The sequence below is a fragment of the Micromonospora sp. Llam0 genome (assembly GCF_003751085.1).
Lineage (GTDB): Bacteria > Actinomycetota > Actinomycetes > Mycobacteriales > Micromonosporaceae > Micromonospora_E.
Window position 1 is genome coordinate 1,263,049 of the sequence record NZ_RJJY01000001.1, and the last position, 461,373, is coordinate 1,724,421.

The 461,373-nt window shown below is 70.8% G+C and carries 408 protein-coding genes, 1 tRNA gene, 3 rRNA genes, 8 pseudogenes and 2 CRISPR repeat arrays (2 of these 422 cut by a window edge); of the genes and pseudogenes, 246 read left to right on the plus strand and 174 right to left on the minus strand.

The features are described from left to right. A protein-coding gene (locus tag EDC02_RS05690) for an alpha/beta fold hydrolase (protein ID WP_123601043.1) crosses the window boundary here: on the plus strand, positions 1 to 105 show its final stretch. Its footprint begins 741 nt before the window's first position; 105 of the gene's 846 nt are visible here — the last part of the coding sequence; the start codon falls outside the window, past its left edge; its stop codon occupies positions 103 to 105. A 40-nt stretch (positions 106 to 145) separates the two neighbouring features. After that, positions 146 to 664 (plus strand): hypothetical protein, encoded by a 519-nt coding sequence (locus tag EDC02_RS05695; protein ID WP_123601044.1) that lies wholly within the window; start codon positions 146 to 148, stop codon positions 662 to 664. 96 nt (positions 665 to 760) lie between these two features. Here the strand turns inward: EDC02_RS05695 and EDC02_RS05700 are convergent, their stop codons facing one another. Next, positions 761 to 961, minus strand: coding sequence for a DUF397 domain-containing protein (locus EDC02_RS05700; RefSeq protein WP_123601045.1), 201 nt, complete (start codon positions 959 to 961; stop codon positions 761 to 763). Continuing rightward, on the minus strand, positions 952 to 1,737 hold the full coding sequence (locus EDC02_RS05705) for a helix-turn-helix transcriptional regulator (protein ID WP_158632067.1): 786 nt from the start codon (positions 1,735 to 1,737) through the stop codon (positions 952 to 954). The genes EDC02_RS05700 and EDC02_RS05705 overlap by 10 nt, the downstream gene beginning before the upstream one ends. A 125-nt stretch (positions 1,738 to 1,862) precedes the next feature. Here EDC02_RS05705 and EDC02_RS05710 point away from each other — a divergent pair, with 125 nt between their 5' ends. Continuing rightward, positions 1,863 to 2,276: a hypothetical protein gene (locus tag EDC02_RS05710; protein ID WP_148083338.1), complete on the plus strand. Its 414-nt coding sequence runs from the start codon at positions 1,863 to 1,865 to the stop codon at positions 2,274 to 2,276. 33 nt (positions 2,277 to 2,309) lie between these two features. On the opposite strand, the gene EDC02_RS05715 is transcribed toward EDC02_RS05710, so the two are convergent. Then, the gene (locus tag EDC02_RS05715; protein WP_123601048.1) at positions 2,310 to 4,829 is read right to left on the minus strand and encodes an RNA helicase; all 2,520 of its coding nucleotides are present in this window, start codon (positions 4,827 to 4,829) and stop codon (positions 2,310 to 2,312) included. Between the two features lie 53 nt (positions 4,830 to 4,882). Beyond that, complete coding sequence (trmB, locus tag EDC02_RS05720; protein ID WP_370461421.1) at positions 4,883 to 5,566, minus strand: tRNA (guanosine(46)-N7)-methyltransferase TrmB; 684 nt, start codon at positions 5,564 to 5,566, stop codon at positions 4,883 to 4,885. A gap of 99 nt (positions 5,567 to 5,665) precedes the next feature. Between trmB and EDC02_RS05725 the strand changes: the two genes are divergently transcribed. The 4 genes from EDC02_RS05725 to gndA all read left to right on the plus strand — a co-directional run bounded on the left by EDC02_RS05725 (position 5,666) and on the right by gndA (position 10,753). Then, positions 5,666 to 6,163 (plus strand): hypothetical protein, encoded by a 498-nt coding sequence (locus tag EDC02_RS05725; RefSeq protein ID WP_123601050.1) that lies wholly within the window; start codon positions 5,666 to 5,668, stop codon positions 6,161 to 6,163. A gap of 24 nt (positions 6,164 to 6,187) precedes the next feature. Beyond that, positions 6,188 to 6,805: a class F sortase gene (locus EDC02_RS05730; RefSeq protein ID WP_148083339.1), complete on the plus strand. Its 618-nt coding sequence runs from the start codon at positions 6,188 to 6,190 to the stop codon at positions 6,803 to 6,805. Positions 6,806 to 7,067: 262 nt separating this feature from the next. Then, positions 7,068 to 9,050, plus strand: coding sequence for a hypothetical protein (locus EDC02_RS05735; RefSeq protein WP_123601051.1), 1,983 nt, complete (start codon positions 7,068 to 7,070; stop codon positions 9,048 to 9,050). 269 nt (positions 9,051 to 9,319) lie between these two features. Continuing rightward, positions 9,320 to 10,753: an NADP-dependent phosphogluconate dehydrogenase gene (gndA, locus tag EDC02_RS05740; RefSeq protein ID WP_123601052.1), complete on the plus strand. Its 1,434-nt coding sequence runs from the start codon at positions 9,320 to 9,322 to the stop codon at positions 10,751 to 10,753. Positions 10,754 to 10,867: 114 nt separating this feature from the next. Here gndA and EDC02_RS05745 read toward each other — a convergent pair whose 3' ends face one another. Further along, entirely contained in the window at positions 10,868 to 11,635 is a 768-nt protein-coding gene (locus EDC02_RS05745; protein ID WP_123604533.1) for an exodeoxyribonuclease III, read from the minus strand. A gap of 96 nt (positions 11,636 to 11,731) precedes the next feature. After that, positions 11,732 to 12,649, minus strand: coding sequence for a proteasome assembly chaperone family protein (locus EDC02_RS05750; protein ID WP_123601053.1), 918 nt, complete (start codon positions 12,647 to 12,649; stop codon positions 11,732 to 11,734). 435 nt (positions 12,650 to 13,084) lie between these two features. Here EDC02_RS05750 and EDC02_RS05755 point away from each other — a divergent pair, with 435 nt between their 5' ends. Then, positions 13,085 to 14,053 carry a hypothetical protein gene (locus tag EDC02_RS05755; protein WP_123601054.1) on the plus strand — a complete coding sequence of 323 codons (969 nt, stop codon included), beginning with the start codon at positions 13,085 to 13,087 and terminating at the stop codon, positions 14,051 to 14,053. A gap of 85 nt (positions 14,054 to 14,138) precedes the next feature. On the opposite strand, the gene EDC02_RS05760 is transcribed toward EDC02_RS05755, so the two are convergent. Genes EDC02_RS05760 through EDC02_RS05785 form a run of 6 tightly spaced genes read right to left on the minus strand, consistent with a single transcriptional unit; the run spans position 14,139 to position 20,452 of the window. Continuing rightward, the gene (locus tag EDC02_RS05760) at positions 14,139 to 14,996 is read right to left on the minus strand and encodes a GDSL-type esterase/lipase family protein (protein WP_123604534.1); all 858 of its coding nucleotides are present in this window, start codon (positions 14,994 to 14,996) and stop codon (positions 14,139 to 14,141) included. A gap of 38 nt (positions 14,997 to 15,034) precedes the next feature. Further along, positions 15,035 to 16,021, minus strand: a complete 987-nt coding sequence (locus EDC02_RS05765; protein ID WP_233605759.1) for an NAD(P)-dependent oxidoreductase — start codon at positions 16,019 to 16,021, stop codon at positions 15,035 to 15,037. After that, positions 16,018 to 17,151 carry a cytochrome P450 gene (locus tag EDC02_RS05770; RefSeq protein ID WP_123601055.1) on the minus strand — a complete coding sequence of 378 codons (1,134 nt, stop codon included), beginning with the start codon at positions 17,149 to 17,151 and terminating at the stop codon, positions 16,018 to 16,020. The genes EDC02_RS05765 and EDC02_RS05770 overlap by 4 nt, the downstream gene beginning before the upstream one ends. Continuing rightward, positions 17,144 to 18,610: a class I adenylate-forming enzyme family protein gene (locus tag EDC02_RS05775; protein ID WP_123601056.1), complete on the minus strand. Its 1,467-nt coding sequence runs from the start codon at positions 18,608 to 18,610 to the stop codon at positions 17,144 to 17,146. Before EDC02_RS05775 ends, EDC02_RS05770 begins: the two co-directional genes overlap by 8 nt. 28 nt (positions 18,611 to 18,638) lie before the next feature. Next, complete coding sequence (locus EDC02_RS05780) at positions 18,639 to 19,427, minus strand: glycosyltransferase (protein WP_233605760.1); 789 nt, start codon at positions 19,425 to 19,427, stop codon at positions 18,639 to 18,641. After that, complete coding sequence (locus EDC02_RS05785; RefSeq protein WP_123601057.1) at positions 19,424 to 20,452, minus strand: 3-oxoacyl-ACP synthase III family protein; 1,029 nt, start codon at positions 20,450 to 20,452, stop codon at positions 19,424 to 19,426. The genes EDC02_RS05780 and EDC02_RS05785 overlap by 4 nt, the downstream gene beginning before the upstream one ends. 123 nt (positions 20,453 to 20,575) lie before the next feature. Between EDC02_RS05785 and EDC02_RS05790 the strand changes: the two genes are divergently transcribed. The 4 genes and pseudogenes from EDC02_RS05790 (at position 20,576) to EDC02_RS42680 (ending at position 23,480) form a co-directional block, all read left to right on the plus strand. Then, positions 20,576 to 20,842 (plus strand): DUF6343 family protein, encoded by a 267-nt coding sequence (locus EDC02_RS05790; protein WP_123601058.1) that lies wholly within the window; start codon positions 20,576 to 20,578, stop codon positions 20,840 to 20,842. Between the two features lie 306 nt (positions 20,843 to 21,148). Beyond that, entirely contained in the window at positions 21,149 to 22,336 is a 1,188-nt protein-coding gene (gene tuf, locus EDC02_RS05795; RefSeq protein ID WP_123601059.1) for an elongation factor Tu, read from the plus strand. A gap of 191 nt (positions 22,337 to 22,527) precedes the next feature. Then, positions 22,528 to 23,120: pseudogene (locus tag EDC02_RS05800) on the plus strand (ATP-dependent Clp protease proteolytic subunit). Positions 23,121 to 23,147: 27 nt separating this feature from the next. Further along, positions 23,148 to 23,480, plus strand: coding sequence for a helix-turn-helix domain-containing protein (locus tag EDC02_RS42680; protein ID WP_123601060.1), 333 nt, complete (start codon positions 23,148 to 23,150; stop codon positions 23,478 to 23,480). Here the strand turns inward: EDC02_RS42680 and EDC02_RS05810 are convergent. Continuing rightward, positions 23,458 to 26,514, minus strand: coding sequence for a glycoside hydrolase family 9 protein (locus tag EDC02_RS05810; RefSeq protein WP_233605761.1), 3,057 nt, complete (start codon positions 26,512 to 26,514; stop codon positions 23,458 to 23,460). The two genes, EDC02_RS42680 and EDC02_RS05810, sit on opposite strands and share 23 nt — an antisense overlap. A gap of 311 nt (positions 26,515 to 26,825) precedes the next feature. On the opposite strand from EDC02_RS05810, the gene EDC02_RS05815 reads away from it, so the two are divergent. Further along, positions 26,826 to 27,569, plus strand: coding sequence for a PP2C family serine/threonine-protein phosphatase (locus EDC02_RS05815; protein ID WP_123601061.1), 744 nt, complete (start codon positions 26,826 to 26,828; stop codon positions 27,567 to 27,569). 121 nt (positions 27,570 to 27,690) lie between these two features. Here the strand turns inward: EDC02_RS05815 and EDC02_RS05820 are convergent, their stop codons facing one another. Beyond that, positions 27,691 to 28,500, minus strand: a complete 810-nt coding sequence (locus tag EDC02_RS05820) for a SigB/SigF/SigG family RNA polymerase sigma factor (RefSeq protein WP_123604538.1) — start codon at positions 28,498 to 28,500, stop codon at positions 27,691 to 27,693. Between the two features lie 284 nt (positions 28,501 to 28,784). Further along, positions 28,785 to 29,636 carry a transglutaminase family protein gene (locus EDC02_RS05825; protein ID WP_123601062.1) on the minus strand — a complete coding sequence of 284 codons (852 nt, stop codon included), beginning with the start codon at positions 29,634 to 29,636 and terminating at the stop codon, positions 28,785 to 28,787. Positions 29,637 to 29,827: 191 nt separating this feature from the next. On the opposite strand from EDC02_RS05825, the gene EDC02_RS05830 reads away from it, so the two are divergent. Next, positions 29,828 to 30,817 carry a pirin family protein gene (locus tag EDC02_RS05830; protein WP_123601063.1) on the plus strand — a complete coding sequence of 330 codons (990 nt, stop codon included), beginning with the start codon at positions 29,828 to 29,830 and terminating at the stop codon, positions 30,815 to 30,817. A gap of 35 nt (positions 30,818 to 30,852) precedes the next feature. On the opposite strand, the gene EDC02_RS42285 is transcribed toward EDC02_RS05830, so the two are convergent. The 5 genes from EDC02_RS42285 to EDC02_RS05850 all read right to left on the minus strand — a co-directional run bounded on the left by EDC02_RS42285 (position 30,853) and on the right by EDC02_RS05850 (position 36,614). Beyond that, positions 30,853 to 30,987 (minus strand): hypothetical protein, encoded by a 135-nt coding sequence (locus EDC02_RS42285; protein WP_255499927.1) that lies wholly within the window; start codon positions 30,985 to 30,987, stop codon positions 30,853 to 30,855. A 256-nt stretch (positions 30,988 to 31,243) separates the two neighbouring features. Further along, positions 31,244 to 31,804, minus strand: coding sequence for a general stress protein (locus EDC02_RS05835; RefSeq protein WP_370461521.1), 561 nt, complete (start codon positions 31,802 to 31,804; stop codon positions 31,244 to 31,246). Positions 31,805 to 31,975: 171 nt separating this feature from the next. After that, on the minus strand, positions 31,976 to 33,391 hold the full coding sequence (locus EDC02_RS05840; protein ID WP_233605762.1) for a glycoside hydrolase family 6 protein: 1,416 nt from the start codon (positions 33,389 to 33,391) through the stop codon (positions 31,976 to 31,978). Positions 33,392 to 33,556: 165 nt separating this feature from the next. Beyond that, positions 33,557 to 34,339, minus strand: a complete 783-nt coding sequence (locus tag EDC02_RS05845) for a VOC family protein (protein WP_123601065.1) — start codon at positions 34,337 to 34,339, stop codon at positions 33,557 to 33,559. Positions 34,340 to 34,460: 121 nt separating this feature from the next. Next, on the minus strand, positions 34,461 to 36,614 hold the full coding sequence (locus EDC02_RS05850; RefSeq protein WP_123601066.1) for a SpoIIE family protein phosphatase: 2,154 nt from the start codon (positions 36,612 to 36,614) through the stop codon (positions 34,461 to 34,463). A 144-nt stretch (positions 36,615 to 36,758) separates the two neighbouring features. On the opposite strand from EDC02_RS05850, the gene EDC02_RS05855 reads away from it, so the two are divergent. Further along, positions 36,759 to 37,646 carry a hypothetical protein gene (locus EDC02_RS05855; protein ID WP_123601067.1) on the plus strand — a complete coding sequence of 296 codons (888 nt, stop codon included), beginning with the start codon at positions 36,759 to 36,761 and terminating at the stop codon, positions 37,644 to 37,646. Between the two features lie 42 nt (positions 37,647 to 37,688). On the opposite strand, the gene EDC02_RS05860 is transcribed toward EDC02_RS05855, so the two are convergent. The 7 genes from EDC02_RS05860 to EDC02_RS05890 all read right to left on the minus strand — a co-directional run bounded on the left by EDC02_RS05860 (position 37,689) and on the right by EDC02_RS05890 (position 42,322). Continuing rightward, entirely contained in the window at positions 37,689 to 38,066 is a 378-nt protein-coding gene (locus EDC02_RS05860) for a DUF6401 family natural product biosynthesis protein (RefSeq protein ID WP_123601068.1), read from the minus strand. A 17-nt stretch (positions 38,067 to 38,083) separates the two neighbouring features. Further along, on the minus strand, positions 38,084 to 38,305 hold the full coding sequence (locus tag EDC02_RS05865; RefSeq protein WP_123601069.1) for a hypothetical protein: 222 nt from the start codon (positions 38,303 to 38,305) through the stop codon (positions 38,084 to 38,086). Positions 38,306 to 38,402: 97 nt separating this feature from the next. Then, entirely contained in the window at positions 38,403 to 38,657 is a 255-nt protein-coding gene (locus EDC02_RS05870) for a hypothetical protein (RefSeq protein ID WP_123601070.1), read from the minus strand. A gap of 339 nt (positions 38,658 to 38,996) precedes the next feature. After that, complete coding sequence (locus EDC02_RS05875; RefSeq protein ID WP_123601071.1) at positions 38,997 to 39,461, minus strand: SRPBCC family protein; 465 nt, start codon at positions 39,459 to 39,461, stop codon at positions 38,997 to 38,999. Positions 39,462 to 39,504: 43 nt separating this feature from the next. Continuing rightward, complete coding sequence (locus EDC02_RS05880; RefSeq protein WP_123601072.1) at positions 39,505 to 39,915, minus strand: DUF2795 domain-containing protein; 411 nt, start codon at positions 39,913 to 39,915, stop codon at positions 39,505 to 39,507. Between the two features lie 29 nt (positions 39,916 to 39,944). Continuing rightward, on the minus strand, positions 39,945 to 40,883 hold the full coding sequence (locus tag EDC02_RS05885) for a YihY/virulence factor BrkB family protein (RefSeq protein ID WP_233605763.1): 939 nt from the start codon (positions 40,881 to 40,883) through the stop codon (positions 39,945 to 39,947). After that, complete coding sequence (locus tag EDC02_RS05890; protein ID WP_123601074.1) at positions 40,880 to 42,322, minus strand: aldehyde dehydrogenase; 1,443 nt, start codon at positions 42,320 to 42,322, stop codon at positions 40,880 to 40,882. Before EDC02_RS05890 ends, EDC02_RS05885 begins: the two co-directional genes overlap by 4 nt. A 69-nt stretch (positions 42,323 to 42,391) precedes the next feature. On the opposite strand from EDC02_RS05890, the gene EDC02_RS05895 reads away from it, so the two are divergent. Beyond that, positions 42,392 to 43,996 carry an NAD(P)/FAD-dependent oxidoreductase gene (locus EDC02_RS05895; protein WP_123601075.1) on the plus strand — a complete coding sequence of 535 codons (1,605 nt, stop codon included), beginning with the start codon at positions 42,392 to 42,394 and terminating at the stop codon, positions 43,994 to 43,996. A 30-nt stretch (positions 43,997 to 44,026) separates the two neighbouring features. Here EDC02_RS05895 and EDC02_RS05900 read toward each other — a convergent pair whose 3' ends face one another. The 5 genes from EDC02_RS05900 to EDC02_RS05920 form a co-directional block, all read right to left on the minus strand. Further along, positions 44,027 to 44,512: a hypothetical protein gene (locus EDC02_RS05900; protein WP_123601076.1), complete on the minus strand. Its 486-nt coding sequence runs from the start codon at positions 44,510 to 44,512 to the stop codon at positions 44,027 to 44,029. A 139-nt stretch (positions 44,513 to 44,651) separates the two neighbouring features. Continuing rightward, the gene (locus EDC02_RS05905) at positions 44,652 to 46,010 is read right to left on the minus strand and encodes a hypothetical protein (protein WP_123601077.1); all 1,359 of its coding nucleotides are present in this window, start codon (positions 46,008 to 46,010) and stop codon (positions 44,652 to 44,654) included. Beyond that, positions 46,007 to 46,447, minus strand: a complete 441-nt coding sequence (locus EDC02_RS05910; RefSeq protein WP_123601078.1) for a hypothetical protein — start codon at positions 46,445 to 46,447, stop codon at positions 46,007 to 46,009. The genes EDC02_RS05905 and EDC02_RS05910 overlap by 4 nt, the downstream gene beginning before the upstream one ends. Positions 46,448 to 46,615: 168 nt before the next feature. Further along, on the minus strand, positions 46,616 to 47,668 hold the full coding sequence (locus EDC02_RS05915) for an SDR family oxidoreductase (protein ID WP_123601079.1): 1,053 nt from the start codon (positions 47,666 to 47,668) through the stop codon (positions 46,616 to 46,618). Positions 47,669 to 47,792: 124 nt separating this feature from the next. Further along, positions 47,793 to 48,236: an SRPBCC family protein gene (locus EDC02_RS05920; protein WP_123601080.1), complete on the minus strand. Its 444-nt coding sequence runs from the start codon at positions 48,234 to 48,236 to the stop codon at positions 47,793 to 47,795. Positions 48,237 to 48,349: 113 nt separating this feature from the next. Here EDC02_RS05920 and EDC02_RS05925 point away from each other — a divergent pair, with 113 nt between their 5' ends. From EDC02_RS05925 to EDC02_RS05960, 8 genes are read left to right on the plus strand one after another with little or no spacing between them, the layout of a single operon-like run. Next, positions 48,350 to 49,999, plus strand: coding sequence for an HAD-IIIA family hydrolase (locus tag EDC02_RS05925; RefSeq protein ID WP_233605764.1), 1,650 nt, complete (start codon positions 48,350 to 48,352; stop codon positions 49,997 to 49,999). Next, entirely contained in the window at positions 49,996 to 50,973 is a 978-nt protein-coding gene (locus tag EDC02_RS05930) for a glycosyltransferase (protein ID WP_123601081.1), read from the plus strand. Before EDC02_RS05925 ends, EDC02_RS05930 begins: the two co-directional genes overlap by 4 nt. Further along, the gene (locus tag EDC02_RS05935; protein WP_123601082.1) at positions 50,958 to 52,172 is read left to right on the plus strand and encodes a glycosyltransferase; all 1,215 of its coding nucleotides are present in this window, start codon (positions 50,958 to 50,960) and stop codon (positions 52,170 to 52,172) included. The genes EDC02_RS05930 and EDC02_RS05935 overlap by 16 nt, the downstream gene beginning before the upstream one ends. 19 nt (positions 52,173 to 52,191) lie before the next feature. Next, entirely contained in the window at positions 52,192 to 52,911 is a 720-nt protein-coding gene (locus EDC02_RS05940; RefSeq protein ID WP_123604543.1) for an SIS domain-containing protein, read from the plus strand. Positions 52,912 to 52,925: 14 nt separating this feature from the next. Then, a complete protein-coding gene (locus EDC02_RS05945; protein ID WP_123604542.1) occupies positions 52,926 to 54,383 on the plus strand; it encodes a PfkB family carbohydrate kinase in 1,458 nt (485 codons plus the stop codon). Then, on the plus strand, positions 54,380 to 55,075 hold the full coding sequence (locus EDC02_RS05950; RefSeq protein ID WP_199757917.1) for an SDR family oxidoreductase: 696 nt from the start codon (positions 54,380 to 54,382) through the stop codon (positions 55,073 to 55,075). Before EDC02_RS05945 ends, EDC02_RS05950 begins: the two co-directional genes overlap by 4 nt. Continuing rightward, entirely contained in the window at positions 55,072 to 56,121 is a 1,050-nt protein-coding gene (locus EDC02_RS05955; RefSeq protein WP_123601083.1) for a glycosyltransferase family 9 protein, read from the plus strand. Before EDC02_RS05950 ends, EDC02_RS05955 begins: the two co-directional genes overlap by 4 nt. Beyond that, on the plus strand, positions 56,102 to 57,088 hold the full coding sequence (locus tag EDC02_RS05960; RefSeq protein WP_123601084.1) for a DNA topoisomerase IB: 987 nt from the start codon (positions 56,102 to 56,104) through the stop codon (positions 57,086 to 57,088). Before EDC02_RS05955 ends, EDC02_RS05960 begins: the two co-directional genes overlap by 20 nt. Here the strand turns inward: EDC02_RS05960 and EDC02_RS05965 are convergent. From EDC02_RS05965 to EDC02_RS42290, 4 genes are all read right to left on the minus strand, one after another. After that, complete coding sequence (locus EDC02_RS05965) at positions 57,080 to 57,895, minus strand: TerC family protein (protein WP_123601085.1); 816 nt, start codon at positions 57,893 to 57,895, stop codon at positions 57,080 to 57,082. The two genes, EDC02_RS05960 and EDC02_RS05965, sit on opposite strands and share 9 nt — an antisense overlap. A gap of 97 nt (positions 57,896 to 57,992) precedes the next feature. After that, entirely contained in the window at positions 57,993 to 58,496 is a 504-nt protein-coding gene (locus tag EDC02_RS05970; RefSeq protein WP_123601086.1) for a hypothetical protein, read from the minus strand. Between the two features lie 56 nt (positions 58,497 to 58,552). Then, positions 58,553 to 60,190, minus strand: a complete 1,638-nt coding sequence (locus EDC02_RS05975) for a RecQ family ATP-dependent DNA helicase (RefSeq protein WP_123601087.1) — start codon at positions 60,188 to 60,190, stop codon at positions 58,553 to 58,555. Positions 60,191 to 60,288: 98 nt separating this feature from the next. Further along, positions 60,289 to 60,423, minus strand: coding sequence for a hypothetical protein (locus EDC02_RS42290; protein ID WP_255499935.1), 135 nt, complete (start codon positions 60,421 to 60,423; stop codon positions 60,289 to 60,291). A 138-nt stretch (positions 60,424 to 60,561) separates the two neighbouring features. On the opposite strand from EDC02_RS42290, the pseudogene EDC02_RS05980 reads away from it, so the two are divergent. Further along, a pseudogene (locus tag EDC02_RS05980) lies at positions 60,562 to 62,157 on the plus strand (glycoside hydrolase family 3 protein); the annotation flags it as partial. Positions 62,158 to 62,286: 129 nt separating this feature from the next. Here the strand turns inward: EDC02_RS05980 and EDC02_RS05985 are convergent. After that, the gene (locus tag EDC02_RS05985) at positions 62,287 to 63,381 is read right to left on the minus strand and encodes a sorbosone dehydrogenase family protein (RefSeq protein WP_233605765.1); all 1,095 of its coding nucleotides are present in this window, start codon (positions 63,379 to 63,381) and stop codon (positions 62,287 to 62,289) included. Continuing rightward, entirely contained in the window at positions 63,374 to 63,658 is a 285-nt protein-coding gene (locus tag EDC02_RS05990) for a GNAT family N-acetyltransferase (protein ID WP_123601088.1), read from the minus strand. The genes EDC02_RS05985 and EDC02_RS05990 overlap by 8 nt, the downstream gene beginning before the upstream one ends. A 254-nt stretch (positions 63,659 to 63,912) precedes the next feature. On the opposite strand from EDC02_RS05990, the gene EDC02_RS05995 reads away from it, so the two are divergent. From EDC02_RS05995 to EDC02_RS06025, 7 genes are all read left to right on the plus strand, one after another. Beyond that, positions 63,913 to 64,221 carry a hypothetical protein gene (locus tag EDC02_RS05995; RefSeq protein WP_123604545.1) on the plus strand — a complete coding sequence of 103 codons (309 nt, stop codon included), beginning with the start codon at positions 63,913 to 63,915 and terminating at the stop codon, positions 64,219 to 64,221. A gap of 51 nt (positions 64,222 to 64,272) precedes the next feature. Continuing rightward, positions 64,273 to 64,956 (plus strand): DUF1206 domain-containing protein, encoded by a 684-nt coding sequence (locus EDC02_RS06000; protein WP_123601089.1) that lies wholly within the window; start codon positions 64,273 to 64,275, stop codon positions 64,954 to 64,956. An 85-nt stretch (positions 64,957 to 65,041) separates the two neighbouring features. Beyond that, positions 65,042 to 66,295: a mechanosensitive ion channel family protein gene (locus EDC02_RS06005; RefSeq protein ID WP_123604546.1), complete on the plus strand. Its 1,254-nt coding sequence runs from the start codon at positions 65,042 to 65,044 to the stop codon at positions 66,293 to 66,295. Between the two features lie 50 nt (positions 66,296 to 66,345). After that, complete coding sequence (locus EDC02_RS06010) at positions 66,346 to 66,768, plus strand: phage holin family protein (protein WP_123601090.1); 423 nt, start codon at positions 66,346 to 66,348, stop codon at positions 66,766 to 66,768. Then, positions 66,765 to 67,073: a DUF3618 domain-containing protein gene (locus EDC02_RS06015; RefSeq protein ID WP_123601091.1), complete on the plus strand. Its 309-nt coding sequence runs from the start codon at positions 66,765 to 66,767 to the stop codon at positions 67,071 to 67,073. The genes EDC02_RS06010 and EDC02_RS06015 overlap by 4 nt, the downstream gene beginning before the upstream one ends. Further along, positions 67,070 to 67,342 (plus strand): DUF4235 domain-containing protein, encoded by a 273-nt coding sequence (locus EDC02_RS06020; RefSeq protein WP_123601092.1) that lies wholly within the window; start codon positions 67,070 to 67,072, stop codon positions 67,340 to 67,342. Before EDC02_RS06015 ends, EDC02_RS06020 begins: the two co-directional genes overlap by 4 nt. A 290-nt stretch (positions 67,343 to 67,632) precedes the next feature. Next, positions 67,633 to 67,836, plus strand: a complete 204-nt coding sequence (locus EDC02_RS06025) for a cold-shock protein (RefSeq protein ID WP_007075740.1) — start codon at positions 67,633 to 67,635, stop codon at positions 67,834 to 67,836. Positions 67,837 to 67,980: 144 nt separating this feature from the next. Here the strand turns inward: EDC02_RS06025 and EDC02_RS06030 are convergent, their stop codons facing one another. Beyond that, positions 67,981 to 68,964 (minus strand): aldo/keto reductase, encoded by a 984-nt coding sequence (locus tag EDC02_RS06030; RefSeq protein ID WP_123601093.1) that lies wholly within the window; start codon positions 68,962 to 68,964, stop codon positions 67,981 to 67,983. Between the two features lie 144 nt (positions 68,965 to 69,108). Here EDC02_RS06030 and EDC02_RS06035 point away from each other — a divergent pair, with 144 nt between their 5' ends. Further along, on the plus strand, positions 69,109 to 70,122 hold the full coding sequence (locus EDC02_RS06035; RefSeq protein ID WP_233606345.1) for an adenosine deaminase: 1,014 nt from the start codon (positions 69,109 to 69,111) through the stop codon (positions 70,120 to 70,122). Here the strand turns inward: EDC02_RS06035 and EDC02_RS06040 are convergent. The 4 genes from EDC02_RS06040 to EDC02_RS06055 all read right to left on the minus strand — a co-directional run bounded on the left by EDC02_RS06040 (position 70,101) and on the right by EDC02_RS06055 (position 73,939). Continuing rightward, positions 70,101 to 70,319 (minus strand): hypothetical protein, encoded by a 219-nt coding sequence (locus EDC02_RS06040; protein ID WP_123601095.1) that lies wholly within the window; start codon positions 70,317 to 70,319, stop codon positions 70,101 to 70,103. The genes EDC02_RS06035 and EDC02_RS06040 overlap by 22 nt on opposite strands. A 236-nt stretch (positions 70,320 to 70,555) precedes the next feature. Beyond that, positions 70,556 to 71,953: a HAMP domain-containing sensor histidine kinase gene (locus tag EDC02_RS06045; protein ID WP_123604547.1), complete on the minus strand. Its 1,398-nt coding sequence runs from the start codon at positions 71,951 to 71,953 to the stop codon at positions 70,556 to 70,558. Between the two features lie 29 nt (positions 71,954 to 71,982). Then, positions 71,983 to 72,672 carry a response regulator transcription factor gene (locus tag EDC02_RS06050; RefSeq protein ID WP_123601096.1) on the minus strand — a complete coding sequence of 230 codons (690 nt, stop codon included), beginning with the start codon at positions 72,670 to 72,672 and terminating at the stop codon, positions 71,983 to 71,985. Positions 72,673 to 72,796: 124 nt separating this feature from the next. Beyond that, positions 72,797 to 73,939, minus strand: coding sequence for a class I SAM-dependent methyltransferase (locus tag EDC02_RS06055; RefSeq protein ID WP_233605766.1), 1,143 nt, complete (start codon positions 73,937 to 73,939; stop codon positions 72,797 to 72,799). 234 nt (positions 73,940 to 74,173) lie between these two features. Here EDC02_RS06055 and thrS point away from each other — a divergent pair, with 234 nt between their 5' ends. Together thrS and EDC02_RS06065 are read left to right on the plus strand one after the other, a co-directional pair. Then, the gene (thrS, locus tag EDC02_RS06060; RefSeq protein WP_123604549.1) at positions 74,174 to 76,231 is read left to right on the plus strand and encodes a threonine--tRNA ligase; all 2,058 of its coding nucleotides are present in this window, start codon (positions 74,174 to 74,176) and stop codon (positions 76,229 to 76,231) included. A 115-nt stretch (positions 76,232 to 76,346) separates the two neighbouring features. Further along, positions 76,347 to 76,823: an HIT domain-containing protein gene (locus tag EDC02_RS06065; RefSeq protein ID WP_123601097.1), complete on the plus strand. Its 477-nt coding sequence runs from the start codon at positions 76,347 to 76,349 to the stop codon at positions 76,821 to 76,823. A 23-nt stretch (positions 76,824 to 76,846) separates the two neighbouring features. Here EDC02_RS06065 and EDC02_RS06070 read toward each other — a convergent pair whose 3' ends face one another. Then, the gene (locus EDC02_RS06070) at positions 76,847 to 78,973 is read right to left on the minus strand and encodes an elongation factor G-like protein EF-G2 (protein WP_123601098.1); all 2,127 of its coding nucleotides are present in this window, start codon (positions 78,971 to 78,973) and stop codon (positions 76,847 to 76,849) included. Between the two features lie 313 nt (positions 78,974 to 79,286). On the opposite strand from EDC02_RS06070, the gene pgsA reads away from it, so the two are divergent. The 10 genes from pgsA to EDC02_RS42295 all read left to right on the plus strand — a co-directional run bounded on the left by pgsA (position 79,287) and on the right by EDC02_RS42295 (position 86,358). Then, positions 79,287 to 79,934 carry a phosphatidylinositol phosphate synthase gene (gene pgsA / locus EDC02_RS06075; RefSeq protein WP_123604550.1) on the plus strand — a complete coding sequence of 216 codons (648 nt, stop codon included), beginning with the start codon at positions 79,287 to 79,289 and terminating at the stop codon, positions 79,932 to 79,934. Further along, on the plus strand, positions 79,931 to 80,863 hold the full coding sequence (locus tag EDC02_RS06080; protein ID WP_123601099.1) for a phosphatidylinositol mannoside acyltransferase: 933 nt from the start codon (positions 79,931 to 79,933) through the stop codon (positions 80,861 to 80,863). The genes pgsA and EDC02_RS06080 overlap by 4 nt, the downstream gene beginning before the upstream one ends. Before the next feature lie 12 nt (positions 80,864 to 80,875). Beyond that, positions 80,876 to 82,036 (plus strand): glycosyltransferase family 4 protein, encoded by a 1,161-nt coding sequence (locus tag EDC02_RS06085; protein ID WP_123601100.1) that lies wholly within the window; start codon positions 80,876 to 80,878, stop codon positions 82,034 to 82,036. Positions 82,037 to 82,070: 34 nt separating this feature from the next. Next, positions 82,071 to 82,574 (plus strand): hypothetical protein, encoded by a 504-nt coding sequence (locus EDC02_RS06090; protein ID WP_123601101.1) that lies wholly within the window; start codon positions 82,071 to 82,073, stop codon positions 82,572 to 82,574. A 115-nt stretch (positions 82,575 to 82,689) separates the two neighbouring features. Beyond that, complete coding sequence (gene pdxS / locus EDC02_RS06095; protein WP_123601102.1) at positions 82,690 to 83,643, plus strand: pyridoxal 5'-phosphate synthase lyase subunit PdxS; 954 nt, start codon at positions 82,690 to 82,692, stop codon at positions 83,641 to 83,643. Between the two features lie 32 nt (positions 83,644 to 83,675). Beyond that, positions 83,676 to 84,272 (plus strand): pyridoxal 5'-phosphate synthase glutaminase subunit PdxT, encoded by a 597-nt coding sequence (gene pdxT / locus EDC02_RS06100; RefSeq protein WP_123604551.1) that lies wholly within the window; start codon positions 83,676 to 83,678, stop codon positions 84,270 to 84,272. 30 nt (positions 84,273 to 84,302) lie between these two features. Then, the gene (locus EDC02_RS06105) at positions 84,303 to 85,052 is read left to right on the plus strand and encodes a YebC/PmpR family DNA-binding transcriptional regulator (protein ID WP_123601103.1); all 750 of its coding nucleotides are present in this window, start codon (positions 84,303 to 84,305) and stop codon (positions 85,050 to 85,052) included. A gap of 62 nt (positions 85,053 to 85,114) precedes the next feature. Then, the gene (locus tag EDC02_RS06110; protein ID WP_123604552.1) at positions 85,115 to 85,327 is read left to right on the plus strand and encodes a type II toxin-antitoxin system VapB family antitoxin; all 213 of its coding nucleotides are present in this window, start codon (positions 85,115 to 85,117) and stop codon (positions 85,325 to 85,327) included. Next, positions 85,324 to 85,719 (plus strand): PIN domain-containing protein, encoded by a 396-nt coding sequence (locus EDC02_RS06115; protein WP_123601104.1) that lies wholly within the window; start codon positions 85,324 to 85,326, stop codon positions 85,717 to 85,719. The genes EDC02_RS06110 and EDC02_RS06115 overlap by 4 nt, the downstream gene beginning before the upstream one ends. A 504-nt stretch (positions 85,720 to 86,223) precedes the next feature. After that, a complete protein-coding gene (locus EDC02_RS42295; RefSeq protein ID WP_255499942.1) occupies positions 86,224 to 86,358 on the plus strand; it encodes a hypothetical protein in 135 nt (44 codons plus the stop codon). An 85-nt stretch (positions 86,359 to 86,443) separates the two neighbouring features. Here the strand turns inward: EDC02_RS42295 and EDC02_RS06120 are convergent, their stop codons facing one another. Together EDC02_RS06120 and EDC02_RS40060 are read right to left on the minus strand one after the other, a co-directional pair. Beyond that, positions 86,444 to 86,626 (minus strand): DUF397 domain-containing protein, encoded by a 183-nt coding sequence (locus tag EDC02_RS06120; RefSeq protein WP_123601105.1) that lies wholly within the window; start codon positions 86,624 to 86,626, stop codon positions 86,444 to 86,446. After that, a complete protein-coding gene (locus EDC02_RS40060) occupies positions 86,613 to 87,398 on the minus strand; it encodes a helix-turn-helix transcriptional regulator (protein WP_158632068.1) in 786 nt (261 codons plus the stop codon). The genes EDC02_RS06120 and EDC02_RS40060 overlap by 14 nt, the downstream gene beginning before the upstream one ends. Positions 87,399 to 87,686: 288 nt before the next feature. Here EDC02_RS40060 and EDC02_RS40065 point away from each other — a divergent pair, with 288 nt between their 5' ends. From EDC02_RS40065 to EDC02_RS06180, 12 genes are all read left to right on the plus strand, one after another. Then, positions 87,687 to 87,971, plus strand: a complete 285-nt coding sequence (locus EDC02_RS40065) for a hypothetical protein (protein WP_158632069.1) — start codon at positions 87,687 to 87,689, stop codon at positions 87,969 to 87,971. Then, the gene (locus EDC02_RS06130; protein WP_123601107.1) at positions 87,964 to 88,308 is read left to right on the plus strand and encodes a hypothetical protein; all 345 of its coding nucleotides are present in this window, start codon (positions 87,964 to 87,966) and stop codon (positions 88,306 to 88,308) included. Before EDC02_RS40065 ends, EDC02_RS06130 begins: the two co-directional genes overlap by 8 nt. Before the next feature lie 159 nt (positions 88,309 to 88,467). Continuing rightward, on the plus strand, positions 88,468 to 88,680 hold the full coding sequence (locus EDC02_RS06135) for a type II toxin-antitoxin system VapB family antitoxin (RefSeq protein ID WP_123604553.1): 213 nt from the start codon (positions 88,468 to 88,470) through the stop codon (positions 88,678 to 88,680). Positions 88,681 to 88,893: 213 nt separating this feature from the next. Beyond that, positions 88,894 to 89,466, plus strand: a complete 573-nt coding sequence (locus tag EDC02_RS06140; protein WP_123601108.1) for a DUF4352 domain-containing protein — start codon at positions 88,894 to 88,896, stop codon at positions 89,464 to 89,466. A gap of 114 nt (positions 89,467 to 89,580) precedes the next feature. Further along, entirely contained in the window at positions 89,581 to 90,108 is a 528-nt protein-coding gene (gene ruvC, locus EDC02_RS06145) for a crossover junction endodeoxyribonuclease RuvC (RefSeq protein ID WP_199757521.1), read from the plus strand. After that, positions 90,105 to 90,707 (plus strand): Holliday junction branch migration protein RuvA, encoded by a 603-nt coding sequence (gene ruvA / locus EDC02_RS06150; RefSeq protein WP_123601110.1) that lies wholly within the window; start codon positions 90,105 to 90,107, stop codon positions 90,705 to 90,707. Before ruvC ends, ruvA begins: the two co-directional genes overlap by 4 nt. After that, on the plus strand, positions 90,704 to 91,810 hold the full coding sequence (gene ruvB / locus EDC02_RS06155; RefSeq protein WP_199757522.1) for a Holliday junction branch migration DNA helicase RuvB: 1,107 nt from the start codon (positions 90,704 to 90,706) through the stop codon (positions 91,808 to 91,810). Before ruvA ends, ruvB begins: the two co-directional genes overlap by 4 nt. A 145-nt stretch (positions 91,811 to 91,955) precedes the next feature. Continuing rightward, positions 91,956 to 92,300: a preprotein translocase subunit YajC gene (gene yajC, locus EDC02_RS06160; protein WP_370461422.1), complete on the plus strand. Its 345-nt coding sequence runs from the start codon at positions 91,956 to 91,958 to the stop codon at positions 92,298 to 92,300. A 184-nt stretch (positions 92,301 to 92,484) separates the two neighbouring features. After that, positions 92,485 to 94,398 carry a protein translocase subunit SecD gene (secD, locus tag EDC02_RS06165; RefSeq protein WP_199757523.1) on the plus strand — a complete coding sequence of 638 codons (1,914 nt, stop codon included), beginning with the start codon at positions 92,485 to 92,487 and terminating at the stop codon, positions 94,396 to 94,398. A 1-nt stretch (position 94,399) separates the two neighbouring features. Next, positions 94,400 to 95,599 carry a protein translocase subunit SecF gene (gene secF / locus EDC02_RS06170; RefSeq protein WP_123601112.1) on the plus strand — a complete coding sequence of 400 codons (1,200 nt, stop codon included), beginning with the start codon at positions 94,400 to 94,402 and terminating at the stop codon, positions 95,597 to 95,599. 78 nt (positions 95,600 to 95,677) lie between these two features. Then, entirely contained in the window at positions 95,678 to 96,241 is a 564-nt protein-coding gene (locus EDC02_RS06175; RefSeq protein ID WP_123601113.1) for an adenine phosphoribosyltransferase, read from the plus strand. Between the two features lie 181 nt (positions 96,242 to 96,422). Continuing rightward, a complete protein-coding gene (locus EDC02_RS06180; protein WP_370461522.1) occupies positions 96,423 to 98,924 on the plus strand; it encodes a bifunctional (p)ppGpp synthetase/guanosine-3',5'-bis(diphosphate) 3'-pyrophosphohydrolase in 2,502 nt (833 codons plus the stop codon). 83 nt (positions 98,925 to 99,007) lie between these two features. Here the strand turns inward: EDC02_RS06180 and EDC02_RS06185 are convergent, their stop codons facing one another. Both EDC02_RS06185 and EDC02_RS06190 read right to left on the minus strand, forming a co-directional pair. Further along, positions 99,008 to 99,838 carry a peptidylprolyl isomerase gene (locus EDC02_RS06185; RefSeq protein WP_233605767.1) on the minus strand — a complete coding sequence of 277 codons (831 nt, stop codon included), beginning with the start codon at positions 99,836 to 99,838 and terminating at the stop codon, positions 99,008 to 99,010. Positions 99,839 to 99,873: 35 nt separating this feature from the next. Beyond that, on the minus strand, positions 99,874 to 100,827 hold the full coding sequence (locus tag EDC02_RS06190; RefSeq protein ID WP_123601116.1) for a peptidylprolyl isomerase: 954 nt from the start codon (positions 100,825 to 100,827) through the stop codon (positions 99,874 to 99,876). Between the two features lie 304 nt (positions 100,828 to 101,131). Here EDC02_RS06190 and EDC02_RS06195 point away from each other — a divergent pair, with 304 nt between their 5' ends. From EDC02_RS06195 to urtE, 8 genes are all read left to right on the plus strand, one after another. Continuing rightward, positions 101,132 to 101,848 (plus strand): MBL fold metallo-hydrolase, encoded by a 717-nt coding sequence (locus EDC02_RS06195; RefSeq protein WP_123601117.1) that lies wholly within the window; start codon positions 101,132 to 101,134, stop codon positions 101,846 to 101,848. A gap of 13 nt (positions 101,849 to 101,861) precedes the next feature. Continuing rightward, positions 101,862 to 103,193: a histidine--tRNA ligase gene (hisS, locus tag EDC02_RS06200; protein ID WP_123601118.1), complete on the plus strand. Its 1,332-nt coding sequence runs from the start codon at positions 101,862 to 101,864 to the stop codon at positions 103,191 to 103,193. A 194-nt stretch (positions 103,194 to 103,387) separates the two neighbouring features. Then, the gene (locus EDC02_RS06205; RefSeq protein ID WP_123604556.1) at positions 103,388 to 104,305 is read left to right on the plus strand and encodes an acyl-ACP desaturase; all 918 of its coding nucleotides are present in this window, start codon (positions 103,388 to 103,390) and stop codon (positions 104,303 to 104,305) included. Between the two features lie 231 nt (positions 104,306 to 104,536). Beyond that, the gene (gene urtA / locus EDC02_RS06210; RefSeq protein ID WP_123601119.1) at positions 104,537 to 105,763 is read left to right on the plus strand and encodes an urea ABC transporter substrate-binding protein; all 1,227 of its coding nucleotides are present in this window, start codon (positions 104,537 to 104,539) and stop codon (positions 105,761 to 105,763) included. A 33-nt stretch (positions 105,764 to 105,796) separates the two neighbouring features. Further along, positions 105,797 to 106,672, plus strand: a complete 876-nt coding sequence (gene urtB, locus EDC02_RS06215) for an urea ABC transporter permease subunit UrtB (RefSeq protein ID WP_123601120.1) — start codon at positions 105,797 to 105,799, stop codon at positions 106,670 to 106,672. Further along, positions 106,669 to 107,838 (plus strand): urea ABC transporter permease subunit UrtC, encoded by a 1,170-nt coding sequence (urtC, locus tag EDC02_RS06220; protein ID WP_123601121.1) that lies wholly within the window; start codon positions 106,669 to 106,671, stop codon positions 107,836 to 107,838. The genes urtB and urtC overlap by 4 nt, the downstream gene beginning before the upstream one ends. Continuing rightward, positions 107,835 to 108,656 carry an urea ABC transporter ATP-binding protein UrtD gene (gene urtD, locus EDC02_RS06225; RefSeq protein WP_123601122.1) on the plus strand — a complete coding sequence of 274 codons (822 nt, stop codon included), beginning with the start codon at positions 107,835 to 107,837 and terminating at the stop codon, positions 108,654 to 108,656. Before urtC ends, urtD begins: the two co-directional genes overlap by 4 nt. A gap of 5 nt (positions 108,657 to 108,661) precedes the next feature. Continuing rightward, positions 108,662 to 109,354, plus strand: coding sequence for an urea ABC transporter ATP-binding subunit UrtE (gene urtE, locus EDC02_RS06230; protein WP_123601123.1), 693 nt, complete (start codon positions 108,662 to 108,664; stop codon positions 109,352 to 109,354). Positions 109,355 to 109,373: 19 nt separating this feature from the next. Here the strand turns inward: urtE and EDC02_RS06235 are convergent, their stop codons facing one another. Continuing rightward, complete coding sequence (locus tag EDC02_RS06235) at positions 109,374 to 109,907, minus strand: PaaI family thioesterase (RefSeq protein ID WP_123601124.1); 534 nt, start codon at positions 109,905 to 109,907, stop codon at positions 109,374 to 109,376. 56 nt (positions 109,908 to 109,963) lie between these two features. On the opposite strand from EDC02_RS06235, the gene EDC02_RS06240 reads away from it, so the two are divergent. After that, positions 109,964 to 110,446: a helix-turn-helix domain-containing protein gene (locus tag EDC02_RS06240; RefSeq protein WP_123601125.1), complete on the plus strand. Its 483-nt coding sequence runs from the start codon at positions 109,964 to 109,966 to the stop codon at positions 110,444 to 110,446. A 17-nt stretch (positions 110,447 to 110,463) separates the two neighbouring features. Then, entirely contained in the window at positions 110,464 to 110,856 is a 393-nt protein-coding gene (locus EDC02_RS06245) for a VOC family protein (RefSeq protein ID WP_123601126.1), read from the plus strand. 188 nt (positions 110,857 to 111,044) lie between these two features. Here EDC02_RS06245 and EDC02_RS39470 read toward each other — a convergent pair whose 3' ends face one another. The 6 genes from EDC02_RS39470 to EDC02_RS06270 form a co-directional block, all read right to left on the minus strand. Next, on the minus strand, positions 111,045 to 111,413 hold the full coding sequence (locus EDC02_RS39470) for a hypothetical protein (protein ID WP_148083340.1): 369 nt from the start codon (positions 111,411 to 111,413) through the stop codon (positions 111,045 to 111,047). Between the two features lie 275 nt (positions 111,414 to 111,688). Then, positions 111,689 to 112,543 carry an ABC transporter ATP-binding protein gene (locus tag EDC02_RS06250; RefSeq protein WP_123604557.1) on the minus strand — a complete coding sequence of 285 codons (855 nt, stop codon included), beginning with the start codon at positions 112,541 to 112,543 and terminating at the stop codon, positions 111,689 to 111,691. Continuing rightward, the gene (locus EDC02_RS06255) at positions 112,540 to 113,412 is read right to left on the minus strand and encodes an ABC transporter permease (protein ID WP_123601127.1); all 873 of its coding nucleotides are present in this window, start codon (positions 113,410 to 113,412) and stop codon (positions 112,540 to 112,542) included. The genes EDC02_RS06250 and EDC02_RS06255 overlap by 4 nt, the downstream gene beginning before the upstream one ends. Beyond that, positions 113,409 to 114,443, minus strand: a complete 1,035-nt coding sequence (locus EDC02_RS06260) for an aliphatic sulfonate ABC transporter substrate-binding protein (RefSeq protein ID WP_123601128.1) — start codon at positions 114,441 to 114,443, stop codon at positions 113,409 to 113,411. Before EDC02_RS06260 ends, EDC02_RS06255 begins: the two co-directional genes overlap by 4 nt. A 60-nt stretch (positions 114,444 to 114,503) precedes the next feature. Further along, the gene (locus tag EDC02_RS06265; protein ID WP_199757524.1) at positions 114,504 to 115,676 is read right to left on the minus strand and encodes an agmatinase family protein; all 1,173 of its coding nucleotides are present in this window, start codon (positions 115,674 to 115,676) and stop codon (positions 114,504 to 114,506) included. A 224-nt stretch (positions 115,677 to 115,900) separates the two neighbouring features. Next, positions 115,901 to 116,848 (minus strand): helix-turn-helix transcriptional regulator, encoded by a 948-nt coding sequence (locus EDC02_RS06270; RefSeq protein WP_123601129.1) that lies wholly within the window; start codon positions 116,846 to 116,848, stop codon positions 115,901 to 115,903. A gap of 67 nt (positions 116,849 to 116,915) precedes the next feature. Between EDC02_RS06270 and EDC02_RS06275 the strand changes: the two genes are divergently transcribed. The 4 genes from EDC02_RS06275 (at position 116,916) to EDC02_RS06290 (ending at position 120,413) form a co-directional block, all read left to right on the plus strand. After that, on the plus strand, positions 116,916 to 117,104 hold the full coding sequence (locus tag EDC02_RS06275) for an AlpA family transcriptional regulator (RefSeq protein WP_123601130.1): 189 nt from the start codon (positions 116,916 to 116,918) through the stop codon (positions 117,102 to 117,104). A 133-nt stretch (positions 117,105 to 117,237) separates the two neighbouring features. Then, positions 117,238 to 118,038 carry a class I SAM-dependent methyltransferase gene (locus EDC02_RS06280; RefSeq protein WP_123601131.1) on the plus strand — a complete coding sequence of 267 codons (801 nt, stop codon included), beginning with the start codon at positions 117,238 to 117,240 and terminating at the stop codon, positions 118,036 to 118,038. Positions 118,039 to 118,077: 39 nt separating this feature from the next. After that, positions 118,078 to 119,184, plus strand: a complete 1,107-nt coding sequence (locus EDC02_RS06285; RefSeq protein ID WP_148083341.1) for a mandelate racemase/muconate lactonizing enzyme family protein — start codon at positions 118,078 to 118,080, stop codon at positions 119,182 to 119,184. Next, positions 119,184 to 120,413, plus strand: coding sequence for an MFS transporter (locus EDC02_RS06290; protein WP_123601133.1), 1,230 nt, complete (start codon positions 119,184 to 119,186; stop codon positions 120,411 to 120,413). The genes EDC02_RS06285 and EDC02_RS06290 overlap by 1 nt, the downstream gene beginning before the upstream one ends. Positions 120,414 to 120,419: 6 nt before the next feature. On the opposite strand, the gene EDC02_RS06295 is transcribed toward EDC02_RS06290, so the two are convergent. Next, entirely contained in the window at positions 120,420 to 121,571 is a 1,152-nt protein-coding gene (locus EDC02_RS06295) for a pyridoxal-phosphate dependent enzyme (protein WP_123601134.1), read from the minus strand. Between the two features lie 255 nt (positions 121,572 to 121,826). Here EDC02_RS06295 and EDC02_RS06300 point away from each other — a divergent pair, with 255 nt between their 5' ends. Genes EDC02_RS06300 through EDC02_RS06310 form a run of 3 tightly spaced genes read left to right on the plus strand, consistent with a single transcriptional unit; the run spans position 121,827 to position 124,604 of the window. Then, positions 121,827 to 122,606, plus strand: coding sequence for a class I SAM-dependent methyltransferase (locus EDC02_RS06300; RefSeq protein ID WP_123601135.1), 780 nt, complete (start codon positions 121,827 to 121,829; stop codon positions 122,604 to 122,606). After that, positions 122,603 to 123,826, plus strand: a complete 1,224-nt coding sequence (locus EDC02_RS06305; protein ID WP_123601136.1) for an ATP-grasp domain-containing protein — start codon at positions 122,603 to 122,605, stop codon at positions 123,824 to 123,826. The genes EDC02_RS06300 and EDC02_RS06305 overlap by 4 nt, the downstream gene beginning before the upstream one ends. A 19-nt stretch (positions 123,827 to 123,845) precedes the next feature. Next, complete coding sequence (locus tag EDC02_RS06310) at positions 123,846 to 124,604, plus strand: class I SAM-dependent methyltransferase (protein ID WP_123601137.1); 759 nt, start codon at positions 123,846 to 123,848, stop codon at positions 124,602 to 124,604. Positions 124,605 to 124,606: 2 nt separating this feature from the next. Here EDC02_RS06310 and EDC02_RS06315 read toward each other — a convergent pair whose 3' ends face one another. The 5 genes from EDC02_RS06315 to EDC02_RS06335 form a co-directional block, all read right to left on the minus strand. Continuing rightward, positions 124,607 to 125,392 (minus strand): ATP-binding cassette domain-containing protein, encoded by a 786-nt coding sequence (locus EDC02_RS06315; protein WP_123601138.1) that lies wholly within the window; start codon positions 125,390 to 125,392, stop codon positions 124,607 to 124,609. 3 nt (positions 125,393 to 125,395) lie between these two features. Continuing rightward, a complete protein-coding gene (locus EDC02_RS06320; protein ID WP_158632070.1) occupies positions 125,396 to 127,318 on the minus strand; it encodes a dipeptide/oligopeptide/nickel ABC transporter permease/ATP-binding protein in 1,923 nt (640 codons plus the stop codon). A 35-nt stretch (positions 127,319 to 127,353) separates the two neighbouring features. Beyond that, positions 127,354 to 128,406, minus strand: coding sequence for an ABC transporter permease (locus EDC02_RS06325; RefSeq protein WP_123601140.1), 1,053 nt, complete (start codon positions 128,404 to 128,406; stop codon positions 127,354 to 127,356). Continuing rightward, complete coding sequence (locus tag EDC02_RS06330) at positions 128,403 to 129,959, minus strand: ABC transporter substrate-binding protein (protein WP_148083343.1); 1,557 nt, start codon at positions 129,957 to 129,959, stop codon at positions 128,403 to 128,405. The genes EDC02_RS06325 and EDC02_RS06330 overlap by 4 nt, the downstream gene beginning before the upstream one ends. A 171-nt stretch (positions 129,960 to 130,130) precedes the next feature. Further along, positions 130,131 to 130,685: a TetR family transcriptional regulator gene (locus tag EDC02_RS06335; protein WP_123601142.1), complete on the minus strand. Its 555-nt coding sequence runs from the start codon at positions 130,683 to 130,685 to the stop codon at positions 130,131 to 130,133. A gap of 95 nt (positions 130,686 to 130,780) precedes the next feature. Here EDC02_RS06335 and EDC02_RS06340 point away from each other — a divergent pair, with 95 nt between their 5' ends. Then, positions 130,781 to 131,662: an oxidoreductase gene (locus EDC02_RS06340; RefSeq protein ID WP_123601143.1), complete on the plus strand. Its 882-nt coding sequence runs from the start codon at positions 130,781 to 130,783 to the stop codon at positions 131,660 to 131,662. 5 nt (positions 131,663 to 131,667) lie between these two features. Here the strand turns inward: EDC02_RS06340 and EDC02_RS06345 are convergent, their stop codons facing one another. Next, on the minus strand, positions 131,668 to 132,708 hold the full coding sequence (locus EDC02_RS06345) for a phosphotransferase family protein (RefSeq protein WP_123604559.1): 1,041 nt from the start codon (positions 132,706 to 132,708) through the stop codon (positions 131,668 to 131,670). A gap of 110 nt (positions 132,709 to 132,818) precedes the next feature. Between EDC02_RS06345 and EDC02_RS06350 the strand changes: the two genes are divergently transcribed. Genes EDC02_RS06350 through EDC02_RS06360 form a run of 3 tightly spaced genes read left to right on the plus strand, consistent with a single transcriptional unit; the run spans position 132,819 to position 136,072 of the window. After that, the gene (locus EDC02_RS06350; RefSeq protein ID WP_123601144.1) at positions 132,819 to 133,256 is read left to right on the plus strand and encodes a helix-turn-helix transcriptional regulator; all 438 of its coding nucleotides are present in this window, start codon (positions 132,819 to 132,821) and stop codon (positions 133,254 to 133,256) included. Positions 133,257 to 133,261: 5 nt separating this feature from the next. Next, positions 133,262 to 133,672, plus strand: a complete 411-nt coding sequence (locus EDC02_RS06355; RefSeq protein WP_123604560.1) for a VOC family protein — start codon at positions 133,262 to 133,264, stop codon at positions 133,670 to 133,672. A 12-nt stretch (positions 133,673 to 133,684) separates the two neighbouring features. Next, complete coding sequence (locus EDC02_RS06360) at positions 133,685 to 136,072, plus strand: excinuclease ABC subunit UvrA (protein ID WP_123601145.1); 2,388 nt, start codon at positions 133,685 to 133,687, stop codon at positions 136,070 to 136,072. Here the strand turns inward: EDC02_RS06360 and EDC02_RS06365 are convergent. The 7 genes from EDC02_RS06365 to EDC02_RS06395 all read right to left on the minus strand — a co-directional run bounded on the left by EDC02_RS06365 (position 136,057) and on the right by EDC02_RS06395 (position 141,606). Beyond that, entirely contained in the window at positions 136,057 to 136,872 is an 816-nt protein-coding gene (locus EDC02_RS06365) for an urease accessory protein UreD (RefSeq protein ID WP_123601146.1), read from the minus strand. The two genes, EDC02_RS06360 and EDC02_RS06365, sit on opposite strands and share 16 nt — an antisense overlap. After that, on the minus strand, positions 136,872 to 137,561 hold the full coding sequence (gene ureG, locus EDC02_RS06370) for an urease accessory protein UreG (RefSeq protein ID WP_123604561.1): 690 nt from the start codon (positions 137,559 to 137,561) through the stop codon (positions 136,872 to 136,874). The genes EDC02_RS06365 and ureG overlap by 1 nt, the downstream gene beginning before the upstream one ends. A 76-nt stretch (positions 137,562 to 137,637) precedes the next feature. Further along, entirely contained in the window at positions 137,638 to 138,327 is a 690-nt protein-coding gene (locus EDC02_RS06375; RefSeq protein WP_123601147.1) for an urease accessory protein UreF, read from the minus strand. A 39-nt stretch (positions 138,328 to 138,366) separates the two neighbouring features. Further along, the gene (locus EDC02_RS06380; RefSeq protein ID WP_123601148.1) at positions 138,367 to 140,103 is read right to left on the minus strand and encodes an urease subunit alpha; all 1,737 of its coding nucleotides are present in this window, start codon (positions 140,101 to 140,103) and stop codon (positions 138,367 to 138,369) included. Further along, the gene (locus EDC02_RS06385) at positions 140,100 to 140,534 is read right to left on the minus strand and encodes an urease subunit beta (protein ID WP_123601149.1); all 435 of its coding nucleotides are present in this window, start codon (positions 140,532 to 140,534) and stop codon (positions 140,100 to 140,102) included. The genes EDC02_RS06380 and EDC02_RS06385 overlap by 4 nt, the downstream gene beginning before the upstream one ends. Before the next feature lie 8 nt (positions 140,535 to 140,542). Then, positions 140,543 to 140,845 carry an urease subunit gamma gene (locus tag EDC02_RS06390; RefSeq protein WP_123601150.1) on the minus strand — a complete coding sequence of 101 codons (303 nt, stop codon included), beginning with the start codon at positions 140,843 to 140,845 and terminating at the stop codon, positions 140,543 to 140,545. Positions 140,846 to 140,976: 131 nt separating this feature from the next. Then, on the minus strand, positions 140,977 to 141,606 hold the full coding sequence (locus EDC02_RS06395; protein ID WP_123601151.1) for a hypothetical protein: 630 nt from the start codon (positions 141,604 to 141,606) through the stop codon (positions 140,977 to 140,979). A 311-nt stretch (positions 141,607 to 141,917) separates the two neighbouring features. On the opposite strand from EDC02_RS06395, the gene EDC02_RS06400 reads away from it, so the two are divergent. After that, positions 141,918 to 142,607, plus strand: coding sequence for a hypothetical protein (locus tag EDC02_RS06400; protein ID WP_123601152.1), 690 nt, complete (start codon positions 141,918 to 141,920; stop codon positions 142,605 to 142,607). Between the two features lie 23 nt (positions 142,608 to 142,630). Here EDC02_RS06400 and EDC02_RS06405 read toward each other — a convergent pair whose 3' ends face one another. Beyond that, positions 142,631 to 143,884, minus strand: a complete 1,254-nt coding sequence (locus EDC02_RS06405; protein ID WP_123601153.1) for a sodium:proton antiporter — start codon at positions 143,882 to 143,884, stop codon at positions 142,631 to 142,633. Positions 143,885 to 144,034: 150 nt separating this feature from the next. Here EDC02_RS06405 and aspS point away from each other — a divergent pair, with 150 nt between their 5' ends. The 12 genes and pseudogenes from aspS to EDC02_RS06470 all read left to right on the plus strand — a co-directional run bounded on the left by aspS (position 144,035) and on the right by EDC02_RS06470 (position 158,222). Next, positions 144,035 to 145,855: an aspartate--tRNA ligase gene (aspS, locus tag EDC02_RS06410; RefSeq protein WP_123604562.1), complete on the plus strand. Its 1,821-nt coding sequence runs from the start codon at positions 144,035 to 144,037 to the stop codon at positions 145,853 to 145,855. A gap of 144 nt (positions 145,856 to 145,999) precedes the next feature. Further along, positions 146,000 to 146,611: a winged helix-turn-helix domain-containing protein gene (locus EDC02_RS06415; protein ID WP_123604563.1), complete on the plus strand. Its 612-nt coding sequence runs from the start codon at positions 146,000 to 146,002 to the stop codon at positions 146,609 to 146,611. Then, positions 146,608 to 147,846 (plus strand): annotated as a pseudogene (locus EDC02_RS06420) (MFS transporter); the annotation flags it as partial. The gene EDC02_RS06415 and the pseudogene EDC02_RS06420, both read left to right, overlap by 4 nt. Positions 147,847 to 147,899: 53 nt before the next feature. Continuing rightward, positions 147,900 to 148,094: a hypothetical protein gene (locus EDC02_RS06425; protein ID WP_123601155.1), complete on the plus strand. Its 195-nt coding sequence runs from the start codon at positions 147,900 to 147,902 to the stop codon at positions 148,092 to 148,094. Positions 148,095 to 148,163: 69 nt separating this feature from the next. Beyond that, on the plus strand, positions 148,164 to 149,693 hold the full coding sequence (locus EDC02_RS06430) for a replication-associated recombination protein A (protein ID WP_123601156.1): 1,530 nt from the start codon (positions 148,164 to 148,166) through the stop codon (positions 149,691 to 149,693). Positions 149,694 to 151,420: 1,727 nt separating this feature from the next. Next, the gene (locus EDC02_RS06440) at positions 151,421 to 152,089 is read left to right on the plus strand and encodes a hypothetical protein (RefSeq protein ID WP_123604564.1); all 669 of its coding nucleotides are present in this window, start codon (positions 151,421 to 151,423) and stop codon (positions 152,087 to 152,089) included. A gap of 107 nt (positions 152,090 to 152,196) precedes the next feature. Further along, positions 152,197 to 152,658, plus strand: a complete 462-nt coding sequence (locus EDC02_RS06445; protein ID WP_123601158.1) for a DUF948 domain-containing protein — start codon at positions 152,197 to 152,199, stop codon at positions 152,656 to 152,658. A 16-nt stretch (positions 152,659 to 152,674) separates the two neighbouring features. Then, a complete protein-coding gene (locus tag EDC02_RS06450; RefSeq protein WP_123601159.1) occupies positions 152,675 to 152,980 on the plus strand; it encodes a hypothetical protein in 306 nt (101 codons plus the stop codon). Continuing rightward, positions 152,977 to 155,661: an alanine--tRNA ligase gene (gene alaS / locus EDC02_RS06455; RefSeq protein WP_123601160.1), complete on the plus strand. Its 2,685-nt coding sequence runs from the start codon at positions 152,977 to 152,979 to the stop codon at positions 155,659 to 155,661. Before EDC02_RS06450 ends, alaS begins: the two co-directional genes overlap by 4 nt. Before the next feature lie 29 nt (positions 155,662 to 155,690). Continuing rightward, positions 155,691 to 156,161, plus strand: a complete 471-nt coding sequence (ruvX, locus tag EDC02_RS06460; RefSeq protein ID WP_123601161.1) for a Holliday junction resolvase RuvX — start codon at positions 155,691 to 155,693, stop codon at positions 156,159 to 156,161. Continuing rightward, positions 156,161 to 157,357 carry an endolytic transglycosylase MltG gene (gene mltG, locus EDC02_RS06465; RefSeq protein ID WP_123601162.1) on the plus strand — a complete coding sequence of 399 codons (1,197 nt, stop codon included), beginning with the start codon at positions 156,161 to 156,163 and terminating at the stop codon, positions 157,355 to 157,357. Before ruvX ends, mltG begins: the two co-directional genes overlap by 1 nt. A gap of 46 nt (positions 157,358 to 157,403) precedes the next feature. Continuing rightward, complete coding sequence (locus tag EDC02_RS06470; protein WP_233606350.1) at positions 157,404 to 158,222, plus strand: shikimate dehydrogenase; 819 nt, start codon at positions 157,404 to 157,406, stop codon at positions 158,220 to 158,222. Here the strand turns inward: EDC02_RS06470 and EDC02_RS06475 are convergent. Further along, positions 158,143 to 159,351, minus strand: a complete 1,209-nt coding sequence (locus EDC02_RS06475) for a multidrug effflux MFS transporter (RefSeq protein ID WP_123601164.1) — start codon at positions 159,349 to 159,351, stop codon at positions 158,143 to 158,145. The genes EDC02_RS06470 and EDC02_RS06475 overlap by 80 nt on opposite strands. A 122-nt stretch (positions 159,352 to 159,473) precedes the next feature. Between EDC02_RS06475 and aroC the strand changes: the two genes are divergently transcribed. The 6 genes from aroC (at position 159,474) to nusB (ending at position 163,831) form a co-directional block, all read left to right on the plus strand. Beyond that, the gene (gene aroC / locus EDC02_RS06480; protein ID WP_123601165.1) at positions 159,474 to 160,652 is read left to right on the plus strand and encodes a chorismate synthase; all 1,179 of its coding nucleotides are present in this window, start codon (positions 159,474 to 159,476) and stop codon (positions 160,650 to 160,652) included. 19 nt (positions 160,653 to 160,671) lie between these two features. Further along, entirely contained in the window at positions 160,672 to 161,196 is a 525-nt protein-coding gene (locus EDC02_RS06485; protein ID WP_123601166.1) for a shikimate kinase, read from the plus strand. Between the two features lie 11 nt (positions 161,197 to 161,207). Continuing rightward, entirely contained in the window at positions 161,208 to 162,284 is a 1,077-nt protein-coding gene (gene aroB, locus EDC02_RS06490) for a 3-dehydroquinate synthase (RefSeq protein ID WP_123601167.1), read from the plus strand. Positions 162,285 to 162,300: 16 nt separating this feature from the next. Next, the gene (gene aroQ, locus EDC02_RS06495) at positions 162,301 to 162,744 is read left to right on the plus strand and encodes a type II 3-dehydroquinate dehydratase (protein ID WP_123601168.1); all 444 of its coding nucleotides are present in this window, start codon (positions 162,301 to 162,303) and stop codon (positions 162,742 to 162,744) included. Between the two features lie 98 nt (positions 162,745 to 162,842). Then, positions 162,843 to 163,400, plus strand: a complete 558-nt coding sequence (gene efp, locus EDC02_RS06500) for an elongation factor P (protein ID WP_123601169.1) — start codon at positions 162,843 to 162,845, stop codon at positions 163,398 to 163,400. Between the two features lie 23 nt (positions 163,401 to 163,423). Further along, positions 163,424 to 163,831, plus strand: coding sequence for a transcription antitermination factor NusB (nusB, locus tag EDC02_RS06505; protein ID WP_199757813.1), 408 nt, complete (start codon positions 163,424 to 163,426; stop codon positions 163,829 to 163,831). 110 nt (positions 163,832 to 163,941) lie between these two features. On the opposite strand, the gene EDC02_RS06510 is transcribed toward nusB, so the two are convergent. After that, entirely contained in the window at positions 163,942 to 164,430 is a 489-nt protein-coding gene (locus tag EDC02_RS06510) for a transcriptional regulator (RefSeq protein WP_123601171.1), read from the minus strand. A gap of 288 nt (positions 164,431 to 164,718) precedes the next feature. On the opposite strand from EDC02_RS06510, the gene pyrR reads away from it, so the two are divergent. The 15 genes from pyrR to EDC02_RS06585 all read left to right on the plus strand — a co-directional run bounded on the left by pyrR (position 164,719) and on the right by EDC02_RS06585 (position 182,693). Further along, positions 164,719 to 165,345: a bifunctional pyr operon transcriptional regulator/uracil phosphoribosyltransferase PyrR gene (gene pyrR, locus EDC02_RS06515; RefSeq protein WP_123601172.1), complete on the plus strand. Its 627-nt coding sequence runs from the start codon at positions 164,719 to 164,721 to the stop codon at positions 165,343 to 165,345. Then, positions 165,342 to 166,265: an aspartate carbamoyltransferase catalytic subunit gene (locus EDC02_RS06520; RefSeq protein WP_123601173.1), complete on the plus strand. Its 924-nt coding sequence runs from the start codon at positions 165,342 to 165,344 to the stop codon at positions 166,263 to 166,265. The genes pyrR and EDC02_RS06520 overlap by 4 nt, the downstream gene beginning before the upstream one ends. A gap of 70 nt (positions 166,266 to 166,335) precedes the next feature. Continuing rightward, entirely contained in the window at positions 166,336 to 167,634 is a 1,299-nt protein-coding gene (locus EDC02_RS06525; RefSeq protein ID WP_123601174.1) for a dihydroorotase, read from the plus strand. After that, a complete protein-coding gene (gene carA, locus EDC02_RS06530; RefSeq protein ID WP_123601175.1) occupies positions 167,631 to 168,770 on the plus strand; it encodes a glutamine-hydrolyzing carbamoyl-phosphate synthase small subunit in 1,140 nt (379 codons plus the stop codon). The genes EDC02_RS06525 and carA overlap by 4 nt, the downstream gene beginning before the upstream one ends. Continuing rightward, positions 168,763 to 172,104, plus strand: coding sequence for a carbamoyl-phosphate synthase large subunit (gene carB / locus EDC02_RS06535; protein ID WP_123601176.1), 3,342 nt, complete (start codon positions 168,763 to 168,765; stop codon positions 172,102 to 172,104). Before carA ends, carB begins: the two co-directional genes overlap by 8 nt. After that, entirely contained in the window at positions 172,101 to 173,171 is a 1,071-nt protein-coding gene (locus EDC02_RS06540) for a quinone-dependent dihydroorotate dehydrogenase (RefSeq protein WP_123601177.1), read from the plus strand. The genes carB and EDC02_RS06540 overlap by 4 nt, the downstream gene beginning before the upstream one ends. Before the next feature lie 31 nt (positions 173,172 to 173,202). Continuing rightward, entirely contained in the window at positions 173,203 to 174,579 is a 1,377-nt protein-coding gene (bioA, locus tag EDC02_RS06545; protein WP_123601178.1) for an adenosylmethionine--8-amino-7-oxononanoate transaminase, read from the plus strand. 37 nt (positions 174,580 to 174,616) lie between these two features. Beyond that, the gene (gene pyrF, locus EDC02_RS06550) at positions 174,617 to 175,456 is read left to right on the plus strand and encodes an orotidine-5'-phosphate decarboxylase (RefSeq protein ID WP_123601179.1); all 840 of its coding nucleotides are present in this window, start codon (positions 174,617 to 174,619) and stop codon (positions 175,454 to 175,456) included. Positions 175,457 to 175,613: 157 nt separating this feature from the next. Beyond that, positions 175,614 to 176,528 (plus strand): IS982 family transposase, encoded by a 915-nt coding sequence (locus tag EDC02_RS06555; protein ID WP_123601180.1) that lies wholly within the window; start codon positions 175,614 to 175,616, stop codon positions 176,526 to 176,528. Between the two features lie 128 nt (positions 176,529 to 176,656). Next, positions 176,657 to 176,974 (plus strand): integration host factor, actinobacterial type, encoded by a 318-nt coding sequence (gene mihF / locus EDC02_RS06560; protein ID WP_123601181.1) that lies wholly within the window; start codon positions 176,657 to 176,659, stop codon positions 176,972 to 176,974. Positions 176,975 to 177,006: 32 nt separating this feature from the next. Continuing rightward, positions 177,007 to 177,609, plus strand: coding sequence for a guanylate kinase (gmk, locus tag EDC02_RS06565; RefSeq protein WP_123604565.1), 603 nt, complete (start codon positions 177,007 to 177,009; stop codon positions 177,607 to 177,609). 42 nt (positions 177,610 to 177,651) lie between these two features. After that, complete coding sequence (rpoZ, locus tag EDC02_RS06570) at positions 177,652 to 177,915, plus strand: DNA-directed RNA polymerase subunit omega (protein ID WP_123601182.1); 264 nt, start codon at positions 177,652 to 177,654, stop codon at positions 177,913 to 177,915. Continuing rightward, a complete protein-coding gene (coaBC, locus tag EDC02_RS06575; RefSeq protein ID WP_123601183.1) occupies positions 177,912 to 179,153 on the plus strand; it encodes a bifunctional phosphopantothenoylcysteine decarboxylase/phosphopantothenate--cysteine ligase CoaBC in 1,242 nt (413 codons plus the stop codon). The genes rpoZ and coaBC overlap by 4 nt, the downstream gene beginning before the upstream one ends. A 195-nt stretch (positions 179,154 to 179,348) precedes the next feature. Next, positions 179,349 to 180,545 carry a methionine adenosyltransferase gene (gene metK / locus EDC02_RS06580; RefSeq protein ID WP_123601184.1) on the plus strand — a complete coding sequence of 399 codons (1,197 nt, stop codon included), beginning with the start codon at positions 179,349 to 179,351 and terminating at the stop codon, positions 180,543 to 180,545. 129 nt (positions 180,546 to 180,674) lie between these two features. After that, positions 180,675 to 182,693: a primosomal protein N' gene (locus tag EDC02_RS06585; protein ID WP_123604566.1), complete on the plus strand. Its 2,019-nt coding sequence runs from the start codon at positions 180,675 to 180,677 to the stop codon at positions 182,691 to 182,693. A gap of 18 nt (positions 182,694 to 182,711) precedes the next feature. Here EDC02_RS06585 and EDC02_RS06590 read toward each other — a convergent pair whose 3' ends face one another. Then, the gene (locus EDC02_RS06590) at positions 182,712 to 183,626 is read right to left on the minus strand and encodes an IS982 family transposase (protein WP_123601185.1); all 915 of its coding nucleotides are present in this window, start codon (positions 183,624 to 183,626) and stop codon (positions 182,712 to 182,714) included. Positions 183,627 to 183,951: 325 nt separating this feature from the next. Between EDC02_RS06590 and EDC02_RS39475 the strand changes: the two genes are divergently transcribed. Further along, positions 183,952 to 184,554 (plus strand): hypothetical protein, encoded by a 603-nt coding sequence (locus EDC02_RS39475; RefSeq protein WP_148083344.1) that lies wholly within the window; start codon positions 183,952 to 183,954, stop codon positions 184,552 to 184,554. 166 nt (positions 184,555 to 184,720) lie between these two features. Here the strand turns inward: EDC02_RS39475 and EDC02_RS06600 are convergent, their stop codons facing one another. The 3 genes from EDC02_RS06600 to EDC02_RS06610 all read right to left on the minus strand — a co-directional run bounded on the left by EDC02_RS06600 (position 184,721) and on the right by EDC02_RS06610 (position 189,424). Next, positions 184,721 to 185,092, minus strand: a complete 372-nt coding sequence (locus EDC02_RS06600) for a hypothetical protein (RefSeq protein WP_158632072.1) — start codon at positions 185,090 to 185,092, stop codon at positions 184,721 to 184,723. 358 nt (positions 185,093 to 185,450) lie between these two features. Further along, a complete protein-coding gene (locus EDC02_RS06605) occupies positions 185,451 to 186,914 on the minus strand; it encodes an NF041680 family putative transposase (protein ID WP_305036219.1) in 1,464 nt (487 codons plus the stop codon). A 197-nt stretch (positions 186,915 to 187,111) separates the two neighbouring features. Continuing rightward, the gene (locus EDC02_RS06610; protein WP_148083345.1) at positions 187,112 to 189,424 is read right to left on the minus strand and encodes a tetratricopeptide repeat protein; all 2,313 of its coding nucleotides are present in this window, start codon (positions 189,422 to 189,424) and stop codon (positions 187,112 to 187,114) included. A 111-nt stretch (positions 189,425 to 189,535) separates the two neighbouring features. On the opposite strand from EDC02_RS06610, the gene EDC02_RS06615 reads away from it, so the two are divergent. Beyond that, positions 189,536 to 191,089, plus strand: coding sequence for a recombinase family protein (locus tag EDC02_RS06615; RefSeq protein WP_305036210.1), 1,554 nt, complete (start codon positions 189,536 to 189,538; stop codon positions 191,087 to 191,089). A 29-nt stretch (positions 191,090 to 191,118) separates the two neighbouring features. Here EDC02_RS06615 and EDC02_RS06620 read toward each other — a convergent pair whose 3' ends face one another. The 6 genes from EDC02_RS06620 to EDC02_RS06645 form a co-directional block, all read right to left on the minus strand. Next, positions 191,119 to 191,691, minus strand: a complete 573-nt coding sequence (locus EDC02_RS06620; RefSeq protein WP_148083346.1) for a hypothetical protein — start codon at positions 191,689 to 191,691, stop codon at positions 191,119 to 191,121. A gap of 44 nt (positions 191,692 to 191,735) precedes the next feature. After that, positions 191,736 to 192,953 (minus strand): hypothetical protein, encoded by a 1,218-nt coding sequence (locus EDC02_RS06625; RefSeq protein WP_123601191.1) that lies wholly within the window; start codon positions 192,951 to 192,953, stop codon positions 191,736 to 191,738. A 35-nt stretch (positions 192,954 to 192,988) separates the two neighbouring features. Next, complete coding sequence (locus EDC02_RS06630; RefSeq protein ID WP_123601192.1) at positions 192,989 to 193,747, minus strand: ATP-binding cassette domain-containing protein; 759 nt, start codon at positions 193,745 to 193,747, stop codon at positions 192,989 to 192,991. 24 nt (positions 193,748 to 193,771) lie between these two features. Next, complete coding sequence (locus EDC02_RS06635; protein ID WP_148083347.1) at positions 193,772 to 194,155, minus strand: hypothetical protein; 384 nt, start codon at positions 194,153 to 194,155, stop codon at positions 193,772 to 193,774. Positions 194,156 to 194,582: 427 nt separating this feature from the next. Further along, the gene (locus EDC02_RS06640; RefSeq protein ID WP_123601194.1) at positions 194,583 to 194,804 is read right to left on the minus strand and encodes a hypothetical protein; all 222 of its coding nucleotides are present in this window, start codon (positions 194,802 to 194,804) and stop codon (positions 194,583 to 194,585) included. A gap of 881 nt (positions 194,805 to 195,685) precedes the next feature. Then, positions 195,686 to 197,374, minus strand: coding sequence for a replication-relaxation family protein (locus EDC02_RS06645; RefSeq protein ID WP_123601195.1), 1,689 nt, complete (start codon positions 197,372 to 197,374; stop codon positions 195,686 to 195,688). A 774-nt stretch (positions 197,375 to 198,148) separates the two neighbouring features. Between EDC02_RS06645 and EDC02_RS06650 the strand changes: the two genes are divergently transcribed. Next, entirely contained in the window at positions 198,149 to 199,006 is an 858-nt protein-coding gene (locus EDC02_RS06650; RefSeq protein WP_123601196.1) for a hypothetical protein, read from the plus strand. Positions 199,007 to 199,026: 20 nt separating this feature from the next. Here EDC02_RS06650 and EDC02_RS06655 read toward each other — a convergent pair whose 3' ends face one another. Beyond that, the gene (locus EDC02_RS06655; protein ID WP_148083348.1) at positions 199,027 to 199,401 is read right to left on the minus strand and encodes a hypothetical protein; all 375 of its coding nucleotides are present in this window, start codon (positions 199,399 to 199,401) and stop codon (positions 199,027 to 199,029) included. A 442-nt stretch (positions 199,402 to 199,843) separates the two neighbouring features. On the opposite strand from EDC02_RS06655, the gene EDC02_RS06660 reads away from it, so the two are divergent. Together EDC02_RS06660 and EDC02_RS06665 are read left to right on the plus strand one after the other, a co-directional pair. Beyond that, entirely contained in the window at positions 199,844 to 200,545 is a 702-nt protein-coding gene (locus EDC02_RS06660) for a pentapeptide repeat-containing protein (protein ID WP_123601198.1), read from the plus strand. 98 nt (positions 200,546 to 200,643) lie between these two features. Beyond that, positions 200,644 to 201,177, plus strand: a complete 534-nt coding sequence (locus tag EDC02_RS06665) for a pentapeptide repeat-containing protein (protein ID WP_158632073.1) — start codon at positions 200,644 to 200,646, stop codon at positions 201,175 to 201,177. On the opposite strand, the gene EDC02_RS06670 is transcribed toward EDC02_RS06665, so the two are convergent. From EDC02_RS06670 to EDC02_RS40070, 4 genes are all read right to left on the minus strand, one after another. Then, entirely contained in the window at positions 201,116 to 202,861 is a 1,746-nt protein-coding gene (locus EDC02_RS06670; protein WP_123601200.1) for a carbamoyltransferase C-terminal domain-containing protein, read from the minus strand. The two genes, EDC02_RS06665 and EDC02_RS06670, sit on opposite strands and share 62 nt — an antisense overlap. After that, on the minus strand, positions 202,854 to 204,230 hold the full coding sequence (locus tag EDC02_RS06675; protein ID WP_158632074.1) for a radical SAM protein: 1,377 nt from the start codon (positions 204,228 to 204,230) through the stop codon (positions 202,854 to 202,856). Before EDC02_RS06675 ends, EDC02_RS06670 begins: the two co-directional genes overlap by 8 nt. After that, positions 204,227 to 205,456 (minus strand): radical SAM protein, encoded by a 1,230-nt coding sequence (locus EDC02_RS06680; protein ID WP_148083350.1) that lies wholly within the window; start codon positions 205,454 to 205,456, stop codon positions 204,227 to 204,229. The genes EDC02_RS06675 and EDC02_RS06680 overlap by 4 nt, the downstream gene beginning before the upstream one ends. Positions 205,457 to 205,549: 93 nt before the next feature. Next, positions 205,550 to 205,723: a hypothetical protein gene (locus EDC02_RS40070; protein ID WP_158632075.1), complete on the minus strand. Its 174-nt coding sequence runs from the start codon at positions 205,721 to 205,723 to the stop codon at positions 205,550 to 205,552. Between the two features lie 219 nt (positions 205,724 to 205,942). Between EDC02_RS40070 and EDC02_RS06685 the strand changes: the two genes are divergently transcribed. Further along, entirely contained in the window at positions 205,943 to 207,211 is a 1,269-nt protein-coding gene (locus tag EDC02_RS06685; protein ID WP_233605768.1) for a helix-turn-helix transcriptional regulator, read from the plus strand. 181 nt (positions 207,212 to 207,392) lie between these two features. Here the strand turns inward: EDC02_RS06685 and EDC02_RS06690 are convergent, their stop codons facing one another. The 4 genes from EDC02_RS06690 to EDC02_RS06705 form a co-directional block, all read right to left on the minus strand. Next, a complete protein-coding gene (locus EDC02_RS06690) occupies positions 207,393 to 208,394 on the minus strand; it encodes a helix-turn-helix transcriptional regulator (protein ID WP_148083351.1) in 1,002 nt (333 codons plus the stop codon). Continuing rightward, positions 208,391 to 209,341: a helix-turn-helix transcriptional regulator gene (locus tag EDC02_RS06695; RefSeq protein ID WP_158632076.1), complete on the minus strand. Its 951-nt coding sequence runs from the start codon at positions 209,339 to 209,341 to the stop codon at positions 208,391 to 208,393. Before EDC02_RS06695 ends, EDC02_RS06690 begins: the two co-directional genes overlap by 4 nt. A 420-nt stretch (positions 209,342 to 209,761) precedes the next feature. Next, on the minus strand, positions 209,762 to 209,995 hold the full coding sequence (locus tag EDC02_RS06700) for a hypothetical protein (RefSeq protein WP_123601206.1): 234 nt from the start codon (positions 209,993 to 209,995) through the stop codon (positions 209,762 to 209,764). Positions 209,996 to 210,201: 206 nt separating this feature from the next. Next, positions 210,202 to 210,519: a hypothetical protein gene (locus tag EDC02_RS06705; RefSeq protein WP_123601207.1), complete on the minus strand. Its 318-nt coding sequence runs from the start codon at positions 210,517 to 210,519 to the stop codon at positions 210,202 to 210,204. Between the two features lie 694 nt (positions 210,520 to 211,213). Between EDC02_RS06705 and EDC02_RS41355 the strand changes: the two genes are divergently transcribed. Together EDC02_RS41355 and EDC02_RS41360 are read left to right on the plus strand one after the other, a co-directional pair. Further along, positions 211,214 to 212,122 carry a helix-turn-helix transcriptional regulator gene (locus EDC02_RS41355; protein ID WP_233605769.1) on the plus strand — a complete coding sequence of 303 codons (909 nt, stop codon included), beginning with the start codon at positions 211,214 to 211,216 and terminating at the stop codon, positions 212,120 to 212,122. After that, a complete protein-coding gene (locus EDC02_RS41360; protein ID WP_370461423.1) occupies positions 212,115 to 212,345 on the plus strand; it encodes a DUF397 domain-containing protein in 231 nt (76 codons plus the stop codon). The genes EDC02_RS41355 and EDC02_RS41360 overlap by 8 nt, the downstream gene beginning before the upstream one ends. 134 nt (positions 212,346 to 212,479) lie before the next feature. Here the strand turns inward: EDC02_RS41360 and EDC02_RS06715 are convergent, their stop codons facing one another. The 5 genes from EDC02_RS06715 to EDC02_RS06740 form a co-directional block, all read right to left on the minus strand. Next, a complete protein-coding gene (locus tag EDC02_RS06715) occupies positions 212,480 to 213,424 on the minus strand; it encodes a DUF2637 domain-containing protein (RefSeq protein ID WP_370461424.1) in 945 nt (314 codons plus the stop codon). 491 nt (positions 213,425 to 213,915) lie between these two features. Beyond that, complete coding sequence (locus EDC02_RS06725; RefSeq protein WP_123601209.1) at positions 213,916 to 214,347, minus strand: helix-turn-helix domain-containing protein; 432 nt, start codon at positions 214,345 to 214,347, stop codon at positions 213,916 to 213,918. Positions 214,348 to 214,501: 154 nt separating this feature from the next. After that, positions 214,502 to 216,016, minus strand: a complete 1,515-nt coding sequence (locus EDC02_RS06730; RefSeq protein ID WP_123601210.1) for a family 43 glycosylhydrolase — start codon at positions 216,014 to 216,016, stop codon at positions 214,502 to 214,504. 29 nt (positions 216,017 to 216,045) lie between these two features. Then, on the minus strand, positions 216,046 to 218,178 hold the full coding sequence (locus EDC02_RS06735) for an alpha-L-arabinofuranosidase C-terminal domain-containing protein (RefSeq protein ID WP_123601211.1): 2,133 nt from the start codon (positions 218,176 to 218,178) through the stop codon (positions 216,046 to 216,048). Further along, entirely contained in the window at positions 218,070 to 219,377 is a 1,308-nt protein-coding gene (locus EDC02_RS06740) for an RNA-guided endonuclease TnpB family protein (protein WP_199757526.1), read from the minus strand. The genes EDC02_RS06735 and EDC02_RS06740 overlap by 109 nt, the downstream gene beginning before the upstream one ends. Positions 219,378 to 219,396: 19 nt before the next feature. Here EDC02_RS06740 and tnpA point away from each other — a divergent pair, with 19 nt between their 5' ends. Further along, positions 219,397 to 219,867 (plus strand): IS200/IS605 family transposase, encoded by a 471-nt coding sequence (gene tnpA / locus EDC02_RS06745; protein ID WP_123600934.1) that lies wholly within the window; start codon positions 219,397 to 219,399, stop codon positions 219,865 to 219,867. Here tnpA and EDC02_RS06750 read toward each other — a convergent pair. Continuing rightward, a complete protein-coding gene (locus EDC02_RS06750) occupies positions 219,810 to 220,376 on the minus strand; it encodes a hypothetical protein (RefSeq protein WP_233605771.1) in 567 nt (188 codons plus the stop codon). The genes tnpA and EDC02_RS06750 overlap by 58 nt on opposite strands. Before the next feature lie 227 nt (positions 220,377 to 220,603). On the opposite strand from EDC02_RS06750, the gene def reads away from it, so the two are divergent. The 3 genes from def to EDC02_RS06765 are packed head-to-tail and all read left to right on the plus strand — an operon-like array spanning position 220,604 to position 223,651. Beyond that, positions 220,604 to 221,194: a peptide deformylase gene (gene def, locus EDC02_RS06755; protein ID WP_123601212.1), complete on the plus strand. Its 591-nt coding sequence runs from the start codon at positions 220,604 to 220,606 to the stop codon at positions 221,192 to 221,194. Between the two features lie 5 nt (positions 221,195 to 221,199). After that, the gene (gene fmt / locus EDC02_RS06760; protein WP_123601213.1) at positions 221,200 to 222,126 is read left to right on the plus strand and encodes a methionyl-tRNA formyltransferase; all 927 of its coding nucleotides are present in this window, start codon (positions 221,200 to 221,202) and stop codon (positions 222,124 to 222,126) included. 58 nt (positions 222,127 to 222,184) lie between these two features. Next, a complete protein-coding gene (locus EDC02_RS06765) occupies positions 222,185 to 223,651 on the plus strand; it encodes an RsmB/NOP family class I SAM-dependent RNA methyltransferase (protein ID WP_123601214.1) in 1,467 nt (488 codons plus the stop codon). Here the strand turns inward: EDC02_RS06765 and EDC02_RS06770 are convergent. Further along, the gene (locus tag EDC02_RS06770; RefSeq protein WP_158632077.1) at positions 223,642 to 224,439 is read right to left on the minus strand and encodes a septum formation family protein; all 798 of its coding nucleotides are present in this window, start codon (positions 224,437 to 224,439) and stop codon (positions 223,642 to 223,644) included. The two genes, EDC02_RS06765 and EDC02_RS06770, sit on opposite strands and share 10 nt — an antisense overlap. Before the next feature lie 270 nt (positions 224,440 to 224,709). Continuing rightward, positions 224,710 to 225,657: a hypothetical protein gene (locus EDC02_RS06775; RefSeq protein WP_123601216.1), complete on the minus strand. Its 948-nt coding sequence runs from the start codon at positions 225,655 to 225,657 to the stop codon at positions 224,710 to 224,712. 469 nt (positions 225,658 to 226,126) lie between these two features. Here EDC02_RS06775 and EDC02_RS06780 point away from each other — a divergent pair, with 469 nt between their 5' ends. The 4 genes from EDC02_RS06780 (at position 226,127) to EDC02_RS06795 (ending at position 230,809) form a co-directional block, all read left to right on the plus strand. Continuing rightward, positions 226,127 to 228,409 carry an FAD-dependent monooxygenase gene (locus EDC02_RS06780; protein ID WP_123601217.1) on the plus strand — a complete coding sequence of 761 codons (2,283 nt, stop codon included), beginning with the start codon at positions 226,127 to 226,129 and terminating at the stop codon, positions 228,407 to 228,409. An 83-nt stretch (positions 228,410 to 228,492) separates the two neighbouring features. Beyond that, positions 228,493 to 228,795, plus strand: a complete 303-nt coding sequence (locus EDC02_RS06785) for a putative quinol monooxygenase (protein WP_255500582.1) — start codon at positions 228,493 to 228,495, stop codon at positions 228,793 to 228,795. After that, positions 228,792 to 230,060: a cytochrome P450 gene (locus tag EDC02_RS06790; protein WP_123601218.1), complete on the plus strand. Its 1,269-nt coding sequence runs from the start codon at positions 228,792 to 228,794 to the stop codon at positions 230,058 to 230,060. Before EDC02_RS06785 ends, EDC02_RS06790 begins: the two co-directional genes overlap by 4 nt. Positions 230,061 to 230,122: 62 nt before the next feature. After that, positions 230,123 to 230,809, plus strand: coding sequence for a TcmI family type II polyketide cyclase (locus EDC02_RS06795; protein ID WP_123601219.1), 687 nt, complete (start codon positions 230,123 to 230,125; stop codon positions 230,807 to 230,809). 366 nt (positions 230,810 to 231,175) lie between these two features. On the opposite strand, the gene EDC02_RS06800 is transcribed toward EDC02_RS06795, so the two are convergent. The 3 genes from EDC02_RS06800 to EDC02_RS06805 are packed head-to-tail and all read right to left on the minus strand — an operon-like array spanning position 231,176 to position 234,250. Beyond that, on the minus strand, positions 231,176 to 233,212 hold the full coding sequence (locus EDC02_RS06800) for a DUF6493 family protein (protein ID WP_233605773.1): 2,037 nt from the start codon (positions 233,210 to 233,212) through the stop codon (positions 231,176 to 231,178). Continuing rightward, positions 233,209 to 233,367, minus strand: a complete 159-nt coding sequence (locus EDC02_RS41365; protein ID WP_233605774.1) for an SWIM zinc finger family protein — start codon at positions 233,365 to 233,367, stop codon at positions 233,209 to 233,211. The genes EDC02_RS06800 and EDC02_RS41365 overlap by 4 nt, the downstream gene beginning before the upstream one ends. Beyond that, entirely contained in the window at positions 233,354 to 234,250 is an 897-nt protein-coding gene (locus EDC02_RS06805; RefSeq protein WP_233605775.1) for a hypothetical protein, read from the minus strand. The genes EDC02_RS41365 and EDC02_RS06805 overlap by 14 nt, the downstream gene beginning before the upstream one ends. A 276-nt stretch (positions 234,251 to 234,526) precedes the next feature. Between EDC02_RS06805 and dapF the strand changes: the two genes are divergently transcribed. Beyond that, positions 234,527 to 235,522: a diaminopimelate epimerase gene (gene dapF, locus EDC02_RS06810; protein WP_123604570.1), complete on the plus strand. Its 996-nt coding sequence runs from the start codon at positions 234,527 to 234,529 to the stop codon at positions 235,520 to 235,522. Between the two features lie 322 nt (positions 235,523 to 235,844). Further along, the gene (locus EDC02_RS06815) at positions 235,845 to 237,719 is read left to right on the plus strand and encodes a S8 family peptidase (RefSeq protein WP_123601220.1); all 1,875 of its coding nucleotides are present in this window, start codon (positions 235,845 to 235,847) and stop codon (positions 237,717 to 237,719) included. A gap of 82 nt (positions 237,720 to 237,801) precedes the next feature. Here the strand turns inward: EDC02_RS06815 and EDC02_RS06820 are convergent, their stop codons facing one another. From EDC02_RS06820 to EDC02_RS06830, 3 genes are all read right to left on the minus strand, one after another. Continuing rightward, entirely contained in the window at positions 237,802 to 238,656 is an 855-nt protein-coding gene (locus tag EDC02_RS06820; RefSeq protein ID WP_148083352.1) for a hypothetical protein, read from the minus strand. A 440-nt stretch (positions 238,657 to 239,096) separates the two neighbouring features. Next, positions 239,097 to 240,920 carry a hypothetical protein gene (locus EDC02_RS06825; RefSeq protein ID WP_123601222.1) on the minus strand — a complete coding sequence of 608 codons (1,824 nt, stop codon included), beginning with the start codon at positions 240,918 to 240,920 and terminating at the stop codon, positions 239,097 to 239,099. 208 nt (positions 240,921 to 241,128) lie between these two features. Beyond that, on the minus strand, positions 241,129 to 242,907 hold the full coding sequence (locus EDC02_RS06830) for a cellulose binding domain-containing protein (protein WP_123601223.1): 1,779 nt from the start codon (positions 242,905 to 242,907) through the stop codon (positions 241,129 to 241,131). 364 nt (positions 242,908 to 243,271) lie between these two features. On the opposite strand from EDC02_RS06830, the gene EDC02_RS06835 reads away from it, so the two are divergent. Together EDC02_RS06835 and EDC02_RS06840 are read left to right on the plus strand one after the other, a co-directional pair. Further along, positions 243,272 to 243,637, plus strand: coding sequence for a cellulose binding domain-containing protein (locus tag EDC02_RS06835; protein ID WP_158632078.1), 366 nt, complete (start codon positions 243,272 to 243,274; stop codon positions 243,635 to 243,637). Between the two features lie 225 nt (positions 243,638 to 243,862). Next, positions 243,863 to 245,167: a hypothetical protein gene (locus EDC02_RS06840; protein ID WP_158632079.1), complete on the plus strand. Its 1,305-nt coding sequence runs from the start codon at positions 243,863 to 243,865 to the stop codon at positions 245,165 to 245,167. Between the two features lie 64 nt (positions 245,168 to 245,231). On the opposite strand, the gene EDC02_RS06845 is transcribed toward EDC02_RS06840, so the two are convergent. Next, entirely contained in the window at positions 245,232 to 245,735 is a 504-nt protein-coding gene (locus EDC02_RS06845; RefSeq protein WP_148083353.1) for a DUF5980 family protein, read from the minus strand. Between the two features lie 201 nt (positions 245,736 to 245,936). On the opposite strand from EDC02_RS06845, the gene EDC02_RS41370 reads away from it, so the two are divergent. Then, positions 245,937 to 247,742, plus strand: a complete 1,806-nt coding sequence (locus tag EDC02_RS41370) for a GNAT family N-acetyltransferase (protein WP_233605776.1) — start codon at positions 245,937 to 245,939, stop codon at positions 247,740 to 247,742. Between the two features lie 46 nt (positions 247,743 to 247,788). Here the strand turns inward: EDC02_RS41370 and EDC02_RS06860 are convergent, their stop codons facing one another. Together EDC02_RS06860 and EDC02_RS06865 are read right to left on the minus strand one after the other, a co-directional pair. Beyond that, entirely contained in the window at positions 247,789 to 249,102 is a 1,314-nt protein-coding gene (locus EDC02_RS06860) for a low temperature requirement protein A (RefSeq protein ID WP_148083354.1), read from the minus strand. A gap of 138 nt (positions 249,103 to 249,240) precedes the next feature. Continuing rightward, positions 249,241 to 250,119 carry a LysR family transcriptional regulator gene (locus EDC02_RS06865; protein WP_123601228.1) on the minus strand — a complete coding sequence of 293 codons (879 nt, stop codon included), beginning with the start codon at positions 250,117 to 250,119 and terminating at the stop codon, positions 249,241 to 249,243. A gap of 136 nt (positions 250,120 to 250,255) precedes the next feature. Between EDC02_RS06865 and EDC02_RS06870 the strand changes: the two genes are divergently transcribed. Further along, the gene (locus EDC02_RS06870) at positions 250,256 to 251,119 is read left to right on the plus strand and encodes an aldo/keto reductase (RefSeq protein WP_123601229.1); all 864 of its coding nucleotides are present in this window, start codon (positions 250,256 to 250,258) and stop codon (positions 251,117 to 251,119) included. Between the two features lie 124 nt (positions 251,120 to 251,243). On the opposite strand, the gene EDC02_RS06875 is transcribed toward EDC02_RS06870, so the two are convergent. The 6 genes from EDC02_RS06875 to EDC02_RS06900 are packed head-to-tail and all read right to left on the minus strand — an operon-like array spanning position 251,244 to position 258,828. Further along, positions 251,244 to 251,777, minus strand: coding sequence for a hypothetical protein (locus tag EDC02_RS06875; protein ID WP_123601230.1), 534 nt, complete (start codon positions 251,775 to 251,777; stop codon positions 251,244 to 251,246). Continuing rightward, positions 251,774 to 253,135, minus strand: coding sequence for an RAMP superfamily CRISPR-associated protein (locus tag EDC02_RS06880; RefSeq protein WP_123601231.1), 1,362 nt, complete (start codon positions 253,133 to 253,135; stop codon positions 251,774 to 251,776). The genes EDC02_RS06875 and EDC02_RS06880 overlap by 4 nt, the downstream gene beginning before the upstream one ends. After that, positions 253,132 to 254,490 carry an RAMP superfamily CRISPR-associated protein gene (locus EDC02_RS06885; protein WP_123601232.1) on the minus strand — a complete coding sequence of 453 codons (1,359 nt, stop codon included), beginning with the start codon at positions 254,488 to 254,490 and terminating at the stop codon, positions 253,132 to 253,134. The genes EDC02_RS06880 and EDC02_RS06885 overlap by 4 nt, the downstream gene beginning before the upstream one ends. Next, complete coding sequence (locus EDC02_RS06890; protein WP_158632080.1) at positions 254,487 to 255,092, minus strand: RAMP superfamily CRISPR-associated protein; 606 nt, start codon at positions 255,090 to 255,092, stop codon at positions 254,487 to 254,489. The genes EDC02_RS06885 and EDC02_RS06890 overlap by 4 nt, the downstream gene beginning before the upstream one ends. Beyond that, entirely contained in the window at positions 255,089 to 256,531 is a 1,443-nt protein-coding gene (locus EDC02_RS06895; protein ID WP_123601234.1) for a hypothetical protein, read from the minus strand. Before EDC02_RS06895 ends, EDC02_RS06890 begins: the two co-directional genes overlap by 4 nt. Continuing rightward, positions 256,528 to 258,828: an RAMP superfamily CRISPR-associated protein gene (locus EDC02_RS06900; RefSeq protein ID WP_148083355.1), complete on the minus strand. Its 2,301-nt coding sequence runs from the start codon at positions 258,826 to 258,828 to the stop codon at positions 256,528 to 256,530. Before EDC02_RS06900 ends, EDC02_RS06895 begins: the two co-directional genes overlap by 4 nt. A 440-nt stretch (positions 258,829 to 259,268) precedes the next feature. Here EDC02_RS06900 and cas6 point away from each other — a divergent pair, with 440 nt between their 5' ends. Further along, on the plus strand, positions 259,269 to 260,042 hold the full coding sequence (cas6, locus tag EDC02_RS06905; protein WP_123601236.1) for a CRISPR system precrRNA processing endoribonuclease RAMP protein Cas6: 774 nt from the start codon (positions 259,269 to 259,271) through the stop codon (positions 260,040 to 260,042). A gap of 57 nt (positions 260,043 to 260,099) precedes the next feature. Here cas6 and EDC02_RS06910 read toward each other — a convergent pair whose 3' ends face one another. From EDC02_RS06910 to EDC02_RS06920, 3 genes are read right to left on the minus strand one after another with little or no spacing between them, the layout of a single operon-like run. Further along, positions 260,100 to 260,429, minus strand: a complete 330-nt coding sequence (locus EDC02_RS06910; protein WP_123601237.1) for a helix-turn-helix transcriptional regulator — start codon at positions 260,427 to 260,429, stop codon at positions 260,100 to 260,102. Further along, positions 260,395 to 260,784 (minus strand): type II toxin-antitoxin system RelE/ParE family toxin, encoded by a 390-nt coding sequence (locus EDC02_RS06915; RefSeq protein ID WP_123601238.1) that lies wholly within the window; start codon positions 260,782 to 260,784, stop codon positions 260,395 to 260,397. The genes EDC02_RS06910 and EDC02_RS06915 overlap by 35 nt, the downstream gene beginning before the upstream one ends. Before the next feature lie 31 nt (positions 260,785 to 260,815). Next, entirely contained in the window at positions 260,816 to 261,217 is a 402-nt protein-coding gene (locus tag EDC02_RS06920; protein WP_233605777.1) for an undecaprenyl diphosphate synthase family protein, read from the minus strand. A 68-nt stretch (positions 261,218 to 261,285) separates the two neighbouring features. On the opposite strand from EDC02_RS06920, the gene cas1 reads away from it, so the two are divergent. The 3 genes from cas1 (at position 261,286) to EDC02_RS06935 (ending at position 264,924) form a co-directional block, all read left to right on the plus strand. Next, complete coding sequence (gene cas1, locus EDC02_RS06925; protein ID WP_123601239.1) at positions 261,286 to 262,362, plus strand: CRISPR-associated endonuclease Cas1; 1,077 nt, start codon at positions 261,286 to 261,288, stop codon at positions 262,360 to 262,362. Next, positions 262,338 to 262,640, plus strand: coding sequence for a CRISPR-associated endonuclease Cas2 (cas2, locus tag EDC02_RS06930; RefSeq protein ID WP_158632082.1), 303 nt, complete (start codon positions 262,338 to 262,340; stop codon positions 262,638 to 262,640). The genes cas1 and cas2 overlap by 25 nt, the downstream gene beginning before the upstream one ends. A gap of 212 nt (positions 262,641 to 262,852) precedes the next feature. Then, a CRISPR array of direct repeats spans positions 262,853 to 263,199; the repeat unit is 37 nt; unit sequence GTCAGAAACCACGTCACGCCCAAGGGCGTATAGAAAC. 336 nt (positions 263,200 to 263,535) lie between these two features. Beyond that, positions 263,536 to 264,924, plus strand: coding sequence for an IS1380 family transposase (locus EDC02_RS06935; protein ID WP_199757495.1), 1,389 nt, complete (start codon positions 263,536 to 263,538; stop codon positions 264,922 to 264,924). 152 nt (positions 264,925 to 265,076) lie between these two features. Here the strand turns inward: EDC02_RS06935 and EDC02_RS06940 are convergent, their stop codons facing one another. Continuing rightward, positions 265,077 to 266,411 carry an IS4 family transposase gene (locus EDC02_RS06940; protein WP_233605778.1) on the minus strand — a complete coding sequence of 445 codons (1,335 nt, stop codon included), beginning with the start codon at positions 266,409 to 266,411 and terminating at the stop codon, positions 265,077 to 265,079. Positions 266,412 to 266,526: 115 nt separating this feature from the next. Next, positions 266,527 to 267,415: a CRISPR direct-repeat array (repeat unit 35 nt; unit sequence GTCAGAAACCACGTCACGCCCAAGGGCGTATAGAA). A gap of 125 nt (positions 267,416 to 267,540) precedes the next feature. Between EDC02_RS06940 and EDC02_RS06945 the strand changes: the two genes are divergently transcribed. After that, positions 267,541 to 268,161, plus strand: coding sequence for a DUF6518 family protein (locus EDC02_RS06945; protein ID WP_123601242.1), 621 nt, complete (start codon positions 267,541 to 267,543; stop codon positions 268,159 to 268,161). Between the two features lie 14 nt (positions 268,162 to 268,175). On the opposite strand, the gene EDC02_RS06950 is transcribed toward EDC02_RS06945, so the two are convergent. The 3 genes from EDC02_RS06950 to EDC02_RS06960 all read right to left on the minus strand — a co-directional run bounded on the left by EDC02_RS06950 (position 268,176) and on the right by EDC02_RS06960 (position 269,825). Continuing rightward, positions 268,176 to 268,733: a Uma2 family endonuclease gene (locus tag EDC02_RS06950; protein WP_123601243.1), complete on the minus strand. Its 558-nt coding sequence runs from the start codon at positions 268,731 to 268,733 to the stop codon at positions 268,176 to 268,178. A 73-nt stretch (positions 268,734 to 268,806) separates the two neighbouring features. Next, positions 268,807 to 269,001, minus strand: coding sequence for a DUF397 domain-containing protein (locus tag EDC02_RS06955; RefSeq protein ID WP_123601244.1), 195 nt, complete (start codon positions 268,999 to 269,001; stop codon positions 268,807 to 268,809). Further along, positions 268,998 to 269,825, minus strand: a complete 828-nt coding sequence (locus tag EDC02_RS06960; protein ID WP_123601245.1) for a DUF5753 domain-containing protein — start codon at positions 269,823 to 269,825, stop codon at positions 268,998 to 269,000. The genes EDC02_RS06955 and EDC02_RS06960 overlap by 4 nt, the downstream gene beginning before the upstream one ends. A 208-nt stretch (positions 269,826 to 270,033) precedes the next feature. Between EDC02_RS06960 and EDC02_RS06965 the strand changes: the two genes are divergently transcribed. Together EDC02_RS06965 and EDC02_RS06970 are read left to right on the plus strand one after the other, a co-directional pair. Then, entirely contained in the window at positions 270,034 to 270,396 is a 363-nt protein-coding gene (locus tag EDC02_RS06965) for a hypothetical protein (protein ID WP_148083356.1), read from the plus strand. A 318-nt stretch (positions 270,397 to 270,714) separates the two neighbouring features. Further along, on the plus strand, positions 270,715 to 273,411 hold the full coding sequence (locus EDC02_RS06970) for an RICIN domain-containing protein (RefSeq protein WP_123601247.1): 2,697 nt from the start codon (positions 270,715 to 270,717) through the stop codon (positions 273,409 to 273,411). A gap of 97 nt (positions 273,412 to 273,508) precedes the next feature. Here EDC02_RS06970 and EDC02_RS06975 read toward each other — a convergent pair whose 3' ends face one another. After that, positions 273,509 to 273,868 carry a hypothetical protein gene (locus EDC02_RS06975; protein WP_123601248.1) on the minus strand — a complete coding sequence of 120 codons (360 nt, stop codon included), beginning with the start codon at positions 273,866 to 273,868 and terminating at the stop codon, positions 273,509 to 273,511. Between the two features lie 483 nt (positions 273,869 to 274,351). On the opposite strand from EDC02_RS06975, the gene EDC02_RS06980 reads away from it, so the two are divergent. Then, the gene (locus EDC02_RS06980; protein ID WP_123601249.1) at positions 274,352 to 274,906 is read left to right on the plus strand and encodes a hypothetical protein; all 555 of its coding nucleotides are present in this window, start codon (positions 274,352 to 274,354) and stop codon (positions 274,904 to 274,906) included. A 19-nt stretch (positions 274,907 to 274,925) separates the two neighbouring features. On the opposite strand, the gene EDC02_RS42685 is transcribed toward EDC02_RS06980, so the two are convergent. Then, positions 274,926 to 275,165, minus strand: a complete 240-nt coding sequence (locus EDC02_RS42685) for a VOC family protein (RefSeq protein WP_370461425.1) — start codon at positions 275,163 to 275,165, stop codon at positions 274,926 to 274,928. Beyond that, positions 275,162 to 276,106, minus strand: a complete 945-nt coding sequence (locus EDC02_RS06990) for a septum formation family protein (protein ID WP_123601250.1) — start codon at positions 276,104 to 276,106, stop codon at positions 275,162 to 275,164. The genes EDC02_RS42685 and EDC02_RS06990 overlap by 4 nt, the downstream gene beginning before the upstream one ends. A 366-nt stretch (positions 276,107 to 276,472) precedes the next feature. Between EDC02_RS06990 and EDC02_RS06995 the strand changes: the two genes are divergently transcribed. Further along, positions 276,473 to 277,966: an FAD-binding oxidoreductase gene (locus tag EDC02_RS06995; protein WP_233605779.1), complete on the plus strand. Its 1,494-nt coding sequence runs from the start codon at positions 276,473 to 276,475 to the stop codon at positions 277,964 to 277,966. Here the strand turns inward: EDC02_RS06995 and EDC02_RS07000 are convergent. The 9 genes from EDC02_RS07000 to EDC02_RS07040 form a co-directional block, all read right to left on the minus strand. Further along, positions 277,950 to 278,594 carry a hypothetical protein gene (locus tag EDC02_RS07000; protein ID WP_123601252.1) on the minus strand — a complete coding sequence of 215 codons (645 nt, stop codon included), beginning with the start codon at positions 278,592 to 278,594 and terminating at the stop codon, positions 277,950 to 277,952. The genes EDC02_RS06995 and EDC02_RS07000 overlap by 17 nt on opposite strands. Then, the gene (locus EDC02_RS07005) at positions 278,591 to 279,520 is read right to left on the minus strand and encodes an ABC transporter ATP-binding protein (protein ID WP_123601253.1); all 930 of its coding nucleotides are present in this window, start codon (positions 279,518 to 279,520) and stop codon (positions 278,591 to 278,593) included. The genes EDC02_RS07000 and EDC02_RS07005 overlap by 4 nt, the downstream gene beginning before the upstream one ends. Next, on the minus strand, positions 279,517 to 279,933 hold the full coding sequence (locus EDC02_RS07010; protein WP_123601254.1) for a GntR family transcriptional regulator: 417 nt from the start codon (positions 279,931 to 279,933) through the stop codon (positions 279,517 to 279,519). The genes EDC02_RS07005 and EDC02_RS07010 overlap by 4 nt, the downstream gene beginning before the upstream one ends. Positions 279,934 to 280,021: 88 nt before the next feature. Beyond that, on the minus strand, positions 280,022 to 280,945 hold the full coding sequence (locus tag EDC02_RS07015) for a septum formation family protein (protein WP_123601255.1): 924 nt from the start codon (positions 280,943 to 280,945) through the stop codon (positions 280,022 to 280,024). 14 nt (positions 280,946 to 280,959) lie between these two features. Continuing rightward, a complete protein-coding gene (locus EDC02_RS07020; RefSeq protein ID WP_123601256.1) occupies positions 280,960 to 281,886 on the minus strand; it encodes a septum formation family protein in 927 nt (308 codons plus the stop codon). A gap of 118 nt (positions 281,887 to 282,004) precedes the next feature. Next, a complete protein-coding gene (locus EDC02_RS07025; RefSeq protein ID WP_123601257.1) occupies positions 282,005 to 283,024 on the minus strand; it encodes a polyprenyl synthetase family protein in 1,020 nt (339 codons plus the stop codon). Further along, positions 283,021 to 284,079, minus strand: coding sequence for a hypothetical protein (locus EDC02_RS07030; protein WP_233605780.1), 1,059 nt, complete (start codon positions 284,077 to 284,079; stop codon positions 283,021 to 283,023). The genes EDC02_RS07025 and EDC02_RS07030 overlap by 4 nt, the downstream gene beginning before the upstream one ends. Next, positions 284,076 to 285,467: a cytochrome P450 gene (locus EDC02_RS07035; RefSeq protein ID WP_123601258.1), complete on the minus strand. Its 1,392-nt coding sequence runs from the start codon at positions 285,465 to 285,467 to the stop codon at positions 284,076 to 284,078. Before EDC02_RS07035 ends, EDC02_RS07030 begins: the two co-directional genes overlap by 4 nt. Positions 285,468 to 285,577: 110 nt before the next feature. Then, complete coding sequence (locus tag EDC02_RS07040; RefSeq protein WP_158632083.1) at positions 285,578 to 286,975, minus strand: cytochrome P450; 1,398 nt, start codon at positions 286,973 to 286,975, stop codon at positions 285,578 to 285,580. 325 nt (positions 286,976 to 287,300) lie between these two features. Between EDC02_RS07040 and rpe the strand changes: the two genes are divergently transcribed. The 20 genes from rpe (at position 287,301) to EDC02_RS07140 (ending at position 306,585) form a co-directional block, all read left to right on the plus strand. Beyond that, positions 287,301 to 287,981 (plus strand): ribulose-phosphate 3-epimerase, encoded by a 681-nt coding sequence (gene rpe / locus EDC02_RS07045; RefSeq protein WP_123604574.1) that lies wholly within the window; start codon positions 287,301 to 287,303, stop codon positions 287,979 to 287,981. Beyond that, the gene (locus EDC02_RS07050; protein WP_123601260.1) at positions 287,975 to 288,940 is read left to right on the plus strand and encodes a response regulator; all 966 of its coding nucleotides are present in this window, start codon (positions 287,975 to 287,977) and stop codon (positions 288,938 to 288,940) included. The genes rpe and EDC02_RS07050 overlap by 7 nt, the downstream gene beginning before the upstream one ends. A 489-nt stretch (positions 288,941 to 289,429) precedes the next feature. Further along, positions 289,430 to 290,491, plus strand: a complete 1,062-nt coding sequence (ribD, locus tag EDC02_RS07055; protein WP_123601261.1) for a bifunctional diaminohydroxyphosphoribosylaminopyrimidine deaminase/5-amino-6-(5-phosphoribosylamino)uracil reductase RibD — start codon at positions 289,430 to 289,432, stop codon at positions 290,489 to 290,491. 4 nt (positions 290,492 to 290,495) lie between these two features. Then, a complete protein-coding gene (locus EDC02_RS07060) occupies positions 290,496 to 291,137 on the plus strand; it encodes a riboflavin synthase (RefSeq protein WP_123601262.1) in 642 nt (213 codons plus the stop codon). Further along, positions 291,134 to 292,450: a bifunctional 3,4-dihydroxy-2-butanone-4-phosphate synthase/GTP cyclohydrolase II gene (locus EDC02_RS07065; RefSeq protein WP_123601263.1), complete on the plus strand. Its 1,317-nt coding sequence runs from the start codon at positions 291,134 to 291,136 to the stop codon at positions 292,448 to 292,450. The genes EDC02_RS07060 and EDC02_RS07065 overlap by 4 nt, the downstream gene beginning before the upstream one ends. After that, the gene (gene ribH / locus EDC02_RS07070; protein WP_123601264.1) at positions 292,450 to 292,935 is read left to right on the plus strand and encodes a 6,7-dimethyl-8-ribityllumazine synthase; all 486 of its coding nucleotides are present in this window, start codon (positions 292,450 to 292,452) and stop codon (positions 292,933 to 292,935) included. Before EDC02_RS07065 ends, ribH begins: the two co-directional genes overlap by 1 nt. Before the next feature lie 90 nt (positions 292,936 to 293,025). Then, the gene (locus EDC02_RS07075) at positions 293,026 to 293,592 is read left to right on the plus strand and encodes a SigE family RNA polymerase sigma factor (protein ID WP_199757527.1); all 567 of its coding nucleotides are present in this window, start codon (positions 293,026 to 293,028) and stop codon (positions 293,590 to 293,592) included. Then, the gene (locus tag EDC02_RS07080; RefSeq protein ID WP_123601266.1) at positions 293,592 to 294,716 is read left to right on the plus strand and encodes a Gmad2 immunoglobulin-like domain-containing protein; all 1,125 of its coding nucleotides are present in this window, start codon (positions 293,592 to 293,594) and stop codon (positions 294,714 to 294,716) included. Before EDC02_RS07075 ends, EDC02_RS07080 begins: the two co-directional genes overlap by 1 nt. Positions 294,717 to 294,833: 117 nt before the next feature. After that, a complete protein-coding gene (locus EDC02_RS07085; RefSeq protein WP_123604575.1) occupies positions 294,834 to 295,097 on the plus strand; it encodes a phosphoribosyl-ATP diphosphatase in 264 nt (87 codons plus the stop codon). Between the two features lie 67 nt (positions 295,098 to 295,164). Next, a complete protein-coding gene (gene hisG, locus EDC02_RS07090; protein WP_123601267.1) occupies positions 295,165 to 296,013 on the plus strand; it encodes an ATP phosphoribosyltransferase in 849 nt (282 codons plus the stop codon). Positions 296,014 to 296,051: 38 nt separating this feature from the next. Further along, positions 296,052 to 296,990, plus strand: a complete 939-nt coding sequence (locus tag EDC02_RS07095; protein ID WP_233605781.1) for a DMT family transporter — start codon at positions 296,052 to 296,054, stop codon at positions 296,988 to 296,990. A gap of 36 nt (positions 296,991 to 297,026) precedes the next feature. Then, positions 297,027 to 298,487: a benzaldehyde dehydrogenase gene (locus EDC02_RS07100; protein WP_123601268.1), complete on the plus strand. Its 1,461-nt coding sequence runs from the start codon at positions 297,027 to 297,029 to the stop codon at positions 298,485 to 298,487. Positions 298,488 to 298,583: 96 nt separating this feature from the next. Continuing rightward, the gene (locus tag EDC02_RS07105) at positions 298,584 to 299,654 is read left to right on the plus strand and encodes a DMT family transporter (RefSeq protein WP_233605782.1); all 1,071 of its coding nucleotides are present in this window, start codon (positions 298,584 to 298,586) and stop codon (positions 299,652 to 299,654) included. Between the two features lie 41 nt (positions 299,655 to 299,695). After that, positions 299,696 to 300,109, plus strand: coding sequence for a PH domain-containing protein (locus tag EDC02_RS07110; protein WP_123604576.1), 414 nt, complete (start codon positions 299,696 to 299,698; stop codon positions 300,107 to 300,109). 412 nt (positions 300,110 to 300,521) lie between these two features. Further along, complete coding sequence (infC, locus tag EDC02_RS07115; protein ID WP_123601270.1) at positions 300,522 to 301,142, plus strand: translation initiation factor IF-3; 621 nt, start codon at positions 300,522 to 300,524, stop codon at positions 301,140 to 301,142. 19 nt (positions 301,143 to 301,161) lie between these two features. After that, entirely contained in the window at positions 301,162 to 301,356 is a 195-nt protein-coding gene (rpmI, locus tag EDC02_RS07120) for a 50S ribosomal protein L35 (RefSeq protein ID WP_123601271.1), read from the plus strand. Between the two features lie 31 nt (positions 301,357 to 301,387). Further along, entirely contained in the window at positions 301,388 to 301,780 is a 393-nt protein-coding gene (rplT, locus tag EDC02_RS07125) for a 50S ribosomal protein L20 (RefSeq protein ID WP_123601272.1), read from the plus strand. Between the two features lie 47 nt (positions 301,781 to 301,827). Further along, positions 301,828 to 302,718, plus strand: coding sequence for an RNA methyltransferase (locus tag EDC02_RS07130; RefSeq protein WP_123604577.1), 891 nt, complete (start codon positions 301,828 to 301,830; stop codon positions 302,716 to 302,718). Positions 302,719 to 302,940: 222 nt separating this feature from the next. Beyond that, complete coding sequence (gene pheS, locus EDC02_RS07135; RefSeq protein WP_123601273.1) at positions 302,941 to 304,002, plus strand: phenylalanine--tRNA ligase subunit alpha; 1,062 nt, start codon at positions 302,941 to 302,943, stop codon at positions 304,000 to 304,002. A 3-nt stretch (positions 304,003 to 304,005) separates the two neighbouring features. Next, the gene (locus tag EDC02_RS07140) at positions 304,006 to 306,585 is read left to right on the plus strand and encodes a phenylalanine--tRNA ligase subunit beta (protein ID WP_123601274.1); all 2,580 of its coding nucleotides are present in this window, start codon (positions 304,006 to 304,008) and stop codon (positions 306,583 to 306,585) included. Between the two features lie 96 nt (positions 306,586 to 306,681). On the opposite strand, the gene EDC02_RS07145 is transcribed toward EDC02_RS07140, so the two are convergent. Together EDC02_RS07145 and EDC02_RS07150 are read right to left on the minus strand one after the other, a co-directional pair. Next, positions 306,682 to 306,930: an SGNH/GDSL hydrolase family protein gene (locus EDC02_RS07145; RefSeq protein ID WP_123601275.1), complete on the minus strand. Its 249-nt coding sequence runs from the start codon at positions 306,928 to 306,930 to the stop codon at positions 306,682 to 306,684. A gap of 118 nt (positions 306,931 to 307,048) precedes the next feature. Beyond that, positions 307,049 to 307,912: an SGNH/GDSL hydrolase family protein gene (locus tag EDC02_RS07150; RefSeq protein WP_123601276.1), complete on the minus strand. Its 864-nt coding sequence runs from the start codon at positions 307,910 to 307,912 to the stop codon at positions 307,049 to 307,051. Between the two features lie 94 nt (positions 307,913 to 308,006). On the opposite strand from EDC02_RS07150, the gene EDC02_RS07155 reads away from it, so the two are divergent. From EDC02_RS07155 to argH, 21 genes are all read left to right on the plus strand, one after another. Continuing rightward, on the plus strand, positions 308,007 to 308,435 hold the full coding sequence (locus EDC02_RS07155; RefSeq protein WP_123601277.1) for a hypothetical protein: 429 nt from the start codon (positions 308,007 to 308,009) through the stop codon (positions 308,433 to 308,435). A gap of 293 nt (positions 308,436 to 308,728) precedes the next feature. Beyond that, positions 308,729 to 309,541 (plus strand): helix-turn-helix domain-containing protein, encoded by an 813-nt coding sequence (locus EDC02_RS07160; protein ID WP_123601278.1) that lies wholly within the window; start codon positions 308,729 to 308,731, stop codon positions 309,539 to 309,541. 127 nt (positions 309,542 to 309,668) lie between these two features. Then, positions 309,669 to 309,890 carry an MbtH family protein gene (locus EDC02_RS07165; RefSeq protein WP_370461426.1) on the plus strand — a complete coding sequence of 74 codons (222 nt, stop codon included), beginning with the start codon at positions 309,669 to 309,671 and terminating at the stop codon, positions 309,888 to 309,890. 50 nt (positions 309,891 to 309,940) lie between these two features. After that, on the plus strand, positions 309,941 to 318,007 hold the full coding sequence (locus EDC02_RS07170) for a non-ribosomal peptide synthetase (RefSeq protein ID WP_148083358.1): 8,067 nt from the start codon (positions 309,941 to 309,943) through the stop codon (positions 318,005 to 318,007). Continuing rightward, positions 318,007 to 325,854: a non-ribosomal peptide synthetase gene (locus EDC02_RS07175; protein ID WP_123601280.1), complete on the plus strand. Its 7,848-nt coding sequence runs from the start codon at positions 318,007 to 318,009 to the stop codon at positions 325,852 to 325,854. The genes EDC02_RS07170 and EDC02_RS07175 overlap by 1 nt, the downstream gene beginning before the upstream one ends. Before the next feature lie 134 nt (positions 325,855 to 325,988). Beyond that, entirely contained in the window at positions 325,989 to 326,465 is a 477-nt protein-coding gene (locus EDC02_RS07180; protein WP_158632084.1) for a hypothetical protein, read from the plus strand. A 93-nt stretch (positions 326,466 to 326,558) separates the two neighbouring features. After that, the gene (locus tag EDC02_RS07185) at positions 326,559 to 327,947 is read left to right on the plus strand and encodes an IS1380 family transposase (protein WP_199757495.1); all 1,389 of its coding nucleotides are present in this window, start codon (positions 326,559 to 326,561) and stop codon (positions 327,945 to 327,947) included. A 91-nt stretch (positions 327,948 to 328,038) separates the two neighbouring features. After that, positions 328,039 to 329,523 carry a carbamoyltransferase C-terminal domain-containing protein gene (locus EDC02_RS07190; protein WP_255499988.1) on the plus strand — a complete coding sequence of 495 codons (1,485 nt, stop codon included), beginning with the start codon at positions 328,039 to 328,041 and terminating at the stop codon, positions 329,521 to 329,523. Further along, complete coding sequence (locus EDC02_RS07195) at positions 329,520 to 332,993, plus strand: non-ribosomal peptide synthetase (protein WP_123601283.1); 3,474 nt, start codon at positions 329,520 to 329,522, stop codon at positions 332,991 to 332,993. The genes EDC02_RS07190 and EDC02_RS07195 overlap by 4 nt, the downstream gene beginning before the upstream one ends. After that, positions 332,993 to 334,171, plus strand: coding sequence for a cytochrome P450 (locus EDC02_RS07200; RefSeq protein WP_123601284.1), 1,179 nt, complete (start codon positions 332,993 to 332,995; stop codon positions 334,169 to 334,171). Before EDC02_RS07195 ends, EDC02_RS07200 begins: the two co-directional genes overlap by 1 nt. A gap of 28 nt (positions 334,172 to 334,199) precedes the next feature. After that, the gene (locus EDC02_RS07205; protein ID WP_123601285.1) at positions 334,200 to 335,489 is read left to right on the plus strand and encodes an MFS transporter; all 1,290 of its coding nucleotides are present in this window, start codon (positions 334,200 to 334,202) and stop codon (positions 335,487 to 335,489) included. Positions 335,490 to 335,538: 49 nt separating this feature from the next. Further along, positions 335,539 to 337,230, plus strand: a complete 1,692-nt coding sequence (locus EDC02_RS07210; RefSeq protein ID WP_123601286.1) for a condensation domain-containing protein — start codon at positions 335,539 to 335,541, stop codon at positions 337,228 to 337,230. A 64-nt stretch (positions 337,231 to 337,294) separates the two neighbouring features. Continuing rightward, the gene (locus tag EDC02_RS07215; protein ID WP_123604579.1) at positions 337,295 to 337,582 is read left to right on the plus strand and encodes a DUF427 domain-containing protein; all 288 of its coding nucleotides are present in this window, start codon (positions 337,295 to 337,297) and stop codon (positions 337,580 to 337,582) included. A gap of 104 nt (positions 337,583 to 337,686) precedes the next feature. Then, positions 337,687 to 338,706: an N-acetyl-gamma-glutamyl-phosphate reductase gene (argC, locus tag EDC02_RS07220; protein ID WP_123601287.1), complete on the plus strand. Its 1,020-nt coding sequence runs from the start codon at positions 337,687 to 337,689 to the stop codon at positions 338,704 to 338,706. Beyond that, positions 338,703 to 339,893, plus strand: a complete 1,191-nt coding sequence (argJ, locus tag EDC02_RS07225; RefSeq protein ID WP_123601288.1) for a bifunctional glutamate N-acetyltransferase/amino-acid acetyltransferase ArgJ — start codon at positions 338,703 to 338,705, stop codon at positions 339,891 to 339,893. The genes argC and argJ overlap by 4 nt, the downstream gene beginning before the upstream one ends. Next, entirely contained in the window at positions 339,890 to 340,810 is a 921-nt protein-coding gene (gene argB, locus EDC02_RS07230) for an acetylglutamate kinase (RefSeq protein ID WP_123601289.1), read from the plus strand. The genes argJ and argB overlap by 4 nt, the downstream gene beginning before the upstream one ends. Further along, entirely contained in the window at positions 340,811 to 342,073 is a 1,263-nt protein-coding gene (locus tag EDC02_RS07235) for an aspartate aminotransferase family protein (RefSeq protein WP_123601290.1), read from the plus strand. Then, positions 342,070 to 343,005 carry an ornithine carbamoyltransferase gene (gene argF, locus EDC02_RS07240; RefSeq protein ID WP_123601291.1) on the plus strand — a complete coding sequence of 312 codons (936 nt, stop codon included), beginning with the start codon at positions 342,070 to 342,072 and terminating at the stop codon, positions 343,003 to 343,005. The genes EDC02_RS07235 and argF overlap by 4 nt, the downstream gene beginning before the upstream one ends. Further along, a complete protein-coding gene (locus EDC02_RS07245; RefSeq protein WP_123601292.1) occupies positions 343,002 to 343,511 on the plus strand; it encodes an arginine repressor in 510 nt (169 codons plus the stop codon). Before argF ends, EDC02_RS07245 begins: the two co-directional genes overlap by 4 nt. 80 nt (positions 343,512 to 343,591) lie before the next feature. Further along, complete coding sequence (locus EDC02_RS07250; RefSeq protein WP_123601293.1) at positions 343,592 to 344,830, plus strand: argininosuccinate synthase; 1,239 nt, start codon at positions 343,592 to 343,594, stop codon at positions 344,828 to 344,830. Positions 344,831 to 344,838: 8 nt separating this feature from the next. Next, positions 344,839 to 346,302: an argininosuccinate lyase gene (gene argH / locus EDC02_RS07255; RefSeq protein WP_123601294.1), complete on the plus strand. Its 1,464-nt coding sequence runs from the start codon at positions 344,839 to 344,841 to the stop codon at positions 346,300 to 346,302. A gap of 23 nt (positions 346,303 to 346,325) precedes the next feature. Here argH and EDC02_RS07260 read toward each other — a convergent pair whose 3' ends face one another. Continuing rightward, complete coding sequence (locus EDC02_RS07260) at positions 346,326 to 346,661, minus strand: antibiotic biosynthesis monooxygenase (RefSeq protein WP_123604580.1); 336 nt, start codon at positions 346,659 to 346,661, stop codon at positions 346,326 to 346,328. Positions 346,662 to 346,729: 68 nt separating this feature from the next. Here EDC02_RS07260 and EDC02_RS07265 point away from each other — a divergent pair, with 68 nt between their 5' ends. After that, positions 346,730 to 347,383: a DNA-3-methyladenine glycosylase gene (locus EDC02_RS07265; RefSeq protein WP_123601295.1), complete on the plus strand. Its 654-nt coding sequence runs from the start codon at positions 346,730 to 346,732 to the stop codon at positions 347,381 to 347,383. A gap of 26 nt (positions 347,384 to 347,409) precedes the next feature. On the opposite strand, the gene EDC02_RS07270 is transcribed toward EDC02_RS07265, so the two are convergent. Next, entirely contained in the window at positions 347,410 to 347,673 is a 264-nt protein-coding gene (locus EDC02_RS07270) for a hypothetical protein (protein WP_148083359.1), read from the minus strand. 147 nt (positions 347,674 to 347,820) lie between these two features. On the opposite strand from EDC02_RS07270, the gene EDC02_RS07275 reads away from it, so the two are divergent. Then, the gene (locus EDC02_RS07275) at positions 347,821 to 348,207 is read left to right on the plus strand and encodes a hypothetical protein (protein ID WP_148083360.1); all 387 of its coding nucleotides are present in this window, start codon (positions 347,821 to 347,823) and stop codon (positions 348,205 to 348,207) included. On the opposite strand, the gene EDC02_RS07280 is transcribed toward EDC02_RS07275, so the two are convergent. Next, positions 348,183 to 349,013 carry a sulfotransferase gene (locus tag EDC02_RS07280; RefSeq protein WP_123601298.1) on the minus strand — a complete coding sequence of 277 codons (831 nt, stop codon included), beginning with the start codon at positions 349,011 to 349,013 and terminating at the stop codon, positions 348,183 to 348,185. The two genes, EDC02_RS07275 and EDC02_RS07280, sit on opposite strands and share 25 nt — an antisense overlap. Positions 349,014 to 349,232: 219 nt before the next feature. Between EDC02_RS07280 and EDC02_RS07285 the strand changes: the two genes are divergently transcribed. Continuing rightward, entirely contained in the window at positions 349,233 to 350,633 is a 1,401-nt protein-coding gene (locus EDC02_RS07285; protein ID WP_123604581.1) for a hemolysin family protein, read from the plus strand. Here EDC02_RS07285 and EDC02_RS07290 read toward each other — a convergent pair. Genes EDC02_RS07290 through EDC02_RS07300 form a run of 3 tightly spaced genes read right to left on the minus strand, consistent with a single transcriptional unit; the run spans position 350,542 to position 352,739 of the window. Beyond that, on the minus strand, positions 350,542 to 351,198 hold the full coding sequence (locus EDC02_RS07290; protein WP_123601299.1) for a TRM11 family methyltransferase: 657 nt from the start codon (positions 351,196 to 351,198) through the stop codon (positions 350,542 to 350,544). The genes EDC02_RS07285 and EDC02_RS07290 overlap by 92 nt on opposite strands. A 60-nt stretch (positions 351,199 to 351,258) precedes the next feature. Continuing rightward, positions 351,259 to 351,906, minus strand: coding sequence for a hypothetical protein (locus EDC02_RS07295; protein ID WP_123604582.1), 648 nt, complete (start codon positions 351,904 to 351,906; stop codon positions 351,259 to 351,261). A gap of 20 nt (positions 351,907 to 351,926) precedes the next feature. Next, entirely contained in the window at positions 351,927 to 352,739 is an 813-nt protein-coding gene (locus EDC02_RS07300) for a hypothetical protein (RefSeq protein ID WP_123601300.1), read from the minus strand. A gap of 17 nt (positions 352,740 to 352,756) precedes the next feature. Here EDC02_RS07300 and EDC02_RS40735 point away from each other — a divergent pair, with 17 nt between their 5' ends. Continuing rightward, positions 352,757 to 352,930 carry a hypothetical protein gene (locus EDC02_RS40735; RefSeq protein WP_199757528.1) on the plus strand — a complete coding sequence of 58 codons (174 nt, stop codon included), beginning with the start codon at positions 352,757 to 352,759 and terminating at the stop codon, positions 352,928 to 352,930. A 28-nt stretch (positions 352,931 to 352,958) separates the two neighbouring features. Here EDC02_RS40735 and EDC02_RS07305 read toward each other — a convergent pair whose 3' ends face one another. Continuing rightward, positions 352,959 to 353,993, minus strand: a complete 1,035-nt coding sequence (locus EDC02_RS07305) for an App1 family protein (protein ID WP_123604583.1) — start codon at positions 353,991 to 353,993, stop codon at positions 352,959 to 352,961. A 124-nt stretch (positions 353,994 to 354,117) separates the two neighbouring features. Beyond that, positions 354,118 to 354,609 (minus strand): OsmC family protein, encoded by a 492-nt coding sequence (locus EDC02_RS07310; RefSeq protein ID WP_233605784.1) that lies wholly within the window; start codon positions 354,607 to 354,609, stop codon positions 354,118 to 354,120. A 256-nt stretch (positions 354,610 to 354,865) separates the two neighbouring features. Here EDC02_RS07310 and tyrS point away from each other — a divergent pair, with 256 nt between their 5' ends. From tyrS to EDC02_RS07340, 6 genes and pseudogenes are all read left to right on the plus strand, one after another. Further along, complete coding sequence (tyrS, locus tag EDC02_RS07315) at positions 354,866 to 356,122, plus strand: tyrosine--tRNA ligase (protein ID WP_123604585.1); 1,257 nt, start codon at positions 354,866 to 354,868, stop codon at positions 356,120 to 356,122. A gap of 662 nt (positions 356,123 to 356,784) precedes the next feature. Then, a 16S ribosomal RNA gene (locus EDC02_RS07320) occupies positions 356,785 to 358,301 on the plus strand. Positions 358,302 to 358,658: 357 nt separating this feature from the next. Beyond that, positions 358,659 to 361,763: ribosomal RNA gene (locus tag EDC02_RS07325) — 23S ribosomal RNA — on the plus strand. Between the two features lie 71 nt (positions 361,764 to 361,834). Continuing rightward, a 5S ribosomal RNA gene (rrf, locus tag EDC02_RS07330) occupies positions 361,835 to 361,951 on the plus strand. The 16S, 23S and 5S rRNA genes sit together here, the layout of an rRNA operon. A 1,256-nt stretch (positions 361,952 to 363,207) precedes the next feature. Continuing rightward, a pseudogene (locus tag EDC02_RS07335) lies at positions 363,208 to 363,864 on the plus strand (Replicase polyprotein 1ab); the annotation flags it as partial. A gap of 26 nt (positions 363,865 to 363,890) precedes the next feature. Beyond that, the gene (locus EDC02_RS07340; RefSeq protein ID WP_123601301.1) at positions 363,891 to 364,931 is read left to right on the plus strand and encodes an HAD-IIA family hydrolase; all 1,041 of its coding nucleotides are present in this window, start codon (positions 363,891 to 363,893) and stop codon (positions 364,929 to 364,931) included. Between the two features lie 124 nt (positions 364,932 to 365,055). Here EDC02_RS07340 and EDC02_RS07345 read toward each other — a convergent pair whose 3' ends face one another. After that, positions 365,056 to 365,394, minus strand: coding sequence for an SCP2 sterol-binding domain-containing protein (locus EDC02_RS07345; RefSeq protein ID WP_123601302.1), 339 nt, complete (start codon positions 365,392 to 365,394; stop codon positions 365,056 to 365,058). A gap of 158 nt (positions 365,395 to 365,552) precedes the next feature. Between EDC02_RS07345 and EDC02_RS07350 the strand changes: the two genes are divergently transcribed. The 28 genes and pseudogenes from EDC02_RS07350 (at position 365,553) to EDC02_RS07485 (ending at position 395,265) form a co-directional block, all read left to right on the plus strand. Continuing rightward, a complete protein-coding gene (locus tag EDC02_RS07350; RefSeq protein ID WP_123601303.1) occupies positions 365,553 to 366,041 on the plus strand; it encodes a phasin family protein in 489 nt (162 codons plus the stop codon). 38 nt (positions 366,042 to 366,079) lie between these two features. Then, complete coding sequence (locus tag EDC02_RS07355; protein ID WP_233605786.1) at positions 366,080 to 366,316, plus strand: hypothetical protein; 237 nt, start codon at positions 366,080 to 366,082, stop codon at positions 366,314 to 366,316. A 26-nt stretch (positions 366,317 to 366,342) separates the two neighbouring features. Next, complete coding sequence (locus tag EDC02_RS07360; RefSeq protein ID WP_123601305.1) at positions 366,343 to 367,161, plus strand: TlyA family RNA methyltransferase; 819 nt, start codon at positions 366,343 to 366,345, stop codon at positions 367,159 to 367,161. Further along, a complete protein-coding gene (locus tag EDC02_RS07365) occupies positions 367,158 to 368,087 on the plus strand; it encodes an NAD kinase (protein ID WP_370461427.1) in 930 nt (309 codons plus the stop codon). Before EDC02_RS07360 ends, EDC02_RS07365 begins: the two co-directional genes overlap by 4 nt. Before the next feature lie 47 nt (positions 368,088 to 368,134). Beyond that, complete coding sequence (recN, locus tag EDC02_RS07370) at positions 368,135 to 369,892, plus strand: DNA repair protein RecN (protein ID WP_123601306.1); 1,758 nt, start codon at positions 368,135 to 368,137, stop codon at positions 369,890 to 369,892. A 96-nt stretch (positions 369,893 to 369,988) separates the two neighbouring features. Continuing rightward, positions 369,989 to 371,167, plus strand: coding sequence for a putative cytokinetic ring protein SteA (steA, locus tag EDC02_RS07375; protein ID WP_123601307.1), 1,179 nt, complete (start codon positions 369,989 to 369,991; stop codon positions 371,165 to 371,167). Positions 371,168 to 371,217: 50 nt separating this feature from the next. After that, entirely contained in the window at positions 371,218 to 372,153 is a 936-nt protein-coding gene (locus tag EDC02_RS07380; RefSeq protein WP_123601308.1) for a copper transporter, read from the plus strand. 26 nt (positions 372,154 to 372,179) lie between these two features. Further along, the gene (locus EDC02_RS07385; RefSeq protein ID WP_123601309.1) at positions 372,180 to 373,037 is read left to right on the plus strand and encodes a hypothetical protein; all 858 of its coding nucleotides are present in this window, start codon (positions 372,180 to 372,182) and stop codon (positions 373,035 to 373,037) included. A 13-nt stretch (positions 373,038 to 373,050) separates the two neighbouring features. Continuing rightward, positions 373,051 to 374,700: a murein biosynthesis integral membrane protein MurJ gene (murJ, locus tag EDC02_RS07390; RefSeq protein ID WP_123604587.1), complete on the plus strand. Its 1,650-nt coding sequence runs from the start codon at positions 373,051 to 373,053 to the stop codon at positions 374,698 to 374,700. Next, positions 374,697 to 375,908: a glycosyltransferase family 4 protein gene (locus tag EDC02_RS07395; RefSeq protein ID WP_123601310.1), complete on the plus strand. Its 1,212-nt coding sequence runs from the start codon at positions 374,697 to 374,699 to the stop codon at positions 375,906 to 375,908. Before murJ ends, EDC02_RS07395 begins: the two co-directional genes overlap by 4 nt. Further along, positions 375,908 to 378,130 (plus strand): annotated as a pseudogene (locus tag EDC02_RS07400) (hypothetical protein); the annotation flags it as partial. The gene EDC02_RS07395 and the pseudogene EDC02_RS07400, both read left to right, overlap by 1 nt. A 90-nt stretch (positions 378,131 to 378,220) precedes the next feature. After that, positions 378,221 to 379,921, plus strand: coding sequence for a CTP synthase (locus tag EDC02_RS07405; RefSeq protein WP_123601312.1), 1,701 nt, complete (start codon positions 378,221 to 378,223; stop codon positions 379,919 to 379,921). Then, on the plus strand, positions 379,921 to 380,574 hold the full coding sequence (locus EDC02_RS07410) for an NUDIX hydrolase (RefSeq protein WP_123601313.1): 654 nt from the start codon (positions 379,921 to 379,923) through the stop codon (positions 380,572 to 380,574). The genes EDC02_RS07405 and EDC02_RS07410 overlap by 1 nt, the downstream gene beginning before the upstream one ends. Positions 380,575 to 380,807: 233 nt before the next feature. Continuing rightward, positions 380,808 to 381,923, plus strand: a complete 1,116-nt coding sequence (gene ald / locus EDC02_RS07415) for an alanine dehydrogenase (RefSeq protein WP_123601314.1) — start codon at positions 380,808 to 380,810, stop codon at positions 381,921 to 381,923. Then, positions 381,920 to 382,900, plus strand: coding sequence for a site-specific tyrosine recombinase XerD (locus EDC02_RS07420; RefSeq protein WP_199757815.1), 981 nt, complete (start codon positions 381,920 to 381,922; stop codon positions 382,898 to 382,900). The genes ald and EDC02_RS07420 overlap by 4 nt, the downstream gene beginning before the upstream one ends. Positions 382,901 to 383,116: 216 nt before the next feature. Next, positions 383,117 to 384,046 carry a ParA family protein gene (locus tag EDC02_RS07425; protein WP_123601316.1) on the plus strand — a complete coding sequence of 310 codons (930 nt, stop codon included), beginning with the start codon at positions 383,117 to 383,119 and terminating at the stop codon, positions 384,044 to 384,046. 42 nt (positions 384,047 to 384,088) lie between these two features. After that, a complete protein-coding gene (locus EDC02_RS07430; protein WP_370461428.1) occupies positions 384,089 to 385,042 on the plus strand; it encodes a ScpA family protein in 954 nt (317 codons plus the stop codon). Further along, entirely contained in the window at positions 385,039 to 385,884 is an 846-nt protein-coding gene (gene scpB, locus EDC02_RS07435) for an SMC-Scp complex subunit ScpB (RefSeq protein WP_123601317.1), read from the plus strand. The genes EDC02_RS07430 and scpB overlap by 4 nt, the downstream gene beginning before the upstream one ends. Next, positions 385,871 to 386,611: a pseudouridine synthase gene (locus tag EDC02_RS07440; protein ID WP_123601318.1), complete on the plus strand. Its 741-nt coding sequence runs from the start codon at positions 385,871 to 385,873 to the stop codon at positions 386,609 to 386,611. Before scpB ends, EDC02_RS07440 begins: the two co-directional genes overlap by 14 nt. 98 nt (positions 386,612 to 386,709) lie before the next feature. Continuing rightward, positions 386,710 to 387,390, plus strand: a complete 681-nt coding sequence (gene cmk, locus EDC02_RS07445; protein WP_123601319.1) for a (d)CMP kinase — start codon at positions 386,710 to 386,712, stop codon at positions 387,388 to 387,390. Continuing rightward, positions 387,387 to 388,772 (plus strand): ribosome biogenesis GTPase Der, encoded by a 1,386-nt coding sequence (gene der, locus EDC02_RS07450; RefSeq protein ID WP_123601320.1) that lies wholly within the window; start codon positions 387,387 to 387,389, stop codon positions 388,770 to 388,772. Before cmk ends, der begins: the two co-directional genes overlap by 4 nt. 108 nt (positions 388,773 to 388,880) lie before the next feature. Further along, positions 388,881 to 388,954, plus strand: a tRNA-Pro gene (locus EDC02_RS07455). A 503-nt stretch (positions 388,955 to 389,457) separates the two neighbouring features. Then, positions 389,458 to 390,963 carry an IS21 family transposase gene (istA, locus tag EDC02_RS07460; protein WP_123601321.1) on the plus strand — a complete coding sequence of 502 codons (1,506 nt, stop codon included), beginning with the start codon at positions 389,458 to 389,460 and terminating at the stop codon, positions 390,961 to 390,963. Continuing rightward, positions 390,963 to 391,754: an IS21-like element helper ATPase IstB gene (istB, locus tag EDC02_RS07465; RefSeq protein ID WP_123601322.1), complete on the plus strand. Its 792-nt coding sequence runs from the start codon at positions 390,963 to 390,965 to the stop codon at positions 391,752 to 391,754. Before istA ends, istB begins: the two co-directional genes overlap by 1 nt. 290 nt (positions 391,755 to 392,044) lie before the next feature. Further along, positions 392,045 to 392,416 carry an ATP-binding cassette domain-containing protein gene (locus tag EDC02_RS07470; protein ID WP_123601323.1) on the plus strand — a complete coding sequence of 124 codons (372 nt, stop codon included), beginning with the start codon at positions 392,045 to 392,047 and terminating at the stop codon, positions 392,414 to 392,416. Next, positions 392,373 to 393,443 carry an LLM class flavin-dependent oxidoreductase gene (locus tag EDC02_RS07475; RefSeq protein WP_123601324.1) on the plus strand — a complete coding sequence of 357 codons (1,071 nt, stop codon included), beginning with the start codon at positions 392,373 to 392,375 and terminating at the stop codon, positions 393,441 to 393,443. Before EDC02_RS07470 ends, EDC02_RS07475 begins: the two co-directional genes overlap by 44 nt. Then, a complete protein-coding gene (locus tag EDC02_RS07480; RefSeq protein ID WP_123601325.1) occupies positions 393,440 to 394,162 on the plus strand; it encodes an NADPH-dependent F420 reductase in 723 nt (240 codons plus the stop codon). The genes EDC02_RS07475 and EDC02_RS07480 overlap by 4 nt, the downstream gene beginning before the upstream one ends. Beyond that, complete coding sequence (locus tag EDC02_RS07485; protein ID WP_123601326.1) at positions 394,135 to 395,265, plus strand: glutaminase; 1,131 nt, start codon at positions 394,135 to 394,137, stop codon at positions 395,263 to 395,265. The genes EDC02_RS07480 and EDC02_RS07485 overlap by 28 nt, the downstream gene beginning before the upstream one ends. A 629-nt stretch (positions 395,266 to 395,894) precedes the next feature. Here EDC02_RS07485 and EDC02_RS42300 read toward each other — a convergent pair. The 3 genes and pseudogenes from EDC02_RS42300 to EDC02_RS42690 all read right to left on the minus strand — a co-directional run. Beyond that, positions 395,895 to 396,233, minus strand: coding sequence for a transposase (locus EDC02_RS42300; protein ID WP_158632008.1), 339 nt, complete (start codon positions 396,231 to 396,233; stop codon positions 395,895 to 395,897). Beyond that, complete coding sequence (locus tag EDC02_RS42305) at positions 396,223 to 397,032, minus strand: transposase (RefSeq protein WP_158632065.1); 810 nt, start codon at positions 397,030 to 397,032, stop codon at positions 396,223 to 396,225. Before EDC02_RS42305 ends, EDC02_RS42300 begins: the two co-directional genes overlap by 11 nt. A gap of 132 nt (positions 397,033 to 397,164) precedes the next feature. Further along, positions 397,165 to 397,296: pseudogene (locus EDC02_RS42690) on the minus strand (DUF6444 domain-containing protein); the annotation flags it as partial. Between EDC02_RS42690 and EDC02_RS07505 the strand changes: the two are divergent. The 6 genes from EDC02_RS07505 (at position 397,246) to EDC02_RS07535 (ending at position 405,135) form a co-directional block, all read left to right on the plus strand. Beyond that, positions 397,246 to 399,444 carry an ABC transporter ATP-binding protein gene (locus EDC02_RS07505; protein ID WP_158632085.1) on the plus strand — a complete coding sequence of 733 codons (2,199 nt, stop codon included), beginning with the start codon at positions 397,246 to 397,248 and terminating at the stop codon, positions 399,442 to 399,444. The pseudogene EDC02_RS42690 and the gene EDC02_RS07505 sit on opposite strands and share 51 nt — an antisense overlap. Next, entirely contained in the window at positions 399,441 to 400,466 is a 1,026-nt protein-coding gene (locus tag EDC02_RS07510) for an ABC transporter ATP-binding protein (RefSeq protein WP_123601328.1), read from the plus strand. Before EDC02_RS07505 ends, EDC02_RS07510 begins: the two co-directional genes overlap by 4 nt. Positions 400,467 to 400,545: 79 nt before the next feature. Continuing rightward, on the plus strand, positions 400,546 to 402,267 hold the full coding sequence (locus EDC02_RS07515) for an IS66 family transposase (protein ID WP_199757529.1): 1,722 nt from the start codon (positions 400,546 to 400,548) through the stop codon (positions 402,265 to 402,267). 145 nt (positions 402,268 to 402,412) lie between these two features. Then, entirely contained in the window at positions 402,413 to 403,225 is an 813-nt protein-coding gene (locus EDC02_RS07520; RefSeq protein ID WP_199757530.1) for an ABC transporter ATP-binding protein, read from the plus strand. Positions 403,226 to 403,448: 223 nt separating this feature from the next. Then, on the plus strand, positions 403,449 to 403,847 hold the full coding sequence (locus tag EDC02_RS07530) for a class I SAM-dependent methyltransferase (protein WP_123601330.1): 399 nt from the start codon (positions 403,449 to 403,451) through the stop codon (positions 403,845 to 403,847). A gap of 118 nt (positions 403,848 to 403,965) precedes the next feature. Next, positions 403,966 to 405,135, plus strand: coding sequence for an IS4 family transposase (locus tag EDC02_RS07535; RefSeq protein WP_158632086.1), 1,170 nt, complete (start codon positions 403,966 to 403,968; stop codon positions 405,133 to 405,135). Here EDC02_RS07535 and EDC02_RS07540 read toward each other — a convergent pair. Next, positions 405,020 to 405,934, minus strand: a complete 915-nt coding sequence (locus EDC02_RS07540; RefSeq protein ID WP_123601185.1) for an IS982 family transposase — start codon at positions 405,932 to 405,934, stop codon at positions 405,020 to 405,022. The genes EDC02_RS07535 and EDC02_RS07540 overlap by 116 nt on opposite strands. Positions 405,935 to 406,228: 294 nt before the next feature. Beyond that, a protein-coding gene (locus EDC02_RS07545) for an IS3 family transposase (protein ID WP_123601332.1) occupies positions 406,229 to 407,412 on the minus strand; the annotation gives its coding sequence in 2 pieces (ribosomal slippage) (positions 406,229 to 407,145 and positions 407,145 to 407,412; 1,185 coding nt in all). Positions 407,413 to 407,547: 135 nt separating this feature from the next. On the opposite strand from EDC02_RS07545, the gene EDC02_RS07550 reads away from it, so the two are divergent. Together EDC02_RS07550 and EDC02_RS07555 are read left to right on the plus strand one after the other, a co-directional pair. Beyond that, positions 407,548 to 407,874, plus strand: coding sequence for a hypothetical protein (locus EDC02_RS07550; RefSeq protein WP_148083361.1), 327 nt, complete (start codon positions 407,548 to 407,550; stop codon positions 407,872 to 407,874). An 8-nt stretch (positions 407,875 to 407,882) separates the two neighbouring features. After that, entirely contained in the window at positions 407,883 to 409,019 is a 1,137-nt protein-coding gene (locus EDC02_RS07555) for a site-specific integrase (RefSeq protein WP_123601334.1), read from the plus strand. 186 nt (positions 409,020 to 409,205) lie between these two features. On the opposite strand, the gene EDC02_RS07560 is transcribed toward EDC02_RS07555, so the two are convergent. Together EDC02_RS07560 and EDC02_RS42310 are read right to left on the minus strand one after the other, a co-directional pair. Next, positions 409,206 to 410,363, minus strand: a complete 1,158-nt coding sequence (locus EDC02_RS07560; protein ID WP_148083362.1) for a hypothetical protein — start codon at positions 410,361 to 410,363, stop codon at positions 409,206 to 409,208. 236 nt (positions 410,364 to 410,599) lie between these two features. Next, positions 410,600 to 410,731 carry a hypothetical protein gene (locus EDC02_RS42310; RefSeq protein WP_255500001.1) on the minus strand — a complete coding sequence of 44 codons (132 nt, stop codon included), beginning with the start codon at positions 410,729 to 410,731 and terminating at the stop codon, positions 410,600 to 410,602. 42 nt (positions 410,732 to 410,773) lie between these two features. Between EDC02_RS42310 and EDC02_RS07565 the strand changes: the two genes are divergently transcribed. Then, entirely contained in the window at positions 410,774 to 411,787 is a 1,014-nt protein-coding gene (locus EDC02_RS07565) for a hypothetical protein (protein WP_123601336.1), read from the plus strand. 324 nt (positions 411,788 to 412,111) lie between these two features. Here EDC02_RS07565 and EDC02_RS07570 read toward each other — a convergent pair whose 3' ends face one another. The 5 genes from EDC02_RS07570 to EDC02_RS07590 all read right to left on the minus strand — a co-directional run bounded on the left by EDC02_RS07570 (position 412,112) and on the right by EDC02_RS07590 (position 417,802). Continuing rightward, complete coding sequence (locus EDC02_RS07570) at positions 412,112 to 412,924, minus strand: transposase (protein WP_233605787.1); 813 nt, start codon at positions 412,922 to 412,924, stop codon at positions 412,112 to 412,114. A gap of 78 nt (positions 412,925 to 413,002) precedes the next feature. Then, positions 413,003 to 414,793, minus strand: coding sequence for a reverse transcriptase/maturase family protein (locus EDC02_RS07575; protein ID WP_233605788.1), 1,791 nt, complete (start codon positions 414,791 to 414,793; stop codon positions 413,003 to 413,005). 387 nt (positions 414,794 to 415,180) lie between these two features. After that, positions 415,181 to 415,912: a transposase gene (locus EDC02_RS07580; protein WP_233606310.1), complete on the minus strand. Its 732-nt coding sequence runs from the start codon at positions 415,910 to 415,912 to the stop codon at positions 415,181 to 415,183. A 154-nt stretch (positions 415,913 to 416,066) separates the two neighbouring features. Continuing rightward, positions 416,067 to 416,822 (minus strand): Gfo/Idh/MocA family protein, encoded by a 756-nt coding sequence (locus tag EDC02_RS07585; protein WP_123601337.1) that lies wholly within the window; start codon positions 416,820 to 416,822, stop codon positions 416,067 to 416,069. Beyond that, positions 416,819 to 417,802 (minus strand): Gfo/Idh/MocA family protein, encoded by a 984-nt coding sequence (locus EDC02_RS07590; RefSeq protein WP_123601338.1) that lies wholly within the window; start codon positions 417,800 to 417,802, stop codon positions 416,819 to 416,821. Before EDC02_RS07590 ends, EDC02_RS07585 begins: the two co-directional genes overlap by 4 nt. 132 nt (positions 417,803 to 417,934) lie before the next feature. Between EDC02_RS07590 and EDC02_RS07595 the strand changes: the two genes are divergently transcribed. Next, on the plus strand, positions 417,935 to 418,378 hold the full coding sequence (locus tag EDC02_RS07595) for a type II 3-dehydroquinate dehydratase (RefSeq protein WP_123601339.1): 444 nt from the start codon (positions 417,935 to 417,937) through the stop codon (positions 418,376 to 418,378). Then, entirely contained in the window at positions 418,371 to 419,171 is an 801-nt protein-coding gene (locus EDC02_RS07600) for a shikimate dehydrogenase (RefSeq protein WP_123604592.1), read from the plus strand. The genes EDC02_RS07595 and EDC02_RS07600 overlap by 8 nt, the downstream gene beginning before the upstream one ends. A gap of 67 nt (positions 419,172 to 419,238) precedes the next feature. Here the strand turns inward: EDC02_RS07600 and EDC02_RS07605 are convergent, their stop codons facing one another. The 10 genes and pseudogenes from EDC02_RS07605 to EDC02_RS07650 form a co-directional block, all read right to left on the minus strand. Further along, positions 419,239 to 419,769 carry a class I SAM-dependent methyltransferase gene (locus EDC02_RS07605; RefSeq protein ID WP_233605789.1) on the minus strand — a complete coding sequence of 177 codons (531 nt, stop codon included), beginning with the start codon at positions 419,767 to 419,769 and terminating at the stop codon, positions 419,239 to 419,241. A 616-nt stretch (positions 419,770 to 420,385) separates the two neighbouring features. Next, positions 420,386 to 420,766 (minus strand): hypothetical protein, encoded by a 381-nt coding sequence (locus tag EDC02_RS41380; protein WP_233605790.1) that lies wholly within the window; start codon positions 420,764 to 420,766, stop codon positions 420,386 to 420,388. A gap of 265 nt (positions 420,767 to 421,031) precedes the next feature. After that, positions 421,032 to 421,295 carry an AbrB/MazE/SpoVT family DNA-binding domain-containing protein gene (locus EDC02_RS07620; protein ID WP_123601341.1) on the minus strand — a complete coding sequence of 88 codons (264 nt, stop codon included), beginning with the start codon at positions 421,293 to 421,295 and terminating at the stop codon, positions 421,032 to 421,034. A 617-nt stretch (positions 421,296 to 421,912) separates the two neighbouring features. Next, complete coding sequence (locus EDC02_RS07625; protein ID WP_123601342.1) at positions 421,913 to 422,263, minus strand: DUF5984 family protein; 351 nt, start codon at positions 422,261 to 422,263, stop codon at positions 421,913 to 421,915. Further along, positions 422,260 to 423,174, minus strand: a pseudogene (locus EDC02_RS07630) (IS3 family transposase); the annotation flags it as partial. The gene EDC02_RS07625 and the pseudogene EDC02_RS07630, both read right to left, overlap by 4 nt. Beyond that, positions 423,150 to 423,377 (minus strand): transposase, encoded by a 228-nt coding sequence (locus tag EDC02_RS42695; protein WP_199757817.1) that lies wholly within the window; start codon positions 423,375 to 423,377, stop codon positions 423,150 to 423,152. The gene EDC02_RS42695 and the pseudogene EDC02_RS07630, both read right to left, overlap by 25 nt. Positions 423,378 to 423,383: 6 nt before the next feature. Then, positions 423,384 to 424,871: an ISKra4 family transposase gene (locus tag EDC02_RS07635; protein ID WP_370461507.1), complete on the minus strand. Its 1,488-nt coding sequence runs from the start codon at positions 424,869 to 424,871 to the stop codon at positions 423,384 to 423,386. A 146-nt stretch (positions 424,872 to 425,017) separates the two neighbouring features. Beyond that, positions 425,018 to 425,137, minus strand: a complete 120-nt coding sequence (locus tag EDC02_RS42700) for a transposase (RefSeq protein ID WP_123601344.1) — start codon at positions 425,135 to 425,137, stop codon at positions 425,018 to 425,020. A 36-nt stretch (positions 425,138 to 425,173) separates the two neighbouring features. Further along, positions 425,174 to 425,713 (minus strand): DUF5984 family protein, encoded by a 540-nt coding sequence (locus EDC02_RS07645; RefSeq protein ID WP_123601345.1) that lies wholly within the window; start codon positions 425,711 to 425,713, stop codon positions 425,174 to 425,176. Further along, positions 425,706 to 426,542, minus strand: coding sequence for a TIGR02452 family protein (locus tag EDC02_RS07650; protein ID WP_123601346.1), 837 nt, complete (start codon positions 426,540 to 426,542; stop codon positions 425,706 to 425,708). Before EDC02_RS07650 ends, EDC02_RS07645 begins: the two co-directional genes overlap by 8 nt. Positions 426,543 to 426,824: 282 nt before the next feature. On the opposite strand from EDC02_RS07650, the gene EDC02_RS41385 reads away from it, so the two are divergent. After that, on the plus strand, positions 426,825 to 427,610 hold the full coding sequence (locus tag EDC02_RS41385; protein WP_233605791.1) for a hypothetical protein: 786 nt from the start codon (positions 426,825 to 426,827) through the stop codon (positions 427,608 to 427,610). Between the two features lie 594 nt (positions 427,611 to 428,204). Then, complete coding sequence (locus EDC02_RS07660) at positions 428,205 to 429,614, plus strand: recombinase family protein (protein WP_233605792.1); 1,410 nt, start codon at positions 428,205 to 428,207, stop codon at positions 429,612 to 429,614. A gap of 139 nt (positions 429,615 to 429,753) precedes the next feature. Here the strand turns inward: EDC02_RS07660 and EDC02_RS41390 are convergent. Beyond that, positions 429,754 to 429,940 (minus strand): annotated as a pseudogene (locus EDC02_RS41390) (transposase); the annotation flags it as partial. Positions 429,941 to 430,757: 817 nt separating this feature from the next. Here EDC02_RS41390 and EDC02_RS42705 point away from each other — a divergent pair. The 5 genes from EDC02_RS42705 to EDC02_RS07690 all read left to right on the plus strand — a co-directional run bounded on the left by EDC02_RS42705 (position 430,758) and on the right by EDC02_RS07690 (position 435,937). Then, positions 430,758 to 430,967: a ferredoxin gene (locus tag EDC02_RS42705; protein WP_123601348.1), complete on the plus strand. Its 210-nt coding sequence runs from the start codon at positions 430,758 to 430,760 to the stop codon at positions 430,965 to 430,967. 83 nt (positions 430,968 to 431,050) lie between these two features. Then, positions 431,051 to 432,634 (plus strand): ABC transporter substrate-binding protein, encoded by a 1,584-nt coding sequence (locus EDC02_RS07675; RefSeq protein ID WP_123601349.1) that lies wholly within the window; start codon positions 431,051 to 431,053, stop codon positions 432,632 to 432,634. Then, positions 432,631 to 433,593, plus strand: coding sequence for an ABC transporter permease (locus tag EDC02_RS07680; protein ID WP_199757532.1), 963 nt, complete (start codon positions 432,631 to 432,633; stop codon positions 433,591 to 433,593). Before EDC02_RS07675 ends, EDC02_RS07680 begins: the two co-directional genes overlap by 4 nt. Further along, positions 433,590 to 434,426: an ABC transporter permease gene (locus EDC02_RS07685; protein ID WP_123601350.1), complete on the plus strand. Its 837-nt coding sequence runs from the start codon at positions 433,590 to 433,592 to the stop codon at positions 434,424 to 434,426. The genes EDC02_RS07680 and EDC02_RS07685 overlap by 4 nt, the downstream gene beginning before the upstream one ends. Further along, positions 434,423 to 435,937: an ABC transporter ATP-binding protein gene (locus EDC02_RS07690; protein ID WP_199757533.1), complete on the plus strand. Its 1,515-nt coding sequence runs from the start codon at positions 434,423 to 434,425 to the stop codon at positions 435,935 to 435,937. The genes EDC02_RS07685 and EDC02_RS07690 overlap by 4 nt, the downstream gene beginning before the upstream one ends. A gap of 87 nt (positions 435,938 to 436,024) precedes the next feature. Here EDC02_RS07690 and EDC02_RS40075 read toward each other — a convergent pair whose 3' ends face one another. From EDC02_RS40075 to EDC02_RS07720, 6 genes are all read right to left on the minus strand, one after another. Beyond that, entirely contained in the window at positions 436,025 to 436,354 is a 330-nt protein-coding gene (locus EDC02_RS40075; protein WP_158632087.1) for a hypothetical protein, read from the minus strand. 72 nt (positions 436,355 to 436,426) lie between these two features. Further along, complete coding sequence (locus EDC02_RS07700; RefSeq protein ID WP_123601352.1) at positions 436,427 to 438,154, minus strand: ABC transporter ATP-binding protein; 1,728 nt, start codon at positions 438,152 to 438,154, stop codon at positions 436,427 to 436,429. Next, positions 438,151 to 439,911: an ABC transporter ATP-binding protein gene (locus tag EDC02_RS07705; RefSeq protein ID WP_123601353.1), complete on the minus strand. Its 1,761-nt coding sequence runs from the start codon at positions 439,909 to 439,911 to the stop codon at positions 438,151 to 438,153. The genes EDC02_RS07700 and EDC02_RS07705 overlap by 4 nt, the downstream gene beginning before the upstream one ends. Next, positions 439,908 to 446,675 (minus strand): non-ribosomal peptide synthetase, encoded by a 6,768-nt coding sequence (locus tag EDC02_RS07710; RefSeq protein ID WP_123601354.1) that lies wholly within the window; start codon positions 446,673 to 446,675, stop codon positions 439,908 to 439,910. The genes EDC02_RS07705 and EDC02_RS07710 overlap by 4 nt, the downstream gene beginning before the upstream one ends. Positions 446,676 to 446,677: 2 nt before the next feature. After that, positions 446,678 to 446,956 carry a tautomerase family protein gene (locus EDC02_RS07715; RefSeq protein WP_123601355.1) on the minus strand — a complete coding sequence of 93 codons (279 nt, stop codon included), beginning with the start codon at positions 446,954 to 446,956 and terminating at the stop codon, positions 446,678 to 446,680. A 36-nt stretch (positions 446,957 to 446,992) separates the two neighbouring features. Continuing rightward, positions 446,993 to 448,279, minus strand: a complete 1,287-nt coding sequence (locus tag EDC02_RS07720) for a DegT/DnrJ/EryC1/StrS aminotransferase family protein (protein WP_123601356.1) — start codon at positions 448,277 to 448,279, stop codon at positions 446,993 to 446,995. Between the two features lie 257 nt (positions 448,280 to 448,536). On the opposite strand from EDC02_RS07720, the gene EDC02_RS07725 reads away from it, so the two are divergent. Beyond that, on the plus strand, positions 448,537 to 449,610 hold the full coding sequence (locus tag EDC02_RS07725) for an LLM class flavin-dependent oxidoreductase (protein WP_233605793.1): 1,074 nt from the start codon (positions 448,537 to 448,539) through the stop codon (positions 449,608 to 449,610). Next, complete coding sequence (gene solA / locus EDC02_RS07730) at positions 449,591 to 450,736, plus strand: N-methyl-L-tryptophan oxidase (RefSeq protein WP_123601358.1); 1,146 nt, start codon at positions 449,591 to 449,593, stop codon at positions 450,734 to 450,736. Before EDC02_RS07725 ends, solA begins: the two co-directional genes overlap by 20 nt. Here solA and EDC02_RS07735 read toward each other — a convergent pair. Then, entirely contained in the window at positions 450,714 to 452,336 is a 1,623-nt protein-coding gene (locus tag EDC02_RS07735; protein ID WP_370461429.1) for a (2,3-dihydroxybenzoyl)adenylate synthase, read from the minus strand. The genes solA and EDC02_RS07735 overlap by 23 nt on opposite strands. A gap of 210 nt (positions 452,337 to 452,546) precedes the next feature. On the opposite strand from EDC02_RS07735, the gene EDC02_RS07740 reads away from it, so the two are divergent. The 4 genes in view from EDC02_RS07740 to EDC02_RS07755 are tightly spaced (each overlapping or abutting the next) and all read left to right on the plus strand, a layout consistent with a single transcriptional unit that may run on beyond the window. After that, positions 452,547 to 458,072 (plus strand): non-ribosomal peptide synthetase, encoded by a 5,526-nt coding sequence (locus EDC02_RS07740; RefSeq protein WP_123601360.1) that lies wholly within the window; start codon positions 452,547 to 452,549, stop codon positions 458,070 to 458,072. Further along, entirely contained in the window at positions 458,069 to 459,205 is a 1,137-nt protein-coding gene (locus EDC02_RS07745) for a saccharopine dehydrogenase NADP-binding domain-containing protein (RefSeq protein WP_123601361.1), read from the plus strand. The genes EDC02_RS07740 and EDC02_RS07745 overlap by 4 nt, the downstream gene beginning before the upstream one ends. Continuing rightward, positions 459,202 to 461,103: a Gfo/Idh/MocA family oxidoreductase gene (locus tag EDC02_RS07750; protein WP_199757534.1), complete on the plus strand. Its 1,902-nt coding sequence runs from the start codon at positions 459,202 to 459,204 to the stop codon at positions 461,101 to 461,103. The genes EDC02_RS07745 and EDC02_RS07750 overlap by 4 nt, the downstream gene beginning before the upstream one ends. Further along, on the plus strand, positions 461,100 to 461,373 hold the 5' end (the start) of the coding sequence (locus EDC02_RS07755; protein ID WP_123601362.1) for a cytochrome P450. The gene runs 944 nt beyond the window's last position; the window shows 274 of its 1,218 coding nt (coding positions 1-274); it begins with the start codon at positions 461,100 to 461,102; its stop codon lies off the right edge, out of view. Before EDC02_RS07750 ends, EDC02_RS07755 begins: the two co-directional genes overlap by 4 nt.

Genomic DNA, 461,373 nt, shown 5'->3' on the forward strand with positions numbered 1-461,373 from the left:
ATCGACGGAGCCGGGCACTACCCGCACACCCAGTTTGCCGACCAGGTGGTCGCGCTCATGCTCCCGTTCCTGGCCGAGACGGCCGGTGCCGAGGGTCGGTCCTGACGAGTCTTCACCAGACAGTGCCGGACGGCAGGATCGACAGATGGACAGCTCGGCGACCCGGGGCAACATCCGTACCGTCGTCGGTCTCGCCGGTGCCGCGCTGGCGCTGGCTGTGGTCGTCAGCCTGGTGCCACGCGACGATCCGGGGCCGGCTGAGCCGTGGCGGCCACCCGCCGGTCACGTCGTCGTGGACACCGTCGACCTCGGCGACGACCGCGTGTTGCGGCTCTGGGTGAAACCGGGCAGCTGGTACGTGCAGCGCCTGGCCGACGGCGAGCACGAGGCATTCATCGGCGCCGGCGGCGGGGGTGATCAGTTCACCGTCGCCGAGGTGTTCGAGGCGTACGTGGGGACGGTTCCCCTGCCGGACGCGCATGCGGTCCTGGTGCGGTCGCCGGGAGGCGTGGCCGTCCGCGCCGTGGTCCACGACGGGGTGTTCATCGTCGCGGATTCAGTGGCAACGCCGGACGATCGGGAGTTGCTGGTGACCTCACTGGGCCCGGCCGACGCCGTTCTTGCCGCCGAGGCGTCCGTCTCGATCGCCGGGCGTGCCCAGTGAGGTCACCGTCATGATCACTTGACGTGCTGCAGGGCAGCTACCGGCGTGTCGGCCGAATTTCGCGCAAGTGATCACTCAGCTCTGGTCGCAGCACGGCTAACGTGCGTCCGCCCGGTCGGCCGTCGCCAGGTCGAGGAAGGCCGACCAGGCGGCCGGTGCGAAGGTCAGGGTGCCGCCGTCGCGGTCCTTGGTGTCCCGGACCAGCACCCGCCCAGGCAGGTTCTCGGCGACCTCCACGCAGCTTGTGCTGTCGCTGTGCGTGCTCTTGTGCCACCGGGGCGCGGTGCTTATGTCCATCTCTCAGCCGTCCTCATGATCAGTTCTAGGCTCTGCGGGCCAGATAGAGCGTAGTCGCGGATGCTCTCCCAGGTGCGTTCAAGGCTGGTCGCGTCGTCCGGATTTTCTACCACCCGGCCCTGCAGGTAGCCTTCCAGGTAGCCGACGGATCTGCCGTCCACGGTGGCGATGACGAACGGTCCGTCCAGCCCGGGGTACGCCCCGGCGTCGGCCGGCACCACCTGGACCCGGATGTTCGGCTGCTCGCAGGCGGCGACGACCGCCGTCAACTGTTCGTGCATCACGCACGGGTCGCCGACCCGCCGGTGCAGGACGCTCTCGTCGATGACCGCGACGAGTTGGCAGGAGTCGGGCTGCCGGTAGAGGATCTCCTTGCGGCCGAGCCGGGTGGCCAACGCGACGTCCATCGCCTCGCCACGCTCGCCGTACGCGAGCAGCACGGCTCGGGCGTACGCCTCGGTCTGCAGCAGTCCGGGCAGCGCGAGGGGCTGGAAGACCCGGATGAGCGTCGCCTTGCCCTCCTGCTCGATGAACGGCCGGTACCAGACCGGGGCGTGTTCGCCGACGACAAATTCGCGATAGAATTTCACGAACGCGGTGCCGAATGCCCGGTCCACAGCACCCAGATAGTCGGGCAATGCGGGTCGTTCGCCGCGTTCTATCGAGCCGACGTGCGACGTCGAGAAGTGGATGCGCTCGCCCCACGCTTCCTGGGTGAGGCCGAGCATTTCGCGGACGCGCCGCAGTTCGCCTACCAGATATTCGCTCCCGCTCACAATACCTTCACATCCCTCAATTTGCCGCGACTGGTCCATCTGATCTTGTGCCAGTCATCGGACAGCTACGCTCGGTCGCCGACTATCTTCCGCTGGTCGGTCCGAACAGTCCAGGGTGGAAGCAGATGAGGCCCGATCAGGGCGACAGCTCCACCCAGGAGGAACGCGAAATGCGAAACGACGGTATCGGCGGAACGCCGCGCCTGGCCCGGTACACCTCGATCGGTACGCCGCCGCGCGGCCGACTGACCGGGCCGAACCCGAACCGCTCGCCGTCGGCGCGCCGGAGCACGACCGAGTCGGTCGTGCTCCGGGCCCGCGACATCGTCACCACCCACCTGCCGAGCCGCGTCGGCGAGTGCCGGGTGTGCGGCGGCGTCGCGATGTGCGAACCGTTCGCCAAGGCGATCGCGGTCCTGGACCGTTGGGATCCGGTCCGGGCCCGGCGGGTCAGGTCTGTCCTGGAGTACGCGGGACTGTGGCCGGACAGCCACCTGCCGGCGGCGGCGCGGGATACCGACGCCGACGGTGAGGGCTGACCGCCGACGCCCAGAGCTGACCGACGCCGACCGTCAGAGCTGACCGACGGCGGTGACGTGCAGCACCGCGCTGCCCGCCTCGTCCGAGGCGGCGAGGTCCACCTCGGCGCTGATCCCCCAGTCGTGATCCTCGGCCGGGTCGGCGAAGATCTGCCGGACCAGCCACCGCTCCCGCTCCTGCGTGATCAGCAGCAGCGCCGGCCCCCGGGCATCCGGCCCGGTGCCGATCTCGTCGTACTCGTCGAAGTACGGCTCCAGCGCGTCGGCCCAGGCATCGGCGTCCCAGCCGGAGTCGGCGTCCAGCTCGCCGAGCTCGTCGTAGCGGCGCAACGCGGCCAGCTCCACCCGGCGGAACAGCGCGTTGCGGACCAGCACTCGGAAGGCCCGCGGGTTGCCGGTGACCGCCGGCGGCCGGTCGTCGGCGACCACCGCGGCCTCGGGGTCGTCGGTCGGGTTGCGCAGCCGCTCCCATTCGTCGATCAGGCTGGAGTCGACCTGGCGGACCAGCTCACCCAGCCACTCGATGAGGTCGATCAGCTCCTCGGTCTTGGCGTCGTCGGGCACCGTCTGGCGCAGCGCCCGGAACGCGTCGGCCAGGTACCGCAGCACCAGACCTTCCGACCGGGACAGCCCATAGAAGTTGACGTACTCGACGAAGGTCATCGCCCGCTCGTACAGGTCGCGGACCACCGACTTGGGCGCCAGCTCGTAGTCGGCCACCCACGGATGCCCCTGCCGGTACGTCTCGTACGCCATCTCCAGCAGCTCGGCCAGCGGCTTCGGGTGGGTGACCTCGTCGAGCAGTTCGAGGCGGGCCTCGTACTCGATGCCGTCGGCCTTCATCTGCGCGACCGCCTCACCGCGCGCCTTGTGCTGCTGCGCGGAGAGGATCTGCCGGGGGTCGTCGAGCGTCGCCTCGATGATCGACAGTACATCGAGCGGGTACGTCGGCGACTCCACGTCGAGCAGCTCGATCGCGGCCAGCGCGAACGGCGACAGCGGCTGGTTGAGCGCGAAGTCGAGCTGCAGGTCCATGGTGAGCCGGACGCGGCGGCCCTCGGCGTCCGGCTCGGGCAGCTGCTCGACCACCCCGCCGGCGCGCAGCGCCCGGTAGATGGCGATCGCCCGGCGGATGTGCCGGCGCTGCGCCGCCCGGTCTTCGTGGTTGTCGGTGAGCAGGTGCCGCATCGCGGCGAACGCGTCGCCGGGCCGGCTGATCACGTTGAGCAGCATCGCGTGGCTGACCCGGAAGCTGGAGGTCAACGGTTCCGGCTCGGCCTCGACCAGCCGTTCGAAGGTGGGCTTGCCCCAGCCGATCGACCCCTCCGGCGGCTTCTTGCGGACCACCTTGCGGCGCTTCTTCGGGTCGTCGCCGGCCTTGGCGAGCGCCTTCTCGTTCTCGATGACGTGCTCCGGGGCCTGCACCACCACGGTGCCGAGGGTGTCGAACCCGGCCCGGCCGGCCCGCCCGGCGATCTGGTGGAACTCGCGGGCCTTGAGCAGCCGGGTCCGTACCCCGTCGTACTTGGACAGGCCGGTGAACAGCACCGTGCGGATCGGCACGTTGATCCCGACGCCGAGGGTGTCGGTGCCGCAGATGACCTTGAGCAGCCCGGCCTGGGCGAGGGTCTCCACCAGCCGGCGGTACTTGGGCAGCATGCCGGCGTGGTGCACGCCGATGCCGTGGCGGACCAGCCGGGACAGGGTACGCCCGAAGCCGGAGGAGAACCGGAAGTTGCCGATCGCCGTGGCGATCGCGTCCTTCTCCGCCCGGGTGCACACGTTGATGCTCATCAACGCCTGGGCTCGCTCCAGCGCCGCCGCCTGGGTGAAGTGGACCACGTACACCGGGGCCTGGTGAGTGCTGAGCAGCTCTTCGAGGGTCTCGTGCAGCGGCGTCGTCGCGTAGGTGAACATCAGCGGCACCGGCCGCTGCGCCGAGGAGACCACGGCGGTGGCCCGCCCGGTCCGCCGGCTCAGGTCGTCGACGAACCGGGTCACGTCGCCGAGCGTCGCCGACATCAGCACGAACTGCGCCTGCGGCAGCTCGATCAGCGGCACCTGCCAGGCCCAGCCCCGGTCCGGCTCGGCGTAGAAGTGGAACTCGTCCATCACCACCTGGCCGACGTCGGCGGCCGACCCGTCGCGCAACGCCAGGTTGGCCAGGATCTCGGCGGTGCAGCAGATGATCGGCGCGTCGGCGTTGACGCTGGCGTCACCGGTGAGCATCCCCACCTCGGACGCGCCGAAGATGTCACAGAGCGCGAAGAACTTCTCCGACACCAGCGCCTTGATCGGCGCGGTGTAGAAGGTGACCCGGTCGTCGGCCAGGGCCGCGAAGTGCGCGCCGGTGGCGACCAGGCTCTTGCCGGAACCGGTAGGGGTGTTCAGGATGACGTTCGCCCCGGAGACGATCTCGATGAGCGCCTCGTCCTGGTGCGGGTACAGCTCCAGGCCGCGGCCGGCCGCCCAGCCGGCGAACGCCTCGTAGACGGCGTCCGGGTCCGCGCCGCGCGGCAGCAGGTCGGTCAGGGTCGGGGCGGTCTGCGTCATGTCGGTCAATCCTGCCTGCCGCCGCCGGCGGCCGCCAACGTGGGTGACGCTCGTCAGCCGTCGGGCGTACCCCCGACGCGTTCGAAGACCAGGTCCAGCGCCGGTCGGCCGGCGCGGACCCCGCGTCGTTCGAACTTCGTCTCCGGCCGGTACGCCGGCCGGGGCGCGTACCCGTCGTGCAGGTTGCGCAGCTGCGGGTCGGCGGTCAGGGTGGCCAGCATCGCCTCGGCGTACGGCGCCCAGTCGGTGGCGCAGTGCAGCCGTCCGCCGGGCCGCAGCCGGGAGCGTAGCAGCGCCACGTGCTCGGGCCGCACCAGTCGCCGCTTGTGGTGGCGGGCCTTCGGCCACGGGTCGGGGAAGAACGCGTACACCGCGTCCAGGCTGCGTTCCGGCAGGCAGCGGCGGGCCAGGTCGAGGGCGTCGCCGGTGGCGACCCGGACGTTGGTCAGCGCGTGCTGTTCGATCAGCGCCAGCAGGTTCGCGATGCCCGGGGTGTGCACCTCGACGGCCAGGTAGTCGCGGTCCCGGTCGGCCGCCGCCATCGTCGCGGTGGCGTCGCCCATGCCGAAGCCGATGTCGAGCACCACCGGCGCCGTACGACCGAACAACGCCGCCGGGTCCAGCGGCGCCGGCAGCTCGGCGACGACCGTCCGGTACGCGCCGGACAGCCGGTCGAGCGCGTCGTGGTGCCGGCCGCTGAGCCGTCCCCGGCGCGGGTGGTAGGTGCGGATGCTCACGTGGCGACAGCCTATATCCGACACCGAGCGTGTCCGGGCTGTCATCCAGGGCTGCGTGGTGAGAGGATCCCGGCAGCGTCGCGGAGAGGATGGTGACCGATGTCCGTACGCCGTTCACTGGCCACCGCAGGGCTCGGTGTGACCCTCGCGGTCGTCGGCGGGCTGCTCGGCGCGGCCCCGGCCCGGGCCGCCGACGTTTTCGTCGATCTCAATCCGAGCACGGTGGAGTCCGGTTACCTGGTGGGTATCCGGGCCAGCTGTACCGACAACACCGCGCCGGCCACCGTCGAGTCCGACGCGTTCGGCACGGTCGAGGTACGTCCGCAGTTCGACGAGCTCACCGCGGCGGTGACCGTGCCGGCCGAGACCGAGGCCGGCAGCTACCGGGTGCGGTTGACCTGCCCGGACGACCGGTCGGCGGCGACCACGCTGTACGTGTTGGATCCGACCCGGCCCAGCCGTGGCCCGGCCACCGGCTTCGGCGGCACCGCCGGTGACGACGGTGCCGGCGGCCTGCTGACCGGGGTCGGTGTGGTCGCGCTGGGCGCCGGTGCGGTGCTCGGCGTACTGGCCCTGCGTCGGCGCCGGTCGGCCTGACCGGGCGCGCGGCAGGGGACGGGCGTGGCGAAGGGCGGTGGCCGGGGCTGGGCCGGGCCGGCCGCGATCGTGCTGGTGCTGTTCGGGCTCTTCGCGATCGGGTCCGGCGGCGACGGCAACTGGCGGGACATCCTGGCCGGCGGCAACAATCCGCCGCCCCGGGAGTTTCCGGTGCTGGAGCCGAGTCGGCCGATCCGGATGGCCGTCCCGTCGCTCGACATCCGTGCCCCGGTGCACTCGGTCGGGCTCGCCGACGACGGGTCGATCGCCGTACCGGCGCTGCACCGGCACAACCAGGCCGGCTGGTACGACGGGGGGCCGACGCCCGGTCAGTTCGGGCCGGCGATCATCGTCGGGCACGCCGACACCCGGGACGGGCCGTCGGTCTTTCATGATCTGGCCGACATCGAGCCGGGGGCGATCGTCGAGGTGACCCGCCGGGACCGGGTGGTGGCCGTCTTCGAGGTCAACTCGGTGGAGCATTTCGGCAAGGACGAGTTGCCGATCGAGCAGGTGTACGGCGACTACGTCCGGCCCGGCCTGCGGCTGATCACCTGCGGTGGCGAGTGGCTGGGCGACGGCATCGGGTACGCGGACAACATCGTGGTGTTCGCCTCCCTGGTCGAGGTGCGCGACACCTGAGCGGGGTCAACCCTGGTCGCGGCATCACGCTGAGTGTTCAGCTGTTTCCTGCCGATGCGCAGCAGGTGTCGCAGTGATGAACCGCAGCTGCGGTCGTTCCTCCCGGCGACGGCCGTTCTGGCGCGGCGTCGCCCCGAGAGTCGCCTTGATAATTCGTATTAGCGTCTTGACGAGTCCGCCAGCCGGGGCTTGACTTCTCGATCAACGACAGGCGTCCATACCGGGGCGCCAGCGTTACTGAGGGTAACCGGAGGACCGTGTCATGGCCCGTACCCCTGAGACCAGCCGCCGCGCCCTGCTGCGTGGCGCCGCTGCGGTCGCCGGCGCTGCCGCCGGCCTGACCGGCACCGCCAGCGGTGCCGCGTTCGCCGGTGCGGCCGGACCGCTTGGCCCGGCCGGAGTGGTCAGCCCGACGGCCGGCAACCTGCCGCCACTGGCACCCCTGCCGCCGGACGCTCCGGTCCGGCGGCACTTCCGACCGCTGGAGCAGCGCTTCGCCGGCTATCTCGCGATCCTGTCCGGCATGACCAACGACATCGCCGACGACCCGGCCGAGCCGGACAGCTACGGCTTCATGGGCGGCGGCTGGTGGCGCAGCCCCAACGTGGCGTACAACGCGCGCGTCCAGGAGCACGTCTACACGCTGAGCTGGTTTCTGGCCAATCGTCGCCGGTGGAACCCGTACACCGGCGATCCCGCGCTGCAGGCACGCCTGGACGCCGCACTCGGTCACTACCTGGCGCTGCAGCACCCGGACGGCTCATGGCCGGAGTACGACATCGACGAACGCTCGAAGGCCGCCACCGGCTTCGGCATGGGCTACCTGGCCAAGGCGCTGCTGCACCTGCGCGGCGCCGGCCGGCTTCCCGCACGCCAGCAGCAGATCGAGGCGGCGCTGCGCGCCGGGATGGGATGGTTCCTCGACCCGGCGACCCCGATCTGGGGCGGCGGCGGCCCGGTGCCGTACGCCAACCAGAACGCCGCGGGGCTGGCCGGTTCGGCCAAGGCGTTGACGCTGTTCTCCGACGACCTGCTGGAGCAGCGACTGCGCGAGCGCATCGACTACCTGGCGACGAACGGGCAGAGCCCGGCCGGCTTCTTCTACGAGCCGACCGGAATGGACATCGACTACAACTTCGAGGTGATGCTGCCGGAGATCGCGGAGATCTACGTCCTCACCGGCAACCGGACCGTTCTCGACATGGCCCGGCGCTTCACCGAATGGTTCGGCTACAACCTGCTCCGGGAACCGGACGGCTCAGGGTGGCTCACCTGGTACGCGATGTCGTCCCGCACCAGCAGGGCGTACTACGACGACGTCGTCCCCGATCCCGACCGCACCAACCTGGGCTCGTTCTTCGTGCCGGAGATCCAGGATCTCGGTGCGTTCTTCACGACGCGGGAGGACCGCGCCGAGACGCGGCGCGAGTGGGCCCACCGGCCCGGCCCGGCCCCGGGACTGGCCAAGCAGGATACGTCCCCGCGGATCATCGCGCACGCCGAGTACGGCGAGGCGTTGCCGTCGCGCCGTACCAAGAGGCAGGCGCTGCGGCAGGTTCCCTACCTGGGTAGCGGCGACTTCGCCACGGTACGGCGCGACCCGGCCCACAACCAGGACTACCTCTACGTCCGTCAACCAGCGTGGTACTTCGGCGGATTCTTCGGCACCCGCCCCAGCACCCGGGTGCGGGGCGGCACCGGGTTCCTGTGGCATCCGCAGGCAGGCACCGTCGTCCACGCGGGACAGACCGACCAGAACTCCTGGGCCTCGGTGCTGCCGGCCGGCACCTCCGACGCGCACAGCCACCTCGACCGGACCTACCAGATCGGCGACCGCACCTGGGACGGCACCGAACAGGCTCTGCACGGCGCGTCGCTGCTGGTCCGCTACCAACTGCCGGACGGGCGCATCCTCACCGACCTGACCATCGCCAGAAGCGCGGTCACCCGTACGGTGCGGGCTGTGTTCCCGGTCACCGAACAGATTCCACTCGTCCTGCACCCGGACGACGATGTCCGGTTCACCGACGGTACGCCGGTCACCTACGCGAACGACACCGCAGCCACGGCGAGCGCGTTGATCATCCGGCGCGGCCGGGTGATCATTCGCGTCGACTGGGCGCAACCGCTCGCCGCCACCGTCGACTCGACGGGCACGACGTACCTGCGCGACGCCCGGCGTCGCATCCACCTGCTCCGGATCCCGCACGCTGGCACGTTGAGCACCACCATCTCCGCACGGTAGGTGCAGCGGCACCGCCGGCCAGCCCGAGCGGGGGACTCCTCGGCTGGACGGGTGAACCGCCGTCGCAGCGATCACGTATAGCGGGGTGTGGCTGATGTCGCGGTGCCGGTGACCGCCGGGGTGGGTGCCGGCCGGCTGTAGCCCACCCCGGTCGTGCTCCGGGGCGGCCCGTGCGGACGAGCCTCCACCACCGCCGGCCGCCCCGGAGTGTCCCGCCATCCGGAAGGCGGAAAGATAGCCAGCACACCCAGCAGCACCGAGGAGGAGTCATGAGCCAGACGGCGCAGATCGGGGTCACCGGTCTGGGGGTGATGGGCCGTAACCTGGCCCGTAACCTCGCGCGGCACGGCCATGTGGTGGCGGTCCACAACCGGTCGGTCGGCCGGACCAAGGAGATGATGGCCGAGTTCGGCCACGAGGGCACCTTCCTGCCGGCGGAGAGCCCGGCCGAGTTCGTCGCCTCGTTGGAACGGCCCCGCCGCGTGGTGATCATGGTCAACGCGGGCGCCGCCACCGACGCGGTGATCAACGAGTTCGCGCCCCTGCTGGAGCCGGACGACATGATCATCGACGGCGGCAACGCCCACTTCCTGGACACCCGCCGGCGGGAGGCGGAGCTGCGGGAGCGTGGTCTGCACTTCGTCGGCACCGGCGTCTCCGGCGGCGAGGAGGGCGCCCTGCACGGGCCGAGCATCATGCCCGGCGGTTCGGCCGAGTCGTACGCCGCGCTCGGTCCGCTGCTGGAGGACATCTCGGCCAAGGTCGACGGCACGCCGTGCTGCGTGCGGATCGGCCCGGACGGCGCCGGCCACTTCGTCAAAATGGTCCACAACGGCATCGAGTACGCCGACATGCAGCTCATCGGTGAGGCGTACGACCTGCTGCGCCGCGCTGGCGGGCTCACCCCGGCGCAGATCGCCGACGTGTTCCGCAGCTGGAACTCCGGTCGGCTCTCCTCGTACCTGATCGAGATCACCGCCGAGGTACTCGGCCACACCGACGCCGTCACCGGCAAGCCGTTCGTCGACGTCGTGCTCGACCAGGCCGGCCAGAAGGGCACCGGTCGGTGGACCGTGCAGGGCGCCCTCGACCTCGGGGTGCCGGTGAGCGGCATCTCCGAGGCGGTCTTCGCCCGGTCGCTGTCCGGCCACGCCGACATCCGGGCCGCCGCCGCCGACCTGCCGGGCCCGGTGGAGAGCTGGGCCGGGTCGGCCGACGAGCTGATCGCCGACGTCGAGCAGGCGCTGTACGCGTCGAAGATCGTCGCGTACGCGCAGGGGTTCCACCAGATCCAGGCCGGCAGCGCCGAGTACGACTGGGACATCGATCTGGGCGCGGTGGCCCGGATCTGGCGCGGCGGGTGCATCATCCGGGCCGCGTTCCTGGACAAGATCCGGGCGGCCTACGACGCGGCGCCGCAGCTGCCGACGCTGCTGACCGACGGGTATTTCGCCGAGGCGCTGGCCGGTGCCCAGCTGGGCTGGCGCCGGGTGGTGGCGACCGCCGCGCAGGTCGGGGTGCCGGCTCCCGGGTTCGCCTCCGCGTTGGCCTACTACGACGGGCTGCGCGCGCCCCGGCTGCCGGCCGCTCTGATCCAGGGGCAGCGGGACTTCTTCGGCGCGCACACCTACCGCCGGGTCGACGCCGAGGGCAGCTTCCACGTGCTGTGGGCCGACGACCGCAGCCAGGTCGAATCCCGCTGATCCGATCCGGCCGACTGATCCGGTCCGGGCGACCGGTCGCCGTGGCCGACATGCCCCGTCAGCCACGGCGACCGGGCACCGGCTGCCCGGTGTCAGTGACCCGGCACCGGCGGCTCAGTCCAGGTCGACGACGACCGGGGCGTGGTCGGACGGGGTCGGGCCCTTTCGGGCGTCGCGGTCCACGTAGGCGGCCCGGACCCGCCGGTTGACGGCGCCGCTGGCGTAGACCAGGTCGATCCGCATGCCCATGTTCTTCGGGAACATCCCGGCCCGGTAGTCCCAGTAGGTGTACGGGTGCGGGCCCTTCATCGGTTGCGGCACCACGTCGACCAGGCCGAGGGCGAGCAGGTCGGCCAGCGCGGCCCGTTCGGCCGGGGTGACGTGGGTGGAGCCGGCGAAGACCGCCGGGTCCCATACGTCCGCGTCGGTGGGCGCGACGTTGAAGTCGCCGCAGACCAGCAGATCGGTGGCGGCCTCTGCGGCGAGTGCGCGGCGCAGCCCGGCCAGCCAGTCCAGCTTGTACGTGTAGTGCGCCGAGTCGGGGCTGCGCCCGTTCGGCACGTACACCGACCAGACCCGGACCCCGGCGCAGGTCGCCGCGACGGATCTGGCCTCCGGCAGCGGAAAGCCGGGCTCGGCGTCGAACCCGGTCCGCACGTCGTCGAGCCCGACCCGGGACAGCACGGCCACGCCGTTCCAGCGCCCGTCGCCGTGCGCCGCGACCGCGTAGCCGAGGTCACCGACCTCGTCGGTCGGGAACGCGGCCGCCGCGCATTTGGTCTCCTGCAGACAGACGACGTCCGGGGCGGTGTCGGCCAGCCAGCCGAGTAGCCGGTTCAGCCGGGCCTTGACCGAGTTGACGTTCCAGGTGGCGATCCGCACCCGGCCAGCGTGCCACAGCACCGACCGGCTGCACCGGACCGGGCGCGGATCGCCCGGGGCCCGGCGCGGCGGCCGGGGCGGGCTGCCCTGAGCCGGTCAGCCGGGCAGGTCACCGGGCCGGGTCTGCTCGGCGAGGAAGCGCTCCAGCTCCGCGCCGAGCTCGTCGGCGGTCGGCAGCGGCCCGCTGGACTCGGCGAGCAGATTGGTGCCGGCCCGGCCCCGGGTGAAGCTGTCGTACTGCTCCTCCAGGGCACTGACCAGGGATCCGGCCTCCTCGGTCTGGGCCACCTGCCGGTCGATGTCCTCCCGGACCGCCTCGGCGGCGGTGTGCAGTTGCTCGGTGGGCAGCAGCAGACCGGTGGTCCGGGAGACGGAGTTGAGCAGCAGTTCGGCGGCGGCCGGGTACTCGGCCTGGGCCACGTAGTGCGGGACGTGCACGGCGAAGCCGACCGCGTCGTGGCCCTGCTGACCGAGGCGGTACTCCAGCAGGTGCCCGGCGCTGCCCGGCACCTGGACCCGCTGCAGCCAGGGTTCGTAGCCGCTGATCAGCTCGCGACGGCTGGCGTGTGCGGTGACCCCGGTCGGCCGGGTGTGCGGCACCGCCATCGGGATGGCGTTCAGCCCGATCGTGGTGCCGACGTTGAACCGGCGGTTCACCTCGATCGCCGCGGCGGTGAACCGTTCCCACTGCAGGTCAGGCTCGGGGCCACCGAGCAGCAGGAAAGGCGTGCCGGCGTCGTCGCGCATCAGGTGGACCTCGAGCCGGGGCTCCTCGTAGTGCTCCCAGTGGTCCTCGACGAAGAGCATCACCGGTCGGCGGGACCGGTAGTCGAGCAGCTGGTCGATGTCGAAGGTGGCCACGACCTCGTGCTCGAGGGAGGCGAGCAGGTGTTCACGGGCGAGTCGGGTCGCGTTGCCGGCGTCGACGAAACCCGTCATCGCCTGGATCAGCACCGGCTGACCGAGCTCGGGCACCTCGTCGACGACGTCGTAGAGCTCGTGTGGGTCGAGCACCGGGCGCAACCTCCTCAGAACGGTACGGCGGGTACGGCATCTCCAATTGCGGCAACGCTAGTCCCATGCCGGCGCATTCCGGTTTCCGGGCGTCGATCCGACACGGTGGACTACTTACGGTTCGGTAGCGGACACGACAAGTCAACTATTGCTGGTCGGCTCCTGGCTGTCCGGGGGATGTCGCATCCGGCGGGACGGATGACGCCCGCTGGCCGGACGGGGGAGTGGTGGGGTGCGGCGGGAGGTGATCAATTAATGGGTGATAAATACCGCAGTAAACGGTGAAGAGCGAAATTTCGTTTACCGGTGGTTTGACGTGATCGGCCGGTCGTGCCGACGCCGCTGAGGGATCGTCCGATTACCTGACGAAAGAATGTGGCACCCATCACAAAATCACCCTAGGTAATCGGGGTTTGGTCTGCCTAGCCTCGTCGAATGCCTGACGACGACACCACAAGGAGCGAGGACACCACCCTGAGTCGCGATGACCGTTTGGCTGATGTCCCCTCGGACAGCACGTCGACCGGTGCGACCCGGGCCGTCGCCCGGTGGGAGCGCCTTCGCAACCGGCTACCCGCCCTGCCGTACCCACACTCCACCCGGCCAACCTTCCAATCGCTCGGAACCACCCTGCGTCACCGTCCGGGTGCCCGGACGGCGCTGGCTGCCGCCGTCGTCTGCGCCCTCGGCGTGGTCGCGGCGGTCGAGTCGACCGCCGAGGCACCGGAGACGACCGGGCCGGCTCCGGCCGCCGCCGAGGCCGACCTGCAGCGCCGGGCCGATGCCGCGGACGGTGCGTCCCGGGCCCAGCGTCCCGAGCCCGGTAACGGGGATCCGGCGGCTGCTGCGGCAGCCCGGGCCGCTGAGGCCACCGAACCGGCACCGGCCGACCCGGACGTCGCTGCGGCGGCGGAGCCCACCGAGACCGCCGAGCCCACCCCGGAACCGACCTCGACCACCGTCGCCCCGGTCGCCGGACTGTCCCAGGTGCAGATGGACAACGCCACGGCCATCGTCGACGCCGGCCTGGCGTTGCAGATGCCGCGCCGGGGCATGGTGATCGCGGTGGCCACCGCGATGCAGGAGTCGACCCTGCTCAACCGGGCCAGCGAGGTGCTGCCGGAGTCCAAGAACTACCCGCACCAGGGCACCGGCTGGGACCACGACTCGGTCGGGCTGTTCCAGCAGCGCACCAGCACCGGCTGGGGCGCGGTGGCCGACCTGATGAACCCCACCTACTCGGCGACCCAGTTCTACCTCGCCCTGCAACGGGTAGCCGGCTGGGAACAGCTGCCGTTGACCGTCGCCGCCCAGGCGGTGCAGGTCTCGGCGTATCCGGGGCACTACGCCCAGCATGAGGCCGCCGCCGACGCCGTGGTCACCGCAGTCCTCGCGGCCCGCTGAGCATCGCCTGTCCCGATATTACCGACCCGCTGACCGACCGGAACCGGTCACGCCCTTCGACGTCGTACGCCGCCAGCGGCCCTGGTCACCCGGCCAGGCCGCTGGCGGCGTACGCCACCTCGGCCAGCAGGTTCTGTCCGTCGGTGTCCGGGTGGAAGTAGTCCAGCCGGTTCAACTGGTCCACAGTGAACCGGGTGTCGTGCACCGCTCCGTCGTCGAACCGGCACCGGTCGCCGTGCGCCCGGCAGGCCCCGGCCAGTTCCCGGTTGTACGCCGCGACCCGGTCGCGGACCGCCGCCCGGCGCTGTGTCGCGGCCTCGTCGGTCGCCGTCGCATCGGCCAGCAGCGACGGACACACGCCACGGTCCCAGGCCCGCACCACCCGCTCCTCGCCGTGCCCGATCTCCCACAGCCGGTACAGGTCGGGGATGCTCAACACCAGGACCTCCGCCTGCGGCAGCCCGTCGCCCAGCACCCGCAGGGCCCGGTCGACGTCGTCACGGAACGCGGCCGCCGGGGTCATGTCCTGTGGCGTCGCCCGGCACGCGTCGTTCGCGCCGATCAGCACCGTCACGTACTGGGCCGAGACGTCCACCGCCGACGCGGCCTGGTCGGCCAGCGCCGCCGCCCGCGCCCCCGGCACCGAGAAGTCGTGCTCCTGCCCGTTCATTGCCGGGTTGACCTCGGCGATCCGCTGGTAGAGGCTATCCACCCGGAAACCGTCGCCGGTGGACCACGAGTTGCGCCGGCAACTGGTCAGCAGGACGCAGGATCCGTACCCGGCGGTGATCGAGTCGCCGAGCGCGGCCATCGACGACGGCAGGTCGGTGCTCGGTGGCGGGGGTGAGGTCGCGCCCGGCTCGCCGCCGTCCTCGCCGGCTTCGCAGGCCAGCGCCACCAGGGCGCAGACGGCGGCGGCACCGGCCACCCAACGTCGGTGCATCCGGACCTCCAACGCAGCGGAAAGCGACGGCAGGGTAACTATATGCGTCGGCGTGGATCTGGCGACAGCCACCGGGCCGCACCGGTCGACAGCTCCGCACCGATCGACAGCTCCGCCAGGAAATCGGGCAGGGCCCGCCGGGGCACCCACCCCTGGCCGTAGGCCCGGCCCAGATCCAGCACCGTGCCGTACGCCAACTGCTCCACCGCGTACCTCGTCAGTCGGCCGGTGCCCGGCACCCCCAGCCGGGCCGCGCCGCCGGCCAGCGCCGCCGCGCCCAGCGCCACCGGCACCGGCACCCGCAGCGGTCGCGCCGGCCGCCCGGCCGCCGCCAGCACCCCGGTCACCACGGCGTCGCGTGAGTACGGTGCCGCGTCGGCCACGTTGTACGGACCCGGTGGCCAGCGCAGCGCCGCCAGGCACGCGTCGGCCAGGTTCTCCACCGCCGTCAGGCTCATCGCGACGTCCGGACCGGGCAGCGGCACCCGACCCCGTCGGACCGCAGCCAGCAGCCGGGGCAGCAGATGCGGGTCGCCGGCCCCGTAGACCGCCCGGGGCCGCAGCACCACCGCACCGGCCGCCAGCGCCAGCCGCTCCCCGTCGGCCTTGGTCCGCCCGTACCCGGTGCGCTGGCCGTCGGTCGGGTGATCCTCCCGGATCGCGGCGCGATGCCGACCCGGTCGGTAGACGCTGGCGCTGCTCACCCAGACCACCGGCCGGTCGGCCGCCGCTCGCAGCAGCCGGGCCGTGCCCGCCACGTTCACCGCGTGGTACGCGGCCTCCGCCGCCGCGCCGGCCGGTGGATCCCCGACCGCCGCCGCCAGATGCACGACGACGTCGACGCCCCGCAGATCCGGCAGCTCCCGGCCGGCGTCCCACGGCACGTGCCGGCCCACCGGGCCGGGTCGGCGGCCCACCGCCACCACCTCGGCGCCGGCTGCGGCGGCTGCCCGCGCCACCGCCGACCCGCAGAAGCCGCTGGCCCCGGTCACCGCGATCCGCAGCCCGGCCAGCCGGGTGTTCACCGGGTCGCCCGGACCGTCAACCGGGCCCAGCCCGGCAGCGCCGACCGCCGGTCCACCCGCGCCCCGGTCACCACCGGCCGGTACGGCGCCAGTGCGGCGAGCACGTCGTCGAGTTGGGCGTGGGCCAGCCGGGCGCCCGGGCAGTGGTGCGGGCCGGTGCCGAACACCAGATGGCCGACCGCCGCCGGCACCGGCGCGTCCGGATCCGGGTGCGGCGCACCAGCGCGGGCCGCGTGCCGGGCGACCAGCAGCAGCCGGTCGCCGGGCCGCAGCCGGGTACTGGCCCGCAGCGGCCGGGTGTCGGCCAGTTCGGCGGCGTCGGCCACCACCCGGGGCAGCACCGGGCTCGGCGCGGTCACCCGCAGCAGCTCCGCCACCAGCGCGGTCCGCGAATCGGCGCGGTCCGCCGCCGGCCACAGCCGGTCGTCGGCGCACCAGGCGACGGCCCGGGGGATCGCCGCCACCGTCGTGTTGATCGAGGCGACGGCCAGCATGCCGGCTCGGGCGGCCTCGTCCGCCGGCCCGCCGAGCAGCCGGGTCAGCTCGGCGGCGGCCGACGCGGTGGCGGCGCGGTCCCGGCGGGCCCGGCCCGGCCAGCGCAGCCCGGGCAGATGCCCCCGGGCGGCGAGCGCCGCAGCGGACCGGGCCGCGGCGGTCAACGCGTGCGCCGGCACCGACACGTCCAGCATCGCGGCGGTGCTCGCCCCGGACAGCTCGGCCACCAGGTCGACGACGTCCACCTCGGCCCCGTCGCCCAGTGGTGCCAGCCGCCGCCGCAGCACGTCCAACCAGACCGGCCGTAGCCGGGCGACCCCGTCGGCGCCGAACCCCGACGCGGCACCCCGGCGGGTCCGCCGGTGCCCGGCGCCGTCCTGGTCGAACAGGAATCCGTCGCCGCCGGTGGCCCGCCGCGCCGCCCCGGCGGTGGTCCGCTCGGCCGAGCGGTCCAACGGGACCCGACGCAGCGCGTCGGCGAACGGCACCGCGTCGTGCACCAGCACGATGCGGCCGATCCGGCGCACCGGCGCGCGTCGGGTCGCCGCCAGCAGGGCGAACAGCACCGGATGGCTGCCCAGGTAGACCCACCGGTCCCGGCGGCGGCCCCGCCGGGCCGGGCGCGGCTCAACCATCGCGGGCCACCCGCGCCGCCACCTGCGCCGCCGCCCGCCGGTCCGGCTTGCGGGACCGACCGGCCAGCGGAACCCGTGCGAACATCACCCGGTCCGGGCGGGCGGACCCCATCCGGTCCAGCACCGGCCGCAACGCCGCCCGCAGCCGGGCCCGGTCGGCGCCCGGCTCCGGCTGCACCACGGCCACCAGCCGTTCGTCACCGTCGTCGGCCGGCACGCCGACCAGCACCGCCAGCGCCACCCCCGGTGCGTGCAACGCCGGCTCGTACAGCCCCGGGTAGATGTTCTCCGCCGCCCGCAGCACCATGTCCTTGCACCGGCCGGCGAGCACCAGCCGGTCGCCGTCGAGCCGGCCGACGTCGCCGGTGGCCACCTCGGCCATCGGCGGTTCACCGAGGTACCGGTCCGCCTGCCCCGCACCGGACAGCCACACCTGCCCGGTGTCGTCGACCCGGGCGGACACCCCGGGCAGCGGCCGGCCCACCAGGTCCCCGTCGGCGGCGTACCCGCGCTTGTCGGCCTCCTCCACGGCGGCGGCCGGGAACAGCTCGGTCAGCGCGTACACCCCGTACGCCCGGTCCGCGCCGGCCCGCTTGACCCGGCCCAGCAGGGCGGCGCTGACCGGGGCCGAACCGCTGAACACCTGCCCGGTCAGCCGGGGCGAGTGGTCGAGCACCGCGCGTAGCTGCGGCGGTGTCAGGTACGTCGCCTGCGGCCGCAGCCGGGTCAGTTGCCGGGCCAGCAGCGCCGGCGGCCGGTCCGGCAACGCCACCGGCGCGCCGGCTGCCAACGCCGGCACCAGCACGAAGAACGTGCCGCCCAGCACCGGTGCGTCCGGCTGCGGGCCGACCAGCCCGGTGACCGCTCGCATCCCGGCGGACAACCCGGACCGGGTGTGCACCACCGCCCGGGGCCGGCTGGTCGTCCCCGAGGTGAAGACGATCACCGCGTCACCGTCGCCGTCGAACGCCGCCGGCGGCGGGCCGGCACTCGCCGGCAGCGCCGGCGCGCAGCCCGGCAACCGGCGGCCGACCGTACGGACCGGGGCGATCCGCGTCAGGTCCGGCAACGCCAGATGCGCGCGGCGGGCCAGCGGGCCGGCCCAACCGGCCACCGCCTGCGCCGCCGCGTCGGCCAGCACCAACGCCGGCTCGGCCACGGCGAGCCGGGCGGTCAGCACATCCGGGCCGGCCGTCGGATCCAGCACCGCCACCCGCACCCCCAGGTGGTACGCGGCCAGCAGCACCGCCAGCGACCGGGGGCCCGGGCGTACCGCCAGACCGAGGGTGTCCCCGGCGGCGAGCCCGTGCCGGGCCAGCGCGGCGGTGTACCGGTCGGTGAGATTGGTCAGGTCACCGGTGGTGGCCCGGACCCGGGACCGGCCGGTCAACGCCGTGGCGGTCAACACCGCCGGTCGGTGCGGGTCGGCGCGCAGCACCATGGCGAGGCGGTCCAGCATCAGTCGCGGTCCTTCCCGGTCGGCGGCGTCACCGCGGGTCCTCGGTCAACGGGCCAGCACCCCGGTCCAGGTACCAGGCGGCGGTGCGGCGCAGGCCGTACGCCCGCAGCCGCCGGGTCGAGTTCTCCACCACCATGTCCCGGCGGTGGATGATCGCCGACGTGGTGCGGCGTACCCGGTTGAGGAAGGTCCGGTCGGTCGGCGACGGCCGCCGTGGCATGCCCCCGCAGGCCTGGTACAGCTCGGCGGTGACCGCCATGTTGTTGCCGGCGTGCATCCGGTAGGGCGCCAGGTAGCCGTCGGCGCGTCGGTGCGCCGGGCGCAGCCGCCCGAACGTCGCGGCGAGCAGCACCAGCACCCGGAACCCGGCCCGGCCGACCGGGCCGTGTTCGTCGCGGCGGGCCCGGATCGCGCCGCAGACCAGCCCGGCCCCGCCGGCCAGGCCGGCACGTGCCGCCGCCACCCAGCCGGGCCGCGGCAGACAGTCCGCGTCGGTACGGGCCAGCCACTGGGCGCCGTGCGTGATGGCGTACCGGAAACCGGTGTCGACCGCGGCGCCGACGCCCTTGCACGGTTCGTGCAGCAGCCGCACCGGAAACGGCGCGGCCGCGGCGAACCGCTCGACCACGGCGGCGGTGCCGTCGGTGGAGCCGTTGTCGACCACGACCAGGGTGAAGTCCCGATCGGTCTGGTCGGCCAGCGCGGCCAACGTCGCACCGATCCGGGCCTGCTCCTGGTACGCCGGCACCACCACCCACAGCGGCCCGGTGCCGGCCGCCGCCGGTGCGGCGGGTGGCTGCTCGACCGCCCGGGTCAAGGCTTCTCCCAGACCATCGTCATCACGCTGACCCCGCCACCCAGACCGATCGCCAGCACCCGGTCACCGCTGCGCAGCCCGGCGTCGACCCGGGCCAGCTGCACCCCGAGCGTGGCGCTGGCCAGGTTGCCCAGCTCGTCGACGGTGACCTCCAGCTTCTCCTTCGGCACCCCGGTGACCTCGATGAAGCGTTCCAGGTACGGCACGCTGACCTGGTGCACCAGGACACGTTCGTAGTCGACCCAGTCCCAGCCGGTGCGCCGCCGCACCCGGTCCAGGATGTCGGTGCCGATCCGTTCGAAGACCGACCGCAGGGCGTGCCCGTCGCCGTGGAAGTAGGTGTGCTCGTCACCGCGCGGGTGGCGGGAGCCACCGCCGAAGATGCCACCGACCGACCAGTGCCCGGACCGGGTCTCGGTGTCGACGTCGACGATCCCGCCGCGCCGGACCGGCTCGACCAGCACCGCCGCCCCGCCGTCGCCGAAGGTGTAGCCGGCGAACGACGACCGGGCCTGCGCCATGCTGTCCAGCCGGGGACGCATCACCCGGGTCGGGGTCTCGCCGGTGACGACCAGCGCCCGCCGCGCCCGACCGGCGACGATCATCGACCGGGCCAGGTCGATGCCGTTGATGAAGCTGTTGCAGGCGTTGCTGACGTCGACCGCGTGCGCCGAGCCGCCCAGCTCGGCCTGGACGATGTGCGCGGTCGCCGGTTCGACCATGTCCCGGCTGGCCGAGGCGAACAGCAGCAGGTCGACGTCGTCGCAGGAGCGCCCGGCGGCGTCGAGCGCCCGCCGGGCGGCCCGCACCGCGAAGGTCGAGGCGTACTCGTCGGCTGCGGCGACCCGACGCTGTCCGATCCCGGTCATCGTGGCGAACAGCCCGGGTGGCAGCACGACGTCGCTGGCGGCGGCGACGCGGTCCTGCAGGTCGGCGGTGGTGAGGGTACGGTCGGGCAGGCTGACGCCGACCCCGGTGATGCCGACCCGGGCGACGGGCCACTCCGGTCGCGACGAAACGTTCATCGGTTCAGCTTCCTGCCGGACCGGGCCGGTCCGGATGAGTAGGGGTGCTCAGCCCGACCTGGTGGTGCGGGCCGGCGTCGGTGGCGAGGTTACGGCCCGGTGTCTGCCGGGTACAGCCCGGGGATGGCCACGAAGTCGCAGCCCAAGGGGGCCCGGGGTACCGTCGGTCACGCTTACAGCGCGTTGAATCTGCGGCTGGCGATGGCCGGCTTCGGGTTGGTCTTCTGCACCGTGCTCGGGGTGCTCGCCTGGCGCGCCGACCTGACCGCCGGCGCGATCGTGCTGTGGGTGCTGGCCGTGATCGCCGTGGTCGACCTGGTCGTCGTGCAGCGTCGCCGCCGGGCCCGCCGGCGGGAGCAACCGGGCGTACGGCACTCGCTGTTCGAGTGAGCCGGAATTCGGTGGCCTCGTCCGGCGTTGCCGGCTAGCGTGACCGCCATGTTCGGCACCGTCGGCGCTGTGTGGCCCGCAGGTCTTCACCTGCCGGGCACCGCCGTCGTGTGCGCATGGCTGGCTGATACCCGAGGCTGACCCTCCTCCCGCTGCGGCAGAACCATGGAGGAGGGTGGCCCGGTCCTCCGGCGCTGCCCGTCGACGGGTGCGCCGGGCGGCGTGGTTCTGACGCGGTCGGGCGGTCTGGCACCCGCCCCGCGTTCGTCGTCCGCCAGTTTCGTTCACCCACCCTGGAAGATCATCATGGCCAAGAGTCAGTTCGTGCGGGCGAAGCCGCACCTCAACATCGGCACCATGGGCCACGTCGACCACGGCAAGACCGCCCTGACCGCCGCGATCACCAAGGTTCTTGCCGACCGGGACCCGGCGGCCAACCGGTTCGTGTCCTTCGACGGCATCGACCGGGCGCCGGAGGAGGTTTCGCGGGGCATCACCATCAACATCTCGCACGTCGAGTACGAGACCGCGACCCGGCACTACGCCCACGTGGACATGCCGGGCCACGCCGACTTCGTGAAGAACATGATCACGGGGGCGGCGCAGGTGGACGGGGCGATCCTGGTCGTCTCCGCGCTCGACGGGGCGATGCCGCAGACCCGCGAACACGTGCTGCTGGCGCGTCGGGTCGGGGTGCCGTACCTGGTGGTGGCGATGAACAAGGCCGATGCGGTCGACGACCCGGAGCTGCTCGACCTGGTCGAGCTCGAGGTCCGCGACCTCGTCACCGAGTACGGGTTCCCCGGTGAGCAGGTGCCGGTGGTACGGGTGTCGGCGCTGCGGGCGCTGGAGGGCGACCCGCGCTGGGTGGACTCCATCGTGGAGCTGCTCGACGCGGTCGACCGGTACGTCCCGGTGCCGCCCCGCGAGCTGGGCGAGCCGTTCCTGATGCCGATCGAGAACGTGCTGACCATCTCCGGCCGGGGCACCGTGGTGACCGGTGCGGTCGAGCGGGGCACCCTGCGGGTCGGCGACCCGGTGGAGGTGGTCGGGCTGGGTCCGACCCTGTCGACCGTGGCGACCGGGCTGGAGACGTTCGGCAAGTCGCTGGACACCGCCGAGGCCGGCGACAACGCCGCCGTACTGCTGCGCGGGGTCAAGCGGGACCAGGTGCAGCGGGGCCAGGTGGTGGCGGTGCCCGGCAGCGTCGCCGGGCACCAGCGGTTCCGGGCCCGGCTGTACGTGCTGACCACCGCCGAAGGTGGCCGGCACACGCCGTTCTTCGCGAACTACCGGCCGCAGTTCTACTTCCGTACCACGGACGTGGTCGGGTCGGTGCGGCTCGCCGACGGCACGATGGCCATGCCGGGCGACACCGTCGAGGTGACGGTGGAGCTGGGTAAGCCGGTCGCGATGGACGTCGGGCTCGGCTTCGCGGTCCGCGAGGGCGGCCGTACGGTGGCCGCCGGCACGGTGGCCGGACTGCTCGACTGACAACCGGGTACGGCCCTTCGGTCCAGCCGAAGGGCCGTACCCACAGTGGATTGTCGCCGGCTGCCCTTTCTGCTCACAGCAGATCTCCTGTCAGCAGAAAGGGCAGCGGCCCGGTCCGTCTCCGGTCGATGCTGGTAGCCATCATCACCGTGATCGAGAGGGCGTCACTGATGCGGCACACCAGTCCCGCGATGGCTGCGGACGGCGCGACCACCGGCTTCGGCGACCAGGTCTTCCAACAACTGCTCAAGGAGCGGGTGATCTTTCTCGGCACCCAGGTCGACGACACCTCGGCCAACACGATCTGTGCGCAGATGTTGCTGCTGGCCGCCGAGGACAGCGAGCGCGACATCTTCCTCTACATCAATTCGCCGGGCGGCGTGATCAGCGCCGGCATGGCCGTCTACGACACGATGCACTACATCGGAAACGACGTGGCGACCGTCGGCCTCGGTCTCGCCGGGTCGATGGGTCAGTTCCTGCTCTGCGCCGGCGCGCCCGGCAAGCGTTACGCCCTGCCGCACACCCGGATCATGATGCACCAGCTGTCCGGTGGGATGGGCGGCACCGCCGCCGACATCGCCATCCAGGCCGAGAACATGCTGCACATCAAGCGGACGACGATCGAGCGCATCGCGTTCCACACCGGCGCACCTGCGAGGAGGTCGAGCGGGACTCCGACCGGGACCGGTGGTTCACCGCCGAGCAGGCCCGCGAGTACGGCATCATCGACCAGGTGATCGCCACCACGGCGCAGCTGTCCACCGGCGGCGTCCCCAGCTGACCTGGCGAGCCTGGACGGAGACCTTCGATGCTGCTGCGACAGGTCATCGGGCGGGTGCTGCGTCGGCTCCGGCAGGACCAGGGCCGCACCCTGCAGGACGTCGCCCGAGCCGCCGGCCTGTCCACGGCGTACCTGTCGGAGCTGGCCCGCAGCCGTCCGATGGCCACCGTCCGCTGGCGACGATCCGTCCGGCCCTCGGGCGGGTCTCCGTCGGCCACCCGAGGGCGACGGGGACGGGCGGGTCCGTCCGCCGGTCGGCCGGGCGAGCGGCGGGCCGGCCGACCGGTGGCTGACCCGCCGCTCGCGGCGCAGCGGCGGGTCAGCCACCAGCACAGGTTCAGGAGCAGGCCACCCCGTTGACGGTGATCAGCTCCGGTGCCGGGTTGGCCCCGCCGGCGGTGGTGGCGTTCAGCCCGAACATCGCCGTCTCGCCGGGCTCCAGCCGGCCGTTGTAGGTCTCGCTGCGGGCCGTCACCGTCGCCCCGCTCTGGCTGACCTCGGCCATCCACGCCTCCCGGAGCCGCTGGTCACCGGTGAACGCGAAGCGGACCGTCCAGCCGTCGACCGTGGCGTCCCCGGTGTTGGTGATGTCGACCTGGGCGGTGAAGCCTCCGCCGCCGGCCCACTCGCCGTAGTTGACGTACTCGGCCCGGCAGCTCAACGGCGCCGGTGCCGGCACCGCGTCGCCCTGGTCGGCCAGGAAGGAGGCGATCCAGCTCAACGCCGAGTTCCAGTTGATCGCCACTTCGTTGGTCGCGTACGACTCGATGTCGTCGACGTAGCAGAACATCGGGGCGCAGCCGTCCAGCAGGTCCCGGGCGAACGGGTCGTCCAGGCCGGCGTTGGCGCCGCCGGCGATCGACCCGGCCGGCGGGATCGGCAGGTCCGGGTCGAGCTGGTTGCCGAAGATCCGGCTGTGCTGGTTGCGCGGGTACACCGTGCCCCAGCCGGTGACGTAGGAGTGGTTCAGCGCGTTGCGGCCGAAGATGTAGTCCATCGCCTGCACGGCACCGTCGCGGTACCCGGTCTCCCCGGTCATGTCGTACGCCGTGGCGAGCACCACCGCGTTGTTGATGATGTTGCTGTTCGCGCCCCAGAAGTAGGCGCCCCGGTTGCCCGGCGTCGGCAGGCCGTACGCCTGGCTGTCCCCAGTGGCGAGGTAGGAGTCGGCGGCGGCCACCACCGAGGTGCGGATCCGGTCCCGCTCCTGCGGGGCGAGCCCGTTCGGCACGGTGGCCAGGTCGAGCCGGCCGAGTGCGGCGGTGGAGCCCCAGCCGAAGCCGGTCGCGTCGAAGACGTTTCGGGTGTGGTGCGGCGAGGCGGTGACGTCGTCGAGGTAGCTCTGCTCGCCGGTGGTCAGGTACATCTCGGCCGCGGCCCAGTAGAACTCGTCGCTGACGTCACCGTCGCTGTACGAGCCGCCGCCGTTGCCGTCGGCCGGGTCGGCGATCCGGTCCGGGTTGGCCTTGGCCGCCGCGTACGCCGTCGTCGCCGCGGTCCGGCACTGCTCGGCGAACGCGGTGTCGTACGGGGCGTACAGTCGGGCGCACTGAGCGGTGACGGCCGCCAGGTTCAGCGTGGCCGCGGTGGACGGCGGATGCAGCTCCCGCAGCTCCGGGTCGTCCTCGGGCTGCAGCGGCAGGCCGGTCCAGTTCCGGTCGTGGATCTTGTGGTGCGCCATCCCGGCGAGCGGTTCACCGGCCGGCACCTGCATCCGCATCAGGAACTCCAGCTCCCAGCGGGCCTCGTCGAGGACGTCCGGTACGCCGTTGTCCCGCTCGGGCACCCGCAGGCTGCCGTCGCCGAGCCCGGCACCGCCGTCGGCGGTGGGCGCGGTCTTGGTTCGCTCGAACGCGCTGAGCAGCTGGTAGGTGGCGATGCCGCCGTTGACCACGTACTTGCCGTGGTCGCCGGCGTCGTACCAGCCGCCGCGCACGTCGAGCCGGTAGTCGCAGACGCCGGGCTGGCACGGCACGTCGATGTCGCCCTGGTTGGGGGCGACGCCGACATGGCCGGCCGGGCGGGCGTACTCCTCGCCGACCAGGTCCCCGTCGATGGCGATGCCGCTGCGCTGGATGTAGAAGAACTGCAGCGCGTCGGAGCGCAGCTGCTGGTAGATGTCGCCGGAGATGGCGAACGGGTAGCTGGTCTCGCCGTCGGTGACCAGGGTGAACCCGGTGCCGGTGCCCCGGTACGCGGAGAAGTCGACGCTGTGCGTCTGCTCGCCGGAGGCGCTGTCCAGCCCGCGTACGGTGCTGGTGCCGCTGGCCACGACGGCCCCGTCGGCGTCGTGCAGCTGCCAGTCGAGCGGTTCGGTGGCGTCGGTGACGACGGTGGCGTTCTTGGGCCCGCCGGGCAGGTAGCCGACCTGGTTGACCCGCACCCGTGGGCCGGTGTCCGGCACGTACGGCGGCTCCTCCTCGCCGCCGCGCAGCGAGACGTCGTCCAGGCAGAAGGTGTACTCGTCGGCGTTGCCACCGACCTGGAAGGCGAGCTGGGCCCGTTCGGTGTCCTCGCTGGCGACGAAGGTCGCCTCGACCCGCGACGGTTCGGCGGTCAGCGCCAGGTCGCGGCCGAAGTAGCCGGTGTATGGGTCGGCGCCGAGCTGGACGACCGCCCGTACGGCGGCGGCCGGTTCGGCGGACGCCGTGAAGCCGATGGTGTACTCCTCGCCGGCGATCAGCGGCAGGCCCTCCTGCAGGATGCCGGCGTCCCACGGATTGGCCAGCCCGGTCGGGACGGTGGCGCAGAGCCGTCCGTCGACCACCCCGGTGCCGGTGGTGCCGTAGCTGATCCAGCTGTCGGTGCCGTTGCTGAAGTCGCCGTTGGTGATCTGCTCCGGCCCGCCGGGTGGGGGACCGGCGCTGTCGTCGCTGAGCAGTGAGACGTCGTCCAGGCAGAGGGTGTACTCGTCGGCGCCGCCGCCGAGTTGGAAGGTGAGGGTGCCGTCGGGCGAGTCGAGATTGGCGGTGAAGTCGTAGGTGAACGTCTCGGCGTCCGGCCCGAGGTCGAGCTCGCGGCTGAGCACGGTGGTGTAGGGCTCCGCGTTGAGCTGGACGTTGGCCCGTACGGTCGCCGGAACGTCGCTGGTGGCCGTGAAGGCCAGCCGGTACGCGGCACCGTCGATGAGTTCGATGCCGTTGTGTCCGATGCTGGCGTCCCACGGGTTGGTGGTGCCGCCGGGCACGCTGGCGCACAGCTCGCCGTCGGTGGCGGCCAGGGCGACGTTCTCGGTACCCCACCAGGGGGCTGTTCCGTCGTCGAAGGTGCCGTTGACGATATGTTCGCGTTCCTCGGCGTACGCCGTCGTCACGGTCAGGGTGGTCAACGCCAGGACGCCGGCACTGGTGCCGGCGAGCAGCGCGACCGTCCGGCGTCGTCTGGATCGGGTCACGGGGTTCCTTCCGCGCGTGGGTCGGACTGCCTGGCCGGGGCAGCCGAGGGCCGGACCTGACGTCGGTCTTCCCGGACTGCACCGGAGGCAGGATTGGGAGCGCTCCCATTGATCCTAGACGATGTTGCCAGGGCGTTACCGGTGTGTCAATCACGTCATGCGCGGCGGGCCGCGCAATGGATGCTGGACGCCCAATATGCGCCATTTGTTGGTTTACGTCCGGTTGTCGACCACGATTCTCCATGATCTTTAACATCTGCATGCTGATCTACTAGAGACATTTCGGCCCTGTTCCTGGCAGGCTGCCAGCCATGACCCTGAAGCTGCGTTCCGCGGCGGTGACCGACCGCGGCCTGATCCGGAGCGGGAACCAGGACTCCGTGCACGCCGGCGACTGGCTCGTCGCCGTCGCCGATGGCATGGGTGGGATGGCCGCCGGGGATCTGGCGAGCAAGATCGCGATCGAGGCGATCGCCCCGCTCGATGCGGCCGTCGCGGACGATGAACTGGTCCCGAGGCTCCAGGCGGCGGTCGAGACCGCCAGCGCCGGCATCCGTCAGGCGATAGCCGAGGATCCGGCGCGGGAAGGGATGGGAACGACGCTGACCGCCCTGCTCTTCGCCGGGTCCGGCGCGGCGATCGCGCTGGCACACGTCGGCGACTCGCGGGCCTACCTGCTGCGGGGCGGCGCGCTGGAGCAGGTCACCCGGGACGACACATTCGTGCAGATGCTGGTCGACGAGGGCGTCATCACTGCGGAGCAGGCCGCCAGCCATCCGCGTCGGGCGGTGGTCACCCAGGCGCTGCAGGGGGAGAACGTCAACCCCGCCTACCAGGTCTTCGAGCCGCAGACCGGCGATCGTTGGCTGCTGTGCAGCGATGGGCTGTCGAACGTGGTACGGGCGGAGAGCATCGCCGAGGTGCTGGCCACCTACGCGGACCCGCAGGCGGGCGCGCAGCGTCTGGTCGACCTGGCGATCCGGGCCGGTGGCCCGGACAACATCACCGTGGTGATCGGCGACATCACCGAGGTCACCGCCGACATCGCCGAGTGACGGTTGCCCAGACGCCGGCTGCGGCCGGCCCGGGAGGTTGGGGCCGGCCGCAGCCGATGGGAAAGCCTGCAGCGTGGGTCGCAACCGGCGCCGGCGACGGCCGGCCCGCCGATCGGCCCGATCAGTACGTCGACTGCAACTGCCCGCGGAGCTTGGTCAGTGCCCTGGCGAGCAGCCGCGACACGTGCATCTGGGACACGCCGATCTGATCGGCGATCTGCGACTGGGTCAGGTTGCCGTAGAAGCGCAGGGTGAGGATGCGCTGCTCACGTTCGTCGAGGGTGGCCAGCGCCGGGCCGAGCGCGACCCGCAGCTCCGCCAGCTCGTACTCGCGGTCCTCGGCACCGAGCATGTCGGCCAACTCGGTGGCGCGCTCGCCGTCGCCGGTCGGCGTGGACAGCGACACCGCGTTGTACGCGCGGGCACCCTCCAGGCCTTCGAGCACCTCCTCCTCGGTGATCCGCAGGTGCGCGGCGATGTCGGCGACCGTCGGCGACCGGCCCAACGTCTGCAGCAGGGTGCTGTTCGCCTCCGAGATGCTCAGCCGTAGCTCCTGCAGCCGGCGGGGCACCCGGATGTCCCAGGTCCGGTCCCGGAAGTGCCGCTTCAGCTCACCGATGATCGTCGGGATCGCGTAGCCGGCGAAGTCGACGCCGCGCGCGGGGTCGAACTTGTCGATGGCCTTGATCAGGCCGACGGCTGCGGTCTGAGCGAGGTCGTCGGTCGGCTCGCCCCGGCCGCTGTAGCGCTGGGCGAGGTGCTGGGCCAGCGGAAGCCACGCCTCGATGGCCCGGTCGCGTAGCGCCTCCCGGGAGGGGTGCCCGGCCGGCAGCGCCGCCATCGCGGCCAGCAGTTCGGTCGCGCTGTCCTCCGGCGCGGTCGTCCGACGGTCCAGTGTGGCCGGCGTGGTCGCCGCCCGGTCCACTGTCATCGTCCGGTCCACTGTGTTCGGCTCGGCTACTGTCGTCGGCTCGGTCACCGTGCGGTGTCCGGTCAGTGTCGCGGTCATGGTGGTCCTCCCTGCACCTCGTCCGCGGATATGGAAAGTGGTGCGTCTGGATGCGTCCGCTAGGGTCTTTCGGCCTCCAACGCTAACCTGGTCGGTCAATCAAAAGCTAGCCGAAAGTACGATGTATTTATCGCCTATAATCGATCAAGTCGGACATTTTTCTGCCTGTGAGCACCGCTTCCAGCCGTCGGTTACCCCGTCCACGGTCAACGAAGCGTCACCAGCGCCTCGTGATCGTCGATCGGTAGGTCGCCCGGGGCGACCGCGAAGACGGACATCCCGGTCAGCTCCGACACGCCGTCGAGGGCGGTCGCGAAGGCGACATCCGCCGCGTCCCGGCCGGTCGCGATCCGCACCATGCTGGGTCGGGGCGCCAGCCGGGTCGCGTCCCAGACGTACCACCGGTCACCGACAGCGGCCTCGGCGACCAGATGGAAGTCCATCGGAGCAAGGCCGGGTGCGTAGACCGCGACCACCCGCGCCGGGATGTCGACGGCCCGGCAGAGCGCCACCGTCAGGTGCGCGTAGTCGCGGCAGACGCCGGCCCCGCTCAGCAACGTCTCGGCGGCGTCGGTACCGGGCCCGCTCGCCCCGGCCGTGTACGAGGTCCGGCTGTGTACGTAGTCGCAGATCGCCCGGACGCCGTCCGCGTCGGTGCGGTAGCCGGCGAACCGTGCGGCCGCGAATCCCGCCATCCGATCCGACGGGCAGTACCGGCTCGGCCGGGTGTAGGTGATGCGTTCCAGCTGACTGACCGCCGACCCGACCGCCGCCGGGGCCGGGTCCGACTCCGGGCGCGGCAGCGTGGTCGCGCGGTACGAGATCGTGAGATCTCCGACCGGTGCCCGTACCAGATGCTGGCGGCCGCCGTCGGCCCAACTCCCGTCGATCTCCGTCACGGCAACGTCGTCGCCGTCCGCGGTACCCGCCACCAACCGGGGCGGCGGTGCCGGTCGGTACGCCGTGACCTGCAGTACCAGTGTGGCTGCCGATTCGATGTGGTAGCTGAGCCGGCAGCCGATCTCTCCTGCCGCCGGAGCCGCCCTCTGGTCACCCATTGCCCATTGGTACCCGTCGGACGCAACCGTCGCACCGGCTGCCGAGGGCGACCCCCGTCACTTCCGGCAGATGGTTGAACCCTTGATCAGAGCGTACGCTGCAACCGGTGACCCGGTCGGGGTCGGCGACCACTCACCCATCCCACCTACCGGCAGAGCCACGTGTACCGCAGTCTGGAATCGAGGACCCGATGCCCGCCATCACCGTCGACGATGTACTCGCCCTGCCCCGGGTGCCGGCCCACGACCCGGCCGCCGGCACGATCCGGTCGGTACACCGGGTCACCACCGCCCCCAGCGGCTTCGAGGGCGAGGGGTTTCCCGTCCGTCGGGCGTTCGCCGGCGTACCGATGACCGAGCTCGACCCGTTCCTGCATCTGGACCAGATGGGTGAGGTGGAGTACGCGCCGGGCGAGCCGAAGGGCACCGCCTGGCACCCGCACCGCGGCTTCGAGACCGTCACGTACATCATCGACGGGATCTTCGACCATCAGGACTCGCACGGTGGTGGCGGCACGATCACCGACGGGGACACCCAGTGGATGACCGCCGGTTCCGGACTGTTGCACATCGAGGCGCCACCGGAACACCTGGTGGTCAGCGGCGGGCTCTTCCACGGTCTCCAGCTGTGGGTCAACCTGCCCCGGTTGAAGAAGTTCGCTTCGCCCCGGTACCAGGACATCCGGGGCAACCAGGTCGCCCTGCTCGGCACTCCGGACGGCGGAGCGCTGATCCGGGTGATCTCCGGCTCGGTCGCCGGGCACGACGGTCCCGGCTCCACCCACACCCCGATCACCATCAGCCATCTGACGGTGCAGCCGGGGGCGCAGGTGGACCTGCCCTGGCGGGCCGACTTCAACGCTCTGGTGTACGTCCTGGGCGGTCGGGGGTTCGTCGGCCCGAAGCTGCGGCCCGTGCACACCGGTCAACTGGCTGTCCACGGGCCGGGCGACACGCTGCGGATCGCAGCCGACGCCCGACAGGACAGCCGCGCGCCGCAGCTCGATGTGTACGTGATGGGCGGCCTACCGATTCGGGAACCCATTGCCCGGTACGGGCCGTTCGTGATGAACACCCGGGCGGAGCTGCTCGCCGCGTTCGAGGACTATCAGGCGGGCCGACTGGGGGTGGTACCGGCGGCAACCGTTCCGCACGGCACCGGCCAGCAGCCGCCACGTTGAGCCTCGCCGACGTGCTGCCAGCCGGGTATGGCGGGTCAGGAGACCAGGAACACCCCGAGTACCCCCAGCACCACCATCACCAGGACCGCGAGTAGCAGTCCTTGTTCACTCTGGACGGTCTGGTCGGAGTAGGTCTGCTGGGGATCCGGGGTGACGATTTCGGTGCTCATCGTGCCTCCTCAGCCTGCTGCCCTGGCATCTTGACAATGACGGTAGGCAGCAGCTCTCGTCCGTGAATCCCGAACCCGTGCCACCTACGGGTGTCGCCGCAGCAACCGGGTACCCGGCCCGCCCCACCCAAACACCGTCCCGGGAAGAGCAACGTGGTTGGGTGCCGCAGGCACGGGCAGACGGCGGGGCGGGACCAGCACCCCCGTGCTGGTCCCGCCCCGCTGTTCGTGAGTACCTGCTGGGGACCGGCCCTCGTCAACGGGAGGTGTGCCCGGCCGGCTGGTTCGACTCCCGCAGCACCTGGTGGGCCCGGTCGGCGTATTCGGCGTCGACCGTCACACCGTACTGGCTGGCCTGTAGCAGGCTGCGGGAGGAGAAGTCCCGCCGGCCACCGGTCATGGCGTGCGCCACCGCACCGAACACGGCACCCCACACCGCGCCGATCACGACGGCGGTGACGATGATGCCCAACCAGTTCACCACCGCGAAGATGCCGATCAGCAGGCCGATGAACAGCCCGAACCAGGCACCGGTTCCCGCGCCGGCCAACGCCGCCCGGCCGGTGGTGAGTCGGCCGGTGACCTCCTCCACCAGCCGTAGATTGGTGCCGACGATGGCGGTGCGTTCCACCGGGAACCGGTTGTCCGACAGCCGGTCGACGGCGCGCTGTGCGGAGGCGTAGTCCGGATAGCTGGCGACGGTCACGCTGGTCCGCGCGGGACCGCCGTCCTGCGGAGCGGCGCCGGGCGCGGCGGTTGGTCCGGCTGGTCCGGCCGGCAGGTTGCTGGCCGGGAAGTTGGCGGTGTCGCCGAACATGCCCGGCGACGGATTGTCCGTACGCGTCGTGGATCTGGTCATGAGCGCGCCTCCTTTCCCGGAGGGTGTGCCCGGTGAGCCGCCCGGGTAACCCGGTCCCCGCACGGACTTCGGCCCTTCCCGATGCGGGGAGGGGCCGAAGTGCGCCTGCGGATCCTGATTCGGGGTGCGTCAGCTCGCGCAGGCCGCGCCGTTGAGGGTGACGTTGCTCAGCGGCGACAGGGTGCTACCGGAGAAGGTCCCCTGGAAGCCGATGCTGACGGTGGCACCGGAGGCCAGTGAGCCGTTCCAGGCGGCGTTGCGGACCGTGATCTGGCTGCCGGACTGGGACCAGTCGCCGTTCCAGCCGTTGCTCAGGCTGACGTTGGATCCGGCGGTGAAGGCGAGGGTCCAACTGCTGACCGAGCCACCGGTGTTGGTGATCCGGATATCCCGGGTGAAGCCGCCGGGCCACTGGTTCGTGGTGTAGCTGACGCTGCAGGCGCCGGCCGGCGGGTTCGTGGTGGGCGGCGGAGCGGTGGTGGGCGGCGGAGCGGTGGTCGGCGGGGGTGCCGTGGTCGGCGGGGGTGCCGTGGTCGGCGGTGCGGTGGTCGGCGGTGCGGTGGTGGGTGGGGGTCCGGCCGCGATCGCCAGGTCGTAGGCCCGCTGCGGCACGAACTGGCCCGCGTTGGCGATGCAGCCGTCGGCCTCGCCCGGCAGCTTCACCCAGAGGTACGCGTCGATCTTGCTGTCGCCGGTGTTGGTGGTGCTCGCCGTGCCGATGGCCCGACCTTCCGGGTCGCACCATTCGGAGCCGAGCGGGCCGTTGCCGTTGCGGCTGGTGTCGATCACCGCGTTGAGGTGGTTCGCGCCGGTGGCGTTGATGACCGCCTTGACGTAGTTGGTCGCCTCGCTGGTGCTGCGGTAGTTGGACACGTTGGTGGAGATGCCGTGGGCACTGTTCGCCACGTCGGCACCGACCAGCAGATTGGCCATCATCGACGGAGGGTGCCAGGCCGAGTTCCCGGCGTCGAAGTAGATTCGGGCCTGCGACGATCCGGCCCGGAGTGCCCGGCCGGCGTAGGCCATCGAGGCGCGTACCTCGGCCTGCTGCGACTCGTTCATGCAGGTGCCCATCAGGGCGAGCACGTCGGGCTCAAGCACGATGTACGCGGGCCGGTTACCGAGCCCGGCGGCGACCTGGTCGACCCACTGCCGGTAGGCGCTGTGGTTGGGCGCGCCACCGCTGCTGTGGTTGCTGCAGTCGCGGTTGGGGATGTTGTAGACGACCATGATCGGGATCTTGCCGGCCGCTGCGGCGGCACCGACGAAGGCGCTGACCTGGTTGCGGACCTCGTTGGGGTTGTACTGGGTGAACCAGCGGCCCTGGGGCACCGAGGCGATCCGGTCGCGGATGACGTTCGCCCGGTAGTCACCGGGGTTCGCCGCCACCCAGCGAGCGGCCGAGGTGTCCGGGTCGACGTAGAAGGCGGAATCGGCGGCCTGGGCGGCCGTGGGCTGCAGCAGCCCGACACCGACCGCGGTGGCCGCTGTGAACGCCATGACGGCGGCGGTGCCGACTGCGGTGAGCGCAGATCTTCTGCGCATGCGTGCTCCCTCCGGGTAGGGACGATATATTGAGAGCGTTCAGTGGAAGCGCTCCCATAGATATCGACCACCGTACGGGGATGTTGCCGAGATGTGAAGAGCCTGTGACGCCAACTGTGCCAAAGGTGGCATAAAGTGAAATATCTGACCCAGTGGCAGCCCGGGTCAGTCCAGCGGCGAGCGGAACTCCGGACGCACCGCGATGATCCCGAACGCGGCACCGAACGGGTCGGTCAACTGGGCGTAGGCGCCCGGACCGGCCTGGTACGGACCGAAGGAGACCGTCCCGCCGAGGGCCTGGCAGCGCTGCACAGCCGCCGCACAGTCGTCGACCTCGAAGGTCGTCCGCCAGTGCGCTGGGACCTGCGGCGGGTACATCTCGCCCATCTCGATCAGCCCGGCCACCTCGCAGGTCTCCCGCAACCACTCCTGATACCCGGACCCTTCGCTGTAGATGCTGGGTCGCGTGGTCCACCCGAACACCGAGCCGTAGAAGGAGCTGGCACCGGCCACGTCCCGGGTGGCGAGTTCGTTCCAGCAGGTGGCGCCGGGCTCGCCGGTCACCTGCGCGCCGGGGAAGGCACCCCGCTGCCAGAGCCCGAACACGGCGCCCTGCGGATCGGCGATCAGGGCGCAGTGGCCCCGCTCGGCGACCGGGGCGGGCGGGGCGAGGGTCGATCCGGCGGCCCCGTCCACGCTCTCGACCGTCGCGGCCAGGTCGTCCGAGGCGAGGTAGGTCAGCCAGGTCGCCGGCCGGCCTTCGGCGAGGGCCGGGGCGAGCCCGGCGACGGCCATGTCCCGCAGGTGGAACTCGGCGCCGCTGCTGTTCGGTAGGTCGACCGGCTTCCATCCGAACAGTTCGTGGTAGAAGTCGCTCGAACCCGCGGTGTCGCTGGTGCGTAGTTCGGACCAGCAGGGGGTTCCCGTGGCGTAGCCTCTGATTCGCACCGCTTTGTACCTCTTCGCGTCGTTTATCCGATTGGCGTAGTCAGTCACCCTACGCCACGGAGACGCCCGCCGCGACTCAGCTGAATGGCCCAATTGATGTCACTGTGGGTAAATATCGGGGTTACGAGTCAATCGGCAACATGATCTCGAACCACACGGTTGAGCCGCGTACCGAGGGGTCGGTGCCCCAGGTGTCGCTCAACTGCTCGATCAGACCCAGGCCCCGGCCACGGCTACTCAACGTGTCGACGTGCGCCCGACTGACCGTGCCCCGGGTGCCACTGTCAGCTACCGAGACGAGCAGCCGTTCCTGACTGAGATCGATCTCCACCCGCGCCTCGGTGCCGGCGTGCAGCAGGGCGTTCGTGGTCAGCTCGCTGGCACAGAGCACCGCCGGACCGATCACCGACTCCGGAACCTGCCACCCGGCCAGCTGGTCGGCCAACCAGTGCCGCACCCGGCTCGGTGCGATCGGCTCGGCAGGAACCAGCAACCCCGCCGACCGGCTCGGCGCGGCCGCATGCTCCACCGCGAGCACCGCCACGTCGTCGTCGGTAGTGCCCGGCACCGCCGCGCTGGCCACCGCGCAGAGGTTGCGTGGATCGCTGGTGCTGGCCTCGGCGACGGCCGCGGCCAGAGTGGACATCCCGATGCCGAGATCCTGACCGCGTCGCTCCACCACGCCGTCACTGAACATCAGCAGCGTATCGCCGGGGCGCAGCTCGACCCGGGTCGGCCGCCGTCGCCCGGCCAGACCGAGCGGCGGCCCGGGCGGCACCGGGACGAACTCGGCGCTCGCCGTGGTCGACGACCAGCGTCGGACCAGCGGAGCGGGATGGCCAGCGCTGGCCACCGTCACCCTGCCGGTCGCCGGATCCAGCACCCCGTACAGCACGGTCACGAACAGCTCCTCGTTGCGGCTCTCCGCGCCCAGGCTGTGCACCAGCCGGTCCAGCCCGTTCAGTACCGCTGTCGGCTCCGGGTCGGCCAGCGCGAGCCCGCGCAACGCGGCCCGGACCTGGCCCATCAGCGCCGCTGCCCGCACGTCGTGCCCGACGACGTCGCCGAGCACCACGGCCAACCCGCCGTCGGGCAGCCGGAACGCGTCGTAGAAGTCCCCGCCGGCCGAGTTACCGTCCACCCCCGGGTCGTAGCGTGCGGCCAACCGCAGCAGCGGCAGATCCGGCAGCTGCTCCGGCAGCATGCTGCGTTGCAGCAGTTGAGCCGTACCATGCTGGGTCTCGAACCGCCGGGCCCGCTCGGCCGCCTGGGTGACCAGCTCGGCGACCGCCGAGAGCAGCGCCCGTTCGGCCGGCGCCCACGAATGTGGCTCGCGGTAGCCGAAGGTGATCCCACCGCGCAGCGATCCGGCCCGCAGCGGCAGGGCGGCGAGCGCCGTCACCAGCTCGTCGTGCCGGTCCGTGGCGTACCGGGCGAGTGGCCGGCCCTCCCCGGTGAACCGGGGCACACCGGTGCCGGCGACGGTGGCCAACGGGGTGGCCGCGTCCCGGGGGATGCGGCGCCACACCGGCGGCAGCCGCTCGTCAGCTTCGTCGAGCAGCTCGCCGCGGACCCGGCGAACCACCCGCCATCCGCCGCCGTCGTCGATGCCGATCGCCACCTGGTCGACATCGAGCGAGGCCAGGCCGTACCGCAACGCGACCCGGGCGACGTCGTCGAGGGTGAGCGTGCCGGCCAACGCCGAGGTCAGCTCGCTGAGGCTCTGCAGCCGGTGGGTGATGGTGCCGGTCTCGGTCGCGACCGAGAGCATCCCGACGATCCGCCCGTCGCTGCCCCGGACCGCGGAGTAGCCACGGGTGAAGGCCGTGGCGCCGAACGGGCCCGACTCGCCGGTGCCGAACGGTGCCACGGCCTCCGACTCGAGGAACGGCTCGCCGGTGCGGTAGACCCGTTCGACCACGTCGCCGACCCCCGGCCGGTGCCACGCGTCGGCGAACACCGCGGCGGCGGGCTGGGCGAACGCGTCCGGGTGCTTGGCACCGAGCAGCTCCGCGTAGGCGTCGTTGTAGATCATCAGGAAGTCGTCGCCGTAGACCAGGGCCATCGGCACCGGTGAGGCGAGCACCAGCTCGACCGCTGCCCGTACCGCTGGATCCCAACCGCCCGACGGACCGAGCGGCGTTCTCGCCCAGTCATGCCGGTCGACGAGCCCGGCCGGTGTGGCGCTGTCCGGGTTGGTACCGGCCGGGGTGGCGGAACGCGCAGCCGGCACCCCCGACGGGGTGTCCCGGGTCTGCCCGGCGGTGCCTGCCATGGGTGGCAGCCTATCCGGGGGCTGCCGTCGGCGGGTGGCGTGGACCGGCGCTAGGTGGGTATGCGGGCCGGCGGTAGGCGATGCAGCGCGTCCGTACGACAACGAGGCGACGCATCGGTAGATGAGCCGGAAAGGGGGGACCGGATGTCCTCGACGTACGCGTCGGCGCAGGTCGACATCGGCAACGCGCTGACTGACATGTGGCGGTCCGTGATACTTTTCGTGCCCCGGGCCATCGCGTTCATCGCGATTCTGGTGGTCGGATGGTTGATCGCACGGGCAGTGCTGAAGGGCGTCGACAAGGCGCTCGAACGGGTCGGGTTCGACCGGGCGGTGGAGCGCGGCGGCATCGGCAAGGCCCTGGAACGGACCCGGTACGACGCCAGCGACATCCTGGCCCGGTTGGCGTACTACGCGGTGCTGCTGTTCACCCTGCAGTTCGCGTTCGGAGTCTGGGGGCCGAACCCGATCAGCGACCTGATCAGCGCGGTCGTGGCGTGGCTGCCGCGGGCGTTCGTCGCGATCGTCATCGTGGTCGTCGCCGCTGCCATCGCGACCGCGGTACGTGACCTGGTGTCGGGTGCGCTCGGCGGGCTGTCCTACGGCCGGCTGCTGGCCACCGCCGCGTCGGTGTTCATCGTCGCGCTCGGCGTCATCGCCGCGCTGAACCAGGTCGGCATCGCCACCACGGTCACCACCCCGGTGCTGATCGCGGTGCTCGCCACCATCGCCGGCGTGCTGATCGTCGGCGTCGGCGGTGGCCTGGTCCGACCCATGCAGCAACGGTGGGAGGGCTGGCTCACCCGGATGGCGGAGGAGTCGCAGGCGGTGCGGGACAGCGCCCAGGCGTACCAGGCCGGCCGGGACGACGCCGGTGGCCGGATGAACGAACCGACGCAGGTGATCCCGCAGACCCAGCAGGCGCCGGCGATGTCCGGAGGGCGGGAGGCGGCCAGCGGCCGGGGTGCGGCCGGGCCGGGCGCCAACCGGCCCGGGGGCATGACCGGACCGGGCGGGACGTCCCGCGGTTGATCGTCCGCTCGGATCGGGGAAGCCGCCAGTACGGGGCCGGGGTCAGCGCGGGGTCGCGCCGCTGATCCCGGCCAGCTGGCAGACGGCGACCAGCCGCAACGTCACCCAGTCGACCGTCGTCCACTGGGTGGCCGGCCCGACCACCGGGGGGTGCCAGCCGGCCTCGGTGGCCGCGTCGCGCACCCCGTCGGCGTACCGGGCCAACGTCACCGGGCTGAGCGGACGCAGATCCGCGGACAGCCGGTCCCGGATCGCGGCGGCGTGCTGATCGAGCTCAGCCAGCAGGCCGGGCAGGACTGCGGCGGCGGCCAGGCCGGCGGCGCCGAGCGCGGTGTGCAGATCGGCCAACGAGGTCTGCGCCGCCCTTCGGGCGGCCGGGGCGGCCAGCAGGCCGTGCGGGGCGGCGGGGAACGGACTCATGTGCGGTGCTCGCCCGGCTACTCGACGCGTCGGTTGTCGGCCGGAACCGGGCGGCGGCGGGCCGCGTCATCGGCGATGATCACCGTCGCGACCATCAGCGCCACGCAGACGCTGAACAGCCAGGAGCCGTCCGGCAGCAGATAGGCGGAGACCGGTGCCTGGATCGCGGTCAGCAGGAAGCCGAGCCAGGCCCAGCGTCGCTGGCGCGGCGTGAGGAATCCGGAGGCGGTGGGGCGCATCCGAAAAGTCTCGCTCGGATGATCCCCACCGCCGTCAGCCGATCGGACGAGGATGGCTGACCGATGCGTCAGCGACCGGACCGGTCCCGGCCCGGCGTCAATGCGGACCGGTCCGGCCGGTGGTCGATGGCCGGTACGGCCGCTCGGGGTCCGTCGTCGCCGGCCCGCCCGGGCGGCCCGCGGTACGGTCCACCGCTTCAGCGCCGTGGCCGAACTCCTCCTCGGCCGCGGCGTCGTTGCCGGTCATGTCGTCGACCTCACCGTCGCCCGCCGGTGCGGCGACAGCCCGCTCAAGTTCACGGACCGGCAGCCGGTCCTCGTCACGCCAGACGTCGTCCGCGGAATCAGTCATGTCGGTCGTTTTACCCGGCCGGGCCGCCGCCAAACAGAGACCTGCCGCCAAACAGAGACCTGCCGCCAAACAGAGACCTGCCGCCAAACAGAGACCTGCCGCCAAACAGAGACCTGCCGCCAAACAGAGACCTGCCGCCGAACACGGCGTGGGGGCCGAACACAGCCGGCGGCCGAACGGCCCACGGACGCTGCCGAACGGCCCCACCGGACGCGGCCGGGGCGGGTGGGCCGGAACCGGCCCACCCGCCCCGGCCGTCAGGCCCACCGGTCGGCCGGCTCGGGAGGATTCACCGCCGGCCGGCGGGCGCTGTTCGAGGTGCGGTGCTCGATCGAGGTGTCACGGCTGCGGTCGGGGGACCTCGCCACGCCAGGCGCCGGTTTCCACGCCGTGTCGGCTCTCGATGAAGTCCTTGAAGCGCTTCATGTCGCCCTTCACCCGGCGGTCCACGATGCCCAGCTTGTCGCCGGCCTGCTCCGCCACCCCCTCCGGGTCGAACTCCAGCTGCGCGGTCACCCGGGTGTGGGCGTCGTCCAGGCGGTGGAAGGTGATCACACCGGCCTGCTTCACCCCACCGGTCGCGGTCCAGGCGACCCGCTCGTCGGGAATCTGCTCGGTGATCTTCGCGTCGAACTCCCGCGACACCCCGGCGATCTCGGTCGTCCAGTGCGTCAGCGTCTCCGACACCTGGGTCACCTCCGAGACGCCCTCCATGAACTGGGGGAACTCCTCGAACTGCGTCCACTGGTTGTACGCGGCGCGTACCGGCACCGCGACGTCGACGTACTCGGTCACTGCTCCCATCTGAAGTCCCTCCTCTACTCCCGCTGGACCACGGACGGCGCGGTCACCAGCGGGTCGTCTCGTTGGCATGGCCGAGCTCGGCCCACACCTCGGACACCGTCTGGAACGTGCGACCCGGCGGCAGCTGATCGATCTCGTCGAGCACGTCGTCGGGTGCCTCGTTCTCCAGCGCGCTGTCGCGCAGCGTGCTGCGGTCCCCGGGCAGTGCCGAGAGGTTGATGTAGCGGCCCAGCCTGCTCCGCTGCTCAACCTCCTCGCTGGTCATGCCCTGCGGCGTACCGGAGCGGTTGTCGCCGGCCACAACCGCGGTCGGCTCCGGCTGGTCCTCGCCCGGGGGCTCCGCCTCGTGCCACTCCTCGGCCCGGCCTCCGGTGGTGCCCTGCGTGGTCCCACGGGTGTCGTGGGCCATGCTGTCGTCCACCCGGGGACTGTGCTTGCTGTTGCCGCGTTCCATAGCTGTTCGGTTACCCGTGACCGGCGTGGCTAAACCGGCGTCCGGGGCGGCAGCACCGGGTCGGCCGGTTCCGACTCGCCGGCCTGGGCGGCCCGGCCGCGCTGCACCTCCGCGTTGATCTCGACGCCCAGCATCACCGCCAGGTTGGTCAGGTAGAGCCAGACCAGGAACGCGATCACCGCGCCGAGGCTGCCGTAGGTCACGTCGTACGAACCGAAGTACGCGACGTAGGTGCCGAACCCGGCGGAAGCCAGCGCCGCCAGCAGCAGGGTCACCACGCCGCCGACGGCCAGCCAGCGGAGCTTCGGCTGGCGGACGTTGGGAGCGAACCAGTACAGAAGAGACAAGAGTGCCGTGACGATGGCGATCAGCACCGGCCATTTGAGCAGGCTCCAGGCGGTACGCGGAGCCTCGCCCAGGCCGAGCCGGTCACCGAGTGCGTCGGTGACCGGGCCGCTGACGATCAGCATCACGGCGACCAGCGCGAGCAGCACCAGCCCGGCGGCGGTCAGCCCGAGCTGCTGTGGCTGCAACCGGTAGAAGGGACGACCCTCGGCCACCCCGTAGATGGCGTTCGCAGCTCGGGTGAACGCCCGCACGTACCCCGACGCCGACCACAGCGCGGCCACCAGACCGAAGCTGAGCAGCACACCCGCGGAACCGCGCTGGTCGACCACCCCGTCGACGACGTCGACGAAACCCTCGTCCCCCACCACCGCCCCGGCTCCGAGATCCTCGGCCAGGCCGACCACGGTGTCCACCGTGCGCTCACCGTCGGAGACCAGACCGACCAGCGCGACGACCACGATCAACGAGGGGAAGAGCGCGAGTACGCCGTAGTAGGTCAACGCGGCGGCCCAGTCCACGCAGTTGTCCCGGACGAACCGTCGTCCGCTGCCGACCAGCACGGCGCGCCACGTCGTCAACCGGATCTCGCGTAACCGCACCGGCCGGGCCGGACTGTTCACCAGCGGCCGTCCGGTCCACCCGGAGCCTGCAGATGCAGCACCTTGACGACGGTCATCTCGTCGAGCAGTTCCGGCCCGAATCCGAGGCCTTCCCCGCTGCCGCGCCGGGGGTGCGCGGCACCGCCCGGCGCTCCACCGAACACCGAGTTGATCTTCACGGTGCCCACCGGCAGTTCACGCCAGGCCCGCTGCGCGTGGCCCATGGACCGGGTCAGCACGGTCGCCGACAGACCGTACGGGGAAGCCGCAGCCCGCGACAGCGCCTCGTCGAACGATCCCACCGTCATCACCGGGGCGACCGGGCCGAACGTCTCCTGCCGCATCACCGCCATGTCGTCGGTGCACCCGGTCAGCACCGTCGGCGGATAGAAGGCACCGGGCCCGTCCGGGACCCGGCCCCCGCACCGCGCCGTCGCCCCGGCCGCCAGCGCCGCCGAGACCTGGGCATGCACCTGGTCGCGGTGCCGGCGGTCCACCAACGGACCCAGCTCGGTGTACGGGTCCCGGGCCGGCCCCAACCGCATCCCCGAGCAGTGCCCGGTGAGCGCCTCGACGAACGGCTCGGCCACCGTGCTGTGCACGTAGATCCGCTCGACGCTGACACACACCTGGCCCGAGTTCGCCAACGCGCCGGCCGCCGCCTGCTGCGCGGCCCATCGCGGATCGACGCCCTCGTCGACGATCAGCGCGTCGCTGCCGCCGTTCTCCCGCAGCACCTTGGCCCCGGTCCGGGCACACGCCTCGGCGACGGCCCGCCCGGCCTCGGTCGACCCGACGTGGGCGACCAGGTCCACCCCGTCGGCGGCGGCGATCCGGGCGCCGACACCCCCGTCGCCGGTCAGCAGGGCGAAGACCCCGTCGGGAACCTCGTCGGCGACCAGCCGGGCGAGCAGCGCGCCGGTCGCCGGGCAGCGTTCACTCGGCTTGTGCACCACCGTGTTGCCGGTGACCAGCGCCGCGCCGAGCAGCCCGCAGGCCACTGCCACCGGGTCGTTCCACGGTGTCAGCACCGCCACCACCCCACGCGGCACGTACGCCATCAGATCCAGGGCCGCCGGGTCGCCGGCCAGCGCCCGACCCCGGTGCACCGGACCCAGCTCGGCGTACTGCCGCAACGTCGCGACGCCGGTGGCGATCCCGGCCCGCGCCCCGGCCAACGGCTTGCCCATCTCCGCGCTCTGCGCCTCGGCCACCTGGTCGGTGGCACCGGCCAGAGCGTCCGCGATTCGCCGCAGCGCGGCGGCCCGTTCCGCCGCCGGTGTCGCAGCCCACCCCGGTGCCGCCTCGCGGGCCGACTTCACCGCCGTGCCGATGTCCGCCTCGGTGGCGACCGGGCTGCGGCTGACCGGGGTGCCCTCGGACGGGTCCTCGACGACAATCTCGGCGCCGTCGCCGAACCGCCCCCACACGCCGTCGATGAACTGCTCCACGTCGTACATCCGGCAGTCGTTCCCGAAGGCCGCGCCGGTAAACGTTTGGCCGCGCCCGGTCGGGGTAGCCGCGCGGGGATGGCAGAAACGGATGTGGAGACGGCGGACGCGGTCGTCATCGGTGCCGGACACAACGGCCTGGTCGCCGCCAACCTGCTCGCTGACGCCGGCTGGGACGTGCTGGTGCTGGAGGCGACCGGGGCGCCCGGCGGTGCGGTCCGGTCCGCCGAGGTGACTGCCCCCGGCTATCTCAGCGACCTGTACAGCTCCTTCTATCCGCTCGGGTTCGCCTCGCCGGTGCTGCGGGAGCTGCGGCTGGCCGAGTTCGGGCTGCGCTGGCGGCACGCCCCGGACGTCTTCGCCCATCTGCTGCCGGACGACCGCGCGGCAGTGGTCAACCTGGACCCCCGGCGGACCGCGGAGTCGTTGGAGACGTTCGCCGACGGCGACGGCGAGCGCTGGCTGTCGGCGTACGCCGAGTGGCGGGCCGTGTCGGCGCCGCTGATCGACGCGCTGTTCACCCCGTTCCCGCCGGTGCGGGCCGGCACCGCGCTGCTGCGCCGGCTCCGCAGCGCCGGATCGTTACGGCTGGCCCGGCGCCTGGTGCTGCCGGTCCGCCAACTAGGCCGGGAGACCTTCGCCGGGGCCGGCGGCCCGGCGCTGCTCGCGGGCTGCGCGCTGCACACCGACCTGGCCCCCGACGACGTCGCCTCCGGGGTGTACGGCTGGCTGCTGACCATGCTCGGTCAGGAGATCGGCTGGCCGGTGCCGGCGGGCGGCGCGCAGCGGATCACCGACGCGTTGGTCGGCCGGCTGCGTTCCCGGGGCGGCCGGTTGGTCACCGGCGCCGCCGCCGACCGGGTGCTGATCGCCCGCAGCCGGGCGGTCGGCGTGCGGACCGTCGACGGCCGGCGGTGGCGGGCCCGGCGGGCGGTGCTCGCCGACGTTCCCGCTCCGGCACTGCTGCTCGACCTGGTAGGCGACCGGTGGCTGCCCACCAGGATGGTCGACGACCTGCGCCGGTTCCGGTGGGACGGGTCGACGGTGAAGGTCGACTGGGCGCTCACCGGCCCGATGCCGTGGCGCAATCCGGCGGTCGCCGGGGCCGGTACCGTGCACCTTGGTGCCGACCTGGACGGCCTGACCCGGTACGCCGCCGCGCTGGCCTGCGACGAGGTGCCCCGCGACCCGTTCCTGCTGCTCGGTCAGCTGACCACCGCCGACCCGCAGCGGTCCCCGGCGGGCACCGAGTCGCTGTGGGCGTACACGCACCTGCCGCACCGTACCCGGTGGCACCCCGAGGAGATCGTCGAACATGTCGCGCGGATGGAGGCGGTGCTGCAGCGGCAGGCACCGGGCTTCGGCGCTCTGGTCCAAGCCCGGCACGTGGCCGGTCCGGTGGACCTGCAGCAGCACAATCCGAGCCTGGTCGGGGGAGCGGTCGGTGGCGGCACGTCGGCCGCGTACCAGCAGCTGTTCTTCCGGCCGGTGCCCGGCTTGGGCCGCGCGGACACCCCGGTCGACCGGCTCTTTCTCGCCTCGGCGTCGGCGCACCCCGGCGGCGGGGTGCACGGCGCGCCCGGGTCGAACGCCGCGCGGGCGGCGCTGGCCCGCGACCGTGCGGTGACCGGGCGGATGTACGGGGCCGTGGTGTCGGCGGCGCAGCGCGCGGTCTACCGCTGAGCCGGTGGCCGAGCCGCGTGGCCGGATCGATTAGTCGATGACCATCCGGGCCCGTCGACGCCGGGGCGGTTGTGCCGGCACCGGTGGGGGACCGGGTGGGGCCGGCGCCGGCGGTACCGGGCCGACCGAGCCGGGCAGCAGACCCCACCCGGTGGTGTCCTGCTCCGCGGCGGCGCTCTGCCGGATCGACAGGTGGACGTGCCCGGTGTGCGGATTGCTCCCGGTGTACGGTCGACAGCTCCAACCGGTGGCGCGGTTGGCGATCTGCCGATCGAAGATCCAGTACTGGGCGGCGGGGTGTGCTTGGAACGCGGCCAGCAGCGCCGGTACGTCGATGCCGTCGCGGTCGACGTCGATCGCGTCGACGCTGCCCCGCGCGTTGGGATTGTGGTCCGAGGTCCGGGCCGCGTGCGCGGCGTCACCGATCCAGCCGTCGGACCGGCGGTCCCGGTCCGGCCACCGGGCGTCGATCTCACTCCGCAGCACCCGCAGCGACGGTGCCAGGTAGTACGCCATCTGCCCTCCCGCTCACCGGCGGCCGGCGTCGGCCGACCTCCGTCCGCGTCTGACTACCCAGAGTAAATATTGTGGTTGCTCTGCGCGACGCGGACAGGTCCCGGTGCGGGTGTCGGATCTCCGGCTGGAACCGCCGGGGTCACTGGCCGGGGGGACGCGGCCAGGACTCCTCGACCGGCGTCGGCGCCGGCGCCGGCGCTGACGCCGACGCCGGCGGCGCCGGCTCGGTCGGCGGTGCGACAGCGGGCGTGGCGGCGGGCGTGGCGGCCGGGCCGTTGTCGGTCGGCGCGACCCACAGCGGGGCCTTCGGCAGCAGTGACCGGAAGTCGAACGAGCACTTGCCACAGGACCGCAGTGCTGACTCCGTGCGCCGGTCACCGCACTGCCGGCAGAAGGTCACCACCGACTCGTCGGCCGACAGACCCTGGCAGCGTGGGCAGGCGAAGGCCGGACCCTTGGTCTGGGCCAGCCGCCCGGCCAGCACGAACGGACTGATCACCGCGCTCACCGTGGTCGCCAGGTCCCGGGTACGGCGGTTGCGTTCCTGCAGCCGCTCCAGCTCGGGGTTGACGATCTTCTCCAGCCTGCAGGTCGTGCAGATCAACAGCGTCCGAACCGGCAGCATCTCCCGTAGCTGGGCCTGCTGATGCAGGAACGTCACCACCGGCACGTCGGCCGGATCCACGGTGAACCGGAACGGCGTCGACGCGCCGGCCGGGGCGGCCGCCGCCGCGATGTACTCCTCGACCCGGTACACCAGCCCCTGGATCTGGGTGACCAGGTTCGCCGGCATCTGCCCAGGCCGGCTGGTGATCAGGGTGCCGACGGTGAGCATCCCGTCGGCGAGCTGGGTCGGCACCTCGGCGACCGTATCCGCAGCGACGAAGGTGAACGTGCCCGCCCCGGTCCGGCTCACCGGGGCACCCTTCGCCGGGTCGGACCCGTCGAGGAACCGGGTGGTGTGGCGGGAGATCAACGAGCCGGCCTGGGCCGCCCACCCGGCGGCGTTCTGCATGGCGGCGACGTCTCCGGTACCGGTGTTGCGCCACCAGTCGGCGAAGCCGCCGGCGGCCGCCGGGTCGAGCCGGGCCAGAGCGGCGTCGACTGCGGCCAGGACGGATCCGAAGACGTCCTGGTAGACGGCGGTCGCACCCCAGTTACGGCCGACCTTGGCCGGCCAGCGGTCGTTCACCTGGACGGTGACCCGGCAGGCGGCCGGGCCGGCCTCCAGACCGATCTGCAACTGCACCGGCATCCGGGCAGGTTGCAAGGTGACCGCGCCGAGCTTGGAACCGCGTACCGCCTGGATGACGGTGAGCTGCTCGGCGGTGAGCTGGAAACCCAGGTTCCGTACGGCGGCGATCAGATGCTGCCGCACGACGGTGAGTGGGGCGGCGACGCTCCGTTCCGCTCCGGCGGCGAGCTGACCGGCCTGCCGATCGTCGCCGGTGCCGATGCCGGTGGCCGGCGCCCTGCCGTTGCCGTCTGCCCAGGTCATTCCGCGCCGAATCCGGTGTCGAAGCTGCTGCCGGTGTCGTAGCTGCTGGTGCTGCTGTCGTACGCGCTGACCTCGGCGGCCGCGGCGTCGACGCTGTAGTCCGTCGCGGCCGCGTAGTCGCTCGCCGTACCGGCCTCGTCGGCGGCCAGCGAGTACTGCCGGTCGGCCGCCTCGAGCGAGGCGGTCGGGTCGAAGCCGGCGGCGACGCTGTCCGCCGCGTCCTGCAGGTGACCGTCGGCGGACTGGGTCCACGAATCGCTGACGTCGCCGTGCCAGTCGGACCACTCCTGGTCGGCCACGGCCTGGTCCAGATGGGTCTCCACCGCGTCGGCGACCGGCTCGGGCAGCGTGGTCGAGCTGCCCGCGAAATCCGTCGTGCCGGCGTCGGCGCTGGTGTCGCTGGTCAGGTAGTCGTCCCAGCTCGAATCGGTTGACATCGACCGCCACCTCCTGGTCGGGGCGCGACGGTCGCCGCCGCCCCATGATCGTCATCTGCGATCGATGATGCATCGGTGGGCGGGCGGGCTGTATCCCCCTTGTGTGCCACGGCCGCCGGTTCGACGGCGGCGACCGGCGGCCCAACGGGCGGTGGTGGTGTCAGACGGTCACGCTGCCCGCCCGACCGGTCGACGGACCGCTGCCCGCAGCCGGGCCGGCCCGTTGCCGACCATCGCCCGGGCGGTGCCGAGCGCGGCGGCCAGGACCGCGGCGGTGGCGGTCTGCTTGTGCGTCACGGCCCACAGCGCCAGCGACCGCCGACGTGCCTGGTCGTCGAAGGCGCCGTGCGCGCCGTGGTCGACCTCGGCATCGGCCGGGGCGTCCACGTTGTCCCGCCAGCGCGCCCGGTCGATGACCTCGTCGGTCTGCTGGGAGTCGAAGCCGACCTGCCGGATCGCCAGCAGCCGGTCGAGCAGCCCGGGCGCGATGACGTCGGCGAGCCGGGCCCGAATGGTGGGGCCACCGACGTTGACCTCCCGCTTGCCGTTGTCGGCGGCCCAGCAGATCGCCGCAGCGGCCACCTCGGGCTGGAAGATCGGCGGTACCGGCTGCGGGTGTCGGGGCAGGTGGGTGCGCACCCAGGAGAACTGTGGCGTGTTCACCGCCGGCAGTTGGACCATCGACAGCTTGATCTCCGGGCTGGCCTGGAGCAGTTCGGCCCGTAGCGAGTCGTTGAATCCCTGGATGGCGTGCTTGCTGGCACAGTACGCCGATTGCAGCGGAATGCCCCGGTATGCCAGAGCCGACCCGACCTGCACGATCGTGCCGATTCCGGCTGGCCGCATCTGTCGCAGCGCCGCCAGCGTGCCGTGCACGGTGCCGAGGTAGTTGACCTCGGTGACCCGTCGGAACTCGTCGGCGCTGATCTCCCAGGTCGGGGCGAAGACCGACACCATCGCGTTGTTGATCCACACGTCCAGGCCACCGTTGCGTCGGTGCAGGTCGTGGGCGGCCTCGTCGACCGCTGCGGCGTCGGCGACGTCCACCTGGTACGTGGCCACCGCCTCGGCACCCAGCTCACGGCACTGCTCGGCGGCTGCGGCCAGGCCGGCCGCTCCGCGGGCCAGCAACCCGAGCCGGGCGCCCCGGCGTGCGTACCGCTGGGCGGTGGCGCGTCCGATGCCGGCGCTCGCGCCAGTGATCATCACGGTCTGGCTCATTCCGATCACCTCCCTGCGGGTGCCGTCCGGCACCCGTCCACTGACCTGCCCTGACTGGACCTGCCCTGAATGGGCCCTGCTGCCGTGGACCCGTCCGTCGGGCCCAGGCCGTGGCGTGCCGGCGTCACCCGTCGGTCTGCCGGGTGGCGATGTCGGACAGCCGGCGCAGTGTCTCCCGGTTGCGGTGGTGCAGGACCAGATCGTCGAGCTTCGTACGGATCCAGTGCAGCGGCCCTCCGGTGAACGACTCGGCGATGGTGACCCGGGTGCCGTTGCCGGGGGTCGGCGCGAGCCGGAACACGATCGTCGCCTCGCCGAGCGGCCACAGCCCGGCTCGTAACGTCAGCTCGTCACCCGGCTGGCAGGAGATCACCGTCGAGGTGTCGGACAACGACAGCGGCCAGGGACCGGCGGTGTGGTGCAGCCGGGCCCCGGACTGCGGCCAGTGCTCGTCGACGTCGCGGATGTGCACGGTGCCGACCACCCAGTCGCTGTACGACCAGCCGTTCGCCAGCACGGCGAACACCTGGTCCGGCGGGGCGGGGATCACCCGCTGCACGACAGCCACGATCAGCCGGATACCCGGCGGGCGGCACGCTAACCCGACGGCTGGCGAAATGGTGCGGACCGGACGAACGCCGTGGTTGGTTTACTCGCCCCGCACCCGGGAAACGGAGCCAGGTGCGAAGCGAACTCATCAGTCGGGGCCGCGGACTGTTCGACGCGGTGCTCTTCGACCGTGACGGGACGCTCGTGCACGACGTGCCGTACAACGGCGATCCGGACCTGGTCAGCCCGGTGCGCGGTGCCCGCGCCGCGCTTGACCGGCTCCGCGCCGCCGGCCTGCGGCTCGGTGTCGTCACCAACCAGTCCGGCCTGGCTCGCGGCCACTTCTCCGCCCACGACATGCGTCGGGTGCACGACCGGATCGAAGAACTCCTCGGCCCGTTCGACACCTGGCAGATCTGCCCGCACGACGACGGCGACGGCTGCCGTTGCCGTAAACCAGCACCGGGCATGGTCCTGGCCGCCGCCCGGGAACTGGGCACCACCGCTGGGCGGTGCGTCGTGGTCGGCGACATCGGCCGGGACATCGTCGCCGCCGGTGCCGCCGGCGCGACCGGCATCCTGGTACCCACCGAGACGACCCGACCGCAGGAGACGGCCGCCGCTCCCGCCGTCGCCGGTGACCTGGCCGGCGCCGTCGATCTCATTCTGCGTCGCCACCGGGCGGCTGCCCCCGACGGGCCCGGCCGGCGTGGCGGCCGGGTTCTGGTCGTGCGCTCCGACTCGGTCGGCGACGTGCTGGTCACCGGGCCGGCGATCCGCGCCGTGGCGGCCGGGGCGGACGAGGTGGTCATGCTCTGCGGGCCACGTGGCCGGGCCGCCGCCGAACTGCTGCCCGGTGTCGGCGAGCTGATCGAGTGGCCGCTGCCGTGGATCGACCCGGATCCCGCGCCGGTGGACCCGGCCGACCTGACCCGGCTGACGGACCGGTTGGCCGAGGTCGGCGCCGACGAGGCGATCATCTTCACCTCCTTTCACCAGTCGCCGCTGCCGCTGGCGCTGCTGCTGCGGCAGGCCGGGGTGGACCGGATCGCGGCGATCAGCGACGACTACCCCGGCACCCTGCTCGACGTGCGCCACCGGGTGCCGCCGGGCGTACCGGAGCCGGAACGCGCGTTGTCGCTGGCCGCCGCCGCCGGGTTCACGCTGCCCGGCGACGACGAACCGGTGCTGCGGCTGCGCCCGGGCTGTCTGCGGCCGGCCGCCGGGCCGGCGCCGCAGGAGCCCGGCGTGGGTGTGTGCCACCGCAGGCCGGAGCCGGACCGGGCCGGACCACCGGGCTACGTCGTCGTGCACCCCGGATCCTCCGTCGAGTCCCGCGCCTGCCCGCCGGAGCGGTGCGCCGCGTTCGTCGACGCGCTGCACGCCGCCGGGCACCGGGTGGTGGTCACCGGCGGCCCCGGTGAGCGGGCGCTGAGCCACCGGGTCGCCGGCCGGTCCGGCGTCGACCTCGGTGGTCAGACCTCGCTGGCCCGGCTCGCCGCGATCATCGCGCAGGCCGGTGCGCTGGTCGTCGGCAACACCGGGCCGGCACACCTCGCGGCGGCGGTCGGCACCCCGGTGGTCAGCCTGTTCGCGCCGACGGTGCCGTTCGGCCAGTGGGGCCCCTACCGGGTGCCCTGGGTCCGGCTCGGCGACCCGGTCGCCGGCTGCCGCAACACCCGGGCCGCCCGCTGCCCGGTGCCGGGCCATCCGTGTCTGTCGACGGTCTCCCCGGACAGCGTGGTCGAGGCCGTCGACCTGATCTGCGGGACGGCCGGATGAACATCTTCCTCTGGCACGTCCACGGATCGTGGACCACCGCGTTCGTCCACGGCAAGCACCACTACCTGGTGCCGGTCACCCCGGACCGGGGGCCGTACGGGCTGGGTCGGGCGCGCACCTACCCGTGGCCGGACGGCGTCACCGAGATCCGGCCCGGGCAGCTCGCCGCCGCCGAGGTCGACCTGGCGATCCTGCAACGCCCCGAGGAGCTCGACCTGGCCACCAGCTGGCTCGGCCGTACCGTCGGTCGGGACGTGCCGGCGGTCTACGTCGAACACAACACGCCAAAGGGCGACGTGCCGACCAGCCGGCACCCGATGGCCGACCGCGACGACCTCACCGTGGTCCACGTCACCCACTTCAACGACCTGTTCTGGGACACCGGCGGCACCCGGACCCGGGTGATCGAGCACGGCATCGTCGCCCCGGCCGCCCGCTACAGCGGCGAACTCGACCGGCTCGCCGTGGTGACCAACGAGCCGGTACGCCGCCGCCGGGTCACCGGCACCGACCTGATGCCCCGGTTCGCCCGGGTCGCCCCGCTGGACGTGTACGGGATGGGGGTCGCCGGGCTGCCCGAGGCGCTCGGCGGGCCGGCTGCCGGGCAGTTGGCCGTCCACGACGACGTACCGCAGTCGGTGATGCACGCCGAGGTGGCCCGCCGCCGCGCGTACCTGCATCTGTGCCGGTGGACCTCACTCGGCCTGAGCCTGATCGAGGCGATGTCGATGGGCATGCCGGTGGTCGTCCTCGGCACCACCGAGGCGGTCGCCGCGGTACCGCCGTCGGCCGGGGTGCTCGCCACCCGGGTGCAGACCCTGGTCGACGCCGCCCAGTGGCTGATCGACGAGCCGGACGCGGCCCGCCGGCTCGGTGACGGCGCGCGGCGCGCGGCGCAGGACCGATACGGACTGGACCGGTTCCTCGCGGACTGGGACGAGCTGCTGGAGGAGGCGCTATGCGCATCGCGATGATCTCGGAGCATGCCAGCCCGCTCGCCGCGCTCGGCGGGGTGGACGCCGGCGGCCAGAACACGCACGTCGCGGAGCTGTCCACCGCGCTCGCCGCCGACGGCCACGAGGTCCGGGTGTTCACCCGCCGGGACGCCCCGGACCTGCCGGAACTGGTGCAGCTGGACAACGGGGTGGCGGTGGTGCACGTGCCGGCCGGACCGGCCGAGCACATCGCCAAGGACGACCTGCTGCCGCACATGGCGCAGTTCAGCCAGTGGCTGGCCGGGCAGTGGAGCCACGACTGGATCCCGGCGGTCGCACACGCGCACTTCTGGATGAGCGGGCTGGCTGCGGTGCACGCCGGCCAGCTGACCGGGGTGCCGGTGGTGCAGACCTACCACGCGCTGGGCACGGTCAAGCGCCGCCACCAGGGCGCGATGGACACCAGTCCGCCCCGGCGCATCGGCTACGAGCGGGCGTTGGGCCGCAGCGTCGACCGGGTGGTCGCGCAGTCCCAGGACGAGGTCGCCGAGCTGATCAGGATGGGGGTGCCCCGGGGCCGGCTGTCGGTGGTGCCGTCCGGCGTCAACGAGCGGACCTTCGCCCCGGACGGACCGGCCGTGCCGCGCGACGAGGGCCGGCCTCGGGTGCTGACCGTCGGCCGGCTGGTGGCCCGCAAGGGTTTCCAGGACGTCGTACGGGCCATGCAGCTCGTACCGGACGCGGAGTGCGTCGTGGTGGGCGGCCCGCCGGCCGCCGAACTGGACACCGACCCGCAGGCCCGGCAGCTGCGCCAGTTGGCCGAGTCGTGCGGGGTCGGTGACCGGGTCCGGCTCGTCGGTGGGGTGCCCCGGGAACAGATGCCGTCCTGGTACCGGTCGGCCGACGTGCTGGTCGCCGCCCCGTGGTACGAGCCGTTCGGGCTCACTCCGCTGGAGGCGATGGCCTGCGGCGTGCCGGTGGTCGGCACGGCCGTGGGTGGGCTGACCGACACTGTCGTCGACGGCCTCACCGGCGATCTGGTACCGCCCCGGGACCCACGGGCGCTCGGTATGGCGTTGCGCCGGTTGCTCAACGACCGGGTCCGGCGGTTCGCCTACGCCACCGCCGCGCTGGACCGGGCGCGGCAGTGCTACTCGTGGCAGCGCGCGGCGGCGCAGCTGACCGCGATCTACGGCACGGTCAGCGGGGTGCGGCAGCCGAGCCGGGTGGTGGCCTGAGATGTCCGACGTGACCTCGATGTCCGACGTGACCTCGCTCATCGACACCCACCTGGCCGGGCTGGCTGAGGCGCTGCTGCCGTACCGCCAGGTGGCCGCCCGGTTGGGTCGTTGGGGCGCCGAGCTGGCCTGGACGCTCGGTCACGGCGGCCGGCTGCTGATCGCCGGCAACGGCGGCAGCGCCGCCGAGGCCCAGCACCTCGCCGCCGAGCTGGTCGGCAAGCTGCGCGACGACCGGACGCCGCTGTCCGCGATCGCGTTGACCGCCGAAACCTCCTCGCTCACCGCGATCAGCAACGACTTCGGCTTCGACGAGGTCTTCGCCCGGCAGGTACGGGCCCACGGCCGCCCAGGCGACATCTTGTTGCTGCTGTCCACGAGTGGACGCAGCGGCAACCTGCTCGCCGCAGCACGGGCCGGCCGTGATGTCGGGCTGCGCTGCTGGGCCTGCACCGGCCCGGCGCCGAACCCGTTGGCCGAGGCGTGCGCCGAGGTGCTGGCGGTGCCGGCGGCCGATCCGCAGGTGGTGCAGGAGCTGCATCTGGTCACCGCGCATCTGCTGTGCGGCTACGTCGACCAGACGCTGCCCGGCGTACTCGGTCTCACCGGCACGGTCGACGTTCCCGCCGGTGCGGGCAACGCCGCGGCCGGTGCGGTCGACGTTCCCGCCGGTGCGCCCACGGTGCCCGCCGTGGCGGCCGGTCTGCCGGTGGTGGACGTGCGCGGCGGTGTCAGGTGACCGCCCGCCCGATCGTGGTGGTCGGCGACACCCTGCTCGACCGGGACGTCGACGGCGCGGTCACCCGGGTCTGCCCGGACGCCGCCGCCCCGGTGCTCGACGAGCGGTACGTCACCGACCGGCCCGGTGGCGCCGGGCTGGCCGCGGTGCTCGCCGCCGGGCAGGGACACCCGGTGGTACTGGTCAGCGCGCTCGCCGCCGACCCGGCCGGTTGCCGGCTCGCGGCGCTGCTCGCCGCGGCCGGCGTGGACCTGCATCCGCTGCCGTTGGGTGGCGCGACCGCCGAGAAGATCCGGCTGCGGACCCGCGGGCAGGTGCTGCTGCGGCTGGACCGGGGCGGGGACGGCCGGGTGCACGGCGATCTGCCGCCGGCCACCGCCGAGGTGCTCGCGGCGGCTGCGGCGGTGGTGGTCAGCGACTACGGCCGGGGAGTGGCGCGGATGCCGGGCCTGCGGGCGGCGCTGGCGGCGACCGGCGCACCGGTGGTGTGGGACCCGCACCCGCGCGGCCCGGCGGCGGTCGCCGGTGCCCGGCTGATCACCCCTAACGAGGCCGAGGTCCGCCAGCTGACCGGGCAGCCGGGCGGGGACACCCGGCTGGCCACCGCCGCGCGAGGCGCCGACGAGCTGCGTCGCCGCTGGCGGGCCGGGGCGGTCGCGGTGACGATGGGCGGCGACGGCGCGCTGCTGTGCCACGCCGGGAGTGTGCCGCTGATGGTGCCGACGCCGATCAGCACCGACGGGGACACCTGCGGCGCGGGGGACCGGTTCGCCACCGCCGCGGCGACGGCGCTGGCCGCCGGAGCCGTGGTGTCCGAGGCGGTCCAGACGGCGGTCGCCGAGGCGTCCCGGTACGTCGCCGACGGCGGTACGGCCGGGCTGCGGCGTCTGCTGGCCGGGCCCGACCAGATCGCGGTGCCGGTGGAGACCGGGGCACTGGCTGCGGCGTCGGTGGAGCAGATCGGTCCGCGCGCCGCCGGGGCACTGGCCGCCCGGGTACGGTCCGCCGGGGGCACCGTGGTGGCCACCGGCGGCTGCTTCGACCTGCTGCACGCCGGGCACGTATCGGCGCTGCAGGCCGCCCGGCAACTGGGTGACTGCCTGATCGTCTGCGTCAACTCCGACGCCAGCGTCGCCCGACTGAAAGGGCCGCAGCGGCCGGTGGTCGGCGAGCACGACCGGGCCCGGCTGCTCGTGGCGCTGGGCTGTGTGGACGCGGTGGTCGTCTTCGACGAGGACACCCCGCACGCGGTGCTCAGCTGGCTGCGGCCGGACATCTGGGTCAAAGGCGGCGACTACGCCGGTGACGGCACCGCCGAGCCGGATCTGCCCGAGGCCGAAGTGGTCCGCCGATGGGGCGGGCAGACGGCGATCGTGCCGTACCTCGACGGCCGCTCCACCACTGGCATGATCGCCGCCGCCCAGGTCGGGCGGCCCGTTTCGTCGACCACCACTGTGGAGGAATCATCGTGACGAACCATCCCGGCAGCCCGGTGGTGCTGGTCACCGGCGGCGCGAGTGGACTCGGGGCAGCCGTTGTCGACCTGCTGGCCAAGTCCGGCTACCGGCCATGCGTCATCGACCGGCAGCCGCCAGCGGACGGGGTGCCCTGGCTCGACTGCGACCTGGCCGACACCCGGGCCGCCGAGGCCGCCACCCACCGGCTCGCCGAGCAGGTCGGCGGGCTGAGCGCGGTGGTCACCGCAGCCGGGATGGACGTGCCGGGCCGGCTCGCCGACACCCCCGCGCAGGTGTGGGAACGGGTCGTCACGGTCGACCTGCTGGCCACCGCCGCGGTGATCCGGGCGGCGCTGCCCTGGCTGACCTCGGCCGGCGGTTCGGTGGTGACGATCGCCTCCACCCTGGGAATGAAGGCGGTCGGTGACGCCACCGCGTACTGCGCGGCCAAGTTCGGGGTGGTCGGGTTCACCCGGGCGTTGGCGGCCGAACTCGCCGGCACCGTCGGCGTCACCCTGCTGGTGCCCGGCGGGATGCGAACCGCGTTCTTCGACGAGCGCGAGGCCCGGTACCGGCCGACGGCCGACGCCGCGCTCAACGACCCCGGCAACGTGGCGGCGGCGGTGCTGTTCGCGTTGCAGCAGCCGGCCGGCTGCGCGGTGCGCGAGATGGTGATCTGCGCGGACCGGGAGACGTCCTACCCGTGATCCTGGTGCTGCGCGCCCTCGGCATCGGTGACCTGGCCACCACCGTGCCGGCGCTACGTGGGCTGCGGGCCGCCTACCCGGCCGAGACGATCGCCCTGGCCGCGCCGACCTGGCTCGCCCCGCTGGCCGGCCTGACCGGCGCGGTGGACCGGCTGGTGCCGCTGTCCGGGCTGGACGCGGTGCCGCTGCTCGACAGCGGCCCGGACTGGGCGGTCAACCTGCACGGCCGTGGCCCGCAGTCGCACCGGCTGCTCGCCGCGACGCGGCCGGGCCGGTTGTGGGCGTACCGGTGTCCGGCGGCGGCGCACCACGACGGCCCGCCGTGGCGCGACGACGAGCACGAGGTGGCGCGGTGGTGCCGGCTGCTCACCTGGTACGGCGTCGACTGCGACCCCACTGACCTGCTGCTGGCCCGTCCGGTACCGGACCGGGTGCCGGTGGGGGTGACCGTGCTGCACCCCGGTGCGGCGGCCCCGCGCCGCCGGTGGCCCGTCGACCGGTTCGCCGAGCTGGCCGGTCGGCTGACCGCCGCCGGGCACCGGGTGGTGGTGACCGGGTCGGCACCCGAGCGCCCGCTGGCTGAGGCGGTCGCCGCCGGTGCCGGGCTGCCCGGCACCGCGGTCTGCGCCGGGCGGATGGACCTGTACCAGTTCGCCGCCCTGCTGGCGCACGCCCGGCTGCTGGTCGCCGCCGACACCGGCGCGGGGCACCTGGCAACGGCGTTCGGCGTACCGTCGGTGCTGCTGTTCGGTCCCACGTCGCCGGCCCGCTGGGGTCCGCCGGTGCACCGGACGCGGCACCGGGTGGTCCACTACCCGCTGCTGTCCGCCGGGTCCGAGGAGCCGGCAGCCGTCTCCGGAAGCGCCGACTCCGCAGCCGCCGACTCCGCAGCCGGCGACCTGCCGGCCGCCGATGGACCGGCCGTCAACGCACCGGCCGTCAACGCACCGGCGGTCGACTGGCACCCGGCGATGGTCGCCATCTGCGTCGACGAGGTGCTCGCCGCGATCGGCGAGGTGGAACGCGATGCGGTTGCGGCGCAGTGAACTGCACCGACCGGGATATCGGCGCCGTCGTCGGGGCCGGGGGACCGCCTTCCTCGACACCCGGGGTCAGCCGGTCACCGACCCGGCGGAGCTGAAACGGCTGCGTGAACTGGTGATCCCACCCGCCTGGCGGGACGTGTGGATCTGTCCGCACCCGTCCGGTCACATCCAGGCCGTCGGTGTGGATGCGGCCGGCCGGCGGCAGTACCTCTACCACCCCCAGTGGCGGGTCCGTCGGGACGTCGCCAAGTTCCAGCACGTGCGGCGGGTCGCCGACCGGCTGCCCCGGCTGCGCCACCGGGTCGACGCCGATCTGCGTGGCCGGGGTCTGGGCCGGCAACGGGTGCTGGCCGCGCTGGTGCGCCTGCTGGATCTGGGGATGTTCCGGATCGGCAGCGACCAGTACGCCGCCGGCGACGAGCCCACTTTCGGGGTGGCGACGCTGCGCCCCGGACACGCCCGGCCGCAGCGGGGCTGCGTGGTCCTTGAGTTCCCGGCCAAGGGCGGCGTCGCACAGGTCCGGCGGATCGACGACGCGCAGGTGTGTGCCGTGCTGCGGGCGCTGCGTCGCCGCCGGCACGACGGGCAGCGGCTGTTCTGCTACTGGGACGGCCGGCGCTGGCGGGACGTGCACAGCGACGAGATCAACGAGTACCTGCGGCAGGCCAGCGGCACCGAGATGACGGCGAAGGACTTCCGTACCTGGCATGCCACCGTGCTCGCCGCGACCCGGCTGGCGGCCGCCGGGGTGCCGCGCTCGGCGGCCGCCCGCCGACGGACGGTGGCCGCAGTGATGCGGGAGGTCGCGGAGCTGCTCGGCAACACCCCCACCGTGGCCCGCGCCTCCTACGTCGATCCCCGGGTGGTCGAGTCGTTCCACCGGGGTCGGGTGGCCCGGCTCGACACCGGCGAGCCCAGTCGGACGGTCGCTGAACAGGCGGTCCGCCGGCTGCTCCCGTTACGCTGAGCCGGTCCGGTCGGTGCTGTCCGTGCCGCCGACGCTTTCCGTACCGCCGGCCGCCGCCGGCTGCTCCTTGACGAACGTCGGGTGCAGGCTGACCGGTGCCGCCCCCTGTTTGCGCGACCGCAGCCGCAGGTTGAGGAACTCCACGAAGACGGAGAACGCGATCGGCCCGTACACGTACCCCTTGGGGATGTGGTGGCCGAGCCCTTCGGCGATCAGGCTGCCGCCGATCAGCAGCAGGAACGACAGGGCCAGCATCTTCACCGTCGGATGCTGGTTGACGAACCCGCTGACCGCCCCGGCCGACACCAGCATGATGACCATCGCGACCACCACGGCGGCGACCATGATGAACAGCTGGTCGACCATGCCCACCGCGGTGATCACCGAGTCGAGCGAGAACACCACGTCCAGCACCAGGATCTGGGCGATCACCGCGGCGAACGACACGGTCTTGCCACTGCGCCCGTGGTCGGCGCCCTCCAGATGCTCGTGGATCTCGTAGGTCGCCTTGACCAGCAGGAAGCCCCCGCCGAGCAGCAGGATCAGGTCACGTCCGGATATCTCCTGCCCGAACACCTCGAACAGCGGTGCGGTCAGCCCGATCACCCAGGACAACGAGGCGAGCAGCAGCAGCCGGGTGACCAGGGCCAGCGACAGCCCGATGGTGCGGGCCCTGGCCTGCTGGTGCTCGGGCAGCCGACCGGCGAGGATCGAGATGAACACGACGTTGTCGATGCCCAGCACGACTTCCAGCAGCAGCAGGGTCGCGAACGCGATCCACAACTCGGGGCTGGTCAGAAGCTCCATCGATGCTCCCGGGAGAGGGGTGTCCGCCGGGCCGGCGCGGCCCGCGATCCCAGACCGTACTGGCGGCGGTCAACCGGCCGCACACCGGGAGCCCCGTTCAGTCGTTGAGCACGTGGGCGAGCCGGTCGCGGAACCGCCGCTCCGACTCGGTCACCGTCTCGCCGCCGATGCCCAGCACCCCGCCGGTGCTCGCGGCGCCGACCACCTGTTCGGCGATACCGACCAGCCAGTGCTTGTACGCACCGGCCTCGCCGTCGTCCACCCGGTCGGCGAGCAGTCGGGCCGCCGTACGCGCCCGGGCCAGCACGTCGGCGATCAGCGCCTGCGGGTCGGCCGGTTCGATCACCGGCAACTCCTCGCCGGTCTCCGGATCGCCGACCCGACTGACCAGTTCCCCGGCGACCGCGGTGACCAGCGGGCTGGCCGACTCCCGGCCGGCGCTGATCGTCTCCAGCCCGGCGGCGTTCTCTGCCCGGGTCTGCCGTCCTCCGTCGGACTCGGCCGCGCTGGCCGCGTTCAGCACCGCCTGCGGCAGCCCGACCAGCAGTCCCCATTCCTCGTCGGAGAACCCGAGTTCGGTGTACACCGGCAGTTCCGTCACGCTCTTGCCCCTCTCAACCTGCTGCCCGCCGGACCGGTGTCCGGCGGTGGCGATCCTCAACGCTGCTCGGCGGCCAGCAGACCCTGGTCGCTGACCACCGGCACCGACAACGTCTTGTAGCCGACACCGTCGAAGAGGACCGTCATCCGGTCCTGTTCGTACCCGAGCACCAGGCCGGCCCCCCATTCCGCGTGTCGCACCATACTGTGTACCGGGAACGGGCCAGCGGCGCCGTCGTCGGCGGTGCTGGTCCCGGCGTGGCAACTGTCGCAATGGCCACAGACGTCCGTCACATGCTCCCCGAAGTAGGCCAGCAGCGCCCGGGTGCGGCAACCCGTCGCCTCGGCGAAGGCCCGCATCATGTCGGTACGGGAGCGCTGCACGGTCTGGCGACGTTCAGCAGCCGCCACCGCGTCGGCGGCGGCCCGCGCCGGGTCCGGCGCGTAGAAGGGGCGGACGGACTGGGTGCCGGCGACGGTACGGGCCGCGCCCACCTCCTCCAGCAGGGCGAGCAGCTGGCTCAGCTTGCGGGCGCCGAGCCCGGTGCGGCGGCGCAGGTCGGCGCGGGTGGCCGGGTTGGCGCCCAGCACCTCGGCGACGTCCCGCAACTCGTCCTGGTCGGGCGGGCTGGTGGTGAAGTACCGCTGCAGCCCGATGTCCTCGGCCCGCCACAACAGCAGCGCCCGGGCCGGCCGGCCGTCCCGGCCGCCGCGACCGATCTCCTGCAGATAGCTGTCCGGCGAGTCCGGCAGCGCGGTGTGCGCCACCCACCGTACGTCCGGTTTGTCGATGCCCATGCCGAACGCGGACGTCGCCACCATCACCGGCACCTGTCCGGCGAGGAACTCGTCGTGCAGCTGCTGCCGGGCGGTGGCCGACATACCGGCGTGGTAGCAGCGGGCCGGGTAGCCGGCGGCGACGAGCTGACCGGCCAGGTCCGTCGCGGCCCGCCGGGTCGGCACGTAGACGATCCCGGGCGGCTGTTCCACGTCGAGCAGGGCGACCAGCCGGCGCCACCGGTAGTCCTCGGTCGGGCAGTGGGCTACTTCGAGGAACAGGTTGCCCCGGTCGAGTCCGGCCACCACCAGGTGCGGGTCGGTCAGCCCGAGCCGGTGGACGATGTCGTCGCGCACCGGCGGCGAGGCGGTGGCGGTCAGCGCCACCACCGGGGGGCGACCCAACTGCTCCACCAGGTGACCGACGGCCAGGTAGTCGGGCCGGAAGTCGTGCCCCCAGGCTGAGACGCAGTGCGCCTCGTCGACCGCGACGAGCGCTGGGGACAACCGCCGTACCTCGGCCAGGCGCTCCGGGTCGCACAGCTGTTCCGGGGTGGTGAACAGGAACCGGGCCCGGCCCTGACGGACGTCATCGAGCGCCGCCCGTCGCTGAGTGGGGCTCTCCGCGGAGCTGATCCGCACCGCCCGCAGCTCGGCCTGGCCGCGCTGGTTGAGTGCGGCGATCTGGTCCTGCTGCAACGCGAGCAGCGGAGAGATCACCACGGTCGGGCCGGGCAGCATGGTGGCCGGGATCTGGTAGACGGCCGACTTCCCGGCGCCGGTGGGCAGCACCACCAGGGCGTCGCGGCCCTTCAGCAGGGCCCGCATCGCGCCGAGTTGGCCGGGCCGCAGCGCCGACCAGCCGAAGCGTTGGCGCGCCGCGCGGCGCAGCCGGGGTGAGTGCAGGGGTAGCTTCATCGGAATCCGTGGTTACCCGGCGGTGACCACCGCCAAACGGAGCAGCCGCCCTGGTGGCCGTGCCGACGGTCGGTCGACCCCGTCCCACCTGTGTCCGCTCACCGCCCTTTGCCGAACATCGCCCGTAGCGCGGCGAGCAGGAGCAGGACGCCGAGGACGGCACCGACCACCTGGACACCGGGGATGTCCTGCCAGCTGGTCTCCTCGGCGGCGTACTGGACGAACGGAACCACTTACGCACTGTGCCACACCGGGGCCGTCGCGCGACAGACCGTGCCGTACGGCGGGACCGGTGTCGTCGCCGCAGCGCGGGTCCCGGTTAATAGGAAGGTTTATTGACTAAAACTATCCGTGATGTGAACATGAGCCGCATGGTCGATTCCAGTCCCAGTGTGCGGCGGATGGCGGCCACCGTGCTGCAGCCCGGTTTCGTCGGCACCAGCCCACCGGACTGGGTGCGCCGGTGGGTCGCCGACGGGCTGGGTGCCGTGGTGCTGTTCGCCCGCAACGTCCGCGACCCCGAACAGGTCGCCGCGCTCACCGCCGCGCTGCGCGCCGAACGGCCGGACGTGCTGGTCGCCATCGACGAGGAAGCCGGTGACGTGACCCGGATCGAATCCGGACACGGCAGCTCCCGACCCGGCAACCTGGCCCTCGGTGCGGTCGACGACCCGGAACTGACCCGCCGGGTCGCCCACGATCTCGGTCTGGAGCTGGCCGGCGTGGGAGTCACCGTCAACTACGCCCCGGTCGCCGACGTCAACTCCAATCCGGACAACCCGGTGATCGGGGTACGCGCGTTCGGCGACGACCCGCACCTGGTGGCCCGGCACACGGCCGCCTGGATTCGCGGGCTGCAGGACGCCGGAGTCGCCGCCTGCGCCAAGCACTTCCCCGGACACGGCGATACCAACGTGGACTCGCACGCCGCCGTACCGCGCATCGACGCCGACCGGATCCGGCTGGACGCGGTGGAGCTGACCCCGTTCCGGGCCGCCATCGCCGCCGGCACCCGGACGATCATGACCGGACACCTGCTCGTCCCGGCGATCGACCCGGCCAACCTGGCCACCCTCAGCCGTGCGGTCCTGGTCGACCTGCTGCGGGACCGGCTCGGGTTCACCGGCGCGGTGATCACCGACGGGATCGAGATGCGGGCGGTGACCCGGCGCTTCGGACTGGCCGGCGCGACCGTCCGGGCGCTCGCCGCCGGGGTCGACGCGGTCTGCGTGGGCGGCGAACACGCCGACGAGGAGACCGTCCGGCGACTGACCGACGCGATCGTCGACGCGGTCGTCACCGGACAGTTGCCGGCCCAGCGGCTGGCCGAGGCGGCGGAGCGGATCCGGCAACTGGCGGACTGGTCGGTGCGGCACCGCCGACCGGACGGCAACGGACCGGGTGGCAACGGGTCCGTACCGGGTGGCAACGGGTCCGACACGCTGGCGTCCGCCGCAGCGCCGCCCGGCCCGGTGCGGTCCGCCGTCGGGCTCGCCGCCGCCCGGCGCGCGCTGCGGATCCGGGCCGGGACCCGGCTGCCGCTGACCCGGCCCGCGTACGTGGTGGAGTTCGCGCCCGCGCACAACATCGCCATCGGGGCCGAGACCCCGTGGGGGATCGGCCAGGCGCTGGCCACGCTGCGGCCCGGGACGCTCACCGTCCGACTGACCGAGCGGGATCTCGACGCGTCGGCGGGTCCGTCGACGGCGGCCGGCGTTCCTGGTCGACCGGTTGAGTCGCTGGACACCGCGCTGCTCGCCGCCCGTCACCACGCCCTCGTCCTGGTGGTCCGCGACCTGCACCGGCATCGGTGGATGTCGGTGGCGGTCGACCGTGCGCTCGCCGCACGGCCCGACGCCGTCGTGGTCGAGATGGGGGTACCGGTCCGGATCACCGGTGACGTCCACCTGTCGACCTACGGGGCGAGCTGGGCGAACAGCCGGGCCGCCGCCGAGCGGCTGGCCGGTTGGCAGACGCCGGTGGCCAGGACCGGCACGCCGGGTCCGACCGGGCCGGGCCCGACGGTGCCGGGGCCGACGGTGCCGGGCCCGACGGTGTTGCCTGGCCCGACCGGTCCGGACCCTACGGCCGACCGGTCAGCCGCTGATCCGCAGGATCCGGTCGTCGTCGCCGGTGGGTGAACCGCGCCCGTCCCGGTTCGAGGTGAGCACCCACAGGCTGCCGTCCGGCGCCACCGTGGCGTGCCGCAGCCGGCCGTACTCCCGGCTGAGCAGCATCTCGGCGCCGGTGCCGTCCGGGGCGACCCGGTACAGCCGCTGGCCACGTAGGCACGCCAGCCACAGCCGGCCCTGGTGGTGGGCGAGACCACTGGGGGAGGCGTCCCGGGGTGCCCAGGTCGCCACCGGATCGACGAACTCCGCCCGGTCGGCCACCCCCTCGACCTCCGGCCAGCCGTAGTTGCCGCCGGCCTCGATCCGGTTCAGTTCGTCATGCCGGTTCTGCCCGAACTCGCTGGCGTACAGCTGTCCGTCCGGATCCCAGGCCAGCCCCTGCACGTTGCGGTGGCCGAAACTGAACACCGGTGATCCCGCAAGCGGGTTGTCCGCCGGGACGGTGCCGTCCGGCCGCACCCGCAGGATCTTGCCGGCCAGCCCGGTCGGGTCCTGCGCGGCTCCCCGCTCGCCGGCGTCGCCGGTGCCGACGTACAGCATCCCGTCCGGGCCGAAGGCGATCCGGCCGCCGTTGTGGGTCGGTGCCCGGGGAATCCCGGTCAGCACCGGCTCAGGGGCCGTCGTCGGGCCGTCGGGCCCGAGCCGGAACCGAACGACCCGGTTGTCCTCGGCGCCGGTGTAGTAGAGGTAGACCCAGCCGTCGGTGGCGTGCTGCGGGGACACCGCCACGCCGAGCAGACCGCCCTCCCCGGCCGGGACGACCCCGTCGACCCCGGTGATCTCCCGGGTGGCGCCCTGCGGGTCCACGGCCAGCAACCGGGCGGTGTCCCGCTCGGTCACCAGTGCGGTGCCGTCCGGTAGGAACGCGAGGTCCCACGGTGCGGCGAGCCCGGTCGCGACGACGTCGACGTCGGCCGACGCCTCGGGCGCGTCGGAGATCGTCGGGTCGCTGAACCAGCCGAGCCAGCCGCCCGTCGCCACCACCGCTGCGGCCAGCACCAGCACGCCGACCACCGCGACCGCCGTACGCGCCCTGCCGGGCCGGCGCCGCTCAGTCACCGGCGACCAGCTCGGCGAACTCGGGATGCCGGTCGATGTACGCGGCGATGAACGAGCACTGGGGCACCACCCGCTCGCCGCGGTCGCGGATCTGACTGAGTAGCCCGTGGGCGAGGGCGTCACCGGCACCCCGTCCCCGGTACGCGGGATCGATCTCGGTGTGCGTCACGGTCACCGTTGCCGGACCCGGCCGGTAGCTGGCGAACCCGGCCAGGCCGTCGTCGATCAGGATCTCGAACCGGTTCCGCGCCGGGTTGTCCTCCACCAGCACTGTCACGGTCGGACACCTCCTCGGTCAGGGGCCGACTTGGTCAAGGCCGACTCATCGGCAGGCCGGCACAGCTTCGAGCCTAACCGTCGACCCGCCGCCTCGCCGGCCGGCGAGGCGGCTGCTGAGTGTTCCGGGGCACCGCCACGAGCGCCAAGTACGCTTGTCCGGTGACCATCGCACCCCTGCTGTCATCCGCTTCCCGTGCCTTCCGATCCACCAGATCCGGTCGGCGGGCCGGCGCCACCTCCCGGGTCGCCGGTCTGGCCGCCGGGCTGCTGTTCGGCGCGGCGCTGCTCGCCGGTTGCAGCTCCGAGGGTGCCAGCACCGACTGCGGGCTGGACGCCTGCACGGTGACCTTCTCCCGGGGAGTCGAGGCCAGTGCGAGCTTTCTCGGCGTCGAGGCCCGGTTGATCGGCGCCGAGGGCGACCGGGTCACCGTCGAGGTGGCCGGCGAGCAGGTCACCCTCACCGTCGGCGAGCAGGCCAGCGAGGTCGGCGGGTTCGACGTGAGCCTCGAGCGGGTCACCGACTCGGAGGTGGCGATCCGGGTCGCCCGGCAGCTGGGCTGACCACCGGTCGGGCACGTTTGGTGGCGGCGCTGACCGGTCATATGGAGCGCCATGCCGAACACCAGGGATGCGCAGCGCACCGCCCACCAGGTTGGTAACAGTCGATCGTTGAAGCTGCTCGCCAGAGCCGGCTTCCTCGGGTACGGCCTGGCGCACCTGCTGGTGGCCTGGCTGGCGCTGCAGATCGCCTTCGGCCGTCCGGCCGCTGACGGGGACCAGTCCGGCGCGCTGCGTACCCTCGCCGCGCAGCCGCTCGGCGGGGTGCTGCTGATCGCCGTCGCGGTCGGGTTGGCCGCGATGGCGGTGTGGCAGGGCATCGAAGCCGCCGTCGGGCACCGTACCGAGCGGGGCAACAAGCGGACGTTCGAGCGGGTCGTGTCGGTCGGTCGGACCGTGGTCTACCTGTCCTTCGCCTGGACCGCCGTCCAGGTGTTCCGCAACGCCAACGCCGACACCGCCGACCAGGAGCAGGCGATGAGCGCCCGGGTGTGGACGGTCGTCTGTCGGCTGGGTACGGCCGGCTACGTCGCCAAGGGCGTCGCCTACGGCACCGCCGGGGCCCTGGTGGTGACCGCTGCCGTCCAGTTTGACCCGGAGCAGGCCCGGGGCCTGGACGCAGCCCTGCACACCCTGCGCGAGCAGGCGTTCGGGTCTGTCCTGTTGTCGCTGGTGGCGGCCGGCTTCGCGGCCTTCGGTGTCTACTGCTTCGCCCAGTCCCGCTACCGGAAGGTGTGACATACCGCCCATGGCATGACCCAACTTCACCCGGCATCATTGACCTTTTGTCACCATTGATGGCGATGTGAAGGAGGATCCATCCGTGCATCCGGTTGTCTGGACGGTGCTCGTTACGGTCGCGGCGGCGGTACTCGCGGTGACCGTGGTGGCGATCGGCCACCGGGTCGTCCGGCGTCTCGGCCGACGTTCCGTACTGCTCGCCGAGGTCTCGACCCACGCGCACCGGGCGACGCTGGTGGCCGCCACCGTGACGGCCATTCAGCTCGCGGTCCGCTTCTCGACCGGCTACGCGGTCGGTGAGCCGTGGCGGCGTACCACCTTGCACCTGCTGGTCCTCGCGATGATCGCGGCTTGTGCCTGGCTGGTCGGGGCGCTGCTGCTGGCCATGGAGGACACCACGCTGGCCCGGTTCCGCACCGACGTGCCGGACAACCGGCACGCCCGTCGGCTGCACACCCAGGTGGTGATGCTGCGCCGGGTCACCATCGCGGTGATCGTCATCCTCGCCGTCGGGGTGATGCTGATGACCTTTCCGGCCGTACGCGGTGTCGGCGCGAGCCTGCTCGCCTCCGCCGGAGTGATCGGTGTGGTCGGCGCGCTGGCCGCACAGAGCCTGCTGAGCAACGTCATCGCCGGGCTGCAGCTGGCCTTCAGCGACGCGGTCCGCATCGACGACGTCGTGGTGGTCGAGGGTGAGTGGGGCCGGATCGAGGAGTTGACCCTCAGCTACGTGGTGGTGCACATCTGGGACGATCGGCGGCTGATCCTGCCCACCTCCTACTTCACCACCACGCCGTTCCAGAACTGGACCCGGACCAAGGCCGCGGTGCTCGGCACCGCCGAGTTCGACCTGGACTGGTCGGTTCCGGTGCAGGCCATGCGGGAGGAACTGCGCCGGCTGGTGGAGGGCACCGAACTGTGGGACGGCCGGGTGTGTGTGCTGCAGGTGACCGACGCGACCGGCGGTACGGTCCGGCTGCGGGCCCTGGTCAGCGCCGCCGACTCGCCGAGCCTGTGGGATCTGCGGTGCCAGGTCCGCGAACACCTGGCCAGCTGGGTCCGCGAACAGCGACCGACCGCGCTGCCCCGGTGGCGGGCCGAGGTCGGCGACGGGGACAGCCTGCTGGACTGGCTGGACCTGCGGCACCGGCCGGTCACCGGCGGGCAGCGCAACGGCCGTCACCCGGCCGGACCGGTTATGGCCACCCCCGGCGGCGGGCACGAGGTACCCGACGACGCCCGGCTGTTCGGCGGTGACGCTGAGGGCGACGCCCGTGCGTCGGTCTTCGTCGGACCCGAGGAACCCGTCGCGGCGGATCACCGCCAGCAGGATTGACCAAGGTCCGGGCCGGGCATACAGCGGCGAACAGCGGGAAAGGAGGCACCATGGCCGACACTTTGCACCGGCCGCCCGCCGAGCGGTCCACCGCGGAACTCGTGCAACAGGCCGGTGAGCAGATATCGCGACTGGTGCGCGACGAACTCGCGCTCGCCCGTGCCGAACTGACCGAAAAGGGCAAACACGCCGGGTTGGGGATCGGGCTGTTCGGCGGTGGCGGGGTCGTCGCGCTCTACGGCCTCGGCGTGCTGATCGCCGCCGGCGTGCTGCTGCTCGCCCAGGCCTGGCCGCCGTGGCTGGCCGCCCTGGCCGTCGCGGTGCTGCTGTTCCTGATCGCGGGCGTGCTGGCGCTCGCCGGGCGACGGCAGGTCCGTCAGGCGGCGCCACCGGTGCCGACGGCGGCGGCGGACAGCGTACGGGCGGATGTGACGGTGGTCGGTGCGGCGATGAAACGGGGGCGGCAGTCGTGACGTCGCACAACGGCAGGTCCGGTAACGGCACCGGCGATCTCGACCTGCTCCGGGCCGAGATCCGGCAGACCCGGGCCGAACTGGGCCAGACGGTGCAGGCGCTGGCTGCGAAGACCGACGTGAAGAACCGGCTGCGGCTGGGGGCCGACCGTGCCCGGCTGCGGCTGCGGGACTCGGCCCGCCAGGCGGCGGCCACGGCGCGCCGGCCCGACCGGCGTACCGTCGCGGTGCCGGCCCTGGTGGTGGCCGGCACGGTGGTGACCGTGGTACTGGTGTGGTTGACGAGGAGAGGGAGGCGCGGGTGAGCAAACCGGTCAACAAGTTGGCCTACCGGCCGGTCGGCCTGGTGCTCGGCCTGGCGGCGGGTGCCCTGGCCGGGGCGATATTCCGGCAGGTGTGGAAGCTCGCCGCCGGCGACGACGAGGCGCCGAACGCCATCGACGAGGAGCGTGGTTGGGGCGAGGTGCTGGCCGCCGCCGCACTGCAGGGGGCGATCTTCTCAGTCGTCCGGGCCGCTGTGGATCGCGGCGGCGCGACCGGGGTGCGCCGGCTCACCGGCCGTTGGCCGTCGTGAGCGCCGCCGCTGGTCAGGCGTGCGACAGCCGGGCCGGGTCGGGCCCGGGTGACGACCAGATTCGGGCACGCCACGAGGGCGTGAACGGCGTCTCAGGTCACATGTCGGAGACGTTCGTCAGGTAGGCTGTGCGAAGTTTTTGCGTACGTGGTTTGCTGTCCACGCTGTTGCGAGACAGCGTGGGTTGAGAGAAGTCCTCCTTCACCGGGGGCCACCTCAGGCGCCGCTGCTCGAAAACGGCCAACCGGCCGCACGGCGTGCTTGGCCGCCAGTTTCAGAAGGAGATACACATGGCGCAGGGAACCGTGAAGTGGTTCAACGCAGACAAGGGCTTCGGCTTCATCACCGTCGACGGCGGGGGTGCTGACGTGTTCGTCCACTTCTCGGCCATCCAGACCAGCGGCTACCGCACGCTGGAGGAGAACCAGCGGGTCGAGTTCGAGATCGCCCAGGGCCAGAAGGGTCCGCAGGCCGAGCAGGTCCGCCCGATCTGACCTCGGTCGCCGGTGCCGTCCGGCGGTCGGGCTGGCACCGACCCGCGAAGGTCGTAGCGAGGGCCCCGTTGTTCCGGCCGGAACAACGGGGCCCTCGCTCGTGCGTGACTGGGCCCCTGCTCGTGCGCAGCGCCGGGCGGCGGGTCACCACCGGTGGTGCACCTGCGGCCGGATCAGGTCGTCGTAGACCTCCCGCACCGCCCGCTGGGTGGCGTCGTCCAGCGGGGTGAGCTCCGCGGCTGCCGCGTTCGCTTTCGCCTGGGCGGGGTTGCGGGCACCGGGGATCGCCACGGTCACCCCGGGCTGGTCGAGGACCCACCGCAGCGCGAACTGGGCCATAGTGGCCTGCGGCGGCACCAGCGGCGCGAGCCGACGCACCGCGGCCAACCCGGTGTGGAAATCGACCCCGGAGAACGTCTCGCCGACGTCGAACGCCGAGCCGTCCCGGTTGAAGGTGCGATGGTCGTCGGCGGCGAACCGGGTGTTCTCGTCGTACCGGCCGGAGAGCAGGCCACTGGCCAGCGGCACCCGGGCGATGATCCCGACCCCGGCGGCGGCAGCGGCCGGCAGCACCCGCTCCAGCGGCTTGAGTCGCAACGCGTTGAGGATGATCTGCACGCTGGCCACGCCCGGCCGGGCGATCGCGGCCAGTGCCTCGTCGACCGTCTCCACACTCACGCCGTACGCGGCGATTCGCTGCTCGGCGACGAGGGTGTCCAGCGCGTCGTAGACCGCGTCGGTGCGCAGCACCTCGGTCGGCGGGCAGTGCAGCTGGACCAGGTCGAGGCGGTCCACCCCGAGGTTCGCCCGGGACCGGTCGGTCCAGGCCCGAAAGTTGTCCAGCACGTACGCGGACGGGTGCTGCGCTACCCGGCGTCCCATCTTGGTGGCGACGAACAGATCGTCGCCGGCCGACTCCCGCAAGAACCGGCCGATGATCCGTTCGCTGCGCCCGTCGCCGTACACGTCGGCGGTGTCCAGGAAGGTGGTGCCGGCCTCGACGGCGGCGCGGAGCGTCGCATCCGCCTCGTCCTCGCTGACCGTCCCCCAGTCGGCGCCGAGCTGCCAGGCGCCCAGGCCGATTGTCCCTACCGTGCGGCCGAGCCGCGGAAACGTACGCTTGTCCACCGGGCGAGCCTAGACGACCGCCCGAACGGTACGCTCGGCGCAGCCGGGCCCCCGCCGGGGATGTCCGTTTCCCCGAGGAGGTCGAACGCCACGGTGAGCCAGCAACCGTCGTCTCCGCCCACGCTGTCGGAGGCTGCGCCCGCGCTGTCGGACTTCATCGCCGGGCTGCCGAAGGTCGAGTTGCACGTGCACCATGTCGGGTCGGCGTCGCCGCGGATCGTCGCCGAGCTGGCCCAGCGGCACGAGGGGCGGTCCCCGGTCCCCGCCGACGAGGCCGCGTTGGCCGACTATTTCGTGTTCCGCGACTTCGCCCATTTCGTCGAGATCTACCTGAGCGTGGTCGATCTGATCCGCGACGACGAGGACGTCTGGGTGCTCACCCACGAGGTGGCCCGCGAGTTGGCCGCCCAGCAGGTCCGGTACGCCGAGCTGACGGTGACGCCGTACTCGCACGTACGGCGCGGCATTGCCGCGCCCGCGTTCTGCGCGGCGATCGAGGACGCCCGGCGACGGGCCCGCGCCGACTTCGGTATCGAGCTGCGCTGGTGTTTTGACATACCGGGGGAGGCGGGGCTGCCGGCGGCCGAGGAGACGCTGCGGATCTGCCTCGACGAGGCCCCGGACGGTCTGATCAGTTTCGGTCTGGGCGGGCCGGAGATCGGCGTCCCCCGGCCCCAGTTCAAGCCGTACTTCGACCAGGCCCGGGCGGCCGGGCTGCATTCGGTGCCGCACGCCGGGGAGACCACCGGTCCGGAGACGGTCTGGGACGCGCTGCGCGAACTGGGCGCCGAGCGGATCGGCCACGGCACGTCCAGCGTGCGGGACCCGGAGCTGATGGCGTTCCTGGCGGAGCGGCGGATTCCGCTGGAGGTGTGCCCGACGTCCAACCTGCGGACCGGGGCGGTGCCGCAGCTGGCCGCGCACCCGCTCGCCGACATGGTCGCCGCCGGTCTGCTGGTGACGATCAACTCCGACGATCCACCGATGTTCGGCACCAGCCTCAACCAGGAGTACGCGGTGGCCGCGTCCCTGCTGAGGGCCGGCCCGCAGCAGCTCGCCGGCCTGGCCCGTGACGCGGTGACCGCCTCGTTCCTGCCGGCCGCCGAGCAGCGGCGGCTGCGGGACGAGATCGACGGCTACCTGACGCAGGCGGCGTAGCCCGGGTCCTGCCAGCAGGCGAGGACCGCGACCACCAGCGCGCCGATCACCGTCACCCAGCGCAGCACCTGCCGGGCGGTGATCGGCGCGGGCCCGTCCTCGTCGACGGTGGGTGACCCAGCGGGCGGTGACCCGATGGCGGACGTACCCGACGGTGGCTCAGCGGCCGGCGGCGGCGCAGCGGCTGACGGTGACACGTCGACCTGCCTCTGTCCAGGGTGGGCGCGCGGCGGGACGTCGGTGTTGGGGACCGGGCCCCGCCGCGCGCAAGCGTCCCTGGACTGGGGATTCGGGACGGTACTGCGGGTGAGTCGTCCAGGAACGCCGATGGGTTCGGAGCAGATGCTGCCATCCGGCGCGGGGCGTGCGGAACGACGTTAATCCAGACCTAAGGAATACTTGTGCCGGCGAAGACCCGGCCGTGATCTGCCGGTCAGCGCGGCGTCGGCCGGCGACGGGTGCGGCCCCGCTCCCGCTCCCGGTCGCGTTCCCGGGCCAGCCGGCCGACCAGCCCGAACCGGCTCACCGGGCGGGGCGGGGCGGCCTCGGCGTCGGCGAGCAGCATCACCACGCTCGCCCCACCGAGCCGGGCCCGGTCCAGGCTGACCGACCCGTTCGCCTGCAACGCCACCCGCCGGGCGATGTCCAGGCCGAGCCCGGTGGAGCCCTGGTCGCTGGCCCCGCGCCGCAGTGCCCGGTCCGGATTGGCGATGCCCGGCCCGGCGTCGTCGACCCGGATCGCCACGTACCCGTCCCGGCGGGACACCGCCACCTCGAACGCGGTGCCCTGCGGTGTGTAGCGGAACACGTTGCCGAGCACCGCGTCGAGCGCGGCCGCCAGCTCGGCCCGGGGCACCGGCACCGGGGTCCGCAGCTGCGCGCCGATCACGTTGTACGGCCGGTTCTGGTCGCCGGCCAACGCCGACCAGAAGACCATCCGGTCGCGGACCACCTCGGCGACGTCGCAGCTGCCCTGGCCGACCTCCTGGGTGACCGTCTTACGGGTCGTGTTGATCAGAACGTCGACCTCGCCCTCCAGGGTGACGATCGCCTGACGGATCCGGCGGATCGTCCGCCGCCGGTCCAGCTCGGCCTCGCTGAACGAGCCGACGCTGGTGTCGTCGGAGTCGAGCGCGTCGGCGTCCAGCCGCAGCACGGTCAGCGGGGTGCGTAGCCGGTGGGACAGGTCGGCGACGAGTTCACGTTCGTCGGTACGGGAGGTGACCAGCCGGTCCGCCATCCGGTTGAACGCGTACCCGGCCTCGGCCAGCTCGCGCGGCCCGTCAGGCTGGATGCGTACCGCCAGATCCCCGTCACCGACCGCCATCGCCGCCTCGACCAGCCCTTTCGCCGCGGCGACAGCGCGCGCGGCGATCCGGTCCACGACGATGACCGAGCAGACGACGAGGCCTGCGGCGATGCCGACCAGCAGCAGCCAGGTGCCGGCCGCACCCCGGTTGAGCTCGCCGTCGGCGACGAAGACCTCGACGACGGTGACCGCGTCACCGACAGTGACCGGCTCCAGGTGCAGCACCCCGCCGTCGGTCGCCACCACCGTCGGCCCGGTGCCGGCGGCGGCCTCGGTGACCTGCTGGCTGGTCGCCCGTACGGTGCCGGCCGGGTCGAGCCCGTGCACCACCGGCTGCCGGTCGGTGCTCTCGCCGAGACCGGCCACGGCCCGACGGACCCCTTCCGGGTCGTTGCTGACCGCCAACGCGCCGCGTACCACGGCGGCACGCCGGGCCGCGTCGGCCAGTGCCTGCTCACGGGTCTCCCGCTGCAGCTGCAGGCCGAGCGGGATCAGGAAGACCAACGCGATGATCGAAGCCATGCCGGCCCCGAGGTAGGCCAGTGCCAACCTCAGTCCGGTACCACCAGCCGGAAGCCGACCCCCCGCACGGTGCGCAGGTAGCGCGGCTTCGCTGCGGATTCGCCCATTTTGCGGCGAAGCCAATAAAGATGCACGTCGATGGTCTGGTCCTCGCCGACCGACGGCTGCCGCCATACCTCCTCCAACAGCTCCCGGCGGGACACTACCCGACCTGGGCGGGCGGCCAGATAGGCCAGCAGGTCGAACTCCTTGCGGGTCAGCGCCAAGGCCTCGCCGTCCAGCGTGGCGCTGCGTTCGCCGACGTCGACCCGCAGCCCGCCCACCTGGTGCACGGCGGGCGGCACCGACCGGCTCGCCCGGCCGGCCCGGCGCAGCACCGTGGTGATCCGGGCGTCCAGGTGCGCGCCGGTGAACGGCTTGACCATGTAGTCGTCGGCCCCGGCCCGCAGCAGCCGGACGATCGCCTGCTCGTCGTCGCGGGCGGTGGCGATGATGATCGGCACGTCGGTGATGCCGCGCAGCATCCGCAACGCGTCCGACCCGTCCAGGTCCGGCAGACCCAGGTCGAGAACCACCAGGTCGGGGGTTTCCGCGGCGACCCGGCGTAACGCGTCCAGGGCGGTGCCGACCGCATGGACCGCGTGCCCGCGGTCGGCCAGCGAGCGCAACATGGCGCCGCGCACAACGTGGTCGTCTTCGACCAGGAGCACCGTAGCCACCTCACGACCGTACTGCCCCTGGCAAGTCGGTGGTGCCCGCGCCGGCCGCGCACGGTGGCGCAGCCCGACGTACGCCGCGGTCCCGTCGACGGCGGTCGGTGCGACCCACGCCGGCCGCGACGGCTCAGGGCAGCCGCAACACCCAGCGGTACGCCTGCACCAGCCCGGTGTCGAAGCCGGCCGCCGACCCCCACAGGAAGATCCGGAACCGCCGGTACATCGGCTCCCCCCAGCGCTGCACCACCTCGTCCCGGGCGGCGTCCAGCCGCCGGGCCCATTCCCGGCAGGTCAGGTAGTAGTTGTGCCGGTCGTCGGCGATGCTGCACAGCTCGAACGGGGAGCGGGCGACGTGCCGCAGATACTGGTGCAGCAGCAGCGGCGCGGACCGGCCCGGATAGATGTAGCGCTTCATGAACGCCGACGCGACGTGCTTGCGCCGCATCGCCAGCGCGTCGAGGTAGACGCGCCCGCCGGGCCTGAGCAGCTCCGCGTACTTGCGCAGGCTGCGGCGGTAGTCCGGCAGGTGCTCGGTCACCCCCATGTTGACGATCGCGTCGTAGCGACGCTCGTCGGTGAAGCCGAAGATGTGCTGACGCACCACCCGTACGTCGAGTTGCTCCCGCTCGAACAGGTCGACGAGGTAGCGTTCCGACTCCCGCGACAGGGTCGTGGTGGTCACCTCGATGCCGTGCCGGGCCGCGTGTTCGGCGAACGCACCCCAGCCACCGCCGACCTCCAGCACCCGGTCACCCGGCTTGACCCCGATCGCCTCCAGCGCCAGGTCCATCTTGCGGGTCATCGCGTCCTCGAGCGGCTCGTCGTCGGCGGCGAACACGCCCTCCGTGTAGCAGCGGTGCCGGGTGTCGAGGAAGGTCAGGAAGAACTCCGACTCGGAGTCGTAGTGGTGGGAGATCGCCCGCCGGTCGTCCTCCCGCCGGCCGCGCAGCAGCCCGGTGAACACACCGGAGAACCGGGCCACCGGATGCAGATCGGTGAAGAACGCCCGCATCCGCAGCGCGGCGGACAGGTCACCCTCCACGTCCAGCCAGCCCTGCAGGTACGCCACGGCGACCGCGAACTGGTCCAACGCGGCCAGCGCCCGGGCGCCCCGGGGATGGCGCACGGCGATGGTGAACTGCGGATCGCCCGGGCCGAAGCGGTGCTCCGTTCCGGCGACGTCCAGTACGGCGAACGGCACCGGCCGCCGGCTGGCGAAAAATGAGTCGTACCGGCGCCGCAGAGCGCCGACCATGTCGGTGGCAGCCACGGCGTCAATCTAACGCCGGAACCGGGTCGACGTCAGGCGTTGCAACAGGACCGACACCCGGTCACACCGACGGGGGGCGATAGCATCATGGCCGGCCGGGCCCGCCCGGGCCGTCGGAGCACCGTCGCCGGCCGGCCCGTGCCGGACCACCGATCCACCGATCCACCGATCCACCGATCCACCGATCCACCGATCCACCGTACGCACCGATCCACCGACCGTGAGGAGCCCGTCGTGTCCGCAAGCGCAGCCAGTCCCCAGGCCGAACCCGTCGTGGTCCCGGCCGGGACCACGGCCGCGGACGCGATCGCCGCCGCCGGTCTGCCGGTGAACGGACCGAAGGCGATCGTCGTGGTCCGCGACCCCGACGGCACCCTGCGCGACCTGGACTGGTCGCCGGACGCCGACACCGGCGTCGAACCGGTCGCCCTGGACTCCCCGGACGGGCTCGCCGTGCTGCGCCACTCCACCGCGCACGTGCTCGCCCAGGCGGTGCAGGACCTGTTCCCGGAGGCCAAGCTGGGCATCGGCCCGCCGATCACCAACGGCTTCTACTACGACTTCGACGTGGCCCGGCCGTTCCAGCCCGAGGACCTCGACAAGCTGGAAAAGCGGATGCAGGAGATCATCAAGTCCGGGCAGCGGTTCCGGCGGCGGCGGTTCGCCGACCTCGACGCCGCCCGCGCGGAACTCGCCGACGAGCCGTACAAGCTGGAGCTGGTCGACGTCAAGGGCACCGCCGACTTCGACGCCAGCGAGGTGATGGAGGTCGGCGGCGGCGAGCTGACCATCTACGACAACCTCGACCCGGCCTCGGGCAAGACCTGCTGGTCGGACCTGTGCCGGGGTCCGCACCTGCCGTCCACCCGGCTGATCGGCGCGGTCAAGCTGATGCGCAGCGCGGCGGCGTACTGGCGGGGATCCGAGCGTAACCCGCAGCTGCAGCGGATCTACGGCACCGCCTGGCCGACCCGGGACGCGCTCAAGGCGTACCTGAAACTGCTAGACGAGGCCGCCCGTCGCGACCACCGCAAGCTCGGCGCGGACCTCGACCTGTTCAGCTTCCCCGACGAGATCGGCTCCGGGCTGGCGGTGTTCCACCCCAAGGGCGGCATCATCCGCCGGGAGCTGGAGGACTACTCGCGCCGCCGGCACGAGCAGGCCGGGTACGAGTTCGTCTACTCCCCGCACATCAGCAAGTCCCAGCTGTTCGAGACCTCGGGGCACCTGCCGTACTACTCCGACACCATGTTCCCGCCGGCGGAGATGGAAGGCGCGCAGTACTACCTCAAGGCGATGAACTGCCCGATGCACAACCTGATCTTCCGGTCGCGCGGGCGGTCGTACCGGGAGCTGCCGCTGCGGCTGTTCGAGTTCGGCACCGTCTACCGCTACGAGAAGTCCGGCGTGGTGCACGGGCTGACCCGGGTGCGCGGGCTGACCATGGACGACTCGCACATCTACTGCACCCGGGAGCAGATGCCCGGCGAGCTGCGCTCGCTGCTCGCCTTCGTGCTCGATCTGCTGCGGGACTACGGCCTCGACGACTTCTACCTGGAGCTGTCCACCCGCGACGACTCGGACAAGTTCATCGGCGACCCGGCCGAGTGGGCCGACGCCACCGAGACCCTGCGGCAGGCGGCCATCGACTCGGGGCTGGAGCTGGTGCCCGACCCGGGCGGCGCGGCCTTCTACGGCCCGAAGATCTCGGTGCAGGCCCGTGACGCGATCGGCCGGACCTGGCAGATGTCCACCATCCAGCTGGACTTCAACCAGCCGAAGCGGTTCGGCCTGGAGTACCAGGCCGCCGACGGCACCCGGCAGCAGCCGATGATGATCCACCGGGCGTTGTTCGGGTCGATCGAGCGGTTCTTCGGCATCCTCACCGAGCACTACGCCGGCGCGTTCCCGGCCTGGCTGGCGCCGGTGCAGGTGATCGGCATCCCGATCCGCACCGACCACGGCGGCTACCTGGCCGAGTTCGTCGCCATGCTGCGCGCCGAGGGTATCCGGGCCGAGGTGGACTTCTCCGACGACCGGATGCAGAAGAAGATCCGCACCGCCCAGCAGCAGAAGGTGCCGTTCATGGCGATCGCCGGTGACGCCGACGTGTCGGCCGGGACCGTCTCCTTCCGCTACCGCGACGGTTCGCAGCGTAACGGTGTGCCGTTGGCCGAGGCGGTGGCCCACGTCGTCGACGTGGTGCGGTCCCGGACCAACGTCAACCCGACCGCGACCGTAACCGACGGTCAGGCGGGGTCCGACGGCCCGACGGGGCCCGACGGGCAGTGAGCCGGGTCGCCGTCGGGTGAGTCCGGTCGGGCCGAGCCCGTACGATCATGGGGTGACTGGCACGACCGGACAACCGGGCCCGGATGGCCTGGAACGACTCTGGACACCGCACCGGATGGCGTACATCTCCGGTGCGGACCGGCCCGACGACGGCTACGACTCGCCGACCGGCTGCCCGTTCTGCCTGGCCCCCGGTCGGCCGGCCGAGCAGAGCCTGGTGGTGGCCCGGGGCGAGCGGGTGTTCGCCGTGCTCAACCTCTACCCGTACAACCCGGGTCACCTGCTGGTCTGCCCCTACCGGCACGTCGCCGACTACCCGGAGCTGGACCGCGCCGAGACCGCCGAGCTGGCCGAGTTCACCCAGACCGCGATGCGGGTGGTCCGCGCCGTGAGCAGCGCGCACGGCTTCAACATCGGGATGAACCAGGGTGGTGTCGCCGGTGCCGGCATCGCCGCCCACCTGCACCAGCACGTGGTGCCCCGGTGGGGCGGGGACGCCAACTTCATGCCGGTGATCGGCCGTACCAAGGTGCTGCCGCAGCTGCTCGCCGACACCCGTGACCTGTTCAGCGGGGCGTGGCCGGCCGACTGAACCGGCCACGCCCGGCCCGGCCGTTACCGGCTGGTCGGTGCCGGCTCGTAGCGGGCGAACGCCCGCCGGAACGTGCCGGCACCTCCGGTGATCGAGCGCAGCTCCACCGCGTACCGCAGCAGCTCGGTCGCCGGCACCTCGGCGCGGATCACCGTCCGGTCGCCGGAGTCGTCGTCGCTGGTGGTGCCGAGCACCCGGGCACGCCGGCCGGCCAGGTCGCCGAGCACCGCCCCGACCGCACCGTTCGGCACCCGCACCATGATCGCGTCAACCGGTTCCAGCAGCGTCGGCCGGCCGGTGCCGGCCGCGTCCCGCAGGGCCAGCGCGCCGGCGGTCTGAAACGCCGCGTCCGACGAATCGACCGGATGTGCCTTGCCGTCCACCAGCGTCACCCGCAGGTCGACCACCGGATGTCCGCTGACCACGCCCCGGTCCATCTGCGCCCGTACGCCCTTCTCCACGGACGGGATGTAGTTGTGCGGCACCGCCCCGCCGACCACCCGGTCGACGAACTCGAACCCGCTGCCCTCCGGCAGCGGATCCACCTCGATGTCGCACACCGCGTACTGCCCGTGTCCGCCGGACTGCTTCACGTGCCGCCCGTGCCCCCGGGCCGTCGCGGTGAACGTCTCCCGCAGCGGCACCCGCACCGGCTCGACGTCCACCTCGACGCCGCCGGAGCGCAGCCGGTCCAACAGCACGTCGGCGTGCGCCTCGCCCATGCACCAGAGCACCAGTTGGCGGGTCTCGGCGTTGCGTTCCAGCCGCAGCGTCGGATCACCGGCGACCAGCCGGCCCAGGTTGCGGGCCATCGCGTCCTCGTCCGACCGGGTACGGGCGACGACCGCCACCGGCAGCAGCGGCTCCGGCATCTCCCACGGCTCGACCAGCAGCGGATCCGTGGCTGCGGAGATGGTGTCACCGGTCTCCGCGCTGCCCGACTTGGTCAACGCGCAGATGTCCCCGGCGACGCACACCTCGACCTCCCGCAACTGGGCCCCCAGCGGGCTGTAGAGGTGCGCCGCCCGTTCGTCGACGTCGTGGTCGGGGTGGCCCCGCTGGCTGAGGCCGTGCCCGGCCACGTGCACCGTACGGTCGGTGCGCAGCGTGCCGGAGAAGACCCGGACCAGCGACACCCGGCCGACGTGCCGGTCGACGGTGGTCCGGACCACCTCGGCGACCAGCGGACCGGCCGGGTCGCAGCCCAGCGGCGGCCGGGGCGTGCCGTCCAGCCCGGTCACCGCCGGCAGGGTGTGCTCGGGCGGCGCCGGGAACGCGGCGGTCAACAGCCACAGCAGCGCGTCCAGCCCGACCCCGGTGTGGGCGCAGACCGGCAGCACCGGATGGAAGTGGCCCCGGGCCACCGCCGTCTCCAGGTCGTCGACCAGCATCTTCGGGTCGAGCTGTTCGCCGGCGAGGTACCGGTCGAGCAGGGTCTCGTCCTCGCTTTCGGCGATGATCCCCTCGATCAGTTCGTTGCGGGCCTCGGCGATCGCCGGCAGATGCTCCGGATCCGGCTCCCGCACCTGCGGGGGGTGGCCGGTCGAGTAGTCCAGTACCTGCCGGGCGAGCAGGTCCAGCAGCCCGGCGATGCCCACCCCGTCGTCGGCGAGCATCGGCAGGTGCAGCGGCAGCACGTTGTCGCCGAAGACCCGCTGACACAACGCGACGGTCTCGTCGACGTCGGCGCGCGGATGGTCGAGCCGGGTGAGTGCCACCGCCCGGGGCATGCCGACCGCCGCGCACTCCTCCCACAGCGTGGCGGTTGCCGCGTCCATCCCGTCCGCCGCGCAGACCACGAACAGCGCGGCGTCGGCGGCGCGTAGCCCGGCCCGCAGCTCGCCGACGAAGTCGGCGTACCCCGGGGTGTCCAACAGGTTGACCTTGATGTCGCGGTGGAACAGCGGCGCGCAGGTCAACGCGACGGACCGTTGCTGGCGCACTGCGGCCGGGTCGTGATCGCAGACCGTCGTGCCGTCCGGGACCTGCCCCGCCCGGCTGATCGTCCCGGTGGCGGCCAGCAACGCCTCGATCAACGTGGTCTTGCCGGCACCGGAGTGCCCGACCAGCACCACGTTGCGGATCCGGTTGGGATCGGTGACCACCGCAACGGACCCGGCGGGCCCTCTGTCGTGGTTCTTCTGCGCCATGACTGCGCACCTCCTGGCTGCCTGACTGGGTGGGGCGACCGCGCTGCGGGCCCGGCTGGGCGTTCCGAAGCCGGCTGGGCTTCGGCCGGGGCCGCAGAGGATGACCGCGGGGTGAATCCGCGGCGACATCTTCAGGCGGGCGGGACCTGCTCGGTAACGTGAACCGTGCCCGGGTGAGCTCGCTCACGTTCACGTGTCGATCCCACACCCGCGACGCGCCGTACACAAGTCCGGCGCGCGAGGTGACCGCCACCGGTTCACGTTCGTGGCCACCGTGCCGACCCTTTCCGTCGACCGTTATCGTGGGACCGCCATGGCGAAGATCTTCAGAGTGTCCGTCCGCGCGGGCATGACCCGGGTGATCGAGCCGGTAGCCCGCGGACTGCTCGGCGCAGGGATATCGCCGAACGCGGTCACGGTCGCCGGCACCGTCGGTGTGCTCGTCGGGGCGATCGGCTTCGGCGCCCGCGGCCACCTGATCACCGGTCTGGTGATCGTCACGCTGTCCGCCCTGACCGACGTGCTGGACGGCACGATGGCCCGGCTACGCGGCGGATCGAGCACCTTCGGCGCCTTCCTCGACTCGAGCATGGACCGGGTCGCCGACGGGGCGATCTTCGGCTCGGTGGCGTACTGGCTCGCGGTCAGCGGCAACCGGGCGGGTGCGGTCGCGGCGCTGATCTGCCTGGTCGCCGGCGGCATCGTGTCCTACGTGAAGGCACGCGCCGAAGGGCTCGGGATGACCTGCAACGTCGGCGTCGCCGAACGGGCCGAGCGACTGATCCTGGTCGGCGTCGGCGGCCTGCTCAGCGGCCTCGGTGTCAGCTGGGGGCTGCCGGCCGCGCTCTGGTTGCTCGCCGCACTGTCGCTGGTGACGGTCTGGCAGCGGATCGCCCACGTCCACCAGCAGACCGCCGCCGCGGCGGGCCCCCGGCAGACGGCGCAGGGCGTGGACGCGTGACCCCGGTGGAGCTCGGCTACGCGGCGGCCTGGCGGCTGATCCGGACGCTGCCCCGGCCGGCCGCCGCCGCCCTGTTCCGCGTCGGCGCCGACCGGGCGCACCGGCGCGGCGCGGCGTCGGTGCGCCGGCTCGCCGCCAACCTGCGCCGGGTGGTCGGCCCGGATCTGCCGGCGGCCGAGTTCGACCAGCTCACCCGGGACGCGGTGCGTTCGTACGCCCGGTACTGGATGGAGATGTTCCGGCTGCCGTCCCTCAGCCGACAGCAGCGGCTCGCCGGTTTCCACCTGGCCGGTGCGCAGATGCTCGCCGCGAACGTGGCCGCCGGGCGCGGCTCGGTGGTGGCGCTGCCGCATGCCGGCAACTGGGACGCGGCGGGTGCCTGGGTGGCGGCCAACGGCTGGCCGCTGACCACGGTCGCCGAACGGCTGCGACCCGAAGGCGTCTACAACCGGTTCGTCGCCGTCCGGCAACGCCTCGGCATGGAGATCATCCCGGCCACCGGCGGTCCCCGGCCACCGTTCGACGTCCTGCTCGACCGGCTCGACGCCGGCCACGTCGTGCCGCTGCTGGCCGACCGTGACCTGTCCGCCCGAGGTGTCGAGGTCACCTTCTTCGGCGGCCGGACCCGGATGCCGGCCGGCCCGGCGCTGCTCGCGCTGCGTACCGGAGCCCCGCTCTACGTCACCACCATGTGGTTCGAACCGGACCGCGCACACGGCGCGTTGGACGGGCCGGTGCCGCTGCCCGACCCGTCGGTCGGCCCGCTGGACGTGCGGGTCCGCCTGCTGACCCAGCAGATCGCCGACCGGCTGGCGGTCGGCATCGCCCGCCACCCGCAGGACTGGCACATGATGCAGCGGCTGTGGCTGGACGAGCGGCCCGACCCCGACCGGGACCGGTCGGGCAGCGCGGCCACCGGGCCGGGATGAGCGGGGGCCACCGTGCGGATCGGCATCGTGTGCCCGTACTCCTTCGACGTCCCCGGAGGGGTGCAGAACCACGTCGTCGACCTCGCTGAGGCGCTGATCGATCTCGGCCACGAGGTGAGCGTGCTGGCACCGGCGGACGAGGACGCCGCGCTGCCGCCGTACGTGGTGGCCGCCGGCCGCTCGGTGCCGGTGCCGTACAACGGCTCGGTGGCCCGGGTGAGTTTCGGCCCGGTGGTCACCGCCCGGGTCCGGCGTTGGCTCAACCGTGGCCAGTTCGACGTGCTGCACGTGCACGAGCCGTTCGCGCTCAGCGTCAGCCTGCTCGCGGTGCTCTGCGCCCGGGGCCCGGTGGTGGCCACCTTCCACACCGCGATGACCCGGTCCCGGGCGTTGGCCGCCGCGCAGGGGATGCTGCAGCTGGTGCTGGAGAAGATCACCGCCCGGATCGCGGTGTCGGCGCTGGCCCGCCGGGTGCAGGTCGAACACCTCGACGGCGGCGCGGTGGAGATTCCCAACGGGGTGGCGGTGGCGAAGTACGCCAACGCCGAGCCGCTGCCCGGCTGGCCGGGTGACTGCGGTCCGGGCAGCGGCGGCACGCTCGGCTTCCTCGGCCGGTTCACCGAGCCGCGCAAGGGCTTCGGCCTGCTCCGCGAGGCGTTCGTCGCGCTGGCCCCGGACCGCCCCGGGCTGCGGCTGCTGGCGGCCGGTCCGGGCCGGCCCGACGACCTGTACGCCGCCGTCCCGGCCGGGCTGCGCGACCGGGTGACCTTCCTCGGGCGGGTGTCGGAGCCGGACAAGGCCCGGATGCTGCGCAGCGTGCACCTCTACGTCGCGCCGAACATCGGCGGTGAGTCGTTCGGCATGATCCTCACCGAGGCGATGGCCGCCGGCGCGGCGGTGGTGGCCAGCGACCTGGACGCGTTCCGCCGGGTGCTCGACGACGGCCGGGCCGGGGAACTGTTCCCCACCGGTGACCCGGTGGCGCTGCGCGGGGCGGTCGCCCGGCTGCTGGACGACGCGCCGCGCCGGGAAGCGCTCGCCGGCCACGCCCGGCAGGTGGTGGCGACCTTCGACTGGCCCGCGGTGGCCCGCCAGGTGCTGGAGGTGTACGCCGCCGCGATCGAAGCCACCGATGGGCGGGTGCTCTACCAGGAGTGGGCGGAGCCACCATGATCGGGTCCACGGGCCCGGCGCCGACGGCACTACGATGCCGGGAATGCGGTGGGTGGTCGGTGTGAGCGTCGCGGTCGTCCTGCTGTCGGCGTACCTCACCTGGACCGCGGCCCGGGTGGACCGGCTGCACGTCCGGGTGGCGGCGGCCGCCCGGGCGCTCGACGCGCATCTGCTGCGCCGGGCGGCGGCCGCTGCGGTGCTCGCCGAGGAGCAGTACGCGGTGGAGCTGTACGCGGCGGCCCGGATCGCGTTGGACGCCGCGTCGCCGGAGGAACGTGAGGCCGCCGAGAACGACCTCACCCGGCAGTTGCGGGCGACGGCGTTGACCAGCCCGGATCCGGCGACCGAGGCGGTGGTGGTGGCCAGCCGCCGGCTGGTGCTGGCCCGTCAACTGCACACCGACCTGGTCCGCGACGCGTTGCTGGCCCGCCGGCGGCCGCTGGTGCGGCTGCTGCGTTTCGGCCGCCGGCACGACGAACCCCGCTACTTCGACATCGACGATCCGACGCTGGCGCGGGTGGTGGATCCAACCCGGTGAGCTGGGCCACAGGGCAGGCCACCGGGTTGTCGATTGGCTGTCGGTGGACCCTGCCGGCGGGCGTAGCATCCCAGACGTATCCCTGTCGCGTACTTCGCCGAGGAGCCGATTCGTCGTGTCCGAGACCCCCGCTGCTCAGGCCGCCACCCCGGGTGCCGTCGCGCCCGCCTCCGCCACCGGCACCGCCTCCGTCACCGGTACCGCCCGGGTCAAGCGCGGCATGGCCGAGATGCTCAAGGGCGGCGTGATCATGGACGTGGTCACGCCCGAGCAGGCCAAAATCGCCGAGGACGCCGGGGCGGTCGCGGTGATGGCCCTCGAACGGGTGCCCGCCGACATCCGCGCCCAGGGCGGCGTGTCCCGGATGAGCGACCCCGACATGATCGACGGCATCATCGACGCGGTCTCCATCCCGGTGATGGCCAAGGCCCGGATCGGGCACTTCGTCGAGGCCCAGGTGCTGCAGGCGCTCGGCGTGGACTACGTCGACGAGTCCGAGGTCCTCACCCCGGCCGACTTCGCCAACCACATCGACAAGTGGGCGTTCACCGTGCCGTTCGTCTGCGGGGCCACCAACCTCGGTGAGGCACTACGCCGGATCACCGAGGGCGCCGCGATGATCCGGTCCAAGGGTGAGGCCGGCACCGGCGACGTCTCCAACGCCACCACCCACATGCGGCGTATCGGCGCCGAGATCCGCCGGCTGACCTCCCTGTCGCCCGACGAGCTCTACGTCGCGGCGAAGGAGTTGCAGGCCCCGTACGACCTGGCCCGGGAGGTCGCCGAGACCGGGAAGCTGCCGGTGGTGCTGTTCACCGCCGGCGGCATCGCCACCCCGGCGGACGCGGCGATGATGATGCAGCTCGGCGCCGAGGGGGTCTTCGTCGGCTCCGGTATCTTCAAGTCCGGCAACCCGGCCCAGCGGGCGGCGGCGATCGTCAAGGCCACCACCTTCCACGACGACCCGGACGTGCTCGCCAAGATCTCCCGTGGGCTCGGCGAGGCGATGGTCGGCATCAACGTCGACGACATCCCGGTGCCGCACCGCCTCGCCGAGCGCGGCTGGTGACCGGCGCAGCCCAGCCGGCTCCCGACGCGCGGGTGCGGGTCGGCGTGCTGGCGCTGCAGGGCGACGTCCGCGAACACCTGCGGGCGCTGACCGAATGCGGTGCCACCGCCCGGTCGGTCCGTCGCCCCGAGGAGCTGGAGCAGGTCGACGCGCTGGTGGTGCCCGGCGGCGAGTCGACCACGATCAGCAAGCTGGCGGTCGAGTTCGACCTGCTGGAGCCGATCCGCAAGCGGATCGCCGCCGGGATGCCGGTGTACGGGTCCTGCGCCGGCATGATCATGTTGGCCGACGAGATCCTCGACGGCCGGCCCGACCAGCGGTCCTTCGCCGGCATCTCGATGGCGGTACGGCGCAACGCGTTCGGCCGGCAGGTGGATTCCTTCGAGGCTCCGGTGGCCATCGACGGCGTCGACGGCCCGCCGTTCCACGCGGTTTTCATCCGCGCGCCGTGGGTGGAACGGGTCGGCGAGGACGTCGAGGTGCTGGGCCGGGTAGCCGCCGGAGCGGCCACAGGTAGGATTGTCGCGGTTCGGCAGGGCAATCTGCTCGCCACGGCCTTCCACCCAGAGCTGACCGGCGACCGTCGGGTGCACCGACTGTTCGTGGAGATGGCCGTCGCGGCAGGCTGACCCCGCAGGTGGGAAGCGACGGAGGTGCACATGTCCGGCCACTCCAAGTGGGCGACGACCAAGCACAAGAAGGCGGTCATCGACGCCAAACGCGGCAAGATGTTCGCCAAACTGATCAAGAACGTCGAGGTCGCCGCCCGGACCGGCGGGGGTGACCCGGCCGGCAACCCCACCCTGTACGACGCCATCCAGAAGGCGAAAAAGAGCTCCGTACCCAACGACAACATCGACCGCGCGGTCAAGCGCGGCTCCGGCCTGGAGGCCGGCGGCGCCGACTGGCAGACGATCATGTACGAGGGGTACGGGCCGAACGGTGTCGCCCTGCTCGTCGAGTGCCTGACCGACAACCGCAACCGGGCGGCGACCGAGGTGCGTACCGCGCTGACCCGCAACGGCGGGTCGCTGGCCGACGCCGGCTCGGTCTCCTACCTGTTCTCCCGCAAGGGCGTGGTGATCGTCCCCAAGGGCGAGCACTCCGAGGACGACGTCATGCTCGCGGTCCTCGACGCCGGCGCCGAGGAGGTCAACGACCTCGGCGAGGCCTTCGAGGTGGTCAGCGAGCCGGGCGATTTGGTCGCGGTACGTACCGCGTTGGTCGACGCCGGCATCGACTACGAGTCCGCCGAGTCGTCCCTGGTGCCGAGCATGAACGTGCCGCTGGACGAGGACGGCGCCCGGCGGATCTTCAAGCTGATCGATGTCCTGGAGGACTGCGACGACGTGCAGAACGTCTACGCGAACTTCGACGTCTCCGACGAAATCATGGCCGCCGTCGGCTGACCTTCTCGTCGCCTAGGATATACGCTCAGCTGCGATATATTATCGGCCGGGAGGTGTATCTCATGGCCAAGACTCTGCTGGATCTTGATGAGGACCTGCTGGCGGAAGCCACCGCCGCGCTGGGCACAGGCACGAAGCGGGAGACGGTGACAGAGGCGCTCCGGCAGGCGGTGGAGTCCAGCCGCGAGCGTCGGCGGCGGGCACTGGCTGACCTTCAGGAGATTGCTGACTCCGGGGGTTTTCACTTCGATCAGCTTGACGAACTCGACCAGTGAAGTATCTGGTCGATACGAGTGCCCTGGTTCGGATGCTGCGCCGCCAGGTCGACCCGCACTGGAACGACCTGGCTGCGCGTGGCCTGATCGCGGTCTGCGATCCGGTGCTCGTGGAAGTGCTTACCATCGCGGATGCGAAGGCGTACGAACAGGCCGAACGCGGGCTACGCGACCTCTACCCTTGGGTGCCGATACCGGACGACGCCTGGCAGATCGTACGGGCCGTGCGGACTGAACTCGCCAGCCACAGCGCCCATCAAGGGGTGTCGGTGGCCGATCATCTTGTGATCGCCACCGCGATTCGTCTGAAGTTGACGGTGCTTCACCACGATGCGGACTTCGAGACTGTGGCCCGCTTCGTGCCGCAGTTGGCTCAGGAACGGGTCGCCTGACAGCTGCGGCAACGCTAGTTGTGATCAGAGTCCCTTCGGGTCTCCGGCGAGACCAAGAGAGGGCTGACCTGCGGCACCTTCCCGGCACAGGGTGTCCCGGAGTGATTGCCGCCGTTGAGACGTGTGGAGATGCCATCCTCACTGGTCAGCGTTGGCACGTATCCGCAGGTAGCACCCGGTGGGTACGGTGACCTGTGGCTTCAGGGATACACAAGCCAGCTCGTGTGCAGCAATTCATGCAACCCGCAGAATGGGGGATGCATTTAAGAACTTGTTGGCGCCGAGGGGGATGTTGTGTCGGTTTACCCTTGATTTTTGAGCCGTCGACGGCTCCAATGGATGGCGACTGTGCGACGGGAGTCGCGGCGCATCGCGCTCGCCTCAAAGCGAACGGCGCTCGGATGTGACCCGAGCGCCGTTCAGACTCCCCGTTGGTCGGTCAAGGTCCGTTTCATTGATCGAATACAGGGAGTCATGTAGTGACTTTATCGCAGGAGTTTAACGATGACAAAAGTTTTTGATCCTCGGAGCCGTCACCGGACGATCATCGACTATCTCAAGACGCTGCCCGGGGTACTCACCGGAGTAGCTGCGCTGATCGGGGCGACAACCGGGCTGGTGGTGGCGTTGCTCCGCTGAGAGACGCCGGGAAAGACGGAGCCCTGATCCCGCCTCACGGTAAGGATCGGGGCTCCGGGCCGGCCTGCGGCCTTCGAGTGCAGGCTCAGCCGCGCACCTTCGTCACGAACGCCGACCAAGCGGCCGGGTGGAAGGTCAGGGTGCCGCCGTCGCGGTTCTTGGTGTCCCGGACGTGGACGCGGCCGGGAAGATTGTCGGCGACCTCGACGCATTCGCCGGTGCCGGTGCTGCGGGTGCTCGTCCGCCAGCGCGGCTCACTTGTGCTCATGAAGCATCCTCAGGATCACGTCTCGGGTCTGGACCACGGGTAGGGCCAGCGCGTCAATCTCCTCCCAGGCTAGTTCCAGGTGCCTGAGGTCGCCACGCGCGGCCGCCACGTGGCCGCTCAGCTGATCGTCCATGTAGGCCGACCGGCGGCCGTCCGGCATGCTGGCGATGACGAATGCCCCGGACAGCCCGACGTGTATTCCCTCCGACTCGGCGGGGATCATCCGGATCCGCACGTGCGGTCGGTGACCCACATCCACGAGGTGACCGAGCTGCTCCTTCAGGACGTCACGCGGCCCACGCCGCAGGGTCACCTCGCCGATGATCGCGGAGAGCGCGACCGGGTCGTCCCGGTCGATCGTGGCCGCCTGGCGCTCGCGCCGCTTGGCGACCAGCCCGTCGACCTTCCCGGCGTTCGCCGGCACGGCGGAAAAAACCGCGCGCATGTACGACTCGCACTGCAACAGCCCCGGCACCAACATCGGCCCCCACGAGCGCAGTAGGGCCGCACGCCGCTCCAGGTCGAACCATGACCGTAGCCACGGCTGCCGGTCCTCCCGTTCCTCCTTGGCCGCTCGTTGGATCTCATCGCCGGTGCCGAAGAACTCGTCCATGCGCCCCGCTGTGCCTTCCTGCGGCACTAGCTTTCCCGACTCGAAGGACTGCACCAGGGACTTCGACACGCCGATCGCCGCCGCGAGCCGGTCCTGAGCCATCTTGCGGCTGGTCCGCAGCTCGCGCAGACGAGCTGGAAGGGAAGGTAGATCATTCACGATTATCACCCCGAATGGTCGGTCGACAGGTGTGCCATCGTCGCGCAGTGGCCGAAACCATCTTCCGCTTACTGCCGGGAACAGTCCAGGGTGGAAATCGACGGAAGTGCAACCCGGTCGACTCCACCCGAGGGGGTACGGATGATCAGGAACGACGGATTCGGTGGTGAACCACGCCTCGCGCGATATCGATCTTTCCAACACGACCCGAACGACACGTCGAGCGCGGAGAGCACGGAGAGCACGGAAGCCCTCCCGCCTGCTCCGCCCAGGTCGGCAGAGTCCTCGGTGGCCGCCCGGTCCCCGGAGCTGTCCCGGGCGGTCCACGACGCGAACTCGACCGCCCGTACCCACATCCCGAACCGGACCACCGGGGAATGCCACCGGTGCGGCGGCGTACCCGGACCCTGCCGGCCGTTCCGGCGGGCGATCGCCATCCTGGACCGGTGGGACCCGAGTAATGCCCGGCGGATTCGCGCCGTACTGCATCTTTCCGGGCTGATGACCGCCGGCTACCCGCACGACGGCCGTGACGAGTCCGCCGAGTCGTACGGAGCGTCGGAGGATGCCTGACGACGAAGCTCTGGTGTGCCCGGGGGATCTCGTGGCGCTGCGGCAGTGTGACCACGTGGACGCTGACCGCCCGGTCCGGCTCCGGGTTGAGGAGGTATGGCCGTCCCCGGAGTGGTTCTCGTGGGTGACGCTCTACGGTCGGGAGGTCAGCGACGACCCACGGCGGCACGGCAGCATCACCAGCGTGCGGGCGTACCGCGACGCGTTGCGCCAGCCCGGGGCGGTCACCAGGACGCCCGCCCCGGTGTGCGCCTACTGCCGCGAGCGACTCGCGACGGGCAGTCCCATCGTTTCCTCTGCCCCTCCTCGGGACCCGACGCTTCCGGGTCCCTCCTGAACGCCCCGGGGCCTAGCACTCATTGAGCCTGATGCCACAGGTGCATCTTGATGCACCTGTGGCATCAAGCCGTCGGAGGCACTATGGGGTCCCGAGAGCCGGCACGGGCACAACGTGCACCTGCTGGCCGTGCCGAGAACCTTTTCCTGGGAGATGTCCATGGCCGCGACGCACCTGCATCTTGATGAGGACCTGTTGGCGGAAGCCGCTGGCGCGTTGGGCACGACCACGGAGCGGGAGACGGTGACCGACGCTCTCCGACAGGTGGTGAAAGCAAGCCGCGAACGGCGGCGACGAGCACTGGCTGACCTGCAGGAGATCGCCGCCTCCGGTGGCTTCCACCTCGACCGCCTCGATGAACTCGACCGGTGAGACCAACTGGTCGACACCGGAGTCTTGCGCTGCACGCCCTCGCTGCCGGGATACGCGAATGTGGCCACGACTGCCTGCCGCTCGGTGCCGCGCGGTTTGACAACGTCTCCTAGCGTCACGGGGACGTCAAAGATCACTTGAGCCGGCGGCTCTCCACTGTCGTGGTTCGGGTGCGCAGATCCAGTCGCAAACAGAGCCGGAAACGAGGACACGATGGCCAACAGGAAACTCGCTGCCGCAGTTGCCCAGATCGCCGTGCTCGGCGTTCTCGGGCTCATCGCCACAGGCTGTTCGTCGACGGAGGGGACGCCGTCGTCGAGCGTCGAGGAGACAACGGCGCCATCGCAGGCCGACGAGCCGGCCGACGGCGCGGACGCTGGCGGTGACACCAGCACCGCGGCGGATCCACTACCGTTCACCGAGGAACTCAACGGCCGCAGGCTCACCGTCGAATCGTTCGGCACATCCGCCGCCGGCTCCCCACTGTGGGAGGTCGGCGAGGGTAACGAGGTGCTGTACCTCCAGGTGAAGATCGAGAACATCGACGCCGATCCCTGGGAGTCGAACGTCGTGCAGTTCTTCCTCCTCGACGAGTCGGACGAAACCTACGCCCCGTCCTTCTACGACGCCGAGGTCGGGAAAGCCCCGGACGCGGTCACCCTCGCCCCCGGTGATTCGGCCGAGGGGTACGTCCCGTTCGAGGTGCCGGCCGGCACCACCGGCCTGCGTCTGGAGTACGCGGTCGACCTGAGCCAGAACGCGGTTATCGGCGTACAGCTGAACTGACGTACCGGCCGGGTGGCTCCGGTACGCGTGTCGGCTGTCCCGGCCCGCTGCCGGTTGGCTAGGGTGTCGAACACACGTACGTGTGGCGGTGGTGTCGGCTGGGGAGGAACTACGGTGCGGGTGCTCGGGGTCGATCCCGGCCTGACGAGGTGCGGGGTCGGCGTGGTGGAGGGCGTGCCGGGCCGGCCGTGCCGGCTGGTCGCGTACCACGTGGTGCAGACCGACCCCGCCGACGACCTGCCGGACCGACTGCTGCGCCTCGACGAGCGACTGACCGCCCTGGTCGCCGAGCACCAGCCGGACGCCGTGGCGGTCGAGCGGGTGTTCAGCCAGCACAACGTGCGTACCGTGATGGCCACCGCGCAGGCCAGCGCGGTGGCCGTGCTGGCCGGCGCGCGGGCCGGGCTGCCGGTGCGGACCTACACCCCGAGCGAGGTGAAGGCGGCGGTGACCGGGTCCGGTCAGGCCGACAAGGCCCAGGTGACCGCGATGGTCACCCGGCTGCTGCGGCTGGACCGCCCACCCCGCCCGGCGGACGCCGCCGACGCGCTCGCCCTGGCGATCTGCCACATCTGGCGAGGTGGTACGCATGACCGGCTGGCCGCCGCACAGCGGGCGGCCCGAAGCGGAGGTGCCCGATGATCGCGAGTCTGCGCGGGGTGGTGCTGGCGGTCGCGCCGGACAGCGCGGTGATCGAGGTCGGCGGGGTCGGCCTGGCGGTGCACTGCGCCCCGGGCACCCTGGCCAACCTGCGCCCCGGCGGCCCGGCCCGGCTGGCCACCAGCCTGGTGGTCCGCGAGGACTCGCTCACCCTGTACGGCTTCGCCGACGACGACGAGAAGCAGCTGTTCGAGCTGCTGCAGACGGCCAGCGGGGTCGGGCCCCGGCTGGCCCAGGCGGTGCTGTCGGTGCTCACCCCGGACGCGGTGCGTAAGGCGATCGCGAACGCCGACACGGCGGCGCTGACCCGGGTGCCGGGGATCGGCAAGAAGGGCGCCGAGCGGCTGGTGCTGGAGCTGCGGGACCGGGTCGGGCCGGTGTCGGTGGGTGCCGACGGCACGGCCGGGGTGACCGCCGGGGCCTGGCCGGAGCAGGTCCGGCAGGCGTTGGTCGGGCTGGGCTGGACCGCCGGGCAGGCCGACCAGGCGGTGGCCGCCGTGGCGGAGAGCCTGGACGGCCCGCCGCCGCCGGTCCCGGTGCTGCTCAAGCAGGCGATCAGGCTGTTGGGTAAGAGCCGGTGAGTGACGACGTCGAGGGCCTGGTGTCGGCGTACGCCAGTGACGCCGAACGCGACGCGGAGGTCAGTGTCCGTCCGCGTCGGCTGGCCGAGTTCATCGCCCAGCACCGGGTCCGTGACCAGCTGGACCTGCTGCTGCGGGGCGCGATGGGCCGGGGGGCGCCGCCGGACCACATCCTGCTCAGCGGCCCGCCGGGGCTGGGCAAGACGACGCTGGCCAACATCGTCGCCGCCGAGCTGGGCTCGGGTATCCGGGTGACCAGTGGGCCGGCGATCGAACGCTCCGGTGATCTGGCGGCGATCCTGACCAGCCTGGCCGAGGGCGACGTGCTGTTCATCGACGAGATCCACCGGATCGCCCGGCCGGCCGAGGAACTGCTCTACAGCGCGATGGAGGACTTCCGGGTCGACGTGGTGGTCGGCAAGGGTCCGGGTGCGACGGCGATCCCGCTGGACGTGGAGCCGTTCACCCTGGTCGGTGCGACCACCCGGGCCGGTCTGCTGACCGGGCCGATGCGCGACCGGTTCGGGTTCGTCGCGCATCTGGACTTCTACGAGTCGACCGAGCTGGAGGTGCTGCTGACCCGGTCGGCGGGGATTCTCGCGGTGCCGATCACGCCGGACGGGGCGGCGGAGATCGCCGGCCGGTCCCGGGGGACCCCGCGGATCGCCAACCGGCTGCTGCGCCGGGTCCGCGACTACGCCGAGGTGCGGGCGGCCGGGGTGGTCGACCGGGAGACCGCCCGGGCGGCGTTGGCCGTGTACGACGTCGACGAACTGGGTCTGGACCGGCTGGACCGGGCGGTGCTGACCGCGTTGATCGGCTCGTTCGGTGGCGGCCCGGTCGGGTTGTCCACCCTGGCGGTGGCGGTGGGGGAGCAGCCGGACACCGTCGAGGAGGTCTGCGAGCCGTTCCTGGTGCGGGCGGGGCTGCTGGCCCGTACCCCCCGGGGGCGGGTGGCGACCGAGGCGACCTGGCGGCATTTCGGCCGGGTGCCGCCGCCGGGCACGCTCGGCGGCCCGGCCGTGCCGGGTGTTCAGTCCCGGGCCGGTACGGCTGGCGGCGCGGTGCCCAATCCGCCGGATTTATTCGCAGATGAGGCTTAGATTATCTCGTGATCTGAACGTGATCCGTGCCGATCACGGAGTTCACAGTCACAGCGACTAGACTCGCCGCGGTCTGTACGGCACGTGAGATCCCGCCTCCGCAGAGCGTAACGGCGTCGCGAGTGGCTGACGAAAGGTTGTTGTTGTGTTCTTGGCGCAAGAGGGCGCGGGCGGCGCCAGCTTCATGCCCATCCTGATGATCGGCCTGCTCTTCGTCGTCATGTACTTCATGATGATCCGGCCGCAGCAGAAGCGGCGCCGCGAAGCCGAGCAGATGCAGTCGTCGATCACCACCGGCGACGAGGTCGTCACCATCGGCGGCCTGTACGGCACCGTGTCCAGCATGGACGACGAGACGGTGATGCTCGAGGTCTCGCCCGGCGTGCACGAGCGCTACGCCCGGCCGGCGATCGCCCGGGTGGTGCCGAAGACCGACGCCGGCGCGACGACCGAGTCCGCCCCGGCGGACGAGGTGCCGACCAAGGACTGAGCCACCCCGGGTCGCCAGATCCGAGTTACATCGACGATACTGATCGTTGTGTTGCCGGTCACGACCGCTCGACCAGACGGTCGCGGCTGGTACGACGACCACCCCACCGCCGCTCGCACCAGTGGCACCAACCGCTGCCGCCCGGGGCACCAGCGGCCGAACCGCGCAGGGAGACAGGACCGCCGTGGCACCACCTCAGGGACAGATGCGCCCCGGGCGGCAACTCGCCGCACTCGGGCTCATCTTCGCCGTCCTCTACCTCATGGTGTTCTTCGCCGGAGCCAGCGGCAGCTGGCAGGACCGGCTGGAGCCCAAACTCGGCCTGGACCTGATCGGTGGCACCCGGGTCACCCTGGAGGCGACCACCGAGGACGGCAGCGCGCCGCCGGCCGCTTCGCTGGAGCGGGCCCGCGACATCATCGAGAACCGGGTGAACAGCCTCGGCGTCTCCGAGGCCGAGGTGGTCACCGAGGGCGACCGCAACATCGTCGTGTCGCTGCCCGGCCAGAACCGCGACCTCTCCGAGATCGGTAACGCGGCCGAGCTGCGGTTCCGCAAGGTGCTCAAGGCCGCCGACGGGGGTGAGCCGATTCAGCCGCAGGCGTCCCCGACGCCGAGCGAGGGCACTGGCGAGGAGGGGGCCGACGCGTCGCCGTCGCCCGGTTCGTCCCCCGATGCCGAGGCGTCGCCGGAGGCGGAGGCGGAGGCCGAGCAGAGCCCGGCCGCCGGTGGCGAGGGCGGCATGGCCCAGCCGGACCCGACCGGCTCCGCCAGCCCCACCCCCGAGGCCAGCCCCAGCCCCAGCGCGTCCCCGACGTCCGCCGCAGACGCGGACGCCGACGGGCCGGTCGACCTCGCCGAGGTCCAGGCCAAGGTCGGCGAGGCGGCCTGGGCGGCGGCGACCGGCCTGCAGGCGCCGGCCGACTTCAGCGTCGACCCGACGCTGGCCGACACCCTGGCCCCGTTCGGCGAGCTGACCCCGGCGGAGATCCGGGTGCTGCCGGCCGGTGTGCAGTTCAACGTGCCGTACGTGACCTGCGACAAGCTCCTGCTGCGCCAGGCCGGCTCGATCCGCGACGAGTCCCAGCAGGTCGTCGCCTGCGAGGGCCTGGTCAAGTACCTGCTGGACGAGGCGAAGGTGGTCGGCACCGACGTCAGCGACGCCAGCGGCGTGCTCGACCAGACCACCGGCCAGCCGGTGGTCAGCCTGAACTTCACCGGCTCCGGCCAGCGCGCCTGGACCGAGCTGACCCGCGAGGCGTTCAACAACACTGACCAGGAGTGCGACGCGAGCGCGCTCGGCCAGGACGGCAAGTGCCGGGTCGCGGTGGTCCTCGACAACGAGGTGATCTCCTCACCGGAGATCCAGGGAGTGCTCACCGGCGACTCGCAGATCACCGGCGACTTCACCCTCGCCACCGCCAACGAGCTGGCCGGCAACCTGCGCTACGGTGCGCTGCCGCTGACCTTCGAGCAGCAGGAGGCGCAGAGCATCTCCGCCACCCTGGGCACCGAGCACCTGCGTGCCGGCCTGCTCGCCGCCGGGATCGGCATGCTGCTGGTCGCGGTCTACTCGTTCTTCTACTACCGGCTGCTCGGCATCGTGATCTTCCTCAGCCTGATCCTGTCGGCGTTGCTGGTCTTCGGCGCGATGGTGGTGCTCGGCCGGCAGATCGGCTTCACCCTCACCCTCGCCGGGATCGCCGGTCTGATCGTCTCGCTGGGTGTGGCGGCCGACTCGTTCGTGCTCTACTTCGAACGCCTCAAGGACGAGATACGCGAGGGTCGAAGTCCGCGCAGCGCCGTGCCCCGGGCCTGGCTGCGCGCCCGGCGGACGATCATCTCGGCGAATGCCATCACCCTGATGGCGGCGGTCGTGCTCTACATCGTCTCGGTGGGCACGGTGAAGGGCTTCGCCTTCGCCCTCGGCCTGGCGACCGTGCTCGACCTGGTCGTGGTGTTCCTGTTCCGGCACCCGATCATGTCGATGCTGGCCCGGACCAAGGCGTTCCTGTCTCCCCGGGTCAGTGGCCTCGGCCGCGCGGTGAAGACCGAGGACGAGACCCCGATCCGCAACGCGCGCGTCAAGGAGGCCTGACATGAGCGGTTTCGCTGGACGCCTCTACCGGGGTGAGGCCAACCTCCCGATCGTCAAACGGCGCAACACCTGGTTCGTGATCGCCGCGGTGGTCGTCGTCGTGTCGATCGCGAGCTTCTCGATCCGGGGCTTCAACCTCGGCATCGACTTCCGCGGCGGCAACGAGTTCCAGGTGCCGGCGAGTGTCGGCACCCTGCTGCAGGCCGAGGACGCCCTCGACGCCGAGCTCGCCGAACTGGACACCGAGGAGCCGCTCGAGGTGGTCTCCGGCCAGGAGGTCGGCGGCACCACCTACCTGTTCCGCACCGCAGAGCTCACCTCGGAGCAGACCGAGGCGTTCAAGCAGGGTCTCGCCGAGCGGCTCGGCATCGAGCAGGCGGCGATCAGCGACAGCCGGGTCAGTGGGGCCTGGGGGAGCCAGGTCACCCAGCGGGCGCTGCTCGGTCTGCTGGTTTTCATGGTGCTGGTCACCATCTACCTGGTGCTGCGGTTCGAGTACCGGATGGCGATCGCGGCGGTCGCCGGCCTGGTGCTCGACCTGCTGCTGACCGCCGGCATCTACTCGGCCTCCGGCTTCGAGGTCACCCCGTCGACGATCATCGGCTTCCTGACCATCCTCGGCTTCGCTCTCTACGACGTCGTGGTGGTCTTCGACAAGATCCAGGAGAACACCCGGGGCGTCACCGGCGGCAGCAGCCAGACGTACGGCGAGGCCGCCAACCTCGCGGTCAACCAGACCCTGATGCGGTCGATCAACACGTCGATCGTGGCGCTGCTGCCGGTCGGTGGTCTGCTGTTCATCGGTGCCGGGCTGCTCGGTGCCGGCACGCTCAAGGACCTCGGCCTGGTGCTGTTCGTCGGTATGGGTGCGGCCTTCTTCACCTCGATCTTCTTCTCCTCGCCGCTGGTGACGGTGCTCAAGGAGCAGGAGCCGAAGTACAAGCTGCACGCCCAGCGGGTGCAGGCCAAGCGGTCCTCCCTGGCGGACAAGGCACCGAAGCGGTCGCGTACCAGCGCCGGTGCCACGACCACGACGGCGGCCGGCGAGTCGGTCGAAGCCGAGCCCGCCGCCGACGCCGCCCTGGCCGGCACCGCGCCGAAGGCCGGTGCCCGGCCGGCCGGCAAGCGTCAGTCCGGCGGTCGCGGCGGCCGGCCCGGTGGCGGGGGCCGTAAGCGCCCCAGCGGCGCGAAGCGTCGCTGACGATTCCCTCGGTGGTGTTCCGGCGGCGACCCGCCGCCGGAACACCACCGGTCCCACCCGGCACGGAAAGGGCGGAAGGTGACGGAGACCGAGGCAGTGTTCGTCGGGGACAGCGGTGCCGAGACGGCCGCGTTGGTGGCCAGTCGGGTGATCGACGTACCGGACTTCCCCAAACCCGGCATCGTCTTCAAGGACCTGATGCCGCTGTTCGCCGACGGGCCGGCGTTCCGGGAGATCACCGACCGGATCATCGCCCACCACGGAGCGGACTCCTTCGACGTGGTCGCCGGCATCGAGGCGCGCGGGTTCGTGCTGGCGGCGGCGATCGCGTACGCCACCGGCACCGGGGTGGTCCCGGTCCGCAAGGCCGGCAAGCTGCCCCGGGCATCGTTCTCCGCCTCGTACGCGTTGGAGTACGGCGAGGCGGTCCTGGAGGTGCATCAGGACGCCTTCACCGCCGGTCAGCGGGTCCTGGTGGTCGACGACGTGCTGGCCACCGGCGGTACCGCCGCCGCTACCCTGGACCTGGTCGACCGGGCCGGTGGCACGGTGGTGGGCTTCACCGTCCTGCTGGAGCTGGGTTTCCTCGCCGGGCGGGACCGGCTCGCGTCACGGTCGGTGCACGCCATGTGGCGGGTGTGAGCCGGCCGACCGAGTAGCTCGGCGGCCGGGCACAGCACCGTCCGGACGGGTAATATTGCGGTCCCTGTCAGTCAGGGGCGCTGTCTCCTGGCTAGCGCGGTAGCAGCTCAGCCCGATACGGTCGGCTGAGTTCCGGCAGAGGTGAGGGAGGCCGGTGTCCCCCGACGTCGTCGCTCCTTCCATGGAGGGCACTGTGCATCCGACTGGCGAGGTCAACCCCACCGCGGGCGTGACCAACGACGAGGCACCCGGCTCTGCCGTCAATTCGGGCGGCCCCGATGTCGCTGGTGAACGCGGCGCGGCACCTGCGGCGGCCAACGGCGCGGCGAATGGCGCGGTCGACCACACTGGCGCCGCAGCTCCGGCGGCGAATGGCGTGGGCGACCACACCGACGCGGCAGCAGCCGGCAACGGTTTCGGGTTCAACGGGGCGCCGACCGGGCGTCGGGTACGGGCCCGGCTGGCCCGGTTCAACGCCCCCTGGCAGGCGCCGCACATCCCCGAGGTGCTGGAACCGCTGATCGCCACCCACCAGCAGAGCCACCCGAAAGCCGACCCACGGGTGCTGCAGCGGGCCTTCGAGATGGCCTCCAAGTGGCACTCCGGGCAGTACCGCAAATCCGGCGATCCGTACATCACGCATCCGTTGGCGGTCGCCACCATCCTCGCCAATCTCGGCATGGACACCACGACGTTGGTCGCCGCGCTGCTGCACGACACGATCGAGGACACCGACTACACCCTGGACGAGATGCGCGCCGACTTCGGCGGTGAGGTGTCACTGCTGGTCGACGGGGTCACCAAGCTCGACCGGGTCAAGCTGGGCGACGCGGCCAAGGCCGAGACCATCCGCAAGATGGTGGTGGCGATGGCGAAGGACCCCCGGGTCCTGGTGATCAAGCTCGCCGACCGGCTGCACAACATGCGGACGCTGACCTTCCTGCCCAAGGCGAAGCAGGAGCAGAAGGCCAAGGAGACCCTGGAGATCCTGGCGCCGCTGGCCCACCGGCTGGGTATGAACACCGTCAAGTGGGAGCTGGAGGATCTGGCCTTCGGCACGCTGTTCCCGAAACGGTACGAGGAGATCAATCGGCTGATCGGGGAACACCAGCCGCAACGCGACACCCAGCTGCGCAAGGTGACCCAGAAGGTGCAGGTCGACCTGCGCGCCGCGAAGATCAGGGCGGAGGTCACCGGCCGGCCGAAGCACCTCTACTCGATCTACCAGAAGATGATCGTCCGGGGGCGGGACTTCAACGACATCTACGACCTGGTCGGCGTACGCATCCTGGTCGACACGGTCCGCGACTGCTACGCGGCGCTCGGCGTGATCCACGCGAACTGGCAGCCGGTCCCCGGCCGGTTCAAGGACTACATCGCGATGCCGAAGTTCAACATGTACCAGTCGCTGCACACCACGGTGATCGGGCCCACCGGCAAGCCGGTGGAGATGCAGATCCGCACGTACGCGATGCACCGCACCGCCGAGTTCGGCATCGCCGCGCACTGGAAGTACAAGGAGCAGAAGGGCGCCACCGTCGTCGGCCCGCCGGCGCACATCGACGAGATGACCTGGCTGCGGCAACTGCTCGACTGGCAGCGGGAGGCGAGCGACCCGAGCGAGTTCCTCGACGCGCTGCGCTTCGACCTGTCCAGCCAGGAGGTCTACGTCTTCACCCCCAAGGGCGACGTGATCCCGCTGCCCACCAGCTCCACGCCGGTCGACTTCGCCTACGCCGTGCACACCGAGGTGGGGCACAAGTGCATCGGGGCGCGGGTCAACGGCAAGCTGGTGCCGTTGGAGTCGACGCTGTCAAACGGCGACGTCATCGAGATCTTCACCTCCAAGTCGGCGACCGCCGGCCCGACCCAGGACTGGCTGGGCTTCGTCAAGAGCCCCCGGGCCCGCACCAAGATCCGGCAGTACTTCAACAAGGAACGCCGCGAGGAGGCGATCGAGACCGGCAAGGACGCTATCGCCAAGGCGATGCGCAAGCAGGGCATGCCGTTGCAGCGGATGCTCACCACCGACTCGTTGATGGCGATCGCCCGTGACCTGCACCTGGCCGACGTCGCCGCGCTGTACGCGGCGGTCGGCGACAGTCAGGTGTCCGCGCAGTCGGTGGTGCAGCGGCTGATGGTGAGCCTCGGTGGTGAGGAGGGGGCCGCCGAGGACCTGGCCGAGTCGGCCGTCGCGACCCGTCCGCCCCGGGCGCGGCACAACGGTGCCGACCCCGGCGTGGTGGTACGCGGTGTCACCGACGTCTGGATCAAACTGGCCCGCTGCTGCACCCCGGTCCCGCCGGATACGGTGTTCGGCTTCGTCACCCGGTCCGGCGGCGTCAGCGTGCACCGCGACGACTGCTTCAACGCGGCCGAGCTCAAGGCGCAGCAGGAACGGCTGGTCGAGGTCACCTGGAAGTTGACCTCGGCGTCGACGTTCCTCGTCGCCATCCAGGTCGAGGCGCTCGACCGGCACAAGCTGCTGGCCGACGTGACCAGGGTGCTCTCCGAGGAACGGGTGAACATCCTCTCGGCGACCGTGACCACCACCCGGGACCGGGTGGCGGTCAGCCGCTTCTCGTTCGAGATGGCCGACCCGAAGCACCTCGGCCACCTGCTCAACGCGGTCCGCAAGGTCGACGGCGTCTTCGACGCCTACCGGGTCACCTCCGGCACCTGACAACAATGCGCCAGGGCATCGGGTGATGCCCTGGCGCACTGGTACCGGCTCGGCGGCGCTGCCGGCCGCCGAGCCCAGGTGGACTACTGCGGCTCGCTCACCGTCAACGAGTTGATCAGGATGTCGTTGTTGGGGTGGCCGCCGCCGGGGGACGGGTCGAACGCGCCGTCGTGACCGGCCTCGGTGGCCTCCTGGATGACGTCGAGGCCCTCGGCGACCCGGCCGAGCACCGTGTAGTCCGGGCTGAGCTCGACGTCCTGGTAGATGAAGAAGAACTGGCTGCCGTTGGTGTCCGGGCCGCTGTTGGCCATCGCCACCACCCCGGCCGGGTAGGCGGGTCGGTCGTCGACCGGCAGGTTCTCGTTGGCGAACTGGTAGCCGGGCCCGCCGGTGCCGTCGGTGTCCCGGTAGCCTTCGCCGCTGGCGCTCGGGTCACCGCACTGCAGCATGCCGGGGAACATCCGGTGGCACTTGGTGTTGTCCCAGAACTGCTGGCTGGCCAGGTGGCTGAAGCTGGCCGCCGTGCACGGCACCTCGGCCAGGTCCATCTCCACCTGGATCTCACCGAAGTTGGTGTCCAGGGTCATTACCTGGGTGCCGGTGTCCGGCGGCGTGGTGGTCGGCGGCACGCCGACGTCCACGGTCGTCTCACGGCGTTGCTCGGCGGGGATCTCGTTCCACACACAGGTCACGCCGGCGTCGGCGCCGTCGGCCTGGGGCGTGGTCTCTGTCTCGTCGTCCCCGAGGCTGGCGACCAGCCACACCGTGCCCGCGGCCACGAGCAGCAGGGCGACGCCGGCACCGATGCTGGCCTGCAACTGGCGGCGCTTGCGGGCCGCCTCGGCGCGCTGGGCCATCTCCTTTTCGAGGCGGGCCCGAGCCGCGGCACGCTGCCGCTCCCTGGTCGACGTCACGGTGGATCCTCCTGGATTCGGGTTGTCTGGTCTGGTCAGGACTGGCCGGCGGTGCCGTCGGTGCCCTCCGCGTCCGGCTCGGTGGCCGACGGGTCGGTGGTGGTGGCCGGTGCCGAGGCGCTCGGGTCGGTCGCCGGGGTCGCCTCGGTCTCGTCGGCCCCGACCGGCTCGCCGACGGTCAGGCTCTGGATGACCACGTCGGTCTCCGGCTTCACCTGGGCGCCGGCGGCGTTGTTCACCAGTGGGAGAGCGCCGATCGCCTCGACCGTGTCCATCCCCGAGGTCACCTTCCCGATGATCGGGTACGAGGGGAACTCGGTGGTGTAGTCCTCGAAGAAGATCTTGAACTGGCTGCCGTTGGTGCCCTGCGGCACGCCGACTGCGGCGACCGTACCGGCCGGGTAGAGCGGCGGATGGTCGGCCAGCGCCTGCGTCGGGTCGGCCGACGGGTCCAGCTGCGGCGAGACCGGCACGTTCTCGCTGAAGTACGAGTACGTCGGCCCGCCCTGCCCGGTGCCGCTCGGGTCGCCGCACAGGATCGCGCCCTCGTCGGTGATCTCGTGGCAGGTCGTGTCGTCGAAGAAGTTGCGGCTGGCCAGGTGGGCGAAGTTGGCGGCGGCGCACGGCGCGGCGGCCAGATCCAGCTCGACGGTGATCGGTTCACCCTGGTTGGTGGTGATGGTCATCGGCTGGACCCCCCGGTTCGGCGGGTCGGTGGTCTCCGGCATACCGACGTCGGTGAGGTTGCTGTTGGCCGCCGTGTCCTGCGGGGTCCAGGTGCAGATGCCGGCGGCCTCCGGGGTCTCCGGTTCGCCCTCGAAGGCGCCGAGCGCCCAGGCCGAGCCGCCGGCGATGAGCAGCAGCGCGAGGCCGGCGCCCACGCCGGCGCGGATCCGCCGCTTGCGCCGGGCCGCGGCGGCACGCCGGGCCATCTGCCGGTCGAGCTTCGCCCGCGCCAATTTGCGCTGCCGGTCCCTGCTGGAGGCCACCCGCGCTCCCCTTTCCTGATCGTCCCTGCGCCGTGCGGCGGGTCGGTACGTGTCCTGCGGAGGGCGTGCCGGACCCGGGCGCCATTGCGGTGCGCCACGCCACACGCCCGCAAGAGTGTACGGGTATCGGCTGGGAAATTGTTGTACGAGGTCCGCTCCGTATCCAATCGGAGATCATCGCTGCCGTCGCGGCCTGGGTGGGGCCGGCGGGTGTGCCCCGGCGGTCCCGCGTGTCGCGGCGGCTAGGCTCGACGCGGAGACGATTCCGGCGGCCCGCGCGGGCCGGCCGACGGAGAGGAGAGGCGTGCTCATCACCGGCTTTCCGGCGCAGGCGTTCGGCACCAACTGCTACGTGGTGGCCGCCGGGCCGGGCGAGCAGTGCGTCGTCGTCGACCCCGGCATCGGGGTGCTCGACCAGCTGGACCAGGCGCTGGCCGAGCACCGGCTGCATCCGGCGGCGGTGCTGCTCACCCACGGCCATCTCGACCACACCTTCTCGGTGGCGCCGGTCTGCGGGGCGCGCGGCATCACCGCGTACGTGCATCCCGGCGACCGGGAGATGCTGGCCGACCCGGCGAAGGGTCTGTCGACGGATCTGGCCGCGATGTTCGGCGGTCGGCTGCCGTACAGCGAACCGGACGACGTGGCCGAGCTGACCGACGGCGCCACGCTGCTGCTCGCCGGGTTGGAGATCACCGTCGACCACGCCCCCGGCCACACCGGCGGCTCGGTGCTGTTCCGGCTGCCCGGCGCCGGCTCGCCCTGGGAGGCCGAGCAGGTCTGCCTCTCCGGCGACGTGCTGTTCGCCGGCTCGATCGGCCGCACGGACCTGCCCGGTGGCAGCCTGCCGACGATGATGACCAGCCTGCGGGACAAGGTCCTGCCGCTGGCCGACGACACCGTGGTGCTGCCCGGCCACGGCCCGGCCACCACCATCGGCCGGGAGCGCGCCAGCAACCCTTATCTGCACGAGGCCGCCGGCAGCGGCACCGCCGCGCCGGCCCGACGTACCGGACTGTGACAAGGACACCGTGATGAGCAAGCCCAGGCCGATCTCCGGCTTCCCGGAGTGGTCGCCGCCACAGCGGATGATCGAGCAGTACGTGATCGACCGGCTGCGGCACACCTTCGAGCTGTACGGGTTCGCGCCGCTGGAGACCCGCGCGGTGGAGCCGTTGGACCAGCTGCTGCGCAAGGGGGAGACCTCGAAGGAGGTCTACCTGCTGCGCCGGCTGCAGGCCGATCCGGACACGCAGACCGGTGACGACGCCCTCGGGCTGCACTTCGACCTGACCGTGCCGTTCGCCCGCTACGTGCTGGAGAACGCCGGCAAGTTGCAGTTCCCGTTCCGCCGCTACCAGATCCAGAAGGTGTGGCGCGGCGAACGGCCGCAGGAAGGCCGCTACCGCGAGTTCCTGCAGGCCGACATCGACATCGTCGACCGCGACGAGCTGGCCCCGCACCACGAGGCCGAGCTCCCGTTGATCATCGGTGACGCGCTGGCCAGTCTGCCGATCCCGCCGGTGCGGATCCAGGTCAACAACCGCAAGGTCTGCGAAGGTTTCTACCGGGGGATCGGGTTGACCGATCCGGACGCCGCGCTGCGGGCGATCGACCGGCTGGACCGGTTCGGCCCGCAGCGGGTGGCCGAGCTGCTGATGAGCACGGCCGGCGCCAGTGAGAGCCAGGCGAAGGCCTGTCTGTCGTTGGCGGAGATCTCCGCGCCGGACGCCTCGATCGACGACGCGGTACGCGGCCTCGGCGTCGAGCACCCGTTGCTCGACGAAGGGCTGGCAGAGCTGGTCGCGGTGCTGCAGACCGCCGCCGCGCACTCGCCCGGCCTGTGCGTCGCCGACCTGCGCATCGCCCGCGGTCTCGACTACTACACCGGCACGGTCTACGAGACCCAACTGCAGGGGTACGAGCGGTTCGGTTCGATCTGCTCGGGCGGCCGCTACGACGATCTCGCCTCGGCCGGGGCGGACCGGTTCCCGGGCGTGGGCATCTCGATCGGCGTGTCCCGGCTGCTGGGCCTGCTGTTCGGCGCCGACGCGTTGTCGGTCTCCCGGCCGGTGCCGACCTGTGTGCTGGTGGCGTTGCCGGCCGAGGCCGACCGGCCGGCCGGCAACCGGGTGGCCGACACGCTGCGTCGGCGGGGGATCGCCACCGAGGTGTCGCCGTCGGCGGCCAAGTTCGGCAAGCAGATCCGGTACGCGCAGCGCCGTGACATCCCGTACGTCTGGTTCCTCGGGGTCGACGGTGAGTCGGACAGCGTCAAGGACATCCGCTCGGGGGACCAGGTGTCGGCGGCCGCGGACGCCTGGTCACCGCCGTCGGCGGACCTCCAGCCGACGGTGACCGGCTGACAGTGACCCGGCTGACAGTGACCCGGCCGATGGTGACCTGGCTGGTCGACATAGCGGACATACGGCGGCGATAGCCGCAAGATCATCTGGGAAAGTGGCGGTGCGGCCCGACTTAACCTACGGTTGCGTAAGTTACGCTGTCGTAGGTTACCCCGGTAGGGAGAACGTCGTTGACCGTCGCCGCCACCACCCCGATGTCCCAGACCGCGCTGCTCGTCGAGCTCGAACCGGTGGTCGCCGAGAACCTTGACCGGCACCTCGGCCTGGCCAAGGAGTGGTTCCCGCACGAGTACGTGCCGTGGAGCGACGGGCGGACCTTCGACGGCCTGCTCGGCGGCGAACCGTGGTCGCCGGAGGACACGCAGATCCCGGACGTCGCCCGTACCGCGCTGATCGTCAACCTGCTCACCGAGGACAACCTGCCCTCGTACCACCGCGAGATCGCCACCCTGTTCGGTCGTGACGGCGCCTGGGGCACCTGGGTGCACCGGTGGACCGCCGAGGAGGGCCGGCACGGCACCGCCATCCGGGACTACCTCACCGTCACCCGGGCGGTGGATCCGGTCGCGCTGGAGCGGGCCCGGATGGTGCACATGTCCAACGGGTACGCCAACCAGCACGACGACGAGGTGCTGCACTCGCTGGCGTACGTGTCGTTCCAGGAGCTGGCCACCCGGATCTCGCACCGCAACACCGGTCGGGCCACCGGTGACCCGCTCTGCGAGCGGTTGCTGTCCCGGGTCGCCGCCGACGAGAACCTGCACATGATGTTCTACCGCAACCTGCTCGGCGCGGCGTTCGAGCTGGCGCCGAGCCAGGCGATGCGGGCGGTGGCGGATGTGGTCGCCGACTTCCAGATGCCGGGCGTGGGCATCGAGGGCTTCGCCCGCAAGTCGGTGGCGATCGCCATGGCCGGCATCTACGACCTGCGTCAGCACCACGACGAGGTGCTCGCGCCGGTGCTGCGCCAGTGGGACATCTGGAACGTCACCGGGCTGGACGCCGACGGCGAGGCGGCCCGGGACCAGATCGCCGCCCAGATGAACCAACTGGACACCGCCGCGTCCCGGTTCGAGACCCGGCGGGAGGAGCGGCGCGCCCGCGGCCGGTGAGTGCTGTCGCGGCACTTTGCGAACGATGAGGTACGGGTCCCGTGGCTGGTCGGCCACGGGACCTTCGTCGTGTGTGGTCCGTCCACGGTGTCCGTCCGGTCTGTCGACCGCACAGCCGTTCAGGTTCGTTGTGAGACGGGCTTAACGCGTTGGAAATCGATGGGTCGAGATTTATGAAACCCGGCGTCCCTACGTTTCGTGGCACCACGACTTCGGCTGAAGGGGAGTTGGATGCCACGACGCTTCCGGGGCGGCCTCGCCGCACTCTGTATATTGTCGACATTGGTTGCCGCGACCGCCTGCGCAGAGGACCCCACGTCCTCGGCCGGTGGCGGCGGTGACTCCGACACCATCAAGGTCGGTATCCTGCACTCGCTGAGCGGCACCATGGCGATCAGCGAGGTCACCGTACGCGACGCAGAGTTGCTCGCGATCGAGGAGATCAACGCCGCCGGTGGCGTGCTGGGCAAGCAGATCGAACCCGTCGTCGAGGACGGCGCGTCGGACTGGCCCACCTTCGCCGAGAAGGCGCAGAAGCTCATATCCCAGGACAAGGTCGCCACCGTCTTCGGCGGCTGGACGTCGGCCAGCCGCAAGGCGATGCTGCCGGTCTTCGAACGCAACAAGGCACTGCTGTGGTACCCGGTGCAGTACGAAGGGCTGGAGAGCTCCGAGTACATCTTCTACACCGGGGCCACCACCAACCAGCAGATCGTCCCGGCCCTGGACTACCTCGCCGAGCAGGGCCACCAGACGATCTTCCTGGTCGGCAGCGACTACGTCTTCCCGCGTACCGCCAACAAGATCATCACCGCGTACGCCGAGGCCAACGGCATGCAGATCGTCGGCGAGGAGTACACCCCGCTGGGCCACACCGAATACAGCACCGTGGTCAACAAGCTGCAGCAGGCCCAGCCCGACGCGGTGTTCAACACCCTCAACGGCGACAGCAACGTCGCCTTCTTCAAGCAGCTGACCAGTGTCGGCGTCACCGCCGAGACGATGCCGACCGTGTCGGTCAGCGTCGCCGAGGAGGAAGTCGTCGGCATCGGCCCGGACAACGTCGCCGGCCACCTGGTGGCCTGGAACTACTACCAGACCACCGAAGGCGAGCGGAACACCGCCTTCGTCGAGGCGTTCAAGGCCAAGTACGGGGCGGAGAAGGTCACCTCCGACCCGATGGAGGCCGGCTACAACGCGGTCTACCTGTGGGCGGCGGCGGTCGAGGCGGCCGGCAGCACCGACGTCGAGGCGGTCAAGGAGGCCGCCGGCGGGATCAGCATCGAGGCCCCCGAAGGCACGGTCACCATCGACGGCGACAACCAGCACGTCTACAAGACAGCCAGGATCGGCGTGGTGCAGCCCGACGGCCAGATCCAGGAGGTGTGGAACTCCGGCGAACCGATCAAGCCGGACCCGTACCTGACCGGCTACGACTGGGCCGAAGGCCTGTCGTAACAGGCCGATAGCAAGCGGAGGGAGGTGCCCGCCATGGCGGTACTCAACCAACTGGTCATCGGCGCGAGCATCGGAGCGGTGCTGCTCCTGATCGCGCTGGGACTGACGTTCACCTTCGGACAGATGGGCGTCATCAACATGGCCCACGGGGAGTTCATCCTGGCGGGCGCCTACACCGCGTACATGATGCAGGGGCTGGTCGGGGCGCAGGCCGTCCCGGCCGCCCTGCCGGTCGCGTTCCTCATCGCCGGCACCATGGGCCTGATCCTGGAACGACTGGTGATCCGGCGGTTCTACGGTCGGCCGCTGGACACCCTGCTGCTCACCTTCGGCGTCAGCCTGATCCTGCAGCAGCTGGCCCGGGACATCTTCGGTGCGCCGAACGTGCAGGTCACCGCGCCCGGCTGGCTCACCGGCGGGATCGACGTGGCCGGCATACAGCTGCCGTACAACCGGATCTTCATCATGGCCCTCGCGGTCGGCTGCGTGGTGGCGATCTCCCTCTACCTGAGCAAACTGTCCTACGGCCGGCGGATGCGGGCGGTGATGCAGAACCGGGAGCTGGCGGCGGTGACCGGGGTGGCCACCCAGCGGGTCGACCAGCTCACCTTCTTCATCGGCTCCGGCCTGGCCGGCGTCGCCGGGGTGGCGCTGACCCTGATCGGCCCGGTCGGGCCGTCGCTGGGCACCTACTACATCGTGGACGCGTTCCTCGTCGTCGTCGCCGGGGGGCTCGGACAACTACGCGGGGCGGTGATCGCGGCGGTCGCCCTCGGCGTGATCAACAGCTTCGTCGAATTCTGGACCGATGCGAGCCTGGCCAAGGTGGTGGTCTTCGCGGTGATCGTGGCCTTCCTCCAGTTCCGTCCGCAGGGCATGTTCGTCCTCCGTTCCCGGGCGCTGACATGAGCGCCGCCCGGACGACCGCCCGCTGGCCCGGACCGGTCGGCTTCGTCGCCGTCGGCGTGCTGCTGCTGGTCGTGGCACCGCTGGTGCTCAGCCCGTTCCGGCTCGACCTGCTGGCCAAGTACCTCTGCTACGCGATCGTGGCGGTCGGCATCTACCTGGCCTGGGGGCGCGGCGGCATGCTGACCCTCGGCCAGGGCGTGTTCTTCGGCCTCGGCGGCTACGCGATGGGCATGCACCTCAAACTCACCGACGCCGGTGAGGGCAACCTGCCTGACTTCATGGTGTGGAGCGGCGTGGAGACCCTGCCGGCCATCTGGGGGCCGTTCCGCAATCCGGCGTTCGCCCTGGTCATGGTGGTGGTGCTGCCCACCGTGGTGGCGCTGATCCTGGGCACCCTGGTGTTCCGCCAGCGGGTCCGGGGCGCCTACTTCGCCGTACTGTCCCAGGCCCTGGCCGCCGCGTTCGTGATCCTGCTGGTCGGCCAGCAGGGCCTCACCGGCGGCACCAACGGTCTGACCAACGTGCAGTTCTTCTTCGGCCTCGACCTGTACGACCCGACGCAGAAGCGGATCGTCTACTACGTCGCCGTCGGCGTGCTCGGCCTGGTGTTTCTCGCCGCCTGGCAGCTCACCCACAGCCGGTTCGGCAAACTGCTGGTCGCCATCCGCGACGGCGAGGACCGGGTCCGCTTCCTCGGCTACGACCCGGCCGTGGTGAAGACCATCGTGTACGCGCTGTCGGCGGCCATGGCCGGGATCGCCGGCGCGCTGTTCGTGCCGGTGGTCGGCATCCTCGGCCCGGCCGACCTCGGCGTCGTGCCGTCCATCGAGATGCTGGTCGCGGTCGCCATCGGCGGGCGCTTCTCGCTGGTCGGCGCGGTCGGCGGGGCGATCCTGTTCAACTACGGCAGCACGGTGCTCAGCGAACAGTGGCCGTCCGGCTGGCTCTACCTGCTCGGTGGCCTGTTCATCGCGGTGATGATGTGGGCGCCGCGCGGCCTCGCCGGGCTGCTCGCCGACGGCTGGGCGGCGGTACGGCACCGCTGGCCGGGCCGCGCCGGACCGACCGCACCGGTCTCCCCGGCGGCCACCACGGACGGCGCGGCCACCGACGCCGCCGGGCGGCCGGCCGAGACCAGCGTCGGGGTCGGAGGTGTGAAACCGTGAGCGGCAAACTGGAGGTACGCGGCCTTGACGTCGTCTTCGACGGCTTCCAGGCGATCAGCGACCTCGACCTGACCGTCGAGCCGGGGGAGCTGCGCTTCCTGATCGGTCCCAACGGTGCCGGCAAGACCACCCTGATCGACGTGGTCACCGGCCGGACCCGGCCGGCGTCCGGGTCGGTGCGGTTCAACGGCCAGGAGCTGGTCGGCCGCCGCGAGCACCGGATCGTCCGGCTCGGCATCGGCCGGACCTTCCAGACGTCGGTGGTCTTCGAGCAGCTCACCGTGCTGGAGAACCTCGACCTGGCGGCCAGTTTCCGCCGGCGGATGGTCGGCCTGCTGCGTCGCCGACGTGGGGTCTCCGACCAGGTGTCCCGGGCGCTGGACACCACCGGCCTGGCCGACCTGGCGTACCGGCCGGCCGGGGTGCTCTCCCACGGGCAGCGCCAGTGGCTGGAGATCGGCATGCTGATCGTGCAGCAGCCCAGTCTGCTGCTGCTCGACGAGCCGGTGGCCGGGATGAGCCGCAGCGAACGGGACCGTACCGGTGAGCTGTTGCGCGAGGTCGCCAAGGACCACACGGTGATGGTGATCGAGCACGACATGGAGTTCCTGCGCCGGTTCGCCAGCACCGTCACCGTGCTGCACGAGGGCCGGCTGCTCTGCGAGGGCACCGTCGCCCAGGTGCAGGCCGACCCGCGCGTGCAGCAGGTCTACCTGGGGCGCTCCGGTGAGGACGGCGCCGAACCCGCCGTACCGTCGGCTGTTTCCACACCGGCGGCCGCTGCCGGACCGTCAGCCGCTCAGGAGGCGTCGTCGTGAGTGCCATGTTGACCGTCGAAGGCCTCGACGTCTCCTACGGCCGGGCCCAGGTGCTGTTCGGGGTCGACCTGCAGGCCCCGGCCGGGTCGCTGGTCTGCGTGATGGGCCGCAACGGGGTCGGCAAGACCACGCTGCTGAAGGCGATCACCGGGGTGCTGCCGGTGCGGTCCGGCCGGGTGACCTTCGAAGGCCGCGACATCACCAAGCTGCGTACCCATGAGCGGGTCCGGCTCGGTCTCGGCTACGTCCCGCAGGGCCACGAGACGTTCCCGCAGCTGACCGTCGCCGAGAACCTGCAGGTGGCGGTCGAGGCGGCGCGGACCGACAAGGCTGCGGTCGACGAGGCGCTGGACCTGTTCCCGGCGCTGCGCGGGCTGCTGCGCCGCCGGGCCGGGTTCCTTTCCGGCGGCCAGCAGCAGCAGTTGGCGATCGCCCGCGCCCTGGTCACCCGGCCGAAGATGCTGCTGCTCGACGAGCCGACCGAAGGCATCCAGCCGTCGATCATCATCGAGATCGAGGAGGCGATCGAACGGCTGCACACCGAGGCCGGGCTGGCGATCCTGCTGGTCGAGCAGTATCTCGAACTGGCGCTGCGGCTGGCCGACCGGTTCGTCATCCTCGACGCCGGCGAGGTGGTCCGGGCCGGCGACAAGGAGGACCTGCGCGACGAGTCGGTCCGTCAACTGCTGTCGGTGTGATCCGGCCGGCTGGGCGGTCTCAGGTCGTCGGCGGGAGCTCGAACAGCAGACAGGACGAGGTGGCGTGGGCGGCCAGCCGGCCGGCGGCGTCGGTCAGTTTCGCCTCGGCGTACGCGGTGCGCCGCCCGCGCTGCACCACGGTGCCCTCGCAGCGCAGCGTGCCCGAGGCGAGCGTCACCGGGCGCAGGAACTTCACGTTCAGGTCGATCGAGGTGTAGCTCGTCCCGGCCGGCAGCACCGAGTGCACCGCGCAGCCGGCCGCGGTGTCCAGCAGGGTCGAGATGATGCCGCCGTGCACCGTGCCCAGGGCGTTGTAGTGGAACTCCTGCGGGGTCAGCACGGTGACCACCCGGCCGTGTTCGGGCTCCAACCCTTCGAGGCCCAGCATCACCATGACCGGTGGGGCGGGGATCTCACCGGAGGCCATCGCCTGCAACTGGCCCAGCCCGTCGAGGCCGTTCAACGCCGCCAGCCGCACCGTGGCGGGGTCGGTCCACGAGAAGGTGCGACTGCGCTGCGCCGCGTCCGGCGCCGGCTGCTGAGTCTGTGTCATGGACGCAGACTGGCAGCCGGTTGCTAGGTCTGTCAACGAGACCTAGCCTGGTCGGGGTGAGACCTACCGCACTCGACTGGTCCATCGACAACTGCACCATCGCCCGCACCATGGAGATCATCGGCGAGCGGTGGACCGTCGTCGTGCTCCGCGAGGTCTTCAACGGCGTACGGCGCTTCGACCAGATGCGCGAACGCACCGGCGTCCCCCGGCAGGTGCTGACCAACCGGCTCACCATGCTGGTCGACCAGGGTCTGCTGCGCCGCCACCCGTACCAGGAGCCGGGGGAGCGGCAACGCTACGAGTACCGGCTCACCGGCAAAGGGCTCGACCTGTGGCCGGTGCTGGTCGCGCTGCTGCAGTGGGGCGACCGGTACTGCGCCGACCTGGACGGCCCGCCGCTGGCCGTGGCCCACCGTGACTGCGGCGCCGAGGTCGGCGTCACGATGCGCTGCGCCGCCGGCCACGACGTCGCCGACCCCCGCGACGTACTGCCCCGCCCCGGCCCCGGCGCCCGCCGCCGCGAACCGACCGGCTGAAGCCCTACCCTGCGGGTGTGCACATCTCGCTCACCGCCATCGTCGTCGACGACTACGACCCGGCCATCGACTTCTTCACCACCGTCCTCGGCTTCGAGTTGGTCGAGGACTCCCCGTCGACGACCAACGACGGTCGCCCCAAGCGGTGGGTGGTGGTGCGGCCGCCCGGTGCCGAGACCGGCATCCTGCTGGCCCGCGCCGACGGCGACGCCCAGCGGGCGGCGATCGGCAACCAGACGGCCGGTCGGGTCGGCTTCTTCCTCCGGGTGGACGACTTCGAGGCCGCGTACCAGCGGATGGTCGACCACGACGTGCGGTTCGTGACCGCGCCGCGCACCGAACCGTACGGCCGGGTCGTGGTCTTCGTCGACATCGCTGGCAACCGCTGGGACCTGATCGGCCCCGCCTGAGCCTCGCCCCAGCTGGTCGGCCTGCGGCGGGCGTCACGCAGCTCCTCGCCGGGGGGGTGATCTACCCGAGCCTGCCAGTGGCTCCGCCTGACTTGTTCATCCTCGGGCAGAGCCACTGGCAGTATCCAGGGTTACGACCAGCATCTCGCTGGAGACTGTTGGTCGGGGGCGCATGTGTACGGTCGTGACTACCAGTTCGGGGGGAGATAGTTGGACTTGGTCACCCCGCGGTTGGTTTTGCTGATGCGGTAGTTGGACCCGCAGTTCGCCTTGGAGTACCCGCCGATGCCCACGCCGTTGCCGTAGGCGGTCTTCGTCGTGCCCGAGTTCACGTGGATGCACTTGGTCCATGCACGGTAGAAGCCTGTGCCACCCCGACACATGACCCCGTAGGTGGCGGTCCCGGGGGTAGCGTTGCAGTTCGTCGGCAGCGCGAGCGCCGGCGCGGCGGTGACCGTGACAACACCGAAGGTCGAAGCGAGCGCAAGAGCCAGGGATACCGCTACCCGTTTCGTGGTGCTGAGCCTGCGCCCCGCCCTGTTTTTTCTTTCTCGCACCTTGTTGTCCCTCTCTGTCGGTCGGTCGGTCCCAACCTCGGCATCGTGTCCGTAGCTCCTGCGGCGCAGTGTTCGCACCGTCAAGCCATCCGAATGAAGCTCATCAGGTTGGCTGCCGCCGAGATCCGCCGACTCGGTAACGCTCTATCATGTACAAGCTCGCGGGTTCGCCGCCAGTGCAACTCTGTCACAGGCCTGGAAGATCAAGTGACGTGGGCCTTGCCGGACCGCCGCCCTGGCCTCGGCCCGCACGGGCGATCCTTATGAGACGCAGCCTAGGCCCCGGTTCCGGCGGCGGCGTGCCGCTGGTGGTAGGTGCGGACCCGGTCCTCCACCTCGGCGCGCAGCGCCAGGAACTTCGGCAGCCGTTTGACGGCCAGGTCCCGTGGCCCGCCGTCCCGGTCCGGCGGCAGCTCCACCGGCAGGTCGGCGGCGACCCGGCCCGGGTCGCTGGCCAGCACCACCACCCGTTGACCGAGGAAGACCGCCTCCTCGACGTCGTGGGTCACCATCACCACGGTGGTGCCGGTGTCGGCCCACACGCGGCGGACGAACATCTGCATGTCCTCCTTGGTCTGCACGTCGAGGGCACCGAACGGCTCGTCGAGCAGCAGCACCCGCGGTTCACAGGCCAGCGCCCGGGCGATCGCCACCCGTTGGCGTTGCCCGCCGGAGAGCTGCTTTGGCAGCGCGTGCCGTAGCCCGGTCAGCCCGGTCTCGGCCAGGTACCAGGCGACCCGCCGGGCCCGTTCGGCCCGACTGATCGGCAGCAGCTCCAGCCCGAACGCGACGTTGCGTTCCACCGTCCGCCATGGATACACCGCACCGCTCTGCAGCACCAGCCCCCGGTCCGGACCCGGCCCGGTGACCGGCGCGCCGTCGAGCAGCACGCTGCCCCGGCTCGGTGGCGCCAGCCCGGCGATCAGCGACAGCAGGGTCGACTTGCCCGACCCGGAGGCGCCGACCAGGCAGACGAACTCGCCCCGGCGTACCGCCAGATCCACCCCGTCGAGTGCGCGCAGCGACCCGCCTGCGGCGGTCCGGAAGTCCTTGCCGACGCCGTCGAGACGCACCAGTGGCGCATCGGCGGGCGGGGCTGTGCCTGTGCCTGCGGTTTCGGCTTCTTTCATCCGGCCCACCTCCCGACCCGGTCGCGGGTGGTCCGCAACGCCAGGTCGATCGCCACCCCGATCAGGGCGATCACGATCAGTACGGCGAAGATGTTGTCGAGCTGGTTGAACCGCTGCGACCGGACGATCCGGTAGCCCAACCCGGACTGGGCGTTGATCAGCTCGGCGACCACGACGAAGTTCCATGCCGCCGCCGCGTTGACCCGGATCGCGTCGATCATGCCGGGCAGCGAGTGCGGCACGATCACCTTGCGCAGCACCTCGAAGCGCCGGGCACCCAGGGTGTACGAGACGTCGATCAGCCCGGCCGGCACGGTGCGGACCACGTTGGCGGTCATCAGGGTGTTGAAGAAGACCGTCGCGATGAAGATCAACGCCACCTTGGACGGCTCGCCCAGCCCCAGCCAGATGATCAGCAACGGGATGAACGCGCTGGCCGGCAGGTACCGCAGCAGGCCGATCATCGGCTCCAGCGCCGCCCGACCGGCCTGGAAGCTGCCCATCAGCAGGCCGAGCGGCACCGACACCGCCACCGCCAGGCCGAAGCCGCGCAGCACCCGGCCGACGGTCGCGGCGGTGTCGGTCCACAACTGACCCGTCCGGGCCATCTCCACCCCTGCCGCCACCGACTGCAGCGGCGACGGCAGGAAGTCCGGCTGCCCGTCGACCAGCATGCTGCCGATCTGCCAGGCGGCCAGCGGCACCACGATCGAGGCGACCGTCAACGTCCAGCGACCGGCCGCCGGGATCGGCGTCCGGATGGCCAGCAGCGCCGGGACCCGGCGGGCCGGGCGCCGCCGGGGCAGCGGCCCCCACGACGCCCGGCCCGCACCGTCGGTGGCCGCAGCCGGCTCCCGGGTGACGGTCACGGCGAGACCGCCGCCACGAACTGCCCGTCGAGCAGCCCGTCCAGCGGCGGTGCCTCGTCGACCAGACCAGTAGCCACCAGGAACTCGGCGATCGATCGGGCCTGGAAGTCCAGGTTGGCCGGGGTGTCGCCCGGTGCGAACGCCGCCTGGTTGTCGGCCAGGTCGAAGATCGTCGTCCCGGCGTCGTACGTGCGGTAGTCCTCGACGCTGACCCCGGCCTGCGCCGCCATGATCTCCACCGCCTCGTCCGGGTTGTCGGCGATCCAGCCCAGGGTGTCGAACCAGGTGTCCACCACCGCCTGGACCTGCTCCGGATGCGCGGCCACGAACGCCGAGTCGAACACCAGGTGGTCCGGGATCGCGCCGGGGTGCTCCGCCGAGGTGGCGATCGCCCTGCTGCCCTCGCGGCCCAGCGCGGTCGTGGTGAACGGGGCGAACGCGCCGACCGCGTCGACCTGCCCGGCCAGGAACGCGGCGGCGGCCGCGTCGGTCAGCAGCGGGCTGATCTCGACGTCGTCGGCGCTCAACCCGGCCTCGGCCAGCGCCAACAGCAGCAGGTAGTGGTCGACCGTGCCCTCCTCGATCGCCACCCGCTTACCGGCCAGGTCGGCCACCGAATCGATCCCCGGCGCGGCGATGATCTGGTCGTTGCCGGTCGAGTTGTCGTTGACCAGCACCACGGTCTGCGTCGCGCCGCCGCTGACCGACGACAGGGTGTCGTTGAGGGTCTGGCTGTTGGCGTCCAGGTTGCCGGTGGCCAGCGCGGTCAAACTGTCGGTGTAGCTGTCGAAGTAGGTCAGCTCGACGTCGACGCCGTTGGCTTCGAACAGGCCCTGCTCCTGCGCGACCTGCCAGGGAAACCAGCCCGGCCAGGCGCTGAAGCCCAACCGTACGGTGGTCGAGCCGTCGCCGTCGGCGGCGGAACCGTCGTCGCCGCAGCCGGCGGCGGTGACCAGCAGCGTGGCCGCGCAGACGGCGGCGCTCAGCGCCCGGGTGGGGGAGCGGCGGGAAGATCCGGCGGTACGTCGCATCTCTATGTCCTCCTGCGGAAAGGGACTTACGGGGGATCGGCGTCGCGGTGACTCAGTGGCTCAGTGGCGGGGCAGATGCCCGGCGCGGACCAGACAGCCGAGGGTGTCGCAGATGACCCGGGTGGCGATCAGCGAGGTGATCTCGGCGTTGTCGTACGGCGGCGAGCACTCCACCACCTCGATGCCCGCCAGGGGCTTCTCGGCGATCAGCTGGATGAACTTGAGGACTTCGCGGGGCAGGAAGCCACCCGGTTCGGGCCAGCCGGTGCCGGGCACGAACGCGGCGTCCAGACAGTCCACGTCGAACGACAACCAGACCGCCTCGGCACCGTCCCAGGCGACTTCGAGGGCCTTGGCGGCGGCGGCCTCGATGCCCATCTCGACGCAGTCGGTGACCGTCATGATCGTGGTGCCGCGTTCCCGGCCGGCCTTGACCCCGGGGCGGGGGGCCTGCCAGCCGCCGATGCCGATCTGCACCAGGTTCTTCGGCGGCACGTTCGGGATGTCGGTGGCGTGGAACCACGGGGTGGTGTGCATCCGCTCGTCGAGGTCGGTCTCCTGGGTGTCGACGTGCCGGTCGAAGTGGATGATGCCCAGGTTGCCGTCGAGGTGTTCGGCGACGCCGCGCACCGTCGGGTAGCCGATCGAGTGGTCGCCGCCGAGCACCACCGGGAACGCCCCGGAAGCGTAGACGTGGCTGACCGCCTTGGAGATCTGGTCGAAGGTCTTCTCGATGTTCGCCGGGATGGTGAAGACGTCCCCGAGGTCGGCGATCGTGATCGACTCACGCAGGTCGACGCCGAGTTCGAACGAGTACGGCCCGTACAGCGCGGAGATCTTGCGGATGCCCTGCGGCCCGAACCGGGTCCCCGAGCGGTAGGTCGTACCGCCGTCGAACGGCGCGCCGAGCACCGCCACGTCGTATTCGCCGCAGCGGCGCACGTCCTCGACGTACGGTGCCTTCAGGAAGGTGTTGATCCCGGCGAAGTGCGGCAGCTCGCCACGGGAGAACGTCGGGATCCGCTTGTCGACGATCGAGTCGGCGCCGGGCAGGCCGTACTCCAGGCCCCGGGCGATCTCCTCTTCCCACTTGGTGGTGGGCAGCTCGGCCTCGCGGGCGACCGCGTACGCCGCCTCCGGGCCGTAGTTGCCGTGCAGCTCGGGCTGGTCGCTGGGCTGCTGGTCACGGTGCTGGTGATTGTGGTGATGATGGTGGTGGAAGCCCACGGGCACCTCCGAATGAGGGCCTGGCTGAGGCACAGCCAGACATCCGGCTGCCTCCCGGGCTTTTGTCCCGCCGTGGAACGCCGCCCGCCACGCTGGCGGGTCCGACGTCTGCACCTCTCGGACCTGTCCCGTCCCCGGCTGCCCGTCTCTGGCTGCCCGGCGGCGGCGGAACCCTAGGTGCGCCTCACCGTTGGTGAGTCACCCCGGAGTAGACGCGCTTGTGGTTTCGGTCACTTTGCTGACCCGTTGCCGTCGGGTATCGGCTGCGCGCGGGCAGCCAGGTCGGACCAGACCCGCTCGTACGCGGCGACGTGCGCCGGCTGGTCGAGGTACATCGTCCCGGTCAGGGTGCCGAGCCGGACCAGCCCCGACCCGGCCGGCTGCCGTCCGGGGACCGTCGTGGCGGCGGCGAAGCACAGCAGGGTGAACGAGTTGGTCATGCCGGCGTGCGCGCCGCCGGCCAGCGGCAGCGTCCGTACCGAGATTCCCGGCCTGATCGCGAGCGCCCGCAGGTGGTCGAGTTGCGCCCGCGCCGTCTCGGCGTCGCCGACGGTACGCCGCAGCGCGCCCTCGTTGACGATCGCCTGCACCGCCGGCGGATGCTGGTGGGTCAGCAGGTGCCGCTGCCGCGCCGCCAGCTGGTCGAGGCGGGCGGCGGTGTCGTCGTCGCTGCGCAGACCGGCCGGGCACCGCAGCAGCGCCTCTGCGTACCCGGGGGTCTGCAGCAGGTCCGGTACCGTCGCCTGGCCGTAGCAGCGGATCAGCGTCGCGGACTGTTCGAACACCGGGTACGGGTCGGCGTCGATCGGCAGTCCGGCCAGCGCGTCGTGCCACCAGCGGCCGCCGTTGGGGCGGTCGATCTCCGCTGCGAGGGCGAGCAGCCGTTCCCGGGTCTCGTCGTCGGCCTGGTACAGCCGGCACATCGCTGACATGTCCGCTTCGTTCCAGCGGACCCGCGGGTCGCCGGCTTCGATCCGCCAGAGCGTGCTGTTGCCGCGTCGCAGCTTGTCGGCGGCGACGTCCTGGGACAGCCCGGCCTCGTACCGCAGCGCCGCCAGGCACCGCCCCACCTGACGCCGCAGCAGGGCCGTCCCGCCGGCCTGCGCGTTGGTGCCCGCCGTCCGGGCAGCCCGCCCGTTGTACGCCCCGGCCCGTCGGCCGTCACCCCTGCCAGTCATACCCGATAGCGTGAAGCATGACGTTGGCTCATGTCAACGTCTTAAGCCTAGGTCCAGTATCAAGGTCGTGAACCTTGAACTGGTCGGTGCGGCTGAGATCGGGCACATGCTCGGCGTCTCCCGTCAACGGGTTCACGTGATCACCCGTAGCAAGGGATTTCCGGAGCCGGTCGCAGAACTCGCCATGGGTTCGGTGTGGTTGAAGGCCGACGTCGAGCGGTGGATTCAGGAGAACCGGCCGCCCAAGATCAGCTGAGCCGCGTACCGCTGCGGTTCCGTAGTGGGGATCGACATTTCCGCACGCTGGCGTGGCTTCCCTGTGGCACGTGGTGCCCAAGATGCGGGAACGCGCTCCCGAATTACGAGACGGCGGGTCTATCGTCGGGGGCATGGCAGCCGTATACACGCATGGTCATCACGAGTCGGTGCTGCGCTCCCACCGCTGGCGTACCGCCGAGAACTCGGCCGCGTACCTGCTTCCGCACCTGCGGCCCGGCCAGGCGCTGCTCGACATCGGCGCCGGTCCCGGCACCATCACCATGGACCTCGCCGCGCTCGTCGCCCCCGGCCGGGTCACCGCCACCGAGGTCACCGACGAGGCGCTGTCACTGTCCCGCGCCGAGGCGCGGGCCCGGGGCGTCACGACTGTCGACTTCACCACGGCCGACGTACACGAGCTGCCGTTCCCCGACGACGCGTTCGACGTGGTCCACGCCCACCAGGTCCTCCAGCACGTCGCCGACCCGGTCCGCGCGCTCGCCGAGATGCGCCGCGTCTGCCGGCCCGGGGGAGTGGTCGCGGCCCGTGACAGTGACTACGACCGCTTCGCCTGGCACCCCGCCGTACCCGAGCTCGACGAATGGCTCGCGCTCTACCGGGCGACCGCCCGCGCCAACGGCGGCGAACCGGACGCCGGCCGCCGCCTGCTCTCCTGGGCACGGGCCGCCGGGTTCGGTGGCGTCACGCCCGGCGCCTCCGCCTGGTGCTACGCCACCGACGAGGACCGCCGCTGGTGGGGGACCATGTGGTCGGAGCGTATCGTCGCCTCCGAGATGGCCCGGCAGATCGTCGCCGCCGGCACCGCCACTCACGCCGACCTGCAGCGCCTCTCCGCCGGCTGGCTCCGCTGGGCCGACGCCCCGGACGGCTGGTTCGCCATCCTGCACGGCGAAATTCTCTGCCGTGCCTGACCCGGCGGGCCTGATCGATCGCCGTGGATTATCGGCGTGGTGCGTGACAAGCTGATTCGCATGGAGCTCGACGTCGGTCGGATGACCCTGCGTCTGTTGACGGTGTTCCGGAGTTCGCAGCACTCCTACGACTCGACGGACACCTGCCTGGTGACCGTCGTCCACGACGGCGTCACCGGCGTGGGTGAAGGCACACCGGCCTGGGCGCACGGCGAAACCGTCGAGCAGGTCGTCGCGGCGGTCGCCGAACACGGCAAAGACGTCCTCGGCCCGGACCTGTCCGATCCGGACCGGGTCCTGGATCGGGTGGCCGACTGGGACGGACCGGTCGGTGCGCGGATGGCACTCGACGGCGCGGTGCACGACTGGCTGGGCCGGTCCGCCGGCATGCCGACGTGGCAGTTGTACGGCGTACCGCGCATCCTGCCCGAGCCCACCGGGTACACGATCGGGCTGGGCAGCGTCGAACAGACCCTGGAGCTGGTGGCGAACGCCCCGCCGGTGGGCGCGTTCAAGATGAAGGTACGCGGTGCCGGGGACCTCGACCGGCTGGCCGCCGTCCGTGCGGTCACCGACCTGCCGGTGCGGATCGACCCCAACGAGGCGTGGGACCTGCGGACCGCGCAGGAACTGACCCCGGCCCTGCGCGCCCTCGACATTCAGCTCGTCGAGCAGCCGTTCCCGAGAGACGCGGTCGACGCCTACCGCCGCTACCGTGACGTGCCCGACCGGCTGCCGGTCTTCCTGGACGAGGGCTGCACCGACGTGGACAGTGCCCGGGCAGCCGCCGGCCTGGCCGACGGGGTGGTGGTCAAGCTGGCCAAGTCCGGTGGGGTGCGGGCCACCCGACGGGTGATGGAGGCCGCCCGCCAGGCGGGTCTGTCGGTGATGCTCAGCTGCAACTGCGAGTCGGAACTCGCGTTGAGTCAGGCCGCCCTGCTGGCGCCGCTGGCCGACCGCATCGACATCGACAGTCAGTTCCTGCTGCGTGATCCCCCGTTCCGCGGCCTGGGCCTCGACCAGGGGCGGATCGTCCTCGGCGACGCCCCAGGGCTGGGTGTGCTGCCGTCCGACCAGCACGCCGTCGGCGTCGTCGACCTGTCGACCGGAGTCGGCGTCCGGTCCGGCGGCGGGCCGGCCGACTGATGGCAGCACCGGCCACCCCCCGCGCGGCCGCAGACACCAGTCGCTGGCCGGCACCGCGCGGGCGCGCCTTCACCCGCGCCCAGTGGGCCGTGCTGATCGGCGGATTCCTGGTCAACGTCGGCTCGTTCTCGATCTATCCGTACCTGGCCGTGCTGCTGCGGGAACGCCTGGACGTGGGCATGGCACAGGTCGGGGTGGTGCTCGGGGCGGCGACCCTGGTGCAGTTCGCCAGTGCTCCGGCGACCGCCGCGGTGGCCGAGCGGATCGGCCTGAAACGGTCCCTGGTCGCCGCGCTGCTGCTGTACAGCCTCGGTGGGGCGGCGTTCCTCGCGGGACAGCGGGTCCCGGTGCTCACCGTCGCGGGCCTGCTGCTCATCTCCGGCGGCGGATCACTGTACTCGCCGGCGTACCGCAGCTATCTGGTGCACGACGTGGGCGACGAGCACCGGCCCCGGCTGGTGTCGGCGGGCAACGCCGCAGGCAATCTCGGCATCGCGGTGGGGCCGGTGGTGGGGGCGTTGTTCGTGCACCGTCCGGCCGTGATGTTCGCTGCCGTGACGACGGTGTACGCCGGTGTGGCGCTCGGTCACGTCTTTCTCCGCCGGGAGCGGCGGGTCGCCGACGCACCACCGGTGGAGCCGTTCCGGCGGATGCTGCACGGGGTGGCGGTGCTGCCGTTCGTCGTCACCGCCGTGTCGTTCTACGTGCACATGCAGTTCTACCAGTACCTCTCCAGTTACGCCCAGGGCCGGATGGCGACCCTGTTGTTCGGGGCGGCGATGATGGGCTACTCGCTCGGCCTGGTGGTGGTGCAGCCCCTGGTCGCCGAGCGGGTGGGGAGGATGAGCTACCCGGCGGCGGTGGCCATCGGATTCGGTGCCCTGGCGACCGGGATGGCCGCGTTCGCGGGTGGAAACGGTCCGGCGGTCGTCGGCGGGGTCGCCGCGATCAGCGTCGGCAGCGCCGTGTTGTTCCTCAAGAACGACCTCGAAGCGTTGGCGGGGTCGAGAAGGTCGGCGACGGTGGCCTTCGGTCAGCAACGGCTCGCGGTGGGGGTCGGTTCGTTCCTCAGCGGCGTCGCCGGGGGCAGTGTGTACGGGGCGTTCGAACGCGGCGGGTTCCTGCCCGGTTTCTGGCTGGTCGTCGCGGCCCAGTGCGTCGTTCTTCCGGTGCTCGTGCTCACCGTGGGGCGATGGCTGGGGCGTCGCCCAGCACAGGACGACTTGTAGTCGCGCTCATCCGGTCGGCGCGGGCCAGTCGGTTCCGGGCCAGTCGGTTCCGGGGCGGTCGATTCCCGGACGGTCGATTCCCGGGCGGCCGGCGACGGCGGCGGGCTGCGGGTCCTGGCCGGCCGAGGGCGGGCGGGCACGTCGCGCCCACGGCATGGTCGACCAGGGTTGGGCCAGCTCGTCTAGGGAGGTGATCTCGACCGGCTCCAACGTGTCCATGTCGAGTGCTTCGCGGTGGCGGGCGAAGACCTTGTCGACGTAGCGATGCCCGGTGTCGGCGCCGATCAGCAGGTGCATCCGTTCCGGGTGCCGGCGGGCCTCCCACCGGGCCGCGAGATACGCCGCACCGGTGGAGAGACCGGCGAAGACCGCATGAGACCGCATCAGCGCGATGGTGCCGGCCATGGCATGCCGGAAGGCGATCCAGTGCACCTGGTCGTACAGTTCGTGGCGGACGTTGTCGAAGGGGATGGCGCTGCCGATCCCGGCGATGATCGCGTCCGGATCCGGGAACCGCTCACTGCCGAAGCTGACGCTGCCGAACGGTTGCACACCCACGAGCCGGGTCGACGGCTCGTGAGCGCGGATCGGCAGAATCAGTCCGGCGCTGGACGCGCCGGTGCCGACGCTGGCGACGACGGTCAGCGGGACCTGTGGTACGGCGGCCCGGACGAGGGTCGCCAGTTCGGCGTAGCCGAGTCGGTGCACCGGGTCGTGGTACTGGCGCATCCAGTGCATGCCGGGGTTGGCGCGCAGGAGCTCCTGCACCCGCGCCACCCGTCGGTGCTGGTCAAGTCGTAGATCGCTCTCGACGGGCATCTGGTGCACGGTGGCGCCGAGGATCTCCAGCTGCGACCGGATGGTCGGGGTCACCGTGGTCGAGGCGACGATGTGGCAGCGCAGTCCGTACCGGTGACAGGCCATGGCCAGCGCGAGGGCGTAGATGCCGCTGGAGCTGTCGATGAGGGTGTCGCCGGGGCGGACGGTCCCCGCCGCCAGCAGCGTCCGTACCGCGCCGAGGGCGGCGTAGACCTTCAGGGTCTCGAACCGGGCGAGGACCAGGGTGTCCGACAGGCGGATGAGGCTCGGAGTCTTGATGGCATCGGTGACGTGCAGGTGTACCGGTGGCGGGGGCGTCGACGGGCCCGTGGACGGCATGGGCTGATCGCTCCTCTGACGTTTGTTGCATTGTCCCTGGTGGATGTGCTTGTTTTGGTGGAAGACTCCTGTCGCTCCGGTGTGGAGGCCGTGTCGAGTTGTTCTGCTGACAGGTTGGTCGCGCCGGAAGGCGGATTGGTTCCTGTGCTCTACCCCGTTGCGGTAGTGGTCAGTTTTCTTCGGTCAACGGGGAACTTCCGTACATCGTCGAGCGACCTGTAAGGCGTCAGTCGTCGCGCGAGTTCGGAGCTGCCGATGGAGTGGTTTGCAGACGACGGGTTCTGGGTGGACTTCGCTGGCGCGTTGTTCGCCCCGCACCGTCAGCAGGAGGCCCGGAGCTGGGTGGCGACCTCTCCGCTGCTGGAGGTCACGGCTGGGACCAGCGTGCTCGACCTCGGGTGCGGTCCGGGCACCTACGCCGTCCCGCTCGCCGCACGCGGTGCCAAGGTCACCGGGGTTGACCTCAGCGCGGCCATGCTGGACCGTGCCGACCGGGCCAGTGCGCAGGCCGGCGTGCCGGTACGTCTGGTCCGTGCCGACATGCGGGAGTTCGTGGAACGGGACCGCTACGACGTGATCATCAGTATGTACACCTCGTTCGGGTACTTCACCGATCCGGCGCAGAATCAGCTCGTGCTGCGCAATGCCTGGCAGAGCCTGGTGCCGGGCGGCCGCCTGCTGCTGGACCTGTTCAGCAAGGAGATCTTCGCCCGGTGGGCGGGAACCCCGAAAGTCGTCGAGGTGGACGGCGGATACCTGGTCATGCGGGATACCGTCCTGGACGACTGGACCCGGTTCCGCAGCGACTGGACCCTGATCCGGGGCGACACCGCCCGGCACGCCTTCTTCGAACAGTTCGTCTACAGCGCCGCCGAGATTGGCACCATGCTGAACGCCGCCGGATTCACCGACATCACCTGTTTCGGCGGCTTCGCCGGGGAACCGTACGACAATCACGCGCAGCGGCTGATCGTGCAGGCGCGCCGTCCCGTGCAGGCGAACCGTCCTCGGCAGGCCGAGGAGGCGGGGACGTGACCATCGCGTCGCTGGAGTCGCTGACGTTCGGCCTCACCCGGCTGCGTGACGCCGCCGCCGAGGCCGGACACCGGCTGTGCCTGCTCACCGGCGACCGGTCGGTCTACGCGTACGAACTCGACCGGCTCGGACTCGACGACGTGACGGTGATCGACGTCGACACCACCGATGTGGTCGCCTGTGCCGCCGCCCTTGACCGACTGCCCGACCTCGCAGGCCTGGTCAACTCCACCGACACGTGGATGTTGCCCGGGGCGACGTTGGCGGCCCGGTACGGCCTGCCCACCCTCGGCCCACAGGTGGCGCGGACATTACGGGACAAGGCGCAGGTCCGTACCCTGCTGCACCGGGCCGGCCTCAGCCGTGCCGACGCGCGCAGCGTGGCACCCACCGGCGAAGCGGTCACCGAAGCGGTCGCGGCGACCGGCTACCCGGTGATCGTGAAGGACTCGGCGGGTACCTCGTCCCGGTCGGTGTGGCTGGTCCGCGACGACGCCGAACGCGACCGGACCGCCCGCCAGGTCGCCGACGCCGCCCTGCTGGGCCGGCACCTGGTGGTAGAACCGTACTTCCCGGGCCCGGTCTACAGCGTCGAGACGGTCAGCTGGCGCGGGCACACCAGGCTGCTCGGGATCGCCGTGCACATCCACACCCCCGAACCTGTCCGCCGGGAGGAGGCCGTCGCCTTTCCGGTCGCGTTCCCGCCGGCCGAGTCGGACCGGCTGGCGACCTGGATAGGGGAGGTCCTCGCTGCGGTCGGGTTCACCGACGGCGTGGCACACACCGAGTTCGCCCACACCCCGGCCGGCCCGGAGGTCGTGGAGATCAACGGTCGGATCGCTGGCGCGGTCATCGGGGAGATGATGTGCCGGTCGCTCGGGGTGAACGTGTACGCCGCGGTGACCGACATCGCGCTCGGCCGCCGGCCCCGGCTGCTCGACGCCCCACTGGGCGCCGACCGTGGCTACGGCATGACGTTCCTGCATCCACCGGCGCCGGGCCGACTCGCCGGCTGGTGCGGACCCGAGCGGCTACCGCTGTTCCCCGGGGGCCCGGAGTTTTTTCCGACCGCCCAGGTCGGTGACCGGATCGTCCACCTCGCCGACCAACGCGGCTGCACCGCCCTGGTGATGGCCGAGGGGCCCACCGCCGAGATCGGCCTCTACCACTCGCTGGCCGCCGCCGGCACCGTCACCCACGAGATGCGACCGCTGGACTGAAGACCCGGACAGGAGCCCCATGAGCACGTACGGACCGGAGACCTACGGCGACCGCAACGCCGACGTCTACGACGAGTGGCACGCCGACCTCGACCCGACCGACGCCGTCGACTGCCTGGCCGACCTGATCGGGCACGGTCCGGCCGGCCCGGTCCTCGAACTGGCCGTCGGCACCGGCCGGGTCACGATCCCGTTGGCGGGTCGCGGAATCGATCTGCGGGGCATCGACGCCTCCGAGGCGATGGTGGCCCGCATGCGGGCCAAACCGGGCGGTGACCGGATTCCCGTCACCATCGGCGACATGGCCGACGTCGATCCCGGCACCGGCGACCGGTTCGCCATGGTCTTCGTCGTCTTCACCACCTTCTTCTTCCTGATGACCCAGGAGGACCAGGTACGGTGCTTCGCCAACGTCGCCCGGCGGCTGCTGCCCGGCGGGCTGTTCGTGCTGGAGTGTCTGGTGCCCGACCTCGCCCGCTACCAGCGGCAGCAGAGCGTCGACGCCCACCGCGTCGACCACGACCACGTCCGCCTGGTCGCGGTCCGCCACGACCCCGTCGACCAGCGTTTCGACGGACAGCACATCCTGATCAGCAACGACGGCATGCGGCTTGCCCCGGTGTCGATGCGCTACGCATGGCCCTCCGAACTCGACCTGATGGCCCGCCTCGCCAGCCTGCGCCGTCGACACCGGTGGGGTGGCTGGCGTCGGGAGCCCTACCTCGGCACCGGCACCCACGTCACCGTCTACGACAAGCCGGCCGGGCCGGACGCGTGACGTCAAGACCGGTCGGTGACGCCGAGGTCGATGGCGGGGGTCGCCGCGAGCAACGCCCGGGTGTACGGGTGGCGCGGGTCGCGGGTGACCTGCCCGGTCGGTCCCTGCTCGACGATGCGGCCGTGCCGCATGACCGCGACGCGGTTGGCGAGCTGCCGGACGACGGCGAGGTCGTGGGAGATGAACAGGCAGGCCAGGCCGAGCCGGTCGCGCAGATCGCACAGCAGGTTGAGGATCTTCGCCTGCACCGATACGTCGAGCGCGGTGACGGGTTCGTCGCACACCAGCAGGCGTGGTCCCAGCGCCAGCGCGCGGGCGATCGCCACCCGTTGCTGCTGACCGCCGGACAGCTGCCGGGGCCGGCGTCCGCCGACCGCAGGACCGAGCCCGACGAGGTCGAGCAGCTCGTCCACCCGTGCGGCGCGGGACCGGCCGTTGCCGACCCGGTGGATGTGCAGTGGCTCGGCGAGGGCCTGGCGCACCGTCTGAGCGGGGCTGAGGGTCAGGTACGGGTCCTGGAACACCATCTGGACCTGTCGCCGGTGTGCCCGCAGCGCGCGACCGCGCAGGGCGTGGACGTCGGCGCCGTCGAACCGCACCGATCCGGCCCAGGGCCGGTGCAGTCCGGTGACCACGCGGGCGAGGGTCGTCTTGCCGCAGCCCGATTCGCCGACGAGCCCGACGATCTCGCTGGCGGCGACCCGGAGCGTGACGTCCTCGACCACACTCTGCCGGCCCCGGCCGTGCCGCCGGGGGTGGTCGGCGGTGAGCTGTTCGATCTCCAGCATCGGTCAGCCTCCGTCCAGGTCGCCGAGTGCCAGAAGGGGCGGCGACGCTCCGGCCGCACGGGTACGGTGGCACGCCGAGCGGTGCGCCTGGACCGGACCCACCGGCAGCAGTACCGGCTGGTCATGGCCGCATCCTGCTACGGCGATCGGACACCGGGGAGCGAACGCGCAACCTGACGTGTCGTCCGGCCCGGCACCGGAGCGTCCCGGCATGGTGCGGAACCGGGTGCCCGGCGCCGCGCTGGAACGCGGCACGGCGTCGAGCAGGCCCCGGGTGTACGGATGGTTGGGGTGGCGCACCACGGTGTCGAGCGGCCCGTACTCCACGATTCGGCCGGCGTACATCACGGCCACGGCGTCGGCCAGCCGGGTGACCACCGCCAGGTCGTGACTGACGACGACCATTGCCATGCGCAGCTCGTCGCGGAGCTGCCCGAGCAGATCGAGCAGCCACGCTTGGACGGTGACGTCGAGCGCAGAGGTCGGTTCGTCGGCGACGAGCAGCTCCGGCGAACCCGCGATCGCGACGGCGATCTGGACCCGTTGCCGCATTCCGCCGGAGAGCTGGTGGGGATACTGGCCGGCGACCGTCGCCGGGTCGGGCAGACCGGCGAGGCGCAGCAGATCCTCGCTGATCCGGCGGACCGCCGCCCGCCGGCCCTGGCTGCCCGCGTTGCGGACCGCCTCGTCGACGTGCGCGCCAATGCTGCGCAGCGGGTTGAACACGGCGAGACTGTCCTGGAAGACCACCCCGACCCGGCGGCCGTTGATTTGGCGGCGTTCCCGGAGAGCGAGCCCGACGAGCTCATGCGCCGTTGACCCGGTCCTTAGCAGCGCGGAACCGGTGACGAGCGCGCCCGGGTCCAGCAGACCGAACGGTGCCAACGCCGAGGTGGTCTTGCCGCTGCCGGACTCACCGACAATCGCCAGTGTCTCGCCGCGGCGTACCGCGTAGGAGACGTCGGCGACGGCGCGGCGGACGCCGCCGTCCCGTGGATAGGCCACGGACAGGTCGCGTACCCGTAGTAGTACGTCGTCGTCGACCGTGGTCTCCGACTCGACCGTAGCCGGCACCCCGGGGGCCGGTCGCCTGGGGCGCGGCACCCGTAGCCGGTCCGGAAGGATCCAGCGCAGCATCGACGGCCGCTCGTCGCCGACGGCCAGCCGTTCGCCGAGCAGGTTGCTCGCGAACACGACGGCGGTGATCGCAACGCCGGGCGGGTAGGCCAGCCACCAGGCCGAGGCCAGGTATGGGCGGCCTTCGATGAGCATCTGGCCCCATTCCGCCTGCGGGGGTGGGATACCGAGGCCGAGAAAGCTCAGCGTGGCCACGCCGAGCACGATGGAGCCAACGTCGGTGCTGGCATAGACCAGGCACGGGGCGAGGGCGGGTGGCAGCAGATGACGGCTGATGACCCGCACCGGGCCGGCGCCGAGCAGCCGTAGCGCGTCCAGGTGCGGGCTGGCCCGCAGACCCGCGACGCGGGCGCGGGCGATCCGCGCGTACGGGGCCCATGCCCACAGCGACATCGCGACGACGAGATTCTCCACCCCGGGACCGCGTACGCCGATGACCGCCAGTGCCACCAGCATTCCCGGTAGCGAGACCGCCATGTCGACGATCCGGGCGACGATTCGGTCGACCCAGCCCCCCAGGTATCCGGCGACGGTGCCGGCGAGTACTCCGATGGTCACCGAGACCACTAGGACCGCCGCCGTGACGGTGAGTGAGATTCGTGCACCGTGCAGGAGCCGGCTGAGCTGGTCGCGGCCGAGCTGATCGGTGCCGAGCAGATGGTCCGCTGACGGTGGCAGCAGACTAGCCGACAGATCGTTGGCCGCCGGGTCGGCCGGCGCCAGCACCGGTGCCAGCAGCCCCACAAGCGCGAACCCGACCAGCGGCAGACCGACCAGCGCCGTCCGCACCGGCGCGGGTATCTTCCGCCTGCCGCCTCCGGCCGTCATCCGGTCTCCGACCGGACCTGGTGCGGGTGCCGACCGCCGGCCCGGCCCGGCCGACCCCACCGGGGCGATGTGGCGTCGGAGCGGACACCGGAGGTCCGACGGGACCGGGGATCGACGAGAATTTGTGCGACGTCGGCGAGCCGGTTGGCCAGGATGAAGCCTCCACCGAGCATGAGCGCGCTGGCCTGCAGGGCCGGCACGTCTCGGGCGGCGGCGGCGTGGACGAAGTACGCCCCGAGACCGGGCCAGCCGAAGATCTGTTCCACCACGACCGTGCCGACGAGCAGGCCGCCGACGATCATCCCGGCGACGGACAGGATCGGCCCGGCCGCGTTCGGCAGCCCGTCGCGAAGCACGATCGACAGTGGCCCGCTGCCCCGGGCCATCGCCGCCAGTACGTACGGCCGGTCGATCGCTTCCCGTAACGTGACCGCCACCACCCGGCTGAGCACTCCGGCCGCCGGCAGCCCGAGCACCGCCATCGGCATCACCCAGGTCGCGGGACCGGCCATGCCTGACGTCGGCACCAGTTGCCACCGTAGGGCCAGCAGCAGAACCAGGAGGTAGCTCAGCCAGAACGCCGGCACCGACGTCGCCAGCAGCGCCCCGATCCGCAGGACCCCGCGCAGCGGCCCCCGGCCGGCCATCGCCCCGGCGACTCCGACGGTCATCCCGACCACGACGGCCACCACGACCGATCCCGTCACCAGGCCCGCCGTCACGGTCAGCCGGTCGGCGATCTCGGGGCCGATCGGCAGGTTCGTCCGCAGCGACAGTCCGAAGTCGCCGGTGCTCGCGTCGGCCAGCCACCGCAGGTACCGTACCGGGGCGGGAGCGTCCAGCCCCAGTTCGGAGCGGACGGCCTCGACCTGCTCCGGCGTCGCCGGCCGGCCGGCCCGGGTGGCCGCCAGCACTGCGGCGGGATCGCCACGGGCCAGCAGCACCAGCGCGAACGTTCCGGCCGACAGCGCGAGCAGCACACCGACGGTGTCGACGGTCCACCGCACGAGGTGGCCGCCGACGGACCGTGGCCGTCCGAAAACGCTCACCCGAGGGTGACTCCGGTCAGTTCGAGATCCACGTCGGTGGGCGGCACCGCGAAGCCGTTCACCTCGTCGCGCACCGCCCAGAACCGAGGCCGGTACACCAACGGGACGAACCCGGTGTCGGCGGCCACCGCCTCGTAAAGGTTCTGATAGGACTCGGCGCGAGCGGCTGGGTCGGCGGCGAACAGCGCCTTGTCGACCAGGTCCTCGATGGTCGGCGTCACCCACAGCGGCGCCCGCGCCCCGTTGGTGAACAGGGACACGATCGAGCTGGACGGGTCGTACGGTGCGCCGAGGGTCTCGAAGAAGGTCAGGTCGTACCTGCCCTCGGCCCGCTCGTCGTAGTAGGCGGCGGCGTCGACCGGAACCAGTTCCACGCCGATCCCCACCTCCTGCAGGGCGGCGGCGATCGCGGCGGCCATGGTGCGCGGGTCGAGCTGCCCCTCGGCCGGTGCGGCCGGAATGAGCAGCCGCAACGACAGCGGCTCGCCGTCGCGGGTCCGGGTCTCCCCTTCGCGGAGGTAGCCGGCGGCGTCGAGCACCCGCTCCGCGGCCGCCCGGTCGAAGTCGACCGGCAGATCGGTCCCGGAGTCCGGCACGTTCGGTGGGAACACCCGGCGGGCCGGTTCCGCATGGCCCAGGAACAACGCCGTCGCCAGCGCCTCGGTGTCGATCGCCCGGCCGACGGCCTCCCGGACCGCCCGGTCGCCGGCGGGGCCGTCGGGGTTGAACCCGAGCAGGATCGAGACGTCCGCCGCGCCGGTGAGCAGCCGTACGCCGGCCCGCTCGCGCAACGACTGCGCCTCCACCGGCGTGATCGGGGCCAGGTAGGCGCCGCCGATCAGATCGATCTCCCCGTTGGTGAGCGCGTCGACGCGGGCCTGGGAATCCGGGATGACCGTGAACTCGAGCCGCTCCAGACTTGGCTGCGGCCCCCAGTAGTCGTCGTTGCGCTCCAGCACGGCGCCGGTGGCGCCGTTGGAGACCAACTTCCACGCTCCGGTACCTACCGGGTCCTGGAAGGTGCCGTCGGTGCCGGCGGACTGCGGGCTGAGTAGCCGGACGGGACGGACGATCGACAACTCCTGCAGCAGCGGCTCGTACGGTTCGGACAGGGTGAGCACGACGGTGTCCGGATCCGGGGCGTCCACAGCGGAGACGATCTGCGAGGCCCGGAAGAACGAGAAGCGTCCGTTGCCCACCCACCGGTCGAAGTTCCACTTGATGGCCGTGGCGTCGACCGGCGTTCCGTCGGTGAAGTGCACGTCGTCGCGTAGGTCGAAGCTCACCTGCCGACCGTCCGGTGCCACCGTCCAGGACTCGGCCAGGCCTGGCTCCAGTTGCCCGTCCTCGCCGTAGCTGACCAGCGGCTCGTAGATGGCGTCGAGGAGCAGGAAGTTGCCGGTGAACGCGTGCGGGTCCAGTGCGCCCGACTCGGTGCCCAATCCGATTCGCAACGTCGTCGAGGTGGTGCCACCACCGGAGTCCGCGCTGCAGGCTGTGGTGAGTCCGATCGACGCGGCGAGGACGGCGGCAAGCATGCGGGGTCGCGGCACGGAGCACTCCAGATAGATGTCAGTCGATAATACGTCCCGGGGTTCGATAGGAGTAGTCGGCGCAACGGCATCGCTGGTTCCCGGCACACTCGTTTCGATACCGCGGATCGGCGGCGCGCCGGATCCGGATCATCGGGTCCCACGGTCGCGGGCCGGAGGGATAGGCCGGCTCTACGGTCGCGGGCCGGGGGTGACGAGTCGGCGTACGGCGGTGGTCACGCTGGCCCGGCGCGCGGTGACCGACGTCGGTGCCGGATCGTCGTAAGACCGGGCGACGGCGAGGACGACGGCGAGCAGTTCGGCGGGCGGGAGCGTGTCATCGACCCGGCCGGCGGCCTGGGCCTCGGCCAGGGAGGTCAGCTTGCGCTGCGTCGAGTGGTGGTTCTGCTCCATCCGGGCGAGTTCGCCGGGGCGTTCGAGGGTGTGCCACTGCAGCAGTCGGAGCAGGTCCGGGTGTGCGACGCCGAAGTCGAACATCGCGACGGCGTAGCCGGGCAGGTCGTCGGCGTCGAACGGCACCGCCTCGATGAACCGCTCCAGGTGGGTGGCGAGGGTGGTGTCGAAGAGCTGTTCCTTGCTGCCGAAGTACGCGTAGATGAGCTGCTTGTTGGCGCCGGCGCGCTCGGCCACCCGGTCGACCCGGGCGCCGGCCAGTCCGTGGGCGGCGAACTCGACGGTGGCGGCGTCGAGGATCCGTTGCTTGGTGGCGGTGGAGTCGCGGGCCATGCCGCCAGCCTACCCAGAACCAACTGGTTGGTTGACAACTGTGCGCGCGGCGTGGATGATGTAACTATCTAGTTGGTTACCTGCAGGGAGAGATCATGAGCGACAAGGTCGCCATCGTTACCGGCGCCTCCTCCGGCATCGGCGAGGCCACCGCCCGCAAACTGCGCGCCATGGGCTACCAGGTCTACGCCGTCGCCCGCCGGCTCGACCGGATCGCTCCGCTGGCCGACGTCGGCATCCGGCCCGTCCGGACCGACGTCACCGACGACGCCGCACTGGTCGACCTCGTCGAGCAGGTGCTGGCCGAGTCCGGGCGGATCGACGTGCTGGTCAACAACGCCGGCTACGGCTCGTTCGGCGCGGTCGAGGAGGTGCCGATGGACGAGGCCCGCCGCCAGTTCGACGTCAACGTGTTCGGCCTGGCCCGGCTGGCGCAACTGGTGCTGCCGCAGATGCGCCGGCAGGGCAGCGGTCGCATCGTCAACATCTCGTCGGTCGGCGGGAAACTCTACGAGCCGCTCGGCGGCTGGTACCACGCCACCAAGTTCGCCGTCGAAGGACTCAGCGACTCGATGCGGATGGAACTCGCCCCGCTCGGCATCGACGTGGTCGTCATCCAGCCCGGTGCGATCGCCACCGAATGGCCCGCCATCGCCGGTCAGCACCTGCTCGCCACCTCGGGGCACGGCCCGTACGCCGACCAGGCGGCCCGCAGCGCGGCCATCTTCGCCGTCGAGGACGGCGGCCCGGCGTCGCCGCCCTCGGTGGTCGCCGACGCCGTCGCCAGAGCGGTGCGTGCCCGCCGGCCACGGACCCGCTACCCCGTCGGCCGCGGCGCGAAGATGATCCTGGCGGCCCGGCGGATTCTGCCCGACCGAGGCTTCGACCGGTTCGTCCGCATCATGCTGCGTACCCTTGTCCGCGTCGCCAACAGGTACGACGCCCGCCAGGCCCAGCTTGCCCGCGACGGTGCCTGAGCCGGTCAGGGCGTGGTTCCGGCCGAGGACAACGCGGCCAGTTCCTCGGTCAGCAGCCCGGTCAGCAGCTCGACCTGCCCCTGATGCTCCGGGCCGGTCAGGTGCCGGCTCGGCATCTCCACCAGCATCACCAGATACAGGTGCATTCGGTAGAGAGCCAGCCTGCGGCGTACCCGATCGTCGTCGAGGTCGACCGCGGCGTTGCCGGCGGCGGCGCGGTAGCCGCGCAGGAACGGATGCTCCGGTTCCTGCTCGGCCCGACGGAACAGCAGCGGGGCGACCAGATCCATCAGCGGATCGCCGTAGAGGTAGCGTTCACCGTCGACCAGGCCGGTCAATCGCAGTACGCCGTGCGCGTCGCAGGCGGCGAGGACGTTGCCGTCCCAGCCGTCCCAGTGCAGCAGGGCCGGCCGACGTACCGTGTCGAGCAGCCCGGCGTGCCGGGCGAGCAGCGACCGGAACCGGTCGGGTGACGCCGGCAGCCGCACCGACCAGTCGGCGGCGTCGGCGAGCAGCTCCTCGACCATCGCGGTGAACGCCGCCGCCCAGGTCGCCGCGCCCGCCCGGCCGCCGTCGTAGCCGAACCGTCCGCCGGTGATCCGGTGCAACGCCGCGTACGCCACCCCGAGGTCGTGCCGCACAGCACTGTCATCGGGCGGTTCCGCGCTTTCGGCGATGGTCGGCAGGTTGCGGCCCGGCAGCCGGACGGTGACCAGCCAGTCACCGGCGCCCGGGTCGACCCCGTGGTGCAGTACGGCCGGTACCGGCACCTGCGGCGCGTGTGCCGCCGCCAGCCGCAGGTACCGCGCCTCGGCGGCGATCATGCCGCGTTCGTAGCGCAGCACCGGCACCTGCGGGGGCGGTCCGACCTTCAACACGACGCTGCGCCCGTCGGCCAGCTCGGCCGACCAGACGGCGGCGAACCAGCCGCCGTCCAGCGGTGCGCAGTCGACCACCCGTGGCGGCGGGTCGAACGACGCCGCGAGGTAGCGCTCAACGTCGGCGGTGGTCAACGCCCGGCGTGTCGGGCTCGCTCCGTTGGCCATGGACCAATTCTCGTCCGCGCCTTGTCGGTGGGTCTGGGCGATGTCGGTGGGCTGTGGCAGCATCGCGCGGGTGACCGTCAGCGTGAGGCAGGAAGCCTGAGGCAGGAAACGTGAGGCAGGAGCAGCACCTGGGCGATCTGGCGCGGCTGCGCCGGGTGCGCGACCGGATCGACCGGGAGTACGCCCGGCCACTCGATGTCGAGGCGCTGGCCCGTGGCGTGCACATGTCGGCCGGGCACCTCAGCCGCGAGTTCCGGCGCGCCTACGGCGAGTCGCCGTACTCGTACCTGATGACCCGGCGCATCGAACGTGCGATGGCGCTGCTGCGCCGGGGTGACCTGAGCGTCACCGACGTCTGTTTCGCGGTCGGCTGCGCGTCGCTGGGCACCTTCAGCACCCGGTTCACCGAGCTGGTCGGCGTCCCGCCCAGCGTCTACCGGCGCCGGGCCGGTTCGGCGCGCCCGGAGATGCCTGCCTGCCTGGCAAAACAGGTGACCAGACCGATCAGGAATCGAGAAGCGCGGGTCCCGGCGGCGCAACTAGCGTGACCGCCATGGACATCACGATTCACTCCAGCTTCCTGCCGCACGACGCCGCCGACGCCGCGTTGGCCTTCTGGCGCGACCTGCTCGGTTTCGAGCTGCGTCTGGACGTCGGCTACGACGGGATGCGCTGGCTCACCGTCGGCCCGGTCGACCAGCCCGGTACCGCGATCGTGCTGCACCCGCCGGGTGTCGACCCCGGCATCACCGACGACGAGCGCCGTACCATCACCGAGATGATGGCCAAGGGCACCTACGCCGGCATCCTGCTGGCCACCAGCGACCTCGACGGGGCCTTCGAGCGGCTGCAGGCCGGCGACGCGGACATCGTCCAGGAGCCGACCGAGCAGCCGTACGGGGTCCGCGACTGCGCCGTGCGGGACCCCGCCGGCAACCTGATCCGCATCCAGCAGACCCAATAGGTAGGGGATTCGATGAGCAGGGCCACCGCGTCGGGGGAGCGGCCGTCCACCCCGCACGCCGCCGACAGTCACGACCTGATCCGGGTGCACGGCGCGCGGGTGAACAACCTCAAGGACGTCAGCGTCGAGATCCCGAAACGCCGGTTGACGGTGTTCACCGGGGTCTCCGGCTCGGGCAAGAGTTCGCTGGTGTTCGGCACGGTCGCCGCCGAGTCGCAGCGCCTGATCAACGAGACGTACAGCGCCTTCGTGCAGGGGTTCATGCCGACGCTGGCCCGGCCCGAGGTCGACGTGCTCGACGGGCTGACCACGGCGATCATCGTCGACCAGGAGCGGATGGGCGGCGATCCGCGGTCCACGGTCGGCACCGCCACCGACGCCAACGCGATGCTGCGGATCCTGTTCAGCCGGCTCGGTCAGCCGTACGTCGGCCCGCCGAACGCGTTCTCCTTCAACCTGGCGTCGGTACGGGCCAGCGGGGCGATCACCGTCGAACGCGGCGCCAGCAAGACCACCAAGCAGACCTTCACCCGGCTGGGCGGCATGTGCCCGCGCTGCGAGGGCCGGGGGTCGGTCACCGACTTCGACCTGACCGCGCTGTACGACGACAGCAAGTCGCTCAACGAGGGCGCGCTGACCATCCCCGGCTACAGTGTCGACGGCTGGTACGGGCGCATCTTCAGCGGCTGCGGCTTCTTCGACCCGGACAAGCCGATCCGCAAGTTCACCAAGTCGCAGCTGCACGACCTGCTCTACAAGGAGCCGACCCGGATCAAGGTCGACAACGTCAACGTGACGTACGAGGGCCTGATCCCGCGGATCCAGAAGTCGTTCCTGGCCAAGGACGTCGACGCGATGCAGCCGCACATCCGGGCGTTCGTGCAACGGGCGATCACCTTCACCACCTGCCCGGACTGCGCCGGCACCCGGCTGAACGAGGCGGCCCGGTCGTCGAAGATCAACGGGATCAACATCGCCGACGCCTGCGCGATGCAGATCAGCGACCTCGCCGAATGGGTCCAGGATCTGGCCGAGCCGTCGGTCGCCCCGCTGCTGACCGCGCTGCGGCACACCCTCGACTCGTTCGTCGAGATCGGCCTCGGCTACCTCTCCCTGGACCGCCCGGCGGGCACCCTGTCCGGCGGCGAGGCGCAGCGCACCAAGATGATCCGGCACCTCGGGTCGTCACTGACCGACGTCACCTACGTCTTCGACGAGCCGACCATCGGGCTGCACCCGCACGACATCGCCCGGATGAACAACCTGCTGCTGCGGCTGCGGGACAAGGGCAACACGGTGCTGGTCGTCGAGCACAAGCCGGAGACGATCGCGATCGCCGACCACGTCGTCGACCTCGGCCCCGGTGCCGGCACCGCCGGCGGCGAGGTGATGTTCGAGGGCACCGTGGACGGGCTGCGGGCCAGCGCCACCGTCACCGGCCGGCACCTCGACGACCGGGCCAACCTGAAGAAGACGGTCCGCGAGCCCACCGGCACGCTGCAGATCCGTGACGCGAACGCCAACAACCTGCGCGACGTCGACGTCGACATCCCGCTCGGCGTGCTGGTCGTGGTGACCGGGGTCGCCGGCTCCGGCAAGAGTTCGCTGCTGCACGGGTCGATCCCGGCCGACGCGGGGGCGGTGTCGATCGACCAGACCGGCATCCGAGGCTCTCGGCGCAGCAACCCGGCGACGTACACCGGGCTGCTCGACCCGATCCGCAAGGCGTTCGCGAAGGCCAACGGGGTCAAGCCGGCACTGTTCAGCGCCAACTCCGAGGGTGCCTGCCCGACCTGCAACGGTGCCGGGGTCATCTACACCGACCTGGCGATGATGGCCGGCGTCGCCACCGTCTGCGAGGACTGCGAGGGCCGGCGGTTCCAGGCGGCGGTGCTGGAGTACCACCTCGGCGGCCGGGACATCAGCGAGGTGCTGGCGATGTCGGTGGCCGAGGCCGAGGAGTTCTTCGCGGCCGGTGACGCCCGAACCCCGGCTGCGCACGCCGTCCTGCGACGGCTCGCCGACGTCGGGCTCGGCTACCTCACCCTCGGCCAGCCGCTGACCACCCTGTCCGGCGGAGAACGGCAGCGGCTCAAGCTGGCCACCCACATGGCGGACAAGGGCGGCGTCTACGTCCTCGACGAGCCGACCACCGGCCTGCACCTGGCCGACGTCGAGCAGCTGCTCGGCCTGCTCGACCGGCTGGTCGACGCCGGCAAGTCGGTGATCGTCATCGAGCACCACCAGGCGGTCATGGCACACGCCGACTGGATCATCGACCTGGGGCCGGGTGCCGGCCACGACGGCGGCCGGATCGTCTTCGAGGGCACCCCGGCCGACCTGGTCGCGACCCGCTCCACGCTGACCGGCGAGCACCTCGCGGCCTACGTCGGCGGCTGAGCCCCGGCCCGGTCTGGTGCGGCCCGGTCTGGTTCGGCCCGGCCGAGGCGGTCTGGTTTGGCCCGGTCGAGTTCGGCACGGACGCCGCGGGCGGTCGGGCCGGTCGCGGTGACCAGCATCGCCGGCCCGCCGGCCAGCGGCAGCCGGGCCGCGCCGGGGCCGAGCGGAATGGCTGCCGGGGGCCCGCCGGCCGCCCACTGCGGCCGCACCACCAACACCGAACCGGTCGCCTTCGCCCCGGCGAGCACCGCCGGCCCGGCCCAGCCGTCGGCGCGCGGGCCCACCGCCAGGTCGGTGCGCAGCACCGTGCGGCCCGCGTACCGGACGGTGGTGTCGATCCGGGCGTCGCCGGACGGCTCACCGTCGCGCCCGCAGACCAACTCCTCCCGCCACACCAGGGCCGCGCCGTCGGCCAGCTCCACCACCGACCGGGACAGGTGGTGGCAGCCGGCGGCGGCGATCAACGGCTCCGGCAGCCAGCGCAGCTCGCCGCCGGCCGCGACCCGGACCAGCATCTGCAGCGTCGACCGCCGGCCGTCGGGCCCGGGCAACGCCAGCGACGCCGCGACAGTACGCAGACACACCCGCGCCCCCGGCCCGACCTCGACGTCCAGCCGCAGGTCGTCGCCGCCGAGCGGGCCGGCCGCCGCGCCGACCAGATGCACCTGGACTTCGCCGCCGTCGCCGGCCACTGCCGGGCCGGTGCGGCGCAGCACCAGCGGCGGCTCGCCGCGCAGGCAGACCAGCCGGGTCCGCCCGCCGGCGTCGACCTCGGCGACCAGCCGGGCGTGTGCCCGCATCAGCAGGCGACCTCCGCCGGGGTCTGGGCGCGGGCCCGCAGCAGCCCACGGATCCAGTCGGCCACCGGAGCCGCCGTCCGGTCCTGCACCAGCGACAGGAACACCGTCGGCAGCTCGCCCCGGCGGGCGGCGGCGTCGCGTTCCATCACCGACAGGTCGGCGTTGACCAGCGGCGCCAGGTCCGTCTTGTTGATCACCAGCAGGTCGGCGGTGCTCACCCCCGGCCCGCCCTTACGCGGCACCTTGTCGCCGCCGGCCACGTCGACCACGAAGATCTGCTGGTCGACCAGGCCCCGACTGAACGTGGCGGTCAGGTTGTCCCCGCCGCTCTCCACCAGCACCAGATCGAGGGCGCCCAACTGGTCGGACAGGTCCTCGATAGCATCCAGGTTGGCGGAAATGTCGTCGCGGATCGCGGTGTGCGGGCAGCAGCCGGTCTCCACCGCCCGGACCCGCTCCGCCGGCAGTACGCCGTTGCGTAGCAGGAAGTCGGCGTCCTCGGTGGTGTAGATGTCGTTGGTGACCACGGCCAGCCGCAGTTCGTCGGCGAGCGCCCGGCACAGCGCGGCGACCAGCGCGGTCTTGCCGGAGCCGACCGGCCCGCCGATGCCGATCCGCAGCGCGGGGGAGTTGTCCGGCAGCCGGGGCGGGTGCGGGTCGACCCCCGGATCGGGGTGGGTGTGTGGCACCTCCCCGTCGGTGTGCGCGTGCGGTTCGGTGTGCGCGTGCGGTTCGGCGGACCCGCCGTGGACGTGGGTGTGTGGTTCAGGACGCAAAGAGACGCACCTCCCAGGTGGCGTGGTGTTCGGCGTCGACCTCCGGGATCGGGGCCGAGCCGGCGGGCAGGTCGTCGACCGGCCGGTCGGCCAGGGCGGCCGCTCCGGCGGCGACCGCGTCGATGTCCGGCGCGAGCCGGGCCAGCAGGCCGTGCACCGCGTACGGGTCGAGGCCGAGCAGCCGCACGGCGGCGCTGGCCGGTCCGGTGACCGTGGTGTACGCGGCGGCCAGCGCAGCCTCGGCCGGGCCGAGCCCGGCGGCGGCTGCGACCACGCCGAGCGCGACCGGCTGGTGGCGGTCCCGGGGGCCGCCCGCCGGCAGCGCCCAGATGCCGCGTCCGGCGCGCAGCAACGCCCGACCCTGTGCCCGCGACGCGCGGCGCAGCGCGGGCGACGGGGTACGCGCGTCGATGCCTTCGTCGAGCGCGTCCAGCCGGCCAGGGCCGGCCCCGTCGGCGGTCGCCCCGTCGGCGGCTGCGGCTGCGCTGGCCGCGGCGGCCGCGAACGCGGCGGCGGTGCGCCCACCGGTGCCGAGCCGGCCGGTCAGGTACGCCGCCACACCGGCCAGGTCGCGGACCCGGCCGGCGACGACGGCCGCCTCCAGCCCGCTGGAGTGGGCGTGCCCGCCGGCCGGCAGCCGGCCGTCGGCCAGCACCAGCAGCGTGGCGAGCCCGCTCATCGACGGGTCCGGACGTGACAGGTGATCATCGGCCGGTCGTCAGAACAGGAAGTAGCGCTGCGCCATCGGCAGCTCCGTCGCCGGGGCCGGCTCGACCGTCTCCCCGTCGATGCGCACCGTGAACGTGTCCGCGTCGATCTCGATCCGTGGGGTGGCGTCGTTCAGCGGCATGTCCGCCTTGCCCCGCCGTCGGGTGTCGGCGACCGGGGCGAGCCGGCGTCGGATCCCGAGCCGGTCGCCGAGCAGCGCGTCGATCGCCGCCGGCGCGACGAACGCCAGGCTGGTGGCGGCGGGCACGGTGCCGTACGCGCCGAACATCGGCCTCGGCAGCATCGGCTGCGGGGTCGGGATGGACGCGTTCGCGTCGCCCATCTGCGCCCAGGCGATCATGCCGCCCTTGATCACCAGATGCGGCCGTACGCCGAAGAACGCCGGATCCCACAGCACCAGGTCGGCCAGCTTGCCCGGCTCGACCGAGCCGATCTCGCCCTCGACGCCGTGCGCCACCGCCGGGCAGATCGTGTACTTGGCGACGTACCGCCGGGCCCGCATGTTGTCGGCCGGCCCGTCGCCGGGCAGCGACCCACGTCGGGCCTTCATCACGTGCGCGGTCTGCCAGGTCCGCAGGATCACCTCGCCGATGCGCCCCATCGCCTGCGAGTCGGAGCCGATCATCGAGATGGCGCCGAGGTCGTGCAGGATGTCCTCACCGGCCATCGTGCTGGGCCGGATCCGGCTCTCGGCGAACGCCAGGTCCTCCGGCACGCTCGGGTTCAGATGGTGGCAGACCATCAGCATGTCGAGGTGTTCGTCGAGGGTGTTGACGGTGTGCGGGCGGGTCGGGTTGGTCGATGACGGCAACACGTTCGGTTCGGCCGCCACCCGCATGATGTCCGGCGCGTGACCGCCGCCGGCCCCTTCGGTGTGGTACGCGTGGATCGACCGGCCGGCGATCGCGCCGAGGGTGGACTCCACGTACCCGGCTTCGTTGAGGGTGTCGGTGTGGATCGCCACCTGCACGCCGGAGGCGTCGGCCACCCGCAGGCAGGCGTCGATCGCGGCCGGGGTGGTGCCCCAGTCTTCGTGCAGCTTGAAGCCGCCGGCACCGCCGCGCAGCTGCTCCCACATGGCTTCTTCGCTGACCGTGTTGCCCTTGCCGAGCAGCAGCACGTTGACCGGCCACGGGTCGAGCGCGGCGAGCATCATGCCCAGGTGCCACGCTCCGGGGGTGACCGTGGTCGCCTTGCTGCCCTCGGCCGGCCCGGTGCCGCCGCCCATGATGGTGGTGATCCCGCTCGCGAGGGCGGTCTCCATCAGCTGCGGGCAGATCAGGTGTACGTGGCTGTCGATCGCCCCGGCGGTGAGGATCTTGCCGTTGCCGGCGATGATCTCGGTGCCCGGCCCGATCACCAGGTCGGGGTGCACCCCGTCCATCGTGTCGGGGTTGCCGGCCTTGCCGATCGCGGCGATCCGGCCGTCACGGATGCCGACGTCGGCCTTGACGACGCCCCAGTGGTCCAGCACCACCGCACCGGTGATCACCGTGTCGGGTGCCCCTTCGGCCCGGGTGGCCCGGGACTGGCCCATCGACTCGCGGATCACCTTGCCGCCGCCGAAGACCACCTCGTCGCCGTACGCCGGGGTGCCGTCGGCACCGGGCGGCGCGCAGCGGTCCTCCTCGACCTCGATCAGCAGGTTGGTGTCGGCCAGCCGGATCCGGTCACCGGTCGTCGGGCCGAGCAGGGCGGCGTACCGCCGTCGGTCCAGGGTGCTCACACCGTGCCTCCCGTCTCGCCGGTGCCCGCCGCCTGGTCGGCCGGGCCGCGCCCGGTGCCCGCAGCGTCGGCCGGGCCGCGCCCGTCCAGCTCGCCGGCGCATTCGCCGCGCAGCCCGGCGACGATGCGCCGGCCGCCGAACGGCACCAGGGTTACCTCCCGGTCGACGCCGGGCTCGAAGCGCACCGAGGTGCCGGCCGGCACCGCCAGCCGGTGACCCCACGCGGCGGACCGGTCGAAGTCCAGCGCCGGGTTGGCCTCGGCGAAGTGGTAGTGCGAGCCGACCTGCACCGGCCGGTCGCCGGTATTGACCACCGGCAGGGTCAGCACCGGCCGGCCGGGATGGAGGGTGACCGGCCCGTCGCCGGGGATCAGCTCACCGGGAACGACTGTGCCGCCGTCGGCGCCCGACGGCGTGGATGGTGCAGTCAATCTCGCTCCTAGGAGATCGGCTCGTGTACGGTGACCAGCTTCGTCCCGTCGGGGAAGGTGGCTTCCACCTGCACCTCGGGGAGCATCTCCGGCACTCCGTCGAGCACGTCCTCGCGGCCGAGCACGGTGCGCCCGGCCTCCATCAGCTCCGCCACGCTGCGGCCGTCCCGGGCACCTTCCAACAGGAAGGCGGTGATCACCGCGGTCGCCTCCGGGTGGTTGAGCCGGATGCCCCTCTCACGGCGCTTCCAGGCCACGTCGGCAGCGACGTGGATGAGCAGTCGCTCCTGCTCGTGCCGGGTGAGAAACAAGCCGGACCTCCATGAGCGATCGAGACCTGGGTCGTGCCAGATGCTGGCATTCTGACATTTCAATCACGTTACGTACGCGTATCCGACTCACTGGGTCGGCGACCTCACCTGCGCAGGCGGGGTGGTGGCGGTCATTCGTACAGGGCGGCGTCGACCAGGATCGCCACCCCGTCCGGCAGTTGGCACTGGACCTGGATCTCCAACTCCTGGATGCCCTCGACGACCGCGTCGAGTGAACCGGGCTGCTCGGCGGTCGCCTGGTACTGCCCGCCGCCGACGTCCCACGCCAGGCCGCCATCGCGGGTGCGTTCGCCGACCAGGACCTCGACGTGCATCCGGGCATCCGGTTGGCTATCGAAATGTGGCCGAACGGTCGCCTGGAACGTGTCGAATCGGCCGAAGAGCTGATAGCTGACCTTGCTGACCTTGTCATTGCTCTGGTTACTCGGACACTTGATCATGATTGCGTGCTCGAATCCATCGATCTCGCGAAGTTCGCGTGGAAGATCCGTCAGATTGCCGGCGCCGGCGTGGGCCGGGAGTGCGGAAAGGTATTCGACCCTGGTCGTGGCCGGGGAGCCGCCCTGGGTGGCGTCCGGAGACGTAGCCGCCGACGTTGTCGCTGACGCGTCAGTTGATGCCGTAGGTGCCGGTATCGCCTGCTGCCCGACCGGAAAGAGCCAGGCGAACACGGCGACGATCACCCCCAGTGCGGTGGCCGCGAGGCCAGCCAGCGCCAGCCGTTCGGATATTTTCCGCACCGGACGGCGCGGTCGGTCGGTGTCTTCACCTGCAGATTTGCCATTGTCGGGCATGGTTCATCCATTGGGGTAGCAGAAGATAATTGTGGTGGCATGCAACCATTACCCTACTCGATCAAGCAAGTGGATCGGCGACCCCTCCGAGTGTGTCGATACCGGATCATGCATGCGGTCTCATGGGGTCTCCGAGTGATTGTCGGCCGTCCCTGGCCGAGGACGTTTGGAGGAGTCAGATGTCGATTTCCGGAGATGGCCCGTCGAAGATTCCCGGTGCTGGTCGACCGGGCCGACCGGCCGGCAGGCTCCAGCGGTTGCTGGTCGCGGTGTCGGTGGTGCTCGCCGCCACCTCGACCGTGATCGCCCTGCGGGCGGCGGACCGGGTCGATGCGCTGGCATCGCCGGCTGGTGGTGACAACGACGAGCCGGGGCCGGGCACCGCGCCGACGATCGAGGCCTCCGCGACGCCTGATGGGCTTGCGGCCCCTGACGAGCCTGGGACGCCCGATGGGCCGGATCCGCTGCCCGGCGGTGGAACGCAGGTTGATCCGACCGCGCAGCCGACGCTCGACGCGCAGACCCAGTACACGGTCCACTATCCGCAGCAGACGCTGACACTGCGGCTGTCCGGCAACAACCAGAGCATGCACGCCGACCTGGACGAACCACTGGCCGATGCTCCGTCGGCCGTTGCGGACATCACGCTGCGCGGCGGCTACAGCAACGCACCGGCCAACCTCGTGCTGGGCAGGGACGTCCGCGGCAGCCAGGTAGTCGAGTCGGGACTAACTCCGCACGACTGCTCGGAACAGATCCGCATCGCGCCCCTCGGCGCCGAGGCCCAGGTGCCGGTCCGGCAAGGTGTGGTGCTCTGCCTCTGGACGAGCCGTGCGGCGGCGATCAACTCGGGCATCGCGCAGCTTGTCGTGAAGCTGGAGATCACCGGGGTTTCCGCTGACGGGGCGGTCAGCCTGCGGATGGATGCCTGGAAGATTCCGGGGTGAGTCCGGGACGGGGCCATCCGGCGTCAGTTCGGATGGCCCCCGTCCTGGTCAGTGCCGGCAGCCGCGGGCGGGTCGGGCGTGGCGCGGGTACGCCGGAAGCGGTCGTGCCAGGCCGGTGTCTCCCGTTCGTCGTCGAACGCGTTGGCGATCACCACGTCGGTCGACGAGTGCAGCAGGATCGAGATCACGATGGTCAGGGCGACCAGGTGGAACACCTCGTCGGCGGCGTCGATGCCGGACTTGAGCACGATCAGGCCGTAAACCACCGAGGCGAAGCCCTTCGGCCCGAACCACATCGCCGCCGCCTGCTCCCGGGGCGCCAACCCGGAGCGGACGAATGCGATCGCCAGCGCCACCGGGCGGGCGAGGAAGATGGCCAGCACCGCGAAAACCCATCCCGGCCAGGAGATCTCGCCGAGGAAATCGATCGAGATCAGCGCGCCGAAGACCAGTAGCGCGGCCAGCTTCAGCAGCTCGGAGACGCTCTCGCCGAAGTGTTCGAAGGCGGCCCGCTGGCGGGGGCCGAAGGTGGCGATGGTGCTGCCGGCGGCGAACGCGGCCAGGAACAGGTTGCCGTGGGTGGCCTGCCCGAGAGCCAGCACGAGCAGGCCGATCGCCACCCCGTTGAGCGGTGCGTACAGGGCCGACGCGGAGAACCACCGGGTGCGTTCCAGGGCGATCGCCAGTGCGGGGACGGCGACTCCGATGACCAGGCCGACGGCGAGTTCGGTGGCCAGCTCGTCGAGGTGCAGGTCGCCGGAGCCGGTGGCGATCGCCAGGAACAGGATCACGAACGGCAACGCGAGGCCGTCGTTGATCCCGGACTCGACGTTGAGCAGATGCCGCAGCCGGTACGGCACCTTCTCGTTGCCGACCAGCGCGGCGGCGAACACCGGGTCGGTCGGGGCCAGCACCGCGCCGATCAGCAGCGATTCCGCCCAGCCCAGCCCGGCGACGTAATGGGCCAGCACTGCGGTGATCAACAGGGTGAGCGGCAGCCCCCAGCCGAGCGCCCGGCCGGGCAGCCGCCAGGCGGACCGCAGGTCCTGCCAGCCGACCCGCATCCCGTCGGTGAACAGCACGGCGAACAGCGCCAGCTCGGCCAGGGTGTTGACGATCGACGAGTCGGCCTGCACGTCGAGCACGCCGGTGGTCTGCGGCCCGAGCAGGAAGCCGGCCACCAGAAACAACGCCGCCGTGGACAGGATGGTGCGGTGGGCCAGCGCCGACACCAGCACAGCGACCAGCAGGACGGCGGCGAAACTCAGCAGCAGCATGTGAACTCCGGGACCGGCGGCGAGCGGTGGTGATGGTGTCGGGCCCGGTGATGGTACGTCCCGGCCGGGTCGGGATCGGCGCGGACCGGTGCCGGACGGGCTGACACAATGCGGAAGCAGTCCCGTACCCGCGATGAGGAGTTCCGTGCCGTGATTCGTACCCATGACGCCGGCAGCCTGCGCGCCACGCACGCCGGCACGACGGTGACGCTCGCCGGCTGGGTGGCCCGCCGGCGCGACCACGGCGGGGTCATCTTCGTCGACCTGCGCGACGCCTCCGGTGTCGTGCAGGTGGTGTTCCGCGAGGAGATGCAGCTGGCCCACGCGCTGCGTAACGAGTTCTGCGTCCGGGTGACCGGCGTCGTCGACCGCCGCCCGGAGGGCAACGACAACCCGGAGCTGGCCACCGGCGACATCGAGGTCACCGCGACCGAGCTGACCGTACTGTCCGAGGCCGCGCCGCTGCCGCTGCCGATCGACGACCAGGTCGACGCCGGCGACGACGTCCGGCTGCGGTACCGCTACCTGGACCTGCGGCGCAGCGGTCCGGCCGGGGCGTTGCGGCTGCGGTCGCGGGCCAACCAGATCGCCCGTACGGTGCTGCACGACCGCGACTTCGTGGAGATCGAGACGCCGACGCTGACCCGGTCGACGCCCGAGGGCGCCCGGGACTTCCTGGTGCCGGTGCGGCTGCAGCCCGGCACCTGGTACGCCCTGCCGCAGTCGCCCCAGCTGTTCAAGCAGCTGCTGATGGTCGCCGGGATGGAGCGGTACTACCAGATCGCCCGCTGCTACCGCGACGAGGACTTCCGGGCCGACCGGCAGCCGGAGTTCACCCAGCTGGACATCGAGATGTCGTTCGTCACCCAGGACGATGTGATCGAGCTGGGTGAGTCGATCGTCGGCGCGCTCTGGCGGGAGCTGGCCGGGCACGAGATCACCGGCCCGGTGCCGCGGATCACCTGGCACGAGGCGATGGACCGGTACGGCTCGGACAAGCCGGACCTGCGCTACGGCGTGGAGCTGACCGAGCTGACCGGCTACCTGCGTGGCACGGCGTTCCGGGTGTTCGCCGGGGCGATCGACGCCGGTGGCTACGTCGGTGCGGTGGTGATGCCCGGCGGTGCCGCGCAGACCCGCAAGGAGCTCGACGGCTGGCAGGACTGGGCCAAGGCGCGCGGCGCGCGGGGCCTGGCGTACGTGGTGCTGGACGCCGAGACCGGCGAGCCGCGCGGCCCGGTGGCGAAGAACCTGTCGGCCGAGCACCTGGGTGGGCTGGCCGACGCGGTCGGCGCCAAGCCCGGTGACGCGATCTTCTTCGCCGCCTCGACGAACCGGCGGGAGGCGCAGGAGCTGCTCGGCGCGGCCCGCATCGAGATCGCCCGGCGGGCCAACCTGGTCGACGAGAGCGCGTGGGCGTTCTGCTGGGTGGTGGACGCGCCGATGTTCGAGCCGACCGAGGAGGGCGGCTGGACGGCGGTGCACCACCCGTTCACCTCGCCGACCGACGAGTGGCTGGACCGCTTCGACGACGCGCCCGGCGAGGCCCTCGCCTACGCGTACGACATCGTCTGCAACGGCAACGAGATCGGCGGCGGCTCGGTCCGTATCCACCGGGCCGACGTGCAGCGGCGGGTCTTCGACCTGCTGGGCATCACCGAGCAGGAGGCGGCGGACAAGTTCGGCTTCCTGCTGGAGGCGTTCAAGTACGGCCCGCCGCCGCACGGCGGCATCGCGTTCGGCTGGGACCGGATCTGCATGCTGCTGGCCGGGGTGGACTCGATCCGTGAGGTGATCGCGTTCCCGAAGACGCGCGGCGGGTTCGACCCGCTGACCCAGGCGCCGACGCCGATCACCGCGCAGCAGCGGGCCGAGGCCGGGGTGGACGCCAAGCCGAAGCCACCGGCCGGGGTCGCGCCGACCCCGGCAGCCGGAACGGCAGGGGTGGCAGCCCTGGTGGAGCCGTCCTGACCAGGTAACTGTCTTTCGGTCGTGGGCCCGGGGTGGACGTTCACCCCGGGCCCACGCAGGTCTGCGGGCCATGTCTGCACCGGTTCCACAGAAGTTATGCACAGGTATTGTGCAAACTTTCTCTGCAGAGTTATTGTGCAGACCATGGAAGAGCAACTCTCGACGGTCTGGCTAACTGGGGATCAGGTCCGCACCCTGGCCCACCCGCTGCGGTTGCGGCTGCTGGGCGCGCTGCGGTTGGACGGCCCCGCGACCGCCACCGCGCTCGCCCACGAGCTCGGCACCAACACCGGAGCGACCAGTTACCACCTGCGCAAGCTCGCCGACGTCGGGCTGGTACGCGAGGAGCCGGCCCGCGGCACCGGCCGCGAGCGCTGGTGGCGGGCGGCGCACCAGAACACCTCGTGGCGTAACACGTCCTTCGACGCCGACCCGGACGCCCGCGCCGCCGCCGACTGGCTCAACAGTTACTTCGTGCAGCAGTTCGTCCGCCGCGCCGAGGACTGGCACACCGCCCGCGACGGCTACTCGGCGCAGTGGCGTGACGCGGCCGAGTACTCCGACACCCGGTTGACTCTCACCTCGGACCAGTTGCGTCGGCTCAACGCCGAGATCGACGAGGTCATCGAGCGGTACCGCACCGATCCCGGCCCGGGTGACGGGCCGGCCGAGCAGGTGATGCTCTACAAGTACGCCTTCCCGCGCGTCGCCAAGGGCGGCGGCGACCGCGGCGGGTCGGCCGGGGACGAGCCGTGACCGCGCTGACCGCCCGCCAGGTGCACCGGCGCTATCTGATCCTGCACGGTCTGCGCTGGGCACCCACCGGGCTGCTGATCCCCGTCTGGGTGCTGTTGATGCTGGAGCGTGGGCTGACCCTGCCGCAGATCGGCCTGGCCGCCGCCGTGCAGGGGCTGGCCGTGCTGATGCTGGAGCTGCCGACCGGTGGGCTGGCCGACGCGATCGGTCGCAGGCCGGTGCTGATCGGCGCGGCGGCGGCGAACCTGGCGTCACTGGCGCTGCTGGTCGTCGCGGACTCCTTCGCCCTGTTCGTCGCCGTGATGCTGCTGCAGGGCCTCTACCGGGCGCTGGAGAGCGGGCCGCTGGAGTCCTGGTACGTCGACGCCACGCTCGCCGCCGACCCCGCCGCGCGGTACGAAGGCGGGCTGAGCCAAGGGGGAGTGGTGCTCGGCCTCGCGATCGCCGCCGGATCCCTGGCCAGCGGCGGTCTGGTGGCACTCGGTCCGGTGGGTCCGGTCAGCGCGCTGACCGGACCGGTGCTCGTCGCGGCGCTGTTCCAGGTCGTCAGCCTGGTCGGTCTGGTGCTGCTGCTGGTCGAGGTACGGCCGGCGGCGGGAGCACCGACCCTGACGGCTTCGATCCGACAGGTGCCCTCCGTGGTGCTCGGCGCCGTACGGCTGCTCCGGCGGTCCCGGATTCTGCTTGCCCTGATCTCGGTCGAGCTGTTCTGGGGGTTCGGCATGATCTCCTTCGAGACCCTGATGCCGGTGCGTCTGGCGGAGGTGGCCGGCGACGCCGACCGGGCGGCGGCGCTGCTCGGCCCGGTCGGCGCGGTCGCCTGGCTGGCGTCGGCCGGCGGCGCCGCGCTGGTGCCGGCGGTCGCCCGCCTGATCGGTGCGCCGCTGACCGCCGCCGCGTTCCGCGTCCTGCAGGGGGCGACCGTGGTCGCGATGGCGCTGCTCGCCGGGCCGGTCGGCGTCGTCGCGGCCTATCTGGCCTGCTACGCCATCCACGGTGCGTCGAACCCGGTGCACATGGGTCTGCTGCACCGCCAGGTGGACGGTGGGCACCGCAGCAGCGTGGTCTCGCTCAACTCGATGGTCGCGCACCCGGCGGGGGCGCTCGGCGGGGTGGTGCTGATGGGGATCGCCGGGGCGAGCACGGTCAGCCTGGCGATGCTGGTCGGTGCGGCCGTGCTGGCTGCGGCCGCACCGCTGTACCTGGTCTCGCCTGGTCCAAGCTGGATTGGCCGGCGCGGCCGTTGGGTATGGAACGGCCGACCGACTGAACCCCCCAGGAGGATCTGATGTTCGCCATCGCTGCGGCTGTCGTTTTCGGCTTCGCCCTGCTGCTCGACCTGCTCGACACCGATCTCGGTGCGCCTGACCTGTTCAACTGGAACACCATGGTGCTGATCGGCCTGCTCTGCCTGGCTCTGTTCTTCGCCGGGGTCGGTCGCGGCACCGGCGGCGGTTGGTCCCGGCGCCGTCGGCGCAGCTGACCCGGCTGTTCACTGGCCCGATCTCGGTGCATTTCCGGCGTCCGAGATCGGGCCGGTACTGTCTTGCTGATGGAGTCCGACGTCCTCTTCTCCTACCCCGCCGGTGACCAGCGACGCGATGCGTCGCCGGCCGGCGGCGGCGTGGTGGCGGGCGACTCAGGCTCCGGCCCGCCCGCGTCGGCGCCGTTGCCGGTACGGATGCGTCCGGCAAGCCTCGACGAGCTGGTCGGCCAGGAGCATCTGCTCGCCCCGGGCGCGCCGTTGCGGCAGCTGGTGACCGGTACCGCCCCGATGTCGGTGATCCTGTGGGGGCCGCCGGGCTGCGGCAAGACGACGATCGCCCACCTGGTGGCCCGGGCCACCGACCGTCGTTTCGTAGCGATGTCGGCGCTGTCCGCCGGGGTCAAGGACGTCCGTGCGGTGATCGACGAGGCCCGACGGCAACGGCGTACCGGCGGGCTGCCGACGGTGCTGTTCATCGACGAGGTGCACCGCTTCAGCAAGACCCAGCAGGACTCGCTGCTCGCGGCGGTCGAGGACCGTACCGTGACGTTGCTGGCGGCGACCACCGAAAATCCCCATTTTTCGGTCATTTCGCCGTTATTGTCGCGGTGTGTCCTGCTCACCCTGCGGCCGCTCGGCGACGAGGCGGTCCGTGACCTCCTCCGGCGCGCGGTGACCGACGAACGTGGACTCGGCGGCTCGCTACGGCTGTCCCAGCCGGCCGAGGATCACCTGGTCCGGTTGGCCGGCGGCGACGTGCGCAAGGCGCTCACCGCACTGGAGGCGGCGGCCTCGGCGGCCACCGCGACCGACACCGGGAAGATCGACCTGCGTACCGCCGAGCAGGCGATCGACGTCGCCGCAGTGCGCTACGACCGCGACGGCGACGCCCACTATGACGTGACCAGCGCGTTCATCAAGAGCATGCGTGGATCGGACGTCGACGCCGCGCTGCACTGGCTGGCCCGGATGCTGGTCGCCGGGGAGGACGCCAGGTTCATCGCCCGGCGGATGGTGATCTTCGCCAGCGAGGACGTCGGGATGGCCGATCCGGGTGCGCTGTCGGTGGCGACCGCGGCCGCTCACGCCGTGGAGTACGTGGGGTTGCCGGAGGCGCAACTCAACCTTGCCCAGGCGGTGATCCACCTGGCCACCGCCCCGAAGTCCAACTCGACCACCGCAGCGCTGGCGGCGGCCGTCGCCGATGTACGGGCCGGCCGGGGCGGGACGGTGCCTGCACATCTACGGGACAGCCACTACTCGGGCGCGCGGCGGATCGGCCACGGAGGCGGCTACCGTTACCCTCACGACGACCACCGGGGGGTGGTCACCCAGCAGTACCCGCCCGACGAGCTCGCCGGTGTCGACTACTACCGGCCGACCGAGCACGGCGCCGAGCGGACCGTCTCCGCGCGGCTGCCGGTGCTCCGCCGGATCGTGCGCGGCCTGCCGCCCGACACCCGCGCGTCCGCTGGACGCACCGGCTCCGGCTCGTCCGCTGGTGCCGCCGAACCTGATCCACCCGTCCCAGCGTCCGAGGCTGGTCCGGTGCCCGATGACAGCGGCAGCGTTGCTGCCGGGGAGGTACAGCAGTGAGAGCGCGCGGTTCTGACCGCCCCGATCACCCCGACGAGCGTCGTGAGGGCAAGCCGAAGGGCCGTCGGTGGGGCCGGGCACAGGTCGAGGAAGAGGTCAGCGGCGAGGAGACCGGCTGGCTGGACGATCTGCGGACCGCCAAGGAACAGCGGATCGACATCGGACCCGGTGGCGTCCGACCAGAGGGTTCCCCAACGGACGGTCCGCCCTCCCGGTCCGCCGCCGCCCGCTCTGCGGCCCCGTCCCGCCCAGGTCCCCCGCAGCCCGGTCCGCAGTCGCAGCCTGGTCCGCAGCCGCGTCCCGGACCTCGACCGGCCGAGCCCGTTTCGCCGGCTGGTGCGAAGCCGTCCGAGCCACGACCAGTCAGCCCCGCACCGGGCGGGCCGACCCCGGCCTCCGGTAGGCCGAGCCCGGCACCGGTCTCGGGTGGGCCGAGCCCGACTAGGCCGAGCCCGGCACCGGTCTCCGGTGGGCCGACCCCGACCCCGGGCCGGTACGAGCGCCCGCCGCACCGTCCGTCAGCAGCGGATACCGTTGTTCCGCGGTCGGGCAACGCGCCGCCGTTGCCGCCGTCCGCGCCGCAGCGGCCATCCGGCGAACCCTTCGGCGGGCCCCGTTCCGCGCCGGGCACCCCGACCCGACCAACGTCCGGCCCCGGCGCCGATGGGCGCGACGAGACCCGGATCATTCCGCCGGTCAGGTCGTCCGGCGGGCGTCGACGCGCCCCGGAACCGGCGGACGAGTCCGGCGGCTGGGAGCGCCGCCCGGAGACGCCGCAACGTGGCCCGGCCGCCGGGGCGGACCGGGCGGGTCAGACCCGGGAAGGGGACGGCCCGGCACCGTCGCGGCCGTCAACCGGCCGGCATGCCTCGGCCGGCCAGCCGTTCGAGCCGGCCCGGCCGACCTCGGGCGGTCCCCGCCCGGCGCGGTCCGCGCCGATCCCCGGCCAGCCATCCCGGGGCGGCTCGGGCGGCCCGTTGGCCGCTCCCGTGGTCCCCGGGCCGGGCGGCGCCGTGCCACCGGCCCGTGGTCCGCAGCATGACCCGGGCTCCGACCAGCCGCCCCGTCCGGGCACCCGCCCGGCAGGACCGCCGCCAGGCCATCCGGCCGGCCCGCCGACCGCCACCCGTCGTGGGCCCGGCCGGGCGACGGTCCCGGCAGCCGGGCCGGTGCCGACCGGTGGCGGGCCGCGGCCACCCGTGACCGGGCCGCCGGCCACCGACCGACGGGACCCGTACGCCACCGGTCCGATCCGCCCCGGCCAGCCGGGTCGATCCGATCCGCCGGGCCGTCCCAACGAGGCCGGCACCTTCGGCCGCCCCGGCCGACCAGCTCACCCCGGCCGTCCAGCTGAGCCCGGGCCCGGTGGCGTGGCAACGATGCCCGGCGCGCCGGCACCTGGCCGGCCGGTGTCCGGCGGACCCGCGGGTGCCGCCGCGCCGCCGCACCACGATCGGCCGGCACCCGCCCCGCCCCGCCCGGTCTCCGGTGCCGGTGGTGGGGCGACGGTGGCGCGGTCGGCGTCGGTACCGGTGCGGCCGGGTGGGCCGGTGCCGCCGAGCGGACTCGCCCCGGTGTCCGGTGGAGCCGCCCCGGTCCCGGGAGGGGTCGCCCCGGTGTCCGGTGGGGGTGGCTCACCGGTCCGGTCCGGGCCGTACCGCCCCGACCGGTCGGGGCCCGAGGAGTCCGGTGTTGAGCAGCCCGGGCCAGAGCCGGGCGGTCCGAACCTGCAGCAGCGTCGGCTGCGGGCGATGGCCCTGATCATGGTCGCCGTCGTGGTGCTGGCCGCGCTCCCGCTCTACTTCGGTATCCGGGCGGCGACCCGCGACCCGGTCTTCAACTCCCTTGACCGGCTCGACGTGCCCGGGTGGGCGGCGCAGGAGCGTACCGACGCGATCAGCGGGAGCCGTTGGTGCCTCATCGACTGCCGGTTCCGCGAGCGGACGATGACCTCCGAACGCGGTACGGAGGAGACCGCCCAGGTCTACACCGCGGCACTGACCGACGCCGGGTGGCTGCCGTGGGACGCCGAGCTGTGCCCGTCCCAGCCGGTCGAGGGCCAGTACAACTGCTGGACCCGCGACGAACTCACCCTCGACCTGTGGGTCCGGCCACCGGCCTGCTCGGACGACCTGCTGCTGCAGCGGCCGACGGTGGAGCCGCCATCCGGTGAGTCGACCGACGGTGGGTCGGCCGACGGGGAATCGGCCGACTCGCCGCCGGTCACCGAGGCCGAGACCTGCACCGGTTCGGTCGTGTCGATCAAGGTGCGCAACGCGATCGGTGACGACCGGATGAAGCCACAGCCGAGTACCGATCCGTCGCTCACCGGTGAGGATCCGGATCCGGTCTTCACCGACGACCCGCTGCTGGACCTGGAGGTCGAACCGTCGTGAGCGGACGACCATCACTGACGGTAGGGTCTGCACGGTGGTGCGGCGCGAGCTGACCGCCGTCAGGTGAGCAGCGGCGGCGAGGCGTCGTGACAGAGGAGGACACAGGCATGGACGGTGGACAGATCGCGGCGCTGGTGGCGGCCGGAGCGTTCCTGATGCTCGTGCTGGTGCTCGCGGTGCCGATTCTGCGGCTGCGGCACACCGTGGACGCGGCGACCAGGGCGATCAACGACCTGAACGACCGCACCGGTCCACTGCTCGGCCAGGTCAACACCTCGGTGGAGAACGTCAACACCGCGCTCGGGCAGGTGCACACCACGCTGGACGGCGTCAACATCCAGCTCGCCAAGATCGACACGATGACGGGTCACGCGCAGAACGTCACCGCCAACGTGGCGAACCTCGCCACCGTCGTCTCGGCGGCGGCGGCCAACCCGCTGGTCAAGGTCGCCGCCTTCGGGTACGGCGTACGGCGTGCCGCGTCCGCCCGCCGGCACGCCGAGCAGGAGCGCGACGTACGGGCGGAACTCAAGCAGCGGCGCCGGGCAGCCCGGCGCAACGCCGGATGACCGGGAGGACGCCGTCATGAAACGCCTGCTCTGGCTCGGTGTCGGCATCGCCGTCGGCGCGGTGGTGGTCCGCAAGCTGGCCCGGACCGCCCAGTCCTACACGCCGTCCGGGATCGCCTCCTCGCTGTCGGAATCCGCTGGTGGTCTCGTCGAGTCGGTCCGTACCTTCGTGGAGGACGTGCGCGAGGGTATGGCGGAGCGCGAGCAGCAGATCCAGGCCGCGTTCGCTGAGGGCGTGGCGTTCGACGACCAGTTCGCCGACCTGCGGGGCGACCCGAGCGTCGGCGACGCGGAGATATTCCCCCAGGAGGACGTTCGGTGAAAACGGCGGAGATCAAGCGGCGGTTCCTCGCGCACTTCGAGGCCAACGGCCATGCCGTGGTGCCGTCAGCTCCGCTGCCCGCGATCGATGACCCGAACCTGCTGTTCATCAACGCGGGCATGGTGCAGTTCGTGCCGTACTTCCTCGGCCAGCGGACCCCGCCGTACCAGCGGGCGACGAGCGTGCAGAAGTGCATCCGGACCCCGGACATCGACGAGGTCGGCAAGACGTCGCGGCACGGCACCTTCTTCCAGATGAACGGCAACTTCTCGTTCGGCGACTACTTCAAGGAAGGCGCGATCCCGCTGGCCTGGGACCTGGCCACCAGGCCGGTCGACGCGGGCGGGTTCGGCATGGACCCGGAGCGGATCTGGGTCACCGTCTACCTCGACGACGACGAGGCGGCCGACATCTGGCGGCGCACCGGTGTGCCGGCGGCGCGGATCGTGCGCCGGGGCAACAAGGACAACTTCTGGTCGATGGGCATTCCCGGGCCGGCCGGGCCGTGTTCGGAGCTGTACTACGACCGGGGCCCGGCGTACGGGCCGGACGGCGGGCCGGAGGTCGACGAGGACCGCTTCCTGGAGTTCTGGAATCTCGTCTTCATGCAGTACGAGATCACCAACGTACAGAGCAAAGAAGTCTTCGACATCGTCGGCGACCTGCCGAAGAAGAACATCGACACCGGCATGGGCCTGGAGCGGATCGCGTCGATTCTGCAGGGGGTGGACAACCTCTACGAGATCGACGAGGTACGTCCGATCCTGGACCGGGCCGCCGAGCTGACCGGCAAGCGCTACGGTGCGGGATCCGGGCAGGCGGCGAGCGAGTCGCACCCCGACGACGTACGGCTGCGGGTGATCGCCGACCACGTGCGGACCGCGCTGATGCTGATCGGTGACGGGGTGACCCCGTCCAACGAGGGCCGCGGCTACGTGCTGCGCCGGATCATGCGCCGGGCGATCCGCTCGGTGCGGCTGCTCGGTTGGCAGGACCGCGCCCTGCCGGAGCTGCTGCCGGTGGCCCGGGACTGCATGGCGCCGTCGTACCCGGAGCTGGCCGCCGACTTCGAGCGGATCTCCTCGTACGCGTACGCCGAGGAGGACGCCTTCCTGTCCACGCTGCGCGCCGGTACCACGATCCTGGACACGGCGATCGCCCAGACCAGGTCGGCCGGCGGCGGCAAACTCTCCGGCGACCAGGCCTTCCAGCTGCACGACACCTACGGGTTCCCGATCGACCTCACCCTGGAGATCGCCGCCGAGCAGGGGCTCTCGGTCGACCAGGACGGCTTCCGCCGGCTGATGTCCGAGCAGCGGGCCCGGGCCAAGGCGGACGCGCAGGCCCGCAAGACCGGGCACGTCGACATGTCCGCGTACCGCGGGGTGCTGGACAGCGGCGGGCCGGTGGAGTTCACCGGCTACGCCGAGGTGTCCCGCGAGTCGCGGGTCCGGGCGCTGCTCGGCGCCGGCGGCGCGGCGCTGCCCGCGGCCGGTGAGGGCGACGTGGTGGAGCTGGTGCTGGACAGCACCCCGTTCTACGCCGAGGGCGGCGGCCAGCAGCCGGACACCGGCCTGCTCACCGTCGGCGCCGGCCGGGTGGAGATCTTCGACGTGCAGCAGCCGGTGCCGGGCCTGATCGTGCACCGGGCCCGGGTGGTCAGCGGTGAGCTGCGCGCCGGGGAGTCCGGCTACGCCGAGATCGACATCCCGCGTCGGCGGGCGATCTCCCGGTCGCACACCGCGACGCACCTGGTGCACCAGACGATGCGCAACTTCCTCGGCGAGTCGGCGACCCAGGCGGGGTCGCTGAACGCGCCGGGCCGGTTGCGGTTCGACTTCAACACCCCCGGCGCGGTCGCGCCGTCGGTGCTGCACGACATCGAGCAGCAGGTCAACGAGGTGCTGCTGCGTGACCTGGAGGTGAACGCGTTCATCACCTCGCAGGAGGAGGCGCGCCGGCTGGGCGCGATGGCGCTGTTCGGGGAGAAGTACGGCGACGAGGTCCGGGTGGTCGAGGTCGGTGACTACGCCCGCGAGCTGTGCGGCGGTACGCACGTGACCCGCTCCGGTCAGCTCGGCGTGGTGAAGATCCTCTCCGAGTCGTCGATCGGCTCCGGCGTGCGCCGGGTGGAGGCGCTGGTCGGCATCGACGCGTTCAACTTCCTGGCCCGCGAGCACCTGCTGGTGGCCCGGCTCGCCGAGCTGTACCGGGTGCCGGCCGACCAGGTCGCGGACCGGGTCCAGCAGACCGTCACCCAGCTGCGCGACGCCGAGAAGGAGCTGGAGAAGCTGCGCGCCCAGCTGGTGCTCGGCGGCGCGGCGGCGATCGCCGGCCAGGCGCGTGACGTGCGCGGGATCGCCTACGTCGGCACCGAGGCGCCCGAGGGCGCGGCCGGCAACGACGTACGGACCTTGGCGCAGGAGATCCGGGGCAAGATCGACCCGGCCAGGCCGGCGGTGGTCGCGGTGGCGGCCCGGGCCAACGGCAAGGCGGCGCTGGTGGTGGCGGTGAACGCGGCCGGCAAGTCACGCGGGGTGTCCGCCGCCGACCTGGTCAAGGGGGCGCTGCACGGCCGGGGCGGCGGCAACGCCGACCTGGCCCAGGGCGGTGGGCTGCCGGCGGCCGAGGCGGCGAACCTGCTGGTCGCGGTCGAAAAGGCGATCGCCGAGACGGCCTGAGATGAGCGGTACGAGGTGAGCGGTACGAGGTGAGCGGATTCGTCCGTGGGCGCCGGCTCGGCGTCGACGTGGGGCAGGTCCGGGTCGGTCTGGCGATCAGCGACCCGGACGGCATCCTCGCCACTCCGCTGATGACGGTACGGCGGGACCTGTCGACCGGCGGCGCGACGAAACCGGCCGACCTGCCCACGGATATCGCGAAAATTGTCCAGATAGTCCATGAGTACGAGGTCAGTGCGGTTATCGTCGGTCTGCCGGTGAACCTCGCCGGCCGCCACGGACCGGCCGCCGACGCGGTCAGCGCATACGTACGGTTACTCGAAGTGGCGGTATCGCCGATTTCAGTCCTGACGACCGACGAAAGGATGTCGACGGTGGTCGCTAGCCGTAGGCTGTCCGAGCGGGGCGTTCGAGGACGACGTCAACGTACGGTGGTCGACCAGGCGGCCGCCGTGGAAATCCTGCAGAGCTGGCTGGACGCGCAGCGGAGGCAGAAGTGATGATCGACGAACTGGACCTCGCCTTCGAGGACCGGGCCGACAAGGGCCGGCACCGTCGGGGCGCGCGGCGCAAGAAGTCGTCCGGCGGTGGCGGCCGCGGCAAGACCTTCGCCGCGCTGCTGGTCACCATGCTGCTGCTCAGCGTGCTCGGCGGTGGTGTCTGGTACGGCTTCGACCGGGTGCAGGGCTACTTCGCCACCCCGGACTACGACGGCGGCGGCACCGGTGAGGTGGTGGTGCAGGTCCGGGCCGGTGACACCGCCACCGACATCGGCAACACCCTCGTCGAGGCCGGCGTGGTCAAGAGCGCCAAGGCGTTCGTCAACGAGGCCCGGGACAACTCCCGCAGCCAGAACATCCAGCCGGGTTTCTACACGCTGCGCCTGGAGATGAGCGCGGCGACCGCGCTCGGCCTGCTGCTGGACCTGGAGAACAAGGTCTCCAACCGGGTGACCATCCCGGAGGGCCGTACCGCCAAGCAGATCTACCAGCTGCTGGCCGAGTCGACGGACATCCCGGCCGAGGAGTTCGCCACCGCCGCCGAGGATCCGGAAGCCCTCGGCGTGCCCGAGTGGTGGATGACCCGTACCGACGGGCAGGAGGTGACGGTCTCCGCCGAAGGGTTCCTCTTCCCGGACACCTACGACTTCGATCCCGACGTCACCGCCCCGGAGATCCTCCGGGTGATGGTCAACCGGTTCCTGACCGTCACCGGTGAGATGGAGTACGCCGACCGGGTGCAGGCCGAACGCGGCGGGATCAGCCCGTACGAGGCGCTGATCGTCGCGTCACTGGCGCAGGCCGAGGCCGGCATCGCCGAGGACCTCGCCAAGGTCTCCCGGGTGGCGTACAACCGGGTGTACAGCGGGACCTTCCCGTGCAGCTGCCTGCAGTTCGACGTGACGGTCAACTACTACTGGGAGCTGACCGGCCAGGAGACCAAGGCGTCCAAGGACATGACCCGCGAGGAGCTGTACGACGAGAGCAACCCGTACAGCACCCACGCGCACAGCGGGCTGCCGCCCACGCCGATCAACAACCCGGGCAAGGCCGCACTGGAGGGGTCGATCAACCCGCCGGACGAGGACTGGGTCTACTTCGTGGCGATCGACAAGGAAGGCCGTTCGGCGTTCGCCGAGACCCTCGACCAGCACAACCAGAACATCGAGATCGCCCGGCAGAACGGCATCCTCTGAGGTGTCCGCCCCCCGACCGTCCACCGCCGTCCAGCGGCGGGCCGCAGTGCTCGGCAAGCCGATCGGGCACTCACTGTCGCCGGTGATCCACAACGCCGGCTACCAGGCCGCCGGGCTGACCGGCTGGAGCTACACCGCGATCGAATGCGCCGAGGCGCAGCTGCCGGACCTGGTAGCCGGCCTCGGCCCGGAGTGGGCCGGGCTGTCGGTCACCATGCCGTTGAAGGAGGCGGCGCTCGCCCTCGCCGGGCGGGCCTCGCCGGTGGCCACCGCGGTCGGGGCGGCCAACACCCTGGTACGTCTGGCCGACGGCACCTGGTTCGCCGACAACACCGACGTGGCAGGGATGGTCGCGGTGCTGCGCGACGCCGGCGTCGGCACCGGTGCCCGGTTCATCGTGCTCGGCGCCGGCGGCACCGCCCGGGCCGCGTTGGCGGCCGCCGCCGCGCTGGCCGCCGCATCGGTCACCGTGGCGGCCCGCCGACCGGCGGCGGTCGACGAGCTGGTACCGGTCGCCGACGCGCTCGGGGTGTCGATGACCGGTACCGCCCTGTCGGCCATCCCGACGGCGGCGGCCGGCACCGACGTACTGGTGTCCACCCTGCCGGAGGGGGCCGCCGACCCGTACGCCGACCAGCTGCCGTGGACATCCGGCACGGTCTGCTTCGACGCGATCTACGATCCCTGGCCGACTCCACTGGCCTCGGCGGCGGCCGCCGCCGGTTGCCGGGTGGTCTCCGGGCTGGATCTGCTGCTGGCCCAGGCGGTCGGGCAGTTCGAACAGTTCACCGGGGTCGCCGCGCCGGTACCGGCGATGCGGGCCGCATTGTCGACACGGCGAGCAGCGACAGCCCCGCCGCGCTGAGGATGATCAGCGCCATCGGGGTGGCGCTGGCCGTACCGACCAGCCCGACCAGCGGCGCGGCCAGCGAGGCGATCCCGGACTGGACCGCGCCGAGCAGCGCGGCCGCGGTGCCGGCGTGCCGGGCGTGCTCCTCCAGGGCCAGCGCCGTCCCGTTCGGCATCAACATCCCGATCGTGGCGACGTAGCCCGCCAGCGCCGGCAGGATCAGCCACAGCTGACCGGTGGTCGCGCCGGCCACCAGCAGCGCTGCGGCACCGGCACCGGCGATCAGCGCGCCGACGAACAGCGGCCGGGTCCGGTACCGGCCGACCAGCCGGGCGTTGAGCTGGCTGACCGCGATCAGCCCGACCGCGTTGACCCCGAACACCAGGCTGAACATGGTCGGGGACAGCCCGAACCCGTCCTGCAGCACGTACGGCGATCCGGAGATGTAGGCGAACATGCCGGCGAAGGCCAGCCCCTGGGTCGACGCGTACCCGACGAAAGCCCGGTCGGTGAGCACCAGCCGGGCCGCCCTGGCCGCGCCGGCCAGACCGTCCGGGTTTCGGCGCTCGTCCGGCAGGGTCTCCGGCAGCCAGCGGGCCATGACGACGGTGAGCAGCGCGGCGACCACCGCGAGGGCGACGAATATTCCCCGCCAGGAGGTCACCCGCAGCACCGCCGCGCCGAGCACCGGCGCGGCGATCGGTGCCACCCCGAAAATGATCAGCAGGCGGGAGAAGAACCGGGCCGCGTCGGCACCCGAGTAGAGGTCGCGCACCACCGCGCGGGCGACGACCACCCCCACCCCGCCGACGAAGCCCTGGACCAGCCGCAGCCCGGCCAACGCCTCGGCGTTGGGTGCCAGCGCGCACGCCAGCGAGACGACGACGTAGCTGGCGACGCCGACCAGCGCCGGCCGCCGCCGCCCCCACCGGTCGCTCACCGGCCCGCCGACCAGCTGCCCGAACGCGACGCCGATCAGGCACGCGGTCAGCGACAGCTGCACCCGGGCCGGGGTGGCGGCGAGGTCGTCGCTGATCGCCGGGAACGCCGGCAGGTACATGTCGATCGACAGCGGCCCCACCGCAGTGACCGCGCCGAGCAGGATGAGCAGCACCGCTGGTCGGCGGCGGATGTCGTACGGCACGAAACCACCACCCCCCGAGACCGACCAACCGTACGTTAGGGCGGCTCGGTCGGTGTCCGGAGGGCGGGACACGGGCGACGTGGGTCACCGGGGTCCGACCACGCCGTGCCACACTTTCCGACGTGTTGCGTTGGCTGACCGCAGGTGAATCCCATGGCCCCGCGCTGGTCGCACTCCTCGAAGGCGTCCCCGCCGGCGTCGAGGTGACCAGTGCCGAGATCGGCCGCGAGCTGGCCCGTCGCCGGCTCGGCTACGGCCGGGGCGCCCGGATGAGTTTCGAGCAGGACGAGATCGAGATCGTCGGCGGCCTGCGGCACGGGGTGACACTGGGCAGCCCGGTCGCGATCCGGGTGGGCAACTCGGAGTGGCCGAAGTGGCGCACCGTGATGGCGGCCGACCCGGTCGACCCGGACGAGCTGGCCGGGCAGGCCCGCAACGCCCCGTTGACCCGGCCCCGGCCGGGGCACGCCGACCTGGCCGGGATGCAGAAGTACGGTCACACCGACGCCCGGCCGATCCTGGAGCGGGCCAGCGCCCGGGAGACCGCCGCCCGGGTCGCCGTCGGTACGGTCGCCCGGGCGCTGTGCCGGCAGGCACTGGGCATCGAGATCGTGTCGCACGTGGTCGAGCTCGGTTCGGTGGCCGCCAAACCCGGGCTGCAGCCCCGGCCGGAGGACGCCGAGCGGGTCGACGCGGACCCGCTGCGCTGCCTCGACCCCGAGGCGAGCGCCCGGATGGTCGCCGAGGTGGACGCCGCCAAGTCCGACGCCGACACCCTGGGCGGCATCGTCGAGGTGCTCGCCTACGGCGTACCGCCGGGGCTGGGCAGCCACGTCCAGTGGGACCGCAAGCTGGATGCCCGGCTGGCCGCCGCGGTGCTGTCGATCCAGGCGGTCAAGGGTGTGGAGATCGGCGACGCGTGGCAGCAGGCCCGGTCGCGGGGCTCGGTCGCGCACGACGAGATCATCCCCACCGCCGCCGGGGTGCGCCGGGTGACCGACCGGGCCGGCGGGCTGGAGGGCGGCATCACCACCGGCGAGCCGTTGCGGGTACGGGCCGCGATGAAGCCGATCTCCTCGCTGAACCGGGCGCTGTCGACCGTCGACGTCGTCACCGGGGAGCCGGCGACCGCCATCAACCAGCGGTCCGACGTCTGCGCGGTGCCGGCCGCCGCGGTGGTGGCCGAGGCGATGGTGGCGCTGGTGCTGGCCGAGGCGGCCACCGAGAAGTTCGGCGGCGACTCGGTCGCCGAGATCCGCCGCAACCTCGCCGGATACCTGGACCACCTGGTGATCCGCTGATGGCTCCGGTGATCCGCTGATGGCCCCGGTCTGCGTGCTGGTCGGCGCGCCCGGCGCGGGCAAGACGAGCACCGGTACCGCGCTGGCCGGTCTGCTCGGCTGCGACTTCCGCGACACCGACACCGACATCGTGGCGGCGGCCGGCAAGCCGATCCCGGAGATCTTCGTCGACGACGGCGAGGAGCATTTCCGGGCCCTGGAACGGGCGGCCGTCCGGGCGGCACTGCGCGGCTTCGACGGCGTGCTCGCGCTCGGCGGCGGTGCGGTGCTGGCCGACGAGAACCGTGCCGCGCTCGCCGGGCACACCGTGGTCCATCTCGGCGTCGAGCTGGCCGACGCGGTCCGCCGGGTCGGCCTCGACGCCGGCCGACCGCTGCTGGCGATCAACCCGCGGGCCACCCTGCGACACCTGCTGGAGCAGCGTCGCCCGTTCTACGAGCAGGTCGCCACGCACCAGGTGGCGACCGACGGGCGTACCCCGGAACAGGTCGCCGAGGAGGTCGCCACCCTGCTGCGCGCGTCGGCCGACCGGCCCGGGTACTAGGCTCGGCGCCGATGGACTCGACGACCTGTATCCCGGTGCCCGGCGACCGACCGTACGACGTACTTGTCGGTCGAGGGCTGCTCGACCAGCTGCCCGACCTGCTGCCCGGCGCGGACCGGGTGGCGGTGCTGCACGCACCCCCGCTGCAGGGCCAGGCCGACCGGATCGCCGCCGGTTGCGCCGCGGCCGGGGTCGAACCGCTGCTGGTCGAGGTGCCGGACGCCGAGGCCGGCAAGTCGATCGACGTCGCCGGGCAGGCGTGGGCGCAGCTGGGCGCGGCCGGCTTCACCCGTACCGACGCGGTGGTCGGGGTCGGCGGCGGCGCGGTGACCGACCTGGCGGGCTTCGTGGCCGCCTGCTGGCTGCGCGGGGTCCGCTGGGTGCCGGTGGCGACCAGCCTGCTCGGCATGGTCGACGCGGCGGTGGGCGGCAAGACCGGGATCAACACGGCGGCCGGCAAGAACCTGGTCGGTGCCTTCCACCCGCCGGCCGGGGTACTGGCCGACCTGGACCTGCTGGCCAGCCTTGCCCCGGTCGACCTGGTCGCCGGGTTGGCCGAGGTGGTCAAGTGCGGGTTCATCGCCGATCCGGCGATCCTGGAGCTGATCGAGGCCGATCCGGCGGCGGCCGCCGACCCGACCGGGCCGCAGGTGCGGGAGCTGATCGAGCGCGCCGTGCGGGTCAAGGCCGAGGTGGTCGGTGACGACCTGCGCGAGTCGGGGCTGCGTGAGGTGCTCAACTACGGGCACACGCTGGCCCACGCGATCGAAAAGGTGGAAGGCTACCGCTGGCGTCACGGGCACGCGGTGTCGGTCGGCCTGGTCTACGCGGCGACCCTGGCCCGGCTGGCCGGCCGGCTCGACCCGGCGGTGGCCGACCGGCACACGTCGGTGCTCGCCGGGCTGGGGCTGCCCACCAGCTACCGGGCCGAAGCGTGGCCGCAGCTGCTGGCCACCATGCGGGTGGACAAGAAGGCCCGGGGCAGCCGGCTGCGGCTGGTGGTGCTCGACGCGCTGGCCCGACCGGGGATTCTCGACGGCCCGGCCGACACGTTGCTCGCCGAGGCGTACCAGCAGGTGGCGGCGTGACGGGAGGTGGCGCGGCGTGCGGACGTACGTGCTGAACGGCCCGAACCTGGGCCGGCTGGGCAGCCGTCAGGTCGACGTGTACGGGCTGACCAGCTACGCCGACCTGGTGGCGATGTGTGAGCAGGTGGGCCGGGACGCCGGGCTCGACGTCGAGGTGCGCCAGACCGACGCCGAGCACGAGATGCTCGGCTGGCTGCACACGGCGGCCGACGCCGAGGCCGCCGTGGTGCTCAACCCGGGTGCCTGGTCGCACTACTCGTACGCGGTCCGGGACGCCTGCGCGTTGCTGCGCGGACCGCTGGTCGAGGTGCACATCTCCAACATCCACGCCCGCGAGCAGTTCCGGCACCACTCGGTGGTGTCGGCGGTCGCCACCGGGGTGATCTGCGGGCTCGGGGTGGACGGCTACCGGCTGGCGCTGCTGCACGTCGCCCGGCTGGCCGCGGCCCGTCCCCGCTGAGCCGGGACGGGCGAAGGACCGTGGGCCGTCCCGGCTGAGCCGGGTCCGGCCCGATAGACTTGGCAGATCCGTCCGCACATTGATGATCAAGGCAGGAAATGGCGACCACCAACGACCTGAAGAACGGGCTGGTTCTCAACCTCGACGGCGAGCTGTGGGCCGTCGTGGAGTTCCAGCACGTCAAGCCCGGCAAGGGCGGCGCTTTCGTGCGCACCACCCTGAAGAACGTGCTCTCCGGCAAGGTGGTCGACAAGACCTTCAACGCGGGCACCAAGGTCGACACCGCGACTGTCGACAAGCGGACCATGCAGTACCTGTACGCCGACGGCGAGGACTACGTCTTCATGGATCTGGAGACCTTCGACCAGATCATGGTGCCCGGCGGCACCGTCGGCGAGGCGGCCAACTACCTGCTGCCCGAGGCTGAGGCGATCGTGGCGACCCACGAAGGTGTGCCGCTGTACGTCGAGCTGCCGACCAGCGTGGTCCTCGAGGTCACCTACACCGAGCCGGGTCTGCAGGGTGACCGGTCGACCGGCGGCAACAAGCCGGCCACGATGGAGACGGGGGCCACCGTTCAGGTGCCGTTGTTCGTCACCACCGGGGAGAAGATCAAGGTCGACACCCGCGACGGCCGCTACCTCGGCCGAGCCTGATGGCCGAGGGGCCGAAGACTTCGATGCCGGCGCGCCGCAAGGCGCGCAAGCGGGCCCTGGACGTGCTCTACGAGGCGGACATGCGCAGTCTGCCGCCGGCGCAGGTGCTGGTCGGGTATCTGGCCCGGCTGTCGCCGCGTCCGGAGCATCTCGACTACGCGGTCGGCCTGGTCGAAGGGGTGGCGGCCCACCGGGACCGGATCGACGAGCTGATCGGCAGCTACGCCGAGGGATGGACGCTGGACCGGATGCCGGTGGTCGACCGTAACCTGGCCCGGATCGCCGTCTACGAGTTGCTCTACGTCGACGAGATCGACGACCCGGTGGCCATCACCGAGGCGGTCGAGCTGGCCCGGCAGATGTCCACCGACGATTCGCCGCGGTTCCTCAACGGTCTGCTGGACCGGATCGCCGAGTACACCCCGCACTAGCGGTTCCCGCCGCCCCGGCGGGCACAAGCCGCCACCGCCGGTGCCACGCGTCACCGCCGACGGGCCCGATCCAGCTGGACCGGGCCCGTCGGCGGTTGGGTGCGCAGCCGTCAGGAGGCGAAGAACGCCCGCGGGTCGGCGACCAGTACGCCGTGCTCGTTCAGCCGCTCGATGAGGCCGGACGGCGACGAGTCGTACACGATCGCCAGCGCCCGCAGGTCGTCGGCGCGGATGGACAGCACCCGACCGTTGTAGTCACCGCGCTGCTGCTGGATCGCCCGGGCGTACCGGGCGACGTAGGCGAGGTCCTCGCCGACCTCGTCGTACAGCCGCTCCAGGTCCAGGACGATCTTGCTGGTGGGCTCGTGACGTACCCCACTGCCGTCCGGCAGCAGTTCCGACACGGGTACCCGGTAGAAGTCGGCCAGTTCGGCGAGGCGGGAGACGGTGACTGCCCGGTCCCCACGCTCGTAGGAACCGACGACGACAGCCTTCCAACGCCCGTTCGACTTCTCCTCCACCCCCTGCAGGGACAGCCCCTGCTGCTGACGGATGGAGCGCAGGCGGGCGCCCAACGACTTGGCGTACTCAGAGGGCATACGGACTCTCCCAGTGCTTTGCCCGGGGCTTTCCCCAGCGATCGCTACGGAGCGTGACGGTACGGCGGTTCGCAAGCGCGGTCAAGTGGTGAATAGCTACCAGTGAACAAGATCGTGACGACTTGCCCCAAATTTCGTCTTACTGATGCGACACTCAGCGCCCCATATCGGCTCGGCAACGGGACGCTGGTAACGTTCGGCGTGACCGCTGACCAGCCGGGTGCTGGCCGGCGGTAGCCATGACGTCCTTTAACGACCCGTCCGGTGAGGCGGGGAAGGGGGTCCGCTGTGGCCTACCCGTCGGCCACCCAATCATCGGCGACGATGCCACCGTCTGTTAAGAGCATCCTGACCAGCGCCGACATTCAACGCGTCGTCGACCGGATCGCCCATCAGGTGCTGGAAAAGACCAACGGGGCGCAACGCACCGTACTGCTCGGAATTCCCACCCGGGGTGTGCCGCTCGCCCGCCGTCTCGCCGACCGGATTCGCACCTTCGAAGGGGTCGCCGTCCCGGTCGGTGTGCTCGACATCACCCTCTACCGGGACGATCTCCGGCTGAAGGCGACCCGCGCGGTAGGGCCCACCGAGCTGCCCGCCGGTGGCATCGACGGCCAGCGGGTCATCCTGGTCGACGACGTCCTCTACTCGGGTCGGACCGTGCGGGCGGCGCTGGACGCGATCAGCGACCTCGGCCGGCCCAGCTCGGTGCAGTTGGCGGTGCTGGTCGACCGGGGTCACCGGGAGCTGCCGATCCGCGCCGACTACGTCGGCAAGAACATCCCCACCGCGCTCACCGAGAACGTCAAGGTGCTGCTCGCCGAGACCGACGACACCGACGAGGTACGGCTGTTCAGTTCCCCGGGCGAGGCCCACCCGGCGGACGGTCCGCAGCGGGGGAGGGACCAGCGATGATCAGGCACCTGCTGTCCGGCGCCGATCTGGACGCGGCGGACGCCACCCGGATTCTGGACACCGCGGTCGAACTCGCCTCGCTGGCCGGCCGCGAGGTGAAGAAGCTGCCCACCCTGCGGGGGCGCACCGTGGTGAACCTGTTCTACGAGGATTCCACCCGGACCCGGATCTCGTTCGAGGCCGCCGCCAAACGGCTCTCCGCCGACGTGATCAACTTCTCGGCCAAGGGATCCAGCGTCTCCAAGGGTGAGAGCCTCAAGGACACCGCGCTCACCCTGCAGGCGATGGGGGCCGACGCGGTGGTGATCCGCCACCCCGCCTCCGGTGCCCCGCACCGGCTGGCCAACTGGGTGGACGGGTCGGTGGTCAACGCCGGCGACGGCACCCACGAGCATCCCACCCAGGCACTGCTCGACGCGTACACCATGCGGGCCCGGCTGGGTCGGCTCGCCGGCCTGCACGTGGTGATCGTCGGCGACGTGCTGCACAGCCGGGTGGCCCGGTCCAACGTCCTGCTGCTGGCCACCCTCGGCGCCAAGGTGACCCTGGTCGGGCCGCCGCCGCTGATCCCGGTCGACATCGCCACCGCGCTCGCCCCCGGCGTCGGGGTCGGCTACGACCTCGACACCGTGCTGCCCACCGCCGACGTGGTGATGATGCTGCGGGTGCAGCACGAGCGGATGGCCGACTCCTACTTCCCGTCCGCCCGCGAGTACGCCCGCCGGTACGGCCTGGACGGGGCCCGGCTGCGCCGGCTGCCCGGGCACGCCATCGTGATGCACCCCGGTCCGATGAACCGGGGCATGGAGATCTCCGCCGAGGTCGCCGACTCGCCCCGCTCCACGATCGTGGAACAGGTCGCCAACGGGGTAAGCGTCCGGATGGCCGTGCTCTACCTGCTGCTCGGCGGCCGCGGCTGATGCGGCGCACCGGTCACCGACATTCTCACCGGCACCACCGTCCCCAGGCGCACGACGAAAGGACTTCGCTGTGAGCGCGTACCTGATCAAGGGCGTCCGGGTCCTCGGCCGGGACCCTGTCGACCTGCTGCTGCGCGACGGCGTGGTCGCCGACGCCGGCTCCGGGCTGACCGCGTCGGGTGCGCAGGTGCTCGACGCCGACGGCCTGATCGCCCTGCCCGGTCTGGTCGATCTGCACACCCACCTGCGTGAACCCGGCCGGGAGGACGCCGAGACGGTGGAGACCGGGTCGCGGGCCGCCGCGCTCGGCGGCTACACCGCCGTCTGCGCGATGGCGAACACCTCCCCGGTGGCCGACACCGCCGGGGTGGTCGAACAGGTCTGGCGGCTCGGCCGGCAGGCCGGGCTGGTCGACGTGCAGCCGATCGGCGCGGTCACCGTCGGCCTGGCCGGTGAACGCCTCGCCGAACTCGGCGCGATGGCCGACTCGGCCGCCGCCGTGCGGATCTTCTCCGACGACGGGCACTGCGTCGCCGACCCCCGGTTGATGCGCCGTGCCCTGGAGTACGTCAAGGCGTTCGACGGCGTCGTCGCACAGCACGCCGAGGAGCCCCGGCTGACCGAGGGCGCCCAGATGCACGAGGGCGAGGTCTCCACCCGGCTCGGCCTGACCGGCTGGCCGGCCGTCGCCGAGGAGGCGATCATCGCCCGCGACGCGCTGCTCGCCGAACACGTCGGCAGCAGACTGCACGTCTGCCACCTGTCCACCGCCGGCAGCGTGGAGATCGTCCGGCAGGCCAAGGCCCGTGGGGTCCGGATCACCGCCGAGGTCACCCCGCACCACCTGCTGCTCACCCACGAGGCGCCGACCAGCTACGACCCGGTCTTCAAGGTCAACCCGCCGCTGCGCACCGGCGAGGACGTCGCCGCGCTGCGCGCCGCGCTCGCCGAGGGCGTCATCGACATCGTCGCCACCGACCACGCTCCGCACGCGGTCGAGGACAAGGAGTGCGAGTGGGCGTACGCCCGGCCCGGCATGCTCGGGTTGGAGACCGCCCTGTCCGTGGTGCTGCTCACGACCGCGCTGCACGACGTCGACGGTGTACCAGACTGGGAGCTGATCGCCGAGCGGATGTCCCGGGCCCCGGCCCGGATCGCCGGGCTGACCGGGCACGGGCACGACCCCGCGCCGGGCGTCCCGGCGAACCTCACCCTGATCGACCCGGCCGCCAGTCGCACCGTCGACCCGGCCGAGTCGGCCAGCCGCAGCCGCAACACCCCGTACGCGCGGATGGTGCTGCCCGGCCAGGTGGTCGCCACCTTCCTGCGCGGCGACGCGACCGTGCTCGACGGAAAGGCCGTGCGATGAACGACACCACCACAGCACCCCGTCGGCGGGTTCCGGCGCTGCTGGTGCTCGAGGACGGCCGGGTCTTCCCCGGCGAGAGCTACGGCGCGGTCGGCGAGACCTTCGGCGAGGCGGTGTTCACCACCGCGATGACCGGCTACCAGGAGACGCTGACCGACCCGTCCTACCACCGGCAGGTGGTGGTGCAGACCGCGCCGCACATCGGCAACACCGGGGTCAACGTCGACGACGACGAGTCGGACCGGATCCGGGTGGCCGGGTACGTGGTCCGCGATCCGGCCCGCCGCCCGTCGAACTGGCGGTCCACCGGTGATCTGGAGGACCGGCTCGCCGCCGAGGGCGTGGTCGGCATCTGCGGGGTGGACACCCGGGCGCTCACCCGCCACCTGCGTGACCGGGGGGTGATGCGGGTCGGCGTCTCCACGCTGACCGACGACCCGCAGGAGCTGCTGGACCGGGTCCGGCAGGCGCCGCAGATGGTCGGCGCGGACCTGTCCGCCGAGGTGACCACCGCCGAGCCGTACACGGTCACCGCGCAGGGCGAGCACCGTTACACCGTTGCCGCGCTGGACCTGGGCATCAAACGCAACGTGCCGCGTCGGCTGGCCCGGCGCGGGGTGACCACCCACGTGCTGCCGGCCACCTCGATGCTGGACGAGATCCTGGCCACCGGGCCGGACGCGGTGTTCTTCTCACCCGGGCCGGGTGACCCGGCCACCGCGCACCACGCGGTCGAGCTGGCCCGGCAGGTGATGGCCCGCCGTACGCCGTTGTTCGGCATCTGCTTCGGCTCGCAGATCCTCGGCCGGGTGCTCGGCTTCGGCACGTACAAGCTCGGCTACGGCCACCGCGGCATCAACCAGCCGGTGCTCGACCGCACCACCGGCAAGGTCGAGGTGACCAGCCACAACCACGGGTTCGCCGTGGACGCCCCGCTGAACACGGTGATCGACACCGACTTCGGCGGCGTCGAGGTGAGCCACGTGTGCCTCAACGACGACGTGGTCGAGGGGCTGCGGGCCCGCGAGGTGCCGGCGTTCACCGTCCAGTACCACCCGGAAGCGGCGGCCGGCCCGCACGACGCGGACTACCTGTTCGACCGGTTCGTCGAGCTGATCGAGGGAAAACATGCCTAAGCGGACAGATCTGCAGCATGTCATGGTGATCGGCTCCGGGCCGATCATCATCGGCCAGGCCTGCGAGTTCGACTACTCCGGCACGCAGGCGTGCCGGGTGCTGCGCGCCGAAGGGCTGCGCGTGTCGCTGGTCAACTCCAACCCGGCGACCATCATGACCGACCCCGAGTTCGCCGACGCCACCTACGTCGAGCCGATCACGCCCGAGTTCGTCGAGCTGGTCATCGCCCGGGAGCGCCCCGACGCGCTGCTGCCCACCCTCGGCGGGCAGACCGCGCTGAACACCGCCGTCGCCCTGCACTCCGCCGGCGTGCTGGACAAGTACGGCGTGGAGCTGATCGGGGCCGACGTCGACGCGATCCGCCGCGGCGAGGACCGGCAGCTGTTCAAGGACATCGTCGCCGCCGCCGGCGGCGAGACCCCGCGCAGCCGGGTCTGCCACAGCATGGCCGAGGTGCACGACACCGTCGCCGAACTCGGGCTGCCGGTGGTGATCCGACCGTCGTTCACCATGGGCGGGCTCGGCTCGGGCATGGCGCACACCCCGGCCGACCTGGAGCGCATCGCCGGCGCCGGGCTGGCCGCCTCGCCGGTGCACGAGGTACTCATCGAGGAGAGCGTGCTCGGCTGGAAGGAGTACGAGCTGGAGCTGATGCGCGACCGCAACGACAACGTGGTCGTGGTCTGCTCCATCGAGAACATCGACCCGATGGGCGTGCACACCGGCGACAGCGTCACCGTCGCCCCGGCGATGACCCTCACCGACCGCGAGTACCAGCAGATGCGCGACATGGGCATCGCGGTGCTGCGCGAGGTCGGCGTCGACACCGGCGGCTGCAACATCCAGTTCGCGGTGCACCCGAGCACCGGCCGACTCGTCGTCATCGAGATGAACCCCCGGGTGTCCCGCTCGTCGGCGCTGGCCTCCAAGGCGACCGGCTTCCCGATCGCCAAGATCGCCGCCAAGCTGGCGATCGGCTACACCCTCGACGAGATCCCCAACGACATCACCAAGCAGACCCCGGCGGCGTTCGAGCCGGTCCTCGACTACGTCGTGGTCAAGATCCCCCGGTTCGCGTTCGAGAAGTTCCCCGGCGCCGATCCGGAGCTGACCACCACGATGAAGTCGGTCGGCGAGGCGATGAGCCTGGGCCGCAACTTCACCGAGGCGCTGAACAAGGCGATGCGGTCGATGGAGACCAAGGCCGCCGGGTTCTGGACGGTGCCGGATCCGGCCGGCGCCACCGTCGAGTCCACCCTGGCGGAGCTCGCCACCCCGCACGACGGCCGGCTCTACACCGTCGAACGGGCGCTGCGGCTGGGCGCCACCGTCGCCCAGGTCGCCGAGGCGTCCGGCGGTATCGATCCCTGGTTCCTGTCCGAGATCGCCGGCCTGGTCGAGCTGCGTGGCGAGATCGAGGCCGCGCCGGTGCTCGACGCTGCGCTGCTGCGCCGGGCCAAGCGGGCCGGGCTGTCCGACCGGCAGGTGGCCGCGCTGCGTCCGGAGCTGGCCGGCGAGGACGGGGTACGGGCGTTGCGGCACCGGCTCGGTCTGCGCCCGGTGTACAAGACCGTCGACACCTGCGCCGCCGAGTTCGCCGCCCGTACGCCGTACCACTACTCCAGCTACGACGCGGAGACCGAGGTCGCGCCGTCGGACCGGCCGAAGGTGCTCATCCTCGGCTCCGGGCCGAACCGGATCGGCCAGGGCATCGAGTTCGACTACTCCTGCGTGCACGCGGTGATGGCGCTCGCCGAGTACGAGACCGTCATGGTCAACTGCAACCCGGAGACGGTCTCCACCGACTACGACACCGCCGACCGGCTGTACTTCGAGCCGCTCACCTTCGAGGACGTGCTGGAGGTCTGGCAGGCCGAGGACGCCGCCGGCCGGGCCGCCGGCGGCCCCGGCGTGGTCGGGGTGATCGTCCAGCTCGGTGGGCAGACCCCGCTCGGGCTGGCGCAGCGCCTCGCCGACGCCGGGGTGCCGATCGTCGGCACCCCACCGGAGTCGATCCACCTGGCCGAGGAGCGGGGTGCGTTCGGCCAGGTGCTGGCCCGCGCCGGACTGCGCGCCCCGGCGCACGGCACCGCCGTGTCGTTCGAGCAGGCCAAGGCGATCGCCGACGAGATCGGCTACCCGGTGCTGGTCCGCCCGTCGTACGTGCTCGGCGGGCGCGGCATGGAGATCGTCTACGACGATGCGACGCTGCGCGACTACATCGGCCGGGCCACCGACATCTCGCCGGAGCACCCGGTGCTGGTCGACCGGTTCCTCGACGACGCCATCGAGATCGACGTGGACGCGCTGTGCGACGCCACCGGTGAGGTCTACCTCGGTGGGGTGATGGAGCACATCGAGGAGGCCGGCATCCACTCCGGCGACTCGTCCTGCGCGTTGCCGCCGATCACCCTGGCCGCCCCGCACCTGGCCACCATCCGGCACTACACCGAGCAGATCGCCCGCGGCGTCGGGGTGCGCGGGCTGCTCAACGTGCAGTACGCGCTCAAGGACGACGTGCTGTACGTGCTGGAGGCCAACCCGCGCGCCTCGCGGACCGTACCGTTCGTCTCCAAGGCCACCGCGGTGCCGCTGGCCAAGGCGGCGGCCCGGATCATGCTCGGCGCCACCGTCGCGCAGCTGCGCGACGAGGGCATGCTGCCGGCCACCGGCGACGGCGGCACGTTGCCGCCGGACGCGCCGATCGCGGTCAAGGAGGCGGTGCTGCCGTTCAAACGGTTCCGCACCCGCGCCGGCCACGGCGTCGACTCGCTGCTCGGCCCGGAGATGAAGTCGACCGGTGAGGTGATGGGGATCGACCCGGCGTACGGCAACGCCTTCGCCAAGTCGCAGGCCGCCGCCTACGGCTCCCTGCCGACCAGCGGAAAGATCTTCGTGTCGGTCGCCAACCGGGACAAACGCGCGATGATCTTCCCGGTGAAGCGGCTGGCCGACCTCGGGTTCGACATCGTCGCCACCGCCGGCACCGCCGAGGTGCTGCGCCGCCACGGCATCGCCTGCGAACTGACCCGCAAACACTGGGAGGAGTCGGGCGACGGGCAACCGGACGCGGTGACGTTGATCGCCTCCGGCGAGATCGCCCTGGTGATCAACACACCGCAGGGCTCCGGTGCCAGCGCCCGCTCCGACGGGTACGAGATCCGCAGCGCGGCGGTCACCGCGGACACCCCGTGCGTGACCACCGTGCCCGGGGTCGCCGCCGCCGTGATGGGCATCGAGGCGCTGATCAACGGGGACATGGCGGTCCGGCCGCTGCAGCAGCTGCACGCGGCGCTGCGCCCGGAGACAGCCGGCCGGCAGGCCGCCCGGTGACCCGCTCCGGCGGGTACCGGCTGGCCCGGTCGGCGTTGTTCCGGCTCGGCGGCGGCGACGCCGAGACCGCCCACGAGTGGACGCTACGTCGGCTGGCCGCACTGTCCCGCAGCCGGGTGGCGCTGGCCGCGTTGCGCACCCGGTACGCGGTGGCCGCGCCGCGTACCGTTTTCGGGGTCGACTTCCCCAACCCGGTCGGCCTGGCCGCCGGAATGGACAAGGACGGCCTGGCGCTGCCCGCCTGGCCGGCGCTGGGCTTCGGCTTCGTCGAGGTCGGTACGGTCACCGCGCGCCCCCAGCCGGGCAACCCCCGGCCCCGGCTGTTCCGGTTGCCGACCAGCGAGGCGGTGATCAACCGGATGGGGTTCAACAACGCCGGCGCCGAGGCACTCGCCGACCGGCTCGCGGTGCTCGGCCGGCTGGAGGATCGGGCCGGGTTCGGCCGGTCGCATCCGGCGCACGCCGACCGCCCGGTGCCGTTGGGTATCTCGCTCGGCAAGTCGAAGGTCGTGCCGATCGAGGAGGCGGTCGACGACTACCTGTCGGCTTACAAGGTGCTCAGCGGCTACGGCCAGTACTTCGTGATCAATGTCTCCTCGCCGAACACCCCGGGGCTACGGCAGCTGCAGGACCGCGAACATCTCGACACCCTGCTGGCCACCCTGGTGGGGGAGCGACCGATCCTGGTCAAGATCGCGCCGGACCTGTCCGAGCCGGCCATCGCCGAACTGCTGGAGGTCTGTCTGGCCCGGGGCGCGGCCGGGGTGATCGCCACCAACACCACCCTGTCCCGCGCCGGCCTGGCCGCCCCCGACGCCGGTCAGGCGGAGCAGACCGGCGGGTTGTCCGGCCGGCCGCTGACCGGCCGGGCCCGGGAGGTGGTCGGCTTCGTCCACCGGGAGACCGGCGGCGCGCTGCCGGTCGTCGGGGTCGGCGGCATCCTCGACCCGGACGACGCGGCCCGGATGTTCGACGCCGGTGCCAGCCTGGTGCAGCTCTACACCGGCTTCATCTACCGGGGTCCGGGGCTGGTCCGGGCGATCGCCCGGCAGGCGCAGCGCCGGTGAGCGCGAGGCTGCCGGCAGGCCCGGGGTCCCGATGAGTGCTCAGTCGCCGGTGCCCGGCGACGGCCACCGCGCCGAGCAGCTGCGGGAGCTGGACCGTCGGCACGTCTGGCATCCGTACGCCGCGCTGCCCCCGGCCGTGGCGCCCTATCTGGTCGACAGCGCTGCCGGGGTACGGCTGCGACTGGCCGACGGGCGGGAGCTGGTCGACGGGATGTCGTCGTGGTGGGCCGCCGTGCACGGCTACCGGCACCCGGTGCTGGACGCCGCCGTCACCGACCAGCTGGGCCGGATGGCGCACGTGATGTTCGGCGGGCTCACCCACGAGCCGGCGGTCCGCCTCGCACAGACCCTGGTGGAGATCACCCCGCCGGGCCTGGAGCACGTCTTTCTCTGTGACTCGGGCTCGGTGAGCGTCGAGGTCGCGATCAAGATGGGCCTGCAGTACCAGCTGGGCCGGGGCCGGCCCGGCCGGCGCAAGCTGGCCACCTGGCGCGGCGGCTACCACGGGGACACCTTCCACCCGATGAGCGTCTGCGATCCGGAGGGCGGGATGCACCACCTGTGGCGGGGGGTGCTGCCGGCGCAGGTGTTCGTGTCCGCCCCGCCGGGTGACTTCGCGTCGGCGCCGGACGAGCGCTACCTCGCCGAACTGGTCGACGCGGTGGCCCGGCACGCGGACGAGATCGCCGCGGTGATCGTCGAGCCGGTGGTGCAGGGCACCGGCGGCATGCGGTTCCACCATCCGGCGTACCTGCGCGCCCTGCGCGAGGCGACCGCCGCGCACGACGTACTGCTGATCTTCGACGAGATCGCCACCGGGTTCGGCCGGACCGGCGCGTTCTTCGCCGCCGAGCACGCCGGGGTGACACCGGACGTGCTCTGCCTGGGCAAGGCGTTGACCGGTGGCTACCTCACGCTGGCGGCCGCACTGTGCACCCCGGAGGTGGCCGCCGGGATCTCCGCCGGCGGGGTCCTCGCCCACGGGCCGACCTTCATGGGCAACCCGTTGGCCTGCGCGGTCGCCAACGCCTCGATCGGACTGCTGCGCGCCGCCGCGCCGGCGGCCGGGGCCGAGCCGGTTGCGGCCACCGGTCCGGCGCCGGCTGGGGTCGTCCCGGCCTGGCAGGTCGCCGTACGGCGGATCGAGGCCGGCCTGCGCGACGGCCTGGCACCGGTCGCGACGCTGCCCGGCGTGCGCGACGTCCGGGTGCTCGGCGCGATCGGGGTGGTCCAGCTGGACCGGCCGGTCGACCTGGCGGCGGCGACCGCGGCGGCGGTGGACGCCGGGGTGTGGCTGCGGCCGTTCCGGGACCTGATCTACACCATGCCGCCCTATCCGGCGGACGACGACGACGTCGCGCGGATCGCCCGCGCGATGGCGGCTGCGGCCGTCGCGGTACCGCGCTGAGGTCCGCCCGGCGGTACCGCCGAGGGAGGGAGAGCCGATGGAGACCTTTGGTCAGCGACTGCACCGGGCCGTCACCGCCCGGGGCCCGCTGTGCGTGGGCGTCGACCCGCATCCGGAGCTGTTGACCCGGTGGGGGCTGCCGGGCGACGTCGACGGGCTGGCCCGGTTCGCCGCCACGGCGGTCGACGCGCTCGGCGACGTGGCCGCGGTAGTGAAGCCTCAATCGGCGTTCTTCGAACGTTTCGGGTCCGCCGGCATCGGTGTCCTAGAGTCAACTATCCGACAGTTTCGCGAGGCCGGGGCCCTCGTCCTGCTCGACGTGAAGCGCGGCGACATCGGTTCGACGGCCGCCGCGTACGCCTCCGCCTACCTCGATCCGGCGAGCCCGTTGGCGGTCGACGCGGTCACTGCCAGCCCGTATCTGGGCGTCGGCGCGCTCGCTCCGATGTTCGATCTCGCCGGCCGGCACGGCGGCGGCGTCTTCGTGCTCGCGCTGACCTCGAATCCTGAGGGGCGGGCCGTGCAGCACGCCCGGGTGTCCGATGGACGCACCGTCGCGCAGACGGTGATCGATGAGATTTCGCAGCTCAACGTGGGTGCGGAGCCGATTGGCAGTTTCGGTCTGGTGGTCGGTGCGACCGTTGGTGACACCGGTCATGAACTGTCGCATGTCAATGGCCCATTGCTCGCTCCGGGGTTGGGTGCGCAAGGTGGACGGCCCGAGGACCTGCGGACAGTGTTCGGGCAAGCGCTTTCCGCAGTCCTTCCGTCGTACTCCCGTGAGGTGCTGAACGCCGGCCCGGATCCGTCGGCGTTGCGGGCTGCAGCCGAACAGACGCTTGTTAAGTGTCGGGAGGCTCTCGGGGTTCCGGTCTGAGTGAGCGATCGATCACCCCCGCGTGATCGTGGTGTGGCCACGTTGCCGAAAACGTCGCTGACCGCTAGATGATCGATTCCAAGGGATACGGGGTAGCAAGCGGACGCGAGGGCATCCATGATCAACGTTGCCTAGGCAGCGAAACCATGGAGGCCACGTGCACGTCGATCTGGACACCCTCGCGACCGCACTGTACGTCAGGATCGACGACGAACTGAAGGCGTCCCCGCACCTCAACCGGTGGCGTCCAGCGGTCGGCATCACCGCCCGGATCACCGACGCCGAACTCATCACGGTGTCAGTGATGCAGGCACTACTCGGCTACCACAACGAGACCCGCTGGATCCGCTACGCCCGCAAATCCATCATCCACCTGTTCCCCCACCTGCCCAAACAGCCCGGCTACAACAAACGGCTGCGAGCGCTGACCACCCAACTGGCCCACTTCATCACGGTGCTCGCCACCGACACCGACCTGTGGCGGCACCCGATCCGGATCGCCGACTCCACACCCGTGCCCTGCGGCACATCCCGCGAGACGGTGCAGCGTTCCGACCTGGCCGGCTGGGCCGGCTACGGCTACTGCGCCTCCCACTCCCGGCTGTTCTGGGGACTACGCCTGCACCTGGTCACCACGGTCCACGGACTGCCGGTCGCGTTCGCCCTCACCAACGCCAAGACCGACGAACGTGAAGTCCTCATCGACCTGGTCACCCTGCAACCCGGCATGTTCCACCACCCCGACGGGGTGATCCTGGTCGTGGACAAGGGCTACCGCGACCGCGACACCGAAATCTGGCTCAACGACAACGATGTCACCGTCGTACGCCCCGCGTACCGCACCGAACCCGCACGACCCGGCCGGGGCCTGCTCCGCGCCGTCCGGCAGACCATCGAATCAGTCAACCAGACCTTCAAAAGCCAACTCGACCTCGAACAGCACGGCGGCCGGACCATCACCGGCGTCGCCGTCCGGGTCCTGCAACGCGTCCTCGCCCTGACCGCCGCGATCTGGCACAACTGGCACACCGGCCAACCGACCCTGCGCTCCCTGACCGCATTCGACCACTGACCCCTTGGAATCGATCATCTAGTTTTCCCCGCGCTGGGAACCACATGCCCCTTTGGTTCCCAGCCACACCACGTTTCACAGAGCGGCGGTGCGATCCGCCCGTCGCGATAGGGACCTGAGGAGAACTGGTGCCGCTCCCGTCACTGACCCCCGAACAGCGCGCAGCCGCGCTGGAGAAGGCCGCGGAGATCCGTAAGGCCCGTGCTGAGTTGAAGGAGCAACTCAAGCAGGGCAAGACCACCCTCGCCGCCGTGCTCGACCGGGCGGAGTCCGACGACGTTGTCGGCAAGCTGAAGGTTTCCGCCGTGCTGCAGGCGATGCCGGGCATCGGCAAGATCCGGGCGACCCAGATCATGGAGAAGCTCAAGATCGCCGACAGCCGTCGCCTCCGTGGCCTCGGCGACCAGCAGCGCAAGGCCCTGCTCGGGGAGTTCGCCGCGAACTGATTCGCGGCAGGGTGTAGAAACAAGCAGTGACCATGTATGACGACGCGCGCCCGGCAGCTCGGCTCACGGTCCTCTCCGGCCCCTCCGGGGTCGGCAAGGACAGCGTGATCGAGCTGATCCGGGCGCGCTCGCCCTGGATCTGGCTGTCCGTCTCGGTGACCACCCGCCCGATGCGGGACTACGAGGTCGACGGCGTCCACTACTACTTCGTCGACCGACCCGAGTTCGAGCGGATGGCCGCCACCGGGCAGCTGCTGGAGTGGGCCGAGTTCGCCGGCAACCTCTACGGCACGCCGCGCTCGGCGGTCGAGCAACGACTACGCGCCGGCGAGCCGGTGCTGCTGAAGATCGACCTGCAGGGTGCCCGGCAGGTACGGGCCGCGATGCCCGAGGCCCAGCTGGTCTTCCTCGCGCCACCCAGCGTCGAGGAGCTGAAACGGCGCCTCGTCGGTCGGGGGACCGACGACGAGGAGACGATCCGTCGCCGGCTGGAGCACGCCGACGAGGAGTTGGCCGCCGAGCGGGAGTTCGACGTCACGGTGGTGAACGACGAGGTGAAGCGAGCCGCGACCGAGCTGGTAGGATTGCTCGGTTCGTCATTATTGACCGACGCCCAGTCACACCGCCCGGCCTGACAGCACCCAGCGACAGAGCCCGACGACACAGAGGTTGCATCCGTGGGATCCATTGCCAGCCCGGAAGGCATCACCAACCCGCCCATCGACGAGTTGCTGGAGAAGACCTCGTCGAAGTACGCCCTGGTGATCTTCGCCGCCAAGCGTGCCCGCCAGGTCAACGCGTACTACAGCCAGCTCGGTGAGGGCCTGCTGGAGTACGTCGGACCGCTGGTGGAGACCACGCCGCAGGAGAAGCCGCTCTCCATCGCCATGCGGGAGATCAACTCCAACCTGCTCACCGCCGAGCCCACCGACCAGCCCTGAGCGCCGGTACGCCGGACCGCGTCCCGCCCCGGGTCGTCCTCGGCGTCGGTGGCGGGATCGCCGCGTACAAGGCGTGTGAGCTGCTTCGGCTGCTGACCGAGTCGGGCCACCAGGTCAAGGTGGTGCCGACTGCGGCCGCGTTGCGGTTCGTCGGTGCGCCGACCTGGTCGGCGCTGTCCGGGCAGCCGGTCGCCGACGACGTCTTCAGCGACGTCCACGATGTGCCGCATGTGCGGCTCGGCCAGCAGGCCGACCTGGTGCTGGTCGCCCCGGCCACGGCGGATCTGATCGCCCGGGCCGCGCACGGGCTCGCCGACGACCTGCTCACCAACACCCTGCTGACCGCCCGGTGCCCGGTGCTGCTCGCCCCGGCGATGCACACCGAGATGTGGGAGCATCCGGCCACCGCCGACAACGTCGCGCTGCTGCGCCGTCGCGGGGTGCTGGTCATCGAGCCGGCGACCGGCCGGCTGACCGGGTCCGACTCCGGCAAGGGCCGACTGCCCGACCCCGGAGAGATCTTCGCCGTCGCCCGCCGGGTCCTGGCCCGGTCCGCCGGAACAGCCGCCGGCCTCGTCGGCGCCGACCTCGCCGGCCGGCGGGTGGTGGTCACCGCCGGCGGCACCCGCGAACCGCTCGACCCGGTGCGGTTCCTCGGCAACCGGTCGTCCGGCAAGCAGGGGTACGCCTTCGCCCGTACCGCCGTGGCCCGTGGCGCGCAGGTGACGGTGATCGCCGCGAACGTGTCGCTGCCCGATCCGGCCGGTGTCCGGCTGGTCCGGGTGGGCAGCACCGAGGAGCTGCGGGTCGCCACGCTCGCCGCGGCGGCCGAAGCCGACGTGGTCGTGATGGCGGCGGCGCCGGCTGACTTCCGGCCGGCGAGCTACGTACCCACGAAGATCAAGAAGGACGACGGGGGGCGAGCGCCGGTGATCGAGCTGGTCACCAACCCGGACATCGCCGCCGAGCTCGGCGCGGCCAAGCGCCCCGGCCAGCTCCTCGTCGCGTTCGCTGCGGAAACCGGGGACCTGCTGACCAACGCCCGGGCGAAGCTGGCGCGCAAGAACGCGGACCTGATCGTCGCCAACCAGGTGGGTGCCGACCGGGTGTTCGGCGCGGACGCCAACTCCGCCACGGTGCTCGACGCCGACGGCCCGGTCGCGGTGCTCGACGAACGCGGCAAGGAGCAGCTCGCCGACGACGTCTGGGATCTGGTGGCGGCCCGACTGGCGCAGTGAGCTCCGCTACGTCGCGCAGTGAGCTCCGCTACGTCGCGCAGTGAGCTCCGCTACGTCGCGCAGTGAGCTCCGCTACGTCGCGCAGTGAGCTCCGCTACGTCGCGCAGCGCCGGATTCCTTGGTCGGCACGGCGCCAGACCCCAACGTGGATGACTAGACTGCCGGGAACCATTGCTTTCGGATTCAAGGAGTACCGTGGCACGCCGTCTCTTCACCTCCGAGTCTGTCACGGAGGGCCACCCGGACAAGATCGCCGACCAGATCAGCGACGGGATCCTCGACGCGCTGCTGGCCCAGGACCCCCGGTCCCGGGTCGCGGTCGAAACCCTGATCACCACCGGCCAGGTGCACGTCGCCGGGGAGGTCACCACGCAGGCGTACGCGGACATCCCGGCCATCGTCCGCGAGACGATCCTCGGGATCGGCTACGACTCCTCGAAGAAAGGGTTCGACGGCGCGTCCTGCGGGGTGAGCGTGTCGATCGGCGCCCAGTCGCCGGACATCGCCCAGGGCGTCGACACCGCCATCGAGCGCCGGGTCGGCGAGTCGGCTGACGACGCGCTCGACGCCCAGGGCGCCGGCGACCAGGGCATGATGTTCGGGTTCGCCTGCTCGGAGACGCCGGAGCTGATGCCGCTGCCGATCGCGTTGGCGCACCGGCTGGCGAGGCGGCTGTCGGCGACCCGCAAGGACGGCACCATCCCCTACCTGCGGCCGGACGGCAAGACCCAGGTCACCGTCGAGTACGACGGGCTGCGGCCGGTACGGCTGGACACCGTGGTCGTCTCCAGCCAGCATGCCGCGGACATCTCGCTGGAGTCGCTGCTCACCCCGGACGTCCGCGAGCACGTGATCGCCCCCGAGCTGGAGGGCCTCGGTCTGGACACCGACGGTTACCGGCTGTTGGTCAACCCGACCGGACGCTTCGAGATCGGCGGACCGATGGGCGACGCCGGCCTGACCGGCCGGAAGATCATCGTGGACACGTACGGTGGGTACGCCCGGCACGGTGGCGGCGCGTTCTCCGGCAAGGACCCGTCGAAGGTGGACCGCTCGGCGGCGTACGCGATGCGCTGGGTGGCCAAGAACGTGGTGGCCGCCGGGCTGGCGGAGCGGTGCGAGGCGCAGGTCGCGTACGCGATCGGCAAGGCCCACCCGGTGAGCCTGTTCGTGGAGACGTTCGGCACCGAGAACGTGCCGGTGGACCGGATCGAACGGGCGATCGGCGAGGTGTTCGACCTGCGGCCGGCTGCGATCATCCGGGACCTGGACCTGCTGCGGCCGATCTACCGGCCGACCGCCGCGTACGGCCACTTCGGTCGGGAGCTGCCGGAGTTCGCCTGGGAGCGCACCGACCGGGCCGCTGACCTGAAGTCCGCCGCCGGAGCCTGACTCACCGCCGCTGACCGTACCGCCGGGGGTGGCGGGTCGCCGGCCACCCCGGCGGCCGGGCAGGATGGCCCGGTGAGCACCCGAGCAGGACACGACCGGCAGCCGGCCGACCTGCTGCCGGTCGCGCGTATCTGCGTCGACGTGCCGCTGCCGCACCTGGACCGGCCGTTCGACTACCTGGTCCCGGCGGAGCTCGACGACGGCGTGCAGCCGGGCACCCGGGTCCGGGTCCGGTTCGCCGGCCAACTGGTGGCCGGGTGGGTGCTGGACCGGGTGGCCGCCTCCGGCCACGACGGCAAGCTCGCCTTCCTCGACAAGCTGGTCTCGCCGGAACGGGTGCTCAGCGCCGACATCGCCGCTCTGGCCCGCACCGTCGCCGACCGGTACGCCGGGCACCTGGCCGACGTGCTGCGGCTGGCGGTGCCGCCGCGACACGCCCGCGTCGAGCAGGAGCCCAGCGAACCCGAGTCCGGTCCCGCCACCGCGCCGACTGACGCCGCGCCACCCGATGCCGTGTCGACCGATGCCGTGTCGACCGATGCCGTGCCGACAGACGCTGTGCCGACAGACGCTGTGCCGACAGACGCTGTGCCGACCGATGCCGACGGATGGGCGGCGTACCCGTCCGGGCCCGCGTTTCTGCGGGCCGTCGCCGACGGCCGACCGGCCCGCGCCGTCTGGGCGCCGCTGCCCGGCGAGGACTGGCCGGCCCGGTACGCCGAGGCGATCGCCGCCACTGTACGGGCCGGCCGGGGCGCGGTCGCGGTGCTACCGGACGGACGCGACGTCGACCGGCTCGACGCGGCCCTGCGTTCGGCCCTGGGCGAAGGCCGGCACGTGGTGCTCACCGCGGCGCTCGGCCCGGCCCGACGCTACCGGGCGTTCCTCGCGGCGAACCGCGGCCAGGTCAAGGTGGTCGTCGGCACCCGGGCGGCGATGTTCGCCCCGGTCGCCGACCTGGGCCTGGTCGCCATCTGGGACGACGGCGACGACGTGCACGCCGAACCGCGCGCCCCCTACCCGCACGCCCGCGAGGTCCTGCTGACCCGGGCACAGCTGGGCGGGGTCGCGGCGCTGCTCGGCGGTTTCGCCCGCTCCGGTGAGGCACAGCAGCTCGTCGAAACCGGCTGGGCCCGGGAGATCGTCGCCGCCCGGGCAACTGTCCGGCGACGTGCCCCACGGGTCACCCCGGCCGGCGACGATGCCCAGTTGGCCCGCGACGCCGGTGCCGCCACCGCCCGGCTGCCCAGCCTGGCCTTCGCCACCGCCCGTACGGCGTTGCAGGCCGGGATGCCGGTGCTGGTGCAGGTGCCCCGGCGCGGCTACCTGCCGGCGGTGTCCTGCGCGGACTGCCGGACCCCGGCCCGCTGCCCGCACTGCGCCGGCCCGCTGGCCCTGCCGGCTGCTACCGCCACCGCGCAGTGCCGCTGGTGCGGCCGGCCGGCCGCCGGCTACGCCTGCCCGCACTGCCACGGGCGGCGGCTACGGGCGTCGGTGACCGGCGCCCGGCGTACCGCCGAGGAGCTGGGCCGGGCGTTCCCCGGCACCACGGTGCGGACCTCCGGCCGCGACGAGGTGCTCACCGTGGTGCCGGCCGAACCGGCGGTGGTGGTCGCCACCCCCGGGGCCGAGCCGGTGGCCGACGGCGGCTACGGCGCCGTACTGCTGCTGGACACCTGGGCGTTGCTGACCCGGGCCGACCTGCGGGCGGCGGAGGAGGCACTACGCCGCTGGCTGTCCGCCGCCGCGTTGGCCCGGTCGGCGGCCGACGGCGGCCGGGTGGTGGTGGTCGCCGACGGTGGGCTCGCCCCGGTGCAGGCGCTGCTGCGCTGGGACCCCGGCTGGTTCGCCGCCCGGGAGCTGGCCGACCGGCGGGAGCTGGGTTTCCCGCCGGCGGCCCGGATGGCCAGCGTGACCGGTCCGGCCGAGGCGGTGGCCGAACTGCTGGCCGCGTTGCGGATGCCGGACGGTGCCGAACTGCTCGGTCCGGTGCCGGCGGCCGACGGACAGGAACGGATGTTGATCCGGGTCCGCCGGTCGCAAGCGGCCGAACTGGCCCGGCAGCTGCGGCTGGCAGCCGGTACCCGTACCGCCCGCCGGGCCGGGCAGCCGGTACGCATCCAGATCGACCCGCTCGACCTGCTCTAGATGATCGATTCCAAGGGGTCAGTGGTCGAATGCGGTCAGGGAGCGCAGGGTCGGTTGGCCGGTGTGCCAGTTGTGCCAGATCGCGGCGGTCAGGGCGAGGACGCGTTGCAGGACCCGGACGGCGACGCCGGTGATGGTCCGGCCGCCGTGCTGTTCGAGGTCGAGTTGGCTTTTGAAGGTCTGGTTGACTGATTCGATGGTCTGCCGGACGGCGCGGAGCAGGCCCCGGCCGGGTCGTGCGGGTTCGGTGCGGTACGCGGGGCGTACGACGGTGACATCGTTGTCGTTGAGCCAGATTTCGGTGTCGCGGTCGCGGTAGCCCTTGTCCACGACCAGGATCACCCCGTCGGGGTGGTGGAACATGCCGGGTTGCAGGGTGACCAGGTCGATGAGGACTTCACGTTCGTCGGTCTTGGCGTTGGTGAGGGCGAACGCGACCGGCAGTCCGTGGACCGTGGTGACCAGGTGCAGGCGTAGTCCCCAGAACAGCCGGGAGTGGGAGGCGCAGTAGCCGTAGCCGGCCCAGCCGGCCAGGTCGGAACGCTGCACCGTCTCGCGGGATGTGCCGCAGGGCACGGGTGTGGAGTCGGCGATCCGGATCGGGTGCCGCCACGGGTCGGTGTCGGTGGCGAGCACCGTGATGAAGTGGGCCAGTTGGGTGGTCAGCGCTCGCAGCCGTTTGTTGTAGCCGGGCTGTTTGGGCAGGTGGGGGAACAGGTGGATGATGGATTTGCGGGCGTAGCGGATCCAGCGGGTCTCGTTGTGGTAGCCGAGTAGTGCCTGCATCACTGACACCGTGATGAGTTCGGCGTCGGTGATCCGGGCGGTGATGCCGACCGCTGGACGCCACCGGTTGAGGTGCGGGGACGCCTTCAGTTCGTCGTCGATCCTGACGTACAGTGCGGTCGCGAGGGTGTCCAGATCGACGTGCACGTGGCCTCCATGGTTTCGCTGCCTAGGCAACGTTGATCATGGATGCCCTCGCGTCCGCTTGCTACCCCGTATCCCTTGGAATCGATCATCTAGCTGGCTTTAGCCAGACGAGGGACGTGCACGGGAGTTCGTCTGGGTATGGGCTTGGCGTCGGCGTAGGCTGCGCCGGGTGACGAGGACGAGGCGATCATGGGGTTCGGACAGGGCGGCGGCGGATGCCTCCTACGCGGCGGCGTTCGACCGGTTGTTCGTTCAGGGTCGTGACGCGGTCCTGTCTGGGACGCACTACCGGGACACGCCACCGGTTGAGGGTGGCCGGTGGGGTATGTCGGTGGTGTTCGTTCCCGGTACGGACAGTGCGCTGAGGCTGGCTGCGGTGACCGCCGAGGTGATGAAGCTGGCAGGTCCGGGTCATTGGCCGACCGGCGCCCCGGAGGCGGTGCATTTCACGGTCCGAGCCATTGAGGTTCATCGCCGCGATGTTCCTGTGGGTGATGCGCTGGTGGGTCGGTGTGCGGCTGCACTGGGTCGGGCGGCTGCGGAGTGTCGGCCAGCCCGGTTCAGGCTCAGCGGGGTGACGCTCACGCCGTCTGGGGTGATGGCATGTGCGTTTCCCCATGACGACGCTGCTGACGGGTTCGCTGATCGGCTGGGTGAGGAGTTGGGGTCCGACGGCTGGTTCGAGGACAGCTATCACCGTGACATCTGGTACGCCACGCTGGTGCACTTCACCGGTGAGGTCCGCAATCGGCAAGGGCTGGTGGACTGGGTCGCCAGGCGGCGGGATCTGAATCTGGGTGAGGCCGCCGTCGACAGGGCGGAACTGCTGCGGTTTCGGCACAACGGCCGGCAGCCGGTACGGGTTGGGCTTGGACACGCGCGACTCGACGGAGTGTCTGTCGCGGCTTTCGTTTCAGATCGCCGGTAGCCGGTGGGGCGGCAGGCACCGCCCCACCAGGAGGGTGACGGTCATGCGCGGTAGCCGAGGCTGAGGGCGGTCCAGCCGGCGGCTATCCAGCGGGGCACGGTGGTGAGGTCATGGCGGTCCGGGGCGCCAGTACCAGCGCGCCCCGGACCGGTGCGGCTCTCGTCGATCAGCTGAAACAGGTCGGGGAGATTGCGGTGTACCCGACGTAGAGAACGCCGCTGGCGTTGATGTCAACGGTGCTGCCCTTGCGTTTCCCGCTTGCCCAGACAGCGCGGCCAGCCAGGTTGTAGACGACAAAGTTTCCGTCGTTCTGGTACACCGCACGCTTTCCGCTGCCGGTGGTCTTTGCGCTCCAACAGGCCCGCTTCGTCTTGACGTTGCGGAGTACGAGATTCCCGTCGCTCTGCATGGTCAGCCGGACCTGGGACTTGTCGGAAATTGTCCGCTGGATGTAGTCACCGTGGTGCAACTGCTCGCCCTTGTCGAGCTTGGTGCCGAGGTTTGCGGCCTGCGCCGGGGAGAGGGTGATGCCGATCATGACGGCGACGGTGCTGGCGAGCGCCAGTAGGCGCCGGATGTCTCGTCTAACGGGGTGCATTTTTCGTCCCTTCGGTTGCGGAATTGCAAATCCGACAGGCGCTGGGTGAAAAGTGCGTGTTGCCGGATCTGAACTCCAGGTCTGTCTGTCTACCTACCAGGGTCGAGATCCACCGATCATTCGGCCAGGATCTGAACCGGCACTTGGCCGGAACTTGCATCGCTTGGCAAGGCGGTTAGGGCTTGCTTCACCTTTCTTCGATGCCCGATGCTGTCATAAAATGTGTAAAAATGGTAAAAAAATGATGGTTAGGGGACGGTGAAGCGGGTCGGCGGTGACGCTGGTGCTAGCTTGATCTTTAACCTGTGCGGCGTGGTCTGGGATTGGCCGATTTCTTCTTTCTGGAGGTCGTCTTCCCGGTTTGGCTGCTGGTGACGGTGTGGACGTCGTAGCGGCGGGTGGGGTGACGGTTGGGTGTGCCGGGTGGTCGTCCGGGGCCTGGCCGGGTGGGTTTCGGCGCGCTGGCGGGGCAGGTGCTTGTCGGACGTAGGTGCCGAAATCCGCGGCGGACCCGGGATGGGGTGAGCCGTTCGGGTGGCGCTGGTCGTTCCCATGGGTGACGCAGGTCGGCGGCCAGTGGCCGGGCCAGCCTCAGCTGCGTGTAGGCGGCGATGATCAGCCAGGTCCACCGGTCGGCGGCGTGCGGGTCGCGCAGTTTCGGCACTGTCCAGCCGAGGGTCTGCTTGAACAGCCGGAACGTGTGCTCGATGTCGAAGCGGCGTAGGAACGCCTGCCACAACAGGTCGATCATCGCCGGATCCGGGCTGGGATCGTGGCCCGGCTCGTGGTCGATACCGGTGGACCACCACAACCATACCGGTTTCGCGGTCGCGCCCGACGGCAGCCGCCCGACGTCGAGACGGATCACGGTGCCTTCCAGGATCGGCAGTGCAGGGCAGTCGGTCCAGGCCGCGCGGCGGGTCAGTCTCGGATGCAAGCGGTGCCAGGCTCGGGCGGTGACGGTGCCGTAGAGGCGGGTATCGGTCACCGTGGTCACATCCGGGGCACCCCAACTGCGGGGGTCGCCGAAGATGAACTCGGCGCCGTGGCGGGGCAGCCGGCCCCGCCGGCCGGGCAGCGGTGGTGGCGCGGGTCGGCGCAGGACCCTGTCCGAGCGCAGCCTGGCCAGGACGCGCACCGGCAGGTCCCGCAGCAGCCAGGCCAGGCGGGCCGCGTCGTAGCCTGCGTCCATCACCACCCAGACCTGCGGATCGCCGGGCCGCCAATGGCCGGCGGCGATCAACCGGCCGACCACGTCCCGCAACTGGGCGGCGGTCACCGCCGCCAGATCCGCACCCGGAGCCAAGCGGACCGCGTCCAGCGGTGCGGTCCACGAGGTGCGGCCGGTCTCCAACGCCACAACGAACGCATACGGCCAGCCCGGAACTCCGATGTGCTGGTCCCTGCCACGGCCGTAGGTGTGACACAGGATCCGCTCCGGCGACGTGTGCGCCTCCGGCCGCAGCCAGCACGTCACATCCACGGCCAGGACGAGCCGCCCGTCAGCCGCCCGCGGCGGCGGCACCGCCGCCACCGCCGTACGCAGCCGTTGCACGTCAACCCGCCCGGCGGCCAAGGCGTCGTACAACGCGCCGTGCCCACGGCGGTACTCCGCTACCAGCGACAACCCGGGCAACGACCGCACCGGCCCATCCGCGCACAACACCGCGTCGGTCAACTCGAACAACGCATCCGACCGCCGTGACAGGGCCTGGTGGAAGTCCCGCCGAAACCCGGCCAACACCTCCGCCGGATCCCTCACCGGCCCGGTCGAGACAGAGCCGGGTAACACCAGCCCACTCAGATGGTCCAAAATCGTGGCCACGGCCACCGCCTTGATCTCGCGTCCTTGCCAGGGAACCCGAAGATCATCAACGGTGGCCGTTCCCACGTCAGCCCGACACGCCGGAATCCTCACAGGAGCAACCGGCGCCCGCCACCGACGGGTTAAAAATCAAGCTAGCCGAAGCGTGGGTCGGGCGCGGGATATAGGGCTGCGAACTCGTGATCCTCCACGATGCCGAGCCCGGCGAGTATCGTGTCCGACCGCTCCCAGTGCTCCTGCGCGGCATGGCTGTCACCCGTGCAGCTCCGGGCGTGACCAAGTACCAGGTGGATGCGGGCCTGTCCGAGCTGGTGGCCCGTCTCGGTCTGGATGGCAAGCGCCTCCTCGCCCATGGCTCGTGCCTGACCGGCGTCGCCCTCGCTGAGGTGGAGTACGGCGAGGCCGGTAAGCGCCTGTCCGTGCAGGAGACGGAACTCGCAGTTCCGGGTAATTACGAGAGCCTGACCCAGCTGGTTGCGGGTCTCTTCATGGTTGTTGAGTCGCTGGTAGGCGGCTGCCAGGCCGATGAGCGCCTCGGCCTGGACCCTGACGAGATGGATCTCCCGTGCCACCTGTAGCGCGCGCCGGTGGTGCTCAAAGGCCTGCTCGAGATGGCCGAGCCTGCAGTGAACTGTGGCGTGGGTGTTGCGGGTGTGGGCTTCGAGCCCTCGGTCGCCGAGTTCCTGGGCGATGGCTATGGCGGACCGCGAAAGCTCGATCTTCGGTGTGGCCGTGTCTCGATGAAGCGCGGCAAGGCATCGCAGGGCCTCCGCCTCTCCAGCCAGGTCCCCCACCAGCCGGTGCACCGCCAGGCCTTCGGTCAACTGTCCACGTGCCCGGTGGAAATCGCCCAGAACGTGGTAGGCCTCACCGAGCTCCCGCAGAGTGACTGCCTCCAGCGTTCGTCGGCCGTACCGACGATGCATGGCCAATGCCTGTGAGTGGTGGTCCACAGCGGTCGCCAACTGACCCAGCGCCCGGTAGACGCTGCCGAGATTTCCGAGCTGCAGGGCTACACCATCGCCTTTGCCGAGCTGGTGGGCCAGCGCCAAGGCCTGCGCGTAGCAATCGGCGGCTTCTCGCAGCCGTCCACATTCCCGGTGCACCTCGCCGAGATTGTTCAGGACCGCAGATCTGACCTTGGGTAGCCCGACCTGCTCTGCAATCACCGAAGCAAACTGGTAATGCTCGATTGCTCGTGGATAGTGGTAGATGGAAAGGTAGGCGTCGGCGAGGTTGATCTGTGCGGCAGCCTCGCCATCGGCAGCTCTGTCGGTACGTGCCGCCGACAGTGCGGCCTCCCCGACAGCCAACCAGCCGACCACGTCCCGACACAGCCAGAAATACCCACGCAAGGCATCGCCAAGCCGCCACGCCATTTGTCGGGGGCCGTACATCGCCGCCCATCTCACCATGGCGACCAGGCTGGCCCGTTCACCATCGAGCCAGGCCAGTGCCTGAGAATGGTCGTGAAGCGAGACCGTCGCCACTGTCGGGTCGACGGTCGGAGGCAGCCTCAACTTCTCCGGATACAGCAGCTGGGCCGCTACGTCGACGGAGTTGAGGTAGTAGGCATAAACGCCCGCGAGAGCAGCGTCACGAGCGGCATCTGACTCTTCGTGCTCAGCTCGGTTCGATGCGTAGCGGCGGATCAAGTCGTGACATGTGTACCGGCCGACTGCGTGCTCCGTGACCAGGTGGGCGTCGGCCAGCATCTCCAGCGAACTGCGAGCCTGATCGATGCTGATGTCAGCGAGCGCTGCAGCGGCCTCTGCGGTGACATCCGGGCCGGGCGTGAGCCCCACCAATCGAAACAGCCGACGGGCGGACCCGGGCAGGCGGTCGTAGGAGAGGTCGAACGCGACGGTGACGGCGCTGCGTGCATCGCCGGCCACCGCCAGAGTCGTCGCCGGGTCACCGCTTCGCAGCCGAGCCGTGTATTCCGCGATGGGGTGCTTCGGTCGGCCGGCCAGGTTCGCGGCGGCGATCCGCAGGGCCAACGGCAGATAGCTACACAGCCGCGCGAGTTCCGCGGTCGGTCCGTGCTCGGCCTCGACCCGTTCGGCGCCTAACATGCGGGTCAGCAGAGCATGAGCTTCCTCACTGGTGAGCACATCCAGGCTGAGTCGGCGGGCGCCGTCGATTGCAACCAGTCCGCCAAGCTGGTCCCGGCTGGTCACCACCACGACGGATCGGGCCCCGCCGGGAAGCAACGGCCGGACCTGTTCGGCGCTGGCTGCGTTGTCCAACAGGATCAACATCTGCTTGCCTGCCAGCAGGCTCCGGTACGCTGCGGCCGCCTCGTCCGTCGCGGCCGGTACCTGCTCCACCGGCATGCCGAGGGCATGAAGGAACCGGGCCAAGGCCTCGACCGGCGCGAGTGGCGGATCGAGCGAATACCCGCGTAGATCTATGTACAGCTGCCCGTCCGGGAATCGATCGGCCATCCGGTGCGCCCAGTGCACGGCGAGGGCGGTCTTGCCCGGTCCCCGGTTCTAGCACATAGTTGGTGCATGGACATTGATACTCCTCCAACGGTTGTGGATCTGTACCTTCGCTTGTCTGACCTGCGGGTCGAGGACTTGAACAGCGATGGTGAGAGCAAGGGGCTCGTGGAACACGAGCGGTTGTTGCGGGACCGTGCGGGTCAGCTCGGGTGGACGGTCGGTGAGGTCATTGTCGAGAACGACATGGCTAACGGCAAGCCTAAACCGGCGTCGGCGTTCAAACGGCGCAAGATCCGGCTGCCGGACGGGTCGACGGTGTTGCGGGTGATCCGGCCGGGGTTCACCCGGTTGTTGGACCGGGTGCGGGGCCGTCGGTCGCAGGCGGTGTTGGCGGTGGACCTGGACCGGGCGGTGCGTGATCCTCGGGATCTGGAGGACATGATCGATGCCGTTCAGGAGACGGGTGCGAACGCGCAGTCGTTGTCGGGGTCGTTGCGGTTCACCGATGGGGGTACGGATTCGGAGATCACTCTGGCGCGGGTGATGGTGACGATGGCGAACAAGGCCAGCCGGGACACGGGGCGGCGGGTCCGTGGGGAGCGGTTGCGGCAGGCGATGCACGGTCAGTGGGGTGGGGGTCGGCGGCCGTTCGGGTTCTGTGGTGGTCCGCCGCCGGTCGGGACCGGTGACCCTGGCCAGTATGTGTGCTCGTGGCACGGTGGCCGGGACTGTCAGAGCGGTGTCACGCGTGTCGAGGTGGAGGCGTCGGTGATCGAGGACTGTTCACAGCGGCTGCTGCAGGGGGCGTCCTTGCGGTCGTTGGCGGCGGAGTTGCGGGCGGGGTCGGTGTCGACGGTGGGTGGTGCGGCGTGGTCCGCCGAGGGGTTGCGGGACATTCTGCTGCGTCCGCGTAACGCGGGGTTCATGGTGTACGGCGGGCAGATCCTGGAGGGGGTGGTCGCGCCGTGGAAGCCGATCGTCGATCCGGCGGTGTTCTTCGCCGTGCGGGATCTGTTGACGGATCCGTCCCGGCGGTCCGGGCCGGGGGCGGCGGCACGGTGGGTGGGGTCGGGGATCTACCGGTGCGGGGTGTGTCTTCCGCCGGGTGTGGAGACGGAGCGTCCGGTGACGGTTCATGTCACCGTCGCGGGGCGTGCGCCTCGGTACACGTGTAAGGCGCGTAACCATCTGGCCCGTAATCAGGCGCATGTGGACGCGGCGGTGTTCGCGCATGTGGTGTACGCGGTGACGCATCCGCGTGCGTTCGAGTTGCTGGCCGAGCCTGCCCCGCAGGTCGATGTGGAGGGGTTACGGGCGCAGCGGGCCGCGATCCAGCAACGCGTGAAGCGGATTCTGGCGGATGAGTTGCGGGGGTTGGAGACTCGGGAGTACGCACGGGACGCCCGGCGTGAGGCCGCCGCGATGGTCGCCGAGATCGACGCCCAGTTGCACGCGAACGTGGGTAGTGATCCGTTGTCGCCGTTGGTGAATGCCCCGGACCCGGTGGCGGCGTGGCGCGACGCGCCTCTCGCTGACAAGCGGGTGGTGATCGACCGGCTGATGACCGTCACGATTCTGCCGTCCGGGCGGAAGGGCCGCGGGTTCGACCCGACCACGGTGCGCATCGAGCCGAAACATGACCTCGGTACCTTGGCCGCCGTGTAGCCGCTGTGCCCTTTCTGGGTGCGCGCCTGCTATTGAGGTGGGGTGTGGGCTGCGCGTCGTGCGTGGACGCGTCGTCGGGTGGGGTTGGCGTAGGTGGCGACACCTGCGACGAGGATCGTGATGGCGGCGGCCCAGGAGCTGGGGTCGGTGTCGTGGCGGGCTGGCCAGTCCAGCGGGGGCAGATCGATGCCGGCACCGGCGGTGACCAGGCCGGTGGTGAGCAGGGTGGTAGGGATGGTCCAGCCCATGGTGGTGTGGAAGAACGTTGTTCCGATCAGGGTGTATCCGAGTAGTCCGAGGTAGTTGCGGATGGCGCCGGGTGCGGTGATGGTGCCGGTGACTGGTTGGGCGGCCCAGGCGACGAGCCCGACGCCGACGGCGGCTGCGGCGGTGAGGTAGAACAGGTCGTATCGGTCGACGCGGCGAACGGCGAGGTGTTCCTGCAGTGGCAGGGTGGACCAGATGGCGATGGTCGTGAGGTAGGCGGTGATCGCGGGAAGGACTGCGGCCCATGGCAGTGGGATCGGTGTGGTGGTGCCGATGATCAGGTGCTGGCCGGCGAGTTCCCGGGAGACGGCCGCGACGATGACGAGGGTGAGCAACAGGGGCACCGCTCGTCGCGATTTGGTCAGGAGCCGGTGACCGATCATGTGAACGCGCCGGGGGTCACGGAACACTGACGGACGACGTCGGCGTGGACGGTCAGCCACTGCTGCTGAGCGGTCAGTGGCAGGCGAAGGAAGCGGATTTTGGCGTGCTGCTGCGCGGTGTCTCGTGGGATGAACAGGCTCTCGTTGCCCGCTGCCCATGCGACGAGTAGTTGGGCCATCGCGTGACCGCTGGTCTCGCGTCCCACGGCGCAGGAGTCAGCGCCGAGAGCTGCGATGGCGATGTCGATGCCTGCGCGGTCGTAATGGTCGGCGCTGGGGGCGTCGAGGGCGAAGGCGATCGCGCCGGGTGTGGGCTGACCGCCGACGCCTCGGGGGCGGTGCTCGACCCGGGTGATGGCGAACGGTGTGGATTCCAGTCGCTGGCCGATGGCCTGTGCTCGTTGTCTGATCGCCGAGATGCTGCTGGTAAAGGCGGGGTGGACGCAGACCTCGGGTGAGGAGCCAACGCAGGACCAGGTGATGTGGCGGTTCAGGGTGGTGGATCGGCCGTTCTCGCCGATCACGGTTGCGGCGCCAGCGACGACAAGTGCTGCCGACAGGGCAGCTGCTGGGATCACCGACCGAGCCGGGGAGCGGACCTTGTTGGCGACCAGGGTGAGGGCCAGCAGACCAAGGCCGGCGAACCACAGGATCTGGCCTCGCATCGTCGGGGTGTGTGGCGTGTTGAACGGCAGGACGATCTCGACGGTGATCGGGAACAGCGCGTACGTGGTCCCGCTTTGCCCAAGGTTCAAGATGGTCGACAGGTAGGTGACCAGAGCCGCCACGAACGGGGTGAACCGACCCGGCAGTAGGACACCAACGGCGTAGGCGACCGCGATCACGGCGGTGAACCCCATACCGGCGGAAGCCAGCCACCACCAGAACGGTCCACCCCACGTCGCTGAAGCCGCTGTGGGCAGCAGCGTTGCCGCCGTGACCAGGCCGTAGGCGGTGACGGCGCACGCCACCAGCACGCCGGCCTCGACCAGCGGAGCCTGCGCCGGATCCCGGCCTGCCAGAAGCCAGGCGTAGCGCGTGCCGCGACGCTGCGATCGTCCTCCCGCCCAGGCGGCGATGCCCGCACCCAGCGGAGCCATCAGCACCGGGGCGCTTGCCGCCGCGCCCGTGGCATACGACCAGACGGTGTCGGTGCTCAGCTGGGCGCGGGCCATGAACACGCCGACGGCCACCAGGACCGGAAGGGTCCACAAACCTGGTCCTCGGCGTAACTCGATACGGATCAGAGTCACACAGACACCACCCGCGAGTGACGCAGTGTGGCGAGGTAGCCGCGCTCCAGATCGCTGTCCCCGTCCCCTTCCGAACTGGCCAGGCTCTCCAGCTCTCCGACGGTTCCCGTGAACGCCACCGCACCACCATGGAGAACCACGACGGTGTCCGCGACATGCCGGGCATCCTCCACCACGTGCGTACTGACCAGCACTGCCGCATCGCCGGCTAGCGTACGTAGAACGCGGCGCAATTCGATCCGTTGCTGTGGATCGAGACCAGCCGCCGGCTCGTCGAGGATGAGCAGCGCCGGCTCATGGACGATGGCGTGCGCGATACCCGCCCGGCGCAGCATGCCGCCCGACAGGATTCCCATGCGGGAGCTGGCCTGATCGGTCAGGCCCATCAGCCCGACTGCCCGATCCACCTTCGCGTCGATATTCCGTCCTGCGACGCCCTTGAGCCATGCGGCGTAGGCGACGAATTCCCGGACGGTGTAGCCGGGATAGTGGGATACGACCTGCGGCAGGAACCCGACACGCGCCGCGACGGCCCGGAGACCGCCTCGACGCAGAACATCGCGACCGAGGACGTGAAGAGTTCCCGACTCTGGGCGTTTGAGGCCCACGATGGTGCTCAGCAGTGTCGTTTTTCCAGCGCCATTTGGCCCTAGGAGGACCGTCACCCCGGCCGGAACGATGACGTCAAGATCGTGAAATACTTTACGTTTCCCGTATCGCTGCGTCAGCCCACGCCCCACGACTGGGTCATCCATCACGATCCCCCCGATCGGTTGAGTTCAGCAGGTGTTCACCAGCAGGTTCCCGGTGTCCATGTAGGTCGGGTGAGAGGTGAAGAACGAACGGCCGTAGTAGTTGGCGCTCCGTCCGCCATCACAGCTACTGGTGCTGGCGATATAGAGGGTACCGGTATAGTAGTCGTCGTAGCTGGACACCACGGGGTCGGGCAACAGTGTCACGTGCCTCTTGATCTCGACGCGGAAGGTGCGAGTCGCCGACGAGGAGCACGACGCGTTGTTCCACGCCGTCATATAGCCACCGCTCTGGCTAAGGGCGATGTTGCCCTGGGAGCAGCCCGGCGGGTCTGCCCATGCCGGACTGGCGACCGCCAGGACGGACAACCCAAGAGCTCCCGCCAACACGGCTCCGATCAATCGCCTCATGCGATTCTCCAGATCTTCGTTCCAGGATGACCAACGAACGTCTCGACAGTGACTGGCTGAATTCACTACACCACTCGCCAGCGCCCAGGGTCAATGCGCGACCCCGTCACAGACAGTCATTCGGAGAACTCTCAACTCATCCACATTCCGAATGCACTCACAGAAATCAGCAGCAACTCTCCAAATCAGACAAATTGCTTCGGCGGCATGTTCGGCGTCCGAAGGAATGATCTTCAGAGTCGGGACGAATTCTTGACTGATTCACCAGGGCGCAAGCTCCACGCCCGCCCCGGCCGCCACAGCTGTCGCGTTTCACGGGCAATAACGATTCCCGATGCACACAACGTGCACTGGTCGGTCCCGACGGCGGCTCCGCTGCCGGGCGGGGCACTCCCGAAGGAGTGCCCCGCCACGCGCGCGTTTGTCTCTATCCGTCGCTGCGTCTCGTCTGCCGTCGACGTCGGCCGAGTAGCGCGGCGACGGTGGCGCGCTGCGCGTCCGTGAGCGGCGGCCACTGGTCGACGTTGGCGGTGACGTGGGCCATCAACGCCTGGTCGCGGAGGATGGCCCGCAGTGCCGCCAGTTCGGGGTCGTCGGTGTCGCGGGGCGCGGCCATCGCGGCGAGGCGTTCCCGCATGATCGCCTTCACCTCCGATGGGTCGGTGTCCTTTGCGTGGTCGTGGTTGGGTGGGGCTGGCGGGTCCGGTCGGCTGATGCAGGCTGTTGTTCGGGTGCGGGGTGGAGGGGTGGCCAGCGGTAACGTCCCCCTGGCGTTGGGCTGGCGGGTCGGGTGGTCGGCGGGGGTGGGGTCGCTCTCGGGCTGTGGCTGGTGGAGCGTTCCCTTGTCGCCTGGTGGGCGACGGCGTGGGTCAGGTGTCGTCTGGCTTGTGGCCATCGTCCTCCACGGTCGGTTCCGCTGGTTTCCGGTTCACTGCGGTCATCGCTTTTCGCCTTTCCTTCATTTGAGAATGACGCGGGGGCGTTACCACCCGCGCTACCCGTAGCCCCCGGTGACAGCCGTTTCCGGCACCAGGCGGAACGAGGCGATCAGATCCGGCACGAGCCGGGACAATGGGTGTCATGAAGTGCACAGATTCGTGTCCGGGTATCAAGGTCGAGGCGTTACCAGGTGCGCATAGGCGTTACCACGCCCGGCTGGTGCTAGAGGGCTACCGGTAGCGCCCAGACCGCCGGGGCGATGGGTGTTACCAGCACGGCGGCACCGGTCCCGCCTACGTCGGAGCGGCCGGCGGCACCCCTTGCGACACGCTCGCGGTGCCGTACGCCGCTCGTGCCGTGCTGTACCGTTCCGTATTGATTGGTACGCGCCCCGTAGCGCAGTTACGGTGACAGTTCCCGTGAAGGCCGGGCCGGGGCAGCAAGTTGTAGTACCGGTTACCAGATCTCGCGTACGCGCCGTCCGGCCGCGCAGCAAGATATGGCAATTGGCCGCCAATCTCGCGGAGCGAGATATGGCCATTGCTTATCAATCTCGACCGGGCGCGGTCGAGATTCCAATGGTGCGGGTGGTCAGGGGCCGTCGGCTGTCTTGGCGAGCAGTGCTGTGATGAGGTCGGCCAGTGGGGTGATCGAGTGTCGTTGGGTGTGGGGTAGGCGTTGGTGGTGGTGGCAGCCGGGGCAGTTGTCGGTGTCGTTGGTGGGCAGGGTCAACCGGCAGCGGGCGCAGGCGGTGAGGTGTTCGTCGTCGAACGCGGCGGTGAGGGTGTCGCGGTGGGTGTGGTGGCGTTGCCACCAGGACAGTGCACGCCACCGCCGGTCGACGTGTTCGTCACGCCACTCGGGATAGGTGAGCCGGACGCGGTAGTGGTTGTGGTCGGGGGGTTGCCAGTCGCGCCAGACGTCGGCCTGGGCTTGTTCACGGGTGCGGGAGTGGTCGAGCCGGTGGTGTTCGGTGGGGGTGAGTAGGCGTTGTCGTGCGAGGTGGGTGGCGGCGGTGTACCAGGCGGGCCGGTCGCCTCCAGTTGCGGTGAGGTGGGCGAGGTGGTGGACCTGGTGGGACCAGGCGGTGTGGTGTGCCCGGGTGAGCGCGGTGCGCAGCGTCTTAGCGGTGGCGGGGTCGTGGGGGTGGTGTCGCCACCAGTCGGCGAGCGCGGCCAAAACGCGAGTCGTGTCGAGGTTGGGGGTGAACGGGTTGCGGGGGTCGTGATCGCGGTCGAACAGGTAGGCCAGCAGGTCGACGGCGGCGGGGCCGAGGTCCGGTTCGAGTTGCTGTGGGTGGCGGGCCAGGTCGCGCAGGGTGTGGGCGCGTTGGCCGGCGAGTTCGGCGGCGTGTTTGCGGTGGTAGGCGGGTCGGGCGGCGGTGGTGACGGTGGCGCGTTCGGTGAGGATCGCGGTGATCGTGGTTTCGGCGGCCTCGGGGTCGGTGAGGTTCCAGGCGTGGGCCGTGACGGCGCGGGCGGGGTCGCGGACGAGGCCGGTCGCGGCGACGATGAGCCGGCCGTGTTCGGCGATCAGGTCATAGTCGGTGACGTGTCGTTGGTAGAGGGTGGAGGGTTTCTCTTCGCGGAGGTGTTTGGCGGCGTTGCGGGTGAAGGTGACGGCCCGGTGGGCGGTGGTGGTGAACAGCAGCAGGGGTGGGCAGTGCGGGAACCGACCCTGCCATGCCTGGTCGCGGGTGTAGGCGCGGTACCGGTCGAGTTTGGCTCTGAGCTGGTTCTGGGTCATGGAGGCGAGGTCGATCTCCACGAATGCCGCCGTCGTCCTTCCGTCGGGCAGGGTGGCTTCGTACACGGCGTCGGGGGTGAGGCGCTTGGTGGTGGTGCCGCCCCACGCGGAGGTGGGGCCGTCCCATTCCTGCCACCCGGCCCGGTCGGTCGCCCAGCCGGTCATGGTGAGTCCGGCGGGCGGGCCGTGGTCGCGCAGGGCGAGCCACACCTCGGTGATGGTGGCGGCGTGGGCGGAGAACATCGCCGAGGGTCGGCGGCCGTCAGCGGCGGCGGTGCCGGTGATCAGGCGTGCTCCGGCGGGCCGTAGCCACCAGTGGTGGGGTGCGCTGCCGGTGTGGCGGCCGGGCCGGTCATAGTCGACCATGCCGGCGGCACGGAGTTGTTCGAGCCGGTACAGCACGGTGCGGGCCGGGGTCGATGTGGCGCGGGCGAGCTGGTCGGTGGTCATGACCCGGTGGTCGTTGAGCAGGAGCAGGAGTTGTTCGCTGGGGCCGCCGGAGGCCCGCAGCCGTAGGGTGGTTCCGGACGACATCAGCTTGCCTTTCGCTGTCGCGCTGATAAGCGCATCCCTGGGGGAAGAGTTGACATCTATGTCAGTCGCCGGTCCATGAAGATCGGCGAAGTCGGGTTGACCTGCGTGTTCACGCCGTGTTGGGCTGCGGATCGGGTGCAGAGCAGTCCGCAACCCCTGACAGCCGCACCGCACCGGGCACGGACCGACACCCGGACCGGACACCTTCTGTCAGTACCTGGACCGGGGTGAACCCTGCGAAGGCTGCTGTTCAACCTCGAATTATCCCGTTCAACTATGAATCGGACACTCTCTGTCGGTGGTGGACTTCTGTCAGGAGCGGTGGTGACAGACACCTTCAGGGACTGGACAGCCCGCACTGCCACCGCCGCAACGGGATCGGGTGGTGGGTGTCCGTTGGGTGGACCACAGCCCCGGCGCGAGCCGCGAGGGGCGAGCTACCCCTTCACCAATGGGATTACAGAACCGGGCCGCCGATTGGAAAACCGCAGGCCACAGCCCTTCAACCTGAGACGCGATCCGTCGGCTTCATCCAGATACGCGCCGACTGTCGGCAAACACGGAAGACCGGGGTCCTCTACCTATAGAGGGGAAGCGTGGGTGGTCGAACTTTCCGTTCGCGCGAGAAAAATCTTGGCCACCTGCGCGCGTAGGCTCGTGGTCACGGCCGGGAGCGACAGGTCCGCTCCGGTGGTGAGTAGCGACGAACGGAGGGCTGACGGGATGTCGACACCGCGCCGTACCGGCAACCGGCGTCGCTGACAGGGATACTCCGTGCCCGCCCCGCACCAGCCGACCCCACTGTCCGACGCCGGACTGGGACCACCACGACGACGGGCCGACCTCACCGTCCTAGGCCAGATCGAGACCCAGGCCCGCACCCGCATCGCGCTGGACATCCCGAGCAACGTCGTCGACCCGGACATGCCGCCGACCCCGCTACCGATGGTCGACTTCCGCCTCCACGTCATGCGCGCCCCCGGCCCCATCCGGGACCGGGCCTGGCGGCACCTCGCCGAAACCGCCCGCGCCCACCGCGGCGACTGGAACCTGTACGCGCTCGGCGTCGCCTACCCGAAACTCCGAACCCAGGCCAACAAGCTCACCGCCCACCTCGCCCCCGGCCCGGCCGCCCAGGCCCACTACACCCTCGCCATCGAGTTCCTGTTCGCCCTGCACCGCCTCGACCTGACCACACCGCAGCTCTTCCCCCGACTCACCGACGCCGCCTACACCCACGCCAGCGGACGCAAACGACAACATCCACCACCCCTGTATGACCTTGATGCGCTGCCCGACGACCGCATCCCCCGCTCCGAGCACGGCAACCCCGAAGCCGATGCCAACCAGGAAACCGTCCACGACGTCCTGAACCGCCTCGTCGCCCAGGCCAACACCCGCACAGGCCGGCAGACGATCAGCGACACCCAGGCCACCCTGATCCGCCGCACCTACCTCAACGGCGAAACCCTTCGCGCGGTCGCCGCCGACCTGCACCTCAGCGAACCCAGCGCCTCCAAACAACGCTCCCGCGTCGCCACCACCATCGCCAGACTCCTCGGCCGACACGACCTCATCGAACCCACACCCATACGTCCGGCCGCCCGATACGACCCGCCCGAGCAGAGATAGCCACCACCGTGCCCGCCGGGTCAATCCGGAGGCGGGCCGCCGTCACCAGCCAGCGCCGCCCGGGTGCCGAACGCCAACTCGATCTCCGTTTGCAACAGCGACAGAGCCTCCCGCGCCGGCGGATCGTCCTCAGAGATCCACATACAGTGATCCTTCAAGCCGTCCACGCACACCAACACCGGCCCGGCGAACGGCTCCCACGGAACGACCACGCTCCAGTCGTCCATCCCACCCTCGAAGCAATGCACGAACAGGACCACACCGCCACGCCCGGCGACACGACCGAACTCACCGCCCAGGGCGATCACACGCGGCGCATGGTCGAAGGCAACCTGAGCGTCAACAGCGGAGGCCCACCGGACCCGCACCGCCGCAGCCGCCACGAAATCACTCAACCCATCACGCGGAGCCTCGGGGTCCGGATGCGCCAACTCCCACGCCAACCGCTCCGCCAACCTCCGCCGACGCAGCTCAGCTCCCCGCCACCGGTCAACATCAGCCACAGCGGCCTCCGACGGTCTGTCCGGCAGCACGCTCCACCCCGTCAGCTTGACACCCTCAGGGCCGACAACGCGAGCCCCGTCTCTCGCCGCCGGGGAGTTGATGCCTGAGGAATGACCTGACGGTCGCGCCTTCGTGGTGTACCTGTGGTGTACCTGCTCATCCGGCCACAACTCGCTGAGAGCGGAGCAGGATGCTGGGCTTCGGCCTGTCCCACTCGGGATGCTTACCGGGTCCTGCCCACCGAGCCGGCTCCCGTTGGACGCGAGTGAACCTCGCTTTCTGCTGCCATCTGCGGCGACGTGTCCATACGAGCAAGAGGCTAAGGTGTAGGGCATGTCTTCGCGGCGCACCCCTGCCAAGCGTGCTTCCGTCTCCCCGCGTAGAGCGAGGGAGCCTCGAAGTCCTTTGCCGCCACCTGAACTGGAGCTGTTTGAATCCGCAGAGTTAGAGTCCGAGTCGGAGCTTGAACGTCGAGCGTTCTACAGTTTGAGCCTGGCAGGACAGGAGGCTAATTCGCTGGCGTTCACGCAGTGCCGTTTCCGAGGTGCCGACTTGTCGGGCTGCCGCCTGGACCAGGTCGCGTTCACCGACTGCCTTTTCACGGACTCCAGCCTGGCCAATGTGCGCGCCGACGGTGGCAGTATGACGAGGGCGCGACTAGCGCAATGCCGGGCGACTGGTCTGACCTGGGCTGACGGCTTGGTACGGGACGTCACCATCACTGAGTGCCGTGCGGATTTGTCAGCGTGGCGGATGACCGCGTTTGACGCGGTGGTGTTTGAGGGATGCAACTTGACCAGCGCCGACTTCACGAATGCCGACCTGCGGGGAGCAACGTTCCGGAACTGCGATCTGACCAGTGCGGTGTTCCACCATGCCGATATGGACGGTGCTCGGTTTCGTGGCTGCGACCTGGCAGGTGTTGGTGATCTGTCGAGTTGGCGGGGCGCTGTTGTGCATCACACGGATCTGATGAGCCTTTCTTACGGGCTCGCGGCTGCGGTGGGCATTCGTATCGAGGGTGATGACGCATGAGGACAGGGCGGCGGGCACCGGCCCCACGGAGGGTAGTTGGAAGTGGTGACTGGCCGGTACCGATGTCGGCTCCGGACGGGCCCGCGAGGTTTGTGGGGTTGCGGTACGAGGGGGCCGCGATCCGGGAGGTCGACCTGTGTGAGGCGACGCTTGAGGACTGCTTCTTCGAGTCCTGTACCTTCACCGCTGTTCGTTTCAACTGTACGAAGCTTGTCGGTTCGACATTCAAGGATTGCCGGTTTGCCGGCTGCAATTGGTGGGATGCGTCATTGACGGATTGCACACTCACCGCGTCGGTGTTCGACCGGTGCGATCTGTCTGGTCTGGAGGTGGAGGGCGGCGACTGGTCAGATGTCGAGTTGCTCGGCGCGGACCTCGGCACCGCCGAGTTCACCCGCGTAAGGATGCGTGGGGCGAATCTGAGTGGCGCGCGGTGTCAGGGGGTCGTGCTGCGCGATGTGGATCTGTCCAACGCGGGCCTTCGGGAGGCGGATTTCACCCGCGCGGACCTACGGGGCAGTGTGTTGACGGCGTTCGATCCTCGTGAGGTTACGCTACTAGAGGCGATCATCACTCCTGATCAAGCGGTGGATATTGCGATGAGCCTTGATATGTCGGTGCGTGCTTCGTGACGAGGTAGGGGCCGAGTTGGAGGTACGCCAGGTCGGAGTTTAGGAGCACATCGACGGCGTCTGCGGCGGTGCGGGCGATGGGTCGGCCGTGCAGGTTCAGGCTCGTATTGAGCAGCGCGGCTCTGCCTGTGCGGGCATGGTAGGCGTGCAGGATCGCGGCGAGTCCGGTGGGACTGTCGTCGTCGACGATCTGAGGCCGACAGCTTAGGTCGGCGGGGTGAATCGCGGCGATCATATCGGTGGCCGCATCGGGTTGGATGTCGAAGCCGAGCATCATGTAAGGGCTGCGCAGCTGGTCGGGGTTGCGGATGTAGCGGTGCTGGTGGCTGTTGAGGATCGCGGGCGCGAACGGCATCCAGAAGTCCCGTTGCTTGATGAGTTGGTTCAGGCGTCGTGGCGCGTCGGCGTCGGCCGGATTCGCGAGGATGGATCGGTTACCGAGGGCTCGGGCACCGTATTCCATGCGACCGGCGCAGCGGGCGACGATCTCCCCGTCGGCCAGTAGCTTGGCAAAGACGTCGTCGATGTGGTCGGGCTCGTGTATGTGGAGGTCGGTGCCGGCTACCGCGTGGCGTGCTTCGTCGGGAGTGATGTCGTCCCCGAGGTAGCAGTCGGATAGCGGCTCAACGGCCCGGTGGCCCTGTACCACGGCGAGGTGGTGGTACAGGGCCCCGATGGGGAGACTTTCGTCCCCGCAGGACGGGAACGCGGCGAAGGTGTCCACGCAGTCCAGGCCTGCGATGCGCTGGTTGACCTTGATGTTCATGAACACGCCGCCGCCGACGAGAACGTTTCGGACGCCGGTGGCGGTGACGGCGTTGCGGGCCCATCGGGTGACAAGGTCTTCGGTGAACAGTTGTAGGCCGGCGAACTGGTCGTCGAAGCGCCGGCCGCGTAGCCGTTGCTCGATGTCGGGCCAGGCGCGTTCGATGCTGAGGGCTGTGGTCCGGCGCAGGTGCAGGCCGCTGGGGTCCAGGCTGAGGTACCCGTGCAGGATGTCGGCGACCTCCCGTGCCCGGGAGGGACGGGCGTAGGGGGCCATGCCCATCAATTTGTACTCGTCCTCGTGGGGGGTGAACCCGGCAGCATGGGTGAACCAGAACCACAGCAGGCCGATCGAGTTGCGCATGTCGGTGCGCGCGATCTCGGTGCGCTGGCCGGCGGTCCAGGTGGAGACGGTCGCGCAGGCACCGTCACCGAATCCGTCGCAGGTCAGCACGAGGTAGGGACGGTCGGGGTCGGTTCGTAGTCCGTAGTATGCGGCGGCGGCGTGCGCGGTGTGGTGGTCGACGTAGGTGATCCTGGCGGCGGTGATGCCGCCGTGGTGCAGCATGGCCGTGACTCGCTGCGATAGTGCGCCGGGTGCGGCGGCTACCAGGGCCGCCTCCGTGTCTGTTATGGCCGGCTGCGCCTGCTGGTGGAAGCTGGCGAGTCGGTGTAGCCATTCTTCTCGGGGACAGTGGTCGACGGGTCCGGAACGGCTGCCGTATACAACTTCGGTGATGTCGGCGGGATCGGCGCCGACCGCGTGTAGGCAGGCGGCGACGGCGTGGTGTGGGAAGCCCATGTAGCCCTTGATCCCGGTCAGCCGCTCCTCCTGGACGCAGTGGGCGAGGTGCCCGTTGACGGCGATGGCTGCGGTGGCGTTGGCTCCGCCGTGGATGCCCAGCAGCAGATCACCCATGGTGGCTGGCCTCTCTGTTGGTGACAGCGTTGGTGAGCCAGGCCCACTCGGCGATCTTGAGTTCGGCGAGCTGATTCAGGCTGCCGGGCTTCGCTTCGTGCAGGCCTGCGAGCACCGGTGCTGCGGTCGTGGAGTACCAGTTGGTGAGTTCGTGATTGACGGCGGCGGCGGCCGGATCCGCGATGGTGAAGGCGCGGTGGAAGGGCGCGGTGACGAGCAGCCCGGCGGTGGCGATCTGCCGTTCGATGATGGTGCCGGGGATGACCTCCAGTCGGCTACGGGCCATGAAGTGCGGGATTCGGTGCCGCCCGAAGTGGTCCAGGGCGTCTAGCTCGTCGCGGAGCCTGTCGAGGGTTTGCCAGGGATGCCACAGGATGTAGCTGGCGACCGTCGTCACGCCGGCATCGTCGGCGGCGGCGACCACCTTCCGTAGGTGGAGCAGGTCCTGACGTTTGCCGTAGATCCGGCGCAGGGTGTCTGGGTTGAATGACTCCACGCCGATGAGCATGCTGCGTACTCCGGCGTCGGCCAGGACGCCGACTGTGGCGGGGTCGAGGGTTTCCGCGCGTACGCTGATCGCGAGCGTGAGCGTGCCGGTAAGGCCGGCGGCTCGCAGGCCGTCGCGTAGTTCGACGGCTCGGCGTGCGCATTCGCTGCGGGTGCCGCCGAAGTCGGAGTCGCTGAACGCGAAGGCCGTCGCACCGGTCATCTTGTGCAGGTGGACGACGTCGGCCACTACCGGGGCCATCGGCAGGTCCCGCCAACCGCCGCCCGGCAGATCGGCGTTGTAGGCGCAGAACGTGCAGCGGGATCGGCAGCCTCGGCTGGCCGCCACCGACACCACCGCGTTGGCGCCGTACGGCAGATCCTCGGCGGTGAGAGACCGCAGCGACGTGTACGTCGCCAGGTGCGCATGCAGGTGCGCGAGGAGCTTTGCGACGAACGGGTTATGCGTCACGCTGGCAGGACCGGCCACGACGTGGTCGACCGCCCCGTGCGCCATGAGCTCGCCTGCGGCTGACACCGCCAAGGGGCCGAAACCGATGACAGTCAACCGGGGGTGCCGCAGCCGCGCGGCCACCAGCTCGTCGGCGATGCGACGAAGTCGGGGCCCGTACGCGTCCGAGGTGAACAGGTGCACCACAAGCACGTCGAAGCCGGTGATGCCGGCGGCATCAGCGAGAGTGTCGGCGAGCGTCGCGGCGGGTCTGCCCCGGTAGTAGGCGTCCAGCAGGACGCTGTCGTAGTCGGCGGCGCGCAGGGACGCCTGTACCGCGAGGGCGTCTCCATCGACGTGGCGCTGTTTGAATCCGGACTCATACAGCGTCGGTGCCCACACGAGCACCCTCGGCCGGCTCGGATCGGTCACCGCAGGCATGACGCCTCGCAGCGCCGGCACGGGGTGCTCGGTTCACCGCGGAACTGCTCCCACACCGCTGCGCCGAACCACATCGTCTCCAGATCGTCGGTCAGGAGGTTGCCGGCTCGCAGGGACCGGTTCTCCACCCCGAAGATGCACGGGTAGACGTCTCCGCGTTGGTCGACGGCGAAGCCGATGCTGCCGCTGCCGCACCCCTCGGTGGGGCTGATCGTCTCGATCTCCACGTCGTACGCCTCGGCGAGGCGCTGGCATTCGGGTAGCAGCACGGTCAGGATCGTGGTGTCGTCCAAGGTCACTGCCGGGTTCGACCGCCCTACCGGCTTCTGCGGGAAGAACTTGAACCGGCGCACGCCGCCGCCGAGCCCGACCTGAACGACCTGTTCCAGCTCGCGCAGGTTGATGTGGTTGACCACGGTGTTGATGACGACCTCGGTGAACTCGCCGAGTGCACGGATCCCTGCGATGGTCCTGTGCCAGGAGCCGGGCGCGTTCCGGATCATCTCGTGCGTCGCGGCCTGCCCGCCGTCCAGGGACACCTGCACTGGGGACAACCCGAGTTCGCGGAGACGCTCCAGCCGGCCGGCGTTGAGCACGGTGGCGTTGGTCGACACCCCGAAGCCCAACCCTCGGCCGATGATGTCGGCGGCCAGGTCGAAGAACTCCGGCAGGAGCAAACTCTCACCGCCGGTGACGTAGATGTCTAGTACGCCGTAGTCATCGAGCCGGCGGATGATCTCGTGCCACCTGTTCAATGGCAGCAGGAACGGGTCCGCTTTCGGACCTCCGGAGCAGTAGCAGTGCAAGCACTTCTGGTTGCAGACCGTAAAGGGTTGCAAGTGGACCCAGAAGGGTTTGAGCACCGATGCCCTTGGCCGCGCTGCCTCGGCTTCGTCGGCGACCGCGTGGACCCGTGCTGCCGTCACCGGCTCGCTCGACGCGTCGTCGGCCGGCGTGAGGACACCCGCTGAGTGCAGTTCACCGACGACGGTAGTCCACCGGGACTGGTCAAGGCCGAAGCGGTCGGCGAGCGCGGTCTGTGCTTGCGGCGGAAACTGCGGGGTCAACGGCTCGCGGGCCAGCAGCGCGACCATGGCCGCCGTGCTCGGCAACTCCACGAAGCGGCGGGGCTGGGTGGTAGTCCACGCGAGGGCGCCGAAGTGCTCGTGCCGCAACCGCATGTCCGCCATCCGCAGCACCGGGGGAAGTGACGTCACAGGGGCCTCCCAGGCTGGGGCTGCCGGCCCGCGTGGGGGGTTTGCGGGCCGGCAGTCATCTCGATTCGTTCTCCGAGCTGTAGCGGGGTGGATCTACCTGGCGGACGTCACGGTGGGCACGCCACCGCTGCCCTGGGCGACGGTGCCCGAGTAGGTCTTGCAGCCCAGCGCGAGCGTCGCCGCTGCCACCGAGGAGTACTGCCGGACCTGGTCGGAGCCACGGGGGGTCGGGTTGGCCGCAGGGGCCGTGGTGCTGGTGGGGATCATCGATCTACCTTCCTACGAGGCTTGCAATGACGAGAGTCACTACATCCCACCCCACCCACAGCGCGTAACCCTACGATGGGGGCACCACTACGGGGGGTCATGCAAAGAGCCTTGTTGGCGGTATAGTCGGTCGATCGACCTGCGCGTCCCTTGAGGAGCCCTGTGGACTCGTCTGCGTCAGCTCGAATGCTTCCCCGCCGGCTGCTTCACGACCCCGTCGTGGTGCAGGCTCTACGGGCTCGAACCTTCAGCACGGTCTTCGCCGCCGCGAAGAAGGCGGGACTGAGCTGGAACGCGATCGCCGCCGCGACCGGCTTGAAAGCCGACCGGATCAGCCTGATCGCCCGGGGCGAAGCACAGATCACCGCGTTCGACACTGTCGAGCGCATCGCCGATGGGTTACGCATCCCCGGTGCAATGATGGGCCTGGCCGCGCGATCCTGGGAGAGTGACGCCTCTGTCACACCACGCCCAGCGATGGAGGATGAATCCATGCATCGACGAAACCTACTGCGTTCCGCCCTCGCTGCCGGATTGACCGCCGTCCCCCTCACCGAGCTCACCGATCTGCTGGCCAAAGCTGACAACGCCTTGGCCGGTGCCGGCCCCGCCGACATCGCCCGGCTGGAAGCCACCACGGAACAGCACAGCTACGGCTACGGAGGTCGCGCGCCGACCGACGTTCTAGCCGACCTGATCTCCGACTTCAGCGACGTGGTTCCCCTGCTACAGCGACCTCAACCCGCTGCCGCCCGCACCGCACTAACCCGGATCATGGGCCAACTCGGCGGCATGGCTGCCGTCGTCCTGCACGACCTCGGCAGCCAGCGTGAGGCGAACGCCTGGTTCGCCACCGCCGCTCGCTCCGCACAGGAGTCCGGTGACAGGCAACTACACGCCTGGATACTCGCCCGCAAAGCCATGGTCCCGCTGAACTTCGGCTCGCCCGAAGCAGCAGCCGCGTTCGCCGAACAGGCCAGGCGTATAGCCGGAGCGACTCCTACCGCCGCCGCAGCTCTAGCCGCCGCCGTCACCGGCCGTGCCTACGCACTGGTCGGTCGCCGCGAGGAAGCCACGGCGGCGCTCCGCGACGCCGACCGCCTCGCCGACACGCTCCCCGAGGACCAACGTGCTGACACCTGGTTCGGCCACTGCGAGCAGAAGCACCACGTTCACCTCTCCCACGCGATGACTGCCCTCGGCGAGACGCGTCGCGCACGAGAAAGCCAAGCTCACGCACTCGCTCTCTCCGCACCTACCAGTACCTTGACCCGCGCCTTGCTGCACCTCGACGCGGCGACCTGTCAACACTGCGACGGCCACACCCTAGACGCGTGTCAGGCTGCGGTCGCAACCCTCGTAGACATTCCAGTCCGCTACCAAACAGGCCTTACCCGCCGCCGCGCCGTCGATCTCTACCGTAGCGTCCCCGCTAACCTGCGCTCGGCACCAGCCGCACGATGGTTGGCTGAGGTTCTTGCGGTGTAATCCAATGCTCCACCGGCATCGATTGCCGAACATCCCCTATCCGCCTGCATGATATTCCTCATCCAGCGGGAAAGCGTGGCTCATTTTAACGGTATCAAGGAACTCAGACGTTCATCGATACTAATGGGTGAGACCACTATCGTCGACGCCGGCACGGATCCGCCACGGAAAACGAATTGCCTCAATCATGCGACCCGGGCACACCGGATAGCTCATTGGCTCTTTGGTGGATGATCTTCTTGGATGCGGTTTTGTTGAGGGCGCAGCTGCGGATAGCGGTGATGACTGATTCAAATCGGTCGACCTCTGCCGGTTTGTTGACGAGCAGGTGCCCCATGAATCCATCCACGTAGACGGTCGGTGGCTCGGAGTTGTCGGCGAACCGTAGCATCGCGAACGGCCCGGTCACGATTCCCTGGTGTAGTCCCGCGTCGAAGGGGACGACGCACACCGAGACGTTGGGAAGCTCGCTGAGTGTGATGATGTGCAGGAGCTGTTTGGCCATCACGGCTGGGGAGGCCGTGGGGCGCAGCAGGACCGATTGGCCGACGATCCATTCCATGTGTGTCGGCTCGACGTCTCGGGTTAGAACCTCTTGCCGTCTCATTCGGACTTGCACTCGGCGTTCGATCTCGGCGTTGTCCCGGATGCGCCCGTCGGTTCCCGGGATGCGTAGCATTTCTCGGGCATAGTCTTCCGTTTGCAGGAGGCCGTGTACTCGCTCTGCTTCGTAGGCGATGATCGCGGACGCTGCTTGTTCCAGTCCGATGTATATGTCGAAGTTGGTTGGCAGGATGTCTGAGTAGGGATGGAACCAACCTTTAACTTTACTGACCTCCGCGAGCGCCAGGAGGGTGCGCCGTTGCTCGTCGGTGGCGCCGAACAAGTCGCATAGACCCTGGACCTCAAGTCTTTTGATCACGACGCCAGGCAGGCCGTGTTCCATCTTGTAGTAGGTCGGGCGAGCCCGCTCGATGTGTGCGGCGGCTTGTTCTGCGGTGATCGGGCTGCCATCCGGGTTCGTCGCCTTGGCGCGCAGGTCAGCGAGCAGCCTTCCGATGCGTCGTCTGGCGACGGCAGCGCCCGCATGATCGTCCACAGCTTCGATGCGTCTGCTACCAGCACGAACCCGAGGTGCGGTCGCGTTCGTGCTGGTGGCAAATTCTCGGACCGATCGGATCACCTTCTCCTCCCCACCGTCGCTCCATTCCTGGAACTGCGCACGATGACGTTCCTTTTGGAATCCCAACGCCTTGCTGCGTCTAGGATCAGCTTCCGGGAGGACTCCGTATCGAGAGCGGCAGTGTCGGTGGCGTCGCGGATTACTGCGTAGCGGCGGTCGTTGGCGGGCTCCATGCTGGTGCCCGATTCACGCCAAGCGCAGCCCACCGACCCGATGCTGAAAATCGTCGCCGGCCGGTTCTCAGGTGAACGGGCAGCCGATGGGAGGACTCGTACGCGCACGGTTTCGAAGTTGGCCAGATCGGCGATGAAGTGGATCTGCTCGCGCATCTCGGCCGGCGTTGCGATGTCCCGCATCAGCACTGATTCGGCGATCGTGATGTCGACACGTGGCCTTCTGCGCTTGGCCAGTATCCGCCGCTGCCGTTCAAGTCGTGCCTGGAGACGTCCGGCGATCACTGATGGCGGGAGGTTGGTGCGGGCGAGCACCGCTGCGGCGTACTTGGGCGTTTGGAGCAGCCCGGGAACAACGGCCGGCTGGTACTGCCAGGTTTGGGTGCACGCGTCTTCCAGCGCGAGGTAGAGCCTGGTGGGCGGTGAAAGTACTGAGGTGGAAAACTGATCCCACCAGCCAGGTTGGAAATTGGATATGAGTGCCTGCAGCCCGTCCTTGATATCGTCTGCCGGGTGGTACACGTCGCATAGTGCCGTCATCTCGGCGGGTCGTATGGTGCGGGTGCCGTTCTCGACGGCGCGGATGACCGCGATGCTGCAACCAGCGGTGGATCCCGCGTGGCTTTGGCTGATGTTCCTCGCGGTTCGCAGGAGCCGGAGGCAGCGACCGGCGAGCCACGTCGCGACCGGCGCGGTTCGTGGCGAGCAGGCGGCGAGCAGGTCTCGGCACGTGCCATCCGGATCGAGGCTGGGTGTTGGTCTGCCGACGGTCACGATTTGCTCCCGGCGTTACTGGTGAAGGGCTGCCGCCACAGGGGCCAGAGCGGTGCCCCGCCGTCGGGCACGGAGGTCGGTACGTGACGGGAGGGGCGATAGCCGTACCGGGCGGCGGCGTGTCGGACTTTTGACGGCGAGATCGTGGGCAACAGCGTGGTCTCCTCATTTCGGTAGGTGTGAGGTGCCGATATGCAGAGATCGAGGCGAGCACTGCCCCAAAGACGTCGGACAGGGCTGTCGACGGGTGTCACCAGACGCCGCCGCTGCGATTGGCCCGTATGCGCCGAAGGTTGCCTACGCGAGTCTCGGGGCTTCGCTGATGCTTGCGACATCACGGCCGGTACCTCTGCCGGGTTCAACCTCTCGGAACGTGGGGTCAGATAGCAGATGGCGTCGTCGAGAGCGGCCACGACGACTTCAGCCCGTACGTTCGGTGCGCCGTGCGTGGTCTGTCGCCTGCCTGTCAGGGGTCACGATCGCCGGGTCGGTGACGCGAGCCTGAGCGAGGACCGCCGCGAGAGCGTCGTGCATCACCTCGCCCTGAACGAGGCGCACGTAGTGCGACCGCCTCTCCTCAAAACTCCCCAGTTCGATACGGATGAAGTCGGTTCGCGGTGGGTCGTCGACAAACCGGACGAGTTGGAGGGTCACCTCGGTCGGGTACCGCCCCGGCTGCGGGTTGCAGGCGTAGCGGCGGCCCCAGTGGGCCGGCGGTGACGATTCGGGATGGAACTCACTTGGCCCGCTAGCAGTGCACTCGGCCGATTCGCACCAGTCCGGGTGCGGGTCGTCCGCGATCTCTGACGCTGCTTGAGACTGACTGTCCACAATCGTCCTTTCGCATTGGGATCGGCTGGTCACACCGGGGCTGCGGATCTCGTGGGAGTGGGGCCGAGGTTGTGTGGCCGGATCGGAAGGGCCTTGGTGCCGTCAAGGTCTGCGGGCTCCTCCCGGGCCATGACGTTGCGCGGGAGTAGGGAGTCGACGCTGGTCCCGCCGCCGGGTAGCTGGTATCTCACGAGCAGCGCGATGTGTGAGTTGGTGTCCACGACGCCGGGTCGCCACTGCTCGGCGTGCGGTGGCCACACCCAGACGGCGTCGGCAGGTTGGTACGCGGTGGCGTCCGCGATGTCGTCGGGGTGGCGCTCGGTCGGGTCGATGACAGGGGTGGGCATCATCGCTCCTTGCATTTCTATGTAAGGGATGTAGTGGCAGGCTGGTGAGGACGGGAGTCGATCCTGCGGCTACGCGCGCCGCGTTGTTTCGGAAGGTCACGGCAAGGCTCTGCCGGACCACCTGCACGTATCGAGTGGGTCAAAGCTGCCTCCGCAGCCGTGAGTCGATCTGCGGCCCGTGATGCTTCATGAGGGTTGGGGACACAGCCGAGCTAGGCATGGCCAGTGGCAGAGCGCCTGCTGTGGTCACGGACCCGGCGTCCGCACTGCACGCACCAGCCGCTGACTTCCTTGCCGAAGCAGAAACCTGCCGCGAGGCCAACGATGAGACCTGCCACACCTACAAGGACCAGATCCATAGCGATCTCCCTGGTCAACGTTGTCGATCCCTGTGAGTGCGGAGCCCTCGCCGCGCCTGGTGAGGAGGGGTGGGGGCGATCCGGCAACCCTGGGAATCCTTGGGGCGTGGCCTGTAGTCACCAGTGGCCACGCTTTGAGTGAACCATCACATCACGCGGAACGCAACGTTCAAAATCCTGGCGTAGCATCGCGTCGAGATGTGAGCGTTGACGATGCAAGGAGGCATGTAACAGAGCGTTGCGTGCAGCCCGGGGTGAGTGTTAAATCTTGGATTGAACGAGCGTTGCGAGTGGTACGCAACGTAGGGGCAGTCTTCGAGGGGAGCGAGCTGGACGTGGTGGTCGACGATCATGCGGGCGCTGCCGTCGCCAGACGACGCATCGGAAGGCTGCTCGCTGACCTGCGCGCCAAGGCGACGAACCCGGATGGCAGCCCGATCACCGCAGAACAAGCCGCCGCACACATCGAGCGGGCTCGCCCGACCTACTACAAGATGGAACACGGCCTGCCTGGCGTCGTGATCAAAAGACTTGAGGTCCAGGGTCTATGCGACTTGTTCGGCGCCACCGACGAGCAACGGCGCACCCTCCTGGCGCTCGCGGAGGTCAGTAAAGTTAAAGGTTGGTTCCATCCCTACTCAGACATCCTGCCAACCAACTTCGACATATACATCGGACTGGAACAAGCAGCGTCCGCGATCATCGCCTACGAAGCAGAGCGAGTACACGGCCTCCTGCAAACGGAAGACTATGCCCGAGAAATGCTACGCATCCCGGGAACCGACGGGCGCATCCGGGACAACGCCGAGATCGAACGCCGAGTGCAAGTCCGAATGAGACGGCAAGAGGTTCTAACCCGAGACGTCGAGCCGACACACATGGAATGGATCGTCGGCCAATCGGTCCTGCTGCGCCCCACGGCCTCCCCAGCCGTGATGGCCAAACAGCTCCTGCACATCATCACACTCAGCGAGCTTCCCAACGTCTCGGTGTGCGTCGTCCCCTTCGACGCGGGACTACACCAGGGAATCGTGACCGGGCCGTTCGCGATGCTACGGTTCGCCGACAACTCCGAGCCACCGACCGTCTACGTGGATGGATTCATGGGGCACCTGCTCGTCAACAAACCGGCAGAGGTCGACCGATTTGAATCAGTCATCACCGCTATCCGCAGCTGCGCCCTCAACAAAACCGCATCCAAGAAGATCATCCACCAAAGAGCCAAGGAGCTATCCGGTGCCTAACAAGTACGACTCGCTCACGAGCGAAGCGATCGAGTCCGCGCGGTTCCGGAAATCCAGCCGCTCCGACAATAGTGGCTCATGTGTTGAAGTTGCCGACGGACTTGCCTCCATTCATGGCGTAGTGCTCGTGCGTGACAGCAAGGACGTCGGTGGTCCGGTCCTCGCTGTCGACGGCAACTCGTGGAAGCACTTCGTGGCCAGAATACCCACCTTCCGAAAGTAATATCCTGACGTTGGCGATAGCTGCCGTGCAGGCATTACGGAGCGGCGGCGCAATGGATGTAGCGCCGCCGCTTCCCCACGCGATGCCATCGCGGAACCAAACTGTCAGTCTGGTGTGGTGTTGACGTAGACGCCTCAGCCGAGCGGGCCTGCTTCGGTCGTCGGCTGGGGCTGCGGATGGCCCGTCGATCTACTCAGAGCCTTGGCTGGGCGCGGCGGAACACCTCGATCTCCGATCGGGCGAGTCTGGCCATCCAGCCGGCCCACATCCTCCACCACCGCGATCGCATCCTCTGTCTGAAGGATCTTCAACAGCAGCGACGCCCGTTGGTTGGAGACCCCATGCCCGTCACCCCGCATCGTCTCGGCCAAAGCATCCCGCGAGAGCGGACGGCCCATGCCCGCGAGCGCCGCGCGAGCGACCCGAGCTGCCGGAAGCAGATGTGCGAGGGACCGTGCATCTGTCGACTCCCCCCGTACGTCCGTCCCGGACGGCTGTCCTGACGCAAGTCCGTCCGTCCGGTCGGCCGCGTCGACTCCGGCCGTCCCGGCTCGGCCGGAACGGCCGTCCGCCACCTTCACGGACGGCTGGCCGCCGTCCGAGGCTTCCGGGGGCACCGTCCCGAACGTTGGGGGACGGTCAGCGGACGTCAGCGGACCGTCCGGGACGGTCCGCTGACCTTCCTCGCCGTGGTCGATCATGCTGAACAGCAGCTTCACTGCGATGAGCATCGACAGAGCCGGCCAGCCGGCCAGAACCTTGCCGACCACGCTGTCACCACCGACCGCGATGTTCGCGGCCAGGCTCGCGGCGGTGCCGACCACCAAGGCGACCCACGGCAACCACCCCGTCCGCCGTCCCCCGCGACGCTGCACCACCATGTACAGCGCGGCGACGATCTCCAGCCCGTCGACGCTGATCGGGAACGCGAACGCCTTCCACCCGTGCTGGTCGTGCGCGGTCGCCAGCTCGTACATGTGCGCGAACGAGATCGTCCCGGCGACGGCGGCCAGCCCCGCGACACACACCACGGTCACGGCCGTCAAGATCCGATCCGTACGGCTCCTCACCACGACCACCCACTCTCAGCCTCGGCCTCGGTCGTGAGCAGCCGCAGCGCGGACAACAACGGCGACGCGTCCCGCACCGCCATCGCAATGTCGCTGTCACCGTGCCGGATGTGGAGATAGGTCTCACACGGCCACGGCGCGACAGCCTGCGTCAGATACGCCTCCCCGACCTGCGGCGCGAGGGCTATCGCTGTGGTCAGATCGAGACGGATCGGCGCCGACCGGTGCGCGCCGCCAACACCGGGCCGGTACCCGTCCGTCTGGCTCGCCGGGTCTGCGGTACACCGGGAACGGTCACACCAGGCGGGATGACCCGACTCGGCGACGGTACGACGGCCCGAAGATGCAGGTTGACCTTCGGAAGGCTGCGACCAACTCATCGGGCCACCTCCCCAACGGAGGCGAGCACCGCAACCGGCACGACAAACCCACCGGCAGCGACAGCGGCCGGGTCCACGGTCGCCGGCTGCATTGACCGGCCACCGATCTCGGCTACCCGGTCAAACTGGGCTGTAAGCGACGAAAAATGTATGCCACATTCCGGGATGGGTCTTGCCGACGCCGGCGGTGCCGCCGATAGCAGAGATTACGACCGTGGACGGACAGCTGCTGTCGGTGGGCAGTGCGGCGTCGAGTTCGTCCAGTTGGGCACGACGTCCGGTGAAGCCGTGGACGTCGGCGGGAAGCTGCCGTGGCACCGTGGCGTCGGGGGCGAGCGGTACGCCGGTCGCCATGCTGATGAAGCGGTCCCGTTCGCCGCCGGTGAGATCGAGCGCGTCGGCGAGCAGCCGGACGGTCGCGGGCCGGGGCGTACTGGTACGGCCTGCTTCGATCTTGCGGATTCCGCGAACGCTGAGGCCTGCAGCGTCGGCCAGCTCCTCCTGCGAGATGCCCTGCCGACGCCGGTATGCCCGCACCATCTCCCCGAGCACGGCGGTCCCCTCGCCCGGCGGGTCATTAATCGATCGACATCGACGATAGCAGTGCGTCGGTGTTGGCGAAGGACACGTGACCGCGATACCGGCGAGGGGCGGCACAGTGGTCCCCCTTCCGGAGCCGTGCGACACCTCGGTGCTGACGGTGGGCTCAGCTGAGCCGGAAGGCTGACTGCGCCCCGGCGGCGGGACCGATGGTCAACTGCCCGTCCTCGTGGCGTACGAAGGCCGCCGGGACCCCGGCGAGGCGTAGCGAGACGCGTCCGTTCACCCGGGCGATCCGGTAGAAGCTCGCCTGGGCGGCGAACTCGGCACCGTCGGCGGCCGGGTCGAGGCGGACCGTGCCATTGACCGCCCGCAGGTAGTGTCCGGGCCGGTCGACCGACTGGATCGACACCGTGTCCGCCCCCGCCAGCCCGGCACCGATCCGGAACTGGGTGTCGGCCAGCCGTCGGGAGTCGGTGTCGACCAGCACGGTCGCGCCGTCGTGGCGGACGAACGCGTCGCGGGTGGTGTCGGCGGGGGAGAGCCGCACGATCGGCCCGCCCTCGCCGACCGGGATGCCGAACAGCGGGTTGCCGTCGGCGTCCCAGTAGAGCTTCTGCACCCGGGCGTGCCGGTTCGGGTCGTACAGTGGGTCGCCGGTGATGTCCCGGTAGTCACGCGCGTGGTAGACCAGCATGGTGGTCATGCTGTCCTCGGCGACGGTGAACGAGTTGTGCCCGGGGCCGTACCGGCTGGTCTGTTCGTTGGTGACGAAGACCGGGTCGGGGGTCTTCGTCCACGAGCGGTGGTCGAGCAGGTCGGCGCTGGCGTCGGCGGTGAGCAGGCCCATGCAGTAGCGGGAGTCGGTGGCGCTGGCCGAGAAGGTCATGAACACCCGTCCGTTGCGGACGATCACCGCCGCGCCTTCGTTGACCGCGTAGCCCTGCACCTCCCATGGGCGGGTCGGGGTGGCGATCCGCACCGGCTTGGTCTTCAGCGTCCACGGGTCGGCCAGCTCGGCGATGTACAGGCTGGAGTTGACCGCGATCTCCGGCTCGCCCTGGGCCCAGACCAGGTACCGCCGGCCGTGATGGTGGAACGTGGTGGCGTCCAGGGCGAAGCTGTCCCACTCGGTGACGATCTGACCGCGCAGTTGCCAGCCGGTCGGATCCCGGGGGTCGTCCAGTGGGGACTCCAGCACGTACATCCGGATCCGGAACACGTTGTCGGAGTCGCCGGCGGCGAAGTAGACGTACCACTTGCCGTCGATGCGGTGCAGTTCCGGCGCCCAGATGTGGCCGCCCATCCGGCCGCTGGCCGGCCGTCGCCAGATCACCGTCTCGGCCGCTGTGGCCAGCCCGGCGATGGTGGACGCGCCGCGCACCACGATCCGGTCGTACTCGGGCACCGAGCCGGTGAAGTAGTACATGCCGGCGACCGGGTAGGTGACGAACGGGTCGGCCCGCTGCTCGACGAGCGGGTCGATCGTCGGTACGCCGTACACCTGCGCGTCGGTGGGTGCGCCGACCGGGCCGGGGGTGTTGCCGGCGGTCGGTGCGGCGGCGGCCACGTCCGGCCGCCCGGCGCCGGCCGCCAGCCCGCCTGCCAGACCAGTCAGGCCGGCAGCGGCGAAGCCCAGGCCGCCGCGCAGCAGGGCACGCCGGTTCACGTCGTACGTCATCAGGCCACCTCACTCGTCAATGGTCAAGCTCACTTGGTGCGGATGCGGATGAAGGTCACCGAGTACGGCTCGAAGGTGTGCGTGAAACTGGACGCCACACCGGTCAGTTGGGTGGTGACCGGCTGGATCGGCTCGGCCGAGCGGGTGTTCTGCTGACCGGGGTCGCCGCTGATCACGGTCATCCGGGCGTGCGAACGGACCGGCAGGTCACCCAGGTCGATCCGGGTGACGGCCGGCTTCTCCTGCGCGTTGACCACCTTGACCAGCAGGTCTCCGGTGGCCTCGTCACGGGTGACGACCTGGGCGAACGGGCGGGTGACCTGGTCGTCGACGAACTCGCCCCACACCTCGCCGTCCAGCAGCAGGGTGACCTTGTCGCCACGCACCTTGACGGTGATGTCGTACGTGGTGCCGGTGGTGACCTGGTTCGGCTTGGCGATCAGCGTCTGCTTGGCACCGTTGGTGGCCTTCTCCACCGAGCCCTGGGTGTTGTTCCAGCCACCGAGGTTCCACCAGTAGAAGTTGCCGGCGTCCTTGACCCCGAACCCGATCAGGAAGCCCTCCGCGCCGGCGTTCTTCGTGGCGGTCAGCGACAGGTCGTAGTCGGTGGCGGTGATCTCGGCGGCGGCGACCATGGTGTCCAGCGCGGCGGTGTCGCTCTGCGTGTACGCGCCGTCGACCACCGCCCAGTTGCCCCGGTTGGCGACCGGCGTCCACTGGGCCGCCCCGGCGGAGAAGTCGTCGCTGAACAGCACGGTGCCGTCCGGGGCGGTGACCGTCACGTCGTCGTACGTCGCCGAGGTGGCCCAGGTGGACAGGCCGATCCGTCCGGTGATCGGCTGGGTGCCGAGGGCCGGCCCGGTGGCCTCGCTCGGCACCGTCCGGTCGCCGACGTTGGTCATGAACAGCTTCTGCACCTGGTAGCTGGTGGTGCCCCAGGACTCGTCGTTGTCGAACCAGATCAGGTCCGGCCGCCACTGGACGTGGTCGATGTTGGCCAGCAGCGGCGCGTACGAGGCCATCTCGACGATGTCGGCGTTGCGCTCCAGCCCGGTCATGTAGGCCGCCTCGGCCAGCGAGTTGAACAGCTTGTTGTCCTGGGAGGCGTACTCGCCGAGGAACACCTTCGGTCCGGCGCGGTCGTAGCTGTCGTAGCGGTCGTTGTTCTGCAGGAACCAGGCCGGGCTGTTGTAGTAGTGCTCGTCGACCATCTCCACCCGGTCAGCCCGGTTGAGTTGCCACAGCCGGTCGAAGGTGGCGCCCTGGTCGTCTGGTCCGGAGTTGCTGATCACCGTGATCTCCGGGTGCTGTGCCTCGATCGCGGTCCGGAAGCGCCGGAAGTTGGCGAAGAACTCGTCGGGCAGGTTCTCCTCGTTGCCGACACCGATGTGGGTGAGGCCGAACGGTTCGGGATGGCCCATCTCGGCGCGCAGCCCGCCCCAGGTGGAGGTGGCCGGGCCGGTGGCGAACTCGATCAGGTCCAGGGCGTCGGAGATGTGCCGGGTCAGCAGTTCCTCGTCGACGGTGGCCTGGTTCTGACCGCAGCCGGTGACCAGGGCCGGTACCACCGGCAGCGGCATCGCGCCGATGTCCTCGGCGAACTGGAAGTACTCGAAGTAGCCCAGCCCGTACGACTGGTTGTAGCCCCAGAAGTTGGCGTTGGTGGCCCGGGTCTCCACCGGGCCGACGGTGTCCTTCCACTGGAAGGAGCGGGCCCGCTCCCAGTCGGACCCGGCGTCGTAGCCGTACATGCTGCCGGTGTTGACCAGACAGCCGCCGGGGAAGCGGACGAAGCCCGGCCGCAACGCCTCGATCTTCTGGGCCAGGTCCTTGCGCAGGCCGTTGGCCCGGCCTCGGAAGGTCTCCTGCGGGAACAGCGACACCATGTCCAGTCGTACGGTGCCGGTGCCGCCGGCGAGCACCGCCAGCCGACCGACGTCGGAGCTCCGGTGGGCGGTGAACGTGGCCGTGTACCTGGTCCAGTCGTCGCCGCGGACGCGCAACCGTTGCGGTTCGGCGAGCCGGCGGCCATCGACGTCGACCAGCCGGACGGTCAGCTGGTTGCCGGTGGCGTCGGTGCGGGCCCAGACCGAGAAGTCTTGACATCCTCTCCGCCCTGAAGCTGAAGGACGGAGATTCCCTCCACGCTGCGCGTGGAACACGCAGCGTCCGGGTGGGTTACCGCTTCACTGCGCGCCGCCGGGACAAGTCCCGGTCTTACGTGCGCTCGACGGTCGTTGAAGTCCGCCTGTCCGGCGGCCTTGATGTTGATGGCGGCGTTGATGTCCCGGTCGTGGTGACTGCCGCACGGGCAGTCCCACTCCCGGACGTTCAACGCGATCTTCTCGTTGATCCGGCCGCAGTCGCAGCACATCCGGGTGGACGGGAGCCACCGGTCCACCCGGGCGAACGCGCGCCCGTACCGCTTCGCCTTGTACTCCAGCATGCCGGTGAAGGCGGCCCAGCCCGCATCGTGCACGGACTTCGCCAGCCGAGTCCGGCCGAGACCAACAACGCACAGGTCCTCGACGTACACCGCTTGGTTCTCGCGGATGATCGCCGTGGACAGCTTGTGCTGCCAGTCCCGCCGGGTGTCGGCTACCCGCGCGTGAGCGCGGGCCACCTCGATCACGGCTTTCTTGCGGCGGTTGCTGCCCCTCTGCTTGCGTGAGAGTGCCTGCTGCAACCGCTTGAGCTTGCGGGCCGCGCGGCGCAGGAACTTCGGTGCGGTCACCTTCGTGCCGTCGGACATGACCGCGAAGTGGGTCAGGCCCAGATCGATGCCGATCTCGGAGTCGACCGGCGGCAGCGTCTCGTCCTCGCCGATCCGCACGACGAACGAGGCGAAGTACCGGCCCGCTGTGTCCTTGATCACGGTGACCGAGGTGGGATCCGACGGCAGGCCGCGCGACCAGCGCACCGGAACGTCGCCGATCCTCGGCAGCCGCAGGCGGCCGTTGTCACAGACCTTGAACCGGGAGTTCTCCGTGAACCGGATCGCCTGCCGGTTGTCCTTACGGGACCGGTACCGGGGCGGGGCCACCTTGCGGCCCCGGCGTTTGCCGGACAGCGAGTTGAACAAGTTGCGGTACGCGGTGTTCAGATCGGCGAGGGCCTGCTGCAACACCACGGCCGACACCTCACCCAGCCAGGCCCGGTCCTCGCTGGCCTTGGCCGCTGTGATGACCAACTTCGACAGGTCGCCGTCGGAGATGTACTTCTCGCCCGCCTCGCGGGCCTGCTGACGCAGCCTGAGTCCGTCGTTGAAAACCACCCGGGCACACCCGAACGCCTGCGCCAGCGCGGTGCGCTGGGCGGCGTCCGGGGTGATCCGGTAGTTGTAACGGAGCTGCACGGCCATCACTGTATCATGTTGGTTTATGGTCGAACTTCAAGGCGTCCGCACCGGCAGGCACTGCACCTTCGCGATGCATGTCCACTTGGTTTTCGTGACGAAGTTCCGGCACAACGTGTTCGCCGACCGGCACCTGACCCGGATGGAGGCGATCATGCGAGACGTGTGCGCCGACTTCGAGGCCGAACTGGTCGAGTTCAACGGCGAGAACAACCACGTCCACCTGCTGGTCAACTTCCCGCCCAAGGTCGCCGTGGCCAGGCTGGTCAACAGCCTCAAAGGGGTCTCCTCGCGCCGCCTCCGGCAGGAGTTCCCCGACCTGGTGCGCCACTACTACCGGGCCAACAAACTCTGGTCCGGCTCGTACTTCGCCGGGTCTGTCGGCGGCGCACCCTTGAGCGTCATCAAGCAGTACATCGAGCAGCAGAACCGTCCCGGTCAAGGCACTGCTCGGGCCTGGCGGCCCTCCCAGCGCGGGCCTTCACCCCCGGCCTGAAGGCCGGAGCACTGGCCCGCATTCCGGTAGCGCTGGCCGGCCTCGACGGCGATCCCGCTGTTGTAACCGGAGTTGGTCACCCCGAAGCGTCCGCCGTCGCTGTTGGCCAGGTCGAGCCGTAGGTAGGTGCGGTTGCGGTCGTTGAGCCGCCCGGAGTCGTCGACCGTGGTCGCGGTGCCCGCCCCGCCGGCCTCGGCACCCGGGGTCCAGCCGGTCAGCCCGGTGAACGACTGGTTGTCCACCGGGAGGAACTCGAAGGATCGGTTGCGGACCAGTTCGGCGTAGAGGCCGCCGTCGGCGGCGTAGTTGATGTCCTCGAAGAAGACGCCGTACATGGTGTCGCTGATCGGCACGCCGGCACCGGCCGGGTCGACGGTGATGGCGTACTCCGGCTCCGGGTGCGGTGGGTCGGCCAGGCTCGGCCCGGCGGCCGCGACCCCGGCGGCGACGAGCGATCCGACCAGCAGTGCGCTGCCGGCCAGCCCGGGTCGTGCGGATCGTCGGAACATGGGCTGCCTCCTGATCGCCCGGCCATGGCCCTGACTCCGGCCCAACCGATTTCATCGATGTGAGCGTTAACAGGAACGGAGTATTACGGCCGGATCACCACGGCGTCAATACCGTCTCCACGGCTTCATGGTCGCGGTCGCCCGAGTGACCACCGCGTCCGTCACCACGTCCGGCGTACGCCCGTAGACTGGAGGCACCGTTTGCCCACGACAAGGAGCCTGACCGCGTGACCGTCCAGCCCATCCGACTCTTCGGCGACCCGGTGCTGCGCACTGCGGCCGAGCCCGTGGTCGACTTCGACGCCGAGCTGCGCCGGCTCGTCGCCGATCTGACCGACAGCATGACCGATCAGAACGGTGCCGGCCTCGCCGCGCCGCAGCTCGGCGTCGGGCTGCGGGTCTTCACGTTCCACGTCGACGACCTGCTGGGCCACCTGGTCAACCCGGTGCTGGACTTCCCCGACGAGGAGGAACAGGACGGCCCGGAAGGCTGCCTGTCCATCCCGGGGCTCTACTTCGACACCAGACGTCGACAGAACGTCGTCGCGAAGGGCTTCAACGAGTACGGCGACCCGATGCAGATCGTCGGCAGCGGTCTGCTGGCCCGCTGCGTCCAGCACGAGACGGACCACCTCGACGGGGTGCTGTTCCTGGACCGGCTCGACGCCGCCACCCGCAAGGAGGCGATGAAGGCCATCCGCGAAGCCGACTGGTACGACGCCGCCGCACCGCCGACGGTGAAGGTCAGTCCGCACCGCTCACCCGGTGGTCTGTTCCGCCCGGGTGCGGCGACCAGCCCGTTCGGTCTGGGCGGGTGACGGCGATGCGACTCGTCTTCGCCGGTACTCCGGCGGTCGCCGTCCCCGCGCTGGACGCGATCGCCGCCAGCGGCCACGACCTCGTCGCGGTGGTCACCCGGCCGGACGCCCCCGCCGGGCGGGGCCGTCGGCTGGTCCGCTCCGCGGCCGGTGCCTGGGCCGACGAGCGGGGGATCGAGGTGCTGACCCCGCAGCGCCCGCGGGAGCCGGAGTTCCTCAGCAGGCTGACCGAGCTGGCCCCGGACTGCGTGCCGGTCGTCGCCTACGGTGCGCTGGTCCCGCCGACCGCGCTGGCCATCCCCGCCCACGGCTGGATCAACCTGCACTTTTCCCTGCTGCCGGCCTGGCGCGGGGCGGCTCCGGTGCAGCACGCGGTGCTGCACGGCGACGAGGTGACCGGCGCGAGCGTGTTCCAGCTGGAGGAGGGTCTGGACACCGGCCCGGTGTTCGGTACGGTGACCGACCAGGTCGGCCAGACGGACACCGCCGGTGACCTGCTGCAGCGGCTGGCGTCCAGCGGCGCGCAGCTGCTGGTCGCGGTGCTCGACGGGATCGCCGCCGGCACCGCCAGGGCGGTGCCGCAGCCCGGCGACGGGGTGTCCCTGGCCCCGAAGCTGACCGTCGACGACGTCCGGGTGCGGTGGACCGATCCGGCGTTCGCGGTGGACCGGCGGGTGCGGGCCGGCACCCCGGCACCGGGCGCCTGGACCACGTTCCGCGACGAGCGGGTCAAACTCGGGCCGGTCCGGCCGGTGCCGGACGGCCCGCAGCTGAAGCCGGGGGAGGTGCTGGCCGAACGTAACCGCCTGCTGGTCGGCACGGCCACTGTGCCGGTCGCGCTCGGCGAGGTCCGGGCCGCCGGCAAGAAGGCCATGTCGGCGGCGGACTGGGCGCGCGGCGCCCGCGTCACCACCGGCGAGTTCTTCGGGTGAGCGCGAGGAGTGAGCGAGCGCAGCGAGTGAGCCCCGCAGTCGTGAGCGGAGGGCGGTCATGGTGAGCGCGAGGAGCGAACGAGTGCAGCGAGTGAGCCCTGCGGTCGCGAGCGGCCGGGGCGACCGGGGGCAGCGTGGTCGTCGTCGGCGGGCGGACCCGGCGCGGGACGCGGCGTACGAGGCGGTCGCGGCGGTGTACCGCGACGACGCCTACGCCAATCTGGTGTTGCCGACGATCCTGCGGGACCGGGAGGTGCGGGGCCGTGACGCCGCTTTCGCCACCGAATTGACCTACGGCACGCTGCGGCTGGTCGGCACCCTGGATCTGATCATCGCCCGGGCGGCCGGGCGGGAGGTGGACCGGATCGACCCACCGGCCCGTGACGCGCTGCGGCTGGGCGCGTACCAGCTGCTGCGTACCCGGGTTCCGGCGCACGCCGCGGTGTCGGCCACGGTGGACCTGGTGCACGACGTGGCGCCGGGGGCGGTCGGGTTCGCCAACGCCGTACTGCGGGAGATCGCCACCCGGGACCTGGACGACTGGCTGGCCGAGCTGGCACCGGACGAGCACGCCGACCCGGTCGGTCACCTGGCGGCGACCTACCACCATCCGCCGTGGATCGTCCGGGCGTTCGCGGAGGCGCTCGGTGAGGACCCGGGTGACGGCCTGGCCGAGACGACCCGGCTGCTGATCGAGGACAACGAGCCGCCACCGGTGCACCTGTGCGCCCGACCGGGCCGGGTCGACGCGGTCGAGCTGGCGGATTCCACCGGCGGGGCGCCGGGCGCGTTCTCGCCGTACGCCGTCTATCTGCCGGGCGGGGCGCCGGGTGAGGTGCCGGCGGTCCGCCAGGGCCGGGCGCACGTGCAGGATGAAGGCTCGCAGCTGGTGGCGGCGGTGTTGGCCGCCGCCGAGGTGTCCGGTTCGGACCGGCGGTGGCTGGACCTGTGTGCCGGTCCGGGTGGTAAGGCGGCGCTGCTCGGCGCGCTGGCCGCCGGTCGCGGCGCCGAGGTGACCGCGGTGGAGGTGGCCGAGCACCGGGCCCGGCTGGTGGAGCAGGCGGTACGCGGGCTGCCGGTGGCGGTGCAGGTCGCCGACGGTCGTCGGGTGGGCGCCGGGACGGACCTGCCCGAGGCGTCGTTCGACCGGGTGCTGGTGGACGCGCCGTGCACCGGGCTCGGTTCGCTGCGTCGCCGTCCCGAGTCGCGCTGGCGGCGTCAGCCGTCGGACCTGCCGCCGCTGACCCGGTTGCAGCGCGAGCTGCTCGCCGCCGGGCTGCGGACGGTCCGGCCGGGCGGCGTGGTGGCCTACGTGACGTGTTCGCCGCACCGGGTGGAGACGCACGTGTCGGTGACCGAGGCTGCGCGCAGGTCCGGCGTACCGGTGGATTTCGTCGACGCCCGGCCGTTGCTGCCGGCGGGTATGCCGGGGCTCGGCGCCGGGCCGTCGGTGCAGCTGTGGCCGCACCGGCACGGCACCGACGCGATGTTCGTGGCGTTGCTGCGTCGGGTCGGTCAGCTCTGACGGACCGGCAGGGCGTCGGTGCCGCCGTCGCGTACCGATCGGGTCAGCGGTGGTTCGTCACGCCAGAGCAGGCAGCGTACGGCGAGGTTGCCGTCGTCCCACTCGTCCTTGAACGGGTAGTCGTAGATGGTGCCGAAGCGGTGTCGAAGGTCGTCGTTGACGGGTAGGTCGGCGTAGTCGGCGACCACCCGGCGGCACCGCTGGTGTACCTGGTCGGCGTTCGCGGCGAAGTCCTCGTAGAGCAGGTCGGCTTCCAGGTAAAGGCCGGCGAATTCGCTCTGGTGCGGCTCGGTGCAGGCGACTGGTGCGAGGACTCCGACGTCGCCGGCGGCGTTGGCGCTCGGGTTGAAGCAGCCCCAGCGCAGCGGGCTCGGCCGGTCGAGGGCGCCGGCGAGGCTGCCGGTGCGGGCGACGAAGGTGCGGTCCTGCATGCTGACCACCTCGCCGACGTCGCACCGGTACCAGCGGGCGCCGCCGTTCCAGGCCGTCGTGGACGGGACGACGACTTCGAGCCGGAGTCGGCCGGCCTGCCAGTCGTCGCCGAGGAACTCGCGGACCCGCTGGTCGCAGTCGGTGCGGGCGGCCCGCCGGCTGGACGAGCCGAGGGCGGGGGAGTGGTCCGGTACGCCGTACACCCCGGTGAAGATCCCGACGAAGACCGTTTCCACCTCGTGAGATTGTCCGCAGTCGACGGGTGTGTACTCGGTGCCCTGGCCGACGGTGCCGGCGGCGACCGGATGGCACTCGCCGGCCCGTGGGACGAACACTTTCGGTGTGGCGATCCCCACCCAGTCGTTGGTCAGGTCGCCATCTCCGATGTCGGACCGGACGGCGGGCGCGCATCCCGCCGCTGCCGTCAGAACCGCGACCGCCAGAACCAGCCTTATCCACCACCGCATGTCGTACGCCCTCCCCGTGGTTGGAAGATCGTAGACAGCTAAGTGTACTTCATGTAGTCAAACGACTCTCTACAGTAACTATGACCTGCCGATTCAACGAACTGCGGCCCGATGCTCCACGATGGAGCAGCGGGCCGCAGCCGGACAACTAGTGGCGGATCAGGCGGGCTGGACGAACGTGATGCTCTGCGGACCGTTGGTACGAATCGGTTCGCCGGTGGCGCTGCTGAAGTCGGTGCCGCCATGCCACCGGTGCTCGCCGCTGCAGACACAGTGGATTTTCACCTGCTGGCGCGGCAGGACCATGAGCGACGCCCCGGTCGACCCGTCGGCAAGCTCGACGATCCCCACCGGGTCCTTCGTGCTGACGTTGAGCAGCTCCAGCTGGCCCGGACCCTGCGGTGGGTCGGCGATCTCGATGCTCACCGAGGTCCCGGCCTCCAACTGGTACGCGTACGGCGGGGCGTTGACGTCCGCCGCGACCAGGTCGGCGCGCAGCCGATTACCGACGTGGCCGCTCCACTGGTACGGGTAGCCGTCCGCCTTGAACAGCAGCGGCCACTCGTACGGCCCCAGCCAGTCGATGACGAACGCGCCCTCGTCGTCGACCGGCGAGTAGCGCGGATCCCGCGAACCGTCGGCGACCGGCGCCACGATGCCGACCGTCCCGTTCACCAGGGTCTCGTCATCGGCGCCCTGCACGGTGCCGACGATCACCGAGCGCTGGTCCAGGCGGATCGTCGGCCCGGGCCGCACCTCGTCGGCGGAGAAGGTGAACCACCGTGCGTTCTTCTGGGTGCCGGTTCCACCGTCCTGGCTGACCCACTGGGCACCGTACTGGCTACCCGAGTCGGGCAGCGCGAACAGATTGTAGGAACCCGGCCCGGGAACCGAGACATTCACCCGGCCCCGCGCGTCGCTGCGGGTCGGACAGACGTCGGAAAAGCTGAATGTGAATACCGGAACGGCGAATACGCAGATGTCGGCCACCGGCTCGCCGGTGACCGCGTCCACCACGTCGGTGCGGATACCCGGTCCGTCGAAGGTGGTCGTCGCGTACGCCTGCGGTGCGATCGTGGCACCGCCCAGCAGGGCCGCCGCGACCACCGAACCGAGTATGATCCTCCGTTTCCGGTTGCCGACCGAGCGCGGTTCGACGGCGCGGTGGGCCCCGCCTCTGCCGCCTGTGGAAAATTGAATGATCCTCAACGAGGTTGCCCCTTTCGCATTTCACTGAACTGCTAGGTGCCAGATGAGTTTGTAGCACGTAAGGCAGCGTGAAGTCGGCTACGGAGGGCTGGTTTCTGTGGTGTTTCGTCTCCACTGGATGGGTGATTTTCCGAAAGTCGGTGAAATCGGAACGGAAAATGAGGGTGAAACGCATTCAGGCGGTTGACCGGACGGGGCGTCGCCGCGGCGTCACCGGCCGGACCCGGCCCGCCCGCCGCCGGTAACGACCGCGTGACGGCCCGTCGGAGATCGTCGACCGCAGCACGGACCGGCCGCACGACCTCCGCGACACCCGGTCGTCACCCGGCCCGCCAACCAGTGTCGCGTGAGCCGTCAGGGAGCCCACATGATCAGGACGATGCTGCGGATCCGAGCCCGTGGTGGATCCGAGAAGACGGTCGAAGCCGCGTGGCGAGCCGCTGCCGACCGGGTCGCCGGTAGCGCCGGCAACCGTCTGTGGCAGTTGCTCGTCGCCGCCGACGATCCGTCGACCTACGTGATGGTCGCCGAGTGGACCGACGAGGCAGCCCGGCACCACTACGAGAACGGGCCGGTCGCCGCGTACCTGGCCGGTGTGGTCGAAGCCGCCTGCGAGCCGGTGACCCCCGACAGCTACCGGGTGATGGGCAGCCGGCCGGACCCGGACTCGCTGATGTACGTGGACGTGACGGTCGACGTACCGGCAGACCGGGTCGCCGAGTTCCAGCGCGGCCACGCCGAGGTCGTCGCCCGGATGGCCGCGGTACCCGGCTACCTGGGGGAGGAACTGCTGCGCGAACCCGGATCAGCGGTGCACCACATCTTCGCGCAGTGGCGCGGTGCGGAGCTGTTCCGCCGCTGGATCGACGACCCCGACCACGAGCGGGCCGAAGCGGGACCGATCGCCGAGTTCCTGGTCGGCATCCGGCCACGGGTGTTCCGCGCATTCGACCCGGACCCGCGACCCGTCCAGCCGGTCGCGAGCCGACCCGCCGCCCGGCACACCACCACGGACGTGCTGGTGGTCGGCGCCGGACCGACCGGGCTGACCACGGCGATCGAACTGGCCCGCCGGGGCGTCGACTGCCAGGTGATCGACAAACTGACCAGCCCGCCGGACCAGGCCGACAAGGCGATCGGGGTGCACTGCCGCACCATGGAGATCTGGGCCGACCAGGGCGTCGACCGAGCGGCCATGAACGCCGGCAGCTGGCTGGTCGGTCAGGCGGTCTTCGTCAACGGACACCAGGTGCACCGGGGCAGCTGGGAACTGCCCGGGCTGCCGTACGCGCACCTCGGGCTGCCGCAGTACGAGACCGAACGGATCCTCACCGACCGGCTCGCCACGCTCGGCGTACGGCCCCGACGCGGCACCGAACTGGTCGACTTCACCAGCGACGACGACGGGGTCACCGCCAACCTCACCCACGCCGACGGCGGCACCGAGACGGTCCGCGCCAAGTTCCTTGTCGGCGCCGACGGCGCGCACAGCCGGGTCCGCCAACTGCTCGGCCTCACCTTCACCGGCGGGCTGGGCCGATTCCCGCAACTGTTCATGCTCGGCGACGTCGACGTCGACTGGGACATGCCCGCCGGCCACCTGCTGCGGTTCATCCACGAAACCGACGGCCAGCTGGACAACATGCTCGTCTGCGTACCGCTGCGGGGTGAGTCCCGCTACCGGATCGCGACGATGGCGCCGCCGCGCTACTTCGCCGCCACCCGCGGCGAGAACGCCCCGCCCGGGTTCAGCGCCGAACTCGGCGAACCGACCCTCGCCGACGTGCAGGCGGTGCTGGACCAGCTCGCCCCGGCCGGGACGACCGCGTCCAACCTGCGTTGGTCGTCGATCTTCCGAATCAGTCACGGCATCGTCGACCGCTACCGCGACGGGCGGATCTTCGTCGCCGGCGACGCCGCACACCTGCATCCGCCGGCCGGCGGTCAGGGCATGAACACCGGCATCCAGGACGCCTGGAACCTGGCCTGGAAGCTGGCGTTGGCGGTCCGTGGTGTCGCCGCGCCCGGCCTGCTGGACAGCTACCAGATCGAGCGCCGACCGCAGGGGGAGGAGGTCGTCGGGCGGGCGGTGCGGCTGGCCTTCACCGACGAGTTGGAGCGCGAGGACCTCGAACGGCAGTTCCTGCAGGAGATGTCGATGCTGGTCAGCTACGCCGACAGTCCACTGGTCGGCGAGTCGCTGGCCACCGTCGACGCGCTGCGGACCGGCCCGGCCCCGGGCGAGCGCGCTCCCGACGTGTCCGGCCTGCGTCGACGCGGCGTCGGACACCCGCTGCGGCTGCACGAGCTCACCCGGGGGACCCGGCACACCCTGCTGCTCTACGCCGACCGGACGGCGGACGAGGCCACTCTGGCCCCCATCGACAAGCTCAGCGCCGACCTGCCGGAACGCACGTACGGCGAAGTCGAGGTCTACCTGCTGCTCAGCCCGGACACGCCGGCCCCGCCGGCGGACCATCCACCGGTGCTCCACGACGCCGCCGGCGGGTTCCGGGCCGGGTACGGCACCGCCGGTGCCGCCGCCTACCTGATCCGGCCGGACGGGTACGTCGGATTCCGCAGCCAGCCGATCGACGTCGAGGCGCTACGCCACCACCTGCACCTGGTGTTCAACGGCGGTGTCCGGTGACCGCCGCTTTCCCGGACCAGACAGACCAGACGGACCCACCGGGTCAGCCGGGTCAGCCGGACCGACCGGGTCCGGTCCGCGCGGTGCTGTCGATGCGGACCCGCCCCGGGTGCGAGCGGCGGTTCGAGACCGAGTGGCAGGCCATCGCCGATCAGATCCGCACCCTGGACGGCTGCCTGCGCCAGGACCTGGTCCGCGACGCCGACGATCCCCGCAGCTACCTGATCATCACCGACTGGGCGGACCGGGAACGCCTTGACGCGTTCGGTCGCAGCGCGCAGCGCGACCGGTTGCTGCGGGTGATCCGGGAGCTGCGCGAATCCGCGCAGCGGCACACCTACCAGGTGCTGCACAGCGTGCCGAGCGAACGAGAGGAGCCGCGATGACCGCCGACCAACGACCGGCCGAGCCGGTCGGGTCCGCCGAGCAGGCCGTCCCGGCGGCGGAGTTCTACACCGACGGGTACGCCGCCGACCCGTACCCCACCTATGCCCGGATGCGCGCCCAGTGCCCGGTCCGGTTGGTCGCCTCACCCCGGTTCGACTCCTATCTGATCACCCGCTACGACGACGCGCGGGCGGCGTTGACCGACCCCCGGCTGTCCAAGGACCTGTACGGCCCGGAAGGCCACTACCTGCGGTTCTTCGGGCCGAACTCGGAGGGCCTGAACAAGAACATGCTCAACTCGGATCCGCCGGAGCACAGCCGGCTGCGGCGGCTGGTGTCGCAGGCGTTCGCGCCCCGGCGGATCGAGGCCCTGCGGCCCCGGATCGGCCAGGTCGTCGACGACCTGCTCGACAAGTTCGCGCCGAGAGGCGAGGCGGACCTGATGCACCAGTTCGCCGTACCGCTGCCGATGGTGGTGATCTGCGAGCTGCTCGGCGTGCCGAAACCCGACCACGAACAGGTGCTCGGCTGGACCCAGGTGATCCGGACCTCCGGCTCGGCCAGCCGACCGCCCGACCAGGAGCGGGCGGCGGTGCAGCAGGTACAGGCACAGCTGCACGAGTACCTGACCGGGCTGGTCCGGGCCAAACGCGCGACGCCGGCCGACGACATGCTCACCGCCCTGATCGACGCCTGTGACCACGGTGGGGCGCTCACCGAACGGGAGCTGGTCTCCACCGCGTTCCTGCTGCTGTTCGCCGGTCACCAGACCACCGCCGACTTCATCGGCAACGCCATGCTGGCCCTGTTGACCAATCCCGGACAGTACGAGCTGCTGCGGGCTCGGCCCGAGCTGCTGCCGGCGGCCGTCGAGGAGCTGCTGCGCTTCGACGGCCCGCTGCCGATCGCCAGCCCTCGGGTGGCCACCGAGGACGTCGAGTACGACGGTGTCCGCATTCCGCGCGGGGCGGCGGTCGGGGTGGTGCTCAATTCGGCCAACCGCGACCAGGACCACTTCACCGACCCCGACCGCCTCGACGTGACCAGCGGACGTGGACCCCACCTGGGCTTCGGCCACGGGGTGCACTACTGCCTGGGGGTTTCGCTGGCCCGCATCGAGGCCCGGACCGGCGTCGGCGGGCTGCTGCGCCGGCTGCCGGACCTGCGGCTGGCCGTACCGGCCGCCGAACTGCGCCGACTCCCGGCGGCCTCGCCGTTTCGCGGGCTGCTCGAACTGCCGGTCCGGTTCACCGCCGCCGGCTGACCCACCACCGACCACCGGGCGAACCGACCCGGCTGATCCCCACCGTTCTGCGAGGAGTTGCCATGGTTTTCCGCAACGTGATCGTCTGCCGCATGGTGCCGGGCAGCGAGGACAAGATCGCCAAGACTTTCGGCCACTACGACAAGGCCACCCGGCCGCAGGACTTCGGCGTCATCGGGCGCATCCTGCTGTCCCACCACGACCTCTACATCCACATCGTCGAACGCAACGAGGACCCGGCGGTCTCCGGCCAGAACCGGGGCCTGCCCGCGTTCAAGGAGATCGCCGAGGCGATCGGCCCGTACGTCACCCCGTACCCGCGCAACTGGCAGAACCCGTCGCACTCGGTGGCCAAGGAGTTCTACCGCTGGACTGCGGAAGGGACCGGCCCGGCGGAAGGGACCGGGCCGGACCAGGCCGGCCGGCATCTGACCGTGATCGTCGGGCGGATCAAGCCCGGCGCGGAGGACAACGTCGCCCGGATCTTCACCGAATCCGATGCCGGCACGTTGCCGGTCGAGATGAGCGTGACCGCACGCTGGCTCTACTCGATCGACGACGTCTACGTGCACCTGCTGGAACGCTCGGTCCCGCACACCGCCGACGACGCCCGGATCCACGACAAGCCGAAGTTCGGCAAGATCATGGAGGAGCTGAGCCCGTACATCAGCCCGTACAACCAGGACGCCTGGCGCGGCCCGGTGGACGCGGTCGCCAAGGAGTACTACCGCTGGCGGGCCGAGGACTGACTCCGACGGTGCGGTGACCGGCGGTCGCCGCCGGCCGGCTACCGGGAGGCGGCGACCAGCCGTCGAGCCTCGGTGACCAGCCGGCTGGAGCCGCCCCGGGCGGCGACGTCGGCGAGCCCGGGCACGTCGATGCGCACGCCGGTCACCGCTGCGGTCTGCGCGGCCAGCGCCAGCAGGTCCGGCAGCCCGCGCGGTGCCGGCTGGACGGTCAGCGGCGCGGGCAGCGCGGCGGCGAGGATCCGCCAGGTGGTCAGCGGTGCGCCGGCCGCCGCCGCGTCCCGTAACGGCTGGACGACCCGGGACAGCGTGATCATCTTGTCGGCGGCGAGCGCCCCGAGGTGACCACCGACCGCCACCGCGTCGAGCTCACCGGCGGCGGCCAGCATCAGCAGCGCGTCGACGGCCGCCACCCGGTCGGCCTCGTGCCGGGCGGCCAGCCCGTACGCCACCGCCAGGTCGAGCGCCGGCGTGGTCTCGCCGGTGCACTCGGCGAGCATCGGCAGCAGCGTGGCGCCGCCCGGCTCGTCGAGGTCCGCGCTGCCGGCGACCAACGGCAGGAGGTACGCGGCGACCAGCCCTCGATAGCCGGGCAGCTGCGCCGGCCAGGGCCTGCCCGGCCGGGGTGCGCAACGCCGCCGCCTTCGCCGCCAGCGGCTCGTCGACGACGGCCGGCAACCGCAGCAGCGCCTGGGTGAGGTCCGCCGGCCACGGCTGGCGCTCACCGAGGCGGGCCAGCCGGTCGAACAGCTCGTCCGCTGCCACCGCCCCGGTGGCCAGCGACGGTGCGGCGACGAGGCCCGCGCCCCCGAGACCGGCGAGCCCGGTCGTCCCGGGACCGGTGAACTCAGCCGCCCCGGCCCCGGCGACGGCCCGGCCGATCTCCGCGACCCGGGTCCGCCGCAGCCGGCGCAGCACCGCCTGCTGCGGGTCGGCGGGCCGCTGCCCAGAGGCCTGCTGCTGGCCCCAGGTGGACAGCAGCACCTGCCAGCTCCGTGGCGGCGCCGGATCTTCGCTGCCGGCGAGGATCCGCAGCGCGCCGCCGAGGCCGCCGAACCTCTCCTCGGGCCGCGAGGACCAGGCCAGCACACCGGCCCGGTCGAGCACCGGGGTCAGCGCCGCCACCGTGGCGGCCCGGTCGGTGGCGGTCGACCGGATCAGGCCGTCGAGGATCCGGTCCAGGCCCAGCGCGTCGGTCGACGACCCGCCGAACAGCGCGGCGATCTCCTCGGCCAGCTCGTCCGGATGGGTGATCGGCGGTGGCGCCGGAGCCGGCGGTGGCACCGGGGGCAGGGCGTCGCCGACGTGGCGGACCTCGGCGGGCGCCGCCACCCGGTGGCCGTGTTTCGCGGCCAGCGCGGCCGCCCGGTCGGCGACGTCGACCGCCGGATGATCGGCGGCGACGGCCAGCACAGCGGCGATCCGCGCCGCCTGGGCGCGATTCTGGCGGGCCAGCTGATCGAGCCAGCTCAGCTGGGCCCGTACCAGGGTCTTCTCCGGCCGGCCCAGGACGGCCGGCGCCGTGTCGAGCAGCGCGTCGAGGTCGATGTCCGGCAGCTTGCGCAGCGTCCGTTGGGCCAGCGCGGCCGCCGTCGACGGGCCGTCGGCGAGCAGCCGCAGGTAGGTGGGGAGCCGGTCGCGCACCTCGTCGCCGGTCGGCACCAGTGCGTCGTGCAGGCCGATGAAGACCCGCAGCGCGGCCGGACGCTCACCGCGCAGCATCCGGCTGAGCGCGCCGTCCAGCAGCATCGTGCGGTCCAGCCGCCCCTCGGCGGCCAGCTGCGCCAACGCCAGCGGCATTCCCGACCGACCGTCCGACTGCTGGTCGGTCCACGCCCACTGACCGCCGACCCCGTCGACGTCGAACATCCGGGGGGCCAGCGCGTCCAGGAACGGGTGCCGGCGCATCCGGTCGACCAGCGCGACGCTCCACTCGTGGTCGCGGGGTCGGCTGGCCGTCACCGCCCAGCCGAGGACGAACAGGTCGTCGGTCGGCGGCGCGGCCTGCTCGGCGGTCAGCAGGTCGGCGATGAACCACCAGTTGTCGCCGGGCGACTCGCGGTCGATCCGCCCGGCGAGCCGGTACGCCAGGTCGGTCAGCCAGGTGACACCCCGGCGTCGGGCCACCTCGATGACCGGTGCCGCGGGCGTCGACAGCAGCGAGATGCTGCGGCGCCCCAGCACCTCGGCGGCCTGGGCGGCGGTCGGCAGGCAGCCGACCGCCGCGACGGCCAACGCGGTGGCCTGCCAGCGGAACCACCACTCGTCGCGGTGCCGGCGCACGTACGCCGTCAGCTCGGTGCCGAGCTGACGGCGTTGCTCCTCGTCGAGCCCGGAGATGGTGTCCACGGCGGTGGTGATGTCGCCGTTGACGAGACGGTGGACCGGGTCGCTCGCCTCGGTCACGCCGTCACTCCCACCGGGGCGGTGACCATCGCGGCCGCGATGGCGTGCCGGCACGGCCCCCGCCCGCCCCGGTGCCGCGCCCACCAGGCGCAGGTGCAGGTGCGGGTGCCGTCGGTCAACTGCCGCACCCGGTAGACCTCGTCACCGGCGCGCACCGTCGCCCCCTCCGGGTCCGGGGTCACCGAGCCGGCCTCGACCAGCGCCCGGGCTGCGGTCAGCCGGGGATTGTCCCGCTCGGCGCGGCCCGGATCGTAGGGCAGCACCCGGTGGAAGTAGCCGGCCCGCGCGAGGTCGTAGCCGACCCGACCGGCGGTGCCGAGCAGCGTCAGCGCAGCGCGCACCCGGGCGGCGGCCAGGCCGGACGTGTCGGCCAGGGCGGGTAGGACGCCGCCTTCGCCGGAGAAAGCCCCGGGCCGGCTCCGGTGACAGGGTCAGCGACAGGCTCATCCCGGCCAGGTCCAGCTCCCACACGCTGGCTGTCGGTGCTGCGCCGGCGGCCACCGGCGGCCCGTACACCCGCAGCGCCGACGCGTGCCGCAGCAGGCCCCGCAGCGCGGCGAGCCGACCCGCGCCGGACAGGCACACCGCGCCCGGCGCGGCACGCGACGTCAGGCGCAGCGACCGACCGGCCGGCACCGCCCACAGCACCGACCGGTCGCCGGCACCGGGCAGCCGGCGCAGCAACGTCGCCGCCTCGACGGCCGGGATCTCCGCCAGCAGGTCCATCCCCGCCGCGATCACCTGCACCTCGGCGAAGCCGCGCAGCCAGCGGCGGGGCAGCGGCACCTTCCGCTCGACGACCGAGGAGTCCATCGTCGACACCGTCAGGTCGTCCGGGCCGACCGACAGATGCAACGGGTCCAGGCCGCCGACGCGGGCCAGCGCGTCACGCAGCGGCGGGTTGACGTCCACGTTGGTGGTGCCGTGCGCGACGATGTCGCCGTCCAGCCCGTCCGGGGCGACGTCGAGCCGGGCGTACACCCCGCAGCAGCCGGAGAAGGACTCGAACCGCAGCCGGTCGCGGCCGCCGGTGACCACCGGGTCGAGGCTGGCCGGGTGAGGAACCCGGTGAAGAACCGGGGGTTGGCGGCCGGGCCGCCACTGGTCTGCAGGGTCAGTGCCCGACCGGCCAGGGCGGACGGGCTCAGGTACCGGTAGGTCGCGACGGCGTTCACGGTGGCGCACGCTACCGGCACCGACCGACATCGCGGGCCGGCGGCGCAGCCGTACACTGGTCGCCGGTGCCGGTCGGACACTGGTCGGCCGGTGTCGGCCGGTCGCGGCGGCGAGCGACAGCGGGGGGAGTGCGTACGGATGAGGTCAGGCCTGCCGATCCTGAAGGCGCACGGCTCGCAGAACGACATCCTGGTCGTCGAGGGCCGGCCGGGCGACTACGCCGCCGAGGCGGACGTGCCGCACCTGGTCCGCCAGCTCTGCGACCGGTCCGGGCCGCTCGGCGGCGGTGACGGCGTCTACTTCGTCGATCTCGGCCCGGCGGTGCCGCAGGCGGCGTTCTTCAACCCGGACGGCTCGTTCGCGAAGCTGTGCGGCAACGGGATGCGTTGCGTCGGGCGGCTGGTGCTGGACACCCGCGACGCCGAGCGGGCGGTGGTCCGGGCCGGGAGCAGCGACTTCGTGGTGCTGCGGGCCGAGTCGACGCCGGAAGGGGTCCGGCAGACCGCGGTCGAGATGCCGAAGGTGGACTTCGATCCCGCCGAGCCGGTGGTCGCCGTGGCGCAACCGCACGTCGACACCCCGCTGCCGGCGCTGCACCCGACCTACGGGCTGACCGCGCTCGCCGTACCGAACGATCACCTGGTCGCGGTGGTGGAGAAGTTCGACGAGGCCGAGCTGGTCGCCACCGGGGAGCGGATCACCGCCGCCACCGACGTGGTGCCACGCGGGGCGAACCTGTCGTTCGTGTTCCCGCTCGACAGCGGTGAGATCTACGTGCAGACGTACGAGCGGGGCGCCGGGTTGACCCCGTCGTGTGGTTCGGGCGTCGTCGCCTCCCGGGCGGTCTGGTCGCGGCTCGGCATGGCCGGGGCCGGCGAGCGGATCACCGTCCGAAACCCGGGTGGGGTGGCGACGGCCTGGTTGACCGGTGACCCGGCGGCCTGGCAGGCCACCCTGCAGGGCAACGCGTCGTACGTCTACCGGGCCGACGTCGACCTGGCGGCGGTCGTCGCCGGCACCTTGGCGTCGGTACGGCGGGACACGTTCGTCGACGAAGTCGAGGCGTTCGCCCAGTCGCGGGAGAACAACCACGCCGTGCTGCATGCCGCCGGCGTACACCCCTCGGTCGGCTGATTTCTGACCCGACGCGGTCCGGACCTGGGCCGGATCCGGGCCGAAGCCGGGCTCTTCCGATTTCCTGACCGGCCATCGACCGGGTGCTGCCTGGTTCCGGTCCGGTCGGTGTCATATCGGTGACGACAGACGTCAATGTGACGCTGGGCGGATCCGGAGTGCGGGCGGTATCGGCAAAAGGTGCCAGCGTACGGGAACGCGAGACAGAATCACATATCTCTACATCAATCTGTTTTGCGCCTAACATCTGTGTCAGTCAGGTACCCGGTCACCGGTCGGCCTGTCACAAACCGGCCTGCCGTGCATCGAAAGGAGGCGGGAGATGACGCTCTCCCGGCCATCCCGGCGCCGTTGGCGCCTCGGGCTCACCACCATCGCAGTAGCGACCGCCACGCTGGCGTTCGCCGCGCCGGCCAACGCCGAACCAGCGGAAGGCCAGATTCTCTACGCGGGCAGTGACAACACCGTCGCCGGCTCGTACATCGTGGTCTTCGACGAAGAGAAGGTGGACCACGGCGCGGTCGTGCGCACCGCCCGTACTCTCGCCGCGAAGCACGACGGCGCGGTGGCCCGCACCTACTCGACCGCGCTGCGCGGCTTCGAGGTCCGGCTGACCGAGAAGGCAGCCAAGCGCCTCGCCGCCCACCCCGCGGTCGACTACGTCCAGCAGAACCGCACCGTCACCCTCGCCGCGACCCAGACCCCCACCCCGTCCTGGGGCCTGGACCGCATCGACCAGACCGCGCTGCCGCTCGACGACAGCTACACCTACCCGAACTCCGGATCCGGCGTCACCGCGTACATCATCGACACCGGCATCCGGTTCTCCCACAACGACTTCGGCGGGCGGGCCGTCACCGGCTTCGACGCGGTCGACGGCGGCAGCGCCGACGACGGCAACGGGCACGGCACCCACGTCGCCGGCACCGTCGGCGGTACCGCGTACGGCGTGGCCAAGGACGTCACCCTGGTCGGTGTCCGGGTGCTGAACAACAGCGGCAGCGGCACCTACGCCGGGGTCATCGCCGGCATCGACTGGGTCACCGCCGACCACGCCGCAGGCGAACCGGCGGTGGCCAACATGAGCCTCGGCGGCGGCTTCGACCAAGGGGTCAACGACGCGGTGACCCGGTCGATCGCCGACGGAGTGGTCTACTCGCTCGCCGCCGGCAACAGCAACGCCAACGCTTGCAACTACTCGCCGGCCGCCACCCCCGACGCCATCACTGTCGGTGCCACCACCAGCACCGACGCCCGGGCCAGCTACTCCAACTGGGGTACCTGCCTGGACATCTTCGCCCCGGGCAGCAGCATCACCTCGGCCTGGCACACCAGCAACACGGCCACCAACACGATCAGCGGCACCTCGATGGCCGCCCCGCACGTCGCCGGGGCGGCAGCGCTGGCGTTGGCGGCCAACCCCGGCTACACCCCGCAGCAGATCGGTGACCTGCTGGTCGACGACGCCACCAGCAACGCGGTCAGCAACCCGGGCAGCGGGTCCCCGAACAAGCTGCTGTACATCGGCGACTTCGAGCCGCCCACCCAGGACTTCACCCTCGCGGTCACTCCGACCAGCGGCGCGGTCGACCCGGGCGACTCGGTGACCGCGACGGTCAGCACCACCACCGCGATCGGTGACCCGCACACCGTCGCCCTCGGCGTCACTGGGCTGCCGAGTGGTGCGACCGCGACATTCAGCCCGTCGTCGGTCACCTCCGGCGGCTCGTCGACGCTGACCATCGCCACCACCACCACCGGGGTCGCCACCGGCGTCTTCCCGCTGACCGTGGTGGGCACCGGACCGGAGACGGCCCAGTCGGCACCGTTCACCCTCACCGTCAACGGCCCGCCCGGCTGCTCGCAGACCAACTCGACCGACGTATCGATCAACGACAACAGTACGGTGGAGAGCTCGATCACCATCACCGGCTGCCCCGGAAACGCCAGCTCGACCAGCACCGTCGAGGTGAACATCTACCACACCTGGATCGGTGACCTGACCGTGTCGCTGATCGCCCCGGACGGCAGCATCAACGTGCTGCACAGCCGGTCTGGCGGCAGCACCGACAACATCTTCCAGACCTACACCCGGGACCTGTCCGGTGAGGTGGCCAACGGCACCTGGAAGCTGCGGGTGCAGGACTCGGCCAGCCTGGACACCGGCTACCTGGACAGCTGGACGCTGAACCTCTAGCCGAAACAGCGACGGACCTACCGGGATGTGCCCCGGTAGGTCCGTCGCTGTCGCTGCTCGGTCTCGCTGTCGCTGTCGCCGGTCAGCCTTCGAGTTCGTCGGCGAGGTCCTGCAGGTCCTGCAGGTCCTGCATCAGCTCGGCGAAGTCCGCCGTCTCGGCGGCCGGCGGTGCCTCGATGGTGACCGCCTTGCCGTAGTCGGTGTAGTTCATCGTCATGTCGGACATCGTGCCCATGACGAGCTTCACCCGACGTGGCTGGTACTGCTCGTCGACCCACACGTCGACGACGACCTCGGTGACCTCGGCGGTGGCGAGCTGCTCCTGGATGCCTTCGCGGATCTCGGCCTCGAACTGCTCCAGGTAGGTGTCCACCGGGGTGGCCGCGGTGTAGTGCACGGTCGGCACACCGTCGATGGTCTCCTCGCCGACGACGGTGACCTCCGCACCCTCCAGCAGGGTCCGGACGTTCTTCACCGGGTCCAGGCCTTCGAGCTGTTGGGCGAGGTCGTCCGAGGAGGCGCCGAGGGTGGAGAGGTCCATCTTGAACCACTTCTTGCCGTCCATCGACGCCTGCTCGGCCTCGGGGATGCTCACGTAGAACGCGGTGTCGATCACCCGGATGGTGATCTCGCCATCCTCGGGGTCGACCTGGGTCAGCTCAGCGGCCGGTGAGTCGCCGAAGCTGATGACGCCGCTGACGTCGACCGGTTCCCCACCGCTGGTGCCGGTCATCGTCACCGCCGCCGAGTTGGCGCTGGCGGTGGTCTCCACGGTCTTCTGCAACGAACCGGTGGCGTCGCTGGCGAGCTGCGCCAGCACGCCCGACGTCTCGGTGCCGCCTTCGTCCGTTGTGGCTGATGAGCCGCCACACGCGGTGACGGCGAGGACCGCTGCCGAGGCACCCGCGAGCAGCGCTGTCCTCATTGTAGTGTGCACGAAGTGAACTCCCAGTCGGTGTGTGCGTGGTTCTGACGGGCGGAAGCTTAGCCGCCGCGCCGTCGGCCCCTGTCCGCCGGGCCTGCTGGGTCAGGCCCGGCGGCGCCGGGGTGGCGGATCGGGTTCGGTGTCGTTGGCGCAGCCGCCGGCCGCGCTCAGTCCGTCTAGGAGAACCAGTACACCGAGGTTCCAAAGGCGGTGGCGGCGATCGTACGTCGGATGCTGCCCATGCTGCCTCCATCGGTGCGGGGGCGGGACCGCCAAAGCCTAGGGCGGCGTATCGACGCGCTCCACTTCCACCGTCGGTTGTTCCGCGATCCGCGCACCTCGACTGCCAGCGCATGTCCGGCATGAGCGAACAGTCAGGTAGATCACCGACGAGTGGGCACGCACCGCCCGATGTAGAGGCTGTGCGTGCCCACCGAGGAGTAAGCCGGTGGTCAGGAGACAGTCGGCGTCAGCTTGATCAACTCCCAGCCGCCCTCCGGCACGTCGTCGGTCGGATCGGTCCGCAGATTCATCGGGTTCGCCATGCCGAGGTACAACGTCGATCCGTCGGCCACCATCGTGCGGATGCCGTAGTTGAGGTAGTTGCCGCCCAGCCCCTGCGTGTCGACCGCGGTGGCCGGACGCAGGTTGGAGCCGAACATCCACAGGTCACCGCCGTACAGCTGCGGATCGATGGTGATCGGGTCGGGCCCGTCGGCCAACGCGGCGGCCGCCTGCGGATAGCCCATCTCGGCTACGGTCTGCGGCAGCAGGTCCTTGGCGAGGTAGCTCCAGTCCATCGTGCCGACAAACAGCCGGCCACCGGACACCGCCATCGTCCAGGTGTAGTTGTTGTAGATGTTGCCGAACCCCATGTGGCCGTACCGGGCCCGGTAGCCGGTCAGCGCCCAGCGCCAGGCACCGGCGCCGTCGTTCGCGTCGGCGTCGTACGCCGGCAGCACCGCCTCGCCGTACAGCAGGTCGACCCGCTGCGTCGTGGTGCCGAACCGCTTGCCCCGGAAGATGCTCACCGCCCGCTGCGACCGCTCCAGGGTCGTGCGGGCCGCCAGCTCGTCGACCGGCGGGTACGCCTCTGCCACCATCGCGGTCGACTTCATCGGCACGTGCATCGTGCCCCAGTAGAGGTACCCACGGTACGAGGCCAGCGCGCCGAGCCCGTACGAGCCGGCGATCACCGGATCCGGCTCGTAGGACGCGGCACTCCACACCTGCGTCCACCCGGCCGTGTCGTCGGGGGTCAGACCGGGCTCGGCGTCGGCCAGCGGAGGGCTCATCCACACCCCGGCGATGCCGGGGTCGGGCTCGTCGGTGACCCCGATGCGGCCGGGCCGCCGACCTTCGGCGGTACGCGCGCCGGCCGACCCGCTGCCAGCGGCCGACCAGGTGCTGACGAAGACCCGGCCGTCGTGCAGCTCCAGGTCGGCGACCTGCGCCGGCAACTGCCCGACCTCGACGAAGTTGAACGGGTCGGTACGGTCACCGGCCCAGCGCAGGATGTGCCCGCCGTCGCGACCGTTGGGGCCGACCCCGACTCCGGCGTACAGCACGTCGTCGGCGACCAGGAAGTTGCGGATGTTGCCGTACTGGGCGAAGTTGGCCGAGCCGAGATAGTCGCCAGTCACCGTGTCGAAGGCGAACATGCTCACCGTGGCCCCGAGCGCCGGCCCGGCCAGCAGCACCACGCCCTGATGCGTACCGCCGGCCCGCAGACCCAGCGTGCGGCGCAGCCGGGACAGGTCGTCGGGTGACGCGGAGGTGATGTCGCCGGTCTTCTCGGTCAACGTTGCGGAGGCCAGGTCGTAGACGTATGCCCGGGGCTGCCGGTGGTCACCGACGCTGACCGGCATGATCGGGTTTTCCTTCGCCACCTGGCTCTCGGCGAACTCGCACACGTAGTCGTCGGTCATCCGGGGATTCGGCAGGGAGAGCGTCGCCCCGGTGACGATGCAGTTGACGTTCGACCCGGTGCCGAACCACAGCCGGTTGTCGGCCTGGGCGAGCGACCACACGTACGCCTGGTTGACCTTGGCCTGGCCGGACTCGCACGGCGGCCCGGCCGGGTAGGGCAGGCCGATGCCGGCGAAGCATTCGTCCGGGGTTGCCTTGGCGAGCAGTTGCGTGTCGAACGCCGCTTCGCTGGGTGGAAGCAGCGGCTTGCCGGTGGCCGGTGACGGGGCCACGGCCAGAGCGGCGGGCAGAGCTATGAGGACGGCGGCGGACAGCAGGCGCCGTCGTGATGTCTGAAGCCAGCGCATCGATTCCCTTTCGGTCAGTGCGACCCGACCCGGTGCCGAAGGGCGAGGCCCGGGGTGGACGCTGCGCTGACAGTAAGCTAGATCGATTACCGGTCCATGTCCGACCTCCGGAAAGGTCCGTCGTGGCAGCCGCCGAGCTGTACCCCGGCCGGCCAGCGACGCCGTCGCCGGCCGGCCGGGGTACAGCTCAGGTTGGTTTCCCGAAGGCTCAGCCGCAGGCCGCGCCGTTGAGGGTGAACCCGCTGGGCGAGGAGCTGTTGCCGGTGTGGGTGGCCTGGAAGCCGATGCTGACCGAGCCTCCCGGTGGGATGGTGGGGTTGTAGCTGACGTTGGTCGCGGTCACCTGTCCGCTGGTCGGTGAGTACGTGGCGTTCCAGCCGGCCGTGATGGTCTGTCCGGGCGCGAGGGTGAACCTCAGCGACCAGCCGTTGACCGTGGCCGTGCCGGTGTTGGTGATGGTGATGTTGTCGACCAGGCCGGAGTTCCACGCGTCGACCGCGTTGGTCACCCGGCAGGCACCGGCCGGCGGGTTCGTGGTCGGCGGCGCGGTCGTGGGCGGTGCGGTGGTCGGTGGTGCGGTGGTGGGTGGTGCGGTGGTGGGTGGCGCCGTCGTGGTTCCTTCGGTGATGGTGATGGTGGAGATACTGCGTGCGGGGACGTCGACGGTGACCTGCCCGCCGCTGACGTTCACCGGCTGCGACTGGGCACTCTGGGTGCGGGAGGTGACGGTGTACTCGGCCGCCGAGATGTTCTGCGGGACCTGCACGACGGCGTCGTTGACGGCGCTGTTGGACCTGTTGAGCACCACCAGCGTGACCTTGCCCCGGCCCTGGTAGGCGGTGACCTCCAGGCCGGAGACCCGGGAACTCTTCGACAGGGCGACCCGCTGGTCACCCGGCCGGACGTACTTGGCGTACTGGGAGAAGGCGTAGCCGCGCCGCAGCGGCGCGCCTTTCGTGGTCCCGTACTGCGACTCGCCGTCACCGATGAAGGAATAGAATCGCCGGCCGTACCACCAGATGTACGCACTCCAGCCGACCTCCATCGACCGGTGTACGGTCCGCATGATGTCGTCCAGGGTTTCGTTCCAGACGGCCGTGTTGCTGGGGTCTCCCCAGATGTTCGAGCCGTTTCCGTCGGCGGCGTGCAGGTTCCACTCGGTCATCCACTGGGGCTTGCCGTACTGGTTGGCGAGCGGGTAGGGGGACAGGTTCCCGCTGTTCTCCGTGTCGTACAGGTGGCCGCCGACGTACCCGATGTTGTTGCGCGCGGCGGCGTCGTACAGCGTGGGGTCGCTGTACGAGCGGGCGAACCTCAGCGACTCACCGACCATGAGTTCGGTGTCCCGGATCGCGGCGCCGTGGTCGCGGACGAAGTTGCGCATCTCGGCGCCGGTCCAGTCCATCGAGTCGTAGTCGGGGTGCCAGTCCGGCTCGTTCTGGATCGAGGTCACGTCGATCGTGACGCCCTGACTCTTCATGTACTGCACGTAGTCGTTGAGGTGTGCGGCGTAGTCGTCGTAGTAGTCGGTCCTGAGCTTGCCGCCGTTGACCCGGCTGTTGTTGGTCTTGAAGTGCGCCGGAGCCGTCCACGGCGAAGTGAGGATCTTGACGTCGGAACCGTAGGACTTGGCGGTCTGGAGGCTGCTCACCGGCCAGCTCCACTCGCTCGACGTCGGTGACACGACGGTCCGCACGATCGACAGGCCGAGCTGCCCCTGGCCCATGCCGACGAGTGTCTGGGTCTCGCTGGTCGTCCATTGGTCGCCACCACTGCTGAAGATCGGGGTGGCGGCGCCGAAGCCGTCGATCGTCTGGTACGTCGAGCCGGTGTTGACGGTGATGTCGGGGGTGGCGGCGATCGACGGTGGGGCGGTCAGGACGCCCGCTGCGGTGACCGCGGCGGTCGCCGCCGCGAGCACTGCCGTCGCGCCGGCTCCGCGACGCAGCTGGGACGGTGGGATCTTGCCACGGGGGGTGAGCCTCATCGGGCTTCCTCTCTGCCGCCCGGCGCGATGCGGGCGGGACGGTCCGGTCCGTAACCGTTGCCCTCGGCTCGGATTGTTAGCGTTCACGCTCCCGCCCGTCAATCATAGACGACCCTCGTTGTGGCCGGGTGTCCGGCGGGGTGTCCGGCGGGGTGCCCGAGCCGCCTCGTCGCGCTGTCGGGTCTGGCGGGGCTTTGGGTGCCCTTCGGAATGCGCGGGCGAAACTCGTATATTTCCTATGGTGGCCCGGTCTGTCATGCGATTCGCGCATCGCTTTATGCTGCAAGAAAAGCCATTGAAGCGTGGCTATGTAAAGCCGTATGGTCATGTCACCTGGCAGGACTAACGGATGGTGGTGGTCTCAATGCGGAAGCTGCTCGGCTTCGTTGTGGCGCTGGTAATCGGCGTGGCCGCGACATTGTTCTTCGCCCCGTCGGCACAGGCGACGACGGCGACATTCACCCAGACAAGCTCCTGGTCGACCGGTTATGTCGCCGAGGTCGTCGTCACGAACGACTTCACCGTGCCGATCACCGGCTGGGAGTTGGCGTTCACGCTGCCGGCGGGGTCGACCGTCTCCAACGTATGGAATGCACAGATCGCGACCAGTACGCCGCACTACACCCTGATCAACACAAGCTGGAACGGATCGCTCGCGCCGGGTCAGTCCGTCGCCGTCGGGTTCGTGGTGACCGGCACCGGCCTGCCGACGATCCTCTGGCCGCTGTAGATTCCGCACTCCGGCGTCGGAGCGCCCGCGACGCTTCTGGTCGCTTCCGGCCCGACCGGTCACCCGGTCGGGCCGGTGTGATCTCGCCCATCTTCCGCCCCCGTGGGTGCCGGAAGATCCGCCCGGGGGATTGCGCACGCCGGTCCAGTGGTTACGGTCGGCTGACCGTACCGGTGGAAAAGCGGCGAGGTGACCTTGTCTGAGGTAGAACGGAATCGGCCGACCGTGGCGCAACGCGCCCGCCGTACCGTGGATGTGGCACGTTTCGCGAGGTGGCTGGCGGGTCCGGCCGGCACCGGGTTCATCGGCGTCTTCTTCACCGTCGGCACCGCCGCGTTCAGCGCGGCCGGCGGGATCGTCCCGGACCTGGCCGCCGATGGCTGGTCGCAGGGGCGGGACCGGGTCTGGTGGCTGGTCGTCTTTCTCGGCCTGGCGGTGGCTGCGGTCGCCGCCGGTGCGGCGCTGTGGTGGTGGCGCAACCGGCTGCGGGAGACCCGGGGCATCGCGTACGTCGTCAACGAGACGGCCGCCGAGTGGACCCCGGAGCAGAAGGAAGGCTTCCTGAGCGAGGTACGGGACCAGTTCGCCGTGTTCCGGCCGGTGCCGCCGCTGCGCAGCTTCGACCGGACGGCGGTGTGGCCGCACGGTGCGGAGGCGACCCGCTGGGGCAGTGACATGGACGCCGTGGTCCGGCACTTCCAGGTCGCGAACCATGACCCGGACGGACGGGACGCCGCGTTGGACCGGTCGCTGTTCGTGTGGGCACCGTGGCCGGTGGCGGTCGCGTTCGGACAGCGGACGACGGCGCTCAGCCGGGGCCGGGCGGTGCGGGTCCGCCAGCGGGACAGCTTCGGCCGGCAGGGGCCGGTGCGGGCACGACCGCTGCAGGACGACGGACATTCGTTCCAGCAGCAGATCGAGCGCCCCGGCGACGGGCTGTTCGGCGAGTTGAACGTGCGACGTCACCAGGTGCGGCTGCAGATCAGCCGCAACGGTCAGCCGGACCCGGCGGCCGGGCAGGAGCCGGTGCCCGATATCGCGCCGGGGACCGCACTGGAGTCGGTGCCGGAGGTGCTGCTCCTGGTGCTGCGGACCAACCACAACCGGTTCGGGCTGCTGCCGAGCCTGCCGGTGGACGTCACCGACCGGGCCGCCCACGACGACGCGGCGGCGGGCAGCCGCGAACCGGTCGTCTTCGAGCTGCACGACGCGGTCGGGCTGGGGCTGCCGGCGACCATGTCGACGGAGCTACGGGAGTGGCGTTACCTGCCGCCGCCCGGCGAGACCCTGCACCGGTGGGCGGACTATCCGGCGATCGTCGCGGCGGCGGCCCAGTGGGTGGCGGATCAGGCCGCCGCCGCGCCGGAGGCGATCGTCCTGCTCGGCGCGCAACTGCCGCAGGAGATCTCGGTCGGGCTCGGCATCTGGTCGGCCCGGCAGTACCGCTGGCCGCGGCACGTGTGGCCGATCTACTTCCAGCTCGGTGCGCAGTTCACGATCCCGCAGCTCGACCTGGGCCGCCCCACCTGACCCCGGGTCCGGTCGGTCATCGCCGACCGGCCATCGCCCGCCGGTCAAGGTCGGCGTCCGCCGGTCAGAGCCGGAACCCGGTGCAGTCCTCGGTCACCACGATGTGGAACGGGATGGTCTGAGTGTGTACGCCGTCGGTCACCTCGACCTCCGCGCTGCGCTTCGTCCCGAGCGGGAGCGCCGGCAGCAGCACGTTGATCGCCGAGCTGATCTGCGTGGGGCTGTCGTTCGACCCCGGGTAGATGGGATACGTCGAGACCGACGACCCGGCGGGCAGGTTGTTGGTGTCCGTTGCCAACTGCGGCCAGCTACCGACGAGCCTGATCAGGACGAGACTGCGCTGCCCGACGGTCGGCCGGGTGCAGATGGTCTGGCCTTCCTCCACCATGCCGGCGGCCTTCCAGGTCGGCTGACCGGCGGCGGTGCCGGTGCCGGTGGTGGCGGCGGCCGGGGTCGCCGATGTCGCGGTGCTGCCGGCGGCTGCGGCCGGCAGGCCACCGTACGTCACCGATGCCAGCGCGGCGGCCAGGCCGAGCGCGTACGCCATTGGGCGGTGCTTGGATCTCACGGCTGATCTCCTCAGGTCGGCGACCGACGGCACGCTGATCGCATCCCCCGAACGGGTGGATCAGGTGATCGCGACGGCCGGACTATAGTGGGCCTTTAGTCCACGTCGGCCACCTGTCTGTGTCAACGGTCGACCGGGGTATCCCCTTGGACGCGCCCCGGCCGACGGCGGCGGAGATATCTCTGACTATAGTCAGAGATCATGAGCTTGGAGTCCCGGATCCAGACCATCCGCGCGTTCAACCGCGACGTCACCGAACGACTCGGCGTGCTGGAGGACCGCTACCTGGCACGCGACCGACCGCTCAGCCTCGATCGTCTGCTGTGGGAGATCGGCACCGACGGCATCGAGGTCCGTGAGCTGCGCAGCCGCCTCGGGCTCGACTCCGGCTACACCAGCCGGCAGCTGCGCGCACTCGAGCAGGAAGGGCTGGTCGTCGTGTCCCCTTCGGAACACGACAGCCGGGTCCGCCGGGCCACCCTCACCCCGTCGGGGTTGGCGGAGCTGGCGGTGCTGGACCAGCTCTCCGACGAACTGGTCGGCACGATCCTGGCGCCGCTGACCGAGCGCCAACGCGACGAGCTCGCCGCTGCGACCGAGACAGTACGCCGCCTGTTCACCGCCTCCACGGTCGCGATCGCCGCCGCCGATCCGGCCTCGGAACCGGCGCGCCGGGCGGTCGACGCGTACCACCGCACGCTCGACGACCGGTTCGACGGCGGGTTCCGGCCCGACCGGGCGGTGCCCGCCGCCGACGACGCGCTGCGTCCCCCGTCCGGGCTGTTCCTGCTCGCGACGCTGAAGGACCGCCCCGTCGGATGCGTCGGCGTCACCAAGGCCGACGACACGTCAGCGGAGATCCGCCGGCTCTGGGTGTCGTCCGAGCTGCGCGGGCTGGGGATCGGGCGGCGGCTGCTCGCCGCGGCCGAGGACGCGGCGACGTCGCTCGGGGCGGGCGTCGTGCGACTGGACACCAACCGGTCCCTCACCGAGGCGATCGCCCTGTACCGGGCCGCCGGGTACGACGAGGCCGCCCCGTTCAACGACCAGCCGTACGCGCACCACTGGTTCGCCAAGTCGCTGACCGGCGAGTCGCTGCCCGGTGGCGGCGCCGGTGCCCCGCCCGGCCGGGTCGGGTTCCTCGGCCTGGGCATCATGGGGCTGCCGATGGCCCGCCGGCTCGCCCGCAGCGGCGTCGGGCTGACCGTGTGGAGCCGTACCCCGAAGCCCGACGACGAACTCAGGGCGGCCGGTGCCCGTACCGCCGCGAACGTCCCGGAGGTGTTCGCGCAGTGCGACACGGTGATCGTGATGCTGCGCAACGCGGACGCCGTCGACCAGGTCCTCCGCGACGTGCCTGGCGGGATCGCCCGCCTCGTCGCCGGACGCACGATCGTCAACATGGGAACGCTGTCCCCCGAGTACTCCAAGGCGCTGGCCGACGAGGTGGAGAAGGCCGGCGGACACTACGTCGAAGCCCCGGTCTCCGGCTCCCGCCGCCCGGCGGAGGACGGCAAACTGGTCGCCATGGTGGCGGGCCGACCCGACGACGTCCGGCGCACCGTCGCGCTGCTCGACCCGATGTGCGCGCAGGTCACCGTCTGCGGGCCGGTGCCGTCCGGGATCACGATGAAGCTCGCCGTCAACGTGTTCCTGATCGCCCTCGTGACCGGCCTCGCCGAGGCGTTCCACTTCGCCGACCGGCACGGTCTCGACCGGCAGCTGCTGCGTGGCATCCTCGACGCGGGGCAGATGTCCTCCCCGATCTCCCGGGTCAAGACCGCGAAGCTGGTCGGCGACGACCTCACCGCGCAGGCGGCCATCGCCGATGTGCGGATGAACGCCGAGCTCATCGTCGACGCGGCCGCCGCAGCGGGGACCGGTGTCCCGCTCAGCGAGCTGTGCCGGGCGCTCTACGCCGACGCGGTCAGCCGTGGCGACGGAGCCCTCGACATGGTCGGCGTCATCCGTACCATCGCCGCCGGACAGCAGCATCGCCGACGGTGACGACGGGACGGGGTGCGGTGTCCACCTGAGACGTGGGCCACGGCCGTCATCCGTGGCGGCGTCGCCAGTCACTCTCTTCCCGTTCCAGGGCCTGCTGCTCGGCGAGCCGGTGTTCGCGCAGCTGGTGCCGCGAGGCCCCGGACCGCCGGCTGTCGGCGGCGACACCGGCGACGGTGATCGCGGTGAGCAGCAGCAGCGCTGCGAACGCCGGGACCCGGTCGGCCACCGGTAGCAGCGCGGCGAGCAGCAGGACAGGTACGGCGAGGCTGGCGGAGACGCTGCGGACGGTCCGTAGCTGAAAGGCCGACAACGCCACCAGGTAGAGCAGCACCCCGCCGTAGAGCGCACGCAGGTGGATCGGCTCGAGCGGGGCGTCCTCGCCGGTCGACGACGCCCCGGCCAGGTAGGCCAACGTCTGCTTCAACCCGAGGGAGAGCAGGATGATGCCGAACAGCATGGGCAGATGCAGCAGGGTGTAGGCGTCGCGGGCGAGCCGGTCACGGGGTAGCCCGTGGGTGTGGTGCAGTACCTGCTCGGCGGCGTACGACCGGGTGTCGAAGTACGCCCACCACAGGGCGCAGATCAGGGCGATGCCGAGCAGCGTCGCGGTGATCACCGGAACGGTGCCCGGCGCCCCGATCGAAGCACCCGAGCCGAGCCCGAGCGACAGCAGCGCCTCACCGAACCCGATGAGGACGATCTGCGCGTGCCGCTCCGTCCAGTGCCCGGCGGAGACCACGGCGAACGGTTCGAGGCGGACGGTGGTCAGGTACGCGACACCGACGCCGAGCGTCCAGAGCAGCAGGAGCGTGGCGACGCCCTCGCCGGGCCACCCCAGGAGCGGTACCACTGCGGCGACGAACAGCAGTGCGGTACTGGCGGCCAGCACCGGCGTGTCCCTCCACCAGGTGCCCAGTAGTTCGGGGTGCGTCCTCGCGGCGACGCGCAGCGCCGCGGCTTCCAGCAACCAGATCAGCAGGTAGCAGGTGGGGAAAATGAACTCGCCGGGAATGACCTGTGGGACGCCGGGCTGTGCCTGCGGCGGTTCGTCGCCGAGGCCGGGCAGCGTCGCCACCGCGATGAAGACGATCGCCATGATGGTGAAGCCGTGGATCGGCATCATTCCCCAGTCGGCCCGGAGATTGTTTCCCAGCAGGGCGAACCGGGACCAGACCAGCCAGAGCACCGACAGGAGCAGAAAGATCGCCACCAGTCCGAACGGTTCGAGGTCCTCGACCGAGGCGGTGGTCACGTGGATGAAGGCGAACACGAAAACCAGGTCGTAGAACAACTCGAGGCGAGAGACCTTCATGCCCGGTGCGGCGGGCATGACCAGAGATGTCGGTTTTGTGGCTTCCACGACCGACAGTATGCGACGGAGACCGAGCCCGGAACGTTGAAGCGCCAAGTCGAGGGAACCGCCGTTGTCGTCAAACCGGCTCCGAGACAACCATGTGGGTTCCCTCGACCGGGTGGCGCGGCGGAAATCGGGTCAGGGTCAGGATCGGGAGCGGAGGCCGTCGAGGGACAGCAACGCGGTCGCGGCGGTGCTCGGATGCCGGCCGCTCGCGGTCGCCACCGCGATGTTCCAGTGCGGCGGGTCGGTGATCGGTACGAAGCGCGCGGCGGTCCGCTTGGTGGTGAAAAACTGTGGTACGACGGCGACGCCCAGCCCGTGACTGACCAGGTCGAGCAGCCAGTGCACATCGTTGACCTCGAACGCCACTCGCCGGTCGACACCGGCGGCGGTCAACGCCTGGTCGACGACGTCCCGGCTGATCCAGCCGGGGGAGAAGTCGACGAAGGTCTCACCGGACAGCTCGCCCAGGCCGACCTCGGCGCGTTCGCGCAGCGGATGGTCCGGCCCGCAGGCCAGCACCATCGGCTCGGCCCGGATCGGGGCCAGCGTCACGCCGGTCGGCGCGCTGGCGGGCGCCGACACGAACGCCAGGTCGAGGTCGCCGGTGCGGACCCGTTCGACCAGGTCCGGCGACCCGCCCTGGCGGAGTCGGATCTCCACGCCGGGGTGGGCGGCGTGGAACCGGGCCAGCGCCGCCGGCAGGTCGACCGCGCCCAGGCACTGCAGCGTGCCGACCGCCAGCCGGCCGCGCAGCAGCCCCCGGACCGCGGCCACCGCGTCCTTGGCGGCGGCGACGTTGGCCAGGGCGTGCCGGGCCTGGGTGAGCAGCGCCCGACCCTCGTTGGTCAACTCGACGCTGCGGGTGTTGCGGACGAACAGGCTGGCCCCCAGCTCACGTTCCAGCGAGCGGATGGAGGCCGACAGGCCGGACTGCGCGACGTGCATCCGCTCGGCTGCCCGGGTGAAATGCCGCTCCTCGGCGACCGCCACGAAGTACTCGAGCTGACGCAGCTCCACAATTCATCACCAAAACTGATCGCCGGGATCGGATCCTTCTGTTGGACAGCTTAACCACGGGGTAAGAGGGTGGAACCCGGGCGATGCGGCGGCCCGACCACCGCACGCCCCCGGACCGTCCCGCAGAGGAGACCTGATGAACACCCGCCACATCGGTGACGTCGGCGTCGGCGCGATCGGCCTCGGCGGCATGCCGATGTCGATCGAGGGCCGGCCCGACGAGCAGCGGTCGATCGCCACGATCCACGCCGCGCTGGACGCCGGTGTCACCCTGATCGACACCGCCGACGCCTACCACCTGTACGCCGACGACGTCGGCCACAACGAGTCACTGATCGCCCGCGCCGTGGCGACCTTCGGCGGTGACACGTCCGACGTGCTGATCGCCACGAAGGGCGGTCACCTGCGGCCCGGCGACGGCTCGTGGACCAAGAACGGCTCGCCCGACTACCTGAAGAGCGCCTGCGAGGCGTCGCTGAAACGGCTCGGCGTCGAAGCGATCGGCCTCTACCAGTTCCACCGGCCCGACCCCACCGTGCCGTACGCGGACTCGATCGGCGCCATCCGGGACCTGCTCGACGCCGGGAAGATCCGGCTGGCCGGCATCTCCAACGCCGACCCGGAGCAGATCCGGCTCGCCAACGACATCCTCGGCGGCCGGCTGGTCAGCGTACAGAATCAGTTCTCCCCGGCGTTCCGCTCCAGCGAGCCGGAGCTGACGCTCTGCGCCGAACTGGGCATCGCGTTCCTGCCGTGGAGCCCGCTCGGCGGCATCGGCAGCGCCGCCGACCTGGGGTCGCGGTTCGCGGTGTTCGCCGAGGTCGCGAAGGAGTACGGGGTCAGCCCGCAGCAGGTCTGCCTGGCCTGGCTGCTGGCGAAGGCACCGGTCGTGGTCCCGATCCCCGGGGCGTCGCGCCCGGAGACGATCCGTGACTCGGCCGCCGCCGCCGACCTGGAGCTGTCGGCCGAACACCTGGCCCGCCTCGACCAGCCCGCCTGACCGGCTAACCCGCCTGACCGACCGACCCGCCTGACCGACCAACCCGCGTCGCTGACCGGCCCGCCGTGGCCGGCCTGCGGGATGCGCAAGATCAACTGAAGGCCAGGTACCTGACAACCGCCGGTTAAGGTATCTGGCCTTCACTTGATCTTGTCTCGGCCAGGCGCTGCACCAACCTGACGAAGGTGACCGGCCGCTCGCCGGAGATCTGGAACAGCTCGACCGGCCGCCCGGTCAGGTCCCGATGCAACGGGCCGACCCGCTTCTCGGCGTCCGGCCAGGTCTGCGCGGTGTACCGGACGAACCGGACGGGCTGCCGTGCCGGGTGCCGCCCCGCAACGGGTGGGGCGGTGCCAGCGGCGTGCGCGTCGCCGTCGGTGTCGGCGGGGCCGTCTCCGTCAGGCTGCAGCAGACCGACGATGGCTTCCTGGCCGTCGACGCGGGCCCGGAGCAGCCAGCTGCCGGTCCACGCCCACAGATGGGTGTACGGCGGCGCCTGCGCCGGAAGCGATCCGATATGGAAGCCGGTGTAGTCGGCCCACGCGCACTGCGCGTCGCCGACGATCTCGGCCAACTCTGCCCATCCGATCCTGCCGTAGGCGGCCAGCCTGCATTCGCCGTGCGTGCCGACTCCGTCGCCGTTGCCCGTCCCGGTCATCCGGTGACCTCCTGCGTGTTCTGTGACAGCACCGGTGGCAGTGGCGTCGGGATCTGCGGGTCGACGACCCGTACACCGCCCAGGCCGCGACTGACCCGGGAACCGATCCCGATCAGACCGTCGTCGAGGTCACGCAGCACATGCGACAGGACGGTGCGTGCCCAGCCGGGCGTCGGTCCGACCGCGTCGACCGGCCCGTGCCGGCCGTCCGGGTCCAGCGAGTCGATCCGCAGCGTCAGCGTCCCGTCGACGACCGGCCGACTGCTGAACAGCAGCTGGTCGCGGGCACCACCGGTGACCCGGTCGATGCCGACCTGGGTGCGGCCGGCCGTCGTGGGTGTTTCGATCACCGAGTCGCGGAAGGCGAGCAGACCACGTCGACCGGGCGTGCCGAACAGGTGGCACACCCAGCAGAGCCGCTCGACGCCGTCGCAGCGATCGTCGACCGGGCAGAGCACCTCGGCCGGCGGTTCGTCGCCATGCAACGACCGCAGGATGTACTCGATCCGGGACCGGAACACCCCTTTCCACGCCGATCCGGGCACGATCGGTTGACCGCGACGGGTGCGGGACACCGCCGCCTTGTCCTGCTTCCCGCCGCCGATCAGCAGCCCGTCGACGATCTGCAACCTCACGCTGAGGTACGGCTCGACCTCGTCCGGGCCGGTCAGCGCCCGACCCGTACCGACCACCGCCTCGACCAGTGCCGGCCCGTCCAGCTCCAGCCAGGTCCGCAGCCCGTCCGGCGTACCCAGGTCAAGCTTGCCGACCCGCAGCGTGCGCAGCGTGGCCCGGCCGCCGCCGGTGCTGCGGTCCCGGCCGATCGCCGGCCGCCATCCGGCCAGCACCGCCAGATGCGCCTCGTCGAGCTCGCCGTCATGTCGCAGGTACGCGTGGACGGTCCCGCCCACGGCAACGGTCCGGCTGCGGCGCAGTTTCGAGGTGGCGGCGGCCCGCCGCTGCGGGTCGATCGCGGTCTGCCCGACGATCTCCACCAGCTCCGACCCCGTTGCGGCCGGTGGCTGCGCCGCCTGGTCGATGTCGGCCGGCGGACCGGCCGGGACGAACCGGGTGCCGAGCAGCCACAGCCGCGACGCGGTCAACGCGGTGGCCTCGTCGCGGTCCTTCGGCGGTCGGGGACCCATCAACGTCTCGTCGAGGTCGGCCACGGTGGACTGCCGGGCCAGGTGGGCGCGCAGCGAACCGGCCAGCGCCGAGCCCGGCGCCTGCGGATCCCCGTCGCCGCCGACCAGGACGTCCCGGTCGATGACGTCGTCGCCGCGCCGCACCGCGCCGACCGCCCAGCCCGGTTCGACGGCGATCTCGGCGACCAGGAAGGTCACGACCGGTCCACTCATCGTTGCCCTTCCCGCACGTAATAGTCGGCCCGCCGGTGCTCCACGACGGTGATCACGTCCCGCAGCTGCCGGACGGTCAGCTCGGTGGCCAGCGCGGCACTGATGCTGTCCTTCTGCCGGCCGGACAACTTCGCACCGGTGGGCTGCTGAAGCAGTTCACCGACGACCGCCCGCGGCACCGGCTGATCCTCGGGACAGACACCCTGCACGTCCCGCATGACGCCGAGCAGCCACCGCAGCTCGTAGTCCCGTAGCTGTAGCTTGTCCACCCACTCCGCCGGGTCGGCCGGCTTGTCTTGGTGCTCCTCGCCGGGCACTGTCGGCTGCCACGCCTCGGTGCAGACCTCGGCGACACCGAAGCCTTCGTCGCGGCGTAGGCCGAGCCCGTAGCGGACCGCGCGACGGCCGAACGCGGCCAGCGCCGCCGGTGCCCCGGTCAGCAGGTACGTCGAACCGGCCTCGGCGCACAGGTCGGCGGGTTTCGGCAGGTGGGAGGCGGCGTGCCAGCCGGACCAGGTCCCGGTGCGCACCCAGCGGCGGGTGACGGTGACGCCGGTGCCGGCCAGGTCCACCTCCGGCAGCGGCTCCGGCGCGGGCCGACCGGCGGCGTCGACGAACACGGCCGGGCTGGTCAGCCGCAGCACCAGCCGGTCGGTGTCGACCACCGGGTCGGCGGTCGACGCGGCAGCGGCGGTGTAGCCGGCGTGTCCGCCGACGGTGCGCCGGCCACCGACGCGCACCGCCCGGTCGGCGGTCAACCAGTCGACCGCCCAGCCGGGCAGCGGCTGCGCTCCGGGCCAGATCGAGCCTTCGAGGCGGGTCCCGACGGGCAGCGCTCCTCGTGCGTACAGCTCCTGGTCCTTGGCGGTGCCGGTCGTGCCGTCGATGCTGGTCCGGGTGGTGCGGGTCAGCCGCAGCCCCGGCGGCAGCTCCAGGGCGCCCTTGCCGGGCACGAGCGGGCCGTCACAGGACGGGCAGGTCTCGGCCGGCTCGGGGCCGAACGCCCGGTCGTCGACGAAGCCGCGGCAGGCCCGGTCGCGCGGATACTTGCACCGGTACGCCGACATCGGCACCCGGTTGCTGCCGGCGGGCAGCAGCGGGCCGTAGCGGACGCCGCTGTCGAACAGCAGCCGGAACCGTGCGGCGTCGGCCGGTTCGCACCGGTCCGGTGGCCCGTACTCGGCGATCCACGCGGCGGCGAGCGCCCCGCGCAGCACACTTCCCGGCACGTACGGGTGGCTTTCGGTGACGTAGCCGACCTCGGAGGTGACGCCGACGGCCAGCGGCTGACAGGCGGTCAGGGAGACCCGCAGCGGGTCGCCGCCGCTACCCGGTGCTGTGATGTCGCCGCTCATCGTCCCTCCCCGGTCCCGGCGTACCCGTCGGCGGTCCGCATCGCCAGCAGTGCCCGCGCGAGCCGCGCCGGGTCGTCGCCGTCGGTGTCGGTCGACGGGGTGACCGACACCCAGCCGAGGCCGCGCCGGCGGTCACCCCCGACGGCGGTGACCGCGCGGGCGCAGCCGAGCAGCACCTGCCGGTGCCGGTCCCGTTGCGGTGCGGGAAGCCAACCGGTCCGGGTGATCTCGAACGTCGCCGCCCGTACCAGGATCTCCTCGGCGATGGCGAGCGCCCCGTCGGCGACGGTGAAGGTGTCCGGGTCGATCCGGACGCGGGCGCGCCGGCGGACCCGGTCACGCTGCCAGTCGATCGGGTCGACGATGATCGCGTCGGACCAGCTCCACGGCGACGGCTGATGGCCGGCGCCGTACACCTGGTTGATGCAGTTGTCGGGCAGGCGGAGCAGGTCGCAGCCGGCGGAGCGCATCAGCCCCTTGAGGCTGCTGGCGGGCAGCGGCACCACCCGGTCGACGGTGCTGTCCGCGCCGTTGCCGGCCTGGCCGGTGGCCACCCGGAACGGGGTGTGGAAGGTGATCGTGAAACGCAGCGTGTCGGTCACTGCCACCACCTGACCAGGGAGAGTGCGTCGACGAGCCGGTCGGGGCCGCCGCTGGCGTCGAGCAGGTCACCGGCGGAGCGGAGACCGGCCAGCTGCAGCCGGCTGGCCTGGTTGGCGATCCGGGCGCGGCGGACCTGCTCCGAGCCGTCGCCGCCGCTGCCGGCCAGCCGCTCCAGCGCTGCCTTGGCTGACTGTTCCATCTCGGCGAGCTCGGTGAGCCAGTCGGCCCGGTCGGTCAGCTCGGGCAGGGTCCACGCGGCCCGGCCCGGCGGTCGTTGCTCCCCGTCGCGGTTGACGTCCAGCCAGGACACCGCCGGTGTCTGGCCGTGGTGGGCCTGCTTGGCGTGGCGCAGTGCCTGCTCGGCCAGTTCGACGCAGCGGCGGAACGGGAACGTGTGGTGCGCGAACACCACTCCGGCGGAGGCGCTCGGCCTGCGCAGCTCTGCCTCGTCGGCGATGCGCCGCATCCGTTCGCCGAAGGCGGTCAGGTAGGTGCGGACGAACGGCCAGGCCCGGTCGGCGGTCACCGAAACGAGCAGGTCGTCGCCGCCGACGACGTGCGGGATCACCGGCACCCGCTGCGGTCGCTGGCCGACGGCCATCGCCGCTCGGGTCGCGGCCAGCAGGGCGCCCCGGGTGGCCTGCGACACCTCCCGGGACACTCTGCGCTTCAGCTCGTCGTCGCCGGTGGCCAGCACGTCCCGGAACAGCGCGCCCATCGCGTTGCCGTCGGCGAAGACGGTCGCCAGATGATTCCGTTTGCGGCTCGGGCCGGGGATCTCCGCCAGGTCGGTGAAGGTCTCGACCACGTTGGTCGGGGTCAGTTCGAGCGCGTCCAGCAGCCGGAGTTCTGCGCTGACCGGCACTGCGCCGGTAAGCAGGCCTGGCTTCCGGTACCGGTCGTCGTACCGGCCGGCGCAGTCGGCGCACATCGGAACCTGCTTGCGTTCGTGCAGGTCCCGGTGGGTGACCCGAGGGTCGGCCCGGCACTGTTCGCAGGAGACCAGCAGCGGGAAGTCGCCCGGTGCGGGCAGGCTGTCGAGGTGTCCGGCGTCGTCGCCGGCCGCCGGGTCGTCCCCCCGGTCGGGCATGCGCCGGTGCGCCGCGACGTAGCTGTCGGCGGTGGCCCACGCGGCGGTCATCCGCAGCGCCGGCAGCTTGCCCCGCAACTCGGAGAACACGGCTTCGGCGACCGCCTGCGGCGGGCACCCGGGGGTGAGCTTCAGCGGCACCACACCGTCGGCCTCGCCGGCTTCGTCGTTGACCGACACCCCGGCCGCCCAGCCGTCACTGTTTTCCTGGAGACGCCGACGGAGCTCGTCGCGGTCGGTCAGGTCGCTCAGCCAGGCCGACGCCCCGCGCCGGCCTTTCAAGTCAGTGGTACGGCTGAGGTACGCCTGGATCGACTCCACCGCCACGTCCAGGTAGACACTCGTCACGACGACTTCCCCTCGCCGGGCTCGGATTCGCCGAAGATGGGCACGCGCTGGTCGGCGTCGGTCGGCTTCGGCAGCGGAACCAGTGGCCGCGGTTTCGCATTCTTGAGGAACTGGCCGGAGCTGCGCTTGAAGAACTCGAACGTCTGGTCGAACTCTCCGATCCTGCTGCCAGGCTGTTGTGGGCGGTCGTCCCAGCGCTCGCCCGGCGGATACCAGACGCGCTCCGGATCCACGGTCTCCTCGGCGAGCACCGCCGCCAGCGCCGGCCAGACGGCCTGTACCTCCGGCAGCGTGGCGTCGACGAAACGCTGAACGTAACGGTCGACGTCCGGGGTGACCGGGTCGGCGTCGCCGTACCGGCTCGCTGCCGTCGCGACCGTGAGGTCGGTGACGGTTGCCTGGCAGCTGCCCAGCCCGAGCGGCTTGCCGCCACCGAGCCGCAGCAGCAGTCGCCCGCGCTCGTCGGCCAGCGCCGGGATCCGGTGCGGTTCCAGCGCGGCGAGCAGCCCGCCGAGCGCGGCTTCGCTGAGGTTGTCGAAGGTGATCCGCTGGATCAGTACGGTGCCGGCGGGCGCGAGACCCACGTTTTCCTTCACCATGTCACCGGTCTGGTACGGCCGGGCGATGTGCCGCTGCCACCCCTGCGGCTGGCGCAGCGGATCGGCGTGCCAGTAGAACTTGCGACCTGCCATCTGCCGCAGGGAAGCACCCTGATCGGGCACGGCACCCCACTCGCGGGTCGGCGGGTCGTCCTCGCGCTTGGCCGGATCGGTGCGTGGCAGCTGCAGGTAGAACTGGCCGGCACCGGGTCGCGGGTTACCCAACGGCGCCCGCCGGATCCGGGTCAACGGCACCGGCGCGGCGCTGACCGCGTCGCCGAAGCGGACATGTCCGGCATACGCCCGCTGGGCGGCGCGCTCGTCGGTGTCGCGCGGATCGGGGTCGACCGAGCCGAATGCCTGGCAGGACGGGCAGAGGCTCTTCCAGTCGGTGCAGGGGCGCAGGTGCTTCGGCACCCGCTCGCCCATCGGCCCGTCACCGGGGTGCCGCCAGACTTGGGCCAGCCGCAGGCCGGTGACCTCGCTTCCGGTGTGGCGTACCCAGATCAGGTCGTCGCACTCCAGCCGGTCTCGTGTACGTTTACGCCTTCCGATGAGCCGGCCGCGGAACGTTACCGCTGGATCGACGGGCGGGTCAGCTGCCTGGTTGGAGCGTCCCCTGTCGGCGGCGCGGGCCTGCTGGACCTCCTTCGCACCGGCGACTGCCTGCCGGAACCGCAGCCAGGCGCTCTCGGCGACCGGAACCGGTGGCGTCGCCGGGTCGAGGTGACCGCAGGCGGCGAAGTAGGAGGTGTCGACTTCCTTCTTGGTCTCCGGGTGCTTACGCTTTATCGGTCGGGCACCGGCGTCGGAGAGCAGCACATGCCAGTCGCCGCCGCTGGTCACCGCTTCGTCAGCGGCCAGTTCGTAGCGGCCAAGACTGTTCATCTTCGCGGGCGGCCGAAGGTCGACCAGACAACCGGTACGCAGATCCTCTGCCTGGTACGCCTGGTGCAGCTGCTCTGAGCGGACCCAGACGACCTGGTCGCAGGGGCGCACCGTCAGCGGTTGACCCTCCTGTGTGGTGTCGACCACTCGGGCAAGGGTCCACTCGGGTCCGGGGGACTTCACCGGATCCCTGTAGGACGGCACGTACTCGTTGTCGAAGACCCGCAGACACCCGCCAGCGAGGTTCTCGTGCAGCGAGCGGACCGCCCCTTTCACCGAGGCGCCCTGCAGCCGCAGCAATTCATTGCTGGACGAGCCGTCTGGTGCCTGCAATGGCGAGGTGAACTCCCACCGTACGGTGAACCAGCCGGACAGGTGGCCGGGGCGCATCGCGGCGTGCCCGGCCGGCTCATTCCGCTCGATGCGCTCCGGAAACGGCACGAACGTGTACGGGTTGACGAACGTGCTGTCCTTCCGGTCCTGCTCGGCTGCGACCCGATCCTCCTCGGCCCGTTTCTCCTGACGGGCGGCTTTCGCCGCCTTCGCCGTAGCCTTGCGCTCCGCGTCGGCGGTAAGCCATTGACTCAGCCCGCCTTCGACCTGCCAGCAGCCGACCAGGCCGTCGATCCGGCCACCGAAGTAGTAGAACCGGCCTTGACGGTTGAGCATCTCGATGTGATTGCCGTCCTGCAGGCCCACATCGTCAAGAGGCAGCGAGGTCGCCGCCGACTTGTGCCCGCTGCTTGGACTCAGCTGGGCCTGCCCATTCTTGAAGGTGACCCGGCATTCGACGGCGGCTGTCCCGGTCATCTCAAGCAGGATCACATCACCGTCGATCGCCAACTCGCCAAGTTGAGGTAATGCCCCCTTGGCGTGGGCTTCGTCGATCTCGGCGGCGTCAGCTGCATCGATGACGCACGTTCGAGTGCCGCTGCCGTCGCCGCCGTTGACCCGGACGTAGGTCAGGGTGCGGGTGGCCGGTTCCCAGTCGAGGATGACTGCGAGGAGTTCGTCGATCGGTATCGCCTCCGGGTGTCACGGGGCAGGGACGCGGCGGACCCGACGATTCTGGCCCTCACGTGCAGCTTTGCCAACCGACTGTCAGGTAGGTGACGGCGGAACTGGCCAGTGGATTGCAGAAGTCAGCTCAACGGCCACAGTCGATCAACTGAACTGGCTGCCAGCCGTGGCTTGCCTGTCCGAGATGGAGCACATACGTTCAGGTGTTCGCCGGGCGGAGGGAGTGTGTGATGCCGAGCAGGTGGCAGTTCGTGGTGCCGGGGGTCGATCCGGCCGGGGTGCGGCTCGAACACGTCCACGCGGTGGTGTCCCGCTGGTTCGATGTGGACGAGGCGGCGCACCGGTCGCACGCGAAGGCGTACAGCGTCAGCCCGCCGGTGGCCCACCCGGCGGGCACCCTCGTCGAGGTCGGCCTGCTCGACGACGCCCTGGTCGACAAGCTGCGGGCCGGGGCGGCGACGGGGGCGGTGATCCGGTTCGGTGGTCAGGTCGGCGCGCTCGTCACCGGCGCGCGGCAGGTGGCCGGGGTGTCGTGGCTGGAGCTGGGCCGGCCGTCCGGCGACGCGGCGTGGTCGCTGCGGTTCCTGACCCCGGCGACGTTCCGGCGGGGCAACGGCTTCACGCCGTGGCCGGACCCGTGGTCGGTGGTGGCCGGGCTGCGGGCGGTGTGGCGGGCGAGCGCGCCGGCCGGGCTGCCGGAGCTGGTGCTGCCGCTGCCGGGCGTCGGCGGGCCGAGCGGTGGCGGGCCGAGCGGTGGCGGGCCGGGGGAGCGGCCGGACCGGGACGCGCTGTGGGTGAGCGACATCGACGGCACCAGCGACGTGGTCAAGGTCAACGGGCGTACGGTGTCGGGCTTCCTGGGTCGCATCCGCTACGTCTGCGACGGGCCGACCGCCCTGGTCGGCGCGGTGGACCGGCTGATGCGGCTGGCACCGTACAGCGGGGTCGGTGCGCAGCGCGGCCGCGGCTTCGGCCTGGTCCGCCTCGAACCGACCTGGCGGTGAGCGACTCCGGTGTGCTCGGCTCAGGCTGGTGCAGAGTGTTGCCGACAGCCCAGAAATTTATGCCACATTCAGTTGTATATTTCCGATTCGGGCGATGATGTCGAGGTGTCCGCCAAGCCCCGCGACGTACGACCTGAGAGACTCCAGGCTGGTAGCTTCGCCATTCTCGATCTGGCTGATCCGAGCTTGCGACAGTCCTGCTGCCTCAGCGAGTTGCACCTGAGTCATGCCCAGCTGCTTGCGGATCTCGGCAAGCTGGACACCGCTCACGGACGCCAACATCTGCTGACGCATCTCAGCACGTCGAGCAACCCGGCTGGGGTTGTCCCACTCGGGATCGGCCGCGCGTGCCTTAGCCTTGACGTCTCGCCAGTTCGTCGGGCTCATCAACATTCTCCTTGAGTTTCATCAGGTGCTCGTCGAACCTCGCATCGGCTAGCGGGATGGCTGTCTCGAACCAGGCTTTCCGCTGGCCAGACTTGTCACCCGCCACGAGGAATATCGCCTCCCGAAGGGGATCGAAGGCGAAGATCATCCGGATCTCTGTATCACCTGTCGACCCTGGCCGGAGCTCTTTCATGTTGTGGTACAGACTGCCTTTGAGTCGGTCCACAAGAGGCCTTCCTAGCGCGGGTCCGTGCTCGGCCAGCAGGTCTACGGCCTCGGCAACCCGGTCGGCGGTGGCCGGGTCGGTACGGCAAAGGTCGATGAACCAGTCCTCGACCTCAGGATGTAAGGACACCTCTACATGGTGTGACTATAAGCCACGCTTATTATTGCACGCACCCCCAGGTATCCGAGCGCAGCGCCCGGAGCAGGTCGATCTTGCGGAAGCCGGGCCAGTAGACGTCGCAGAAGTGCAGCTCGGAGTGGGCGGCCTGCCACAGCAGGAAGCCGGACACCCGGCGTTCCCCGCTGGTGCGGATGACGAGGTCCGGGTCCGGTTGCCCACTGGTGTACAGGTGGGCGGCGATCTGGTCGGCGGTCAGTCGCTGCGCGATGTCGTCGAGCGTCGCCCCGCGCCGTGCCTGGTCGTCCAACAGCGACCGTACGGCGTTGACAATCTCCTCGCGGCCGTCGTAGCCGATGGCCACGGTCAAGTGGCGGCCGGTCGCCCGCTGCCGGGTCGCCTCCTCGGCGAGCTTCAGCGCGTGCCGGGTCGAGTCGGGCAGCACATCGCTAATCGGCGGGCGACCGGGTAACGGCGGGTGGTGACAGCGGTAGGAGACGGGACGGTCCGGCGGTGAGCTTCGGTGTCGACCTGGGCGATATCGACCCGTACGGCGGGATTGGATCGTCGGACGGGGACCGCGCGCCGACCAAGGTGATCTACGTCGGGGTGCCGGGCGCGACGGTACGGGTGGCGGCCGGCCGGCTGGTCGTGGACTCACCCGATGGCGTCACCCTGCTGAGCGTGCCGGCCGGTCACGTCCGTGGCCTGGCACTGTGCGGGCCGGTGGGGCTGTCGGCTGGTGCCCGCAACTGGGCGCTGCGCGGCGACGTCGACGTGGTCTTCGCCTCCTGGCGTGGGCAGTATCTGGGGCACCTGGCCGGGGCGGGCACCCGGCGGGTGGAGCGGCTGCGGGCGCTGCTGGGTGCCTCGGACGACCCGGGGCGGGCGGTGACGTTCGGCCGGGCGGTGGTGACGGCGAAGCTGTCGAAGCAGGCGGTGCTGCTGCACCGCAGCCGCCGGCAGGAACGGCACGACCAGGTCGATGCCGCGATCCTCGGGATCATCCGGTCGATCGACACCGTGGCGGGCGCGACCAGCCGGGACGAGATCATGGGGGCCGAGGGCGCGGCCGCCCGTGCCTACTTCGCCGCGCTGGGCGCGTTGCTGCCGGCACCGCTGCGGTTCGCCACCAGGTCGCGTCGACCGCCGCTGGACGTCATCAACTCGGCTTTGTCGTTCGGCTACACGCTGCTACTCGGCGAGGCGGTGACCGCGTTGACGGCGGCGGGACTCGACCCGGCGATCGGGCTGCTGCACACCCCGGCGGACCGGCGGCCGAGCCTGGCGTTGGACCTGATCGAGGAGTTCCGGCCGTACGTGGTGGACCAGGTGGTGCTGCATCTGGCCCGCACCGGCCGGCTGGGTCTGGAGCACGGCAGCGAGGAGACCGACCGGGCCGGAGTGCTGCTCAACCGGGAGGGGCGGGCGGTGCTGATCGACGCGTACGAGCAGCGGATGGCGACAGTGACCCGCAGCGCGCTGCCTGGCTTCACCGGGTCGATCCGTCGTCACCTGCACCGGCAGGCGCAGCGGCTGGCCGCGTGGGTGGAGCGGGACGTGCCGTGGGACGGGTTGGAGTGGCGTTGACGACGGTGCTGGTGTGCTACGACATCTCGCGGGACAGCCGCCGGCTGCGGGTGGCGGCGGCGCTGCACCAGTGGGGCGAACGGATTCAGCGCAGCGTCTTCCTCTGCCAGCTCGACCGGGCAAGGTTGCCTCGACTTGCCGCCCGGTTGGAGGCGATGATCGACGTGGAGACGGATACGATTCACATCGTGCCGATCTGCGCTGGCTGTCAGGATCAGCTGGTGGTGATCGGTCAGCACCGGATCGACCCGGAGCCGCCCTACTGGGTGGTGCTGTGATGAAAGGTACGGAGGGTGCAAGGTAGGTCGGATGGCGGACGAGTCGGGCCTGGTTAGGCGATCATGAAAATCGGCGGTACGCCGTGCAAGCCCCTGAGCTGCGGAAACGTTCAGGAACGTGACCGGCGTCACCCGTCGAATGTGGAGCTCTGGAGGTCGCCGTGCAGAGGGCGTGCATCTGTGCTGGTCACGGCCCCGCCAGAGCGGGTAGGGTCAGAAACCACGTCACGCCCAAGGGCGTATAGAAACCCGTCCTAGCTCGATTCGTGCGATCCGGTTGGGGGCACTCGCCAGGTCAGAAACCACGTCACGCCCAAGGGCGTATAGAAACCTCAACGCCATGCCGTCGACGTAGGCCGTAACGCTGGCCGGTCAGAAACCACGTCACGCCCAAGGGCGTATAGAAACGAGGGTGAAGACACTAAGCTCTCGGCTACCGAACGAGTCAGAAACCACGTCACGCCCAAGGGCGTATAGAAACTCGGAAAGGTGTCCGGTCAGGGGGGACTCGGCTTGCTCGAAGTCAGAAACCACGTCACGCCCAAGGGCAATGCCACGTAGCCTAGGTTGATCTTGATGGTGGCTGGACCCGATGGATGTGGATGGTCGGTGGACGCTGGTGGCGGATGCTGGCCGGTTCGTGGGGTTTCTTGACCCGGTACTGGTTGTGGCGGGCGCGTTTGACCGCGCGGGGGCAGGTGCGTTCGCGTCGGGTGGGGATCAGGAGAGCGGCGATCCGGGCGAGGTGGGTCGGTAGCTGGTCAGCCCAGTCCTGAGCCTCGATCCACCGATGAAGGTTTGACCGGCAGGACCCCGGCTACAGAAAGTGCCCTCTGAACTGGAAGGATAGGAGTTCTGACGCTTCTATCACTCGGTTCGAGAGGGCACCTCGCAGGTGAGAATACGCCAGGACGCGCCGGTGGTGCGCGCGACGTTCGACGATCCGAATCTGGTGTCGTGTGCCGGTCTCGTTCCGGTGATGCGCCTTGCCGAGCAGGCCGGTCTGCACGACGCGGTCGCAGACCGGGTCAGGCTACCGACGGACAAGGGCGCGAACCCGGCCGGCAAGGTCGCCACGATCGTGGCCGGGATGCTCGCGGGCGCGGACAGCATCGACGACCTCGACATCGCCCGGCACGGCGGCATGCGGTCGCTGTTCGGCGGCGTGTACGCGCCGTCGACACTCGGGTCGTTCCTGCGTACGTTCACCCACGGGCACGTACGGCAGTTACAGGCCGCCGCCCGCGACACCCTGATCGGTCTGACCGGCCGGGCACCGATCCTGACCGGCGCCGACACCCTGTGCTTCGTGGACATCGACTCCATGCTGCGGCGGGTGTACGGCAAGCAGAAGCAGGGCATCGGGTTCGGCCACGCCAAGGTCGGCGGCTACAACGTCTACCTGCGCGGCTACAACCCCCTGGTCGCGACGCTGTCCACCCCGCTGTCCGCGCCGGTGATCGCCGCCACGAGGCTGCGGTCGGGTAACGCCGGCTCGGCCCGGGGCGCCGCCACCATGATCGCCGAGGCCATCACGACCGCCCGGGCATGCGGCGCTTCGGGGGAGATCATGGTGCGAGCGGACTCGGCGTTCTACGCCAAGACGGTGATCAGCGGCTGCCGGCGTCGTGGCGTGCGGTTCTCGGTCACCTGCCGCATCGACCCGAAGATCCGCGCCGCGTGCGACGGCATCGCCGCCGACCAGTGGGTCGACATCACCTATCCGCAGGCCGTCTGGGACGAAGACGCCGGCCGGTGGATCTCCGACGCGCAGATCGCCGAAACCACGTACACCGCGTTCGCCGGCACCCGACACGAGGCGACCGCCCGGCTGATCGTGCGCCGCGTCCGCCGCGACGACCCGCAACAGATCCCCGGCCAGGACGAACTCCTGCCGACCTACCGGTACCACGCCGTGTTCACCGACAGCCCGTACACCCTCGTCCAGGCCGAAGCCCAGCACCGGCAACACGCGATCATCGAGCAGGTCAACGCCGACCTGATCGCCGGGCCCCTCGCCCACCTGCCCTCCGGACACTTCAGCGCCAACGACGCCTGGCTGACCTGCGCCGCGATCACGCACAACCTCACCCGCGCCGCCGGACACCTCGCCGCGGGCACCTGGTCGACCGCCAGACCCGCCACCATCCGGACCCGGATCATCACCGTCGCGGCCCGCCTCGCCCACCGGGCCCGCACCATCCACCTACACCTGCCCGAGTACTGGCCCTGGCAGGCGGCGTTCGACAACCTGTTCACCGCCGTCCAGCCGGCACCCGGCTGACCACACCCCACCAGCCGAAACCAGGCGGCCCGACCACAGGCCACAATCCCCGTTCCACCTCGAACCCTCACCCTCGGAGCAAGCCGATCACGTGATCGGCGACTCCCTCACGCCCGCCCCACCACCCCAATACAGAAATGTTCAACCAACATTTAGCGGCAACCGCGTCGGTGGATCGAGGCTGAGGGGGGAATGTCCGCCGTGCCGGTGGCGGTGCGGCGGATCAGGCGCAGGGCTCTGGTGAAGGAGATCCTGTCCGGATCGAGGTCGGCGGCGGCGGACGCTTTCGCTGTCAGCGCGCTGATCGCGTGGTGGACGATCAGGTAGGCCCAGATCTCCTGATGGGCCAGGTCCGGCAGACGGGACCGCAGCACCCGTCCGGGACCACGGAGGTGGGTTTTGAGCTGGTCGTTGGCGGTTTCCTCCTCCCACCGCTCGTGGTAGCCGCCAGCTAGTTCGTCGGCGTGGGCGTCGGCGGGGTCGACGATGGTGGTGATCAGGGCGATCAACTCGCCGGTGCCGTCGCCGACGCGGTCGGGAATGTCGTACTCGACCACCCGGGCGAGGTGGACGACCGGCAGGCCCCGGTCGTCGAACGCGTCGGGAACGCTGTTGATGTCGGTCAGGTCAGCTCCGGCGCGGGCGGCCGCGAGCAGTCGTTCCCGTCGACCGCCACGGACGGTCGGTTTGATCAGGACGGTGAGATAGGTGCCGTCGGACAGGATCTTGACCACGGGCAGGTCGAGCTGGGTCGGGGCCCGCCACAGCAGCGCGGCGCCGGTCGCGGCGGCGGTGTCCCACGCCTGCCAGGAGTAGAACCCCCGGTCGGCGGTGAGTAGTTCGTCGGACCGTAGCCGTGGGTACAGCCGCTGCGCGAGGGTCTTCTCCCCTTCCGGGTAGGCGCCGATCTCGGCGGCGACGAAGGCGTGGGTGCCGCACTCCGCGAGGGCCACGACCCGGGCCTTCGGAAACGCGGAACGGTTCCCCCCTGACCCGGCGTAGCCGAACTCGGCCGCGTTGGCCGTGCTGTCGGGCACATCGACGGTGAACCCGTCGATCGCCAGCAGCCGCCACCGGCGTAGGAACGACCCCCGCGCGGTGCCCAACGCGCCCGCCGGCGCTGTCGGGCCCGCCTCGCCCGCGACCGGCCCGCACGTGCGCTCGAACAGCTCGGCGAACACCCGGCGGCCCAACCGTTTCCGCGCCTGGCTGATGGCACTCGAGGTCGGCACGCTCCACGCCGCGTCCCAGCACCCGAACCGGTCCAACGACCCGGTGACCCTGGTCGCGACCTCGGTGTAGTCATCGTCGGGGAACAACGCCAACCCCAACGTCAGGTAGGTGCTCACGTGCGCCGGCAGTTTCCCGTCCGACCGCTGCTCCCGCACCCCGCACACCTCGATCGCGGCGTCGACCTCCTCCCGCGACACCTGCGAGATCAGCACCCCGAGCGTCACCTGATCCGGCCGTACCACTGGACGGTCCACCACATCCACCGACATGACCCGTGATCAAAACAGTCAGCCGAGCCGTGGTCGTCCCGCCACGCCGCACCGCCCAGGAGTCCACATCAAACCCGCAGGTCAAACCCAAGATCAACTTAGGCTACGTGGCATTGCGCCCAAGGGCGTATAGAAACTACATCCGGGACAGTGCCGGATCGACGGTCAGCTCAATCTGTCAGAAACCACGTCACGCCCAAGGGCGTATAGAAACGTGTTGACCGGCCGCCACGGCTCATCCGGCACCGCCATGTCAGAAACCACGTCACGCCCAAGGGCGTATAGAAACCGGTTACCTCCACATTCTTACCTGCGTGGCGGGCGAGGGTGTGTCAGAAACCACGTCACGCCCAAGGGCGTATAGAAACAACTCGGCCAGGACCGGAACCGGGTGCGCACCAACTGCGTCAGAAACCACGTCACGCCCAAGGGCGTATAGAAACTCGGGGTTCAGTCGGAGGGAAACGGCGTCGCTCATTTCGGGTCAGAAACCACGTCACGCCCAAGGGCGTATAGAAACCGGCGTCGATGGCCTTTTCGGCCCAGTCGTCGCCGGCGCGGGTCAGAAACCACGTCACGCCCAAGGGTGTATAGAAACTCGGTTGCACTTGGAGCTGATCGACCACCGGCGCGGCACACGCGTCAGAAACCACGTCACGCCCAAGGGCGTATAGAAACCGCTCGATGGCGGCGGCGGTGGTGTTGGCGGCTTCGACGAGTCAGAAACCACGTCACGCCCAAGGGCGTATAGAAGCACGAGGTCGGTCGGCGGCACACGGCACAGCGCTTGGCGCAGCTTGTCAGAAACCACGTCACGCCCAAGGGCGTATAGAAACGGCGACGGTTGGTCCGCCGTCTGGTCCACGGGGGCGGTGACGTCAGGAACCACGTACGCCCAAGGGCGTATAGAAACCTGTTGCGGTGGACGGTGACCCAGGTGTCGTGGTCGGCGCTCGGAAACCAAGTCACGGCCAAGGGTGTGTAGAGACTCGTCAACGATGATCGTGGATGCTGTGGCTGAGTCTCGCTGACCGGGTCAGAAGCCGTCTGGCGGCTCGGTGTTGCCCGATGCACGAGGAGCGCCCGCGCTCGCGGCACGGTAAGGTCCGGCGGCATGTACCCGGACAATCGGCGCGTTGCGCTCGTCGCTGTGGTCGGCGGCTTCCTGCTGGGGTTCGTCGACTTCGTATGGATCAAGTTCATGCCCTGGTGGCCCCTTGCCGACCTGGGCAACTCGTCTGCGGTGTGGGCGGTCGCTGCGTTCTTCTTCGGCTACTGGATCCGTACCGGGTGGCTGCGGGCTGCTGCCGGTGCCGCCGCCGGACTGGTGATCGCCGTCCCCGCCTACTACGTGGCGGCGGCGCTGATCCAGGGCGACGACTGGTCGCTGCTGTGGGCGCCGACGTCGCTGCTCTGGATGGCCTTCGGGGTCCTCGCCGGAGTGGTCTTCGGCGTAGGCGGTGTCTGGGCACGCGGCTCGGGCTGGCGGCAAACCATCGGTACGGCCCTGCCGGGAGCGGTGTTCTTCACCGAGGCGGCGTTGGAGGCGGCCCGGCTCGGCGATCCCAGCTACGGCAGCGAGCAGATCCCGCATGTCGTGGTCCGGGCGGTGCTCGGCGTACTGGTGATCGTTCTTGCCGGTCGGACCACCCGCAACCGGATCCTCAGCCTCGCCACGGCGCTGCCGTTGGCGCTGCTCGGCCTCGGCGCGTTCCTGGTAGCCGGCTTCCGCTGACCGGGCCGGAGGGCTTACTCGTCGAGCAGTGCGGCCGTGTCGAGCGTGAACCGGAACGGTTGATCGGTGGTCAAGACGTCGCCCTTGGTCGCGGTCACGTGCTCGACGTAGTGCTCGTTGTCGAGCCGGAAGAGCCGGAGTGTCACCGCTGACGGACCCGGCACTGCGGGCTCAAGCAGCAGATACCACGAGATTCGGGCGGCGGCGTACAACTGCATCTTGAGCAGTCGATCGGTGGCGGCGTTGCTCGGAGACGTGATCTCGCAGATGAGCAGGACCTCAGCCGCGTCGGTAACGGATCCCTCGCTGCCAGTGTCTGCGACGACGAGGTCCGGGATCACGATCCGATCGGTACGCAATCTGACGTTGATCGCCTCGTACGCCTTGAGGCCGGCAGACCGGGCCGCCGGATACAGCGCGGACATCAGCAGGAAGGAGAGCTGCCGATGACGCTTGTTCGGTGCGGGGCTGATCCACAGACGACCGTCGACCAGCTCGGTCCGGTCAGGTGTCTGGCCCAGTGCGAGGTACTTCGCTTCGTCCCAGGTTCGGTTGGGATCAAGGACGTTCACGCGTCACCAGTGTCAGGAGGACGAGCGTCCCCCACCCCAGGGATGGGGTGGGGGACAGGGCGATCGGCGGTGGTCAGTGGGGGAGGGTGCCGGTCTGTAGGGCGGTGGTGAAGGTGCCCCACTGGGTCGTGGTGAAGGTGAGGGTGGGGCCGGTGCGGTCCTTGCTGTCGCGTACCTCGGCCTGGCCGGCGTGCCGGCGGGTCTCGACGCACGCTCCGCCGTTGCCGGCGCTGCGGCTGGAGGTGAACCAGGGGGTGTCAGGCTTCATCGTAGGTGCTCCTCGATCGGGACCGACTGTTGGCGGATCAGCCGGAAAATTCGACGGTACTCCGCCAACTCCTCCGGCCGCTCCAGGTAACGAGCGCCCATATGCGACTCGACGTAGGCGACGTCCGGGTCGTCTGGGTCGGCGAAGTCGAGCAAGATGAACTGGCCGGAGAACGCCGGGTGGGCACCGACGGACCAGGGCAGGACGCGGACCTCCACCCGCACCCGTCGACCCAGGCCGGCTAGGTGGGCGCGCTGCTCGGCCATCACCGCCGGGCCACCGACCTCGCGGATGAGTGCACCCTCACCGAGGATCGCGACGATCCGGGCCGGCTGCTCGCGGTCGTAGTAGGAGATCTGTCGGTCCAGCCGCAGTGAGACCAGCCGCTCGATCTTTTCCTGTGGCGCGTCCGGATAGGTGGCGCGGAACACCGCGCGCATGTAGTCCGGCGTCTGCAACAGGCCGTGGATCACCTCGGGGTCATAGACCCCGATCTCGGTGGCGGCGGCTTCGAGGCCGACGTACAGGCGGAACCAATCTGGTACGGCGTCGCCGTGCGACTCCCACCAGCCGTGCTCGTCGCTGGCCCCGGCGAGCCGGGTCAACGCGTCTGTCGTCTCCGGGTCGGCACCGTAGAACCAGCAGAGACCGCGAACAGTGTTCATCTTGACCGGGAACTTGCCGTTCTCGATGCGCCACAACGTCGTACGCGAACAGACCTTCGCCCGCTCCACCTCCTGCTCGGTGCGGGCCGCCTCCTCCCGCAGCCGGCGCAGCCGCCGCCCCAGCTGACGGCGCACCACAGTCGGTCCGGTGACCGGCATCGCTTCACCTTCCTTTCGTCCGACACACCCAGCACCCGTGCCAATGTTTCAAAAAGCAACCGCTGGCCGGGCTGGTCGCCGAAATCGCCACATCACAGTGGAGACAAGCCGGCGTCCACGATTGAGTCTGCCGTACGGGCGCTGGAAATGTGGTCCGCCACAAGGGTGAATTCACGAAATCCGGTATCTCATGACGGAGGTTGCCAACATGAGCGAGCGCACCACCAGCGGCGGACACGTACCGCCGACCGGCATGTCCCGCGTCGACCGCGCGGGCCGGTCCGAGTTCCCACTCGACGGGCTGCTGACCTGCGCCGGCTGCGACCGTCGGCTGGTCTGCCTGCAGACGTTGAGTGGCCGGGCGTACGGCGCGCCGTGCGGCTGCCGGCCCGGCCCGGTCAACGCCGAGAAGCTCGAACGCCTGGTGCTCGACGCCGTCGTCGCGCACGGACGCGGCATGCTGATCCAGATCGAGGACGCCGCCGACCCGGGCAGCCTGATGCGCCGCTTCCTGGCCGAGGTCCACGTCGGCAACACCATCGACGAGCTGGACTTCAGCTGGCTGTACTGACGACCTCGGCTCAGGAGCGGGGGGTGGGCGGACACCAGCGCCTCCGTGCCTGCCGTGGGGGCGCAACCTACCCGAGACGTCGGTTCCGCGAGACCCACCGAGCAAGACATCGAGACGTCTCCATCTCTTGACATCATACATCATACGACCTATGTTATCGGCATGTTTCATGCTTCCTCTGCGGGAGGGGATTCAGTGCTCCGGAGGTGCTTGCTCTCGCGGTAGCGGCGGAAGAAACGCGGCACCTTGGACGTTCGTGCGCACCATTCCAAATGCCGGCGTCGCCGGCCTGCGGCACCAGAGTGAAAGGATCAGGATGTGAAGTCAGCCGTTTCCATCGCTGGGAGATATCTGCTGGCAGTCGCGGTCTTCGCCTCCGTCGTGTTGACAGCAACAGTCATGAATCAAATGCCGGCTTCGGCTGCGACCCAGGCAACCTACTATGTTGCTCCCGACGGCAACGATGCCAACCCCGGAACGATCACGTCACCATTCAGAACCCTGCAACGCGCACGGGACGTGGTTCGTACGATAAACGGGAACATGACAGGTGACATCTACGTGTATCTCCGCGGCGGAAGCTATCCGGTGAGCAGTACGATCGAGTTCGGGCCGAGCGACTCCGGTACGAACGGCTACCGGATCATATATGCCGCACATGCCAACGAAACACCAGTCCTCGAAGGCGGTGTGCAGGTCACCGGATGGACCCAGCACAGCGGTGACATCTGGAAAGCTCCGCTCGACCGAGCCAACAAGCTGCGTGCGCTCTACGTCAACGACAAGCGGGCGTACATGGCTACGAAGACGATCAACTCGGCTGGATGCCACGGAACATACAACATCACTGCGGGACAGGCCGCGTGGGCCTGGGAGTCGGGCTCACAGTGTGAGGGTGCGAGATACAGCCTGTCTGACTTCCCCGCTATCGCCCGCAACCAGGACGATATCGAGATCGAAACGGCGACCACCTGGACCACCGCCATCGTGGGAGTCCGCCAGGTGACCACAACGGCCGATGGTAGGAATCGCGTTGCGTTGTTCCAGCAACCGGGCGCGGCTATCGCCCAAGGCGCGTACAACGGCAACGCTCAGGTCGGTGGAAGCCACAAGGTCATGAACGCCTACGAGTTCCTGGACACGCCCGGCGAGTTCTACTTCGACAAGACCAGCCAGACGTTGTACTACTACAAGGCCAGCTCGGAGAACATGGCGACCGCGACGGTGTTCGCGCCGAACAACGTGACTACCGTGCTGCGGATCGCGGGCGTCTCGACGGGCAGCCACGCCCGCAACATCACGATCTCCGGCCTCACGGTGCAGCACTCCGACTGGAACCTGTTCAATGTGGCCGGCTCCGCATTCAAGCAGGCCCAGCAGGGCAACCTGGGCGCCCTCGCATACGCGAAGGGAAACTTCCATGTGTACTACTACCGCAATGTCGACGTTACTCCTGGCATGATCCAGATCCAGAACGCTGATGGGATAACGCTGCAACGCAACAGGATCCAACATACCGGTGCCGACGGGATCAACATGGTCAACGATGTGCAGGACACACAGTTGATCGGGAACTATACCAACGACATCGCCGGATCTGCTGTTACCGTCGGTCATCCTCAGCACGTCTACATCGGCGACCACACGGCGACCAATCGCGAAAAGTACTCCCCTCAGGTTGAAGGATTGCCCAGAAACATCGAGATCAAGAACAACTACATCTATGACAGTGCCGTGCTGTTCAACGGGCACAGTCCCATCTCGGCATACTTCGCCGACACTCTCACCATTCAGCACAACCTGATCGAGAAGACTCCATGGTCCGGAATAACGCTCGGATGGGGTTGGTGGAACTTCGACGGGTCATCGGGCTCGATCGCACCCAACCGGCCGACGGTGACAGCGAGAAACAACAACATCAGCTACAACCACATCATCGACACGGTGCAGCGTCTCGGCGACACGGGGCCGATCTACACCCTGGGCAGTCAACCGGGTACCACGGTGCACGACAACTATCTCCAAGGCGTCCCGGCTGGCCACAAGTACGGACTCCACCCGGATGAAGGCTCGGCGTACATAACTTTCCGCGACAATGTCCTCAGCGTGGACAAGAATGTCACCTGGCTCATCAACTCCGACGATTGGGGGCGCAAGCACGATCTGAGCATCACGCAAACCTACGGCCCGATCAACAAGGTATCCAACAAGAATCTGCCGAACAGCACCGTCCACGATATTCTCGTCTCCGACGACTATGTCTGGCCGGCGGCAGGCTATGGTATCGCCGTGAGATCTGGACTTGAGAGTTCATATCAAGATATCATCCCGCAGAGCAATCTCTTCTCACCCGACTACGCATTGCCGGCCAGCACGTTCGTCAGCAGCGAGAGCGCATCGATCCCGGTACGAAGCGCCGGAGACGCGACCAGGACGATTTGGCTGGCACCCTCCGGTACCACCGCCTTCGCTGCCGGCCCGACGATGACCAGGGCCGACGGCACCGCAACGTCCATAGCTGTTCCGACGACACCGGGCGACTATCGGCTCTACATTCTGGACGCTCAAGGCAACCGATCAGCTGAGTCCAGGTCGATCGTCAGGCAGCAAAGCGGCGGCGGTCAGCAGAACGTCCAGATTGTGGGCGGCCAGTCAGGCCGCTGCGTGGATGTACCCAACTTCACGACCACCAACGGCACCCAGGTGCAGCTCTGGGACTGCGCCGGCGGCACGAACCAGCGGTGGACCTACACCGCCAACAAGCAGTTGACCGTGTACGGCAACAAGTGCTTGGACGCGTTTGGTGCGGGCACGACCAACGGCACCGTGGTCGCCATCTGGGACTGCCACGGCGGCCTCAACCAGCAGTGGAACGTCAACTCCAACGGTACGATCACCAGCGTTCAATCCGGACTGTGCATGGATGCGAATGGCGCTGCTACCGCCAACGGCACGAGGATCATCCTCTGGTCGTGCAACGGCGGCGCAAACCAGCTGTGGAGCTTCCGCAACTGACCAAGTCCCCCCGGCTCGGCCGACTCTGCCCGATCCCGGACCACATGGGCCCTCCACGGCAAGCCCTGCCGTGGAGGGCATATTGGCTCAGGCCGACTCAGGGGCGGGCGGACCCGTTCTGACCCGGGTCGGGCCTCTTCGGAGTCCGCTGCCGGTAGCTGTCTGCCTGCTCCTCGAACCGCTCGAACAGCCGGTCGAAGAAGTTCGCCTGCTCGTAGCCGTTGCCGTTGCGGGCGTGTTCGGCGAGGAGGTTCTCCAGCCGATCCGATTCGGCCTTGCGTTCGGCAAGGAACTCCCGCACGACGGCGGCCAGGTTCTCGTTGGCCAGTTTGGCCGCACCGCCGGCAACCGGGCTGTCCACGAGCCTCTCCAGGACCGTCGACCACTGCCGGCTCATCCGTTCCACGTACTGTGCGCGTCGGGTGTCCACGTCGTACTCGTAGTCGAGCTTGATCAACTGCTCCCAGTACGGCTCGACGGCCTGCTTGACCCGGTCGTCGAGCGACGGCGCGCTGCAACTCCACCTCCGCTGAGCACCTCCCTCGGCAGCCCGTCCGACGACCAGACGAAGCTGGCGTGGGCGGCATGCGGTTGCAGCTGCCGGTGCTCCGACCAGGTCACCAGCTCGGCGACGATCCGGTCTGCGGTGCGCGCGGTGTACAACTGGCGGATGCCCTGAGCGACTGAGTACGTGTACTGCTGCATCGGATCCTGGGCGATGCGGCGCCGCCCAGGTCAGCCTGCAGAAAGCACTCAGTGAACTTCGGTCGGAGGGCATCGTCACGACCCACTACCGGGGGATCGTCGTACGAGACAGCGAAGCACTACGCTGGTCGATGCGCCCGGTGTATCGCCCGGGGCGGAGGGCGAGGGATCGCAAGTGTCTCTGACAGCTGAGCCGAGCATCCTGTTGGCGTCTCGGCGTCGGCGCGTCGCTCCGATGGCAGGCAAGGTGCTGGCCGGAGCACTCGGCCTCGCCGGTGCCCTCGCACTCATCGCCGTCCTTGTCGACCCGGGCACGGTTGCGGTCACCCCGCCCGTACTGCAGATCGGCGGGGCGGCGCTCGGCGTGGCGATGTTCGTCGGCGGTATCATCATCGGCACGGACGGGGTGACCGACATCCTCGCCGCCCGGCGGGTCAAGCGCCTGATGCCACAGAAGACGATCCTGCTCAGTGCACAGGGGCTGCGGTTCACCTCGGCGTACCACGGCCAGGTGCTGGAGATCTCCGTCCCGTGGGACGAGGTCGAGGCCTGTGCCTTCCGGTCGGGTCTCGGCGGGAACGAGTTCCTCTGTTTCGACGTGCCGGGCCGGCGCCCGACACCGCCGGTGCCGGGCGAGTCGGCGCCGGAACAGATGATGCGGGTCGACATGTATGCGTTCGGCACCCCGTTCACCGTCAACCTGGCGAAATGCCAAGACGTCGACACCGCACACCTCGACCGTGAACTACGTCGTTGGACCAACGGCCGCTGCTATCTGCCGGCGAGGTGACCACCGGCCCGCCCGCTGCTCAGATCCGGTGGGTCAGGTTGATCAGATTGCCGTCGGGGTCGGCGAGGTGTGCCACCCGCTGACCCCACGGCATGTCGTTCGGTGGCGCCAGGACCGTGTCGCCGGCCGCCTCGACCTGGCCGAGCGGCGTGTCACGTCGTCGACGACGTAGAAGACCGGGCCGTCCGGCGGCTGCCGGCGGACCTGCTCGGCACCGAGCACTGTCTCGTAGAACTTCTGCAGACGCGGCTCCCGTCACCAGACGGGTAGGAGGTCAGGTCCGCCGTTCTCGGCCGACCGGGTCAACGGGGGAAACGAATCCCACAGGTAGAGAAAACACCGGACCCGGGGATCACCGTTCCATCTGAACTGGCTCTCAATCTCGAACCAGAGCGTGGCGACCCGGTCAGGAAGTTCGTCGTCGACCGGCAGGCCCACGTAGTCGGCGACCAACCGCAGGCATCGTTGATGCAGCAGGTCCGACTCGGTCTCAGTGGTATCGAGGTCGATGGCGGGCAGGGTTCGTCGGTCCACCGATCCGACGAACTCGCTGTGGTGCGGCATCCGGCAGTCAACCGGTTCCATCGCCCTGGCGGTGCCGTACTCGTTCCACTGTGGCTGGTAACAGCCGGGTCGCAGTGCGGCCCCGCCGGCCAGTGCGCCGCGAAGGCTCCCGGTCCGCGGGGCCACCTTGACAGGGGCCATCACACCGGTGACCTCGGCGAGGTCGCAGCGGAACCAGCGGGCCCCGCCGATCCAGGCGGTCTGCGTTGGCATCACGACGGTCAACTGGAGTAGCCCGTGCTGCCAGATGTCGCCGAGAAACTCGTTGGCGCGCGTCTCACACTCCTCGTGTGCTGCCTCATACGTCTGGTCGAAGCCGACCGGGGTGGTCGTCCGTCGCGCGGCGGCCCCGGTGAAGGTTCCGACATGCACCGTCTCGAACCGGTGCAGCCGCGTGCAGTCCACCGGCAGGTAGTACCTGGCGCTGCCGGAGCTGGCCTTCTCCCGGTGGCAGGTGCCGGCCTGCGGGGTGAACAGAGTCGGCTCGCCGAAGGTGGCCCAGCCGTCGGCCAGGTCACCGTCGATGCCCCGTGGCGGGGGCGCGCAGCCCGCCGTCACGGTCAGGGACAAAGCGGTGAGCAGCGCCGCCAGTGTCACCAGGACCGGCGACCGGCCACCGCCTCGCCGTCGTGTCATGATCCGACTGCCTCCACGTTCGCCAGCTCAGGCGGCGAGGGTATGACACGGGGGCCAGCCGGTAGCCGGCCGGGTGTCGGGACCGATCGGCTGGCCATTCCCGCACCCTACGGCCCGTTTCCGACACGCACGGCGGGCGCGGCTACTGCGTTCGCGGTATCGGCCTGCCTACGTCCGGACGACGACTTCCCGCACGGGTCGATGAAAGCATCGCTCCGTACGACACACCACCAGATCGGAGAAGGAATGTCTGGTCCGACCCGTCGTGGATTGATCGCCAGCGCTGCGGCGCTGGGGAGTGTGACGCTGATCGGAGGTCCGGCGGCAGCGGGAGCACCATCGAAAGGGGGCGTACGGGAGTCTCCGGTGATCCTGCCGGATGATCCCCGCTACGAGGATCTGGTGCTGCGCCGGACGAACGAGCGCTTCTTCCCGCGGCCCGGGTCGTTCCGGCTGCCCACGACCACCGAGCAGGTGGTGCGTGCGGTGACCGACGCGGTGCGTGCCGGCAAACGGGTGACCGTGCGCAGCGGCGGGCACTGCTACGAGAACTTCGTGGGCGACGGCGCCGAGGTGGTCATCGACATGTCCGCGATGCGTCAGGTCACGTTCGACCGACGCCGGGACGCGTTCATGATCGAGGCGGGTGCCAGCCTCTGGACGGTGTACGAGCGCCTCTATCTCGGCTGGGGTGTCACCATTCCCGGCGGCCAGTGCGGTGGGGTGGCAGCGGGCGGGCACATCCAGGGCGGCGGTTACGGCGCGCTGTCGCGGCAGCTGGGTTCGGTCGTGGACTACCTGTACGCGGTGGAGGTCGTCGTCGTGGACCGTTCCGGGCGGGCGCGGGCGGTCGTGGCGACCCGCGAGCCGGGCGACGAGAACCGGGACCTGTGGTGGGCGCACACCGGGGGCGGGGGCGGGAACTTCGGCGTGGTCACCCGGTACTGGATGCGTACCCCCGGGGCCACCGGTCACGATCCCGCCCGCCTGCTGCCGAGGCCACCCGCCGTGACGCTCGAAACGACGCTCGCGTGGAGCTGGGACCGGATGACCGAGGAGTCGTTCCACCGGCTGCTGCGCAACTACGGTGAATGGCACGAGCGCAACAGCGCGCCCGATTCGCCGTACGCCAGTCTCTTCAGCCTGCTGCTGATCACCCGCCGCACCACGGGCCCGGACGCCGGAGCGTTCGCCATGGTGACCGCCCTGGACGGAACCCTGCCCGACGCCGACCGGCTGCTCCGTGACTACATCGCCGAGGTCACCGAGGGCGTACCGGGCACGATCACGGTACAGCCGCCCCGCCGGCTGCCGTGGCTGGCCGGGGTGAAGGCCCAGTCGCTGAGCCAGGCCGACGAAGCCGGGATGCACAAGTTGAAGGCGGCCTACCTGCGGAAGAGTTTCACCGACGAGCAGATCGCGACCGCCTACACCTACCTGACCAGTGTGGACCATCAGAACGAGGCCGCGACGCTGCTGCTGGTGTCCTACGGCGGCAAGGTCAACGCCGTGGCGCCGGACGCGACCGCCATGCCCCAGCGGGACAGCATCATCAAAGCGGTGTACGTCGTCGTCTGGACCGATCCGGACCGCGAGCAGGCGAACCTGGACTGGATCCGGCGGTGGTACGCGGCGATGTACGCCGACACCGGCGGGGTGCCGGTCCCGAACAGCGTGAACGACGGCTCCTACATCAACTATCCGGACACCGACACCGCCGATCCGCGATGGAACAGGTCAGGAGTGCCGTGGCACACCCTGTACTACAAGGAGAACTACCGCCGGCTCCAGCGGGTCAAGGCCCGCTGGGATCCGCGTGACCTGTTCCACCACGCCATGTCGATCAGGCTGCCGCGCTGAGCGGGCGCTGAACGACGAGGAACGTGACCGCGGTGAGTACGGCCGCCGCGCCCAGGTAGACGCCGGACTCGGCGACCTGCAACTGCCAGTACGTCCACGAGGTGGCCTCGCGAACGGCGCGGGCGCCGCCCAACTGGACGATGCCCAGCACCGGCACGCTGAGCGCCATCGCGATGTGCGTGTTGCGGGTCACCGCACCCAACGCCGCGCCGAGGGTGAGCGCGAACAGCACCCGGGCGAGCGGGACCAGATCGTGCGACTCGTAGGCGAACCAGCGCATCGGGTCGCCGTCGGCCGTCGGCAACCCCCAGGTGACGACGGCGGTCACCACGACGGCGGCGGTCAGCGCCCCGGCCGCCGCGACCGCCAGCCGGGCGGCCAGCCAGTGGCTGCGCGGCCGGCTCTGCGTCCAGGCCAGCCGGTGGGTGCCCTGTTCCAGGTCGCGGGCCACCAGCGGCACGCCCCAGAACATGCAGACTCCGATGGTCAGGTAGCCGGCGAACAGCTGGGTGATGGTGACGAACTCGGCGTCGACGTGGGCGGCGGCCGTCAATCCGCCGTAGAGGCAGATCAGGATCGCGGCGGCGATGAACGGGAACCGCTGCTGACGCCAGGCGAGCCAGATCATCGGGTGTCCTTCCCGGCCGGCCGACCGGCCGCGACGAGTGCGGGCGCGGGCAGGCAGGCGGCGTCCGGGTTGCGCAGGTACGCCAGCACCAGCTCCTCCAGACCGGGCACCTGCCCGTCGTCGTGGCTGGCCGGCTCTCCGCGTACTGCGGCCGATGCCTGCCGGACCAGCGCGGTGGTCTGCCGGGCCGTGACGCTCAGGTGTACGGGCGGCGGGTCCGCCGCCCGCAGCCGCTGCGCCAGCTCGGCCGGCCCGGTCAGCACCCGGTGCGCCTCGGCCAGCTCGTCGAAGCCGCCGGCGACCTGCAGTCGGCCACGGTTGAGAAGCAGCAGGTAGTCGCAGGTGTCGACCAGGTCGGCCAGGATGTGCGAGGAGAGCACCACGGTGGCGCCGGTGTCGGCGACGGCGGCCATCAGCGCACCCATCACCTCGGTACGGGCCAACGGGTCCAGGTCGGCGAGCGGCTCGTCGAGCAGCAGCAGTTCGGCGCGTTTGCCCAGGGCGAGGGCCAACGCGACCAGGGTGCGCTGCCCACCGGAGAGGGTGCGGACCCGCTGCCGCAGCGGGATGCCGTAGTCGTCGAGCCGGGCCCGCGCCCCACCGGTGTCGAAGGCCGGGTTGGTGGCCCGGCCGAAGTGGAGCATCTCCGCCACGGTGAACCCGGCGAACAGCGGCTTGTCCTGGGCGACGAACGCGACCCGGGCCAGGTCGTGGCCGCCGCCGGTGAGCGGCCGCCCGCCGACCCGGACCTGCCCGGCGCTGGGGGTGAGCAGGCCGACCGCCAGGTGCAGCAGGGTGGTCTTGCCGGCACCGTTCGGGCCGACGAGCGCGGTGACCGTGCCGGCCGGTACGGCGAGCGTGCAGTCGCGCAGCGCCCAGCTGCGGCCGTACCGTTTGCCCAGGCCGGTGGTCTCCAACGCGGTCATCCGGTCCGCCCCGGCTGGTCGTCCGTCGTCCGGGGCGACGCGCCCTCGGCCAGTTCGGCCGCCAGGACGGCGCGCAGGTCGTCGTCGTCCAGGCCGGCGGCGCGGGCGGTGGCGACCCAGGCCGCGAGCTGGGAGCGGATCGCCGGGTCCCAGGCCGCGCGGCGCGCCGACAGCGACGCCAGTACGAAGGTGCCGACGCCGGGCCGGGACTGCACCACGCCGTCGCGTTCCAGTTCGCGGTACGCCTTGTGCACCGTGTTCTGGTTGATGCCGAGTGCGGCGACGACCTCCCGGGCGGTCGGCAGCCGGTCGCCCTCCTGCAGCCAGCCGAGCCGCACCGCCTGGCGTACCTGCTGCACCAACTGCAGGTACGGGGTGATGCCGGACCGGCGGTCCAGCCTGAACTCGATCACGCCGACTCCTATTCTGCTAGGTTGCTAGCAGAATAGCACTATGCCTGTTCGGGGTCGGGTGTGCCGGACGGCCAGGGATCGTGAGCGGCTACCAGACGGGCAGCAGGTCGGGGCCGCCGCCCTTGGCGGAGCGGACCAGCGGGGTGGTGAAGTCCGGCACGTACAGGAAACAGCGGACCCGCAGATCGCCTTCCCACACCGAAGGGTTCCCCGTCCGGAACCAGAACGTGGCCACCCGGTAGGGCAGGTCCTCGTCGACCGGCAGGTCCGCGTAATCGGCAGCCAACCGCAGGCAGCGCTCCTGGATCACCTCGTCCCCGGGCCAGCTGCCGGGCAGGGTGCCGCCGTCGAACGCGCCGACGAACTCGCCGTGGTGCGGCCGGGCGCAGTCGACCGGCTCCAGCGCTTCGAGGTGGTCGTCGCCCCACCGCACGTCGTGGCAGCCCAGCCGCAGCGGACCACCGTCGGCCAGCGTGCCGCGCAGACTCCCGGTCCGGGGCAGCACCGTGCCCCGGAACACACCGCTGATCTCGGTCAGGTCGCAGCGGAACCAGCGGGCCCCGGCGCTCCACGCCGCCTGCGGCGGCACCAGCACGGTCATGTCGAGCAGGCCGTGCTGCCAGATGTCGCCGAGGAACTCGGCGGCCCGGGCCTCGCACTCGACGCGGGCCGCCTCGCGGGCCGGGACGTTGCCGACCGGCGCGGTCGTCCGCTGGGCGTCGGCACCGGTGAAGGCGCCGACGTGAACCGTCTCGACCAGGTGCAACTCGTCGCAGTCGACCGGACGGTAGTACCTGCCGCTGCCCGAGGCAGCCTCGTCGCGGTGACAGGTGCCGGCCTGCGGGACGAAGGTGGTCGGCTCGTCGAACCCGGCCCAACCATCGGTGAGGGTGCCGTCGGTCCCCTGCGGCGGTGTCGCACAGCCGCCCGTCACGGCCAGCGACGCGGCGGCCAGCAGCGCGACCATCCTGGTCCGTAACGGTCGGCGGGTCGCTGGTAGCTGCCGGGTCATTGATAGCCGCCGCTTCACTGGTACTGGATGGGCAGGGCGCTGGAGCCGCCGTCGCGCACCGAGCCGGTCAACAGCGGGTCGGCGCGCCAGGCGAAGCAGCGGATCGTCCTGTCGCCCTCCGCCCAGTCCAGGACGTCGGAGAAGGTGTAGATGGTGCCCACCCGGTACTGCAGGTCGCCGTTGTTCGGCACCTTCGCGTAGTCGGCCACCACCTTGCGGCACCGGGTGTGGACCCGATCGTCGTTCAACTCCACCTCGTCGTACCCCAGTTTGTCTTCCACGTACGTGCCGGCGAACTCGGCCTGGTGCGGGGTGTCGCAGTCCAGCGGTTCGGTCAGCGGCTCGTCGTCGACACCGACCGCCGCCGAGTCGTAGCAGGTCATGCGCAGTGGATGACCGGGTACGTCGAGCGCGCCCTCGATGGTGCCGTACCAGTTGATGAGCGGTCCGCCGGGGCTGTCGACGACGCCGACGTCGCACCCGAACCAGCGGGCCCCGCCGGTCCAGGCGGCGTCGGACGGCGTCACGACCGTCATCCGCAGCCGGGCGGTCTGCCAGGGACCGCCGAGGAACTCGTTCACCCGTCGGTCGCATTCGGCCCGGGCGGCCCGCCGGGCCGGGATCAGGCCGTCGGCCGCGCCGTCCTCGTCGAACGGCACCGCCGGGTCGTCGCCGAGCGTTCCGACGTGCACAGTCTCCACCAGGTGGACCTGAACGCAGCCGACCGGGCGGTAGCTCTCCCAGTCGATGACGCGTCGCTCACCGTCGTGGCAGCTGCCGGCCTCGGGCGTGAAGTGGACTGGTTCGTCGAACGCGGCCCAGCCGTCGACCAGATCCCCGTCCACGCCCGGTGACAGCGGCACACAGCCGGCCGTCGTGGTCAGCGCCGCGGCGGTCAGCAGCGCCGCCAACCTCGCTCGGACACCCCACCGTCGCGCCATGATCCCGCTGCCTCCCCGTTGTCCACTCAAGCCGACGAGGGTACGACACCGGGCGGGTCGCCGACCGGCCGGGCCCGCGACAGCTGTCTACTGAGGTTCCGACCGACGGTGATGCTGTTCAGCGGTCCCGGTGGGCGGCCAGGTCGGCGAACTGGGCGAGCGCCGCACCCGCGTCGGCTTCGGGTCGGGCCGCCGCCAGCCGGTCGAGCGCCGCCGCCCGGTGCCGGTCCGCCTCCCGCTCCGCCCAGTCCCGGCCGCCGGCCTGCTCGACGAGCAGCGCGGCCCGGGTCACCTGCCCGTCGGTGAACGCGCCCGGTATCGCGTAGAGCGAGGCCAGCTCGGCACCGGCCGGTGTGCCGCTGCCCATCGCGAACACCACCGGCAGTGACTTCTTGCGCTGCCGCAGGTCGGCACCGACCGGTTTGCGGGTCACCGCCGGGTCGCCCCAGATGCCGAGCAGATCGTCGACCAGCTGGAACGCCATCCCCAGGTGGTGGCCGTACCGTTTCAGCCCGTCGACCCGGTCCGGGTCGGCGCCGCCGCTGATCGCGCCGACCGCGCAGGCGGCGCCGATCAGCGACGCCGTCTTGCCGGCCGCCATCGCCAGGCAGGCGTCCAACCCCACGGCGGTACGCGACTCGAACGCCACGTCGGCGCTCTGCCCGGCCACCAGATCCAGCAGCACCTGACACAGCTCGGCGGCGGCCGGCGCTTGTCCGCGTACCGTGTCGAAGGCCAGCGCGAGCAGCGCGTCACCGGCCAGGATGGCCTGCGCGTCGCCGAACGCGGCCCCGGCGGTGGGCCGGCCCCGCCGGGTCCGGTCGCCGTCCATCACGTCGTCGTGCAGCAGGGTGAAGTTGTGCACCAGCTCCACCGCGACCGCCGCCGGCACCGCCCGGTCCGCCGGTGCGCCGACCGCCTCTGCGCCGGCCAGCGCGAGACCACCACGTAGCCCCTTGCCCCAGCCGGCGTCGGCCGGGCTGCCGTCGGCGGCGTACCAGCCGAAGTGGTAGCCGGCGACGGTGTGGATCGGGTCGGCGAGCCGGTCGACGGTGCGGCGCAGCTGCGGCCCGATCAGCGCCCGCGCCGCCGCCAGCCGCGCCCAGGCGTCGCGTTGTGCGGTGGTCGCGGCGGTCAACCCTGGCTCCCGAGCAACGTGGCCTCCAGATACTCCTGCGGTGCCGGTTCGGTGGTCGTCCGGGCCGGCTGGTAGCGCTTGGTCCGGCTGGACCAGTCGACGTTGCCGCGCATCCAGCTGCGCATCCCGGCCAGGTAGGGCTCCAGCACCGCCGCCCGGCCGGGGAAGGTCCCCCGCAGCTGCGCCTGCGCGGTCAGGTACAGGTCGGTCTCGGCGTCGATCGCCCGGCACACCCGGTCCACCGCCGCGTCGCGGTCCAGCCCGTGGTGATGGCCGACGATGTACGCCAGGTTGTGCACCTCGCCGAGGGCGCGTTCCTTGTCCAGTGAGTAGATGTCGTTGGTCCAGCAGACCACGTTGCAGGCGGCGTCGAGCGCGGTACGGAACGGCGCGCTGTCGTACACCTCGTCGGGCATGTCGATCCGTTCGACGACGTCGATGAAGTCCATGCAGACGTAGATCGCCCCGGTGTGCCGGCGCTTCTCGATGTAGGTGGCCTCGTCCGGCACGGTGCCGGACAGCCGGTTGCCGGCCTCCCAGGTGGCGGCGGTGGTCAGACACTGCTCCAGGTGCCGTACGAACAGTCGCCGCCAGCGCGCAGTGGCGTCCGGCGCGGTACGCCGCCACAGGTCGGCCAGCGACGACACCGCCCGGGGCAGGTCCCGGCGCCGCGCGTCGGCGGCGCCGAAGTCGTCGGCGGACAGTACCCGCCGCATCGCGGCCATCACCTCGGCGAGGTGCTGCGGGCTGCGTCCGTCGGCGCCGTCGTCCAACTGGTCGTCGACCAGGAACAGCCAGGCGAACCAGTCGGCCATCAGCTCGGCGTGCGCCGCGTCGGCGGTCGGGTAGACCATCGACGCGAACCAGCCGAAGTCGGCGTGGTCGAATCGGGCGCGGGCCTGCTCACGCAGCACCAGTCCGGTATCGCGTACCCAACTGGTCAGGTGCGCGCGGGCCTGTTCGACGTGCGGGTTGAGCTGGTAGGGGAAGCGGTCGAGGGTCCGCTGGACCGGGTCGAGGGTCAGGTGGCTGGCCGTGTCGTCCGTGAAGGTCACCGGTACTCCAGGTTGAGGTGGACCCCGCCCTTGGGGTGCAGGGTGATCAGCGCCTCCGGTCGCACCTCGGGTGCGCCCGGTGGCAGTACGAGCCGGTGCCGGCGGGCCACCGAGGCCAGCACCAGGACCAGCTCGGACAGCGCGAAGTGTTTGCCGATGCAGACCCGGTGGCCGCTGCCGAACGGCACGTACACGTGCTTCGGGCGCCGCGCCACCTGCTCCGGGGTGAACCGCTCCGGGTCGAAGCGTTCCGGGTCGTCCCAGAAGTCGGGGTGCCGGTGCAGCAGGTAGCTGTTGATCAGCATGTTGGTGCCGGCCGGCACCCGGTAGCCGCCGATCACGTCGGCTGAGCTGGCCCGGCGCATGAACTGGTACGCCGGCGAGTAGATGCGCAGCGTCTCGTCGGCGACCATCCGGGTGTACGGCAGCCGGGGCAGGTCCTCGAAGGTCGGCGTCCGGCCGGCGAGCACCGAGTCGACCTCGGCATGCAGCTTCGCCTCCACCTCGGGGTGCCGGGCGAGCAGGTAGAACGCCCAGGACAGGGTGTTCGTGGTGGTCTCGTAGGCGCCGATGCAGATGTTGAGCACCTCGTGGTGCAGCTGTTCCAGGTCCATCCGCTGGCCGTCGGTCTCGTCGACGGTGTGCAGCAGCAGGGTGAGCAGGTCGGTCTCCTCGCCGGTGGGCACCTCCTCGTGCAGCCGGCGGTTGATGAACGTCGACACGAAGGTGTCCATGTCGGCGATCGCGGACCGCAGCCGGCGGTGCCGGGGGGTCGGCACGCTCAGTGGCGGGAACGGGAACCGGAAGAACGCGCCGAGGATCGCGTTGGCCTCGCCGAATGCCCGTTCGAAGGCCTGCGCGATGTCGCCGACCTGCGCGCTGAACAGCGACCGGTTGACGATTCGCAGGGCGAGTTGGCCGATCTCGTCGGTGACGTCGAGGGTGCCGCCCCGGCCGTAATTCCGCTCCCACCGGACGAGCATTTGTTCGGCTTCGTCGGTCATGTTTCGGGTGAAAGAGCTGACCGTACGGGGTGTGAAGTGCGGCGCCATCATCCGCCGTTGCCGTCGCCACAGATCCATGTCCGGGTTGGCGATGAGCCCTTTGCGCAGCACCGGCCGGACGACCTTGAACAGGACGGCGTTCTTGTCGTACTTCTCGCCCTCGTCGACCAGCACATGCCGGATGTAGTCGGGATGGTTGACCAGCACCATTGGGATACCCAGGGGCCGGAACCGGAAAATGTCGCCGTAGCGGTCGACGCCCCGGCCGAGGAAGGCGAGCTGGTCGCGTTTGAAGGCCAGGGTGCCGCCGACGCCGCTGCCCGGCGTGACGGTGGGTATCTCCCGGGTGCCGCCCGGGGCTCGGCTGCGTACCTGCGGGGACATGCTCTTCTCACTTTCCACGGGTCGACGCGGTGGACAGGCCAGCGGCGGTGCGGTGCTGGGGCGGCGGTGATGCGGGGCGGCGGTGGTGCAGGGGTGGCGCGGGGGGCAGGTCAGCGGCGCTGCAGTCGGAGCCGTATGCCGCCCGCCGGGTGCAGCGTGACCAGCGGTGCGAAGCCGACCGGCGGTGCGCCCTCGGGCAGGCTGACCGCGAACGTCTGGGCGAGCATCACGGTGATCAGGTGCAGTTCGGTACGGGCGAAGTGCTTGCCGATGCAGTGCCGCGGGCCGCTGCCGAACGGCTGGTAGGCGTGCCGGGGCCGGGCGGCGACCGCCGCCGGGGTGAACCGGTCGGGGTCGAAGCGGTCCGGGTCGGGCCAGAATTCCGGGTGCCGGTGCAGCAGGAACAGGTTCATCAGCACCTCGGTGCCCTGCGGGATGCGGTAGCCGCCGACCACGTCGTCGGTCACCGCCCGCCGCATCGTCTGCCAGGCGGGGGTGAACAGCCGCAGCGTCTCGTCGATGACCATCCGGGTGTACGGCAGCCGGGGCAGGTCGTCGAAGGTCGGCACCCGTCCGTCGAGGACGCTGTCGACCTCGTCGTGCACCCGTTGCTGCACCTGCGGGTGGCGGGCCAACTGGTAGTACACCCAGGAGATCGAGTTGCTGGTGGTCTCGTACCCGGCGATGATCATCGCCAGGATCTCGTTGGAGAGCTGCTCCGGGGTGAGCCCGGTGCCGGTGACCGGGTCGACCGCGTGCCGCAGCAGGCTGAACAGGTCCCGGTGGTCGCTGTCGCGCTCGTGCTGGCGGGTGTCGATCAGGTAGCGGACGAAGCCGTCCAGGTCCCGGGTCAGTGCCCGGATCCGGTTGCGGGACGGGGTGCGCCAGCTCAGCGGCGGGAAGGGGAACCGGAGGAAACTGCCGAGCCGGCGGTTGACCTCCAGGAAGTCGCGTTCGAACCGGTGGCTGCGCTCGTCGGGCTCGACGCCGAACAGTGACCGCAGGACGATCTTCAGAGCCAGGTCGGTGAGCGGTCCGACGACGTCGACCGGCGCACCGGAGGCGGCCTCCGGCGCCCATCGGTGAATCATGTCCGCGGTCAGGCCGGTCATGTTCGGGGCGAACCGGGCCACGCTGGCGTTGTTGAACGTCGGCTGCATCAGCCGGCGGTTGCGCTGCCAGGTATCGTCGCCGCGGTTGCCGATCAGCCCTTCCCGCAGGATCGCCCGGACCGTACGCCAGAGGAAGTTTTCCTTGTCGTAGTTGGCGTGCTTGTCGACCAGGACATGGTGGATGTGCTCCGGGTTGGTGAGAAATACCATCGGCATACCACCGAGACGTATCCTGAAGATGTCGCCGTGGTTACGGACCGCCTCCTGTAGAAAAGCAAGCTGGTCCCGGCGCATTGCCCGCATCCCGACGAGATTCTCCCGCAGACTGAGCCGTGGAACGGGCCTCGATCTGCTGCGGGCAGCCGGATCTGCGTCGACGCGACGCGGTTCGGTCATGGCGGCCACCTTACCGAAGGTGCCGGCGTAGCTACAATCGGAAATTTTGCATTGCCGGTGGTGGATCTTGGAGCTATTCGAGCCGTCTCCAGCCCCGTTGCGTGATGTCGGTAAAAGGCAGGCAATAACGCATTCGTGCGGATTGTTGGGCCGGCGTACCCGCCGGCGTCGCCTGGTTGCGGACCCGGTGCCGGCCGCCCCGCCGACCGCCCGGTCGGCCGTCCATCGGCAGGTCCGCCGTCGGATCCGGCCGTCGGACCACCCGTCGGGCGGGCGATCGTCGTGGCGGGTGTGGAACGCTTGCTCACGTTCGTAGACTGGCGCGGTGACCGCACCAGCGCCGCTCATCGCGCCCAGCATCCTGGCCGCCGACTTCTCCCGCCTGGCCGACGAGGCCCGTGCGGTCGAGGGGGCGGCGGACTGGCTGCACGTCGACGTGATGGACAACCACTTCGTGCCGAACCTGACCATCGGGTTGCCGGTGGTGCAGAGCCTGCTGCCGGCCACCTCGTTGCCGTTCGACGTGCACCTGATGATCACCGAACCGCGCCGCTGGGCACCGGGCTACGCCGACGCCGGCGCGTACAACGTCACCTTTCACGCCGAGGCCTGCGACGACCCGGTGGCGCTGGCCAAGGAGCTGCGGTCGGCCGGGGCCAAGGCCGGCCTGGCGGTTGACCGGGACACCCCGGTGGAGGACTACCTGGAGTTGCTACCCAGCTTCGACACGCTGCTGATCATGACGATCAAGGCCGGGTTCGGCGGCCAGCGGTTCATCCCCGAGATGCTGGACAAGGTCCGCGCCGCCCGCCGGCACGCCGCCAGCGGCCACCTGGAGCTGCGGATCGAGGTCGACGGCGGGATCGCCGCGGACACCATCGAGCAGGCCGCTGCGGCCGGCGCGGACGCGTTCGTCGCCGGCACCGCCGTGTACGGCGCAGAGGACCCCGCCGAGGCGGTTCGCAGACTCCGGCAGATCGCCGAGCGGACCGCGCCACGGTGGTGAGCCCGGAAGGGGCCGAGTCCCGGCCGGACCTGATCCTGGTCGTCGACGACGACGTCGACATCGCCCGGTTCGTCGAGGTCAACCTGCGGTTGCACGGCTTCGACGTTATGCTCGCCCACGACGGCCAGGAGGCTCTGGAGATCATCGAACGGCACCGGCCCGACCTGGCCGTGGTCGACCTGATGATGCCCCGCATCGGCGGGCTGGACCTGACCCGGCGGCTGCGGGCCGACCCGATGACCGCGGCGCTGCCGATCATCATGCTGACCGCCAAGGGGATGACCGTCGACAAGGTCGTCGGGCTGACCGCCGGCGCCGACGACTACCTGGTCAAGCCCTTCGACACCTCGGAGCTGATCGCCCGGGTCAGCTCTACCCTGCGGCGCAACCGCGAGTACCGCGAGGTGTCCCCGTTGACCGGGCTGCCGGGCAACACCCGGGTCAGCCGGGAGATCACCGACCGGGTCCGCAGCGGTGCCGACTACGCCGTCGGCTACGTCGACATCGACCGGTTCAAGAGCGTCAACGACGTGTACGGCTTCGCCCGCGGCGACGAGTTCATCTCCGCGCTGGCCCGGTGCATGCACCGGGCGGTGGTGTCGATCGGGCTGCCGCCGGCGTTCCTCGGCCACATCGGCGGCGACGACTTCGTGGTGGTCTGCGCGCCCGAACAGGTGCGGCCGATCATCGAGCAGGCGATCCTCGACTTCGAGAAGGCCGCCGACGAGCTGTACGACCCGACCGACGCCCGGCGCGGCTACGTGGAGGTCAAGGACCGGCGCGGCAAACTGCAGAAGGCGGCCCTGGTCACCCTCTCGGTCGGGGTGGCGGTGTCGGCGGGCAGCCGCCGGTTCAGCGACCCCCGCGAGATCATCACGGTGGCCAACGAGATGAAGTCGGTCGCCAAGAGCCAACCCGGCTCGTACATCGCGGTCGACCGCCGGCTGTCCACCAACTGACCTGCCCGAACGGGCCGACGACTGACCTGCTGTCGGGTATCCGACAGTTGTGAGGTCGGTCGCGTCCCTGGCGATGATCCCGGTGTGCCGTGTAACACTCGGAGAAGCACCCACCACGCGCTGGCGGGACTCGGTGAAATTCCGAACCGGCGGTGATCCACGGCGCAAGCCGTGGCCAGCCCGCGACCCGGTCGTCGGAGACGACGCCCGGTGGATCCGGTGAGACTCCGGAGCCGACGGTTGGGCCAGACCGTGCCGACCTGGCACGGACCGGCCCAGACAGTCCGGATGGGAGACAGCGCGCGGAACGGACGCTCAGGTGTGGCGTGCCGACCGGCATCGCCGTACCCGTGCAGCGCCCCGGGGCCGGTCCGTCGTGGCCGCGCGTCGAGGCGTTCCGCCGCCGCCATGCTGTCGCCGGCCACCCCCACCGGGCCCGGCACCTCCCGCCCGCCGCGCACCCCGGCAGGCGAGGAGAAGAGAACGGCCATGGCGATCCTCTCCGAAGACGAGGCGATGCGACGCGCCATCGACCTCGCGGTCCGTGGCCTCGGCTCGGTCAGCCCCAACCCCATCGTCGGCTGCGTCCTGCTCGACCCGGCCGGCCACGTCGTCGGCGAAGGCTTCCACGCCTACGCCGGCGGGCCGCACGCCGAGATCGCTGCGCTCGCCCAGGCCGGCGACCGGGCCCGCGGCGGCACCGCCGTCGTCACCCTCGAACCGTGCAACCACGTCGGGCGTACCGGACCCTGCTCCACCGCACTGGTCGACGCCGGCCTCGCCCGCGTCGTGCTGGCCGTGCCCGACCCCAACCCGATCGCCGCCGGTGGCACCGAGACGCTGCGCGCCGCCGGCATCGACGTCGTGGTCGGGCTGCGCGCCGACGAGGCCGAGAACGCCAACATCGCCTGGCTGACCGCCGTCCGCCGGCGCCGCCCCTACATCATCTGGAAGTACGCCGCCACGCTCGACGGCCGCTCCGCCGCCGCCGACGGCACCAGCATGTGGATCACCTCGGAGGCGGCCCGCGCCGACGTCCACACGCTGCGCGGCACCGCCGACGCGATCATCGCCGGCGTCGGCACCGTGCTCGCCGACGACCCCCGGCTCACCGTCCGGACCCCGAGCACCGGCGGACCCGCCGTCCGGCGGCCGCTGCGGGTGATCGTGGACAGCTCCGGGCGTACCCCGGCCGACGCCCGGGTCCGCGACGCCGCCGCCGGCACCTGGATCGTCACCACCGCAGACGTCGGCGCCGACCACCGCGGCCGGGTCGACCTCACCGCCCTGCTGACCGCCCTCTACGACCGGGGCATCCGCTCCGCGCTGCTCGAAGGCGGCTCGGTGCTCGCCGGGGCGTTCCTACGTGCCGGCCTGGTCGACCGGGTGGTCGGCTACCTCGCCCCGAGACTGCTCGGCGCCGGCCCCGCCGCGCTCGCCGACGCCGGAGTGCACACCATCGCCGACGCCATCGACCTGACCATCGTCGACGTCACCCAGGTCGGCCCCGACCTGCGGATCACCGCCGAACCCCGGCAGAAAGAGGGCTGAGTCGATGTTCACCGGAATCATCGAGGAGCTGGGCGAGGCCGGCCCACTCGACTGGCACGGCGACAGCGGCGTGCTCACCGTGCACGGCCCACTGGTCGCCGCCGACGCCCGGCACGGCGACTCGATCGCGGTCAACGGCGTCTGCCTCACCGTCGTCTCCGTCGACGGGCAACGGTTCGCCGTCGACGTCATGAAGGAGACCTTCGACCGCAGCTCACTGGGGACGCTGCGGCCCGGCGACCCGGTCAACCTGGAACGCGCCGCCACCCTCGCCACCCGACTCGGCGGGCACCTGGTGCAGGGCCACGTCGACGGGGTCGCCACCGTCGTCGGGCGCACCCCCGGCGACCGCTGGGAACAGGTCCGGTTCAGCCTGCCCGCCGGCCTTCACCGGTATGTCGTGGAGAAAGGTTCGATCGCGGTCGACGGCGTCTCGTTGACCGTCACGGAGGTGTCCGACGGCGCGGCCGGCGGGTCCGGCGCGGCCGGCTGGTTCGGCGTCGGACTGATCCCCACCACACTGCAACTCACCACCCTCGGCCGCAAGCCGGTCGGGGCCCTGGTCAACCTGGAGGTCGACGTGATCGCGAAGTACGTGGCGAAGCAACTGGACGGGGCACGGTCCGTCGGCGGGGTCCGCCCGTGACCGCCGCCGGGTTCGGCACCGTCGAACAGGCCCTCGACGACCTGGCCGCCGGCCGGGCCGTGGTGGTCGTCGACGACGCCGACCGGGAAAACGAAGGCGACCTGATCTTCGCCGCCGAACACGCCACCGCCGAACTCGTCGCCTTCATGGTGCGGTACACCTCCGGCTACATCTGCGCGCCGCTGCCCGAAGCCGAATGCGACCGGCTCGACCTGCCACCGATGTACCACACCAACCAGGACCGGCGGGGCACCGCGTACACCGTCACCGTCGACGCCAGGGAAGGCGTCAGCACCGGCATCTCCGCCGCCGACCGGGCACACACCCTGCGGCTGCTCGCCGACCCCGCCGCCGGCCCGGCCGACCTGTCCCGGCCCGGCCACATCGTGCCGCTGCGCGCCCGCGCCGGCGGCGTCCTGCAACGGCCCGGACACACCGAGGCCGCCGTCGACCTGGCCCGCCTCGCCGGGCTGCACCCCGCCGGGGTGCTCTGCGAACTGGTCAACGACGACGGCACCATGATGCGCCTGCCCGACCTGGAGAAGTTCTCCGCCGACCACGGGCTCACCCTGATCACCATCGCCGACCTGATCGCCCACCGGCGGCGGACCGAAACCCACGTCGAGCGGGTCGCGCAGGCCCGGCTGCCGATGCCGTACGGGGTGTTCCGCGCCGTCGGCTACCGGGTCGCCCACGACCCGGCCGAACACATCGCCCTGGTCCACGGTGACCTCGACGATGGTCGTGACGTGCTGGTCCGGGTGCACTCCGAGTGCCTCACCGGGGACGTGTTCGGCTCGCTGCGCTGCGACTGCGGCCCGCAGCTGGACGCCGCCCTGGCCCGGGTCGCGGCCGAAGGCCGCGGCGTGGTGCTCTACCTGCGCGGCCACGAGGGCCGAGGCATCGGCCTGGCCCACAAGCTGCGCGCCTACCAGCTGCAGGACCAGGGTCGGGACACCGTCGACGCCAACCTGGAGCTCGGCCTGCCCGCCGACGCCCGCGACTACGGCACCGGCGCGCAGATCCTGCACGACCTCGGGGTCCGGTCGATCCGGCTGCTCACCAACAACCCGGACAAGGTGTCCGGGCTGACCGGGTACGGCCTGAACGTCGTCGGTCGGGAACCGTTGACCGTCCACCCGCATCCGGAGAACGTGCGCTACCTGCGCACCAAACGGGACCGGATGGGCCACCTGCTCGACGACCTCGACCAGCCGGCCGGCGCGGCACCGGCCGGCCTCGACGGCGCGGCCGATCTTAACGGCGCGGCCGATCTCGACCCGGTCGGCGAACTGTCCGGAGGGCGGGCCTGATGGCCGGATTCGGCGAACCCGGAGTCTCCACCGTCGACGCCGCCGGGCTCGCCGTCGGCGTCGTCGCCGCCCGCTGGCACACCGACCTGGTCGACGCGATGCTCACCCGGGCACTCGCCGCCGCCGACGCCTGCGGCGTCGCCGACGTGCAGGTGGTCCGGGTCGCCGGCTCCGTAGAACTGCCCGTCGTCGCCCAGGCCCTGGCCCGGCGCTGCGACGCGGTGGTCGCCCTCGGAGTGGTGGTACGCGGCGCCACCGCCCACTTCGACTACGTGTGCCGATCGGTCACCGACGGCCTGACCCGGGTGTCACTCGACGAGTCCACCCCGGTCGGGCACGGCGTGCTCACCGTCGAGACCATCGACCAGGCCCGCGATCGGGCCGGGCTGCCCGGCTCGGCCGAGGACAAGGGCTGGTCGTCGATGGTCGCCGTACTCGACGCCGCCCTGGCCCTGCGGGCCGTCCACGCCGTACCGGTGGGCTGAACCTGACCTGTCGAACCGCGCTACCCCGACCCGTCACGTTCCCGCCGCTCGCGCGGTAAACCAGATGCGCTGGTGACACGTCGTAGTGGCGTGACACCCGAACTGGTCACCGACCTGGGCTCGGGGAGGACGATGCCACGACAGCGGGCACAGACGTCGACGTGGGCGGCGGACGAGGCGGTCACCCGCCTGTTCGCCGCGCACTACCGCCCGCTGGTGCGCCTCGCCACCCTGCTGCTACGGGAACCGGGCATGGCGGAGGAGATCGTGCAGGACGCCTACGTGGCCCTGCACAGCCGCTGGTGGCGGCTCCGCGACGCCGACAAGGCACTCGGCTACCTGCGGGTCACCGTGGTCAACCGGTGCCGGTCGGCGATCCGGCACCGACGCGTCGTGCAGGCCCACCTGGCCGCCGCCCGGCCCGACCCCGACGCACCCAGCGCCGAAGCCGGCGCCCTCGACCAGCTCCGCCACGCCGACGTGATCACCGCGCTGCGCGCCCTACCGCCCCGCCAGCGGGAGGCGATCGTGCTGCGCTACTACGCCGACCTGTCCGAGGCGCAGATCGCCGACGCGATGGGGGTCAGCCGGGGCGCGGTGAAGAGCCACACCGCACGCGGCATCGCCGCGCTGCGTACCAGCCTGGACGGCCTGTGATGGACACCGACCACGACAATCTGCCCGGCGACGCCCGCACCGCCGACCTGCTGCGGCGGGCGCTGCACACCGAAGCCGACCGGACCGACGTACGGCCCGACGGGCTGACCGCGATCCGCGGGAAGATCGACGCCCGCCGACGGCGCCGGATGCCGGTGGTGCTGCTCGGCGCCGCCGCCGCGACCGTCGCCGCCAGCCTGGTCGGGGTGGTCGGCTGCCTGCCGCCGGCCCCGCAGCCCGGCCCGCCGTCCGGGGCGGCCAGCGCCGGCCCGGTCCCGCCCAGCGGGGCACCGACCGCCGGGCCGACGGACCGGCCGACCGACCGCGACGGCCCGGTCGCCGGCCCGGCGACCGGTGGTCCGCCGACCGCCGGCGCCGCCGGTCAGCAGGCCGGCACCCCGGTGGCGACCCTGCCGGTCTACTACGCCGGTGCGGCCGACGGCGGCGGGCTGCGGCTCTACCGCGAGTTCCACCGTTTCCAGCTGACCGACACCGGCGTCGTCGCCGAACTGCGGGCAGCGCTCGGCGAGATGCTCACCGCCGCCCGGCTCGCCGACCCCGACTACCGCACCCTGTGGCCGGCCGGGGCCACCGTGGCCACCGTGTGGACCCAGTACGACATCGTCGGGGTCAACATCACCGGAGCCGGGGTCGCCAACCTCGACGCCGCCGGGGCCGCCGCAGCGGTGCAGCAGCTCGCCTGGACCATCGCCGGCGTCACCGGCGGCGACCCCAGGATCCGGCTGCTGCTCGACGGCGAGCCGGTGGACCGGTTGTGGGGCCAGGTCGACACCGGCGACGAGATCACCAAGGGGGCCGCGCTGGACACCCTGGCCATGCTCTGGCTGATCGACCCGCAGCACGGCGACACCGTCGGGTCGACCTTCACCGTGCACCTCGCCGGCAGCGTCCACGAGGCCACCGCCCAGCTGCGGGTCCGCCAAGGCGGACAGGTCGTGCACCGGCAGTACGTCACGCTCGACGCGGGCGCGCCCGGCCGGGGTGAGGCATTCGTCGAGCTGAGCCTGCCGCCCGGTGACTACACCATCGAGGCGTACGAGGAGTCGATGGTCGCCGACGAAGGGCCCCGGCACCTCGTCGACGCGGCGATCACCGTACGGTGACCGGCGCGTCGGCGCACGGACGGCGACCCGCGCCGACCGCCGTACGATGATCAGCAGGTGGACCGGTGCGGACCCGGTGCCGACCCGCCCGGTGCCGGGCTGCCACAATCGGGCACCGTGAAGACGTTCGAGGAGCTGTTCGCCGAGCTGCAGGCCAAGGCGGCGGCCGGGACCCCGGGCTCGTCGACGGTGGCCGCGCTGGAGCGCGGCGTGCACGCCATCGGCAAGAAGGTCGTCGAGGAGGCGGCCGAGGCGTGGATGGCCGCCGAGCACGAGACCCCCGACCGGGCCGCCGAGGAGATCTCCCAGCTGCTCTACCAGGCGCAGGTGCTGATGCTGGCCACCGGACTGGAACTCAAGGACGTCTACCGACATCTCTGACCCGCCCTTGCGACCGTGACCCTCACCATCGTGTGACCCTCACACCCTCGACAGGAGCGAGACCGAGATGCTGCGCATCGCCGTGCCGAACAAGGGCACCCTCTCCGGACCGGCCGCCGACATGCTGCGCGAGGCCGGCTACCGCCAGCGCACCGACCCCAAGGACCTGGTCTGCCGCGACGAGGCCAACGACGTCGAGTTCTTCTACCTGCGGCCCCGCGACATCGCCACCTACGTCGGCAGCGGTGAGCTGGAGCTCGGCATCACCGGCCGGGACCTGCTGATCGACTCCGGCAGCCCGGCCGAGGAGCTGCTCGACCTCGACTTCGCTCCGGCGAAGTTCCGGTTCGCCGCCCGCCCGGAGACCCTGACCCGGGTGCCGGAGCAGATCGCCGGGCGACGCATCGCCACCGCGTACCCCGGGGTGGTCGAGAGCTACCTCGCCGAGCACGGGCTGAAGGCCGAGGTCGTCCGGCTCGACGGCGCGGTCGAGAACGCCATCCGGCTCGGTGTCGCCGACGTCATCGCCGACGTGGTGGAGACCGGTGCCACGCTGCGCCAGGCCGGCCTGGTCACCGTCGGCGAGCCGATCCTGCGCTCCTCGGCGGTGCTGGTGCACCCGGCCGGCACCGCCACCACCGGCCAGGCCGACCAGCTGATCCGCCGGCTGCAGGGCGTCCTGGTCGCCCACCGGTACGTGATGCTCGCCTACGACGTGCGCGCCGACCTGCTGGAGCAGGCGACCGCGCTGACCCCGGGCATCGAGTCGCCGACCATCTCGCCGCTGCACCGCGAGGGCTGGGTCGCGGTGCAGGCGATGGTCCGCCGCGCCGAGGTGCACCGGATCATGGACGAGCTGTACGAGGTCGGCGCCCGCGCCATTCTGGTCACCTCGATCCACGCCTGCCGCCTCTGACCGCGATCACGCGGCGGGTCCTGCCGCCCTGGCTGGCGTTGACCGTCACCGGGCTCGGCGGGGTCGCGTCCGCGTCGCAGAGCGCGGTCAACGCCGAACTCGGTGCCCGGATGGGCAGCGCACCGGTCGGCGCGATCGTCAACAACATCGGTGGCTCGTCGCTGATCGCCCTCGGGCTGCTGCTCTTCCCGTCGATGCGGGCCGGGCTGCGGACCCTGCGGGACGCCCGGCTGCCCTGGTGGGGCTATCTCGGTGGGATCGGCGGTGGATTCTTCGTGGTCGCCGCCACCTACGCGGTGCCGGTGCTCGGCGTGGCGGTGTTCACCATCGCCCAGGTCGCCGGCAACAGCCTCGGCGGGCTGACGGTGGACCGGGTCGGGCTGGCCCCGGCCGGCCGGCTCGCCGTCACCGGCCCCCGGGTCGCCGGGGCGGTGCTCGGCGTCGTCGCGGTCGCCGTCGCCCAGGTCGGCCGCCCGGTCGGGCAGCTGACGGCCGGGTTGGTAGCCGTCGCCGTCGTCGCCGGACTCGCGGTCGCGGTGCAGTCGGCGCTCAACGGGCGGGTCGCCGCAGCCAGCTCCACCACCGCCGCCACGGTGGTCAACTTCGCTGTCGCCACCCCGTTCGTGCTGGGCACGGCGGCGCTGCTCGGCGCGGTCGGCGCCGCGACGCGGGGCGGCTGGCCGGGGGAGTGGTTCCTCTACCTGGGCGGCCTGTTCGGGGTGCTGGTGATGATCGGCCTGCTGGTCGGGGTGCGGTCGGTGGGTGTGCTGCGGACCGGGCTGGCCGTGCTCGGTGGGCAGCTCGTCGGCGCGCTGCTGATCGACGTGCTCGTCCCGGGCGGGCCGTCGACCGGTGCCGGCATGCTGGTCGGCGCGGCGCTGATCCTGCTCGCCGTCGTCGTGTCCGGTCGCGGCTCCACTCCCCGTACGGGTGACGCCGGTTCCCGAGGTGGATCCGGGGTTGGTGCGGGAAGGTAGGGAGGATTCGGATTCCCGACCGGCCGGAGGTTCCTCATGGCACTACTCGACACGACCACGTGGCACGGCATGATCTTCAGCGACGGCTGGACCGAGGCGGCCGGCGGTACCATGGCCGTCATGTGCCCGGCCACCCGGCAGGAGATCGGTCGGGTGGGTGTCGGCAACGCCGACGACGTGACGCGGGCCTGCGTCCGGGCCGCGCAGGCGCAGCACGACTGGGCCGCCACCAGCTACCTGGAGCGGGCCGCCGTGCTGCGCCGGGCCGGTCAGCTGTTCGAGCGCTACGCCGACGACATCGGTGGCTGGCTGATCCGCGAGGCCGGGTCGGTGCCGCCGAAGGCCGAGGTGGAGACCACCACCGCCGCCCAGGAGTGCTACGAGGCGGCCACCCTGCCGTCGCATCCGACCGGCGAGATCCTGGCCAGCGGTCAGCCCCGGCTGAGTCTGGCGCGTCGGCTCCCGGTCGGGGTGGTCGGCGTCATTGCACCGTTCAACTTCCCGCTGATCCTGTCCATCCGGTCCATTGCACCGGCCCTGGCCTTGGGCAACGCGGTGGTCTTCAAACCCGATCCGCGTACGGCGGTCTGCGGTGGGGTGTCGATCGCCCGGGTCTTCCAGGAGGCGGGTCTGCCCGACGGGCTGCTGCACGTGCTGCCCGGCGGGGCGGACGTCGGCGAGGCGCTGATCGCCGACCCCCGGGTCCGGGTGGTCAGCTTCACCGGTTCCACCGCCGCCGGGCGCAAGGTGGGCGAGGCCGCCGCCCGCCACCTCAAGCGGGCCCACCTGGAGCTGGGCGGCAACTCGGCGTTGATCGTGCTGGACGACGCCGACCTGGACCTCGCGGTCTCGGCCGGCGCCTGGGGGTCGTTCCTGCACCAGGGGCAGATCTGCATGGCTACCGGTCGGCACCTGGTGCACGAGCGGATCGCCGACCGGTACGTCGAGCAGTTGGCGGCCAAGGCCGACCACCTGCCGGTCGGGGATCCGGCGGCGGCGCAGGTGGCGCTCGGCCCGATCATCGACGAACACCAGCGGGACAAGATTCATTCGCTGGTCACGGCCAGCGTCGACGCCGGGGCCCGGCTGGCGGCCGGCGGCACCTATGAGGAGCTGTTCTACCGGCCGACGGTGCTGGCCGACGCCACCCCGACCACTCCGGCGTTCGCCCAGGAGGTGTTCGGCCCGGTCGCGCCGGTGGCCACCTTCGCCGACCTGGACCAGGCGGTCGCGTTGGCCGGCGACACCGAGTACGGCCTGTCGCTCGGCATTCTGAGCCGGGACGTGATGAAGGCGATGGCGCTGGCCGACCGGATCCCCAGCGGCATCGTGCACATCAACGACCAGACCGTCGACGACGAGGCGGTGGCGCCGTTCGGCGGGGTGGGCGCCTCCGGCACCGGCAGCCGGTTCGGTGGACCGGCCGCCAACATCGAGGCGTTCACCGAGACCCAGTGGCTCACCATGCAGGGCGACGTCAGCCGGTTCCCGTTCTGACCCCGGCGGACCGGCCGTCGAGGACGGCCGTCGATCCGCCGGCGGTACGCGATGTCCGTCACAGACATCGTCGCGGCTGGCTGTGACAGTGACCGGGTGACACCACCGGACCACCCTACGCCGGCCACCACACCGCCCCGGACGGCGCAGCGCAGGCCGGCCGCGCGCCGTCTCGCCGGGGTGCTGCCGCCCTGGCTGGCGCTGGCCGTCGCCGGGCTCGGCGGGGTGGCGTCCGCGTCGCAGAGCTCGGTCAACGCCGAACTCGGTGCCCGGATGGGCAGCGCCGCCATCGGAGCGGTGGTCAACAACATCGGCGGATCGCTGCTGGTCGCCGTCGGGCTGCTGCTCCTGCCGTCGATGCGCGCCGGGTTGCGGACCCTGCGGGCCGCCCGGCTGCCCTGGTGGACCTACCTCGGCGGGGTCGGCGGGGCGTTCTTCGTCACCGCCGCCGCCTACGCGGTGCCGGTGCTCGGGGTGGCGGTGCTGACCATCGCCCAGGTCGCCGGCAACAGCCTCGGCGGCCTGGCAGTGGACCGGGTCGGGCTGGCCCCGGCCGGCCGGCTCGCCGTCACCGGGCCCCGGCTGGTCGGGGCGCTGCTCGGCATCGGCGCGGTGGTGGTGGCCCAGGTCGGCCGGCCGGTCGGGCAGCTCGCGGTCGGGGTGATCGCGCTGGCGGTGGCCGGTGGGCTGGCGGTGTCGGTGCAGTCGGCGCTGAACGGGCGGGTCTCGGCGGCCAGCACCACCGCGATGGGCACGGTGGCGAACTTCGTGGTCAGTACGCCGTTGGTGCTGATCGCGGCCGGCCTGCTCGGCGGCTACCGGGCGGCGGCCGGCCGGGCGTGGCCGGGCGAGTGGTACCTCTACCTCGGCGGGCTGTTCGGTGTCTGCATCGTGGTGGCGCTGCTGGTCGGGGTCCGGTCGGTCGGGGTGCTGCGGACCGGGCTCGGGGTGGTCGCCGGGCAGCTCCTCGGGGCGCTGCTGATCGACGTCCTGGTCCCCGGCGGTCCCGGCGTCAGCCCGGGTCTGATCGCCGGTGCCGCGCTGATCATCGTCGCGGTGCTGGTGTCCGGCCGGGGCGCCCGCCGGTCCCGGCAGGTCGGCCGCGATGGTGCGGTGGCAGACTTGACCGGGTGGCAGACGAGCCGACCTATCCGACCACCGAGCTGACCGGGCCGCCGCTGGTGGTGCGTGCCCGCCGGCTGCGGGTGATGTGCTGGTCGCTGGCCGCCGCGCTGCTGCTGGTCTTCACCGCGGTCAGCTTCGGCCTGCGCGGGTCCACCGGCGCGAATCTGGGCAGCTTCCAGCGTGGTGACCAGGCCGCCATGGTCGGTCTCGGCCTGGTGGGGGCCGCCGTGATCCTGTTGTTCACCCGGCCCCGGGTCGAAGCCGACGCCGACGGGGTACGGGTGCGCAACGTGCTGCGCTCCTACCAGCTGCCGTGGTCGCTGGTCACGGCGGTCCGCTTCGACCGGGACGCCGCCTGGGCCAGCCTGGAGCTGGCCGACGACGAGCTGGTGCCGATGCTCGCGCTGCAGTCCGTCGACCGGGAACACGCCGTCGAGGCGGTCCGGGAGTTGCGCCGGCTGCACGCGGCGGGCCACGCGACGACCCCCGCCGGCTGACGCCGCGAGCTGACGCCGGGGTGACACCACGTCGGCGGGCACCGTGGGTTGACACTGGACCGGGCGTACGGCTATGGCCGGAGCCTGGTAGGCTTGTCGCGTCGACCACGCTGCCCTCGACCGGTGGCGCCGGCGCGAGCCGGCAGCCGTGCGGGAGCAGTCGCGAAAGCGGAGCGCCTGCTCCCACCCGTACCGCGGACCACCGTCCAGCGGGCGGGTCCGGTCTCCCGACGGCGGTCCGTCCGCCGCCGGGCCGACGCCGTCGACGGCGTCACCGACCGGTCGAGCAGGCCCTGGCATGTGCCAGGGCCTTCTGCTTTCCCGGGGCGTCCCCAACCGGGGGCCGGCCCGGGGTGCGACGGCACCACGGAGATTACCGACTCGAGGAGGCCCCATCAGCGTCGAACCACGCGTGAACGAGCAGATCCGGGCACGTGAGGTCCGACTGGTCGGCCCTGAGGGTGAGCAGGTGGGCATCGTCCCGCTGGAGCGCGCCCTGCAGCTGGCCGCGGACGTCGACCTGGACCTGGTTGAGGTTGCGCCGATGGCGCGCCCGCCGGTGTGCAAGCTCATGGACTTCGGCAAGTTCAAGTACGAGAGCGCACTCAAGGCGCGCGAAGCACGGCGTAACCAGCAGCAGACCGTCATCAAGGAAATGAAGCTCCGACCCAAGATCGACCCGCACGACTACGAGACCAAGAAGGGTCATGTGGTGCGGTTCCTCAAGGCCGGAGACAAGGTCAAGGTCACGATCATGTTCCGGGGCCGGGAACAGAGCCGGCCGGAGCTGGGCTACCGGCTGCTGCGCCGGCTCGAATCGGAGATCTCCGACCTGGGGTACGTCGAGGCCGCGCCGAAGCAGGACGGCCGAAACATGATCATGGTGTTGGCCCCGCACCGGGCCACCAAGGCCGCTGCGGCCGCCGCGACGGCGGCCCGGGGCGGCGGAGCCTCCCGGGACCGGGAATCCGGTGCCGTCGAGGCACCACCACCGGCCGCCACGGCCGGACCCGCCGGGAACACCGGCGAGTGACAGGGGAGAGACGCGACACATGCCAAAGATGAAGAGCCACACCGGTATGGGCAAGCGGGTCAAGGTGACCGGCCGTGGCAAGATCCTGGCCGAGCAGGCAGGTAAGCGCCACCTGCTGGAGGGCAAGCCCTCCACCCGGACCCGCCGGCTCACCGGCACCGTCGAGGTGTCCCCGGCCGACGTCAAGCGCATCAAGAAGCTGCTCGGCCGCTGACGCGCGCCACTGACCCGAAGGAGTAGGTGAAATGGCACGCGTCAAGCGGTCCGTCAACGCCCAGAAGAAGCGCCGTACCCTGCTGGAGGACGCCAGCGGCTACCGGGGCCAGCGGTCCCGGCTGTACCGCAAGGCCAAGGAGCAGGTGCTGCACTCGATGCAGTACGCCTACCGGGACCGTCGCGACCGCAAGGGCGACTTCCGGCAGCTGTGGATCACCCGGATCAACGCGGCGGCCCGCGCCAACGGGATGACCTACAACCGCCTCATCCAGGGCCTCAAGCTGGCCGGTGTCGAGGTCGACCGCAAGGTCCTCGCGGACCTGGCGGTCAACGACGCCACCGCGTTCGCCGCCCTGGTGGAGGTGGCCCGCACGGCGGTCGCCGCCGAAGGCACCGGCGGCGCGGCGGCCCAGGCCGCCTGAACCGGCGCGACCCTGACCCGCACGTGGCACGAATCGAGGCGTCCGGCATGACCGCACCACGGCCAGCCGGGCGCCTCGACCGTGTCCCGCCCACCACCGGCGGCGGGGCCGACCACCGGCAGCCGACGTTCACCACCCGTACCCCCAGGATCGTGGCCGCCCGGCGGCTGCACCGGCGCCGCGACCGCGACGTCACGCGGCGCTTCCTCGCCGAAGGCCCGCAGGCCGTCCGGGAGGCGCTCGCCGTGCCCGGCCTGGTCCGCGAACTGTTCACCACCGCCGCCGGGCGTACCCGGCACACCGACCTGGCCGTCGCGGCGGCCAGCGCCGGTATCGACGTCTCCACCGTCGACGACGCCGCGCTCACCGCGCTGGCCGAGACCGTCAACCCGCAGGGCGTCGTCGCCGTCTGCGACCACCTCGACGTCACCCTCGACGGCGCGCTGCACCGCCGGCCCGCGCTGGCCGCCGTGCTGGTCGAGATCCGCGACCCGGGCAACGCCGGCACCGTGCTGCGCACCGCCGACGCCGCCGGTGCCGGCGCAGTCGTCTTCGCCGGTGCCGCCGTCGACCCGTACAACGGCAAGTGCGTCCGGGCCAGCGCCGGCAGCCTGTTCCACGTCGACGTGGTCCGCCACGACGACCCGGCACACGTCGTCGACGACCTGCGCGCCGCCGGCCTGCGGGTGCTCGCCACCACCGGCCACGGCGACACCGACCTCGACGAACTCGCCGACTCCGGGGCGCTGGCCGCGCCGACCGCCTGGCTGTTCGGCACCGAGGCGCACGGACTGCCGGCCGAGCTGGCCGACCGGGCCGACGCCCGGGTCCGGGTGCCGCTGCACGGCCGCGCCGAGAGCCTGAACCTGGCTGCCGCCGCAGCCGTCTGCCTGTACACTTCGGCCAGAGCACAGCGCCCAGGGAGGCCCACGCGATGAGCGTCAGTGACCAGCAGATGCGCCGCCACCGGCGCCGTGGTCGCGGTGTGCCACCTCGTCGGCTGTTTACCCGGCCCGCCGGTTCCGGCGGGCGGCAGGGCTGACCGAACCCCTTTCTGCCTGCGTACCCCACCGGCGGGCTGCGGCAGCGCCGCGCGTCCGTAGACTCTTGCCGGTCATCGGCCCCGGTGACCGCACGCCGCGAGGGAGTGCCCGCACGCCATGACCTACCGCAACGACCCATACGATCCGAAGCAGGTCGCGCTGCTCGACCCGGCCGCGCTCACCGGCGCGGTCGCTGACGCCGAGAAGGCGTTCGCCGCCGCCGCCGACCTGGACGCGCTGACCGCGCTGCGACCCCAGCACCTCGGCGACCGCGCCCCGATCTCGCTGGCCCGCCGGGAGATCGGCGCGTTGCCGCCGGCCGCCAAGTCCGACGCCGGCAAGCGGGTCAACGAGGCGCGTACCGCCGTGCAGGCCGCGTACGACGCCCGGCGCGGCGAACTCGAAGCCGAACGGGCGCTTCGCGTGCTCGCCGAGGAACGCGTCGACGTCACCCTGCCGTACGACCGCCGCCCGCGCGGCGCCCGGCACCCGCTGACCACCCTGATGGAACGCGTCGGTGACCTGTTCGTCGGGATGGGCTACGAGGTCGCCGAAGGCCCCGAGGCCGAGCTGGAGTGGACCAACTTCGACGCGCTCAACATCAGCCCCGACCACCCGGCACGTGGCCTGATGGACACCTTCCACCTCGACCTGCCCGGTCTGGTGCTGCGTACCCACACCTCACCGGTGCAGGCCCGCACCATGCTGACCCGCACCCCGCCGATCTACGTGGTCTGCCCGGGGCGGGTATACCGCACCGACGAACTCGACGCCACCCACACCCCGGTGTTCCACCAGGTCGAAGGGCTCGTCGTCGACCGGGGCATCACCATGGCGCATCTCAAGGGCACCCTGGACCACTTCGCCCGGGCGATGTTCGGTGCCGACGCCCGGACCCGCTGGCGGCCGCACTACTTCCCGTTCACCGAGCCGTCCGCCGAGTTCGACGTCTGGTTCCCGCAGCACCGCGACGGGCCACGGTGGGTCGAATGGGGCGGCTGCGGCATGGTCAACCCCCGGGTGCTGCGGGCCTGCGGCATCGATCCGGAGGTCTACTCCGGATTCGCGTTCGGCATGGGCATCGAACGCACCCTGATGTTCCGCCACGGCATCAGTGACATGCGCGACATGGTGGAAGGCGACGTGCGGTTCACCCGCGCGTTCGGGATGGAGGTCTGAGACATGCGGATCGCACTTTCCTGGCTGCGCGAACACGTCGACCTGCCGGCCGACCTGACACCGCAGCGGCTCGAAGACGCCCTCGTCGGCCTCGGCCTGGAAGTCGAGTCAATTGTCGACCTGGCCGGCACGGTCACCGGTGCGCTCGTCGTCGGCGAGGTCCGCGAGATCGAGGAACTCACCGGCTTCAAGAAGCCGATCCGGTTCTGCCGGGTCGACGTCGGCACCGCCAACGGCACCGGTGAGCCGCAGGAAATCGTCTGCGGCGCCACCAACTTCGCCCCCGGCGACAAGGTCGTCGTCATCCTGCCCGGCGGGGTGCTGCCCGGCGGGTTCGCCATCGGCGCCCGCAAGACCTACGGGCGCAACTCCAACGGCATGATCTGCTCCGCCCGTGAACTGGGCGTCAGCGACGACCACGCCGGCATCATCGTGCTGCCGCCGGACGTCACCGCCGCGCCCGGCGACGACGCCCGGCCCGTCGTCGGCCTCGACGACGTCGTGGTCGACGTCGAGATCACCCCCGACCGGGGGTACGCCATGTCGGTACGCGGGATCGCCCGGGAACTCGCCCAGGCGCTCGGCGTACCGTGGCGGGACCCGGCGGCGGTCGACGCACCCGGCGCCACCGACACCCCGGCGTACCCGGTCGAGGTCCGCGACACCGTCGGCTGCGACCGGTTCGCTGCCCGGATGGTCCGCGGCATCGACCCGACCGCGCCGACGCCGGCCTGGATGGCCCGCCGGCTGACCACCGCCGGGGTACGCAGCATCAGCCTCGCCGTCGACATCACCAACTACCTGATGCTCGAACTCGGCCAGCCGATGCACGCCTTCGACGCCGACCGGCTCGCCGGGCCGCTGGTGGTCCGCCGCGCCGTCGCGGGGGAGAAGCTGACCACCCTGGACGGAATGGCCCGGGTGCTCGACGCCGAGGACATGGTGATCTGCGACGACACCGGCCCGATCTCGCTCGCCGCGGTGATGGGCGGCGAAACCAGCGAGGTGGTGCCCGGCACCCGGAACGTGCTGTTCGAGGCCGCGCACTGGGATCCGGTGATGGTCGGGCGTACCGCCCGGCGGCACAAGCTGTTCAGCGAGGCCGCCAAGCGGTGGGAACGCGGCGTCGATCCGGCGCTGCCGCTGGTCGCCATCGACCGCGCCGTCGCACTGCTCACCGCACATGCCGGCGGCGAGGCCGGCGCGGAGATCCTCGACCTCGACCACGTCGCCCCGCAGGCCCCGATCGTTCTCGACGCCGGGTTGCCGGCCCGCCGGATCGGAGTGGCGTACCCGCCGCAGCGGGTCGTCGAGGTGCTGGAGGCGATCGGCTGCACCGTCGCCACCGCCTCGACCGCCGGGGTGGCCAGCGCCACCACCGTCGCCACCGGTGTGGCCACCGCCACCTCGGCGGCGTCGGCACCCGACGACGGTACGGCGCCGCTGGTCGTCGCTCCGCCGAGCTGGCGGCCCGACCTGACCGACCCGGCCGACCTGGTCGAGGAGGTGGCCCGGTTGGACGGCTACGACAACGTGCCCAGCGCGTTGCCGCCCGCCCCGGCCGGGCGCGGACTCACCGACGCACAACGGCGTCGCCGGTCGGTGGCGCGGGCGTTGGCCGAGGCCGGGCACGTCGAGGTGCTCTGCTACCCGTTCGTCTCCCCGCAGGCCGCCGACGACCTGGGGCTGCCCGCCGACGACCCGCGCCGCGACGCGGTCCGGCTGGCCAACCCACTGGCCGACACCGACCCGCTGCTGCGGACCAGCCTGCTGCCGCCGCTGCTGGCGACCCTGCGGCGCAACATCGGCCGGGGGCAGCGCGACGTCGCCCTCTACGAGATCGGCGTGGTGTTCCAGCCCCGGCCGGGTGTCACCGCACCACCGGCGATGGGCGTCGACGACCGGCCGGCGCCCGAGGTGTTCGCCGCCGCCGACGCCGCCGTACCGCACCAGCCGTGGCACGTCGCGGTGGTGCTGGCCGGTGAGGTGGAGCCGGGCGGCTGGTGGGGCGCGGGACGCCCGGCCAGCTGGGCGGACGCCGTCGAAGCCGGCCGGATCGTGCTCGACGCGGCCGGCATCCCGGCCGACCGGGTCGAGGTCCGGGCCGGCGAGTACGCACCCTGGCATCCCGGCCGCTGCGCCGAACTGCTGGTCGACGGGGTCGTGGTCGGCCACGCCGGGGAGCTGCACCCGGCGGCGGTCGCCGCGCTGGAACTGCCTCGGCGTACCTGCGCGATGGAGCTGGACCTGGACGCGGTGCCGCCGGCTCCGGTCGTGCCGGCACCGGACTTCGCCAGCTTCCCGCCGGCGTTGATCGACGTCGCGCTGGTCGTCGACGAGGCCACCCCGGCGGCGCAGGTCCGCGCCGCGCTGGTGGCCGGGGCCGGCGAGCTGCTCGAATCGGTCCGGCTCTTCGACGTGTACGCCGGCGAGCAGCTCGGCGCCGGGTGCAAGTCGTTGGCGTACAAGCTGGTGTTCCGCGCCCCGGACCGGACGTTGACCGTGGAGGAGGCGGTGGCGGCCCGCGACGGCGCGGTCGCCGAGGCCGCCACGCGGCTCGGCGCCACCCTGCGCGGCGCCTGACCGCACCGACGCCGGGGCCCCGGCCCGGTCTGCCCGTTGTCGCGGGCGGGCCGGGCCGGGACCAGCGGGCCGGGCCGGGACTGCCAGCGACCGTGGTCAGCGCCGCAGCAGCGCGGCGAGGTCGACGGCGTCGGCCATCGCGGCGCAGCCGGCGTCGTTGGGGTGCAGGTGGTCACCGCTGTCGTACCCGCTCGCCAGCCGGGTCGGATCGGTCGGGTCGGCCAGCGCCGCCGCGAAATCGACCACTCCGTCGAACGCGCCGCTGGTCCGGATCCAGTGGTTGACGTCGCGCCAGATCTCCTGCCGCTCGGGGGTGTCCAGGAAAGATCCGCCGAACGGCGGCACGGTGCCACCGAAGATCGGCAGCCCTGTGCCCGGGTCTGCGCGATCACCTGCTGATAGCCGGCGATGATGTCGGCCGCCGGGGCGCTGTAGCCGATGTCGTTGGTGCCCTCCAGGAGGATCACCGCCCGGACCCCGCTCTGGGCGTAGACGTCGCGTTCCAGTCGGGCCAGCGCCGGCACCCCCAGTACGGTTCGCCGTCGCGTGGGGCGAGCAGCCGGTTGCCACCGAGCCCGGCGTTCACCACGGACAGGGTGGGTCCGGGGCGGTCGTGCAGCCGGCGGGCGAGATGGTCCGGCCAGCGCTGGTTGGCGTTGCCGGTGGTGCTGGCGGTGTCGGTGATCGAGTCGCCCAGCGCGACGACGCTGCCGACGACTCTGGGGCCTGCCTGTACGTCGATGCCGTCGACCAGCATCCAGCACGGCGTGTCGGCGTATCCGTCGGCGGTTGGTGCGGTCGCCCGGTCCCCGGCCGCGAGGTGGTTGCCCTGGGCGGTGAACGGATGGTTGGTCACCGGCCCGGTCGGCTCCGGTACGTACACGCTGACCAGCAGGGTGCTGAGTGCGGCGACCCGCAACGGCACCGGGTCACTGAGTGCCCGCCCGCCGGCGGCGACGGTGACCTCCCGCTGCCCGCCGAAGGTCAGCTCCCGCATCGAGCCGGGGACGGCGGTCGCACCGTCGCGCTGGACGGCGACCGACGCCCGGCCGATCCGCAGTGCCCGGGTGCCGAACGTGTTGGTGACCCGTACCCGCACCGCCGTGCCGCGGGCGCTGACGAAGGCGACGTTGCGGACGGTCTGGTCGGCCAGGCCGTCCCCGGCCGGGCAGTCCGACCAAGGGATGGTGCTGCCCTCGACCGGGCTGGGTGCCCAGGCGGCGACCCAGGTGGCCGGGTTTCGGTCAGGGGCAGCGGACCCAGTGGGGATGATAGAGGGGGATCGATGTCTTTGGTGGCTGGTCGGGGTACCCGTCGTCGACGGCATCCGACCTGGCCGCCGGCGGGATCTCTTGCCGGCAACGGATCCGGTGCGGGGTTCCGGGTCCGGGGCCGACCGACCCTCCGACTAGGATCGGACGATGCCTCGGTGGCGCAGGGCACGTCTCATCGCTGGCGCGGCGATCGCCGCGCTGGCCGTTGCCGCCTGCACCGGTGGCGAGTCGCACTGGGGCTGGTTCCTCGCGCTCACGGTCGGGCTGCCGTACGCTGTCCTCGCTGTCCCGACGCGCTGCGGTGAGTCGTTGTGGGACGACGGCGACTGTCCGTACCTCGGGTCAGGTCTGCTGGTCGGCTGTCACCTGCACCGCCTCGACAAGATGGAGCGGCTGCTCGGCGCGCAGCCACGGACCCGGGCCGGCAGCCGGCTGAGCGGGTCGCCCGCCGGGGTGCCGGCGGATCGGGCCCCTGCCGTGGCGCGGCACGTCCGGGAAGGTCTGGGCTTCGTCGTCGCGCTGCTGGGTGTCGTGTCGGGTCTGCTGATCCTGCTCGGGCTCACGTCGGCCGGATAGCTGACGACCGGGTTAGCCGTCCACCGAAACGGTATCGACCGATTTGGATTAGTTGGCCGCGCTCGTGGCCGGTGTTCCGGTCGATGACGTGGCTACTTTCAAATAGCGGGACGCCTTCGGCGAGATGCCGTGAAACGGGTGTCCTCCAGTCGTCGTCCAGTGCGTATCCAGTGATCTCCAGTACGTGTTCAGATGGTCGCGAAAAACTCGGCAACGGCAGTGAAATGAACCGGTAACATTGCTGTATGTCCATCGACGCTCTGTTCTGTGACACACGTACTGGTGAGGGGTAAATGGTTTCCGCTCGGCACGTTTCGGCCAGTCAGAACGGTGAGCTGGGCGCCTGCGTCAAGGCGTGGCGCCACCGGCTGTCACCGGATGGAGATCAAGAGCGGGACGGGCGCCGCCGTCGCCGGGCGAGCGTCACGCAGGAGGAGATCGCCGACCTTGTCGGAGTGAGCGTCGTCTGGTACAGCAATCTGGAGCGCGGTGTCCGCGCCAACTACTCCGACGCGTTCCTCGACTCCGTCGCCGAGGCGTTGCGACTCGGCCGGTACGAGCGGGAACTGCTCTATCTGCTGGCGGTCGGCCGGATGCCCCCGCCGTCGTTGACCGGGACGTCCGCCGCGGTCGTGGGCCCCGCCCTGCGCCAGTTCGTCACGGGCCAACGCTGGGCGACCTACGTACTCGACCGGTACGCCCGGGTGGTGCAGCACAACGAGGCGTGCGAGACCTACTACCCCTGGCTACGCGACGAGCGCAGCTACCTCCGGTGGCTGTTCACCGCGCCGGACGCCCGGCGCCGGCTGGTCAACTGGGCGACGGACTGGGTCGCACCGCTGCTCACCCAGATGCGCATCGCCCGGGCGCGGCACCCCGAGGACGCCGACATCGCCGCCCTGGTCGACTCCTGTCTGGACACCGATCCGGAGGTCCGGTGCCTGTGGGAGGCGCACTCGGCGCGGGAGTGCGTGGCGCGGTCGCGGCGGGGGATCCGCCTGGCCAGTGACCACCGGACCACCATGGTCGACGTCGTGACGCTGACCGATCCGGGCACGAACGAACTGCAGGTCGTGTCGTTGCTTCCGGTGGCCGAGCCAGCCTGACACAAACTGCCAGTTGGCCAAACTGACAGCTTCTGGTCAACCTGCGGGCCACTGGGCAGGATGCAGATACCTGTTGGCCTGAGTCGATGTGACTCGGCTGCTGTACGACGTGAACCGGAGGTTGATCATGAACCCGTTCGATGACGAGAACGGCACTTTCCTGGTTCTGGTGAATGCCGAGGGCCAGCACTCACTGTGGCCGGAATTCGCCGAGGTCCCGGCCGGCTGGACCGTGGCGTGGGGGCCGGGCGAACGGGAGGCGGGGCTTCGGTACGTCGAGGAGACCTGGCTGGACATGCGACCGAAGAGCCTCGCTCTCGCGATGCAGCGGGCTGACAAACAGAACTGAACCGACCTTCAGGGCAACGACAGCAAGTGAACGTCCGGCGGGAGGAAATCATGGTCGACACCGATCAGCACTGGCCGTTGAGCAGTGAGCAGCAGCGGCTGTGGTTCCTCGACCGGCTGGCGCCGGCGAGTGCGGCGTACCACGTGCCGGTCTCGTGGCGGTTGTCGGTCGCCGTACCGCTGCCGGTGGCCGTCACCACCGTGCGCGGCGTGCTGGCCCGTCACGGCGCGCTGTTCGTGGCCTTCGAGGAGGTTGCCGGTGCCCCCGTGCAGCGTCCGTTGCCGACCCGTGAGTTCCCCGTGGAGATTCACGACCTGACCGGATGCCCGGTGCCCGACCGCGACGAGCGGTGTGCCGAAGCGATCAGGGGCACGGCGCGGACGCCGTTCGACCTCGCCCGTGGGCCGCTGGTGCGCGCCGTGCTGTTCGTCGTCGACGACGCGGTCACGCTGGTCCATCTGACGTTCCACCACATCGCCATGGACGGTCTTTCGCTGCAGATCGTCGAGCGGGAACTCGCCGCCGGGCTGGGCGGTGGGGCGGCAGAGACGCGACCCCCGGCGGTGGAGTACGTCGACCACTGCGTCGCACAGCAGCGGTGGCTGGCCGCAGACCGCTCCCGACAGGACCTCCAACGGCGGGTCGAGCAGTTGCGTGGCGCGCCGGAGCTGCTCGAACTCGGCCGGGACCTGACCCGACCACGGGACTTCACCTATCGTGGCGAAACCCTGCGGTTCGCGATGGCTGCCGACGTGCGCGACCGGGTCCGGTCGTTGGCCGCCCGCAGCAGCGTCACGCCGTACATGGTGCTGTTGGCGGCCTTCAACGCCTTCGTGCACCGGCAGACCGGGCAGACCGACCTGGTCGTCGGTACGCCGGTCGCGGGCCGGGGCGACAGCCGGTTCCTGGACGTGGTCGGGCTCTTCGCCGGCACCCTGGTGCTGCGGACCGACCTGAGCGGGGAACCGACCTTCGCCTCCGTCGTGCAGCGCACCCAGGAGTCCGTGCTGTCGGCGCTGGAGTACGCCGGTGTGCCCTTCGACCAGCTGGTCAACAACCTCGTGCCGCAGCGGACGCCGAGTCACGCCCCGTTGGCCCAGGTGCTGTTCGCGTACCACGAGAACGGTCCGGACAGCGCCGCCGACGGCGCGGTGCTGACCCGGGAGTTCGTCTCCACCGACACCGCCAAACTGGACCTCACCTTCACCGTCTACGACACCGGCGACCGGTACGACGTCGAGATCGAGTACTGCACCGACCTGTTTCTGCGCGACTCGGCCGAGTACTTCTTCCGGCACTGGTCGCAGCTGCTGGTCAGCGGCCTCGACCAGCCGACCCTGCCGGTCGGCCGGCTGACCCTCGCCGACCCGGCGGAGCGGTCGTTGGTGGCGTCGTGGTCGGTGGCCGATGGTGTCGTGGGGTCGGAGTCGGGGTCGGGGTCGGCTGCGGACGTGGGTGTGGTGTCGGTGGATGGGTTGGTGGGTCGGCAGGTGGTGCGGTCGCCGGGTGCGGTGGCGGTGGTGTGTGGGGATGTGTCGTTGACGTACGGGCAGTTGTGGGAGCGGTCGGGTCGGGTTGCGGGGTTGTTGGTGGGGTTGGGGGTTGGTGCGGGTTCGTTGGTGGGGGTGTGTGGGTCGCGGTCGGTGGATCTGGTGGTGTGGTTGTTGGGGGTGTTGCGGGCGGGTGCGGCGTATGTGCCGTTGGATGTTGATTATCCGGCGGAGCGGTTGTCGTTGATGTTGGTGGATTCGGGTGTGTCGGTGGTGGTGGGGGGTGTTGGTGCTGCTGGTCGGTTGCCGGTGGGTGGTTGGCGGGTGGTGGAGGTTGATGGTGAGGGTGTGGCGTCGTCGGAGGAGGTTGTGGCGTCGTCGGAGCGGGTGTCGTCGGGGGATGGTGCGGCGTATGTGATCTATACGTCGGGTTCCACCGGCCGGCCGAAGGGCGTCACCGTCACCCACCGCAACGCGGTCCGGCTGTTCACCTCGGCGGCCCGGGACTTCAGCTTCGGTCCCGACGACGTCTGGTCGATGTTCCACAGTGCCTCGTTCGACGTCTGCGTCTGGGAGATGTGGGGTGCGCTGAGCACCGGTGGCCGGCTGGTCGTGGTGCCCTACTGGGTATCCCGCAGCCCCGAGGACCTGTACGCGCTGGTCCGGGACGAAGGCGTCACCGTGTTCAGCCAGACCCCGTCGGCGTTCGTCCAGTTCGAGGCTGCGGACGCCCGGTCGGCGGACCAGCTTCGGCTGCGGTACGTCATCTTCGCCGGTGAGGCGTTGGACCACGGCTCGGTGCGGCGGTGGGGCCGTCGCCACGGCTGGGACAGCCCGCGACTGGTCAACATGTACGGGATCACCGAGACCACCGTGCACAACACCTTCCGTACCGTCGGGCCGGACGACCTCACCCGAGCGCTCACCCAGATCGGCCGACCGCTGGCGGACCTGACGATCCACGTTCTCGACCAGCACCTGCGCCCCTGCCCGATCGGCGTCGTCGGGGAGATGTACGTCGGCGGGCCGGGGGTCAGCCGGGGCTACCTCGGCCAGCCCGGGTTGACCGCCGGACGATACGTGGCGGATCCGACCGGCGGCGTGCCGGGCGCCCGCCTCTACCGCAGCGGTGACCTGGCCCGGCTGCGCCCCGACGGCAACCTGGAGTACGCCGGCCGGGCCGACACCATGGTCAAGGTCCGCGGCTTCCGGGTCGAGCTGACCGAGATCGAGGCCGTGGCCAGCCAGTTCCCCGGCGTCACCGGCGCGGTGGTCACCATCCGCCCGGACGACGCGGGTGCCCCCCAGCTGATCGGCTACGTGGCGACCGGCGCGGAGTCGACGGTGTCGATCGTCGAGCTGCGGCAGTGGCTGGCCGACCGCCTGCCGGACTACATGGTGCCGGCGAGATTCGTCGAACTGACGGCGATCCCGTTGACCCCGAGCGGCAAGACGGACCACCGGCGACTGCCCGACCCCGCCGAGGTGCGCCCGGCCGGCAGCGGCGAGTACGTCGCACCGGTGGGCCCGGTCGAACAAGGCCTCGCCGAGGTCTGGGTCGAGGCGCTCGGCGTGGCGCAGGTGGGCCGGCACGACAACTTCTTCCACCTCGGCGGCGACTCGATCCGCAGCATCCGGGTACTCGGCGCGGCGCGGGAGAACGGTATCTCGTTCGAGCTGCAGGAGCTGTTCCACCGCCCGACGGTCGCTGAGCTCGCCGAGGTGTGCACCGTCACGGACGTGCCGCACGCCGTGCGTCGCGAACCGTTCGACCTCGTCGACCCCACCGACCGGGCGCAGCTTCCGGCGGGCCTCGTGGACGCCTATCCGATGACCGCCCTGCAGGTGGGCATGGTCTACGAGATGTCCCGCGACCCGGAGCGGTTGCCATACCACAACGTGGACAGCATGGCGGTCCGTGCGCCGTTCGAGTTCACCGCCTTCAAGAAGGCGGTCGACCACGTCGTACGCCGGCATCCGATCCTGCGTACGGCGTTGTCGTTGACCGACTACAGCGAGCCGCTGCAACTGGTGCACCCGGAAGCCGACCTGCCGGTCGGCTGCGAGGACCTGCGTGACCTGGCCGAGCCGGCCCAGGACGAGATCATCCGGGACTACCTGGAGCACCAGCGGGTCACCCCGTTCGACCACGACCGTCCACCGCTGTTCCGGATGTACGTGCACCGCCGCTCCGACGACGTCTTCCAGTGGACGCTGACCGAGCACCACGCCGTGTTCGACGGCTGGAGCCTGCACTCGACGCTCAGCGAGATCCTGCAGGTCTACCTCGGTCTGCGCGGCGGCGTCGAGCCGCAGCAGCGGCCGTTGACGTCACAGTACCGGGACTTCGTCGAGCTGGAACGCGCCGCCGTCACCTCGGCCGAGACGGAGCGGTTCTGGCGCGAGCGGCTGGCCGACGCCCCGGACACGAGGCTGCTGCGGTGGCCGGACGGCCCGGTGCCGCAGTTGGCCGGCGAGGACCGGTTCGACGGCGAGTGGTGGTACGCGACGGACGAACGTCAGCGGTACGGCTCGGTGGAGACCCTGCTGAGCCTGCAGTTGTGCACCGCGTTGCGGGAGCTGGCCGACCGACGCGGCACCGCGCTGAAGACCCTGTTCATCGCGGCCTGTCTGCGCGCGGTCGGCTACGCCACCGGCACGACGGACGTGCTGGTCGGCGTGACCGCCAACGGGCGGCCGGAGGAGCGCGGCGGCGACGAGGTGCGAGGGCTGTTCCTGAACACGCTGCCGTTCCGGCTGCGGCTGCCGGACGGTCGGTGGACCGACCTCGTCGACGCGGTCTTCGCGGCCGAGCGGGACATGCTGCCGCACCGCCGGTTCCCCCTGTCCGAACTGCAGCGCAGGCTCGGTCTGGACCGGGCGGTCAACGTCAACTTCGTCTACAACCACTTCCACGTGATGGCCGAGGTCCTGGCCGACCGCAGCACCGAGATCCTGGACGGCAAGATCGGCAGCTTCTCCACGGTCCGCGCCGAACCGACGAACTTCCCGCTCAACATCGGCGTCGTGCGCGACCCGGTCTCCGACCGGGTGCTGCTGGCGATGGACTTCCACACCGACGCGCTGCGGGCCGAGCAGGTCCGGCTGCTGCGCGACTACTTCGTGGCCGCGCTCTGGGACATGGTGGGCGACCCGGACCGGCGCTACCTGCGGGAACCGCTGGCCGGCGCGGCGGAGCGGTCGTTGGTGGCGTCGTGGTCGGTGGCCGATGGTGTCGTGGGGTCGGAGTCGGGGTCGGGGTCGGTTGCGGACGTGGGTGTGGTGTCGGTGGATGGGTTGGTGGGTCGGCAGGTGGTGCGGTCGCCGGGTGCGGTGGCGGTGGTGTGTGGGGATGTGTCGTTGACGTACGGGCAGTTGTGGGAGCGGTCGGGTCGGGTTGCGGGGTTGTTGGTGGGGTTGGGGGTTGGTGCGGGTTCGTTGGTGGGGGTGTGTGGGTCGCGGTCGGTGGATCTGGTGGTGTGGTTGTTGGGGGTGTTGCGGGCGGGTGCGGCGTATGTGCCGTTGGATGTTGATTATCCGGCGGAGCGGTTGTCGTTGATGTTGGTGGATTCGGGTGTGTCGGTGGTGGTGGGGGGTGTTGGTGCTGCTGGTCGGTTGCCGGTGGGTGGTTGGCGGGTGGTGGAGGTTGACGGTGAGGGTGTGGCGTCGTCAACGGATGGGCTTGGGTCGGGGGGTGTGGCGTCGTCGGAGCGGGTGTCGTCGGGGGATGGTGCGGCGTATGTGATCTATACGTCGGGTTCCACCGGCCGGCCGAAGGGCGTCACCGTCGGACACTCCGCCGTCGTCCGGCTCCTGCAGTGGGGCGAACGCTTTCTCGGCGCCGGTCCCGACGACGTCTGGTCGATGTTCCACAGTGCCTCGTTTGACTTCTCGGTCTGGGAGATGTGGGGTGCGCTGAGCACCGGCGGCCGGCTGGTCGTGGTGCCCTACTGGGTCTCCCGCAGCCCGGACGACTTCCACCAGCTGGTGACCGAGACCGGGGTGACCGTCCTCTGCCAGACCCCGTCCGCCTTCGCCCAGTACGAGGGTGCCGACGCCCGGCTCGGCCAGCCGCAGGCATTGCGCTGGGTGATCTTCGGCGGTGAGGCGTTGGACCACGGCTCGGTGCGCCGGTGGGGCCGTCGCCACGGCTGGGACAGCCCGCGACTGGTCAACATGTACGGGATCACCGAGACCACAGTGCACGTGACCGCCCGTACGCTCACCGCCGCCGACCTCGACGGCGGTCTCAGCCAGATCGGCCGCGAGGTCGCCGGACTGACCGCACACGTCCTCGACCCGGCGCTCGCGCCGGTACCCCTCGGCGCGGTCGGTGAGCTGTACGTCGGTGGCGCCCGGCTGGCGCAGGGCTACCTCGGACGACCCGGTCTGACCGCGCAACGGTTCGTCGCCGACCCGTACGGCGCCCAGCCGGGTGGCCGGCTGTACCGCACCGGCGACCGGGTACGCCTGCGCCCCGACGGCGACCTGGAGTACGCCGGCCGGGTCGACAACATGGTCAACGTCCGTGGTTTCCGGGTCGAACCTGGCGAAATCGAAGCCACCCTGGCCGCGCATCCGCAGGTCGGCGCCGCTGTGGTGGCGGTGCGTGACGACGGCGCCGGGCATCCCGCACTGGTCGGGTACGTGGCACCGGTGGGTACGGCCACCCTGGTCGACGCCGAGGTCCGCGAATGGTTGCGGCGGCAGTTGCCCGAGCACATGCTGCCGGCCCGGATCGTGGTGCTCGACTCGCTGCCCCTCACCCCGACCGGCAAGGTGGACCGGGCGGCGCTGCCCGAGCCACAGGTCGACGGGGCACGGACCGGGCCGCCGCCCAGCACCGCGACGGAACGGATCCTCTGCGAGATCTACGCCGACCTGCTCGGCGTGCCTGACCTGGGCGTCGACGGCAGCTTCTTCGAACTCGGCGGCGACAGCATCATGTCCATCCAACTGGTCAGCCGGGCGCGCCGGGCCGGCCTGGCGATCAGGACCAAGGACGTCTACGAGCACCGCACCGTGCGGGCCCTGGCCACGGTGGTGACCACGGCGGACCGGACGGTCGCCGACCAGCCGGACGACGGGGTCGGCGCCGTGCCGCTGACACCGATCATGGCCTGGGCCCGGGAACGCGGCGGCCCGATGGCCGCGTACAGCCAGTCGTTGCTGGTCCAGGTGCCCGCCGCGCAGACTTTCGACCAGGTCCGGGACGCGCTGCAGGCGCTGCTCGACCACCATCCCGCGCTGCGGATGCGGGTCCGGTCCGCCACCGCTGGCGACACTGACGGCGACGGCGACGCGCCGTGGGAGCTGGAGATCCCCCCTGCCGGGACGGTACGCGCCGAGAACTGCCTGCGCAGCGTGGACTCTTCCGGCAGCAGCGGCGGGCAGCGTACGGCGCTGATCCAGGCCCAGGAGCAGGCCGCCCGTGATCGGCTCCACCCGAGCGAGGGTGAACTCGTCCAGGCGGTCTGGTTCGACGGTGGCCCCACCGGCGACCACCGACTGCTGCTGGTGATCCACCACTTCGCCGTTGACGGCGTCTCGTGGCGGATCCTGCTGTCCGACCTGCGGTCGGCCGGTACGGCGCTCGCCGCCGGTCACCCGCCGGTGCTGGAACCGGCAGGTACCTCGTTGCGGCAGTGGGCCGGCCGCGTCGCGGCGGTGGCCGACGAACCGTCGGCGGACGAACAGCTCCCGGCCTGGACCGCGCTGCTCGACCGGCCGGAGCCGACACTCGGTGCCCGTCCGCTCGACCGCCGGGTCGACGTCTTCGATCGGCTGCGGACGGTGTCCCGAACGGTGGCGCCGGACTGCACCCGGGCGGTGCTCACCACCGCCCCCGCCGCCTGGCGCACCGGTGTCAACGAGATCCTGCTGACCGCACTCGCGCTGGCGATGCCGCCGTGGCGCGCCCGGCGGGGCCGGGACGCCGGCAGCGACGTCCTGCTCGACCTGGAGGGCCACGGCCGGGACGGCCTCGTGCCGGAGGCCGATCTGTCCCGCACCGTCGGCTGGTTCACCAGCATCCATCCGATCCGCCTGGACGCCGGGCCGGTCGACTGGGCGGAGCTGGTCGCCGGCGGCCCGCAGACCGGGGCGACCGGCGTCCCGCAGGCCGGCGCGGCGGTCAAGCGGATCAAGGAACAGCTGCGCGCGGTGCCCGCCGGCGGCCGGTACGGCGCGCTGCGCTACCTCAACGCCCGGACCGGTCCGGCGCTGGCCCGGATGCCGGTACCCCAGGTGGCGTTCAATTATCTCGGCCGGTTCTCCGCCGCCGAACCCGCCGACTGGGGACTGGCCGCGGAGAGCACCGCGCTGAGCGGCGGAGGCGATCCCCGGCAGCCGGTCACCCACGTGCTGGAGATCGGTGCCGTGACCGTCGACGGCCCGGCCGGCCCGCAGCTGCGGACCACCTGGTCGTGGCCGGAGCAGGTACTGACCGAGGCGGAGGTGGCGGACCTGGCGGACGCCTGGCACACCGCCCTCGAAGCGATCGTGGCCAGCTCGACGACGTCGGCGGCCGGCGCTCCCACGCCGTCGGACCTGCCGCTCGTCACGCTGACCCAGGACGAAATCGACGACCTTGAGCAGGAGCTGTCGCAGCAGCAAGGAGCGATGTGATGAGTACGTCCAACATCGAGGACATTCTGCCGCTGGCACCGCTGCAGGCCGGGATGATGTACCACTCCTGGAACCAGACCACCGGCCCGGAGGTGCAGACCGCCCAGCTCATCCTGGACCTGTACGGTCCGCTCGACGTCGGCGCGATGCGCGCCGCCGCGGCCGACCTGCTGCGCCGGTATCCCAATCTGCGGGCGAGTTTCCGGGAACGCCGCTCGGGCGCGCCGGTCCAGGTGATCGTCAGCCGACCGGAACTGCCGTGGACCGAGGTGGCGGTGGCCCCGGGCGACGACCCCGCCGAGGCCCTCGCCCGGCACACCGAGACGGACCAGGGCCGCAGGTTCGATCTGCGGACGGCCCCGCTGATCGCCTTCCGGCTGATCCGGGTCGACGACGAACGGCACCGGCTGGTCGTCACCTACCACCACATCCTGCTCGACGGCTGGTCCACCGCCCTGCTGGTCCGGCAGCTGTGCGAGTCGTACGAGCGGCACGAGCACGGTGCCGGCGGCTCGGCGGCACCGCCGCCCGCGGCGTACCGGGACTTTCTCGCCTGGCTGGCGGCGCAGGACCGGCCCGGCGCGGAGCAGGCCTGGCGCGCGGCGCTCGCCGACCTGGACGGTCCGACCCGGGTGGCCGCGCCCGACCCGACCCGTACCCCGGTCTGGCCGGCCAGCCTGCCGGCCGAGCTCAGCCGGGAAGCCACCGCGGAGCTGGTCGGGTTCGCCCGCCGTAACGGACTTACCGTCAACACCATCGTGCAGGGCGCCTGGGCGCTGCTCGTCGGGCAGCTGACCGGGCGCAGCGACGTCGTGTTCGGCGCGGCGGTGTCCGGCCGGCCGGTCGACCTGGCCGGCGCCGAAACCATGATCGGCCTGCTGATGAACGTCGTCGCGGTGCGGGTACGGCTGCGCCGCGACGAACCGCTGTCGGCGCTGCTGGCCCGGATTCAACACGAGCAGGCGCAGCTGTTCGAACACCACCATCTGGGCCTGGCCGAGATTCAGAAGGTGGCCGGCACCGGCGAGCTGTTCGACACCTGCGTCGCGTTCGAGAACTTCCCGGAGACCGGCGACCTGCGCTGCGGGCAGGTGCGGGTGAAGGTGGGCGCGGACGACGCCGCGCACTATCCACTGAGCCTGAACGCGGCCGGCGGGCCACAGCTGCGACTGCGCTTGTCGTACCGCCCCGACCTGTTCCCGGCCGGCTTCGTCCGTGGCCTGCTGCGGCGGTTCGTCCGGCTGCTCACCGAGCTGCACGCCACCGCGCGGGAGCGCACCGGGCGGCTCGATCTGCTCAGCTCCGACGAACGCCACCGGCTGTCCACCCAGGGCCGTAACCCCGCGCCGGTGCCGGTGGCGACCCTGCCGGAGCTGGTCGAGGCGCGGGCGGCCGAGACACCCGAGGCGGTAGCGGTGCGCTGCGGCGCGCGCAAGCTGACCTACCGGGAGCTGAACGCGGACGCGAACCGCCTCGCCCGGGTGTTCGTCGACCGGGGGATCGGCCCGGAGCAGTTCGTCGCCCTCGCCATGCCCCGCGGCGTCGAGCTGGTGACCGCGATCCTGGCCGTGACCAAGGCCGGTGCCGGCTACCTGCCGGTCGACCCGGAGTATCCCCGCCCGCGCGTCGAACAGATGCTCGCCGACGCGGCGCCGGCCTGCGTGGTGTTCGCCGACGGGGTCGCCGCGCCGGTGGCCCGGGCCGCCGCCGACGCCGCCGGACTGTCCTGTCTCGACCTGGACGATCCGGCCCTGCTGCGGGTGCTGCCGGGGCAGCCGACCCATGACCTCACCGACCGGGAACGCCGCACCGTGCTGCGGCCGACCCATCCCGCGTACGTGATCTTCACTTCCGGCTCGACCGGTCGTCCGAAGGGCGTCGTCGTCACCCACCAGGGCGTCAGCAGTCTCGCCGCCACCCAGGCCGACCAGCTCGGCGTGGACGGCCGGGCCCGGGTCCTGCAGTTCGCCTCGCCCAGCTTCGACGCCTCGTTCTGGGAGCTGTGCATGGCGCTGACCTCGGGCGCCGCCCTGGTGGTGCCGACCGAACGGCTGCTGGTCGGGGAGCCGCTCGCCGCGCTCGTGCGGGCCCACGGGGTCACCCACGCGACGCTGCCCCCGGCGGTGTTGTCCCAACTGCCCGTACAGCCGTTGCCGACCCTGCGGTCCCTGGTGCTGGCGGGTGAGGCGTGCCCCGCCGAGCTGGTGACCCGGTGGGCGCCGGGACGTCGGATGGTCAACGCGTACGGCCCGACCGAGACGACGGTCTGCGCCACCATGAGCGCCGGACTGCCGGCCGATGGCCTGGCCGCCGGCGTTCCCGTACCCATCGGTCGCCCGGTGCGCAACTGCCGGGTGTACGTGTTGGACGACAGCCTGCGGATGGTGCCCGCCGGGGTGGCCGGTGAGCTGTACGTCTCCGGTCGCGCGTTGGCCCGCGGCTATCTGCGACGGCCGGGGCTGACCGCGACCCGGTTCGTGGCCGACCCGCTCGCCGGAGCCGGCGAGCGGATGTACCGCACCGGTGACCTGGTGCGCTGGCGCCCCGACGGTGACCTGGAGTTCGTCGGCCGGGTCGACGAGCAGGTGAAGGTGCGCGGCCACCGGATCGAACCCGGCGAGGTGGAAGCCGTGCTGACCCGCCACGACGCGGTCGGCCAGGCGGCGGTCGTCGTCCGGGAGGTCGGTTCGGGGGGCCGGCAGCTGGTCGCGTACCTGGTCGGTGCGGCGCCGACCGGCAGGATCGACCCGGCTGCCGTGCGTACCTTCCTCGCGGCCAACCTGCCCGAGTTCATGGTGCCGAACGTCTTCGTCCCGCTGGCCGCCCTGCCGTTGACCCCGAGCGGCAAGGTAGACCGGCAGGCCCTGCCCGCGCCCGACGCGGCACCGGCGGCCGTCGACGAGAATCCGGACAGCGCCGTCGAGAAGCTGCTGGGCGACCTGTTCGCCGAGGTGCTCGGGCTGGACCGGGTCGGGGTGCGGGACAGCTTCTTCAGCCTCGGCGGGGACAGCATCTCCTCGATCCAACTGGTGAGCCGGGCGCAGAGCGAAGGGCTGGCCATCCGGCCCCGCGACGTCGTCGCGCACCCGACCGTCGCCGAGTTGGCCGCCGTCGCCGAACGTGCCGCCGGCGAGGCGCGCGACGCCGCCGTCAGACAGGCCGACGACGGGCTGGGCGAGCTGGACCCCACCCCGATCATGGAGTGGCTGCGGACCGCCGGTGGGCCGGTGGACGGCTACTACCAGTCGATGCTCGTGCACACGCCGGCGGACCTCACCGAGCCGGGTCTCGGCGCCGCGCTGCAGGCCCTGCTGGACCGGCACGACACCCTCCGGATGCGACTCGTCCGGTCGTCCGACGTCGACGCACCGTGGCGCTTCGACGTGGCGGAGCCGGACAGCGTGCCGGCCACCTCGGTGCTGACCCGGGTGGCCGTCGACCCGAACGCGTCGGAGCCGGTCCGGCAGGAGACCGTTGCGGCGCAGGCGGCCGCGGCGCAGGCCCGGCTCGCGCCGGAGAAGCGGGTGATGCTGCAGGCGGTCTGGTTCGACTCCGGCCCGGGGCATCAGGGCCGGCTGCTGCTGGCCGCCCACCATCTGGCCGTCGACGCGACGTCCTGGCGGATCCTGCTGCCGGACCTCGCCGCCGCGTGGGCGGCCGTGTCGGCCGGCGAACGACCCCAGCTCGCACCGGTCGCCACGTCGTTCCGACGCTGGTCGGCACTGCTGCGGCAGGAGGCGACCCGGCCGGTCCGCATGGCCGAGCTGGACCGGTGGCACCGCACGCTCGCCGATCCGCCGCCGCCGCTCGGCGACCGACCCCTCGACCCGGCCCGCGACACCGCCCGTACCGTGCGGTCGCTGATCCAGCGCGTCCCGGCCGAGCTGTCGGCGGACCTGCTGGGCCGGGTGGCCGACGTGCTGCACGCCGGCGTCGACGAGGTGCTGTTGGCCGCGTTGACCATCGCGGTCGCCGCCGACCGACCCGGTGGGCTGCTGCTCGATGTGGAGAGCCACGGCCGGGCCGAGCTGGCCGCCGACGTCGACCTGTCCCGCACCGTCGGCTGGTTCACCAGCCTCTACCCGGTACGGCTGGATCCACCACAGGTCGACTGGCCGGACGTGTGGGCCGGCGGACCCGCCGTCGGCCGGCTCGTCACCTGGGTCAAGGAGCAGGTCAGATCGGTGCCGGACAACGGAATCGGGTACGGACTGCTGCGGTATCTGAACCAGGACACCGCACCCCGGCTGGCCCGGCTGGACCGCCCGCAGATCGGCTTCAACTACCTCGGTCGACTGGCCGGCCACCAGGACGGGCCGCACGGCGACTGGACCCCCGTACCGCAGGGCGCGTTCGGCGGTGACGTCGACGCGGACATGCCGCTGCCCCACGCGGTGTCGCTGAACGCGATGACGGTCGACCACGCCGACGGACAACAGCTGCAGGCCAGCTGGACCTGGGCCGGCGAGGCGGTACCCGACGCCCGGGTCCGCGACCTCGCGGACAACTGGCTGCGCGCGCTGCGGGTCCTGGCGCGCAGCACCAGGACACCGGCGGACCGTGGCCGTTCACCGTCCGCCAGCCTGATCCCGTCGGACTTCCCGCTGGTCCGGGTCGGCCAGGACGAGCTCGACGCGATCGGCGCCGAGTACGCCGACCTGGCGGACCTGCTGCCGCTGGCGCCGCTGCAGGAAGGCATCCTCTACCACGCGACGTACGCCGGTGCCGGTGCCGACCTCTACACCGCCCAGTTGACGATGGAACTGACCGGCCCGGTGGACGCCGCCGCACTGCGCCGGGCGGCACGGGACCTGCTCCGGCGTCACCCCAACCTGAGCGCGGGTTTCCGGCAGCGGATCACCGGGGCGCCGGTCCAGGTGATCGGCACCGGGGTGCAGGTGCCATGGCAGGAGGTCGACCTGTCGTCGCTGACCGACGAGCAGGCCGACGCCGAGGTCGCCCGGATCGCCGACGCCGAACGTCGCCGCCGCTTCGACATGAGCCGACCTCCGCTGCTGCGGTTCAGCCTGATCCGCCGGGGCGCCGACCGGCACGTGCTCGGCCTGACCCATCACCACATCCTGCTCGACGGCTGGTCACTGTCCCTGGTGGTACGCGACCTCATCGCGCTGTACGAACACCACCTGGGTGCCGGGGCCCCGGCACCGGCCGAACCGTTCCGTACCTACCTGTCCTGGCTGACCCGCCGGGACCGGCCGGCCGCCGAGGCGGCGTGGCGCCGGGCGCTGGCCGGCCTGTCCGAACCGACGCTGCTGGCCGGCCCGGGTGCCGCACACCCGACGTCGTTCCCCCGCGATCTCACCGTCGAGCTGGACGATGAGCTGACCGCCGCGCTGACCGCCCTGGCCCGCGAGCGGGGAGTGACCGTCAACACCGTGCTGCAGGCCGCCTGGGGGGTCCTGCTCTGCTATCTCACCGGGCGCGACGACGTCGTGTTCGGCACCCCGGTGTCGGGTCGCCCGCCGGACATCCCCGGTGTGGCGGAGATGGTGGGCCTGTTCCTCAACACGCTGCCGGTGCGGGTACGCACCGATCCACGGGAACGGTTCACCGACCTGTTGGCCCGGCTGCACGGGGAGCAGGCGGCGCTGGAGCCGTACCACTTTCTCGGGCTGGGCACGGTACAGAAGCTCGCCGACACCCCGGGCGCCCTGTTCGACACGCTGTACGTGTTCGAGAACTACCCGGTCGCGCTCGACGGTGCCCCGACCATCGGCGAGGCCACGGTGACCGGCGTCGACGGCCGGGACGCCACGCACTACCCGTTGGCCCTCGTCGTGCTGCCGGGGACCAGGATGCAGGTGCGGCTCAGTCACCAGGCGGAGCTGGTCGATCCGGCAACCGCCGAGGCGGTGCTGACCCGGTTGCACGCCGTACTGCGCGCGGTGGTCGCCGAACCGGCGATCACGGTGGTCGGGTTGTCCCTGCTCACCGGGGCGGAGTCGGGCCTGATCGCCGAGGCCAACGACACCGATGCCGCCCCTGCTGTCCGCGCGGCCGACGCCGGCACCGCCGCTGCCGAGGTGAGTCTGTCCGGACTGTTCGAGGCCCAGGTGGCCAGGACACCGGACGCGATCGCCGTACGCGACGGCGCCGACGAGCTGAGCTACGCCGAACTCAACGCCCGGGCCAACCAGCTGGCCCACCTGCTGATCGGTCGTGGGGCAGGACCGGAGCGGGTGGTGGCCGTCGAGCTGCCCCGCTCCGTGCCGAGCCTGGTCGCGATCATCGCCACGGTCAAGACCGGTGCCGCGTACCTACCGGTCGATCCGGACCTTCCCGCCGCCCGCCGGGCGCTGATGATCGGTGACAGCCGCGCCGTCTGCGTCGTCGGGACCCGGGAGGGCCTCGACCAGTTGGTCGAGGCCGGCGGCCCGCCCGCCCACGGCCTGGCGGTCGACGACCCGGTGACGACCGACCAGCTCGGGCGGCAGCCGACGACCGACCCCGGCGACCGGCAGCGGCACGACCCGTTGCTGGCCGGACATCAGGCGTACGTCATCTACACCTCCGGCTCGACCGGTCGTCCGAAGGGCGTCGCGGTGCCGCACTCCGGCATCGCCAACCGACTGGTGTGGATGCAGGAGCGGTTCCGGCTCACCCCCGAGGACCGGGTACTGCACAAGACGAGCCTCAGCTTCGACGTCTCCGTCTGGGAGATGTTCTGGCCGCTGGCGACCGGTGCCAGCGTCGTCGTCGCCAGCGGCCGGGACCAGCGGGAGCCGGCGCGGCTGGCCCGACTGATCGCCCGGCACCAGGTCACCACGATCCACTTCGTACCATCGGTGCTGGCCGCCTTCCTGACCGAACCGGTCGCCGCCCACTGCGCCAGCCTGCGCCGGGTGATCTGCAGCGGCGAGACACTGGACCCGGAACTGGCCGACCGCGTCCACGCCACGCTGCGCACGGAGCTGCACAACCTCTACGGGCCGACCGAGGCGTCGGTGGACGTCACCCACTGGCCCGTCCCGACCGGCGGGCGGCTGGCCCGGGTGCCGATCGGTCGTCCCATCCGCAACACCCAGGTGTACATCCTGGATGGATACCTGCGACCGGTCCCACCGGGCGTGATCGGCGATCTCTACCTGGCCGGAGCCGGCCTGGCCCGAGGCTACCTGCGTCGACCGGTGCTGACGGCCGAACGGTTCCTGGCGGACCCGTTCGGATCGGCCGGTGACCGGATGTACCGCACCGGCGACCGGGCGGCCTGGAACCGCGACGGTCAGGTGGAGTTCCACGGGCGTGACGACCACCAGGTGAAGATCCGGGGCTTCCGGGTCGAGCTCGGCGAAATCGACGCGGCGCTGGGCCGCTGCACCGACGTGGCCGCCGCGGCGACCGTGGTCCGCGACGATGCGCCGGGCGGTCGGCGCCTCGTCGGGTACGTGGTGCCGGTGCCGGGCGGGTCGTTCGACCCGGACCGGTTGCGCGCGGAGCTGTCCGCGACATTGCCCACGTACCTGGTGCCGACGGTCTTGGTCGAACTCGCCGCGATGCCGCTCGGGTCGAGCGGCAAGCTCGACCGCGCCGCCCTGCCGGCACCCCGCCCGTCGACCATCAGCCAGGCCGAACCGGGGCCGGTCAGCGCCCTGGCGGCGCGGTTGTGCGAGCTGTTCGGTGAGGTCCTCGGGGTCGCCGTCGGCGCCGACGACGACTTCTTCGACCTCGGCGGGGACTCGCTGACCGCGATGCAACTGGTGTTCGGCGTCGAGTCCGCGCTCGGCGTCGAGCTGGAGATTCTCGAGCTGATGCGCCACTCCACCCCGGCACGGCTGGCGGAGCACCTGCCCGATCCGGCATCGGCACCCGCACCGACCACCGGCTGACGCCGTTCCACTACCGGCTGACGCCGTTCCACTACCGGCTGACGCCGGCTGACCCCGCACCACCACCGCCGGCTGATCCGCACCACGGTCGTCCGCCGGTCGATCAGTACCCCTGCGAACGAAGGTTGATGACAATGCTGACGCTGGGATTCAGCGGCCTCGACCGCAGCATGGCGCTCAAACGGGCGATCCTCGGCGACGGCTGGCACCGGGAACAGCGGATCGTCCAGGGCCTGGACTCCGCCGCGGCGCTGGTCGACGAGACCGGGGTGGTCGCGGCCGCGGCGCAGGAGCGCTACGACGGCGTGAAGGGGACCGGTCACTTCCCCAAGGATGCGATCGACGCGTGCCTACGGATCGCCGGGGTGTCGATGCGCGACGTCGAAATGGTCGCCCACGGTTTCCGGTACGAGCCGTCGCCGGTCTGGCGGCTCGATCACCTTTCGACCCGGTGGTACGAGCAGGTGTACGCGCAGGAGGTGCAGCGGGAGATCTTCCGCGCCCACTATCCGGCCGACCTCGCCGACCCCCGGATCGTCCACGTCCGCCACCACGAGGCGCACGCCGCCAGCAGCTACTACCTCAGCCTCGATCCACCGATGAAGGTTTGACCGGCAGGACCCCGGCTACAGAAAGTGCCCTCTGAACTGGAAGGATAGGAGTTCTGACGCTTCTATCACTCGGTTCGAGAGGGCACCTCGCAGGTGAGAATACGCCAGGACGCGCCGGTGGTGCGCGCGACGTTCGACGATCCGAATCTGGTGTCGTGTGCCGGTCTCGTTCCGGTGATGCGCCTTGCCGAGCAGGCCGGTCTGCACGACGCGGTCGCAGACCGGGTCAGGCTACCGACGGACAAGGGCGCGAACCCGGCCGGCAAGGTCGCCACGATCGTGGCCGGGATGCTCGCGGGCGCGGACAGCATCGACGACCTCGACATCGCCCGGCACGGCGGCATGCGGTCGCTGTTCGGCGGCGTGTACGCGCCGTCGACACTCGGGTCGTTCCTGCGTACGTTCACCCACGGGCACGTACGGCAGTTACAGGCCGCCGCCCGCGACACCCTGATCGGTCTGACCGGCCGGGCACCGATCCTGACCGGCGCCGACACCCTGTGCTTCGTGGACATCGACTCCATGCTGCGGCGGGTGTACGGCAAGCAGAAGCAGGGCATCGGGTTCGGCCACGCCAAGGTCGGCGGCTACAACGTCTACCTGCGCGGCTACAACCCCCTGGTCGCGACGCTGTCCACCCCGCTGTCCGCGCCGGTGATCGCCGCCACGAGGCTGCGGTCGGGTAACGCCGGCTCGGCCCGGGGCGCCGCCACCATGATCGCCGAGGCCATCACGACCGCCCGGGCATGCGGCGCTTCGGGGGAGATCATGGTGCGAGCGGACTCGGCGTTCTACGCCAAGACGGTGATCAGCGGCTGCCGGCGTCGTGGCGTGCGGTTCTCGGTCACCTGCCGCATCGACCCGAAGATCCGCGCCGCGTGCGACGGCATCGCCGCCGACCAGTGGGTCGACATCACCTATCCGCAGGCCGTCTGGGACGAAGACGCCGGCCGGTGGATCTCCGACGCGCAGATCGCCGAAACCACGTACACCGCGTTCGCCGGCACCCGACACGAGGCGACCGCCCGGCTGATCGTGCGCCGCGTCCGCCGCGACGACCCGCAACAGATCCCCGGCCAGGACGAACTCCTGCCGACCTACCGGTACCACGCCGTGTTCACCGACAGCCCGTACACCCTCGTCCAGGCCGAAGCCCAGCACCGGCAACACGCGATCATCGAGCAGGTCAACGCCGACCTGATCGCCGGGCCCCTCGCCCACCTGCCCTCCGGACACTTCAGCGCCAACGACGCCTGGCTGACCTGCGCCGCGATCACGCACAACCTCACCCGCGCCGCCGGACACCTCGCCGCGGGCACCTGGTCGACCGCCAGACCCGCCACCATCCGGACCCGGATCATCACCGTCGCGGCCCGCCTCGCCCACCGGGCCCGCACCATCCACCTACACCTGCCCGAGTACTGGCCCTGGCAGGCGGCGTTCGACAACCTGTTCACCGCCGTCCAGCCGGCACCCGGCTGACCACACCCCACCAGCCGAAACCAGGCGGCCCGACCACAGGCCACAATCCCCGTTCCACCTCGAACCCTCACCCTCGGAGCAAGCCGATCACGTGATCGGCGACTCCCTCACGCCCGCCCCACCACCCCAATACAGAAATGTTCAACCAACATTTAGCGGCAACCGCGTCGGTGGATCGAGGCTCAGCGGCTTCGATGAGGCGCTGGTCGTGGTGGCCGACGGCATGGGCGAGCAGGAGTCGTTGTCGGTGTTCGAGGGCCGCGGCGCCGCGCTGCGCCGGTGCGCCACCTTCCCGATCATGAGCTCGTTGGGGATCCTCTACAGCGTCTTCACCCACTACCTGGGCTTCCAGGCCGGCATGGACGAGTACAAGGTGATGGGTCTGGCACCGTACGGCGACCGGGACCGGCACCGGGCCGTGCTCGACGAGTTCGTCCAGCTCAAGCCCGACGGGGACTTCGCCATCCCGTTGCTGTCGGCCAACAAGTCCCCGCTGGAGCGCGAGACGCACCAGGGGGTGCTGCGTCTGCTGGAGGAGCGGCTGGGACCGGCGCGTTCACCCGACTCCGACCTGACGTCGCACCACATGGACGTGGCCGCCGCCCTGCAGGCGACGCTGGAGCGGACGCTGCTGCACGTGTTGGGCGAACACCGGCGCCGGACCGGCCTGCGGCGGCTCTGCATGGCCGGCGGCGTGGCGCTCAACTGCACCGCCAACGGCGTGGTGCTGCGCAGCGGGCTGTTCGACGAGGTGTTCATCCAGCCCGCCGCCGGCGACGACGGCAGTGCGCTCGGGGCGGCGCTGTACGCGCTGCGCCAGGAACGCCCGGCACCGCCGACCGGCATGCGGATGCCGTACTGGGGCGACGGCCCGACCGCCGCCGAGGTGGACGCGGCACTGCGCGACCTCGGCCCGGGCTTCGAATCCAGCCGGTACGCCGGCGAACAGCTGATCCCGGAGGTGATCGGACTCGTCGAGCGGGGCGCCACCGTCGCACTGTGCCAGGGGCGGATGGAGTTCGGCCCCCGTGCCCTCGGCAACCGCAGCATCCTCGCCGACCCACGCTCGCCCACCATGCGCGCCCATCTCAACACCGTGGTCAAGCAGCGGGAGGAGTTCCGCCCCTTCGCCCCGGCGGTGTCCGTCGAGGACGCCGCGACGTACTTCGACATCGCACCGGGCACCGAGTCGGCGTACCGCCACATGCTGACGGTCACCGGTGTCCGACCACCGTTCCAGGACCGGTTGCCCGCCGTGACGCACGTCGACGGGTCGGCCCGGGTGCAGGTGGTGGAGCGTGACTCCGCGCCGCTGTTCTGGGGACTGCTCCGCGAGATGGGCCGCCGCACCGGACTGCCGGTGCTGGTCAACACGTCGTTCAACCTGCGCGGGCAGCCGATCGTGCGGACCGCCGTCGACGCGGTCGCCACCTTCGCGCGATCGACCCTTGACGCCCTCGTCATCGGCGATGTGCTGGTCCGGCGGGTCGACGTAGGACCTGCCGGGACAGGGCGCGCCGAGCCCGACGGTGCTTGCGGGGTCGATGCGGGTGCCGGATCGGGGAGGACGGCATGACCGTCGACGACGAGCGGATCACCGCCGGCACGCCCGCCTTCGAGGAAGTCGTCCGTACCGCGTTCGGCCAGGTTCTCCAGCGGGCCGACGTCGATCCGGACGCCGACTTCTTCGATCTCGGCGGGCAGTCGCTGCAGGCCGTCGAGGTGGCGCTCGAACTTCGCCGACGTACCGGCATCCCGGTCGACCTCGATCTGCTGTTCACCTACCGGCGCCCGGTCGACGTGGGCACGTTCCTGGCCCAGCTGGCCCCGTCGGTGCGGCCGACGACGATGTCGCCGACCGAGGAGCGCATGCTGTTCCTGGACCGGCTGCATCCAGGGTCACCGCTGTACTGCGTGCCGGTCCGCTACCAGTTCGACGGCGAACTGGACACCGAGGCCCTGCACGCCGTCCTGCAGGACCTGGTGTCCGACCATGAAGCCCTGCGGACCTGCTTCACCGCGGACGGCCGGCGGCTGGTCCAGTCGGCAGCCACGCTGAGCTGGACGGTGCTGGACCTGTCCGGGGAGGAGCCCGAGCGGGCCGCCGCCGAGACCGGCCGGCACGTCGCCGCCGAGGTGCGCCGTCCGGTCCCCACCGACGTGGCGCCGCTCGCCCGGGCCAGCCTGGTGATCGAACGGTCGGACCGGCACGTGCTGCTGCTCACCCTGCACCACCTGATCGCCGACCAGCACTCCCTGGACCTGCTCGACCGACAACTGCAGCAGCGGTACGGCGAGCGCGTGGGGCTGAGCCGGGAGCTGCCGCCGCTGAGCCGTCGGGGCCTGGCCGGACGGCCCGACCCGACGGCGTCGCGGAACTACTGGCGTGGCCAGTTGGCGGGGCTCGGCGGCCGGATGGCACTGCCGGCCGACCGCACCCGCCCGGACGTGGTGGGGCCGGACGGCGAGGTGGTGAGCGCGGCACTCGGACCCGACCTGGTCGCCCGCCTGGCTGAGTTGGCGACCGCCGCCTCGGCGTCGGAGTTCATGGTGCTGCTGGCGGCCTACGCGGCCTTCCTCGGCCGGGCCACCGCGACCCGATCCGCCGCTGGCCGGGACGCCGCCGCCGACCCGGCCGACGTCGTGGTCGGCGCGCCGCTGAGTGGCCGGACAGCTGACGACGAGCAGACCGTCGGGATGTTCGTCAACGTCCTGCCGATCCGGGTGCGGGTGAGCGCCGACGTCACGTTCCGTCAGTTGGTCACCGAGGTGCGGGCGTTGGTCAGTGCCGCGCTGGCCTACCAGCAGACCCCGTTGCAGGAGCTGGTGGCGGAGGCGGCCGGGACCGGCGGTGCCCGCCACCACCCCCTCACCCAGGTCAGCATCTCGCATGTCGACAACCGCCGGTGGCACTGGGCGCCGACCGGCGGCCAGGCGACCCGGGCGGTGCTGCCCACCGGCACGGCCAAGTACGAACTGCTCTGGACCGTCACCACCGACGTCGCGTCGTCGACCTCCATGCTGGAGGCGAGCAGCGACCTGTTCAGCCGGGGCCGGGCCGAACACCTGCACGACCGGTTGCTGACGAGCCTGACCAACCTCGTCTCGGCGCCGGACGAGCCGGTCGGTCCGCTGCTGGACGCTGCGGTCGGTCCGGTGGCGGGCGGCGACGGGTATCGCCGACAGCCGGCCGCGGGTCCGGTGCACGAACTGGTGGCGGCCCGGGCCCGGGCCCACCCGTCGACCGTCGCGATCCGGCACGGACAGCGCGACGTGACCTACGGCGAACTGGACGCCGCCGCGTCCGCGCTGGCCGGTCGCCTGGTCGGCGAGGGAGTCCGACCGGGAGACCGGGTCGCGGTCGTCGCCGAGCGGGGCGCCGACGCGGTGACCGCCTTCCTGGCCGTACTGCGTGCCGGTGCGGCGTACCTTCCCATCGACGTCGCCCAGCCGCCCGGCCGCAGCCGGGCCATGATGCGCGACAGCGACGTCCGGCTGGCGCTGTGCGAACAGGGCTCCGCCGCGCACGCGCCGGACGAGGTGCGGACCGTCGGGCTGGCCCAGGCGTTGGCCGAGGTCCGCGACGTGCCCCGGCCCGTGCCGGCGGTCCCGGTGACGGTACGGCACGCGGCGTACGTCATGTACACCTCCGGATCCACCGGAACGCCCAAGGGCGTGGTGGTCCCGCACGAGGCGATCTGCCGGCTGGTGCCCCACTCGAACTACCTGCGGATCGACCGGCAGGACGTGGTCGCGCACCTGTCGAACGTCGCCTTTGACGCGGCCACCCTGGAGATCTGGGGGGCGTTGTGCGCCGGCGCGACGCTGGCGGTGGTGCCCCGCGAGGTCGCCCTGTCCCCCCACAAGATGGCACGGTTGCTCGCCCGTACCGGCGTGAGCGTCATGTTCACCACGAACGCGTTGCTCAACGCGATCGTGGCGCACGTCGCGGACGCCTTCGCCGGTCTGCGGGTGCTGCTCATCGGCGGCGACCAGTACGCGCTGGACCCGGTCCGGCGGATGCTTGCCGCCGGCGCCCCCCGGCAACTGCTCAACGCGTACGGCCCGACCGAGAACACCACCTTCTCCGCCGCGCACCGGGTCACCGACACGGACCTGGCGCTGGGGGTCATCCCGATCGGCGGGGCCATCGACGGCACGTACCTGCGGGTCCTCGACGACCGGCTGACCCCGGTCGCGCCCGGCGCTACCGGCGAACTGTATGTCGGGGGCCAGGGGCTCGCCGACGGCTACGTCAACGATGCCCGCCGGACCTGCGCGGCGTTCGTCGCCGACCCGTTGGCGGCCCGGCCCGGTGACCGGCTCTACCGCACCGGCGACCGGGTGCGGCTGCTGCCCGACGGTGGGGTCGTGTTCCTGGGCCGCCGCGACGACCAGGTCAAGGTCAGCGGCTTCCGGGTCGAGTTGGGGGAAGTGGAGAGGGCACTGCGGGCCTGCCCCGGGGTGGGCGACGGCGCGGTGTTCGCGGTTGCCACCGAGGGCGGAACCGAACTGGTCGCCGTACTGACCGGTCCGGCCGACCCGGCCGAGGTCCGGGAGCACCTGCGGGCCAACCTGCCGGCGTACATGGTGCCGGCGCGGTGTCACCGGGTCGACCGGCTGCCGATGACCCGCAACGGCAAGGTGGACCGCTCGGCGCTGACCGCGCTGTACCGCGACGCGGCGTCGGCGGCGGCCCCGGCCACTGCGGTGGGCGGCGCACCGGTGGGCGGCGATGCGCTGCCGCCGAGGGATCGGCCACCGACAGATCCGCTGCCGACCGACCCGGTCTCCGCCGGGCTCGCCGCCATCTGGCGGGACCTGCTCGGAGTCGCCGAGTTCGGCGCCGACAGCAACTTCTTCGAGCTGGGGGGCACCTCGATCAAGGCCCTGCATCTGGTCGGGGCGGTGCACCGGCAGTTCCACGTCGATCTGCAGATCGTCGCCGTGTTCCGGCGGCCCTCCTTCGCCGATCTGGCCGGCGAGGTCACTGACCTCGTCCGTACGCGGGGCCGCGGCGACGACGCGACGGAAGGTGCCCGGTAGTGGACCTCGGCGATCCCGATCTCTACCTCGACTCCGGCCGGTTCGCCCGGTGGCACCGCAACGCCGCCGCGGACGCCGTGCTGTGGAGCGATCCTGGTACGTCACCGGGCGGCTTCTGGTCGGTCTTCTCGATGGCCGCCTGCCGTGCGGTGCTGTCACCGAAGGCGCCGTTCACCTCCGAGTACGGGATGATGATCGGCTTCGACCGGGACCATCCGGACAAGGCCGGCGGCGGGATGCTGGTCGTCGCCGACGGCCCGCAGCACGGCCAGCTGCGCAGCGTCATCATGCCGTTCCTGTCCAGGGCGATGGCCGAAACCTTGGACGAGGCCGTCCGGCAGGAGGTACGGGGACTCGTCGCGGACGCTGTCGCCGCCGGCAGCGTCGACGTCGCCGCTACCCTCGCCCCGGTGATTCCGGCCAGCGTCGTCTGCCGGGTTCTGGGTGTGCCGGAGGCCGACCGCGACATGCTCATCGAGTTGACCAGTCACGCCTTCGGCGGTGCCGACGACACGTTCGACAAGTTGTCACCGGAGGCGGCGCACTCGGAGATGATCCTCTACTTGGCCGATCTGGTGGCCGCCCGGCGACGCGACCCGGGTGACGACCTGATCAGCGCGTTGGCCGGTGACCGCCGGTTGGGCCTGCGCGAGGTGCTGCTCAACTGCGACAACGTGCTCGTCGGCGGGAACGAGACCACCCGGCACGCGATCGCCGGCTGTTTCCACGCCCTGTCCACCACACCCGGGATCTTGGCCCGGCTGCGCGCGGATCCGGATCTTGTCGGGCCAACGGTCGAGGAGGTCATCCGGTGGACCTCACCCGCGATGCACGTGCTGCGGGTCGCCACCGACGATCTTGAACTGTCCGGTCAGCAGGTGACCAGCGGCGAGACGGTGGTCGCCTGGCTGCCGGCGGCCAACCGCGACCCGCGGCACTTCGACGCGGCCGACGATTTCCGACCCGACCGGCGGGCCAACCAGCATCTGGGCTTCGGGCACGGGCCACACCACTGTCTCGGTGCGGCGCTCGCCCGGCTGGAACTCCGGGCGCTGCTGACCGCGCTGACCGAACTCGTGGAGTCCGTCGCCGTGCGCGGGGAGCCGGTGCAACTGCGGTCCAACCTGGTCCACGGCTACCGCCACCTGCGGGTACGGCTGGAGCCTGTCCGTCCGTGAGTCGCCGAACCGAGAGGCGTTGAGTTGAGTGAGTGCTATCCGAGATCCCCAGTTCCGGCGGCTGTACGTCGGCGACGCGTTGTCCGGATTCGGGGACACCGCACTGTTGCTGGCCCTCGGCATCTGGGTCAAGGAACTCACCGGTAGCAACTCGGCGGCCGGTGTCGTCTTCCTCGCGATGGGCGTACCGGTGCTGTTCGCCCCGTTCGTCGGCCGGCAGATCGACCGGATTCGGCGCAAACCGCTGCTGATGGCCACCAACGCGTTCGCCGCGGTGGCGGTGCTGGCACTGCTGTTCGTGCGCTCCGCTGAAGACACCTGGATCATCTACGCCGTCGCCGTCCTCTACGGCTGTGTCTCCACCGTGCTCACCGCGGGCCGCAGCGCCCTGCTCAAGGACCTGTTGCCGGATCAGGACCTGGGGTCGGCCAACGCGGCGTTCGGCACGCTGTTCGGGTTCACCCGGATCCTGGCGCCGCTGGTCGGCTCCGGCATCTACGCGGCGCTCGGCGGCCACATGCTGGCGCTGCTCGACGCGCTGACCTTCGTCGCGGCGATCATCGCTCTGGCGACGGTGCGCGTCACCGAGTCGCAGCCGGAACGCACCGAGGAGCGGTTCAGCAGCGAGGTCCTCGCGGGCATCCGCTACATCCGTTCCGTCCCGTTGCTGACCCAGGTCACGGTGCTCAGCGCCGTCGCGTTCGGGGCGGTGGGATTCCTGGAACCGATCATCTTCGTCGTGGTCGAGGAGGGGTTGCACCGGCCGGCGGCGTTCTTCGGCGTGATCGTCAGCGTGCAGGGCATCGGCTCGATCATCGCCGGGTTCACCGGGGCGTGGCTGCTGCGCCGCGTCGGCGAGGCCCGGGCCATCGGCGGGGCGTTGATCGGGCTGGGCATCGGCTGCGCCGTGCTGGCCGTCGGCGCCACCTCGGTGGTGCTGGGCGGGGCGATCGGGGTCGGGCTGGCGGTCACCTGGTTCTCGATCGGATGGAACACGACGCTGCAGCGACACACGCCACCGCGGCTGCAGGGCCGGGTCTTCACCACCGCCGGGGTGATGGTGACGGTTCCGCAGACGGCCTGCATCGGGTTGGCCGCGGCGCTCATCGTCGTCGTGGACTACCGGCTGCTGCTGGCCCTGCTGTCGGTGGTCATCGTGCTCTGTGGGCTACGGCTGCTGGTGCGCCCGCAGCCGGCGCCGACACCGCCGCCGGCACCGGGTGACGGCGCGGACGCCGCGTCGAACGAGCCCTCGTCGCAACCGGCGCCGGGTGAACCGGCGGTCGCCGACGAAGCCGTGCACAGCAACCGGAAGTAGCCGGACCCGGACCGGTCCGTGCCAGGACGATCCAGATCGGAGGCAAGCGATGACCACAGCTGAGACGTCGATCACCCGGCGTACGGTGCGGGTGCCCTTCGCGGGTGGCCGCGAGGGTGAATGGCCGGTGACTCTCGCCCAGGGCAACGTCTTCGACTGGATGGGGTGGGAGGGCCACGGCGCGGTGTTCGCGCTCTACGCCGACCTGCCGGCCGGTCACACCGTCGACGAGGTACTCGACGCGGTCGGCGTTCTCGTGTCCCGGCACGAGGGGCTGCGGACGGTCTACGACACGAGCGCCGCCACCGGACGGACGCAGCGGGTGTTCCGTACCGGCCACATCGACGTGCTGCTGCTGGAGCTGGGGCCGGCGGCCGGGGACCGGACCCACATCACCGACCCGCCGGCACAGTTCGACCACGGTGGCGACTTCCCCGTCCGGATGGCGGTGGCCACCGACGCCGGGGTTCCGGTCCGGGCCGTGTTCGAGTTCTCCCACGTCGTCGCCGACCTGGTGGCGGCCGGCATCGTGCTGGACGAGTTGGTCGAACTCGTCGCCTCGTCCGAGCGCCAGGTAGGACCACCGATCTGGCAGCCCCCGGACCAGGCCGAGTACGAGCGCACGCCCGAGGCGAAACGGCGGATGGCGAAGACCCTGAACTACTGGTCCAGGCAGCTGCATGAGCTTCCTGCCTGCCTGCTGTCGGTGCCGGCCCGCACATCGGGCCCACCGGAATTCAGGCTCGCGACGATGCGGTCCGTCCCGGTCGCCAGGGCGCTGCGGGAGGTGTCCGCGCGGACCCGGGTCACGCCGGCGACGGTCCTGGTCACCACCATGGCCACGCTGCTGTCCTGGTGGACCGATACCGATCTGGCCGCGTTGGACACGCTCTACAGCAACCGGGCGTTGCCCCGGATGCGCAACTTCGTCGGCAGCATCGTGCAGAGCGCATTGGTCCCGTTCACCACCTCGCCCTCGTTCTACGAGACGCTGCGGCAGACCCACGCCGCGATCTTCAATGCCTACCAGTACGCCTACTTCGACGCCACTGCCGTCGCCGAGCTGGTCGAGTCGATCGGCGTGCAGCGGGGCTGCCCCCGGCACCGGGACCTGATCGTCAACGACATGAGCACCGGCCGGGGCGCGGCCTTCGACCGGCACGGTGGCGCGCGGTCCGACGTGACCGAGGTGACCAGCGGTCTGGAGACGACCACGGTGGATCCGATTCGGCTGACCATCCTGCAGACCGAGCCGACCGCGGTCCTCGGACTCACCTACGACGTGCGGCACGTGACCAACGACGAGGCGGCGGCGCTGCTCCGGTCACTGGAACGGATCCTGACCACGGCCGTGGAGCACGACGTCGACGTCGACAAGCTCGGCGAGCTGGTCGAACTCGACCGGATCGAGCGCGACGCGGGGTGGGCGAAGGTGAACGCGTCCTGGATCGACGTGGGCTCGATCGAGGCGACCCTGCGGGAGTCGGCCGACGACCCGACGGCCCGGGTGTTCGTCCGCACCGGTGTGGGCGGGGCCACCTCGCTGGTCGGGTATGCGGCACCGGTGGACCGGCGGACCGGTCCGCGTGAGCTGCACGCGGCGGTGATGGCCCGGCTGGGGGGTCGGCACGGGGTGACGGCACCGGATTCGTACGTCGTGTGTGCCAGAGCGCCACAGCGGCCGGAGAGCCTGCCCGGGTGGCAGGAGCAGCCGATCCGGAAGGCGGGGTCCGGCCGGTGACGAGGTGAACCCACCGACGTCGATCGCCGCGCCCGTTGCCGTGCCGGTGGATACGCTGGATCTCATGCCGAAGGCCATCTGGAACGGACTCGTGATCGCCGAGAGCGACGACACGGTCGTCGTCGAAGGAAACCACTACTTCCCCCGGTCGTCACTGCGCGACGACCTGGTGCGGGACTCCGACACTCACACCCACTGTCCGTGGAAGGGCGACGCCTCCTACCTCAGTCTGGAACACGAGGGTCAGCGCAGCGCCGACGCGGTCTGGTACTACCCGGCACCGCTTCCGGCGGCCGAGATGGTCCGGGACCGGGTCGCCTTCTGGCGTGAGGTGGAGGTCGTCGACAGCTGACAGGCCGGGTGCGAGCCGTCAGGCGTCTGACGGGGTCGGGAAAGGGTCTTGTCGGCCCGGATGCATCCTGATACCGTCCTCTGCATAGAAATGCGGAGGTGGGTATGGGCATCCGGGTCGCCGTCGCCGGCGCGAGCGGGTACGCCGGGGGAGAGCTGCTGCGACTGATCGCCGGGCACCCCGAACTGGACCTGGTCGCCGCCACGGCGCACAGCCAGGCGGGCGCTCCGGTCGCCGCCGTACACCCGCATCTGGCCGGCCTCGACCTGGTGTTCGTCGCCACCGATCCGACCGACCTGGCCGCCGCGGACCTGGTCTTCCTGGCCCTGCCACACGGCGAGTCGGCCGCGCTCGCCGCCACCCTGCCGGCCGACGTCAAGGTCGTCGACCTCGGTGCCGACCACCGGCTCGCCGACGCCGCCGCCTGGTCCCGTTACTACGGCGGCCAGCACGTCGGCGCCTGGGCGTACGGGCTTCCGGAGCTACCCGGCCAGCGGGACCGGGTCGCCGCCGCCGACCGGGTCGCCGCCACCGGTTGCTACGCGGTCGCCACCACCCTGGCGCTCGCGCCGCTGATCGCCGCCGGAGTGGTCGCCCCCGACGACGTCGTGGTGGTCGCCGCCAGCGGTACGTCCGGCGCCGGCCGGTCCGCCAAGACCCACCTGCTGGCCAGCGAGGTGATGGGCAGCCTGTCGCCGTACAAGGTCGGCGCGCATCAGCACGTGCCGGAGATCAAGCAGGCCACCGGAGCGACCAGCCTGTCCTTCACCCCGGTGCTGGCTCCGATGCCGCGCGGCATCCTGGCCACGGTCACGGCCCGCCCGGCCGGCGGAGCCGGCACCGACCCGGCCACCGCCGCGCGCGAGGCGCTGACCGCCGGGTACGCCGACGAACCGTTCGTCCGCCTCCTGCCAGCCGGCACCTGGCCGGCCACCGCAGCGACTCTCGGATCCAACGCCTGCCACCTGCAGGTGACCACCGACGTCGACTCGGGACGGGTGATCGTGACCAGCGCCATCGACAACCTCGGCAAGGGTGCCGCCGGTCAGGCCGTACAGTGCGCCAACCTGATGCTCGGCCTGCCGGAGACCACTGGCCTGACCGCCTTCGGGGTTTCGCCATGACGGTCACGGCTCCCCAGGGGTTCCGGGCGGCCGGGGTGGCCGCCGGGCTCAAAGCCAGCGGTGCGACCGACGTCGCTCTGGTCGTCAACGAGGGACCGGCGACCACCGCCGCCGGGGTGTTCACCGCCAACCGGGTGCAGGCCGCGCCGGTGCGGTGGAGCCGGCAGGTGCTGCGCGCCGGCAAACTGCGCGCGGTGGTGCTCAACTCCGGCGGGGCCAACGCGTGCACCGGGCCGGGCGGCTTCCAGGACACCCATGCCACCGCCGAACACGTCGCCACGACCCTCAGCGCGACAGGTGGCACGGACGTCGGGGCCGGTGAGGTCGCGGTCTGCTCGACCGGGCTGATCGGCGAACGGCTGCCGATGGACAAGCTGCTCGCCGGAGTGACCGCGGCGGTCACCGGGCTCTCCGTCGACGCCGGACCGGCCGCCGCCGAAGCGATCATGACGACCGACACCCGGCCGAAGACGACCGTCGTCGACGGCGGCCCGGCCGGCACCGGCGGACAGGCCTGGCGGGTCGGCGGGATGGCCAAGGGCGCGGGCATGCTCGCCCCGTCCATGGCGACGATGCTCTGCGTACTGACCACCGACGCGTTCGCCGACGCCGCCGACCTGGCCGCCGCGCTGCGCGAGGCCTGCCGGACCACCTTCGACCGGATCGACTCCGACGGCTGCCTGTCCACCAACGACACGGTGCTGCTGCTGGCCAGCGGCGCCTCCGGGGTCACCCCGTCGGCCGGGGAGCTGACCGCCGCGGTCACCGCCGCCTGTGCCGACCTGGCCCGGCAACTGATCGCCGACGCCGAAGGTGCCAGCAAGGAGGCCGCCATCGAGGTGCTCGGCGCGGCCAGCGAGGCCGACGCGGTGCAGGTCGGCCGGGCGGTGGCCCGCAACAACCTGGTCAAGACCGCGCTGTTCGGCAACGACCCCAACTGGGGGCGGATCCTCGCGGCGGTCGGCACCACCAGCGCCACGTTCGACCCTGACCAGCTCGACGTGGCGATCAACGACGTGTGGATCTGCCGGGACGGGGCCGCCGCCGCGCCCCGCGACCAGGTCGACCTGACCGGCCGGCAGGTGCACATCCGTATCGACCTGAAGGCCGGCTCCGACACCGCGACCATCTGGACCAACGACCTGTCGCACGCGTACGTGCACGAGAACTCGGCGTACTCGACATGACGGATTCCCACGGACAGCTGAGCCGCGATCTCAGCCTCGCCCAGACCAAGGCCGCCACCCTGATCGAGGCGCTGCCCTGGCTGGCCCGCTTCCACGGGGCCACCGTGGTCGTCAAGTACGGCGGCAACGCCATGATCGACCCGCAGCTGCAGCGGGCCTTCGCCGCCGACATGGTCTTCCTGCGCTACGCCGGCATCCGACCGGTCGTGGTGCACGGCGGCGGGCCGCAGATCTCCAGCATGCTGCGCCGGCTCGGTATCGCCAGCGAGTTCAAGGGCGGCCTGCGGGTCACCACCCCGGAAGCGATGGACGTGGTCCGGATGGTGCTCGTCGGCCAGGTCGGCCGGGAACTCGTCGGCCTGATCAACGAGCACGGGCCGTACGCCGTCGGACTGTCCGGCGAGGACGCCCACCTGTTCACCGCCGTCCGCCGGCCCGCCTGGGTCGACGGTGAGCCGGTCGATGTCGGCCAGGTCGGCGACGTCGACACGGTCAACCCGTCGGCGGTCGCCGACATCATCTCGGCCGGCCGGATTCCGGTGATCTCCACGGTCGCGCCCGACGTCGACGGCGTGCTGCACAACCTCAACGCCGACACAGCCGCCGCCGCGCTGGCCGTCGCGTTGCGGGCCCGTAAGCTGGTCGTGCTCACCGACGTGCCCGGCCTGTACGCCGACTGGCCCGACACCGCCAGCCTGATCAGCCGGATCGACGCCGACGACCTGGCCGACCTGCTGCCCACCCTCGCCGCCGGCATGGTGCCGAAGATGGAGGCCTGCCTGCGGGCGGTGCGCGGCGGGGTACCCGCCGCGCACGTGGTCGACGGCCGGGTGGCCCACTCCACATTGCTGGAGGTCTTCACCTCGGAGGGCTTCGGCACCATGGTCACCGATCCGACGAACGACGGGGAGTCCTGAATGGCCTCGCTGCGGGACCGCTGGTCCGCATCGTTGATGGACAACTACGGCACACCACCGCTGGCGTTGGTGCGCGGCGAGGGCGCGACCGTCGTCGCTGAGGACGGCCGACGCTACCTCGACCTGCTGGGCGGCATCGCGGTCAACTCGCTCGGGCACGCCCACCCGGCGGTCGTCGAGGCCGTCACCCGGCAGATCGGCACCCTCGGACACGTCTCGAACCTCTACGTCGCCGAACCGCCGGTGGCCCTGGCCGAACTGCTGCTCGCCCTGACCGGACGCCCCGGTGCGGTGTTCTTCTGCAACTCCGGGGCCGAGGCGGTCGAGGCCGCGTTCAAGCTGTCCCGGCGTACCGGCCGGACCCACGTCGTCGCCACCCACGACGGCTTCCACGGCCGGACCATGGGGGCCCTGGCGTTGACCGGGCAGCCGGCCAAGGCCGACCCGTTCCGGCCGCTGCCCGGCGAGGTCACCCATGTGCCGTACGGCGACACCGCCGCGCTCGCCGCCGCCGTCACCGACCGCACCGCCATGGTCATCCTGGAGCCGATCCAGGGCGAGGCCGGCGTGGTGGTGCCGCCGCCCGGCTACCTGGCCGCCGCCCGGGAGATCACCAGCCGGCACGGTGCCCTGCTCACCCTCGACGAGGTGCAGACCGGAGTCGGACGGACCGGCCACTGGTTCGCCCACCAGGCCGACGGGATCACCCCGGACATCGTCACTCTCGCCAAAGGGCTGGGCGGCGGGCTGCCGATCGGTGCCTGCATCGCGTTCGCCGATTCGCCGATCGCCGCCACAGTGGATCTCGACGTGGTACCGGCCGGCGACTCGGCGGCGCCGCTCACCCCGGCCGCGCTGCTGACCCCGGGCAGCCATGGCAGTACCTTCGGTGGCAACCCGGTCTGCTGCGCCGCCGCTCTCGCCGTGCTGCGCACCATCGCCGCCGAAGGGCTGCTCGACCACGTCAAACGGGTCGGCGAGCAGCTGCGTCGCGGCGTCGAAGCGCTCGGCCATCCGCTGGTCTCCGGCGTACGCGGTGCCGGTCTGCTGCTCGGCCTGGTGCTCACCGCGCCGGCCGCCCCGGCGGTCGCCGCCGCGCTGCGCGACGCCGGTTTCCTGGTCAACCCGGCCCAGCCGGATCTGCTCCGGCTGGCTCCGCCGCTGATTCTCACCGCCGAGCAGGCCGACGAGTTCCTGGCCGCGCTGCCGGCCGTCCTCACCGCCGTCACCGACGCTGCGGCGACCTCTGGAGCGGCGTCGTGATCCGGCACCTGCTGCGCGACGACGACCTCAGCCCGGCCGAGCAGGCCGCCGTGCTGGACCTGGCCGCCGAGATGAAGGCCGACCGGTACGGCCACCGGCCGTTGGCCGGCCCCCGCTCGGTGGCGGTGCTGTTCGACAAGCAGAGCCTGCGGACCCGGCTGTCGTTCGACGTCGGCATCGCCGAGCTGGGCGGTAACCCGATCGTGGTCGACACCCAGGCCACCCACTTCGGTCGCGGCGAGACGCTGGCCGACGCCGGCCGGGTGCTGTCGCGCTACGTCGCGGCGATCGTGATGCGTACCTTCGGCGACGAGCGGCTCGCCGAGGTCGCCGCCGGCGCGAGCGTGCCGGTGGTCAACGCGCTCACCGACGGGTTTCACCCCTGCCAGCTGCTCGCCGACCTGCTGACCGTGCGGGAACACTGCGGCGGCACCGCCGGGCGGACCCTGACCTACGTCGGCGACGCCGCGAACAACATGGCGAGTTCCTACCTGCTCGCCGGGGCCACCGCCGGGATGCATGTGCGGGTGTCCGGGCCGACCGGGCACGACCCGTCCCCTTCGGTGGTCTCCCGGGCCGGGGAGATCGCCGCCTGGACGGGCGGGTCAGTGCAGGTCATCCGGGACCCGAAGGAGGCGGTCGACGGCGCTGACGTGGTGGCCACCGACACCTGGACGTCGATGGGCCAGGAGGGCGACGGCCGGGACCGGCGTACTCCGTTCTGGCCGTACCAGGTCAACCAGGATCTGCTCGACGCCGCCGCGCCGGAGGCGATCGTGCTGCACTGCCTGCCCGCCCACCGTGGCGAGGAGATCACCGACGAGGTGCTCGACGGCGCGCGCAGTGCCGTGTACGACCAGGCGGAGAACCGGCTGCACGCGCAGAAGGCGCTGCTGGCCTGGCTGCTGCGCCAGCCGGACGAGTCGTCGTGACCGGGCCGGCGACCCGAACCGCCCGGCACGCCCGGATCATCGAACTGATCCGGGCCAAGGCGATCCGCTCCCAGACCGAGCTGGCCGAGCTGCTCGCCGCCGACGGCATGCAGGTCACCCAGGCGACCCTGTCGCGGGACCTGGAGGAGCTCGGCGCGGTTAAGGTCCGCGGCCGGGACGGCGGCCCAGCGGTCTACCTCATCCCGGAGGACGGCAACCCGACGCTGCGTCCCGCCGAGCAGGCCCCGGCCCGCCTGGTCCGGCTGCTGCACGAGCTGCTGACCGGGGTCGACGCCAGTGGCAACATCTGCGTGCTGCGTACCCCACCGGGTGCGGCGCAGTTCCTGGCCAGCGCGCTGGACCGGTCCGGGCTGCCGGACGTGGTCGGCACCATCGCCGGTGACGACACCATCCTGGTCGTCGCCCGCGACCCGGTCGGCGGCGCCGACCTGGCCGGCAAGCTCTCCACCTGGGCCGCCACCCCGCCCGGCCCGACCACCACCTGAACCGCCCGACCACCCCCGCTGAACCGCCCGACCACCACCTGATTTTCCGATACGCACATTCAACCGAGGAGCATCACATCATGACTGAGCGGGTGGTACTCGCCTACTCCGGCGGCCTGGACACCTCGGTCGCCATTCCCTATCTCGCCGGGGAACTCGGTGCCGAGGTGATCGCCGTCGCGGTCGACGTCGGCCAGGGCGGCGAGGACATGGACGTCATCCGGCAGCGGGCGCTCGACTGCGGCGCTGTCGAATCCGAGGTGGTCGACGCCCGGGACGAGTTCGCCGCAGACTTCTGCCTGCCGGCGCTGCGGGCCAACGCCCTCTACATGGACCGCTATCCACTGGTGTCGGCGCTGAGCCGGCCGCTGATCGTCAAGCATCTGGTCGCGGCGGCCCGCAAGCACGGCGGCACCGTGGTGTCGCACGGCTGCACCGGCAAGGGCAACGACCAGGTCCGCTTCGAGGTCGGCATCGGCGCGCTCGCGCCGGAGCTGAAGGTCGTCGCCCCGGCCCGCGACTTCGCCTGGACCCGGGACAAGGCGATCGCGTTGGCCGAGGAGAAGGGGCTGCCGATCGACGTGTCGCACAAGTCGCCGTACTCGATCGACCAGAACCTGTGGGGCCGGGCGGTGGAGACCGGCTTCCTGGAGGACATCTGGAACGCCCCGATCGAGGACCTGTACTCCTACACCGCCGACCCGGCCGCGCCGCGCGACGCCGACGAGGTGACCATCACCTTCGATGCCGGCGTGCCGGTGGCGGTCGACGGCGAGACGGTCAGCCCGTACCAGGCGGTGGTGGAGCTCAACCGGCGCGCCGGCGCGCAGGGCATCGGGCGGCTGGACATGGTCGAGGACCGGCTCGTCGGGATCAAGAGCCGCGAGGTGTACGAGGCACCGGGCGCGATCGCGTTGATCACCGCCCACCAGGAGCTGGAGAACGTCACCGTGGAGCGCGAGGTGGCCCGGTTCAAGCGGACCGTGGACCAGCGCTGGGGCGAGCTGGTCTACGACGGCCTGTGGTTCTCCCCGCTCAAGCAGGCCCTCGACGCGTTCATCGACGAGACGCAGGGGCACGTCACCGGTGAGGTCCGGATGGTGCTGCACGGCGGCCGGCCGGTCGTCGTCGGCCGGCGTTCCGACGCCAGCCTGTACGACTTCAACCTGGCCACCTACGACACCGGTGACACCTTCGACCAGAGCCAGGCGAAGGGCTTCGTGCAGCTGTGGGGGCTGTCCAGTCGGCTGGCCACCGCCCGCGACACCCGGCTCGCCGGCCCCGGTGGGCAAACCCGGCTGCCCGGCTCGCAGGCCTGACCCCGACAATGGTCGCCGTGGACGACAAGAGCCTGACCGAGAACACCGCCAGCCCGAACCGCACCAGCCTGTGGGGTGGCCGCTTCGCCGGCGGGCCGGCCGAGGCGCTGGCCCGGTTGTCGGTCAGCGTCCAGTTCGACTGGCGCCTGGCCCCGTACGACATCGCCGGCTCCCGGGCGCACGCCCGGGTGCTGGCCGCCGCCGGCCTGCTCGACCCGGACGAACTGGGCCGGATGCTGGCCGCGTTGGACGACCTGGAGGCGGCCTGCGCCTCCGGGTCGTTCCGGCCGACCGTGGACGACGAGGACGTGCACACCGCGCTGGAACGCGGCCTGCTGGAGCGGCTCGGCTCGCTCGGCGGCAAGCTGCGCGCCGGCCGGTCCCGCAACGACCAGGTCGCCACCGACCTGCGGCTGTATCTGCGTGACCACGCCCGTGGCCTGGCCGCCCAGCTGGTCGAGCTGGCCGGTGCCCTGGTCGAGCAGGCCGAGCGGCACCTGGAGACCCCGGCGCCGGGGATGACCCACGTGCAGCACGCCCAGCCGGTGACGTTCGGGCACTGGCTGCTGGCCCACGTCCACCCGCTGCTGCGCGACCTGGAGCGGTTGCGCGACTGGGACGCCCGTACCTCGGTGTCGCCGTTGGGCGCCGGCGCGCTGGCCGGCTCGGGCCTTCCGCTGGATCCGGTCGCGGTCGCCAAGGAGCTGGGGTTCCGGACCTCGTTCGCCAACTCGATGGACGCGGTCGCCGACCGGGACTTCGCCGCCGAGTTCCTCTTCGTCACCGCGATGGTCGGGGTGCACCTGTCCCGGCTGGGGGAGGAGGTGGTGCTCTGGACCTCGCAGGAGTTCGGCTGGGTGGAGCTGGACGACGCCTTCGCCACCGGGTCGTCGATCATGCCGCAGAAGAAGAACGCCGACATCGCCGAGCTGGCCCGGGGCAAGTCCGGCCGTCTCGTCGGCGGGCTGGTGGCGGTGCTGACCATGCTCAAGGGGCTGCCGCTGACCTACGACCGGGACATGCAGGAGGACAAGGAGCCGGCGTTCGACGCCGTCGACACCCTGCAACTGCTGCTGCCGGCCCTGGCGGGGATGATCTCCACCATGACGGTACGGGTGGACCGGCTCGCCGCCGCCGCCCCGGCCGGGTTCACCCTGGCCACCGAGGTGGCGGACTGGCTGGTCCGCAAGGGTGTGCCGTTCCGGGACGCACACGAGGTCACCGGCAAGCTGGTAGCGCTCTGCTCGGCCCGGGAGTGCGCGCTCAACGAGGTCTCCGACGATGACCTGCGGCTGGTCAGCGAGCACCTGGACGCCGGCGTCCGGGACGTGCTCTCGGTACGGTCGGCGCTCGCGGTGCGGACCACGCCGGGTTCGACCGGCCCCGGTCCGGTGTCCGACCAGTTGGTTGCCGTGACCGAGCAGCTGTCCGGGTGGCGGCGGTGGGCGGCGGAGTCGGTGGTGCCCCGCTGACCTGGTCACCGGCCGGGTCCGGGTCACCGGGTGGGCGGCGGGAACCGGTAGGCCCGCTCCACCCGGGCCACGTGCACCGCGAAACTGGCGTACCACCGGGCCCGGCCGTCGGCCTGGGCGATCAGATGCTCGACGTGTCGACGCCAGGCGACGATCGACTCCTCGTCACGCCAGTAGGAGACGGTGATGCCGACCCCGGCTGGGTCCCGGGCACTGTCCACGCCCAGGAAGCCCGGCTGCGCGGCGGCGAGTTCCAGCATTCGGCGGGCGGTGGTCGCGTAGCCGTGGTCGTCGTCGGTGCGGGTGGAGGTGAAGACCACCAGGTAGTACGGCGGTGGCGGGGTGTCGGCGGGACTCATCGGTCGCTCCCGGGCGGTGGTGTGCTGGGTCGCTGCGCCATGCTGCGCCGCTGTGCTGTGCTGGCACCATGAGACCACCCGCGCCGGTCGGCGATCTCGCGACGGTGCTCGCCGGACCGGTCGACGTCGCGGCCCGCGCGTTGCTGGGTTGCCGGGTCGCCGTCGGCGACGTCGAGGTCCGGCTCACCGAGGTCGAGGCGTACGCCGGGGTCGGCGCGGATCCCGCCTCGCACGCCCACCGGGGCCGTACGCCGCGCAACGCCCCGATGTTCGGGCCGCCCGGTCAGCTGTACGTCTACTTCAGCTACGGGATGCACTGGTGCGGCAACGTGGTCACCGGCCCGCCGGGACAGGCGGCGGCGGTGCTGCTGCGGGCCGGCGAGGTCGTCGCCGGGCACGGGTCCGCCCGGCGGCGGCGTGGCCTGCGGGTGCCGGACCGGGACCTGGCCCGTGGTCCGGCCCGGCTGATGGCCGCGCTCGGGCTGGACGGCACGGCGAACGGTACGTCGGTGCTCGACGGCACCGGCCCGGTGTCGCTGACGCCACCGCCGGCGCCGGTCCCGGCGGGAGCTGTCCGGACCGGCCCCCGGGTGGGGGTGGGCGCGGCCCCGCACACGCCGTGGCGCTTCTGGTTGGCCGGCGAGCCGACGGTCAGCGCGTACCGCCGGGCCGCTCCTCGGCCGCGCGGCGGCCGGGCCGGGTCACCGAACGTGACCGGATGACGGGAGATCGCTGCGGCGGCGGGCGGTCAGCCGGCGCGGCGCGACGGCTGCTCCGCCCACGGCAGCAGGCCGTCCTCGACGGCCCGCCGGGCAAGCTCCAGTTTCGTCTGGGCCGGGCGGCCGGCGGCGTACTTGCGCTTGACCCGCTCGAGGTACTGCTTCGCGGTGCCGAGACCGACGCCGACGCGACGGGCGGAGGCGACCATGGTCAGCCCGGACAGGTAGGCGACAAGCACTGCGGTCTCCTGTCGGGAGAGCCGTGGACCGGGGTGGTACGAGGGCTCGGACACGGGCGACCTCCGGAGCTGTTGACTCTGGAAGAGTAGGCAGTTGACTGTCAGTCAGGGGGCCGGACATGAGTCAAATGCGGGCCAGTGCTCCGGCCTTCAGGCCGGGGGTGAAGGCCCGCGCTGGGAGGGCCGCCAAGGCCCCGAGCAGTGCTCCAACCTGGCCGGTTTTGCTGCGTACTGACCGAGCTGTCCCGCACCTTGCTGCTGGACGGCGACGTGGCCGGCGCGGTGCGCAGCGCCCGGCGGTCACTGGCCGAACTCGGCGGGCAGGCACATCTGGAGCGGGCCCGGGCCCAGACCGCGCTGGCCGCCGCGTTGGCCGCCGCCGGCGACATCGCCGAGTCACGGGAGATGTTCGCCGGCGCCGCCGCGACCCTCAGCGGGCTGCACGCCTCGCGACAGGCGTCCCGGGCCTGGGCCGAACTCGGTGACGTGCTGGCCGACACCGGCGATCCGGTCGGCGCCGTCGAGGCGTTCCGCAAGGCCACCGCCGCAGTGCACCTCGGCCTTCAGTCGTCCCGCCGGGCCGGGTAGCCCCAGCCCTGGGCCACCTCGAACAGCGGACCCGGCAGCGCCACGTCGGCCGGCAGTTCCCGGGGCGGCTGGACCGTGCCGGTACGGATCCGTCCGGTCCAGTCACCGAGCCCGGCCTTGATCCGGCCATGGTCGAAACGGCCGTACTCCACCATGTCCGATTCCCACTCCAGACCGAGGAACTCGCAGATGCGCCGGGTCTCGGTCGTCGGATCGGCGGCCAGATCCTCGTAGCGGACCGTGTGTCCGGGAAGCACCCGGCGTGCCTCGGCGAGTTTGGTCAGGTACCGGCCGACGCTCTCGGCAGCCTCCTGCGGCGTCTGCTGCGGTCGGGCCCTGGTCCACGAGTCGAGGATCGCGGCCGGGTGGCGTAGCAGGAACACGAACCGCGCGTCCGGCCACACCTGGGCGAGCCGGGGCCAGATGAACACGTTGTGCGGAGTCTTCTCGACCAGGACCTGTTTGCCACTGCGCTGCAACGCCGCATCCAACACCCGGTCCCACAGCAGATGGGTGACCTCCTGGGCGTCCCAGCCCAACTCGCCCATGCTGTCGGTGATGTAGTGGTCACTGAATTCCACCCGCAACTTGCTCAGATGCAGCTCGTGGGGAGCGTAGAGCGAAGAGTGGCTGTTCAGCATCATTCGTAACAGTGTCGACCCCGACCGGACCGACGACAGAATGAACACCGGTTGGCGCAGCAGCCGGTGCGGGCGGCGGACAAAGGCGGGACGGCCGCCCCGACGGGTGATCTGCATTCCGGTGGACCGGGCGATCCGTACGGCAAGGTGATGCTTCCAGCTCATGCGACCCGACACTACGAAATCTTGCTGAGAGAATGCTAGGGGTCTTCGCCCACCGGCCGGGCACAGCGACGGCGGATGCCAGGTGACCGGCGGGCGGGCCGACCGGCCCGGAAACCCGGACGGGTGGCAGGATTCGCCTTCGGCCCGGGTGGGCAAAGCAGGCCGCAGCACACCGGCGACGGAATCCGGGTCACGACGGCGGCGATGAAAGGTGCGTACGTGCAGGGGTACGGAACACAACTCGCGCTGGTCGGGATCCTGGTGGTGCTGAACGCGGTCTTCGCCGGTAGCGAGATCGCCCTGGTGTCACTGCGCGACAGCCAGCTGCAGCGGCTGGAACGGTCCCGTCGGACGGGTCGGGTCCTGGCCAAGCTCGCCAAGGACCCGAACCGGTTCCTTGCCACCATCCAGATCGGCATCACCCTGGCCGGGTTCCTGGCCTCGGCCACCGCCGCGGTGTCGCTGGCCGAGCCGCTGGTGCCAGCGCTGGACGTGCTCGGCCGGGCTGCGGAGCCGGTGGCGATCGTGCTGATCACCCTGGTGCTGACCTTCGTCACACTGGTCTTCGGCGAACTGGCCCCGAAGCGGGTGGCCATGCAGCGGGCCGAGCGGTGGGCCCTGGCGGTGGCCCGGCCCCTCGACATGATGGCCAGCCTGGCCCGACCGGCGGTCTGGGCGCTCGGCGCCACCAGCGACCTCGTGGTTCGCCTCGTCGGCGGCGATCCGAAGGCAACCCGCGACGAGATCAGCCCGGACGAACTGCGCGACATCGTGGCCGGTCACCGGGCGTTCAGCGCCGAGCAGCAGACCATCATCTCCGGGGCACTGGAGATCGCCGACCGGCGGCTGCGGGCCGTGCTGGTGCCCCGGCTGGAGGTCTTCACGCTGGACAGCGGGACGTCCGCCGAGGCGGCCCGGATCGTGCTGGCCACCTCAGGGCACTCCCGCGCGCCGGTGGTCCGCAACGGGATGCTGGACGACACCGTCGGTGTGATTCACCTGCGCGACCTGGTCGGCGTACCCGACGACCGGCCGGTCGACGCGGTCGCCCGCCCGCCCATGCTGCTGCCCGAGTCGCTGCCGGTGGTCGACGCGTTGCGCCGGTTCAAGACACACCGTCAGCACATCGCGCTGGTTGTCGACGAACGCGGTGCCGTCGACGGCATCGTCACCCTGGAGGACGTGCTGGAGGAAATCGTCGGCGAGATCTACGACGAGACCGACCGGGACATCCGCGCGGTACGCACCGAGCCGGACGGCACGATGCTGGTCCCCGGGACCTTCCCCGTGCACGACCTGCCGGACATCGGGGTCGACCTGCCCGGCCGCCCGGACGGCGACTACACCACCGTGGCCGGTCTGGTGCTGGCCCGGCTCGGCCACATTCCCACCGACGCGGGCGAGTCGGTCCGGGTCGACGGCTGGACCCTCACCGTCGCCTCCGTCGATCACCACGCCATCAGTGGCGTACGGCTACGCCCATCCTCGCGGGACGACGGCGACCACACCGACGCCGAGAACCGCGCGCTCAGCTCGGCCGTTGAAAGACCAGACAGTAGTCGCCGGTCAGCCAGTCGGGCTGGCGGTCCCAACACAGGAACGACTCCTGGAGCAGAGTGAGATGGCCGCGGATCACCCGACCCACGTCCCAGGCGAGGGTGGTCACCCGGCCGTCGACCCGCATGTTCGCCACGTTGACCACGGCGTGGCCGCCCGGCCGCAGCAACTGGGCGACCTGCCCGAAGACGTCACCGATCTCGTCGAGGTAGCTGGTGTAGTCACCGTCGAGAGTCTCGTAGGCGTTGAGCGGGTTCTCCGGATGGTCGGTCGCGTCCATGTAGGGCGGTGAGGTCAGGCAGAGGTCGAACGGCCCGTCGACCAGGCCGATCAGCTTCCGGGCGTCACCGTCGACGATTTCGGCACCGGCCGCCCCGGCGAGTCGCTGCCGGATCAGCGCGACCCGGTCAGGCAGCAGTTCGACGCCGGTCGCCCGTCGACCCATCCGCGCCGCGGTCACCAGTGTGGTGCCGTAGCCGGCGAACGGGTCGAGCACCGCCTGCCCGGGTGTGGTGTACTCGTCGATCACCGCCTCGACCAGAGCCTCCGGGAAGTGCACCTGCTGGTCCTCGCCAGCCGGCAGTTGGGCGATCAGGTCAGCGCTGGTCAGCTGCAGCCACGGTCTCACCCGACCATTGTCCCTCGCGGGAGTCGCGGCGGCTGGCCGCCCTGCGTCACCTGAGCACCGCTACTCCGGCGCCGCGTCGTCGCTCTGCCCGGACTGGCGACGGTTGCGCAGCGCCACCCAGGTGGCACCGAACACGATCGCACCGGCCAGGCAGACCGCGACCACGTGACCGCTGCCGGTCCAGCCGAACCAGTCCTGCAGCAGCATCCGGGAGCGGGACGTGGGATCCACCAGCGTGATCGCCACGAACGCGGCGACCAGCACTCCGGCGCCGAGGGCGAACGCGGTCGCCCACGGCCCGCTCGGCCCGAACCGGCCGTGCAGCACCAGCACAGCGCGCACGATCCGCCGGGCCCGGACCAGCCGTAACGTGCCTACCGTGTAGATCAACCGGAACACCTGCAGCGGCCCCAACGCCAGGATGGTGACCGGGACCACGATCAGGGTCAGTGTTACCAGCCCTCGGTTGCGCCGCAGCCAGGACAGCCGGTCGGCGGAGAAGGCCAGCAGTACGGCGGTCTCGGCGACCAGCACCGCTCCGCTCGCCCAGTGCAGGACCTCACCGACCGTTGCCAGGGCCCCGCCGGCGAGGGTGAGGAACACCGCCGGAACCGAGGCCAGCGCCGCGACCAGCACCGGCACCGCCAGTCGCCGTTCCCACCGGGCGGACCGGTCCTGGCCGGACTCGTCAGCCGGCTGATCGCTCACCGGTTGGTCGTCGGCGCCGGTCATCCCGATGTGTCGGCGGCCCGCCGTCCGACGGTCGCTGGCGGAACCCGGACCGCGATCTCCACCCCGAGCTGCGCACCGTCGCTCAGCCGGAGTCGGTCACCACTCCAGAACCGGCCCGGGTCGTACCAGTTGGTTCGCCGGCCCGTTGGTAGCAGCCCCATCGCCTCGTAGGTCACCGCGACCACCTCGGCGCAGTAGACACTCTCCAGATCCGGCCGGCCGGCGGTACCGTCAGCCGACGGCTCGGCGCCGCCCGACACCTCGTCGGCGCCGCCCGACACCTCGGCTGCTTCGACGCCGGCCGTGCCCCGTCCGTACGGCGGCAACCAGGTGGCCAACCGTTCGCGTACCGCGCCGGCCAGCGGCGCCCGCCGTACGGACGGGGCACGACCCCGTAGCCACCGCCAGGCCAGCGCGGCGGTGGACGGGAACGGGGTGCCGTCCAACCGGGCGACCGTCCGTAGCACGGCATCCTCCATCGCGCCGTCGGCGGGCGGTTCCAACTGCCGCAGCCAGGCCCGCTGACCGTAGCGCCGTGCCCAGACCGTGACCGCGTCGCGCAGGTCGTGCAGCTGGACCCCTCTGTGGTGGCTGCCCGACCACATGTCCGGCAGCGACCGACCGAGCTCGGCATGCCACAGCAGCGGCGGGAGGTCCTCGATCACCACCGCCATCCCCACGTGGTTCACCGGACTGTTCGTGGTCATCTGGATCGCCCGGTCGGGCATCGTTCGCCCACGGAACAGCCACAGGTCACCGGTGCGGGTCAGCTCGACCGCCGTGTCGAGGGAGAGTGGTTCGCCGGTCACTCGACTACCCTAGGCCGATGCGTTGGTGGAAGGTAATGGGCCTGGCCGCGTTCGTCGGGGTCGCCGCGACCGGAGCGGTCGTCGTCCGGGCCGAACGACGCCGTCGGGCCTACACCGCGGAACAGATCCGCGATCGGCTCCGACAGCGCCTGGTCGAGGCCGGCCCGTCGGACGCCCCGCCCCCAACCTGAGCCGTCGGTCAGCCGAGCCGCCGGCCGGTCACAGCAGTCGCGCCTCGCGCAGCAGGTGTGCCAGGCCGGCGCCGTCGGGCGCGGACAACCACCGCCGGCCACCCGGCCCGGCAGCCCTGGAGGTCTCACCGGCCGGTGCCGGCAGATTGCCGGCCAGGACCGCCTGGGTCGGCGAGAGCCGACGGATCGCCACCGCCGCCAGGCTGTCCGGATGCTGCGCCGCGAACTCGGCGTAGATCTCCGGATCGTGCTGCCCGTCGTCGCCCACCAGCAGCCAGCGGATCTGTGGAAACTCCTCCGCCAACCGGGCCAGGCTGGCGCGCTTGTGGTCGCGACCACTGCGGAACCACCGTTCCGTGGTCGGACCCCAGTCCGTCAGCAGCAGCGGGCCGGCCGGGTAGAGATGTCGGGACAGGAAGCGGCTCAGGGTCGGCGCGACGTTCCAGGCACCGGTGGACAGGTAGAGCACCGGCGCACCCGGATGCGCGGTGACCAGGCGTTCATACAGCACCGCCATCCCGGCGACCGAAGCCCGGGCGTGCTCGTCCAACACGAACGTGTTCCACGCGGCCAGCATCGGCCGGGGCAGCGCGGTCACCATGACCGTGTCGTCGATGTCGGAGATGATGCCGAACCGGACCTGCGGGTCGACGATGCGTACCGGCGCGTCGACCGGCTCGGAGTCACCGCTGTGTAGTCGTACCGACGTCCAGCCAGGCTCCAGATCGGCCGGCACGACGGTGTCCACGAACCCGCCCCGGTCGGCCTGGACCTCGTGCCGCTTGCCGCCGGCTTCGATCACCACCGGTGCGTCCTTGACCGGCAGGGTGGCGAAGCTGCGCCAGCCCCGTACCTTCTTCGCCCGCCGACGTGGGGGATCCGGCCGACCCAGCAGCACCCGGGCCATCACCCGGACCCAGCCCGGTGCGCCGTAGCCGGTGTACGGAATGAGCGTGAGATCCCAACCTCGTCGCCGCAGCCGGCGTTCCAACAAGGCGTGGACGGCATCCTCGAGCCGGACGGCTCGGTGGGCGCCACGCGCCGCCGGGCTCACGGGTGTCATCGCCACGGTGCCACCCTGCCACAGCCGCCCGTTGTGGGCACGGCGTGGTGATCGACCACGTGAAACCCGCTCAGCCGGCCGGTGTCCCCGCCGACACCGGCCGATCCGGCGTCATCGGCGCAGGTCAGGTAGCGGCCAGTTCGATCTCCACCTCGGGCGCGTCGAGCAATGTGTTGTGCACCGTGCAGTGCGCGGCGACGGCCCGCAGCGCCGCCCGGCGTCCGGGCGGCAGCTCGTCCGGAACACTCAGTTCGATCCGCACCGCGGCGACCCGGGCCGGCCGGTCGGCCGCCATCACGTACCGGGCACCGACGGCGAGCCCGTCCCGGGACAGTCCGTGCCGGACCAGGTAGCGGCCGGCGTAGTACGCCACACATGAGGCGAGCGCGGCCACGAACAACTCGACCGGCGTCGGTGCGCTGTCCGAGCCGCCGCCGCTGACCGGCTGGTCGACGACGAGTTGGTGGCCACGGACCTGCACCGCGTACCGTTCGCCGTCGACGTGCCGTACGGTCAGCCTGGGCTGCTCCGCCGGCCGACGGGTCGATCCGGTCGGTTCGACCGTGACCGGCTGACGGCCGTCACGCTGCTTGGTCGTCGACTCTATGGTGTTCACCGTCGGCTCCTTCCGCCGGCGCTCGACTGCCCTGCCGGCACTCTCATTGCACGCCGCCCGGCGATCTGCCGGTCAGAGTCGGGTGGCCCCGCCTAGCGGGCCGGAGGACCCTGCGCCGGTTTCCCGAAGGCAAACGACTTTCCTCGATGCGATTGGGCGCCGGACCGACCCGCGCCGCAGGTCGGAAACCGGATGTCCGTGCTGGTCCGCGATGAGGGACAATCGCGCCGTGACGGACGAACAAGACCCGGCCGGTATGCCCGACGTGCTGGACGAACTGCGTTGGCGAGGCCTGATCCAGGATGCCACGGATGTGACCGAGCTGGGTCGGCAGCTGAGCGACCCCACCACCTTCTACGTCGGCTTCGATCCGACGGCCCCAAGTCTGCATGTGGGCCACCTGGTCCAGGTGCTCACCGCCCGTCGGCTGCAACTCGCCGGACATCGGCCGCTGCTGCTGGTCGGCGGGGCCACCGGGCAGATCGGGGACCCGAAGGAGGGCGGTGAGCGTAACCTGAACCCGCCCGAGGTGGTGGCGGGCTGGGTCGACCGGATCCGCGACCAGCTCGCGCCGTTCGTCTCGTTCACCGGGCCGGTCGCGGCGCAGGCGGTCAACAACCTGGACTGGACCGGGCCGATGTCGGTCGTCGAGTTCCTCCGGGACGTGGGCAAGCACTTCCCGGTCAACCGGATGCTCGCCCGTGAGGTGGTCCGGGCCCGGCTGGACAGCGGCATCAGCTTCACCGAGTTCAGCTACCAGCTGCTGCAGGCGAACGACTTCTTCGAGCTGCACCGGCGGCACGGTTGCCTGCTGCAGTTCGGTGGCTCCGATCAGTGGGGCAACATCACCGCAGGGGTCGACTACGTACGCCGCCGTGGAGCCGGCCCGGTGCACGCTTTCACCACGCCGCTGGTCACCCGGTCGGACGGCACCAAGTTCGGCAAGACCGAGGGCGGCGCGGTCTGGTTGGACGCCGCGCTGACCAGCCCGTACGCCTTCTACCAGTTCTGGGTCAACGTCGACGACCGCGACGTCGGGCGCTACCTGCGCTACTTCAGCTTCCGGGATCGCGAGACGATAGCCGAACTGGAGCGGGAGTCGGCGGCCCGGCCGGCGGCGCGGATCGCCCAACGGGCGTTGGCCGAGGAGCTCACCGCGCTGGTGCACGGTCCGGCGGAGGCGGCCCAGGCGGTGGCCGCGAGCCAGGCCTTGTTCGGCCGAGGGTCGCTGGACGAACTGGCTCCGGAGACACTGCACGCCGCATTGCGGGAGGCAGGCCTGCTGACGGTGACCGGCGAGATGCCGGCGGTGGCCGCGTTGTTGAAGGAGTCGGGACTTGTCGGCAGTCTCAACGAGGCACGCCGGGCGATCGCCGAAGGTGGCGCCTACCTCAACAATCAGCGGGTGTCGGACGTCGAGGCGGTGGTCCAGGCCGAGACGCTGCTGCACGGCCGGTTCCTGGTGCTGCGGCGCGGCAAGCGCACGTTTGCCGGGGTTGAGCTGGTCAGATAGGCGTCAATCGACGTTGTGACGTGGGACGCGTTCGCTCGATTTGACGACTGATCGGGCGGGCGCGTAACTTTCTCTCTGCCCGCAGGGGAACGGACGGAAACACCGGAGCCGCAAACGCAGCCGAGGTGACCGGCCGGAACTGTGGGACAACCTCCAGGTCCGGGTGTTCGCACCGAACGGAGCTGGCGGGCGGGGCCGCGAGGATCGCACCGGCAGAGCCGGGGCCGATTTGGAGCGGCGGGACCGACCGGCTAGGGTTGACGACCGCAGGGCACCGGGCGAGCCGACGGAGACGTCGCGGCCGGCCTGCAAAACCAGGTTCGAACGCACGGGTAACGCCGCGCGCTCGACCAGGTGGTCAAACCGGCACGAAGCACCACGATCCGGAAAAACCCGGGTTGACGGGGCGAAAGAGTCGGAGTAAGGTAGTAAAAGTGCCCGGCGGAAGTCGGGTGGGACGGATGGCCCTGGTGGGGTTGCCTGCTTGGTGTGGGTGGTTCTGCTGGTGTGTGTTTGTTCTTTGAGAACTCAACAGGGTGCTTGATAAGCCAGTGCCAAAGTTTGTTTGGTTCCCGGCTGGTTGACTGCCGCGTTTGTGGTGGTTTTCTGGTTGGTGATTCCTTGGCATTTTATAATGCCGGGTTTGATTTCTTCACAAGTTTTTGTTGGAGAGTTTGATCCTGGCTCAGGACGAACGCTGGCGGCGTGCTTAACACATGCAAGTCGAGCGGAAAGGCCCTTCGGGGTACTCGAGCGGCGAACGGGTGAGTAACACGTGAGCAACCTGCCCCAGGCTTTGGGATAACCCCGGGAAACCGGGGCTAATACCGGATATTACATGCTGCCGCATGGTGGTGTGTGGAAAGTTTTTCGGCTTGGGATGGGCTCGCGGCCTATCAGCTTGTTGGTGGGGTGATGGCCTACCAAGGCGACGACGGGTAGCCGGCCTGAGAGGGCGACCGGCCACACTGGGACTGAGACACGGCCCAGACTCCTACGGGAGGCAGCAGTGGGGAATATTGCACAATGGGCGGAAGCCTGATGCAGCGACGCCGCGTGAGGGATGACGGCCTTCGGGTTGTAAACCTCTTTCAGCAGGGACGAAGCGCAAGTGACGGTACCTGCAGAAGAAGCGCCGGCCAACTACGTGCCAGCAGCCGCGGTAAGACGTAGGGCGCGAGCGTTGTCCGGATTTATTGGGCGTAAAGAGCTCGTAGGCGGCTTGTCGCGTCGACTGTGAAAACCCACAGCTCAACTGTGGGCTTGCAGTCGATACGGGCAGGCTAGAGTTCGGTAGGGGAGACTGGAATTCCTGGTGTAGCGGTGAAATGCGCAGATATCAGGAGGAACACCGGTGGCGAAGGCGGGTCTCTGGGCCGATACTGACGCTGAGGAGCGAAAGCGTGGGGAGCGAACAGGATTAGATACCCTGGTAGTCCACGCTGTAAACGTTGGGCGCTAGGTGTGGGGAGCCTCTCCGGTTCTCTGTGCCGCAGCTAACGCATTAAGCGCCCCGCCTGGGGAGTACGGCCGCAAGGCTAAAACTCAAAGGAATTGACGGGGGCCCGCACAAGCGGCGGAGCATGCGGATTAATTCGATGCAACGCGAAGAACCTTACCTGGGTTTGACATGGCCGCAAAACCTGCAGAGATGTGGGGTCCTTCGGGGGCGGTCACAGGTGGTGCATGGCTGTCGTCAGCTCGTGTCGTGAGATGTTGGGTTAAGTCCCGCAACGAGCGCAACCCTTGTTCGATGTTGCCAGCGCGTTATGGCGGGGACTCATCGAAGACTGCCGGGGTCAACTCGGAGGAAGGTGGGGATGACGTCAAGTCATCATGCCCCTTATGTCCAGGGCTTCACGCATGCTACAATGGCCGGTACAATGGGCTGCGATACCGTGAGGTGGAGCGAATCCCAAAAAGCCGGTCTCAGTTCGGATCGGGGTCTGCAACTCGACCCCGTGAAGTCGGAGTCGCTAGTAATCGCAGATCAGCAACGCTGCGGTGAATACGTTCCCGGGCCTTGTACACACCGCCCGTCACGTCACGAAAGTCGGCAACACCCGAAGCCGGTGGCCCAACCCCTTGTGGGAGGGAGCTGTCGAAGGTGGGGCTGGCGATTGGGACGAAGTCGTAACAAGGTAGCCGTACCGGAAGGTGCGGCTGGATCACCTCCTTTCTAAGGAGCGCTCTCCCGGCGAAGGTCGGGTAGGGAGCCTGCCGCCTCCGAGTGTGGGGTGGGGGTGCTCATTTGGCGGAGACACTGGTGAGTTCGTGTCGGCAACGGCTGATGCTGCTAGTACTGCTTCTGCTTTCGGGTGGGGGTGTGGAGGGTGGTGTTGGTGCGGCTGGTGTGAATGGTGGGCATCCTGTTGGGTCCTGAGGGAACAGGCCACGTGGTGGGTTGTTGTCTCTGGTTGCCAGGCGCGGCCTGGTCTTGCATACCGGCCATCGTGTGTGGTGGTGCTGGTGTGGGGCTTGGGGTTGCGGGTTGGTCGTTTGTTGAGAATTACACAGTGGACGCGAGCATCTTTGTGGTCAAGTTGTCAAGGGCGAACGGTGGATGCCTTGGCGCTAGGAGCCGATGAAGGACGTGGGAGGCCGCGATAGGCCTGGGGGAGCTGTCAACCGAGCTGTGATCCCAGGGTGTCCGAATGGGGAAACCTGGCATCAGTCATGTGGTGTCACCTGCACCTGAACTCATAGGGTGTGTGGAGGGAACGCGGGGAAGTGAAACATCTCAGTACCCGCAGGAAGAGAAAACAATAGTGATTCCGTGAGTAGTGGCGAGCGAAAGCGGATGAGGCTAAACCGGCTGCGTGTGATACCTGTCAGGGGTTGCGTGGTCGGGGTTGTGGGACTCTGCTGATCGGACTGACATTCGGTCGAGAAGTGATAAAGCCAGTTGTTAGCTGAATGGTGTGGAAAAGCCAGCCGTAGACGGTGATAGTCCGGTAGGTGAAAACTTCTGGTCTTCTGTGGATGTTCCCGAGTAGCGGCGGACCCCTGAAATCTGCCGTGAATCTGCCAGGACCACCTGGTAAGCCTAAATACTTCCTAGTGACCGATAGCGGACGAGTACCGTGAGGGAATGGTGAAAAGTACCCCGGGAGGGGAGTGAAATAGTACCTGAAACCGTTCGCCTACAATCCGTCGGAGCCTTTAGGGGTGACGGCGTGCCTTTTGAAGAATGAGCCTGCGAGTTAGTGGCATGTGGCGAGGTTAACCCGTGTGGGGTAGCCGTAGCGAAAGCGAGTCTGAAGAGGGCGTTGAGTCGCATGTTCTAGACCCGAAGCGGAGTGATCTAGCCATGGGCAGGCTGAAGCGCGGGTAAGACCGCGTGGAGGGCCGAACCCACCAACGTTGAAAAGTTGGGGGATGACCTGTGGTTAGGGGTGAAAGGCCAATCAAACTCCGTGATAGCTGGTTCTCCCCGAAATGCATTTAGGTGCAGCGTTGCGTGTTTCTTGCCGGAGGTAGAGCACTGGATGGTCTAGGGGGCCTACAAGCTTACCGAAATCAGCTAAACTCCGAATGCCGGTAAGTGAGAGCGTGGCAGTGAGACTGCGGGGGATAAGCTTCGTAGTCGAGAGGGAAACAGCCCAGATCACCAGCTAAGGCCCCTAAGCGTGTGCTAAGTGGAAAAGGATGTGGGGTCGCTTAGACAACCAGGAGGTTGGCTTAGAAGCAGCCACCCTTTAAAGAGTGCGTAATAGCTCACTGGTCAAGTGGTTCCGCGCCGACAATGTAGCGGGGCTCAAGCACACCGCCGAAGCTGTGGCATTCACGCGTGTACTTCGCTGACTCCTTTGGGGGTTGGTGCAGGTGTGTGGATGGGTAGGGGAGCGTCGTGCCGGGGGTGAAGCAGCGGGGTGACCCAGCTGTGGACGCGGCACGAGTGAGAATGCAGGCATGAGTAGCGAAAGAAGGGTGAGAAACCCTTCCGCCGGATGACCAAGGGTTCCAGGGCCAGGCTAATCCGCCCTGGGTGAGTCGGGACCTAAGGCGAGGCCGAGAGGCGTAGTCGATGGACAACGGGTTGATATTCCCGTACCCGCGAAGGAGCGCCCATGATGAACCTTGTTGTGCTAACTGCCCGAACTTGGTGAGGTTTTCGGACTGATCTGAGGGAGCGCGGGAACCTGGCGGGTAGTAGTCAAGCGATGGGGTGACGCAGGAAGGTAGCTGATCCCGGCCGGTGGTTGTGCCGGGGTAAGCGTGTAGGCTGCATCATAGGTAAATCCGTGGTGCGTGAGGCTGAGACGTGATGCCGAGCCGATTCAGGTGAAGTCAGTGATCCTATGCTGCCGAGAAAAGCCTCTAGCGAGCTTCTAGCGGCCCGTACCCTAAACCGACACAGGTGGTCAGGTAGAGAATACCGAGGCGATCGGGCGAACTGTGGTTAAGGAACTCGGCAAATTGCCCCCGTAACTTAGGGAGAAGGGGGGCCGGAGACGTGAAGCCCCTTGCGGGTGGAGCGTTGTATGGCCGCAGAGACCAGGGGAAAGCGACTGTTTACTAAAAACACAGGTCCATGCGAAGAAGTAATTCGATGTATATGGACTGACGCCTGCCCGGTGCTGGAACGTTAAGGGGACCGGTTAGCTCTTCGGGGCGAAGCTGAGAACTTAAGCGCCAGTAAACGGCGGTGGTAACTATAACCATCCTAAGGTAGCGAAATTCCTTGTCGGGTAAGTTCCGACCTGCACGAATGGCGTAACGACTTTCCTACTGTCTCAACCACAGGCCCGGCGAAATTGCATTACGAGTAAAGATGCTCGTTACGCGCGGCAGGACGGAAAGACCCCGGGACCTTTACTATAGCTTGACATTGGTACTCGAATTAGCTTGTGTAGGATAGGTGGGAGACTGTGAAGCTGGTACGCCAGTATCGGTGGAGTCAATGTTGAAATACCACTCTGGTTGATTTGGGTTTCTAACTTCGGACCGTGATCCGGTTCAGGGACAGTGTCTGGTGGGTAGTTTAACTGGGGCGGTTGCCTCCTAAAGGGTAACGGAGGCGCCCAAAGGTTCCCTCATCCTGGTTGGCAATCAGGTGTTGAGTGTAAGTGCACAAGGGAGCTTGACTGTGAGACTGACAGGTCGAGCAGGGACGAAAGTCGGGACTAGTGATCCGGCACTTGCGTGTGGAAGCGGTGTCGCTCAACGGATAAAAGGTACCCCGGGGATAACAGGCTGATCTTCCCCAAGAGTCCATATCGACGGGATGGTTTGGCACCTCGATGTCGGCTCGTCGCATCCTGGGGCTGTAGCAGGTCCCAAGGGTTGGGCTGTTCGCCCATTAAAGCGGTACGCGAGCTGGGTTTAGAACGTCGTGAGACAGTTCGGTCCCTATCCGCCGCGCGCGTAGGATACTTGAGAAGGGCTGTCCCTAGTACGAGAGGACCGGGACGGACGAACCTCTGGTGTGCCAGTTGTCCCGCCAGGGGCACGGCTGGTTGGCTACGTTCGGAAGGGATAACCGCTGAAAGCATCTAAGCGGGAAGCTCGCTTCAAGATGAGGTGTCCCACCCATTTGATGGGGTAAGGCTCCCAGTAGATGACTGGGTTGATAGGCCGGAGATGTAAGCCAGGTAACTGGTTCAGTTGACCGGTACTAATAGGCCGAGGACTTGACTTCGAAGATGTACGCGTCCACTGTGTGATTCTGGGCAAACGAACACTTGTGTGTGTTTGGTTTGTTGTTAGGGTTACGGCGGTTATGGCGGAGGGGAAACGCCCGGTTACATTCCGAACCCGGTAGCTAAGCTCTCCAGCGCCGATGGTACTGCACTCGTGAGGGTGTGGGAGAGTAGGTCACCGCCGGACATCTTTACAGTTGAGGGCCGCTCCCTGTGGGGAGCGGCCCTCAACTGTGTCTGCCCGCCGTACTTCGGTTGGGCGGCATCAGGGAGGATGGAGTCGTGAACCCTACTGGGCAGGATGGCGACCGACCTCGCCGCGCCGACGAACGATCCGGTCGTGGCGGCGGCTTCAGCCGCGGCTACGGCGGTAGCCGAGCCGACCGTGGCGACCGCACCTCGCGCCGGGACGGCCGGGACGGCCACGACACCGGGCGGCGCGGGGGTGAGCGTGGTGCGGATCGGTTCCGTTCCGACCGTCGGCAACCGCCCGGCGGCGAACGCCGAGGCGGTGCCACCGGTAACGACGGTGACCGCCGCCGGGGCGGTTGGGACAGCGACCGCCGACAGCCCGACGACCGCAGGGCCGGCGGCCGTGACCGTGGCTACGTGCGCCGTGACGAGTCCGGCGCAGGCCGCGAAGCGCCCGGCTTGCGCCGCCGTGACGATGGCGGGTTCCGCCGGCGCGACGACAGCGCATCGCGGCCGCACCGGGACCGCCGCGCCGACTGGGAGCCGGCCCGCCGCCGTGACGACGACCGCCGGGGCGGCCGAGGGGAAACCGGTGGCGCTGCAGGGGACAGAAGCGGCGGCTTCCGCGGCGACCGCGAGCACCGGGCAGACGACGGCCGCCGCAGTGCGCCCCGCGAGGACCGTGGCTTCCGCGGCGATCGCCGGACCACGGGTGGGGACGGTGGCGACCGCCGGTCCGACCGTGGCGGATTCCGGGCTGGGGCACCTCGGGCACAGCGTGCTGACGGTGAGCGTCGGTTCGATGCTGGGCGGGGACGGGAAGACCGGCGGTTCGAGCAGCGGGGCGGTGACCGACGGCCCGGGCAGGGAGACGAGCGGCGTGACCGTTCCCACGGCGATCGCCGGTCGGGCAGCTTTCCGACCGCCGGCCGACCTGCCGACCGAAGAAGTCCTCGCTCCGAGGATCGGCGCCCCCGCTCCGGCGACGCCGCCCGGTCCCGTGACGACGGCGCGCCGGGGCCGTTCCGCAGACGTACGGACGGTCCGACCGACCGGCCCTTCCGACGGGCCTCGTCGGATCGTTCCCCGGAGGCCTCCGCCGCGCCGTACCGTCGGCGCGACGAGGACGGTGCCGACCGCGCGGCCGAACGTACGCCGCCGCCGGAGTTGTCCGACGACATCCTCGCCACCGACCTGCACACCGAGATCCGGGCCGAGCTGCTCGGGCTGGCCCGACCGGTGGCCGACACGGTGGCCCGGCACCTCGTCGCCACCGGGCAGTTGATCGACGAGGAGCCGGAGACGGCGCTCGCCCACGCCCTGGCGGCACGTCGGCTCGCCGCCCGCATCGCGGCGGTACGGGAAGCGGTCGGGTTGGCCGCGTACCGGGCAGGGCAGTGGCAGACCGCCGTCGCCGAACTCCGGACCTACCACCGGATGACCGGACGTCAGACGCACCTTGCCGTACTGGCCGACTGCGAACGTGCCCTCGGCCGGCCGGAGCGGGCGATCGACATCTACCGTGGCGCGGATCGCGCAGGGCTGGACCCCGCTGCCGCCGTCGAGCTGTTGATGGTCGCTGCGGGTGCCCGCGGCGACCTGGGGCAGGCGGCCGCAGCGGTGGCGATGCTGCAGGTCCGGGAGCTGACCGTGGAATCCGCCGACCCCTGGGTCTGCCGGCTCCGTTACGCGTACGCCGACGCGCTGCTCAGCGCCGGGCGCAAGGACGAGGCCAGGGAGTGGTTCGCCCGAGCGGCCGAGGCCGACGAGGAGGCAGCAACTGACGCGACCGAGCGCCTGCTGGAGATCGACGGCGTACTGCTGACCGAGGCCGAGACGGACGACGTGGCCGACGACGAGGCCGACGACGATCCGGCCGCCACGTCACACCCCGGCAGCTCACCTCCCCGAAGCGCGGAAGAAGACCGGCCCCGATGACCCGAACCGACGACGCCACCGCTGTCCGCTGCGGGCTGTCTGCCGCATACGACCTGGTGATATTCGATCTCGACGGGGTGATCTACCTGATCGACCGGCCCATCCGTGGGGCGGTCGAGGCGGTGGATCGGCTGCGGCGGGCCGGCCTGCCGGTCGCGTACGCGACGAACAACGCCTCCCGGCGTTCGGCCGACGTCGCCGGGCTGCTCCGTGGCATGGGGGTGCCGGCCACTACCGACGAGGTGGTGACCTCGGCCGGTGCGACCGCCGCGCTGCTGGCACAGCAGTACGGTCCAGGTGCCAGGGCGCTGGTCGTGGGTGCGGACGCGCTGCGCGACGAGCTCACCGAAGCCGGGCTGGCGCTGGTCGCGTCGGCCGATGACAAGCCAGCGGTGGTGGTTCAGGGGTACGGCCCCGGGATTGGGTGGGCCGATCTGGCGGAGGCGTCGGTGGCGATCCGGGGCGGCGCCGACTGGGTGGCGACGAACACCGACCGGACCCTGCCCAGTGCCCGGGGACCGCTGCCAGGTAACGGCTCACTGGTTGCCGCGCTGCGCACGGCGCTGAACCGGGAACCGGACCAGGTCGTCGGCAAGCCGGAACCGGGGTTGTTCGTCAGTACCGCGCGCCGCGCCGGTGCCGACCGGCCGCTGGTGGTCGGTGACCGGTTGGACACCGACATCGAAGGGGCGAACCGCGCCGGCATGGCGAGTCTGCTCGTGCTGACCGGGATCAGCGACGCTCGGGAACTGCTGGCCGCCCCGCCGGCACGCCGGCCGACGTACCTGGCGGCGGACCTCGCCGGACTGTTCGCGGCCGACGCCGCCCGGCCGATCGACGACGACCCGACGGAGGATGCCGGGTGGCAGGTGCACCGCCACGGCTCGGCGGGGCTCGTCCTCGGCGGCACCGGCGGTGACAGCGTGCAGGCGCTGCGGGTACTCTGCCGGCACGTCTGGCAGGGTGCCCCGGTGACCGAGGTGCGATCCGGGTCCGCCGCAGCCGAATCGGCGCTGCGTGACCTGGCCCTGGCGTAACCCGACATGCTGAGATGTCACCGACGTGCTGGGCTGATTCGACGCCGGGACGCGGCCTACGCTGACCGGGGATTGGGTCGGCGGGTGAGCCGGGCCGGCGGACCTGGCCACGGAGCGGGTCGGTTCACAGCAGCTTTCGGAGCTTCAGCAGGTCGAACGGGCTGGCGCTGACCGACAGCCGTCGGGCCGCCAACGCGCGACCTACGTCGAGGTCGCCACGGACCAGCGCGAGCAGATCGTCACTGCCGATGTTCATGGCGATCTTGGCCTTCGGGTCGTCCCCGTCGGCGAGGTCGACGAGACGACCATCGGTCAGCCGTCCGTGAAACGCGGTGCCGAGATCGGTGATCCGGCAGGCAAGGGTACGGTCCAGGTTGACTCGTTCGCGTACCTGGTCGGCGTTGTCGTCGAGCCGGGTGGCGAGCTCCCGCAGTGCCTGCCGACACTCGTCGACGCTGGCCACAATCGCACCTCCCGGGCTTCGTGGGGTCGCGGTGCCCGGTCAGGCACCGCGACCGGTGGTCGCACCACCGGTGTTGCGCACAGGCACCGTACCGCACTGCGGCGTCGCGTCCCGGTAGCGTGTCAACCGAACATTCTCCGCGGTGAAGGAGTCGGACCATGCGTGACGCCTGGCGGGCGTACCTGGAACTTGCCCTCGGCCTGACCGAGGCGTCCCGGAAGAAGGCCGAGCAGACTGCGCGGTCGTTGGTCGGCAAGGGCGGGGCGACCGCCGCCCAGCTGCAGGCGGTGGCGGAGGACCTGCTCTCGTCCGGCACCGCGAACCGTGAGTCACTCACCCGGTTGGTGCGGGCTGAGGTGGACCGGGCGCTCGGTGCGGTGGGACTGGTCAAGGCCGATGAGGTCGTGGCGCTGCGGGACCGGATCGACCGGCTGGAAGCCGACATGGAGCAGGCCCGGAGCCGGGCAGCCGCCGCTTCGGCAGCCGCCGCCACGGCGGAAGCGGCGATTCCGCCGTCAGCCGAACCAGCGGTGGCCAAGAAGGCGACGGCGAAGAACGCGGTCGCGAAGAAGGCCGTCGCGAAGAAGGCCGCCGCCAGCAAGACGGTGGGCCGCAGATCCGCCGACGGCTCGGCGGGTGGGCAGTGACCGGCCCAGTGCCGGGGCCCCTACCCGGTGGCCGGGTCGTGCCGGCCCCACCCGTCGCGGCCGCCGTACCGGGCACTGCGGCGGCGGACGGCACAGTCGACGGTACCGACGTCACCGCCGGCGGTACCGACACCCGGACCGGGCACCCGGCGGTCGACGCGGCCATCGAGGCGGTCCGTAACGCCACGGGTCTGCCGCCGGCCGACCAGATCGCCCAGTACGAAGCGGCGCACGGCACCCTGCAGGAAGCTCTCGCCACCATCGACCAGGCCTGACCGGCCGAGATCCTCCCCGGAGTCGCATGGCACGCCGTAACCGCCTCGATGTGGAGTTGGTCCGCCGCGGACTCGCGCGGTCCCGTGAACAGGCCGCAGAGTTGATCGCGGCCGGGCGGGTGGAAGTGCGCGGAGTCGCCGCCGCCAAGGCCGCGGCGATGGTCGACCCGGCGGAGGCCGTCCGGCTGCTCGGCGGGAACCCGGCGGACGGGTACGTCTCCCGGGGTGCGCACAAGCTGATCGGTGCCCTGGCCGGGACCGCAGTCGCGGTCACCGGCCGGCGTTGCCTGGACGCCGGGGCCTCGACCGGCGGCTTCACCGATGTGCTGCTGCGGCGTGGCGCGGCCGAGGTGGTCGCGGTGGACGTCGGCTACGGACAGCTGGCCTGGTCGCTGCGGGGCGATCCACGGGTACGCGTCCACGAACGGACCAACGTCCGTACCCTCACCGCCGATCAGATCGACGGCCCGGTCGGGTTGACCGTGGCGGATCTGTCGTTCATCTCGCTGCGGCTGGTCCTTCCCTCGTTGGTCGCCTGCACCGAGCCGGACGGTGATCTGCTGCTGATGGTCAAGCCACAGTTCGAGGTCGGCCGGGAGCGGGTCGGTTCTGGTGGGGTGGTGCGCGATCCGCAGCTGCGAGCCGAGGCGGTGCTCGCTGTCGCGCAGGCCGGCGCCCAGCTCGGCTTCGGCGTGTCGGCGGTGGTCGCCAGTCCACTACCCGGCCCGCGGGGCAACGTCGAGTTCTTCGTCTGGTTCCGGGCCGACGCGCCGCCCGTCGACCCGCTCCGGGTAGGGGCTATCGTCGACGCCGGTCCGGCCACGGAAGAAGGTGGAGCGCGGTGAACGCGACAGTCCCGACCGGCGGGGCGCCGGTGGCACCCCGCGGTGCCAGAGCGGCGCTGCTGGTCACCCACACCGGTCGGCGGCGCAGCACCGACCATGCCCGGACCGTCGCCGCCGACCTGATCGAGGCGGGTTTCGAGGTACGGGTGGTCGCCGAGGAGGCCGACGATCTGGATCTGCCCGGGGTGCACCCAGTCGGTGGTCCGGCGGCTGCCGACGGGGTGGAGATTGTGTTCGCGCTCGGCGGTGACGGTACGTTCCTGCGTGCCGCGGAGCTTGCCCGTCCGGCGAAGGCCCCGCTGCTCGGGATCAACCTCGGCAAGGTCGGGTTCCTGGCCGAGGCGGAGATCGGTGATCTGGACCGGGCGGTCCGGCAGGTGGTGGCCCGTGACTACACAGTGGACGAACGGTTGACCCTGGACGTGCGGGCCGAGCTGGAGTACGGCGTCACCATCGACTCGTGGGCGTTGAACGAGATCAGCGTCGAGAAGGGGCAACGCGCCCAGATGCTGGAGTTGATGGTCGACGTGGACGGCCGACCGTTGTCGCGCTACGGCGCGGACGGGGTGGTCTGCGCCACGCCGACCGGGTCGACCGCGTACGCGTTCTCGGCCGGCGGTCCGGTGGTGTGGCCCGAGGTGGAGGCGCTGCTGCTGGTGCCGATCAGCGCGCACGCGTTGTTCAGCCGGCCGCTGGTGACCGCACCGAGCTCCACGTTCGTCATCACCGTCGACCCGTACACCACGTTCGCGGTGCTGTGCTGCGACGGCCGGCGGGTCTACGACCTGCCGCCCGGTGCGCGGGTGACGGTCCAACGGGGCGACCTGCCGGTGCGGGTGGTCCGGCTGCATCCACGCCCGTTCAGCGACCGCCTGGTCGCCAAGTTCGATCTGCCGGTCAATGGTTGGCGGGGTAACCGGCGCTGACCGCCCCGGGTAGTCAACGTCGCGGCCCGCTACTACTGTCGGTGGCTGTGCTGGAAGAGCTGCGCATCACCGGGCTGGGCGTCATCGAGGACACCACGCTGCCGTTGACCGGCGGCATGAACGTGATCACCGGTGAAACCGGGGCCGGCAAGACGATGGTGGTGACCGGGCTCGGGCTGCTGCTCGGTGGCCGGGCCGACGCCGGGCGGGTCCGAGCGGATCCCGGCCGGGCGGTCGTCGAGGGCCGGCTGCGGCTGGTCGGTGCCAGTGGAGCCGTGGTGCGCGAGCGGGTCACCGACGCCGGAGGCGAGCCTGACGAGGACGATGTCCTGCTGCTCAGCCGTACGGTGACCGCCGAAGGACGGTCCCGGGCGCACGTCGGTGGCCGCAGCATGCCGGTGTCGGTGCTGAGCGAGATCGGTGCCCAGGTGGTCGCCGTGCACGGGCAGTCCGACCAGTTGCGGCTGCTGCGCCCGGCTGAGCAGCGGGCGTCGCTGGACCGGTTCGCCGGGGCCGACCACGACAAGCTGCTGGCGGCCATGCGGGAGACGTACGGCCGTTGGCGTCAGATCAGCGACGACCTGGCCGACCGGCGGCGCAACGCCCGCGAGCGCAACCAGGAGGCGGACCTGCTCCGGCTGGGTCTCGACGAGATCACCCGGGTCGATCCGCAGCCGGGCGAGGAGGACGCGCTCAAGGCCGAGGCGCAACGGCTGGAACACGCCGAAGGGCTGCGTACCGCCGCGCAGCTCGCCGCCCTCGCTCTTGCCGGCGGCACCGAACCCGTCGACGATACGCCGGACGCGACCGGTCTGCTCGGCACCGCCCGCCGGTCGTTGGAGGCACAGGCCGGCGTGGACCCGGCGCTCGGTGAGCTGGCGGCCCGGGTGACCGAGGCGGCGACGCTGGTCGGCGACGTGGCGGCGGAGCTGTCCGGGTACCTGGCGGCACTGGACGCCGACCCACAACGTCTGCAGGTGGTCTACGAGCGGCGGATGGCGCTGCGAGGGCTGACCCGCAAGTACGCCGACGACGTGGACGGGGTGATCAGCTGGGCGGAGCGGGCCCGGTCCCGGCTGGCCGAGTTGGACACCTCCGACGAGCTGCTGGATGAGCTGGACCGGGAACGTGCCCGGCTGGCAGACGAGGTGGCGGAGCTGGCGGCCCGGGTGTCGGCGGCCCGTCGGCAGGCGGCGGCGCGTTTCGCCGAGTTGGTGAGCGTGGAACTGGCCGGGCTGGCGATGCCGCACGCCCGGATCGAGGTCGCGGTGCTCGCCCGACCGGCGGGCCGGGGCGAGCCGACGCTGACCGTCGATGGTGTCGACGCCGGCGTCGGCCCGGACGGCGCCGACGAGGTCGAGCTGCGGTTGCTGGCACATCCGGGTGCGCCGCCGCTGCCGTTGCAGCGGGGGGCCAGCGGCGGTGAGCTCTCCCGGGTGATGCTCGCCATCGAGGTGGTGTTCGCCGGAGCCGGCGGCCCGCCGACGTTGGTGTTCGACGAGGTCGACGCCGGGGTGGGTGGGCAGGCGGCGGTGGAGATCGGTCGTCGGCTGGCCCGGCTGGCCCGTAGCCATCAGGTGCTGGTGGTGACGCATCTGCCGCAGGTGGCGGCGTTCGCCGACCGGCATCTCGTGGTGGCGAAGGACACCGGGGGGGCGGTGACGACCAGCGGTGTGCGGGTGGTCGAGGACACCGACCGGGCGCGGGAACTCGCCCGGATGCTCGCCGGGCTACCCGACTCGGATCTGGGTATCGCGCACGCTGAGGAGTTGCTCGCGGTCGCCGCTCGCGATCGACGGGGTTGACCTGCCGGGGTCGGCCCGGTGTGTCTGACCTGCCGGTAGTGGCACAGCGGGCATGTCGTGTCGGTGTTCACCGCCCAGCATGCCAGGATGGTAGGGATGCGTTTACCCACCTTGCGCCGGGCTCGTAATCCCGAGCCCGGAACGATCTCCGGCACGGCTCGGCTCGACCGCCGGACGAAGCGCCTTGCCGGTCGGCTCCGGCCAGGTGACATCGCGGTCATCGACCACGTGGACCTGGACCGGGTCGCGGCCGACTCGTTGGTCGCCGTCGGCGTGGCCGCAGTCCTCAACGCCAAGCCGTCGGTTTCCGGCCGGTACCCGAACCTCGGTCCGGAGGTGCTGATCCAGGCGGGTATCCCCCTGGTCGACGGCCTCGGTGAGGACGCGTTCGAGAAGATCCGCGAGGGCGACACGGTGCGCGTCGACGGTGCCGAGGTCTTCGTCGGTGACGACCGGGTGGCGTCCGGGGTACGCCAGGACGCGGATTCGGTCGCCCAGGCGATGGCCGAAGCCAGGGAAGGACTCTCGGTCCAGTTGGAGGCGTTCGCCGCCAACACGATGGAGTACCTCAAACAGGAACGGGACCTGCTGCTGGACGGGGTCGGCGTACCGGACATCGAGACCAGAATCGCCCGCCGGCACTGCCTGATCGTGGTCCGGGGTTACGACTACAAGGCAGACCTGGACGTGCTGCGGCCGTACATCCGGGAGTTCAAGCCGGTCCTGATCGGTGTGGACGGGGGAGCGGACGCGCTGGTCGAGGCCGGCTACACCCCCGACATGATCATCGGGGACATGGATTCGGTCACCGACGACGTGCTGCGCTGCGGCGCCGAGGTGGTGGTCCACGCCTACCGCGACGGCCGGGCGCCGGGCATGGACCGGGTCCGCGAACTCGGGGTGGAGGCGTTGACCTTCCCGGCGGCGGCGACCAGCGAGGATCTGGCCATGCTGCTGGCCGACGAGAAGGGCGCGTCGTTGATCGTCGCGGTCGGTACCCACGCCACGCTGGTCGAGTTCCTTGACAAGGGGCGGGGCGGGATGGCCTCCACCTTTCTGACCCGGTTGAAGGTCGGCGGTAAGCTGGTCGATGCCAAAGGGGTGAGCCGGCTGTACCGGCAGAGCATTTCCGGCTCGTCGCTGCTGCTGCTGGTGCTCTCCGCGATCGCTGCGATGGCGTCCGCCGTGGCGGTTTCCACGGTCGGTAAGGCCTATCTCGGGGTGGCATCCGAGTGGTGGGACAATTTCGTCTTCCAGTTGGGTCAGCTCTTCTAGCGCGGACGAAACTCCTGTTCAGCGCAGACGGATCGGAGAAGGCGGCAAGTGTGATCAACTTCCGTTACCACGTGGTGTCGCTCACCGCGGTGTTCCTCGCCCTGGCGATCGGCCTCGTGGTCGGCACCGCTGCGCTGAACGGCCCGGTTGCCGATTCTCTGAGTGACAATGTGAATGCGCTCCGCAAGGACAACACGCAGTTGCGGGAAACAGTCAACTCGCTGCGCGAGGAGGTCAACCGCGAGGAGGACTTCGTCGCCGAGGCCGCGCCGATCCTGCTCGCCGACAAGCTCGCCGGTCGCCGGCTGCTGGTGGTCTGCCTGCCCAGCGGCCGAGACCACGCCGAAGGCGTGATGGCCGCGCTCGACCTCGCCGGAGCGACGCTGACCGGCCGGATCGACGTGCAGGACAAGTTCGTCAACCCCGACAACAGTGTGGAGTTGCTGGAGCTCGCCACGGCGGCGGCCCGCCCCACCATCCCCACCACCGGGCTGCCCGGCAACAGCGACGGGGTGGAGACCTCCAGCGCTCTGCTGGCCAGCGCGCTGGTCGACCGGGAGGAGCCGCCGGCAGTCGAACCGGCGGACCTGGCGGCGCTGCTCGACGCGTACGGCGACGCCGGCTACATCACCGTCGAACAGGAGGTCACCGGACCGGCTGAAGCGGTCGTCGTGGTCAGCGGGCAGCCGTACGTCGACCGGGACGCCGCCAAGAAGGACGCCGCGGTGGTCACCATGGTCGTGCAGTTCGACCGGGTCAGCCAGGTCGTGGTGGCCGGGACCGGCTCCAGCGACGGGAACCTGATCTCCGCCGTCCGCAACGACCCCACGCTGAACCAGTCGATCTCGACCGTCGACAACGGCAACACGACCGCCGGCCAGTCGGTGACGGCACTCGCCGTGGCCGAGCAGTTCACACTCGATCAGGCCGGGCATTACGGGCTCGGCGCCGGTGCCACCTCGTTGATGCCGAAACGTCCTGAATAGCAGCCTGTCGACGGAGTGAACCCCTGATGCCGAACCGTGGCCCGCTGGGCCTGCTGCTACTCGGTGCCGCCGGTGCCGTCGCCGCCCGCGTCGCACTGCGGACCGCCAAGCGGGTCGCACCCCGGAGCGCACTGGAGCGCACCAACTTCCGGGGCCGGCCGGTGAGCCTCGCCGGCGGCCCGGCCCTCGCCGCCGCCGCGTCGACCGCCGCCGCGTTCGGGGCCACCAGCCCGCCTGTCGCAGCAGCGGCGCTGGTCGCCGGTGCCGGAGCCGGAGCGGTCGGGCTCTACGACGACATCGTCGGAGCCCGACCGGACCAGCGGGCGGCCAAGGGCTTCGCCGGACATCTCTCGGCGCTGCGGTCCGGCCGGGTGACCAGCGGCCTGGTCAAGATCGTGGGGGTCGGCGCCGCCGCCACCGCCGCGGCCGCGCTACTCGCTGCGGACCGCCGGGACACCGCCCGCCGGCCGGTCACCCGGGCGGCCGACGTACTGCTCGGTGCCGGCGTCATCGCCGGCACCGCCAACCTGGTCAACCTGTTGGACCTGCGCCCCGGACGGGCGGCCAAGGCCGGGCTGCTGATCGCCGCCCCGTTGCTGGCCGGCCCGACGGCGGGCACGGCTGCGGGGACCAGCAGCGCGGTGCTCGGGCTGCTCCGCGACGATCTCGACGAGCAGGTGATGCTCGGCGACTGCGGCGCCAACGCGCTGGGTGCCCTGCTCGGGCTCGCCGTCGCGCAGCGTACCGGGCCGGCCGGCCGCGCGGCCGTGCTCGCCGTGCTCGCCGGGCTGACCGTGGCGAGCGAGCGGGTCAGCTTCACCCAGGTGATCGCGCGCACCCCCGGCCTGCGTGAGCTCGACGCCCTCGGCCGCCGGACACCCTGACCAGGACCGGGCGATGACCAACTCGGCGGTCGCCACCCGGGTCGCCGGTGCCGCGGCGCTGATCGCGGTGCTCACCGTGGCGAGCCGGCTGGCCGGGGTCGGCCGTACCGCGGTCTTCGCCTGGTCGGTGGGGCCGACCGCGCTGGGTGACATCTACATCGCCGCCAACACCATCCCCAACATCATCTTCGAGATCGTCGCCGGGGGAGCGCTGGCCAGCCTCGTGGTGCCGCTGCTCGCCGGTGCGGTGGCCGCCGGTGACCGTACCGCCGTTTCCGCGACCACGTCGGCGCTGCTCACCTGGACGCTGGGCCTGCTGATCCCGCTCGCGGTGCTGCTCGCGTTCGCGGCCGGGCCGATCGTGCGGCTGCTCGACGCCGACGCCGGTCCGGCGCAGATCGACGCCGGCACCCTGATGCTGCGGCTGTTCGCCCCGCAACTTCCGCTGTACGGGATCGCCGTGGTGCTCACCGGAGTGCTGCAGGCACACCACCGGTTCGCCTGGCCGGTGATCGCCCCGCTGCTGTCCAGCGTCACGGTGATCGGCACCTACCTGACCTTCGCCGCCACCCAGGGACGGCTGGCCGACCTGCCCGGGGTGGGCACGTCAGGCCAGCTGCTGCTGGCCGCCGGCACCACCGGCGGAGTGGCCGTGCTGTCGCTGTGCCTGTTCGTGCCGCTGCGTCCACTGGGTCTGCGGCTGCGACCCGGCCTACGGTTCGTCGGCGCGGCCCGCGACGCGGTCGGCGGGCTGGCGGCGGCCGGCGCGGTCACCGTCGGCGCGCAGCAGGTCGCCGTGCTGGTCGCGGTCTGGCTCTGCTTCGCCGGTGGTGCGCCGCAGGGCAGCGTCGTGCTGTTCACGCTGGCCCAGACGGTGTTCCTGCTGCCCTGGTCGGTGCTCGCGGTGCCGCTGGCGACCGCCGCGTACCCGACGCTGGCCGCAGCCCACAGCCACGGGGACATCGCCGGGTACCGGTCCAATCTCGGTCCGGCCGTGCGCGGCGTGGTGCTGCTCTGTTGTCTCGGCGCGGCCGTCCTGGTCTCGGTCAGCGTCCCGGCTGCGGCCTTTCTGGTCCCGGCCGGGCAGGCCGGGACGCTGGCCGCCGGCATCGCCGGCTTCGCTCCGGGCCTGATCGGCTACGGTATGTTCGCGATTGGCTCCAGGGCGCTGTACGCGGCCAGCCGCCCGGCACCTGCCGCCGCAGCGGTGGCAGCCGGCTGGAGCTGTGTGATGGTCGCCGCGCCGGTGCTGTCGCTGGTGCTGCCGGACCGCGACCGGGTCTTCGCCTTGGCGCTGGCCAACGCGCTCGGCATGTTGGTGATGGGGCTGCTGCTGGTCGCGGCGCTGCGCCGGGTCGGCGGTGGCGCGGTGCTGACTGGGCTCGGCCGGGCGACGGCGACCGGTCTGGCAGCCGGCGTCGTCGCGGCGGCTGCGGGTGCCGGCGTGGCGTATCTGACCGGGCCGGGGCCGACCACCCCGACCGTGCCCGGCGTGCTGCTGCAGGGCATGCTGTCCGGGGCGACCGGGTTGGCGGTCTTTCTCGCGGTGGCCCTGCCTGCGGACCGCCACGATCTGCGGCCGATGGTTGTCGGTGCGGTACGCCGGACCTGGCGGCTGGCGGCCGGCCGGCGACGGGACGGGAAGGGGACGGAGTCGCGGTGAGTGATCCGACGGACGACCGCTGGACCGGTGCGGTCCTGCTGCTGATCGGCTCCAGCACGGGCGGTATCGGCCAGCACGTCGCATCCCTGAGCCGCGGCCTGGTGTCCGGCGGGGCGCGGGTGACCGTGTGCGGTCCGCTCGCCGTCGAACAGCAGTTCCGGTTCACCGCTTCCGGTGCCCGGTTCGTCCCGGTGGAGATCCCGGCCAACCCGACCCTGGCCGACGCCCGCGCGGTGACCGCGGTCCGCCGCGTCCTCGCCGACGGGGTCGACGTGGTGCACGCCCACGGACTACGCGCCGGATTCGTCGCGGCGCTCGCCCGACCGTCCGCGCCGATCGTGGTGACCTGGCACAACAGCATCCTCGCCGGCGGGCTGCGGGGCCGGTTGGCGCGGCTGGTCGAGCGGCGGGTGGCACGGGCCGCCCGAGTGACCCTCGGCGCCTCCGCCGACCTCGTCGAACGGGCGGTGGCGCTCGGCGCGCCCGATGCCCGGCTCGGCCCGGTGGCGGCGCCGGAGCTGCCCGCACCGAGACGCAGCCGCGCCGCGGTGCGCGCGGAGTTCGGTGTCGGCGCCCACCAGCCGCTGGTGCTCTCGGTCGGCCGGCTGCACCCGCAGAAGCGCTACGACCTGCTGGTCGACGCCGCCGCCGGGTGGCGCGAACTGACCCCACCGGCGCAGGTGGTGATCGCCGGCACCGGGCCCAGCTACCTGTCCCTGGCGGCGCAGATCTCGGCGGTACGGGCACCGGTCACCCTGCTCGGCCACCGTCATGATGTGGCCGACCTGCTGCTCGGCGCCGACCTGGCGGTGGTCTGCAGCGACTGGGAGGCCCGACAGTTGTTCGCCCAGGAGGCGCTGCGGGCCGGCGTACCGTTGGTGGCGACCGCGGTCGGCGGGTTGCCGGAACTGGTCGGAGACGCCTGCCGGTTGATTCCGCCCGGCGACCTGGCCGCGCTGGACGGTGCCGTGCGTGAACTCCTGACCGACCATCAGCAGCGGGCCGACCTGGCCGAGCGTGGACCCCGCAGGGCCGCCGGCTGGCCGACCGACGCGGACAGCCTCGACCTGGTCCGCGCCGTCTACCGGGAGTTGTCCGACGGGCGGGACGAAACGGGCGGGCGGGAGGTAGCCGGCGGGCAGTCGGTGCCGGGCCGCCGCAACGGGCCGACCGACCGCGACGGCCGACCCGTGGACGGGAGCGGCTGATGCGTCACCGGATCGTGCCGCTGCTGCTGATGTCGGTGCTGCTGGCTGCCGGCGTGGCGGCACTGGCCGACCGGCCGGCGGTGGGCACCTCCGGCCGCAGCGCGGACTACGTGGTCATCGTCGGAGTGCCGGGCCTGCGCTGGGACGACGTCGACCGGCGGACGACGCCGACGCTGTGGCGGCTGGCGGAGCAGGGCTCGATCGCCGCACTGTCGGTGCGGTCCGCGCAGCGGCCGACCTGCCCGGCCGACGGCTGGGTCACCCTCGGCGCCGGCAACTACGCGGCCTACGACGGGATCACCGGCACCACCGGCGACGGCACCTGCCCGCCGGCGCAGATCGCCGTCGAGCAACCCGACGGCATCGGCGGATACCTGACGTCGCAGCCCGCGACCGTACGCCTCAACCAGGAACGTCTCGCCTGGGGCGCGGTGCCCGGCGCGTTGGCCGAGTCGGTGCGGTGCACGGTGGCTGTCGGGCCGGGTGCCGCGCTGACCGCCGCCCGGCCGTTCGGCCGGGTCGACCGCTACGAGCCGGAACTCCCACAGGACCCGGCGGACCTGCTCGCCTCCTGCGTGCTGAGCGTGGTCGACGCCGGAGTGGTCGCCGGTTCCGACCCGACCGAACGGGCCGCCGCCGCCCGGCAGGCCGACGCGACGCTGGCGCGGGTCCTGGCGGCCCGCCCGCAGCGCTCACTCGTGCTGGTCGCCGGGCTGGCCGACACCAGCGCACCGACCCGGCTGCACGTCGCGATCGCCGACGGCGCCGGCTGGGACGCCGGCTGGATGACGTCGCCGACCACCGGCCGGGACGGCTACCTGCAGCTGGTGGACCTGGCGCCGACCGCGCTGCACGTGCTCGACCGGGACCAACCCGACGGGCTGTTCATCGGTCAGCCGGCGAGTTCGGCACCCGGCCGGCCGGAGGACCTCGCGACGGCGATCGCGTACCCGGCCGACGCCGACCGGGAGGCCCGCGCCCAGCGACGCGCCGCGGTCTGGTTCTTCGGCCTGCTCGCCGGGTTCCATACGGTCCTCGCCGTGGCCGTCGTACCGTTGCTGCGCCGGGTCCGACGCACCGCCGGGCGGCCCGGCCCGGACCCGGTCACCCGACGGGCCAACGCCGTCATGGAGGTGCTGCTGATCGCGGCCGCGCTCGTCATCCCGGCGGCGCTGCTGGCCGAGGTGGTGCCCTGGTGGCGCAGTGGCCAGCCCGGCCCTGCGTTGGCCGTGACCACGGTGCTGGCGGTCGCCGCCGCGACGGCGGCGGTCCGGTTCAGCCGTTCCTACCGGCACACGCTCGCCCCGATGACGCTGGTCGCCATGATCGCGGCGGCGGTCGTCGCCGCCGACGTGCTGACCGGGGCCCGGCTGCAACTCAACGGCGTCACCGGGTACTCCGCCTCCGAAGGCGGTCGCTACGCCGGGCTCGGCACGGTGGGGCTGGGAGTGCTGATCGCCGGCACCCTGCTGGCCGCCGGCTGTCTGGCCCAGCGGGTCCGGCGTGGCTGGCGGGTGACGGTGGTGGTCACCATCGGCGGTGCCGCGGTGATCCTGGTCGGCAGCCCCTACCTGGGTGCCGACCCGGTCGGAGCGATCGCGTTGACCGCCGGGGTGGCGGTTACGGCGGCGATCAGCACCGGTGGTTGGCTGAGTGTGCCCAGAGTGGCGTGGGCGACGATCGCGGGTCTGCTGGTGACCGCCGGGTTCGCACTGATCGATCTGCAGCGGCCGGAGACCGAACGGGGCAGCCTGGGACGGTTCCTCACCGCGCTGGCCGACGGCACCGGCGGGCTCACCCTGCACCGATCTTCGGCGGCCAACATGTCGGCCCTGCTGAGCAGCCCGTTGACGGTGCTGGCGCTGGTCGCCGCGGTACTCGTGTGGTTCGCCCTGCTGCAGCCGTGGGGCGGGCTGAAACGCCTGTTCGGCATCTACCCGGCGGTGCGGGCGGCGATGGCCGGCATCGCCGTGTCGTCGGTGATCGGCGGCGGGCTTGCGGGTTCGGCGCTGGACGTGGCCGGTGCGGCGGCGGCGGTGACCGTGCCGCTGGCCGCGCTGGTGGCGTTGCGGGTGCTCGGGCACTCGGCGGACCGGACCAGACCGTCGGCCGGCCCGGCGGGCTCAGCCGGCCCGGCGGGCTCAGCCGAGCAGACAGGCTCAGCCGGCCAGACTCCGGCGAAGGCACCCGACGAGGTCAGCGGGTCCGCTGTTTCGGCAGGTGTTACCGTGGAGTCCCGTGGATCGCGCCAGCAGCTTCATCAGTGACGCGCCGGTCTGCACGACCAGTCAGACGACCCACGGGAGCACGCCTTGGCCCCTTCGACACAGACGGTACGGCACATTTTCGTCACCGGGGGCGTCGCGTCCTCACTCGGCAAGGGGTTGACCGCATCCAGCCTGGGCAACCTGCTCAGCGCCCGCGGCCTGCGGGTGGTGATGCAGAAGCTCGACCCGTACCTCAACGTCGACCCCGGCACGATGAACCCCTTCCAGCACGGTGAGGTGTTCGTCACCGACGACGGCGCCGAAACCGATCTCGACGTGGGGCACTACGAACGGTTTCTCGACCGTGACCTGTCCTGCAAGGCCAACGTGACCACCGGTCAGATCTACTCCGAGGTCATCGCCAAGGAACGCCGGGGCGAGTACCTCGGCGACACGGTGCAGGTGATCCCGCACATCACCAACGAGATCAAGGCCAGGATCCGGGCGATGGGGGATCCCGACGAGCACGGGCTGATCCCGGACGTGGTGATCACCGAGGTGGGCGGCACTGTCGGCGACATCGAGTCGTTGCCGTTCCTGGAGGCGATCCGCCAGGTCCGCCACGATGTCGGCCGAGACCGCTGCTTCTACCTGCACGTGTCGCTGGTTCCCTACCTGGTGCCGTCCGGCGAGCTCAAGACCAAGCCGACGCAGCACTCGGTCGCCGCGCTGCGCAGCATCGGTATCCAGCCGGACGCGATCGTCTGCCGCTCCGACCGGGAGATCCCGGACAAGTTGAAGCACAAGCTGTCGCTCTACTGTGACGTGGACCGGGAGGCGGTCATCGCCGCCCCCGACGCACCGAGCATCTACGACATCCCGAAGGTGCTGCACCGGGAGGGCCTCGACGCCTACGTGGTGCGCCGGCTGGGCCTGTCCTTCCGGGACGTGGACTGGACCAGCTGGGACGACCTGCTGGAGCGGGTGCACCATCCGCGACACACCGTCACCGTGGCGCTGGTCGGCAAGTACGTCGACCTGCCGGACGCGTACCTGTCGGTGACCGAGGCGATCCGGGCGGCGGGTTTCGGGCACCGGGCGCGGGTGCAGATCCGGTGGGTGCCCAGCGACGAGTGTGTCAGCCCGAACGGTGCCGCCGCCGCGCTCAGCGGGGTCGACGGAATCGTGATCCCGGGCGGGTTCGGGGTGCGGGGCATCGAGGGCAAGATCGGCGCGGCCCGGTACGGGCGGGAGAACGGCGTACCGGTGCTCGGGCTCTGCCTCGGGCTGCAGTGCATGGCGATCGAGGTGGCCCGCAACGGCGCCGGTCTGGCCGGTGCCAACTCCGCCGAGTTCGACGAGGAGGTCGAACACCCGATCATCGCGACCATGGCCGACCAGGAGCAGATCGTCGCCGGCAAGGGGGACATGGGAGGCACGATGCGGCTCGGCGGGTACCGGGCGGTGCTGGCCGAGGGCTCGATCGTCGCGCAAGCGTACGGGGCGACCGAGGTCAGTGAGCGGCACCGGCACCGCTACGAGGTGAACAACGCGTACCGGGAGGTGTTGGAGAAGGCCGGGTTGCGGATCTCGGGCACCTCGCCGGACGGCCGGCTGGTCGAGTTCGTCGAGCTGGACCGGGCCGAGCACCCGTTCTTCGTGGCCACCCAGGCCCATCCGGAGCTGAAGAGCCGTCCGACCCGGCCGCATCCGCTGTTCCACGCCTTCGTCGGTGCCGTGATCACCTATTCGGAGGCCGACCAGCTGCCGGTGGATCTGGCGCCGGCCCCCGGAGGCCAGGCCTGATGCGGGAGCACGAGTCGGATGCCGAAAACCACTCGGGCGGCCACGTCTACCAGGTACTGTCGCGGACCGACCGGTTCTCCGGCCCGGTCTTCTCGGTGGTCAGCGACGAGGTGACGATGCCGGGTGGAGGCGTGGCCAGGCGGGACTACGTACGGCACGTCGGCGCGGTCGGGGTGGTCGCGCTCGACGAGGCCGGAAGAGTGGTGCTGGTCCGCCAGTACCGCCATCCGGTAGGCCGGCGGCTGTGGGAACTTCCCGCCGGCCTGATCGACGTCGCCGGGGAGGAACTGCCCGCCACCGCCCACCGGGAGCTCGTCGAGGAGGCCGATCTGACCGCCGGTCGACTCGACCTGCTCGTCGACGTACACCCGTCGCCGGGATGTTCCGACGAGACGGTCCGGATCTTCCTCGCCCGGGACCTCTCCCCGGTGCCGGAGCAGGACCGGCACCGGCGCCACGACGAGGAGGCGGAGCTGCAGGTCCGCCTCGTCAACCTCGACGAGGCGGTTCGGATGGTGCTGGCCGGCGAGATCACCAACGGCCCGGCGGTGACCGGTCTGCTGGCTGCGGCCTGCGCCCGGCAGACGGGGTGGGCAGCGCTGCGCGCCGTCACCGAGCCTGCCCCGCGCCCACCCGGCGGCGCAGCGCGCTGACCCGGGGGACGCCGAACGGCGGCCGGGGCGGATGCCATCCGCCCCAACCGCCGTTCGGCTGGTCGCAGCCACAGCCGCTGACCAGCTGGAGTACGCCACCGGTCGGGATGACACACCGTCAAGCCGGGCCGCCATCGACTGTCAACGTGCCGGCTGTCGGAGCTGTCGACCGGACCTAGACTTCGCCGGGAGACAAGTTCGGGCAGCGCGGCCCGCGGAAAGGTGACGGCGACGTGAAGGTTGGCATTCCCCGCGAGGTCAAGAACCACGAGTACCGGGTGGCGATCACCCCGGCCGGGGTGCACGAGTTCACCCGGGCCGGTCATCATGTGACGGTGCAGACGGGCGCCGGCGCCGGGTCCTCCATCACCGACGACGAGTTCGCCGCCGCCGGGGCGAGCATCGCCCCGACCGCCGACGATGTCTGGGCGAGCGCCGACCTGGTCCTCAAGGTGAAGGAGCCGGTCGCCGAGGAACACCACCGGATGCGTCCCGGCCAGGTGCTCTTCACCTACCTGCACCTCGCGGCGTCGCGCGAGTGCACCGACGCCCTGCTGCGCCAGCGGGTCACCGGTATCGCGTACGAAACGGTGGAGAACGCCGACCGTTCCCTCCCGCTGCTCGCACCGATGTCCGAGGTCGCCGGCCGGCTGGCCGCGCAGGTCGGCGCGTACCACCTGATGCGTCCCGGCGGCGGGCGCGGCGTGCTGATGGGCGGGGTCCCCGGCGTCTACCCGGCGAAGGTGGTGGTCATCGGGGCCGGGGTGTCCGGGATGAACGCGGCCGCGATCGCGCTCGGGATGCACGCCGACGTCCTGCTGCTCGACCGGGACATCAGCAAGCTGCGGCAGGCGGACGCGATCCACCAGGGGCGGATGAAGACGGTCGCGTCGAACACCTACGAGGTCGAGCGGGCGGTGATCGACGCGGACCTGGTGATCGGCGCGGTCCTGGTGCCCGGGGCGAAGGCGCCCAGGATCGTCACCAACGAGTTGGTGTCCCGGATGAAGCCCGGCAGTGTGCTCGTCGACATCTCGATCGACCAGGGTGGCTGTTTCGAGGACTCCCGGCCCACCACCCACGCCGAACCCGTCTACCCGGTCCACGACTCGGTCTTCTACTGCGTGGCGAACATGCCGGGCGCCGTCCCGCACACCAGCACGTACGCGTTGACCAACGTCACTCTGCCGTACGCCCTCGAACTCGCCAACCGGGGCTGGCGCGACGCGCTGCGCCACGACCGGGCTCTCGCCGCCGGGCTGAACACCCACGACGGCGAGATCACCTCCGGTCCGGTGGCCGAGGCACACGGCCTGAGCAGCCGGTCATTGGCCGAGGTGCTGGCCTGACCGGCGACGCGCCGCCGCCGACGGTGCCGCCAGCCGCTGCGCTGCGGCACGCGGTCCGCAGCTACCTGGACCACCTGACCGTCGAACGCGGGCTGTCCCAGCACACCCTCCGGTCGTACCGGCGCGACCTGGACCGCTACCTCGGCACTCTGGCGCACCTGGGGATCGGCGAGCTGGCCCAGGTAGGGCCGGCGCAGATCACCGGGCACCTGGCCGCGCTGCGGGCCGGCACCGACGGGCAGCCGCCGCTGTCGGCCGCGTCCACCGCCCGGGCCGCCAGCGCCATCCGCGGGCTGCACCGGTTCGCTGTCCGGGAGGGACACGCCGAATCCGACGCCGGCCGCGACGTCCGTCCCGCCGTCCCGCCGCGCCGGCTGCCCCGGGCGCTCGACGTCGACCAGATCGAACGGCTGCTGGCCGCCACCGGGGCGGTGGACGGTCCGGTGCCGCCGCTGGCCGTACGCGACCGGGCGCTACTGGAGTTCCTCTACGGCACCGGGGCGCGGATCTCCGAGGCGGTCGGTGCCGCCGTCGACGACCTCGACCTGGACACCGGGGCGGTCCTGCTCCGCGGCAAGGGCGGCCGGCAGCGGGTGGTCCCGGTCGGCGGGTACGCGGCCGACGCGCTGCGGGCGTACCTGACCCGGGTACGGCCGGCACTCGCGGCGGCGGGCCGGGGCAGCCCGGCCGTCTTCCTCAACGCGCGCGGCGGGCAGCTGTCCCGGCAGAGCGCCTGGACGGTGCTGCGGCGCACCGCCGAGCGCGCCGGGCTGCCGGTGAGCGGGGCGCATCCGGTTTCGCCGCACACCCTGCGGCATTCGTACGCCACCCATCTGCTCGACGGCGGCGCGGACGTACGGGTGGTCCAGGAACTGCTCGGCCACGCGTCGGTGACCACCACTCAGGTCTACACTCTGGTGACCGTCGACCGGCTCCGCGAGGTCTACGCCACCTCGCATCCGCGGGCCCGTCATTGACCCGCAGGCGGTTGTGGGTGCGGACGTCGGGCGTACCCGGGTCATGCCGGGTCGACACGCCGGACCGGTGTCCGCCGCACCCCGGCCGGGTGGCGTACAGTCGGGCAACGGCGCGGCTTTCGTACGGCGGCAGGCGAAGGCCCCGCAGCGGCGACGCCGCTGCAGACGCCGGTCGGCTCCGGCGCCGAGCAGTCGTCGGGAGGGGGCGCACAGGACATGGCGGGCAACAGTGACCGTGCCGAGGCGTGGACCTCGACGCTCCGCGAACAACAGGCGGGGCTCGATCTGAGCGCGGAGCTCGGTCCCGCCGATCCGACCGCCTACACCATGCGTAAGCCGATCCCCGAGCCGATGCCGACCGACCGGCATGGCCCGGCGCGGATCATCGCGATGGCCAACCAGAAGGGCGGCGTCGGCAAGACCACCACGACGATCAACCTCGGTGCCGCGTTGGCCGAGTACGGTCGCCGGGTGCTGCTGGTCGACTTCGACCCGCAGGGCGCGCTGTCGGTCGGGCTCGGGGTCAACCCGCACAACCTCGATCTGTCGGTCTACAACCTGCTGATGCAGGACGACGTCACCGCCGAGGACGTGCTGATCAAGACCGACGTCGCCGGTCTGCACCTGCTGCCGGCCAACATCGACCTGTCGGCCGCGGAGATCCAGTTGGTCAACGAGGTCGCCCGGGAGATGGCTCTGGCCCGGGTGCTCAAGTCGATCCGCAAGGAGTACGACTTCGTTCTGATCGACTGCCAGCCCTCGCTCGGTCTGCTGGCGATCAACGCGCTCACCGTGGCGCACGGTGTACTGATCCCGCTGGAGTGCGAGTTCTTCAGCCTGCGTGGGGTGGCGCTGCTGCTGGACACCATCGACAAGGTTCGCGAGCGGCTCAACTTCGACCTGGAACTCGAAGGCATCCTCGCCACGATGTACGACAGCCGCACCACCCACTGCCGGCAGGTGCTGCAGCGGGTGGTCGAGGCGTTCGGCGACAAGGTCTACCAGACGGTCATCACCAAGACGGTGAAGTTCCCCGAGTCGACGGTGGCCGGCGCGCCGATCACCAGCCTCGACCCGGCGTCGTCCGGGGCCCGCAACTACCGGCAGCTGGCCCGCGAGGTCATCGCGCACCAGGCGGAGCGCTAACCTGCGGTGCAGCTCGTCGAGCAGGTGGACTACGGTCGACGGGTGAGCGCTCCGACGGTCGACGTGACAGCTGGGCAGGTGGCCGGGACGGCACCCGGCTCCGGCGACGCCACCGTGGTGGCCCTGCCCGGCGAGAGCACCGGTTTCACCGTCCGGCTGGACAACTTCACCGGCCCGTTCGACCTGCTGCTGCAGCTCATCGGTAAACACAAGCTGGACGTCACCGAAGTAGCGTTGCACCAGGTCACCGACGAGTTCATCGCCTACATCCGGGCGATGGGCGACGACTGGGACCTGGACGAGGCCAGTGAGTTCCTGGTCGTCGCGGCGACCCTGCTCGACCTCAAGGCCGCCCGGCTGCTGCCCGCCGCCCAGGTTGAGGACGAAGAGGATCTGGCTCTGCTGGAGGCCCGGGACCTGCTGTTCGCCCGGCTGTTGCAGTACAAGGCGTTCAAGGAGGCAGCGGGGCACATCGCCGAGCTGGAGACCGCTGGGGCCCGCCGCTATCCCCGCTCGGTCACGATGGAGGAGCGGTACGCGCAGGCGCTGCCCGAGCTGGTGCTCGGCATCGGGCCGCAGCGGCTCGCGAAGCTCGCGATCAGGGCGATGACGCCACGCGTCGCACCGGTCGTCTCCATCGACCACGTGCACCAGATCCGGGTGAGCGTGCGGGAGCACGCCACGCTGCTGCGGGACCGGCTGCGCCGGATGGGCACCGCGACGTTCCAGACGCTGTGCCTGGACTGCGAGTCCACCCTGGAGGTCGTGGCACGCTTCCTCGCGTTGCTGGAGCTCTACCGGGAAGGTCTGGTCGGCTTCAGCCAGGAGCAGGCCCTGGGGGATCTGACCGTACGCTGGACCGGAGGCGCCGACAGCGGCGGGGAGCTCACCATCGACGAGTACGCCGGCCACCCGGAGGAACGGGACGCCGCCGCGGCACCGGCCACCGTGTCGGACGCCGTCCAGTCGGACGCCGTGCAGGAGGAGACCCCGTGAGCACCGACGAGCAGCCCGACTCGCTCGCCGAGCAGGCGGCCGCCTGGGTGCCACCGTGGGCCCGGGCCCCCGTACCAGCGGAGCATGCCGCCGCGCCCGAACCGGAGCCGCCGCCGGCCCCCGAGCCCGAACCGGTCCCGGCGGCGGAGCCGGCCCCCGAGCCGCCGCCGGCCCGCGCGGCCGAACCGGTCCCGGCGGCGGAGCCGACGCCACCCGCGCCCGGACCGGAGTCAGTCGCTGCGCCGGCACCGGTGGCCGAGCCGTCGCCGGTCCGACCGGAGGCGCTGGCGTTGCTCGACGACGCCGAGCTGCGCGCCGCGCTGGAAGCAATCATGCTCGTGATCGACGAACCCGTCGCCGAGGTGGTGCTGGCCCAGGTGCTGGAGCAGCCGACCGACCGGATCGCCGCGGTCCTCGCCGACCTTTCCGCCGGCTACACGGCGGCCGGTCACGGCTTTGACCTGCGTCGGGTGGCCGGCGGCTGGCGGCTCTACACCCGTCCCGAGTTCGCGCCGTACGTCGAGCGGTTCGTGCTCGACGGGCAGTCGGCACGGTTGACCCAGGCCGCGCTGGAGACCCTCGCCGTGGTCGCCTACAAGCAGCCGGTGACGCGTGGTCGGGTTTCGGCGATCCGGGGCGTCAACTGCGACGGGGTGATCCGTACCCTGTTGTCCCGTGGCCTGATCGAGGAGTGCGGCAGCGAGCCGGAGTCCGGCGCCTACCTCTACCGCACCTCGACGCTGTTCCTGGAGAAACTGGGGTTGGACAGCGTCGAGGAGCTACCCTCGCTCGCGCCGTTCCTGCCCGACGACGTGGAAGAGATTGCCGATGCCCAGCGATGACGACAGCGGTGTCCAGCGTCTGCAGAAGGTGCTCGCCACCGCCGGGGTCGGCTCGCGGCGGGCCTGCGAGGATCTGATCTTCCGGCGCCGGGTGACGGTCGACGGTCGCATCGCCCAACTCGGCGACAAGGTCGACCCGCGTACGGCGGTCATCCACGTCGACGGCGAACGGGTCGTCGCCGACCACCGGCTCGCCTATCTGGCGATGAACAAGCCCCGCGGCGTCGTTTCCACCATGGCTGACGAAAAGGGGCGTACCGCGCTGTCGGACCTGCTCGACCGGGTCGACCAGCGGGTCTACCACGTCGGCCGGCTGGACGCGGACAGTGAGGGCCTGCTGCTGCTGACCAACGACGGCACGCTGGCCCACCGCCTGATGCATCCGTCGTACGGAGTGCCGAAGACGTACCTGTGTGAGATCGCCGGCCCGGTCCCCCGGGCGGTCGGCCGCCGGCTGCTCGCCGGTGTCGATCTCGACGACGGGCCGGCTAAAGTGGACAAATATGCGCTGCTGGACACCCTGGGTCGCACCGCGCAGGTCGAGGTGGTGCTGCACGAGGGGCGCAACCACATCGTGCGCCGGCTCTTCGATGAGGTGGGGCACCCGGTCTCGCGACTGGTGCGTACCGCCATCGGGCCGATCCGGCTCGGTGACCTGCGGCCGGGGCGGACCCGGCGGCTGAACAACGCGGAGGTCGCCGCCCTCTTCGCGGCCGTCAGTGACTAACCAGGCATGATGGACCCGGAAAGCGGGCACTCGGCAGGTGCCCTCGTGGATGCTCCCGGGACTGCCGGGGCCGGTGGTACGGAAGAGAGGAACCGACGGTGGCTGAGCAGGCACGGACCGGGCACTTCGTGGTAGCGGTGGATGGTCCGTCCGGATCCGGCAAATCCACCGTTTCCCGGCGACTGGCCACCGCGACAGGTGCCCGCTACCTCGACACCGGGGCGATGTACCGGGCGATCACCTGGGCGGTGCTCCGGTCCGGCGTCGACCCGCACGACACCCCCGGGGTCGTCAAGGTCGCGTCGGACGTCACCTTGACCGTCGGCACCGATCCGGCGGCACCGCACATCAGCGCGGACGGCGTCGCGGTGGACGTCGAGATCCGCAGCCAGGAGGTCACCTCCGCGGTGTCCGCGGTGGCCGCCGTGCCGGCGGTACGCGAACGGCTGGTCGCCGAGCAGCGTGTGTTGATCGACCAGCCGGCCCCGATCGTCGTCGAGGGCCGTGACATCGGCTCCGTCGTGGCACCCGACGCCGACCTCAAGGTCTACCTCACCGCTTCGGCCGAGGCCCGGGCGATGCGGCGCAGCGCCGAGACCGCCGCCGACGTGGCGGCGACGGCGGCGGCGCTGGCCCGCCGCGACCGGCTCGACTCGACCCGGGCCGCCGACCCGTTGCAGCAGTCCGCCGACGCGGTCGAGCTGGACACCACCGGGATGGGCATCGACGAGGTCGTCGACCGGCTCCGTGAGCTACTCGTAGCCCGGACGACCCGGTGAGCGCCGAGGCGGTCCCCGATGAGCGGACCGGGCCGGCCGCGCCGGTCCCGGTGGTCGCCGTCGTCGGGCGCCCCAACGTCGGCAAGTCCACACTGGTCAACCGGATCATCGGCCGCCGGCAGGCGGTGGTGGAGGACACCCCGGGCGTGACCCGGGACCGGGTGCCGTACGACGCCAACTGGTCCGGTCGGCAGTTCGTCGTCGTCGACACCGGCGGCTGGGAGCCGGACGCCCGGGACCGGGCCGCCGCCATCGCCGCCCAGGCCGAAGCCGCAGTGGCCACCGCCGACGTCGTCCTGTTCGTCGTCGACGCCACGGTCGGCTCGACCGACGTCGACGAGGCCGCGGTCAAGATGCTGCGCCGCAGCGCCAAACCGGTTCTGCTGGTCGCCAACAAGGCCGACAACATGTCCGTCGAGCTGGAGTCAGCCGCCCTGTGGTCACTCGGCCTGGGCGAGCCGTACCCGGTCTCCGCGCTGCACGGTCGCGGGTCCGGCGACCTACTCGACGCGGTTCTCGACGCGTTGCCCGATCCGCCGCCGATCACCGAGCCGGGTGGGCCGCGCGGCCCCCGCCGGGTCGCCCTGGTCGGCCGGCCGAACGTGGGCAAGTCCAGCCTGCTCAACCGGCTCGCCCGGGAGGAGCGGGCCGTCGTCGACTCCGTCGCGGGGACCACCGTCGACCCGGTGGACAGCATCGTCGAGATCGGCGGTGAACCGTGGCAGTTCGTCGACACCGCCGGGCTGCGCAAGCGCGCCAACCGGGCCAGCGGCACCGAGTACTACGCCAGCTTGCGCACCGCCGGCGCGATCGAGGCCGCCGAGGTGGCGGTCGTCCTGCTCGATGCCAGCGAAGTCCTGAGCGAGCAGGACCAGCGGGTGCTGTCGATGGTCGTCGAGGCCGGCCGGGCGCTGGTGATCGCGTTCAACAAGTGGGATCTGGTCGACGCCGACCGGCGCTACTACCTGGAGAAGGAGATCGAACGGGATCTCCGGCGCATCCCGTGGGCGATCCGGGTGAACATCTCCGCCCGGACCGGCCGGTCGGTGGAGCGGCTCGCCCCGGCGCTGCGGACCGCGCTGGCCAGCTGGGAGACCCGGATCCCGACCGGCCAGCTCAATCAGTGGATCACCGCCCTGGTGCAGGCCACCCCGCACCCGGTACGCGGCGGCCGCGCACCGCGCATCCTCTTCGCCACCCAGGCCGGCGTGGCGCCGCCCCGGTTCGTGCTGTTCACCACCGGCCCGCTCGACGCCGGCTACCAGCGGTTCGTCGAGCGCAAGCTGCGGGAGGAGTTCGGCTTCGAAGGCACCCCGATCGAGGTCACGGTGCGCCCACGCAAGCAGGTGGGTCCCGGCGGGCGGGGCAAGGCCCACGGCTGAGGCCCGTCGCCGTGCTGCTGTCGTGGCCGTCGGGGTGGGGGCTGCGGTGTCCTGTCCGGCCGGTGCGCTACGCTGTACCGGCTGCCGCCGGCGCTGTGCCGGCGGAAGCGGGACGTGGCGCAGCTTGGTAGCGCACTTGACTGGGGGTCAAGGGGTCGTCGGTTCGAATCCGGCCGTCCCGACAGCGAGAGGGTTTCCGCAGGTCAGCGACTTGCGGGAGCCCTCTTTTCATTGCTTGGCATGGATGCCCGGTCTAGCACGCCGCTGTTGGACCACGAAACTCGGGCAGGTTGCCATGGCACTGTTGGATCTTCAGAAGCTGACCGTCGGACTGTCCCGGACCTGGACTGGGGTTGACCCGTTTGACGGACAGGGTCAACCCCAAACACACCAGCGCCATCCGCTCGGCTGCCCACTGCGCATCGTCAGTTTCACTCCCACCCGAGGTTGGGATGAGGTCCGACAGGGGCTGAGTAGGTAGTTGTCACCCGTGATCTCCACGCGGAGCGGTTGATGAAACGGATGCCGTAGGTCGAGACAGGCCCGAGCGCGCGTGTCGGCGGCCAGTGAACACTCCCCGTAGGCGGTCATTTATCGCCCCGTTGTTGGCCAGGGATCTTCCCGTGGATGGCCAGATACCTCCCCGCTGACCAGGTCAGAGTGCCGGTCGGCGAGGGTCGACGGCGTGAAGAGCGGCAGGGAGATCGTGGAAATCTTGGAGGCATACGACCTCACGGGCAGTTACCGTGCGGCGGCTGAGTTGGCTGGGTGTGATCATCACACCGTTGCCCGTTACGTGCAGTTGCGGGAGTCCGGGCAGAGTCCCGAGGCGCGGGCGCACCGGGCCCGGCCGATCGATGAGTACATGGGCAAGATCGAGGAACTGGTAGCGCGTTCGGGTGGGCGGGTCCGCGCGGACGTGGTGCATCGGCGGATCACGGCGATGGGCTTCGGCGGTGGTGAGCGCACCACGCGGCGGGCGGTCGCGGAGGTCAAGGCCCGTTTCGCTGCCGGGCAGCGGCGGGTGTTCCGGCCGTGGATCCCGGAGCCGGGGCTGTGGCTGCAGTTCGACTGGGGTGAGGGGCCGCGTGTCGGTGGACGACGTACGTCGTTGTGGTGCGCGTGGCTGTCCTGGTCGAGGTTCCGGGTGGTGATTCCGACGGTCGACAAGACCCTGCCGACGATCGTGTCTTGTCTGGACAGCACGTTGCGCCGGTTGGGTGGGGTGCCGGCGTATGCGTTGACCGACAACGAGAAGACGATCACCGTCGAGCATGTCGCGGACATCGCGGTGCGCAACCCGGAGATCGTGGCGGTCGCCCGTCACTACGGGATGACGATCCGCACCTGTCTGCCGGCCGACCCGCAGTCCAAGGGCGGTTCGGAGAACACCGTGAAGATCGCCAAGGCGGACCTGGTGCCCACGGATGCGAACCTGCTGCCCGAGTACCGCAAGTTCTCCGAGCTTGAGGCGGCCTGCCGCCTGTTCACCGAGGAGGTGAACGCCCGGGTGCACCGCGAGACCCGCCGCCGCCCGGTCGAGGCCCTCGCGGAGGAACAGACCCGGCTGCACCCGTTGCCGGGCAAGCCGTTCACCGTCGCGTTCGGCACCACCCGCCGGGTCAACTGGGACTGCACCATTTCCGTCGAGGGCGTGCGCTACTCGGTGCCCCACACCCTTGTCGACACCCGGGTCTGGGCCCGCTTCCACGGTGACGAGCTGATCGTCACCGCGGTCGGCGACGATGGTCCGACCGAGGTCGCCCGACATCCACGCTCCACCCCCGGCAGCCCGTCGATCATCGACGCCCACTACCCACCCAGGGCCAGCCGTGACGGCGACCGAACGCCGAAGGCCCACACGGCCGAGGAAGCCGCGTTCCTGGCCCTCGGCCCGGGTGCCGCCGCGTGGCTCGTCGAGGCCGCCGCAGCAGGAACCCGAAGAGTGCGCCGCAAGATGGCCGACGCCTGCGCCCTGGCCAAGCTGCACGGCGCCAACCGCGTGGACCAGGCGTTGGGCACCGCCGCGATCGCCGGCCGGTTCGCCGACAACGACCTCATCCGCATCCTCGCCCACCAGGCCGCCGGCACCACCGGCGAGGCCACCCGCGCCAGCGAGGCCCACAGCCTGCAACCGGGCACCTCCGCGTGGGCCCGCTTCGGCACCACCGACGACAGGAGCAACCCCTGATGGCCGCCCCGATCCGCACCATCACCGGCCCCGCCGGTGACCCCCTCACCGAGGCGATCGAGCTGACCCGCCGACTGAAACTGCCCCACATCCGCAAAGCGATGGCCGACCTGGTCCCGACCGCCAAGGCCCAACGCTGGGACCCCGCCGAAGTCATCCGGGTCCTCCTCGCCGAGGAAGCCGCCGGCCGCGACGCCGCGAACCTGCGCACCCGCCGCAAACGCGCCGCGTTCCCCGCCGGCAAGACCTTCGGTGACTGGGACGACACCGCCTCGTCTATCCCACGCCCCACTCAGGACGCGCTCAAGACCCTGGAATGGGTACAACGCAAGGAGAACCTGTCCATCTGCGGACCATCCGGCACCGGTAAGAGCCACTTCTGCGAAGCCCTCGGCCAGGCCGCCGTCGAGGCCGGAATGACCGTGGCCTGGTTCACCATCGAAGATCTCGGCGCCCTCGTGCGCCGCCACCGCGTCGACGACACCGTCAACCGGGCGATGACCCGGCTCATCCGCTGCGACCTGATCATCGTCGACGACATCGGCCTGCTACCGGTCTCGCCGGACGCCGCCGAAGGGTTCTACCGCCTCGTCGACGCCGCCTACGAACGCCGCAGCCTCGCTGTGAGTTCCAACCTGCACCCCTCCGGCTTCGAGGAGATCATGCCCAAGACCCTCGCTACCGCCACGGTCGACCGGCTTCTGCACCACGCCCACATCGTCGTCACGCAGGGTGACAGCTTCCGGCTCAACCAGGCAACCACCGGACAGGGAGTGAAGCCCTTGAACTGACACCCGAACAACCAACGGCGGGGAACTATCTGGCCGCCGTTGGGGAGAAACCCGTGGCCGCCAGCGGGGACAAATGCCGGCCGCCTACGGGGAGATCAGAAAGACCGTTGACACGCGCGGCTTCCATCACTGGTCAACCCGCGTACCGGCTGCCATGCCGGCTTGCTCGCACCGCCCGTGATCAGCTCGCTTGCGACTCGGTGCGCTGAGGGTGAGGGCTAAGGCGTTTATACCGACGCGAAGGCGCCGCCGAGGACGGAAGTCTTGTGCCGAGACGAGAGGGAGCCGCGATGCCCGTCAGCCCAGTCATCGAATCCTCTCAATTGAGCGTTACCTACGGCGAGTTCGACCCCGTCGAGGAGATCTCGACCCATGTCGCGCTCTGGGAGCTCTACGCCCTCCTCGGCACCAACGGGGCAGGCAAGACCTCGACGATCGAGGTTATCGAGGGTCGTCCGACGGTGTCGGCGGGCACGGTGCGCGACTTCGGCGAAAGCCCTACGGCCCGGCGAACGGTGGCCGTCACCTTGGTGCTCGGCGGCAACGCCTACGCGCTGAGCATCACCACGTCTGGACCAGATGTCGGAGGCGGCCGAGACATTGAAGGAGTCACCCACGATGGATGCATCGCAGATCGAGTTCGGTATCGACAGTTTCGGTGACCGCCCTCGTGATGACCGGGGGGAAATCGTCTCGCACGCGCAGGCGATCCGCGCGGCAGTGGCCGAGGCCGTCCTGGCCGACCAGATCGGCATCGACGTGGTCGCATTGGGCGAGCACCACCGGCCGGAGTACGCGATCTCCAGTCCGGAGACGGTGCTCGCCGGCATCGCGACCGCCACGCAGCGGATCCGGCTCGCGTCGGGAGTGACGGTGCTGTCCTCGGATGATCCGGTGCGGGTGTTCCAGCGCTTCGCCACGATCGATGCGCTATCCAGCGGTCGCGCCGAGGTGATCCTCGGGCGAGGGTCGTTCACCGAGTCGTTCCCGTTGTTTGGGTACGACCTGAAGGACTACGAGGTGCTGTTCGAGGAGAAGATCGACCTGTTTCACCGACTGCTGGACGAGAAGCCGGTGACCTGGGAAGGCACCACTCGCGCCGCCCTGCAGAACGCGGACGTCTATCCGAAGACGGAATCGGGACGTCTGAGCACCTGGGTGGGAGTGGGCGGTACGCCGCAGTCGGTGCTCCGCACCGCGCGCTACGGATTCCGGCTCATGCTCGCCATCATCGGTGGCGTACCCGATCGCTTTGCTGCGTACGTGGACCTGTATCGACGGGCGCACCAGCAGCTCGGCGCGACCGCTGCGCCGGTCGGGGTGCACTCGCCTGGCTTCGTCGCCGCGACCGACGAGGAGGCCAAGGAGCTGTTCTACCCCGGATACCGGGAGATCCGCGATCGGATCGGCACGTTGCGCGGTTGGCCGCCGCTCCAGCGGCGGGAGTTCGATGCCGACGTGGCGCACGGCTCGCTGTACGTCGGGTCGGTCGAGACCGTCGCGGCGAAGATCGCCCGCGCGGTCCGGGTGTTGGACGTGGGCCGTTTCGACATGATCTACTCCGCCGCGGGGACGGTCTCCGCCGCGGCGCGGATGCGGTCGGTCGAGCTGTACGGCACGCAGGTCATTCCGCAGGTGCGTGAGCTTCTGGCTGAGCAGTCCGCAGCCACGGCGCGGGTTGCACGATGACTTCTCGTGTCACAACCGTCGGCATTCTGGGTGCCGGGAAGGTCGGCACCGTCCTGGCCCGTCTGGCCGTCGCCGCCGGCTATCGCGTCCTCATAGCCGGCTCCGGAGATCCTGAGAGGATCGCACTGACCACCGAGGTGCTGACACCCGGCGCCACTGCCGGGTGGCCGACCGAGGTCGCGGCGACCGCGGACGTGGTGATCCTCGCACTCCCACTCAGCAGGCACCGCAACCTCCCGGTAGACGAATTGAAGGGGAAGCTCGTCGTGGATGCGATGAACCACTGGTGGGAGTCTGACGGCCTCCGCGACACGATCGTCCCGCCCGGCGTGTCATCGAGCGATGCCGTGCAGCGGTTCCTGCCGGGCGCGCGGGTCGTCAAGGCGCTGAACCACATGGGCTATCACGACCTCGAAGAGGAGGCTCGTCCCGCAGGGCGGTCCGGGCGTAAGGCGATCGCGGTCGCCGGAGACTCTCCCGAGGACGTGGCTGTGGTGTCACAACTCATCAACGCGTTCGGATTCGACGCCGTAGCGATCGGCTCCCTCTCGGCCGGTGCCCGCGTCGAGCCCGGGACTGCTGCGTTCGGAGCGAATGTCGAGGCCGCCGAGCTGCGAACCCTCACCACAGCCTGCCGGGCCGTTGGGGCGCGGCCCTGCAAACAGCTTCCGCGAGAACCTGAGGAGGACAGATGCGGTCAGTCGTTCCCGACTATCTGACTGACGTACTCGCAGATGTCGAATCGGACACCTCCGGGGAGCCGGCGGGGTACATCCCCGAGCTCGCGGCGGCTGATCCTGAGCGTCTGGCAGCGGTCTTCGCCACGGTCGACGGCACGGTCCATGGTGCCGGCGACCCTGACGTCGCGTTCACGATCCAGTCGATCTCGAAGCCTTTCGTGTACGCGATGGCGCTCTCCGATCGCGGCTTTGATCGAGTGCTCGCCAAGGTCGGGGTCGAGCCATCCGAGGAGGCGTTCAACGAGATCTCCTTGGAGAACGACACGGGGCGCCCTCGTAATCCGATGATCAACGCCGGCGCGATCACCGCTCACTCACTTACCGGTCCGGAAAACGTGACGCCCGTCGAGCGGGTCGACCGCGTCGTTCAGGGGCTTTCGGCGTTCGCTGGCCGTCAGCTGACAGTCGACGAGACGGTGTGCGCATCCGAGATGGAGAACGCGCACCGCAACCTTGCCATCGCGTACATGCTCCGCAGCCACGGCATCCTCACCGAGGACCCAAGGGCCGTCGTCGATGGCTACATCCGTCAGTGCTCGGTCCTCGTGACCACCCGGGATCTGGCGATGATGGCGGCGACGCTGGCCAACCGTGGGGTGAATCCCCCGTCGGACGAGCAGGTGGTGGACGGGGCGGTGGTACGTCAGGTCCTGAGCGTCATGGCCACCTGCGGGATGTACGACGCCGCCGGCGACTGGGCCACGCAGGTCGGCATTCCGGCGAAGAGCGGTGTGGCCGGAGGACTGATCGGTGCGCTCCCGGGTCAGCTTGGCATTGCCACTTTCTCGCCACGACTGGACAGGCACGGCAACAGTGTTCGCGGAGTGTCGCTGTTCGAGCGGTTCTCGGCAGACATGGGGCTGCATGTGATGGAGGTCCCGCCGGCGGCGCGCGCGGTCGTGCGTTCCAATCGGGTACGGGGTGACGGAGCGGACGCGATCCGGGTTCTCCGGCTGCAGGGGAGCCTGTCCGAATTTCTGTGGTGCGCCGGGATAAACCGGCATGGAGGAGGAGATGGAAGAGCTCTACGCCGAAGGAGTAGCGATCCACGGCGGCCCCGAGTCATGCGCTGGCGTCTGTGAGGGCGTTGGTGAAGCGTTGACAGGGGTACGTGCAGGCCAGGCTATTGAGCCTCGAAATTTCGTGACCGGGGTGCCGACGCTGTCACAGAGGTGGAAGGCAACACCGCTGGGGGCGTTTTCGCGAGCCTCCGGTGGGCCCCGCGGGGTCAGAGAACCAGGGCATGTACGGAACCTCCATGTGCGAGAACCGGGAGGGCCCGTGTCCGCCCGTCCAGATGATCAGTGGGCGGGCCGTTCAGGGAACGCTGAGGCGGTACGCCTGGGATGAACGGGCATGGGCAGTCGGATCGTCCCGTAGTACCTGCGATCCTGCCGAACAAGGCCACGGAGGTGGCTGCGGAGGTGGGGGAGGAAAGGGGACGAGCCAAGGGGAACACGGCCGGCAAAACGCGTCCCGGACTCAGTGCCGGAACCGATGCGTCCAGTGCGCTGGGCCGTGTGCGTGAGGTAGCACGGCGAGATGGGGATGCGCGGTTCACCGCGCTGCTGCATCACGTCAGCCTTGGTCGACTCCGGAGGGCCTACTGGGCAAACATTCAGGTGGTGGGCGTAGGGTTCCGTGCGGTGGCATAGCGTGATGGCCGGTTGGCTGGTGGCCGCCGGCTGATGTTTACCTGGGTGGGTCGGGGTCAGGTGGGTACGGGTAGGTCCGGCATCCAGGGCCGTCCGAGGATGGCGTCGCGGAGGACCTGCATCTTGTCGAGGCCGTTCTTCGCCGCGCTGGACACATAGCCGAGAATTCTGTAGCGGTCTTTCGTGCGTTGCTCGCTGGTGAGCCGCCCGGAGATCTTCTGCTGGATCTTCGCTGGTCGTAGGTCCCGTTCGGCCTGGTTCGAGGTCGGCGGAACCTGTAGGTCGTCGACGAAGCGCAGCACGTCGGCGCGACGGTCCCGGAAGACTTCCAGCAGCAGGCGGGCTTTACGCTCACCGGGACGGTTGCCGGTGGTGGTGGTGGTGTCACAGGCCAACCAGGACACCGTGGTGCAGGTTGTACAGCAGTTTGGCCTTGACCTGCGGGTCGATGCCGGGCCGGTTCTGTTCCCGGGCCACGTTCGTCTCGTGGATCAGAGCACGCGGGGCGTCGGAGATCCGCTTCGGCCAGACCGCGTCGGGGTACACCTCGGCCGCACCGTCGAGATCACGGAGGAGGTGGGCACAACACAACTGGTGTACCAGGGTGCCCAACCCGGCCGAGTCGTAGTTCTGGTAGCGGTCGTGCACGACCACCGAGGCGGTCAGGTCCTTGACCACGAACGCGGTGAACGTGGCCAGGTCCCGATCACCGACCTGGTAGTGAGTCCACCACTGGGTACAGGCCACGAGCAGGTACTTGTCCGCTTTCTTGCGGCCCGGCTTCGGCTCCTTCGGCCCGACCCGCAGCGGCGTCTCGTCACAGCACACCGCGTACGCCAAGGTGATCAGCGTTCGGATCCGTTTGTCGACCTCACTGGTCAACGCGGCGGCCCGGCTCAGCATGCCGTGCACGAACCCCGGCGACGGTGTCGCCCCCGTCAACGACTGGAGCATCCGCACACACCGCTGCACCGGAATGAAATGCACGACCATCAGATAGACAGCCCACGCCTGCGGGTTCGGGCCGTACCCCACCGGACCGGCTCCCGCGCCTTGCGGGCGGGCCGCGGTGTGCAACGTCCCGCACCCGCACCGCACCGCGTGCTGGTCGTACTGGGTCAGCGTCGCGGTCATCAACGGGACCTCGACCTGCTGATACCGGTCCACCACACCCAGATCCCGCGCGTGCGTCAACTGCGCTCCGCACCCGCACACGCCTTCGGGGAACCGGTCCCGCCGCTGATCAGGGGCATCCGACCAGGCCAGGTTCGACCCCGGCGCACCCCGCTGTTTACCCCGCGTACCCGCCGGAGTGTCCCGCTTCTTCCTGACCGCCGGTGGCGTTCGACCCGGATCGTCGTCCTTCGACGGCGGAGACGACGAGTTCGACGAGTTCCGCGACAGCAGATGCTCCAACCGTGCCAACCGCGCCGCAAGAGCTTCGTTCGCCGCCGTCAACTCCGCGATCCGAACGTCCTGAGCAGCGATCCGCTCCGCCTGCGTCCGAGCGAGCGAGATCAGCTCTTCACGAGAAAGATCACCCAACGCCGGCACACCCAAGATGAAACCACATCGGACAGGGCCCCGCCGAACCAGCCAAGCCCCGTCACTCAGCCCGCACTGACCATCACGCTTCGAGAACCACGTGAATGTTTACAATCGTCAGCGTCTGCATTCAGCGGTGGGCTACCGACCTCCCCGGGAAGTCCACGCAGAGTTCGAGAACCTTCAAATCGCGGCGTGAAAGAACCGGCCGAACCACTGTCCGGAAAACGCGAGGCCCCTCAGATGCTCCGTTGGCTGATGGGGAATTGGCCCGTTGGTAATGCCGGGTCGAGTGCGACCGATACGTGTTCTGGGGGTGCGGCCGTGTGGTCGACGATCAAGCTGTTCCTGTCGCTGCGGCCGCAGGCCCGGCTGGAGATAGCCGGCCTGGTCGGGCTGATGCTGCTCATCACGGCGACCTACGTTGGCCAGGGACTGCTGATCGCGGACCTGCTGGCCCGGGTGTTCTCGTCAACCGAGTTCGGCGACGTGGTGTCGCCCCTGGTGGCGATCGGCGTGTTGCAGTTGGCGCGTGGTGCCCTGATCGTCGTGAAGGACTCGTGGGCGCAGCGGGTGTCCGCGCGGGTCAAGGAGGCGGTGCGTGAACGCCTCACGCTGAAGTTGATGGAGATCGGGCCCGGTCAGGCGCAGCGGATGCGCGCAGGAGACCTGCAGTCGACGCTCGTGGACTCGGTGGAGCTGCTCGATCCGCTGATGGGGCGGTTCGTGCCGGCCGTGGTGGCTTCCGTGCTCGGAGCTTGCCTCGCGGCGGTCTATGTGATCGCGGTCGATCCGGTGGTGGGGATCGTGGTGCTCGCGTGCGCGTTGCTGGCTCCATTGTCAAAGATGGTCGGCGACCGTTGGATCAAGGATCGTGGCGACCGCTGGATGATCTCCTACCGCGGCCTCTACGCCGAGAGCCTGGACGCGGTCCAAGGGATGGCCACCCTGAAGGCGTTCAACGCCAGCGCCCGGCGCGGCCGGGAACTGGTCGACCGAGGTGAGGCGTTCTGCCGGGACTCGATTCGGCTCATGATGGCGTGGTGCGCGTCCTCCAGCGTCGGGGAACTGATGGTGCCGATCGGTACCGCGGCCGCGGTCGGTCTCGGCGCATGGCATGCCGCCACCGGGGCCGTCAGCATCGCAGGGCTGTTCACGATCCTGATCCTGACGCGGGAGACGTTCAGGCCAATGCACGACCTCGAGGCGGCCTATCACGCGGCGTACTCCGCGATCCCGGCCAGCCGTGCTATCGCCGACGTCCTGCGACTCGAGCCGGACGTGCGAGACGACGCGACAACGGCACCGCAGCTGCGGCAGAATCCGCCGAGCCTGGAATTTGACGATCTTCGGTTCTGCTACCCGACGCGGCGGGCACCCGCGCTCGACGGGTTCAGCCTGGTCGTCGCGCCGGGGGAGCGGGTTGCCATCGTGGGGCGCTCGGGTGCGGGTAAGAGCACCGTGGTCGGTCTGCTGATGCGCTACTTCGACGCCGACGCCGGGTCCATCCGTGTCGGCGGTCACGACACGCGCACGTTCCCGCTGGCCGACCTGCGGTCGCTCGTCGGTGTCGTGTCGCAGGACACCTACCTGTTCCACGGCACTGTCCGCGAGAACCTGCTGCTCGCCAGACCGGACGCCACCGACGACGAGATCGCTCGCGCGGTGACCGCAGCCCAGGCCGCCGAATTCATCTCCCGCCTGCCTCAGGGATTCGACACGGTAGTCGGTGAACGAGGTCTGAAGCTGTCCGGCGGCGAGCGCCAACGCATCGCGATCGCCCGCGCCCTGCTCAAGGACGCCCCCGTACTCATCCTCGACGAGCCGACATCGAGCATCGACGCCGCCAACGAAGCGGAGATCACCCGGGCGCTCGGCGAGTTGACCCGCGGCCGTACGACGATCATCATCGCCCATCGGCTGTCCACTGTTCGTGACGCAGACAGAATCGTGGTGATGGAGGCCGGGCGGATCGTCGAGTCTGGCCGCCACGTCGAACTCGTCGCTCGCGAAGGTGTCTACGCCGAACTCGTCGCGACGCAGACTGGAGCACCGGCATGACCGCGACCACGCACGCGCACCCGCCTACCTCTGGACATCCCGACGGTCACAGCCACGGTCATGTCCATGAACGTGCAGACGGTCCGAGTTCGCGTCGATCGCTGGTAACCAGGCTGAGGAGCCTGATGCCCCTGTTGGGCGAGCACCGCAACCTCATCGCCGTCGCCTATCTGGCGGGGGTGCTGCATCAGTTGCTGCTGATCGCCTCGGCCGGAGTGGGTGCCTACGTGGTGGCGCGGGCGGCCGCCGGGGCGTCGCCGGGGCAACTCACCGGCTGGCTTGTCCTCCTCGGGTGCCTGATCGTGCCGTTGGTCGTCATGAACGTGGCAGACAACACCTTCGCCCATGTCGCCGCTTTCCGAGCGCTGGCCGACATCCGCGCAAAGGTGTTCACCGCCTTCGAACGGCTCTCACCCGGCTACATGGTCGAGCGACGCTCCGGTGACCTCGGTGCGGCCGCCGTCTCCGACGTGGAAGAGATCGAGATCTTCTTCGCCCATACCCTCAGCCCGTTGGCCGTCGCGTCGACGGTTCCGGTGGCAACCACCGTCGTCCTGGCGTCGTTCCACTGGTCACTGGCCTGTGCGCTGCTGCCCGTGCTGCTACTGCTGGCGTCGGTCCCGGCCTGGCTGCGGCACCGCGCTGAACTGCACGGGCGTGAACTGCGCGATTCTCTCGGCCGAATGAGCGCCGACAGTACCGATACCTTCCAAGGGTTGCGCGAACTGGTGAACTTCGGCGCACACTCTCAGCGTCTCGGCCTGCTGCGCCAGCAGAGCGTTCGGCTGGCCAAGGCGAAGACCGCCCACGGCCGCCGTGGGGGCATCGAGTACGCCGCCACGGACACGATCGCACTCGTGGGAATACTTGTCGTACTCGTCCTGGGTGCCCGGCTCGTCGTCGCGGGGGAGCTCGATCGCTCGGTGTATCCCGTAGCCGTCGTTCTCGCGGCGATGGCGATGGCGCCGGTGCTGAAGGTGACCGAGGTCGCGCGCGAGTTGTCCGTGGTTGCGTCCGCGTAAGTAGTCCCAATCTCCGTGGATGACTTTGTGTAGGTCGGACAGTTGGTGCGTGGTCGGGCGGTCGTGATGGTGTTGGTTGGTGGCCGTGACGGTTTCGGCGGGTGCTGCGGTGGAGGCGGATGCTGACGCCGGGCTGCGGGATGTTCTGGCTCGGGTGGTGCAGGCCAACGAGCGGTGGGAGCGGCTCGCCGCTCAGTTGCGGGAAGAGAATGCCGTGCTGCGGTCGGAGAACGAGCGGCTCTCGGCGGAGCTGGCGGTGTTGCAGCGGCTGGTGTTCGGCCGTTCGTCGGAGCGGGTCAGGCCATCGTCGCCGGCCGGTGACGAGGACGAGGACGAGGACGGCCAGAGTGGACATGGCGGTCAGTCTGACGAGCAGCAGCCGCGGAAGGCGACGCGGCGGGGGCCGGGTGGCCGGGCCGGCCGCAGGGACTACTCGCACTTGCCGCGGGTGGAGGTGTTCTGGGACTTCACCGAGGGCGGGTACTGCTGCCCGCAGTGCGCGTCGCCGTTCGAGGCGTTCGGTGATCACGCCTTCGAGCAGGTCGATTGGCGGGTGACGGTGCGGGTGGTGGTACACCGCCGCCGCCGGTACCGGCGGCGTTGCCGGTGTGCGGGAGCGAGGACGGTGACCGCACCCGGGCCGCCGAAGGCGATCGGGAAGGGCCGGTTCGGTAACGGCTTCATCGCGATGCTGCTGGTCGAACGGTATGTGGCCGGGCGTTCCCAGAACTCCCTGATCATCGGGCTGGCCCGTCACGGGGCTGACGTCAGCGGGTCGACGCTGGTCGGGACATGCGCGGCGGCCGGGACGTTGCTGGCACCGCTGGAAGCGCAGATCGTCGCCCGTAACCGTGATTCGTGGCATCTGCACGCTGATGAAACCTCGTGGCACGTGTTCACCCCCGATACCGATACCGGTGACGGGCCGGCTCGCTGGTGGCTGTGGGTGTTCATCGCCGCGGACACCACCTGTTTCGTGATGGACCCGACCCGCGCCGGCACCGTTCTGGCCCGGCACGCCGGGATCGACCCCGACACCGGGCAACTGACCCCGCACGACGACGGCGGGCCGCGTCGGCTGGTCGTCTCCAGCGACTTCTACACCGTCTACGCCTCGGCCGGGCGCAAGACCGACGGCCTGACTAACCTGTACTGCTGGGCGCACATCCGCCGGTACTTCGTGCGCGCCGGGGACGCGAACCCGACCCAACTCGGGTACTGGACCCGAGACTGGCTGGACCGGATTAAGGCCCTGTACGCCGCTCACGACGAACTGACCGACGCGTGGAACGCGTCCGTGGCATCCGTATCCGGACACGCCGCGACCGAAGCCGCCACGCGGTTGGCTGACGCGTTCACTGTCTGGGACAACGTCCTGGACGCGATCGACACCGCCCGGCAGGCCCAGATGGCCAGCCCCGGGCTGCAACAACCAGCGAAGAAGGCCCTGGCCACCCTGGACCGAGAATGGGACGGCCTGGCCGCACACCGCGACCACCCCATGATCAGCCTGGACAACAACGCCAGCGAACGCGCGCTACGCAGACCGGTCGTGACCCGCAAGAACGCCTACGGCTCCCGCACCGACGACGCCGCCCGCCTCGCGGCCACCGTCTGGACCGTCACCGCGACCGCCGAACAGGCCGGCCTCAACCCGCTGACCTACCTCACCGCCTACCTCGACGCCTGCGGCCACCACGGCGGCACACCACTGACCGGCCCGGAACTGCAACGATTCCTACCCTGGACCGCGTCTCCCGCCGACCTGCACACCTGGGCCCAGCCACCACCGACCGGCTGACACCCACCACCACAACGGCGCCGTCACCACAACCGGCCGCGCCGACCGTCGGTATGCCCACCTATCCGCGTCACCCACGAGACTTGGGACTACTTACGCGTCCGCAGCCGAACGCATCAACGTCCTGCTCGATGAGCCCGCGCCGGTGTCCGACCTGGTCACGCGGCCGCCGGCTGGATCGATTGAACCGCATGTCCAGTTCGACGGCGTGACATTTGCCTATCGCAGCGACCTGTCGCCGGCAGTGCGGGACGTGAGTTTCGAGATTCATCCTGGAGAGACGGTCGCGCTGGTGGGGCACTCCGGAGCTGGCAAGTCGACATCCGCGAATCTGCTGCTGCGATTCTGGGACGTCACCGCCGGCTCGGTGACCGTGGGCGGACACGACGTCCGGGATTTCCCGCAGGAGGACCTGCGTCAGCTGATGACGCTGGTCCCACAGAACACGTTCCTGTTCAACACCACCATCCGTGACAACATCCGCCTCGGCCGCGCCGACGCCTCCGACGAGGAGGTCGAGGCCGCCGCGCGGGACGCTCAGGCGCATGAGTTCATCAGCGGCCTGCCGGACGGCTACGACACCGTCGCAGGCGAGCTCGGCGCGCTGATGTCCGGCGGGCAGCGACAACGGATCGCGATAGCACGGGCCCTGCTGAAAGACGCTCCGATTCTTGTCATGGATGAGGCGGTGTCTAACCTCGACGCAGCGAGCGAACACGCTGTCGCTCGGGCGATGGAGAAAGCCCGGCATGGTCGTACCACCCTGGTGATCGCCCACCGGCTGTCCACGATCCGCACCGCCGACCGTATCGTCGTCATCTCCGAAGGGCGGGTGGCGGAGTCCGGCACGCATGAGGAGCTTCTCGCGGCTGGCGGAGCGTACGTCGAGCTACTCGCGTCCCAGCTCGACGGGATCCTCGATCCGGACTCGCGAACAGCGAGTCGGTCAGGTCACTGACCGAGCCGCCGAACGTTGAGCGGATAGCCGGGCGATACGGCCGAGGAGAAGATCGCAATGCTCAAGAGCGATCCGCTGACGAGAAACCTGGACGCGGTGAAGAACGATCGCTTTATCATCCCGGCCGCGACATGGGGTCGTCTTTCGCCTACGCCGTTCCCCAGGTTGCCGAAAGTCTCATCGCACTCTATAACTAATCGAAAATCGGAAGGACAAGAATGCAATGACAAACTCGGAAAGTGCCCAGGCTGTTGTCACGGAGTACTGGAGCAAAGCGGGAGATGCCTACGACGTACATCCGACCAGCGTGCTGCACACCGGTGAGGCGGCCGGACTTTGGCGTGGCATCTGGGCCTCGGGGCTGCCGAATCCGCCGGCCGATGTGCTCGACGTGGGCACCGGCACCGGGCTGGTGGCGATGGAGTTGTGGCGACTCGGCTATCGCGTGACCGGCGTCGACCTCGCCGAGGGCATGCTCGACTTCGCACGTGCCAAAGCACGTCAAGTACAGAACGCGCCTGTCTTCGCGGTCGGCGACGCTGTCTCGCCACCTTTCCCGGAGGGCAGCTTCGACGCGATCACGGCGCGTTACGTGCTCTGGACCTTGCGCAATGCCACGTAGCCTAAGTTGATCTTGGGTTTGACCTGCGGGTTTGATGTGGACTCCTGGGCGGTGCGGCGTGGCGGGACGACCACGGCTCGGCTGACTGTTTTGATCACGGGTCATGTCGGTGGATGTGGTGGACCGTCCAGTGGTACGGCCGGATCAGGTGACGCTCGGGGTGCTGATCTCGCAGGTGTCGCGGGAGGAGGTCGACGCCGCGATCGAGGTGTGCGGGGTGCGGGAGCAGCGGTCGGACGGGAAACTGCCGGCGCACGTGAGCACCTACCTGACGTTGGGGTTGGCGTTGTTCCCCGACGATGACTACACCGAGGTCGCGACCAGGGTCACCGGGTCGTTGGACCGGTTCGGGTGCTGGGACGCGGCGTGGAGCGTGCCGACCTCGAGTGCCATCAGCCAGGCGCGGAAACGGTTGGGCCGCCGGGTGTTCGCCGAGCTGTTCGAGCGCACGTGCGGGCCGGTCGCGGGCGAGGCGGGCCCGACAGCGCCGGCGGGCGCGTTGGGGACCGCGCGGGGGTCGTTCCTACGCCGGTGGCGGCTGCTGGCGATCGACGGGTTCACCGTCGATGTGCCCGACAGCACGGCCAACGCGGCCGAGTTCGGCTACGCCGGGTCAGGGGGGAACCGTTCCGCGTTTCCGAAGGCCCGGGTCGTGGCCCTCGCGGAGTGCGGCACCCACGCCTTCGTCGCCGCCGAGATCGGCGCCTACCCGGAAGGGGAGAAGACCCTCGCGCAGCGGCTGTACCCACGGCTACGGTCCGACGAACTACTCACCGCCGACCGGGGGTTCTACTCCTGGCAGGCGTGGGACACCGCCGCCGCGACCGGCGCCGCGCTGCTGTGGCGGGCCCCGACCCAGCTCGACCTGCCCGTGGTCAAGATCCTGTCCGACGGCACCTATCTCACCGTCCTGATCAAACCGACCGTCCGTGGCGGTCGACGGGAACGACTGCTCGCGGCCGCCCGCGCCGGAGCTGACCTGACCGACATCAACAGCGTTCCCGACGCGTTCGACGACCGGGGCCTGCCGGTCGTCCACCTCGCCCGGGTGGTCGAGTACGACATTCCCGACCGCGTCGGCGACGGCACCGGCGAGTTGATCGCCCTGATCACCACCATCGTCGACCCCGCCGACGCCCACGCCGACGAACTAGATGATCGATTCCAAGGGGTCAGTGGTCGAATGCGGTCAGGGAGCGCAGGGTCGGTTGGCCGGTGTGCCAGTTGTGCCAGATCGCGGCGGTCAGGGCGAGGACGCGTTGCAGGACCCGGACGGCGACGCCGGTGATGGTCCGGCCGCCGTGCTGTTCGAGGTCGAGTTGGCTTTTGAAGGTCTGGTTGACTGATTCGATGGTCTGCCGGACGGCGCGGAGCAGGCCCCGGCCGGGTCGTGCGGGTTCGGTGCGGTACGCGGGGCGTACGACGGTGACATCGTTGTCGTTGAGCCAGATTTCGGTGTCGCGGTCGCGGTAGCCCTTGTCCACGACCAGGATCACCCCGTCGGGGTGGTGGAACATGCCGGGTTGCAGGGTGACCAGGTCGATGAGGACTTCACGTTCGTCGGTCTTGGCGTTGGTGAGGGCGAACGCGACCGGCAGTCCGTGGACCGTGGTGACCAGGTGCAGGCGTAGTCCCCAGAACAGCCGGGAGTGGGAGGCGCAGTAGCCGTAGCCGGCCCAGCCGGCCAGGTCGGAACGCTGCACCGTCTCGCGGGATGTGCCGCAGGGCACGGGTGTGGAGTCGGCGATCCGGATCGGGTGCCGCCACGGGTCGGTGTCGGTGGCGAGCACCGTGATGAAGTGGGCCAGTTGGGTGGTCAGCGCTCGCAGCCGTTTGTTGTAGCCGGGCTGTTTGGGCAGGTGGGGGAACAGGTGGATGATGGATTTGCGGGCGTAGCGGATCCAGCGGGTCTCGTTGTGGTAGCCGAGTAGTGCCTGCATCACTGACACCGTGATGAGTTCGGCGTCGGTGATCCGGGCGGTGATGCCGACCGCTGGACGCCACCGGTTGAGGTGCGGGGACGCCTTCAGTTCGTCGTCGATCCTGACGTACAGTGCGGTCGCGAGGGTGTCCAGATCGACGTGCACGTGGCCTCCATGGTTTCGCTGCCTAGGCAACGTTGATCATGGATGCCCTCGCGTCCGCTTGCTACCCCGTATCCCTTGGAATCGATCATCTAGCTGGCGGCTACCACGAGCGGTGGGAGGAGGAAACCGCCAACGACGACCCTGATGGCTTATTCGGCCGTGTACCCGTCTCCTTCGGTGGGTCAGTAGGGTTGTTGTGGTCATGTCGATGCAACCGAGGCCGTGGCCAGACGTTCCGGAGCAGACCGCGCTGAGGGGCCTCGCGTTTTCCGGACAGTGGTTCGGCCGGTTCTTTCACGCCGCGATTTGAAGGTTCTCGAACTCTGCGTGGACTTCCCGGGGAGGTCGGTAGCCCACCGCTGAATGCAGACGCTGACGATTGTACCAGAATTCGATGTAGGCAGTAACGTCCCGACGTGCCGCCTCACGCGTGGGATACTTCACACGCGACACGCGTTCGTTCTTCAGCGCACCGAAGAACGATTCCGCCATCGCATTGTCGAAACAAATTCCGGTCCGGCCAGCGGATCGCCGCAACCTCAGATCCCGAAGCGTTCTGCCGTAGTCGTCCGACATGTAGTTGCTGCCCCGGTCCGAATGAAAGATGGCGTTCTTCCTGAGTTCGCGATTCCGGGCGGCGTTACGGATGGCGCGGGAGATCAACGGCGTCTGGTAGTGGTCGTCCATCGCGTACCCGATGACTTCCTTCGTGCAGCAGTCGATGACGGTCGCCAGATACAGCCACCCCTCGCCGGTCGGGATGTACGTGATGTCGCCGACGAGCTTCTCCCCAGGCGCGTCGGCGGTGAACTCCCGGCCGACGAGGTCAGGCACCGTGCCGGACGACGACTGGGTGAGTCCCCACCGCCTCGGGCGGGGCTGGCACGGCACGAGCCCGAGCTCGCGCATCAGCTGGCGGACGAGTTCCGGCCCGGCGGACACGCCCTGGCGCCGCAGTTGCGCGTGGACACGTCGATGCCCGTAGGTGCCGTCAGACGCGGCGAACACCTCCTCGATGGCCGATCGAAGGTGGGCGCGGCGGGTGGCGGTCGCGGAGTCGGGGCGGGTTCGCCATTCGTAGTATCCGGACCTGGACACGCCGAGTTGTTCGCACATGAAGTCGACGGGGTAGGCGTACTTCGCGGTGTCGAGTCGCATCGTCTCGATGAACTCGTACAAGCTCGTTACCGAGGGCCCTTCGCGAAGTACGCCGCGGCTTTTTTCAGGAAGCTGTTCTCCATTTCGAGTTCCCGGTTGCGGCGTTCGAGTTCCTTCAGTCGAGCGCGCTCGTCGACGCCGATCTGTGGGCTGTTCTGGGCGCCGCTGTTTTCCCGCCGGTACTGGCGGACCCAGGAACGCAGCGTCTCCGGATGAACGTCGATCTCCCGGGCAACCTGCGACACTGGCTTGTTCGACTGTAGAACGAGTTGCACTGCTTCTTCACGGAACTCTGGGGTGTATGAGCTTATGCGTGCCATCGCGCTTCTTCCCTCGACTTTCCTAACAGGGTAACCTTATTGGCTCCCTGTCCGGAATCCTCGGGGCACCTCACCCCGCCAGGGCTACCGCTTCCCGTTCCGGTAGATGCCGCGTTCACGGCTCGGGTCTACGGGGTGGTCACACCGATCGACCGCGATGGGCGGCTAGCTGCCCGATCGGTGGTGACCTTGATGGGGTGGTCCGCCGGGCAGACAATGGATTTGACGACCGAGCCCGGCCCGATCGTGGTAGCCCGCACCGGTCGTACCGTCCGCATCAACCGACGCGGCTTTCTGCGGCTTCCTCTGGCGGTACGTCGCACATGTCGGATCGCCCCTGGAGACCGAGTGCTGGTTGTCGCGAACCAGCGACATGGCGAACTGTTGGTGGTCCCGATGGCGGTGCTCGATGACATGGTCGACGCTTACCGCCGTTCACACGACATCGGGGATGAACGATGACCGGGGGTATGGATCAGCGCACGGCGCAACTGGAGACCTTGCGCAACCTGCTCAAGCAGCTTGATATCACCCCCGAGCAGTTGCTGCACGGTACGACGGCAGCGTCGGTGGCGATACCAACGTTTGACGAGTATGTGTGGCAGGTTGCCGAGGCTGTCTCACCCGGTACCCGCCGGGTCTACGGCTCGTACTGGCAACGGATCTGCCAACACTGGGGCACCCGCCGGATCACCGAGCCCACGCCGCTGGAGATCAAGCGGCTGGCCGAGGAGATCCGCCGCGACGTCGTCGTGCGACGCAACGCCCGTGGTGGCCGTACCGCGGCCGAACACCTGATCGCCGCGATGCGCTGCATCTACCGGCATGCGGTCATGGACGGGCTGATCCGCCAAACCGACAACCCCGCCGCCAAGGTCCCCAAGCCCCGCCGGCTGGCCAGCACCCGACGCGCCTTGACCGAGACGCAGCTGGCCGCGATCAGCAACATCGCCACGACGACCGGCAACGACCCGCACCTCGACGGCCTGCTGATCCGGCTGCACATGGAGACAGCCTGCCGCCGCGGCGGGGCGCTGACCCTGCGACTGCGAGACCTCGATCCGGACAACTGTCTGATCTTCTTGCGGGAGAAGGGCGGTACCTCCCGCTGGCAGCCGGTCTCGCCGACGCTGACGCGGCACCTGTTGGCCCACCACGCTGAGCGCGGCGACGGCGACCGGGAGGGGCCGCTGTTGCGCTACCGCGACGGTCGGGCGCTGACCTACCGGCGCTACGACTATCTCTGGCGCCGCGTCGGCACCCACCTTCCCTGGGTCGTCGCGCAGCAGGTCAGCACCCACTGGCTACGGCACACCACGCTGACCTGGGTGGAGCGCGCCTTCAGCTATGCGGTGGCCCGCGCGTACGCAGGGCACAGCGGCAAGAACGACGTCGGGACGACGATGACCTACGTGCGGGCTGAAGTCCAGGAAGTCGCCGCTGCCCTGGCTGCGCTGACCGGCGAGCCGCACCCGCTGGCCCCCGGCACGAGCAGACAGGATCATCTGCCGAGGGCACAGCCCACCGCCCCCGCAGGCGGGTGCGACTGGCCACCCGTCGCCCAGCCCGGCGCTGGTCTTCCCGCACAACGCGAGCCGTCGTCCTGACTCTGATGCCCGATGGCTGCCGGCTGGACGACCGGGTTTGGTGTGCCGTCCGGCGGGGCGGGACTCGTCCGCTGTGATCTCGCTGCGAGTTCAACGCGACAGCACCGCCCCCACTCGCGGCCTCGCAGTAGGTTTCTTGCTGGACTCCACATCCGCGGTCGCGGACGTGGAGTCCAGCAGTCGCGGTCAGAAGGACGAGATCAGCTCGATGGCGGTGCGCGCTGCTTCCTGCGCGCCGTCGCTCACGCCCTGGCTCACTCCGGCTGCGCTGGCGGCGGCGATCGGTGTGAGCCAGGTGCGAAGGACCGTCGCGGCCCGCCGGATCGGCCCGGGGCGCGGTTCGTCTCGCACGATCTCGGCGAGAATCTCGTTGCTGGCCGCGTCAACGTCTTCTCGGGCTTCCGGGGACAAGCCCATCGCCGGAACCTGCTGCAGTACCTCGGTCAGCGCCTTGGCGAGCGCCTCGTATCCCGGGGCGATCTGTTCGACCCGAGTGTTGTTCTGGGTCACCGACTGGTTGTTCCAGGCGAGCTGCGCCCCGTCCGCACTGCTGCCGTTGAACACGGGACCGTTGTACGTGGACGTCGACGTCGACGTCGACGCCGTGGGTTCCTGACGGCGCAGGTAGGCGGACACGTTGGCACTCCAATCGACGACGCAGTCCATGCCGTCCGGGGTGATGTCAGCCCGCACCGGGCCGGTGTAACCGAACGCGCCAGTGCCCTTTATCAGTTCCCGCTTCGCGAGGTACTCGGCAGCCAGCGCGATCTCCACCTCGGTGAACGCGCTGCCCTCGAAGGCCGCCTCGGGAGCCGAAGCGAACCGGCTTGGGAGAGGCATGCGCACCCCGGCAGTGTGCTGGCGGTACATCCACCGCAGCAATCCGTTACGGGCCGCGACAGCGCGCAGCGCCGGGTCATCCCGGCGCCGGCGGCGCTCCTGCACGTGAGCCAGCCCGTCCGGAGTCAGCAGGATGCTTGGGTTCCCGAACGTGGACACGGACCGGGCCAGGCCGCTGGCCGTGCAGATGTCCACCAGCGTGAAGCCGGCGTCGAGGTCGAGATCGCGTTCCTCAGCGAACGGCATGACCGGAATGGCGTTCGTGGTGTCGCCGCCAGCCTGGTCATAGGCCCAGTCGAGCAACGCGTCCCGCGTCGCTACGGTGTCTTCCATGACGATCCTTGTCAGTGAGGTGGGGACAGCCGGGGAAACCTCCTCGGCCTGATGAGAGGTCTGTTCGGTCGCGACACGGCGCGCGGCGACCGAGTACGGCTCGCCAGTCGTTGCCATCCGGGCACGGATAGCCCGGGTGCGAGCACGGCGGTTGTCACTGGAATGGCCCATCGTGAATCCTCCAGCAGAGCCCCACGTCCCCCGCGAGATCACGGCGGTCTCACGCTGCGTCGAAGACGGCTTGTCCTCAGTCGCGATCCAGAGGCAACGTGGGTGCCAGGCGATCGCTCAGAGCAGGCCAGCGTGATGGCCGACTCGAACATTAGTCGCAACCCGCTGCCAGACGCGCCACGACACGCCGAACATCGGCTCCAATCCCACGGGCCCTGCTTACCGACACCCCGGATTCAGCGCATGAGGCCGAGGACGGCTCCAACAAGCCCGGCCACCGCAACGAGCAGTGCGGTCAGCTCGGCGATGAGACGACGTATCCGCCGGATCGTGGTGATGAGCCGTGTGAGGCGTGAGTCAGGGTTCATGCCCTCAAATCCTGGTGCATCTGTCACGAGTACGCTTAACTGATGCACGAAGCGGATCTTGAGGAGTACGTCCGCAGGGCGTTGAGGTCCAAGAACTTCCCGGCGGTGTGGGCGATGCTGCTGTACGCGCAATACGTCGAGGAGGTCTTGGTCGGCGGACAAGACCCTGAGTGGCTGGTAGAGCACGCTCGGAAAGTCCGGGAGATCCTGGCGTCACGACCTGCAGACAGGTCCGCCGGGGCGGCCGCGAGTGCGAGCGGGCCCGACGCCGGCCAGGAGCGGATGTGGGCGCTGTCCCAGCTTGTAGCCCGCCACGCGGCGGAGGATCCAGATGTGGTGACGTTCCGCGCGACCTACCTTCCCGATGGCCTCGTCGCCTGGGCCGAGTTGGAGGACTGGATCGACAAGCAGACGGACCAGGACGGCGAGCGGACATCCGATGTGTCGTTCACGATTCCGCCAGGAACGGCGGTGGAGTGGGACGGCCCAGTGCCGCGGTTCGACCCGCCGATCGCCGCGGTGACGACCGGAGTCCACTTCTCCAGCCGGCTTCTTGCCTACGCACTGCCGGGCGATCGAGGTGTCCGCCGTCGGACTGTCGCGGCCAACGGCGGGCTCGATCAGTTGGGGCGGCTCGCCGATAGTTTGGCGGCGAGCTTCAGTTGGCAGCCGGCACAGGCGTCGGTGTTCGTCCTGACCGGGACACCGCCGATGATCATGGGGGTAAAGGTTACGGTTCCGGCGATGAACGTGCGGTACAACTACGGGCTGGACTGGGCTCGTCGCATCACGTTGGACGTTGACGCGGGCGCAAGTCCGCAGGAAGTGCTGGCGGCGTTCGAGCGCGCCCGCGAGGAGTACCACCATGCGGGCCGGCGGCGTACGACGATCAAGCACCTTCGGTTGGCGGCGTTCACCGGGGCCGAGCATGTCGAGAAGCCATGGAAGGAACGGTTCCGGCTGTGGAACGAGCGTTTCCCGGACTGGAAGTATCCGCAGGAGTCGAACTTTCGTCGAGATGCGGCTGCCGCCCAACGTCGTCTGCTGACGCCCTGACCTTGCCGGCCCACCGGAAATGGAACGGGTAGCGGCACACAACTTCGGGCATCCCGGCAAGGGCATCACCGTGCCGAACCCGACGATCAACTCTGCTTGCCGGCGGCGCGGCCGCAGCGACAGCACGACGCCGTGCAAGTTGAACGCGACGTCCGTGATCAGGCTAACCTCAATCCGTCAGAGGGTGTTGATCCCTGGTAGTCCGGTTCGGCTGACCGTTTTGTCCACTCGGGGTGGGGGTCGGTTCGCCGCGTGTCGCTGCGGGTGCGCCGGTCCTCCTGGTGCCGGTGGCGTCTTTCTGCTGGTAGGGGCCGGTGTTGGGGGTCAGGTGGGTGGGGGTATCAGGCTGAGGCGTTGCCAGCAGAGGGTGAACGCTTCGGCCCAGGGCCAGGTGTCGGGGATGGACAGGATCGTGCGGCGGGCGTGGGTGGCGAGTTTCGCGGGGAGGTGCAGGATTCGGTAGCGCAGGGTGTCGGGTTCGGCGTGGGCGAGGTCGGCCTGGTCGTGTAGGCCGAGGAGCCGGGTCCAGGTGTCGAGGTCGGCGGCGATGTTCGCGGCGAGGACCCAGCCCTGGTTGACGGTCCAGTCCTTGGAGGGCAGGTTCCGTAGGCCCATGGCCTTGTTGGTGCGGACGCGGTCCTCGACGCCGGCGTGGGCGCGGTGGAGGGCGTCGAGCCATTGTGGCTGGTGCGAGCCGGCTACCCGTCCGAGGCGACCGATGTTGGTGGCGACGATCGCGTATCGCCAGCCGGTGGATCGTTCCAGGGCGGTGAGGTTCTTCGCGTGCCGGGCCGACGCTCTGGTGCGTCGCACGATCAGCCGTAGCCCGGTGTTCCAGTTGTCGAGGCGTTGGTTGAGGCCGGTCAGCTCGGCGGTGTGTGCCTGTCCGGTGGTGGCGGTGCCGTCCTGGCCGAGGCTGTCGGTCCACGCGGTCTCGGGTAGCCGGGCGATGGCGGTCTCGTCGGCGGCGGTGATGGTCCAGCCGACGGTGAAGCGCACGTTGCGTCGTGTCCGGTTCAGCCGCTCCAGGTGTGTCATGAGGTCGTGGGTGGCGCCGGCGCCGTCGACGCGGATCAGGATCTTCCGCCGGTAGGACGCCGGTAGTTGGGCGATCGCGTCGTCGAGTACCCGAAACACCGGTAGGCCGTTGGCGAGGTTTCCGCTGTGTGCGGCGCCTTTTCCAACGGCCCCCGGTCCGAACCACGCGGGCACCTTTCAGCGCACGTAGCTCTCCAGCGGCTGTTCCGTGAGTGTCGCGGTTGGCTGTCCCGCATGGATGGCCTTGTGGCAGTCCGCGCAGACCACGAGGGTCTTGCGGCGTTTCCGGGCCATGAGTTGCGCCCACGCGGGCTGTGGTCGCCCCGGCTTGTCGAGGTCGGCGAGCTTGCGGACCTGGTGGGTTTCCACCGGGCCGCGTCGCTCGCACCACTCGCACTGTCCCGCCGTGAGCCGGATGACCAGCTCTTTACGACGGGTGGTGATCGGGGCTGGTAGGCGGTCGTTGATGGCCGCCTTCTTCTGCCGTTTCAGGGGGATACCACCGAACCTGGCGACCAGTGGTTTCCTGCCCGGCCGTGCCACGATGGCCTGGAAGCAGGTGCGCGGCCCGTGCGGTGTGACGATTTTGGCCTTGTACTTGCGGGCCATCTTCATCACCGTCGAGCGATGCTTCGCAGCCAGGGTCTTGAGCATCGACGTTTCGGCGACCCACCGAAGCCGTTTCAGCTTCGACACGTCGCCGGCGAGCAGGTAGTACTGAACCACGCCCCGGTACTCGGCGTCGTAGGTGCTGATGATGGCGTGGTCGTCCCAGCTCATCAACTCCTTGCGGCGCTCGGGTTGACCGCGTTCGAGGTAGGGGGCGATCTTGGCGGTGATCACCGTCCGGGGAACCCGCAGCCAGATGCTGCCGTTGACGCTGGGGCGGCACTGACTGTGTTGGACGGTGACCTCGTAGCCGAGGTATTGCGCAGCCTGGGTGCGGGCATGCGTGATCAAGGTCTTGTCCTGGCTCAGGTCCAGTTTGAGGTCGTCATGCAGGAACTGGGCCAGGCGTTGTTTGATCTGCTCGGCTTCGGCCTTGGGTCCGATGAACCCGAGGAGGTGGTCGTCTGCGTAACGGGAATATCGTAGCCGCCGGTATTCGGGATCATGAGTGTCCCATCCGGACATGCCACGTCGTTCCACACGCAGCCGGCGTGCCGCTATCCGATCGCCGCGCCGGTAAGCGCGTTTGATAGCGGCCGATATCCTGTGGTAGGCAGGGTTGGGTGTTCTGCCAGCCCTTCGGGTGTACTGCGGGATGAGCACTGTCTCGACGAATCTGTCCAACCGATCCAAATAGATGTTGGAAAGGATCGGTGATGCCACACCACCCTGCGGGGCGCCGCTGAGTGTTGCGTGATACTCCCAGTCCTCCAAGTACCCGGCTTGTAGCATCTGTTTGATGAGCCGGAGGAGCCGGTTATCGTGGATGTTTTCCGCCAGGATCGACAGCATGACCTCATGGTCAAGACTTCCGAAACAGTCGGCGATATCTCCCTCGATGAACCAGGTCGTCCCAGTCCAGGTGGTTGCCACTTCGTTTAGTGCGGTGTGGCAGCCACGGTTGGGACGGAAACCGTGTGAGCGATCGGAGAATCGCGGCTCGTAATACGCCTCCAACAGAAGGCGGACGACTTCGCCGACGAGTTTATCCGACCATGACGGTAGACCCAGGGGTCTCCGTTTTCCATTCTTTTTGGGAATGTAGACGCGTCGTGCTGGCTGGAATCGGTAGCGTTCGTGGCGCATCGCATCAATGATGCGGTCGATCTTGGCCAAAGACATCGCGTCGGCGGTTTCTCCGCAGGCCCCAGGCGTCATCGCTCCGTCGTTGGAGTAGATTCGGCCGTAGGCCAGTAGGTACAGGCTCGGGTTGAACAGTTGTCGGTACAGTTCGTTGCACGGCAGGCCACGCCTTCCGCGTTCACGTAGGACATTCAGCACCATTTCGGCGTTCTGCATTACGCATACCTCACGGTCGTTGAGTATCCAGCCACCTGGCCCCCTTCGCCCTGTGGACGGCCTTCCCGTCCTCCCTGGTCGGGCGTGACTCCGACGACTAATACGGGGCCTCTGTCACCATAGGGTTCGCACCCGACAGGTGATCCCACGTTCGTCCCTGTCATACGTAATAGCGCGTTTTAGGTTCCCCACTCATTCCCTTGATCTCCCTCGCTGGGAGCCGTTCCACGCTCCGAAGGTTGCGCCGACCACCACATCATGTCGACGCAGAGCGTGACGCCGGTTGCAGACGCCTTTCCGGCGGGAGTCAGCCGCTTCACCTACCGGGAATTGGGGTTCAGGCAATCCAGCTTTAACCATGACGCGCGGGTCCCTCGTCGCCTCGTTTCATGCGTCTGAACACGAGCGGTGATTTCCTGGCATGCTACGGTTCCCTTCACTTTTCAGATCCAGGTGAGCCATTGGACCCAAGAATTTCCCTTCGAATTCTTCCCAACTGTGCTGGGGATATGACAGAGCGCCTCGTGGCGCAGTGTGGTCGCTGACCGTGTTCGATCCGGCGTTGCCGGGGCGCAGCAGCATGGCCAGACTTTCCGCGGTGTTGGCGCACCACGCCCCGAGGGGGTGGTGTCCGTAGCCCTTCTTGAAGGTGGCGGCCGCGCCCTGCTTGTCACTGTGCGCGGTGATCAACGTGGCGTCCATGTCGATGACCACCCACCCGGTCAACGGTTTCCCGGCCACGGTCAGCCACGGAAATCCCTGCGGCCGGCGGGCGAGGAGGTCCCATACCCGGGCGCGGACCTTCGCCCGCGCGGTGGCGATCCGGCGTAACGCTGTCTCGTCCAGCCCGGCCAGAGCGCGGCGGACGGTCGATTCCGACGGCGGATCCGCGAACACCAGGGCCTGATGCGCCAACAGCCCGATATCGGACATGCTCGTCGCGCCGAGCACGATCGCGGTCGCCAGACAGACCAGCACCGTGCCCCGGTCCCACCACCCCGGCCCGCTCCCGCGCGGCAGGACCTTGTTCAACGCCGAGGTCAGACCGGTCCGGTCCGCGCACTGCCGCAGCAACACCGCGCCCGCGTGCCCGACCAGACCCTTGCCGCCCACGGCCACCCGCAACCGTGTGGCCCATCCCGTACTCTTACTCACCGGAAAGGTGCACCCGTTTCTGCTATGGATATGACTTCGACACTCACATCCTTGCAGGCCAGGTGCATCTTTCCCTTACCGGCCTCGATGACCTAATTCTCCCACTGACTGGGGGAGGTTAGTTCACCGCCTCGGGCCGGGCGTTGCGGATGGACTGCTGCGCCGCCCGGACGATTCGCAGGCTGCGCAGGGCGGTTTCGCCGTCCGGGCCGGTCGTCCATCCATTGCGGACACCGGCGACGAAGGCTTCCAGCATGGCGGCGTCCGCGTTCGCCCGCTCGGGCCCGCGCACGTCGAGCAGACGGGGGAACGGGTCGAAGCGCACCGTCGCCCGCTCGCCGGTGAACTCCATCGCCGTCGTGTCCCAGCCGCAGCCGAAGGTGGCGACCACCCCGCTCGGATAGCGCACCGTCAGCACGGACGGTCCGGGGGAGGCCTGGGCGTACACGTCCTTCGCCGGTTCGCCGTCGAGCAGCACGTCGACCAGGTCGATCAGGGCGGCCGCGGCATCGGGGCCGGGCCCGTCGACCGTACCGCCGACGGTGAGGAGCCGGCCGAGCTCGCCGTCCGCGATCGTACGGCGCAGGGCGGCGAACGCCGGGCCGAACCGGATCGGGAGCGCCATGGTGAGGCCGACCCCCGCCCGCGAGCAGGCCTCGATCATGCGCTCGGCGTCCACCTCGGTCGGGGCCAGGGGCGGCTCGCACAGAACGTGGGCACCGGCCGCGGCAGCCCGCTCGACCAGATCCCGGCGCGCGGCAAGCTCGCCGCCGACCACCACAGCGTCCGCCCCGCCGGTGACCAGCTCGACGCCGGGCGCGTCGCGCAGCCATCGGGTGTACCTTTCGGAGCCGGCGAGGATCGCGATCCTCATCGGACAACCTCCGGCACTCGCAGTTCGACGGCCTGCCCGGTCCGGGCCGATTCCGCGGCCGCCTCGGCCAGGCGTACCGCCGCGACCGCGTCCCGTGCGGTGACCCGTGGCGGCGGTCCGCCCGCGAAGGCCGTCGCGAACTCGCGGATCTCGGCCACGAACGGCGACTCGCCGACGTGCCGGGGCACGCCCGCCGCCGCTCCGGCGGTCACCCGGAGTTCCTGCGGTAGCGCCGAATCGTAGGAGGCCGAGCCCCCGGTGCCCACGACGTGGAAGGTGCGGTGCACCGGGATCGGCGGAGCCGCCCACCCGCCCGTCACGTGGCTGACCGCCCCGCCCGCGTGGGTCAGCACGGCGGTACCTGCCGCCACCGCCCCGGCGGGCGCCGGCGCCGCGACGTGACCGCGGTAGCAGGCGTACACCCGAATCACGTCGCCGAGAATCCACGACGCGATGTCGAGCCCGTGCAGCATCTGGTCGGTCAGGATCCCGCCCGACTCGGCGCTCGCCTCGCCCGTCCACGCCGTCGGGTGGTACGCCGTCACCCCGAACCGCCCGGCCGTCGGCGAGCCGAGCGCACCCGCCGCCACCAGCTCGTGCAGCCGGGCATAGGGGGCCAGGTACCGCGTACCGTGTGCCGGATAGAGCGGCACCCCGGCCCGCTTGGCCGCCTCGGCGATCGCCTCCGCCTCGGCCGTGGTGGCCGCCAGCGGCTTCTCGCAGACCACGCCGACCCCGGCCGCGATGGCCGACAGCGCGATCGGCGGGTGGGTGCCGGTCGGTGTGCAGATGTCCACCAGCCCGGCGCCGTCCAGCGCCTCATCCAGCGAACCGGCCGCCCGAGCCCCGAACTCCGCGGCCAGCGCGGCCGCCCGGCCGTCGTCGGCGTACACCCGGACCTCGGCGCCCACCCGCGCCCACGCGTCCAGGTGGATGCGGGCGATCGGCCCGGCTCCGACCAGCGCGACCTCGACCGTCATCCCACCATTCCACCCGCCAGGCGCGCCGCGCGGCATCCCCGGACCGAGTAGCCGCCGGCCCGTTGCCGGGCTCGTCAGAACTGCGACATCTGATGATGGCGGCGCCGGGACCGCCGCGGCGACGATGACCGGATGAGCGTTCTCCTGCTTCTCAACGGCCCCAACCTCGGCATTCTCGGCGAGCGCGAGCCGGAGATCTACGGCACCGACACCCTGGCCGACATCGAGAAGGCGGTGGCGGCCGAGATCGCCCCGGCCGGGTGGGAGGTGCGGCCGGTCCAGCACGACGGCGAGGGCGAGCTGATCGGGGCCATCCACCGCAACCGGCACGACACCGTCGGCGCGATCGTCAACCCCGGCGCGCTGATGATGGCCGGGTGGGGGCTGCGCGATGCCCTCGCCGCCTACCTGCGGCCCTGGATCGAGGTGCACCTCAGCAACGTCTGGGCGCGCGAGCAGTTCCGTCACGAGTCGGTGATCGCGCCGCTGGCCTCCGGCGTCGTCGTGGGCCTCGGCGCGTACGGCTATGTCCTCGCCGCCCGTGCGCTGCTGCACCTCGGCGCCGGCGATGCCTGACGTCCCGGTCATCGACGGCGAGACCCGGCTGTACGCGGTACTCGGCGACCCGGTGCGACAGGTCCGGGCGCCCGGTCTGCTGAACCCCCTGCTTGCCGCGAGCGGGCGGCGGGCGGTCGTCGTACCCGTCCACGTGCGCGCGGCCGCGCTGCCGGAGGTGTTCCGCGGCCTGCGCGACATCATCAACCTCGAGGGGCTGTTCGTGACCGTGCCGCACAAGACGGCGATGGCCGACCTGGCCGACCGGCTCAGCCCGGCGGCGTCGCGGATCGGCGCGGCCAACGTCGTACGGCGGGATGCCGACGGCCGGTGGACAGGCGACAACTTCGACGGCGTCGGATTCGTCCGGGGCCTGGAGAACGCCGGTCACACCGTCGAGGACGTGGCCGTGTGGATGGCGGGCGCGGGCGGGGCCGGTTGCGCCGTGGCGGCCGCGGTGCTCGGCGCGGGCGCCCGCGCGGTGGCGATCCACGACGTCGACGCCGCCCGTACGGCCGAGCTGGTGGCCCGCCTCGAACGGCACTTTCCCGGCCGGGCGCGGGTGGCCGGGCCGGCCGACGTGACGGCCGCCGGCCTGGTCGTGAACGCCACGCCGCTCGGGCTGCGCGAGGAGGATCCGCTGCCGCTGGATCCGCACCTCGTGGCGGCAGGGACGGTGGTGGCCGACATCATCATGGAGCCACGCGTGACGCCGTTGCTACGGGCGGCCGCCGATCGCGGGCTGGCCGTGCACCACGGCATCCACATGCTCGAATGCCAGGTGGACCTGTATCGGGAGTTCTTCGGGTGGTGAGGAGGACTCTTGCTGAGGCGGGTCGGCGCCCATCCGGACCCGTGGCCCGGATGGGCGCCGGCCGGTGTTACGCCGCGCCGCCCGGCAGGTGCGCGATCAAATACCAGGCCACGATGTACGCCCGGCCCTTCTCATCCGCGTCGAGTCGGTCGAACACATCCGGGCCCGCCTCGCCGGACGACGCGGGAACGGTGCGGCGCAGCTGCTCCCGGCTCAGCGCGGTCTTGTACTTCAACCGGTTCAGCTCGTCGATCACCCAGGGGGCGACGATGTGCGACCGCAGCTTCTCCTCGGTGATCCGCCCGGGCGTACCGTCGGGCAGTTCGTCGGCGAAGGCGATCAGGTGCAACCGGGCGCCCGGCCGTCCGGCGCGGGCGATCGCGGCGACGTACGCGGCCCGGTAGTGGTAGAGCCCGCTGTCGAGGATCGTGTCGAACTGGTTGTCGTACCCGTCCAGCACCGTCGCGTCCGCCACCGCGAAGGTGACCGCGACACCGTGCGAGGCGGCCCGGGCGGTCGCCTTCCGGATCGCCGACGGCGCGCCCGTCCACGCCGGTGACCTGCAGGCCCCGGGCCGCCAGGGCGATCGAGTTCTCACCGAGGCCGCACCCGACGTCGAGCACCGAGCCACGGAACGCGCTCGCCTCGGCCAGCGCGACGACCTCCGGCTGCGCCGCGCCGATGTCCCATGGCACGGGTCGTTCGGGCGTACGGCCCGGCTGGTAGATCTGTTTGTACAGTTGCTCGAAGTTGGTCCGCGCGACGGTCATCTGTGCCGGCCTTTCCGATGGCGTGGACAGCCATGCGAGGTAATTCCACTCGCACCGCCCGAATCGGGCTGTCCCCAGACCGAGTAGATGGCAGCTGCAGCGATTCCTCGGTGCGTTGGCACTTTTCGGGTGAAGTTTGCGGCGCTGTTCCTCGGTACGTCCTCGGTACAGATGACCGTAGAAGGCCGTTGACGGCCGGGCACAGCCTGCTGGCCCCCGTCCGACCGGAGCCTGTCGATGACGCTACCGCGCTCTGTTGCTGAAGTCCTGGCCCGGCATGTGAGCTTCGAGATCGAGTCGATCGATCGGATGTACTCCTCGCCCGGTCGATCGCCGACGTTCACGACACATGCCAAGGGCGGCCTCAACGCGTGCGGGGTAAAGCTGACCCGGGCGGCTCGGTGCATGGTCCGAGCGAGACCTCGATCCGGACAACTGTCTGGTCTACCTGCGGGAGGTGCCGCCCTTCTCCCGCAAGAAGATCAGACACTGGTCGGTGTCCAGGTCCTTCAGGCGTAGCCCCAGCGCCCCGCCGCGGCGGCAGGCCGTCTCGGTGTGCAGCCGGATCACCAGAGCGTCCAGAGCCGGGTCATCGCCGGTGCTGGCCGCCACCTCGTTGATCTGGGCCAGGCGTGCGTCTCCGATCGTGCGTCGGGTACTCGGTAGCCGGCGCGGCTTGTCGACCTTCAGCGCCGGGTTGTCGGCCGCATCCAGGTACCCGTCCGCCACGGCCCGTCGGTACAGGCAGCGTAGCGCGGCCACCAAGTGCTCGGCGGCGGATCGGCCGCCCCGGTTGTTGCGTCGGGCCACCACGTTGGCCTGCACCTGACGCGTAGCTGTTCGATTTCGGAGGGGCGAGGTTCGTCGATGCGCCGGTCGCCCCATGCCTGTACGACGCGGTTCCAGTACGAGCCGTACGCACGCCGGGTACCTGGCGACACTGCGGCGGCCACGACCGGCACGTACTCGGCGAATGTCGGGGCCGGTGGACGGGTCGGCCGTACCTCCAACAGGTCGGACGGGGCGATGCCCATCCGCTCCAGCAACAGCCGGGCCGCCTCCAACTCCGGCCGCCCCGCGACGCTCCGACTCACGACGCCTTACCTCCTTCGACGGCGGCGTGAACATCGGCGAGTAGCCGGTCGAGCACCGCGAGGGGATACGCCACCAGCACACCGCTGCCACGGTTGGCGGTGAGCAGCAAGCGGTCGCCGGCGGTCAGGCGGCACCACCGACGCACCGCCAACGGCAGGCGCAGATGGCCGCGATCGTCGATGAAGTGGACAGCGTCGGCTGCCGGGCGGTCCACGATGATGCCGGCCTTCTCGCGGATGTCCAGCCGAGTGCCCGGCATCCAGCCGAGTGCCCGGCATCCAGCCGAGTGCCCGGCATCCAGCCGAGCACCCGGACGATGCTGCGATCGGCGACCCGGCTGCTCTTGTCCACCGCGCTCAACGCGTACGCGGTGTCCGACTCTCGTGGGGACCCGGCTGCCAATGCCGGTACGGGAAGCGGCCTTCGGGCCCGAACAACCGGGCCGGTGCTGACACCGCAGCCCGGGGCCACCTTGGGGATTACCGGCGGCACGAACGAGGTAGTACCACGCCACCCGCGCCCGCAGCCGGTGATCAGCGATCGAGACGAGACAGGGTAGATGGAGTGTTCAAAGACGTTTGAACACGAACACGTGAACCTGCGCATAGCTGCGGAAAACTTGTGTCCGAGGCTGGAGTTGATCTCCAACTCCATGATCGTTCTTCGCGAGGAACTGGTGCTCACGTAGCGAGAACGCATTGCAGGGTGTGGCCTTCGGGCCCTCAGCGGTGGGAGGAGGTGACTGAAGCTGAGTATCAGCGTGCCCGATGATGTCGCCGCCTACCTGCGGAGTCAGGGCACGGGTCCGCCGCTGTCCGCGCAGCAGCGGAAGTGAGTGCCGTCCCGGTGGGCTGACGAGGTGCGCGGCGGCTGCGGTCAGGTCGGCCGGTTTCGTAGCCTGGCCGCGCCTGCTCGGGTTGCTGCCCAGTCAGTCGCTGGCGTCCGGTCCAGGGCGTGGGTGAGCCAGGTCATGCGCTCGCGGTGCTCGTTGCGCAGCGCGACCAGGTCCAGTTCGACGCCGGGCGGTGAACCGCGTCCCTCAAGCTCACTGACCCGTTTGTCCATGGCGGCCATCAGTTGGTGATCCAGGTCGCGCACCGCGTCGGTGAGCTGCTGAGTGCAGAAAGCCGTACGTCCGCGTGCTGGGCCGGTGAAGATGATGTCGTCGTTCGGGTCGGGTTGAGGGGCCTCGCGTTTTCCGGACAGTGGTTCGGCCGGTTCTTTCACGCCGCGATTTGAAGGTTCTCGAACTCTGCGTGGACTTCCCGGGGAGGTCGGTAGCCCACCGCTGAATGCAGACGCTGACGATTGTACCAGAATTCGATGTAGGCAGTAACGTCCCGACGTGCCGCCTCACGCGTGGGATACTTCACACGCGACACGCGTTCGTTCTTCAGTGCACCGAAGAACGATTCCGCCATCGCATTGTCGAAACAAATTCCGGTCCGGCCAGCGGATCGCCGCAACCTCAGATCCCGAAGCGTTCTGCCGTAGTCGTCCGACATGTAGTTGCTGCCCCGGTCCGAATGAAAGATGGCGTTCTTCCTGAGTTCGCGATTCCGGGCGGCGTTACGGATGGCGCGGGAGATCAACGGCGTCTGGTAGTGGTCGTCCATCGCGTACCCGATGACTTCCTTCGTGCAGCAGTCGATGACGGTCGCCAGATACAGCCACCCCTCGCCGGTCGGGATGTACGTGATGTCGCCGACGAGCTTCTCCCCAGGCGCGTCGGCGGTGAACTCCCGGCCGACGAGGTCAGGCACCGTGCCGGACGACGACTGGGTGAGTCCCCACCGCCTCGGGCGGGGCTGGCACGGCACGAGCCCGAGCTCGCGCATCAGCTGGCGGACGAGTTCCGGCCCGGCGGACACGCCCTGGCGCCGCAGTTGCGCGTGGACACGTCGATGCCCGTAGGTGCCGTCAGACGCGGCGAACACCTCCTCGATGGCCGATCGAAGGTGGGCGCGGCGGGTGGCGGTCGCGGAGTCGGGGCGGGTTCGCCATTCGTAGTATCCGGACCTGGACACGCCGAGTTGTTCGCACATGAAGTCGACGGGGTAGGCGTACTTCGCGGTGTCGAGTCGCATCGTCTCGATGAACTCGTACAAGCTCGTTACCGAGGGTCCTTCGCGAAGTACGCCGCGGCTTTTTTCAGGAAGCTGTTCTCCATTTCGAGTTCCCGGTTGCGGCGTTCGAGTTCCTTCAGTCGAGCGCGCTCGTCGATGCCGATCTGTGGGCTGTTCTGGGCGCCGCTGTTTTCCCGCCGGTACTGGCGGACCCAGGAACGCAGCGTCTCCGGATGAACGTCGATCTCCCGGGGGTGCGGCTCTTTTGGAGTGATGGCTGGTCATCCGGCGAGGGTGTAGCCCTCCCGTTGTTGCTGGTATCTGTTCTGGTGTATGCGTTGGTGTTCTTGTTGCAGGTGGAAGGCCCAGTAGGCGTTGAAGTCGCCGTTGGCGGATACGGCGCGTAGCTTGAGGATGGCTTCGGCGGTGTCCAGTCCCCAGCGGGCGCCGGTGATGTCCATGCGGTCCTTGACCAGATGCCGGCAGGCGCCCTCGATCACGCCGGTGGCGATCGGCCACCCCGCAGCCAACGCGGTGTGGTAGTCCAGGTAGGGCTGGTGGCGGGTCAGGTAGTCGGCGCACTCGTCGGCGCCGGCGCGTTCCCTGGCCGAGTATCCGTACCGGGTGGCCCGCCGACGGATCCCGGCCGCGACCTGCCCGGCCTTGCCGGACAGGATCTTGACCGCCTGCTCGCCGACCCACGCCTCGGCGGCGGGGTCACCGGTGTAGAAGAACGCCCACGCCGCTTTCCACACGTACTCGAGCACGTGGACGAAGTCCAGCACGATGTGGACCTTCACCTGGCGGCGGTCCGCCTCGGCCCGGACCGCGTCGATCTGGGCACGGTTACCGTCAACGAGCACGACCCAGGTCCGCGCCTGCCGCGGGTCACGGCGACACGCCTCGTCGAACCCGGCGGCGACGACCGGGGCGATGTCGTCGACCACGGACGCCGTCAACCACCTGGCCTGGGCGACCGGACCCCGCCGACGCCGGCCGTCGTCACCGGTGATGATCTCGGACGGGGTACGCGGCACCGGCGCCGCGTCGTAGACCACCGCCAACTCCGCCATCCGTTTACGGCCACGTTTCTCTCCCGGCGACAGCCGGGTGGTCAACCTACGGCCTGTCCGGGCGGCGGCCTTCGCGGTGGCGTCCCGTAACGCGGACGGGATCATCACGACACCCTTACCGTCGAACGACAGCACCAGCAGCCAGCCATCGCCGACCGGCCGGTGCGATCGGGTGTCGTAGAACGCGGCCACGTCCACAGCGGCGGCCACCGCCAACTCCTGCACCTGCCGTTTCCCCACACCCACCCCGCACGACCGGTCGATCGCGGCGACCGCGTCGTCGAACGATCCCCGTACCGACTCCACCGCCGCCAACCGGCGCAGCCCGTGCGAATGCCTCTCCACCGGCAGGTTCAACACCGCGTCCGCCGGATACAGGTTGGCCACTCCCGACGCCCGGTACGCCATCCTGGTCACCGTCACCGCACCGAACACCGTGCCCAGCCCCCGACCATGCCCCACCTCCACCCGGGAACGGACCACCTCATCGGCACCGACCACCCGTTCCCGGCGCACCTCCCGCGCCGCCCGCAGATCCACATGGTCCTGCAACAACAACCGCAGCAGCTCACGACCCCGCACCGCGAGGCGGTCCTCCAACTCGGCGTGCGTCAACCCGTCACTGTCCGAGCCGGCCAACCCCTCCACCAACTCCTCGAAACACTCCCGCGACCGGTCGAACGCCCCCGCCACCACGTACCCTGACACCCGGGCTCCTTCTTCGGTTGTGGATCTAGACCACCCATCAACCTACGAGAAGGAGCCCTTCAACCTTCCAACCGACCCAAACACCCCCGCGACCACTCCCCGCAACCACTCCGCGACCATAGGCAATCACCGCCTCACTCCAGAAGAGCCGCACCCATCTCCCGGGCAACCTGCGACACTGGCTTGTTCGACTGTAGAACGAGTTGCACTGCTTCTTCACGGAACTCTGGGGTGTATGAGCTTATGCGTGCCATCGCGCTTCTTCCCTCGACTTTCCTAACAGGGTAACCTTATTGGCTCCCTGTCCGGAATCCTCGGGGCACCTCAGGTCGCTGGTTCCACCAGTCGATTGTCACTGTGTCGTCGGTGCTGATGGTGCGCCAGCAGCGAACATTCGGGGCGTTACGCAGGTAGCCGAAGTCCAGGTAGTGGTCGCCGTACCACTCCTCGGCCGTGGTATCTGCATCGGACTCGTTGTCTCGGGTGGTCCAGGTCGTGGCATCCGCTTCGATGAAGGGCAGCAGGTCGGCGGGCACCGGTTCCAGAATGGTAGGGAGTAGCTGCAGCAGGTCTTCCCAGAGCCGTGCGATGTAGTAGTCGGCGTACGGTGGATCGTCGTGGCCGTCGGCTTGCCGGCGGCGTACCGTCTCGGCGGAGTAGCGCAGCAGCTGGTGTCCGGTGAGGTCGAGCCAGTACCAGCCTTCGGTGAGTCCGAACCAGTGGAGCGTCTGTTTGTCCCGACCCCAGGGGTGTACCTGGTCCAGCGGGCGGAGCTGGAACTGGAAGCGGATTGCCGGTGGTGTCCGGCGTACCGGGCGGTGGTCAGTCACGAGGTTCGCCGCTGGTGCGTTCGTCGGTGGTGGGGCTGAAGCGTTGGGCGAACGCCGTGTGGACCGGTGTTCCTGGCAGGTTGTCGTGGATGGCGAAGACGACGTGGTCGAAGTGAGCGACCGCGTTCAAGGCGTGGGTGAACGCGTCGGCTACGGTCGCGGGGTCGTTGCGGAACAGCCCACACCCCCATGCGCCGAGCACGAGGCCGCGATGCCCGTGCGCGGCGGCGACCTCGAGGATCCGCCGTGCCCGCCGGGCGAGTACGGCTGGCACGTCGGCGGCGTGTTCGGGCTGGGTGCGTACGATCGCGCCGAGGTTCGGCGCGGCCGCGGTCAGCAGCGAGGTGGTGTACGGCTGGTCGAGCAGGTTGCCGTTGTCGTCGCGGAACACCGGCACGTCGGGGGAGTAGACGACCCGGTCGCTGTAGCGCAGGTCCCGTTGAGCGCGGTGGAAGGCGTAGAAGTCGGGTGCGGCCCGCAGACATGCGTACAGGGCTGAGGAGCGGGCGATGCTCTCCTCCTGCGCCTGTGCGCCGCTGAGGAACCCGCCGCCGGGGTTCTTGGCCGAGGCGAACACCAGAGCCGCCGCTCCGGGGCCGAGACGGCGTGCCGCGAGCAGCGTCGACTCGTCCGTCACCTCCACCGTGCGGGCACCCGCTTGGCGGTGCGCGAGAGTGATTCTCTCATCGGGCAGGTGGTGCCGGGTCCCGGAGACTGCGGCGCGGACCGCGTCAGCGATGACGACCTCGTCACCGATGTCGTTGCGGTAGCGGCCCGACTCCGTGATCGTCACCGTGTGTCGCGCGATCTCTCGAAGACGGCCGCTCACGGATCCACCGGGCCGGCGAGGTTAGCGAGCAGCGACACGCCAAGGAACCTACGCAGCGCCGTGGTGGCGGGCAACCCGATTGCAGTTGGGGCGCGACCGATGGCTTGTCGAGACGGCGGAGGAACACCACTCGAGGCGGTGAGCCTCACTAACAATCGGGTGAGGCGAGGATGGAATTGCCGCCGGGCTCGGCGCTGCCCGTCTGCGGCCTGGCCGGTAGCGTGTACGCCGGTGGCGGTCCGCATCGATGTTGAGGTGTTTGGTGATTCGATCCCTGCGGCTGTGGGTGAGGCTGCGGCACGGCTGCTGACCGACGACGGCGTTGGTGAGTTGGAGCTGGCCGGGGGTGGTGTCCAAGCGGTGGTACGCGATGGTGGTGCCGTTTTCCAGCCGTGGGTGGGCATTGTCGACGGTGTTTTCACCGGCGATTGCGGTTGCGGGGTCATCGGGGATGACCTGTGCGGGCATGCGGTCGCGACGGCGTTGACCGCGTTCGACGCGGGCGTCGCCTTTTCCGGCGCGGCGACCCCACCTGGTGCCGTTCCTGCGGAGCCCGAGCGCGCCGAGTTCCTCGATGCGGTGCGGCGGCTCGCGCCGGGCCGGTTGGCGGAGCTGGTGGTGGGGTTCGCTGTTCGGGATCGGCTGTTCGCCACCCTGTTGCTGGGCGAGGCCGGCATGCTCGACACTGCTGCCGAGTCCGGTCTGGCCGACTTCCGCGCTGCTGTCCGGGACGCGTCGAAGGCGACCACCGGGAGTAGGTGGCAGGTCCCCGATGTGGAGGCCGCCGGTCACCGGTTGGCCGCCGAGGTCGAGATCCTGTGCGCCCACCCCGCGACACCGACCGCGCTTGACCTGGTGGAGGAGGCCATCCTCGTCTGGGACGAACTGTCCGGACATCTCCGCGACGCTTACCACATCACCCGCACTGCGCCGGAGGAGATCAGTGAGCCGCTCGTAGGCGCACACCGTGACCTGTGCGAACGCCTCGGCCTCGGCTCGGACGAGATCGCACAGCGGGTGAACCGGCTGGTTGAACGCTGCAACTACGACACCATGGACGTCAGCTGACAGCGCAGGTAGGGCCACAGCATCGCCGTGCAGCCGGGTGATCGGATGCGGTGCCGGGTCGGACCTGGCTACGTCGAGCGACACTGCGGCCGGTCTATGCCGGTGTCCCGCAGTCCGCATTGCTGCGAGCAGGACGGTCAGGGATCCTGTACTGCAGTCGACGGCGAGCACATGGCGGGCGTCGATGGTTCTGGCGGACCCGTTGTCCGCGTCGTCGGTCGCGTCCGACCTCATGATTCGTCGGACGGTGTCCGCGAACAACGGTGTTCGATCGATGGGTCATCCAGAGCGGTCGGCATGATCTGGGCGGTGTATCCCCGATGTCTTCGGTGCCCGGTCCTTCGGCGGGTGCCGACATCTCTCCCGGCCTCCAGCTGCGCCGGTGCCGAAGGTCCGGACGCCGTGTGTCGGATGTTCGTTCGCGGCGAGGTGGTCAGGATGGCGGCGGCTGTGGGTCTCGACAGCGTTGATGTGTTGGCGGGGTGGCTTGACCGTGGGCAGACGGCTGCGGCGCGAACTCGTGGCCGTCGATCGCCGCCGCTGGCGTCGTCGGTGGGTGGCATCCGGTTTGCGTTCTACGGCCGGGTCTCGACCGTGGATTTTCAGGATCGGGAGTCGTCGCGGCGGTGGCAGTGGGACTGCGCTACGGATCTGATCGCCGGGCACGGCGCCGTGGTGGCGGAGTTCTTTGATGTTGGTTGCTCGCGGCGGTGGGTGTGGGTTGATCGGCCGCGGGCTGGCGCGTTGCTGGCCGCGGTCGAGGATCCGGATCGTGGGTTCGACGCGATCGTGGTGGGGGAGTACGAGCGGGCGTTCTACGGCGACCAACTGGTGCGGATGGCGCCGCTGTTGCGGCGGTATGGCGTGCGGCTGTGGCTGCCGGAACTGGGCGGACCCGTGGACTGTGATGATCCGACGCATCAGGCTGTGGTCATGCTGCTGGGGTACCAGTCGAAGCGTGAGGTTCTGCGGGCCCGGTTTCGTACCACTGTGGCGATGCGGGCCCAGGTGCGGGAGCAGGGCCGGTATCTGGGTGGGCGGCCGCCGTACGGATACCGGCTGGTGGATGCGGGTCCGCATCCGAACCGGGCGCACGCCCGATGGGGCAGAAGGCTGCACCGGCTGGAGCCTGACCCGGCCACCGCGCCGTATGTGAAGTGGATCTTCGCGCGGCGGCTCGCTGGTCGTAGTGTCGCCAGTATCGCCCGGATGCTGAACGAGCAGCGGGTGCCGTGTCCGTCGCGGGTGGATCGGGAGCGTAACCCGCATCGCAGCGGGCAGGCGTGGACGTTGCGGACGGTCGCGGCGATCCTGGCCAACCCGCGCTACACCGGCCGGCAGGTGTGGAACCGGCAGCGCCTCGACCGGGACCCGGTCGAGGCGGTCGATGGTCAGCGGCGGTACGCGGAAGTGCACCGGTGGAACCAGGCGCGGGACTGGGTGATCTCGGAGAAGGTCGTTCACCCGCCGCTGGTCGGAGAGGAGGACTTCGTCGCCGCGCAGGCGGTCCGCGTTGTGCGCGCGGCCGAGGACGGCAGCGTCCGTATCTACTTGTTGGCGGGGTTGCTGCGGTGCGGGTTGTGCGGGCGGCGGATGGATGCGCACTGGGTCAACGACCGTCCCGGGTACCGGTGCCGCCATGGGCACACCAGCGCGCAGCAGCGGGTACGCGGTCATCCGAAGAATCTCTACGTGCGCGAGGACCATCTCCTCGACAGCCTCGCGAACCAGCTCGCCGGCATGACCTGCGAGAACGGGCGGGTACGCGGGCCGACACATTCGGCGCTACCCGCTGAATCCGCTGATGGCCTCAACGAGGTTGTGGCGTTCCTGAGGGAGAACAATCTGACCATCGTCTGTGACCGCAGGACCTGGGTGTTGGAGATCAACTCCGCGATGGAGGCGGCACCTACCGGCGTCGACGACGCCGGTCTGATCCCGCGACAATGGTCGAACGGTCAGCCGCCGACCAGCCATGAAACGCGAAACGCGTTCATGGGGTAATGACGTGTCCGAGTCCGCACCTACGCGCACTTTGAGTGCGCATGCGCTGATACTACTGCCTTCCTGCCAGCGACGCAGAGCACCCCGCGCCAGCCACCCTCCGCAGGGGGAGGAATCGCCGTCTACGCGATGGCGGCCAGCCCTGCCTGTCGGAGAGGTGGGCGCTGAACTCGCCGGTGGTCTGACCCTTTGCCGACAGCGGCAGCACCAGGTCCTCCACACCAGACAATCGGTGTTGGCGCTTGCGTACGGTCGTCGGCTCGAACGAACCCGCCCGGTCCCGGGGGCGCGTCGATTTTTACCGGCCCGACGGCGGTCAGCACGGTCGTCATCAAGGTGGTCGGTGTTCTCGCCTTGCGGGGCTGACTCCAGCACAATCTTCGTCAGCCGCAGCGGCCCGACGTCGCCGGCCGCGAGGCTGGCTGACGCGTACACCGCGTGGGACACCGCCCTGGACGCGATCGGCGCCGTCCGGCAGACCCAGATCAAGATCGCCGGCCTGCAACAGCCGCGAAGAAGGCTCTGGCAATCCTGGACCGCGAGTGGGACGGCCTGGCATTCCACCGCGACTACCCACGATCAGCCTGGACGACAGCACCAGACTGAGCTTGACAATCGTGTTCGGGCGCTGGGCGGACTGCTGACCGGGCCGATCAGCGTGCCGGGGACAACCGCCGGCTCCGTCTGGCTGCCATGGCCGGGAGTCGTCGGGCGATGCGGTCGTATACCTCGGCCAGTGGACGGCCGTTCCCTACCTCGTGGAGATTGCTTTTCGGATCTGCTTGGTCGACCCGATCCAGGACCGGACCCCGGCAAGGTTGGCGGTGCGGCGTTGTTGGAGTCCATCGGTGGGTCGGGGCCGGTGGTCCTCGCTGAGCTCGGCGGTGATCCGAACAGTCCCGTTCCGATGTGGCCGTCACCACCTCCGAATGGCTGCTGTCGGGGCTGGGCGGTGGTGGGTCCTGTTCGGGATGGTCGACGGCGTACTAAAATGGCAACCATTTTCTACTGGTTGCCCGTGGGTCGGTTTGTGGTCACGGGCTGTCGTGTGAACAGGAGTGCTGATGGTGGATCGACGACGGGAACGGGGCCGCTGCGAGATGCGGCCGGGTTGTTGTGCCCGGGCGAGCTGCGGTCAGTCGGATGGATGAGCTCGTGGTGGACCCCGGTCGGTGTGTTGGTGCCGGGCACTGTGCCTGGTTGGCTCCGGACCTGTTCGACCAGGATGCGGCGGCCGGTGTCGTGGTGTGGCGGGGCGGGGTGGCTGATCTGCTAGACAGTGACGTGCTTCGGGAGGTGGTCGCACTCTGTCCCTCCGGCGCACTTCGATGGGCGAGGCACCCACCTAGTTGACAATGGTTTTCATCTCGGCAATGCTGTCGGGTGTGCGGGCCTTCCCGCGCTTTCTATGCTCGACCCTTCCCGAGGAGCATCCCTTGGCGCGTACTTTTGATCGGCGAACGCTGCTGCGGGCCGGCGCGATGTCGCTGGCCGCCGTCGCAGGCGTGCCCGTCCTCGCTTCCTGTTCGAACGATGACGCGGCGCCCACCTCATCGGATGCCGGCACACCGACACCCAGATCCGGAGGCACACTGCGGGCCGCGTTCGTCGGTGGTGGAGCCGCTGAGACGCTCAACTTCCTGCTGGGACCGACGGGTCTGGACTACGTCCGGGCCCGCTGCATGCACGGCGCGCTCGGTGTGCTCGACCCGGCGGCGGAACATGGCGTCCGGTACGGCGTCCTGGAGCGCATCGACGTCAGCGACGATCTGCGCACGTACACCGTGAAGGTCCGCCCCGGTGTCACCTTCACCGACGGCTCCACCCTGACCGCCCGCGACGTCCTTTACTCCCTCAACGCGCCGGTCACGCTCGGCTCGTTGCCGTTCCTCAAGCCGCCGTCGCAGAACTTCGACCTAGCCGCTGCGACCGTCACCGACGATACGACCCTTGTGCTGCCGACACTGCGGCCGATCGCCGATGGCCGGCTCGTGCTCTGCCAGAGCACCCTGGTCTTCAAGGACAGCACCACCGCGTTCACCGCCGACATGCCGACCTGCGGGCCGTTCAAGCTGGTCGAGTTCGAGCCCGGGCAGGGTGCCGTCTTCGCCCGGCACGACGACTACTACGGATTGGCTCTCGGTGCCGGGCCGTACCTGGACGGCCTGGAGTTGCGGACCATCCCCGACGCCACCGCCCGGGTCAACGCCCTCACCGGCGGACAGGTCGACTTCGTCAGCGACATCGGGCCGGTGGCCGCCCGCACCGTAGAGCGCGATGAACGGTTCGCGGTGGCCGTGTCTGACCTGCCGTACGCCACGTCGCTGTCCTTCGGACTCAACCTGTCCTTCGCCCCGTTCGTCGACGTACGGGTCCGGCAGGCGGTCAAGTACGCGATCGACCGCGAGGCTATCGTCCGCAACGTGTTCTTCGGCCGGGCGTTCGTCGGCAACGACCTGCCCGCTCTCGGATTCGGTGACTACGCCGACGAGATCGAGCAGCGGCCGTACGACCCGGACCGGGCGAGGGCGCTGCTCGCCGAGGCGGGTGTCGGCGCGATCACCGTCGCCGTCACCACCGCTCCCGAGGTGGCCGGGATGGCCGAGACGGCGACGGTCGTCGTCGAGAACCTCAATGCGGTCGGCATCGACGCCACCCTCGACCAACGGCCCACCGGGCAGCTGTTTTCCGACTTCGCCGCCTACGTGCAGCTGCCGTTCGCGGCCAGTTACAGCCCGCCGGTGCCGCCGCTGTCCAGCTACGCCGCGACCCGGACGGCGGGCTCACCGTCCACCTTCGGCTTCAACCGGCCGGACATCGACGAACTCGTCGCACAGGCCCGCGGGGCCGTCGACGCCGACCAGCGTCGGGAGGCGGCGGTGCAGGCGCAGCGGTTGATCTGGGAGGAAGGCAACCAGGTCATCCCGGTTCTCGCACCGTCGATCAACGGTCACGCCACCACTGTGTACGGTGTGCGGGACGAGCCGTTCAGCAGCTTCGAGCATGCCTACCTGGCGTGAGCCTCGTCCGAGTCGCCGCTGTCGTCGTCCGGCGTAGCGCAGCCGCGGTGCTGGTCCTCGCCGTGCTGTCGGTGTTGATCTTCGCTGTGACCGAGGTGCTGCCGGGCGACGCGGTCGGTGCCGTCGCCGGCACCGACGCCACCATGTCCGACCGGGAGCAACTGCGCCGGGAGTTCGGCCTCGACGCGCATCCGGTGCGCCGGTACGTCGAGTGGGCCGGTGCCGCGGTACAGGGCGATCTCGGCACCGGGTACGTCGGCCGCCGGGAGGTCACCGAGGTGCTGGCGGAGCGGCTGCCGAACAGTCTGCTGCTGACTACCCTGGCGATGGCGATGGCGGTACCGCTGGCCGTCGTGATCGGCCTGCTCGCGGGTATGCGGGCCGGCCGACGTACGGATCGGCTGGTCAGCACCGCGGCCCTGGTCGCGGTCGGGATACCCGAGTTCCTCGTCGCGGCATTGCTGGTGGCGGTTTTCGCCGCCGGCCTCGGTCTGCTGCCCGAGGTCTCGCTGGTGCCGCTCGGTGGTCGTCCCTGGGACGAGCCCAGGATCCTGGTATTGCCGGTCGCCGCGCTGTCGGTCGCGGCGCTGGCGGCCGCCGCGCGGCTGCTACGGGCCTCGGTAGCGGAGATCGCGGCGGCACCGTACGTCGAAGCGGCCCGGCTGCGTGGGGTTACCGGGCTGCAGCTCGCCGTGCGACACGTGCTGCCGAACGCGGTGGCGCCCGCCGTGCAGGTGACCGTGGTGATGTTCGCCGGCCTGATCGGTGGCGCGGTCGTCGTCGAAACCCTGTTCAACTATCCCGGCATCGGCTACGAACTCCAGCAGGCGGTCGCCAACCGGGATGTGCCGATGGTTCAAGGGCTAGCGTTGGCGACCTGCGCCACCGCGCTCGTCATTCTGCTGCTCGGTGACCTCGTGCAGCTGGCGTTGAGCCCGACGTTGCGGGGCAGGTCATGAGCGTTGTCGCGCCGGCGGTGGCTGCCGGTCGGGTCGCCCACGCCCGAGTGACGCTGCTGCTCGCCGGGATCGCGGCCGTCGGCGTGGTTCTCGTCGCGCTGGCCGGCCCGCTGCTGGCCACTGGGTCGCCGACGGCCCCGGTAGGGCTGCCCTTCGACGTCCCGAGCGGTACGCATCCAGCCGGCACCGACGCCGTCGGCCGCGACGTGCTGAGCCGACTGCTGCACGGCGGCCGCGCCGTGGTGCTCCTCGCCGTCGGCGCCACAGCCCTGGCCAGCCTGTGCGGGTCGTTGCTCGGCGTGTTCGCCGGGCTGGTCGACCGGCGAGTCGGTGAACTAGTGGTCCGGGTGGTGGATGTCGTCGCGGTCGTTCCCGGCCTGTTGGTGCTGCTGGTGTTGGCTGCCGGCTTTCCGGGCAGCGACAGCGCGGTACTCGTCGGGGTGGCGCTGGTCAGCCTGCCCTTCTCCGTGCGGGTCGTGCGCGCGGCGACCCGGCAGGTGGCGGTGCAAGGATTCGTCGACACCGCTCGGGCGCGAGGGGACAGTCGGTGGCGGATCATCCGGCACGACGTCGTCCCGAACATCGCCGGCACCATGCTTGCCGAGGCTGGCATCCGGTTCTCGGCCGCCGTGCACCTGACTGCGACCGCCGGCTTTCTGGGTCTCGGGGCGGGCCCGCCGACCCCGAACTGGGGCCGGATGGTCAGCGAGAACGCGTCCGGGATCAGCCTGACGATCTGGCCGGTGCTGCTTCCTGCGCTGCTGCTGGTGATCTTCACTGTGTCGGTGAACCTGCTCGCCGACGACGTCACCGCCCGGTGGGCCGCCCGGTGAGCGCGGTTCCGCCACTGGCGGAGATCGACGGACTCGTCATCGGTCCGGTCGCAGGTGGTCCGACCATTGTCGACGGCGTGTGCCTGCGGATCGCGTCAGGTCAGGTCGTGGCGATGATGGGGCGTTCCGGCTCTGGCAAGAGCACGACGGCTCTGACGTTGCTGGGACACGTCCGGCCGGGACTGGTCCGGCGCGCCGGTGCCGTGCGGGTCGCCCGGTGCGACCCCTTCACGCCGGCCGGCGCGGCAGCGGTTCGCGGTCGTCATGTCGCCTACCTGCCGCAGGATGCCGCCGCCACGTTGAATCCGGTTCGTCGGCTCGCCAGCCAGCTCAATGAGGCTATTGCCCTCGTCGGCAGGCGCACCGGGAGTCGAGGCGGCACGACCATGGCGCAGCTGCTGGAGACCGTATGGCTGCCCGCCGACGGTGAGTTCCTGCGCCGCTACCCGCATCAGATCTCCGGCGGTCAGGCGCAACGTGTCGCGTTCGCCATCGCCTTGGCCGCCGATCCGGATCTGCTGGTCCTCGACGAACCGACCGCCGGTCTGGATCCGGTCCTGGCTCGCGGCGTGCGGGATTTGATCAACGCATTGACCGGTCACCGGGCCACCCTGTTGATCAGTCACGACCCGGACCTTGTCCGAGCGGTCAGCGACGAGTTGATCGTCCTGGAAGCGGGTCGACCGGCGGTCACGGGTGATCCGGACCGCGTACTCGCCGCGCCGCCGCCGCGAGCGGCGCCCGGCACGATCGCCGTGCCGTCCGATCCGGTGCTGGCGGTGCGGCGGCTGGGTGCCCGGCACGGCCACCGGGCAGCGCTCGCCGAGGTGGATTTCGCCGTACCGGCTGGAGGCTGCATCGCCGTCGTCGGGCCGTCGGGCGCGGGCAAGTCGACGCTCGCCCGGTGTCTGGTCGGGTTGCGCCCCTACGATGGGGCGGTACGTCTTGACGGCGCGCTGCTGCCGGCCGCCACCCGGCGGCGCAGTCCGGACCAGCGGCGTGATTTGCAACTGGTTGCCCAGGACAGTGCTGGCGCTCTCAACCCGAGAGAAACCGTCGGTCACGCCCTGCTACGTCCTCTGCGGCAGTTGTGTGGTCTTGACCCAAAGACGGCCCGTGCAGCGGCGGACGAGTTGCTGGACCGGGTGCATCTGCCGGCCGGCGTCGCCGCGCGGAGACCGGGCGCACTGTCCGGTGGGGAACGCCAGCGGGTCAACCTCGCTCGGGCGCTTGCTTGCCGGCCCCGGGTGCTGATCTGCGACGAGGTGACATCGGCGCTCGACGTGCAGACGGCCGGCACGGTGCTGGCGTTGCTCGCCGAGTTACGTCGCGACCTCGGGCTCGCGGTGGTGCTGATCACGCACGACCTGGCCGCCGTGGCCGGGTGGACCGACCAGGTGGTGGTGCTCGACGCCGGCAGGGTGGTGGAGTCCGGCCCGACACCGGTGGTGCTCGGCTCCCCACGGCACGAGATCACCCGGACGTTGATCGAGGCGGCGGAGGGCCGCTGACGAGCGACCTTTCGGCCGAGTGACCGCGCCGGTGGTAGCCGACCGGGCAGGTTGTTGGCGAATCCGCGAGAATCGGTGCCCCCTTCACTACCGTTGCCTGGCGTAGCGGGATTCGCCGGAGGAGGGGCAGTGGCAACCGAACAGATGCATCGGCAACACGAGGCACACCAGCACCGACATGGGCCGGACTGCGGTCACGTCGCCGTACCGCACCAGGAACACGTCGACTACGCCCACGACGGTCACCTGCACCGTGAGCACCAGGGCCACTTCGACGAATGCGAGCCCGGCGGTCACCAGGTTCACGACCGGCACGACCACGAGCACCGTGAAGGGTGCGGGCACGTGGCGGTGCCGCACGACGGACACGTGGACTACGTGCACGACGGACATCGACACACCCGGCACGACGGGCACTGGGACGACCACTGACACCGGTGATTCCGCCGGTTGTCGCGCCGCCGGTGGCGCACCGGGGGACAGACCCGCCTATCGGTCGACGAGGCGCCACCCTTGTGCCGCGACACGCTCATGCCAGAACGACGCGTACAGGCCGGTTCGGTCGACGAGTTCGTCGTGGGTGCCCCGGTCACTGACCTGCCCGTCGGACAGCACCAGGATCTGGTCCGCGGCCCGTACGGTCTGCAGCCGGTGGGCGATGACCAACAGGGTCGCCCGGCTGGCCAGGGCGGCTACCGCCGTCTGCACCGCCGCGTCGGCTTCGGCGTCCAACGACGCGGTCGCCTCGTCGAGGACGACGATCGGAGCATCCTTGAGTAGCGCCCGGGCGATCGACACCCGCTGGCGCTGCCCGCCTGACAGCGCCGTGCCGCCCTCACCTACCGCAGTGTCCAATCCGGCGGGCAGCTCGGCGAGGACGTCGCCGAGACCGGCTTGGGTGATGGCCTCGCGCACCTCGTCGTCGCTGGCATCCGGCCGGCCGAGTCGGACGTTGTCGGCGAGGGTGCCGTCGAACAGATACACGTCCTGGAAGACGAACGACACCCGTGACGCCAGGTCCGCCGCGCTCAGGTCCCGTACGTCGACTCCGCCGACGCGTACCGCCCCGGCGTCGACGTCCCAGAACCGGGCCAGCAGGCGGGCTACCGTCGTCTTGCCGGCGCCCGACGGGCCGACCAACGCGGTCATGCTCCGCTGCGGCAGCGTGAAGCTGACCCCGCGTAGCACCGGGCGCCCCTCGTAGCCGAACTGCACGTCGTCGAAGACGACCTCGCAACCGTCCGGCTGCCGGGGGTGCTGGGGCTCGGGCAACGTCGCCGCCTGCAGCACCCGGTTCAGCCCGGCGAGGTGTCCAGCGGCCATCCGTAGCGACGCGCCGAGTTCGGCGGCCGTGGCCAGTGGTTCGGTGAACCGGACCGTCAACACCAGTACGGCGACGAGCGTCGCCGCGTCCAGCGCGCCGCCGAGCGCGAGGTGGACCCCGATCAGCAGTACGGCGCCGAGTAGGGCCCGTACGGCGAATCCGAAGGAAATCAGGCCGACGATGGCGCGGCTCAGCAGGGCACGGTCCGCCCGGCTCTGCGCCAGCAGGGTGTCGTCGAGCAGACGGTGTTCCCGGGCGGTCCGCCCGTATGCCCGCAGCAGCGGCTGCGCCTGCGCGAACTCGACGATCCGGCTCGCCGAGTCGTCCATCACCCGGTGCCGGTCGGCGTCGGCCCGGGCGATCGCCCGGTTGCTCCAGCGCAGGATGAGCAGCAGCAGCGGTGCGGCCACGGCGACGGCGATCCCGAGTCGCGGCTCGACGACGAGCAGCGCCAGCACCACCACTGGTGGTGTCACCGCGGCGGTGATCACCGGCCGCATCAGGTGTGCGGGCACGTTCATCAGCTGCAGGACGCTCTGGCTCGCCAGCCGGCTGACCTCGCCGGTGCGGGTCGGGCTGAACCAGCCCAGCGGCAGCTGGGCGATCTTCTCGCCGAGCCGTTGGTGCAGCAGCCGGGCCACGGCCTGCCCGGTGGCGAAGCCCAGGTACTGCCCCGACCAGGTCAGCGCGGCATAACAGGCAACCGCGCCGGCGAAGGCTGCCAGCCAGGGCAGCGCTGCCGCCGGCCGGTCGCCCAGCACTTCGCGTAGCAGCGGCACCAGCAGGGCGTAGCTGACACCTTGGGCGGCGGCCGCCGCGACCAGCAGCACGACCAGCCGCCGTAGCGGCCCGGCCTGGGCTGGGCCGAGGGCGGCGGACAGGGCACGGATCATGCCGACTCCTGGGCGAGACTGGCCGGCGTCGGCCGGCGGGTTTCCTGGGCCTGCCACATTCGGGCGTAGCGACCGTCTAGGGCGAGCAGTTCGTGGTGCCGGCCCTGCTCGACGACCCGTCCCTGGTCGAGGACGAGGATCTGGTCGGCGGCGCGGACACTGGCCAGTCGGTGCGCGATGACCAGCAGGGTACGGCCGGCGGCCAGGGCGGACAGGGCGCGTTGGATCGCGGCCTCGGCGTGCGGGTCGGCGTAGGCGGTCGCCTCGTCGAGCACCAGCACCGGCGGGTCGGCGAGCAGCGCACGGGCGATGGAGATTCGCTGCGCCTCACCGCCGGAGAAGGACACGTCTACCCCGACGACGGCGTCGTAGCCGGCTGGTTCGGCGACGATCCGGTCGTGGATGTACGCGGCCCGCGCAGCGGCCTCGATCTCGGCGTGATCGGCGTCCGGGCGGGCCAGCGCGATGTTCTTCGCGACGCTGGCCCGCAGCAGGATGACGTCCTGCAGGACGAACCCGATCGTGCGGTGCAGTGCCGCCGGGTCCAGCTCCTGTACGGCGACCCCGCCGATGCTAACCTGGCCGGCCGTGGGTCGGTGCAAACCGGCGATCAGCCGGGCCACCGTCGACTTGCCGGCTCCGGAGGGCCCGACCAGCGCGGTGACGGTGCCGGGGTGCAGTTCCAGGTCGAGGTCGTCGAGCACCCGATGCGTGCCGTCGTAGGAGAAGCCGACCCCGGTGAATCGGATCGACGTCCCGTCCGGGCGGCCCGAACCGGCACCGGCCTGGCCGTCTTCGTGGTCGATGAGGGCGGCGACCTCGGCTGCCGCGCCAAGGCCGGTCCGGATGGCCTGGACCCGGCTGCCGATGCCGGCCGCCGGTGCGGCCACGGCCGGGGCCAGCAGCACGAACGCCACCAGCGCCGACGGCGCGAGTTGACCGGCGACGGCGGCCGGCACGCCGACGCTGAGGACGATCAGCAGTACGACCGGCGCGGTGACCACGAGCTGCGACGCGGTGGTGACCCCGGTGGTGCCGGCCGCCCAGCGGGCGAAGAAGTCGCTGAACGCCTCGGCGGCCTGCCGGAACCGCCGGTGCGCGACCCCGGCCTGGCCGAAGGTCTTCAGCACGGCGATGCCGTCGACGAACTCCACCGCCGCACTGTTGATCTCCCGCGCCGCCTGCCCGTACGCCGCCATCTTCGGCCCCGCTCCCGCCATCGCCCAGCGGAACAGCCCGAGTCCGACGGCCAGCGGCAGCAGGCAGACCAGGGCGAGCCACCAGGCGACGCTGGCCAGGTACGCCACCGCGACCAGTGGCGCCACGACCACCGTGGTCACGTCGAGTACCGTGTGCGCCACTAGGTAGTGCATGGCCTGCACATCGTCGTGGACGACCTTCTTCACCTGGCCGGAGCCGCGTTGCGCGTACCAGGTCAGTGGGACCCGGCTGAGCCGGTCGGCCAACGCCCGCCGCAGTCGCAGCTGCAGTGCGCTGTCGGTGAGGTGGGTGACGACGTTCGCTGCCGTGCTGAGGAGCACGGCGGTCAGCGCCGCGGCCATGCCGGCCAGCGCGATCGGCCACACCCTGCCTGGCGCGGCGGGGCTCAGCAACCGGTCGCCGATCTGCACCATCGCGATCAGCACGCCGACGCCGGCGGCACTGGCCAGTGCCTGCAGGAGCACCGCGAGGGCCAGCGGGGCGCGGACCGGGCCGAGAACGGTCGTCAACGGTCGGGGTCTGTCGATGTCGGTCATAGTAATCCGAAATCGTACTCGTTTTCATTAGTGTCGAGGGTGTCCGACGCGACGGCCGCGGCCAATTCGGCCACCGTCGCCGCGGCGAGGAACCGCCGGACCGCGACGTCCACCCCGTACCGCTGACGGAGCGAGGTGAGCATCCGCAACGCGCTGACACTGTCTCCGCCGAGAGTGAAGAAGTTCGCCTCCCGGTCGGACACCGGTACACCCAGCAGTTCCTGCCAGATCTGCGCGATCGCCGTTTCGGTCTCGCCGACCGGTGGCCGTCCGGGCGACTCACCATCGGTCGCGGCGCGGTCGCCCAGCGCAGCCCGGTCCACCTTGCCGTTGCTGGTCAGCGGCAGCGCGTCGAGCACGCTGATCCGGGCGGGAATCGCGTACCCGGGCAGTCGCTCGCCGAGGAACCGGCGCAGGGAGCGCGGCACATCCGAGGACCCACCGCCGGCCTCGACGAACCCGTGCAGCCGCCGGGCGTTGCGCCCGCCGGTGACGACCACGACGGCCCGGCCGGTGTGCGGGTGTGCCTCCATGGCGGCCTCGATTTCGCCGAGCTCCAATCGGTGGCCGCCGACCTTCACCTGATGGTCGACCCGGCCGAGGAACTCCAACGTCCCGTCGGGCCAGTACCGGCCCAGGTCACCGGTGCGGTACCAGCGGCCCGACCGGTTCGAGACGAACTTCTCCGCGCTCCGCGTCGGGTCGCCCCGGTAGCCGCGGGCCACCCCACGGCCACCGATCCACAACTCGCCCGCCACCCAGTCGGGCCGGTCCCGGCCGGCGTCGTCGACCACCCGGTACGCCTGGTTGGCCAGCGGAAATCCGTACGGCACCGACCGCCAGTGGTCGGGCACCTCGGCCACCTCGAACGCGTTGGACCAGATCGACGCTTCGGTGGCACCGCCGAGGGCGACCAGCCGGCACCCGCCATCGGCGCGTCCGGCGGTGGCGGCGGCCAACCGGCCGGGCAGATCCAGGCCCACCCAGTCGCCGGACACCAGAGCCAGCCGCAGGCTCGCCGGCAGCTGGTCGGGTTCGGCAGCCACCAGCAGCATGTCCAGGAGCGTCGGTACGGTGTTCCACAACGTGACGCCGTGTTCGGCGACCAGCGTGAGCCACCGGGGGGCGTCGCGGCGCTCGTCCTCCGCCGGCAGCACCAGCGTGCCGCCGGCACCGAGGACACCGAAGATGTCGTACACCGACAGGTCGAAGTCGAGCGCGGACAGGGCCAGCACCCGGTCGTCGGGGCCGACGCCGAACCTGGTGTTGATGTCGGTGCAGGTGTTCGCCGCGGCGTCGTGGCTGATCTCGACGCCCTTCGGAGTGCCGGTGGATCCGGAGGTGAAGATGACGTACGCCGAATCGTCCGGGTCGACCGGCACCGGTGCGGCCAGCGGCACCGCCGCGAGCGCGGCTTCCGGCGACAGCGCCGGCAGCCCGCCGTCTTGCGCGCCGGTGTCGACGATCGCCGCTACGACGCCCGCGTCCCGGTAGATCCGCTCGCGGCGCAGCGCGGGCTGCTCCACCCCGACCGGGACGTACACCGCACCGGCGGCGAGGACACCGAGGGCGGCTACCACCTGCTGCGCGCCCTTCGGCAGGGTGATCGCCACCGGATCGCCCCGGCGTACCCCGGCGGCGCCCAGCGCGCCCGCTGTCCGCAGCGCATGCTCGGCCAGCTCGGCGTAGGTCATCGTGGCCGGATCGCCGCCGCTGTCGTGCCAGATGAGCGCGGTGTGCTCCGGCGTGCGCCGGGCCGCGGCGAACACGCCGGCGTGTAGCGACTGTCGGGGTATCGGTGCTTGGGCGGCGTTGACTCGGTCCCGGACGGTGCGCTGGCCGGCCGGCAACAGCGCCGGCAGCGGTGCGTCCCACGCCGTCTCGGCGAGCCGGTCGAGCAGCCGCAGGTAGGCGTCGAACATCGCGTCCAGCACCCCGGGCAGGAACAGGTCGTCGACGCTGTCCCAGGTCACCAGCAGCCCTGCGCGCGATTCCAGCACCTGGTTGTCCAGACAGACCTGGGGTGACTGGGAGATCCCCCAGACCGGTTGGGGGAAACCGTCCGACCGATCCATCGACACCCCGTCGCCGACTCCGATCGCGCTGGTGAAGACCACCGGCATCGCCTCCATGCTGCCGGTGACCCGGGCCAGCTCACGCAGCAGCCAGGCCGGGCTGACCTCGCGGTGGTCCAGGTCCTCGCCCATCCGACGGTGCAGCGCGGTCACGTCGGCCAGGAAGGTGCCGCCGGCGGTCGGCCGATAGTCGGCCAGCGACAAGGTGGTGAAGTCGCCGAGCACCCGGTAGATGTGCGGGTGGGCGTCGCGTCGGTTGAACAATGTCAGGGTGACGGTCAGATCGCGGCGGCCACTCCAGGCACCCAGTGTCTCGGCGTACGCGGCGAGTAGCACCGTCGACGGGGTGAGCCCGTGCTGGCGGGCCCCATTCTTGATCGCCGCCCACTGCGGGGGTGCCAGCCAGCGTTGCCGTCGGGTGAACCGGGGCCGGGTCACCTCCGTCGGGTGGCGGGTGGTCGGCAGCTGCGGTGCCGGCGGCAGGCCGGCGAGGCGTCGCGTCCAGTAGCGCTGGTCCTGGTCGACGGACTCGGGATCCGGGACGACCTGTAGCAGGTAGTCGCGGAACGACACCTCGATCGGTGGCAGGTCGGCGTCCGGCTCGTGGTAAAGCAGGTCGAGCTCGGTGTAGAGGGTCATGATCGACAGAGCGTCGAAGACGATGTAGTCGAGTCCGACCGCGACTCTGGTACGTACCTGCCCGGCCTCGCGGTAGCGGACCGCAGCCAGGTCGAACAGCGGCCAGCGGGACAGCTCGGTCAGCAGATGCGACCGGGCCGCGCGCAGGTCCGCCAGAGCGGCAGCCGGATCGCTGTCACCGACGTCGACCAGGTCGATCCGCACCGGAAGCACCGCGGCCAGGATCCGCTGGTTGCCGTCGGCGTCGAACACAGCCCGCAGCATCTCGTGCCGGTCCACCAGCCGCAGCCAGGCACTGTGCAGCCGGTCAAGGTCGACGTCGACGCCGTCGAACTCGATGTACTGCCAGGTACCGACGCCACCGAGCGGCAGCCGGGGGTCACGGCCCACGAGATAGGCGCGCTGTACGTCGGTCGGGGGGAACGGCTCGAACCGGTGCGTGGGGTCGGGGACCACCACCTGGCTGTCGGCGGGGGTCGCCGGCCCCGGCGCGGCGTCCAGCGTCAGCCCGGCGGCGAAGTCCGCCAGCCGCGGGTTGGTGAACAGGGCGGCCAACCGGGCACCCTGTACGCCGCTGCCGCGCAGCCGCACCAGCAGGCCAGTGGCGAGCAGCGAGTCGCCACCGAGGGCGAAGAACGAGTCGTCCCGGTTCACCCGCGCCACGCCGAGCAGGTCGGACCAGACTGCGGCGACCAACGTCTCCAACGGACCGTGCGGCGGCTGCTCCGGTCGGTCACCGGTGCGCCGCAGCTCCACGTCGGCGGTCAACGCTGCCCGCACGGCTGCCCGGTCCACCTTGCCGTTGCCGGTCAGCGGCAGCTGCGGCCACACCGTGACGCTGTCGCACCGCATGTGCTCCGGCAGCCGTTCGGCGAGCCAACCGTCCAGGTCGTCCGGCGGGCCGGCTTCGGCGCTGGCGGACGGCATCGTGACCGCCGCGGCCAGCCGGCGGGCCGGTCCCTCGCCGGTCACCATCGCGACGGCCTGCTCGATCGCCGGGTGCGCGACCAGCGCCGCCTCGACCTCGCCGAGTTCGATCCGGTGACCCCGAACCTTCACCTGGTGATCGGCCCGGCCGAGGAACTCCAGGGTGCCGTCCGGCCGGTAGCGGGCCAGGTCACCGCTGCGGTACCAGCGCCGCCCGCCGTACGTGACGAACTTGCCCGCGGTTCGCTGCGGGTCACCACGGTAGCCACGGGCGAGGCTGGCGCCGCCGACCCACAGCTCACCGGTCACCCAGTCGGGCCGGTCCCGGCCATCGCCGTCGGCCACCCGGCAGACCACGTTGTCCAGCGGCACCCCCCAGGGCATCGACGTCTCCTGCGGACCGGCGGGTGGCACTTCATACACTGTGGAGTGGATTGCTGCCTCGGTCATGCCGCCGAGGGCGAGGAACCGGCAGGCCGGGGCGACGGCCCGCAGCCTACCCGGCAGGTCCGGGCCGATCACGTCGCCGCCGAGTAGTACCGCCCGCAGCGCCGACGCCGACTGCTGTTGCGTCGTGGCGTCCGCCCCCACCGGCCGGTCCGTCGCGGCGATCAGCAGCATGTCCAGCAGGGCCGGCACGGTGTTCCACACGCTGACCCAGTGCCGGGTGACCAGTCGCCACCAGCTGGCCGCGTCGCGTCGCTGGTCCTCACCGACGACCACCAGCGTGCCCCCGGCGGTGAGTAGGCCGAAGATGTCGTACACCGACAGGTCGAACTCCAGCCCGGACAGGGTGAGCACCCGGTCGTGTGGGCCGACCCCCAGGCGGGCGTTGAGCGCCTCGACGGTGTTCATCGCCGCCGCATGGGTCATCTCCACCCCCTTGGGGTCCCCGGTGGACCCGGAGGTGAACAGCACGTACGCGAGCGCCTGTGGGTCGGCCGGTGCCGGCGTGGACGGTGTCAGCGCGGCCGCGTCGGCGACCAGCAACGGTCGGGCACCGGCGGCCGACACCAGCTCGCGGTGGGCCGGGTCGGTGAGCACCACCTGTACCTCGCCGAGGGTGTGCAGCCGGGCACGACGGTGTGCCGGTTGGTCGATCCCGACCGGCAGGTAGCAGGCTCCGGCGGCGAGTACGCCGAGCACCGCGGCGATCTGGTCGATCCCCTTGGGCAGGGTGACGCCGACCGGGTCACCGGGGCGCACTCCGTGGGCGGCGAGCAGCGTGTGCACCCGCGCCGCGGTGTCGGCCAGCTCCCGGTAGCTGACCGTGCGTTCGCCGTGAAAGACGGCGGGCTGCTGCGGCCGGTCGGCGGCCTGCCGCAGGAAGCCGTCGTGCAGGCAGCGCGCCGGCCGGCCGACCGCTGTCGCGTTGACCTTCTCCCGGACCGCCGCCTGCTCGGCCGGCAACTGCGACCCCACCGGGCGCAGCCAGACGTCGTCGGTGCCGACCAGTGCTTCGACCAACTCCCGGTACGCGGTGAAGGCCGCCCCGGCGACGCCGTCCGCCAGCACGTCGTGCCGTACGTCCCAGTTCAGCAGCAGCCCGCCGTCAAGTTCGGTGACCTGAGCGTCGAGCCACACCTGCGGACCCTGCGAGATGATCCACGACGGGGTGCCGAAGGTGTCCTGCAACGCGGTGTCGTAGATCTCGCCGAGGCCGAGCGCGCTGGTGTAGACGACTGGGGCGAGCATCGGCTGCCCGGCCTGGCGGGACAGGTCGCGCAGCACCTCGACCCCGGCGTACGCGCCGTGGTCGACAGCGGCGTGCAGTGCCGACTGCACGCGCCGGGCCCGGTCGACGAACGGCGCCACACCGCTGGTGTACACGCCGAGCAGCACCGAACTGGAGAAGTCGCCGACCAGCAGGTCCACGTCGGGCACCAGCGGCTCCCGAGCGAACAGCGGAAGGTTGAGCAGGAAACGGCGGTCGTCACTGAACGTCCCGAGCACCTCGGCGAACGCGGTCGCCAACGCGGCCGCCGGTGTCACCTGGTGTGTGGCGGCCCGCTCCAGCAGTGTCCGCTTGCGCCGCGGGTCGAGCCAGTGGTGCAGCCGTTCGCTGTGCGCGACGGCGCCCGACCGACCCGCGTCGGGTCGCAGCGGTAGCTGTGGGCCGCCGGGCAGTTCCCCGAGACGTTCGTGCCACCAGTCACGGGCCCGGTCCCGGTCGGCTGCCGCCGCGCGCCGGTGCGCGGCCAGGTAGCGGGGAAAGCTCGAGGTGACCTGCGGTAGCGGTTCGTCCGGTCGCCGGTACAGCCGATGTAGGTCGGTCAACAGGATCCGCATGCTCAACGCGTCCGCGACCAGCATGTCGAGGTCGACGTGCAGCCGGGTGGCGCCGCCAGGCAGCAGACTCAACGCGACGGCGAGGACCTCCCCGCGTTCGACGTCCATCCGCTGGTGGGTGTACCGCTGCCGCAGCCCCTCCAGTCGCCGGGTCACCTCCTGCGGTGGCTGCGTCCGTAGATCGTGCACGGTCAACGCCGGGCCGCCCGTGGTGGTGATCCATTGTCGGCCGGTGTCGTCAAACCGGGCGCGCAGCATCCCGTGCCGGGCGGCCAACGCGGCCAGTGCCCGGCCCAGGGCCTGCGGGTCGACGCCGTGACCGTCGAACTCGACGTAGAAGTGGGCGGCGACGCCGCCGAACGGTTGGCTGTCCTGCCGGCCGATCCAGTACGCGTACTGCATGGTCGCCAGCTCGAACGGTGCTGCCACGCCGGGCGACCCGCCGGTTTCGCCTGACGGCACAGAGGTCTCGTCGGGCGGCGTGGTGCCCGACGCGGGCGCTACCCCGTCGGGAGTCATGGCATCGCCGGCGGTGGCTTCGGCGAGACCGTCGGTGAGGGCAGTTGCCCAGTCTGCCAGCGTCGGTGTCTCGGCCAGTTGCTCGAAGGTGACCGAGTGCCCGGCGCGACGCCACCCGGAGACCAGCCGGATCAAGGTGAGGGAGTCCAGCCCGAGGGCGAACAGGTCCGCGTCAGGGGTCAGGTCGACGTACTCGACGTTGAGGGCCGAGGCGACCGCCGCGCGGACCGGGTCGGTGCCCGGCGAGGGCGTACTGCCCCCGCCAGCGGCGGCCCGGCCGGTGGTGGCCTGGCCGGTGGCCTGTCGGGGCGACATCGTCATCGCTCCGGGCCTTCGCTGTCCATCGGCTGCGAGCCGGTGTCGCGGCCGTCCGTGTCGCGGTCACCGGCGTCGTCGGCCGCCGGTGCCGGCGGCCTGGCCGGTACGCCACCGATTCCCCATCGATCGGCGGGTGCGCCGGTCAGCACCACCCAGGTCTGCGCGCGCGCGTCCGCGCCGAGCACGTCGCCGACTGCGTCGGACAGCCGGGTGACGAGCGCCTCCTGCACGGCTGGGGTGAGCCGTTCCTCGAAGATGCGGACGTCGATGAAGGGCATGGAACTCTCCGTTTCGGGTGGCTCTGGTGGCCGGACTCAGGCCGGGGTCACGGTGTGGTCGGTGAGCGGTACGAGGCTGGCCGGGGGCGACGAATCGACCGGCGACAGCGTCATGTCGAGGGCTGCGCTGACCGCCTCGACCAGGTAGTCGAGTTGTGCGTCGGTGATTGCCGGATGGCACGGCAGGTTGATTTGCTGGTCGAACCAGAGCCGCTCGGCGACCGGGCACTCACCCGGACGGTGGCCGCGGGCGCGCCACTCGGGGGTCAGATGCAGGGGGAAGTAGCGCAGTTGGACCTCCACCCCGCGACGGTCCAGTTCCCGGACCAGGTGTTCACGGGTCGCCCGGCCGGCCTCTACGAAAAAGGTGTACAGGTGGTACGCGTGACCGACTCCCGCAGGCGGGTGGTGCAGCCGGACCTGCGCGTACCGGCCAATGCACTCGTCGAGCCGGTTCGCGATGTACCGACGGCGGGCGGTCATGACCGCCAGACGATCCAACTGGACGATCCCTACCGCGGCGGCGGCCTCGGACATGGTGGCGTTCGTGCCGGGTCTTCTCACGTGTGCGTAGTCGCACCCGTAGATCTCCTCGGAGAACCGCATCCAGGGCAGCAGGGGAGTGGGCGGCGGCCCAGGGGAGCGGGGCGGGCCGAGTTCGACATCGGGCTGGTTGGAACGAATCCGGTCGATTCGCTCGACCCATTCATCGCGGTCGAAGGTGAGCATTCCACCTTCGCCCAGGGTCGTGATGTTCTTGGAGTTGTGGAAGCTGAAGCATCCGATGTCGCCCAGTGCGCCGGGCCGCCGCCCGTGCCACGTCGCGCCGAGTGCGTGGGCGCAGTCCTCGATGACCACTGCGCCGTATCGGTGGGCGGCGGCGACGATGCGGTCCATTTCCGCCGGATAGCCACCGTAGTGGACCAGGATGACCGCTGCGGTACGGTCGTTGACCGCAGCCTCCACCGACGTGGGGTCGATGTTGAGCGAGGCGGGGTCGACGTCGCAGAATCGTACCCGTACGCCGTGCGCCACCAGCGGATGGATCGTGGCGGAGAAGGTCTGCGGCGTGGTGACCACCTCGTCGCCCGGACGTAGGTCCGCGAGGTGGATCGCCAATTCGAGGGCCACGGTGCCGCTGGTCACCGACAGCGCGTGCCGGGTACCGACGTGCTCGGCGAACCGTCGCTCGAAGACCGTCCGGCGACTGCCGGCCGACAGCGTCTGTCCTGAGCCGACCAGTTCGGTGAGTGCGGCGAGTTCTGCGGCGTCGAGCACGCTGCCGCGCACCGGGAAGGAAACCTGATAGTCCTGATCGTCCATTGGTTCCGCAGCTCCTGCGATGGCGATGGGTGGACGGGAAGGTAGCATGTCTAACCGGATGTGCGAAAGTATGGTTGGCTCGATCAAATTGGCATTTGTGCAGGCTGATTCGCGCATCAACGGAAGCCCGTTAAATGCTTTCAGGTGTGATCGAGAAGACTTTCTGTGTCCCTCCTTGTTGACATCCGTCGTGCTGGTGAACTTCACTTGTACGCGCTACCTGCTATTCGTTGCGGAGGACACTTATGCAATTTGGTGTGGGTTTTTTTCCGGTCCTGTCGCCGGACGAGAAGAACGCGGTCGACTGGTACGACGAGAGCCTGGCGTTGGCGGAACTCGCCGACGAACTCGGCTACGAGCACGTCCAGGTGGTGGAGCACTACTTCTCCGCCTACGGCGGGTACAGCCCGGACCCGGTGACGTTCCTGGCTGCGGTCGCCGCCCGGACCCGGCGGATCAGGGTGACGACCGGGGCCGTGGTGCCCGCCTTCACCCATCCGATCAAGCTCGCCGGCAAGCTGGCCATGCTGGACAACCTGTCGCACGGGCGGCTCGACGTCGGCTTCGGCAGGGCGTTCCTGCCGGAGGAGTTCGCCGCCTTCGGCGTGCCGATGAGCGCCAGCCGGGCCCGGTTCGCCGAGGGGATCGATATCTGCCGTCGGTTGTGGACCGGGACGGAGGTGTCCTGGTCTGGTGACTGGGTCACCTTCGGCCCGGTGACGATGCTGCCCCGGCCGTACCAGCAGCCACACCCGCCGATCTTCGTGGCCTCCACCACCAGCCCCACGTCCTGCGCCGAGGCCGGCCGCGCCGGGTACCACCTGCAGGTCGTACCGACGGTGACCAGCCGCGAAGCACTGCAGGAAATGCTTGCCGCCTACCGCCAGGCGCGAGCCGCCGCCGGCCACCACGGGCCTGGACAGGTGCAGATCAAGTACACCTGCTATCTCGCCGAGGACGGTGCCGCCGCGCTGGCCGCTGCCCGCCGCTGGGAGCTCAACTACATCGACAAGATGACCACCGCCATCGCCTCCTGGGCTACGGTGCGCAGCGCCGACTACCCCGGGTACGAGCAGCTCATCGACAAGGTGCGCCGGTACGACTTCGACCGTTCGCACGCCGACAACAAGGTCCTCGCCGGCACCCCCGCCCAGGTACGCGACCAGTTGGCCACGATCGCCGAGTGGTTCGGCGCCGACGTGACCGTGTGCTTGCAGGTCAACCCGGGAGCGACTCCGGCGGCGGAGGCGCAGCGGGCGCTGCGGCTGTTCGCCGAACACGTGGCACCGCACTTCACCGGCGAGGCCAGCCGTGCGCTCGCCGGACGCTGAGGTCGTCGTCGTCGGTCTCGGGGTGTTCGGCGCAGCCGCGCTGTGGCGCCTCGCCGTGGCCGGGGTCGACGCGGTCGGTGTCGACCAGTTCGCCCCGGGCCACGGTCTCGGCTCGTCGCACGGTGGGACCCGGATGTTCCGTACCGCCTGCCTGGAGCATCCGGAGCTGGTGCCACTGGCCCGACGCTCCGGACAGCTGTGGCAGGAGCTGGCGCGGGCCAGCGGCGAGGCGCTGTTCGAGCCGGTCGGTGGGGTCCTGATCGGGCCCCGTACCGGGCACGTGGTTGCCGGCACCATCGCCGCAGCCCACCGCCACGGGCTGGCCGTGCAGGTGTGGGACGCCGCCGAGTTGCGTGACCGGCTGCCCCGGCATGCCGGAATCGGCGACCACCACGCCGCGGTGTGGGAGCCGGCCGCCGGTCTGATCGCCGCCGAGGCGGCGGTACGGGCAGCCGTCCGGGTCGCGGTGGGTCTCGGCGCGCGGGTGACCACCGGTACCCGGGTGACCGGGATTGAGCTGGTCGGCGGCGGCGCGCTGGTGCACACCGCGGCGGGCACGTTACGGGCACGCCAGGTCGTGGTCGCCGCTGGGGCGTGGCTGCCCACCCTGTTGCCCGGGATCGCGGTGCGGGTGCTGCGGGTGCCGATCACCTGGTTCCGGCCGGGCGATCCGGCCGAGGCCGACCGGTACGGGCTGGCTGACGTTCCGGTGTTCATTCGGGAGTTGGACGACGGGACCTGCCTGTGGGGACATGGGGTGTACTCGGGCGGTGAGTTGAAGCTCGGTCTGGAGGACCACGGCGGGCTGCTGCGCGAGATGGATCCGGACGGCGACGACCGCCGCGTCGGTCCGGACGACTGGGCGCCGCTGGTGCGCCGCCTCGACGTCGCGTTGCCTGGTCTCGATCCGGTGCCGTCGCGGGCCGAGGTCTGCATGTACCCGATGACGCCGGATCGGCAGTTCGTGCTCGGTAGCCCTGGTGGGGACTCCCGGTTGGTCGTCGCCGGGGGCGACAGTGGGCACGGGTTCAAGCACGCCACCGGGGTCGGCGAGGTGGTGGCCGACCTGGTTCGCGGCCTGCCGCCGCAGGTGCCGGTGGCGTTCATGAATCCGGACCGGTGGTGACCGTTGCCCCGGCCAGCCGCTGCACGAGCACCTTCTTGTCGATCTTGCCGACGGCGGTCAGTGGCATCGCGTCGACGTACGCGACGCGGTCCGGCAGCTTGTACGCGGCCAGCCCGCGTCCGCGCAGGAACGCCACGACCTCGGCGGCCGTCGGCGTCGGTGCGGTGCAGACCAGCACCGCCGCCGGTGCCTCACCCCACTGTTCGTCCGGCAGGCCGACGAGCGCGGCCTGCCGTACCGCCGGGTGGGCGAGCAGGTGACCTTCCACCTCGGTCGCGGCGATCTTCTCGCCGCCCCGGTTGATCTGGTCCTTGACCCGACCGACCACGGTGAGGTGCCCGGTCGGCAGCTGCCGGACCAGGTCACCGGTGCGGTAGAAGCCGTCAGGTGTGAAGGAGGCGGCAGCCGCGGCGGTGGCGCGGTAGTAGCCGCGCAGCGTGTACGGGCCACGGGTGTGCAGCTCACCGGGTTCGCCGGGCGGCACCGCTCGCCCGTCGGTGGGGTCGACCACGCGGATCTCGTCGGCGGCGGATCCGGGGCGGCCCTGCGTGGTGCAGACCAGTTCGTCGGGGTCGTCGAGCCGGGTGTAGTTGATCAGGCCTTCAGCCATGCCGTACACCTGCTGCAGCGCGACGCCGAGGGTGGGGCTGAACCGTCGGGCCAGTTCGTCGGCCAGCCGCGCGCTGCCGACCTGCACGAACCGCAGGCTGGACAGGTCGGGCCGGCTGTCGGTGTACTCGGCGAACCAGTACGGCACCAACGGCGGGTTGAGCGCGGTGCAGGTCACCCGTTCCTGTTCGATCAGCCGGAAGGCGGTGGCCGGGCTCGGATTGGCGGCCAGCACGACGGTGCCGCCGGCCATCAGGGTGCCCAGCACGCCGGGGCAGGCGAAGGTGAAGTTGAACCCGATCGGCAGCACCGCCAGGTAGACGTCGTCCGGTCCGAGCCGGCAGATCTCGGCACCGCTGCGGGCGTTGTAGGCGTAGTCGTCGTGGGTGCGGGGGATGAGTTTGGGCAGCCCGGTGGTGCCACCGGAGAGCAGCAGCAGGGCCAGCTCGTCGGCGGTCGGCCGGTCTGCGTCCACCGCCCCGGACCGCTCGCCGGGGGCGTCGAGCAACTCTGCGTAGCTGGTGAATCCGGAGTCTCCCGGGTCGCCCAGCACCACGACGTGGCGCAACGGTTCGTCGGCGGTGTGGCGTTCGGCGTACACCTGGGCGGCCAGGGTCCGGTAGTCGAACCGGGCGTGCCGGTCGGCGACGACGTAGCCGGCCGCGCCGGACAGTGCCGCGAGGTGGGCGATCTCCGCGCGGCGGTGGCCGGGCATGGCGTGTACGGGTACCGCGCCGAGTCGCTGTAGGCCGAACCAGATCTCGACGAACTCGGCCCGGTTGGGCAGCTGCAGGATCACCCGGTCGCCGCGGCGCAGGCCGAGCCGGCGCAACCCGGCGCTGAGCCGGTCCGCTGCCTCGTCCAACTGCCGGTACGTCCACCGTCGAGCGCCGTCGACCAGGGCGGTCCGTCCACCGTGTTGCCTTGCCCACCCCCGCAGCAGGTCGCTGAAGGTGTCGCCGGCCCAGTGTCCCGCGGCGCGGTAGCGCAAGGCGTCAGACGCCGGCCATCCGATCCAGTCACGGTCCGTGGTCGTAGCAGGGTCTCCAGACGGGTCCTCGTGGACGGGGTTCATGCCGGGTCCCTTCTGGTTCGTCGATCAGGACTGTGCTTAGATAACGTCTATCGCAGTTGAATGTCATTTTCAACTACTCGCTGGGTGGAGTGACCCGAACACACCGTTACTACGAGGCGGAGCCCGATGGATGTCGACGAACTGATCACCGAGCTGGACGCCGAAGGCGTGACCCTGTGGCTGGAAGGCGACGAGCTGCGGTTCCGTGCTCGTAAAGGCGCGTTCAGCGAGGAGCGGCGGGCTGCCGTGCGCCGGCACCGCGACGCCATCCGCACACACCTGCGGCAGACCGCACCGGCCCCGGTCACCGCCGACCCGGCCGGCCGGCACGAGCCCTTCCCACTGTCCGACCTGCAGGCCGCCTACCTGGTCGGCCGCGGCTCGCACTACGAGTACGGCGGCGTGGCCTGCCACGCCTACGTCGAGTACGACTACCCCGATCTGGATCCATATCGGGTGCAGCACACGTGGGACAGCCTCGTCGCCCGGCACGACATGCTGCGCGCCGTGGTGCACAGCGACGGCTACCAGGTCGTCCTCGCCGAGCCACCGGCCTATCCGATCGAGGTCACCGACCTGCGTGGACAGGGCACCGCAGCTGTCGACGAGCATCTGCGCCGGCTGCGCGACACCCTGTCGCACCGGGTGGCCCGCACCGACCGCTGGCCGCTGTTCGCCCTGCACGTGACCCGCACCGACGATCGGGCCGTTCTGCACCTGTCACTCGACCTGCTCATCGTGGACTACGCCAGCGTGCAGCGACTCGTCGCCGAGTTCGACCAGCTCTACACCGATGCGCAGACCACCCTCGAACCGATCGACATCACCTACCGTGACTATCTGATCGGCCGTCGTCGGATCACCGACACACCGGCGTACCGCCGCGACCGTGAATACTGGCTACGTCGCCTCGACGACCTGCCACCGGCCCCGGAACTGCCGGCCGCCGACCCCGGCGGCGACGGGCCGGTCCGCTTCCGCCGACTGGAACGCCGGCTGAGCGGGGCGGCGTGGACCGCGCTGCGCGAACGGGCGGCACGACACCAGGTGAGCGTCTCGACCGTGCTGCTGACCGCCTACGCCGAGGTCGTTGGCAGGTGGAGCCGCAACCCGAGGTTCACGCTCAACATCCCCACCTTTCAACGGTTGCCGCTGCACCCCGCCGTCGAGGCGCTGGTGGGCGACTTCACTGTGGTCGAACCCCTCGCCGTGGACCTCACCACGCCGCGACCGTTCGCCGAGCGGGCCGGTGAGATCGCCGGCCAACTGCTGGAGGACCTGTCCCACGGGCTGTTCACCGGCAGTGAGGTCCTCGCCGAGCTGGGCCGGCGCACCGCCACCCGGCAGCTGCTACCCGTCGTGTTCACCAGCACCCTCGACACGCCCGCACCGTCACCCGCGCAGGGACAGGTCGGCTACGCGATCAGCCAGACGCCGCAGGTCTGGATCGACTGCCAGGTCATGCCGCGCGGCGACGGCCTCGCCCTGTCCTGGGACGTCCGCGACACCGTGCTGCCAGCCGGCCTGGCCGACGATGCCTTCGGCGCGTGGGTCGAGCTGGTCGACCGCCTCGCCGGGCACGACGACCCGTGGCGGGATCCGTCCCCGGTCACGCTGCCCGACGCGCAGCGCGACCGACGCCAGCAGGTCAATGCCACCGACGGCCCCCTGCCCGACGGGCTGCTGCACGATGAAGTCGTCGCCCAGGCACACCGCACCCCCGACCGACTCGCGGTCGTCGCCGGCGGGCACGAGCTGACCTACCGGCAGCTGCTCGACCGAGCCACCGCCGTCGCCGCCAGGCTCACCGACGTGGGACTGCGTCCGGCCGAACCGGTGGCGGTGCTGATGGACAAGGGCTGGGAGCAACCCGTCGGAGTGCTCGGAGCCCTGCTCGCCGGCGCGGCGTACCTTCCGGTCGATGTCACCCAACCGGCCGCCCGGCGCAACGCGATCCTCACCGACGCCGAGGTGCGGACCGTACTGACCCAGTCCTGGCTGATCGACGCCGCCGACCTGCCCGAGACGGTGACCGCCGTAGTGGTGGACACCATGGCCGTCGGCGGGCCGCCGGCAGCCGCACCGTCGTCACAGACCTTGTCGGCGTCCGGGACGGCACCGTCGGTCATCGCCCGCCCCGGACCCGACGCCCTGGCGTACGTCATCTACACCTCCGGGTCCACCGGGACACCCAAGGGCGTCATGATCAGCCACCGGGCGGCGCGCAACACGATCGACGACATCAACCGCAGGTTCGCCGTTGACCAGGGTGACGCCGTGCTCGGCCTGGCCAGCCTCGGATTCGACCTGTCCGTCTACGACCTCTTCGGCCCGCTCGCCGTCGGCGGCCGGCTGGTGCTGCCCGCCGCGGACCGCCGCGGCGACCCGTCGCACTGGGCCGACCTCGCCGACCGACACGGCGTCACGATCTGGAACTCGGTACCCGGCCAGTTGCAGATGCTGCACGACTACCTGCGGTCCGTGCCGGAGCCGCGGCCGGCGACGCTGCGGCTGGCGATGCTCTCCGGCGACTGGATCCCGGTCGGCTTACCGGATGCGATCCGGGCGTTGCTGCCGCAGCTGCGGGTAGTGAGCCTCGGCGGCGCCACCGAGGGCGCGATCTGGTCCATCTGGCATCCCATCGAGGCCGTCGATCACGACCGGCCCAGCATCCCGTACGGGGTACCACTGACCAACCAGTCGTTCCACGTGCTCGACCCCCAACTGCGCGATCGGCCGGACTGGATCGCCGGAGAGCTCTACATCGGTGGTGCTGGCGTCGCCCTGGGCTACTACCACGACCCGCAGCGCACCACCGAGCGGTTCCTCCGTCACCCGAGCACCGGCGAACGGCTCTACCGCACCGGCGACCTGGGCCGCTACTGGCCCGACGGGACCATCGAGTTCCTCGGCCGCCAGGACGACCAGGTCAAGATCCGCGGCTACCGGATCGAGCTGGCTGAGGTCGAGACCGCCGTGCAGGCCCATCCCGGTGTCGCCGCAGCGGCCGTACTCGTCGACGCAGCCCACCCCGGAGGCAAGCGACTGGCCGCCTTCGTCGAGCCGGGCCCCGCCTCGCCGGACCCCGCCACCGCCGGGACCGGTGCCGCCGGGACCGGTGCCGTCGCGGCGGCGGCGTCGCGGGCCGCGCAGACCGGGGTCGACCCGCAGGCCCTCGCCGACTTCCAGACCGCGCTGGCCGACGTCGCGCTGACCGCGATGGCCGCCACCCTTGCCGGTGCCGACATCGCCACCGGTGACACCTGGCACAGTGCCGACGAGATCTGCCAGGCGTTGCACGCCACCACGGTGACCACGCCGATCGTACGCCGGTGGCTCGCCGCGTTGACCCGCGCAGGGCGGCTCCGCGTCACCGACGCCGCCCGCTACGGCGATCTCGCCGTACCGGCGCCCGACGACCTCGACGGCGCTTGGCTGCGACTCACCGAGGCCGATCGTCGGCTCGACTACAGCACCGACCTGATCGACGCGGTCCGCACCTGCACCGACCACCTGCCGGCGCTGATCGCCGGCAGCACCGACATCCGCGCGTTGCTGTTCCCCGGTGCCCGCGCCGACACGATGGCCGCTGCCTACCGCGACAACCTCGCTGTAGCCCACCTGCACCAGGCGATCGTCGCGGCGTTGCGGCACATCGCCGAGCGGCACGACGGCGACGGATCGCTGCGGGTGCTGGAGGTCGGCGGCGGTGTCACCGGCACCACCAGTCTGCTCGCCCCCGCCTTGGCCGAGTACCGCCCCGACTACCTGTTCACCGACCCGTCGACGTTCTTCCTCAACGAAGCCCGGGACCAGTTCGCCCACCACCCGTGGATCCGCTACGCCCGCTTCGACCTGCGCGACGACCCCCGCTCCCAAGGGCTGACCCCGAACAGCGTCGACGTGGTCATCGCCGCGAACCACCTGCACACCGCACCGGACGCGGCCGCCGCCGTCGAGCGGCTCTCCGGCCTGCTCGCCCCCGGCGGCTGGCTGGTGATCATGGAACAGACCCGCGACGACGACCCGGCGCTGCTGGTGTCCATGGAGTTCCTGGAGGCGACCGCCGGCCCGTTCACCGATGTGCGCGCCGCCGCCGGTCAGTCGTTCCTCACCGAGCCACAGTGGCGCGAGCTGCTCGGCACGGCCGGAGCCGAACTCGTCACGCGGTTGCCGGCGGCCGGTGAGCCGCTGCACCCCACCGGCCAGCAGCTGTTCCTGGCCCGGGTCAAGACCGACCGGACGCCGGTGACCACCGCCGACCTCGTCCGGCACACCAGCGCCCGACTGCCCGACTACATGGTGCCGACGGTGTGGCAGCTGGTCGACGTACTGCCGCGCACCGCCAACGGAAAGGTCGACCGCAACCGGCTGCGGACCTGGCTGCCCGGCACCGACCAGGGCCAGCAGACCGCGGCGGTGGCCGCCGATCCGGTGGACGCGTTGGAACGCCACCTCGCCGCCATCTGGGCGGAACTGCTCGACCGCGAGTACGTCGGCCGCCACGACGACTTCTTCGCCCTCGGCGGCGACTCGCTGCTCGTCGCCCGTCTCGTCGGCCTGCTGCGGGAACGCGTCCCCGACGTGGTCGCCCTCGAGTGGGAGGTGGTGCTGCGACACATGCTGCGCCAGCCGACCGTCGCCGCACTAGCCGCCTACCTGCGTACGGTCACCACACCACAGACGTCGGCGCCGGGTGACGGCCCGGTCCGCACCTCACCGGTGGTCCGGCTGCACGGCTCCGGCACCGATCCGCTGACCGTGCTGGTGCACGCCGGCACCGGCACGATCATGCCGTACCGGGCGATCATCACCGAGATCCGCCGCCGCTCCGCCGGCACCAGCTCGGTTGTCGGTATCGAGGTGCCGCACCTGCCGACCTACCTGGACGCCGACCCGGCCGGCCTGATCGACCGGATCGCCGCCGACTACGCGACCGCGATCGGTGAGCTCGGCGCCCGCGAGCTGCACGTCGTCGGCTACTGCCTCGGCGGGCTGATCGCCACCGAGATCGCCCGGGGCCTCAGCGAGAACGGAGCCAACGTCGCGACCCTGACCGCGATCAGCAGCCACAGCCCCCGGTTCCGGCTCGACGACGAACTGCTGTCGGAGTACTCGTTCGCGGTGATGATGGGCATCGCGCCCGCCGACATCGGTTTCCCCGCCGACGAACTCGCGGTGGCCCGTGCCGCCGACGCGGTCCTGGCCGATAGCCCCGGTGTGCTGCGTGACGGCGGCTTCGTCGAACTGACCGGCGAGCACGCCGACGTCGCCGCCGCCTTCCGGGCGCTCGCCGCACTGCCTCGCGAGCAGCGGGTCGCCCGAATGTGCGAGGCGGTTCCCGCCTCGGCCGGCATGTACGAGCCGGACCACATGATGCGGCTGTTCCGCACCTTCCGGCAGAGCGTGTTCGCCATCACCCGCTACGAACCGGAGCCGTACGCCGGCGACATCACCTTCCTGCGGCACAGCGGTGCCTACCCGTTCCCGGGCAGCCGGGACGCGGTCACCCAGCACTGGGCTGAGCTGTGCCTGGGCGACCTGCGCATCGTCGACGTTCCCGGTGACCACTTCAGTTGCATCGACGTGGCGCACGCCCCAGGCATCGTCAAACTCCTCAGCGAGATCACCGACGGGGCGGTGACCCGATGATCGGCGTACTGGGCGCCTCCGGATCGGTCGGCCAGGGCGCCGTCGAGCACCTGTACCGCCTCGGCGTCGGGCCGCTGCGTCTCGGCGCCCGCAGCGGCGATCCACTGCGGCGCGTCGCCGCAGGCCTGCCCGGGGCCGACGTGGAAACCGTCGAGGTCGATGTGCGGGATCCGGTCGCCCTGGCCAGCTTCTGTGCCGGCACCCTCGTGGTGGTCAACTGCGCCGGGCCGACATACGAACTGAAGGAGACGGTCGCCGCCGCAGCGTTGGCCGCCAGCGCGCACTGCGTCGACGTGGCCGGCGACGATCCGGTCTACGAGGCACTGACCGGCACCGGCGCGCCCGAGCACGACCGTACGGTGCTGCTGTCCGCCGGCACCCTGCCGGGCCTGTCCAGCCTGCTGCCACGCTGGCTCGCCGCGACCGAGTTTGACGACGTCGACACGCTGACCGCCTGGGTCGGTGGCGTCGAACACTGCTCCCCCGTGGTCGCCGTCGACATGATGCTGTCGCTGCGCTCCGGTGGCGCGGCCGGAGCGGCGTACGGCGAGGCCAACGCCGCCTGGCGGGGCGGGGCGGTGCGGTCCCGGGCGCTGCGTCCGGCCGAGGACGCGACCGTGCCGCAGTTCGCCGGATCCGTCGCGGTGCAACCGTTTCTCAGCGCCGAGACCCGCCGACTGGCCCGTACGATGCGGCTGCGCGACGTCGACTGGCTCAACGTCTACCCGGGGCCCCAGGTACGGACGCTGCTGGCCGCACTGCCGGCCGCCGCCAGCGTCGGGGCCGACGAGGCGGACCTCGCCCGGCGGATGATCCGCGCCGCCGATCTGGACCTCGCCGGCCGCAGCCCCTACTACCAGATGGTCTTCACCATGGGCGGTACGCGCGGCGGCGTCCCCGCCGAGCGGACCGCGGTGCTGCGGGTCGACAGCAGTTACCGCCTCACCGGGCTGGTCGGTGCGCTGGCCGCCGTGGCGGTGCTCGGCGGCGACGTTGCACCTGGAGTCTACTTCGCCGCCGACGTGCTGGATCCGGCGGCCACGGTCGACGCGCTGCGCGGGTCGGGGGAGTCGCTCGCGGTGCGGCTGGTCGACGGCGACACCGCCGACGACACCGAGGAGGGCGCGCTGTGAGCACGCCGCTGCGGGTGCTGGTCTGCGGCACCAACTTCGGCCGGTTCTACCTGCGGGCGGTCGCCGACCTCGCGCCCGACCTGGTCCTCGTCGGCGTGCTCAGCCGGGGCGGGACCGCCTCCCGGGCACTGGCCGACGAGTACGGGGTGCCCCACCACGACAGCCTGGACACGGTCGACGCCGACGAGATCGACATCGCCTGCGTCGTCGTCGGCTCCACCATCTCCGGCGGCGCGGGCACCGACCTCGCCCGGGCGTTGCTGGCCCGGGGCGTGCACGTGCTGCAGGAACACCCGGTGCACCACGACGAACTTGTCGACTGCCTGCGGGCCGCGCGCCACCACGGGGTGCAGTACCGGGTCAACGCCCACTACCGGCACGTCGAACCGGTCCGCCGGTTCATCGCGGCTGCGGCCCGGCTCCGCGCGCGCGAGAAGTTCGTGTTCGTCGACGCCGCGAGCCCGGTGCACGTACTGCATCCGTTCGTGGACGTGCTGGGTGCCGCACTCGGCAGCCTGCGTCCCTGGCGCGTCGACGAGGTCGTCGCCAGTGGTCCGCTGCGGTTGGTCACCGGTCAGGTCGGCGGTGTGCCGCTGACCTTGCGGGTGCACCACGAGCTCGACCCGGCCGACCGCGACAACCATGCCCTGTTCTGGCACCGGATCAGCCTCGGCACCCGGGCCGGTGTGCTGACCCTGGCCGACACCCACGGACCGGTGCTGTGGACACCGACGCTGCACGCCGACCGCGACGCCGCCGGTAGGCTGGTCTTCACCGGCGAGCAGCTCGACCAACCAGGCAGCGCGCCGCTGCCGGGCACCGCCGCCGGCACCCAACGCGACGTCTTCGACCGGCTCTGGCCGCAGGCGGTGCGCCGCGCGCTACGGGAGTTCGCGGCCGCCGTACGTCGCGGCGACGATCCGCTGCGGACAGCCCAGTTCGACATCACCGCCTGCCGGATCTGGTCGCAACTGGCGGCCCGGCTCGGCCCGCCGGACGTGGTACGACCAGCGGCACCGTCCCAAGTCGTCCTCGCCGATCTCGTCGAGCCCACCGAGGAAGTCGTCGAGCCCACCGAGGGAGCCGCTGAGCCCACCGGAGCCGCTGAGCCGACCGACGGCAGCGACGCGGTGGAGCCGTACTCGCCGACCGCCGAGTTCTTCGACCTCGCCGCCGCCGCACACGTCGCGACCGGCAGCGCTCCCGCGGTCGTCGCGGCGCTGGCCGGGATCGACACCGCCGCCGGCCCAGTCGTCGAGATCGGTGCCGGGACCGGCCTGGTCACCGTCGCCCTCGCCCGGGCCTTTCCGGACCTGGAGATCGTCGCCCACGAACCGGCCACCGGCATGCGCGCCGTGCTGACCAGCCGGATCTACCGGGACCCCGACCTGCGCCGCCGGATCACCATCTGTGCCGAACCCGCCCCGGACCTCGAGCTGCCGGACACCATCAGCGGCGCCGTCGTCTGCGGAGTGGCCGGCCACCTCGACCGACCCGACCGGGTACGCCTGTGGCGGCGTCTCGCCGAGCGGTTGACCCCCGGCGGCCGGATCGTCGTCGAACTGATGTCCATCGACCGACCCCTCGTGCTCGACCCCACCCGGCTGTCTCACGTCGACGTCGGCGGACAGCGCTACGAATGGTGGTTCTCCGGCGAACCCGACGGCCCGGACCGGATGCGGCTGCACACGACGTGGCGGGTGTCAGCCGAGGATGGCACTGCGGTGCGCGAGGTCGCCGACCACTACCACTGGTACACCCTCACCCTCGCCGGCATCGCCGCCGAGTCCGGACTGCCGCTGCACGACATCGCACCGGCCGGCACCGGTGGACCCCCGATCGGCGTACTCGTGCCTACACCCCGGACCACGACCGACCAGGAAGGAACGCCCCGATGACCGAGACACTTCCCACCGGAACGCAGACCCCGCCGGCGTTCCCGGTACCGAGGGAGTGCCCCTTCGCCCCACCGGAGCGCTACGCCGAACTACGCGCCGTCGAACCGGTGTCACAGGTGACGCTGCCCACCGGCAAACAGCCGTGGATCGTCACCCGCTACGCCGACGTCCGGGCGTTGCTGGCCGACCCCCGGGTCAGCGCCGACATCCGGCATCCGAACTTCCCCGCGATGGGCATCGGTGAGCAGGAGGCCGGTGCCAAATCGCGGC

Coding starts and splice junctions, on each gene's coding strand:
- EDC02_RS05695 (WP_123601044.1), top strand. CDS start 146: ATGGACAGCTCGGCGACCCGGGGCAACATCCGTACCGTCGTCGGTCTC.
- EDC02_RS05700 (WP_123601045.1), bottom strand. CDS start 961: ATGGACATAAGCACCGCGCCCCGGTGGCACAAGAGCACGCACAGCGAC.
- EDC02_RS05710 (WP_148083338.1), top strand. CDS start 1,863: ATGAGGCCCGATCAGGGCGACAGCTCCACCCAGGAGGAACGCGAAATG.
- EDC02_RS05715 (WP_123601048.1), bottom strand. CDS start 4,829: ATGACGCAGACCGCCCCGACCCTGACCGACCTGCTGCCGCGCGGCGCG.
- EDC02_RS05725 (WP_123601050.1), top strand. CDS start 5,666: ATGTCCGTACGCCGTTCACTGGCCACCGCAGGGCTCGGTGTGACCCTC.
- EDC02_RS05735 (WP_123601051.1), top strand. CDS start 7,068: ATGGCCCGTACCCCTGAGACCAGCCGCCGCGCCCTGCTGCGTGGCGCC.
- gndA (WP_123601052.1), top strand. CDS start 9,320: ATGAGCCAGACGGCGCAGATCGGGGTCACCGGTCTGGGGGTGATGGGC.
- EDC02_RS05755 (WP_123601054.1), top strand. CDS start 13,085: ATGCCTGACGACGACACCACAAGGAGCGAGGACACCACCCTGAGTCGC.
- EDC02_RS05760 (WP_123604534.1), bottom strand. CDS start 14,996: ATGCACCGACGTTGGGTGGCCGGTGCCGCCGCCGTCTGCGCCCTGGTG.
- EDC02_RS05770 (WP_123601055.1), bottom strand. CDS start 17,151: ATGGTTGAGCCGCGCCCGGCCCGGCGGGGCCGCCGCCGGGACCGGTGG.
- EDC02_RS05775 (WP_123601056.1), bottom strand. CDS start 18,610: ATGCTGGACCGCCTCGCCATGGTGCTGCGCGCCGACCCGCACCGACCG.
- EDC02_RS05785 (WP_123601057.1), bottom strand. CDS start 20,452: ATGAACGTTTCGTCGCGACCGGAGTGGCCCGTCGCCCGGGTCGGCATC.
- EDC02_RS05790 (WP_123601058.1), top strand. CDS start 20,576: ATGGCCACGAAGTCGCAGCCCAAGGGGGCCCGGGGTACCGTCGGTCAC.
- tuf (WP_123601059.1), top strand. CDS start 21,149: ATGGCCAAGAGTCAGTTCGTGCGGGCGAAGCCGCACCTCAACATCGGC.
- EDC02_RS42680 (WP_123601060.1), top strand. CDS start 23,148: ATGCTGCTGCGACAGGTCATCGGGCGGGTGCTGCGTCGGCTCCGGCAG.
- EDC02_RS05815 (WP_123601061.1), top strand. CDS start 26,826: ATGACCCTGAAGCTGCGTTCCGCGGCGGTGACCGACCGCGGCCTGATC.
- EDC02_RS05820 (WP_123604538.1), bottom strand. CDS start 28,500: ATGACAGTGGACCGGGCGGCGACCACGCCGGCCACACTGGACCGTCGG.
- EDC02_RS05825 (WP_123601062.1), bottom strand. CDS start 29,636: ATGGGTGACCAGAGGGCGGCTCCGGCGGCAGGAGAGATCGGCTGCCGG.
- EDC02_RS05830 (WP_123601063.1), top strand. CDS start 29,828: ATGCCCGCCATCACCGTCGACGATGTACTCGCCCTGCCCCGGGTGCCG.
- EDC02_RS42285 (WP_255499927.1), bottom strand. CDS start 30,987: ATGAGCACCGAAATCGTCACCCCGGATCCCCAGCAGACCTACTCCGAC.
- EDC02_RS05835 (WP_370461521.1), bottom strand. CDS start 31,804: ATGTTCGGCGACACCGCCAACTTCCCGGCCAGCAACCTGCCGGCCGGA.
- EDC02_RS05840 (WP_233605762.1), bottom strand. CDS start 33,391: ATGCGCAGAAGATCTGCGCTCACCGCAGTCGGCACCGCCGCCGTCATG.
- EDC02_RS05850 (WP_123601066.1), bottom strand. CDS start 36,614: ATGGCAGGCACCGCCGGGCAGACCCGGGACACCCCGTCGGGGGTGCCG.
- EDC02_RS05855 (WP_123601067.1), top strand. CDS start 36,759: ATGTCCTCGACGTACGCGTCGGCGCAGGTCGACATCGGCAACGCGCTG.
- EDC02_RS05860 (WP_123601068.1), bottom strand. CDS start 38,066: ATGAGTCCGTTCCCCGCCGCCCCGCACGGCCTGCTGGCCGCCCCGGCC.
- EDC02_RS05865 (WP_123601069.1), bottom strand. CDS start 38,305: ATGCGCCCCACCGCCTCCGGATTCCTCACGCCGCGCCAGCGACGCTGG.
- EDC02_RS05870 (WP_123601070.1), bottom strand. CDS start 38,657: ATGACTGATTCCGCGGACGACGTCTGGCGTGACGAGGACCGGCTGCCG.
- EDC02_RS05875 (WP_123601071.1), bottom strand. CDS start 39,461: ATGGGAGCAGTGACCGAGTACGTCGACGTCGCGGTGCCGGTACGCGCC.
- EDC02_RS05880 (WP_123601072.1), bottom strand. CDS start 39,915: ATGGAACGCGGCAACAGCAAGCACAGTCCCCGGGTGGACGACAGCATG.
- EDC02_RS05890 (WP_123601074.1), bottom strand. CDS start 42,322: ATGTACGACGTGGAGCAGTTCATCGACGGCGTGTGGGGGCGGTTCGGC.
- EDC02_RS05895 (WP_123601075.1), top strand. CDS start 42,392: ATGGCAGAAACGGATGTGGAGACGGCGGACGCGGTCGTCATCGGTGCC.
- EDC02_RS05900 (WP_123601076.1), bottom strand. CDS start 44,512: ATGGCGTACTACCTGGCACCGTCGCTGCGGGTGCTGCGGAGTGAGATC.
- EDC02_RS05905 (WP_123601077.1), bottom strand. CDS start 46,010: ATGACCTGGGCAGACGGCAACGGCAGGGCGCCGGCCACCGGCATCGGC.
- EDC02_RS05910 (WP_123601078.1), bottom strand. CDS start 46,447: ATGTCAACCGATTCGAGCTGGGACGACTACCTGACCAGCGACACCAGC.
- EDC02_RS05915 (WP_123601079.1), bottom strand. CDS start 47,668: ATGAGCCAGACCGTGATGATCACTGGCGCGAGCGCCGGCATCGGACGC.
- EDC02_RS05930 (WP_123601081.1), top strand. CDS start 49,996: ATGAACATCTTCCTCTGGCACGTCCACGGATCGTGGACCACCGCGTTC.
- EDC02_RS05935 (WP_123601082.1), top strand. CDS start 50,958: ATGCGCATCGCGATGATCTCGGAGCATGCCAGCCCGCTCGCCGCGCTC.
- EDC02_RS05940 (WP_123604543.1), top strand. CDS start 52,192: ATGTCCGACGTGACCTCGCTCATCGACACCCACCTGGCCGGGCTGGCT.
- EDC02_RS05960 (WP_123601084.1), top strand. CDS start 56,102: ATGCGGTTGCGGCGCAGTGAACTGCACCGACCGGGATATCGGCGCCGT.
- EDC02_RS05965 (WP_123601085.1), bottom strand. CDS start 57,895: ATGGAGCTTCTGACCAGCCCCGAGTTGTGGATCGCGTTCGCGACCCTG.
- EDC02_RS05975 (WP_123601087.1), bottom strand. CDS start 60,190: ATGAAGCTACCCCTGCACTCACCCCGGCTGCGCCGCGCGGCGCGCCAA.
- EDC02_RS06000 (WP_123601089.1), top strand. CDS start 64,273: ATGCCGAACACCAGGGATGCGCAGCGCACCGCCCACCAGGTTGGTAAC.
- EDC02_RS06010 (WP_123601090.1), top strand. CDS start 66,346: ATGGCCGACACTTTGCACCGGCCGCCCGCCGAGCGGTCCACCGCGGAA.
- EDC02_RS06025 (WP_007075740.1), top strand. CDS start 67,633: ATGGCGCAGGGAACCGTGAAGTGGTTCAACGCAGACAAGGGCTTCGGC.
- EDC02_RS06045 (WP_123604547.1), bottom strand. CDS start 71,953: ATGGCTTCGATCATCGCGTTGGTCTTCCTGATCCCGCTCGGCCTGCAG.
- EDC02_RS06065 (WP_123601097.1), top strand. CDS start 76,347: ATGGCGTACATCTCCGGTGCGGACCGGCCCGACGACGGCTACGACTCG.
- EDC02_RS06070 (WP_123601098.1), bottom strand. CDS start 78,973: ATGGCGCAGAAGAACCACGACAGAGGGCCCGCCGGGTCCGTTGCGGTG.
- pgsA (WP_123604550.1), top strand. CDS start 79,287: ATGGCGAAGATCTTCAGAGTGTCCGTCCGCGCGGGCATGACCCGGGTG.
- EDC02_RS06090 (WP_123601101.1), top strand. CDS start 82,071: ATGCCGGGAATGCGGTGGGTGGTCGGTGTGAGCGTCGCGGTCGTCCTG.
- EDC02_RS06105 (WP_123601103.1), top strand. CDS start 84,303: ATGTCCGGCCACTCCAAGTGGGCGACGACCAAGCACAAGAAGGCGGTC.
- EDC02_RS06110 (WP_123604552.1), top strand. CDS start 85,115: ATGGCCAAGACTCTGCTGGATCTTGATGAGGACCTGCTGGCGGAAGCC.
- EDC02_RS42295 (WP_255499942.1), top strand. CDS start 86,224: ATGACAAAAGTTTTTGATCCTCGGAGCCGTCACCGGACGATCATCGAC.
- EDC02_RS06120 (WP_123601105.1), bottom strand. CDS start 86,626: ATGAGCACAAGTGAGCCGCGCTGGCGGACGAGCACCCGCAGCACCGGC.
- EDC02_RS06130 (WP_123601107.1), top strand. CDS start 87,964: ATGCCTGACGACGAAGCTCTGGTGTGCCCGGGGGATCTCGTGGCGCTG.
- EDC02_RS06135 (WP_123604553.1), top strand. CDS start 88,468: ATGGCCGCGACGCACCTGCATCTTGATGAGGACCTGTTGGCGGAAGCC.
- EDC02_RS06140 (WP_123601108.1), top strand. CDS start 88,894: ATGGCCAACAGGAAACTCGCTGCCGCAGTTGCCCAGATCGCCGTGCTC.
- ruvA (WP_123601110.1), top strand. CDS start 90,105: ATGATCGCGAGTCTGCGCGGGGTGGTGCTGGCGGTCGCGCCGGACAGC.
- secF (WP_123601112.1), top strand. CDS start 94,400: ATGAGCGGTTTCGCTGGACGCCTCTACCGGGGTGAGGCCAACCTCCCG.
- EDC02_RS06180 (WP_370461522.1), top strand. CDS start 96,423: ATGGAGGGCACTGTGCATCCGACTGGCGAGGTCAACCCCACCGCGGGC.
- hisS (WP_123601118.1), top strand. CDS start 101,862: ATGAGCAAGCCCAGGCCGATCTCCGGCTTCCCGGAGTGGTCGCCGCCA.
- EDC02_RS06205 (WP_123604556.1), top strand. CDS start 103,388: ATGTCCCAGACCGCGCTGCTCGTCGAGCTCGAACCGGTGGTCGCCGAG.
- urtA (WP_123601119.1), top strand. CDS start 104,537: ATGCCACGACGCTTCCGGGGCGGCCTCGCCGCACTCTGTATATTGTCG.
- urtB (WP_123601120.1), top strand. CDS start 105,797: ATGGCGGTACTCAACCAACTGGTCATCGGCGCGAGCATCGGAGCGGTG.
- urtC (WP_123601121.1), top strand. CDS start 106,669: ATGAGCGCCGCCCGGACGACCGCCCGCTGGCCCGGACCGGTCGGCTTC.
- urtE (WP_123601123.1), top strand. CDS start 108,662: ATGTTGACCGTCGAAGGCCTCGACGTCTCCTACGGCCGGGCCCAGGTG.
- EDC02_RS06235 (WP_123601124.1), bottom strand. CDS start 109,907: ATGACACAGACTCAGCAGCCGGCGCCGGACGCGGCGCAGCGCAGTCGC.
- EDC02_RS06250 (WP_123604557.1), bottom strand. CDS start 112,543: ATGAAAGAAGCCGAAACCGCAGGCACAGGCACAGCCCCGCCCGCCGAT.
- EDC02_RS06260 (WP_123601128.1), bottom strand. CDS start 114,443: ATGCGACGTACCGCCGGATCTTCCCGCCGCTCCCCCACCCGGGCGCTG.
- EDC02_RS06270 (WP_123601129.1), bottom strand. CDS start 116,848: ATGACTGGCAGGGGTGACGGCCGACGGGCCGGGGCGTACAACGGGCGG.
- EDC02_RS06280 (WP_123601131.1), top strand. CDS start 117,238: ATGGCAGCCGTATACACGCATGGTCATCACGAGTCGGTGCTGCGCTCC.
- EDC02_RS06290 (WP_123601133.1), top strand. CDS start 119,184: ATGGCAGCACCGGCCACCCCCCGCGCGGCCGCAGACACCAGTCGCTGG.
- EDC02_RS06295 (WP_123601134.1), bottom strand. CDS start 121,571: ATGCCGTCCACGGGCCCGTCGACGCCCCCGCCACCGGTACACCTGCAC.
- EDC02_RS06300 (WP_123601135.1), top strand. CDS start 121,827: ATGGAGTGGTTTGCAGACGACGGGTTCTGGGTGGACTTCGCTGGCGCG.
- EDC02_RS06310 (WP_123601137.1), top strand. CDS start 123,846: ATGAGCACGTACGGACCGGAGACCTACGGCGACCGCAACGCCGACGTC.
- EDC02_RS06315 (WP_123601138.1), bottom strand. CDS start 125,392: ATGCTGGAGATCGAACAGCTCACCGCCGACCACCCCCGGCGGCACGGC.
- EDC02_RS06335 (WP_123601142.1), bottom strand. CDS start 130,685: ATGGCCCGCGACTCCACCGCCACCAAGCAACGGATCCTCGACGCCGCC.
- EDC02_RS06340 (WP_123601143.1), top strand. CDS start 130,781: ATGAGCGACAAGGTCGCCATCGTTACCGGCGCCTCCTCCGGCATCGGC.
- EDC02_RS06345 (WP_123604559.1), bottom strand. CDS start 132,708: ATGGCCAACGGAGCGAGCCCGACACGCCGGGCGTTGACCACCGCCGAC.
- EDC02_RS06355 (WP_123604560.1), top strand. CDS start 133,262: ATGGACATCACGATTCACTCCAGCTTCCTGCCGCACGACGCCGCCGAC.
- EDC02_RS06360 (WP_123601145.1), top strand. CDS start 133,685: ATGAGCAGGGCCACCGCGTCGGGGGAGCGGCCGTCCACCCCGCACGCC.
- EDC02_RS06365 (WP_123601146.1), bottom strand. CDS start 136,872: ATGCGGGCACACGCCCGGCTGGTCGCCGAGGTCGACGCCGGCGGGCGG.
- EDC02_RS06375 (WP_123601147.1), bottom strand. CDS start 138,327: ATGAGCGGGCTCGCCACGCTGCTGGTGCTGGCCGACGGCCGGCTGCCG.
- EDC02_RS06405 (WP_123601153.1), bottom strand. CDS start 143,884: ATGCTGCTGCTGAGTTTCGCCGCCGTCCTGCTGGTCGCTGTGCTGGTG.
- EDC02_RS06415 (WP_123604563.1), top strand. CDS start 146,000: ATGGAAGAGCAACTCTCGACGGTCTGGCTAACTGGGGATCAGGTCCGC.
- EDC02_RS06425 (WP_123601155.1), top strand. CDS start 147,900: ATGTTCGCCATCGCTGCGGCTGTCGTTTTCGGCTTCGCCCTGCTGCTC.
- EDC02_RS06430 (WP_123601156.1), top strand. CDS start 148,164: ATGGAGTCCGACGTCCTCTTCTCCTACCCCGCCGGTGACCAGCGACGC.
- EDC02_RS06445 (WP_123601158.1), top strand. CDS start 152,197: ATGGACGGTGGACAGATCGCGGCGCTGGTGGCGGCCGGAGCGTTCCTG.
- EDC02_RS06450 (WP_123601159.1), top strand. CDS start 152,675: ATGAAACGCCTGCTCTGGCTCGGTGTCGGCATCGCCGTCGGCGCGGTG.
- mltG (WP_123601162.1), top strand. CDS start 156,161: ATGATCGACGAACTGGACCTCGCCTTCGAGGACCGGGCCGACAAGGGC.
- EDC02_RS06485 (WP_123601166.1), top strand. CDS start 160,672: ATGGCCCCGGTCTGCGTGCTGGTCGGCGCGCCCGGCGCGGGCAAGACG.
- aroB (WP_123601167.1), top strand. CDS start 161,208: ATGGACTCGACGACCTGTATCCCGGTGCCCGGCGACCGACCGTACGAC.
- efp (WP_123601169.1), top strand. CDS start 162,843: ATGGCGACCACCAACGACCTGAAGAACGGGCTGGTTCTCAACCTCGAC.
- nusB (WP_199757813.1), top strand. CDS start 163,424: ATGCCGGCGCGCCGCAAGGCGCGCAAGCGGGCCCTGGACGTGCTCTAC.
- EDC02_RS06510 (WP_123601171.1), bottom strand. CDS start 164,430: ATGCCCTCTGAGTACGCCAAGTCGTTGGGCGCCCGCCTGCGCTCCATC.
- EDC02_RS06520 (WP_123601173.1), top strand. CDS start 165,342: ATGATCAGGCACCTGCTGTCCGGCGCCGATCTGGACGCGGCGGACGCC.
- carA (WP_123601175.1), top strand. CDS start 167,631: ATGAACGACACCACCACAGCACCCCGTCGGCGGGTTCCGGCGCTGCTG.
- carB (WP_123601176.1), top strand. CDS start 168,763: ATGCCTAAGCGGACAGATCTGCAGCATGTCATGGTGATCGGCTCCGGG.
- bioA (WP_123601178.1), top strand. CDS start 173,203: ATGAGTGCTCAGTCGCCGGTGCCCGGCGACGGCCACCGCGCCGAGCAG.
- pyrF (WP_123601179.1), top strand. CDS start 174,617: ATGGAGACCTTTGGTCAGCGACTGCACCGGGCCGTCACCGCCCGGGGC.
- gmk (WP_123604565.1), top strand. CDS start 177,007: ATGTATGACGACGCGCGCCCGGCAGCTCGGCTCACGGTCCTCTCCGGC.
- EDC02_RS39475 (WP_148083344.1), top strand. CDS start 183,952: ATGTCGGTGGTGTTCGTTCCCGGTACGGACAGTGCGCTGAGGCTGGCT.
- EDC02_RS06600 (WP_158632072.1), bottom strand. CDS start 185,092: ATGATCGGCATCACCCTCTCCCCGGCGCAGGCCGCAAACCTCGGCACC.
- EDC02_RS06610 (WP_148083345.1), bottom strand. CDS start 189,424: ATGGCCGATCGATTCCCGGACGGGCAGCTGTACATAGATCTACGCGGG.
- EDC02_RS06630 (WP_123601192.1), bottom strand. CDS start 193,747: ATGGATGACCCAGTCGTGGGGCGTGGGCTGACGCAGCGATACGGGAAA.
- EDC02_RS06635 (WP_148083347.1), bottom strand. CDS start 194,155: ATGAGGCGATTGATCGGAGCCGTGTTGGCGGGAGCTCTTGGGTTGTCC.
- EDC02_RS06645 (WP_123601195.1), bottom strand. CDS start 197,374: ATGTCGTCCGGAACCACCCTACGGCTGCGGGCCTCCGGCGGCCCCAGC.
- EDC02_RS06660 (WP_123601198.1), top strand. CDS start 199,844: ATGTCTTCGCGGCGCACCCCTGCCAAGCGTGCTTCCGTCTCCCCGCGT.
- EDC02_RS06670 (WP_123601200.1), bottom strand. CDS start 202,861: ATGGGTGATCTGCTGCTGGGCATCCACGGCGGAGCCAACGCCACCGCA.
- EDC02_RS40070 (WP_158632075.1), bottom strand. CDS start 205,723: ATGATCCCCACCAGCACCACGGCCCCTGCGGCCAACCCGACCCCCCGT.
- EDC02_RS06705 (WP_123601207.1), bottom strand. CDS start 210,519: ATGCCCACCCCTGTCATCGACCCGACCGAGCGCCACCCCGACGACATC.
- EDC02_RS06730 (WP_123601210.1), bottom strand. CDS start 216,016: ATGACGTACGACGTGAACCGGCGTGCCCTGCTGCGCGGCGGCCTGGGC.
- EDC02_RS06740 (WP_199757526.1), bottom strand. CDS start 219,377: ATGGCCGTGCAGCTCCGTTACAACTACCGGATCACCCCGGACGCCGCC.
- tnpA (WP_123600934.1), top strand. CDS start 219,397: ATGGTCGAACTTCAAGGCGTCCGCACCGGCAGGCACTGCACCTTCGCG.
- EDC02_RS06750 (WP_233605771.1), bottom strand. CDS start 220,376: ATGTTCCGACGATCCGCACGACCCGGGCTGGCCGGCAGCGCACTGCTG.
- fmt (WP_123601213.1), top strand. CDS start 221,200: ATGCGACTCGTCTTCGCCGGTACTCCGGCGGTCGCCGTCCCCGCGCTG.
- EDC02_RS06765 (WP_123601214.1), top strand. CDS start 222,185: ATGGTGAGCGCGAGGAGCGAACGAGTGCAGCGAGTGAGCCCTGCGGTC.
- EDC02_RS06780 (WP_123601217.1), top strand. CDS start 226,127: ATGATCAGGACGATGCTGCGGATCCGAGCCCGTGGTGGATCCGAGAAG.
- EDC02_RS06790 (WP_123601218.1), top strand. CDS start 228,792: ATGACCGCCGACCAACGACCGGCCGAGCCGGTCGGGTCCGCCGAGCAG.
- EDC02_RS06795 (WP_123601219.1), top strand. CDS start 230,123: ATGGTTTTCCGCAACGTGATCGTCTGCCGCATGGTGCCGGGCAGCGAG.
- dapF (WP_123604570.1), top strand. CDS start 234,527: ATGAGGTCAGGCCTGCCGATCCTGAAGGCGCACGGCTCGCAGAACGAC.
- EDC02_RS06815 (WP_123601220.1), top strand. CDS start 235,845: ATGACGCTCTCCCGGCCATCCCGGCGCCGTTGGCGCCTCGGGCTCACC.
- EDC02_RS06825 (WP_123601222.1), bottom strand. CDS start 240,920: ATGCGCTGGCTTCAGACATCACGACGGCGCCTGCTGTCCGCCGCCGTC.
- EDC02_RS06830 (WP_123601223.1), bottom strand. CDS start 242,907: ATGAGGCTCACCCCCCGTGGCAAGATCCCACCGTCCCAGCTGCGTCGC.
- EDC02_RS06835 (WP_158632078.1), top strand. CDS start 243,272: ATGCGGAAGCTGCTCGGCTTCGTTGTGGCGCTGGTAATCGGCGTGGCC.
- EDC02_RS41370 (WP_233605776.1), top strand. CDS start 245,937: ATGAGCTTGGAGTCCCGGATCCAGACCATCCGCGCGTTCAACCGCGAC.
- EDC02_RS06870 (WP_123601229.1), top strand. CDS start 250,256: ATGAACACCCGCCACATCGGTGACGTCGGCGTCGGCGCGATCGGCCTC.
- EDC02_RS06875 (WP_123601230.1), bottom strand. CDS start 251,777: ATGACCGGGACGGGCAACGGCGACGGAGTCGGCACGCACGGCGAATGC.
- EDC02_RS06880 (WP_123601231.1), bottom strand. CDS start 253,135: ATGAGTGGACCGGTCGTGACCTTCCTGGTCGCCGAGATCGCCGTCGAA.
- EDC02_RS06885 (WP_123601232.1), bottom strand. CDS start 254,490: ATGAGCGGCGACATCACAGCACCGGGTAGCGGCGGCGACCCGCTGCGG.
- EDC02_RS06900 (WP_148083355.1), bottom strand. CDS start 258,828: ATGACCGGGACAGCCGCCGTCGAATGCCGGGTCACCTTCAAGAATGGG.
- cas6 (WP_123601236.1), top strand. CDS start 259,269: ATGCCGAGCAGGTGGCAGTTCGTGGTGCCGGGGGTCGATCCGGCCGGG.
- EDC02_RS06910 (WP_123601237.1), bottom strand. CDS start 260,429: ATGAGCCCGACGAACTGGCGAGACGTCAAGGCTAAGGCACGCGCGGCC.
- EDC02_RS06945 (WP_123601242.1), top strand. CDS start 267,541: ATGTACCCGGACAATCGGCGCGTTGCGCTCGTCGCTGTGGTCGGCGGC.
- EDC02_RS06955 (WP_123601244.1), bottom strand. CDS start 269,001: ATGAAGCCTGACACCCCCTGGTTCACCTCCAGCCGCAGCGCCGGCAAC.
- EDC02_RS06960 (WP_123601245.1), bottom strand. CDS start 269,825: ATGCCGGTCACCGGACCGACTGTGGTGCGCCGTCAGCTGGGGCGGCGG.
- EDC02_RS06965 (WP_148083356.1), top strand. CDS start 270,034: ATGAGCGAGCGCACCACCAGCGGCGGACACGTACCGCCGACCGGCATG.
- EDC02_RS06980 (WP_123601249.1), top strand. CDS start 274,352: ATGGCAGGCAAGGTGCTGGCCGGAGCACTCGGCCTCGCCGGTGCCCTC.
- EDC02_RS06990 (WP_123601250.1), bottom strand. CDS start 276,106: ATGACACGACGGCGAGGCGGTGGCCGGTCGCCGGTCCTGGTGACACTG.
- EDC02_RS07000 (WP_123601252.1), bottom strand. CDS start 278,594: ATGATCTGGCTCGCCTGGCGTCAGCAGCGGTTCCCGTTCATCGCCGCC.
- EDC02_RS07005 (WP_123601253.1), bottom strand. CDS start 279,520: ATGACCGCGTTGGAGACCACCGGCCTGGGCAAACGGTACGGCCGCAGC.
- EDC02_RS07015 (WP_123601255.1), bottom strand. CDS start 280,945: ATGACCCGGCAGCTACCAGCGACCCGCCGACCGTTACGGACCAGGATG.
- EDC02_RS07020 (WP_123601256.1), bottom strand. CDS start 281,886: ATGGCGCGACGGTGGGGTGTCCGAGCGAGGTTGGCGGCGCTGCTGACC.
- EDC02_RS07035 (WP_123601258.1), bottom strand. CDS start 285,467: ATGTCCCCGCAGGTACGCAGCCGAGCCCCGGGCGGCACCCGGGAGATA.
- EDC02_RS07040 (WP_158632083.1), bottom strand. CDS start 286,975: ATGACCGAACCGCGTCGCGTCGACGCAGATCCGGCTGCCCGCAGCAGA.
- ribD (WP_123601261.1), top strand. CDS start 289,430: ATGGCGATCCTCTCCGAAGACGAGGCGATGCGACGCGCCATCGACCTC.
- EDC02_RS07060 (WP_123601262.1), top strand. CDS start 290,496: ATGTTCACCGGAATCATCGAGGAGCTGGGCGAGGCCGGCCCACTCGAC.
- ribH (WP_123601264.1), top strand. CDS start 292,450: ATGGCCGGATTCGGCGAACCCGGAGTCTCCACCGTCGACGCCGCCGGG.
- EDC02_RS07080 (WP_123601266.1), top strand. CDS start 293,592: ATGGACACCGACCACGACAATCTGCCCGGCGACGCCCGCACCGCCGAC.
- hisG (WP_123601267.1), top strand. CDS start 295,165: ATGCTGCGCATCGCCGTGCCGAACAAGGGCACCCTCTCCGGACCGGCC.
- EDC02_RS07100 (WP_123601268.1), top strand. CDS start 297,027: ATGGCACTACTCGACACGACCACGTGGCACGGCATGATCTTCAGCGAC.
- EDC02_RS07110 (WP_123604576.1), top strand. CDS start 299,696: ATGTGCTGGTCGCTGGCCGCCGCGCTGCTGCTGGTCTTCACCGCGGTC.
- rpmI (WP_123601271.1), top strand. CDS start 301,162: ATGCCAAAGATGAAGAGCCACACCGGTATGGGCAAGCGGGTCAAGGTG.
- rplT (WP_123601272.1), top strand. CDS start 301,388: ATGGCACGCGTCAAGCGGTCCGTCAACGCCCAGAAGAAGCGCCGTACC.
- EDC02_RS07130 (WP_123604577.1), top strand. CDS start 301,828: ATGACCGCACCACGGCCAGCCGGGCGCCTCGACCGTGTCCCGCCCACC.
- pheS (WP_123601273.1), top strand. CDS start 302,941: ATGACCTACCGCAACGACCCATACGATCCGAAGCAGGTCGCGCTGCTC.
- EDC02_RS07140 (WP_123601274.1), top strand. CDS start 304,006: ATGCGGATCGCACTTTCCTGGCTGCGCGAACACGTCGACCTGCCGGCC.
- EDC02_RS07150 (WP_123601276.1), bottom strand. CDS start 307,912: ATGCCGTCGACGACGGGTACCCCGACCAGCCACCAAAGACATCGATCC.
- EDC02_RS07155 (WP_123601277.1), top strand. CDS start 308,007: ATGCCTCGGTGGCGCAGGGCACGTCTCATCGCTGGCGCGGCGATCGCC.
- EDC02_RS07160 (WP_123601278.1), top strand. CDS start 308,729: ATGGTTTCCGCTCGGCACGTTTCGGCCAGTCAGAACGGTGAGCTGGGC.
- EDC02_RS07165 (WP_370461426.1), top strand. CDS start 309,669: ATGAACCCGTTCGATGACGAGAACGGCACTTTCCTGGTTCTGGTGAAT.
- EDC02_RS07170 (WP_148083358.1), top strand. CDS start 309,941: ATGGTCGACACCGATCAGCACTGGCCGTTGAGCAGTGAGCAGCAGCGG.
- EDC02_RS07175 (WP_123601280.1), top strand. CDS start 318,007: ATGAGTACGTCCAACATCGAGGACATTCTGCCGCTGGCACCGCTGCAG.
- EDC02_RS07180 (WP_158632084.1), top strand. CDS start 325,989: ATGCTGACGCTGGGATTCAGCGGCCTCGACCGCAGCATGGCGCTCAAA.
- EDC02_RS07195 (WP_123601283.1), top strand. CDS start 329,520: ATGACCGTCGACGACGAGCGGATCACCGCCGGCACGCCCGCCTTCGAG.
- EDC02_RS07210 (WP_123601286.1), top strand. CDS start 335,539: ATGACCACAGCTGAGACGTCGATCACCCGGCGTACGGTGCGGGTGCCC.
- EDC02_RS07215 (WP_123604579.1), top strand. CDS start 337,295: ATGCCGAAGGCCATCTGGAACGGACTCGTGATCGCCGAGAGCGACGAC.
- argC (WP_123601287.1), top strand. CDS start 337,687: ATGGGCATCCGGGTCGCCGTCGCCGGCGCGAGCGGGTACGCCGGGGGA.
- argJ (WP_123601288.1), top strand. CDS start 338,703: ATGACGGTCACGGCTCCCCAGGGGTTCCGGGCGGCCGGGGTGGCCGCC.
- argB (WP_123601289.1), top strand. CDS start 339,890: ATGACGGATTCCCACGGACAGCTGAGCCGCGATCTCAGCCTCGCCCAG.
- EDC02_RS07235 (WP_123601290.1), top strand. CDS start 340,811: ATGGCCTCGCTGCGGGACCGCTGGTCCGCATCGTTGATGGACAACTAC.
- EDC02_RS07250 (WP_123601293.1), top strand. CDS start 343,592: ATGACTGAGCGGGTGGTACTCGCCTACTCCGGCGGCCTGGACACCTCG.
- argH (WP_123601294.1), top strand. CDS start 344,839: ATGGTCGCCGTGGACGACAAGAGCCTGACCGAGAACACCGCCAGCCCG.
- EDC02_RS07260 (WP_123604580.1), bottom strand. CDS start 346,661: ATGAGTCCCGCCGACACCCCGCCACCGCCGTACTACCTGGTGGTCTTC.
- EDC02_RS07265 (WP_123601295.1), top strand. CDS start 346,730: ATGAGACCACCCGCGCCGGTCGGCGATCTCGCGACGGTGCTCGCCGGA.
- EDC02_RS07280 (WP_123601298.1), bottom strand. CDS start 349,013: ATGAGCTGGAAGCATCACCTTGCCGTACGGATCGCCCGGTCCACCGGA.
- EDC02_RS40735 (WP_199757528.1), top strand. CDS start 352,757: ATGCGTTGGTGGAAGGTAATGGGCCTGGCCGCGTTCGTCGGGGTCGCC.
- EDC02_RS07305 (WP_123604583.1), bottom strand. CDS start 353,993: ATGACACCCGTGAGCCCGGCGGCGCGTGGCGCCCACCGAGCCGTCCGG.
- tyrS (WP_123604585.1), top strand. CDS start 354,866: ATGCCCGACGTGCTGGACGAACTGCGTTGGCGAGGCCTGATCCAGGAT.
- EDC02_RS07340 (WP_123601301.1), top strand. CDS start 363,891: ATGACCCGAACCGACGACGCCACCGCTGTCCGCTGCGGGCTGTCTGCC.
- EDC02_RS07350 (WP_123601303.1), top strand. CDS start 365,553: ATGCGTGACGCCTGGCGGGCGTACCTGGAACTTGCCCTCGGCCTGACC.
- EDC02_RS07360 (WP_123601305.1), top strand. CDS start 366,343: ATGGCACGCCGTAACCGCCTCGATGTGGAGTTGGTCCGCCGCGGACTC.
- steA (WP_123601307.1), top strand. CDS start 369,989: ATGCGTTTACCCACCTTGCGCCGGGCTCGTAATCCCGAGCCCGGAACG.
- EDC02_RS07385 (WP_123601309.1), top strand. CDS start 372,180: ATGCCGAACCGTGGCCCGCTGGGCCTGCTGCTACTCGGTGCCGCCGGT.
- murJ (WP_123604587.1), top strand. CDS start 373,051: ATGACCAACTCGGCGGTCGCCACCCGGGTCGCCGGTGCCGCGGCGCTG.
- EDC02_RS07410 (WP_123601313.1), top strand. CDS start 379,921: ATGCGGGAGCACGAGTCGGATGCCGAAAACCACTCGGGCGGCCACGTC.
- EDC02_RS07425 (WP_123601316.1), top strand. CDS start 383,117: ATGGCGGGCAACAGTGACCGTGCCGAGGCGTGGACCTCGACGCTCCGC.
- EDC02_RS07440 (WP_123601318.1), top strand. CDS start 385,871: ATGCCCAGCGATGACGACAGCGGTGTCCAGCGTCTGCAGAAGGTGCTC.
- istB (WP_123601322.1), top strand. CDS start 390,963: ATGGCCGCCCCGATCCGCACCATCACCGGCCCCGCCGGTGACCCCCTC.
- EDC02_RS07470 (WP_123601323.1), top strand. CDS start 392,045: ATGCCCGTCAGCCCAGTCATCGAATCCTCTCAATTGAGCGTTACCTAC.
- EDC02_RS07475 (WP_123601324.1), top strand. CDS start 392,373: ATGGATGCATCGCAGATCGAGTTCGGTATCGACAGTTTCGGTGACCGC.
- EDC02_RS07480 (WP_123601325.1), top strand. CDS start 393,440: ATGACTTCTCGTGTCACAACCGTCGGCATTCTGGGTGCCGGGAAGGTC.
- EDC02_RS07485 (WP_123601326.1), top strand. CDS start 394,135: ATGCGGTCAGTCGTTCCCGACTATCTGACTGACGTACTCGCAGATGTC.
- EDC02_RS07505 (WP_158632085.1), top strand. CDS start 397,246: ATGCTCCAACCGTGCCAACCGCGCCGCAAGAGCTTCGTTCGCCGCCGT.
- EDC02_RS07510 (WP_123601328.1), top strand. CDS start 399,441: ATGACCGCGACCACGCACGCGCACCCGCCTACCTCTGGACATCCCGAC.
- EDC02_RS07530 (WP_123601330.1), top strand. CDS start 403,449: ATGACAAACTCGGAAAGTGCCCAGGCTGTTGTCACGGAGTACTGGAGC.
- EDC02_RS07555 (WP_123601334.1), top strand. CDS start 407,883: ATGGATCAGCGCACGGCGCAACTGGAGACCTTGCGCAACCTGCTCAAG.
- EDC02_RS07560 (WP_148083362.1), bottom strand. CDS start 410,363: ATGGGCCATTCCAGTGACAACCGCCGTGCTCGCACCCGGGCTATCCGT.
- EDC02_RS42310 (WP_255500001.1), bottom strand. CDS start 410,731: ATGAACCCTGACTCACGCCTCACACGGCTCATCACCACGATCCGGCGG.
- EDC02_RS07565 (WP_123601336.1), top strand. CDS start 410,774: ATGCACGAAGCGGATCTTGAGGAGTACGTCCGCAGGGCGTTGAGGTCC.
- EDC02_RS07575 (WP_233605788.1), bottom strand. CDS start 414,793: ATGCAGAACGCCGAAATGGTGCTGAATGTCCTACGTGAACGCGGAAGG.
- EDC02_RS07585 (WP_123601337.1), bottom strand. CDS start 416,822: ATGAGGATCGCGATCCTCGCCGGCTCCGAAAGGTACACCCGATGGCTG.
- EDC02_RS07590 (WP_123601338.1), bottom strand. CDS start 417,802: ATGACGGTCGAGGTCGCGCTGGTCGGAGCCGGGCCGATCGCCCGCATC.
- EDC02_RS07595 (WP_123601339.1), top strand. CDS start 417,935: ATGAGCGTTCTCCTGCTTCTCAACGGCCCCAACCTCGGCATTCTCGGC.
- EDC02_RS07600 (WP_123604592.1), top strand. CDS start 418,371: ATGCCTGACGTCCCGGTCATCGACGGCGAGACCCGGCTGTACGCGGTA.
- EDC02_RS07620 (WP_123601341.1), bottom strand. CDS start 421,295: ATGCCGGGCACTCGGCTGGACATCCGCGAGAAGGCCGGCATCATCGTG.
- EDC02_RS42700 (WP_123601344.1), bottom strand. CDS start 425,137: ATGGCACGCATAAGCTCATACACCCCAGAGTTCCGTGAAGAAGCAGTG.
- EDC02_RS42705 (WP_123601348.1), top strand. CDS start 430,758: ATGGATGAGCTCGTGGTGGACCCCGGTCGGTGTGTTGGTGCCGGGCAC.
- EDC02_RS07685 (WP_123601350.1), top strand. CDS start 433,590: ATGAGCGTTGTCGCGCCGGCGGTGGCTGCCGGTCGGGTCGCCCACGCC.
- EDC02_RS07700 (WP_123601352.1), bottom strand. CDS start 438,154: ATGATCCGTGCCCTGTCCGCCGCCCTCGGCCCAGCCCAGGCCGGGCCG.
- EDC02_RS07705 (WP_123601353.1), bottom strand. CDS start 439,911: ATGACCGACATCGACAGACCCCGACCGTTGACGACCGTTCTCGGCCCG.
- EDC02_RS07710 (WP_123601354.1), bottom strand. CDS start 446,675: ATGTCGCCCCGACAGGCCACCGGCCAGGCCACCACCGGCCGGGCCGCC.
- EDC02_RS07715 (WP_123601355.1), bottom strand. CDS start 446,956: ATGCCCTTCATCGACGTCCGCATCTTCGAGGAACGGCTCACCCCAGCC.
- EDC02_RS07720 (WP_123601356.1), bottom strand. CDS start 448,279: ATGGACGATCAGGACTATCAGGTTTCCTTCCCGGTGCGCGGCAGCGTG.
- EDC02_RS07740 (WP_123601360.1), top strand. CDS start 452,547: ATGGATGTCGACGAACTGATCACCGAGCTGGACGCCGAAGGCGTGACC.
- EDC02_RS07745 (WP_123601361.1), top strand. CDS start 458,069: ATGATCGGCGTACTGGGCGCCTCCGGATCGGTCGGCCAGGGCGCCGTC.